Origin of the sequence: Kushneria phyllosphaerae (genome assembly GCF_900312995.1) — a bacterium.
Taxonomy (GTDB): domain Bacteria; phylum Pseudomonadota; class Gammaproteobacteria; order Pseudomonadales; family Halomonadaceae; genus Kushneria; species Kushneria phyllosphaerae.
Genome location: NZ_ONZI01000003.1, coordinates 1 through 461373 on the forward strand (window position 1 = coordinate 1; position 461373 = coordinate 461373).

Below are 461373 nucleotides of genomic sequence, written 5' to 3' on the forward strand. Positions count from 1 at the left end.
ACGGCTCCGCGCCGATGGTAGTGTGGGGTCTCCCCATGTGAGAGTAGGTCATCGTCAGGCACCCCTTCCGAACCCCGGTCCTTAACAGGACCGGGGTTCTTTTATGCGCGCCATCCGGCCGCCACGGACCATGGTGCGGCCCCGCCCGCGGTCACTGACGTGACCGGCGGGCGAGGGCGCCCCGCCTCAGGACGTCTCGTTCATGGCCGCCAGCGCCGCGGTCAGGGCCGTCATCTCTGCCTCGGTACCGATCGAGATGCGCAGCCAGTCCGACAGGCCAGGCATACCGAAGTGGCGCACCAGAATGCCGGCAGCCCGCAGCTGTGCGGCTACATTAGTCGCTTCGTGCCGTGTGGGTCGGACGAACAGGAAGTTGGCCCGAGAGGGCAGTCTTTTATAAGCGGTAACAACAGTATTTCAGCTGGCGCTTATGACTTTCATGCAAAAAATAAATGGCCCTGATAATGCCTTTAATGGCCTTCAGGTTACATCTTGGAGAAGGCATTATTTTATTGAATCGCGAATTAATGCCAATAAAAAAGACATCCCAACGGATGCCTTTTGACGAGTAATTATTACTGCAAATCGTTAGAAAATTACGGCGATATCTGTAACCAGCGAGTTAGCGCTTCACGATCAATGGCGTCACGATCAATTTTTAAATAAGCCACGCTTTCCTCCCTGACCACCAGTGCATCCTCAATACCTGCAATGTTTTTGAGCTCTCTGCTGCACGCGCTACTGTCAGTAATATTCTTTCCTTCCAGAGAAACAACTTCACTTGAAAGGTGCTTGGGAGCGGTCATGTTCAGGATGGTCAAAAACCATAGTGCACCCAACGCCGCGGCAAAAAGAAAAACGGCATCGATACCGAAATGACCGGCCACTGCGCCTCCCAGACCACCGCCCACACTGGCGCCCAGAAACTGACTGGTAGAATACACACCCATGGCCGTGCCCTTGGCACCGGCAGGTGAGAGCTTGCTGATCATGGATGGCAGCATGGCTTCCATCAAATTAAAACCGGTAAAAAATATCAATAACAGCAGAATCAATACCCACTTGGTCTGCGCTGTCTCACCGAGGCCTAAAAGTGCCAGCGTCATGGCTGCGACAGCACCCATGAAAACCATTTTCATGTGGCGATATTTCTCTGCTGCAATGATCAAGGGCACCATGGCAAAAAAGCCAACAGCCATGACGGGAAGGTAAACCCACCCATGGTACTGGGCGTCAATACCAAGGTTTTCAAGCCTGATGGGCAGAGCAATAAAGCAGCCTGTCAAAATGGCATGCAGGGCAAATATCGAAAAATTCAGGCGCAGGAGCTCGCTCTGAAACAACATCTTTCTCACCTGATGAGGGTCTATACCGACATCACGATGCTGTCTGGCCGGCGCTGAGGGTACCAGTTGCCAGAGGATTAAAAGACCCACCAGCGCCAGCAGTGCTGTACTCCAGAATACGCCTGAAAGCCCAAACACTTCTGCCAGAAAAGGTCCTAATGCCATTGCAATGCCAAAGGCAACACCAATGCTCATGCCAATGGCCGCCATGGCAGTGGTCCTCGTTTCCTCTCTGGTCTTGTCTGCCAGCAATGCCATCAGCGCACCGGCAATGGCACCACTACCCTGTAGGCAGCGACCGGTAATAACGCCATAAATGGACGTCGACAAGGCAGCCACAACGCTGCCTGCGAAAAAGAGCAGTAACCCGAGGGCGATGATCTGTTTACGGCCCAGTCGATCAGAGAGCGTGCCAAAGGGAATTTGAAAGATGGCCTGCGCCAGCCCATAACCTCCCAGTGCAATACCAATCAGAAACGGCGTTGAGCCTTCCAGGTCTCTGGCATAAAGGGCAAGTACAGGTAAAACCATAAAAAGCCCCAGCATGCGAAAGGCATACAACATGCCCAGGCCTGCGATTGCACGGTATTCGCCTGCATTGAGTGGAATGTGTTTCATGATTCTCCGAAAACCTTGGGGCAGGTCATCATTTTAACGGTCTGACGGGGCTGCGGGAAATTGATATACGATCCGGGGATGCACGGGTAAGGCATGAGCGCTCTTTAAGGGCATGAAAGGCAGATCCCCTTGTGACGAATGGAATTGGTGAAAGGTTCCATGTATCATGCCGCGGTGTTTTGTCGCATTGGTTTAGTGTTGTTCGCCTGCCATTTTTAGCTGCTACCCCTGTAAAATGCTTTTCGTGCTTGGGCTGATGGCGAAGTATTCACTTACTTTAAGGCCCTCCTGTTGCATGTTTTCTAATGCCAAGGTCTAAATAAGCTTTTGTCACAGCACTTGAAGTCAACAGGCGAAAAACTGAACAATAGCAGTGGTAGCGTATAGCACCATGCAGGGCTGTCATGCCTGCTGCTTTCAGTCAGTCAGATGACTTTCACGTCACCTCCCTGCTGGGAGCCGTCACAGACGGGAAAAATCCGTCCGAGACAGTCACTTCCAACGATAAGACCATCAGACACTCCTGCAATGTCAGGTTGTCTGACGCGGTAGATGCCATCCGTGAACGTTGCTGTCAGACCGTGATCGGAAGCGGGCAGGTACCTGTCACGCATTTCCGGCCTCTCTGGCCGGACAAAAGCGAAGTGTTCAAGCTGGCCGTTCAAGAGAGCGTGAGATGAGAAAATGGAACTATCCAGACATTCTTAAAAGGGTGTCACTGCTTGCTACTGTCGCACTTGTGCTCAGTGGTTGTACGGGATCAAGCATCCTCGATCCCAAGGGGCCGGTCGGCGCTGAACAGAAATACCTGATCATGACATCGTTTTTCCTGATGTTGATCGTGGTAATTCCCGTCATAGTCATGACGATCCTGTTCGCTTGCCGTTACAACTATGTCAAGAATGCGAAGTATTCGCCCAACTGGTCCCACTCCAACAAGATTGAAGTGGTTGTCTGGGCAGTACCGCTGGCCATCATTGTCATTCTCAGTGTTTTGACATGGCGCAGTACGCATGCCCTTGATCCACATCGCGTGCCGGAGTCCGACAGGGACCCCATCGTCATTCAGGTCATGGCACTGGACTGGAAGTGGCTGTTCGTTTATCCGGAGCAGGGTATCGCGTCGGTTAATGAGCTGGCTTTCCCGGTCGACACGCCGGTCGAGTTCCGAGTCAGTTCCAACAGCGTCATGAACTCGTTTTTCATTCCCCAGCTGGGCAGCCAGATTTATGCCATGGCAGGAATGGAAAACACGGTTCACCTGATGGCAACTGAAGAAGGCACTTACCCCGGTATGTCGGCCAACTACAGCGGTCATGGCTTCAGCGGTATGCACTTCAAGGCACTGGCAACATCGGATGAAGGGTTCCAGCAGTGGGTCGACAGCGTTCGACAGTCTTCGGAAACCCTGCAGCAGGATAGTTTCAATGAGCTGGCCAAGCCCAGTCGAGACAACCCGGTCGAGTACTTCTCTACCGTTACTCCTGGCCTGTATACCGATATTGTCAACAGTTACATCACGTCGGGCGATAGCTCGCATCATGGGGCTGAGGAGTAAACATGTTCGGCAAACTTACTATTGAAGCCGTCCCCTACCATGAGCCCATTGTCATGGTGGTTCTGGGTGTGGCGGCTCTGCTGGGTCTGGCAGTAGTTGCGGCCATTACCTATTTCAAGAAGTGGGGATATCTCTGGAGGGAGTGGATCACTTCCGTGGATCACAAGCGTCTGGGCGTGATGTATATCGTCATTGCGATTGTCATGCTGATCCGCGGTTTTTCCGATGCCATCATGATGCGCTCCCAGCAGGCGATTGCCTCGGGCGGTGCAGAAGGCTATCTGCCACCTGAACACTATGACCAGATCTTTACCGCTCACGGCGTTATCATGATTTTCTTCATGGCCATGCCGTTCATGGTGGGTCTGATGAATATTGCCGTGCCGCTTCAGATTGGCGCTCGCGATGTGGCCTTTCCATACCTGAATTCACTGAGCTTCTGGCTTACAACGGCCGGCGTTATTCTGGTCAATGTGTCTCTGGGTGTAGGTGAGTTTGCCGCCACCGGCTGGCTCGCTTATCCGCCACTGTCTGATATTCAGTACAGTCCAGGCGTTGGCGTGGATTACTGGATATGGAGTCTGCAGATATCAGGTATCGGTACCCTGCTGACCGGTGTGAACTTCTTCGTCACCATTTTGAAAATGCGTGCGCCCGGCATGTCGCTGATGAAAATGCCGATGTTCACCTGGACAGCCCTGTGTACCAATGTCCTGATCATTGCGGCATTTCCTATCCTGACAGTGACCATCGCACTGCTGACGCTTGATCGCTACATTGGCACCCATTTCTTTACCAATGACATGGGTGGCAACCAGATGATGTACGTCAACCTCATCTGGGCCTGGGGGCATCCTGAAGTTTATATTCTGGTGCTGCCTGCCTTTGGTATCTTTGCAGAGGTTGTGGCGACCTATTGCAAGAAGCGCCTGTTTGGTTATACCTCCATGGTTTATGCCACGGTCGCCATTACCGTACTGTCCTTTATTGTCTGGCTGCACCACTTCTTCACCATGGGGGCCGGCGCCAATGTGAACGCCTTCTTTGGTATTGCCACGATGATCATTGCGATCCCCACCGGGGTCAAAATCTTCAACTGGCTGTTTACCATGTATGAAGGTCGTGTTCAGTTCACCGTGCCAATGGCGTGGACGCTGGGCTTTCTCATCACCTTTACGATTGGTGGGATGACCGGTGTACTGCTGGCCGTACCAGGCGCTGACTATGTGCTGCACAACAGCCTGTTCCTGATCGCGCACTTCCACAACGTTATCATCGGTGGCGTAGTGTTCGGTTATCTGGCCGGCTTTACCTACTGGTTCCCGAAAGTGTTCGGATTCAAGCTTGATGAAAAGCTTGGCAAGGCATCTGCCTGGTGCTGGATCGTGGGCTTCTTTACGGCCTTCATGCCGCTGTATGCCCTTGGTTTCATGGGCATGACCCGTCGTCTGAACAGCTATGACAATCCGGACTGGCATTTCCCGCTGATCGTTGCTGCCATTGGTGCCGGCATCATTGCATGTGGTATTGCCTGCCAGCTGCTGCAGCTTTTCGTCAGCATCAAGAATCGTCATCAGAACATCGATGAGACAGGCGATCCGTGGGGTGGTCGTACACTGGAATGGTCCATTCCTTCACCGGCTCCTTTCTACAACTTTGCGCATATTCCCGTTGTTGAAGAGCGTGATGCCTTCTGGCACATGAAGGAAAATGGTGTCAGTGAACAAAAGCCTGCCGAATACCAGGATATCCACATGCCGAAAAATACCTCGGCCGGATTCTTCATTGGTATCATTGCTGCCGTTTTTGGATTTGCTTTGATCTGGCATATCTGGTGGCTGGCGATCGTTTCGGCTGTAGGTATCTTCGTCACCATGGTGATGCGTACCTTCAACGACGATATTGACTATTACGTTCCCGCTGCCGAAGTTGAGCGCATCGAAAGTCAGCGTTATCAAAAATTGTCAAATCAGGCGTAATCCATGTCGACTCAATCAATGACCAATCAGGACGCTCATGCCCACGGGCATGAGCACCATGAGCATGAGCATCATGATCCGGTAGCGACCAGAGTATTCGGTTTCTGGATCTACATCATGAGCGACTGCATACTGTTTGCATCGATTTTTGCAACCTTTGCGGTCCTTGGCACGAACTATGCCGGCGGTCCCACGTCGCATGAATTGTTCGAGCTGCCCTTTGTTCTGGTAGAAACCTTTGTACTGCTGGCCAGTAGCTTCATGATCGGGCTGGCATCGCTGGCCATGAACAAGGGGGACAAGCAGCGCACCATGCTCTGGCTGGCGCTGACCCTGATATTGGGCGCGGTGTTTGTCAGTCTTGAAATTTACGAGTTCCATCACTTCATTTCTGAAGGGGCTGGTCCTCAGCGCAGTGCGTTCCTGTCGTCCTTCTTCACGCTGGTGGGTACGCACGGTCTGCACGTCACTTCCGGGTGTATCTGGGCCATCATTTTGCTGATCCAGATTGCCACCAAGGGTCTGACTGACATGAACCGCTCGCGTTTGATGTGTCTGAGCCTGTTCTGGCACTTCCTGCACATCATCTGGATTTGCGTATTCACCATCGTCTATCTGATGGGGGTCATTTAATGTCCAATCAGCATCAATCCCAAGAAAGTCATGATCACGGCAGCGTCAAGTCCTATACCACTGGTTTGATTATATCCATCATCCTGACCGTCATTCCCTTTGGTCTGGTGATGACCGGTGCGCTATCGACCACGGCAACGCTTGCAATCATCCTGATCATGGCAGTAGTGCAGATTGTGGTGCAGGTCGTATATTTCCTTCATCTCAGTGAAGGTTCAGGGCCACGCTGGAACATGATCTCGCTATGGTTCACGATTCTGATCGTGGGCATTGTAGTGGTGGGCTCGGTGTGGATCATGTTCCATCTCAACCATAATCTAATGGTAGGGATGTAAGAAGTCTGACCCGATGCTCAAAAGATATCTCCTGCTAACGAAGCCGGGCATTGTCTTCGGCAATCTGATCTCGGTAACAGGTGGATTCTTTCTGGCCTCAAGAGGAAGCATCGACCTGGTGTTGTTTTTCGCCACCGTTATCGGGGTGTCACTGGTCGTTGCTTCCGGTTGTGTGTTCAACAATGTCATAGATCGTGACATTGACGAGTACATGGCGCGCACGCAAAAGCGTGCGCTTGTCGAAGGCACGATCGATGTTCGCTCTGCGCTGATCATGGCCTGCCTGCTGGGTACAGCAGGCTTTTTACTTTTATTGATAATTGCCAATCCGTTGGCTGCAGGTGTGGCCCTGTTTGGTTTTGCCATTTACGTTGGCGCCTATAGTCTCTGGCTCAAGCGTCACTCGGTCCATGGCACCCTGATTGGCAGTCTGTCCGGTGCGGCACCTCCGGTCATTGGCTATTGCGCAGTAAGCAATGAGTTTGACCTTGGTGCGTTGTTGGTATTGTTGATTTTCAGTCTCTGGCAGATGCCGCACTCCTATGCGATTGCCATCTTCAGGCTGGAAGATTATCGAGCAGCCTCCATCCCCGTGCTCTCTGTTGCAAAAGGGGTGGCATCTGCCAAGCGCCAGACAGTTGCCTATATCGTGGCTTTTGGGGTGGCCGCCACGCTCCTGACATTCACGGGATACACCGGCTACGTCTATCTGGTGGTCATGATTGTCATGACGCTCTACTGGCTTTACATCGCCATTGCCCGTTATGGGCAGGGGGATGATAGCCGCTGGGCCCGTCAGCTTTTCGGGATTTCGATACTGGTCGTCACTGTCCTGAGTGCCGTCATGGCGATCGATTACCAAACGCCTGCTCCACAAGTGACAGCGACGCAACTTGACCTGGCAGCACCTCTGCACGTCTAATCAATTCAATGCTGTATTGACGTTCCGGTCGATCAGCATTGCCTTTCCTGTTTACCCTGATGTGGTTGTCCATGCTTTCTGTCGGTCCGTAGCCGTGCGACATGATGTCCCGAGTCTTTCACTTTTGCGTGGTAATGCTCTAACTTCATAGCTTCCGTGACTGTCCAGAACCCAAAGCAGGAGAGCCAAGCCAATGCTGGGGTTTGAAGCTTTAGACCTGGCGCGCTTCCAGTTCGCCTTTACCGTTTCCTTTCATATTCTTTTTCCCGCCTTTTCGATCGGCCTTGCAAGTTACCTGATGGTACTGGAAGGGCTGTGGCTAAAAACGGGTAACGAGATTTACCATAATCTGTACCGCTTCTGGGTGCGCATCTTTGCCGTGGTCTTCGGTCTGGGGGTTGTCTCCGGTGTGGTGATGGCCTACGAGTTCGGCACCAACTGGAGCGGCTTTGCCGAAAGGGCAGGCGACATTACCGGGGTGCTGTTGACCTATGAGGTGCTGACGGCCTTTTTCATGGAAGCCGGCTTCCTTGGCATCATGCTGTTCGGTGAAGGCAGGGTCAGCAAGCGGCTGCATTTTTCGGCAACCTGCCTTGTAGCCGTTGGTACCCTGATTTCGATGACCTGGATTCTGATGTCCAACAGCTGGATGCAGACGCCTGCCGGCTATGAGGTCATCGATGGACGCTTTGAGCCTGCCAGCTGGCTTGAGATCATGTTCAACCCGTCTTTCCCGTATCGCATTGTCCATATGGGGCTGGCTGCCTTCATCTCGGTTGGATTTGTTGTTGGCGGTGTCGGTGCCTATCACCTGTTGCGCAACCGTCATGACCAGGCCGCGCGCAAGATGTTCTCCATGGCAATGTGGGCCATCCTGGTCGCCCTGCCGGTGCAGATCATTGCAGGCGACATGCATGGCCTGAATACGCTGGAGCATCAGCCGGCCAAGGTGGCAGCGATGGAAGGCCACTGGGAGAACGAGCCTGACCAGAAGGGTATGCCGCTGGTGCTGTTTGCTCTGCCCAGCATGGATGACGCTGCCAATCACTTTGAGCTGAAGGTCCCCTATGCCAGCAGCCTGATTCTGACCCACACGCTGGAGGGCAAGATTCAGGGGCTCAAGGACTGGCCTCGTGACGAATGGCCTGATGTTCCACTGGTATTCTGGAGTTTCAGAGTTATGGTGGGGCTGGGCATGCTGATGCTGGGCATGGGCGTTGTGGGGCTGTTTCTGCGCTGGAGAGGACGGCTTTATGAAGCGCGCTGGTTCCAGCGGATTGCCCTGTTCACGACTCCGGTGGGCTTTATCGCCCTGCTGGCTGGCTGGATCACGACAGAAGCCGGTCGCCAGCCCTGGGTGGTCTACGGCATGCTTCGAACCGAAGACGCTGTCTCAACGCACAGTGTGGCCAGCATGCTGACAACGCTGATCGGCTTTATGGTCGTGTATGCCATCATCTTTGGCATCGGGATCTACTACATGCTGAGACTGATCAGGTCCGAGCCGATGAATATGGTGCCTTCTGGAGGCCCGGGTCATGAGCGTCAGCCCAAGCGACCCATGTCGGCGGCCGACGGCAGTTTCGAAGATCAAAATTGATTGGGAGCCCTAAGCATGACAATTGATCTGCCAGTCATCTGGTATCTGCTGATCGGTTTTGCTGTCGCCATGTACGTCATGATGGACGGCTTTAGCCTAGGCGTCGGGATCCTTTTTCCCTTTATCAGGGGAGACGAGAATCGCGATGTCATGATGAATACCGTGGCACCGGTATGGGATGGCAACCAGACGTGGATGATACTGGGAGGTGCCGGTCTTTATGGCGCCTTCCCATTGGCGTATTCGGTCATTCTGCCCGCCATGTATCTTCCATTGATCCTGATGCTGCTGGCATTGATCTTTCGGGGAATTGCCTTTGAGTTTCGCTTTAAATCGAACCGGTCACGCAAATGGTTTGATCTGGCATTCAGCGGCGGCGCCATGGTGGCGACCTTTAGCCAGGGCGTCGTACTGGGGGGCATCATCAATGGCCTGTCCGTGTCGGAGCGTGCTTATCAGGGCGGCACCTTTGACTGGTTTTCCCCCTTTGCCCTGTTCACCGGGGTGGCGCTCATGGCAGGTTATGCTCTGCTGGGCGCCGGCTGGCTGATCATGAAAACCGAAGGCGACCTGCAAAACCGGTTTTATCAGCTGGCTCGGCCTCTGACACTGTTGCTGGTGGCATCCATGATCGTCATTAGTGTGTGGACACCGCTTTCCAATGGTCGTATTGCCGAGCGCTGGTTTACGTTCCCCAATATTGCCTGGTTTGCGCCGGTGCCGATTCTGGTCGCGCTGCTTTCCTGGAGTATCTGGAACGGTGTCACGCACTCTCATGAGCGGCGGCTCTTCTTCAAGGTGCTGGGCCTGTTTTTCCTCGGCCTCTCGGGGCTGGTCATTAGCTTTTTCCCCTTGATCATCCCGCCGGACATTACGCTCTGGGATGCAGCTTCGGCTCGGGCCAGCCAGTCATTTCTGATCGTTGGCTATGTCATTCTGGTGCCCATTGTGCTCATTTACACGGCCTACAGTTATTATGTCTTTCGAGGCAAGGTGCGTGCGGGTGAGGGCTATCACTAGGACCAGATCCTGCGTTCAGAGATTACAAAGGGTACCCAAAGGGGTACCCTTTTTGTTTTTCGTGCATTGCACTGGTTTCTAAAGAACAATGTCCGCCGCAACGCAGGCGGATAAAAGGATTTCAGGATATGAACGCAACGCCATGAGTGTCAGTGACCTGATCAGATTGATGAGCGATGGTGCCTTTCATTCAGGTGAGGCACTGGGCCGAGAGGTTGGCGTATCGCGAACAGCGATATGGAAACAGTTGCGCAAGCTTGAAGGACTGGGGCTTTCGGTCGAGACGGCAAGAGGGTGTGGATATCGCTTGCTCAATCCGCCAGAACCGCTCCGGGGTGCTGATATCGTGGCCAATCTGTCACGACCGGCACGCCAGTGCCTCAAACATCTCTTTGTGGAAGATTCGACTGGTTCTACAAACACCTTTGTGTTGGAGCGCTTTGCTCAGGGCGCCGGGCACGGCGAAGTCTGTCTCGCCGAATGGCAGAGTGCCGGGAGAGGGCGACGTGGTCGGTCGTTCTACAGTGAATGGGGCGGCAATATTCACTTCTCCATTGGCTGGCAGTTTGAAAGCGGGGTGGGGGCGCTGGAAGGTCTGAGCCTGGCGGTGGGTGTCATCATGGCCGATCTTCTGTCAGAGCGAGGGATAGATATTCAGCTGAAATGGCCCAACGACCTGCTGGTATCAACGGCCTCGGGAATGTCCAAGCTCGGCGGCATTCTGGTCGAAGTTCGGGGCGATACCTCAGGGCCCTGTCAGGTGGTGATTGGAATAGGGGTCAATGTTCGCCTCTCTGAAAAGGGGAGGGCGGGTATTGAACAGTCGGTGACGACCCTGTCTGATCTGGCGCCCGATATATCGCGTAATGCACTTGTCAGCGCCATGATCGAGGCGCACATGCAGATGCTGGGGCGCTTTGAGGAGACAGGGTTCACCGCCTGGCATGATCGCTGGAACGATTATCATGTTTACCGGAACAGACCGGTTCAGATCTATCAGGGCAGTACTGTCAGCGAGGGCATGGCAAAAGGAGTCGATGACACGGGCAATCTGATTGTCAGTATCGATGGTGAGGACAAGCGCTTTGCCGGCGGCGAAGTCAGTTTGCGTGGTCGCTCATGATTCTGGATCTGGATATTGGCAACACGTTGTCGAAATGGCGTCTCAAGGATCGGAAAAGCAGCGAAATTCGGGCTCGGGGGGCCATGTGGACACGTGACGAATGGCGCTCGGGCGCCGATATTCCTGATCTGGACATCGTCGATGTTATTCGCATCTCGAATGTGGCGCGCCAGGATGTGCTTGAAGATACGGTCAGGCTTTTAAAGCGCCGCGTCGATGATATACACATTGCGCATTCTTCTTCCGAAGCCCTGGGGATCCGTAATGGATATGACATGCCCGAGCGGTTGGGGGTGGATCGCTGGCTTGGCGTCCTTTCCGGGTATCAGCTGACAGGGGGGTGCTGCACCGTGGACTGTGGCAGTGCCATTACCATGGATACAGTGTTACCCGGTGGGCAGCACATCGGAGGCTATATCATTCCAGGGCTTCGGCTCATGAAAGAGAGTCTCAAGCTTGGAACCCGCAAGGTAGTGATTGATCCCGAGCAGGACGCGCTTCATGCACTCTCTCCCGGCACCAACACCGTGGATGCCGTCAATCACGGCGTTTTCATGGCTGCCATCAGCGCGATTAACCGTCTTTATATGGAAGTCTGCGACAGTCAGGGCATGGCGCTGCCTCTACTGATCACCGGGGGCGATGCAGCAATCGTGTCGCGTGGGCTACGTCTGCCGCATGCCCATTGGCCGGACATGGTGTATGCAGGCCTTGAGGCTCTTTTTCCAATAACGTCTGCCGAAGGGCAGGGGGTACTGGCCGGTATGCCCGAAGTGGTCAAGCCGGCGAATTTAACGGAAATGCGCAAGGCGCTTGCGTTTACGCGAATGCTCTGACAGAATGCGCCGCGTTCCAGAAAGCAGGATGTATCGTTAAACAGCACGATATGAATGCAGAAAAGAACAAGGGCTTGACAGGCCTTCTTGGATCGGTATAATTTGCCGCCAAGTTGGAGGGATTCCCGAGTGGCCAAAGGGAGCAGACTGTAAATCTGCCGCGCGAGCTTCGGAGGTTCGAATCCTCCTCCCTCCACCAAGATTTTTTTCGGTTGCGCAGTAATCGAAAGATTGGGTAAGCGGGCATAGTTTAATGGTAGAACCTCAGCCTTCCAAGCTGATGATGCGGGTTCGATTCCCGCTGCCCGCTCCAGTTGTAAAGGGTTATGCTCATGTAGCTCAGGGGTAGAGCACACCCTTGGTAAGGGTGAGGTCGACGGTTCAATTCCGTCCATGAGCTCCATTCAGGGCGAGCCGTAAGGGTCGCCCTTTTTAGTCCAGTGTGCAGGTTGTCGTGCCTTGGGCTTTTTGGTATCGTGCTCACCGCTCGCAAAGGTGATTACGACGACGATGTTACAGGCCAGTGGCTCAATTGGCAGAGCAGCGGTCTCCAAAACCGCAGGTTGGGGGTTCGAGTCCCTCCTGGCCTGCCAGTCTTCCTCAGATTGGCAGCTTTTGTGTGTAAATCGATTGCCGCACTCCTGAGGAGTTTTCTTCCCCATGAAACAGACCGCCGAAGTGCAGGATACCCGTTTTGATGCGCTCAAGTGGGCTGCTGCTGTGGTGCTTGTCGCTGTTGCGGTAGCGGGTAATGTCTATTTTGCCGATCAGCCGATGATTTATCGTGTGGTCGGCGTTGTCGTGCTGGTTGTGGCCGCTCTGGGTATTGCGCTGACGACCGGTCGGGGACGTGAACTGACCTCGCTTGCCAAAAACGCGAAGAAGGAAATTCAGCGTGTTGTCTGGCCTACCCGTCAGGAAACCTTTCAAACGACCGCTATCGTGCTGGGTGCAGTTGTCATCGTGGGCCTGTTGCTCTGGCTGATTGATATGTTCTTCGGTTGGCTGGTGTCGACTCTCATTGGTTAGGAGCTTGCATGACTAAGCGCTGGTACGTTGTCCACGCCTACTCTGGTTTTGAAAAGCAGGTCATGCGCTCATTGATCGAGCGCGTGAAGCTTTACGAAATGGAAGACCATTTCGGCGAAATACTGGTGCCTACGGAAGAAGTCGTTGAAATGCGCGATGGGAAGCGTCGCAAAAGCGAGCGCAAGTTTTATCCCGGTTACGTGCTGGTTGAAATGGCGATGGATGACCGCAGTTGGCACCTCGTTAATGAAACGCCCAGGGTGATGGGGTTTATCGGCGGAACGCCCGAGAAGCCCGCGCCCATTACGCCCAATGAGGCGGAAGCCATTCTTCGTCGTGTTCAGGATGGTACTGAAAAGCCACGGCCCAAGACCATGTTTGATGCAGGCGAGACCGTCCGGGTTGCCGATGGTCCCTTTGCAGATTTCAATGGCGTAGTTGAAGAAGTCAATTATGAAAAGAGTCGTCTGCAGGTCAGTGTACTGATCTTTGGGCGCTCTACGCCCGTTGAGCTTGAGTTCTCGCAGGTCGAGAAAATTTAGGCTTGAAGGGTGCTGGTGATGCAGCAACGCTGCATCGATAGTCCGGGGAGCCGCAAGGCGCTATTACCCAATCGGAGTTCATCATGGCCAAGAAAGTTCAGGCTTATATCAAGCTGCAGGTTGCAGCGGGTAAAGCCAATCCCAGTCCGCCGGTAGGTCCGGCACTCGGTCAGCACGGCGTTAATATCATGGAATTCTGCAAGGCGTTCAACGCAGAAACCCAGGATATGGAAGCCGGTCTGCCGACGCCTGTCGTCATCACGGTCTATTCCGACCGTAGCTTTACGTTCATCACCAAGACGCCCCCGGCGCCGGTGCTGCTCAAAAAGGCTGCAGGCATCAAGTCCGGCTCTGGTGAGCCGAACAAGAAGAAGGTCGGTACAGTCACGCGTGAGCAGATTGAAGAAATCGCTCGCACGAAAGAGCCTGACCTGACGGCTGCCGATCTTGAAGCTGCATTGCGTACCATTGCTGGTACTGCTCGCAGCATGGGCCTGAACGTGGAGGGTCTCTGATCATGGCCAAGCTTTCCAAGCGTATGAAGCTGATTCGCGATCGTGTTGATGCTTCGCGTGTCTACAGTGTTGATGAAGCGACTGCACTGCTGTCCGAGATTTCCTCCGTGAAATTCAAGGAAAGTGTAGAAATCGCCGTCAATCTGGGTGTTGATCCGCGTAAATCGGATCAGGTTGTACGTGGTGCTACCGTGCTGCCCAACGGCACTGGGCGTGACGTTCGCGTTGCGGTCTTTGCTCAGGGTGCAGCAGCGGATGCTGCGCGTGAAGCCGGTGCCGAAATTGTTGGCATGGACGATCTGGCCGCTGAAGTCAAAAAGGGCAACCTTGATTTTGACGTCGTCATTGCGGCGCCCGATGCCATGCGTGTTGTCGGTCAGTTGGGTCAGATTCTGGGGCCGCGTGGCCTGATGCCCAACCCCAAGGTCGGTACCGTCACGCCTGATGTTGCGACTGCTGTCAAGAATGCCAAGGCGGGTCAGGTACGTTTCCGTACCGACAAGAACGGCATCATTCATGCGGGTATCGGCAAGGTCGATTTCACGCCTGAAGCCCTGCGTGGCAATCTGGAAGCACTGGTCAGTGATCTGAAAAAGCTCAAGCCCAGCACTTCCAAAGGGGTTTATCTCAAGAAGATTTCCCTGTCCACGACCATGGGTCCTGGCGTTACCGTCGATCATTCCTACCTGAACTGATCGATATTTACCGATTGCTTTGCGGTCCCCGTGCCCGTGGTGGAACGGGGCGCCGTCAAAGACCGCAGGTGTCGTCCCAAGGGGCGGCTTAATCATTTGCCCTGAGCAGGTGGCCTGCGCAGATGGCGCCTGTTGCCAGCCGGCAACACGCCATCATCCACTCTGTTGTATGTCCTCAGCAGATGGTAACCACGATGGCCATCCTTCCGGGTGGCCGGCACGAGGAGTGAAGATATGCCCCTGGGTCTTGAAGACAAGAAGGCAATTGTCGCTGAGGTCAGCGAAACTGCCGGACAGGCGCTCTCCGTTGTCGTAGCCAATTCTCGCGGTGTCGACGTGAGCGCCATGACGGCGCTGCGTAAAAAGGCCCGCGATAACGGCGTCCAGCTGCGCGTTGTGCGTAACACGCTGGCACGCCGCGCCCTGCAGGGCACTTCATGGGAGTGCCTGAACGAGACTTTTGTTGGTCCGTCTCTGCTGGCGTTTTCTCTTGAGCATCCGGGCGCCGGCGCGCGTCTGCTCAGGGATTTCGCTCGCGAACAGCCCAAGTTTGAAGTCAAGGCGCTGGCCTACGAAGGCGAGCTGATCGATGCGCAGGATATCGATCGTCTGGCAAGCCTGCCGACCTACGACGAAGCTATCGCCAAGCTGATGTCCGTCATGAAGGAAGCTTCTGCCGGCAAACTGGTACGCACGCTTGCAGCGCTGCGCGACCAGAAGCAGGAAGAAGAAGCGGCCTGATCGACGTATCATCCAGGCAAATTTCATCGGGCAGTCATTTGCCCCGCAAAGTACAGGAATGCAATCATGGCACTGAGCAAAGAAGACATCATCAACGCTGTTGCTGAAATGTCCGTCATGGAAGTCGTCGACCTGATCGAGTCGATGGAAGAGAAGTTTGGCGTCAGCGCAGCAGCAGCTGTTGTTGCAGGCCCCGGCGGCGGCGAAGCCGAAGCCGTTGAAGAACAGACTGAATTTGATCTGATCCTGACAGCTGCCGGTGACAAGAAAGTTAACGTCATCAAGGTTGTTCGTGAGATCACCGGTCTGGGCCTGAAGGAAGCCAAGGGCGCTGTTGACGGTGCTCCGGCAACCATCAAGGAAGGCATGTCCAAGGACGATGCTGAAGCGGCCAAGAAGAAGCTGGAAGAAGCTGGCGCGTCTGTGGAACTCAAGTAATCAGTGTTCTGCTTGAAAGCGTTATAGCATGACGGCTGGTGGCGGTCAGATGAGCTGACCGCCGCCGGCCTTTTTCTGTTGCCGGATGGGCTTAGCGTGCTTATTACACACCGCGAGTACGCTAAGGCGATCCGGAAAACTTCAAGCGGCGAGCTTTCTTCCAGGGAAGCTTGCCGTTGGCGCCTGATGGAGCCAATCCGCTGGTGTACCGATCACGCCAGTCACTCATGGTGAACAAGCTGGGGACTACAGATGGCTTACTCATACACTGAGAAAAAACGCATCCGCAAGGATTTCAGCAAACTGCCCCAAGTAATGGATGTGCCTTATCTACTGGCCATCCAGCTTGATTCCTATTATGACTTCCTGCAACAGGATCGTGCCCCTGAAGGTCGCCATGATATTGGTTTGCATGCCGCCTTCAAGTCCGTGTTTCCGATTGAAAGCTTTTCGGGCAACGCGGCACTCGAATATGTCAGCTATCGCTTCGGCAATCCTGCCTTTGATGTCAAGGAATGCCAACTGCGAGGCGTGACCTATTCTGCACCCCTGCGTGTCAAGGTACGTCTGATCATCTACGATCGCGAGTCTTCGAACAAGGCGATCAAGGATATCAAGGAGCAGGAAGTCTACATGGGGGAAATCCCCCTGATGACCGAGAACGGTACCTTTGTGGTCAACGGTACCGAACGCGTTATTGTTTCTCAGCTCCACCGCAGCCCGGGCGTGTTCTTTGATCACGACAAGGGCAAGAGTCACTCGTCGGGCAAGCTGCTGTACTCGGCCCGTGTGATTCCTTATCGCGGCTCCTGGCTAGACTTCGAGTTTGATCCGCGTGACAACGTGTTTGTCCGCATCGACCGTCGTCGCAAGCTGCCGGCAACCGTGCTGATGCGCGCGCTGGGGTATAATGCCGAGGATATTCTCGGTTACTTCTTCGACACTGATGTTTATCACGTCGAAAGAAACGGCTTCTCTGTTCAGCTGGTGCCTTCACGTCTGCGCGGCGAGACGGCCAGCTTTGATATGACCGACAATGATGGCAATGTCATCGTTGAAGAAGGTCGTCGTATTACCCAGAAGCATATCCGTCAGCTGGAAAAGGCGGGCATCGAACGTCTTGACGTACCGATGGAATATCTCTTGGGCAAGACGCTGGCCAAGGATCAGGTCGATCCGAATACCGGTGAGCTGCTGGTGGCCTGTAATACTGAACTGACCCTTGAGATGCTTGAAAAGCTCGGTCAGGCCGGCATTACCACCATTGAGACGCTTTACACCAACGATCTGGATACCGGGTCGTTCATCTCTGACACCCTGCGTGTTGATTCCACCGGTTCGCAGCTTGAAGCGCTGGTTGAAATCTATCGCATGATGCGTCCGGGTGAGCCGCCGACCAAGGAAGCGGCTGAATCGCTGTTCAACAATCTGTTCTTCAGCGAAGACCGCTATGACCTTTCCGGCGTTGGTCGCATGAAGTTCAACCGTCGCCTGCGCCGGGATACCGACGAAGGCCCGGGTGTCCTGACCCACAGCGATATCATTGATGTGCTCCGAGAGCTCATCAATATTCGTAACGGCTTTGGCGATGTCGATGACATTGACCACCTGGGTAACCGCCGTATTCGTAGTGTTGGCGAAATGGCCGAAAACCAGTTCCGTGTGGGCCTGGTGCGCGTTGAGCGTGCGGTCAAGGAACGCCTGTCCATGGCTGAAAGCGAAGGCCTGATGCCACAGGATCTGATCAATGCCAAGCCTGTCGCGGCAGCGGTCAAGGAGTTCTTCGGATCTTCACAGCTTTCCCAGTTCATGGACCAGAACAATCCGCTGTCCGAGGTCACGCACAAGCGTCGTGTGTCTGCACTCGGGCCGGGTGGTCTGACCCGCGAACGTGCCGGCTTTGAAGTACGTGACGTACACGCCACGCACTATGGTCGTCTGTGCCCGATCGAGACCCCTGAAGGCCCGAACATCGGTCTGATCAACTCGCTGGCCACCTACAGCCATACCAACCACTATGGTTTCCTCGAGACGCCCTACCGCAAGGTAGAAAATCGTCAGGTGACCGACGAGGTCGTGCACCTCTCGGCGATCGAGGAAGGCGACTTCATCATCGCTCAGGCCTCGGCCACGGTCGATGAGAATGGTCAGCTGATCGACGACCTGGTTCAGGTGCGTCACAGGGGTGAGACAACCTTCATGGCGCCTGACAAGGTGACCCTGATGGATGTGTCGCCGCGCCAGGTCGTGTCGGTGGCTGCTGCCCTGATTCCGTTCCTCGAGCACGATGACGCCAACCGCGCCCTGATGGGTTCGAACATGCAGCGTCAGGCGGTGCCGACTCTGAAGGCCGACAAGCCTCTGGTCGGAACCGGTATGGAACGTTTCGTGGCACGCGATTCCGGCGTCTGCGCCGTCGCTCGACGCGGCGGTCTGGTGGACTCCGTGGACGCCAAGCGTATCGTTATCCGGGTCAATGAAGATGAAATCATCGGCGGTGAAGCCGGTGTTGATATCTACAACCTGACGAAGTACGTGCGTTCCAACCAGAACACCTGTCAGAACCAGCGCCCGATAGTGCGCCAGGGAGACCATATTGCCATTGGCGATATTCTGGCAGACGGCCCGTCGGTAGATACCGGAGATCTGGCCCTAGGTCAGAATATCCGTATCGCCTTCATGCCCTGGAATGGCTACAACTTCGAAGACTCCATGCTGATCTCGGAGCGCGTGGTTGAAGAAGATCGCTTTACCACGATCCATATTCAGGAACTGACCTGCGTATCGCGTGATACCAAGCTGGGCGCCGAGGAAATTACCTCGGATATTCCCAACGTGGGCGAAGCGGCACTGGGCAAGCTTGATGAATCCGGCGTGGTCTATATTGGCGCCGAGATCAATCCGGGCGACATTCTGGTCGGCAAGGTGACGCCCAAGGGCGAAACCCAGCTGACACCGGAAGAGAAGCTGCTGCGAGCCATCTTTGGTGAGAAGGCCAGCGATGTGAAGGATACGTCGCTGCGCGCTTCCACCGGGATGCGCGGTACGGTCATCGACGTTCAGGTCTTTACCCGTGACGGCGTTGACAAGGATGCGCGTGCGCTTTCCATCGAGCAGCAGCAGCTTGACGAAGTGCGCAAGGATCTGCAGGAAACCTATCGCATCGCCGAGAATGCGACCTTTGAACGTCTGCAGCGCACGCTGTCCGGTCAGCCGGTCAACGGTGGGCCGAGGCTTTCCAAGGGCGATTTGGTCACCGACGAGTATCTCGAAGAGCTGCCGCGCTCGCAGTGGTCGAAGATCCGCATGCAGGATGAGGCGCTCAATGAGCTGCTGCATCAGGCCGACGAACAGCTGGAAATTCGTCGCAAGGAGATGGAGGAGCGTTTCGAGGACAAGAAGCGCAAGCTCACTCAGGGCGATGATCTGGCGCCGGGCGTTCTGAAGATCGTCAAGGTGTATCTGGCCGTCAGGCGTCGTATCCAGCCTGGTGACAAGATGGCCGGTCGTCACGGTAACAAGGGTGTTATCTCGGCCATCATGCCGGTCGAAGACATGCCGTTTGATGACGAGGGCACACCGGTCGACATCGTGCTCAACCCGCTGGGTGTTCCATCGCGCATGAACGTTGGTCAGATTCTTGAAACGCACCTGGGCATGGCGGCTCATGGCTTGGGCGTCAAGATCGAGCGCATGATGCGAAATGCACGTGAGCAGCAGCTCACCGAGATTCGCGCGTTCCTGCATCAGGTGTACAACACCAGTGGCGGGCGCCAGGAAAACATTGATGAGCTGACCGACGATGAAGTTCTGGCCCTGGCCAAGAACCTCTCGGGCGGCGTGCCCATTGCTTCTCCGGTGTTCGATGGTGCCCATGAGCAGGAAATCAAGGGCCTGCTCCGTCTGGCCGATCTGCCGGACTCCGGTCAGATGGCACTGTACGACGGTCGTACCGGCGAGAAATTTGATCGCCCGGTGACGGTGGGTTACATGTACATGCTCAAGCTCAACCACCTTGTGGATGACAAGATGCATGCGCGTTCCACCGGCTCGTACTCGCTGGTTACTCAGCAGCCACTTGGCGGCAAGGCGCAGTTCGGCGGCCAGCGCTTCGGTGAGATGGAAGTCTGGGCACTTGAAGCTTATGGCGCCGCCTATACGCTGCAGGAAATGCTGACGGTCAAGTCCGACGATGTCGAAGGTCGTACCAAGATGTACAAGAGCATCGTCGACGGTGATCACAGCATGCAGGCGGGTATGCCTGAATCCTTCAACGTACTGGTCAAGGAAATCCGCTCGCTGGGTATCGACATCGAGCTGGAAGGCTAAACGCCGCCTTTACCCTATGAAGGTCCGCGGGGCCCCGATTAATCGGGCCCCGCTCATGACAACTCCGCAACGGAGCCGACCCCATGAAAGATCTGGTCAAAGTTCTTAAATCGCAGGCGCAGTCCGAAGAGTTTGATGCCATTCGGATTTCGCTTGCTTCTCCGGACATGATCCGCAGCTGGTCGTTTGGCGAGGTCAAAAAGCCCGAGACCATTAACTACCGGACGTTCAAGCCAGAACGCGATGGCCTGTTCTGTGCCAAGATTTTTGGTCCGGTCAAGGATTACGAGTGCCTGTGCGGCAAGTACAAGCGCATGAAGCACCGCGGCATCATTTGTGAAAAGTGCGGCGTTGAAGTCACCAAGGCGTCCGTACGTCGTGAGCGGATGGGCCATATCGAGCTGGCTTCTCCTGTCGCGCATATCTGGTTTCTGAAGTCGCTGCCGTCACGTATCGGCATGCTGCTGGACATGACGCTGCGTGATATCGAGCGCGTGCTGTATTTCGAGTCCTTCGTGGTCATCGATCCCGGCATGACAACGCTTGAGCGCAGCCAGCTGCTCAACGATGAGCAGTATTTCGAAGCGCTTGAAGAGTTTGGCGACGACTTTGATGCCCGCATGGGTGCCGAAGCCGTTCAGGCGCTGCTGTCCGATATCGATCTGGGTGAAGAGATCGATCGTCTGCGTGAAGAAATTCCGCAGACCAACTCGGACACCAAGATCAAGAAGCTTTCCAAGCGCCTCAAGCTGCTGGAAGCCTTCTACCGTTCGGGCAACCATCCGGGCTGGATGGTCATGGAAGTGCTGCCGGTACTGCCGCCGGACCTGCGTCCGCTGGTACCGCTGGACGGCGGCCGCTTTGCGACGTCCGATCTCAACGACCTTTATCGTCGTGTGATCAACCGTAACAACCGTCTCAAGCGACTGCTGGATCTGTCTGCACCGGACATCATCGTGCGCAACGAAAAGCGCATGCTGCAGGAATCGGTTGATGCCCTGCTGGACAACGGTCGTCGTGGTCGTGCCATTACCGGCTCGAACAAGCGCCCGCTGAAGTCGCTGGCCGACATGATCAAGGGCAAGCAGGGTCGTTTCCGTCAGAACCTGCTGGGCAAGCGTGTCGATTACTCCGGCCGTTCTGTCATCACCGTGGGTCCGACACTGCGTCTGCATCAGTGTGGTCTGCCCAAGAAGATGGCGCTTGAGCTTTTCAAACCGTTCATCTATTCGAAGCTGCAGGGTAGCGGTCAGGCCTCTACCATCAAGGCCGCCAAGAAGCTGGTCGAGCGTGAAATGCCCGAAGTCTGGGACATTCTTGCCGACGTGATTCGTGAGCATCCGGTGCTGCTTAACCGTGCGCCGACGCTTCACCGTCTGGGTATCCAGGCGTTCGAGCCGATGCTGATCGAAGGCAAGGCGATTCAGCTGCACCCGCTGGTCTGTGCGGCCTACAACGCCGACTTTGACGGCGACCAAATGGCCGTACACGTGCCGCTGACGCTGGAAGCCCAGCTCGAAGCGCGTGCACTGATGATGTCGACCAACAACGTGCTCTCGCCGGCCAACGGTGATCCCATCATCGTTCCGTCGCAGGACGTTGTACTGGGTCTGTATTACATGACCCGCGAGCGCATCGGTGCCAAGGGTGAAGGCATGGCCTTCTCTGACCTCAACGAGGTTGAGCGCGCCTTTGGTACCCAGAGCGTCGATCTTCATGCTCGCATTCGTGTTCGTCTGAGCGAATGGGCGCGTGATGAAGAGAGCGGTGAGCTGGTCGAGCAGGTCTCGGTCAAGGACACCACCGTGGGACGTGCGCTGTTATATCGCATCGTGCCGCGCGGCATGCCGTTCGAAATGGTCGATAAGTCCATGAAGAAAAAGGCGATTTCCCAGCTGATCAACGCCGGCTATCGCCTGGTGGGTCTGAAGGAAACCGTCATCTTTGCCGACCAGCTGATGTACACCGGTTTCCGTCTGGCGACCTGGTCGGGTGCCTCCATCGGTGTTAACGACTTCGTGATTCCCGACTCCAAGAAGGAGATCATCGAAGCGGCCGAGGACGAAGTGAAGGAAATCGAGGATCAGTTCTCATCGGGCCTTGTGACTGCCGGCGAGAAATACAACAAGGTCATCGATATCTGGTCCAAGGCGAATGACAAGGTCGCCCGTGCCATGATGACCGGTATTTCCAAGGAAACGGTCACTGATCGCGAAGGCAACAAGGTCGAACAGGACTCGTTCAACAGCGTCTTCATCATGGCGGACTCCGGGGCGCGTGGTAGTGCGGCCCAGATTCGTCAGCTGGCCGGTATGCGTGGTCTGATGGCCAAGCCGGATGGCTCGATCATCGAGACGCCGATCACGGCCAACTTCCGTGAAGGTCTGAACGTACTCCAGTACTTTATTTCGACGCACGGTGCTCGTAAGGGTCTGGCGGATACGGCACTCAAAACGGCCAACTCCGGTTATCTGACGCGCCGTCTGGTCGATGTGGCTCAGGACGTGGTCGTCACCGCGGTTGATTGCGGCACGGAAGAAGGTCTGACGCTGCATCCGGTTATCGAGGGTGGCGATATCATCGTCTCGCTGGCCGAGCGTGTTCTGGGTCGTGTTGTGGCCCGCGATGTCGTGGATCCGCAGACGCAGGAAGTACTGATCCCGCGTAACACGCTGCTGGACGAAGCATGGTGCAATCGTCTCGATACCATGGGTGTTGACGAGATTGTGGTGCGCTCGACCATCACCTGTGAAACGGCGCATGGTGTCTGCTCTTCCTGCTATGGCCGCGATCTGGCCCGTGGCCACGTGGTCAACGTGGGTGAGTCGGTGGGTGTCATTGCGGCACAGTCGATCGGTGAGCCGGGTACTCAGCTGACCATGCGTACCTTCCACATCGGTGGTGCGGCCTCGCGTGCTTCGGCCGTGGACAGTGTCCAGGTCAAGCATGGTGGCCGCGTCCGACTGCACAACATGAAGCATGTTGAGCGCAGCGACGGCAAGCTGGTTGTGGTCTCTCGCTCCAGTGCGCTGGCCGTTGCCGATGAGCATGGCCGTGAGCGCGAGTACTACAAGCTGCCTTATGGCGCCGAGCTGTCCATCAAGGACGGTGCGCAGGTTGAGCCCGGCCAGGTGGTTGCCAAGTGGGATCCGCACACGCACCCGATCGTTTCGGAAGTGCAGGGTCGCATCCAGTTCACCGACATGGAAGAAAACGTCACCATCAACAGAAGTGTTGATGAAATGACGGGGCTTTCCTCCATTGAGATCATCGAGTCCGGTAACCGTCCGACGTCCGGTCGCGACAAGCGCCCGATGATCATGCTGCAAAACGAGCATGGTGAAGCAGTCTCCCTGCCGGGTTCCAATACACCGGTACAGTACATGCTGCCCGGTAATGCGATTGTCTCCGTTGACGATGGTTCTGCGATCGGCATCGGTGAAGTTGTCGCTCGTATTCCGGTGGAAGCGTCCGGTAACAAGGACATCACCGGTGGTCTGCCGCGCGTTGCCGACCTGTTCGAAGCGCGCAAGCCCAAGGAAGCCTCGGTGCTGGCTGAAGCCACTGGTACCATCACCTTCGGCAAGGAAACCAAGGGCAAGCGTCGTCTGATGATTACGCCTGCCGATGGTGACCCGATCGAAATGCTGATTCCCAAGTGGCGTCAGATTGGTGTCTTTGAAGGTGAGACCGTTGAGCGTGGTGAGGTCATTTCCGATGGCCCCAGTAACCCGCACGACATTCTGCGTCTGCTGGGTGTGAGTGAGCTGGCCAAGTACATCACCGCAGAAATCCAAGACGTCTACCGTCTGCAGGGCGTTGGTATCAATGACAAGCACATCGAAACCATCGTGCGTCAGATGCTGCGCAAGGTAGAAATCATCGATGCTGGAGACAGTACGCTGATTCCTGGCGATCAGGTTGAACTGGTCCGTGTACTGGCGGAAAACGAGCGGTTGCATGAGCAGGAGAAGTTCCCTGCCAAGTACGACCGTGTTCTGCTGGGTATTACCAAGGCATCGCTGGCGACCGAATCCTTTATTTCGGCGGCGTCCTTCCAGGAGACCACGCGCGTACTGACCGAAGCGGCTGTCACCGGCAAGCGCGACTATCTGCGTGGTCTGAAGGAAAACGTGGTGGTTGGTCGCCTTATCCCTGCAGGCACGGGGCTTACCCATCATGCCGAACGTCGTCGCAGGAAGGAGGGTGCCAAGCGTGATCCGCATCCTTCTGCTTTCGATGTCGAACAGCAGCTGGGTGAGCATCTGACTGCGCTGGATGCCGACGACGACCTCTAGGGGGCACAGGGTCCTGCGTCAGTTATGGCGCAGGACTTGACGCCCTTGCGGGCGAACCCTTAGAATTCGCAGCCTTTAACAGTAGGGGCAGGTGCGTCCTGTCTCTGCTGTTTTGTATCATCATCATTGGAGCGAGCCTTTTATGGCAACGATTAATCAGCTGGTGCGCAAGCCCCGCAAGCGCCCGCAGGCCAAAAGCGACGTCCCTGCGCTGCAGGCATGCCCGCAGCGCCGCGGCGTTTGTACGCGCGTTTATACGACCACACCCAAGAAGCCGAACTCGGCGCTTCGTAAGGTCTGCCGTGTGCGCCTGACCAACGGTTACGAAGTGGCTTCGTATATTGGCGGTGAAGGTCACAACCTTCAGGAACACTCCGTGGTTCTGATCCGTGGCGGTCGAGTAAAGGATCTTCCGGGTGTGCGCTATCATACTGTTCGCGGTGCGCTGGATACCTCTGGTGTTCAAAACCGTAAGCAGTCGCGTTCGAAGTACGGCACCAAAAAGCCGAAATCCTGATCGGTATCTACTTAATTTACACGGTCTGATAAGAGTAAGGCCGGGCAGCGCACCTTGAAGTGTTTGGTCCCGGGTTTACCTGAAAGACTCTTCTGACTGAGGGCTTATCATGCCTAGAAGACGTATTGCGGCGAAGCGCGACATCCTGCCGGATCCCAAGTTCGGAAGCGAGCGCCTGGCCAAGTTCATGAACCATCTGATGATCAGCGGCAAGAAATCCGTCGCCGAGCGCATCGTATATGGTGCGCTGGATCGGGTTGCCGAACGCTCCAATGATGAGCCGCTGGACATTTTCGACAAGGCACTGGAAGCCATCCAGCCCATGGTCGAAGTTAAATCACGTCGTGTTGGCGGTGCTACCTATCAGGTGCCCGTTGAAGTGCGTCCTTCCCGTCGTCATGCGCTGGCCATGCGCTGGCTGGTGGACGCGGCACGTAATCGTGGTGAGAAGACCATGGTGCAGAGGCTGGCCGGCGAAATGCTGGATGCGGCTGAAGGCAAGGGTGCTGCTGTCAAGAAGCGTGAGGACGTCCATCGTATGGCAGAAGCCAACAAGGCCTTCTCTCACTACCGCTTCTAATAGAAGCGCCTTCAGGCGAAGGCGCTTCCAACTACAGGATACGCTATCGTGGCACGCAAGACTCCTCTTAAGCGCTACCGCAATATCGGTATCTGCGCCCACGTTGATGCCGGCAAGACAACGACAACCGAACGTGTGCTTTTCTACACGGGTCTTTCTCACAAGATCGGTGAAGTGCACGAAGGTGCCGCTGTCATGGACTGGATGGAGCAGGAGCAGGAGCGTGGTATTACCATCACCTCTGCTGCCACCACCTGTTTCTGGAGCGGCATGAATCAGCAGTTCGATGAGCATCGCATCAACATCATCGATACGCCCGGGCACGTTGACTTCACCATTGAAGTTGAACGCTCCCTGCGTGTTCTTGATGGCGCGATCGTCGTGCTGTGTGGCAGCTCCGGTGTTCAGCCGCAGACCGAAACCGTATGGCGCCAGGCAAATCGCTATGAAGTTCCCCGCATGGTCTTCGTTAACAAGATGGACCGCGCCGGTGCCGACTTCTTCATGGTTGTGGATCAGATGCGCAAGCGTCTGGGCGCCAACGCTGTGCCGATCCAGATCAACTGGGGCGCAGAAGACGAATTCAAGGGCGTCATCGACCTTCTCCAGATGAAGGCCATTCTCTGGAATGAAGAAGACAAGGGCATGACCTATGACCTCGTCGACATTCCGGAAGAGCTGCAGGAAACGGCTCAGGGATGGCATGAGCATATGGTTGAGGCTGCAGCCGAATCTTCTGAAGAATTGATGGAAAAGTACCTTGAAGAAGGTGAGCTTTCCGTTGAGGAAATCAAGGCCGGTCTGCGACGTCGTACGCTGGACAATGAAATTGTTCTGGTCACCTGTGGCTCTGCGTTCAAGAACAAGGGCGTTCAGGCCATGCTGGATGCCGTCATTGAATATCTGCCGTCGCCCACCGAGGTCAAGGCCATCGAAGGTGAGCTTGATGATGCTGCTGGCACCATTGAGACGCGTGAAGCGGATGACAGTGCACCGTTTTCGGCACTGGCATTCAAGATCGCAACCGACCCCTTCGTCGGAACGCTGACCTTTATTCGCGTATACTCGGGTGTGCTGAATTCCGGCGACCAGATGTATAATTCGGTGAAGGACAAGAAAGAGCGCGTTGGTCGTATCGTTCAGATGCACGCCAACAGCCGTCAGGAGATCAAGCAGCTTTACGCGGGCGATATCGCTGCCTGTGTTGGCCTCAAGGATGTCACGACCGGCGACACGCTCTGTGATCCGAATTCGAAGATCGTGCTGGAGCGCATGGAGTTCCCGGAACCGGTTATTTCGGTGGCCGTTGAACCCAAGTCGAAGGCTGACCAGGAAAAGATGGGTATCGCTCTGGGCAAACTGGCTCAGGAAGATCCCTCGTTCCGCGTCAAGACCGACGAAGAAACCGGACAAACCATTATCTCCGGTATGGGTGAGCTTCACCTCGACATTCTCGTTGACCGCATGCGTCGCGAGTTCAAGGTGGAAGCCAATATCGGCAAGCCCCAGGTGGCCTATCGCGAGACGATCAAGAAAAGCGTCGAGCAGGAGGGCAAGTTCGTTCGTCAGTCCGGTGGTCGTGGCCAGTTCGGTCATGTCTACCTGCGCATTTCGCCGCTGACAGACGAAGACCGTGGGGACGATCCGGAAATGACCTTCAAGTTCAATTCCGAGATCGTAGGTGGTGCAGTACCCAAGGAATATGTGCCGGCAGTCGAGAAGGGTGCCTTTGAGCAGCTGCAGAACGGTGTCATCGCCGGTTATCCGATGATTAACGTCAAGGTTGCGCTGTATGACGGTTCCTATCACGACGTCGACTCCAATGAGAATGCCTTCAAGGTTGCCTCATCGATGGCAATCAAGGAGGGCGCACGCAAGGCCGGAGCAGTTCTGCTCGAGCCGGTGATGAGCGTTGAAGTGGTAACACCCGAAGATTTCATGGGTGATGTCATGGGCGATCTTAACCGTCGGCGCGGTCTTGTTCAGGGTATGGATGACACTATTTCCGGTAAGGTTATCCGTGCCATGGTGCCGCTGGGTGAGATGTTCGGTTATGCGACCGATCTGCGTTCTCAGACCCAGGGCCGCGCAAGCTACTCCATGGAGTTTGCGAAGTACGATGAGGCACCGTCCAGCATCGTCGAAGCCGTCATTAACCAGAAATGATAACCGTTAGCTGACAAAGAGGTTATAGCAGTGGCCAAGGAAAAATTTGAACGTTCCAAACCGCATGTAAACGTAGGCACCATCGGTCACGTTGACCATGGCAAGACTACGCTGACTGCGGCCCTGACACGTGTTTCTGCCGAAGTGTTTGGCGGTGACTGGCGTGAATTCTCTACCATCGACAACGCTCCTGAAGAGCGTGAGCGTGGTATCACGATCTCAACAGCACACGTTGAGTATCAGTCTGAAATGCGTCACTACGCGCACGTTGACTGCCCGGGTCACGCTGACTACGTCAAGAACATGATCACCGGTGCTGCCCAGATGGACGGCGCTATCCTGGTCTGTTCTGCCGCTGATGGCCCGATGCCGCAGACTCGCGAGCACATCCTGCTGTCTCGTCAGGTCGGCGTTCCGTTCGTCGTTGTCTTCCTGAACAAGGCTGACATGGTTGACGATGAAGAGCTGCTCGAGCTGGTAGAGATGGAAGTTCGTGAGCTTCTGTCCGAGTACGACTTCCCGGGTGATGACACGCCGATCATCATTGGTTCTGCTCTGATGGCACTGGAAGGCAAGGACGACAATGGCATGGGTACAACTGCCGTTGCCAACCTCGTTCGCGCCATGGATGAGTACATCCCCGAGCCCGAGCGTGCCATCGATCAGCCGTTCCTGATGCCGATCGAAGACGTTTTCTCCATCTCCGGTCGTGGTACTGTTGTTACCGGTCGTGTAGAGCGTGGTATCGTCAAGCCGGGTGAAGAAGTCGAGATCATCGGCCTCAAGGACACCGTCAAGACTACCGTTACCGGTGTCGAAATGTTCCGCAAGCTGCTCGACGAAGGTCGTGCCGGTGAGAACGTTGGTGCCCTGCTGCGTGGTACCAAGCGTGATGACGTCGAGCGTGGTCAGGTTCTGGCCAAGCCGGGCAGCATCAAGCCGCATACCAAGTTCGAGTCTGAAGTCTACATCCTGTCCAAGGAAGAGGGTGGTCGTCACACGCCTTTCTTCAAGGGCTACCGTCCCCAGTTCTACTTCCGTACCACTGACGTGACCGGTACCTGTGAGCTGCCGGAAGGCGTAGAAATGGTTATGCCGGGCGATAACGTCAAGATGGTTATCACCCTGATTGCTCCGATCGCCATGGAAGACGGACTGCGTTTCGCCATTCGCGAAGGCGGTCGTACCGTTGGCGCTGGTGTTGTGGCCAAGATCGTCGAGTGATTTAAAGGCTCGAAATCTAAAGGGGCCTCCGTCGGGAGGCCCCTTTGTCATATGCATGTTTGACTCTGAGCGAGTGCCTGCCTATAATGCGCATCCTTTTGAGGCGTGCGTAGGCGGTCAGGCGCCCATCGGCGTCAGACATCGTCTTGAATTTCCCTGGAGTCCCGGGTAATGCAGAACCAGAAGATTCGCATTCGCTTGAAAGCCTTTGATCATCGTCTTATCGATCAGTCCGCACAGGAAATTGTGGATACTGCCAAGCGCACTGGTGCGCAGGTTCGCGGTCCGATTCCGCTGCCTACCAGGCGCGAGCGTTATACCATTCTGATTTCTCCGCACGTCAACAAGGACGCGCGTGATCAGTATGAGATCCGTACTCACAAGCGTGTGCTGGACATCGTTGAGCCGACCGAGAAAACGGTTGATGCACTGATGAAGCTCGATCTGGCGGCGGGTGTAGACGTCCAGATCAAGGTTGATTAACCCAACACTAGTCACTTACGCGGCATTTCAGGGCACTGGCCCTGCCGCTCACGCCGGGATGGCGTCACACAATGTGCTAGTGGAATGCTCTGGAAAGGGCAGCCATAGCGGGTGATAGCCCCGTACACTAAAGGAGACTGAACATGTCTATCGGTTTAGTCGGTAAAAAGAGCGGTATGACCCGTATCTTTACCGAAGATGGCGCATCCGTGCCTGTAACCGTAATTGAAGTCGAGCCTAACCGCGTCACGCGCATCAAGACTCTCGAGTCTGATGGCTATCGTGCCGTGCAGGTTACTGCAGGCTCGCGCAAGGCCAAGCACCTCACCAAGGCAATTGCCGGGCAATATGCCAGCGCAGGTGTTGAGGCCGGTCGTTTCCTCGCGGAATTCCGCCTTTCCGAAGGTGAAGAAGATCCGCAGTCCGGAAGCGAGCTCACCGTATCCCTCTTCGAAGCAGGTCAGCTCATCGACGTCACTGGTACGTCAAAGGGCAAGGGCTTCCAGGGCGCAGTCAAGCGCTGGAACTTCCGCACGCAGGACGCCACTCACGGTAACTCTCTGTCGCATCGTGCGCCGGGTTCCATCGGTCAGTGCCAGACGCCGGGTCGCGTCTTCAAGGGCAAAAAGATGGCCGGTCAGATGGGTAACGAGCGTGTCACCGTTCAGAGCCTTGAAATCGTCCGTGTTGACACCGAACGCAATCTGTTGCTGGTCAAGGGCGCCGTACCTGGTGCTGCCGGCGGCGATGTGATCGTGCGCACCGCTGTCAAAGCTCGCTGAGGGGTAGGTAACGATGAATCTCAATCTTGCAGGTGCAGGAGCCGGAGCCGTCGAGATTTCCGACGAGACTTTTGGCAAGGAATTCAATGAGGCGCTGGTTCACCAGGTCGTGACTGCTTATCTGGCAGGCGCGCGTCAGGGTACCCGTGCACAGAAAAGCCGTTCTGATGTTAGCGGCGGTGGCAAGAAGCCGTGGCGTCAGAAGGGTACCGGTCGTGCTCGTGCCGGTACCATTCGTTCGCCGATCTGGCGTACCGGTGGTGTGACCTTTGCGGCACGTCCGCAGGATCACTCTCAGAAGGTCAATCGCAAGATGTACCGCGCTGCCATGCGTTCCATTCTTTCGGAACTCGTGCGTCAGGAACGTCTGGTCGCTGTTGATGCCTTTACCGTAGACAGCCCCAAGACCAAGCAGCTGGTTGGTCGTCTTTCCGACCTCGGTCTGGAAAAGGTGCTGATCGTGACTGACGAGCTGGATCAGAATCTTTATCTGGCCGCTCGCAACATTCCCAATGTGGATGTGATCGAAGCGTCGAGCGCGGATCCTGTCAGCCTGATTGCCTATGACAAGGTGCTGATGACCGTACCCGCCCTCCGCAAGTTCGAGGAGAAGCTGGCATGAATCAGGAACGCGTATTCCAGGTGCTGCTTGGCCCGCACATGACCGAGAAGGCTGCCTACGCTGCAGAGCGTAATCAGTACGTTTTCAAGGTCGCCAGTGATGCTACCAAGCCCGAAATCAAAAAAGCTGTTGAAGCTCTTTTTGAAAAGAAGGTCGACAGCGTCCAGGTCCTGAACATGAAAGGCAAGGTCAAGCGTAACGCTCGTGGTGAAGGTCATCGCAGCGGTTATCGCAAGGCCTACGTCACCCTGGCTGCGGGCGAAACGCTCGAAGACTTCACCGGCGCCGAGTGAGGCAGGAGAACGGATCATGGCAGTAGTCAAGACAAAACCCACGTCCGCCGGCCGTCGCCATAAGGTGAAGGTCGTTACTGAAGGGCTGTACAAGGGGCGTCCGCATGCGGCGCTGACCGAAGCACAGTCTCGTTCGGGCGGTCGTAACAACAACGGTCGTATCACTACCCGTCACGTAGGTGGTGGCCATCGCCAGCACTATCGTCTGGTAGATTTCAAGCGCAACAAGGATGGCATTCCGGCCATCGTCGAGCGTCTTGAATACGATCCGAATCGCAGCGCACATATTGCACTGCTCAAGTATGTGGACGGTGAACGCCGTTACATCATTGCCCCCCGCGGTGTTGCAGAAGGCGATCGCCTGGAGTCCGGTGTCAACGCACCGATTCGTCAGGGTAATGCTCTGCCTTTGCGCAATGTTCCGCTTGGTTCGACCATTCATTGCATCGAGCTCAAGCCCGGCAAGGGCGCACAGCTTGTACGCAGCGCGGGTACCAGTGCTCAGCTGGTCGCACGTGAGGGCAACTATGCCACCGTGCGTCTGCGTAGCGGTGAAATGCGTCGCATCCTGGCTGAATGTCGCGCCACGCTGGGCGAAGTCGGTAATTCCGAGCATAGCCTTGGGCAGCTCGGCAAGGCCGGTGCCAAGCGTTGGAGAGGCGTCCGTCCGACTGTTCGCGGCGTCGCGATGAACCCGGTTGATCACCCGCATGGTGGTGGTGAAGGTCGTACCAGTGGTGGCCGTCATCCGGTAACCCCCTGGGGTATTCCGACCAAGGGTCACAAGACGCGCAAGAACAAGCGTACCGACAAGCTTATCGTGCGTCGTCGCAAAGCCAGATAAACGGTGCCGCAAGGCCAAACATCAGTATTTAAGGGGTAACGGCTGTGCCACGTTCACTTAAGAAAGGTCCCTTCATTGACCTTCATCTTTTGAAGAAGGTTGAGGCGGCTGTGGAAAAGAGCGACCGCAAACCGATCAAGACCTGGTCGCGTCGCTCGATGATCCTGCCCAATATGGTAGGACTCACCATTGCTGTCCATAACGGTCGCCAGCATGTACCGGTTCACGTCTCGGAAGAGATGGTGGGCCACAAGCTGGGCGAATTTGCTGCCACCCGCACCTATCGCGGTCACGCGGCTGACAAGAAAGCCAAGCGGTAAGGGAGAGGACCATAATGGAAGAAGTAGCTGCTAAATTGCGCGGCGCTCGCCTGTCCGCCCAGAAGGCTCGTTTGGTGGCAGATCAGGTGCGGGGCAAGCCGGTCGCAGAAGCGCTGAATATCCTGGCATTTTCGCCTAAAAAGGCGGCTGTGCTGGTGAGAAAGGTACTGCAATCCGCTATCGCCAACGCGGAAGAAAATAACGGCATGGACATCGACGAGCTTCGCGTCTCGACCATCTGTGTCGATGAGGGCATGACGCTCAAGCGTATCCTGCCGCGTGCCAAGGGCCGTGCGGATCGCATCATGAAGCGTACCTGCCATATCACCGTCAAGGTAGCCGAGAAGTAGGAGTCGACCAGATGGGTCAAAAAGTCAATCCAGTCGGTATTCGCCTCGGGATCGTCAAGGATCACACTTCTGTGTGGTACGCCGAGCGCGGTGCTTATGCCGACAAGCTGAATAACGATCTCAAAGTTCGCAGTTTCCTGTTTGAGCGCTTGAAAAGCGCGTCTGTCAGCAGGATCCATATCGAGCGTCCGGCAAACAATGCCCGTATTACCATTCATACTGCCCGTCCGGGTATCGTGATTGGCAAGAAGGGTGAAGATGTCGAGCGCCTGCGTCGCGACCTGACCAACCTCATGGGCGTGCCTGTGCACGTCAATATTGAGGAAGTTCGCAAGCCTGAGCTTGACGCTGCGCTGGTAGCGCAGAACGTCGCAGGTCAGCTTGAACGTCGCGTCATGTTCCGACGTGCCATGAAGCGGGCGGTACAAAACGCCATGCGTCTGGGCGCCAAGGGTATCCGGATTCAGCTTTCCGGCCGCCTTGGTGGTGCAGAAATCGCGCGTACGGAATGGTATCGCGAAGGCCGTGTTCCCCTTCACACCCTGCGTGCCGATATCGATTACTCGGTTTACGAGGCGCACACCACTTATGGTGTCATCGGTGTCAAGGTGTGGATCTTCAAGGGCGAAATTCTTGGTGGGATAGAAGAAGTCCGTGCGAAGCAGAATAATTCGCAGACTGGCGCTCCCGGCAAGAAGAAAGGTTCCAAGTAAGGGGATAGTCGATGTTACAGCCCAAGCGTACCAAATTCCGCAAGCAGCAGAAGGGCCGCAACCGCGGTCTGGCGCATCGCGGTAGTAGCGTGAGCTTCGGTGAGTACGGCCTCAAGGCGACCGGCCGTGGTCGTATCACTGCTCGTCAGATTGAAGCCGGCCGTCGTGCTATCACGCGTCATGTTAAACGTGGCGGAAAGATCTGGATCCGTGTGTTCCCGGATAAGCCGATTTCCGAAAAGCCGCTCGAAGTCCGTATGGGTAAGGGCAAGGGCTCTGTCGAATACTGGGTCGCTCAGATTCAGCCCGGCAAGGTTCTTTACGAGATTGAAGGCGTATCGGAAGAGATGGCACGCGAAGCGTTCACTCTCGCGGCTCAGAAGATGCCCGTTGCCACTACCTTTGTGAAACGGACGGTAATGTAATGAAAGCTCAGGAACTTCGTGACAAGTCGACCGAAGCGCTCAATGAGCAGCTGTTCGAACTGCTGCGCGAGCAATTCAACCTGCGGATGCAGAAGGCTACCGGTCAGTTGAGCCAGAACCATCTGCTCAAACAGGTTCGCCGCGACATCGCGCGCGTGAAGACTGTGCTCAACGAGAAGGTGGACTGAAATGGCCGAAGAACAGGCAAAGCAAGCACGCAGGCTCACCGGACGTGTGGTGAGTGATCGGATGGAGAAATCGATCGTTGTCATGATCGAGCGTCGTGAGCGCCATCCGATCTACGGAAAGTACATGAAGCGCTCCACCAAACTGCATGCGCACGACGAAACCAATCAGGCCCACATCGGCGATCTGGTTTCCATCGAAGAGTGTCGGCCGCTTTCAAAGAAAAAGGCATGGACTCTGGTTGAAGTCGTCGAGCAGGCCAGAGGGTAAGGCAGCAGCCTAAACCCGTGCATCAGTTCAGGTTTGGAGAAAACCGATGATTCAAACGCAAACAATGCTGGATGTCGCCGACAACAGCGGAGCGCGCAGGGTCCAGTGCATCAAGGTCCTGGGTGGTTCACACCGCCGCTACGCCCGTGTTGGTGACATCATCAAGGTGACGGTCAAGGAAGCAATTCCGCGTGGCCGTGTTAAAAAGGGTCAGGTGCTCAAGGCCGTTGTAGTACGCACACGCAGCGGAATTCGCCGTCCTGACGGTTCTCTTATCCGCTTCGATGGCAATGCGGCGGTTTTATTGAACAACGCCAACGAGCAGCCGGTAGGCACTCGTATTTTCGGGCCGGTAACCCGCGAACTTCGTACCGAGAAGTTCATGCGGATTATCTCCCTGGCGCCCGAAGTGCTGTAAGGAGCGAGGCGGAATTATGCGCAAGATCAAACGTGATGATGAAGTCGTCGTCATCGCCGGCAAGGACAAGGGCAAGCGCGGCACCGTCAAGCGGGTTCTGCAGGACGGGCGCTACGTGGTTTCAGGTGTGAACATGATCAAGCGTCACACCAAGCCCAACCCGACGGCCGGCAATCAAGGGGGTATCGTTGAGCGTGAGGCTCCGATCCACGGTTCTAACGTTGCCATCTTCAATACGGAGACCGGCAGGGCGGATCGGGTCGGCTTTCAGATGAATGACGACGGTACCAAGATCCGTATCTTCAGGTCGACGCAAAAGCAGATCGACGCCTAACGCGATTCGGGTGGCAACATGGCGAACTTGAAAGAGCAGTATAAAGACGAGGTGATGGCCAAGCTCACTGAGCAATTTGGCTACGCCAACGTAATGCAGGTGCCCCGGATCACCAAGGTGACTCTGAATATGGGCGTCGGTGATGCGACCAGCGATAAAAAGCTGATCGACAATGCCGTGGCTGATCTGGAAAAGCTTTCCGGCCAGAAGCCTATCGTGACTCTGGCGCGCAAGTCAGTTGCGGGCTTCAAGGTCCGTGAAGGCTGGCCGATCGGCACCAAGGTAACCCTGCGCAGTGAGCGTATGTGGGATTTCCTTGACCGGCTGGTAAACATCGCGATTCCGCGTATTCGTGATTTCCGTGGCCTCAATGCGAAGTCATTTGATGGCCGCGGAAACTACTCGATGGGTGTGCGTGAACAGATCATCTTCCCCGAGATCGAATACGACAAGGTTGACCGTGTTCGCGGGCTGGATATCACCATCACGACGTCTGCCGGCACCGACGAAGAAGCTCGTGCACTCCTGAGTGCACTGAACTTCCCCTTCCGGAAATAAAGGTGTAATCATGGCAAAGAAAAGCATGGTTGAGCGCGAGCGCAAGCGCGCCGAGCTGGTAGACAAGTACGCAGCCCGTCGTGGCGAGCTCAAGGCGATCATCAGCAACGCCAAAAGCTCGGACGAAGAGCGCTTCGATGCGCAGCTGCAGCTGCAGAAACTGCCGCGCGATTCGAGTCCGGTGCGTCAGCGTAATCGCTGCCGCATTACCGGCCGGCCGCACGGCTATTACAACAAGTTCGGACTTGGGCGCAATAAACTGCGCGAAGCGGCTATGCGTGGCGATGTGCCCGGCCTGACCAAGTCCAGCTGGTAATCGCATCAGGAGCGTTATCGATGAGCATGCAGGATACACTCGCGGATATGCTGACCCGTATCCGTAATGCGCAGATGGCGACCAAGGAGACGGTCACCATGCCGTCTTCCAAAATCAAGGTCGAAGTCGCGCGTGTTTTGAAAGAAGAAGGTTACATTGCCGACTTCTCCGTTGAAGGCGACGTCAAGGTTGACCTGACGATTGTCCTCAAGTACTTCGAAGGCAAGCCGGTTATCGAGCACATTCAGCGTGTTTCGAAGCCTTCCCTTCGCAGCTACAAGGGCAAGGATGAACTGCCGCGCGTAGCAGACGGTCTGGGTGTGGCCATCGTGTCCACTTCCAGAGGTGTCATGACCGATCGTGCGGCGCGCCATGCAGGCGTCGGCGGTGAAGTCATCTGCACCGTATTCTAGGAGTCTATGATGTCCAGGATTGCAAAATACCCGGTTAAGCTGCCCAGCGGTGTGGAAGTCACGCTCGAGGAAGGCAGGCTGACCGTCCGGGGCGGTCAGGGGCAGTTGGAAATGAACGTCCACAACGATGTTGTGATTGGTCAGCAGGAAGACCAGCTGACGTTCGAGCCCAGCGCTTCAGCCAAGAATTGGGCCATGGCCGGGACAACCCGCGCACTGGTCAATAACATGGTCGTTGGTGTTACTGAAGGCTTTACCCGCTCGCTGGAAATTACCGGCGTGGGTTATCGTGCTCAGGCCAACGGTCAGACACTCAACCTGACACTTGGTTTCTCTCACCCGATCGATTACAAGGTGCCTGAAGGCGTGGTTGTTGAAACGCCCAAAAACACCACAATCGTTCTCAAGAGCGCTGATAAGCAGCGTCTTGGTCAGGTGGCTGCCGAGATTCGTGCGTTCCGTCCGCCGGAGCCCTACAAGGGCAAGGGTGTTCGTTACAGCGATGAACGCATCCTTCGTAAAGAAGCCAAGAAGAAATAGGGCAGGGTTATGAACGCGAAGAAAGAAGCTCGTCTCCGTCGTGCCCGCCGCACGCGCGCCAAGATCCGCGAACTTGGTATCAATCGTCTGAGCGTCAATCGCACGCCGCGTCACATGTACGCTCAGATTATTTCCGCAGACGGTGGCCAGGTCCTGGTCAGCGCCTCCACGCTCGACAAGTCGCTGCGTGAAGATGCTACCGGTAATTCTGATGCCGCTGCTCGCGTTGGTACACTGCTGGCCGAGCGTGCAAAGGAAGCGGGAATTACTCAAGTTGCCTTTGACCGTTCCGGGTTCAGGTACCATGGTCGGGTCAAGGCCCTGGCTGATGCCGCGCGCGAAGGCGGCCTGCAATTCTAAAGGGTTCTACGATGGCGAATAATGAACAGAGGGGCAGCGGTGATCTGCAGGAAAAACTTGTTCAGATCAACCGTGTTGCCAAAGTGGTCAAGGGCGGCCGTATTTTCGGTTTCACCGCTCTGACCGTCGTAGGCGATGGCAATGGCCGTATCGGCTTTGGTCGTGGCAAGGCGCGTGAAGTGCCGGTCGCGATTCAAAAGGCGATGGACCAAGCTCATCGCAACATGATCAAGGTCGAGCTGCGCGGTCATACGCTGCAGTATCCGGTACGTGCCAACCATGGCGCTTCCAAGGTCTTCATGCAGCCTGCCTCTGAAGGTACCGGCATCATCGCAGGTGGTGCGATGCGTTCGGTGCTGGAACTGGCTGGTGTACATGACGTCCTGGCCAAGTGCTATGGCTCGACCAATCCGGTCAACGTCGTGCGCGCAACCGTCAAGGGCCTCGCTTCCATGCGTTCTCCCGAGGACGTTGCGGCAAAGCGTGGCCTGTCCGTTGAAGCGATTACGGGGTAAGCGCCATGTCAGCCACAATCAGGGTTACTCAGGTACGCAGCACGATCGGCGTACTTGAAAAGCACAAGGCCACCATGCGCGGGCTGGGTCTTCGCCGTATCAACCACACGGTTGAGCTCGAAGATACGCCGGCCGTTCGTGGCATGATCAACAAGGTCAACTACCTCGTTCGCGTTGAAGGAGCTCAGTAATGACCATGAAACTGAATAGCCTGACCCCGGCGCCGGGTTCCAAACAGGCTGCAAAGCGTGTTGGTCGCGGTATTGGTTCCGGGCTGGGCAAGACTGCTGGTCGCGGTCACAAGGGCCAGACTTCTCGCAGCGGCGGTTCAATCAAGCCGGGCTTCGAAGGTGGTCAGATGCCGCTCCAGCGTCGTCTGCCCAAGTTTGGCTTCACGTCTGCCAAGTCACTGGTCAGCGAAGAAGTTCGTCTTAACGAACTGGCCCATGTCGAAGGCGACGTCGCGGATCTGGCAAGCCTGAAAAAGGCCAACGTGCTGAAAAATGCCACGCGTTTTGCAAAGGTTGTGCTGTCCGGCAATCTTGATCGCGCCATTACAGTACGTGGTCTGAAAGTCACCAAGGGTGCACGGGCTGCCATTGAAGCCGCCGGTGGCAAGGTAGAGGACTAAATGGCAAAGTCAGGAAAAGTACCGGCTAACATGCAAAGCGGTCTGGGCGAGCTGTGGGCTCGCCTGAGGTTCGTTTTTATCGCAATCGTGGTTTACCGTATCGGTGCCCACATTCCAGTCCCCGGTATCGATCCTGACCAGCTCACTGCCTTGTTCAGAGAAAATCAGGGTACCATCCTGAGCATGTTCAACATGTTCTCGGGTGGTGCGCTGCAGCGCATGAGTATTTTTGCACTGGGCATCATGCCCTATATTTCTGCATCAATTATCATGCAGCTTCTGACCGTGGTTTCGCCGCAGCTTGAACAGCTGAAGAAGGAAGGCGAGGCCGGCCGTCGAAAGATCAGCCAGTACACTCGCTACGGCACGGTGTTGCTGGCGCTGATCCAGGCGATCGGCATGTCAGTAGGGCTTGTCAGTAACGGGGTCGCTTACAGCGCCGATTTCAGCTTCTACTTTACGGCGGTCACCACTTTTGTGGCAGGTGCCGTATTCCTGATGTGGCTGGGTGAGCAGATTACCGAAAAGGGCATCGGCAATGGTATTTCGCTGATTATCTTTTCCGGTATTGTTGCCGGTTTGCCCGGTGCGCTGGGGCAGTCGTTCGAACTGGCACGCAACGATGGTGCCTGGAATGTACTGCCGCTGCTGGCGCTTGGCGTACTTGGTATTGCAACGATTGCCTTTGTGGTCTTCATTGAGCGTGGTCAGCGCCGTATTACGGTCAACTATCCGCGTCGACAGGTCGGCAACAAGATGTATGCCGGCCAGAGCAGCTATCTGCCAATGAAGGTCAATATGGCCGGCGTTATCCCGCCCATTTTTGCCTCGAGCATTCTGCTTTTCCCGGCGTCGCTGGGTCAGTGGTTTGGTCAGGGCGAAAACATGGGATGGCTGTCGACCATTTCCCAGGCTCTGGGGCCGGGTCAGCCGTTGTATATTCTGCTGTTTGCCACTGCCGTTGTTTTCTTCTGTTTCTTCTACACCGCACTGGTTTTTAACCCGAAGGATGTAGCTGATAACCTGAAGAAGTCAGGAGCATTTCTGCCGGGTATTCGTCCCGGTGAGCAGACGTCGCGTTATATCGACAAGGTCATGACGCGTCTTACGTTGTTTGGCGCTCTTTACATCACTCTGGTCTCCCTCATGCCCCAGTTCCTCATGGTGGCATGGCAGGTACCCTTTTACTTCGGTGGTACTTCGCTGCTGATCGTTGTGGTCGTCGTCATGGACTTCATGGCGCAAGTCCAGTCTCATCTGATGTCCAGTCAGTATGAGTCAGTGATGAAGAAGTCAAACCTCAAGGGATATGGCAGTGGCGGCGTAATGCGCTGACATGTTCCGGTAGTGGCAGGCTGCCTTTCGGGCCTGCCACTTACCACTCAGGCCGCAGGGTCTGATCACGCCGTCATAAAGTTTCACTGTGATAGCGATAGCGGCGGGAAGCCTTTGCTTCACTGCCAATGAGACAGGTTGCGATGCATACCCCTTGCCATGAGTTATCAGGGGCGGTATGCTATTGCGCCTTTTACAGACGATTAACCGAGCAAGCCGCTCAAATTCGGAGAAAGCTGATGGCCCGTATTGCAGGCGTCAATATCCCGGACAACAAGCATGCGGCGATCTCGCTGACCTACATCTACGGTATTGGTCGCACCCGCGCTATGGAAATCTGTGCGCAGGTGGGTATTGCACCTAACGTCAAGGTTGGAGATATCTCCGCCGAGAAACTCGACGAGGTGCGTACTGCAGTTGGCCAATATGCCGTGGAAGGTGACCTTCGCCGTGAGATTACGCTGAATATCAAGCGTCTCATGGATCTGGGTTGCTACCGTGGTCTGCGCCATCGTCGCAGTCTTCCGATGCGCGGGCAGCGCACGAAGACGAATGCGCGTACCCGCAAGGGACCGCGTAAACCGATTCGCAAATAAACGCATGTCCGGCGTTTAGAATTCAGGAACATCAAACATGGCTAACCCGCGCAGTAACCGTAAAAAGGTTAAAAAGCAGGTGGTGGATGCGGTTGCCCACATCCATGCCTCTTTTAACAATACGATCGTGACGATCACAGACCGCCAGGGCAACGCTCTTTCATGGGCCACTGCCGGTGGTTCGGGTTTTCGTGGTTCTCGCAAGAGCACCCCGTTCGCTGCCCAAGTGGCAAGTGAACGTGCAGCAACCGCTGCAGCCGAGTATGGTGTGAAAAACGTCGACGTACTGGTCAAGGGCCCGGGGCCCGGCCGTGAGTCCGCCGTGCGCGCATTGAATGCCGCCGGTTTTCGCGTGCAAAGCATTGTTGACGCGACACCCATCCCGCATAACGGGTGCCGCCCACCGAAAAAGCGTCGCGTTTAAGGAGACACACTCATGGCACGTTATACTGGTCCGAAGTGCAAGCTCTCTCGTCGCGAAGGCACCGATCTCTTTTTGAAGAGCGGTGTTACAGCATTCGAGAAGAAGTGCAAGTCAGAGACTCCCCCGGGTCAACACGGTCAGCGCCGTCAGCGTCTTTCCGAATACGGCTCGCAGCTGCGTGAAAAGCAGAAGGTCCGTCGTTATTACGGCGTACTGGAAAAGCAGTTCCGCAATTACTACAAGGAAGCCGCGCGTCAGAAAGGGGCCACAGGTGAAGTTTTGCTTCAGCTCCTCGAGACTCGCCTCGACAACGTCGTTTATCGTATGGGCTTTGGCTCGACTCGCAGCGAATCTCGCCAGCTTGTCAGTCACAAGGCCATCTCCGTTAACGGTCGTACCGTCAACGTGGCGTCCTACAAGGTCCGTCCCGGTGATGTGGTCAGCGTTCGTGAAAAGGCCAAAAATCAGTCGCGTATTCAGCAGTCTCTCGAGCTTGCTGGCAACCGTGGCGATGTAAGCTGGGTCGACGTTGACTCGAAGAAGATGGAAGGCACTTTCAAGGCTCTCCCTGAGCGCGGCGACCTGTCTGCCGACATCAACGAAAACCTGATTGTCGAGCTGTACTCCAAATAAGCATTGAGCTTTTTTGGATAAACCGTTTGGCAGCCTGATAGGTGTTCATATGCAGCGTTCAGTGACAGAGTTTCTAAGACCCCGCGACATCAAGGTCGAAGAAGTCAGCGCGAATCATGCAAAGATCGTGCTCGAGCCTTTCGAGCGCGGCTTTGGTCATACTCTCGGGAACGCCCTGCGTCGTATTCTGCTGTCATCCATGCCTGGGTGTGCGATTACAGAAGCAGAAATCGAAGGCGTTCTGCATGAGTACAGCGCAATCGAAGGTGTTCAGGAAGATGTCATTGAGATCCTCCTGAATCTGAAGGGCGTGTCCATCAAGATGCATGGCCGCGATGACGTTGTATTAACGCTGAACAAGCAGGGCCCGGGCATCATGACTGCCGGCGATATCGCCGTCGATCATGACATTGAGATTGTCAACCCGGATCACGTCATTGCTCATATCAATGATGGCTGTGAACTGAAGATGCAGCTGCGCGTTATGCGTGGCCGTGGCTACGAGCCCGCAGACGTCCGTGCCGAGCGTGATGATGAATCACGTGCTATCGGTCGGCTTCAGCTTGATGCCACGTATACTCCGGTTCGCCGCGTTTCCTACGCAGTCGAAGCGGCACGCGTTGAACAGCGTACCGACCTCGACAAGCTGGTCATTGATCTGGAGACCGACGGCACGCTGGATCCCGAAGAAGCCATTCGCCGCTCTGCAACCATCTTGCAGGAGCAGCTGGCTGCCTTCGTTGATCTTGAAGCCGAGAAAGAGCAGGAAGTAGAGGAAGAGGAAGATCAGATTGATCCGATTCTGCTGCGTCCTGTTGACGATCTCGAATTGACTGTCCGAAGTGCCAACTGCCTCAAGGCCGAGAATATCTACTATATCGGTGACCTGATTCAGCGCACCGAAGTAGAGCTTCTTAAAACACCCAATCTCGGCAAGAAGTCGTTGAATGAAATCAAGGACGTTCTCGAGGCTCGTAATCTTTCACTTGGCATGCGGCTGGACAACTGGCCGCCGGCGAGTCTGAAAGACGACAAGGCCTCTGCCTGAACGGGTGACTCGCGCCCCAGATTGGTAAGGAATCTTATCCATGCGTCATCGTAAAACCGGTCGTCATCTAAGCCGTAACAGCTCGCACCGTAATGCCATGTTCCAGAACATGTGCATTTCGCTGGTTGAGCATGAAATGATCAAAACCACGCTGCCCAAGGCCAAGGAGCTGCGTCGTTATATTGAGCCGCTGATCACCCTGTCTAAAAATGACAGTGTGGCCAATCGCCGTCTGGCGTTCAGCCGTACCCGCTCCAAGGAAACGGTTGGCAAGCTCTTTAACGAACTGGGTCCGCGTTATAACACCCGCCCGGGTGGTTATGTTCGCGTACTCAAGTGCGGCTTCAGAGCCGGCGACAATGCGCCCATGGCGTATGTCGAGCTGGTTGATCGCCCGGTAGCAGCAGAAGCCAGCGGCGAAGAATAACCGCACTTTCTGCTATCGTCAGAAAAGCCGACCTCAGGGTCGGCTTTTTTTGTCTCTGAACCTTGCCTGCCTGATCCATACTAAGAATCCAATCAGCCGCTTGAGTACCTGCCGTGGGATGTCATTTCGTCAACGGAGAGTGCGAAAACTGTCAACGCGATTTACCTTTCTCTTTCACCATGGCCTTTCAGCCCATCGTCGATTTATCCACCGGCAGCGTTTTTGCTCATGAAGCGCTGGTGCGCGGTATCAATGGCGAGTCTGCCTGGTCTATCTTGTCACAGGTAACGGCAAACGAGCTTTATGCCTTCGATCAGGCCTGTCGGGTGCGCGCCATCGAGATGGCCAGTCAGCTTGGCATGACCTCAAAACTCTCCATCAATTTTTTGCCCAATGCCGTCTATGAGCCGCGGGCCTGTATTCGTGCCACGTTGAAAGTCGCCGAGCGTGTAGGCTGGTCACTGAATAATCTGATCTTTGAAATTACTGAAAATGAGCACGTGGCTGATCGAGATCATCTGCGCCATATCGTTGAGGAATATCATGAGATGGGGTTTACCGTGGCGCTGGACGACTTCGGCACTGGGCATGCCAATCTCGATCTGCTCACGGTACTGACACCGCATCATCTGAAGCTGGATCGGGTTTTGATCAGTGGTATCGGGCAGGATGTACGTCGCCAGCATCTGGTGCGTCACATCGCTTTAATGGCTGCATCGCTTGAGATAGGGCTTGTTGCTGAAGGGGTCGAAACGCTTGAAGAGGCGAGCTGGCTGTATCGGCAGGGCATCATGCGCCATCAGGGCTATTACTATGCCAGGCCTGCCTTCGAAGCATTGCCGGATATTGATCCGTCCTGCATGGCGGCAGTGACTGCCCTATAAAAAAGGGCCGGAAGCCTTCATGGCTTCCGGCCCTTTTCTGGACTGGTAGGATTAGTAGCCGCGGGCCAGCAGTGGTTTCAAAAAGCGTCCGGTGTGCGAAACATCCTGCTCGCCGACCTCTTCAGGGGTGCCCTCGGCGATAATACGCCCACCGCCGGAACCTCCTTCCGGGCCCAGATCGATGATCCAGTCGGCGGTCTTGATGACATCCAGGTTGTGCTCGATGACCACCACGGAGTTGCCCTGATCGCGCAGGCGATGCAGCACGCCAAGCAGCTGTCGAATATCCTCGAAATGAAGCCCCGTGGTGGGTTCGTCAAGAATATAGAGTGTCTTGCCGGTATCCCGCTTGGCCAGCTCGCGGGCCAGTTTGACCCGCTGTGCCTCGCCGCCGGAAAGCGTGATCGCGCTTTGCCCGAGCTTGATATAGGAAAGGCCGACGTCCATCAGGGTTTGCAAGCGGCGGGCGATGGCAGGCACCGGCGAGAAAAACTCGACGGCTTCCTCGATCGTCATTTCCAGTACATCGTGAATGCTGTGCCCCTTGTAGAGCACGTCCAGTGTTTCCCGGTTGTAGCGCCGGCCGCCACAGACATCACAGGGGACATAAATATCAGGCAGGAAGTGCATCTCCACCTTGATCATGCCCTCACCCTGGCACGCCTCACAGCGCCCGCCCTTGACGTTAAAGGAGAACCGTCCCGGCTTGTAGCCTCGCGATCGCGCTTCTGGCGTACCGGCGAAGAGTTCACGAATTGGCGTGAATATACCGGTGTAAGTGGCCGGGTTGGAGCGAGGCGTGCGTCCGATGGGGCTCTGATCAATATCGATGACCTTGTCGAGCTGATCAAGGCCCTTGATCTCCTTGAAGGGCGCAGGCGTGAGCGTGGTGGCCTTGTTGAGTTCGCGCGCCGCCACGGGCATCAGGGTAGCGTTGATCAGGGTGGATTTCCCTGACCCGGAAACACCGGTCACACAGACAAAAAGCCCCAGCGGTAGCGCAAGATCAACGTTGTCGAGGTTGTTGCCGCTGGCCCTGGTCAGGTGAAGCATTTTCTCGGGATTGATGGGCGTACGTGGCGAGGGGATCTCGATGCGTCGAGTGCCTGACAGGTATTGTCCGGTCAGGGATTCTGCACTGGCTTCAATATCGTCAGGCGTGCCCTGTGCAATGATCTGACCGCCATGAACCCCGGCGCCAGGGCCGATATCGAGCACGTGATCCGCGGCTCGAATGGCATCCTCGTCGTGTTCGACCACGATGACGGTATTGCCCAGATCGCGAAGTCGGACCAGGGTCTGCAGCAAGCGATCATTATCGCGCTGGTGAAGACCGATGGAGGGTTCATCAAGAATGTACATGACGCCCACCAGTCCGGCGCCGATCTGACTGGCCAGTCGTATGCGCTGAGCTTCACCACCTGACAGGGTGTCGGCGCTGCGCTCCAGCGTCAGATAGTCAAGACCGACATTGACCAGAAACTCAAGGCGGCTGGTGATTTCATAGAGAATGCGTTTGGCAATTTCACCCCGGCGACCGGGAAGGTCCATTTCGCCAAAAAATGTCCGTGCTTCCCCGATCGGTTTGGTAACCACCGAGGGCAGTGAATGATCATCGACAAATACGTGACGCGCCTCGCGTCTCAATCGACTGCCATGACAGGTTGGGCAGGGGCGTACAGCCAGGTGTCGCGACAGATCATCGCGGACCATGCTCGAATCGGTTTCCCGGTAGCGCCGCTCCATATTGGGCAGCACGCCTTCAAAGGCATGCTCGCGGGAGACCTTCTTGCCGCGATCATTGACGTAGGAAAACGAAATGGATTCACGGCCGCTGCCGTGCAGTACCACGTCGCGCACCCGCTGTGGCAGCTGCTGCCAGGGGGTTTCCAGCTCAAACTTGTAGTGGGCGGCCACTGCTTCGAGCTGGTTGAAATAGTAGATGCTGCGTCTATCCCACCCCTTGATGACCCCTTCCGACAGGGAAAGCTCGTCCTGACGAATGAGCTTGTCGGGATCGAAGAACTGGTGCGCGCCCAGACCATCACAGCTTGGGCAGGCACCTGCCGGATTGTTGAAGGAAAACATGCGTGGCTCGAGTTCGGCGATCGAGTAGCCACAAATGGGGCAGGCAAAGCGCGACGAAAAAATCATGTCCTCGCGATCGCCGTCCATGAAATGCAGCACGGCGGCGCCGTCGGAAAGCCCCAGTGCGGTCTCGAACGACTCCGCCAGGCGTTGATCGATATCCTGGCGAATCTTCAGACGATCCACCACAACACTGATGTCGTGCTTCTTGTTCTTGTCCAGCGTCGGCAGTTCATCGAATTCGTAGGTCTGACCGTCGATCTGGACCCGCACGAACCCCTGGGTGCGCAGCTCAGTCAGGGCCTGCTGATGTTCTCCCTTGCGGCCCTTGATAATGGGGGCCAACAACATGACACGCGTGCCTTCTTCCAGTGCCAGCGTCTGATCGACCATCTGCGACACGGTCTGGGCTTCAAGATCGAGTTCATGATCGGGGCAGCGCGGTGTACCGGCGCGGGCATACAGCAAACGCAAGTAGTCATATATTTCGGTGATGGTACCGACAGTCGAGCGCGGATTGTGGGATGTGGACTTTTGTTCGATGGAAATGGCCGGTGACAGCCCCTCGATGTGGTCCACATCGGGTTTTTCCATCATGGAAAGAAACTGGCGCGCATAGGTCGACAGCGATTCGACGTAGCGCCGTTGCCCTTCTGCATACAGGGTGTCAAAGGCCAGAGAAGACTTGCCTGATCCGGAGAGCCCGGTAATGACAATCAGTTTGTCACGGGGCAGCTCGACATCAATGTTCTTCAGGTTGTGGGTGCGGGCCCCACTCACCGAAATACGATCCATACCTACCTCATCGCCGACGTCGGAAAGACACTATAGAAGGAGTTGAAAACGAGGTGCAAAATGCAGTGCACAGCGTTTTCCATGTGATGCGCGGCCCGGTAAAATGGTAACAGCACACCATACCGGGGCGGATGCCCATCAGGGCATGTAAAAAGCAGCCGCTTGAAGCGCTGCTTTTGTTCGTTCAACGATATGCGTGGCAAGGCCTGCATTGCAGTGAATATCCATACAGTTATTATAGACGATCATGTCAAGGCAATGTCCCTGGCAGTCCATTCGTTTAAACATGCCAGCCGGCACTGGAGAGAAACATGGCCCGTGGGGTAAACAAGGTCATACTGATCGGTAATCTGGGTCAGGACCCGGAAGTACGTTTTCTGCCCTCCGGCAGTCCTGTCTGCAATCTGCGTCTGGCCACTACTGATAACTGGACTGACCGTCAGAGTGGTCAGCGTCAGGAGCGCACCGAGTGGCACAGCGTTGTCATGTTCAACAAGCTTGCCGAAATTGCGCAGCAGTATGTCAAAAAGGGCTCTCGGCTCTATATCGAAGGGCGTCTGCAGACCCGCAAATGGCAGGGTCAGGACGGTCAGGACCGTTACTCGACTGAAATCGTGGCCAACGACATGCAGATGCTGGATAGCCGTAGCGGTGCTCAGGGCGGCGACTTCGGCGGTCAGGGCGGCAGTGGCTATGGCCAGCAGGGTGGTGGTTACGACCAGCAGGGCGGCAGTGCCCGCCAGAGCAGCCCCTCGGGTGGCCAGAATCAGGGTGGCTACGGTCAGGGCCAGAACAGCTATGGGCAGGGCAGTCAGGGCAACCAGCAAGGTAGTCAGGGTAACCAGCAGGGTGCCCCGGGCAACCAGCAGGGTGGCCAAGGTCAGGGTGGCGGCGCGCCCAACCCTGGCAGCTTCGATGATTTCGATGACGAAATCCCGTTCTAGACGCCGGAATATATTGCGCCTTGCCAGACCCGCCATCCGGCGGGTTTTTTAAGGAATCAGTGCCCTTTTTTCAATCGGGTCTGCAAAAGCTTCAAAATGGCGCGCTCTTCCGGCCCGGTCAGGTCATCCTGATCGAGTGCTTCTTCTATCTGCTCCAGAAAGTGTCGTAACAGCCGGCCATCGAGGTAGTTCTCAATCACCCGGGGGTCGATGTAGCTGGCCCGTGCAATGCTGGGTGTGTTGCCCAGCCGGGAGGCCACGCGTTCTACTGCCTCGCGAATGTATTGCTGGCTGATATCATCATCACTACCAATACCCAGCTCGTCCAGCGCCAGAGCGGCAATGGAAGTGCCGGCCCAGGTACGAAAATCCTTGGCGCTGAAGCGCTCCCCCATGACGTCATGAATGTACTCGTTGAGATCGTGGCTATCGACGCGCACCTTGCGACCGTTGTCATCAAAATACTTGAAGATTTCGTAACCCGGGATGTCATCCAGTTCTCCGACAATCCGAGCCAGCTTTTCATCCTCGATTACCTTGTGCTGTTGCTGCCCGCTTTTGCCCTGATAGTCGAAGATCAACTCGTCACCGTTGATGGTGAGATGGCGCGAACGCATGGTGGTCAGCCCATAGGAGTCGTTCTGCTCGCTGTAGCTGTCGTTGCCGGGGCGAAAATACGCCGTGTCCAGAAGTCTGACCATGCAGGCCAGCACCTTCTCACGCGGCATGCCTTCACGCGCCATGTGTTGACCGGTAATGCGTCGCATGGTCGATAGCCGCTGGGCAAAATCGACAATGCGATCAAATTTCATTTTCTCTCGTTGCTCGCGCCATTTGCTGTTGTAGATATACTGCTTGCGCCCGGCATCGTCTCTTCCTGTGGCGTGAATACGCGCCTCGGGGTCAAGGCTGATGACCACGTCGCGCCATGCCGGAGGCACGGCAAGGCTTTTGATCCACTCTCGCCATTGGCGATCCTTCAGGGTCTTTCCGCCTTCGTCGCGGTAGGTAAATCCCTTGCCGCTGCGATGGCGTGTCACGGTGGTGGCGTCTTTTGTCATGCAGTCAGGCTTCCTGGCTGGTAAACGTTACAGGAACTCTGACTGATCATAGACGATTATTACCTGTCCGCCGGGACAGGCCGCCGTTGCAGGGCAGGGACAGTGCAACCCATGGGTTTTTTTTGTAAAGTGTCGGGCCTGCCGCGTCACTGCCCGCCAAGAGTGACGTCATTTTCTGTCGGGCCGCAAAATCAATGAAACTATTACTGCTTGATGCCGATCACTGTCTTGGTCGGGCGCTCATCGATGAAAGCGACTCGCGAAGCGATGTTGAGCTGATCATTGAGCGTTCCCGCCAGTGCTCCTTGTCACATTTAAAGGCCCGGGCACCGGACGCCGTCATTTTTCCGCCATTACTGGATCCAGCCAGTGTCGACCATGCCGAGATCGTTGAGCATGTCGATCAGGTAGACGCCGTCATGACTGCCTGTCATGCCCTGGGGGTGCCGCTGGTCTGGCTGGTCAGCGATCAGGTCTTTGAAGCCGGGTCGGACATGCCCATCGAGGAAAGCGTGCTGCCTTCGCCTCGCCATGAAGGGCTACAGCGTCTGCTGGAAACGGGCAATCGCATTCGATCGGGTCTGGCTGAGCACTTTATCGTGCGTACCGGGCCGCTGATGGCGCTGGAAGGGCGCAACGCAAGGCTTGCAGAGGTGCTGGACGCTCTGGCCAATGGCAGGCCACTGCGCGCCGCAGAAGACGAGATTATCTGCCCAACGCCCGTGCAGGCCGTGGCGCGTGCCATGATTGGCATGCTGGCCCAGCAGTTTTCAGGCGCCAATGCCTGGGGGGCGTATCATCTTGCCGGTGTGGAACCGGTCAGTCTTTATACCTTTCACGGCGTCGTGCGCCACCAGCTGGAAATTCAGCTGGCCAGAAGACATATCGATTTGACGCTCGGCGAGGTTCAGCCATTGCACCATCATCATGATCAGCCGCTGCGACGCGTACTCAATTGTCGTCAGATGCTTGAGACCTTTGGCGTGCATCAAAAGCCCTGGCGGCTGGCGCTGGATGCCATGCTCGAACAGTGGTGTCAGACACGCTTTGACGAGGAGAAGGGGCCGTGAAGGCGCTACGCAGTCTGTTATTTTATACCGGCTATCTGATGGCCATTCTCGTCAGCGCGGTTACCCTGGTGCCGCTGGCATTTTTTCTGCCCCTCAACGCACGCTTTCGAGTATTGAATCTCTATAACCACTTTATCGTGGTCTGGTTCGGGCTCTGTTGTGGCGTGCGCTATCGGGTTGAGGGGCGTGATCATATTCCGGATGCGCCCTGTGTGTTGCTGTCCAACCATCAAAGCGAGTGGGAGACCCTCTTTCTCCAGACCATCAAGTCGCCCATGTGTACGGTGCTTAAACAGGAACTGCTGAAGATTCCCGTTTTTGGCTGGGCGCTCAGAATGCTCAGCCCCATTCCTCTGGATCGCTCCAAACCCTCGCGAGCGCTCAGAATGGTATTGAGTGAGGGCGCCGCCCGTCTTGCTTCCGGGCTTTCCGTGCTGCTGTTCCCTGAAGGCACCCGGGTGCCGCCGGGAGAGCGTCGTCGCTTCAACAAGAGCGGGATTCACATGGCCTGTCGGGCAGGCGTGCCGATATTGCCGGTAGCCCACAATGCCGGTGAGCACTGGCCGAGCAAAAGCTTTATCAAGACCCCCGGGCAGATCAATGTCGTGATTGGAGAGCCCATCGCCACCAGGGGTCGCAGGCCCGATGAGGTGACCCGGGAAGTCGAGCAGTGGATCGAGGCGCAGCTTTCACGTATTTCAAGCGTACCCAGGCCTGCGGTCGAAGAAGCATCTGCCAGCGCACTGTGAATATCGAAGCCCTCGTTATCTGAACTGCCGTAACATTAAAAAGGGCGCCCTCAGGGGCGCCCTTTTTCGTACCGATGGTGCAGCGATCAGGTCGACTCATCCGTCATGCGCTGAAAGATCAGGCAAGCATTGGTGCCGCCAAACCCGAAGCTGTTGGACAGCACTCGGTCAAGGCGTACACCGTCACGACGACTGGTCACGATGTCCAGGTCACTGGCCTGCGGATCGACTTCATCAATATTGGCTGACGCGCAGATGAAATCGTTTTGCATCATGAGAAGCGAGTAGATGGCTTCCTGTGCACCGGTCGCCCCCAGAGAGTGTCCTGTCAGCGACTTGGTCGAGGAGATTGCGGGCACCCTGTCACCAAAGACGTCACGCAGGGCCTTGATCTCACACATATCGCCGACCGGCGTCGAGGTGCCATGCGTGTTGATATAGTCAATGTCACCCTTGACGGTCGACATTGCCTGCTGCATGCAGCGAGCGCCGCCTTCACCGGAGGGCGCGACCATGTCATGGCCATCGGAATTGGCGCCGTAGCCTACAACCTCGGCATAAATTTTGGCGCCACGGGCTTTGGCATGCTCGAGTTCTTCCAGAACCAGCATGGCACCGCCACCGGCGATGACGAAGCCGTCACGGGCAGTGTCATAGGCGCGAGAAGCCTTTTCAGGGCAGTCGTTATAGCTGGTGGACAGCGCGCCCATGGCATCGAACAGACACGACAGGGTCCAGTGCTCTTCCTCACCACCGCCGGCAAAGACGACATCCTGCTTGCCCAGCTGAATCTGCTCGACAGCGCTGCCGATACAGTGCGCCGAAGTCGCGCAGGCAGAAGAGATGGAGTAGTTGATGCCCTTGATGCCAAAGGGGGTGGCCAGACATGCCGATACGGTGCTGCCCATGGTGCGGGTGACCCGATAGGGCCCGACCCGGCGTAGCCCCTTTTCACGCAGGATATCGGCGGCTTCAACCTGATTGGCAGAAGACGCGCCGCCCGAACCTGCAATCAGGCCGGTGCGCACATTCGACACGTCTTCAGGAGCAAGCCCGGAATCCTCGATGGCCTGCTGCATGGAGACATAGGCGTAGGCGGCCGCATCCCCCATGAAGCGGCGCTGCTTGCGATCGACCAGAGCATCCAGGTCGATGTCGACAACACCGGCAACATGGCTTCGCATTCCGCGCTCGACATACTCTTCGCGAAAGCGAATGCCGGAACGGCCTTCCTTCAGGGATTGAAGTACCTGATGCTGATCGTTGCCCAGGCAGGAGACAATGCCCAGGCCAGTGACTACCACTCGTCGCATGGGAGCCTCCCCATCAGAAATTCGCAGTGGAGGTGAACAGGCCAACGCGCAGGTCGTTGGCTTCGTAAATATCGCGGCCATCCACGGACAGGACGCCATCGGCGATGCCCAGGATCAAGCGCCGCGTGATCACCCGCTTGATATGAATATGATAGGTAACCTTCTCGGCATCCGGAAGGATCTGTCCGGAGAACTTGACCTCGCCACAGCCAAGAGCGCGGCCGCGGCCGGGATTGCCCAGCCAGCCCAGATGGAAACCTACCAGCTGCCACATGGCGTCAAGGCCCAGGCAGCCGGGCATGACAGGATCGCCCGGGAAGTGACACTGGAAAAACCAGAGGTCAGGGCTAATGTCCAGCTCAGCGATCAGCTCGCCCTTGCCGTATTTGCCACCCGCTTCCTGAATGTTGGTGATGCGATCCAGCATCAGCATGTTCGGTGCCGGCAGCTGTGCATTTCCAGGGCCGAAAAGCTCACCCTGACTGCATGCAAGCAGCTGATCACGGTTAAAGGAGTGTTGCGTGGTCACTGACATGTTCCGGAAATCAAAGGAATAGGGGCTCCCGGGGGAGCGCGCCTAGTTTACTGATAGAGGTGGCGAAATGCACGCCAGCGCCTGTAGGCAGGTCTACTGCCCCGGCATCACTCTTCAGCTACGTTTAACTTAGTGCCTTGAAGGCGTCCAGCGCTCGTTGACGCGCGACGCGATGATCCACCATGGGCACCGGGTAGCCGGTTTGCTTGCAGGTGGCTGCATCAGGCGCATGACGCTTTTTTGCGGCAACGTTTGCCAGTTCGGGTACAAACTCTGCAATAAATATGCCTTCCGGGTCAAAGCGTCGGGACTGGGTGGTCGGGTTAAAGATGCGAAAATAGGGTGATGCATCTGTCCCCGTAGAGGCTGCCCACTGCCAGCCACCGTTGTTGGCGCCCAGTTCACCATCCACGAGATGCTGTAGGAAAAACGCTTCGCCGCGTCGCCAGTCTATCAGCAGATGTTTGCTGAGAAACATGGCAGTTACCATTCGCAGACGATTATGCATCCAGCCGGTCGTTGTCAGCTGGCGCATGGCTGCATCCACCAGGGGATAACCGGTGTTGCCGTCGCACCAGCGCTGAAAGTCTTCATCGCTGTCACGCCAGACCAGAGCCTTCGTGTGCTCCTGGAAGGGCTGGTAGCAGTTGACTCGAGGGAAACCGACCAGCACATGCTGGTAAAATTCGCGCCAGATGATCTCGCTGATCCAGCTTTGCAGGTTACTGTCCCCGTCGCCCAGATGCCCGCCATTTCTGGCCGCGGCAGCGTTGATACACTGGCGCCAGGAAATCATGCCCAGCGCCAGCCAGGCCGATAACCCGCTGGTGGCCGTCATGGCCGGAAAGTCGCGCCCATTTTCGTAGTGATGCGCTCTTTTTTGCAGAAAACGCGCCAGTCGATCCTGCGCAGCCTCCTCGCCGGCAGGCCATTCATCGGCACTGATGACGGCATTGCTGGTATCCGATTCCGGAATGGTGTCGCCTGCAACATTATCTGGAGCAGTTTGTACTTTTGGGGCATCAAACTGCTGAAGCTGGTTGGCACCGATGTTTTTAAGCCAGCTTTTATAAAAGGGCGTAAAGACGCTGTAATAACGTCCATCGCCGGTCAAAAGCTCCCCGGGTGTAAAGGCGACCTGGTCGGTATAGCGATGAACGCTCAGATCGTTTTGATGCAACTGCTCGCTGACCTGTCGATCGCGACGTCGCTCGTTGAGGCCATATTCATCGTTGAAGTGCACAGCCTCACAGTTGAGGGCCTGTGCCAGCTCAAGGAGTTGCGCGGGCAGGGCGTCAAAGTGCTCGGCACTGATGATTTTCAAGGGGATATTGAGGCTGTCCAGATGCTTTGAGAGCACCTCGACTCCGCGTTGCCAGAAAGCGAGCTTGTTGTCACCATGCCCATGTTGTCGCCACTGCTGCGGCGTCCAGAACACTACGCCGATCACGGGTCCACGCTGCGCTGCATGGTGAAGGGCGGTATTGTCTTCACATCTCAGGTCGGTTCTAAACCAGACCAGCTGGCGCTTGCTACCCATTTACCGGTTCCTTTCGCAAGCAACCCGCCGTAAGGCGGGTCGCAGTCAATCCAAAAGATTTTCGATATCAGCCATGACGAGCAGTGGCCAGTCTCAGCTGGGCAATCGCTCGAGCCGGGTCGCTGTCCAGTGCGCTCAGGTTTTCATCATCCGTCTCACGCAGCTGCCGTGTAATGGAGCCTGCAACACGAATGGGCAGGATGCCCTGATAGGACGCTTGTGAAAGCTCGCGACGAAGCCCTTCGATATCGGCTTTCATGGCGCCTGAAAGGACGATGGTTCTGGCATTCTTTCGTCGAGCTGCCTCGATAAGCTCGCCTATGGGAACGGCGCCATCGAACAGGGTAATGTAGAAACCGGCACTGCTGACAGTGAAGGCAAATAGAAGCTGCCAGAGTGCACCGCAGCCTCCCGGAAGATAACTCATCAGGATGCGGGGTTCGGTATTTTCATGGTTGCCATGATAAAGCCGCAGGCCCAGCCGGGTTCTTAAAAATGATTCCAGAAAGCATCGCTGTGCCATGGGCGTGGCATGATCTGCCCAGTCTTTCTCAAGACGCTCTACAACAGGTTGCCAGAGCCGCGCGATGGCGGTGTTGACCGGATAAAGCCCCATGCTTCGAGTAAAAAGGGTTTCGAGGCGGCTGGTATCAAATTCGGCAACGGCGTCAATGACTTCAAGGCGTTGGCCTTCCCAGTCATGATCCGATGATGCTTCTCCGGTGGGCGATATCTGGTCGCCATCGTTCGACGCTTGAGTATCGTTGGAAGCCTGATCCAGCAGTTCACCTACCTGACTGACCGGGACGCCCCGATTAAGCCATTGCAGGATGCGCTCGACCCGCTCGATGTCTTCGCGAGCATAAAGTCGATGCCCTTTTGGGGTACGTCTTGGCTGGATCAGTCCGTAACGGCGCTCCCATGCACGCAGCGTTACCGAGTTGACGCCGGTCAGGCGCGACACCTCTCTTATGGGATAGAGCGGTCCGCCGACAGCATTTGCCACTTTCTCAGTCATGGTAAAGAGAGCCTCCTTCGCCGTTCCTGCTAACAGGAACGTGGATGACCCTGAAGGTATCCACGTTGCGAAAATGAGCTATTCGACCTGCATGCATGATGGCGTTGGCCATCATGGTCGAACAAATAAATTTAACCTGTGTATGGCGAGAGTGTAGCAGTATTTGCACAGATGTTGTACGCCAAACTTTATTCTGTACAAGTGCTGTCACGCTGGTTTTCGGCCACGATCGAGACCACGACATCTGCAAACGACGGATGCTGACCCACCGGATCCAGAAGCGTCAGCGAAAGCTCGGGGTGCTCCTTTCGCAGGGCGTCCAGCTGTCCCGGCACGTCCTCGCGCAGGTGGCGTCCGGCGGCAAAAAAGAGCGGCAGGATATCGATGGTGTTAAACCCCTCGGCATGCAGCTCTGCTACCACGTTTTCGATCAGCGGGTCGCAGAGTTCCATATAGGCCAGTCGAACCGGCGTCGTCATGCGCGCCTTGAGGCGCTGTTCCAGCGTTTCAAAAGGTGCCTGCCAGCGGCTGTCCGTGGAGCCATGGGCCAGTACGATCAGTGCAGTTGTCATGTCAGTATCATTCCTGAATCAGCAAAATATTGAAGGGGCCGGCCACGCGAGTGGCGGGCGCCTCTATGGGTGGCAGACGCCTTTATAAATGGAAAAGCGCCTGCGCCAGCCGGTGACCCGATTGCCAGGCCGCCTCGACGCGGCCATCGATGCACCAGTCTCCGCAAAGTGATAACCCCTTTGCCATGTCGACAAGATAGCCAGCAGTGTCTTGTGCTGGCTGGCGAGGCTGGGCATATCGCCACCTATGGACGCCTCGGGCCCTGATGGCCGGAAGCGGCGCGGGATAAAAGTCCCGAAAGGCCTCGATCATGTCATCCGCTACCCGGTCGGGGTCGGCTTCGAGGTGTCTGTCAGACCAGTCATCATTGGCCAGAAGCGTGATGCGTTCACCTTCATGCTGCCCGGGACGGGTCTGATTGCGTGCGGCCCAGCGCAGCACTGGTGATGTCTCCAGAAAAACGCCCTGCCAGGCATCGATGCCTTCCGGCATGGTCAGAGTGTCCCCGAACCGCACCCAGGTACTCCAGCAGGAAGACATGTCGGGCAGAGGCAGCAGTGATGTCGCGACCCCGTCCAGAAGCAGCGTCGCCTGAGGGGCAGGAATGGCCACGATGACATGATCAAACCCTGACCAGAGCCGGCCATTCTGATCCTCCAGTGTCCAGCTCGAATCTGTGCGCGTCATCGAGGTGATGCGGACCTGCTGATGGATGTTCAGCGATTCGGCCAGCGCATCGGTCAGGGCTGCCATGGAGGGCACCCCTGAATATCTGGGATGCTCGGGGCGCTGTGATTGCCATTGGCCGCCGACATGACGGGTCATGATGCCCGGCCACCGCGCCACAACCCCCTGCGTCTCAAAGTTCGTGATGAGCTTCAAAAAGTCCGGGTCACGAACCGTGAAATACTGGGCGCCAAGATCGAACAGACCATGCGCGTTGTGCCGCGATGACATCCGCCCGCCGGGGCGGCGGCCCTTGTCAAAAATTTGTACATTTCTTCCCGCCTGCTGCAGTGCGCGTGCAGCAGCCAGCCCGGCCATGCCGGCGCCGACGACGGCTATATTGTGCAAGAAGTCCACGAAAGCCTCAAACTGTCTGAAGGGGAAAGGCCCCGACATCTGCGGGGTGCTGGGCGCTGTCCGGATAAATCTTGTACGTTATATGTACCAAAAGGGCGTTGACGTTAAAAACGGTTCTCTACAGATTTTGCAAAATAACCAACGGCCATGGCGAATTCCTGCAATGGTCATGTGCCGGATCAGGGGAGAGTGACGTGAATATAGTAATCACCGGAGCAACCGGTTTTGTCGGGCAGGCGCTGTGTCAGTACTGGCATGAACAGGGCCATACGCTGATGGTCGTTTCTCGTCAGCCGGACAAGGCGCACGCCACCATTGGTGTGCCGGTCATGGCCCGCGCCGCGGCAGTTGATTTTGTTGATCAGTCAGTGGATGCGATCGTTAATCTGGCCGGTGAACCAATTTTCAATCGTCGCTGGAGCGAGGACCAGAAGAAAAAGCTGATCGCTTCACGCCTCAAGGCCACTCGGGATGTGGGCGAGCTGTGTCAGCGACTGGAGCAGCCACCAAAGCGACTGATTTCGGGCTCGGCAATGGGCTACTACGGTGATCAGGGCAGTCGTGAGGTGACCGAGCAGACCCCGCCTCATGATGAATTTGCCCATCGGCTCTGTCGCGAGTGGGAGGAAGCCGCCCAGCAACTGGCCACGGATCAGATGCAGGTGGCCTGTATCCGAATCGGCCTGGTGCTGGACCGCGATGGCGGCATGCTCAAGCCCATGCGGCCCATGTTCCGCCTGGGGGTAGGCGGTCGGCTCGGAAAAGGACAGCAATACATGCCCTGGGTTCATCGCCATGATCTCGTGCGCATCATCGACTTTTTGCTCAATCATGAGGAGATTCAGGGCGCCTGGAATGCCGGTGCGCCAGCGCCTGTCACCAACGCGGAATTTACCCGCACGCTGGCGGCCAGCCTGAATCGGCCGGCGCCCTTTGTCATGCCGGGGCGCGTGGTATCGCTGGCATTGGGGGAGATGTCGCAGCTATTGCTGACCGGCGCCCGCATGCTGCCGGCCAGGCTTGAAGCTGCCGGGTTCCGCTTTGAATACCCCACCCTTGAAAAGGCGCTGACCACCATCGAACATCGCGCCGCCTGAGCGGCGCGACATGACCGTTTGACCGGCGGCCCGCCTACTGCGGGTCGACGGTCACAATGACACGCACGGCATCCAGCTGCAGGCGGGTGCCGGCAATGGCATCATCCAGTGCTGCACGCTCGTGACGCAGCATCTCGATCTCCTCTGCACGCACGTCCGGGTTGCGCTGTGCCAGCGCCTCCAGCCGATCGATTTCACCTTCCAGCTGGGTGGTCATTTGCGCTCTGGCCTGATCCACCAGCGTCGGCAGCTCTGCCTCTGCCTGTTGCTCGGCCTGACCAAACAGCTCGCGCAGCTGCTGCTGGCGCTCTCGCACCAGATTGCGGGCAACTCCCTTTTTAACGTGACGCAGATTCTTCGCCAGTCCGCCAAAGGAGACCTTGTCGGACAGTACCTGCCCTGACTCATCGAGCAGCACGCGCACGGTGGCCGGTGGGAAGAAGCGATTGACGTGCAGCGCCTTCGGCGCGCTGGTACGCGTGCGAAAGATCGCTTCCATCATGACGCGCCCGCCTGGAATGGAGGGATGGGCCAGCAGCGCCAGCGCCGTATTGCCCATGCTCTCATTGGTGGCCTTTGAGAGCATCTCGCGCACCAGCGGGTGCTCCCAGGAGAGTCGCTGAAGATCGTCGCGGGCCAGCGCGCGCTGGCGTGACCGGGTGGCAGTGAAGCCCTCTTCGCCGCGGATCAGACCGGGCATGCCATCCACCATGTGCGATCCCGGATGCAGATAGGTCAGGCCTTCATCCGTTTCCCGGGTATCGATGCCAAAGACGTCCAGCGCCTGATCGAGATAGCGATCAAGCGTTGCATCATCATCCAGCGACTGAACGGCCTCGATCATGTCGTTGGCATGGGCTGCGTCAAACGAGCTCCAGGCGAGCAGACGGTCGCGACCAGCCTCGCGCTCCTGACGTGTCTGGACGGCCAGCATGCGGGATTGTTCGATGACCTCGTCCAGTGCCTCCTTGTCCAACAGGGCATCAAACAGCGCATCGCCATGGGCATCGCTGACCACGCTGCCCAGGCCGTTGGGTGCTTCAAAGGCGGCCAGCGCTTCCTGATACCAGCGTAAAAGCGCACCGGAAGGGCTGCCGGTCATGATCGGCAGATGAATCTCGACGTCATGCTGCTGCCCGATCCGGTCCAGGCGGCCGATGCGCTGTTCAAGCTGATCAGGATGCGGCGGCAAATCAAACAGGATCAGATGGTGGCAGAACTGGAAGTTGCGACCTTCGGAGCCAATTTCAGAGCAGATCAGAAGCGGGCTGCCATCTTCGGCCTCGGCGAAGGCGGCCGCGGCGCGATCCCGCTCGATCAGTGTCATGTTTTCATGAAAGACCGGTACATGAAGCCCGGTCAGCACCTGCAGTCCGGCGGCCAGCTCGCGGGCAGTTTCCCCGTAGTGGCAGATCAACAAGGCCTTCTCGCCAGGATGGCTCTTGAGCCATTCACGCAGCCAGGCCATGCGCGGATCAAGCCGCCACCACCGCTCATCGTCCTGCGTGTCCTGTCGGCGCGCTTCAAAGGTGGCCTCGGGGTAAAGCAGAATCTCCGGGTAATCCAGGCCGGTCTCGATCAGAAGACTGTCCAGATAGTCCTCGTCGCGGGTAATGCGTTGCTCGATACGGCGATAGGCGCCCGGGTTTTCCAGCTCGCTGACGTGCAAATGGCGTACCGGAAAGCCGCTGACATGGCGGCGGCTGTTGCGGAACATGACCCGGCCGATGCCATAGCGGTCGAGCAGGACGCGCCGCAGTGATTCACGCAGCGACGGCTGTTCCTCGGCACCCGCCTGCATCAGGTTGTCCAGCAGGCTCAGCGCCTGGGGATCTGCCTCAACGAGGTGATGCAGAACATCGTACTGCTGTATCTGTGCCGGCAGATGCTCGAGTACCTTGATGGCCTCGGCAAGCGAGGCGTGGCCGCGCTGTTCGGCTCTAAAGGCGTCAATGTCGTGGTAGCGCTCGGGGTCCAGCAGGCGCAGACGGGCAAAGTGGCTGACATCGCCCATCTGCTCCGGGGTGGCGCTCAACAGCAGTAGTCCGGTGCGCTGGGTCGCCAGTGCTTCCACGCACTGATAGCCGGTGTCGCCGCCGTTTTCCGGGTCCCATTCAAGGTGCTGGGCTTCATCAACGATCAGCATGTCCCAGGCACAGGCCTGCGCCTGACGCTGGCGCTCGGGGCTTGCAAACAGCCACTGCTGGCTGGCCAGCACCAGCTGCGCGGATTCAAACGGGTTGCCATCGCTGCCGCGGGCCTGGCTTTGCTGTTCATCCAGAAGCGTGACTTCAATGGAGAAACGGCGCAGCAGCTCGACCAGCCACTGATGCGTCAGACTGTCCGGCACCAGAATCAGGGCGCGCTCGACGCGCCCGGTCAGCAGCATGCGATGCAGCACCAGGCCGGCCTCGATGGTTTTGCCCAGACCGACCTCGTCGGCCAGCAGTACGCGGGGCAGACGGCGACTGGCGATATCATCGGCGATATGGAGCTGGTGCGGGATCAGGTCGATACGCGGGCCGGACAGGCCAAAACCGGGATGGCGCTCAACGCGCGCGAGGTGCTGAAGACTGCGGTAGCGCAGGTTAAAGGCGTCATTGCGATCGATCTGGCCGGTCAGCAGACGGTCGCGCGCCTGATGAAACTGCATGCGATCACTGATGCGGGATTCGGGAAGCTCACGCTCGCCGTTGCTGTCGTGACCGAGGTAGGTGATGCGGCCGCCTTCATCGCGCAGCTCGCTGACCAGCAGACTCTGGCCGTCATCGGTATCAATGCGGTCACCGCGGCCGAACACCACGCGGGTCAGGGGCGCTTCGCGCACGCTGTAGGTACGGGTTTCATCACTGGCGGCAAACAGGACGGTCACGCTGCGCGCGTCGCAGTTCAGGATGGTGCCAAGGCCCAGCTCTGTTTCGCCGTCACTGATGAAGCGTTGACCGGGAGTAAAATTGCTCATGATGCCTCGAAAATGTCGCCTCTGGGGCGCGCGGGTACAAATGTGAATCGGTCATCGACTGGAGATGCACTGTCGTGGGTCACCGGCACGGTCTGCCATCAGCCCTGACCCTTGAAAAGGGGCCTATCTTAACCAAAAGAGAAGGGGTTAGGGGCACTGATGTGAGCATGTGTCACGGCCATCAGGGGATGGCGGCGGTCATCACCGACAGATCATGAGCGCGCGTCAGGGTATTGTCCGTCGCCACATGCAGCAGTACCGGCAGGCGGCGATGCCCGGTCAGGGCCAGCAGGCGCTGTCCGGGATCCAGCAGCAGGGACGTATCCTCAAGGCCGAGCCGCTGGTCAGGATGTTGATCCAGATAACGAAGCACGGCCAGAAGCGGTTCGCCCTGATTGACCAGTGTCAGCTCCGGGCGATGTCCGGCGGGCTGCTCGGCCAGTCGTTGAAGCCATTGCCGGCAGGGGCGGCAGTCGCTGCGCCACAGTAAAACGTAATGGGCGGAGGCTGTCCTGGCCGGTGTCACCGTACGGCCCTCAAGGGATTCGAGCGTCACCGCTGGCAGGGGCCCGGCGAGCGGCGTGAGCAGATCCGTGCGCCACTGTTCCAGCCCCCACCAGAGACCGCTGGCCATCATGAGCACAAGGCACAGTTTCCCCTTCAGCGCGGGGCGCCGGCGACACGACCACAGGGTCCACAACAGCAGGGCGAGCAAGCCGCCAGCGGGAGCAAAACCGGCCTGCCAGAGCGGCACCTGCCACGAGCGCTCAAAAGACCAGCTGCCGGCAAGCCATGCCCATAGCGCAGCGCCGGTCGGCCAGCACGCCAGCGCGCCCAGTGACCAGAATGTCGTCGTGGCCCGCGCTGAAGGGCTGACAAGATGTGCCGTTAATAGCGTTATCGTGGCACAGGCCACGGCCAGTGGTGCCGGAGACAAAAAGAACATGGCACTATCAGGGAGATCCATTCGTTTTTTCCATCATGCGTTAGAATTGGTCGGGCCGGCGTGTCCGGCCATGCTTGCTGATCCATGTTGTTGCCGGTGATTTTCATGCCCGATTCCCGCGCCAGACGCGCTCGCCGTCGTGATACGCCACGTATCGTGGCCATTTCAGCCCAGGCGATCGGCTTTATTCTGATCGTGCTCTTTGAGACCCTGTTGCCTGAGCATCTCAAACGTCCGTCCCAGGGCCTTGTCCTGGTCGCCATGCTCGTGGCAGCGCTTTACGCTGCTCTGCTGCGTCGCTATTACCGCAATCGGTCGCTGAAGCGTCGCGACCACGAGTCCTTTCATGACCAATGATATGAGTGCCGGTGCCCTGAGACGCTGGGCAAAGCAGCATGGCCAGGCGTCCAGTGACAGCAGCGGCATGCGCCTGCTGTCCGATGGCCTTGAGGCCTTTGAAGTGCGTGCCCATCTGGCACGCTACGCTGAATACAGCATCGACAGCCTGAGCTATCTCCTTGAGGACGGCACCACGACCCGGGTGTTAATGGCCGAGCTTCTTGCCGCGGCCGAACGCGGCGTCCAGGTCAGGATGCTGGTGGATGACATGAGCGCCATCAGCGTGCAGGGCATGTTGCGGGCCATGCAGACCCATCCCAATATTGAAGTGCGTCTTTTTAACCCGGTCACCTTCTGGCGCCGTTACACCTGGAGCCATCGACTGGCCATGGCGCTGACCATTCGCCGGGCACATCGGCGCATGCACAACAAGCTCTGGCTGGTGGATGGCATGGTCGGTATCGCGGGAGGGCGTAACCTTGGCGATGACTACTTCATCACGAAAAGTGAACACAATTTCGCCGATCTCGACATGCTGGTGGCCGACGGTCACGTGGCCGAGCAGATGCGCGAGTGCTTTCGTCAGTACTGGCACGGCCGCTGCGTCCACACCCTGACGTCTCTGATGCCCAAAGCGCCGGATCATGACTGGCAGGCCCTGCGCGAAATGCTCAAACAACAGCTGTCCGGCGAGGAACTGGCAGATTCTGCCTTTTTGTCCATCCATCACGGTGAACAGCGCGCGTTGGAAGAGGGCCTGGGTGAGCTGGTTCAGGCCAAAGGCGAGCTGTACTGGGACCATCCGGACAAGCCATGTCAGCCGGGATACCCGTCCCGTGAGCTGATCATGGGGCCTGCCATCGGGGCGATGGTGGCCAACACGCAAGCGCAGATAAAGATTGTTTCGGCCTATTTTGTGCCCAGTGAGCGCGATGTGATCGATATTGAAGCGCTGCTGGAAAGGGGGGTGGGCGTGACCGTATTGACCAACTCGCTGCAGGCCAACGACACGCCGGTGGTCAATGGCGCCTATGCGCCCTGGCGGGCACGCTTGCTGGAAAGGGGCGCGCACATGCATGAGCTGCGACACGGCCACAAGCCGAGCCGACGCCGTAAGCACCATTTCGGCATCATGGCGTCCAGTCTGCATGGCAAGGCCATGGTCATGGATGACAAAAAGCTCTTTATCGGCTCGTTCAATATCGACCCGCGCTCCACCTGGTGGAACAACGAAATGGGTCTGCGGGTGGAGCATGAGGGGCTGGCAGCGCAGCTTGACGGCGTGATCGAGCGGGCCCTGAGTCCGGCCAGCAGCTTCAGGGTTGAACAGGATGACAAGGGCCAGCTTTCGTGGCTGATTGTGGATGAAAACAATCGGGCGCACCGGCTGCTGAAGGAGCCCGGCAGTCTGTCGGCCCGTGCTCAAAAATGGCTGGGCGGCCTGCCGGGCATTCGGCGACTGCTCTAGAGCAGTATCGAAAAAGAGGGGAAGGGGGCGTGCGTTAGCTGTTGTGCTCTATGGCTTCTTCGGCAGTACAGGCAATATTGTCGATGATGGTCCACTGCTCCGGCGTACCCCCTTTCTCCACGGCGTCGATGAGGGCGGCGGTGGCGCGGCGCAGGTAGGGCTTGCCATCTTCCTCGTGCGCCTTTTCAAGATCGCTTTCCATGTCCTCGATCAGCGCCTCGACGCCCTCGTAATCATCACTCCATTCAAGCGCCTGGCTGGCGGCTTCCTTGATGGTCTCTCCAACGCCAATGATGGCGCTGTCACTGGCGACAATATAACCGCTGGCATTCATGGGCATGCATCCTCTTTGGCCGTTCGACGAAGGTACCGGCATCACCGGCGTTTGTCGGACATAAGCATCAGTATAGACATGCCTGCGCCGTCCTCGACAATCCCTTGCTGGCACATCCCTGTGTCACATGTGGCGAGGCCGGCTATGCTCAACGCAAATGTTCAACGCCTGCATCAGGGAGATAACATGCTGCCATTGATCGATCAGGGCCAGAGCGAGACTGCACTGGTCATGATGCACTTTTTCGGCAATTCACATCGGGAATGGCTCGAGGTCATCGAGCATCTGGGGCCGGAATATCGCTGCATTGCGCTGGACCTGCCCGGGTTCGGCGACGCGGCAGACCGTGAAGGGTTCGATACCTGCGCCATGGCGGATCAGGTCGAGCAGACCATTGATGCGCTGGGCCTTGAGCGGGTGGTGCTGATCGGCCACTCCTTTTCCGGCAAGGTGGCCATGGTGCTGGCGGCCAGAAGGCCCCGGTGGCTGGTGTCGATGGTGCTGGTCGCACCGGCGCCGGCCGGCCCGCAGCCGGTCAGCGACGAGGAGCGCGAGTTCCAGCAGGCCTTTGATCACAGTCGTGCCCAGGCCGAGACCTTTATTGATGGCGCGATCGCCCGGAGTCTTTCTCCCGCGCGCTATCGTGACGCCGTGGACGATGCCATGCGTGCCTCACCCGAAGCCTGGCAGGCCTGGCCGCGTCACGGCAGTCGCGAGGATTTCTCAAGGGAAGTCGGTGTGCTGGACTATCCCACACTGATTGTCGTGGGCGATCAGGACCCCTCATTACCGCCGCAGACACAAAAGGATCTGGTGCTGGGGCAGTTCGCCGCGCCTCGCCTTGAGGTCATACCTGATCACGGCCATCTGCTGCCAATGGAGATGCCAAAGGCGCTGGCCGACCTGATTGCTGACTTTACCGTGCACGCCGGTTAGCACCGCTGATCAAAAGAACGATGGCTGTCGCTTTTGCAATACGACCAATGGATGTCATGCCTGACGCCTCTCGGGCGTCCGGTACATTGTGTTACGACATTGCCCCTGTATACATTGACCTCGCATGACAGCGTCTGATCGATAAGGGCGTGCGAATACCAATGAATCAGGGGATGGCACCATGAATTATAAAAGCGGACTGATAGCAGCTTCACTGGCACTGCTGATGCTGGGCGGTTGCAGCGATGACAGCGACAGCCAGAAGGCTGAAAACGGTGCAAATGCCCAGCAGGACAGCGCTGACAGCCAGAACGCCGGCAGTGATGCCACGGCGGATCCGGTTCAGCTGGTATTCGGCACCGGCGGTACCTCGGGGGCCTATTACGCGCTGGGTGGCGCGCTGAAGTCGGTGCTCGAGGCCAGTCCGGTGGTCAGCAACGTACAGGTCGTGTCGACCGGTGCTTCGGTACAAAACATTCAAAATATCCAGGACGGATTGAATCAGCTGGCCATCGTCATGAGCGATGTGGCCTATGACGCCGTCAACGGTCAGAACCAGTTCGAAAACAATCCTGCCGATATCACGGCCATCGCAGGGCTGTACCCCAACGTGGTGCAGATCGTGGCGCTTGATAACAGCGGTATCAAAAGCATCGGGGATATGGCCGGCAAGCGTATTGGTGTCGGCCAGGTCGGCTCGGGTGTGGAAGCCAGTGCCAAGATTGCACTGGCGGCGGCCGGTCTCGATTACGACGATCTGGCGCGCGTCAGCCATACCGGCTATGCCGACAGCGTGACCGAAATGAGTAACGGCAATCTGGACGCTGCCTTTTTCACCTCTGGCGTGCCCAACAGCAACATTACCGGTCTGATGCAAAGCCGCGACATCAGGTTCGTCAACATTGATGGCGATACTGCGCAGAAGCTGATGAAGGATTATCCCTACTACCAGAGCTACACCATTCCTGCCGGCGCTGCCGAGCGCTATAACCTTTCCAAACCGGTCAATACCGTGGCGATCCGCAACCTTCTGATTGCGCCGGCCAGCATGCGTGATGATGTGGCCGAGGATCTGGCCCGTCGCTTTGATGAGTATCTCGACTCCGGTCAGGTGGCTGTGGGGGCGCTGCGAGAAGTTGGCGCCGATACGCTGGATCAGGATCTGGTCCTGCCGGTGCATCCCGGCGCAAAGCGCTATTACGACAGTCGCCACAACAGCGCTCAGGATAGTCACGCCGAGAAGAGTGATTCCGTTGACAGCGACGCTGCTGACAACGGGACCACCGAACACAACGCCACCTGAGCCCATACGTGTCCCGTCGTCACGGCTGGCTGGTGCTGTATGCACTGGTACTGCTGCTGGTGCTTTGCTGGCCCCGGCCCTGGCTGGTGGTCAGCGAGCTTCACGCCGAAGGCGCCGCCGAGCGGCGCTATGTGTTTTCCGGCGATGATGGCACACGGTTTTCACTGCGCTGGCAGCACTCGGTCGAGCGTGAGGACTGGATCGAAACCTTCGAGCTGTCCCATGGCGGCATCGAGGTGGTACGCAGCCGCTTCAAGACCTTTGGTGCCGGTGTGCCGGATACCGGTCGCCCCAGTCGTCTGGAGCACGGCTGGGTCGTGCTGGATGACCTTCATCGGTCGGTAGATCCGATGCTGGTACAGGCGGCCTCGCGCGAGCACTATCGCATGACGTACGGCGGGCACTGCTTCGATCTTGCCGCCCTTGGGCCGGCACCGCTTCTGCATTTCCAACAACAACGGTTGCCACCGGTGCTGGTAATTGGGGCTCTGTTGCGCCCGTGGTGGCACCGAATGACCCGCAGCCAACAGGATGTCGGGTCGGTCTCGAGAGAACAGCATGAACACAAACATGGATAGCCGGAATGCGTCGGGTGAAAAGCGTGATGGCGCCGAGCTGACCGGCGGTCTGGCAGGCGGGGACAACAGCGCGGCACTGGACCCTGCGCTGCTGGAAAAATACGACCGCGAAAGTGCCATACGTCACAGCCTGCCGACATTATTTGCCCGCGTGGTCTCCGTTCTGGCCGTACTGCTGGCGATTTTTCATCTTTACACCTCAACGGCCGGGCCGCTGATCGATATTCAGCAGCGCAGTATTCACCTGTATACGCTGCTGGCGCTGGCCTTTGTGCTTTACCCCTTCACCCGCAAGGGCGCGCGTGACCGGGTGCCGGTTCGCGATGTGATTCTGGCGCTGGTCGCCATCGGTATCGGCATCTACATGATCTTTTCTACTCAGCGGATCATTCTGGCCGCCGGGCGCATCACCGATCTGGACATGGTGATCGGGATCGTGGCCATTGTGCTGGTGCTGGACGCCACCCGGCGTGTGACCGGCTGGGGACTAACGCTTTTGGCCACGGCCTTTCTGGCCTACGGCATTTATGCACGCCTGTCGTTTTACCCCGAGCTCAACCCCGACATTCTGATGGCCATCGGTCGTCAGCTGATGTCGCATCTGGTCTACATCACTGAAGGCCTGCTGGGCTCGGCCATTGCCGTGTCGGCCAGCTATATCATCCTGTTCATCCTTTTTGGCGCCTTTCTGGGCAAGTCGGGGCTCGGCCAGCTCTTTAACGACCTGGCGCTGGCGGTGGCGGGGCATTCCCGCGGGGGGCCGGCCAAGGTGGCAGTGATTGCCAGCGGGTTTCTGGGCTCCATCAACGGCTCGGCCATTGCCAACGTGGTCACGACCGGTGCCTTTACCATCCCGCTGATGAAAAAGACCGGCTACAAGGCCAACTTTGCCGGCGCCGTGGAGGCGGCTGCCAGTGTCGGCGGGCAGATCCTGCCGCCCATCATGGGGGCGGCGGCCTTCATCATGGCTGAGGTGCTGTCAGTGCCCTATACCCAGGTCATGCTCGCCGGCATCATTCCGGCGCTGCTCTTTTATCTGGGCGTACTGATTCAGGTGCACCTGCGTGCACTGCGCAACGGTCTCAAGGGCATTCCGCGTGATCAGCTCTCGCCGGTGCGGGCGGTCATGGTCGAGCGCGGACATCTGCTGGTGCCCATGGCGGTATTGATCTGGCTACTGGCTGACGGGCGGGCACCGTTTTTCGCTGCCTTCTGGTCGATCGGCGCCACGGTGCTGATCTGCGGTACACGTCGCGTGGTAATCGGCTTGTCGCTGATTCTGCTGGCGCTGATCTTTCAGCCCCAGCTGGAAGGGCTGATGGTAGGTCGTGGTATCCCGGATATCTCCGCCGGTCGGCTGTGGCTGCTGGCAGTGATCGTAGTGCCGGTGGCCATTAATGTGCTGCGGGCTACAAAAGGCATTGTTGCCGAAACCATGACCGCGCGTGACTGTGTCGACGCCATGGAAGGGGGCATTCGCAATGCCATTCCGGTGGCCGTGGCGTGTGGTGCCGTGGGCATCATCGTAGGGGTCGCTACACTGACCGGTATTGCGCTTGAAGCGGCCGATGCCGTGGTGGCGCTGGGTTCACAGATTCCCAGTCCAACCCTGCAGCTGATGGTCACACTGCTTTTGACCATGCTGGCGTCGATCGTGCTGGGCATGGGCCTGCCCAGTATCCCGACCTATATCATCACCAGCACCATGGCCGCGCCGATTCTGCTCAATCTGCCGCTGTTCCGGGAACTCTCGGGCAGCAATGAGACGGCCGTATTTGTGGCGCACATGTTTGTCTTCTACTTCGGCATCTTTGCCAACCTGACCCCGCCGGTGGCGCTGGCGGCCTATGCCGGTGCTGGCATCAGCGGTGGTTCACCCAATGCCACCGGTTTCCAGGCCATGAAGCTGGCCATTGCCGGGTTTGTGGTGCCTTTCATGTTCGTGTTTGCACATGAAATGCTGATGATCGATTCCACACTTGCCAATATCACGATGGTGCTGGTGACCAGCGTGGCCGGGGTGACGCTGCTGGCCGTGGCCGCCGAGGGCTATCTGTGGACGAAGGTCAACATGATCATGCGGCTGCTGTCGCTTGTTGGGGCATTGATGCTGATCTTCCCGGGGATCTGGACCGACATTGCCGGGGCGGCGATCGCCGTCATCGTGTTTGTGGCCAATCGAGCGCTGGCGGGGAGGGCGCCATCAGGGGTGTCAGACAGTGCTGTCTGACACCCACTGAGCCGGTCGGGTCGCTTACCGGCGGCCCGACCGGATGTCGGCGAGAATTTCGTAGCTGCGCAGCCGGTCGGCATGCTCGAAGAAGTCCGAATTGATCATCACCTCGTTAACTCCGGTTCGCTCGATAAAGGCTTCAAGTTTGCGTCGAACGGTGTCCGGGCCGCCAACGATGGAGGCCCCCAGGTTGTTGGAAATGGCGGCCTGCTCATGAGGGCTCCAGTCCATCTCGCGCACCGGCGGCGCCAGCTGAATACGGCGTCCTCGAATCAGCGACAAAAATTTCTGCTGCTGGGTGGTGGCCTGATACTGCGCCTCTTCATCGGTGTCCGCGGCGATCAGTGGAATGCCGGCCATGGCGTAGGGTTCGCTTAGCACCTCTGACGGCTGAAACTGTGTCCGATACAGTCTTAGCGCTTCCATCATGTAGCCCGGCGCAAACTGTCCGGCGAAGGCAAACGGCAGCCCCAGATGTGCGGCAAGCTGGGCGCTATAGCCGCTGGAACCCAGCAACCAGAGCGGCACATGGGTGCCCTGACCCGGCCAGGCGCTGACACGCTGTCCGGGCTGCTCATCGCCCAGATAGCGGGAGAGCTCTGCGACCTGCTGGGGAAAGTCGCTCACACCGCTTTGCGGGTTGCGGCCCAGCGCGGCGATGGTGGCGCCATCGGTACCGGGGGCGCGGCCCAGCCCCAGATCGATGCGATCGGGATAGAGCGTGGCCAGTGTGCCGAACTGTTCGGCCACTACCAGCGGGGGGTGGTTTGGTAACATGACGCCGCCGGAACCGACCCTGATGGTCGACGTCGCGCCGGCGACATGGCCGATCAATACCGAGGTGGCAGCGCTGGCAATACCGGCGGCGTTGTGGTGCTCGGCCAGCCAGAAACGGTGATAGCCCAGCGCCTCGGCATGACGTGCCAGAGTCACCGTATTGTCAAAGGTCTCGGCGATGGTGCCGCCCTGACGCACGGGCGCCAGATCCAGTACGGACAGGCGGGTATTGGCAAGTAGGGACATGATGACCTCTGTCAATTGCGGGAAAGCGTTGCTGTCAGCATATCATTAGCAGGCTTATTACGTGTGAGGTCTGGGCGCAGCACTGATAATTCAAGTGCCACAAGGGCGAGGCGGGACAACCGGCCACAAAAAAGCCGGCGGCGCCGGCTTTTCCAGAACGGGTCAGGGTCGTTCGATCAGTGATGCTGTGCGTGCTGGTCGCGGCGAATCTCGTATTCCCCTTCCAGCGTGGCATGTCCGCCGGCCGCGCTCGTATGGCCCTGCCAAGTCTGACCCTGTCGGCCTGCCTGTTTTTTCATCCTGTGGCGTACCAGCGGCATCATGGCCCACCCCAGCAGGATAAAGAAAAGGGCCAGTACGCTGCCCAGCATCAGCAGAATGCCAAAAACCATCCACGCACCCAGCATCTTGAACGCGCCGGGCTGACGGGAGGGCTGTGCGGTCCGGGCGCGTGACTTCATCTCTTCGGCCATGCGCCATGCGGCGTTATAACTCTGTTCTGCCATGTAAACACTCCTCACGGGTAGTGGCTGAATCAAAATGGCTGATCATAAGACAATAGCGCTTGTGGCAGGTTCATGCTCGCCGGCGTGATTCAGTTTTGTGTCAGGGGCAGTCTGTCGAGAGCGAAACAAGGGGATATTGAGAGAGAAGAAAAGGTCTATCGAGAGAGAAACAGGGTCTGTCGAGAGAGAAAGCGGGCTTTCGGAAAACACGAGGCGTTGAAGAAATACGGGTCGTTCGAGGTCATGCGGGGCAGCCCTGACGCCCGAAAGAAAAACTCTTTCGGGCATACAGGAGCGCTGCTGTGTTCGGAGTATCGGACCGAACAGGGCCGTATTGCACGGGCGAAGCGCGCCCGGAGTCTTACTCGGCGTTGTTGCGCGTACCGAAGTTGCCGAAGCGACGACGGAACTGTGCAGCACGACCTTCAGAACTGGCCTGACGCTGCTGGCCGGTATAGAAGGGATGTGATGCAGAAGAAATATCCAGACGTACCAGCGGATAGGTGTCGCCTTCAAACTCGATGGTTTCGCTGGTGCTTACCGTCGAACGAATCTTGAAGTGAGTATCAGCGTTGGTGTCATGGAAGATCACCGTACGGTACTGGGGATGGATGCCTGCTTTCATGGCGCGCTCCGGAAAGATGTTGGTCAGCCAAATTTAATGGCCGGGTATGATGAGCCAGCGTCAATATTTTTTCAACCTTTTCCGACCCGGCCTGACCCGGAAGAGCAGTTTTCAGGGCTTTCAGGGCTCCGGCGCTCGCCTCTGATCAGCGGGATGGACGGAGATTCGGCCACGATTGGTGGTCATGACTTGTGGGGCCGGCTCGACCAGGTCACGCTGCCTGCCGGTTGAGTGCAAAGGAATATCGGGGAATGCAGGCGACAACAGGGCTTTGGCCGCTGACGGCCATGCGCCGTATGGGCGCAATGGTGATGCTGGTGTTGATCATGCTGGCGGGGGTGCCGCAGGCCCATGCCTCGGCGGCCGAACTCGCCGGACTGGGCGGCGGTGGCAAGGAGGGCGCTGGCAAGAGCGAGCAGGTGTCTCCCGAGCAGATGCGCGACTCGCTGGATCAGTTGATCTCGACGCTTGAAAGCAGCGAGCAGCGCGACTCGCTGCTCAAGGGCCTGCGTGATTTGCGCGAGGCCAGCCAGGCCCGCATCGACAGCGACAGCGCCGATGGGACGCCGGGGGCTTCCGGGCGTGGGTTGCTGGGGGCGCTGGCGACCACTTTCGAGCAGGTGACCGGTCAGGAAGGAGAAGGGCGAAGCCTGATTCAAAACTGGCAGCGACGTGCCAACAATGCGCTGAAGGATCTCTCGGAACGATTTGACGACCCGGCCAGTCGCTGGTCGCTGATTCGTGATTTCCTGCTCACCATCACCGTGCAGGCGGTCGCAGCGCTGCTGCTTTATCTGCTGATTCGTGCCGTAGGCAAACATTATGGCGTGGCGCTGCGTCTGCCCGAGCAGCCGACCGCCGTGATGTTGATGCGCTACTGCCTGAGACGGCTGCTGCCCGTGGGCGCCGCCTTTGCCGCCACTCTGGTCATGACCTTTCGAATGGGCCCCACCCCCGGCATGATACTGGCGACCACGTTGGGGTGGGCGGCGCTGTGTGGCATGGTGTTTGCCTCGGTGTGTGAGGTGGTCTTTTCGCTGTTTTCCTGGGGCCATCGCCGCACGGCGCTGCGTCTTTTGCGCCAGCAGGCAGCCTGGCCGCTTTTCTATATCGGCAGCGTGGCGGCGCTGGGCGATGCCCTCAATGCCACCCTGCTCAATGAGGCACTTGGCAACGCACTGGCCGGTTTCAGTGCTGAAGTGGTCAATATTACGGCGGTCGTATTGACCGGATTTTTCGTGGTGCGTTTTCGGCGCCCGATTCGCCATCTGATTCGCAATCGTCCGCTGAGCCAGCGCCAGCAGGGCGGCGCCGTCAGCGATCTGATCCAGGTGCTGGGCCGGGTCTGGCACATTCCGGCCCTTTTGATCGTGGCCGCCTCGCTGCTGGCCATTTTGACCTACAGCGGTGACGTGCGCTCGGTCTTTGCCCGGGCGATTCTGACCGCTGCTCTCATGATCGTGACCCTGATCGTGACCGGCCTTTTGCGCCGCAACAGTCAGCAGGTACGCCAGCGGCCAAGACGTTCGCTCTATATTCGGCGTCTGACCCGGTTTGGCTACGTGCTGTGTCATCTGGCCTGCTGGGTCATCTTTGCCGAATGCGCCGCCCAGGCCTGGGGCTTTTCGCTGCTCAATTTCGGGCGAACCGGTGGGGTGGGCGAGCGCATCGCACAGCCTCTGATCAGTATCGGGCTGACGGTTCTGATCTGCTGGCTGATCTGGATTCTGACCGATACGGCGATCCATCGCGCCATGACGTCAACGTCACGCTCCCAGCGTGGACGCGCACGCCGTGCCCGGGCTGAAACCATCACGCCGCTGATGCGCAACGTGGTGTTTGTCACCATCGTGGTGATCGGCTCGATCGTGGCGCTGGCCAATCTGGGCGTTAACGTGACGCCGCTGCTGGCCGGTGCCGGTGTGATCGGTCTGGCGGTTGGTTTTGGCGCCCAGACGCTGGTGCAGGATCTGATTACCGGCATCTTTATTCTGGTGGAAGATACGCTGGCCATTGATGACTTTGTCGATGTGGGCGGCAATCTGGGGACGGTCGAAAAGCTCAGCCTGCGCACCATTCGTTTGCGTGATCTGGACGGTATCGTCCATTCGGTGCCTTTCAGCCAGATCAAGGCAGTGCAGAACTACTCACGCGAGTTCGGCTACGCCATGTTTCGGGTGCGTGTGCCTCAGCGCATGACCATCGACCGGGCCATCGAGATGATCGAGGAGACGGCCGGCGGCATGCGCAACGACCCGCTGTTTCGCTTCAAGATCTGGTCGGCGCTCGAAATGCAGGGCGTGGAGAGCTTTACCGAAGGCTCGGCCATCGTGCGTGCCCGTTTTCGTACCGCCCCGGTCATGCAGTGGGAAGTCACGCGCGAGTTCAACCTGCGTCTCAAGCGTCGCATGGATGAAGAGGGGTTTGATCTGGCCGTGCCGCGCAAGAGCATCCATCTGGAAAATCTTGATGGGCTGCTGGAGCATCTGCGCGGCGTGCGCCCGTCCGGGACGCGTGAGGATCACGATGTGGTCGCCATGCCGCCCGAGTCACGGGATGAAGACGCTGATACCGATGGCACACCTGACGGCAGTCCTCAGGGCGATGCGCCCTCGCGTCCCTGACGGCGCACTCCTGAACCGGCGTGCTTAACCGGTCTCGCCCGGCAGGTGAAGATGACCTCGCACCACTTGGCGAGACCCACGGCGGCTGCCGGAGCGCAGGGCATCCTCGACAAGGTCCATGGCCTGGGTGGCGATGGTCACAAGGTCATGGTGGATCGAGGGGAGGTCGATGCCCAGCAGCTCTGCGCGAGCAATACCATCGATGCAAAAAAGGCGTGGCCCGTCCGGCTGTTCGGGCAAGGGCAGCCCGGCCCGTCGATAGGCCGCCAGAATGCCCAGCGTGATCTGATTGTTGATGCCGATCAGGGCATCGGGCAGCGGGGGGTGCTTGAGTCTCTCGTTTAAAAAGTGCTCGGCAGGCGCCATGGAAAAATCGCCGTAGTGCACCTCAAGCGCGATGGGACTGCCAGCCAGTGCCTCACGAAGGCCGGACACCCGCCCGATGGTGACCATGGAATCCGACGGGCCCGACAGAATCAGCAGCCGCTTGATCGGCTGGCTCTTCATCCACATTCCGGCCTGGTAGCCGCAGTCCAGGTTGTCGATATAGACGCCGCCATAATGGGGCGCCGTCACTTCGCGATCCACCAGAATGACGGCGATGCCCGCCTTTTCCAGACGCTCGAAGTAGGCCGGTCGATAGCGCCTGTCGGCAGAAATGACCGTGAGGATAATGCCATCCACGCCGCAGGCAATCAGCCGATCCACCGCCGCCGCTTCCTGGGCGGGCGAATCATGCGAGTCCATGATCAGCACATCCATTTGGCGACTTTCCCCCAGCTGACTGAAGGCACAGGCCAGCTCATGGAAGTAGGGGTTATTGAGTTGAGGATTAATCACGCCAATCACCGCTCGTTTGTTGGCGTGCTCGGCTGGGCGCTGTTTTGCTACATATCCCATCGACCGGGCTACCTCGAGCACTCGCTGGCAGGTCTGCGGGTGCAGCTGCCCGGGCGTACTGAACGCGCGCGACACCGTAATCGGGCTGACGCCGGCTGCCAGCGCGACATCCTTGAGTCGAACCCTGCCCGTTCCCGTTGATGTGGGCTTTGCCATGACCTTCCCGCCGTGTCTGTTCAGAGGCGGTCACCGGTGGTGCCAGACCGTGTGACCCTGCTTTTTATTTATCATTTTTTGTCATTAATGCCGTCTGAAAGTTGCTCATGGCAGGGGAGACATTCGTCGGTCGATAGTTTTGTTGTTTTTCTACTCATGATTATCAATTGGTCATGATTTTAATAACTAACTGTTTGAAATGCGTTTTTTAAAAAATTGTCAGCTTGATTGAAGTTCATTACTGCTTGACGATGGAGCAATGATGCGAATGACACCAAATGATAAAAATTAAAGGTTTGGTGCCCCGCAATGGAACGACTTCCTGCCATGGGAAGTCCATCAATGACCAGGGTAGGCATTACAATGAAAACGTCATGGATCATGCTGTTGGCAGGGATTGGAAGTGTCGGCGTTGCTCAGGCGCAAACCACGATTACGGTAGCGACCGTCAATAATCCCGATATGGTCACCATGCAGAAGATGACCAGGGCCTTTAACGAGGCGCACCCGGATATCAAGGTCAATTACGTGACGCTGGCTGAAAATGAGCTGCGCCAGAAGATCACCACCGACATTTCAAGCGGGGGCGGTCAGTACGACGTTATTACCGTCAGCAACTACGAAACGCCCATCTGGGCCAAAAACGGCTGGCTCAAGGCCATGGATCACCTGCCGGAGAGCTATCAGGTCGATGATCTGATCCCCAGCGTGCGTCAGGGCCTTTCCGTGGATGACAAGCTGTATGCGCTGCCGTTTTACGCAGAATCCTCGATGACCTATTACCGCAAGGATCTGTTTAAAAAGGCCGGCATCGAGATGCCTGATCATCCGACCTGGAGTCAGATGCAGGACTTTGCCCAGAAGGTGCATGATCCCAAAAACGGAGTTTATGGCATCTGTCTGCGCGGCCTGCCGGGCTGGGGGGAAAACATGGCGCTGTTCAGCACCATGGTGAACAGCTTTGGCGGGCGCTGGTTCAACGAGCAGTGGGAGCCGCAGCTGACATCCCAGCAGTGGAAAAATGCGGCCAATGCCTACAAGACCATGTTGACGCAGTACGGCCCGCCGGGCTCGACCTCTAACGGATTTACCGAGTCCGAGACGCTGTTTGCCAACGGCCAGTGCGGCATGTGGGTCGATTCAACGGTCGCAGCGGGCTACCTCTCCAACCCGGATAATTCAAAGGTCGCCGATCAGGTGGGCTTTGCTCAGGCGCCGCACGAGACCACCGAGGCCGGTTCAAGCTGGCTGTATGCCTGGGCACTGGCCGTGCCGGAATCCGCCAAAAAACCTGATGCAGCGCAGACATTTGTGGACTGGGCAACCTCTGCCGACTACATCCAGAGCGTGGCCGATGCTCATGGCTGGCTGTCGGTGCCGCCCGGCACGCGTGAATCAACCTATGAGAGCCAGGGGTATCAGAAAGTCGCGCCCTTTGCCGGACTGGTCGAGGAGGCCATCAACAGCGCCGACCCGGAGCATCCGACCGCTGAACCCGTGCCCTACACCGGCATTCAGTTCATTAGTATCCCGCAGTTTCAGGCCATCGGTACGCGGGTCGGTCAGATCATGGCCGGTATCCTGAGCGGTCAGAGCAGTGTGGATGAAGGCCTTGAACAGGCCCAGGCCTTCACGGAACGGCTGATGCGTCGCGCCGAGGTCACCAGGAAGTAGTCGAGCCATTACCGGTGACTGCCTATTGGTAACACGCACGACCACGCGGGCCTGCCCGCGTGGTTTCCTCCGTTGATGACTTGCGCCAATCGAGGCCCGTGACATGAGTGCTTCTCCCACCAATGCATCCCCCAAACGGCGAGCGCCGACCCGACGTCTGATGGCGCCGGCCGTGCTGTTTCTACTGATCTGGATGATCGTTCCGCTGGCGATGACGCTTTACTACTCGCTGCAGGATTACAACCTGATGATGCCGGACATGCGAGGCTTCGCCGGGTTTTTAAGCTACGAACTGCTCTTTACCGATCCCGTTTTCTGGGACGCGCTGCTCAATACGCTGCTTTTGGTGGCGACCTGTCTTTTAATCACGGTTGTGGCGGGACTGGCGCTGGCGCTTTTGTTCAATCGCACCTTCGTGGGTCGGGGCATCGCGAGAACGCTGGCCATTTCACCGTTTTTTGTCATGCCGGTCGTCACCGGCCTGATCTGGAAATACATGCTGCTGGATCCGGTCTACGGGCTGTTCTCGTGGGTAATGCGCTCGATGGGATTTGAGCCCATCGAGTGGCTGTCGAGCTATCCGCTGCTGTCGGTGGTGATGATGATCAGCTGGGAGTGGACGCCCTTTGCACTGCTGATTCTGCTCACCGGGCTGCAGTCCTTGCCAGAGGACCAGCTCGAGGCAGTACGTCTGGATGGAGCCAACCGCTGGCAGGAGTTTCGCCATATCGTGCTGCCGCACCTGGGGCAGGTGCTCTACGTCGTGGTCATGCTCGAGAGCATTTTCTTTCTGACCTCCTTTGCCGAGATCTACGCCACCACCAGCGGCGGCCCTGGAACGGCGACCACCAATCTGCCGTATTACATCTATCTGGGCGCGTTTTACCAGTACGACATCGGGCTCTCTTCGGCCGCCGCCATCGGTGCTGTCGTGCTGGCCAACATCTGCGCCATATTCCTGATCCGGTTTGTGGCCGGTAACCTCAACGCAGGGAGCCAACGATGACTGCATCCACCGTTGATAAAACGCCCGGGCGCAAGAGTGGTGCCGGTGGCACGGCGCTGACGCTGCTGGCCTGGCTGATTGGCATCACCATGTTTTTCCCCATCCTGTGGGTGGTGCTGACGGCGCTCAAGACCGAACAGACCGCGTTCAGCATGACGCCGACCTTCATTTTCTCGCCCACGCTTGAAAGCTTTAAAAGCGCACTGGCCCAGGGCAGCGGCTACTGGCATTACGCGCTGAATTCGGTGATCACGGCCCTGGGCTCGACGCTGGTAGGTCTGGCACTGGCCATACCGGCGGCCTACGCCATGGCGTTTTATCCCTCAAAACGCACGGATTTCACGCTGGTCTGGATGGTCTCGACCAAGTTCATTCCGGCGGTGGGTGTTTTGATTCCGGTCTTTCTGGTCTATCGCTCGTTGGGGCTTCTGGATACCCGGCTGGGCCTGACGATGCTGTTTACCTCCATGAACCTGCCCATCATGGTGTGGATGGTGTACTCGTATTTTCGCGATATTCCGGTGGATATCGTCGAGGCGGCGAGCATCGATGGCGCCAGTACGGCCCAGACCATGTTTCGGGTGATTTTGCCGCTGGCACTGCCGGGGCTTGCCTCGACCGGACTGCTGGCGCTGATTCTGGCCTGGAATGAGTCGTTCTGGAGTTTGACCATGACCGACTATCATGCCGCCACGCTTGCCGTGTACACGGCCTCGTTCAAGAGTGGTGAAGGGCTTTTCTGGGCGCGACTGTCGGCCGCCTCGGTAATGACCATTGCGCCCATTGTGGTGCTGGGCTGGTTTGCTCAGCGTCAGATGGTGCGTGGGCTGACCTTTGGCGCCGTCAAGTAGGCGTATTGAATGCATCTGCGCAGCCGGATGGCTGCGCCTGGAAAAGGAAGCGCTCCGATGGCGATTGTAGAACTCAAGGATGTGGCCAAACGCTACGACAGCATGCCGGGCAAGAAGGGTGGCGAGCACGCCAATGCGGTCGAGGATTTCAACCTGATCACAAGGGATGGCGAGTTCGTGGTACTGGTCGGGCCCTCCGGCTGTGGAAAATCCACCACCATGCGCATGATCGCAGGCCTTGAACACAACACGGCCGGCGAAATCCGCATCAACGGTCAGGACGTCAGTGCTGTCGAGCCGCGTGATCGTGATATCGCGATGGTGTTTCAAAGCTATGCGCTCTATCCGCACATGAGCGTCTATCACAACATGGCCTTCGCACTCGAGCTCAAGAAAACCCCGAAGGATGAGGTGAAAAAACGCGTTCAGGAAGCCGCCAAAATTCTGGATATCGAGCATCTGCTGGACCGCAAGCCGCGGGCACTCTCCGGCGGCCAGCGCCAGCGTGTGGCGCTCGGCCGAGCACTGGTGCGCCAGCCCCAGGTGTTTTTGATGGATGAGCCGCTGTCGAACCTGGATGCGCGCCTGCGTGTCGAGATGCGCGCTGAAATCACCCGACTGCACCGCCGCCTTGGCGTGACCACCTTCTACGTTACCCATGACCAGACCGAAGCCATGACCATGGGCCAGCGCATCGTAGTCATGCGTGACGGCCGAATTCAGCAGATTGATACGCCCTATAACCTCTATGAACGGCCGCTTAACCGCTTCGTGGCGGGCTTTATCGGCACGCCGTCGATGAACTTTCTGCAGGCCGATTATCAGGGCGATACGCTCAGGGGCGAAGGGTTTTCCTGCTCATTGAATCCGCATCAGCAGGCGGCGCTGGGGGATGCCGGCCAGCGCGCGCGATGCTGGCTGGGCATTCGACCCGAGCATCTGCATCAGGCAGACACCTTTACCGGCAGCGGCCGGCTGGAAGGCGCCGTCGAGGTCATCGAGCCGCTGGGCCCGGTGACGATGGCACAGGTGCGCATCGGTGAGACGCTTGTCACGGCGCAGCTGGCAGCGCATCTGGAGGTTCAGATCGGTGACACGCTGGCACTGGCCTTTGACCCGGATCATGTCCATCTTTTTGATATCGACAGTGACAGGACGCTGGGGCTTGAGACAGATCCGGCCGTATCGGCTCAGGCCACCGCATAACCGGCAGGTCAATATATTACTGGCAGGACAGTACATTACCGGCAGAGCACTGCAACGTCGGACAGTACGCCGGCCCAAAGGGCCGACAACACAGGGAGTGACGGCATGACAGCGCTGAAGGCAGGCAATCTTGATCAGTTGAGTGGCGATGTGACGCTGCCTCGATACAACCGTGACGATGTCAGCGTCGGCATCCTTCACTTCGGTGTCGGGGGCTTTCACCGTGCCCATCAGGCCATGTATCTCGATGCGCTGATGAGTGAGGGCAAGGCGATGGATTTCGGCATCTGCGGCGTGGGCGTGATGCCGGGTGATCGGCGCATGCAGGAGGTCCTCAAGGCGCAGGACGGCCTCTATACCCTGGTGCTCAAGCATCCGGATGGTCGCTGGGAAGCGCAGGTGATCGGCTCGATCGTGGATTATCTCTATGCACCCGATGACCCCGAAGCGGTGATCGAGCGACTGGCCAATGAGGCGACCCGAATCGTCTCGCTGACCGTGACCGAGGGCGGCTACAACTTCCATCACGTCACCGGCGAATTCAACTTCGAAACCCCCGAGGTGCTCCACGATCTGGACGCCAGCGCCACGCCGAAAACCTTTTTCGGCCTGATTGTCGAGGCACTGGCGCGCCGGCGGGAGAAGGGCCTTGCGCCTTTTACGATCATGTCGTGTGACAACATTCAGGGCAATGGCGATGTGGCGAAAGAGTCCTTTGTGGCCTTTGCCCGGCGTCGTGATCCGGCCCTTGGCGACTGGATCGAAAGGGAAGTGCGCTTTCCCAATTCGATGGTGGACCGCATCACGCCAGTGACCACCGATGACGATCGCGCCGAGATCAAAAAGCGCTTTGATATCGAGGATGGCTGGCCAGTGGTATGTGAACCCTTTACCCAGTGGGTGCTGGAGGATCATTTCAACCAGGGGCGCCCGGCCTATGACGAGGTCGGCGTGCAGGTCGTCGATGACGTCATGCCCTATGAGCTGATGAAGCTGCGCCTTTTGAACGCCAGCCATCAGGCGCTGACCTATTTTGGCTACCTCGACGGCTATCGCTATGCCCATGAGGTCTGCCAGGACGAGCTTTATGCCGATTTTCTGCTCAACTACATGATTGAGGAGGGCACGCCGACGCTGTCACCAGTACCGGGGGTCGACCTTGATGATTACCGCCGTACCCTGATCGAGCGCTTTGCCAATCCCGAAATTCGCGACACGCTGGCAAGACTCTGCGCCGAAAGCTCTGATCGCATCCCCAAGTGGTTGTTGCCGGTCATTCGCGAGCAGCTCGAGCGGGACGGTGAGATCAAGCGCTCGGCAGCGGTGGTTGCCAGCTGGGCCCGCTACGCCGAAGGTGTCGATGAGCAGGGTGAGCCGATCGAGATCGTGGATCGCATGAAAGATGAGCTTCACGAGATTGCCAGGCGCAATCGGGATAACCCGCTAGCCTTTATCGAAAACCGTGAAGTGTTTGGTGATCTGGTCGACAACGAGCGCTTTGTCGAGGCCTATACGCAGGCACTCACCCGTCTGCATCAACAGGGTGCCCGGGCCACGGTGGAAGCGGTACGCTAACCCATCGCCACGGCAGCATTTTTGGACAGGGAGAGCTCATGTATATCGGCGTGGATTGCGGAACGCAGAGTACCAAGGTGGTGGTGCTGGATGCACAAAATGGCGTCATTATCGGCGAAGGACAGCAGGCTCACGAGCTGATCAGTCGCGAAAGCGGGCGTCGCGAGCAGGACCCCGAGTGGTGGGTCAAGGCCTTTGATTCCGCCTTTCATCAGGCCATCGAAGCCGCCGGGATCGACGCGGGCGCCATTCGCGGCATTGGTGTCTCCGGACAGCAGCACGGCATGGTGGCCCTTGATGATCAGGGCGTGCCGGTCTATCCGGGCAAGCTCTGGAACGATACCGAATCCTCGAAGGAAAACGCGGAATACATTGAAGCACTCGGCGGTGAGAAAGGCTGTCTGGAGAAACTGGGGGTCGTGCCTCAGACCGGTTATACCGCCTCCAAGGTCATGTGGCTGCGTCGGCACCATCGCGATGCCTATGACCGGATTGCCCATATCCTGCTGCCGCATGACTATCTCAACTTTCATCTGACCGGTGAATACACGGCAGAAAGTGGCGATGCCTCCGGCACGGGCTGGTTTGATACCCGAAAGCGCTGCTGGCATGTCGAGGCGTTTTCACATGTGGCGCCCGAGCTGGACCCGGAGCGCGTGCTGCCGCGGCTGATCGAGCCGCATCAGCCGGCCGGCACCGTGCGCCGCGAGATGGCACAGCGTCTGGGGCTGGGCAGCAGCGTGATCGTCTCGGCCGGCGGCGGCGACAACATGATGGGCGCCATCGGTACCGGCAATATTCAGGCCGGGGCGGTCACCATGAGCCTTGGCACCTCGGGCACCATCTATGCCAGCGCCAGCCAGCCGGCGATTACCGACAATGGACTGGTGGCCAATTTCTGCGCCAGTCACGGCGGCTGGCTGCCCCTGATCTGCACCATGAACGTCACCTCGGCGACCAGTCAGTTAAGCCGCGTGCTGGGGCATGACGTCCAGGCCTTCAATGAAGCGGTCTCGCGTGCACCCATCGGCGCCGAAGGGGTCAGGGTGCTGCCGTTTTTCAATGGGGAGCGCGTGCCGATGCTGCCGGACGCCACTGGCAGTTTTCTGGGGCTTTCGGCGCATAACTTCTCGGCAGACAACCTCTGTCGCGCGGTCATGGAGGGCACAAGCTTTGGGCTGCGCTACGGGCTGGATCTGCTGTCAGCGTTTGATATTCGCCCCGATCAGCTGCGTCTGGTCGGCGGCGGTGCCAACAGTTCAGTCTGGCGACAGATGATTGCCGACATCATGAACGTGGAGCTGGTCTGCCCGGTGATTCGCGAGGCCGCCGCACTGGGGGGCGCACTGCAGGCACAGTGGTGCGATGAATACATGCAGGGTCGCAAGACGGCGCTGAGCGATATCTGCCACCATGCGGTTGATATTGACCGATCCACCCTCACATCCCCTGACAGGGATAACGTCTCTCGCTATGCAGATGTCTATGCAGACTATGCCCAAACGCTTAAAGACCGCTATCCTGAAGCTCTGACACGGTAGGATTTACGTTGCAGGCGGTCGCGTACCGCTCGTGCATGAATATCGCGGTCAGTCGATGTTGGCTCGTCGGCTGACCCCAATCGTTACGATGGAGTGATACATGGCAACTCAGCTCGAGTCTCTCAAGGCGCTCTCCAAGGTCGTCGCTGATACCGGTGATCTGGACGCGATCAAGAAATATCAGCCGCAAGACTCCACGACCAACCCGTCGCTGCTGCTCAAGGCCTTCGATCTGGACGGCTATCAGGAGCTGATCGACAAGACGCTTGCCGATGTGAAGCAGGAAACCAGCGGCCAGGATCGTGAAGCACAGCTTGAACACGCGGTGGATCGCTTGTCCGTGGTCATCGGTACTGAAATTGCCAATATCGTTCCCGGGCGTATCTCCACGGAAGTAGCGGCCAAGCTCTCCTTTGACAAGGACGCCAGCATTGAAAAGGCACGCAAGCTGATCAAGCTGTATGACGACGCCGGCATCGGTCGTGACAAGGTACTGATCAAGCTGGCGTCAACCTGGGAAGGCATTCGTGCTGCCGAGGTACTGGAGAAGGAAGGCATTCAGTGCAACCTGACGCTTTTGTTCAGCGACGCTCAGGCGCGTGCGTGCTTTGAAGCCGGCGTGTTTTTGATCTCGCCCTTCGTGGGTCGTGTGACCGACTGGTACAAGCAGCACGATGGCGTTGACACCTATGCCCCGGATGATGACCCGGGCGTGAAGTTCGTCCGCAGCGTTTGTGATTACGCCAGCAACTATGGCTACGACACCGTGGTCATGGGTGCCAGCTTCCGCAATACTGATCAGATTCTGGCGCTGGCGGGGTGTAACCGTCTGACCATCTCTCCGGATCTGCTGGAAAAGCTCGCCAACACTGAAGGTGAGGTCAAGCAGCAGGTGACAGATACCGGTGCCGGCGACAAGAAAGTCGAAAAAATGACCGAAACCGAGTTCCGCTGGCAGCACAACCAGGACGCCATGGCCAACGACAAGCTGGCCGAAGGCATCCGCAAGTTTGCCCAAGATCAGGAAAAGCTCGAAGGCATGATCGAAAAGCGCCTGTAAATACTGCGCTTGAGACTCAAGGGCCGGCTCCTCTGGAGCCGGCCCTTTTTGTGTGGTCATATTATTTTAAAAGCGCGAGAAAGGATGTTTGAGAAAAGATGACGACGTCTGAAAACGATATTGCAGATCTCATGATCGATGAGGCCGTGGTCAACGCTGCCCAAGCGCTGATCAAGGCGCGCCCACGCGCACTGCTGGGGCTGGTCGGTGCGCCGGGCGCTGGCAAGTCCAGCGTCAGCGAAGCCTTGTTGAGCCGGCTGGGCGAGGCGATGCAGGTAGTGCCGATGGATGGCTATCACCTCTCCAATCGTGAACTGGCCCGCCTTGGGCGTGCCGCGCGCAAGGGCGCACCGGATACGTTTGACAGTGCCGGTTACGTGTCGTTGCTGGAGCGGCTTCGCACGCCAGAGACGGATGAAACCGTTTACGCTCCCGGCTTCTATCGCCAGATCGAGGAGCCCATCGCGGCCAGTATTGCGGTATCTCCGCAGACATCGCTGGTGGTGACCGAGGGCAATTATCTTCTGATGGAGGAAACGCCCTGGGATCGCGTCAGGCCGCTGCTTGATGAGGTCTGGTATGTCGAGGTCGACACCCAACTGCGCGAGCAGTGGCTGGTCGAGCGGCATATGCGCTTCGGGCGTAGCGAGGCTGACGCGAAAGCGTGGGTGGCCAGTACCGATCGACCCAATGCCGAGCGCATCGAGGCGACCCGCGTACGTGCCGACCGACGCATTGGCTGGGATGGGGCCTGTATTCGCTTCCTATAAGTAGAAAGACATTTTTTAACACGATGTCACTATTTAGGGGCCCACTTGCGGCCAATGAATGACCGTATCAGTGTGGCTTCAGGTTACAATCCCGGTCAGGCTCTGATGTTCGCATCAGAGCATTTTTTTGAGAGTCACGCTGACACGATTCAGCCAGCTTCAGGAGTTTTCATGGATCATCATGCAGGGCACGCACAGAAGGGGCTTCGCGGGAGAGCCCTGGTCGTTGTGGTGTCGATCATTGCGGCGCTGGGTGGGCTGCTGTTTGGCTATGATACCGGCATCATCGGTGTGGCCCTTCTGGGACTGGCGCGCGATTTTGCGCTCAGCGACACACTCAAGCAGATCGTGACCGGCGCCATTATTCTCGGCGCGCTGGTGGGATGTCTGGGCACCGGGCCGATTTCCGATCGTATCGGACGGCGCTGGTCGATTGCGCTGGTCGGCCTTGTATTCACGATCGGCTCGATCCTGTCGGCGGCGGCCCCCAGCGTGGGCGTGCTGATACTGGCCCGCTTTATTCTGGGGCTGTCTGCCGGTAGCGCCACACAGATCATTCCAGTCTATATCGCCGAGGTCACGCCGCCGGCACACCGTGGCAAGCTGGTGGTGATGTTTCAGTTCATGGTGGTCTTTGGCATCCTGGTGGCCTATCTCACCGGCTATGCGCTGGGGCATCAGTGGCGCTGGATGTTTGCGCTCGGCATTATCCCCTCGGTGGTGTTGATGATTGGCATGCTGCTGCTGCCGGAAAGCCCGCGCTGGCTGCTGGGTAAAAATCGTGAAAGCGAGGCGCTGGGCATCCTTGAGCGTGTGCGCGGTGACAAAAAGGGCGCGCAGCAGGAGCTTGACGAGATCAAGGAGATTTCGGCGCAGCCCGAAGGCACCTGGAAGGATCTTTTCAGCTCCTGGGTACGCCCGGCGCTGATCGCGGGCTTTGGTATCGCGATGTTCTCCCAGATTACCGGTAACAACGCCCTGATCTACTACGCGCCCACCATTCTGAGTGACGCAGGCTTTGGCGACAGCGCCTCAGTGCTGGCCGCCGTAGGCGGGGCAGTGCTGATCAATCTGGCGACCGTGCTGGGCATCTTTCTGGTCGATCGCATCGGTCGCAAGCGCTTTTTGCTGTGGATGGTGCCGGGTTCTGCTGTGGCCCTGTTTGTCATGGGGGCGCTCTTTATCGGTGGCTCGCCGGAAAGTGCAGCAGCACAGTGGACGCTGGTGGGATGCCTTGCCATCTACATGGCGCTCAATTCAAGCTTCGGGGTCTGTCTGTGGCTGATCAATGCCGAAGTCTACCCGCTGTTTGTCCGCGGCAAGGGTGCAAGCGTGGGCGCTTTCAGTCACTGGATCTTCAACCTGTTGATGACATTGACCACGCTGTCGCTGATCAGTGCGCTGGGCACCTCGGGCACCTTCTGGCTGTATGGTCTGATTACGCTGCTGGCGTTGGTATTTATCGTACGCTACGTGCCTGAAACCATGGGACGTTCGCTCGAGGAGATCGAAACGGACCTGCGTAACGGCACCTTTTTCCCGGCCAAACGCAAGAAGGCTTCGAAGGGGTAAGGCGATGCAGTGCGGCACGGACATGAGCCGTGGCCGGACAATAAAAAAGGGCGCCTGCGGGCGCCCTTTTTGTGGTCGTTACGAGCCGGCCTAGTAGGAGGCGCGACGGTACTGACGGTAGCGCGGCCGCCAGAAGTTGGCATCAATCGCCTTGCGAATGGTCTCGTCATCGGTCTCAAGGGCCACGCCATCTTCCTGGGCGCGCCTGGCCACGGCGATAGCAATCTTTCGACTCACTTCCTGAATGTCGGACAGCGGCGGCAGGACAGCACCCTTGCCTTCAAGCGCCACGGGGGAGCAGTCGGCCAGGGCCCTTGAGGCGGCCATCAGCATGCCGTCAGTGATGCGCGACGCCCTGGCGGTAATCGCCCCAAGCCCCACGCCCGGGAAGATATAGGAGTTGTTGCACTGGGCGATGGGGATTTTGCGATCGCCGATGGTCACCGGCTTGAAGGGACTGCCGGTAGAGACCAGTGCCTCGCCATTGGTCCACTCCAGAATCTCGCGCGGCGTGGCCTCGATGCGTGATGTCGGGTTGGACAGCGGCATGACCAGCGGCTCGCGGCAGTGCTGGTGCATGGTCTTGATGACTTCTTCAGTGAAGAGTCCACGCTGCCCCGACACGCCAATCAGGATGGTGGGTCTGGCATTGCGCACCACGTCGATCAGGGCCAGATCACCGTCGCCGGTGTCCCAGTCGCTGATGTCGGCGCGCTTTTGCACCAGACGGCGCTGGAAGTTGACCAGGTTGCTCATGTCATCGGTCAACAGGCCGTAGCGGTCGATCATGAAGATGCGCTTGCGGGCCTCGGCTTCGCTGATCCCTTCTTCCTGCATGGCCAGCACAATGTGCTCGGCGATGCCGCAGCCAGCGGAACCTGCACCGACAAAGGCCACGCGCTGCTCGGAGAGCTTTTCATTTTTGGCCTTGCAGGCCGAAAACAGCGTGCCCAGCGCGACCGAGGCCGTGCCCTGAATGTCATCATTGAAGCAGCAGATCTCGTCGCGATAGCGCTCCAGCAGGGGCATGGCGTGGGCCTGGGCAAAATCCTCGAACTGGATGATGGCGTTGGGCCAGCGGCGCTTGATGCCCTGAATGCACTGATCGACAAATTCGTAGTAGGCCTCGCCGGTGACACGCTCGTGGCGCCAGCCCATGTACATCGGGTCGTCCAGAAGATCCTGATTGTTGGTGCCGACATCCAGCACCATCGGCATGGTATAGGCCGGGCTGATGCCGCCACAGGCCGTGTAGAGCGAGAGCTTGCCGATCGGAATACCCATGCCCCCGATCCCCTGATCGCCCAGCCCAAGGATGCGCTCGCTGTCGGTAATCACGACAACCTTGACGTTGTCCTTGGTGGCGCTGTGCAAGATATCGTTGATGTGCTCGCGGTGGTCATAGGAGATGAAAATACCGCGGTGGGAGCGATAGATCTGGGAGAAGGACTGGCACGCCTCGCCGACGGTAGGCGTGTAGATGATGGGCAGCATCTCTTCGAGATGATCTTCCAGCAAACGGAAAAACAGGGTCTCGTTGCTGTCCTGAATCGAGCGTAGATAGATATGACGATCCAGATCACCTGCCTGCTGAGCATACTGCTGATAGGCGCGCTCGGCCTGCTCCTCGATCGTTTCGATGTTCTGCGGCAAAAGGCCCAGCAGGTTGAACTGAATACGTTCTTCAAGCGAAAAGGCACTGTCCTTGTTGAGCAGTGGCGTTTCGAGCAGGGTGGGCCCCGAGTGCACGATATAAAGCGGGCGAGAAGGGTTCTGGGACATCGTCATGACTCGCTGTAGACAGGAAAATGAAGAAATATCCCGAACATGATGTACAGGATATCAATGGGGTCGTTCATCGCCGGCGGCGTTTCTACTATAGCCATCTCCAAGAACGCATAGCCATCTCCAGAAACGCCGCGCGGCGCCACCATGGCCCAACGCGCACGTCAGGCCGAATGGATCAGCCGTTCAATGACATCAACAGCAGCGGCAGCATCATGTAAAGCTCGGGATGTGACTCGCCGTTGATACGAAGATCCTGACTGTTCATCTCGACATCCATGCGGTATCGATCCCCCGCGCGCGCCAGCAGCCCTTGCTGCTCAAGCCCCTGAAGCATTTGCTCCGGGCGCGCACTGGGTTCGGACATTGAGATCAGACGGGTGAGCAGCGTGCGGTCCGAGGCCATGTCCAGCGTCAGCTGACCGCGCTCCAGCGCCGTGGCAAGCGGATCACGGCCGCTGTCCAGCGGTCGGAAATTCAGCGCCAGCTTGCCTTCAAGGGACCCCTGAGGCGTATCAAGGCCTGCGATGGTGATTTCGGCCGTGGGCGTGCCCTTCAATGCCTCCAGCAGATATAGCGTCATTATATTCTGCATCTGGCCCGAGACCTGATCATCATCCAGAGAATCATCGACATTGGACAGATCGATCAGCAGGCGACGCGTGGCGTCACGCGGCAGATGTTTGAGCGCCAGCGTCTGGGTGGCGTTATTGATGACCAGCGGCTCGGCAAGCGAGGGGCCCTGCATCAGCAGGTTGCTGACCTGCCAGGAGGCGTTCATCGACAGGCCGTCATCACCGTTGTCACGCAGCTGGCCCTGGCCGTCCAGGCCCAGCTTCAGTGCTACGCCTTCGGCCTTGTCCTGAAGGTTCAACTGGCCCAGTGTAGTCTTGAAACGGCCGTCCCAGAAGTTGTCCATTTTGGGCCAGTCGGGGCCGCCGGCGCCGTTGCTGTCCATCTTCAGCGCATTGAGCGTCAGCGTGGCGTCGTCACTTTGAAAGTTCAGGGAGGGAATCGACACACTGGAGGCGGTGCGGTTGTCCGCAAGGCGGTAATGGCCGTCCATACCGCCCCAGGTCAGGCGCGCGCCGGGGCTTTCGGGCACGTCGGTCTCATCAAAGGCTGGTGAGTGCCAGTCGATATTGACGTCATTGCCAAAACCTACGGTGGTGTTGGCTTCAAGCGCCGGCTGGTCACCGAAATAGTGCGCCACCGCGTTCTGGTGCTCGCCAAAATCAGGGGTGCTGTCGATCCGTGCCCAGCCAAACCCCCAGGGGCCATGTGTAATGTGGTGATGCACCTCGACCTGCCATGGGCCATCTTCGGTATTGATCACGGTCCGGGTTACGGCGTCGGACGTGCGCCAGCCCCGATCATATTGCGTCACCTCGGTAGGCGCGCCGGCCGAGATCTGCGTCATGGCTTGGCGAAATTCCTGCTCGATACGCTTGCCGGTATACCAGGGTGCTGCAACGCCTGCCGCCACAATGATGACCGCCGCGGTACCGATAATGCCCGTTGTCTTGCGCATGAAGATCCCTGAACGTTGGTAGGGTGTTATTGAAATATCAGTGTTTGGCGCCGGTCACGGCTTATTGACCTGTCGGATGCCATCGGCGTCGATGATGATCAGCCCCTGCTTGTAGAGACCACCGATAACCTTTTTGAAATTGCCCTTGCTCACACCGAACGTGCGCTGGATCAGGGCCGGGTCGCTCTTGTCGCTGATGGCCAGTGTGCCGCCGGCCTTTTGCAGCCGCTCGAGGATCTGCTCGGCCAGTGGTTCGGCCAGCACTTCACGGCGGGGCTGAAGACTCAGGTCTACCTTGCCATCATCGCGAATCTGGCGGATATAGCCTTTGGTCCGGGTACCCATGCGCAGCGGACGAATCGCCTCGCTTTTGTGCAATAGCCCCCAGTGGCGATGGTTGATAATGGCATTGAAGCCGAGATCCGTCGGGCCGGTGATGATGAGGTCGACTTCCTCGTCCCGGGCATAGTCGGCCGGTTCGGAACTCAGGTGCCGGTCCAGTCGCATCGAGGCGGTAATGCGTTGAGTGCGGTCATCCAGATAGGCAACCACCACGCAGCGATCGCCCTGACGCAGTGGCCGGCTCGTGTGTTCTTCAAAATGCGGCAGCAGCAGATCCTTGGGCAGCCCCCAGTTTAAAAAGATGCCGACCGGGGTGCGCTCGACCACTTCCAGCACGGCAAACTCACCGACCTGGATTTTGGGGCGCTCGGTGGTGGCAATCGGGCGGTCTTCGCTGTCGAGATACAAAAAGACCCGCAGCGAGTCGCCCGGTTCGGTCGAGATACCTCGCGGGATCTGGCGCGTCGGCAGAAGAATATCGCCCAGCGAGCCGCCATCGAGAAATAGCCCGATGGACGACGTTCTGAGGATTTCAAGCGTATTGAAACGGCCCATTGCCGGCATGGTCACGCCCCGTGCATAAAGTAAAAGTGCCATGTTAACGCAAACGCATCGATGGCGGGCAGGGGAAGGCTGTCCGCGGCACATGACTTGTCACGACCTCGCGGCAGTGCAATGATTTTCCCCGGGAGATGGCATGCCTCCTGAAGCGTTTGCTTCAAACCATCGCGTTCTGCCACGTCGTGATTAATGATGCCTGCTAACGCACCCGGGGTGCGGGCGCAGGCGCGTGCCGATACGACGTCTCTGCTCGCCCCTCGATATTGTCAAGAACTTCGAGGAGTGCTGCATGTGGTTTTCCATTCTTGCCATCGGCCTTGGGGCGGCGCTGGGCGCCAACCTGCGCTGGGCGTTGTCACTGATGCTCAATGCGCTGTTTCCACCTCTGCCGCCCGGAACACTGGTGGCCAATCTGCTGGGCGCCTGGCTGATCGGGATTGCCTTTGCTCTGTTTAATCTTCTGCCGGAACTGAGTCCGCACTGGAAACTCTTTATCGTGACCGGCTTTCTGGGCGCGCTGACGACCTTTTCGACCTTCTCGCTTGAAATCACCGGGCAGCTGCAGGCCGGTCGCTATCTGAGTGCTTTGGCCGGTATCAGCGCCCATCTTGTCGGTTCACTACTGATGACGGCACTCGGTATGGCCTGCGTGGCGATTGTGCGGCAGTGGCTACGGTAGGTCGCACCGGGGATATATGACAGCGTTGCAATAAAACTGACATATTTCGTTGATAACCTGGCGTTGCATTAAAGCAGCCGCGCCTTTTATGACAGGCCGGCACGATAATCATCAGGGCGCCTCGTGCGTCCTGGCGCAAGGGAACCGGAGCAATCTGATGATCAAGCAAGTCGCTGCAGCCTTCATCGCTACCTCGCTGGCGGCCACCGCCTCGGCCGCTACCATCACCGGCGCCGGGGCCACCTTTCCCTATCCGGTCTATTCACAGTGGGCTGATGGCTATCAGGACGAGACCGGCAACGGACTCAACTATCAGGCCATCGGGTCCGGTGGCGGCATTCAGCAGATTACGGCTGGTACGGTGACCTTCGGGGCCAGCGACGCGCCGATGACGCCGGAAGAGCTCAAGAAAAACAATCTGGTCCAGTGGCCGCAGATCATGGGTGGTGTGGTGCCCGTCGTGCACGTGGAAGGGGTAGACAACGGTGCGCTGCGTCTGGATGGCGAGACACTGGCCGACATCTACCAGGGCAAAATCACCACCTGGAACGATGATGCCATCTCACAGCTCAATCCCGACCTGACGCTGCCCGATACCAAAATCACCCCGGTCTATCGCGCGGAAGGCTCCGGCACCAACTTCCTCTTTACACATTATCTGGCCCAGGTCAGTGACTCGTTTAAAAACGAGATTGGTGAAGGCAAGTCAGTGGCCTGGCCGGCCGGTGTCGGGGCCAAGGCCAATGGCGGTGTGGCCAATCAGGTCAGTGGCATCAACGGCGCGATTGGCTACGTCGAATCCGCTTATGCCGAGCAAAACGATCTGAACGTGGCGCAGCTGAAAAACCAGGCCGGCAAGTTCGTGGCGGCCAACAGCGATTCCTTCCAGGCCGCCGCCGCCAATGCTGACTGGAAAGATGCCGAGGGCATGTATCTGGTGCTGACCAATCAGCCGGGGGACAAGAGCTGGCCGATCGTGGGCGCCTCTTTCATTCTCATGCACACCGAAGTGGATGACGCCAAGGCCGCTGGTGACGCGCTTGCCTTCTTTGACTGGTCATTTAAAAACGGCGGCGACATGGCCACCGATCTGAACTACATCCCGATGCCGGACAGTGTGGTCAGCATGGTCAAGCAAAACGTCTGGTCGCAGATCAAGGACGACAGCGGCAAGGTCATCTGGCAGCCATAAGCCCCGTTAAACCGATGTCTCGGGCCGGGGCCATGTGCTCCGGCCTCTGTCCACCTGAAAATCCTTACGTTTTTATGCACAGGTACGCGCCATGACGACCGGCAGCAGCGTCACACCACAGGCCGCAGAGGGCGATCGGATGCAAAAGCTGTCGGCAAGCGGGCACGAGCGGAGCGCGCTCAAGCGCAACGGTCTCGTGGATCGGGTATTTGAAATCACGACCAGAGGCTCGGCACTGCTGGTGCTTTTGCTTCTGGGCACCATTACCGGCTCCCTGATACTGGCCGGCTGGCCGGCTCTGTCGGAGCTGGGGCTGTCCTTTTTTACCGATGACCGCTGGGCAGCCAACGTCAATCGTTTTGGGGCGCTACCAGCCATTTACGGCACGCTGGTGACCTCTTTGATCGCCATCGCCATCGCCATTCCCGTGTCGCTGGGCATCGCGATCTTTCTGACCGAAATCTGTCCGCCGAAGCTGCGCCGTACCATTGGCACCATGGTCGAGCTTTTGGCGGGCGTACCGTCGATCATCTATGGCATGTGGGGCATGGAAGTACTGGCGCCGTTTCTACAGTCCCATTTCCCGTCGGTATTTCCAGCCGGTACCGGACTGACAACGGCCGGGTTGATTCTGGCCATCATGATCATCCCGTTTATCACGGCCGTGACCCGCGATGTGATGAATACCGTGCCATCGATCATGCGCGAGTCGGCCTACGGACTGGGCTGCACCACCTGGGAGGTCGTGCGTCACGTGATCTTTCCGTCGGTGAAGGCCGGGATGCTGGGCGGGGTGATTCTCGGGCTGGGTCGCGCGCTGGGAGAAACCATGGCGGTGACCTTCGTGATCGGCAACAACCTGTTTTTGAACGCCACGGTGACCGGGCAGGGCACCTCGATTGCTGCCCTGATCGCCAATCAGTTTTCCGAAGCCGATGGCCTGCAGCGCTCTGCGCTGCTGCTGCTGGGCCTTGTCCTGTTTTTGATCACCTTTGCCGTACTGGCGCTGGCCCGTTTCATGCTCAATCGCATGAACCAGCGGGCACCGTCATGAAGGAGGCTGTCATGAATCCTGTCTATCGTCGGCGCCGGATGACCAATCGCATCATCATGATGGCGTCGCTGCTGGCCTCGGCCTTCGGCGTCATCTGGCTGTTTCTGATCCTTCTGACGCTGGTCACCAAGGGGGTGCCGGCCCTGTCGCTTGACGTGTTTACCGAGCGCACCCGCATGTCCGGTGGTGGACTGGGCAATGCCATTCTGGGGTCGCTGATCATGACGGCGCTGGCCACCGTCGGGGGTACCATCATCGGCATCGCGGCCGGCACCTGGCTTGCCGAGTACGGCGGTCGCTCGCGCCTGGCCAATCTCATCCGCTTTATCAATGATGTGTTGCTGTCGGCGCCTTCGATCATCATCGGGCTGTATATTTATGCCGTTGTCGTGCTGCCGATGGGACACTTTTCGGGCTGGGCCGGGGTGGCCGCGCTTATGGTCATCATCATTCCGGTCGTGATTCGCTCGACAGAAGACATGCTTCTGCTGGTGCCCAATTCGCTGCGTGAAGCTGCCGCGGCGCTGGGTGCGCATCGCTGGCTGATCGTGCTCAGGGTCTGCTACAGCGGTGCCCGGGCGGGGATTACTACCGGTGTGCTGCTGGGGTGTGCGCGCATTAGCGGTGAGACGGCGCCACTGCTGTTTACGGCGCTCAACACCAATCAGTGGAATTTTTTCAATATGGGCAGCGAGATGCCCAATCTGCCGATGGTGCTTTACCAGAACATGACCATCAATTCGTTTATTCCCGCCCAGGTGGCGCTTGCGTGGGCCGGGGCACTGATACTGACGGCTGCGGTGCTGATCCTCAACATTCTGGCGCGCGTCAGTGCGGCGCGGTCACAGAAGTAGGCTTCAAGGGGCTTTCATTTCATGAACATGCGATCAGAGAATTTCACCATGGCGCCCAGGCAGACCTCCAGGAACGCTTCCGGAAATACCCATGCTTCAGCCCCTGCCAAGCTGTCGGTTCAGGACCTGAACTTTTACTACGGCAGTTTTCAGGCGATCAAGAACGTCTCGATGGAAATCCCGGCACATCAGGTCACGGCCTATATCGGGCCTTCCGGCTGCGGCAAGTCCACGCTCTTGCGCTGTTTCAACCGAATGCATGATCTCTATCCAGGGCTGAAAACCGAAGGCGGTATTTTGCTGGATGGGCAGGACATTCATGCCTCGGGTGTGGACATCAATCTGCTGCGCGCCCGGATTGGCATGGTGTTTCAAAAGCCGACGCCCTTCCCGATGTCGGTGTATGACAACATCGCCTTTGGCGTAAAGCTCTATGAGCGCCTGTCACGGCGCGACATGGATGAGCGCGTGGAGTGGGCGCTGAAAAAGGCAGCGCTCTGGAATGAGGTCAAGGACAAGCTCAAGACCAACGGACAGGCGCTGTCCGGCGGTCAGCAACAGCGCCTGTGTATTGCACGTACCATTGCGGTCAAGCCTGAGGTGATCCTGCTGGATGAACCTACTTCGGCCCTCGATCCGATCTCGACCGGCTATATCGAGGACCTGATCCACGAGTTGAAGACCGAATACACGATCGTGATCGTGACACACAACATGCAGCAGGCGGCGCGCGTCTCCGACATTACAGCGTTCATGTATCTGGGGGAGCTGATCGAATGTGGTCACACCGATCAAATCTTTACCGACCCCGAGAAGAAGCAGACCGAGGATTATATAACAGGACGTTATGGATAGAGGGTGTTATTGATGCCAGGATGTAATCGTCCTGCGGCGCAAAACATACAAGGGGGACACAGACGTGTCCCCTTTTTCGTGGGTAAAACGTGCCTTTGAAGCACGGTCATTGATCAATGCAAATGAAGGGCAGCGACCGTCGCGCTGAGAGGGTCGACCGAGGATTCAATGCGTTTATTTGCATGGACGGTGACATTTTTGAACTAGTCTTTAACGACAATCCAACAATGACAGGGGATCGACGCATTTATGGCTATTGCTCCCAGACAGCGGGTCTTTGTCGCGTCCACGATGATTATCGTGGTTCTTGTGGCCATCGGTGCCATCTTTCCTGACGGCTTCAGCCGGGGTGCCAGCGCGGCACTCAGTGGTGTTACCCATCTATTTGGATGGTTCTACCTCTTGTCGGTCTTCGGGTTTGTCATCTTCTTGCTGGTACTGGCCTTTAGCAAGTACGGCAAGATTCGTCTCGGGCCTCAGGAAAGCAAACCGACCTACGACTTTTTTTCATGGGTCAGCATGCTGCTGGCGGCCGGTTTCGGGGTAGGCCTAGTCTTTTACGGCATGGCCGAACCGATGATGCATTTTGCCAACCCGCCTTTCGGGGATGTGGAAGGCGAGACGCCTGAAGCAGCGCGACTGGCCATCCAGTACGCGTTTTTTAACTGGGGGGTGCACCAGTGGGCGGCCTTTTCGGTAGTGGGGCTGATCATCGCCTATACCCAGTTTCGCAAGGGGCAGACCGGACTGGTCTCAACGGTCATGGCGCCGCTGACGGCGAAACTCGGCCGCGGGCGCGTGCTCGCCGGTGGCATCCTTAATACCTTTGCCGTTGTCGCCACCGTCATGGGCGTGGCCACCTCCATTGGCCTTGCAGTGCTGCAGATCAATGGCGGCCTGCATGCCGTGTTCGATGTCACCGAGGGGCTGATGTGGCAAGCCATCATCCTGTTTGCGATGTTTGTCTGCTACATGCTGTCGACCGTTTCAGGGCTCGACAAGGGTATCAAGCGTCTTTCCAACATTAACATGGCCCTGTGTCTGGCCCTGATGGGCTATATCCTGATTACCGGGCCTACCGTGGCCATTCTGGGCACCATTACCACAGGCCTTGGGGACTACCTGCAGAACTTTTTTGCCATGAGCCTGCGCCTGAGCCCCTACACCGAGACGGACTGGGCCAGCAGCTGGACCGTGTTCTACTGGGCCTGGGTCATTGCCTGGTCACCCTTTGTTGGCACCTTTGTGGCGCGAATCTCGCGTGGACGCACCATCAAGCAGTATGTTTTCGGCGTGCTGATCGTGCCGCCGATGCTGGCCTGTCTCTGGATCGGGGTGTTTGGTGGTGCCGCCATCCACATGGATATCTTCCAGGGCACGGACCTCGCCCAGGCGACCAGTGACAACATCACCTCGGCGCTGTTTGTGATGTTTGATCAGATGCCGTTCTCCTTCCCGCTTTCGATCGTGGCGATGATCCTGATCTTCATCTTTCTGGTGACATCAGCGGATTCGGCGGCCTATATCGTGGGTCAGATGACCGACAAGGGCTCGCTCAATCCCCCGCTTTACAAGCGGGTGACCTGGGGCGTCCTGATCGCGGCCATCTGTCTGATTCTGATCTCGGCAGGCGGTGAGAGTGGTCTCAGTGGTCTGCAGTCGGCGGCGGTGGTCTCAGCCCTGCCGTTTACGCTGATCATCTATGGCATGGTTTATGTACTGCTCAAGGAGCTGCGCGCCGATCGTAAACAGATGCTGCTCAATCTTTATCGTCAGCATAATGAAACGCCGGTCGGGGCAGATGCCTTTGAAGCCGATGAGATGTCGGATGCCCATTCCGAACGTATTCGCCGCTCTCCCGGGGTAAAAAATCGCCGTATTCATCGAGGACGAGGTACCGGGCAGATCGAGCAGGAGTGAGGATGGCAATGAGTGGTAATAGTATCAGGTTGGGCTTTTTGCCCAACCTGATTGCATATGCCTATCTCAATGATCCGCAATGATGATTAGTTCGTTGACCGTTTCGTCCTTATCCTTGACCGTGATTCGAGCCGCCAGACTCGAATCTGCTTCATTTTGCATCGTTGATGCATTGCAACACCCCCTTCAATCCCGCATGTTCGCCATGCGGGATTTTTTTGTCTGTCCATCTGTTTCCTGTCCAGTCGCCCGGAGGGGATGTGCGCTACGTCGTACTGATCGTTTTGTTGATCCCCGCGCTGGTAGCGGTAGGGCTCTGGCAGCAGTGGCCGGGCAGCGAGCGCGTGCCTTCGCAATACAATCCCTTTGCGCCCTTTGATGTGGATGATCCGCTGACACCGGTCACCCGTTTCAAGCTCAAGGTGCTGGGGCAGGACCCGCAGCGCTGTCTAACCGCGCTGGCCCGTGCTCGTGAACAAGGCGCCATCGATTACGTGGAGGTGGGCAGCCCGGCCATTGGCGCCTGCCAGCTTGATCATGCCGTGCGGGTGCGCTCGACATCGGTGCAGTTTACCGCCAGTTTTCTGGCCAGCTGTCCGCTGGCGCTGTCCTGGGTGGTATTTGAGCGACAGCGGCTCCAGCCGCTCGCGCGCGAGCTTTTCGGACAGGACGTCACCCGGGTCGATCACGTCGGCAGCTTTGCCTGTCGCAATGTCTATCACCGTGCCAGCGGCCGACGCAGTGAACACGCCACGGCCGAGGCCTTCGATGTTGTCGGGTTCCGAATAGGACAGACCCGTGCAACGGTCGCCGGGCACTGGCGGGATGAAGGGGCCCGGGGCGCGCTTTTAAGACGTGCCTTCGAGGGCAGTTGTGATGTGTTCGGCAACTCGCTGGGCCCGGAATACAACGCCGCCCATCGCGATCACTTCCATCTGGGCATGCGTGGTTACGGCCTGTGCCGTTAGGCCTTTCGCTATTGACGATGCATACGCATCGTCACAAAAAGGGTGATGTCACTGTCTGAAAGGCTGGCTATGGTGTGAGGGCATCGGCTGAAAAGCTTACTCCCCAATAACAACTCCGAGGAGTTCTGCCGCATGAGTACTGTCTGTCGGCATGCCTGTCCCCGCTGTCTTGCCCTGTCGCCCTGCGTGGCCCCTTTCATTGGCAGGGAGCTCGCCTAGACCATGTTTACTCACATTCAGCTGGGGGCTCGTGATCTGCCACGCCTGGCCACCTTCTATGATCATGTGCTGGAACCGCTCGGTCTGATTCGTCTGCCCAGCGAGCGAGATGGTGGCCCGCCCGATGCCATCTGGCACTATCCGGGCAGGCACTGGCCCCTGTTTGTCATTCAATACCCCTTTAACGGGCTGCCGGCGACCTGGGGTAACGGTGTTCAGGTCAGCTTCATGTCGCCCTGTCGCGAAAGCGTTGACGAGGTCTGGCGCCGGGTCATGACCTGCGGTGGCGTCAGTGAAGGCCCACCGGGCGTGCGTGACTGCTATGGGCCGGATTTTTACGCCGCCTACTGCCGCGATATCGAAGGCAACAAGCTCTGTTTTGTCCATGACAGCACGATGGTCTCGCATCATGAGGCGGGCATGACGTCATGAGTAATCCTGATGACACCACCATTGCCGAGACGCTGATGGCTCTGGCCGAGCATCGAGGTCGGGACAAGAGCTTTTGCCCCTCCGAGGCGGCACGTGCGCTCTATGACCCGCAGCACTGGCGAGATCACATGGACGATGTGCGCCGGGTGGCCTCGGATCTTGCGTGCGAGGGTCGGCTCGACATGCTGGCCCGCGGGCAGCGTCTGTGCCCGACGGTGGCGCATCGCGGGCCAATACGTCTACGGTTGGGTTAACGCCTGTTAACGTGCTGTGCCGGTGGGCGAGCACAGTACGGCAGGCCTAACGCTTCAGGGAGTCCGCGCGTGAGCGACTTTGTGCTTTATGGCTTTGATGGCAGTACCTATGTGCGCACGGTGCGCATGCTCTTTCTTGAAAAGGGTGTGACCTATGATCAGGTCCCGGTCGATGTGCTCAAGGGAGAAACCCATAGCCCTGAACATTTGCGCCGCCATCCCTTTGGCAAGGTGCCGGCGCTGGAGACCGGCGGGCGCATTTTGTATGAAACCGACGCCATTGCCGAATTTCTGGAGGGGCATTTCCCGTCGCCCGCACTGGTGCCGCGCCAGCTGGATGACCGAGTCGATATGCGCCAGTGGGCCGCAGTGATCAATAACTATTACTACCAGACCATGATCGGGGAGCTGGCCTGGCAGCGTGTTATCAATCCGCTGCTGCAGCGCCCGGTGGATGAGATCGTGATTGCCGCAGCACTGCCAAAGGTACGCCATCAGTTCTCGCTTCTGGAACAGCCTCTGGCCACCCGCACCTGGCTGGTCGCCGGCCCTGTCTCCTATGTGGACTTCCTGCTGGCGCCAATCATGGCCTATGTGATGATGACGCCGGAAGGCCGCGAAATCATGGCGGATTTTCCGGGCGTGCAGCGCTGGTGGGACAATATCCGACAGCGTGAAAGCTTCGAGCGCACCATCCCCGAGCGCTTTCGCACCTCAGGCTGAGCATGCCGCTCCGGGGGCGGGCCGGTCGCTGACGCGCCGCACCCGAGCTGTCGTGACTTCCCCACTCTGACCCAAGCGGGTATCCTGCACGGTTTTCCAGCATGACGCAGCGCCCTGGCCATCGCCGGCGCTGCCTTGTTCATTGCCGAAGTTGTTCATTATCGAAATTGTTCATTGCCGAAAGGGGAGTGCCGATGCAGCCGCGCGTGGGAGTGATCATGGGATCGAAGTCGGACTGGCCGGTGATGGAGCATGCCGTCAACATGCTGACGCGTCTTGGTGTGGCTTACGAGACGCGTGTGGTGTCCGCCCATCGTACGCCCGATCTGATGTTTGAATATGCCAGCACCGCCGCCGAGCGCGGCATTGAAGTGATCATTGCCGGCGCCGGCGGTGCTGCGCACCTGCCCGGCATGGTGGCTTCCAAAACACCGCTGCCCGTACTCGGCGTGCCGGTAGAGTCCAAGGCGCTCAAGGGCATGGATTCGCTGCTGTCGATCGCCCAGATGCCGGGTGGCATCGCCGTGGGCACGCTGGCCATCGGCAAGGCCGGGGCTACCAATGCGGGGCTTCTGGCCGCACAGATCATCGGGACCCATGACGCTGAGGTGCGTCGCGCTGTCGAGGCCTTCCGCGCCGAGCAGACTCAGACCGTACTGGACAATCCCGACCCCGGCGCAGAATAGTACGGCTAAAAAAGTGCGGTTGAAAAAGTACTGTTCAAAAAGTACTGGCGCAGATTCCTTTCCCCCCTGTTGATGAGTGAGAGATGGCCATGCAGATCGGCATTCTGGGAGCAGGACAGCTCGGACGCATGATGGCGCTGGCGGGCCTGCCGCTGGGTCAGCAATTTACACTTCTGGACCCCAACGGTACGCCCAGTGCCGGGATTGGTGAGCTGCTCACCGGCAGCGATGACGCCACGCTTGAAGACTTTATCGCCCGCGCTGATGTGGTCACCTATGAATTCGAGCACCTGCCGGTGACGCTTCTGGAGCGTATCGAGCAGGTACGTCCGGTCTACCCCTCCAGCCGCGCCATTGCGGTGTGTCAGCATCGCGCCAAAGAGAAAGCGCTGTTCTCGCAGCTGGGCATACCCACGCCCGAGTATCGGCTGGTCGATAGCGCCGAGGCGCTGGAAGCAGCGGCGCGCGAGCTGGGCTGCCCGGTAGTGGCCAAGTCCACCACCGAAGGCTATGACGGCAAGGGTCAGGCCGTCTTGCGCGCTCCCGAGCAGGCAAGCGAGGCGTGGCAGAGCATTGGTCATGATCAACTGGTGGTCGAGGCCTTTGTGGATTTCGTGCGGGAAGTGTCCTTGATTGCCGTGCGCGGGCGCGATGGGTCCGTGCGCTCGTACCCGATCACGCAAAACCAGCATGAAGAGGGCATCCTGCGCTATTCGGTAGCGCCACTGCCGGATGTTGATGCGACCCTGCAGTCCACGGCGGATGGCTATATTCAGGCCCTGCTCGATGAGCTGGACTATGTCGGTGTGCTGTCGCTGGAGCTTTTCCAGACGCGCGACGGCCGGCTGTTGGCCAACGAGATGGCTCCGCGGGTGCATAACTCCGGCCACTGGACCATGAACGGTGCGGTGACCAGTCAGTTCGAGAATCACCTGCGCGCCATTGCCGGGCTGCCACTGGGCGATACTCGCGCGCGCGGGCTGACCTGCATGGTCAACGTCATCGGCGAAGAGGGCGACAGTGCCGCACTGCTGGCGCTTGATGGTGTGCACCTGCACCGCTATGGCAAGGCGCCGCGCACTGGTCGCAAGCTGGCCCATATCAATGTGGTGGCCGAGGACTATTCAACCCTCATGCAGCGGGTTCACGCCGTCACCGCACTGCTGCCCGGCGCATTTGACAACACCATGCACTGGGATAACGTTTAAACCCATCCTCGTATCCTGCAGGGGCCGCCCGGCTTCTGCAGGCCTTCGTCAAATTCCCCGTTCTCCTCTCCTTTTTTACGGCATTGGCTTGATCAGAGAATCCTGATCCGGCGCTTGTCGACGTTTTCAGACCGTGTGCATACTGAAGGTTCTGTGCCGATGCCACGGCGCTTTAACCCTGCCTGATGTCATCTCAAGGAGATGGTGATGCCTTATAACGTGCCCGATATCGAACCCCTGGAAAGTATCCTGCCCGATGAGCCGCTGCTCATGATGGGCGCGGGCCCTGTGCCCATTCCGGCACGGGTGGCGGCGGCCAACGGCATCGTTATCAACCATCTGGGCGAGACCATGGCGCGCATCATCGACCAGGTAAAGGCGATGTCGCGCTACGTCTTTCAAACCGAGTCACGCCATATTCTGGGGGTGGCAGGCCCCGGCTCGGCGGCGATGGAAATGGCGATCATCAATCTGGTCGACCCCGGCACACGGGTGCTGACGGTCAATAACGGCTTTTTCAGCAGTCGGCTGGGCGAGATGGCCCGTCGCGCCGGCGGCGATGTGATGGAAATGGATGCCGGCGTCGGCTGCGCCGCCAGTGAGGAAGATGTTATCGAGGCGATCCGTACGCATCGCCCGCGCGTGTTGACCATCGTACAGGGGGAAACCTCCAGCACCGTATTCAACCACGCCCTGCCGGCCATCTGTCGGGTGGCAGCCGAGGCGAACTGTCTGGTGATTTGCGATGCGGTCTGTACGCTGAGCACCATGCCTCTGGAGATGGATGCCTGGGGTGTGGATGTGGTGATTACGGGCGGGCAGAAAGGCCTGAGCTCGATTCCCGGCGTGTCACTGGTGGCCTTTTCCGATCGGGCCTGGGAAGTCATTGAGCGGCGCGAGCGCACGCTGACCCACTGGTGTCTCGATGCCCGGCTGGCGCATCAGTTCTGGTATAACAAATCCTATCACTATACAGCGCCGGTCTCGGGCATTCTGGCGCTGCACGAGGCGCTGCGACTGGTCTGTCAGGAAACCCTGCCCAAGCGCTTTGATCGCCATTTGCGCTGCTCAAGGGCACTGCAAACCGGCATCGAAGGGCTTGGGCTTGAGCTTTACATCGAAGGGCCCTCCCGGCTGAACTCGGTGGTGGGCATTCATCTGCCCGAAGGGCTGGCCCAGACTGACCTGATGCAGCACATCTCGCGTCATCACGGCGTGGAGATTTCCGGTGCCTTTGGGGCCAACATCGTGCGTATCGGGCAGATGGGTGAGCAGTGCCGAGCGCATCATCTGTTTCGCACCCTGCATGCGCTGGGCGCCAGTGCTAGGACGCTGGGCTATCAGGTCGATGTGCCTGCAGGTGTGGCCGCACTTGAAAAGGCACTCGAGCGCTATACACCGGTGTATGCCTGACGGACAGAGGGCAGTCAGCCTCGCCGGTCGAACCCTCAGATAACCCCTGTGCAATGATGACAAAAAATGCCCCGCATAAGCGGGGCATTGCAGCAACAGGCGATCAGGGTCAGACGTTGTTCTGCTCGATACCCTGAATGTACCAGGGCGCCTGGTCGCGAACTTCACGAATCAGATGCCAGGTTTCGTTGAACTCGTTCTCCTGACCATCCTCTTTCATGATGCCGTGGAACAGCACCGTGGCCTCGGCCTGCTGGCCGTGCTCTCGCACATCGCCCAGCTCGGCAAACAGACGCACGATCTCGGTCTGGTTGTTGGCGCTTTGCTCGGCACGCTCCTTGCGCAGCAGGTTGTAAAGCTCGGGCGTCACGAACTCCTGAATCTTTTCGAAGTCGTTGTTGTCCCAGGCGCGCTGCAGATTCATGAAGTGTTCCTTGGAACCGGCAAGGAACTGCTCGCGATTGAACCAGGCCGGCTCGCTGGCCATGGCCGCACCGCCCACGCTGCCAGCCGCGCCACTGGAGGTGCCGCCGATATCATGGGCCTGGCGCTGTTGGGGTTGATGCTGCTGATGCGTGTCATGTGCACCGGTATTGGTGGCTCGACGACGCGCCGCCAGCACCTTCCAGGCCACAAAGCCCAGCAGCGCAATCAGCAGGATATCCATGAAGCGGATACCGTCGAAGGCGCCCCCGAAAAACAGCGAGGCCAGCAGGCCGCCGGCCATGATGCCCGCCAGCGGACCCATGAAGCGCGACATGCCGCCACCGGCCGCGCGCGTGCCCTGCTGGGCCTGACGTGGCGGTGTGCTGGCCTGGCTGCTGCTGGGACTGGAGGAGCGGGAATAGCTGCCAAAGCTCTTGCCGCCGCCGAAACGCTTGGCGTCGGCATGGTCGACGGCCAGGCCAAAGCTCATCAGACCGATGAGCAGGGTAATCAATAGATGACGCATGAGAGATCCTCCCGATAAATGCATCATTGAGTGGTGGTCAATTGACCATCGTTGCGATTACTGCGCGTCGCGGGTAAATACCCAACTGCGTTGATCCGACAGGTCGGCATTGAAGCGGTAGCCGCCCATGTCAAAAGCTTTCAGGTCTTCAGGCCTTTCAAGTCGTTGCTGCACCATCCAGGCGCTCATCATGCCGCGCGCCTTTTTGGCATAAAAGCTGATGACCTTGTATTGGCCGTTTTTGGCGTCCTTGAACACCGGCGTAACAACCTCGCTGTTCAACCGCTTGCGGTCGATGGCGCCAAAATATTCGTTGGAGGCCAGATTGATCAGTACCCGATCACCGCTGCTCTCATTCACCGCCTGGTCCAGATCCCGGGTCAGCCGGTCACGCCAGAAAGCGTAAAGATCACGCCCGGCCGGGTTCTCAAGCCTTGTTCCCATCTCCAAGCGGTAGGGCTGCATCAGATCCAGCGGTCTGAGCATGCCATAAAGCCCGGACAGGATTCTCAAATGCGACTGCGCCCATTCAAGATCTTCCTCACGCCAGCTCGCGGCTTCAAGGCCGGTATAGACATCGCCCTGAAAGGCCAGAATGGCCTGCTTGGCATTGTCTCTATCAAAGGGCGTCTGCCACTGCTCAAAACGGGCCATATTGAGGTCGGCCAGCTTGTCGCTGATCCCCATCAGTCGGGACAGATCCTGCGGCGAATGGTCGCGCAAAATGTCGATCAGCTGACGGCTCTGGTCCAGATAATCCGGCTGCGTGGCCGTCGCGACATGGGAAGGCGTTTCAAAATCCAGCGTCTTGGCTGGGGACAGCACGCTCAGCATGCAGATTCTCCGCTCATGTTGTCTCGATTATAACCCCTCTGGCGCCGGCATCAGACTGCCTTAAGTCAGTGCCAGGCCAGAGGGGGCGCAAGCCCTCGGAGGGCGAGGGGAAGGCTCAGGGGCAGGGGTTGGGCAGGCGTTTGTGAACGCCCTCGATGGCCTCGATGACCTCATCGGAGAGCGTCATGCCTTCGCTTGCGATGTTGCGATCAAGCTGCTCAAGCGTCGTGGCGCCGATGATGTTGCTGGTCAGGAAGGGGCGGGTATTGACCCATGCCAGCGCCATCTGGGCCGGGTTGAGATCAAAGCGCCGGGCGATATCGACATAGGCCCAGGTGGCTTCTTCTGCCAGCGTCGAGTTGTAACGCTGAAAACGCTCAAACAGGGTCAGTCTGGCGCCTTCAGGCTTCACACCCCCCAGATACTTGCCCGAGAGTACGCCAAAGGCCAGCGGCGAATAGGCCAGAAGCCCCACGTTCTCGCGATGGCTGATCTCGGCCATGCCGATCTCGTAGCTGCGGTTGAGCAGGTTATAGGGGTTCTGGACCGACACCACGCGCGGCAGGTTCATGGTCTCGGCCAACCGCAGACAGGTCATCGTGCCCCAGGGCGTTTCATTGGAAAGGCCGATGGTGCGAATCTTGCCGGCATCCACGGCTTCCTTGAGGGCTGACAGGGTTTCTTCCAGCGGCGTGGCGTCAGGTGCTTCTTCGTGCTGATAGTCCAGCTTGCCGAAGTAGTTGGCGGGGCGGTCCGGCCAGTGCAGCTGATAAAGGTCGAGATAATCGGTATTCAAACGCTTGAGGCTGTCATCAAGTGCCTGATGGATCTGCGCTCGCGAGAGTTTCGGCCCGCCACGCAGATGCTCCATGCCACGACCGGCACCGGCCACCTTGCTGGCGAGCACGATGTCGTCGCGTCGACCGCGGGCCTTCAGCCAGCTGCCGATATAGGCTTCGGTGCGACCCTGGGTCTCGCCACCCGGCGGGACCGGGTACATTTCAGCCGTATCAATGAAGTCAATGCCGGCGGCCAGAGCGCGGTCAAGCTGCTCGTGCGCTTCGGCCTCGCTGTTTTGTTCGCCAAAGGTCATGGTGCCAAGACAAAGCCTGCTGACCGTAATGCCACTGTCACCGAGAGGACGTCTTTCCATGGGGTTTCCAGAGCCTTGAAACGCGGATGAGTGTCCATGTTAGACGGGCGCTGATGCGCGGGCAAACACAGGGCTTGAGTCACCTCCTGCACAGGCGTATATTGCCGGCCTCGCTGCACCGGGTGAACCCCACCTGACAGCGCGATAATATTGAGGCCACCCCTCTTTTTTGTTCTTGTTCTGCAGGTGATGCGTCACCTTCACGACAAAGGTTGTTCGCATCAATGCTCGATCCCTGCCACGCTATGTGCAGACAGGGCATGAATCGAACGCTGGAACTCACAAGGTTGTTGTTATGCTGCGGTCTGCTCAAGTATTCACACAGTTTGAATATCGTCTGGCGTCGCGTTTGATGCAGGCCCCATGGCTGGAAGGCTCTGCGCACAAGCGGCGTCTGACCCTTCATCTGTTTCGACGCTGCGCCAATGCCGGTCATGTTGATGCGCTCTCGACCTATGGTGTGATGCTGTTTCGTCGTGGTCAGTCGGCGCGTGACAAGGCCCGGGGCGTGCGCTGCGTGGTTCAGGCTGCCGAAGCGGGTCATCCCGAGGCGCAGTATCAGGCAGGGCACATCTACGAACATGGCTGCACCCAGATTGCCCGTCGTGAAGATCGAGCGGTGACATGGTATGCCCGGGCTGCCGAAGCCGGTCATGCCGGCGCCGCGCAGCGACTGTCCCGCGCCTTTGATCACGGCGAGCTGGGGCTGCCGGTCGACCCCGAGCGCTCGCGTCACTGGCGTCTGGTAGACGATGCGTCTGCGGGTGTACGCCAGATGACCTCGATCTCTGCGAGCGCGCCTGCCCTGCAGTAACGAAGATCCAGGCTCCAGCGAGAACACGAAAAAGCCCGAATCCAGCGGATTCGGGCTTTTTTAATGTCCGACGTTTGTTACCGGCTCAAACGGTCTCAGGCGCCGGAAACGCCCATCAGTACCTTGCCGGTGCTGGTGTTTTCTTCCAGGTAGCGCATGGCCTCGTCAGCTTCCTGAATGGAGAAGGTGCGATCCACCAGCGGCTTGACCCGACCGCTTTCCAGCAGTGGCCAGACATGAGCATGAAGGGCGTCCATCACGCTGCCCTTGCCGGCCGGCGAGCGAGAGCGCAGGGTCGAGCCGACCAGGCGCTGGCGCTTCATCAGCATGCGCGCCAGATCCACTCGGGTTTCCCTGCCACCCATGAAGCCGATCAAAATGATGCGGCCATCGAGATTGAGGACCTGCTGGTTCCACTCGATGTACTCCCCGGCCACCGGGTCCAGCACCACATCCACGCCACCCCAGTTCTGTACCGCCTCGACGAAGCTGCCATCGTGGCGGTTCCAGCCGGCATCGGCACCCAGCGCCTTGCAGGCTTCGATCTTGTCCTGACTGCCCACGGTCACAAAGCACGGGTTGTTAAAGGCATGGCAGAGCTGAATGGCGGCGGTACCGACACCGCTGGCGCCGGCATGCAGCAGCACCCGCTCGCCTTCGCGCAGGTCGGCTTCCATATAAAGATTGAGCCAGGCCGTGGCAAACACCTCGGGCAGGGCGGCAGCATCGCGCAGGGTCATGCCTTCGGGAATGCGCAGGGCCTGGGCTTCGTTGACGACGACCTGCTCGGCGTAGCCACCGCCTGAAAGCAGGGCGCAGACCTGATCACCCACGCGAAAGCGCTCGACGGCCGGGCCGACGCTTGTGACCACACCGCTGACTTCCAGGCCGAGAATCTCGGAGGCCCCCTTGGGCGGTGGGTAGCCCCCATCGCGCTGAAGCACATCTGCGCGGTTCATGCCCGCCCAGGCCACATCGATCAGAATTTCGCTGCCGCCGGGGGAGGGCAGATCCTTGTGTTCACACCACTGAAGGTGTGAATCATTGACGGCGATGGCGTACATGCGGTGCTACTCCCGAAAGATTGAAATTTAGTCGAACAGGGCGTCCAGCAGGTCAGCCGGCGCGCTGGCGCTGATCAGCGTGGCGCGCGTATCGGCGTTGAGAAAGCCTGCCTCGACCGTGTTGTCCAGAAACTGTAGCAGCGGATCAAAGAAGCGCTCGTGATTGAGCAGGCCAATAGGCTTGCGATGCAGACCCAGATAGCGCCAGGTCCAGATCTCGAAAAATTCCTCGAAGGTGCCGATGCCCCCCGGCAGGGTGACAAAGGCGTCGCTGTGGGCCGCCATCTGTGCCTTTCGGGTATGCATGTCGGGCACCCTGATCAGCTCGGTCAGCCCCGTATGGGCCACCTCGCGATCGACAAGGTGGTCCGGGATGACGCCGACGACCTCACCTCCGGCGGCCAGCGCGGCGCTGGCACAGGCCCCCATCAGGCCGGTACGTCCACCGCCGTACACCAGCCGCCAGCCCCGCCGGGCGATGCCTTCGCCCACGGCTTCGGCCAGCTGCTGCCAGTGCGGTGCATGACCACTGCGAGAGCCCATGTAAACGCAGACGCTTAGGCCTTCAAAGGGCCGGGTATGGCTGTTCATGACGATTCCTGCTGCTGATGGATCATACGGAGGCTGCGACGGCGCTCAGTCAACGCTTGCGGCCACTTGCGGATAGTGCTCATCAATCCAGGCGCCGATGGCATTGTGGTCACTGACGTGATGGGCATACTGCGTATGCAGGCAGCGGACCTGCTGCCAGTTGGTAATGCCGCCCACACCGCGCTCGGTCAGGGCCTTCGTAAAGCCCAGTCGCTCGATCTCGGCACGTTCCTGCTCGCTGATCCATGACCAGCGCTTTTGCACATAGGCTTCATGGCTCTGGCGATACGCCTCACGCAGCGTTTCGTTTTCCTTGAGATGCGCCTCGAGGCGCTTGATCACGCCATCGGCTTCAAGATGCGACAGCGCCACGGTCAGCTCGCGACTGCAGAGCCAGTAAAGCGTCGGAAAGGGCTTGCCTTCCACCAGCGGCGCAACGCGCAGGGCCAGCGGTGTGCCGCGACTGTCTTCGGCGCTGACGGCCTGAAGGCCGCGCGGTGTGCGGCCCAGCTGCTGCGTAATGATATCGAGCTGGGCATCGCTGGGGGCGTGGTCGGTACGAATGATCATGGTCGGCCAGGCAAGTTCGACGTGGGCACAGGGCACACGATCGTGAAAGGAAAAGAGCATTCGCTGCGTGTGCGAAAACGGGGTTGCATCATAGACATGCCCCTAGCCGGCGGCAAGGCACAGGCCACCATCTTATAATGACCGCAAGTCCGGTCGCGATCATGTTCCTGCTACCCCTTACGGAGACGCCATGTCACAACATGAGGACACTTCTTCGAGCTGCTGTGCCCTCTGCGCGCGTCAGGGTGTGGCACTGACGCGTCATCATCTGATCCCGCGCGCCCTGCACGGTCGCAAGCGGTTTCGAAAGCGTTTCAGCCGTGAAGAGATGAAGGGCGATATTCTGATGATCTGTCGGCCCTGTCATAACCACATTCATCGCGTACTCAGCGAGCGCGAGATGGCCGAGCACTATCACACGCGCGATGCGCTGCTGGCGCAGCCCGACATTGCCGAGTTTGCTCGCTGGCTTTCAAGCCGCCCGGCCGGTTTCAAGCCCAAGTCGCCAATCAGGCGTCAGCAGCGCTGAGCCTCGAGTGCAAGAGCGCCTTTAAAGCAGGCGCTGGGCCCCGTGATCATGCCAGGCGGTTGCAAGACGCGTCTCGAGTGCCGGTGCCAGCCAGTCTGGCAGCGCCGCACGTGCCTGATCCAGACTTTCCCACTGGCGCAGGCGTATCCACGCCCAGGCCCAGCCATCACACTGTGACGGCGTCTGCGGCATCGGGTGGGCCGGCATCTGGGAGAGCAAAAAAAGCGCGCTGCGGGTCGCCCATGTGGGCGGATGATCTGCCCTTGAATCGGGGGAAGCCCAGCGGCTTAACGTCTCACCGTCCGGGTCCTGCGCTGGGTCACCCAGATGGGCGATACGGGCTGTATCGGCCAGAATGATGCCCAGCTTTTCGGGCGTGGTGTCGCCAATCTCGAGCCAGCGCTCGATCAGGGAGGGCAGGCCGGTCATGGCGCTGGTATAAAAGTCACTATCGGTCATGATGGGTCTGTTCAAAAGCGTGGAATCAATCAAGGATAACGATGCCGCCTGAATCACGACATCATGTATTCAATCACGTTTCGGTCAGTGCCTGACCGGACCGCATTTCAGGGAGTTCGCATGTCGCAGGACCGTACCGCCTTTGACTTTACGACACCGCTGGACCGGCGCGTGTACCCTACCACCAAATGGCATCTGTATGACGAGGATGTGCTGCCGCTGTGGGTGGCCGACATGGATTTTGCCGTGGCACCGGCCATCCAGACGGCGCTGGCCGAGCGCCTGGCACATCCCGTCTTTGGCTACACCCACGCCGACCGGACGCTGAAGCAGACGCTGTGTCAGTGGAGTCATGAGCGTTACGGCTGGGAAATCAAGCCCGACTGGCAGCACTGGCTGCCTGGTGTGGTGCCGGCGCTTCATGTGGCCAGTCTGGCCCTGACCGAGCCGGGTGACGGCGTGCTGACCGTCACGCCCATCTATCCGCCCTTTTTGAAGGTGGCCGATAACACCGGGCGCACCACCCAGACGGCGCCGATGCGTGCGCCAACGGAAAATGATCCGCTGTGGCGACTGGATTTCGACGCCATGGAAGCCGCCGTGACGCCGCGTACCCGGCTGCTGTTCTGGTGTCATCCGCATAATCCGACCGGCCGTGTGTTCGATGAAGAAGAGCTCTCCCGGCTGGCGGACTTCATCGAACGTCATGATCTGATCGTCTGCTCCGATGAGCTTCACTGCGATCTGATTCTGGACGGCAGTGCCCATCGCCCGCTGGCCATGGCCGAGCCGCGGCTGGCCTCGCGCACCATCACGCTGTGGGCGGCGTCCAAGACCTTTAATGTTGCCGGGTTGACCAGTGCCTGCGCCGTGATCAGTGATGATGACCTGCGGGCTCGCTTCAAGCGCGGCTGTGTGGGGCTGATGCCCTCAAACAACATCATGGGCGAGACAGCAGCGCAGGCCGCCTACGCACGCGGTGAGCCGTGGCGTCAGGCGCTGCTGGACCAGCTGCGGGATAACGTGGCGCTGATTGAATCGTTCGTGGCGCGCTGGCCGGGGGTGCACATGAGTATCCCGCAGGCGACCTATCTGGCCTGGCTGGACCTGCGTGAGGCGGGCCTTGGCGAGACGCCGCAAAAGGAGGTGCTCACACGTGCCCGAGTGGCGCTCAATAACGGTGCCGATTTTGGCTGGCCCGGGTTTGCAAGACTTAATTTCGGGACCGGATACGCACTGCTGGAAGAGGCCCTGACGCGGATGGACACGCTGCTGAGCGCCGGCAACGAGCCGTAGATACCAAAACGCCCGGCGCCAGGAGGCACCGGGCGTTCGAGAAGGGGGCTCTCTGATCAGGACAGCGCCAATCAGTACAGCAGCGTGAACATGCGACGACGGTAGGCCACCGTCAGCGGGTGATCGCCGCCGAGGGCGTCAAAGACGCGCAGCAGTGTCTTGCGCGCGGCGTCTTCACCGTAGCTTCGGTCACGCTTCATCAGCTCAAGCAGACCCTCAAGGCCCCGCTCGTAGTCGCCATCGGCTACGGCACGCAGGGCGCGCTGAAACTGTGCTTCGCTGTCATCGCGTTCGGCCATGGCCTCGACGTCTTCCGGTGACAGGGCCTCGCGGGCGAAATCGATTCGGGCACGCACGCCACGTGCCTTGACGCCATCACGATGCTCCGGCGGCAGGGCATCGAGGATGCTCAGGGCATCATCAAAGTTGCCTTCACGGGTCATGACACCGGCCATGTCGATGCGATAGCTGTGGTCATCGGGATTTTCGCTGATCAGCTGTTCGAACATCGCGCGGGCGATAGCTGTGTCGCCGGCTTCCAGGGCCTTCTGGGCCTGCTCTTCGAGGCTTTCGCTGCCGCCTTCGGGGGCAGTGACATGCTTGCCAAGCCACTCGCGCAGCTGACGCTCCGGCAGTGCCTCATGAAGCTGATCATGGAGCTGACCCTGAATGATCATCTTGACGTCAGGGACGGCGCGAATGCCCAGCTGGGCGGCAATCTTCTGCTGCTCGTCGATATTGAGCCTGGCCAGAACAATGGTGCCCTGATATTCATGAGCCAGTTTTTCCAGCGCCGACATCAGGGTCTTGCAGGAGGCACTCTGCGGCGACCAGCTCTGCAGCACCACCGGAATGTGCATGGAGCCTTCCAGCACGATTTGCTGGAAATTGGACATGTCGACATCAACGATAAACTGCGAGGCATCGGCACTGCCGCCGGCGCTCTGGCCGGGCTGTTGTGACGGCCCGCCCATGGGTTGACCGGTTTTGGGATCAACGATCTGCATGATGACAAACTCTCGCTAAAAGGGGGTTCATGATCCGTTCGAATATAGGAGTTTATGGCGCTGGCAGGGGGCGAATTCAAGACGCCTGGTCAAATGGGGTGGAGGAAACATTCATCAGGACAGTGACATGGCAGGGAGCAATACCATGCGACCGACAGGGTTAGCGCCATGATTCTGATCAACAGGAGAGGACCTCAACACTTCTTGTGAACATGATCTGAAGGCGCGCTGCTTGCCAGGGTTACGGCGCAGGGCGTGGATGACAGATTCTTTAAACGTCAAGCCAGAAGACATCCAGCCTGTTGCTCTGAGCGCGCCAGGCAATGTGAGTCAAGCCTGCTATCGCGCGCAATAGGCTTGAAAAGGGCGATTTACTTCCACAGCGCCCATTCTTGCGATGACCCGCTTCGGATATGATGTGCGCCCCTCAATGCTGCACTCAAGGTCATCATGCCCGGCAACGCCCTTTATACCGACCTGTCGGGTTACTACGATCTCATGTGCGCCGATATCGACTATCAGGCGCAAAGCCACTGCGTTCATCGGCTGTATCAGTTATTCGGGAATGGCGGAGACAGGCATCTCGACCTTGCCTGCGGAACAGGGCCGCATGTCCGGCATTTTATTGATGCTGACTATCAAAGCGCCGGGCTGGACATCAATCAGCCCATGCTGGATAGAGCCTCCATTCGCTGCCCGGAGGCACGGTTCTCCTTGCAGGACATGTGCAGCTTCACGGTAGAAGAGCCGGTCGACCTTATTACCTGCTTTTTGTATTCCATTCATTACAGCGCAAGCGTTGAAAGGCTGAAGGCCTGTATCGCCAGCGTATATGGCGCACTGGTCGATCATGGCGTTTTCTGCTTCAACGCAGTCGACAAGAACGCTATCGACAACAACTCATTTGTATCGCACATCGCAAATCACCCTGAAGGTTTATTCAACTTCAGTTCGTGCTGGCATTATGTCGGGGAGGGCGAGCGACAGTCGCTGAAACTTCGCATTGAAAAAATAACCGCTGATGAACGCCAGGTATGGCATGACGAACATCCGATGGTGGCTATCAGTTTTGACGAGTTACAGACGCTGTTGCAGCCGTACTTTGAGGTTCATGTTCTGGCGCATGATTATGAGAAAATCATCCCCTGGGATGGGACCTCCGGGAATGCGGTTTTTGTTTGTGTAAAGATTTGACGATGTATGAGATAACGGCCATTTGTGACAGGGAATGGTTGTGTGGTTGAGATAAGTACAGAAGTCCATGCCCTTGCTCAGCGTTGGCGGTCAGATGCCGGCATTCATCAAATCTGAATCGCCAGGATACGGGCTTTAACCTGCATGGTGAAAGAAGCGAACGATTGAACCAATTATCATGCTCTGCACCATGGTTGGCATCAAGGTGTCTTCATGGCAAAAGAAAATCGTCGCTGATCTGAAGGCCGGAAGCAGACCTGATTACCGAGGCAACGTATCAGTCTCGGCATGGATGGATCATGACTGCAGGGCCAGGATGACGGGATAACCGACTGCCCTGTGGAGGGTGGCGGGGTCCGCCGGTGTTAAAACGATAGGGAACCGACGACCGCTTTCATCCTGCGCCGCAAACTGACCCTGATCTCCAGACGCAAAAAAGCCGACCCTGAGGTCGGCTTTTGCAATTTGATCGTCGATGGTAGCGGGGGCCGCCGGTGTTAAAACGATAGGGAACCGACGACCGCTTTCATCCTGAGCCACAAACTGCCCCTGATCTCTAGACGCAAAAAAGCCGACCCTGAGGTCGGCTTTTGCAATTTAATAGTCGATGGTAGCGGGGGCCGGATTTGAACCGACGACCTTCGGGTTATGAGCCCGACGAGCTACCAGGCTGCTCCACCCCGCATCGACGTGCTGTGCATCTTACGCGATTTTGTCGTGGTGTCAATCGTTTGTGTCAAATTCCTGCAACATCGCCATGAGAGACTCAAGGCGCGGTGCAATACGCTGCCAGTCCTCCTGATCGATCGGGCCACTGGCCAGCAGCCGGCACTGCAGCTGCTCGATCTCTTCCATGGGCTCTGGCATGTTGCCCATGGCATCGTTAAGACGCGCCACCTGCACATCCAGTCGGCGCGAGGAGTCTTCGCTGCCCAGCGGTGCATCCACCAGAACAGACAGGTGCACGCGCAGGTGCTCAAGCCACTCCCGGGCCTTGGCCTGCTCACCGCTTGCGCGGCGATCATTACGCAGTCGGTGCGCTTCCAGCGCCTGAGAAGAAAGGGTCAGGGACGTCTCCACATTGTCGGCAGGTTCGCCCTGGAGTGCGCGACTGTCTGCGGCCACGTGCGCCTCAAGCAGCGGCTGCCACTGCTGCCAGCGTTCGGCCAGTGTGCCCAGGGCCAGACGATCCAGCCGCTCTCGACGATCTCGCAGAATGCCTTCCCAGCGCTTGAGCATGCCACCGGTACGGGGGCCGTTGGGCAGAGGCATTAGGTCATCGGCTTCGCGTTCGGCGTCAGCAAGGATGGTCTGGTCGGCGGCGGTGGCAGGGAACCACTGATCCAGCCGGTCGATCAGGGCCTGCATCTGATCGAGACGGCTGTCACGTTGCTGGCGCTGCTGATTGCGCTGAGCGTTGCGACGCTCAAAGATGGCATCACAGTGCTGGCGGAAAGCGCGCCACAGGGCCTGCTCTTCGCCTCTCGGGGCGCGGCCGAGTTCGCGCCAGCGGGTCTGCAGGGCCTTGGCCTGATCAGCTCGACGCTCATCATCAATATCGGCGTCTTCCAGCTCGCGAATCTCGTCCACCAGTGCCTGCTTGGCCTGAGCCACAGAGCGGGCCTGCTGATCGATCAGGGTCTGAAGGGCGCGTAGCGACCTTGTAAAGCGCTGACGCAGTTCGCTCTCTCGATCCCGGGGGACGGGGGACCACTGACGCCAGGCTTCTCTGGCGCGATCGCGAATGGTACGCAGGCTGTCGGGGTCTGAAGTGGCTGCCTTGTGGCTGATCAGCGTTTCCAGCTGCTCGCAGAGCCTTTCCCGTTCCGCGAGATTGGTTTCACGCTGCTGGTCACGGCGCTGATAAAAGCCGGCCAGCTGTTCGCGGACCAGATCCGAGGCCTGGCGAAAGCGGGTGGAGCGCTCGCGCGAGGCTGCTGCATCTCCCAGTGCCTTCCAGTCGCGCACCAGACGACGGTGCTGTTGATCCCGGGCCGGCTCGTCCATGTCTGCTGCTGCAAGGCCTTCCATGCCCTCGATCAGCTGTTCGCGCTTGGGGGCTGCGGCAAAGTTGCGCCAGTCACGCAGCTCATGGGTGCGCTGGCCAAGCTGGTTAAGGCGGGCCTGCAAGCGGTCGCGCTGATCCGAGGGAAGGCGCTGACGACGCTGCATCAGGCTGTCAAGCAGGCGCGTGGCTTCCTGAAGTTCACCGCGATCAAGCTGGCTTTCCAGCTGATCAAGCGACTGCTGGAACTGGTCGGGATCAAGCGTATTGCGCGGCGCCGAGTCGCTGTCGGTCGGGGCTGCGGGTTCGGGAAGATGCGTGAGCAGCGTCGGGCAGGGCAGCCCCTCCGGCCAGGCAATGGTACGTGTCAACCTTTTAATGGCCTGAAAGTCGCGGCTGTCGATGGCGCCGCGCAATGCCTGCTCATGTTCTTCAAAGCGTTGCCAGGCGCCGGTCAATTCGCTGGCCTTGTGGAGCAGTGCCTCGAAGCGTTTCTGGTCCTCCAGGCTCGGCGCAATGCGGTCGGTAAGATCGCGCCACTGTTCGGCCTGCAGCCTGAAGTGCGCCTGCAGCTGGGCCACGTCCTGAGCGTCGAGTGTGGCGTGATGCTCAAGATCCTTCAGGGCCTGTTCCAGTGAGCCAATGATGCGCTGGCTGTCGCGACGGGCCATGTCCATGGCCTGCTCGCGCGCCCGCTCTTCACGCTCGGCGTTGTCATGCTCCACCACGCGTGTGCTGGTGATCTGTTCAGCCTGATGAAACCGGTGGCGCTGTGATTCGTCTGCATCTTCGGCCAGTGAACGCCACTCGCGTACCAGATGGCGGTAACGTGCCGGCAGCATGGGCTCCCATGGCTGATCCGACAGTCGGGTCATGGCAGCAATCAGATCGTCACGCCGCTGCTGACGCGCATCCTGCTCGCGGCGCTGATCGCGACGCTGGTTGAGCCGGTCACGCGCGCTGCGCATGATCTGCTTGTCGCGACGTGCTTCCCGCGCCAGACGCTCAAGGCCCTCGTCGCTGTCGATGCGACTGGCAGCGGCCTGGCGTACGCCGGCAATCGAGTTCTGGCAAGCCTGTTCGATCAGGGCCTGCTCATCGCTGATGCGGGCCAGAGCCGCCAGACGCAACTGCTGATTGTCGGCGTGCGTGGCCATGTGCGTGACAAGGGCGGGATCGTCGAGCGTTTCCACTACCTGAAGACGCTGCTCCAGCGACAGAAGCGTGCGCTCCTTGCCGGTGAGCGTATCCAGCAGCGTGCGATACAGCGGATCGCCCGGCTCAAGCGTGGCCAGCAGCGTCTGATAACGCTCTGGCGTGGCCAGACGGGCGAGGGCGGCATGACGGACTTCAATGTTGTCGTCATGAAGCAGGGTTTCGAGTTTTTCGCGATCGCGCTCGACCGTCAGGCCGGCAATGGCTTCCTGACGGATACGGGGATCATTGTGACGCCAGCGTGGCGCAAACAGACGTTGTAGAAATCCGGGCATGAGATCGATGTCTTTCCAGGCAACTGGCGGTGGCTGAGTACCGGGCGATATGAGCGTTTTGACGTTGGAGGAATGATAACAGGCCTATACACGTGTGGCGTAGGGTTCCCTTTACGACAAGGCTTCTTTCAGAAGGCGTCGGTAACTGGCGACACCTGACAGACGCCGGCACACACCGTATGATCGTTAAGCGGAAACGCTATCATCGCTCAGGGCGTTCATTCATTATCCGACAGGAAACCGGGCATGAGTCTCAAGGTGGATCAGACGGCCACTGCCTTCACGTTCAAGGGCGGCATGCTGCCCATGACGGTCATGGAGCTTAACAGCCCTGACCCCGAACGTGTCAGTGCGCAACTGGCAGGCAAGCTGAGCCAGTCGCCGGCTTTTTTTCAGCATACGCCAGTGGTGTTGAGTGTTGAAAAACTTGATGATACCTCACTGGCGCTGGAGCGTCTTTGCGCCGTGTGCCGTTCGCACAAGCTGCTGCCGGTGGCAGTTAGGGGCGGCAGCGAAGGTATCAAGCAGTCGGCATGGGCACTGGGGCTGGGCTGGTTTCCACCTCAGGAGTCACGCGAGGCACGTACGCTGGCCTCCGTGACACCGCCTGCGCCGCAAGCGCCCGTGCTGGCAGAAGCCGGCAGTGGCGGTCGTATCTTTCGAGGGACGGTGCGCTCGGGACAGCAGATCAGTGCCGCCGAGGGCGATCTGGTGGTCGTGGGCGCCGTCAATGCCGGTGCCGAGGTGCTGGCAGCCGGCAGCGTCCACGTGTACGGACCGCTGCGTGGTCGTGCTCTGGCAGGCATTCACGGTGATCGTGAGTGCGGTATCTTCTGTCATGAGCTGCATGCCGAACTCCTGTCAGTGGCGGGCAATTACAAGCGCCTTGAGGATATCGATCCGTCACTGCTCAATACGACGGTTCAGGTCAGACTGAGAGACGATCAGTTATCCATAGAAGCACTCGTCTGACCGCGAAGCCCCCTTACAACGCAACAGTTACAGGAAGCGCATTTTGGCCAGGATCATCGTCGTTACATCAGGAAAGGGCGGGGTCGGCAAGACCACCAGCGCGGCAGCCATCGCTACCGGTCTGGCCTTGAGAGGCAACAAGACCGTCGTCATCGATTTTGATGTGGGCCTGCGAAATCTCGATCTGATCATGGGCTGTGAGCGTCGTGTGGTTTACGACCTGGTCAATGTCATTCAGGGCGAGGCGGGGCTCAATCAGGCCATGATCCGCGACAAGCGCTCCGACAACCTCTACATTCTTCCGGCCTCCCAGACGCGTGACAAGGATGCCCTGACGCTTGAGGGCGTCGAGCAGGTGCTTGAAAAGCTGTCGGAAGATTTCGACTATATCGTCTGCGACTCGCCGGCCGGTATCGAGCGCGGCGCTCAGCTGGCCATGTATTTCGCCGATGAGGCGATCGTGGTGACCAACCCGGAAGTCTCCTCGGTACGTGACTCCGACCGCATTCTGGGGCTTTTGGCCTCCAAGACCCGCCGCGCCGAGCAGAATCAGGATCCGGTAATTGAGCGGTTGCTGATTACCCGCTACGATCCCAACCGGGTGGATAGCGGTGATATGCTCAATCTTGAAGATATCCAGGAAATTCTGGCGATCAAGCTGATCGGTCTGATTCCGGAATCCGAAGCGGTGCTGCGCGCGTCCAACTCCGGGGTACCGGTGACGCATGATCAGGACAGCGACGCCGGTCAGGCCTATAGTGATACCGTGGCCAGGCTTTTGGGGGATGAAAAGCCGCTACGCTTTCATCTACTACAAAAGAGAAGTTTTCTGAGTCGGATCTTCGGCGGGGGGCGTCGGTGAAATTACTGGAATTTCTAAAGCGTGAGCGCAAGAAATCTGCCTCGGTCGCCAAGGAGCGACTGCAGATTATCGTGGCCCATCAGCGTGGTCAGCGAGGCCAGCCTGATTATATGCCGATGCTGGAGCGTGAGCTTCTTGAGGTGATCCGTCGCTATGTTCAGGTCGACCAGGACGCCATCAATATCAGTCTGGACAGCGAAGATGACTGTTCGGTGCTGGAGCTCAATGTAACCCTGCCCAACCGCGGTTAACGCCTTGCTTTCGTGCGCCCCTTCAGTGATGTGTGTCACTGAAGGGGCGCTATTGGTTGTTTACCCCCGTGATCCCTGTCTGGAGCCACTGCCTTGTCGGTCAGCTTTCTCTTTCACGACTACGAGACTTTCGGTGCCGACCCGCGCCGTGATCGTCCTTCCCAGTTTGCCGCCATTCGAACCGATGCGCAGTTCAATGAGATTGGTGAGCCCGAAGTCATTTATTGCCGCCAGAGTGATGACTATCTGCCTCAGCCGGTGGCGTGTCTTCTGACCGGAATTACCCCGCAGCAGGCCTCGCGTCGCGGCGTGCCCGAAACCGAGTTTGCCGGGCGTATTCTGGAGATGATGCAACAGAGTGACACGTGCACGCTGGGGTATAACTCGCTGCGCTTTGATGATGAGGTCACGCGACATCTGTTCTATCGCAACTTTATCGACCCCTATGCCCGCGAGTGGCAAAACGGTAATTCGCGCTGGGACCTGATCGATGCCGTGCGCGCCTTCTATGCGCTGCGCCCGGAAGGGATCGAGTGGCCCAAACGTGAAGACGGCAGCCCCAGCTTCAAGCTTGAGAAGCTCAGCGTCGCCAATGGTATCGAGCACGGCGATGCCCACGATGCGCTGGCCGACGTTCGGGCGACCATTGAACTGGCAAAGCTTTTGCGCGCGCGCAACGAAAAGCTTTTTGACTATCTGCTGGGCCTGCGCGACAAGCGCCGGGTCGCCTCGCTGCTCGATACCAACACCAGAAAGCCCATGTTGCATATTTCGCGGCGCTATCCGGCCAGTCGGGGCTGCAGTGCCCTGATCGCGCCGCTGGCCATGCACCCGACCAACCCCAACGGGGTGATCGTGGTGGATCTGGCCATGGACCCGACACCGCTGTTCGAGTTGAGCCCCGAGGCCATCGCCGAACGCGTCTTTGCCAGTGCCGATGAGCTGGCAGAGGGAACGTCGCGCATCCCGCTCAAGGTCATTCATCTCAACCGCAGCCCGGTGCTGATGCCGATCAAGGCCGTGGATGACGCCGTGGCCGAACGTCTGGGCATCGACCGGGAAGCCGCCGAGCGACACTGGCAGCAGCTGGCGGGCAGCGCCGATATCGCCACGCGCGTGGCGCAGGCGTTCAGCGGTGCGCCGCCGGAGCCGCCGGCCGACCCTGATCTGATGCTGTATTCGGGCGGTTTTTTCTCCAACAGTGACAAGCGCGAAATGGGGCGCATTCGCCAGACCCCGGTCGAAACGCTCGAGGCGCTGCAGCCCTCTTTTCAGGACCCTCGTCTGGAAGAGATGTTCTTTCGCTACAAGGCGCGTAACTACCCTGAAGTGCTGACCTCGGAGGAAAGCACGCGCTGGGAAAGCGATCGCTGGGAGCGCATGAATGACCCGAAGGTGGCCGCCATGACGCTGACCGGTTTTGCCCGCGAGATCGAACGGATCAACGCAGAGCTTGCCCACATGAGCGATCGTGAGCGTCAGTGCATTGAAGAGCTTGTCATGTACGTTGAGGCCATGATGCCGCCGCAGGCCTTTGGTTAGGCACGCGACGCTTTTGTGAAGGGCGCTGGCGTGAGCGCCGTGTTCTGATAAGGGAAAAGGGCGCCTCTCCTGAGGCGCCCTTTTTTAATACGCTGTAGCGCAGTGCCTCAACGCTACGGGGTAGTGACCAGAAACGGCTGCCAGGGCGCATCCACTATATTGGCGGCTATCCCGTCATCGGCCCCTGCAACCAGTATCGGACGTGATCGCAGTGCCTGCCAGGCGCTTTGAAGCTGTTCGCTTCGCTGCCGCTTGACGGCCTCTGCCAGCTGTTCACGGCGGTCAAAGCCGGTCCAGCCGTGTGCCAGTTCCTGCCACAGACGGGCAGTGATCTGGCCCAGACGCTGCTCCCGCTCGACAAGGCGCTCGGCCACTGCCTGCTGATAGGCCTCGATTTCTGCGTCCTCCATACCCATGACGGTCTCGTCAAAACCTGCCAGAAACTGCTCGATACGTGAACGCAGGGTCGTCGTGTCGTGATCCGGTGACTGCACCAGCAGCGCCAGTCCAGGCGTTTCGATCAGCGGCTGATAGCGTGCTGCAACCACATAGCCCAGCTGCTGCTCGGTTCTGAGCTGATTGAAAAAGGGCGCGCTGATCATCTGTCCCAGAATGGCCAGGCGGGCCTGATCTTCCAGTGTGTGGCCCTCGCCCTGCAGGTAATACAGCATGCCCGAATCGCCGCGTCGACTCTGTGGGCGCAGCAACGGCGGCGTGGCACGCGCGGTCAGCACTTTCAGTTCAGGAATGGCGTCCAGCGGTATCCGGGGTGACAGCCTCGCCCTGAGGGTTTCACCAAGCTCTCGGGCATGTTCGGCACTGGTGTCGCCGGCGGCGAGCGCCTGTACGTGCAGCGCACCAAGCCACTGATGGCGAAATTCCCGCAGCGTCTCGGGGGTGATCTCCTCAAGTGCTGCCAGCCGTGCCTCACTGGTCCAGCTCGGCGTGATCAGCGACTGAAGCAGCGCACGATTGAGCTGCTCGTGCAGGGCTGAACCGGGCTCATCCTGCCAGCGCCGCTTGAGGCTGCGACGCACGCGCTGGACATGGTGAGTGCTCATCTCGCCCTGCATGAGCTGTTCAAGCACCTGCGTCATCACCAGCTCCTGACGATCTCGCCAGCCTGAAAAGGACAGCGTCATGCCGCGTGCGTGGGCATGGGCGCTCATTCCCTGCCCGGCGAGTCGAGCCGGGTAGAGCGCATCGGACAGGCTGTCTTCCAGCCAGCGTGCCAGTAGCTCGGTCATGACCAGCTGTTGAACACGCTCACCTGCGTGTGGGCTCTGCAGGCTGATGCGCCATTCCACGCGCGGTGCCCCAAAGGCGCCCGTGGCATGCAGCCAGAGATCCAGTTCCGGGGTGTCCAAAAGGCATCGGGTCTCGGTGCTCCCGTCGTTGATCATGTCCAGATCCCGGGCGATGAACGCATTGGCCTGCGGCAGTGCCAAGCCTTCAAGCGCGGTCTCCCTCTGGCCCTGATAAACAGGCTGGTATTGCCATGGCGTGTCAAACCAGGGAGAGCGCAGCTCGCCGGTGACTTCCGGGCCGGTATACAGGCGCAGCAGATTGTCAGGCTTCAGATCCTTGAGATAGTCATGGATACGGACACCATCAAAGCTCTCCATCAAAAAGCCGGCCCGGCGTACTTCCTGGAGGGGGTAGCGCGCCATCGCCACCGAGAGCGCCGTGGCCAGCTGGGCGGGCGCCTGACGCTGCTGAAAGCGAAATTGCTGCTCGACCACGCGGGCCTGCTCGTCATAGCGCCACGATTTAACGCCCCGTTCCCGGATCAGCTCAATCCAGGCCATGAGCGCGGTCTGGATCTCGTCGAGATGCTCGCTGCCCTGGGGGGTAAGCTCGATGTTGACCATCAAAAGCGCGCGCCGGCCATCACCGCGGGCACTGCCGGCAGAGAGTCCGTCCGCCCAGCCGCGCTGTCGAAGGCAGGCCAGCAGGCTGCCGGGCGCTTCATGGCCAATCATGTGGGACAAAAACGAGACCGGCTTGAGCCGATAGTCCTGTTCGGGGTCGGGGATGGGAAAGAGAAAGCGGACCTGGTGCTGCTGATCCAGCGATTGCGCAGCCATGGCCGTGGGCAGCTGCTCATCGAGTATCAGCGGTTGGTCAATGGTGCGCCGGGTCAGGCCCCGGTCGGGAACCTCGCTGAAGTGCTCACGTGCCAGGGCCGACAGGGTGTCCAGGGACTGCGGACCGATCAGGGCCAGTGACATGGTGTTGGCATCGTAGTGTGCTTCGTGGAAGGCCACGAGAGCATCGCGCAGGGTTTGTTCGGGGAGGTCCCTGAGGGTGTCGAGGTTGCCAATGCTGAAATGGTTATAGGGATGCGCCGGGTTGAGCGCCTGGCTCAGGGCATCCTCGATGCGGCGGCCGTCGTCCTGCAGGCGTGCCTGATATTCGGCGTTAACGGCATGGCGTTCGCGCTCGACATAAGCCTCATCGAGCGTCGGGGCAATAAAAAAGCGACTAAAGCGTGTCAAGGCCGGAGCAAAAGCCTCTGGTGCAATGTCAAAGAAGTAATTGGTATCGCGCGGCGCGGTAAAGGCGTTGTGATGGCCGCCATGGGCGCCCAGAAACTGCTGATAGTCATTCGGGTCAGGGTAAAGGTCGGTGCCCAGAAACAGCATGTGTTCCAGAAAGTGGGCCAGCCCCGGAAAGCGTTCAGGGTTGAACGCACTGCCGGTGGCCACATTCATGGCAGCGCCGGCACGTTCGGCTTTTGCATCATGGACCAGCAGCACCTGCAGACCGTTGTCGAGCGAGAGTGCCTGGTAGTCGGCGCTATCGCCCGGGCCCGGGATGATGCGGATGTCCTGTCCATTGCTGGAAGAAGTCTTTGTGGTCATGGGTATCAACGTCGCTCGCGTGATCAGGGTCAGGGTCGCCCTGTGCACTTGAAGGTGTCTGGTGTACCGGCTAGTACCCGGTGGCGGGAATGGCGCCGCGTGTGGCCGTCAGCATGTGTCCGGTAGGGCGTGCACAGTGCCAGTGTTGATTGGCCGGGTCATTGACCAGCCGCTCGACCGGAAAGGCGCCGAGCAGGGCAGGCGGTGCCGGTGTGAGAAGTTCGCGCGCCTGTGCCAGTGGCGTCTCGGGAGAAAGCCAGGCAGCGGCCTGTTCGGCGCTGATGACAGCAGGGAAGCGGTCGGTCAGTGGCGTCAGCGGTGCATCAACCTCCACAGTGACAAGCGCCATGGAATCAAACGCCGTTTTGGTATCGGTCATGTATCGACACCAGATGCCTGCCAGCATGAAGGGTTCGCGGTCCACCCGGGTGACCAGAAAGGGCTGTTTCTGCCGCGGCAGCTGTTTCCAGATATAGACGCCGGACACCGGGATGAGACAGCGTCGGGCGCTGAAGGCTTCGCGAAACATGCGTCTTTCGTCAAGGGATTCGGCGCGCGCGCAGTGAGGTGCGTGGTCAAGGACCTTGAGCCAGGAAGGCGTCATGCCCCAGAAGGCACGGCCCAGATGAGTGTGGCCCTGTTCCAGGCGAAGCATTGACAGCCAGTGTCTGGGGGCAAGATTGGGGCTGGCAACGATGGGGCTGTCGATGACGAGGTCGTCGAGAAGCCGGGCAGTATTCAGTGCTTCAATGTACAAGCGCCCTGCCATGGCAATCTCCCCTGATAACATGAAAATGGTGAAGGATATGAACGCCTTGCTAAGGAAAGCTTTGAAATATCATGTGTCCGCGTATAAGCGTTGTTTACAGCCTGCATGTTTTCGGCATCGGTAATATCTCTTGCTTTTGAAAACAGGCTGGATATGCTGTATGAAAACAGTGTTCGATCACAAAATATAACAGGCAGGAATTTTCATGGCGCGCCCAAGACAGCATTCACCGGAAGAGCTGCATGCCAGCGTCATGGCGGCATGCGACAGCTGGCTCAAGGATCATCCCATACATGCCCTGTCCCTGCGCTCCATTGCTCGCGATGTTGGTTGTGCGCCCAGTACGTTGCTCAAGCTCTATGGCAGCTTCAACAATCTGCTTCAGTACGTCAACCTTGAAACGCTCGATAGCCTCAAGGGCCACATTGATACCTTTCAGACCGGGACGCCTGATGAGCGTCTGAGCGCTCTGGCCAGAGCCTATTGGAATTTCGCCCACAGCTATCCCCATCGCTGGCAGCTGCTGTTTGATTATCCGCTGGCCGAAGAGGGGGAGCTCGATACCCGACAGGGACGAATGATCGAGGCGCTTTTTTTGCGGGTCGAGGCCACACTCAAGGAAGTGCAGCCGCATATTGCCGACCTTGAAGCCAGCCGTCTGGCGCGCACCCTCTGGGGCAGCGTGCATGGTCTTGTACAGTTGGGGCTCAATCAGCGTCTGGGCTATGGCCAGGGGCAGGCACTTGAGGTGACCGAACTGTTGGATCAGCTTTTGCATACCATTCTGGCCGGGTTGCGTGCCGGGGGAGGCAAGCATTGAGAAATGTCCTGAGCCTGATGCGCAGTCGTTTTTTTGCGCCCTTTTTCTGGACTCAGGCGCTGGGCGCCTTCAACGATAACGTTTTCAAAAACGTGTTGTTGTTGCTGGTGACCTTTGTGGCCGTGCCTCGGCTGGGCTGGGATGCCGGGTTGATCAATAATCTGGCCGCAGCACTTTTCATTCTTCCCTATCTGCTGTTTTCCGCCTGGGGTGGGCAGCTTGCCGACTATCGCGACAAGCGACAGTTGATTATTGCGCTCAAGTGGCTGGAACTGGCCACCATGACCTGTGCGGCGCTGGCCATCTGGCTGGATGCCTACGCCCTGCTGCTGGGGCTTTTGTTCATGATGGGCACCCAGTCGGCGCTCTTCGGCCCGGTCAAATACGCCATTCTCCCCCAGCATGTTCAGCGCACCGAGCTGGTTCAGGCCAATGCCTGGGTCGAGATGGGGACCTTTCTGGCCATTTTGCTGGGAACACTCGGCGCCGGCATTCTCATGGCGCTCGGGGGCAGTCATGCCCGTGTGCTGATCGGCGCAACGCTGGTGGTGGTCTCCCTGTGTGGGCTGGGGGCAGCGCTGCTGGTCCCCCCGGCGCCGGCCCAGTCCCGTGGACAGTTAAAATGGCAGCCCTTTCGAGGCTCCTGGCAGGTGCTGTCGGCGGCCTGGCGAGCGCCGCGTATCTTTCGGGCCCTGATCGGGATCAGCATGTTCTGGTTTCTGGGGGCCTGTTACCTGACGCAGTTGCCGCTCTGGACCAGCCATGTCGTGCACGGTCAGGCCGGGGCCGTCACCATGCTGCTGGCGGCCTTTGCCGTAGGTGTAGGGCTGGGGTCACTGGTCTGTGCCCGCTTGTCTGCTGGCCGGCTGGAAGTGGGGCTGGTGCCCATCGGGGCCTTCGTGCTGGCGCTGGCGGGCCTTGATTTTGCCGTGCACCCGGCCCTGGGCGGCAGCATCAATACGCTGGCGGATCTTGTGGTCATGCCGCGTTTCTGGTGGATGCTGCTTGACCTGACCCTGATCGGAATCGGTGGCGGGCTTTATATCATTCCGCTTTATACGCTGGTGCAGATGCGCAGCAGCGATGAACACCGGGCACGCATGATTGCTGCCAACAATATTCTCAATGCGCTGTTCATGGTGCTGTCGGCGGCCTTTGGCGCCGTGATGATCGGGGTGCTCGAAGTTTCCCTGCATACCTTTTTTGCATCGCTGGCGGTCATTTCCCTGATCACGGCACTGGTCTGTGCCGTGCTGCAGGCACGCCCCATGATGCGCATCAGTATCTTTGTGCTGGTGCACATGTGGTATCGCCTGCGCATCCGGGGGATTGAAAATATTCCCGATGAAGGCGCCGCCATCGTGGTCTGTAACCATGTCAGCTTCATGGACGCACTGGTCATGGGTGGCGCCAGCCCCCGCCCGCTGCGCTTTTTGATGGACAAGCCCATTTACGAGTCGCCCGGGCTCAGTTGGTTTTTCCGTATGGCCGGCGCCATTCCGGTGGCCTCTGAGCGCCGTGACCCCAAGGGCATGCGGCGGGCGCTGGATATGGTCAGCAAGGCGCTGCAAAATGGAGAGGTGGTCATGCTGTTCCCCGAGGGACGTCTGACCCGCACGGGTCACATGAACGAGTTTCGCCGGGGAATTGACCTGATTTTAAAGCGTGACCCGGTGCCGGTTGTGCCGGCTGCGTTGTCCGGGCTCTGGGGGTCGTGGTCGTCGCGTTACGATGGCCTGCCGTTCAAGGGAATGCCCAGACGTTTTCGAGCCAGGGTCTGCCTGAGCTTCGGGGCGCCGGTTGACTCCCGGACCGTCACGCGCGAATCGTTACAGACAAGCGTTGGTGCACTCAAGACCAGTATTGATGGCTACGCCAACAACAAGCCCTTTCGCGCACCGGACACGCTGACGCAGGACGATGATGCCACGGGACAGGCGCCGCGCTAGAAAGGTGGGCGGCGGCGCCCGGCGGTTCAGGCCGTCAGCGGGGTGGGTAGTTCAACGGTCACGGCCAGCCCGCCCAGATTGCTTTCACCGAGATGAATCTGCCCGCCGTGGTGATGAACAATCTGTTCCACGATGCCCAGCCCCAGGCCGTGGCCGGTCACCTGCTCATCCAGACGTGTGCCCCGGCCCATCACCCGGCTTCTCTGATCCGGCGGGATGCCGGGCCCGTCATCCTCGACCAGCATGACGAACCGCCCCTCCTGAAAGGACATGGTTAGTCGGGCCAGGCCATGGGCCCATTTGCCGGCGTTATCCAGAAGATTGCCCAGAATCTCCAGCAGCTCGTCACGATCCCAGGGCAGAGGTGACAGGAGTGCGCTTTCATTGATGAAGGCGACATTGGTGTGAATCTCGCGAAGGGTCTCCAGCAGAGGCTGAATGTCGCTGTCAGGCTGAAAGCGCGCCGCGGCAGAGACTTCGCCGGTATCCAGTCGAGCGCGCTGAAGTTCTTTCTCCACCAGGCGGTGGATGTCATCCAGCCGGGCCTGCAAGGATCGACGCAGGTCGGGAAACTGCTCAAGCTCACGCCGCGCCAGCTGGGTTTCCATGACGGACAAGGGAGTTTTGAGGGCATGACCCAGGTTGGCTATGCCGTCACGAGAGCGGTTGAGCACGCGCTCGATGCGCTCCAGCTGATGGTTGAGCTCTTCAACGAACGGGGCAATTTCATCCGGCACCCGGGTTTCCAGCGCCATGCGCTTGCCTTCATGCAGCTGCGCCAGTTCGCGCTGCAATTTTTCCAGTGGCATGAGTCCCAGGCGAATCACGCGGCGTTGAATGAACACCAGTAGAATCGCCATGACGCCGCCCAGGCCCCAGATGCACAGGCGCAGCCAGTCCAGACGTCGGGTGACAGTGCTGTAATCCAACGCCGTGGTAATGGTGAAGTGGTGCTGACCGCGATGGTATTGCCCCGTCCAGGCCAGCAGGGACTGATTCTCCGGACCTTCCCGAATCTGAGCAGTATCGCCCTCTACCGGCTTGAGCCGGTGATCCCAGAGCGAGCGGGAGCGCAGGTGGATGGTGTTGTCGATATCAATGACAAAGTACTGACCCGAATACACCTGATTGAAGGAGGCGCGAAGACGTAGCGGATCGATCTGGACCTGGTGGTCCCGGTCGACCGGCAAGGTTGCCAGGCTTTCAGCATCCTCGCGCAGTCGTTCGGTCAGGTAGTCACGCAGGACGTAGTCAAAGAGCACCACGCTGCCGTGAGCCAGCAGCAGCATGACCACCAGTACCGAGGCCAGAAGACCCAGATCAAGACGACGTGTCAGTGACATCAGGCGACGACGCTGTCACCGCCGAAACGATAGCCTTGGCCCCGCTGGGTGACGATCACACCGCGGCCCAGCTTCTGGCGCAGGTGGTTGATGTGCACCTCGACCACGTTGGGATTGCGATCATGCTCACTGTCGTAGAGGTGATCGAGCAGGCGGTCCTTGGCGATGACGTGCTCGGGATGCAGCATGAGATAGCGCAGAATCGCAAATTCAGCACGGGTCAGATTGACCGGCGTTTCATTGGATGTGCGCCATGCGCTCTGGCCGTTTTCATCCAGCACGACCCCTGCCACCGAGATGGTCGGAGAGGGGCGCTGGCCGTGACGGCGGCGCACCAGTGCCTGAAGACGCAAAATCAGTTCATCGGGATGAAAGGGCTTGGGCAGGTAATCGTCGGCTCCGGCACGCAGTCCGGTAATCCGCTCACTCCAGCTGGAGCGGGCCGTTAAAATCAGAATGGGCGTGTCCAGCCCGTCGGCGCGCCACTGTTCCAGCAGCGTCAGGCCCGGACGGCCGGGCAACCCCAGGTCAAGAATGATGATGTCAAAGGGTTCGCTGGTGGCCATGACCGCAGCGTCACGACCATCCGTGCACCAGTCAACGGCGTAGCCGTTCTGGGTAAACAGGGCAGTCAGTTCGTCCGCAAGCGGGACATTGTCTTCAATCAATAGCAGCCGCATGGTTACCCCTTTAATCTTCTTCCAGATCCAGGTGCCTGCCGGTCACGGCATCGAATCGAAGCGCCCTTATTTGTCCATCATGATCGAGCATGTCGATCTCGTAAACATAACGTTGGTTGATACAGTCGAGCTTGGCTTCAAGCAGCTTGCCGCTGCGGTATTCGCGTGCCTTCTCGAGAATGGCCGGGAAGGGTTCGATATGGCCATTCTCGGTCATCTGCAGCACTTCATCCTGAGACACATCCTGACCTTCCTTGGGGCAGGCGCAGGCCGCTGCCGTGAGCGTCGGGAGCATCATCAGACAGCAAAGAAGCGATAGGCATCGTCGAATGCTATCCATGAACATCATGTTGACCTGTTGCACAAGCATCGTGCGAGAAAGTGAGCGATATCATCATGCGTTCCTGGAACGACCATCATGGATATCGCGCAACTTAACAAAACAGGCTTAATTCAATCCCAAAAGCGGGCCTGTGGCATGTGTTGGTCCGGGATTACTGGCGAGCATCACCGGCGCGTGTTGTACGTCGCTGGGTCTGCCAGCAGCGCGTTGACGTGATCAGGTTTTCCCTGATTTCAAGGATCTCGAGGCGAACAGGGCCGATCTCCAGGCTGGCAGGGGCATCGGGGAAGGACTCCAGATACTCCAGGATCAATCCATTGAGCGTCTTGGGTCCGCTGGTCGGAAACTGCCATCCCAGTACCTTGTTGATCTCACGAATATTGGCCGTGCCATCGATGATATAGCTGCCGTCATCCTGCTGATGAATCTCCTGATGCGTATCGGCGATATCGGTAGTGAATTCGCCCACGATCTCTTCGAGGATATCCTCGAGTGTCACAAGCCCCTGCACATCCCCATATTCATCGACCACAATGCCGATACGGCGCTTTTGCTGCTGAAAATTGAGCAGCTGGGTGTGCAGTGGGGTAGATTCCGGCACGAAATAGGGCTCGCGTGCTTCCTGCACGATGGAGGCCTTGCTGACGTTGGGCTGGGACATGATGCGTGCCGCGTTACGCAGATGCAGGATGCCGATGATGTTGTTGATGTCGCCCTTGTAGACCGGCACTCGCGTGTGCTGACTGGTACGGATCTCCGAAAGCAGCGCGTCCAGATCATCTTCAAGATTGAGCCCGACCACCTCGTGACGCGGCACCATGATGTCGTTGACCGTGACATTTTCCAGGTCAAGGATCGACAGCAGCATGGTCTGGTGCCGGCGTGGAATCATGGTGCCGGCTTCATGCACGACCGTGCGCAGTTCGTCGCGGGTCAGGTGGGCGGCGCTGCCATCGATCTCGCGGATACCGGCCAGGCGCAGCAGGCCGTTGGAAATGCCATTGACCAGCCAGACCAGCGGATAAAGAACGCGCAGCAGGGGCTCGAGAATCAGCGAGGCGGGAAAGGCGATCTTTTCAGGCCGCAGGGCAGCCATTGTCTTGGGCGTGACTTCTGCAAAGATCAAAACGATCAGGGTCAGAATCGCTGTAGAAATGGCCGGGCCGGAAACATCGCCAAAAAAGTGAATCGCAATAATGGTGCCGATCGAGGCGGCCAGGTTATTGACGAAGTTGTTGCCGATCAGGATGACGCCGATCAGACGGTCCGGGCGCGACAGCATGCGCAGCACCCGTTTGGCGGACTTGTGTCCCGTATTGGCCTGATGCTTCAACCGGTAGCGGTTGATGGACATCATGCCGGTTTCCGAGCTCGAGAAAAAAGCAGACAGGATAATGAGCAGCACGAGCAGGGCAAACATCAGCCCCAGGGGAGTGTCATCGCTCAAGGTCGGTGGATCCTCGGAATCGGTTGTCGGTCGTTTTTAGGAATTTGTGGCATGGGTGTCAAGGCGGCATTGGCAGGGGCTGCCTGAATGAAGGCCGGTCTACCCATGCAGCAACTGTACGATCAGCCTGGTGCCGAAATAGGCCAGTATCAACACGATGACGGCGCCCAGCGTCCAGCGAATGGCCCACAGACCGCGCCAGCCGCGCTGATAGCGTCCCCACAACAGGATTGAAAAAAGCACCCAGGCCAGCAGGGACAGCACGGTCTTGTGCACCAAATGCTGGGCAAAAAGATCGTTGATGAACAAAAAGCCGCTGATGATCGAGGCGGTCAGGCACACCATGCCATAGATGATCAGCTCGAACATTAGCCGCTCCATGGTCGTCAGCGGCGGCAGAACCTGAATGATGCCTCGAAGGTGGTTGTGCTTGAGCGCATGCGTCTGCACGCCCAGCAGTACGGCCTGGCCGGCGGCCATGATCAACAGCGCATAGGCCAGCACCGAGGTGGCGATATGCGTCAGCATTCCTGGCGTAAAGCCATATTCGATGCTGGATTGTGGAAAGCCGACGGCACCGATCACGCTCAGGGCGGCAAGCGGATAAAGGCCTACGGCGGCCGGCATCAGCGGCTTTTTGATGCTGGCCAGCAACAGCAGGGTGGCAATCAGGAAAAAGACCAGCGAGACCGTCTCGGAAATCCCCAGATGCAGGCCTTCATGCGCGCGCAGGGTGGTATAGACCACAATACCGTGGCCGATGACAGCCAGCGCGCTGGCGGCATTGACCAGCCCCTGGCGTAGAGGCAGGCGCCGGGTCAGGGACAGCATCTGGCGACAGGCGGCGGTGCAATAAAACACGACTGCCACAAGGGCAGAAAAAAGCGTGAGCATCGTTATGTGACAATCCGTATGGAAATCGCGAACCCGGCGTGCGCGTCGTGATGCAGATCACGGGGTTGGACTACTATACCGGGAGCCAACCTCGATCGAAACCGGGCATCACCGGGGTATCTTGCCCGCCTTCAGCACGAATCCTTGTCAGGCTGGTGCATGGCAGTCCCCTGAACCGTTATAATGTGCACCAACATTTTCCGGTCTCGGCATGGGCGCCTCTCACGTTTCTGCCGCCGCCGCTGCACCATCGGAGAAGCTCATGTTTGATAACCTGACAGATCGTCTCTCCCATACGCTCAGATCCGTGACCGGACAGGCACGACTGACCGAGGAGAACATCAAGGATACCCTGCGCGAAGTCCGTCGCGCGCTGCTAGAGGCCGACGTTTCGCTGGCCGTGGTCAAGGACTTTGTCGAGCGAGTGCGCGTGCGCGCCGTGGGTCAGGAAGTATCCAAAAGCCTTTCGCCGGGCCAGCAGTTCGTCAAGATCGTCCAGCAGGAACTGGAAGCCACCATGGGCGAGGGCAACGTGCCGCTCGAGCTCAAGCAGACCCCTTCCATCATCCTGATGGCCGGTCTGCAGGGGGCGGGCAAGACCACGTCCGTCGCCAAACTGGCCCGCTTTTTGCGCGAGCGTGAAAAGAAGAAGGTGCTGGTGGTGTCAGCGGACGTCTATCGTCCGGCCGCCATCGACCAGCTTGAAACGCTGGCCCATGAAGTCGGTGTTGAGTTCTTCCCCTCGACCAGTGAGCAGCAGCCGGTCGCGATCGCTGAAGCGGCCATTCGTCATGCCCGCATTCAGTTCTTTGATGTGGTGCTGGTCGATACCGCCGGGCGCCTGCATATCGACGAGACCATGATGGGCGAGATTCGCGATCTTCATCGTGCCATTTCGCCGCAGGAAACGCTGTTCGTCGTTGACGCCATGACGGGTCAGGACGCTGCCAACACAGCACAGGCCTTCCATGAAGCACTGCCGCTGACCGGTGTGATCCTGACCAAGGCCGACGGTGACTCCCGCGGGGGCGCTGCGCTTTCAGTGCGTCATATCACCGGCAAGCCCATCAAGTTCATGGGCATGGGGGAAAAGACCGACGCCCTCGAACCCTTCTATCCGGACCGTGTGGCCTCGCGCATCCTCGGCATGGGCGATGTGCTCAGTCTGATCGAGGAAGCCGAGCGCAAGGTCGACCGCGACAAGGCCGACCAGCTCTCCAAAAAGATCAAGAAGGGCGAAAGCTTCGATCTCGAGGATTTCCGCGACCAGCTCCAGCAGCTCAAGAACATGGGCGGTATGGGCAGTCTGCTTGAAAAGCTGCCCGGCATGGGACAGATGGCCGAGATGGCGCAGGGGCAGGCCAGCGAGAAGGAGTTTGGCAAGCTCGAGTCAATGATCAATTCCATGACGCCGAAAGAGCGCCGCAAACCGGATCTTATCAATGGGTCCCGCAAGCGTCGTATCTGTGCGGGTTCCGGCACGAGCGTGCCGGACCTCAATCGTCTGCTCAAGCAGCACAAGCAGATGCAGAAAATGATGAAAAAGATGGGCAAGAAGGGCGGCATGCAGAAAATGATGCGCAGCATGAGCTCCATGATGGGCGGTGGCGGCATGGGCGGCCCCGGCGGCGGTATGGGAGGAATGGGTGGCCCCGGCGGCATGGGGGGCTCGGGCGGTTTCCCGCGTCGCTGAGGAACGCCCGATTTCGCTTGCCTGGGAACTGCATTTATGCAGTTCCCAAGCCTTGAAATTTCCCGTAGAATACCGCGTCTTCGAGAAGCGGCGCGCCTGCGCACGGCGTTTTCCGGAATGAATTTTCCGGAGGTGCAAGTGATCAGGATGTTGCGCGCAACATGTTTATGGCCTCGTCGTGCTGTTGGTACGACGTTATTCCAACTGAAGGACTTTAAATGGTTACCATTCGTCTGGCACGTGGTGGCGCCAAGAAGCGTCCCTTTTATCACCTGCATGTGACCGATTCGCGCGTCAAGCGTGACGGCCGCTATCTGGAGCAGGTGGGCTTTTTCAACCCGATTGCCCGTGGTCAGCAGGAACGTCTGCGTATCGATCTCGAGCGCATCGAGCACTGGCAGTCCCAGGGCGCTCAGCTCTCTGATCGCGTTGCCGAGCTGGTGCGTTTTGCGCGCAAGCAGCAAACCGCTTCCGCCTGATACATTCTGGAATCGGTATGACGCAGTCGCCTGAGCATTACGTCGTCATGGGCAAGCTGACCAGCCCCTATGGCGTTAAAGGGTGGCTTCGCGTGTATTCGTGGACCAGCCCCATGGAGGGTATCCTCGCCTACGAAACCTGGCTGATCGAGCATAATGGGCAGCGAACGCCCATGACCCTGCTCAACGGTCAACGTCACGGCAAGGGACTGGTGGTTCGCCTTGATGGTGTTGATTCACGAGAAGCTGCCGAGCGTGTGGCGGGGGCTACCATCTGGCTCAAGGCCGATGAGCTGCCGGCACTGGCAGACGATGAGTACTACTGGTATCAGCTGGAAGGGCTCAACGTACATACGGTCGACGGTTTGGCACTGGGGCGGGTCGAATATCTTTTCGAAACCGGTGCCAACGACGTTCTGGTGGTTCGGGGTGAAGACCGCGAGCGCCTGATTCCATTTTTGCCGGATGACGTCGTCACACGGATTGATCTCGAGGGTGGTCTCATGACCGTCAACTGGGATCCCGATTTTTGATGATTGTCTTCCCTTCAGGCGAGTAATGGGCCGTGTGGATTGGAGTGGTATCGCTGTTTCCGGAAATGTTTGATGCCGTAACACGCTATGGTGTTACCGGGCGCGCCGTTGAGCGTGGTCTGATGCGCGTCGATTGCTGGAATCCGCGTGACTACGCTCTGGATCGCCATCGCAGCGTGGATGATCGTCCCTATGGGGGCGGCCCCGGCATGCTGATGAAGGTCGATACGCTGCGTAGTGCCATTGCCGAGGCCAGACGTCACGGCGAACAGCAGGCCGGCAGTGGCGATGAGCCGGTACGCGTGATCTATCTTTCCCCGCAGGGGAGAAGGCTGGATCAGGAAGGCGTCAGGCAGCTGGCCTCAAGCAGCAGGCTGGTGCTGGTTGCCGGGCGGTACGAAGGCATCGATGAACGCGTCATTGATCTTGATATCGATGAAGAGTGGTCCATCGGTGACTATGTGCTCAGCGGCGGCGAACTGCCTGCCATGGTGCTGTGTGATGCCATGGCGCGGCTGGTGCCGGGGGTGCTGGGTCATCAGGCCTCTGCTGAAGAAGATTCCTTCAGTGCCGGACTGCTGGACTGTCCGCATTACACGCGTCCGGAAGAAGTGGATGGACGACGGGTGCCAGAGATACTGCTGGGTGGTCATCACGGCGAAATTCGCCGGTGGCGGCTTAAGCAGTCGCTGGGAAGAACCTGGCAGCGTCGGCCGGAACTGCTGCAGGAGATGACACTCGACCGCGAACAGCGTCAACTGCTGGACGAGTTCATCGACGAACACGCATCGGTGGATGCCGATGCGGCGGTGCGGGATTAAAGAGCCATCGCTCAAATAATGCCGCGTCACCCACGAATCGACCCCGCGCATGTCGCCGGGATCAAGGACGCTGGTGTTGCAGACACTGCTACCGGGTCCAGTCACATTGGAGAAATGTCATGAGCAGCAAAAACCTGATTATCCAGGCGCTTGAAAACGAGCAGCTGGACAGGGAAATCCCGAATTTCGGCCCCGGCGACACTGTCGTGGTACAGGTCAAGGTCGTGGAAGGCAGCCGTGAGCGTCTGCAGGCGTTCGAAGGCGTTGTCATCGGCAAGCGTAATCGCGGCCTGAACTCGGCATTCACCGTGCGCAAGATCTCTCACGGTGTGGGCGTTGAGCGTACTTTCCAGACCTATAGCCGTCAGGTTGACAGCATTGAAGTGCGTCGCCGTGGTGACGTTCGTCAGGCGAAGCTTTACTACCTGCGCGATCGCAGCGGCAAGTCTGCACGTATCAAGGAAAAGCTCGCCAAGAAGTCCTGAGCCTTTCCGTTACTGCCCGGGTTCATCGGGCAGTTTCCCAAAGACCCCGCACCATGCATCATGGGCGGGGTTTTTGTCTGTCTGGAACCGGTCTGTCTGGAGCCGGTCTGTGCAACATCAGAACGGGCGCGCCATAAAGGCCTGCCCGAATCACGGTCGTGTTTTCATGAGAAACTGTCATGTCCAGCCAGCTGATTGATGCTTTTCTTGATGCGCTATGGCTTGAGCGTGGTGCCAGCATGCACACGCTGGATGCCTACCGCCGTGACCTGATGCACTGGCAGCGTTATCTGTCACGTCACGACATGAGCCTTTTGGCGCCGGATAGTCAGACCTATCAAAATCTTATTGATGAACGACGCCGTGATGGCTATCAGGCGCGCTCCGATGCCCGACTGACCTCCAGCCTGCGCCGCTTTTATCGCTGGGCACTGGTCACCGGCCAGATCCACAGCGACCCGCTGGCCGATATCGTGGCGCCTCGAGCCAGTGCAGGGCTGCCTGGCACACTCGAGGAAGAAGAGGTCGAGCGCCTGCTCGGCGCCCCGGATGTGACCACTGCTTTGGGGCTGCGCGACCGGGCCATGCTGGAGGTGCTTTACAGCTGTGGGCTGCGTGTCTCCGAGCTGGTCGGGTTACGGGTGGACAGCATCAACCTGCGCCAGGGGGTGGTGCGGGTGCTGGGCAAGGGCGACGCCGAACGGCTGGTGCCAATGGGGGAGCCCGCCATGGAGTGGCTGGAACGCTATCTGCGCGAAGGGCGTGGTGAGCTGATGACAGACATTACCCGGGCGCCCCTGTTTCCAGGGCGCAGCAATGGTTTCATGATGCGACAGACCTTCTGGTATCGCATCAAGCACCATGCTACCCGAGCGGGTATCGACGCGTCGCTGTCGCCACATACCCTGCGTCATGCCTTTGCCACGCACCTGCTCAATCACGGTGCCAATCTGCGTGTCCTGCAGGAACTTCTCGGTCATCGTGACCTCTCTACCACACAGATTTACACTCGAGTGGCTCAGGCGCGTCTTGAAGCCATTCATGCCAAACATCACCCAAGGGGCTGAATTACCCATGTCCATATCGCCTGCTTTCTCCTTTCGTTCGTTTTTGACCGGTGTACTGCTGGCGGGTGCCGTACTGGCCCCGGCGGCTCAGGCCGATGACGCCGATGTGCCCGGAGATCTGGCCGATCACCTGATCGTCAACGGCCAGTCGATGCCGGTTCGCGCGGTGGAGGCATCGCCCCTGCCGGGTCTTTATGAGGTCCAGCTTGAAGGCGGTCAGACGCTCTACAGCGATCGGGACGGCAAGTATCTACTGGTGGGCGATCTTTACCGCAATGACAGCGGGCAGATGGTCAATCTGACCGAGCAGAAACAGCAGCAGCATCGCGTGGAACTGCTCAAGCAGGTGTCCGACAAGGATACGGTCGTATTTCGGCCTGCCGGTGAGGTCAAGGCCGTGATCAACGTCTTTACCGATACCACCTGCCCGTACTGCCGCAAGTTTCATGAAGAAGTGCCTGAGCTCAACAAGCGTGGTATCGAGGTGCGCTATCTGGCCTTTCCACGTGCCGGCATGCAGGGCGAAGGGGCGCGTGAGCTCGGTCAGGTCTGGTGCAATGACAATCGCAGCGAGGCACTGACCCAGGCCATGAAGGGCAAGAAGCTCAAGGGTACCTCCAGCTGTGACACGCCCATCGAGTCGCAGTTTGCGCTGGGCAAGCAGATGGCCATCCAGGGAACGCCGGCGCTGATCCTCCCTGATGGGCGCATGATCCCGGGCTATGTACCAGTGGATCGACTGGTCGGCATGCTGGACCTGGAGAATTAATCACAAGGCATTCATGGAAGCCGTGCAGGGCGTTACACTGCTTCTCCTCCCGGTGTCCTGACCGTACCGGGAAAACAGTCATGCAGCGTTGAGATCAGTAGACCAGGGGGCAAGACGGTGGAACCGGTAAAGGTAGGCATTTGCGGACTGGGGACCGTGGGCAGCGGCACGTTCAATGTATTGGTGCGTAATGCGCTGGACATTGAGCGCCGCGCCGGGCGCGCCATTGTGGTAGAGCAGATCGGTGCGCGGCGCGATAATCCGCAGGTGGATCTGACCGGGGTCAACGTCACTCGTGATGTCTTCGAGGTGGCCCGAAACCCTGATATCGATGTCGTGGTCGAACTGATCGGTGGCTACGACGTGGCCCGCGAGCTGGTGCTGGAAGCCATTCGTCATGGCAAGCACGTCGTCACTGCCAACAAGGCCCTGATCGCCGTGCACGGCAACGAGATCTTTCGCGCGGCAGCCGAACAGGGCGTGATAGTCGCCTTTGAAGCGGCCGTGGCCGGTGGCATTCCGGTCATCAAGTCGCTGCGCGAGGGACTGGGTGCCAACCGCATTCAGTGGGTGGCCGGCATTATCAACGGCACCGGCAACTACATTCTGACCCACATGCGTGACGAGGGCCGGGCCTTTGAGGACGTGCTGGCCGAAGCGCAGGCGCTGGGGTATGCCGAAGCCGACCCGACCTTTGACGTCGAAGGCATCGATGCGGCCCACAAGCTGACCATTCTGGCCTCGATCGCCTATGGTGTGCCGTTGCAGTTCGAGCGTGCCTATACCGAAGGGATTTCGCGCATCACCTTTGATGACGTGAAACAGGCCGAGGCGCTGGGCTACATCATCAAGCACCTGGGCATCTCAAAGCGTACCGGTGAAGGCATTGAGCTGCGGGTGCACCCGGCGCTTGTTCCCAAAGAGCAACTGCTGGCCAACGTGCACGGCGTCAAGAATGCCATCGAAGTCATGGGCGACGCCGTGGGGCCGACGCTCTACTACGGTGCGGGGGCCGGCGCCGAGCCGACGGCCTCGGCAGTGGTGGCCGACCTGCTGGATGTGGCGCGCGACATGGCGACCCACCATGACTATCGCACCCCCTATCTGGCCTTCAGCGGTATTGTGGAAGGCGATGAGAGTCTGCCGATCCTGCCGATGGAGAACATCGTCACGGCCTATTATCTGCGCCTTCTGGCAGTGGATCGTCCGGGCGTGCTGGCGCGTGTGGCCACCATTCTGGCCGAGCAGGGGGTCAGCATCGAGGCGCTGATCCAGAAGGAAGCCACCGAAGGCGAGCTGGTGCCGATCATTATCACGACTCATCGCACCCGTGAAGCCAACATGAACGAAGCAATCCGACAGCTTGAAGCGCTGGCCGATATCGCCGGGCCGCTCACCCGAATTCGCATCGAACACCTTGACGAAAACGTCTGATCAGGGGCGCACAGACCATGCGTTACATCAGTACGCGCGGAAACGCTCCCGCGCTGAATTTTGAAGAAGCGGTGCTGACCGGACTGGCACCCGACGGTGGCCTTTATGTGCCGGAGACACTGCCGCAGTTTTCTCGTGAAGAGATCGCGGCCATGGCCGGGCAGCCCTATGCCGAGATCGCCTTTCGGGTCATGAAGCCCTTTGTCGGCGGCGAGATCGACGATGACACCCTGCGCGGTCTCATCGATGACAGCTACGCGACCTTCAAGCATGACGCCGTGGTGCCGCTCAAACAGCTCTCGCACAACCACTGGCTGATGGAGCTCTTTCACGGGCCGACGCTGGCGTTCAAGGACGTTGCGCTGCAGCTGCTGGGTCGCCTGCTCGATCACTTTCTCAAAAAGCGCGGCGAGAAGGGCGTCATCATGGGGGCGACCTCCGGCGATACCGGCTCGGCCGCCATTGAAGGCTGCCGCCACTGCGACAACCTCGACATCTTTATCCTGCATCCGTATCAGCGCGTCTCTGCCGTGCAGCGTCGCCAGATGACCACGGTGCTGGCCGACAATGTTCATAACATCGCCATCGAAGGCAACTTCGATGATGCCCAGGCCATCGTCAAGACAAGCTTCGCTGACCAGGGCTTTCTCAATGGCACCCGATTGATCGCGGTGAACTCGATCAACTGGGCACGCATCATGGCGCAGATCGTTTATTACTTCGCCTCGGGCGTCGCGCTGGGCGCGCCGCATCGCGAGGTCAGTTTTACGGTGCCATCGGCCAATTTCGGCAATCTGTTTGCCGGCTACACGGCCAGTCGCATGGGGCTGCCGGTCAAGCAGTTCGTCATTGCGACCAATGCCAACGATATTCTGCACCGAACGCTGACCGACAACGACTTCTCCAAACGCGAGCTGGCCGCCACGCTCGCGCCTTCAATGGACATCGTGGTGTCATCGAATTTCGAGCGTTTGCTCTTTGACGCCTATGACCGCGATGGTGACCGGGTTCGCGCACTGCTGGAGTGCTTCCAGCAGGAGCCCACGGCGCTGGCTGATGCGCCGCTGGCAACGCTGCGCGAGAAATTCGGCAGCCACCGCGTGGATGATGACACCATCCTCGAGGTGATTCGCGAGGCCTTTGCGCGTACCGGTGAGCTGCTCGACCCGCACACCGCGACCGGCTATCGCGCGGCTGAAGTGGCGCGCAGCGATGACACGACTCCCATGATCACGCTGGCCACGGCCCACCCGGCCAAGTTCGAGGATGCCGTTGTCAGGGCAGGGTTTGAGGGCGCAGCGCTCCCTGAATCCATGAGTGATCTGATGGACCGTGAGGAGCGCTACGACGTGTTGCCGGCCAATGCCCGGGACGTTCAGCGTTTTGTCGCCGAGCATCGGGTCGCCAGTAGCTGATCAGGCTGTGAGCGTTGTCTACATCACTGCGTGAGGAGAGGACATGCTGAAGGTATGGGGCCGGGCCAACTCGACCAATGTCAAAAAGGTGCTGTGGTGCGCCGATGAGCTTGGGCTTGATATCGAGCGTATCGATGCTGGCGGCGAGTTTGGCATCGTGGATGATCCCGACTATCGTGCGCTCAATCCCAATGGCCTGATCCCCTGCCTGCAGGACGATGAGCTGGTGCTGTGGGAATCCAACGCCATCGTGCGCTACCTGGTGGCAAAGTATGGCGAGGCGCCACTGGCGGCGCATGATCCGGCCCGTCGCGCTGCGGCGGACAAGTGGATGGACTGGGCCACTTCGACTCTGACCGCTCCCTTCAGGGACGTCTTTTTGAATGCCGTAAGGCTGTCGCCGGATCAGCGCGACAGCACTTGCAGGGATCGGGGGGTTGCACAATGTGCGACGCTGCTAACGCGCGTCGACGCCGTGCTGGCTGATCAGCCCTGGCTTTCCGGCGAGGCGCTGGGCATGGGCGATATCCCGCTGGGGTGCATGGCGTATGCCTGGTTCGAGATGCCCATCGAGCGCCCGACGCTGGTTCATCTCGAGCGCTGGTATCAGCGTCTGACCGAACGTGTGTCCTACCAGCGGCAGGTCATGACCTCTTTGACCTGATGGCATAAAGAGAGCGATCCTTCATACAAGGCTGTGCCGGCGTCATGGACGTTGGCGCAGCCTTTCAGTCTCCGGAGCCCCCGTGAATAACGTGCGTCATCCCCTGAAAACGTTACTGGACAAGAGAATCCTGCAGCGCCCCTGTCATGCAGGGCTCTATCAGGAGGCACTTGATGCCGGCCTGACCGAGCTGCAGGCACGGATCCTGGCCGGTCGCCTCAAGGACCCGCGCGCTCCGGTATCGGCGTTGATTGCGCCGGCACTGCGCTATATCGAGCATCCCGGCAAACTGTGTGATGCGACTCGCGGCGCCGAGCGAATTGCCCGCGCCGTCATCGACGGTGAACACATCGGCATCATTACCGACTATGACGTCGACGGCATTACCTCACATGTGGTGATTCTGCGAACGCTGGTCGAGCTGTTTGGTGTCCCGCGCAAGCGGCTTCACAGTCTCATCGGCCATCGCATCAATGATGGCTATGGCATCAGCAGTGCCCTGGTCGACAAGACGCTGGCGCTGTCGCCGCGCCCGTCGCTGATCATCAGTGCCGACTGCGGGTCCAGCGACGAGCCGCGTCTGGCACGTCTGAAGGAAGCCGGTATTGATGTGGTGGTGACCGACCACCACGCCCTGCCCATGGAAGGGCCGCCGGCGTCAGCGTTTGCGGTGGTCAATCCATCGCGCGCCGACTGCGACTACCCCGATGCCACCATCGCCGGCTGCATGGTGTGCTGGCTTTTAATGTCGCTGACCCGCACGCATCTGATCGAGGCCGGCCAGCTGGCAAGTGATACCCCCAAGCTTTCCCCATGGCTTGCCTATGTGGCACTGGGTACGGTGGCCGACTGCGTCTCGCTGGGCGACAGTGCCATCAATCGCGCCGTGGTCACCCTCGGGCTCAAGCTGATCAACCGCATGGAGGCGCCCTGCTGGCGGATGATGGCCGAGCGGCTGGGACCGGACAGCACGCCCTTTGATGCCGAGACACTGGCCTTTCAGATGGGCCCGCGTATCAACGCCCGCTCGCGGCTGGATGATCCCTACGCGGCGCTGCATTTCATGCTGGCCGAGGATGATGCCAGCGCGCGGCGCTATCTCAACGTGCTCGATGATGACAACCAGTCTCGCAAGGCGATCGAAGCCGACATGGCCGAGCAGGCGCGCGGCCTGGCGCATCAGCAGCTGGAGCAGGGCGCGCGCGTGCTGGTGGTCCATCTGGCCGACGGTCATCCGGGCGTGCAGGGCATTGTGGCCTCACGGCTGGTGCAGGCGTTTGGGCGCCCCGCCGTAGTGCTGACTCAGTCGCCGGACCCGGAGATGCTGACCGGCTCCGGCCGTTCGGTAGAAGGTGTTCATCTGCGTGATGCGCTTCAGCGTGCCTGCGAGCTGTCCCCCGAGGCCTTGCCGCGCTTTGGCGGTCACAGCGGGGCGGCCGGGGTGGGCGTCCCTGTCTGTCAGCAGGATGTCTTTCGTCATGCGCTGGCCACGGCCATCGACGAGCAGCTGAACGGGCGAGAGCTCTATCCGCTGATTCTCAGCGACGGTGCGCTGGAATCTCATCAGTTGGCGCTGCCGATTCTCGACGAGCTTGAGGCGCTGGCTCCCTATGGGCGCGAGTTCGAGGCGCCGCTTTTCGAGGGTCGCTTCGTGGTGGATCAGGCGCGTCTGGTCGGTAGTGAAGGCAACCACCTGATGATGACGCTGGACGTCGGCGATCAGATGGTCCGCGCCATCTGGTTTCGTGCGGTCACACCCGGCGAGAATATGCCGGTGGCGGTCGGGGAGGAAATACGCTGCGCCTTTCGTCTGTCGCGCAATCGTTATCGCGGCCGGGAGAGCCTGCAATTGATGATCGAACACGCCACGCCGCAGTTCGAATAACGCACCGCTGCTCGACGCCTGTGCGTGGGCTGCCGATAATATCCCGAGGTGCCACAAGCGCCGTGACCAATGCACTGCCTATCCGGTGGGCACACAACAACAAGGATATTATCGATGGATGTACCTGCCACTCGACATCGCCTGCATGAAGATATCATGGCCATCATGCTGGGCTCGGCCTGTGCCGCTTTAGGTGTAGGGCTTTATGAACATGCCCAGATTCTGATTGGCAGCACTGCCGGCATTGCGCTTTTAATTACCTATATCACCGGCTGGGACTTCGGCCCGGTCTTTTTCGTGGTGAACCTGCCCTTTTACTGGCTCGCCTGGCAGCGGGTCGGCCATCAGTTTGCGCTCAAGACCTTTGCCGCCATTGCCCTGCTGTCATTGATCAGCTGGCAGATGCCGCGCTGGATCACGATCGGCGACGTATCGCCGCTGTTTGCAGCGCTGATGGGCGGGAGTCTGATCGGACTGGGGGCGCTGGCCCTCTTTCGTCATCGCGGCAGTCTGGGCGGTTTCAACATTCTTGCCATGTATCTGCAGGACCGGCGCGGCTGGAGTGCCGGCAAGGTTCAGCTCGCCCTCGACGGTTTGGTCATGATTCTGGCCTTTTTCGTACTGCCGCCGGCCAACGTGATCTATTCCATTGTGGGCGCGGCGGTGCTGGGCGTGATCCTGACCCTCAATCACCGCCCGGGGCGCTATACCGGCACCAGCAGCAATTAAACGCCTGCAGCCACCAGGCACCGGGCCATGACCGCTCAGTAATTGGGCCATAGCCCGGGGGTCACCAGCTCCAGCAGGTGGCCGTCGGGGTCGCGAAAATAAAGACTTTCGCCGCCGGGCGGCCAGTGGGTGCGTCCTTCAATGGTCACCTCATGACGCGCCAGATGTGCCTCCCAGTCGGCAAGGGCATCATCATCGATGGCCAGGGCAATATGCTGGCGGCCGTTGCCGTCGTGGGGGGGTATGGTCCCCATGTCATTGGGCAGATGCACGGTGTCATCGGTTTGCCCCTGCTGAAACAGCAGCAACATGGAATGCCCGGTCGGATAGGCCGTAAAGCGTTCATCGGCCAGGTGCGGGGAGAGCCCCAGTACCGTTTCAAAAAAGGCTCGGGCCCTGGCCATGTCAGCGGTGTAAAGCACGGTTTCGATCACGCCACGAAGGGCGGGTGCCGGCTGTGTCGACATTGATAAACGCTCCCGGGTAGCTATTGGCCTGAAGGACCAGTGTGGGCCAGCGGGCCCACACTGTCATGTGTCCTTGCGACCGCCCCAGAACCACAAGGCGATCAGGGCGATCAGGACAACCCCCAGTGCATTGATCAAAAGGCTCATGATATGGCCTCCGTAGTTTCAAGCGCGGTGTCGCCGCGCGAGGTGTTGACCCGTTCCGGGGTGAAGTGGCGCAGCCGGTTGGCATTGGTGACCACGGTCACCGAGGAGGCCGCCATCGCCAGTGCCGCCACCATGGGGGAAAGCAGGGTGCCGGTCAGTGGATAGAGCACGCCGGCAGCAATCGGAATGCCCAGCGTGTTATAGGCAAAGGCGCCCCACAGGTTCTGCTTGATGTTGCCAATCGTGGCACGGCTTAAATCGATGGCGTCGCTGATGCCGTGCAATGAATCGCGCATCAGGGCCACGCCTGCCGATTCGATGGCCACATCACTGCCGGCGCCCATGGCAAAACCGACATCGGCACCCGCCAGTGCCGGCGCATCGTTGATACCGTCACCGGCCATGCCCACCACATATCCCTCGCGGCGCAGTCGCTCGATATGGGTCTGTTTGTCCTCGGGCAGAAGGCCTGCATGCACCTCATCAATGCCTGCTTTCCGAGCGATCGCCCGCGCCGTGGGTTCGGCATCCCCGGTCAGCATGACCACGCGCAGATGTCGCGCATGCAGCCGTTCGATGGCTTCCTTGGCATCGTGACGCAGCGGGTCCTGCACGGCCAGAAGCGCGACCAGCCGACCCTCAATGGCAAAATACAATACGCTGCGGGCCTGATCTTCCCACGCGCTGACGGTGTCGCTGACCTCATCAAGGGCCACGTGGTGATCACTCATCAGGGCCGCATTGCCCAGCGCCAGCTGCTCACCGTTCGGACCGGTGGCCGTGACGCCGCGTCCGGAAAGGGCCTCAAAGTTTGAGACATTTCCCCCATCCGACGGCTGCTCGCCACAATACGTCAGCACGGCGCTGGCCAGCGGGTGCTCCGAGCCGCGCTCAAGCGCTGCCAGCAGCGCCAGTGCCCGGTCATGGTCTTCATCCTGCCAGACGCTGTCGGTCACGCGCGGCTTGCCCTCGGTCAGCGTTCCGGTCTTGTCGACCACCAGCGCGGTCAGCTCGCCGATACGCTGCAGCGATTCGCCGTGACGAATCAGAATGCCGGCGCTGGCGGCCTGGCCCACGCCGATCATGGTCGAAATCGGAGTGGCCAGCCCCAGGGCGCAGGGGCAGGCAATGATCAGCACCGAGGTGGCGGTGATCAGCATGTGCGTGATGCGCGGCTCGGGGCCAAGGTTGAACCAGATCAGCGCCGTAATGATGGCCGCGATCATCACGGCCGGCACAAAGATGCTGGCGACCCGGTCGGCCAGCCGACTGATGGGCGGACGTGACCCCTGCGCCTGACGCACCTGTTCGATAATGTGTGACAGACTGGTGTCGCTGCCCACCTGGGTGGCGCGCAGCGTGAGGGTGCCTTTGGTATTGAGCGTGCCGGCCGAGATCCGGTCACCGCTTTCTCGTGCGACGGCCTGAGGTTCACCGGTGAGCATCGATTCATCGATATGGCTGCGGCCCTCGACCACCTCGCCGTCCACCGGCACCCGCTCGCCGGGGCGCAGGCGAACAAGGTCGCCGCGCACCACATCCTCGATCGCCACATCGACTTCCTGATTGTCGCGCATCACCCGCGCCGTGCTGGCGCGCAGCGAGACCAGCTGCGATAGTGCCCTTGAGGTGCGCCCGCGCGAGCGGGTCTCAATGGCCTGCCCCAGACTGATCAGGCCGATAATCATCAGCGGTGCTTCGAGATAGAGCGCGCGCGCGGCCTCCGGCACGGCGGCTGGCAACAGCGCGACAAACATCGAGTAGAGCCAGGCGGTGGTGGCCCCGATGGCCACCAGCAGATCCATGTTGGCCATGCGATGGCGCACGGCCTTCAAGGCGGCATCATAAAAGCCGCGTCCGGCGGTCAGCATGACGCCCAGCACACCTACACCAATGGCGACCCAGAACCAGCGCTCGCTGCCTTCCAGCTGCGGGTGATGAAAGAACATTGACAGCATCAGCGCAATGCCGGGCACCAGCGCCAGCCAGGTGTCGCGCAGCTTGCGACGATAGCTCTGCTGTTCCAGCTCACCGCGGCGGGTTTCGCCCTGTTCGATGCTCTCGATGACTTCGGCGCCGTAGCCGGCCCGTTCGACTGCCTGGATCAGATCACCGGACGTGGCGCTGCCGCGCACCCGGGCACTGCGGGTGGCGAAGTTGACCTGAGCCTCATTGACGCCGTCGACGTGATCCAGAGCGTTCTGAATGGTGCGGACACAGCCGGCGCAGGTAATACCGGACAGCTGAAGTTCGATGGCGTCTCTCGAGGCCTTGTCCGATGGCATCGAGGTGTCAGCATCCGCCTGTTCGACAGCGTCTTGCGTATCCGACCTTTTAGAGGCCTCGGGCCTTGGCTCGGTCTCGGGCTGCGGCGTGCTGTCGGCAGGCGTGGCACGATAGCCCGCTTCTTCCACGGCGCTGATGACTTCATCCCGGGTGTTATGCGTGGTGATCGACAGATGCTCGGTATCGAGTTCGATCTGCGCCTGAGGATCAAGCGCTTCCAGTGCGGTACGCGTGCGTTTGATGCAGCCACCGCAGTGCAGACCCTCGAGGGCCAGCGTGTAGTGGTGAGGCTCGCTCTGGACCGGGGTCGCCTGAAAGCCGGCACCTTCGACGGTCTCGATAACCGCTTCAATAGATTGATCGGTGCGGATGACAAGGTGTTCCACATCGATGTCGATATGGGCCTCGGGGTCGAGGGCTTCCAGTGCGGCGCGGGTGCGTTTGACGCAGCCACCGCAGTGCAGGCCGCTCAAAGCGAGACGATGATCATGAGACATGAGGGCTCCTGGCGTCACCTTCGGGCATATCGGTGCGTGGTTCGTTCCAGTGTTCGATCAGCTGACACAGCGTGTGTCCATCGGGGGCGCCATCCGGCATGGAGGACCAGACCTCAAGCGCCTTTTCCATGCGATCGGCCAGCTGCTCCAGTTCGCGAATTCGTGATCTGACTTCAGGCAGACGGGTTTGCAGAAGGTCTCGCACCATGGGGCAGGGCGAGTCACCGTGATCGGTGTGGGCAAAGATCTCGCCGATTTCCTTCAGGCTGAAGCCCAGCGTGCGGGCGCGGTTGATAAAACGCAGTCGCCTGAGCGCTTCGTCATCAAAAAGCTGATAGCCGTTATCGGGATTGCGCTCGGCATGAATCAGTCCCTGATGGACGTAGTGTCGAATGGTTTCGTGGGTCACGTTGCCACGTTCGGCCAGTTCACCGATTTTCATGTCATCGCCTGCCGGTTGCCTGTCATGTGACCAGCATAAAACCCTGGGGTGGCCACAGGGTCAAGGTGGGTGGTTCGTTCGGGTGGCAACAAAAAACCCTCGCCATGGGCGAGGGTCTCGGGTCATGCCAGCGTCCGGTTAGAAGTCATAGCGCACCAGCAGTGCGGTATTGTCATTATTGACACTGCCGCCGCTGGCATTTTTTGAATCATCCTCGGAACGTTCCAGCGCCAGTACCAGATTGTCGTTGGCCAAAAGCCAGGCAACACCGGCGATATAGTTGGCGTTACGCGCATCGGAATTGCGATCTTCCAGCCGGTTGAGACCGGTGTAGAGCTGCACGCTGCCGGGGGTATAACCCCGCAGGTTATACAGGGCGACCAGCTCATAGCCGCGGGCATGTTCCACGGCGCCGGTATCCCCCAGGCCATCGAAGACACTATTTCGTTCAAGGTTACGATAATTGCCGACTGTTGCTGCGAAGTACCAGTCGCCCGGTGTCCAGCGCGCGCCCAGCAGGGTCGCGTTGACGTTCGGATGCCTATTATTGTCATCGTTATAGTCGGTAATACGAGAATGGGTATAGGCAAGCCCCAGTGCTACGGTTTCACTGGGCTGCCAGTTCAGCGCGACCTGACCGGTATAGTCACGATCCACGCCGCCCCGTCGCTGCTCGGTTCCGGTGATGACCTCCTGACCGCCAATGGTGGTGGAGATTGGAACGTTATCGCTGCTGCTTTCACCGCGTCCGGCCTGATAGAGCGCGCCAAACGACCAGTCGCCCCAGCTGTTCTGGTAGGAGATGGCGCGGTCAGGGCGGCCATTGCCTTCAAAGCCGCCATCGCCGTTGCGCCCTGAAAAGGAGCCCTGAGCGGCAGCACCGTTGATCCAGAACCAGTCTGTCCAGACGCCGACCATGTCATACCAGAGCGAGTACTGCTTGCCGATTAAAATGGTGCCGTATTCGCTGTTGCTGAGACCTGCGTACTGCAGCCGCTTGTAATGTTCATCGTTGCCGGTTTCAAACCAGGGGTCGAAGGCCCATTCGGTACGCACAATCGATGACCAACCGCCGGCAAAGTTGTGTTCATGGATCAGGCGTACACGTGAGCCAAAGTTGGTCGGGTCATGGTCATCGTGAACGTTGTCGACCCAGGTACTGCCGGCAGCCAGCCGGCCGCTGAACTGCAGCCGATCATCGGGAGATTCATACAGGATAACGGCCGAGGCCTGTTGAGCAAAGAACAGGGACGACAGGCAAAGGGAGAGCGTAATGCCCTTTTTATTGAAAGACATGAGAGAAGGCTCCGCGTTTATTGGTTGTTATCGAGCTGCTGCATACCGTTGATGAATTCGGCCTCGGAAATCTGACGATCCCGGTCTTCATCCAGTGTGGTAAAAAGCCCCTGCAGCCCGGCGGCGCTGGCTTCTGTTGGGTCGATGACACCGTCACCGTCGCTGTCTGCCTCATGAAAGCGGCTGACAAGCTCAGGCGGTGCTCCATTCTCAAGGGTGGCATTATCAAAGCCGCCCGGACCGAACAGCGGGCCGGTACAGCCGGCAAGCGTCAGCAATGCAGCGCCGAGCAGGCCACCTCGTAAAGCGTTGTTGTAGTTGTGCATGGTGTTATCCCTTGTTGTTGCACGTTTGGGGGCGCAGGGCCCATCAATGAGGCAATGGCCTCCCGTGACGCCCTGAAAAAGGCGTCATGGACAGGCGGGCAGCAAGGGCCCGCCATGTTCTTTTAAAGGTTGTTCCCTGAAGTTTCAGGCGGCAGTGTCGAGAAACGCTGCTTTCAAAAGTGCTTTTGTGTAGGCCTCTTGCGGCGCCCGGAAGATGCTCTCCGCCGAGCCCTGCTCGACGACCTGACCTTCCTTCATGACCAGTACGGTGTCGGACAGCGCGCGGACCACGGCCAGGTCATGGCTGATGAACACATAGGTCAGGTTGTATTTCTGCTGCAGGTGACGCAAAAGTTCGATGACCGTCATCTGTACCGAGCGGTCCAGTGCCGAGGTAGGCTCATCGAGCAGCAGGAAGTCGGGCTTGAGCACCAGCGCCCGGGCGATGGCAATGCGCTGGCGCTGACCGCCGGAGAATTCATGCGGATAGCGCTTGCGCATCGCCGGGTCCAGCGCCACTTCTTCCAGTGATTCAATGACCCGCGCTTCACGCTCGCGTCGGTCGAGTTCCGGGAAGTGGACCTTGAGCCCTTCGCTGATGATTTCACCGACGGTCAGACGCGGCGACAGCGAGCCAAAGGGGTCCTGAAAAACCACCTGCATGCGTGAGCGCAGCGGCCGCATACGCGACTTGTCAAAATCCGTGATGTCCGTGTCTTCAAAGCGCAGTTGCCCCTGGCTTTTCAGCAGCCTCAGCAGCGCCCGCCCCAGCGTTGACTTGCCCGAGCCCGACTCGCCGACAATGCCCACCGTCTGGCCGCGTCGAACGGTCAGGTCGATGCCGCGTACCGCTTCGAAATAGTCGCTTTTGCCGAACAGGCGCTTTTTGGTGGTAAAGCGTACCCGAACGTCCTGACCGCTGAGCAGTACCGGCGCATCCTCTGCCACTGCTGCCTTGCTGCCGCGGGGTTCGGCGTCCAGCAGCATGCGGGTGTAGTCGTGTTGCGGGTCATTGAAGACCTTCGCGGTCTCGCCGGACTCGACCAGCTCGCCGTAGCGCATCACACAGACCCGTTCGGCAAAGCGGCGGACCAGACTCAGATCATGGGTGATGAACAGGATCGCCATGCCATAGCGCTTTTGCAGATTCCGAAGCAGGTCAAGAATCTGTGCCTGCACGGTGACATCGAGTGCCGTGGTGGGCTCGTCGGCGATCAGCAGGCGCGGCTCGCAGGCCAGCGCCATGGCGATCATGACCCGCTGGCGCTGGCCGCCGGAGAGCTCATGCGGATAGCTTGAAATGCGCCGCTCGGGTTCGGGGATACCGACCTGATCCAGCAGTTCCAGCACTCGCGTTCGTGCCTGGCTGCCGGAGACGCCGCGGTGGCGATGAAGGACTTCGGCGATCTGGCGCCCGATGCGGTGCAGCGGGTTGAGCGAGGTCATCGGTTCCTGAAAGATCATCGAGAACTCGTTGCCTCGCAGCCGTCGCATCCGCGAGGCGCTGACCTGTGTCAGATCTTCGCCATCCAGACGAATGGCGCCGGAAATTTTGGCCATCTCCGGCAGCAGACGCATCAGGGCGGTAGAAGTCACCGACTTGCCGGAGCCGGACTCGCCCACCAGCGCGACGGTCTCGCCCTGATCGATGTGGAAGCTGACGCCCTTGACGGCGGAGACAGTACCGGTGGGCAGTTCAAAGTCCACCTTCAGATTGTCGATCTCAAGCAGGGGTGTCGACATGGAGGACTCCTTAACGGGTACGCGGGTCGAGGGCATCACGCAGCCCGTCGCCCAGGAAGTTGAGACAGAAAAGCGTCACGGCCAGGAAGGTCGCCGGTACGATCAGCATCCAGGGCGCGCCCTGCATGTTGGAGGTCCCTTCACTGATCAATACCCCCCAGCTGGTCAGCGGTTCCTGTACGCCCAGGCCCAGAAAGGACAGAAAACTTTCCAGCAGAATCACCTTGGGCACCGTCAGCGTCACATAGATGATGACCGGGCCAATCGAGTTGGGAATCAGATGGCGGGTGACGATCTTTGAATCCCGAACGCCCAGAGCATGGGCGGCCTCGATGAATTCGCGTCGCTTGAGCGACAGCGTCTGGCCGCGCACGATGCGCGCCATGTCGAGCCACTCCACCGCGCCAATGGCGGCGTAGATCAAAAAGATGTTACGGCCGAAAACCACCATCAACAGGATGACCAGAAACATGAAGGGCAGGGAGTACATAATGTCGACAAAGCGCATCATGAGATTGTCGGTGCGCCCGCCGACATAGCCGGAAATCGCGCCATAAAGCACGCCAATGACCAGACTCACCAGTGTGGCCACCAGCGCCACGGACAGCGAGACGCGCCCGCCATAAAGCGTGCGGGTCAGAAGGTCACGGCCGTTGGCATCGGTGCCCAGCCAGTGCTGGCCTTCCAGGGTCGGTGCCACGCCGAAAGCGTTCCAGTCCACTTCGGCCAGATCCCAGGGCATAAACCAGGGGCCGGCGATACAGATCACTGCCATCAGCGCCAGCAGCACAAGGCTTGCCATGGCAGCACGGTTATGACGCAGGCGACGCCAGGCCTCGCGGGCGAGGCTCTCGCCGGGCTGGGCGACCGGCGCCTGGGGCGGGTTGGGGCCACCGCCGCCCTGAAGGTGGTCGGCGGCGTCCCTGCCTGTGCCGGACGCGGCGTGGGTGTCATGAGCACCGCTGGATGAAGTCATGATGCGCTCCGGTCAGTCGTCATAGCGAATTTGGGGATCGAACAGCGAATAGAGCAGATCGACAATCAGGTTCATCAACACGATCAGGATGCCGTAGAACACCACCGTGCCCATCACCAGCGTGTAGTCGCGGTTGAGCGCACCCTGCACGAAGTAGCGCCCGATGCCCGGCAGGCCGAAGATCTGCTCGATCACCACCGAGCCGGTGATGATGCCGGCGATGGCCGGCCCCAGATAGGAAAGGACCGGCAGCATGGCCGGGCGCAGGGCGTGGCGCCAGATCACCTGGCGCTCGTTGAGCCCCTTGGCCCGCGCGGTACGGATGAAATGACTGCCCAGCACCTCGATCATCGAGGCGCGCATCATGCGGGCGATATAGGCAATCTGCTGGATGGCCAGTGCCACCACCGGCAGCACCAGGTTGGGCAGGGCACCGCCGTTCCAGCCGCCTACCGGCAGCCAGCCCAGAATGACGCCGAAAAAGAGCGCCATCAGTGGCGCGATCACGAAGTTGGGCACCGCAATGCCGCCCAGGGCGGTCCCCATCAGCAGATAATCCACGGTCGAGTTGCGCCTGAGGGCCGCCATCACCCCCATGGGGATGCCCAGCAGCAGCGCCAGCACAATCGCCAGCCCCCCGAGCTCCAGGCTGACCGGAAAGCCCTGGGCGATCAGGTCGGTGACCGAGAAGTCCTTGTACTTGAACGACGGCCCGAAATCGCCCTGCACCAGGTTGCCCATGTAGCGCAGATACTGCATGGGCAGCGGCTCATCCAGGTGATAGGCCGCCATCAGGTTGGCCTCGATCTCCGGTGGGAGCTGGCGCTCTCCATCAAAGGGGCCACCCGGGGCGACCCGCATCAAAAAAAACGAGGCCGTGATCACGATCAAAAGCGTGGGAATGGCCATGGCCAGACGCTTGGCGATATAGCTCAGCATGCCGGTCTACCTCGGCGCATGGGGGACGTTGAAAGCACGGGTTACTCCTCGATGCTGATGTAGCGCAGGGGGTGCACGTCCATGGGGGAAGGCTCCCAGCCATGGACGCGCTCTGACACCAGCGCGGTGGTGATGTAATCGTAAAGCGGCAGCAGAGCGTAGTCATCGAGCAGGCGCTGCTGGGCGCGGGTCAGAAGCTCGGCGCGCTCGCCCGTATCGATGGTCTCGCTGCTTTGCTCGACCAGCTGGTCATAGGTCTCGTCGTGATAGCCGCTGCTTCGGGCGGCACTTCCGCCGGTGGTATAGCTGCCCAGAAAGTCATATGGGTCGTTGATGGTCGCTACCATGCCATAGCGGGCCAGCTGAAAATCACCTTCGCGTATGGCGGCGTAGTGGCTGGCGGCCTCGGCGTTGACCAGCGAGACCTCAACGCCAAGCGGCTTCCACATGGCGGCCAGTGCAACGGCAATCTTTTTATGATCTTCCAGGGTGTTGTAGCGCAGCGTCAGCTTCACGGGGTTATTCGGCCCGAACCCTGCCGCCTTCATCAGCTCATGGGCGCGCGCCATGCGCTTGTCCATCGACAGCTGCGCCATGGGCATCTCGCCTTTGGTGCCGCCCTCGGTTACCCGGGGCACCAGCCAGTACGATGGCGTCTGTCCCATGCCCAACAGCTGGTCGGTAATCACCTCGCGCCGCGTGGCCAGATTCAGCGCTTCTCGCACTCGAATATCGCCAAGCGGGCTGTCAGGTTTCAGGTTGAACATGTAGAAATATTCCCCCACCAGCGGGCTGACCCGCAGGGCATCACCCAGCTCCTGACGCAGTTGCTGGAACCGGCCGCCGGGTACGCTGGTGTAGCTGATATCCAGTGCGCCGGTGCGAAAGCGATTCAGGGCCGCGGTGGCCTCTTCCAGCGGATAGAGAATGACCTCATCCAGCGACACCTTGTCGGCGTCGTAATAACGCTCGTTTTTATCCAGTGTGATGTGATCCTGCGGTGACCACTCGCTCAGCTTGAAGGGGCCGCTGACGACCGTATTGCCGGGTACGATCCAGCGCTCGCTTTCCTTTAAGACATGTTCAGGCAGCGGGGCGGCTTCCGGCATGGCGATGGCCTGTAAAAACCAGGCGGTGGGGCGCTCAAGCCGGATTTCCAGATGATGGTCATCAAGAGCGTGCACGCCCAGTGTTTCCGGGGCGGCTTCACCGGCATTGATCGCACGGGCATTCTTGATCGGGTAGTAGAGGTTGGCGTTATGGGCGGCAAGCTCCGGTTTTAAAAGGCGGCGCAGGCTGAAGACGGCATCGCCGGCCGTCAAGGGCTGGCCGTCGGACCACTGAGCATCGTCACGCAGTTCAAGGGTCCAGGTCAGGCCGTCATCGCTGAGCTGCCAGTGACTGGCCAGCCCCGGCACCAGGTCACCCTTCGCGTCCTGACTGACCAGCGTCTCAAAAAGCTCGCGCACGATGCGCGTCTCCCAGGTACCGCTGGTTTTTTGCGGGTCGAGCGTGCCGGGCTCGGCGCTGTTATCAATGCGCAGTGTGGCCGCCATGCCGAGTGGCGCGATGGCGAGCAGGCAGGCCGTGAGCGCGGCGCGTTTGAAAAAGGGGCGATAAGCGCCCATCGGACGCGGGGGTCGTGTTGTGTCGGTCATTGTTGTTGTCCGGTGTTGTCATCATGGCGTGCGGTCGTGATGACCCGCGCGATGTCACGGTTTATTGGTCGAGGCTGATCCAGCGAGACAGGTGGCGATTAATGGCGTTGTCTTCCCAGCCGGTCATGTCCGGGTTGACCAGGTTGCGGGCAGCATCGGCGTAAATGGGCGCCATGGCATAGTCCCCCAGCGCATGGTGTTCGGCCTGCTCCAGCAACTGCTGGCGCTTGTTCTGGTCGGGCTGCGCGGAGGCCTGTGTCAACAGATGATCGAATTCGGTGCTGTGATAGCCGCCATAGTTCTTGACGTTGCCGGAGGCGAGAATGCCCAGGAAATTGCTGGCATCATCGAAATCAGCCACCCAGCTGGCACGGGCAATATCAAAGTCGCCGCGGGCGATCTCGGCGTAGTGCACGTTGGCCTCGGCGTTGACCATTTCGATGTCGATGCCCAGCGGTTTCCACATGGCGGCTGCGGCCACGGCAATGCGGCGGTGGTCATCGCGGGAATTGAAGCGCAGTCGCAGATGGAGCGGGTGGTCGGGGCCGTAGCCTGCGTCCTTTAAAAGCGTTTTGGCCTTTTTGAGTCGCGCATCGATAGGCGCTTCCATGCCCGGCATGGTCTGAACGTCATAGTGCGCAGTGCCGGCGGGGACCAGTGAACTGGTCGGATTGGCGGCGCCCTGCAACACCTTCTGTGTGATGATGTCGCGCCGCAGTGCCAGGTTGAGCGCTTCACGCACGCGCACGTCGCTGGTCGGATGGCCGTCGCGATTGTTGAGCGCGTAGTAATAGGTGGAGAGCTGATTGTGCAGATGGACCGAGCTGCTCAGATTCTCCTTGAGCCACTGATAACGGCTTGCGTCGAAGTCACGCATCACGTCCAGGTCACCACTGCGAAAGCGCGACAGGCCGGTGTTGAGATCCTCGACCAGGTAGTAGTTGACGCCATCCAGCGTGACGCTTGCGGCATCATGGAACTGCGGGTTTTTCACCGCTTCAATATGGTCATGCGAGACCCAGCGGCTGGGCATGAAGGCGCCATTGGTGGCGATGTGCGAAAGCTGCGTCCAGTCGTTACCGTACTGGCGCACCAGATGCGCAGGCACCGGGGCGGCAATGATGTGCGCCATCAGGGTCGGCAGGTAGGCCGTGGGCTGATCAAGGCTCACTTCGAGCTGATGATCGTTCACGGCGCGGGCGCCCAATGAGGCCACCTCGGCGTCACCGCGGTTAATGGCCGACGCATTTTTGATTGGATAGAGCAGGTTGGCGTAGACCGAAGCGATGGCCGGGTCGAGTGCGCGCTGAAAGGCGAGCACGAAATCCTCGGCGGTCACCGACTCGCCGTCTGACCAGCGAGCGTCGTCGCGCAGAGTGAAGGTCCAGGTCAGACCGTCATCGGAGACCGACCAGCTTTTGGCCACGCCCGGCTGGTAATCGCCGTCGGGGGCGAGCGTCACCAGACCCTCAAACAGATCACCCAGCACATCGTTGTCATAGACAGCGCCGGTCACGCGCGCAGCGTCCAGCGAGGCCGGCTCGCCATAGATACCGATATCCAGCGTGGCGGCCTGGGCTGACAGGGGAGTGGCCAGCAGCGGGCAGGCCAGCAACAGGGCAGCGCCAAGGCTTTTGGAAAGACACCTGGTCATGATGGAAGATTCCCGAGTAACGTCAAAAAGTGGGCGGCATTACCAGAATGCCGCCACCGTTCAGTTATTTGCTGAAGCTGACCCAGCGAGAGGGGTGGTCATCCTGCACGTTGTCTTCCCAGCCCTGAAGCTTTGGGTTGACCAGGTTGCGGGTGACATAGGTCAGCAGCGGTATCAGCGCATAGTCACTAAGGGCGACCTGCTCGGCCTGCTGCATCAGCGCCTCACGCTTGTCTTCATCCAGCGTTACGTTGGCCTGGTCGAGCAGTTTGTCGTACTCGGGATTGGAATAGGCGCCGTAGTTGTTGCCTACCCCGGTATGCAAAAGGGTCAGGAAGTTTTCGGCGTCATCATAGTCGGCAATCCAACCGGCGCGTGCCACATCGAAATCGCCATTGGCAATGGCCTGGTAGTGGACCGTGGCCTCGGAGTTGATCATCTGAACGTTAACGCCCAGCGGCTTCCACATGGCGGCCAGAGCGACAGCGATTTTTTTATGCTCATCGCTTGAGTTATAACGAAGGCGTAGATTGAGCGGCTTGTCCGGTCCGTAGCCGGCCTCCTGCATCAGCTTTTTGGCCTCGGCCAGGCGGGCATTCATGTCCTCACCGTCGAGCGTCATGTGCTGCGTCTCGTAGTGATTGATACCCGGCGGCACCAGCGCGTAGGCCGGCAGGAAGGTGTTGGCCATGATCTGCTTGGACAGCACCTCGCGTCTTACCGCCAGGTTGAGTGCTTCGCGTACGCGGATATCGGTGGTCGGATGGCCGTCACGATGGTTGAGCACGTAGTAATAGGTGCCCAGGTAGGGGCTCATGTGGGTGGCCTCCGGCAGGTTTTCCTTGAGCCACTGATAGCGATCCGAGTCGTATTCACGCATCACATCGAGTTCACCGGCCCGAAAGCGCGAGATGCCGGCGTTGCGATCCTCGGTGGGATAGTAATTGATGGTGTCGATCGCCACGTTGGCGGCATCGTGAAACTCGGGGTTTTTCTCGGCCGTGATGTGGTCGTGCGAGACCCAGCTTGTCGGCTTGTAAGCGCCGTTGGTCTGGATATGATCCATCTGCGTCCACTGCTTGCCGTACTGGTCAAACACGTGTTTCGGCACCGGATAGGCCGTGTAATGGGTCAGAATGCCGAGAAAATAGGGTGCCGGTTCCTTGAGCGTGACGCGAAAGGTCTTGCCGTCATCAAGTGATTCCACGCCAAGCTTGTCCGCCGGCATCTTGCCGGTGTTGACTGCCTCGGCGTTTTTGACCGGATAAAGCATGTAGGCGTACTTGGAGGCGCTGGCGGGGTCGAGCATATGCTGCCAGCCAAAGACGAAGTCCTCTGCCGTCACCGGCTTTCCGTCTGACCATTTCGCGTCATCACGCAGATGGAAGGTGTAGGTCTTGCCGTCCTCGCTGGCTTCCCAGGATTTGGCCACGCCCGGAATGCGTTGTCCTTCGGGACCCTCGGTGATCAAACCTTCAAAGAAGTCCATTAAGACATCACCTTCCCATACCCCACCACTGACCTGGGAGGTGTCCAGCGAGGCGGGCTCGCCCGTGATGCCGATATTAAGAGTCTGGGCGTAAAGCGGGGAAGCAAACAGGGCGGATGACAGCGCAAGCGCGCCCATCAGGGGACGGATCGAGGACATGAAAGTTCCTGAAGGTACTGGCATTGTTGTTATCGCTATCGCAGTCCGGGATAGCGGCGCGAGCTTTGGTATCGCTTATGACGATTTTGTGAAGTTACTCCGCGTCAGCGGATGTGTCCAGAGTTGACCAGTTGTTCAAACGCATGACTGATTCGGGCCGGGCAGGAAAGTATCGAGAGGGTTGTCGCGGGCAGTGGCCATCGAAGACGGGCGGTGCCCGCCTTCGATGACGTGGGAACGTGTCGGCCAACGGTTACTGAGAGGCCTTGATCGAAATCCAGCGTGAGGCATGCATGTCGAGCGCGTTGTTGTCCCAGCCGGAAAGCCCGGGCTTGACCAGGTTGCGTGCTGCATAGGTATAGATCGGTGCCAGCGGGTAGTCGGCCAGCGCCATCTTCTCGGCGCGCTGCATCATGTCACGGCGCTTGTCACTGTCGAGCTCGCGGTCGGATTGCGTGATCAGCTCACTGTACTCGTCGTTTTGATAGTCACCGTAGTTGTTGGTTTCCGCCGACAGCAGCTGCAGGAAGTTCTGCGCGTCGTCATAGCTTGAAATCCACGCCGCGCGGGCCACCTGAAAATCGCCCTGCATCAGATCCGAGTAGTGCACGTTGGCTTCACTGTTGCGCATTTCGACATTGACGCCCAGCGGCTTCCACATGGCCGCAACCGCCACGGCAATGCGCTGATGCTCATCACCGGAGTTGTAGCGCAGGGTCAGGTTGAGCGGCTTGTCGGGGCCGTAACCGGCTTCCTTCATGAGCTCACGAGCATGGTTCATGCGCGTGTCCATATCGTCTTCAAGACCTGGCTGAGCGGCCGGGGTGTAGTTGCTGACCCCGGGCGGCACCAATGATGTGGAGGGCGTCACGGCCCCGTCGAGAAGCTTTTCGCTGATGATGTCGCGACGGATGGCCAATGAGAGCGCCTCGCGTACCCGCTTGTCGGCGACCGGTGAGCCGTCGCGCAGGTTGAAGACGTAGTAGTAGCTGCCCAGCGACGGGGTGATCCTGACGGCATCGGGAATCTGCTGCTCAAGCCACTGATAACGCGCGGCAGGGAAGTCGCGCAGGATATCGAGTTCGCCGGCACGAAAGCGTGAAATACCGGCATTCTTGTCCTCGATGGGGTAGTAGTTCACCCCCTCGAGCGAGACCTTGTCGGCGTCATGAAACTCGGGGTTTTTGACCGTATCGAGCTCCGAGTTGGAAATCCAGCGCACCGGTTTGAAAGCGCCATTGACCACGATGTTGTCCGGCTGGCTCCATTTGTCTCCCTTGTCATCCACGACATGCTCGGGGATCGGGTAGCCAAACGGCAGCACCAGCGTCTTGAGAAAATAGGCGGCGGGTTGTTCAAGCTGGATCACCAGCGTATGGCCATTGTCGCGGCTTTCTACCCCCAGGGTGTCGAGTTTTGCCTCGCCTGCGTTGATCTTTTGCGCGTTCACGACCGGATAGAGCCGGTGGGCGTAGTTGGACGCGGTTTTCGGGTCGACCTGGTAGCGCAGGGCAAAGACAAAGTCATCGGCCGTGACCGGCTCGCCATCTGACCAGCGGGCATCCTCGCGCAGGTGGAAGGTGTAGGTCCTGCCATCGTCGCTGGTCTCCCACGAGGTCGCCACGCCCGGGATGATCTGTCCCTGGGCGTCAATGGCCACTAGCCCCTCGAAGATATCGCGCAGCACGTCTTCTTCCCAGACGCCGCCGGTGACACGGGCCGGGTCCAGTGAGGCCGGGTCGCCGCTGATGCCAACATTGAGCGTGGCGGCAGTGGCCAGTGGTGCGCCCAGCGACAGCCCGGCGGCCCCCAGCAGTGCAAGCGTTACTTTTTTCATGACGTTTCCCTGAAGGTTTTATTGTCAACGCGACAACGACGCGTCCTTGAAAGATCACAGCCCGGGGCAAAAGTGTCAAAGCAGGGCATATAACCATTTCCGACATTTTTATTCCCGAATCAGGATAAGGACACGGGCGGCGGATGACGGGCAGGTGGTGCTTTGGCTACAATAACGCCCTTGTTTTTCAACTCTCATGCGATGTCGGTGTTTTGACGCCTGCGTCCTGTCCGAGCGAGATACCATGCAGGAATTGACCCCCATTCATCATATCCTCAAGGACCTGTCCGAACGGACAGACGTCCTGAGGGGGTATCTTTGACTATGCCGAACGCAAGGACCGCCTCGAGGAAGTAACGCGCGAGCTGGAAAATCCCAACGTCTGGAATGACCCGGAGCATGCCCAGAAGCTGGGACGCGAACGGGCACAGCTTGAGGATATCGTGACCACGCTCGACGCGCTGGAAAGCGGTGTGCGTGACAACGGCGAACTCTATGAGCTGGCGCACATGGAAGAGGACGAGGAAACCATGACGGAAATTCGTCGTGACCTCGAAAGCTTCGAAACGCAGTTGGCCAAGCTCGAATTTCGCCGCATGTTTGCCGGCGAGATGGACCCCAATAACGCCTACATGGATATCCAGGCCGGCTCCGGCGGTACCGAGGCGCAGGACTGGGCCAACATCCTGTTGCGCATGTATCTGCGCTGGGCCGAGCATCACGGCTTCAAGGCGGAAATCTCCGAGATTTCCGCCGGCGATGTGGCAGGCATCAAGTCAGCCACCCTCCACGTTCAGGGTGACTACGCCTTTGGCTGGCTGCGCACTGAAACCGGCGTGCATCGTCTGGTCAGAAAGAGCCCATTCGATTCGGGCGGCCGACGCCATACGTCGTTCGCCTCGGTCTTTCTCTCTCCCGAGATCGATGACAGCTTTGAGGTCGATATCAACCCGGCCGATCTGCGCGTGGATACCTATCGCTCCTCGGGTGCCGGCGGTCAGCACGTCAACACCACCGACTCGGCGGTGCGCATTACCCACGAGCCCAGCGGTGTCGTGGTGTCATGTCAGACCCAGCGCAGCCAGCATGCCAACCGCGATTTTGCGATGAAACAGCTCAAGGCGAAGCTCTGGGAGCTGGAGATGCAGCGCCGCAGCGCCGAGAAACAGCAGGCCGAAGACTCCAAGTCCGACATCGGCTGGGGCAGCCAGATCCGCTCCTACGTGCTCGATGACCAGCGCATCAAGGATCTGCGTACCGGCGTGCAGACCAGTAACTGTGAGCGGGTGCTCGACGGCGATCTGGATCAGTTCATCGAGGCCAGTCTCAAGCAGGGGCTTTGATCGGAAGAGACGTTTTGAAGAGACGACTTCCGACCGGCAGGCTCGTTTTGCAGCATCGCGTGTTTCCGGCACGACCAGTGCCGGGCATGAGCCGTGTCAGACATGCGTGTCCGGCATGGGTATCAGACATGAACCGCAGGCTGTCACGAGCCTGTCATTGACGGTTATTTTCAATAGGCAAGGTAATGGCGAATCAGGATCAGCAGGCAGGCAGCGAACACGAAGAGAACCATCTGATCGCCGAGCGGCGGGCAAAGCTTGCCGCTCGCCGCGAGAAGGCCGGTGCAGAGGGCGGCAGTGCCTTCCCCAATGATCTGCGCCGCGACAGTCTGGCAGCGGATCTGCAGGCAGAACTCGGCGAGCACGACAAGGAAGCGCTGGAGTCGCTGGGGCGTCAGGCGGCCGTCGCCGGGCGCATCATGCGAAAGCGTGGCCCCTTTATCGTCATTCAGGACGCCTCCGGACAGATCCAGCTCTATGTGGATAAAAAGGGGTTGCCTCAGGAGGTGCTTGAAGACATCAAGGGCTGGGACATTGGCGATATCGTCTTTGGCCAGGGCCCGGTACATAAGTCCGGCAAGGGCGATCTCTATGTGATGATGGAGAGTGCCCGTCTTCTGACCAAAAGCCTGCGCCCGCTGCCGGACAAGTTCCACGGCCTGACCGATCAGGAAGCCCGCTATCGTCAGCGCTATGTGGATCTGATCATGAATCCGGAGGTGCGCGATACCTTCCGCATTCGCGCCGCCGTCATCAGCGCCATTCGTCAGTTCTTCACCGAGCGTGACTTCATGGAAGTCGAAACGCCGATGCTGCAGCCGATTCCCGGCGGTGCCACGGCGCGCCCGTTTGTGACCCATCACAATGCGCTGGATATCGACATGTATCTGCGCATCGCGCCCGAGCTGTATCTCAAGCGTCTGGTGGTGGGGGGCTTTGAGCGGGTCTTCGAGATCAACCGCAACTTCCGCAATGAAGGGCTCTCGACCCGGCACAATCCAGAATTCACCATGCTCGAATTCTACTGGGCCTATGTCGATTATCATGACCTGATCGATCTGACCGAGTCGCTGGTGCGCTTTGCCGCCGAAAAGGCCGTGGGCACCACCCTGATCAACTATCAGGGCACCGAGGTTGACCTCTCTCAGCCCTTTGACCGCCTCACCATGCGCGAGTCGATCCTGAGGTACGGGCAGGGAATCGAGTCAGCCGAGCTGGATGATCTCGAGCGCGCCACGGCACTGGCCGGACGACTGGGGATCGAGGTCAAGCCGGGCTGGGGCCTTGGCAAGCTGCAGACCGAGATCTTTGAGGAAGTTGCCGAACATCGCCTCGAGCGACCGACCTTTATCACCGAGTATCCGGCCGAGGTCAGCCCGCTGGCGCGTCGCAACGACGCCAATCCGTTCGTGACCGACCGCTTCGAGTTCTTCGTGGGCGGGCGCGAGATCGCCAACGGCTTCTCCGAGCTCAATGACGCCGAGGATCAGGCTGAACGCTTTGCCGCCCAAGTGGCCGAGAAGGACGCCGGTGATGTCGAGGCGATGTACTATGACGCCGACTATGTGCGTGCGCTCGAGTATGGGTTGCCGCCGACGGCAGGCGAGGGTATCGGCATCGACCGGCTGGTCATGCTGCTGGCGGATGCCCCCTCCATTCGCGATGTGCTGCTGTTCCCGGCCATGCGCCCGGAAGCCGAGTAAATCGCGACGGCCGACAGGCTCTGGCCGCCCGATGTGCGTCAATGCCCGGATGAGTCATGGCATTGGCGCGCTCGGGCGCCCATACTTGGGCGCTTGAACAGGATTTCCACCAGCCCGAACCGGGAGAGTTGCAATGAAACTGGTGAACCGCTCTGCACTTAGCGTGCGTCCCAGACAGGCCTTTGTAGACTGGATCAATTCGCTGGAAGCGACCGAGGGTGAGGATGATCTCACGCTTGAGGATGCCGAGCGCGAAAGTACCATCTACCTCATTCCCGAGATGGATACGGAAGATGCGCTGCGGGCCTGCCTGCATGAACGCTTTGCCGATATCCTTGAAAACGAGCTGTCCGCCTGGGAAGAAAATTCCCGCCACTGGCCGGACATCAACGAAGTCACCTTTGAATTTTTCCTTCGTGTCGAGCACAGCTATCTATGCGTGGATCTGGACGAGGAAGTGGCCCTTGAGCGCAGCGATTTTGAAGATGATCTGCTGCTGGATACCGATGAGGTCTGATCATCCTGCGTTGAAATGACCCTGAGGCTTGCCCGGCATCATGGCCGGTGTGAGCTTTTTTACCCTGTTCCTGCTCTGCGTGCTCGCACGTTGTTTTGCACTGCCGGTAACTCCCCTTGAAAGCACTACTGTCCTGGCGTGAAGGTGATGATGGCCTGCCTCCGCGTCAGCGTATTCTGGCCATGATGGTCCTGATGTCGGGGTCGCTGATGGCGGTGCTCAATATCAACAGCGTCAATATCGCCCTGCCGACCATTGCCCGCGAACTGGGCGTCTCTTCTGCGGCTTCTGTCTGGATCATCAACGTCTATCAGCTGGTGGGTGCTGCCTCCATGCTGACCTTTGCAGCTCTGGGCTATCGCATCGGGCGCTATCGTCTTTATATCGGTGGCATGATTCTGTTCGTACTGACCTCGGTGATGTGCGCGCTGGCGCCCTCGCTGGGATGGCTGATTGTCTTTCGCGCCATTCAGGGGCTGGGCTCGGCGGCCATGATGAGCATCGGACCTTCCATGTATCGGGTGATCTTTCCCACCCGGCTGCTGGGGCAGGCGATGGGGCTGACCGCGCTGACCGTATCCCTGGCGGTTGCCGGTGGGCCGGCGCTGGGTGGGCTGGTGCTTTCCGTGGCGAGCTGGCCGTGGCTTTTCTGGATCAACGTGCCGCTGGGTGTGGCCGCCATCTGGCTGGCCATCCGTGCGCTGCCTCAGGAGCAGGGCAGCCGCTATCGGTTTGACGTGCTCGGCGCCGTGCTGTCCGCGGTGGGTCTGGGGGCCTTTGTCATCATGCTCGACAGCATTGCCGACATGTCGCGCTCAGGGACCGTACCGGTACTTCTGGCGGTGAGCGTGGCATCGCTGGCAGGGTTTATCTGGCGTCAGCGTCATTTTGAGAACCCGCTGCTGCCGCTGGTCATCTTTCGCGAGACGCGCTTTTCAATGGCGGTGATGACCTCGTTTTTCTCCTTTCTGGCTCAGAGCATGGCGTTTATCAGCCTGCCGTTTCTGTTTCAGAACGTGCAGGGCTACACGCCACTTGAATCCGCCTTCCTGTTCACGCCCTGGCCGCTGGGCGTCATGATCGGAGCGCCACTGGGTGGGCGGCTGGCCGACCGCTTCAGCCCGCCGATCATCTCATCAATAGGGCTTTTGCTGTTCATGGCGGGACTTGGGGGGCTGGCGCTTTTGGGGGATCAGCCCACAACGATCGATATCCTCTGGCGCAGCGCCCTGTGTGGACTGGGCTTTGGTCTTTACCAGGCTCCCAACAACCGTGAAATGATGGGATCACTGCCCAAGGCACGCAGTGGCAGTGCCTCCGGCGTGCTGGCCAGTGTGCGTACCTTTGGTCAGTCTGTTGGCGCCGCCTTGGTTGCACTGGTGCTTTCTGGAATAATGAATGCCACGATGGACAGTGCTGTCACGGTGAGCCTGGCCCTCTGGATGGGCATGGCCTCTGCCCTTGTGGCGCTGATACTGTCGGCGTCGCGAATATGCGTGCTAAAGCGTCAGCAGACCTGCTGAATGACCCTGCTGATCGTCGCCGTGATGCATACCTACCCACAATATCTGACGTGCCGGAGGTGATAACCCATGACAATTTCTTCGGTGGATACGCTTGAAGGCGCTGACATTGCGGCGCTGATCGAGCAGAAGCTGGCCATTTTTGAGCCGCAGTGGCTGAGCATCGAAAATGAAAGCTACAAGCATCACGTCCCGCCCAACTCACAGACGCACTTCAAGGTAACGCTGATTTCCGAGCAGTTTGAAGGCATGATGCCGGTCAAGCGCCATCAGCAGATCTATGCCGCACTCTCCGATGAGCTCGCAGGCCCGGTGCATGCGCTCGCCCTGCATCTTTATACGCCCGAGCAGTGGGAAGCGCGTGGCAATGCGCGGCCCGATTCGCCGAACTGTCGTGGCGGTGACGCCTAGTGTTGTTCAGATCTTGAGTCGTCGATATCGACTTCAGGCCTTCCTCACGGGAAGGCCTTTCAGATGGCACCCCTCCAACGGACGTTTTGTATGGTGACCGAGCGCGCGCGCCGACAATATCTTGAGACCATGGGCATTCACCTGTGGGTGGCCCGTCACCCGCTGCCCAACGCGCTGGCATCCTCTCTGCCGGAAGTGGAAGAGGTCGCGAGTAGTCGGGAGGCCCCGCTGGATCATCATCAGCGCCTGCACGCCCTGATCGATGAGTTCGACCGTCCCGAGAGCACGCCTGAACCAGCCACGCCTGTCCCGGAAGGGACGCCGCACGAGTCGATCAGGCCGGTACGTTCGATCAAGGCCCTGCTCGATACCGACACCAAAACCGACAGGGACCAGCAAAACGATGCCCCGGTGAACGCTCCGGCGGTGCGTTCTTCTGCGCCGGTCGTCGAGGAGGATGGTCCGGCGGTGGCGTCAGAGGTGGCTGTGCCTGTGACAAGGTCACCCCATGAGGCACTGCGTTTTTCGCTGCAGGTGGCGGCGCTTGATGGCCGCTGGCTGGTGCTGCTTATGCGTGATGACGCGCTGACCGCTCAGGAAGAAACGCTGCTGAATGCCATATTCCGGGCCGGGGGAGTCGAGCCTTCTGCACCGCTCTCCTGTCAGCGGTTTGGCTGGCCCATGATGGAAGGGTTGCCGGTCGATGACGCGCTTGATGAGGCGCGCCAGGGGTTCAAGGCCTTTCTGGCCGGGCGTCGTGCCCGCGGCTGGAACCCTGAGCGACTCCTGCTCTTTGGACAGCTTTCGGTGCTTGAAGAGGTGCTGGATGTGCAGGACGGGCGAAGCCGTGTTTTGGATCTACCGCTCTGGCAGGGGCCGGCACTTGAGTCACTGGATGAGGCGTCTGCGCGTCGGGCACTCTGGGCGGCGATGGGAGAGTGGCGCCGCTGGTGGCAGGTAGATGTTGAAGTGCAGCAAAGCGATGACGTCTGAGCCAATCAGTGATGTTGAAGCGCTGGCGGCACTGGACGCCCGTGCCAGAGGCCTTGATGCCTGGTCATTGGCCCGTTTCGAGGCGCTGAAAAGCGATCAGGGATACCAGTTGATGGGCATTGGCGATGACAGCACGCAGGCGCTGCTGGCCTTTGCCGTGTTCTCGGTGGGGCCCTTTGATCTTGAGCTTGAAATGATTGCGGTAGACCCGAGCCATCGGCGCCAGGGGCTGGCCGGTCAACTGATCGTTGCCATGATCGAGCAGGGAGAAGCGAAGGGGCTTGAGCGGGTGTTGCTGGAGGTGCGCGCCGGCAATGACGCGGCACAGGCACTCTACGAACGTCATGGTTTTGAGGTGGACGGGCGCCGGGCGGGTTATTACCCGCAAGCTTCAGGCGGGCGCGAGGACGCGATACTGATGTCGCGTCCTCTTGCACGCCAGGAGCAGGGCGCCGAAAGACCTGCTCAGTAGGAGGGGCTGGCGGCCTGTGCTTCCGGGGCCGGCGCAGTGCTGGCGTCGAGCTCACGGAAACGCTCCAGCAGACTGCCCAGACGGCTTTCCCACTGCTGACGTTCGTTTTTCAGACGCTCGTTTTCCTGACGCAGTTCGTCAAGCTCCATGCGCTGCATCTCGATGGTGTCAACGGCAGTATTGACGCGCTGTTCAAGCTGCTCGAAAAGTTCATTGCTCATGCTGTACTCCTGATACAGATATTAAGGCGAAGTGCCGCCCTGCATGGCCCGGATCGGGTGCCGGCGCGCGCGCAGGCCAGACTACGCGCGCCGGCGCGCGGCGGCAAGAGGGCGGCCCGGTTATTGGCCGCTTTCACGTCGATAAAGACGGGTGTGGCTGTCACCGGCCCGGGTCTCACGGATCAGTTGCCAGCCGGTGGGCAGTTGCAACATCAGGCCGGCCTCGGTTTCGACATGAATCAGGGCGCCCTCGCTCAGCCAGCCGTTCTGCTCCAGGCGTTGACAGCAGTCAGTGATCAGCTCCTGTCGAAAGGGCGGGTCGAGAAAGACCAGCTGAAAGGGTTGCGCCGGGCGCGTGTCCAGAAAGGCCTGTGCCCTTTGATGATGAACCGGCATCGCCACATCCAGCGTGGTCAGGTTCCGGGTGATCTGCTGGGCCACCTGGCGGTCGGCTTCGACGAAATGCACCTCTCCGGCGCCGCGGGAAAGCGCTTCGAGCCCCAGAGCACCCGTGCCGGCAAATAGATCGAGCACGCGAGTGCGGCTGTCGATCTCGGTCACCAGCCAGTTAAACAGGGTCTCGCGGACGCGATCCGGTGTTGGCCGCAGGCCCGGATGATCGAGTACGGGCAACAGGCGCCGACGAAATCGACCACCAATCAGTCTCAGACGGCCGCTGCCCGTGCGGGCCTTGCCCTGGCGTTGATCCTGTCCTGATGTGCCGTGCCGCTGTCGCCTCATGTGCCCTTAAAGCCTCGATAGGTAAAAATATGCTGCCGGTGCCGGTCCGTATGATTTACGGGAAACGCATCAATCATAGTCGGGTGTGCCATCCTTGGATGACGTGCACGGATTGTACCGGCGAGCAGTGCTTGAGTGGTAGGATGCGGTATCAAATGACGGCTCGACCGTCTTTTCCCGATGGATCAATCGCGACGATATAGCCCATGTTTGGTTTTTTTAAGCGCAAGAAGCAGCGCCGCGATCAGCAGGATCGCGAAGAGCAGCAGCAATTGGAGCAACAGGCGCAGACGCCTGAGTCCGATGTCACCGAAGAGAAGCCTCCAGAGCCGCCTGTGGAGGCGCGAGAAGTGCCCGTCGTCGAGGCTGAGCCGGAACCGGTAGTTGAGCGAGAGCCTGAGCCCGTCGTTGAACCCGAACCGGAACCTGTGATCGAACGTGAGCCTGAGCCTGAGCCTGTTGTCGAGACCGAGCCAGACCCCGTCGTTGAGCCCGAACCGGAACCTGTGGTCGAACGTGAGCCAGAGCCCGTCATCGAGCCCGAGCCGGAACCTGTGGTCGAACGTGAGCCCAGGCCCGTCATCGAGCCCGAACCGGAACCGGTAGTTGAGCGAGAGTCTGAGCCCGTTATCGAGCCCGAGCCAGAATTTGTCGTTGAGCCAGAACCGGTCGTCGATCCCGAGCCTGTTCAAAAGCATTCGTCTGATGTGTCCGCGCTACGTGAGACGCACGCCGAGCCGGCCCCGGAAGAGCTGGGGCCCGGTACCGCGTCAGAAGTCACAACGCCTGCACGTAACCGCGGTCGCGACAAGCCGCGTCGGGCCCGATATGACACGGCCGTTGAAGTTGGCCCTGAAACCGCGGATGAGCAAAGTGATATTGCCGGTGCCAAAAAGGGCTGGTTTTCACGCATGCGTCAGGGGCTTGGCAAGACCCGCTCCAACCTGACCGACGGTCTGGCAACGCTGCTGCTCGGCCACAAGGAAATTGACGATGATCTGCTGGAAGAGCTCGAAACGCAGCTTCTGATGGCGGATGTGGGCGTTGCGGCCACCAGCGACATCATGGCAAGCCTGGAAGAGCGTATCTCCCGGCGTGAGCTCAAAAATGTCGATGCTCTCTATAAGGCGCTGCAGGAAGAGCTGTCCAGAATGCTCGAGCCGGTGGCCAAACCGCTGCGCCTGCCGCCGAAGGGTGAAGGGCCGTTCGTGATTTTGATGGTGGGCGTCAATGGCGTGGGCAAGACCACGACCATTGGCAAGCTGACCCAGCGCTTTCAGCGTCAGGGCCGCAGCGTCATGCTGGCGGCAGGGGATACCTTTCGCGCGGCCGCCGTTGAGCAGCTACAGGTCTGGGGCGAACGCAACGATGTGCCGGTGATTGCCCAGCACACCGGCGCTGATAGTGCTTCCGTCATCTATGACGCGGTATCTGCGGCCAAGGCGCGCGGGATTGACGTGCTGATTGCCGATACGGCCGGCCGGTTGCACAACAAGGGCCATCTCATGGATGAGCTCAGCAAGGTGCAGCGTGTCATGGCGCGTCTGGACGCCCAGGCGCCTCATGAGGTCATGCTGGTCCTTGATGCCGGTACGGGCCAGAATGCGATTTCACAGGCAGAAACCTTTAACCAGGCGGTGCCCGTCACCGGTATTACCCTGACCAAGCTGGACGGTACGGCCAAGGGCGGCATCATCTTTGCCATTGCCAAGCAGCTGGGAACCCCCATTCGTTATATCGGGGTCGGGGAAACGCTGGATGACCTGCGACCCTTCGAGGCTGAAGACTTCGTGGGGGCTCTCTTTGACCGGGACGGCAGCTGATTTCTCATGGCCATGATCGAGTTTGCGCATGTCGGCAAGCGCTATGGCGGTCGTTTCGAGGCGCTGGCCGATCTTAACTTCACCGTGCAGCGCGGTGAAATGGTGTTTCTGACCGGTCACTCCGGTGCCGGGAAAAGTTCGGTCCTGCGCCTTCTCATGGCGCTGGAGCGGCCTTCCCGGGGCCGCATTGTCGTGGCCGGCCATGACATCACCAGCCTTCACGTGTCACAGATTCCGTTTTATCGGCGCCAGATCGGCGTGGTCTATCAAAACCACCGGCTGCTCTTTGATCGCAGCGTGTTCGATAACGTGGCCCTGCCGCTGATCATCCAGGGCGCCACGCCTCAGGATGCCCGGCGCCGGGTACATGCGGCACTGGACAAGATCGGTCTTTTGCATCGTGAAAAGGCGCTGCCCATCGAGCTTTCCGGCGGTGAGCAGCAGCGTGTCGGCATTGCCCGGGCCGTCGTGAACAAACCGGCCATGCTGCTGGCAGACGAGCCGACCGGTAATCTGGACCCGCAGCTGTCGGCCGATATCATGCGGCTTTTCGAGGACTTCAATCGCATCGGCACAACCGTCCTGCTGGCCAGTCACGATCTGGCGCTGATCGCCCGGCTCAGGCACCGGGTGCTCAAGCTGCGCGATGGCCGATTGATCGGTGATGAGGAGGCGGCATGAGCCAGAAACCACGTCGCCGCCCGGCCAGTAACGAGACGCGTCGCCCGGCACCCGACACCGATAAGTCGCGTCGGGGCGCACGTTCCCACCAGATCACCTTTGAAAGCCGCTCACGCGCCTGGCGTCGCCATCACGGACAGATGGCCGTGGACAGCCTTCAACGTCTGCGCCGTCGGCCGCTGTCTAGTCTCATGACCATGATGGCGATTGCCATCGCGATGGTATTGCCGGCAAGTCTCTGGCTGGCGCTGGGCAGTGCTCAGCTTCTGGACAGCAATCTGGATGACAGCGCCCGCATGACGCTCTACCTGAACCCGGCACTGTCGGAGTCGCAGGCCATGGACATTACCGATCAGGTGCGTGGGGAGCGCGATATCGCCTCGACCGAGCTGATCACGGCCGCCGCCGGCCTTGAAAGTTTTCAGCAGCGCTTGGGAATGAATGATGCCCTGGCCATGATGGATAATAATCCGTTGCCGGCGACCATTCTGGTACAGCCGCGCTCGCGCGACCCGAAGGCGGCGCAGGCGCTGGCCGAACGCCTTGGCAAAATCGATGGCGTGACGGATGCGCGTCTGGACATGGCCTGGCTTGAGCGACTGCGTCAGCTCAGTGAGCTGGGGCGTCGTGTCGTACTGGCCTTTGGCGTGCTGTTCGCCCTCGGCGTGCTGCTGGTGGTCGGCAATACCATACGACTGGCGGTCGAAAGCCGGCGTCAGGAGATTGAGGTGGTCACCCTGATTGGTGCCACGCATGCCTTTGTGCGACGCCCTTTTCTGTATGTCGGGGTCTGGTACGGACTGGGGGGCGGCATTCTGGCGCTGATTCTGCTGACGCTGGGGAGAGGGTGGTTATCGGCCCCCATCGATATGCTGGCCTCCGGGTTCGGCAGTCATTTCACTCTGCCGGGCATCGGGTTTGGCGGATCGGTTTTGTTGCTGATCTGTAGTACCATGCTGGGACTTGTAGGCGCATGGATTGCCGTCAGTCGCCATCTGGCAGACATCAGCCCGCGTTGAGATGATAAGCGCAATTGTTTGAGAAAGCCGTGACGCGGGAAACAAAGCACCTTTACCATGGTCTATAATGGTAGATAATTACCAGCCAGGGACCAGGGGAGACCGTTTAAACATGAGTACCAGTCTTCAGCCTATCGGTCATCTTTCGCCGGGCAATGACCTGAATGGCTATATTCAGGCAGTCAATCGTATTCCCATACTGACCGTGGATGAGGAAAGAGACCTTGCCACGCGTCTGCATACCGACAGTGACATTGAAGCCGCCCGTCGCCTTGTCATGTCGCATCTGAGATTCGTGGTGCATATCGCTCGCAGCTATTCCGGCTATGGTCTGCCACAGGCGGACCTGATACAGGAAGGCAATGTGGGCCTGATGAAGGCCGTCAAGCGCTTTGACCCGGCTCAGGGCGTACGACTTGTCTCCTTTGCCGTGCACTGGATCAAGGCCGAGATTCACGAATTCGTGCTGCGTAACTGGCGCATCGTCAAGGTGGCGACCACCAAGGCTCAGCGCAAGCTGTTTTTCAACCTGCGCAGTGCCAAAAAGCGTCTGTCATGGCTGAACAATGACGAAGTGGCTGCCATTGCGCAGGATCTGGACGTTAAGCCGGAAGCCGTTCGGGAAATGGAAGGGCGCCTGTCGGCCTTCGATGCCGGTTTCGATCCGGCACCCGGCAGTGAGGATGACGAGCAGAGCTATCAGTCTCCGTCGCAGTATCTGGAAGATGGCCGCTCCGACCCGGCCCTGTCGATTGAAGAGTCCGACTGGCAGGACCGTTCTTCGCAACAGCTGCGCGAGGCGCTGGCAAGGCTTGATGATCGCTCGCGCGATATTCTGCAGCGCCGCTGGCTGGCCGAGCAGAAATCCACGCTCCATGAGCTGGCCGATACCTATGGTGTCTCCGCCGAACGCATTCGTCAGCTTGAAAAAAATGCCATGAAAAAACTCAAACAGGCGATCGGCGAATCCGCTGAGGCGGCCTGATCACCGCACTGTTGTTCTAATACTAAAGATTGTTTTTAGCGCAAAAGTTAACCCCGGGCTCCCAAGGCCCGGGGTTTTGCTTTACGGTCACGTCTCATGAAAAAAAATGATGCTTCATATTCTATATTACTTATTTTGATGATCATCAAGTGATTTTCTGTAGTTGCCTTGAGCGCTGACCGATGTCCAACCCTGCATTTTCCCGTAAACCACAAGATACGCCGCCTCCGATCCCCTGGATGCTGGTGACGCTCTATCGTTTGCTGTTTGCCCTGTCTCTGGTCACGATTTGGCTGCTCTGGTGGCAGGGGTGTATTGATGACAGTACGCTGGCTCTGGGGCTGCTGCTGTGGCTCTGCTGTTTTTTGCAGGCAAAGGGACTGTTGTCAAAGGGCTATCATCGGTATCGCCTGAAGCAGGACATGTGTGTTGATGTCGAGCAAACGCCCGATGAGTTGCAGGGCGTGGTGTACTGTTACTGTCACGAGCAGCATCAGTACTGCTATCTCAACCATGCAGCGGCACCGATGCCGGGGCCATGGGAGCAGAGCTGTCAGTTGCCCGGTGGCACCTTTGACGCCATGGTCCATCCCGATGATCAAGCGTCGCTGAAAAGTGCCCGACAGCTTGCCCTGCGCCGGGGATATTTCGAGCATACCTATCGTTTGGTTCATGGCGCGTCCGAGCAGCGGGTGCTGGACCGGGGCGTTATTCTTCGCCGTGACGGAAGAGTCGAGTGTCATGGCCTTTTGGTCGATATCAGTCAGCTGGAGGAGATCAGTGCCGCGTCGCAGGAAGAAGAGCGGGGCCTGCCGGCCGGGATTGTCAGATCTTTTTCACGCAATGATGACGGCGCCATTGCGCTCTCTACTGGCGAACAAGCGCCGAGTGTGGCGCCTGCCGCGCTGCGCCAGGCCATCATGGACGGCCAGCTGCGACTGGTTTATCAGCCTCAGGTGGATGGTCGCGACCAGCACATTGTCGGTTTTGAAGTCCTGCTGAGATGGCATGACCCCGACCAGGGGGATATTCCCCCTTCGACCTTTATCCCCATGGCCGAATCGATGGGCCTCATGCCGGTACTGGGGAACTGGATCATCGATCGGGTATGCCGGCAGATCAGTGGCTGGCGGGCACAGGGGTATCAGGTGCCGGTCGTGGCCATCAATGTGTCCGTGTTGCAGCTTGATCAAGCCCTGCTGACTCATGTCGCGCAGGTACTGTCCACCTATCAGCTGGAAGGCGCCTGCCTGGAGTTCGAGATCACCGAAAGCCGGATGATGCTGAATTTTGACGAATGCGTGCACATCATCTCAAAACTGCGCCAGCAGGGCATCGGGATCTCGCTGGACGATTTCGGTACCGGCTACTCATCACTGGACAAGCTGGCGATGCTGCCGCTGGATCGTCTCAAGCTGGACAAGAGTTTCGTGACAGCGCTCACCGACGCCAGCCACGGATACCACATGATCGAGGCCATCGTGCGGCTGGCGCACCTATTGCGCCTGACGGTTGTGGCAGAAGGTGTCGAGACGCGCCGTCAGCAGCATCTGCTCAACGAGCTGGGGTGCGAGATCCTGCAGGGCTATCTGTTTGGTGCCGGGGTCGAGGCCGATAAGGCGATCAAATACCTGAAGGGGCGTCCGGATTAACGGCGGCGGTTTCAGAGGCCAGATGGGCACTCAAAAGGTGCCACTGCTCCTCCCAGTGGTGCTGTGGGGCACGCCGAAACCCGCTTCTGACGTACTGATTGATGCGCCCCTCGGCAACGGCCATAAGCAGATTTGCCAGAGCCGATACCCCGATGGCCGGTCGATACCCCTGTTCGATTTCACCGGTCCGAAGGACCTGCTTGAGCTGCGTTTCAAGGCGCTCGAAAAGCTGGGCCATGCGGGTCTGCAGACGTTCGTGTTCACCGCTGAGTGCCTCACCGGTCATGAGACGACAAAGCCCCGGGTTCTTGTCGGCAAAAATCAGTAGAAGCGTCACAATGCGCTGACAGCGATCACTGACATCGCCGGGCTCGCTGACGATCAGCGTGACGCGCTCGAAAAGTGTCTGCTCGATATATTCGATCAGTGCCTCGTACATGCGTGTCTTGCTGGGAAAGTGACGATAAAGCGCAGCTTCTGAAACGCCTACTTCGCGTGCCAGCGCGGCGGTTGTGATGCGCTGACCGCGACCCTGTTCCAGCATGCGCGCCAGCGCCTGCAGAATCTGGTCGCGGCGTGAAATTTTTTGTTCCCTGGTCATGGCCATCTTTTTTATCTGCCGGCAAGGGTGCCCGGGACGGCCTCTGGCACCCGTGAATGAAATCACCCCCGTGTTGCGCGTGGCATCAGGGTGACGGAGTGCTTGCCTGATCGGTGATCAGCGTGCCCACACCCGAGCGTGTAAAGATCTCCAGAAGGATGGCGTGTTCCACGCGACCATCCACGATGACCGAACTGTTGACGCCATTTTTGACGGCCTCGAGCGCGCAGCGAATCTTGGGCAGCATGCCGCCGTAGATGACGCCGTCCTCGATGAGCTGATCAACCTGCTCGGTGGTCAGGCCGGTCATGACCTCGCCCTGCTGGTTCATGAGTCCGGCCACATTGGTCAACAGCATGAGCTTTTCGGCGCCCAGCGCTTCAGCCACACGTCCGGCCACCAGGTCGGCATTGATGTTGTAGGAATGGCCCTGAGCGTCCACGCCGATGGGGGCAATGACCGGAATATAGTCAGCCTCCGAGAGCATCTCGATCAGATCGGTCGAGATATGCTCGACTTCTCCGACATGGCCGATATCGATGATTTCAGACGCCGTCATGTCAGCGTTCTTGCGTTGCACGGACAGCTTGCGCGCGCGAATCTGGGCGTTGTCCTTGCCGGTCAGGCCAATGGCCTTGCCACCTGCACCATTGATCAGGTTGACGATGCTTTTGTTGACGAGCCCGCCGAGCACCATCTCGACCACGTCCATGGTTTCCGAATCGGTCACCCGCATGCCATCTACAAAGCGGGATTCGATATTGAGACGCTCCAGCAGCTGACCGATTTGAGGACCGCCGCCGTGTACCACGATCGGATTGAGGCCAACTTCCTTGAGCAGCACCACGTCGCGGGCGAAGGAGTGGATCAGGTTGTCCTCGGTCATGGCGTTGCCGCCGTACTTGATCACTACTGTCTTGCCTGAAAAGCGCTGAATATAAGGCAGCGCCTCGGACAGGATTTCAACGACCTGACGCGGATTGTATTCGCTGTCATGCATATTGCAAAACGCTCCTGTAGAAAGGGATAAAGGGCCGGGGCAGCGTCAGCGCTTCATGCATCATGAAGGCTGTCTCGATGATTCTGTGCCGATGATTCTGTGTCGATAATGCCGGGCCGGCGATGTATTCACGAGCCCGGACTCAACCGTCTCTCTAGAAGGTCGGCGTAATGTCGGGGGCCACGGCCAGCAGCGCCTGACGAAAACGGTCCTGAATACGCTCGAGTGCCTCCACGGACTTGCCTTCAAAGCGAAACACCAGCATGGGCGTGGTGTTGGAGGCACGACACAGCCCCCAGCTGTCCGGATAGTCCACGCGAATGCCATCAAGCGTGGTTCGGGTCGCCTGCTCGCCGAAGTCGGTGTCCCGGATAAAGCGCTCGACAATACCGAACTTGTTGTCGTCGGTGACGGGCACGTTGATTTCGGCGGTGCTGGCATCCTGAGGGAATTGACTGAAGTACCGGTCGGCATCGTCGGGCTGGCGCGACAGAATCTCCAGCAGCCGGGCAGCCGCGTAGATACCGTCGTCAAAACCGTACCAGCGCTCCTGAAAGAAGATATGACCGCTCATCTCGCCGGCCAGTGCCGCACCGGTTTCCTTCATGCGCGCCTTGATCAGGGAGTGGCCGGTGTACCACATCTCGGGCGTGCCGCCGGCGTTTTCGATGATCGGGATCAGGTTGCCGGTACTCTTGATGTCGAAAATGATGCGCGCACCAGGCTCGCGCTCGAGAAGGTCGCCGGCAAAGGCCATCAAGAGCCGATCAGGGTAGATAATCTCACCCAAGGGGGTGACCACACCGACCCGGTCGCCATCGCCGTCGAAGGCCAGTCCGATGTCAGCACCGGTTTCTCTGACCTTCGCAATCAGATCCTTGAGGTTTTCAAACTTGCCGGGATCCGGATGGTGGTTGGGAAATCGCCCATCGATCTCTTCAAAAAGCGGCGTGACCCTGGCACCCAGGCGGCGGATCAGCTCCGGCCCCAGCTCGCCGGTCACGCCATTGCCGCAGTCGACCACGGCGTGCAGCGGCCGCTCAAGCGTCATGTCGTCCGCAATGCGTGCCAGATAGCGCTCGCGAATATCATGTTCTCGGCAGCTGCCCTCGCCGGTGCTGAGATCATGCTGCTCGATGCGCCGATACAGACCGGTGATGTCATCACGCGACAGGGCATGGCCGCCCAGCACAATCTTGAAGCCGTTGTAGTTCGAGGGGTTGTGACTGCCGGTGACCGCCACGCCGGACGTGATGCCCTCCAGCACGTGGGTGGCAAAATAGAGCACGGGCGTGGGCACCATACCGATATCGACCACGTCACAGCCGGCGGCACGGAGGCCCTCAATCAGTGCTGTTGCCAGCATCGGGCCTGAAAGCCTGCCATCGCGACCAACGGCCACACCCTTCTCGCCGCGGGCGAGCGCTTCACTGCCAATGGCCTGGCCGATCAGCCGGGCGGTCTCTGCGGTGAGTTGTTCATCGGCCACGCCACGAATGTCGTAGGCACGAAAGATGGTGGCACTTACCTGTGTCATGGAAGGTTCCTGTGGTGTACGCCCGCGTCAGTGTCGTCCCGAGTGGCCGAAGCCACCGGCGCCACGGATATTGTCGTGATCATCATCACTGGTGAAATCGTCCACGACCTCCAGCTCGGCCTGAATGACCGGCACCAGCACGTATTGGGCAATGCGCTCGAACGGCTCGAGCGTGACGTGCTCCTGACCGCGATTCCAGACCGAAATCATGAGTTCGCCCTGATAGTCGGCATCGATCAGACCGACCAGATTGCCCAGTACGATGCCGCGCTTGTGACCCAGGCCCGAGCGCGGCAGGATCATGCCCGCCCAGGCCGGATTGGCAATGTGAACGGCCAGACCCGTGCGGACCAGTTCGCAGTCACCGGGGGCCAGCGTCAGTGGGGCGTCCAGCAGGGCGCGTAGATCCATGCCGGCGCTGCCGCGCGTGGCGTAATGGGGCAGAGGGTATTCACGTACCCGATCATCAAGAATTCTGACCTGCAGGCGCGGCCGGTCGGAAGAAGCAGTCATGAGCAGACAGGGCTCCGCATTGGTTGGTGCCCATGATAAAGGGGCAGCATGTAAACAAGGATGGCGCTCGCCAGATCCTGCTTGGCGCGCGGTGACAGCGTATGTGACGTGACCGGAACCTCCGGCTGGTCAGGTTCGAGATGATACAGCACGGCGGCATTGTCATCGGCACCAAATCCCAGCCCCGGTGCGGCCACGTCATTGGCCACGATCAGATCCAGGCGCTTGCGCACGAGCTTGTCATGGGCATGGCGCGCGAGCTCCCGGGTTTCGGCAGCAAAACCGACGGTAAAGGGCGGGCATTCCCGGTCGGTGACGCTGGCGATGATATCGGGGTTTTCGATCAGGTTCAGCGTCAGCGCGGCGCTGCCGGGCACTTTCTTGAGCTTGTGCTCGGCAATGTCGGCCAGCCGGTAATCGGCGACTGCCGCACAGCCAATGAAAATATCGCAGTCGGGCAACGCTGCGTTCACGGCCTCCAGCATCTCGACGGCGCAGATGACATTGATGCGGGTAATGCCTTCGGGCGTGGCCAGCGTTACCGGCCCGGCAATCAGGGTGACGCGGGCACCCATGTCACGAGCAGCACTGGCCAGTGCAAAGCCCATCTTTCCCGAGCTGTGATTGGAGAGATAGCGCACCGGGTCGATCGCCTCACGGGTGGGGCCGGCCGTGATCACGACATGGTGTCCGGCCAGCGCCCCGGCATGCGTCTCGCCACCGGCTGGCATAAAGGCATCCGGTGTCGGGGCGTGATTGTCATGCTCGGGCGTGGCGTCCAGAGGCAGTGCACCGGGGGCCGGGAAATGCCCGGACAGGGCAGCTTCGAGTGCCTTGATAATGTCTTCCGGCTCCAGCATGCGACCGCCACCGACATCGCCGCAGGCCTGCTCGCCGGCATCGGGGCCAAGCTGCTGCCAGCCCATCTCCACGAGTGTGGCGGCATTGTGCTGGCTGGCAGGGTGCGACCACATGGCCTGATTCATGGCAGGTGCCAGCAGACAGCGTGCCCGGGTGGCCAGACACACGGTGGTCAGCAGATCATCGGCCATGCCGGCGGCCAGTCGGGCCATCAGATCGGCCGTGGCGGGCGCAATCAGAACGATATCGGCCCATTTGGCCAGTTCGATATGACCCATGCCTGCTTCGGCCCGAGGGTCGAGCAATGAAGTGCGCACCTCTTCGCCGGTCAGGGCCTGCAACGTCAGTGGCGTAATAAAGGCCTGGGCGCCCTCGGTCATCACCACACGGACCTCCGCGCCGGCCTTTTTCAAAAGCCGCGCCAGCACCGCGCTTTTGTAGGCCGCAATGCCGGCGCTGATGCCTAAAACGATGCGTTGACCAGCCAGTCGTGACATGCAGGGCTCCATGGGCATAACGGTAATCGATGGGATGCTACCTTACCACTGCGTGCCTGACGTGCGTAGCCTCTGTCAGGCCGGCTGGAAACAACCATAACGACATGCCCGAAAAGGACACTGCCATGCATTTGAACACCCTACGCGTGCTGTCTTCCCGGTATCGCCATCGTCTGGCGTCGACGCTCTCGGCACTGGCCATTGGTGTTGCTCTGAGCGGCTGCGCCAGCCAAAACCCGCCGACATCTTCGACCTACAGCAATGCTGATCTCAATGAGCAGCTGGTCATGGCCACGGCCTGGATGCAAAGCGCCGGCGAATACCAGGCGCTCTCCTTTCAGGCGTTCAACGTGGCCCGCTTTCGCCTGGATCAGGCGATCGATGCACGCGCGGCGGGAGATCGCCCGCTGGCGGTCATCGTGGACTGTGATGAAGCCGTCATTGATAACACGCCTTTTCAGGCCTGGCTGATCGGGCGCGATGAGCAGTACTCCAGCGCGAACTGGAGTGCCTGGGTGGAAGATGCACAGGCGCGCGCGCTGCCCGGGGCAAAGGCATTTCTGGATTACGCGCACTCGCGTGGTGTTGAGGTGTTCTATGTGACCAACCGCAAGGAAAGCGGTCTGGCGGCCACCATGAAAAATTTGAAACAGCTGGATTTCCCATGGGTCGATGAGCAGCACATGATGCTGCGCACCGATGCCAGCGACAAGCAGCCGCGCCGCGAGGCGGTCATGGCCACCCACGACGTGGCGCTGCTGGTGGGTGACAATCTGGCCGATTTCGATAGCCGCTACGACGCTGATGACGTGGCCACGCGCAGCGCGCAGGTCATTCAGGATCGGGCGCAGTTTGGCGAGCGTTATATCGTGCTGCCCAACCCGACCTATGGTGGCTGGGAGGCGGCGCTTTACGAGGGTGACTTCTCGCTGTCCCCGCAGGAAAAGGATCAACGGCGGCGGGCAGCCCTGCGGGCCTGGTCAGGGCCAGAGCAGACCGCGCCGTAAATCGGGGTTGTCACGCTGGCAGCAGGAGCGCAACACGTTCTCCTGCTGCCGGTCAGGCCAGATACTGTCTCCGGGGTCAGGTCAGATACTGTGCACCGCGCACGCTGACAAAAATCGAGTAAATCGAATGGCTGCCGGCCATGAACAGCCGATTGCCCTGTGGGCCGCCGAAACACAGGTTGGCGCAGCGCTCCGGCAGGCTGATGTGGCCGATGGCCTTGCCCTCGGGGTCGAACACGCGGACGCCATCCAGGGCTTCCGGGTCCGCATCGGGAGAGCCCGAGCTGCCCCAGCCGCACCATAGATTGCCTTTCTCATCGCACTTGATGCCATCGAGCCCGCCAAAATCCTTTGCCACAATGTGCTGATGGCGCGCGCCCAGCGTGCCGTCATCATTGACCTGATAGGCCCAGACCAGCCGATCCGGTTTGGCACGCCCTTCCACCACATAAAGACGTTGCTCGTCAGGGGAGAAGCACAGCCCATTTGGGCCGGCGATATTGTCGATAACGCGCGTCACCGTCAGGGTGTCTGCATCGATGCGGTAGACCCCATGCGGCAGTTCGGTCTCGATTTTGTGGCCTTCATAATAGCCACCGGCCTGAAACGGCGGGTCGGTAAACCAGATTGAGCCATCGCGCTTGACCACAATATCGTTGGGCGAGTTGAAACGTTTGCCCTCGAAATTGTCGGCCAGCACCGTGATCTCACCGGTAGGTTCGGTGCGGGTAATGCGACGACCGATATCGTGCGTGGTGGAGCCTTCGCAGACGATCAGGCGGCCCTGCAGGTCGCGCGTCATGCCATTGGAGAAGTTTGAATTCTCCCGATAGACGCCCAGCGACTGGCTGATCTCGTCCCAGCGCATGATGCGATTATTGGGGATGTCGCTGACCAGCAGGTAACGACCATCGCCGGACCAGACCGGACCTTCGGCCCAGCGCAGGCCATCTGCCAGCTTTTCAACGCTGGCATTGAAAAGGCGCAGGTCCAGAAAGTGCTCGTCGAGAATTTTGACGGCCGGGTCGGGATAGCGTTGATTGAGCGGCTGCGCCGCGGCCGGCTGTGTCAGCGAGACACCGGCAACAGCGGCGGCACTGCACGCAAGTGACTGTTTGAGAAAATGACGACGCAGGCCGCTGTCGCAATCCTGTTGTGTGTCCATTGATATCCCCTTTGAGTTGTTAGCGCTAACATTGGTCAGCGCTACGCTAGGGGATGTCGAGTCGTTTGGGTATCCGCCTATATGCCAGGAGGGGCCTTCGACACTGCCGGGCACGGGCGCCCGGCAGTGTTGGTGCCGTTTCAGTCAAGGTTAATAACGACCTTGCCCAGATGTTGCTGGCTTTCCAGATGCTCAAAGGCGGCATGGGTATCGTCAAAGGCAAAGGTGCGATCAATGACCGGCTTGATCCGGTGCTGGGTGATGGCGCGGTTCATCTGCTCGAACATCTCGCGTGAGCCCACGAAGATGCCCCGCATCAACACGCTTTTGCGCATGATATCGGTCGGATTGATCTCGCCACCGGTCAGTACACCAATCAGATTGACCTGACCGCCCAGGCGGGCAGATTCGATCGAACGGGGCAGGGTGCCGGCACCGCCAACTTCCACCACGTGATCCACACCGCGGCCGTCGGTCAGTCGCTGCACTTCCTGCTGCCATTCAGGCGTCTGGCGATAGTTGATGGTGGCATCAGCGCCGAGTTCGCGCACGCGGGCAAGCTTGTCGTCGCTGGAGGACGTCTGAATGGCCCGGGCGCCGGCGGCGCGGGCGAACTGAAGGCCAAACATGGAGACGCCGCCCGTACCCAGCAACAGCACGCTGTCGCCGGTTTTGAGCGGTGACTTGCCGGAATACAGGGCATTCCAGGCCGTGACGGCGGCGCAGGGCAGGGTGGCACCTTCTTCAAAAGAGAGGTGCTCGGGCAGGGTGACCAACCCCTGCTGGTCGAACAGGACATAGTCACTGAGGACGCCATCGACGGCGCCGCCCAGTGCCGAGCCGGGGTGGCTGTCATTGACCTCACCGCCCAGCCAGTTCTGCATGAAGATGCCGGCGACACGATCACCAACCGCCACGCGGGTGACGTCTTCACCAATCTCGACGACGTCACCGGCGCCGTCGGACAGCGGCACGCGATTCGGGGCCACGCCACCGCGACCATACTTGCCTGTAACAACCATCAGGTCGCGATAGTTCAGTGACGCCGCGCGCATGCGCACCAGCACCTGACCACGCGCCGGGCGGGGGGTGTCACGCTCGGTGAGCGTCAAATCGCTAATGGCACCGGTTTTGGGCAGGGTATAAAGACGCATCGTGATTCTCCTGTGGTGAACTGCATGTCATGGAAAGCGTAGTGGCTGTTTCGCAGGGCATGCACAGGTGATGGCCTGTTGAAAGCTCACTCGTCTGGCTTTAGTTCGATGGGAAAGCGCCGTTAACCCTTTATCAGGCAATGCTGTTGGAGAGTGGTGTGGGTATCAGTCACTGGCCGGAAGGGGAACGGCCGCGGGAAAAGTTGATCAACCTGGGCGCGCAGGCGCTCTCGGATGCCGAGCTGCTGGCCATCTTTTTGCGGGTTGGCGTCAAGGGTCGCTCGGCGGTGGATCTGGCGCGCGATCTTTTAAGTCAATTCGATGGGCTGCGGCCGCTGCTGGACGCCAGTCGTGAAACGTTTTGCCAGGCCCATGGGCTAGGAGATGCCAAGTACGTGCAGCTGCAGGCGGCGCTTGAGTTGTCGCGTCGGCATCTGGAAACGCTTTTGATGCGCGGTGATGCGCTCAATTCACCGCATATGGTGCGTCGCTTTTTGAGTGCGCATCTGCGTGACCTTGGCCATGAAGTGTTTGCCGCGCTTTTTCTGGACAGTCAGCACCGGGTGCTGCGTTTTGAAAAACTGTTTACTGGCACGCTGGACGCCGCTGCCGTTTATCCGCGTGAGGTCGCCCGGCGGGCGCTGGCGCTCAATGCCGGGGCGGTGATTTTTGCGCACAATCACCCCTCCGGGGTGGCCGAACCCAGCGATGCCGATCGTCGTATCACGACCCGGCTGGTCGATGCGCTGGGGCTTTTCGATATTCGAGTGCTGGACCATTTTGTGGTCGGTGACGGTGAGGTCACCTCCTTTGCCGAGCGAGGCTGGCTCCAGAGCTGATGGCGGTGCACAGGCAATTATATCAAGGCGTACTTGCCGAGCAGGGGGCGCTCTGGTATAAAGTACGCCCTTTGACTTTCTGCGGGTTATGAACAGGGGGCAGGGAGGCGTATCGCCCGCCACTTCTCACCGGTTTGCCCGAATACTTAATAGACACTCATGTGCGGCCCGTTCGGGCTCACGGCTGGAGGCTTCCATGTCACAAGTCTGTCAGGTTACCGGCAAGCGTCCGGTGACTGGTAACAACGTTTCCCACTCTCAGCGCAAGACGCGTCGTCGTTTCGTCCCCAACCTGCATACGCATCGTTTCTGGGTCGAGTCCGAAAAGCGCTTTGTCAGGTTGCGTCTGTCCTCCAAGGGCATGCGTATCATCGACAAGAAAGGCATCGAAGTGGTCCTCAAGGATCTGCGTGCCAATGGTCTGAGCGTCTGAGACGACGGTTCGTGATTACACCTCAAGCGCCTGGCGCGCTTGAATGCGGAGAGCAATAACATGCGTGACAAGATCAAGCTGGTTTCAAGCGCGGGTACCGGTCATTTCTATACGACCGACAAAAACAAGCGCAACACTCCTGACAAGCTGGAATTCAAAAAGTACGACCCGGTCGTACGCAAGCATGTCATGTATCGTGAAGCCAAAATCAAGTAATTGATGGCGCTTTGCGTGCCGCCCGTCAGGGTGGCCTGAAAGGACCCGGTCATGGCCGGGTCTTTTTGTATCTGATGCTCGGCCATCAGGCCGTCATCCGCTGCGTCACCGTCCTTTCTTCAACGCTGTCACATTAGAACCTCATGCCCGAGCTGCCTGAAGTCGAAACGACCCGTCGCGGTATTGCGCCGTGGGTGGCGGGTTTCGAGATCAATGAAGTCATCGTTCGCCATCACCGTCTGCGTATTCCTGTCCCGGAGGGGCTGGCCGAGCGTCTGACCGGTGAGCGCATCGGTGACATCACCCGGCGCGCCAAGTATCTGCTGCTGCCGGTGGCCGGAGGGCATCTGCTCTGGCATCTGGGCATGTCCGGCAGTCTGCGTCTGGTCGAGATCGGTACCGAACCGCGCAAGCATGACCACATTGATCTGGTCATGAGCTCAGGTCTGGTGCTGCGCTATCACGACCCGCGTCGCTTCGGGCTGGTGGACTTCATTGAAGGCGACCCCATGAGCGATCGGCGACTGGTTGCCCTCGGGCCCGAACCGCTGGGTGACGATTTCCATGGTGGTCAGCTTTATCAGCGCTCGCGTGGCAAGCGAGTGGCGGTCAAGAACTTCATCATGGACAGCGCCGTGGTCGTCGGTGTGGGCAATATTTACGCTGCCGAGGCGCTGTTCATGGCGGGTATCGACCCGCGGGTCGAGGCGGGCAAGGTGTCACGCGCGCGCTATCAGCGCCTGGCGGAGGCCATCAGGCAGGTGTTGGCCGCATCGATCGAGCAGGGCGGCACCACGCTGCGTGACTTTGTCAGCGGGCGCGGGGAACCTGGCTATTTCGTCCAGCGCCTGAACGTCTACGGTCGTGGTGGCGAGCCTTGCCGCGTGTGCGGTAGCGAGCTTCGCTCGATGACCATCGGTCAGCGCGCCAGCGTATTCTGCCCGCACTGCCAGCGTTAGTCGCCATCAGGGCCATACGACACACTGCCGTGGCGATGCCCAGCTGATAGAATGGCGGGTAATACGCTTGTGCCCCTTTTATTATCAATTCCGGAAGCTGTCGTGACCCAACGTCTTCGTCTCAAGAAAAACGCCGATCGTCGTCTCAAGGCGGGCCATCTATGGCTCTACTCCAACGAGATCGACATCGCTGAAACGCCGCTCAAGAGCTTTAAGCCCGGCGCTCAGGTCATCGTCGAGGCGGCCAACGGGCGCGCCATGGCCGTGGCCTATGTCAATCCCAATGCACTGCTGTGCGCCCGCATCGTTTCGCGCGATACCGAAGTGATGCTCGGTCGCTCCCTGCTGGTGCACCGCTTCAAGCAGGCGCTGTCGCTGCGCGAGCGTCTCTACTCGCGCCCCTTCTATCGTCTGGTGCACGGTGAGGGTGATCTTTTGCCCGGGCTGGTGGTCGACCGCTTTGATGATGTGGTGGTGGTTCAGCTCAATACGCTCGGCATGGAGAAGGTGCGTGACGAGATCATTGATGCGCTCAACAAGGTGCTGTCGCCACGTGTGATCGTTCTGCGCGGTGACACCGCCGGGCGTCGTCTTGAGCAGCTCGATGGGGATGTCGAGATCGTTCAGGGGGCGCTGGATGGTCCCGTGGCGCTGGAAGAAAACGGCGTGCGTTTTGAAACCGACGTCGTGGGTGGCCAGAAGACCGGCTGGTTCTTTGATCACCGCGATAGCCGTGCCTGGCTCAATGCCCAGGTGTCCGGCAAGCGGGTGCTGGATGTGTTCAGCTATATCGGCGGCTGGGGCGTACAGGCCGCGGTCTCCGGTGCCTCGGAAGTGGTCTGTGTTGATGCCTCGGCCCCGGCGCTTGAGCGCGTCACAAGCAATGCCGCGCTTAACGGGGTGGAAGATCGCGTCTCCACGCTGCAGGGCGATGCCTTTGAAGCGCTCGCCCAGCTCAAGGCGGCCGATGAGCAGTTTGATGTGATTGTGCTCGATCCGCCGGCGTTCATTCGCAAGCGCAAGGACATCAATGTCGGCGAGCGGGCCTACGGACGACTCAATCGGGAAGCAATCCGTCTGCTGGGCCGCGATGGACTGTTAATGTCGGCCTCCTGCTCGATGCATCTGGCCAGCGACCGGCTCATTGACGTTGTGCGCGGTTCGGCCCGCCATCAGGACCGTCATGCCCAGCTGATCTATCAGGGGCATCAGGGCGGTGATCATCCCATCCATCCGTCCATTCCGGAAACGGCCTATCTCAAGGCGATGGGCGTGCGTATCTTCCGCGACTGAGGCCATGATGCTGCGCCGGGTTCGCGTCTTTTCGCACCCCAACAGCCTGCTGGTGGGGCATGTGCGCAACCTGCTCGAGGGGGCCGGTATCCCGTGCGATCTGCGCAACTGGATACTGGCCGGCGGTATGGGCGATCTGGCCCCCATCGACTGCGAACCCGAGCTCTGGGTCATGCCGGAAGATGAGGCGCGCGCTCGGGTCGTGATCGATCAGTGGCGTCAGGGCGCTGAAGCAGTCGTCTCTCCCGGGGCACGGCTGTTGCGGGGCTGGCGCTGCCAGCACTGTGGCGAGTGGCATGACGACCACTTTGACACCTGCTGGCAGTGCGGGCTTGAGCGGCCGGATCCGTAGCCCCTGAGGGCGTGCCTGTCGCTCGGTCGTTCCGTGCGCGTTACACTATGGCGACTTTCACGCGATGACTTCATCCGCGCCGTTTTCCATCACCGAGCAGACGTTGCGTTCATGACCAGCACACGAGTACTGACCGGCATTACCACGACCGGTACCCCCCATCTGGGCAATTACGTCGGTGCCATTCGCCCCGCCATTGCCTCAAGTCAGGACGAGAGCGTTCAGTCCTACTATTTTCTGGCCGATCTGCACGCGCTGATCAAGGCAAGTGATCCCAAACGGGTGCAGCAGTCGCGCCTGGAGATCGCAGCCACTTGGCTGGCGCTGGGGCTGGATACGGACAACGCGATCTTTTATCGCCAGTCAGACATTCGCGAGACGACCGAGCTTGCCTGGATGCTCTCCTGCGTCTGTGCCAAGGGATTGATGAATCGCGCGCATGCCTACAAGGCGTCTGTCACGGATAACGAGGAAAACGGCAGTCCCGATCCGGACCGTGGCATCACCATGGGGCTTTTCAGCTATCCGGTGCTGATGGCGGCCGATATTTTACTGTTCAATGCCAATCGCGTGCCGGTCGGGCGCGATCAGGTCCAGCACATCGAGATGGCGCGCGACATGGCCGGGCGTTTCAACCATGTCTACAAGGGCAACTACTTCACGCTGCCCGAAGCGGTGGTGGATGAGCGCGTGCAGACGCTCAACGGGCTGGACGGGCGCAAGATGTCCAAAAGCTATGACAACACCATCCCGCTGTTTTCTTCCGAGAAAAAGCTCTTGAAGCTGATCCGCAAGATCAAGACCAATTCGCTGGAGCCGGGTGAGCCCAAGGATCCCGAGACCTGCACGCTGTTTCAGATCTACTCGGCCTTTGCCAGCGAAAGCGAAGAGCAGGCCATGCGCACGCGCTACGCCGAGGGGATCGGCTGGGGTGATGCCAAAAATGCCGTATTTGAGCACCTCAACGCGCAACTTGAGGCGCCGCGTGGTGAGTATGAGCGTCTCATGCAGGACCCGGGCCATATCGAGTCGGTGCTGCAAAAGGGCGCCGAACGTGCCCGCAGTGAGGCCAATACGCTGCTGGAGCGTCTGCGTCCGGCGGTAGGTCTGGGTCGATTCGTTTGATCCAGCCCTGTCGCCGCTGATGCGCTGACTGCCGATGATGATCCATTGGCAGAGACAGGAAAGGGCCGCCTTCTCATGAAGGCGGCCCTTTTTTATTCCAGACCTATTCATTCCAAACGTGAGGTGAATCAGTCCTTCGTGCTGAGTGCGGCTTCAAGTCCTGGCGTGTACTCGGCGCCATGCGGCACGGTGACAGTAGAAGGTGCCAGCGCATCATTGATCGGCTCGAACCGGCCGCCCAGCGATTCAGCCAGAAACGCTTCGGTAATGGCATTGAAGGCAATGTTATTGGCCGGACGGGCAAAACCATGGCCTTCATCGGGGAAGAGCACATAGGTGACGGGAATCGACTTTTCGCGCATGGCGTCGACGATCTGATCACTCTCGGCCTGCTTGACGCGCGGGTCGTTGGCCCCCTGACCGATCAGCAGCGGACGCTGGATACGGTCAGCGTGGGTCAGCGGCGAGCGCGCCTTCAGCCATTCGCGGCCTGCCTCGGTATTGGGGTCGGCCATGCGGCGATACATCTGCTGGCGTCCGGCTTCCCAGTAGGGCGGAATGCTGTCCAGCAGGGTGGTCAGATTTGACGGTCCGACAATATCGACACCACAGGCGAAGACCTCAGGGGTCATGGTAAGCCCGGCAAGCGTGGCATAGCCGCCGTAGGAGCCGCCCATGATGGCGACCCTGTCCCGATCGGCAATGCCCTGATCCACCGCCCAGTTCACGGCATCGATCAGATCATCATGCATGGTGGTGCCCCACTCGCCGTCACCGGCAGAGGTGAAGGACTTGCCAAGCCCGGTCGAACCGCGATAGTTGACCGACAGGACCGCGTAGCCGCGGTTGGCCAGCCACTGGTGGTAGCTGTTGCTGCCGTAGCTGTCACGCGCCCAGGGGCCGCCATGGACCAGCAGCACCATTGGTAGCGGGGCGTCCGGCGTTTTGAAGCCATCGGCGTCACTGCCGGCAGGCAGGGTCAGGTAGGAGACCAGTGTCAGACCATCGCGTGAGGTGAGCGCCAGCGGCGTCATGCCGGCAAGCGGTGCGCCTTCAAGCTCCGGACGGCTGACAAACAGTGAGGTCAGCGTGAGGGCGTCGCGATCAAAGAGCCAGGTTTCGGCAGGTGCCGTGACCGGGTCATTGACCACGATCCAGCGGCGGTCGTCATCCGTACGCGAGGTGACGTTAACATCGCCTTTGAGCTGCTCATCAAGAAAGGTCAATGCTTCACCGATGCTCGGGTCAATGGCGGTCCATTCGGTGCGCAGATAATCCACCGCCCAGGCCTGAATGTCGTGGTTGTCCCGGTCGGCCATCACGCCGGTGATATCGGCCTTTGGTGACTGGGCGATCACGCGGGACTCGCCGCTTTCCCAGTCCTGTGCTGTCAGGGCCGCTGTATCGCGTCCGCGACTGTCGATCCAGTACATGGTGCGACCATCGCGGGTAAACCCGGCCGGCCCGGTGTTGGCGCTGTCTTCAAAGCTGATGGAGGTAAACGGTTCGCTCTCGACGGTCAGGTCGTTGACGCGAAAGAAGTCTTCGCCACCATCGGCGCGGGGCTTCTCGGCCAGACGAATCTCCAGATTTTCATCCAGCAAAAAACCGCCGTAGCCGTCGTTTTGCAGCACCAGCGACAGCTCGCCGCTGTCGAGATTGAGCTGGTAGACGTCATGCCAGCGCGGGTCACGGTCGTTGATGCCGACCATGATGTGGTCCCTGATATGGCGACTTACTCCCAGTACCTGCACGCGCACCTCTTCCTGCGGCGTGAGAATACGCTGCTCGCCACTGGCCACGCTTACGCCATACAGGCGAAAGTTTTCATCGCCGCCCTGGTCGTTAACGTACAAAAGCTGCTGGCTGTCCGGTGACCAGAAGTAGCTTCGAATCGGGCGAGTGTCTTCGTGTGTCAGGGCCCGGGCCTGGTCGGGATGATCAGTGGGCGCCACAAACAGGTTTAACACGTCATTGTGAGGGGCAATCCAGGACAGCCACTGTCCATCCGGGCTCAAGCGTCCCTGCACGCGGCTGGGATTGCCAAACAGGCGCTGACGCTCGATCAGCGCCACATCCTTTGTCGGGCCGGCGCCTGCCGAGGGGGTCTGGCTGGCCGGCACGGCGGCCAGCGCTACATTGATCCAGCACATCATGAACTCCTTGTACCGATAGCCGGTGGCCGTATCAATCTACGGCGTCATCTTGAGTTCGACAGCATAACGTACGTGTGTTTCCAGGGCCTGATGAATCCGTTAGCCAGCGTTTATTTCAGAGCCAGGCTTTATGCCTATAAAATATGGATAACCATTTTTTTATTTCCGAAAAAAGGGATGACGGGAGCAGGAATATGACAGGAGTAATGTTATGACGCAGGTGGCCAACGCCGACCAGTCCCGGCAGATGCCTTTGCATCAATCGCCCATTGTCTGGGGCTCAGTGGCACTTTTGCTGGTTGCACTTCTGCTGGTGGGGAGTGCCATCAGCGTGACACAGGGGGCATTGATGCTGGTAGGCGGCGCGCTGGGGCTGGTGCTCTATCATGCCGCCTTTGGGTTCACCTCTGCGTGGCGCGTGTTTATTCTTGAGCGCCGCGGGCGTGGGCTACGGGCGCAGATGGTACTGCTGGCGGTTGCAGTGGTGCTTTTCTTTCCAGCGCTGTCAGCCGGCATGCTGTTTGACCATCCGGTGCGGGGCTTTGTCTCTCCCATCGGCGTGTCGGTGATGGTGGGCGCCTTCATGTTTGGCATTGGCATGCAGCTCGGTGGCGGCTGCGCTTCCGGGACGCTGTTTACGGCCGGCGGTGGTAATGCCCGCATGGTCGTGACGCTGCTCTTTTTCATTGTCGGCTCGGTACTGGCCACCATCAACTTTGACTGGTGGTCGTCGCTACCGGCATTTCAGCCGACATCGCTGGTTGAGCTGGGAGCAGGACCCGGTATCGCCACAAGTCTTGCGCTGTTTGCCGTGATCGCTGCGGTCACCGTCTGGCTGGAACGTCGTCGGCACGGCAGTCTGGAAGCCGCGGCGGTGCCGGCCGAGCGCCGCGGTACGGCGCGCTGGCTGCGGGGCCCATGGCCACTGCTTTTTGGTGCGGTAGCATTGGCACTGCTCAACTTTGCAACGCTGGCGCTGTCCGGCAAGCCCTGGGGCATTACTTCTGCCTTTGCGCTCTGGGGCGCCAAGGGCATTCAGGTCCTGGGAATGGATCCGGGGCAGTGGAGCTACTGGCAGCAGCCGGGCAATGCCCAGGCGCTGAGCCAGAGCATCTGGCACGACATCAATAGCGTCATGAACATCGGCATCATTCTGGGGGCGATGCTGGCCGCGGCACTGGCGGGAAGATTTCAGCCCAGTTTCAGGATTCCGCTGCGCTCGCTTTTGGCCTGCGTGATCGGCGGGGTGATGCTGGGCTATGGCGCGCGTATCGCCTTTGGCTGCAACATCGGCGCCTATTTCAGCGGTATCGCTTCAGGCAGCCTGCACGGCTGGGTATGGATGGTCTTTGCCTTTGCCGGCAACATGGTCGGGGTAAAGCTGCGTCCCTTCTTTTTTGCTCAGCCCGCGCGTCCGGCCGTCAGCGGCTGCTGAGCCCCCGGATTCTTTCGATAGACAAATCGGAGATGCCTGATGGCATCTCCGACCCTGTCCTTTCGCTAACCTGCTGGACCATGACATATTGGCGCAAATTGGTAATTTTTTTTTAACAATAAAAGGTATAATAATTTGTTAACACGCTTATGATTTACGGAAGTGGCATGTCAGTTTCAAATTCGTTGACCCCCGCCAAGCGACGCCAGACGCTTAACAGCATCTATCGCTACGTTGCCTATCTCTTCTTTATTGCCTTGATCTGCCAGTGCATGTACTGGGATGCGCTGCCCAGAGACCTTGAGGATCAGTTCACCGAAGCGTCCTTCGCTGAAATTTCCCAGACCTTCATGCTGCTGGCCAGCCTGATTCTTCTGTGGAAGGTTCGTGTGATGGGTGTGTATCGCCACGGGGTGGTGCTGATGTTCGCCTTTTTGCTGGCCTCGCTGATCCGTGAGCAGGATTTCATGCTCGATCGCGTATTTGACGATCTCTGGCAGTGGCTGGTGGCGCTGGTTCTGGTGCCGGCCCTCGTGTTTCTGGTGCGCTACCGCCTGCGTGTACTGGATGAGTGCTGTCGCTACATGCAGCAGATGTCCTTTGGTCTTTTCCTGAGCGGTTTTGTCACGGTCTATGTTTTTTCACGCCTGATGGGGCGAGGCATTTTCTGGGAAGCCGTTTTGAAGGCGCAGTACCTCTACGAGATCAAATCCACTGTGGAAGAGGGTGTCGAGACGCTGGGCTATGCCCTGATGCTGCTGGCCATTGTAGAGCTGTGGCTCTGGGCACGTCGGCAGGTGTCCGGGGCGTTCTGACCAGTTGTCACTGACAGACGGCCTGTCCGTTCGAGGATAAAAAAAGGCCCCATCCATGGATGGGGCCTTTTGTATGGCAGGCGCTGCTTATTTCGGCAGCATGCTGCGCAGCACGTAGTGGAGGATACCGCCATGACGGTAGTACTCCAGCTCGTTGACGGTATCGATGCGGCAAAGCGCGTCGAGTTCCTTGGTATTGCCATCGGCAAAGGTGATGGAGACCTTCACGCTGGCACCCGGGTTCAGATCACCAAGACCGGAAATGCTGATGGTTTCATCACCGGTCATGCCCAGCGAGTTGCGGTCTTCACCTTCCGGGAACTGCAGCGGCAAAACGCCCATGCCGATCAGATTAGAGCGGTGAATACGCTCGTAGGACTCGGCGATGACCGCGCGAACGCCCAGCAGGCGAGTACCCTTGGCGGCCCAGTCACGTGACGAGCCTGTGCCGTATTCCTTGCCGGCAATCACGACCAGCGGCGTACCTTCTTCGGCGTACTTCATGGCGGCATCATAGATGGCCATCTGTTCGCCGTTGGGCACGTAGCGAGTGAAGCCACCTTCAACGCCGTCGAGCATCTCATTGCGGATACGCACGTTGGCAAAGGTGCCGCGCATCATGACTTCGTGGTTGCCGCGACGGGAACCGTAGGAGTTGAAGTCCTTGACCTCGACGCCGTGCTCCTGAAGGTAGCGACCTGCCGGGCTATCGGGCTTGATGGAACCGGCCGGAGAGATATGGTCGGTCGTGACCGAGTCGCCCAGCTTGGCCAGAACGCTGGCGTTCTTGACGTCCTGGATCGGTTCCGGCTCGCGGCCCATGCCTTCAAAAAACGGCGGATGCTGGATGTAGGTGGAATCCTTCGACCATTCATAAACCTCACCCGGGGTGATGTCGATGGATTGCCACGCGGCATCACCGTCAAAGACCTCGGCGTATTCCTTGCGATACATATCGCTGCGAACACGTTCGACGGCTTCGGCGATCTCCTTCTGGGACGGCCAGATATCCTTGAGATAGACCGGATTGCCGTCGCGGTCGTTGCCCAGTGATTCTTTGGAGATGTCCAGACGCACGTTGCCGGCCAGCGCATAGGCCACGACCAGGGGCGGTGACGCCAGCCAGTTGGTCTTGATCAGCGGATGAATGCGGCCTTCAAAGTTACGATTACCGGAAAGCACCGAGGCAACCGTCAGGTTGTCATCCTGAATCGCGGCGTCAATCTGCTCGGGGAGCGGGCCGGAGTTGCCGATACAGGTGGTGCAGCCGTAGCCGACCAGGTTGAAGCCCAGTGCATTAAGCGGCTCCTGGAAGCCAGCCGTGGCCAGGTAATCGGTGACGACCTTGGATCCGGGGGCCAGTGAGGTCTTGACCCAGGGCTTGCTGGTCAGTCCCTTCTCGACGGCCTTTTTGGCTACCAGGCCTGCCGCCATCAGCACGCTTGGGTTGGAGGTGTTGGTGCACGACGTGATGGCGGCGATGACGACCGCACCATCCTGCAGGCGGAAGTTATGTCCGCGGTGCTCGATGTTGGGCTCTTCGTTGAAGCTATTGTCGACAAAGGGCGCGGTGCTGCCACCTTCGCTTTGCCAGCGACCTTCTTCCTTCGCCGGTGCATCCTTTGACTGGTCTGCCAGCAGCTTTTCGAAAGTGGCGCTCATGTCGGTCAGGGCAACGCGATCCTGCGGACGCTTCGGGCCGGCCAGGCTTGCCTCGACGCTATCCATATCCAGCGACAGGGTGTCGGTAAAGATCGGCTCGTGGCCTGCCTCGCGCCACATGCCCTGTTCCTGAGCATAGGCTTGGACCAGCTCGATCTGCTCCTGGCTACGCCCGGTGAGCTTCATGTAGGTCAGGGTTTCGTCATCGATCGGGAAGAAACCACAGGTCGCCCCGTATTCCGGCGCCATGTTGGCAATGGTGGCACGATCGGCCAGCGGCAGGTCCTTGAGGCCATCACCGTAGAATTCAACGAACTTGCCGACCACGCCCTTCTTGCGCAGCATCTGGGTGACGGTCAGTACCAGGTCAGTGGCCGTGATGCCTTCCCTGAGCTTGCCTTCCAGCTTGAAGCCAATGACTTCGGGGATCAGCATGGATACCGGCTGACCCAGCATGGCCGCTTCGGCTTCAATACCGCCAACGCCCCAGCCCAGCACGCCCAGACCGTTGATCATGGTGGTGTGGGAATCGGTGCCGACCAGCGTGTCGGGGAAAGCGAAGGTCTTGCCGTCTTCTTCCTTCGTCCAGACCGACTTGCCTAGGTACTCAAGGTTGACCTGGTGGCAGATGCCGGTGCCGGGCGGAACCACACTAAAGTTGTCAAAGGCCTGCTGACCCCAACGCAGAAACTCGTAGCGCTCGTGGTTACGCTGCATCTCGATCTTGACATTGTCTTCAAACGCTTCCGGGTTGCCGTAATCGTCGACCATGACCGAGTGGTCAATGACCAGATCCACCGGCGACAGCGGATTGATGCGAGAAGGCTTTTCGCCGAGCTTGGCGACCGCATCGCGCATGGCTGCAAGGTCGACTACGCCGGGAACACCGGTGAAGTCCTGCATCAGTACGCGAGCCGGGCGATAGCCGATCTCGCGCGTGGAGCGGGCTTCCTTCTGCCAGTCTACCAGTGCCTGGATATCGTCTTCAGTGGCGGTAACGCCGTCCTGAAAGCGCAGCTGGTTTTCAAGCAGCACCTTGAGGGTAAAGGGCAGGCGCGTAAAATCGCCGTACTGCTCGGCTGCCTTTTTGAGACTATAGTAGTGGTAGGTGGTGTTACCGACCGTCAGCTCGCTAAGCGTGCCTTTGGTGTTATCAGGGCTCATGAGGCCTCCTCATCATCGGATTCCGGACCCGCACCATGCGGCTTGATAACCTCCGTCAGGAGAGGCGATAACGCATGGCCGGTACGCCGCATCAGGGAACGTTTTTCAGCGTGAGCTGTTGTTTCCTGATGAGTATAGTAAGCATACCTGCAATATGACCTTGTGTCGGTCTGCCTACATTGTCGACAAACTTCGTGGCGCTAGCATAACAGTTTACCGCCCGTTTCGTTCAAGTATTTCAAGGCGAAAGCCCCCTATGCACGACCAAAGGCTAATATCGTGGCAGGCGCATTGCCCCTATTGCGACGCCATGAATGATATCGATATTGACACCAGTCAGGGCTCCCATATGACCTGGGTTGACTGCCAGTGGTGCTGTGCGCCGATTGTCGTCACGGTGACGATCTCCCTTTTCGATGACAGTCTGGAGTCGGTCACGCTCGGACGTGATGACGATGCCTGAGCGGTTGCAGACAATGAGTGTCATTGCCATCGCCGATTGGCTGCAGGCTATACGCCCCCTCACAATAAGACATGTCGATCATGTCTGCCCGGACGCTGAAGCAGGTCATGTGCAGTGTTACACTGGGCGCCATCCAATTTCTGTCGATTTCTGTTGAGGTTATGTCATGAGTGATGCCAGCCATCATCCGCTGATTATTCTGGGCTCGGGCCCGGCCGGCTATTCCGCCGCGGTCTATGCAGCTCGCGCCAATCTGTCTCCGATGCTGCTGACCGGCATGGAAATGGGCGGTCAGTTGACCACGACCACGGATGTCGACAATTGGCCGGGTGATGACAGTGGTGTACAAGGCCCCGAGCTCATGGAGCGCATGCGTCGCCATGCCGAGCGTTTTGACACCGATATCCGCATTGACCACGTCAATGAAGTGACGTTGACCGAACGTCCCTTCAGGCTGAAGGGTGACCAGGGCAGTTACACCTGTGACGCTCTGATTGTGGCCACTGGCGCCACCGCACTGTATCTCGGTCTTGAATCCGAGGAGCGGTTCAAGGGACAGGGCGTGTCTGCCTGCGCCACCTGCGATGGTTTTTTCTATCGCAACAAGGAAGTCGTGGTTGTGGGCGGTGGCAACACGGCGGTTGAGGAAGCGCTGTATCTCTCCAACATCGCCTCGAAAGTGACGCTGGTGCATCGTCGCGACAGTCTGCGCGCCGAGAAAATTCTGCAGCAGAAGCTGTTCGACAAGGTCGACAACGGCAACATGGCGATCGAATGGAACACCATGGTCGATGAGGTACTCGGCGATGGTTCCGGCGTCACGGGAGTCAGGCTCAAATCCATGACGGATGGCAGTACGCGCGAGCTCGAAGCGCCGGGGCTGTTCGTGGCCATCGGTCATCGCCCTAACACGGACCTGTTCCAGGGCCAGCTGGACATGAAAGATGGCTACATCACCGTCAAGTCAGGCCTTGAAGGCAACGCCACGGCCACCAGCATTCCGGGTGTTTTTGCCGCCGGTGATGTGGCCGACCAGATCTATCGTCAGGCGATCACCTCGGCCGGCAGTGGCTGCATGGCAGCGCTGGATGCCGAGCGCTATCTGGATGGTCTGGATCCAAGCGTGCCGCATTCGGCCTGGTAAACAGGATCGTTTTTGATCGCGGGCGATCATGATGCAAAAAGAGGGAAGGCTCTGAGCCTTCCCTCTTTTTTTGTCGCCGGTTCCTGTCGCCAATCTCTGTCACCAATACCGTGATCACTTTTCACCGTCGCGCCCTGCTTGACCCAAGGCATCCGAATTGTCATTCGGGATCCGATCAATAGTGCGGCGGTCGCTCCTGAGCGCTGTCGGACTGCAGGGATTCAAGGCTGTCACGCTGCTCTCCCAGGCGCTGGGCCATGAGATTGCAAAGACGCTCCAGTCTTTCAATGGTGGCATTTTGCTTGATCACCGCGTCATCCAGACGCTCCAGCCAGTCCTCCTGCCAGGCCAGGCGGCTCTCCATATCGTTAGCACGCTCTATCACCTGCTTAAGCGTAGTGTCAATGTGCATGTTAGAATCAGCGTGTTGCGGAGGTGTGTTCATGTCGTTGATCTCCGTACGTTAAACATCCGGTCGAATGGCCGGTGGCTGGGTTCACATCCCGTGAGCAAGGGGCATCATGGGGATACGCGGGATGGGGACGGTCCGAGTAAACAATCCGATAAACGTTTGAAGCAGAGTATCGTCATGAGTTCAAAAACCATCTGGCGCTGTACCATTATCAGCCTGCTGCTGGCGCTTTTAACGCCGGTTATCGCAGGTTTTCTTGTCTATCTTGCAAGCCCTGTCGTTATCGACGACATGGCCGTTGATCCCGGTCTTGTCGTCATCTGGGCGCTGTCTGCCGTGGCGTCGTTTGTGACGCTCGAGATCGCAACACTTGCCATGCATGTGCTGACGCCAACACTGTCCAATGTGGTGGAAGTCGAGAAGGATGATCGCGAGATCGGGGTGGTCAAGTGGTTCAATGTCAACAAGGGCTATGGCTTTATCACCCGTGACGGGGGCGAGGATGTCTTCGTTCATTTTCGTGCCATTCGTGGCAAGGGGCATCGTACGCTCGCCGAGGGTCAACGGGTGCGTTATTACTCCATCCAGAATGAGCGTGGCCTGCAGGCCGAGGATGTGACGGTCATCACCTGACAGACCGTCTTTTCAAACATCCTCGTGGTGTGCCAAAAAAACATGGTGTACCACGAAAACGCCCCGCAACGCGGGGCGTTTTTGATGAGCTCAAAGACAGATTACGTCAATGACGTCTTATTTCTTGCCATCCTGAGCGCCGGCATCAGGCCAGTGGATCACGCCTTCGCTGCCATCGGCGAGCACCTGGAAAAAGCGGTCAGGGTCATCTCCGGGCTGCCATCCGCCCAGTGAGCAGCGCACTTCACACGCCAGCGCCTGGCTTGCGGCGCGAGCACAATCAGCGTCTCTGGGCCAGGGTGTAATTTCACTGTCAAACCAGAGGCTGGCCAGTCGGTCGGCGGCATGTTCAACGAGCAGGACAGGCAGGCGCTGGCCCTTGTAGATTGGCGCTGCCCGCCACTGCTGTTTGCCGGCGCGCTCAAGCGTCACGCTGGTCTCCAGCGCCGTGGAAAGCCATTGAGAGATACGCCCGGCATCATTGCAGGCAAGGTAAACCTCGATGTCTGGATAGTGCTCCATGGGATTATCGCAGCAGCCGGTCAAGGGTGGATTCAAGGGCCTGACTCATCAGATCAAGGTCCGTGGCAAGGATGCGTTCATCGCGCTGATGAATGGTGGCGTTGCGCGGGCCGAACTCGATGGTCTGTGGCCCCAGTGTCGCAATAAAACGGGCATCAGAGGTACCGCCGCCGGTAGAAAGCCGGGGAGACGATCCGGTAATGTCAAAAAGAGCAGCGCTGACGGCCTCGGTCAGTGCGCCCGGCACCGTCATGAAAGGCTCACCGGAGAGCTGCCAGTCAATATGCCAGTCAAGCGCGTATGTATCGAGTAATGCCTCGATGCGTGTCTTGAGCGCCTGCGCCGTGACTTCGGTGGAAAAGCGCAGGTTGAAGGTCACCTCCAGCTCGCCGGGGATGACATTGTTGGCACCGGTGCCACCATGGATGTTGGAAATCTGAAAGCTGGTCGGCGGGAAAAACGCATTGCCATTGTCCCAGTGTTCTGCCACCAGAGCGTTCAGCGCCGGCATGGCCTGATGGATGGGGTTGCGCGCCAGCTGGGGATAGGCGACGTGACCCTGAATACCGTGAATGCGCAGGACGCCGTTGAGCGAGCCACGCCGTCCATTTTTGATAACGTCGCCAAAGTGCGCCTCGGAGGAGGGCTCGCCGACGATGCAGTAATCGATGGATTCATTTCGTGCGCGCAGGATCTCCACCACGGCGCGGGTGCCATCGTGTGCCGGGCCCTCTTCATCGCTGGTCAGCAAAAAGGCAATCCGCCCGCGATGATCGGGGTGGGCGGTAACAAAGCGCTCGACGGCGGTCACCATCGCGGCCAGCGATCCTTTCATATCGGCCGCACCGCGTCCGCGAAGATAGCCGTGCTCATCGATGCAGGGGGAAAAGGGCGGTGTCTGCCACAGATGTTCAGGACCTGTCGGGACGACATCGGTGTGGCCTGCCAGCACCAGCGTGGGGCCGGTCTGACCGCGCACGGCCCAGAGATTGCGCACCTCGCCCTGATCCATCCACTCCAGATGAAAGTCCAGCTGTGCCAGACGCTCACCGATCAGGGTCTGACAGCCGGCATCTTCGGGCGTGACCGAGGCTCTTGAAAGCAGCTCAAGCGCCAGTGACAGTGTCTCACTCGGCGCCTGACGGGTCGCTGCAGTGTTGTCGAAAACCTTGTGCATGACTCTCTTCATTCAACGGGCGCCCGCGTGGACGCCCGGATGTGTGGACAGCGCTGACATCGCTTCAGTTATGGGCGTGCAGTGCGTCGTTGAGCGCGATGGCGCTCTTGTTGGTACGACACTCAAGACGTCCTGTCTGAGAGTTGCGCAGAAACAGCAGATCGTTCTGTCCGGCCAGATGGCGTGCCGCGACAGTGTCTACCAGTTCGCCCTGGTCGTCGAGAAGGGCTACCTTGGCGCCGGCAGTGATGTAGAGGCCGGCTTCAACGGTGCAGCGATCGCCCAGAGGAATGCCGATACCGGCATTGGCGCCGATCAGACAGTTCTCTCCGGTACCGATAACGATGTTGCCACCGCCGGACAGCGTGCCCATGGTCGAGGCGCCGCCGCCCAGATCAGAGCCACTGCCCAGCATGACGCCGGCCGAAATGCGGCCTTCCACCATGCCCGGGCCTTCGGTGCCGGCATTGAAGTTGCAAAAGCCTTCATGCATGACGGTGGTGCCTTCGCCCAGATAGGCGCCCAGACGGACACGTGCCGTGTCGGCAATGCGCACGCCTTTTGGTACCACGTAGTCGGTCATTTTCGGGAACTTGTCGACACAATCGACAGACAGGGTGCGGCCTTCAAGGCGCGCCTTCAGACGACGGTCGTTGAGCTCCTCGATGTCGATGGCGCCTTCGCTGCTCCAGGCAATGTTCTTCAAAAGACCGAACATGCCGTCAAGCGTCAGACCGTGAGGCTTCACCAGACGGTGCGACAGCAGGTGCAGCTTGAGATACACCTCGGGCACGCTTTCCGGGGCGCGATCCTCTTCAAGAAACACGGCCACCAGCGGGCGATGGCTGTCTGCCATGGCGCGAGCGATGTCGGCCTGCTCGTCATTGCCGGCATGCGTCAGGGCCTCGGCCAGGCTTTCACAGTGCTCGGGCAGAAAGCTTACGGCCACATTGCCTTCGGGCGCGCCGAGCGTGCCGCGCACGGTGTCGATGAGCTTGCGTTCAGGGGCATGAAGCGGAGCGGGGTAATAGACTTCGAGCCAGTCGCCCTGGCGGTTCTGGGTGCCGATACCCAGTGCAAAACTCAGCATGAAAAACTCCTTGAATCAAAAAGGGAAGGGGTCAGGCGGGCCAGTCGTCGACGGCCTTGCCCACCAGCACCTCTGTGCCGGTATCGAGTACCGGGCGCTGGATCAGACTCGGGTGGGCCTTGATCAGTGCCATGGCGCGGGTCTGATCCAGATCTCCGCGCTCGGCATCGTCCAGGTTGCGCCAGGTGGTACTGCGTCGGTTGAGCAGCGTGGACCAGTCAACGTATGTCAGAAAATGCTGAAGGGTTTCCTCCAGCCCGCCCTGATCGGCCAGACGACGCAGATCGATCATCTCGACCTCCTGATCGCTGGCCTCGAGCCGGCGGCGGGCGCGACGGCAGCGGTCGCAGTTGGGCAGGCCATAAAGCTTCAGCATGGGATGTCTCTCATGACGCATTGGGCGGCGATTATAGGCGCCCGGCATGACAAGGCTCAAATCGGGACGTGCACCGTGCTCGACAGATCGGCGTTAACCGGGCGTGGCGATGCCGGCTTCGGCATCAAGTACTTGGCGCAGGCGCTCGCTCAATGCCTTTTGCAGTGCCGAGTCCGTCAGGGGTGCGCCCCGGGTGTCGGTAATGAAAAAAACGTCTTCGACCCGCTCGCCCAGAGTGGCGATCTTGGCCCCGGAAAGCGCGATGTCAAAGCTCATGAAAATCTGCCCGACATGGGCCAGAAGCCCCGGTCGGTCGGCGGCGATCAGTTCGAGTACCGTGCGCTGATTGGCTTCATCCTGTTCGATCAGTACTCGGGTGGGCACGCGAAAATGCTTGAGCTGGCGCGAGGTATGACGCTTGACGATGCGCGGGTAGTCGTCCGGATCGTCGAGCTCCTCGATCAGGTGTGCCTGAATCTCCCTGAGCCGGGCGGGATCACGAATGGCCTGGCCGTCACCGTCCAGCAGGATGAAGGTGTTGAGCGTCCAGTCATTGCTTGAGGTGGCGATGCGCGCATCATGGATGGACAGGCCCAGCTGATCAATGGCTGCGGCGGTGGCGGCAAAGAGGTTATTGACCGAGCGGGTATGGATAAAGACCTTGGTGCCGCCATCGGTCATGTCTTCGGTCGGGGCGCTGATCAGAATCAACGGCATGACCTCTACGCCGGCCTGCAGGATGCCCTGGGTGTGCCAGACGATTTCGCTGGCGCTGTACTGCAGGAAGTAATCATCGCCCAGGGTCTCCCATAGGGCGTCGACGGCCTGACACTCGCCACCCATGCACTGGGTCAGGGCGCGGGCTTCTTCGCGGGTCTCCTCGATCCACTCCTGACGGTCCAGCGGGTTTTCAAGCCCGCGACGCAGTACGCGACGTGTTTCACCGTGCAGCTGTCTGAGCAGCGCCGCGCGCCAGCTGTTCCAGAGCGTCGGGTTGGTGGCGTTGATGTCGGCCACGGTCAGCAGGTAAAGATAATCAAGATGCACTTCATCGTGAACGATGGCGGCAAACTCCCGGATGACTTCCGGGTCGCTGATGTCGCGCTTTTGCGCGGTCGTGGACATCAAAAGGTGATGCTCGATCAGCCAGCTGACCAGATGCGTATCGCGACGCGGCACCCCGTGGCGACTGCAAAACCCCTGAACGTCACGGGCGCCCAGTCTGGAGTGGTCGCCGCCGCGGCCCTTGGCAATATCGTGGTAAAGCCCTGCGATCCACAGTAGCTCAAGCTTGGGCACGCGCGCGATCAGGGCAGCACACAGCGGATACTCCTCGCGGCCTTCGCGGGTACGAAAGCGCTGAATGACGTCCAGCACACGAAGGGTATGGGCATCTACCGTGTAGATATGAAAAAGGTCGTGCTGCATCAGGCCGATGATGTGACCAAAGCGGGGCAGATACTTGCCCAGGATGCCATAGCGCGCCATGCGACCCAGCTCGCGGGCCACCATGCCGCCACCGCGTAACAGCTCCAGAAACAGGCTGCGGTTGCGCAGGTCGGCCCGAAAACCGTTGTCGATCAGGTGGCGATGATCGCGAATGGCGCGAATGGTGGCGGCACGCACGCCTTCAATGTCGGGGTGCTGTGCCAGCAGCACGAACATTTCGATCAGGGCGGAAGGGCGACGCTTGAACACATGAGGGCCGCGAATGCGCAGATACCGCCCGTCCAGTTCGAAGCGGTTATTGAGCGGTACGACCTCCGGCTGCTGATCGTGCTGAAGGGTATTTTCCTCGAAGTTCTGGATCAGCATGTCGTTGAGCTCGACCAGCGCTGTCACCACGCGATAGTAACGGCGCATGAACTCTTCCACCCCCAGCCGCTCCGGCGTGTCCTGGTAGCCGAACAGGGTGGCGATGGTGCGCTGATGATCGAACAAAAGCCGATCCTCTGCGCGTTCACTGATCATGTGCAGGGCGTAGCGCACCTGCCAGAGAAAGGCCCGGCTCTGACTGGCAATGCGCATGTCGGCATCTGTCATGAAGCCGCGCTGCATCAACACTTCGATGATGTTGGTGCCGAAATGACGCTTGGCGATCCAGGTCACTGTCTGAATGTCGCGCAGGCCGCCAGGCGAGCTTTTGATGTTGGGCTCGAGATGATGCTCGGAGTTATTAAAGCGCTTGTGACGCGCCTTTTGTTCGGCAAGCTTGGCCTGGAAAAAGGCTTCACTGTTCCATGTGTCCAGCTGATCCAGGCGCTGGCGCATCTGCGCCAGAAGCGGTTCAAAGCCGGCCACTCGCCGCGTTTCCAGCAGGTTGGTAATGACGGTAACGTCATCGCGTGCCTCGCGCTCGCAGTCCGTGAGAGAGCGCACGCTATGGCCGATATCAAGACCGATGTCCCAGAGCATCGTGATAAAGGCGGTCAGCGACTCCCGGTAGGGCGTGTCGTCATCGCCTTCCAGCAGGATCATCAGGTCAATGTCGGAGTGCGGGTGCAGCTCCCCGCGGCCGTAGCCACCCACGGCGATCAGGGCGATGCCGTCATCACACCAGTCAAGACGCGACCATAACAGCGCCAGCAGTTGATCGATGCACCAAGCCCTGCCAAACACCAGATCACGAATGTCTGCCCCGTTTTTGAATCGCTCGTCCAGACGTCTGCGGATCTCGGCCAGTACCTCTCGAATGGCGCCGATGGGGGAGGCGTCCCGGTCAAGACGCGCTTTCAGGGCATCAATGTCGATCAGGGTGGTGTCCGGCGTGAACCGGTAATGGTGCAGCAGCATGGGCGGTGACCGTAGTAGGCAGTGAGCGGCAGCGTCCGCCACGGGCCTGCCAATGACAGGCCGAAGAGGGCAGGAGGGTGATCGGATCAGTCTGTCAGAAACCCGAGGTCCTCGTCATGGCGGACGGTGGTGGCTTCCACGCCGTCAGCGGTGATGATCAGGGTGTGCTCCCACTGAGCAGAGAGGCTCTTGTCGCGGGTAACGGCCGTCCAGCCATCCCGGAGTACCCGGGTCTGCCAGTCGCCGGCATTGATCATGGGTTCGACGGTCAGGCACATGCCTTCCTTGAGCTCGGCATCATTATGCTCGTTGTAGCCGTCGTAGTGCAGCACCTGCGGGTCTTCATGAAAGCTGCGTCCGATGCCGTGACCGCAGAAGTCACGAACCACGCTATAGCCGTTTTCCGTGGCATGCGCCTCGATGACACGTCCGATGTCGGACAGCCAGACCCCGGGGCGCATGATCTTCATGGCCTCGTACAGGCACTCCTGGGCCACGCGGGACAAGCGTTCGCCCTTGATGTTATCGCCGACGATAAACATGCGACTAGTATCGCCGTAATAGCCATCCTTGATGATGGTGACATCGATATTGAAGATGTCGCCCTTTTTAAGCTTCTTGCCAAAGTCCGGGATGCCGTGACACACCACATGATTGAGCGAGATGCAGGTGGCGTGCTGGTAGCCGTGGTAACCGATGGTGGCCGAGATCGAGTCGATCTCGTTTTCGATGTAGTGATGGCACAGACGGTCGATTTCGCCGGTGGAAATGCCCGGGCGAATGTGGGCCTCGATCATCTCCAGCACGCTGGCGGCCAGGCGGCCTGCGATGCGCAGCTTGTCGATATCTTCGGCAGTATGGATGGGGATGTTCATGGCGACTCGTGGTAAACGAAATGGGAAGCCGTGCGACAACGCAGGGTCGATATTGTCCCTGGAAGCGGGGCAGTGACAGCAAGGTTCGGCTTCATCTTGACAGCATTATATGGTATAAAGCCGCGCGTTTTCCTGCAATCGATGTCCGGGTATGACAGACTTGTATCGTGGACTGACGATCAGGAAAAGCGTCTGAACCATTACCACAGAGACCACACATGTACCGACACATGGTCCCGGGTGCCGTGAAAACGGTCGGACCCATGGGGTACGTGGAGGCTTAACCCGATACTCAGGAGAGTCATCATGTCAGTCAATATGCGTGACCTGCTCAAGGCAGGTGCCCACTTCGGTCACCAGACCCGTTACTGGAACCCGAAGATGAGCAAATACATCTTCGGCGCTCGTAACAAGATTCACATCATCAACCTCGAACATACGCTGCCGGCGCTGAACGAAGCCGTCTCCGTGGTTGAGCGTCTGTCTGCCAACAACAACAAGATCATGTTTGTTGGTACCAAACGCGCTGCGGCCAAGATCATCGCCGAGGAAGCGACTCGCGTAGGCCAGCCCTTCGTGAACCATCGCTGGCTGGGCGGGATGCTGACGAACTTCAAGACCATTCGTCAGTCCATCAAGCGCCTGCGTGAACTCGAAGCCATGCATGAAGACGGCACCTTCGAGAAGCTGACCAAGAAGGAAGTCCTGATGGCCACGCGCGAGCAGGAAAAGCTCGAGCGCTCCATCGGTGGTATCAAGGACATGGGCGGCCTGCCGGACGTGATGTTCGTGGTTGACGTCGATCACGAGCGTATCGCGATCAACGAAGCCAACAAACTGGGCATTCCGGTCATCGGCGTTGTGGATTCCAACTCTGATCCGGACGGTGTTGACTACATCATCCCTGGCAACGACGACTCCATCCGTGCCATCCAGATCTACGTTCAGGCGATTGCCAATGCCTGTGCCAAGTCGAAGGAAGGCAGCGGCGACGAGTTTGTTGAAGTCGACGAAGCAGCCGAAGCGGCTTCCGAGTAATGTCACCCGCACCGGCGCGTGTCTGCTGCCGGTGTCTGTGAATGACAGTGTACAAAGGGGGCTTACGGGCCCCCTTTTTTGAGACAATAAACAGCGTCGACCGCAGCGTCCGACTCTATGTCTTGAAACTGTCCTTTCGTAACACTACCGATTTTTCTTCCCGTTCCGGTGTCTCCGGAACCGAATACATGATTCAACAGAGGTTCATGACATGGCAGCTATCAGCGCATCTCTGGTCAAGGAACTACGCGAGCGCACCGGGCTTGGCATGATGGAGTGCAAAAAGGCACTCTCTGAAGCCGATGGCAATATCGAAACTGCCATTGAAAACCTGCGCAAGAATGCAGGTCTGAAGTCCGCCAAGAAGGCTGGTCGTGTGGCCGCCGAAGGCGCCGTACTGACCCGCGTCAACGACAATGGCACTACTGCCGCGATGCTCGAAGTCAATTCCGAGACCGACTTCGTATCGCGTGATGACAACTTCAAGAACTTTGCCAATGAAGTGGTCAGCAAGGTAATGGATACTCGCAGCGAAGACATCACGGTCGTGATGGAAGGCGAGCTTGAAGATGCCCGCGCCCAGCTGGTTCAGAAAATTGGCGAAAATATCACGGTGCGTCGTGCAGCCGTTATCGAAGCGCCCGAAGGCGGCAGCGTCGGTGCCTACGTGCACGGTGATCGTATCGGCGCGGTTGTGGTGCTCAAGGGTGGCAATCAGGACGTCGCACGCGATATCGCCATGCACGTGGCTGCGATCAACCCGTCGGTGTCGCATCCCGAGAACATGCCCCAGTCAGAGCTCGACAGCGAGAAGGCGATTATCCTTGCGCAGCCCGACATGGCCGGCAAGCCCGCTGAAATCGCCGAGAAAATGGTTCAGGGTCGTCTGAAGAAGTATCTTGCCGAGAACAGTCTGATCAATCAGCCTTTCGTCAAGGATCAGAATGTGACCGTGGCCGAATACGCCAAGCAGTCGGGCGCTGAAGTTGTTAGCTTTGTGCGCTTTGAAGTTGGCGAAGGCATCGAGAAGGAAGAAGTCGACTTCGCCAAGGAAGTCATGGAGCAGGCACGCCGCAGCTGATCGGGCATGTCGCTTCTGGTCTGCGGCCGTTATCGGTCGCAGGCGTTTTGAAGGCGTGCGTTCGCGCACGCCTTCGCGTATCTGCTCAGGCATGGCATCTTCTGTCATGACCGGCAATACACATCACGTTTTCTCCCCTCGGGCCATCAGGAGGATGTCACATGCCCCCAAATACTGAACGTAGCGCCAAGTACAAGCGTATTCTGCTCAAGCTCTCGGGTGAGGCGCTAACGGGCGAACAGGACTTCGGTATTGATCCAAAGGTCCTGGATCGAATGGCGCTTGAAATCGGCCAGCTGGTGGGCATTGGTGTCCAGGTGGGTATCGTGGTCGGCGGTGGTAACCTGTTCCGCGGCGCGGCCCTTCATGCCGCCGGCATGGACAGGGTCACCGGTGATCACATGGGGATGCTGGCCACGGTCATGAATGCCCTGGCCATGCGTGATGCGCTGGAGCGTGCCAACATCCGCTCGCGCGTCATGTCTGCCATTCCCATGAGCGGTGTGGTGGAACACTATGATCGCCGCACGGCCATACGCTACCTGACCTCCGGTGATGTCGTGATTTTCTCGGCAGGCACCGGCAACCCCTTCTTTACCACCGATAGTGCTGCCTGCCTGCGGGGTATCGAGATCGATGCCAACGTGGTCATCAAGGCCACCAAGGTTGATGGTGTCTACGACAAGGACCCCGTCAAGCATCCCGATGCCGCCAAATATGATCGACTCAGCTACGATGATGTACTCGACCAGAAACTCGGCGTCATGGATTTGACCGCCATCTGTCTGGTACGTGACCATGACATGCCGGTTCGCGTGTTCGACATGACGCGTCACGGTGCGCTGCTGAATCTTGTCATGGGTGGTCGTGAAGGCACTATCGTCGATAACGGCCCGGTGGAACAAAAAGGCTGAGTAGAGGATTTATAAAGTGATCAACGAGATCCAGAAAGACGCCGAAAGCCGCATGCAGAAAAGTGTCGAATCGCTGCAGTCGGCCTTTGGCAAGATCCGCACCGGTCGTGCACACCCCAGTATTCTTGATGCCGTGCGTGTCGAGTATTACGGTGCTGAAATGCCCCTGTCCCAAGTGGCCAATGTCAATGTCGAAGATGCTCGGACACTGTCAGTGGTGCCGTGGGAAAGGGCCATGGTGCCCAAGGTGGAAAAGGCCATCATGACCGCAGATCTTGGCCTGAACCCGTCGACGGCAGGTACGGTCATTCGTGTGCCGATGCCAGCGCTGACGGAAGAAACCCGCAAGGGGTATACGAAGCAGGCACGGACTGAAGCCGAGCATGCGCGTGTGGCCGTGCGCAATATTCGTCGCGACGCCAACGGTGATCTGAAATCCCTTCTCAAGCAGAAGGAAATTTCGGAAGATGAAGAGCGTCAGGGGCAGGACGGTATTCAGAAGCTGACCGACCGCTTTATTGCCGAGATCGACAAGTCGCTTGAGCACAAGGAAAGCGATCTGATGCAGGTCTGAGGTTCGGGCCCGAAACCATCCGATTCAGGGCACGGCGTGATGCCGTGCCTGCAGTGAGAAGTCATGACGCCTGACAAGTTTTCAAACATGCCCCGGCATGTGGCTATCATCATGGACGGCAACAATCGCTGGGCCAAGTCTCGTGGGCTTTCCGGCGTACGCGGTCACCATGCCGGGGTAGAGTCGGTCAGGGCCGTGATCAAGCGCGCTGCCGAGCATCATCTTGAAGCCATTACCCTGTTTGCCTTTTCCAGTGAGAACTGGAAGCGTCCGGCGCAGGAGGTCAGCGCTCTGATGGAGCTTTTCATCATGGCGCTCAAGCGTGAAGTGTCCCGACTGCATAAAAATGGCATTCGCCTTTGTATCGTCGGTGACCGCTCAAGGCTGTCCTCTTCGTTGAATCGAGCCATTGATCGTGCCGAGAATCTGACACGCCACAATCAGGGCCTGAAGCTGATCGTGGCGGTCAACTATGGCGGGCGCTGGGACATCGCCAGTGCCGCGCAGCGCCTGGCGCGTCAGGTAGAACAGGGTCATCTCTCGGCGGATGCCATTGATGAGACCCTTTTTGAGCGCGAAATGGTATCGACCGGGATTCCGGAAGTGGATCTCTGTATTCGTACCAGCGGTGAACAGCGCATCAGTAATTTTATTCTCTGGCAGATGGCCTACGCAGAGTTTTATTTTTCACCGCTGTACTGGCCTGACTTTGGTGGCGATGCCTTTGACGAGGCATTGAGCGTTTATTCCGGTCGCAAGCGACGTTTCGGCATGACCGACGAACAAATCGAGGTTCAGGGTGCTTAAACAACGGGTGTTGACAGCGCTGGCCATTGGGCCCACGTCTCTGGTGCTTCTGTTTGTGCTGGGGGGCGGCTGGTTTGCCACGTTCGTGGGCATACTGGTCGCGGCCTCTGCCTGGGAGTGGTCCAACCTTTCCGGGGGGGAGGCCGTTCGGGATCGTGCGCTGTTCACGGTTACGCTGATCGCCCTGATGGCGCTGGGCTGGTCTTCCGGCGCGGCGCTGCATACCTGGCCCCTGTGGATTGCGCTGGCCGGCTGGCTGCTCTGTCTCTACTGGGTCATCAGCTATCCTGACAACGTTGATCAATGGCAAAGCCGCGGCGTGCGCTATGCCATGGGCCTCTGGGTGCTGTTGCCCTGCTGGGTTGGCCTGTTGCTGCTGCGTGAATCACCGATATGGCTTTTGTATGTGCTGCTGCTGGTCTGGGGCGCCGACATCTCGGCCTATTTTGCCGGGCGGGCCTTTGGCAATCGCAAGCTGGCCCCCAGGGTCAGTCCGGGCAAGTCCTGGGCCGGCGTTTATGGCGCACTTGGGGGCACGGTCGTTCTGGCGCTGCTCATGGCGCTGTGGCAGGGCATGGGCTTCGGCCAGACGCTGGTGCTGGTGATCATCAGTGCCATCGTGACGGCCGCATCGGTACTGGGCGATCTCAACGAGAGCATGCTCAAGCGCTACCGCGGCATCAAGGACTCCGGCAATCTTCTGCCGGGACATGGCGGCGTGCTGGACAGAATCGACAGCCTGACCGCGGCCATCCCCATTTTTGCCCTGCTGGCGCCCTGGATCGGTTAAACGCTGCCAGTATGCGGTTTTGTGGCCTGTTGCCGATGATCATGATTGAATCGGCTCGGGCCACGCATTTTATGCCTGCCACCCGTTTCAGCTTTCAGGATCTCTTTCATGCAGACTGTCACCCTGCTGGGGGCCACCGGCTCGATTGGTACCAGTGCCCTTGATGTCATCGAACGCCATCCTGACCGCTATCGTCTCCATGCGCTGACCGCGCATTCAAGCGTCGAAAAACTGTTGTCGCTGTGTCTGACACATCAGCCCGAGCATGCCGTGCTGGGCAGTGAGGAAGACGCTGCTCAACTCGAGGCGGCGCTGAAGGATCATGGGATATCCACTCGGGTCAGCTGGGGCGAGCAGGCGCTTTGTGAGGTGGCCGGTCAGGCAGACGTCGTGATCGCCGGTATCGTTGGGGCAGCCGGGCTGATGCCAACGCTTGCGGCTGTGCGTGCCGGGCGGCGTGTTCTGCTGGCCAACAAGGAAGCGCTGGTGATGAGCGGGGCGCTGTTCATGCGTGAAGTGGCTCGCTCCGGCGCGGTATTGCTACCACTGGATTCCGAGCACAACGCCATTTTTCAATGCCTGCCGCGCGAGCACCGTGGCGGGCTCGATCGTCATGGCATTACCCAACTGCTGCTGACCGCGTCAGGTGGCCCCTTTCGGGACCATGATCGCGAGGCGCTGGCGACGGTGACACCGGATCAGGCCTGCGCCCATCCCAACTGGTCCATGGGACGCAAGATCTCCGTGGACAGTGCCACCCTGATGAACAAGGGGCTTGAGCTGATCGAAGCCTGCTGGCTGTTCGATGCCACTCCTGATCAGATTGACGTGGTTGTGCACCCACAAAGCGTCATCCACTCCATGGCCGCCTACAGCGATGGTTCGGTGCTGGCCCAGATGGGCAACCCGGATATGCGAACACCCATTGCTCATGCGCTGGCCTGGCCCGAGCGCATCGATGCCGGCGTCAGGCCGCTGGATCTTTTTGCCGTGGCCCGCCTTGATTTTCAAACCCCCGATCTTGAGCGTTTCCCCTGCCTGAGACTGGCCCGTGAGGCCATGATGGCCGGCGGCACGATGCCTGCCGTGCTCAATGCCGCCAACGAGATTGCCGTGGATGCCTTTTTGGCCGGCAGCATCGGGTTTACCGATATTCCGGTTGTGGTCGAAACCGTCATGGGGCGCATCGAACGTCATAATGCTGATGAGCTTGACGTAATTCTGGCTCAGGATCGTCTGGCCCGTCATATGGCGCAGGACGTGATTGATGCACTGGCCACGACAGCTGCCGAGGGATAGCCATGGGAATCCTGCAAAACATCCTTGCGGTCATCGTGGTTCTGGGTCTTCTGATCACGGTGCACGAGTTTGGCCACTTCTGGGTGGCGCGACGCTGTGGCATTCGGGTGCTGCGTTTTTCGGTCGGGTTTGGCAAGCCACTGGTCTCCCGGGTTGATCGCCATGGCACCGAATTTGCCCTGGCCGCTATCCCGCTGGGCGGCTACGTCAAGATGCTCGATGAGCGCGAAGGGCCGGTTGATCCTTCCGAGCAGCATCTGGCCTTTAATCGTCAGCATGTGCTCAAGCGCATTGCTGTGGTGGCTGCAGGCCCCCTGGCCAATTTTATTCTCGCAGTGGTGGCCTACTGGGTCATGTTCATGGCGGGGACGAGCGCCATTGTGCCCATGGTGGGCGAGGTCACTCCGGATACCCCTGCTGCGCGTGGCGGGCTGCAAAACGGGCAGGAAATCGTCTCGGTTCAGGGGCGGCAGACACCGGACTGGAACGACGTCAATCTGGCGCTGGTGGCTGAAATAGGTGCCAGTGGCCATCTCGAGATCTCCACAAAAGACAGGCAGGGACGCCTTGAAATGCATCAGCTGCCGGTTGAGCGCTTCATGGTGCGTCAGGACCCGCCCGAGCCTCTGGGCACGCTTGGGTTTGCGCCCTGGCGCCCCGCGGTTGCGCCGGTCATTGGGCAGGTTCTTGACGACAGCCCGGCGGCGCAGGGCGGTCTTCAGCCGGGAGATCGCATCAGGTCGGTGGCGGGTGAGCCCATCTCGACCTGGGAGGCGCTGGTGTCGCACGTGCAGGCCGCTGCCGATACGCCGCTGGCACTGCGTATAGAGCGCGATGGTCGTGACATGACGATCACGGTCACACCCGAAGGGCGTGAGCAGGATGGCGTCACCACTGGTTTCATGGGGGCCGGCGTCGGCAGTGTCAGCTGGCCCGAGGAGTATCAGCGTACCCTGTCCTGGGGGCCGCTGGGCGCCATGGGTCAGGCGCTGTCGCGCACCGGTGAGATGACGTCTCTGACCGTTGGGTCCATTGGCAAGATGATCACGGGGCTGATTTCACCCTCCAATCTGTCGGGGCCGATCACGATTGCGCGGGTGGCCGGAGATTCGGCCCGGTCGGGCCTTGAAACCTTCATCAGTTTTCTGGCCTATCTCTCCATCAGTCTGGGTGTGTTGAACCTTTTGCCGGTACCGGTGCTGGATGGTGGGCATCTGGTGTATTACGTCATTGAGCTGGTGCGTGGCCGACCGGTTTCAGAGCGTGTGCAGGCATTCGGACTTCGTATTGGCATGGCGCTGATCGCCTCGCTGATGCTGATGGCCTTTTATTTTGACATCATGCGTCTTTGACGGCTTTTGGCATGATGGCCCGGACCGTTGCCCTCGTGATTATTACAAATTCTGTACCGAGGTCATGACGTCCACGCTTGTCAGGGTGGTGGGGTTGTGTATAAGGTGCCTGTTCCCGTCGGGGTGGTTGATGGCTACTGCTGGCGTATCTGGGGTGTCATACTGGCCTTCCCGCTCGGAGCATCGATGTCGATAAGCGAACCGGTTTCCTTTTTGTTGGACCCTGTCAGGGCATTGGCATGAACCTTGAGCAAAAGCGGGCCCCGAGTGGGCGGAATTCTGTAACAAGCGAAATGACGGCATGAAGATTAAAGCTACAGGTTGGGCGGTGTTGTTAATGGGCGCCTCCCAGGCGGCGTTTGCCGTGTCCTTCGAGGTTTCCGATATTCGCGTGGAAGGGTTGCAGCGTGTTTCTGCGGGGACCGTGTTCAACGCGTTACCCATTTCCGCCCACGATACGGTCAGCGACGAATCGATTTCCAATGCCGGCAAGGCACTGTTTCGCACCGGCCTTTTTGATGATGTTCAGCTGGGCCGGGACGGCGATGTTCTGGTGGTTGATGTCGATGAGCGTCCCTCCATTGCCAGCATCAATATCAAGGGCAACTCCAAGATCCCCGAGGATCAGCTCAAAAAGGGCTTGAGCGATGCAGGCCTGTCCGAAGGGCAGGTGCTTCAGCGTTCAACGCTTGAAGAGATGCAGCGTGAGCTGGAGCGGGTCTATCAGGGGCAGGGACGTTACAGCGCCAGCATCTCGACGTCGGTGCACGAGCTTGATCAAAACCGCGTGCAGGTTGATATCGATATCAACGAAGGCAACGTGGCGCGCATCAAGCAGATCAACATTGTGGGTAACCACGATTTTGATGACGATACCCTTCAGCAACAGTTCGAGCTGGAAGACCGTCCGGGCTGGTTCTTTGGCTGGTTCTCTGCCGATCAGTACTCTCGCGAACAGCTTCAGGGCGATCTGGATCGCCTGCGCTCGTGGTATCTGGACCGGGGCTATGTCAATTTCTCCATCGATTCGACCCAGGTCTCGATCAGCCCGGACAAGTCCTCGATCTATGTCACGGTCAACATCGATGAAGGCAAGCGCTATCGCTTTGGCGATATCAACTTCGCCGGCAATATCGAAATGGCCGATGACAAGGCCCGCAGCCTGGTACAGGCCAAAAGCGGCGAGATCTTTTCCCAGTCGGATCTGACGGCGTCCTCCGAGGCGCTTCGCAAGGCACTTGGTGCGCAGGGCTTTGCCTTTGCCCGCATCGAGGCCGTACCCAATATTCATGACAACGATGATCGGGTCGATGTGACCTTCAACGTTGACCCGGGTCGTCGTGCCTATGTTCGCCGTGTCAATTTCCGGGGGAATACGACCACTTCTGATGAAGTGCTCCGCCGTGAGATGACTCAGCTCGAGGGCGCGCCTGCCTCGACCGATGCCATCAGTGATTCTCAGGCGCGTCTTGAGCGACTGGGCTTTTTCAAGCAGGTGGATGTCAATACCCAGCCGGTGGCCGATACGCCCGATCAGCTGGACGTCACCTATAACGTCGAAGAGCAGCCTTCGGGCAGCATTTCGGCCAGTCTTGGTTTTGCTCAGTCCGAAGGCATCATCTACGGTGCTTCCCTGTCCCAGCGTAACTTTTTGGGCACGGGCAATCGTGTGGACATCGGTGCGCAGACCAGCAAGTACTACCAGAACCTGAAGTTCAGCTATACCGACCCCTACTGGACGCTGGATGGCATTTCGCGCGGTTACAACCTCTACTATCGGTCCACCGATTATGAGGATTCCGATATTTCGACCTATTCCACCGATGCCTTTGGCGGTGGCGTGAATTTCGGCTATCCGATCAGTGACCTGTCGCGTCTGAATTTTGGCGTCAATCTTGAAAGCCTGCATGTCGATGATTACGACGATTCGCCTTCTGAAATCGTTCAGTTCATCAATGACGAAGGCAAGGATTTCAATACCTACAGCCTGACAGCCGGCTGGACGCGCAATAGCCTTAACCGTGGCATTCTGCCCACGGCTGGTAGTTATCAGAACGCCTCCATTGAAACGGCCGGTGGCGATGCGCAGTTCTACAAGCTGCGCTATCAGGGACAGAAACTGTTCCCGATCAAGACCGAAGAGTGGGCGCTCAAGTTCCGTTCGGAGCTGGGTTACGCCAACAGCTTCGGCGGCACCGATAACATGCCGTTTTACGAAAACTTCTATTCCGGTGGTCTGGGCTCCGTGCGCGGTTTCCGCAGCAATACGCTGGGGCAGCGCACCACCGAGCGCAATGATGGTGACGACGATACACTGGGCGGCAATATCCTGATGGAAGGGTCTGCCGAGCTGATCTTCCCGACGCCCTTTATCGAGGATCATCGTCAGGTTCAGACGTCCTTTTTCATTGATGCCGGTAATACCTTCCTGAGTGATTGCTATCCCGTCGAGTCAGGGCGTACTTCCGATTGCAGCTCCGGTATTGATCTGGGTGACCTTCGCTATAGCGCTGGCCTGGGTCTTTCTTGGCTGACGCCGGTGGGCCCGCTGACCTTCTCGGTAGCACGTCCCATCAATAAAAAGGATGACGACGACACCCAGTTCTTCCAGTTTTCGCTGGGCCAGACCTTCTGATCATTGGCCATTGCGTTACAATGATACGAATTTCAGGAGTGAAGTAATGCGTAAGTGGATGCTGGCTCTGGCGATGACCGGAGCGCTTGGAACGACAGCAGGGGCTGCACAGGCCAATGAAGTGGCGGTACTGGACTGGCAGCAGGCGCTGCTGGAGACCAGCTCGGCGCAGCAATCGATGAACCAGCTCAAAAATCAGCTGGGCGGTCAGCAGCAGCAGGTCAAGGCGCTGGGTGAGGAAGTTCAAAAGCTTCAACAGCGTTTGCAAAGCGATGGTGACGTCATGTCCGACAGCGAGCGGCAGGGCGTCATGAAGCAACTGCGTCAGAAGGGCGGTCAGTTTCAGCAACAGCGGGGTCAGCTTGAACAGAAGCGGGCTCAGCAGGAGCAGGCCTTCCTGAAACAGGCACGTCCCAAGCTTGATCGTGCCATCGAACAGGTGGTCAAACGTCACAATGTGGATGTGCTGGTCGATCGTAACAGCGTGATCTATGCAGGTGATGCGCTGGACCTGACACAGGAAGTGACCAAAACCTTCAACTCGCTCAACTGAAGGCGCGCGTCGCTCCACCAAGATGACAAGATATTCAAGTCAAGGTTTTACACTCGCCGATCTCGCTCAGCGCCTGGGTGCCACCCTTCACGGGGATGGCACCGTACGCGTTGATGGGCTGTCGACGCTTCAGGATGCCGGCACCACCGACATTGCCTTTCTGGCCAATCGTGCCTATCTGAAGGATCTGGCCGGCACGCGTGCTGCGGCTGTCATGCTGCATCCGGATCTGGTCGACCAGTGTCCGGTTCCGGCGCTGGCCATCGACAATCCCTATCTGGGCTACGCGCACTTGTCCCGCTGTTTCGCTCCGGTTCTGCCCAGCCAGCAGGGCGGTATCCACCCCACGGCCGTGATTGATGAAAGGGCCCGACTGGGAAGCGATGTCACGGTGGCGGCGCATGCGGTCGTCGGCGCCGGCACAACCCTGGGGGATCGGGTCATTATCGGTGCCAATAGCGTCATAGGCGACTACTGCACGGTAGGTGACGACAGCTTGATTCATCCATCTGTCACGCTGTATCACGGCGTCATCGTTGGCGCTCGGGCCATCCTTCACGCCGGTGCCGTCATTGGTGGCGACGGGTTCGGATTTGCCCATGATGGCAGCCGCTGGCACAAGATCGAGCAGCTCGGTGGTGTCATTATCGGTGATGATGTTGAGGTGGGCAGCTGCACCAGTATTGATCGCGGCGCGCTCGATGACACGGTCATCGGGCACAACGTCAAGATCGACTCTCAGGTACAGATTGCGCATAACGTTCATATCGGTGACCACAGTGCGCTGGCCGGCTGTGTCGGTATTGCAGGCTCGACCCACGTCGGCCGTCACTGTCAGCTCGGTGGTGGGGTCGGCCTTGCCGGCCATCTGACACTGTGTGACGGTGTCAATGTGACCGGCATGAGTCTTGTCACCAACTCCATTGAAAAGCCCGGTGTCTACTCCTCCGGGACTGGCTCGATGCCCAATGCGCTGTGGCGCAAGAACGCCGTGCGCTTCAAGCAGCTGGATCAGCTGGCCAGAAGAATTACCCGTCTTGAACGCCAGAACGAGGGTGAATAAGCCCCCCTCGGGTTGCTGGTGCAACCGGTTTTCCATTGTCGCCTCGGCGGCAAACATCATAGTGGTTGGCCATGCGGCCGCCAGTCACATGCCTGCCGGACCGGCAGGCATTTCGTTATGTCAGAGGTTGTAAGCCCATGGTCATGGATATCAACGAGATCCAGGAATATCTCCCCCATCGTTACCCGTTTTTGCTCGTGGATCGTGTTAACGCGCTGGAGCTGGGCGAATGCATTACGGCCTGCAAAAACGTCAGCTACAACGAGCCTTTCTTTCAGGGACACTTTCCCGGCCATCCCATCATGCCGGGTGTGCTGATCATTGAAGCGCTGGCGCAGGCGGCCGGTATTCTCGGTTTCAAGACGGTCGACAAGCGACCCGCCGATGGCTACATCTATTATTATGTCGGCAGTGATAATGTTCGCCTCAAGCGTCCGGTTTTCCCGGGCGACCAGCTGACGCTGGAAGCGCGCATGCTCAAGGCGCGTCGCGGTATCTGGAAATTTTCCTGCCGTGCGCACGTCGACGGCGAAGTGGTCTGTGAAGCCGATATCATCTGTGCCGAGAGGAAAGTCTCTTGATTCATCCATCTGCCATCATCGATCCTGCTGCGCGGCTGGCTGACGATGTCGAGGTCGGCCCGTTCAGCGTGATCGGTGCCGATGTCGAGATCGGCGCCGGAAGCGTCATCGGGCCGCATGTGGTGGTCAGAGGGCCCACCACGATGGGGTGCAACAATCGCGTCTATCAGTTCGCGACCATTGGTGAAGACTGTCAGGACAAGAAGTATCGGGGCGAGGTCACTCGTCTCGAGATCGGTGACAATAACATCTTCCGTGAAGGGGTCACCGTTCATCGCGGCACCGTTCAGGACCAGGGCGTCACCCGTATCGGCAGCGGTGGCCTGTTCATGGCCTATGCCCATGTTGCCCACGACTGCGTGCTGGGTGACAACGTGATTCTTGCCAATCAGGCCACCCTTGGCGGTCATGTCCACATTGGCGATAACGTGATTCTGGGCGGCCTGTCTGCCGTGCACCAGTTTTGCCATGTCGGGACCTACGCCATGTGCGGCGGTGGTTCCATCATCACCAAGGACATTGCCGCCTTTGTCATGGTGACCGGCAACCCGGCCACCACGCACGGGCTCAATGCAGAGGGCATCAAGCGCCGCGGCTTTGACAGTGAGGTGATCAGCGAATTGCGCCGGGCCTACAAGCTGGTGTTTCGCAGTCAGAAAACGCTGGCCCAGGCCCTGGAAGTGCTGGATCAGCAGGACAATCGCAGCGCCTGGCTCAATGTCTTCATCGATTCACTGAGAAGCTCATCGCGAGGCCTGACGCGCTAATGGCGAAAGCCATTCGCCGGAGAGAACCACGATGCGCGTTTTTCTGGTAGCCGGTGAACTCTCGGGCGATATCCTGGGAGCGACACTGATGCGTGAGCTCAAGCGTCATTATGGCGATGTGAGCTTTCGTGGCATCGGCGGTCCGCGGATGATCGACGAGGGGCTGGAGAGTCTCTATCCGCTGGAGACGCTTTCCATCATGGGGCTCATCGAGGTGCTCAAACATCTCCCGAGATTGATAGGTGTGCGTCGGCATTTAAGGCGCGAGGCGCAAGCCTGGCCTGCCGATATCATGATCGGGATCGATGCACCGGACTTTAATCTGGGGCTGGAAGCGCAGCTCCGTGCACAGGGCATGACCACAACGCACTATGTCAGCCCGTCGGTCTGGGCTTGGCGGCAGGGTCGGGTCAAAAAGATCCGCCGCGCCGTCGACATGATGCTGACCTTCCTGCCTTTCGAAGCTGAATTCTACGAGCGCCACGACGTTCCCGTCCGCTTTGTAGGCCACCCGTTGGCTGAAGAACTGCCGCTGGAAAATGACCGCCATCAGGCGCGCCACGCACTGGAGCTAGATAATAATGCTCGCGTGCTGGCCGTACTGCCGGGGTCACGCAGTAGTGAGATCGGTTTCATGACGCCTGTTTTTCTCGAGGCGATTCGGCTTTTAAGGCAGCGTTTGCCCGAGCTTGAAGTCGTCATGCCTGCCGCTTCACCGGCGAGGCGTGAAGAGTTGCTGGCCCATGGCGTCATTGATGAAGGCATTACCATCGTGGAGGGTCGGGCGTGGGAGGTCATGACGGCCGCCGATGCTGTGCTTTTGACCTCGGGGACGTCAGCCCTTGAGGCCATGCTCTGCCATCGTCCCATGGTGGTGGCCTATCGCATGGCGCCCATGACCTGGCAGATTGCTCGTCGTCTGGTTAAAACGCGCTGGATCTCTCTGCCCAACCTGATCGCCCAAGAAAGCCTGGTGCCCGAACTGATTCAGGATGACGCCACGGGTGAGGCCATTGCCGCGGCACTGGCACCCATGCTGGAAAATGATATTGAGGCTCGTGCGCTGAGCGCACGATTTGTCGACATGCACAGAGCGCTTCAGCGCGGTGCCAGCGCGCGGGCCGCCCAGGTCATCGTTGATCTGATGGCCCGGCCGCACTAAGCCGATCACTCCTGTACAACAGCGCAACAGACCATGAACTTTATTCCCGAAATCACGACTTCAAATGCCGAGCATCCGCCGCTGGTTATTCCCTACCAGGGCTGGCGTCTGGCAGGGGTTGACGAGGTCGGCCGCGGCCCCCTGATCGGCACCGTGGTGGCCTGCGCCGTGATCCTTGATCCCGAGCGCCCCATCGAAGGGCTGATGGATTCCAAAAAGCTGACGCCTGCGCGCCGCGAGCGCCTTGATCGCCAGATTCGAGAGCAGGCCATGGCGGTCTCGCTGGGGGAGGCCACCTCCGGTGAAATCGACACGCTCAATATTCATCATGCCACCCACCTGGCCATGCGCCGCGCCATTGATGGCCTCTCGATTACGCCGGAATATCTGCTCGTCGATGGCAATCGTTTGCCCGGACATCACTTGCCCGGTCAGGCCGTCGTCAAGGGCGATGGTCGGGTTGCAGCCATTGCGGCGGCCTCGATTGTGGCCAAGGTGGCACGGGATGCCCAGATGCAGGCACTCGATGCCCTCCATCCCGAATACGGCTTTGCTGCCCACAAGGGGTACCCGACCCGCGCCCATCTTGAGGCGCTGGCGCGGCTGGGGCCGCTGCCCGAGCACCGGCGCTCCTTTCGCCCTGTCAGGGCACTTCTGCAGGGCTGATGCCCGCAGAAAAATCCCTGCTCTCTTGCCGGGCCACTGGTCCGGCAGCGCTGTTCATCGGTACCATGACATGGCCTTTCCGATGTTCCCCTGATGTCCTTTGTTGACTGATGCCATCCGTTGACCATAGCGAGCCTGCACCCATGACCACGCCCTTTGTACATTTGCGACTGCACAGTGAATATTCGCTGACCGACGGGCTGATCCGGCTCAAGGCGCTGACGCAGAAGGCGGTTGAGGTCGGGCAGCCGGCACTGGCCGTCACTGATGAGACCAACCTGTTCGGACTGGTCAAGATCTACAAACAGGCGCAGGGCGCGGGACTCAAGGCGATCGTGGGGAGCGATGTCTGGCTGTATAACGCTCAGGATCCGGCGCATCCCTATCGCCTAACGCTGCTGGCCATGAATCAGACCGGTTATCTCAACCTGACCGAGCTGATCTCCCGGGCCTGGCAGCATGGCCAACAGCAGGGACGGGCCTATCTGCACAAGGAATGGATTCTTGAGCAAAGTGACGGGCTGATTGCACTTTCCGGTGCACGTGAAGGCGAGATTGGCCGCTATCTGCTGCACGGACATGCCGAAACGGCCCGTGAGCTGCTGGCCGAGTGGCAGCGCTTTTTCCCCGACCGCTTCTATCTGGAACTGCAACGCACTTCGCGTGAAAACGATGAGGAGTGCCTGCATCTGAGTGTGCAGCTTGCCATGGAGACCGGGACGCCGGTCGTGGCGACCAATGACGTGCGCTTTTTGTCTCGTGAGGACTACTGGGCGCACGAGACCCGGGTGTCGATTGCCGAGGGCAAGGCGCTGGATGATCCGCGCCGGGAAACGCGCTACACCGAGGAGCAGTACTTCAAGACGCCCGAGGAGATGGCCGAACTTTTCGTCGACATTCCCGAGGCGCTGGAAAACAGCGTCCATATCGCCGCGCGCTGCAGTGTCGAGATGCGACTGGGCGAAATCTTTTTGCCGGAGTACCCGGTGCCGGAAGGCCAGACCATGGAGGAGTTTTTCTGCGAGCTCTCCCATGCCGGCCTGACCCGGCGCCTGGATCTGCTGTTTGGCGGCGAGCGTCCCATTTATCCGGGTCGCTTGCGCGAAGAGCACGAGCCCGAGTATCGCAAGCGACTCGATTTCGAGCTCAACATCATCAATCAGATGGGCTTTCCCGGCTACTTCCTGATCGTGATGGACTTCATCCGCTGGGCCAAGCAAAACGATGTGCCGGTAGGACCGGGGCGTGGCTCCGGTGCCGGCTCGCTGGTGGCCTATGCGCTCGAGATTACCGATCTCGACCCGCTGGAATACGATCTGCTGTTCGAGCGCTTTTTGAACCCCGAGCGTGTGTCCATGCCCGACTTTGACGTCGATTTCTGCATGGAAAAGCGCGACCGGGTCATCGACTACGTGGCCGACCGCTACGGGCGCAATGCGGTCTCCCAGATCGTGACCTTCGGCACCATGGCGGCGAAGGCCGTGGTTCGTGACGTGGCGCGTGCCCAGGGCAAGCCGTATTCGCTGGGTGACAAGCTGTCCAAGCTCATTCCCTTTGAAGTCGGCATGACGCTTGCCAAGGCGCATGAACAGGAAAGTGCGCTGCGCGAATTTCTGGGCGTCGATGAGGATGCCCAGGAAATCTGGGAGATGGCGCGTCGGCTCGAAGGCATCACTCGCGGGACGGGCAAGCACGCCGGGGGGGTCGTGATTGCGCCGACCAGCCTGACCGACTTCTCACCGCTGCTGTGCGATGAGGATGGCAGTGGCCTGATGGTGCAGTACGACAAGAACGACATCGAGGAGGCCGGACTGGTCAAGTTCGACTTCCTTGGGTTACGTACGCTGACCATCATCGACTGGGCGCTCGAGATGGTGGATACGGTGCGAGCACGAGAAGGGAAGGGGGCGCTGGATATTGCCACCATCCCGCTTGATGACAAGCCGACCTTCGACATGCTGAAAAAAGCCGAGACCACGGCGGTGTTCCAGCTGGAATCGCGCGGCATGAAGGAGCTGATCAAGCGCCTGCAGCCGGATTCGCTGGAGGACATGATCGCTTTGGTGGCGCTTTTTCGCCCGGGCCCGCTGCAGTCGGGCATGGTGGATGACTTCATCAACCGAAAGCACGGCCGTGCCGAGCTGGCCTATCCCCATCCGGACTATCAACATGAGCTGCTCAAGACGGTGCTGGAGCCCACCTACGGCATCATCCTGTACCAGGAACAGGTCATGCAGATTGCCCAGGTGCTGGCCGGCTATAGCCTGGGGCAGGCCGACATGCTGCGTCGTGCCATGGGCAAGAAAAAGCCCGAGGAGATGGCCAAGCAGCGCGCCGGTTTCATGGAAGGGTGCGCCAATAACGGCATCAATGCCGATCTGGCCGGTAACCTTTTTGATCTGGTAGAGAAGTTTGCCGGTTACGGCTTCAACAAGTCGCACTCGGCAGCCTACGGTTTGGTGTCTTACCAGACGGCCTGGCTCAAGGCGCACTACCCGGGCCCCTTCATGGCCGCGGTGATCTCGACCGAAATGGACAACCTGGACAAGGTGGTCCCGTTGATCGAGGAGTGCCGGCGCATGGGGCTGAACGTGACCCCACCGGACGTCAACATCGGCAGCTACCGCTTCAGCGTCAACGAGCAGGGGCACGTGGTCTACGGGCTGGGTGCCATTCGTGGCGTGGGTGAAGGCCCGATTGGCGCTATTGTCGAGGCGCGTGAGGCGGGCGGACCGTATCGTGATCTCTTTGATTTCTGCCGCCGCATTGATGGCAAGCGCATGAACAAGCGCACGCTGGAGGCGCTGATCCGCTCGGGGGCGCTGGATCATCTGGGGCCGTCGCGTGCGGTGCTGTTCTCGGCGCTGGAAGATGCCCTGCGGGCAGCGTCGCAAAGTCAGAACAATGCCAGTATCGGCATGGTGGACATGTTTGGTGAGGCGTTCGTTTGTGAGAATGAAGAAGAGACGCTGGATGTCTACAGCGATCATCGCGGCGTGCGCAACTGGAGCGACCGTGACCGTCTGGCCGGCGAGAAGGATACGCTGGGGCTTTATCTGACCGGTCACCCGATCGATGAATATGAAAACGAACTCAAGCGCTTTGTCTCGACCCGTATTGTCGATCTAAAGCCTGCCCGCGAACTCCAGCGTGTGGCCGGCCTGATCGTGGCCATGCGCACCATGAAGTCAAAGCGGGGTGATACCATCGCCTTTGTCACCCTCGATGACCGTACCAGCCGTATCGAGGCCTCCCTTTTTGGCGAGCTCTATGATCAGGTGCGCCAGCATCTGGCGGCCGATCGGGTCGTGATTCTGGAAGGCGAGGTCAGCCTGGACGACTATTCCGGCGGGCTGCGTCTGCGGGCCAAGGAGGTCACTCCCATGGTCGAGGCTCGCGCCCGCTTTGGAGAGGCGATTGAAATCAGTATCGATGCCGAGCGCATCAATGGACGCTTCAGCCGCACGCTCATGGATCGCCTGACGCCCCATCTGAACCAGGAGGGTCTGCCCATTCGGCTTCAATATCGCAACAGCCACGCCGGCGGCTGTCTCGAGTTCGATCCGCAGTGGCGGGTCCTGCCCTGTGACGAGCTGATTACCGGGCTGCAGGAGGGCGTGGAGGGCCATCCGGAGGTCAGACTCTGCTACCGCTGACGCTCTGAGAGCACCATGGGATGACATCACGGTACAATGGATGTTGTCTCAAGGTTGCACCCAACGCCCACAATGGGATAATGGCCCACCGATTCACCGACGCCGTGCGCTGCCTTTCTGTGCTGTGACGGTCCAGGCCGATACTGTCGTGCATGCCCTGCGCTGCTCGCGTTGATGAAAGAGCTCTGTGACGACCCCTATGAATCCGAATTATCTCGAGTTTGAACAGCCGATTGCCGAGCTGCAGGCCAAGATCGAAGAACTGCGACTGGTGGGCAACGACAGCAAGATCAACATCAGTGACGAGATTGCCAAGCTTGAGGACAAGAGCCGCAAGCTGACCGAGCAGATCTTTCGGGATCTGACCTCCTGGCAGGTTTCTCAGTTGTCTCGTCATCCCCAGCGTCCCTATACGCTGGATTATCTTGCTGAAATCTTTACTGAATTCGATGAGCTGCACGGCGATCGCAGCTTTTCCGATGATGCCGCTCTGATTGGTGGTGTGGCGCGTCTCGATGACCGCCCGGTTATGGTCATCGGTCATCAGAAGGGCCGTACGGTCAAGGACAAGGTGCGCCGCAACTTCGGTATGCCGCGTCCGGAAGGCTATCGCAAGGCCTGTCGCCTGATGGAAATGGCCGAGCGCTTTCACATGCCCATCCTGACCTTTATCGATACGCCCGGGGCCTATCCGGGTATCGATGCCGAGGAGCGCGGGCAGAGCGAAGCCATTGCCCGCAATCTGGCGGTCATGTCGCGCCTGAAAACGCCCATTATCTCGACGGTCATTGGCGAAGGCGGCTCCGGTGGTGCACTGGCGATCGGCGTGTGCGATTCGCTGTCCATGCTGCAGTTTTCCACTTATTCGGTGATCTCCCCGGAAGGCTGCGCCTCGATTTTGTGGAAAAGCGCCGATCGTGCCTCGGATGCCGCTCAGGCCATGGGCATCACGGCGACCCGGCTCAAGGAGCTGGGCTTTGTCGATACGCTGATCGAGGAGCCGCTGGGCGGCGCGCATCGAAACATGTCCGAAATGGGACGCCGTCTCAAGAGCTCCCTTTTGCATCAGCTGGACGTGCTGCAGGCCATGGACACCCAGTCCTTGCTGGAACGTCGTTATGAGCGCCTGATGAGCTATGGTGCCCTCGACTGATCGACATGCCGGTCGATAGTGAATGAAAAACGGGAAGGCTCTGCCTTCCCGTTTTTCATGGTTAAAACCTTCCCGGGTATCAGTGTCCGCGTAGCCTGCCCGTCACGTTTGAACATGGAGTGCCCCGCCATGAACCTGTCACTGGAGGCGCGCATTGAAAAGGCCATGGCGGCGCTGCATGCGCGCGCGGCGGCGTCCACGCTCTGGGTGGCATTATCAGGCGGGCGTGACAGTACCTGCCTTTTGCTGCTGGCCGCGCGCGCGGCCAGGTGCCGCCCCGGCCTGACCCTGCGGGCCGTTCATGTTCATCATGGGCTGCAACCGGCGGCTGATGTCTTCGTTGGTACGGCGCAGCGTGCCTGTGACCAGCTGGGCGTGGTGCTTCATATTGAATGGGTAACTCCTGAGTCGCGTGACGGTCTGGAAGCCGATGCCCGCCATGCGCGATACGCCGTGTTCGAAGCGCTGCTCTCACCCGGCGATACCCTGTGGATGGCCCATCACAAAGAGGATCAGGCTGAAACGCTACTGTATCGCCTGATGCGCGGCAGCGGCGTGCGCGGACTGGCCGGTATGCCTGCGCGTCGAGCACTGGGAGCGGGCTGGCTGGAAAGGCCATTGCTTGACGCCTCACGTTGCGAAATCGATGCCTTGCTGGCCGATGAGGCCATTGCCTGGTGCGATGACCCCACCAATAGTGACGACCTTCAGGACCGCAACTATCTGCGCCATCATGTCATGCCATCGTTGACGGCACGCTGGCCGGCAGCGGCGGCGCAGATGGCGCGCAGCGCCGCCTACCTGCGTGAAACCGATGCGCTTTTACAAGAGCTGGCGCAGAGTGATCTGGCCGCGCTGGGCGGAATTTCCGATCGCCTGCCGCGTGGCCCACTTTGCGCGCTGAGCCGGCCGAGACAGCGGCTGGTGGTTGATATGGCGCTTCAGCGACTGGGGCTGACCTTGCCGCCGCGCGGGCGGCTGGAAACCCTGCTGGATCAGCTGGCCTGTGCCGGCCCGGATCGTCAGGCGTGCGTTGTCTGGCCCGGTGGTCAAGCGCGGCTCTGGCGTGAAACAATTTTCCTGGTGCCTGAAAGCGAAGCAGACATCCGTGATGACTCGTGGTCACTCAAGTGGGACGGCGCCACACCGATCAGCACGCCGCTTGGCGTCATTCGGGATCAAATGCAGCTGCTGGCAGGGGGGGCTCCGACGCTGATACTGGCGCCTCGTGCTGGCGGAGAGAAACTTCGACTGCGCGGGCAGCGACGCCCGCTCAAAAAGCTGTTGCAGGAGCATGCCATCCCGCCCTGGCAGCGCGATCGAGTCATGGTCGTGTGGCATGACAGCACGCCAGTAGGCGTGCTGGGCCCCTTGAGGCTGGCGGCCGATGGCTGGCAATGGACAGCCATCGCAAATGACCCCGGGTCAGGGCGTATTGATCGTTAGCGGCAGACCGGCACCCTGTTGCCACTGACACTCCAGCACCATGTCCTGGCGCAGCAGTTCCGGCACCGACTGTGAAAAAATCAGCGCGAGATTTTCACTGTCGGCGCGCAGTTCAGGCTGCCAGATGTCTGCCGCGTCGCGGGTACGACAGAGCACCACGGCCAGACGCAGCAGGCGTGCAAGTCGCATCAGCTCGGCTGGAGGCAGTGCCGCCCGGTGTTCCGGCAGTGGTTCGGGGAGCTGGCGACGATGCGCCTGCACCAGCCATGCCAGCGCCAGCTGGTCCGGCAGCGAAAACCCGGGCATGTCACTATGGGCGAGCAGATAACTGCCGTGCTGATGGTAGCGGTTATGCGCTACCCCCAGACCGATTTCATGCACCATGGCGGCCTGTTCCAGCAGCTGACGAGATTCACTGCTCAAATGCCATGACGTCTGCAGCTGATCAAACATCGTCAGTGCCGTGGCAGCCACATGTTCGGCATGCTGACCATCGACCTGGTACTGGCGTTGCATCTCTTCAATCGTGGTATAGCGCACGTCATGACGTGTATCGCGTGACAATAGATCCAGTAATACGCCATCGCGAAGCGCACCGTTGACGTGCTGCATGTGCTCAAGCTTCAGTGCCTTGAAAATGGCGTTTAAAATCGCAATACCTGCAGGGAACACCCGGGCACGGTTGCTTTTGAGCCCGCTCATGCTGACCTGGTCAAGGTGGCCCAGGCTGATCAGGTGCTGACGCAGCTCTGTCAGCCCTTCACGGGTAATCTCGCCCTTTTTGAGGTGCGGATGGATCGCTCTGAGCGTTGCGGCCGCTGCCTTGATGGTGCCGGAGGTACCGATGGCCCGACGCCAGCCCAGGCGACGGTAGTGCGTGGTGATGTTGGCCAGCTCCAGCAGGGCAGCCTGTTCAGCCCGCTGCATGGTGGCTTCGCTGATCTCACCGTTGCCGAAAAAGCGTCGAGTATAGGCCACGCAGCCCATTTCAAGGCTTTCCAGCGCCAGTGGACGGATGCCGGCGCCTACAATGACCTCGGTCGAGCCGCCGCCAATATCGGCGACCAGGCAGTGGTCGGTCTCGTTCTGCCACTCTGTTGAGGCACCCTGATAAATCAGGCGCGCTTCTTCACGGCCTGAAATGGTCTCAATCCGCTGCCCCAGGCATTGTTCGGCGCGAATCATGAAATCGATACTGTTGGCAGCCGTGCGCAGAGCGCTGGTGCCCACCACGCGCAGCCGATCGACCCGGTGCTCATCGATAAGGGTGCCAAATCCTTCCAGGCACTTCAGCGCGCGCATCATGACCTCTTCATCAAGCTGCCCCTGATCATTGAGCCCGGCGGCCAGTTGTACCTTTTGGCTGCACTTTTCAAGCTCGGTGAAGTGGCCGTTGTCCACTTCGACGATCAGCAGGTGAAAGCTGTTGGAGCCCAGATCCACGGCAGCAAGACGCAGCGGACGGGAAGAAAGTGGGGTCTGAATTTGTGTCATCAGCCGATTCCATGGCGTTGCTGACCTGGCAGCCCCCGTGCATCAGGCCCCTTCGGTCAGGTAATGGTTCGCCAAAGAGTGATGTCAGGCTGATATCATGTCAATTGCTTAAACGAGCCGTTCGCCCAGGCGGGCAGGCGAGGAGACGACGTCAATGGGGAAGGGCATGAGTATCATCACTGATCTGGATGAGCAGCGTTTCGAGCAGGAGGTGGCCGACAGGCATGAGCCGGCCCTGGTAGTGCTGAAAGCCGACTGGTGCCGCCCCTGTCGTACATTGATGCCGACGCTTGAGGCCGTCGCGCAGCACTACGCCGATCGGGTGAAGGTCTATCGTGTCGACATCAACGCCTCGCCGGCGCTGGCAGGGCGTCTGGGGGCCAGAGGTGTGCCGACGCTGTGTCTTTTTATCGATGGCGCGCTTGAAACCACTCGCGTCGGGGCCCTTTCTCGAGCGCAGCTGCACCAGCTTATTGATGAGCATCTTTGAATAAGGCCCGGGGCCGGGCGATTCGGGCTGGCGATCACCGAGCAATAAAAGGGCTTGCGTCGACGATCAGCGTTGTCTAACATCGGTGCGTTCGCCTGATTTCAGCTGCTCGCCAGCCGCCGAGCGAGCCAACAGGGTCGTATCGCTTTTCTCCCAGTCTGCCACGCCATTTCTCAAGCAGACGAACTGACCCTGATGCTATCGGTGCTGAACTGGGTTTTACCATCATGTTACTTCTTTCCTTCGAACGAGGCGCTTTTCGGGTTCATCTCCACAGCCTGGTTTTTAATAGCCATCAGGCGTCGAGACCCCGCGGGCTCTGACGACAAATCAGGCGGTATTCAAGATACCGTTTCCTGTCCCGGCCGCATCTCTTACAGCCATGCTGACTAAAGCGATTTCCGAATCAAGCCGATGAATCTAACCGAACTCAAGCAAAAAACTGTTCCCGAGCTGTTGGAAGTTGCCCAGGAAATGGGCATCGACAATCTGGCTCGTTCGCGCAAGCAGGACATCATCTTCGCCATCCTCAAAAAGCACGCCAAAAGCGGTGAGGACATTTACGGCGATGGCGTACTCGAAATCCTTCAGGATGGCTTTGGTTTCCTGCGCAGCGCTGACTCTTCCTATCTGGCCGGTCCCGATGACATCTATGTCTCGCCGTCCCAGATCCGTCGCTTCAATCTTCGCAAGGGCGATTCGATCGCCGGCAAGATTCGTCCGCCCAAGGAAGGGGAGCGTTACTTTGCGCTGCTCAAGGTCAATCAGATCAATTTTGACCGCCCCGAGAACGCCAAACACAAAATCCTGTTTGAAAACCTGACGCCGCTGTTCCCCCAGGAGCGTCTGGTCATGGAGATCGGCAACGGCTCCACGGAAGACATTACCTCTCGCGTCATCGACCTGACCTCGCCGATCGGCAAGGGCCAGCGTGGCCTGATCGTCTCGCCGCCCAAGGCGGGCAAGACGATGATGCTGCAAAACATCGCCAACTCGATTACCCGCAACAATCCAGAGTGTCACATGATTGTGCTGTTGATCGATGAGCGCCCGGAAGAGGTCACCGAGATGTCGCGTACCGTACGCGGCGAAGTCGTGGCTTCTACCTTCGATGAGCCGCCGGCTCGCCACGTGCAGGTGGCCGAGATGGTCATCGAGAAGGCCAAGCGTCTGGTCGAGCACAAAAAGGATGTGGTCATCCTTCTGGACTCCATTACCCGTCTGGCCCGCGCCTATAACACCGTGGTACCAAGCTCCGGCAAGGTCCTGACCGGTGGTGTGGATGCTCATGCCCTTGAAAAGCCCAAGCGCTTTTTCGGTGCCGCTCGTAACATCGAGGAAGGCGGCAGTCTGACGATTCTGGCGACCGCGCTGGTGGATACCGGCTCCAAGATGGATGAAGTCATCTTCGAGGAGTTCAAGGGGACCGGTAACATGGAAGCGCATCTGGACCGCAAGCTGGCTGAGAAGCGTGTCTATCCGGCACTCAACATTCGCCGCTCCGGCACCCGTCGCGAAGACCTGATCGCCTCCGAGGATGAAATGCAGCGCATGTGGATTCTGCGCAAGCTGCTCAACCCGATGGAAGATATTGCGGCGACCGAGTTTCTGATCGACCGCCTGAAGGATACCAAGACCAATCTGGAATTCTTCGAGGCCATGAAGCGCCGCTAAAGCGCTTGTCAGGTGTCACGGGCGTGCCAAAGGCACGCCTGCATGGAAGGGGCAGCATGCTATGCTGCCCCTTTGCTTTATTACGGGAGCAGGACCGGGCATGAAGTATCGCGATCTGCGGGAGTTTATCCAGGGGCTTGAACGGATGGGGGAGCTCAAGCGTGTCACCGCCGAGGTAGACCCCTATCTGGAAATGACCGAGATATGTGATCGCGTCCTGCGCGATGAAGGGCCTGCCCTGTTGTTTGAAAACGTGCGTGGCAGCACGATGCCGGTGCTGGCCAACCTGTTTGGTACGCCACGTCGGGTGGCGTTGGGCATGGGACAGGACAGCGTCGAGGCGCTGCGCGAGGTCGGCGAACTGCTGGCTTTTTTGAAGGAGCCCGAGCCGCCGAAGGGCTTTCGCGATGCCTGGCAGAAGGTGCCCATCTTCAAGCAGGTCATGAGCATGGGGCCGCGGCATGTCAAAAAGGCGCCGTGTCAGGAAGTCGTGCTGGAAGGCGATGACGTGGACCTTGATATCATTCCCATTCAGCACTGCTGGCCGGGCGATGCCGCACCACTGGTGACCTGGCCTCTGGTCATCACCAAAGGGCCGCACAAGGAACGTCAGAATCTGGGGATTTATCGTCAGCAGAAGCTTTCGAAAAATCGCCTGATCATGCGCTGGCTGTCCCACCGTGGCGGGGCGCTTGATTTTCGCGACTGGCAGCAGACCCATCCGGGAAAGCCCTTTCCCGTGGCGGTAGCGCTGGGTGCTGACCCCGCCACCATCCTGGGGGCGGTCACACCGGTGCCCGATTCGCTGTCCGAATACGCCTTTGCCGGGCTTTTGCGCGGTTCCAAAACCGAGCTGGTCAAGTGTCATCACTTTGACCTCAGTGTGCCGGCCAGTGCCGAGATCGTCCTGGAAGGCTACATCTATCCTGATGACATGGCGCCAGAAGGCCCTTTTGGCGATCACACCGGCTATTACAACGAAGTGGATACCTTTCCGGTCTTTACCGTCGAGCGCATCACGCATCGGCGCGATCCCATCTATCATTCCACTTATACCGGCCGTCCGCCGGATGAGCCGGCCGTGCTGGGTGTGGCGCTCAATGAGGTCTTCGTCCCCATTCTGCGCCGCCAGTTCCCTGAAATCGTGGATTTCTATCTACCGCCCGAGGGATGTTCGTATCGCCTTGCTGTGGTATCGATGAAAAAGCAGTATCCAGGGCACGCCAAGCGCGTAATGATGGGGGTCTGGAGCTTTTTGCGTCAGTTCATGTACACCAAATTCGTGATCGTGGTGGATGATGACGTCAATACCCGTGACTGGAAGGATGTGATCTGGGCCATCACGACGCGGATGGATCCGGCTCGCGACACGGTCATGGTGGAAAATACCCCGATCGACTATCTCGATTTTGCCTCGCCGGTCAGCGGTCTGGGCTCCAAGATGGGGTTGGATGCGACCTCCAAATGGCCCGGCGAGACCCAGCGTGAATGGGGCACGCCGATTGTCATGAGCGATGAGATCAAGGCTCGTGTAGACGAGCGCTGGGACACATACGGTATCAATACCTGAGCGGTCAACGGCTTGGGAGTTACTGACACAATGCACTGCTGCATTTCTATCGATTGAAGGAAGCACCATGTCTGCCAGGACGCTGACCTGTAGGGTCGAGACCATGGAAACGCTATCGGCCGATGTTTATCGGCTGTTTCTGCGTGGTGACCCGCAACAGATTCTTTTTGCCCCGGGGCAGTATCTGACGCTGATCGTGCAGGGCAATCATCTGCCGTTTTCGATTGCCAATGCGCCCAACGGCGAGGGCATTCTGGAGCTGCACGTCCAGTATATCGCCGAAAGCGACAACGCTCGGGCGCTGTTTGAACAGCTCCACGTGGGAGCCGACATCGAGGTGTCGCTGGCCGGTGGGGAGTCCGTGCTGGAACTTGATGACCCGCGTCCGCTGCTTTTGATCGCGGCCGGTACGGGGTTTGCGCAGATGAAATCCATCATCGAGGCGTCGCTGGCCCTGCATCCCGAGCGGCCCATCCATCTGTGGTGGGCGGCGCGCGCGCGCAGCGAGCTTTACATGGAGTGGCAGGCGCGCCACTGGGCCGAACACCATGAGAATTTCAGCTTTACGCCGGTCGTGGAGCTGCCCGGAGAAGAAGATTTTGATGGCGTGGTCGAGCGCATCGACAATGCCCTGCATGACCGGGTTCAGCGCGCCGATGAAGCCAGCATCTTTATTGCCGGCTCTCCCGGGATGGTCTACGCCGTGGTGGATACGCTGGCCCGGATCGAGCCCATGGCCAAGCGGATCTTTTCCGATGTCTTCAGCTACGCGCCACGGGTAAAAGGGCAGGACGCGGCGTCATGAGTCAGTCGCCCATACTGATCACCGGCGGCGGTCAGCGACTGGGCCGCTACTGCGCCGAACGTCTTCATGATGATGGGCATCCGATCATCATTACCTATCGACGTGAACGACCGGCCATCGAGGCGCTAAGAGCCCGTGGCATCGTGGCCCTTTATGCTGACTTCTCGAGCGAGTCGGCCATTCTGGATTTCATTGCCCGGCTGAAGGTGCAGACACCGGCGCTGCGGGCCATCATCCATAATGCTTCACACTGGCAGCGCGATGAGGACAGTGCCGCCTGCGGCGAGGATTTTGCCCTGATGTTTCAGGTGCACATGCAGGCACCCTATCTCATCAATCTGCATGCTCACGAGCTTTTGATGGCCTGTCCCGAGCCCATGCGCGACATCATCCATATTACCGACTACAGCGCCGCTCACGGCTCGCAAAAACACATGGCCTATGCGGCCACCAAGGCCGGTCTCGAGAATCTGACCCTGTCGATGGCCGGGCACTTTGCGCCCGATATCAAGGTCAATGCCATCGCGCCGGCCGGCATCATGCTCAATGCCCGTGATACCGATGACTATGTGTCGCATCTCAACAGTAAATCAGCGCTGCCGGCAGTGCCCGGGCCGATGGTGATCTGGCAGGGCGTGCGCTACCTGCTTGATAGTGCTTTCGTCACAGGGATCACATTGCCTGTTGACGGCGGGCGCCATGTGAAGTGAACTGGTAGAGGCGATCAACTCGCCAGACAACAACCACGATGTTCAAGACAATGTTGTTCCAACAACCGTGACAGGTGGCCATCATGACATCGCCGTCGTTACTGAAGGATCGTGCATTGCTAGTCGGTATGGTGGCCGGCGTAGTGGTGGTATCGCTGGCAGCGGCATTGCCGGCGCTGTTTATCTGGAGGGAGTTTCTCATCTGAGCCAGCCATGCTAGTCTCGGATGATCGACCATGAGGGTGGTGCTCTCATGATGTTGCATCAAATTTTTTGATCAGGATAACCCTGCATGTCGCATTTCGTGCTCAATGACACTCTGACCCTGCTGGCCCAAAAGGCAACAGCAGCGTTGTCGTGTGTCTTGGGCACGGTTGGTTATCCAGTGGGCTATTGGTTTAGAGACAGGCACGCCTGAACATCAGGGCGTGCCGGTATCCACCGTGCTGCCCACCCCTTTAAAACCCCGGTCGGCAGCACGCCACCGGGGTTTTTTGTTTTTCGCATCACGGCAAATGATCCGACAGACATCAGAGGGAGCGCTACATGAGCATGACTTATCATCACTATCCGACGTTTGACTGGCGATTTAACCACACGCTGGCGGCGACTCGAGTGCCGACCGCCGGCGTGCTGAGACAGGGCGCTCCACGCTTACCCTCATTACGCTGTCAAAGGATAGAAAAACGCCATGAACGCCTTGCTTGATACTGTTGAAACTGCCCGTCCCGTAGCTGTCGATCAGAGTGGTCATGCCGGGGCCGCCACCATGGCCCAGCCATTGCCGACGCCCGGTGCCCTCAAGGAAGCCATTGCGCTTCAGCCCGCTTTAAAGGAACAGATTGCCGGTCATCGCCAGGCGATCCGCAATATCCTGAACGGGCAGGATTCGCGCATGCTGGTCGTGATGGGCCCCTGTTCCATTCATGACCGAGATAGCGCACTGGACTATGCCCGGCGTCTGAAAGACCTTGCCGATGAAGTGTCGGACAGCATGGTGCTGGTCATGCGGGTCTACGTGGAGAAGCCGCGTACGACCGTGGGCTGGAAGGGACTGGCGTATGATCCGCATCTTGATGGCAGCGACAACATGGCCGAAGGGCTTGCCAGCACGCGGCGCCTCATGCGCGACATTACTGCACTGGGACTGCCGATTGCCTGCGAACTTCTCCAGCCCATGCTGAGCGCCTACATGGAGGACCTTATCAGCTGGGCGGCGGTGGGGGCGCGTACTACCGAGTCACAGATCCACCGTGAAATGGTCAGTGCGCTGCCCATGCCCACGGGGTTCAAAAACGGCACCGACGGTGGCATTCAGATCGCCATCGATGCCATGGGCGCCAGCCGCCACGGGCACCGTTATCCCGGGTTCGACGACAGCGGCTGCCCGGCGCTTTTGCATTCCAGTGGCAATCCTGATACCCACCTGGTGCTGCGGGGTGGCCATCACGGCCCCAACTACGATGCTCAAAGTGTTGAAAGGACCAGCAGTGCCCTGCGCGCTGCAGGTGTTTCAACGGCCATCATGGTGGATTGCTCTCACGCCAACAGCGACAAGGACCCCGCTCGTCAGCCACTGGTGCTTGATGAAGTCATTGGCCAGCGTCTCAATGGCGCTTCCTCTCTGGTCGGTGTGATGCTTGAAAGTCATCTCGAAACGGGCAAGCAGGCGCTGGGGGGACCGCTGCGCTATGGCGTCTCCATCACCGACGGCTGTCTGGGCTGGGTGGACACTGAGCATCATCTGCGTCGTGCAGCGCAGCGCCTGGCCATCCGCCATACCTGAAGCACTAAAGATGTGGCCCGGGGCCGAGCGACAGCTACCACGGGCCATGAGGCTGTCAAAAACCTGTCATGATACCGTCGTAATCTTGGCTCATCGATCAAGACCCGAGAGCGATGACATGAGCCAGGAAGTTGAAAATCACGACAACCACAACGATAGCGGTAATCGCCCCTTTTCCTCCGTCATGGCACGCTACATGTCGCGCCGGCGCATGCTGAAGGGCAGTCTGGGGCTTGCCGCTGCCACACTGTTCACCGATTTTGGTCTGGGTGCTGCCATTCGTCAGGCCAGTGCCACCCCCTCGAACCGCCGGCTTGTACTGGGTTTTGAATCACTGCCCGGCAGCATGACGGATGCCATCGTGGTGCCAGAAGGCTATACCGCTCAGGTCCTTGTCCCCTGGGGAACGTCGCTGGAGGGCGGCAGTAACGGCTGGCAGCAGGACATTCACATGACACCGGCCTTTCAGGCACGTGCCATGGGCATGCATCACGACGGCATGTATCACTTCCCGCTGGACACGCAACACGCCTCGCGTGACTTCCTGCTGGCCATCAATCATGAATATATCGACCAGACGTCGCTCTGGGCGCCGCAGGGTGGTCCGACCAACAGTGACGAGGGCGCACGGCCTGCGGATGAGGTTCGTACCGAGATCAATGCCCATGGCGTGGCCGTGGTCCGGCTGCGACGCGATGACGATGGCCACTGGGCGCCCGTGGCCGGTGATGCGCACAACCGGCGCATTACCTCGGCCACTCCCATCGAACTGTCCGGTCCCGTGCGCGGTACCCCCTGGGTCGTGACCCACTGGTCACCCGACGGCACGCGCGTCCGCGGTACCAATAACAACTGTGCCTGCGGCCATACCCCCTGGGGCACCTACCTGACCTGTGAAGAAAACTGGCCCGAGGTTTTCACCCGTCAGGGAGAGCTGACGCCTGATCAGGCACGTCTGGGGATCAACGGCGAGCGTGGTCGTTACGGCTGGGAAAGCGCCCGGGATGGCGAGCAGGGGGAGTTCAGCCGTTTTGACAATACCCCGCGCGGTGACGATCCCACGAAGGACTATCGTAACGAGGCTCGCGGCTTTGGCTATATCGTCGAGATTGACCCCTATGATGCCGGTAGCGCCATTTACAAGCGCACGGCACTGGGGCGATTTCGTCACGAGGGCTGCTGGCCCGGTCGCGTCGTCGAGGGCATGCCGCTGACCTTTTATACCGGACACGACAGCCGCAACGAATACATCTACAAGTTCGTCACTAAAAAGCACTGGCAGCAAAGTGACGCCAATCGCCCCGGTGAAGCCTATGACCGCCAGGCCATTGGTGCCCGCTATCTGGATGAGGGGACACTGTATGTGGCCCGTTTTGATGCCGATGGGACCGGTGAGTGGTTGCCGCTGAGTGTGGACGCCATCATCCCCCGGGGAGAGCACAAGGGGCGTCGTCTGGGAGAGCTGTTCGAGGATCAGGCCGGTATCATCATCAACACCTGCGACGCCGCCGACCTGATGGGTGCTACGCCCATGGACCGCCCCGAGTGGGGCACGGTCGATCCACATTCGGGCATGGTATATATGACACTGACCAATAACTCAAAGCGCACTGACGAAAAGAGCGATGCCAGTTTCACCGGCGAGGGTGAGGGTGTTTCTGCCATGGGTAGTGGTTACGCGACGGCGCCGGTCAATGCTGCCAATCCGCGCGCAGACAATACTTATGGTCACATCCTTCGCTGGCAGGAGAGTAACGACGATCCGACCCGCATGCGCTGGGAGCCTTTCGTCTTTGGGGGCAGCGCCAGTGATGCCGACAACAATCTGTCCGGTCTGACCGACGTCAACGCCTTTGCCAGTCCCGACGGTCTCTGGTTTGACGACCGTGACAACGGCGAGGGGATTCTCTGGATCGAGACGGATAACGGTCTGGACAAGGGCCGCGAAAACGCCGTGGCCGAAATGACCAACGATCAGGTGCTCGCCGTCGTGCCCGGTGCAATGAGAGACGATGGCCAGCCGGCCATCAATGCGCAAAACCAGGCACAGCTCAAGCGTTTCGCCATTGGTCCCAACGAGGCTGAAGTCACCGGTATTTTTGCAACGCCTGATCGAACGGCGCTGTTTATCAATATTCAGCACCCGGTCAACTGGCCGGCTGCCAATACCGAGGATGCCACACAGGTGACGCAGGGCCGGGTTCGCCCGCGTTCATCGACGGTGGTCATTCAAAAACGCGATGGCGGCCAGGTGGGTGTCTGACATCGTGGCCTGGTCGCGGTGGTGACCGTCTTCAGAGAAGCCATCGCTCGGGCCGCCTTATGCGGCCCGAGCGTATCTCATGAGGCTGAAAGTCGCTGAAAGGTCCTGTCAGGGGCGTGCGGCATAGGCATACAGCAGGGTTTCCTGCGCACTGATGGCGGCTTCATTCTTGCCAGGGCAGCGTTTTTCATAATGCCCGTCCGACTGAAGCGTCCAGCTCTGGCAGTTATCCAGCATATAGGTATCAAGATCCTTTCTGACCCGCTGGGCGATCTTGCGATCCAGCAAGGGGAAGCAGGTCTCTACCCGGTGGAACATGTTGCGCTCCATGAAATCGGCGCTGGAACACCATGTCTCGGACTTGCCGGCGTTGTGAAAGTGAAAGACCCGGGTATGCTCCAGAAAGCGGCCCACAATGGATCTTACCGTGATGTTATCAGACACCCCCGGCACGCCCGGACGCAGGCAGCAGGTCCCCCGAATGATCAGCTGGCAGATGACGCCGGCCTGAGAGGCCCGGTACAACGCCTGAATCAGTTTGGGCTCTGTCAGGGAGTTGCACTTGACGGTCAGCATGGCCTTGCGTCCCTTTCGGGCGTGTGCGCTTTCACGATCGATCAGCTCTACCAGTCGACGGTGAAGCGTAAAGGGCGCGTGCAGAATGTGCTCGGTGTGGCGTGGCTCTCCCATGCCCGATAGTTGTTGAAACACGTGATGGACATCCTCACAAAGCGTTCCTCGCGCTGTCAGCAGGCTATAATCGGTGTAGAGCTTTGCCGTTTTTGAGTGGTAGTTGCCGGTGCCCATGTGGGCATAATGTCGAATCTGGCCGGATTCGCGGCGCACGATATGCAGCATCTTGGCGTGGGTCTTGTAGGCCATGACGCCATAGATCACGTTGGCGCCTGCTTCCTGAAGGCGTGATGCCAGCGCGATGTTATCGGCCTCATCAAAGCGGGCGCGAAGCTCGATCACTACCGTGACTTCCTTGCCGCTTCTTGCGGCATCGACCAGGGCGCTGACCACACCTGACTCAAAGCCGGTACGATAGAGTGTCTGCTTGATCGCCAGCACGCCCGGATCTCGCGCGGCTTCGGCCAGCCAGTTTTCGATGACGCCAAACGATTCCCAGGGGTGTAAAAGCAAAATGTCCTGTCGACTGATCATGTCGAACAGGCTCTCATCCCTGCGAAGCGCTTTCGGCAGGCCAGGCACGAAAGGGGTGTAGCGCAAGTCCGCGCGCTCGCTGTCCCCGATCATGGCCATCAGCCGGCTCAGGTTGACCGGCCCATCGACCAGATAGAGATCATCCTGCTCAAGCTTGAATTGCCTGAGCAGAAAGTCGCTCAAGTGTGATGGGCAGTTGTTGGCGACTTCAAGACGCACGCCGTCGCCGTAGCGTCGGGCCAGCAATTCGCTTTTAAGCGCCGAGGCCAGATCCGCGACATCTTCGGTGTCCATGGCAAGATCAGCATTGCGGGTCAGGCGAAACTGATAACAGCCGCGCACAACCATGCCGGGGAAGAGCTGCTCGGCATGGGCATGAATCATTGAAGAGAGAAACACATACTCCTGACATCCTTCTTGCTCGAGCTCTTTGGGCAGCCTGATCAGGCGGGGCAGGGAGCGAGGCGCCGGAATGATGGCCATGCCGCCTTCACGCCCGAAAGCGTCTCGTCCTTCCAGCTCGACGATAAAATTAAGGCTTTTGTTGACCAGTCGGGGGAAGGGGTGGGACGGATCCAGTCCGATCGGGCTGACTACCGGCATGATTTCGTCGTCAAAGTAGGTGCTGACCCAATCCCTTTGTGCCCTGTTCCAGCTGTTACGACGCAGGAAGTGGATACCACGCTCGGCCAGTGCCGGTATCAGACGGGTATTGAGAATGTGGTATTGACGTTCGACCTGCTCATGGGCTGTGGTCACGATCTCCTGAAAGATGCTGGAGCTCGAGTGCCCGTCCATACCCGCATCTTCATTGCCATAGGCAATACGCCTTTTGAGACCTGCCACGCGAATCTCGAAAAACTCATCCAGGTTGGAGGAGAAAATCAGCAGGAACTTGAGTCGCTCGAGCAGCGGATGGGTATCGTCAAGCGCCTGCTCCAGAACGCGTATGTGGAATCGCAGGGTCGACAGTTCACGGTTGAAATAAAGTCCGGCATCATCGAGATCGCGTGAGGCATTGGCGGCTGCCCGGGCACGAATGCCGGCGTGGGTGTGATTGATCCTCAGCGTGGAGGCAGGGTCATTCTCGAGTGATGCGGTCGTTTCAGAGGCCTGGGTAGTGGGTAGTGATGACATCGAGAACTCTCCGGAAAATGACATGCGCCACAAAAAAGCAGCGCATCCATCAGTGTGAGAAACTCTCATGACCCTTTGATGACAGTCATAACGTCCTGAGAGCTGGCGCGGCCTGCCTTGCACATCAGGTCACCATGGCATCGGCCCCGGCGCTCGCCTGGTAGACGAAAGTCGAGACACGCAGCTCCTGCCTGACGCGATACAGTACGTCCGGACAGAACATGCCCGTTTTAATCATGAGGGCATCGGCGCCTTCACTGATATCCACGGCGCTTTCATGCCGGCATTCATATTGTATGAACACGAGCAGTATCAGCTCATCCGCGGCCAGCGTGCCTTTTCGCGCATTATGCGGTGCGAGAAACCATCATGGTGCAGGCGATGCAGGCAGGTGACAGGGCCTTTGCGTGAGACGATGGCAGACACCTGCGCACTTCTGAAACACAAAAGTGACACAACCAATATCATCATAATAGCTGGCCTGTGCGGCAGCGGTGACGACGATTGTCGCATTCGACAGGCTTGTGTGAGCGCCTGTCACCACTATCTGCCCGGGAAGGCGGATGTCATGAATCTCATGGGAGCAGCAGCATGAAAAAGCGTGTAGCAGTCGTGATTTCCGGATGCGGATGGCTGGATGGTACCGATGTGCAGGAGTTGACGATGGTGCTTCTGCGCCTGGATCAGCTCGGGCTTGAGTGGAGCTGCTTTGCGCCGGACGTGGCCCAGCATCACGTGATAGACCACACCAGTGGCGAGCCCATGAACAGTGAGGGCCGCCATGCCATGGTGGAATCATGTCGCATGGTGCATGAGCGCATTTATCCGCTGGAAAAGCTTCAGGCTGGAGAGTTTGGCGCGATCATCATCCCGGGTGGCCATGGCGCCATCAACCAATTGAGCGACTTTGCCGTCAGCGGATCCTCCATGCAGGTGCTTGAACAGCTGGTCGACCAGCTTCACGAGTTTCATGACGCCCACAAGCCCATCGCGTTGATCGGCATGGCAGCACTGCTGGTGCCCCGACTCTTTGAACAGGCCATTCCGGTCACGCTGGGTCAGAGCGCTGCGCTGTCCGGCACCATCAGTGCCATGGGGGGGTTGCACAAGAGCGCCGGCGTCGGGGATATCGTGGTGGATATCGAGCATCGCGTGCTGACCACGCCCGGCTGGCTCATGGGCAAGCGCCCTTCGGACGTGGCTCAGGGTCTTTTCAAACTGGTGGATCGCGTGAATACGCTTATGGAGCAGCCGCGCTGACGCGCGGCTTGTTACTCAGCCATGGGTGTCATTCATTTCAACATCGTCGCGACCGCCACGAGGGCGTCGGATCAGACGGGCAAAAAGAATACCGACCTCAAACAACAGCCACATGGGGCCTGCCAGCAGGGTCTGTGAGATGACATCGGGCGGGGTGAGCACCATGCCCACAATAAAACAGCCAATGACCACATAAGGGCGCTTGGCCGACAGCGCCTGTACCGTGGTCGCCCCGGTCAATACCAGCAGGAAGGTGGCTACCGGAATTTCAAACGCCAGTCCGAAGGCCAGAAACAGTTTAAGCACAAAGGAGAGGTAGGCGTTGATGTCGGTCATGATCTGCACATCCGCCGGGCCTGCCGTGGTGAAAAACTGGAACAGCAGCGGAAACACGACGTAGTAGGCAAAGGCGGCACCGCCATAAAACAGCAGGACGCTTGAACCCAGTATGGGCAGGGCGAGCTTTTTTTCGTGCGCGTAAAGGCCCGGTGCAATAAAGGCCCAGGCCTGATAGAGCACGAAGGGAACGGCCAGAAACAGCGACACGATCAACGTCAGCTTGAAAGGTGCCAGAAAGGGCGAGGTGACTTCGGTGGCAATCATCTGCGAGCCGGGCGGCAGAAGTGCCATGAGCGGCTCGGCCACAAAGGTATAGATCTGATTGGAAAAGGCGTAAAGCGATGCAAACGCGACCACGACCACGATCATGGCGCGCAAGAGTCGTGAACGCAGCTCAATAAGATGATCGATCAGCGGTGTGTGCGACTGATTATCGTCCTGTGGGCTCATCGATCCTGTTTATCCCTGTCATGGCTGTCCGACACCGGTGGTTGCCCGGAGGACGGGGTGTCGGCGATTGTCTGCTCGCTGGCGGCTGCTTCGGCAGCCGAAGGTGGGGCGGTCGATGGATCGGCAGTATTGGCGTGGCGATCCGACAATGCTTCAGTGCTCGATGTCTCGCCATGCTGCTCCGGCGGTTCACTCTGCCGGTTGGCGGAACGATCATCGGAAAGCACCCTGTCCGACAGCTTTCGACTGCTGGCCGAGGGATCATCGCCCAGACTTTCGATATCATCTCGCGCCTTTTTCAGGCCCTGGTCAAAGCGGTCCTGCTGGCTTTTCATCTTGCGCTGCAGCTCCTCGGCCTCGAGCTGCGAGGTGATCTCCTGCTGAACGCTGGACACCGTGCGCTTGATCTTTCCCAGCCATAAACCGGCCGTGCGGGCTGCCGTGGGCAGACGCTCGGGGCCCAGCACCACCAGAGCAATGGCACCGACCACGATCAGCTCGGGAAAACTGATATCGAACATGAAGGATTATTTCCGGGTGTCTTCTTTGTCACGCGTGTCCACATGGCTATCGATGGTCTCGTTGCCCGGGGTCTCGTCATGCTTGACACGCTGATGAGGCTTGTTGGCTGTCTCATCGTCATCATCGTTGACGGCATGCTTGAAACCCTTGATGGCGCCACCCAGATCACCGCCCAGGTTGCGAAGCTTTTTCGTGCCGAAAATCAGGATAATGATGCCCAGAACGATCAGAAGCTGCCAGATACTGATGCCACCCAACATGGCGTTTCTCCATTGTGTCCGACCGGACACGTTCATTGATTGATTCGGTGCTGCGCCCATCATTGTAATGATAGGACAGGTAAAAGGGGGAAATGTTACCCCTCGGTACGTGACGCTTTTTCGGTCAGGCCTGAAATGCCCTGACGGCGTGCCAGTTCTTCAAGCACGCTGCGATGATCAAGTCCCAGATGCGACAGCATGACCAGCGAATGGAACCACAGATCGGCTGTCTCGCTGATCAGCGCCTGGCGGGCGCTGTCATCGCCCTGCTCGGCGTCACGGGCGGCAAGAATCGTTTCGACGGCTTCTTCGCCGACCTTTTCCAGAATCTTGTTGAGACCGCGCTGGTGCAGTCCGGCGACGTAGGAGGTATCAGCGTCGCCGTGGCGCCGACTGGCCAGGCTCTGGTCGAGCTGATCGAGAATAGTGCTCATGGAAATGGGTTCCTGATGTGTCATGCCAGGGCGTGTTCAGGACGATGGGAGCTTATATCATCACCGTCCGCAATCTGTCGATGTTCTCTGCGGTGCTCAGCGCCAGATGACAAGCGCCAGCCCGATACCGGCTGCGGCCAGAATGCTCCAGTGCTGCTGCAGCGCCCATTGGGAGATGGGTTGCCAGGCAAGAGCCCCTGCAATCAGTACCAGACCGATCCTGATCCGCCGCGCGCCCTTGCGTACACCCGAAAAGGAGTTTTGCAGGGTGACAAGGGCGGCGGTCTGCTGCTCGCGGTGCTTGCGCTCGTTTTCAACCTGGGAAAGGGCCTGGTGTGCCAGTACCGGCAGCTGTGGTATGCGCTGGGCAAGGTCCGGCGCCTGCCGCTTGAGCTCTTCCCAGAACCCCTTGGGGCCGGCCCGCTCGTGCATCCAGCGCTCCAGAAAGGGCTTGGCGGTATGCCACAGATCAAGCTCGGGATACAGCGAGCGTCCCAGCCCTTCAATGTTGAGCAGGGTTTTCTGCAAAAGAACCAGCTGTGGCTGCACTTCCATGTGAAAGCGCTGGGCCGTTTGAAAAAGCCCCATCAGCACCTGGCCAAAGGAGATGTCCTTGAGTGGCTTTTCCAGAATGGGCTCACACACCGAGCGGATGGCGGCAGCAAACTCGTTGGCACGGGTATGCTCACCGACCCAGCCGGACTCGATATGGAGCATGGCCACTTCGTAATAATCCTGGCGGAAAAACGCGATGATGTTACGCGCCAGATAGTCCTGATCTTCCCGGGTCAGACTGCCCACGATCCCGCAGTCGATGGCGATATAGCTCGGATCGCTGGGGTTGCTGATGTCCAAAAAGATATTGCCCGGGTGCATGTCGGCATGAAAGAAGTTGTCGCGAAACACCTGGGTAAAAAAGATTTCAACGCCGCGCTCGGCCAGAAGTCGCATGTCGACGCCCTGGGCTTCCAGTGCCTCGGTATCGGCCACCGGAACACCGTTGACCCGCTCCTGGGTCATGACGCGCTTGCGCGTCTGCGGCCAGTAGATGGTCGGCACGTGCAGCAGCGGAGAGTGCTGAAAGTTGCGCTTGAGCTGGGAGGTGTTGGCGGCCTCCTTTTGCAGATCAAGCTCATCAAAAAGCGTGGACTCATAGTCCTTGACCACTTCCACTGGGCGCAGGCGCCGGGCTTCGGGCCATATCTTCAAAAGCACCCTGGCAAAGGTATACAACAGCGCAATGTCATTGCGCATGACACGGTCGATACCGGGCCGGATGACCTTGATCACGACCTCTTCGCCGGTATGAAGCCGCGCGGCATGGACCTGGGCAATGGAGGCCGACGCCATCGAGTCGGCTTCAAAGTGAGCAAACAGTTCCCCGACCGGGGCGCCCAGTTCCTCTTCGATGATGTGGCGCGCCGTATCGCTGGGGAAGGGCGGCACCTGATCCTGCAGCCGCTTGAGCTCCACGGCGATGTCCGGCGGCATCAGGTCGCGTCGGGTCGAGAGCATCTGCCCGAACTTGATGAAAATGGGGCCCAGATCCTCGAGCGCCAGTCGCAGGCGCTCGCCACGCGTCTTGTCACCCTTCGGGAACAGCCGAATGGGGGCAATGGCCATCACAAAGCGGGCGTAGCCCGGCAGGCGTTCAATCGGAATCAGGCTGTCGAGCCGATAACGGGTCACCACCCAGGCAATGCGGATCAGGCGCCATAGCGTCATCAAGAGTGATGTCCTCGCAGACGACGGTTGAGACGTTCCAGCCGGGCTTCCAGCCGGTCGGTCGCAATTTCGAGTTCGGTAAGGTGTTCACGGGTGACATCAAAGCGGGCACGACCGGCAAGCCACTGGCCCTCTTCCAGGATGTACTCGCGCAGATCCTGTTCAAGGCTTTTGGAAGAGTGCACGCCGAAGTGCCCCAGACGTCGCAGACCGGTCGCCAGACTATGCGCCGGAGCCTCGCCAAACCATTCAGCGAAGGCGCCCTCCCAGTTGATATCCAGATCCATCAACAGTTCGCGCGCCTGCATCAAAAGGCCAAGCTGGCCGCGTACCACCAGGCGGTGGCTGGTCATGAGCGACTGTATCGGCATGCCGCCCAACAGCGCACCCAGCGTATCAGCATCAATTTCGATGGTGGTGTCGGCATCCCGGTCCTCGCCATCGGGCAGTGAGGCAAGTGTCAGACCATGAATGTGAAAGATCACCAGCACTTCAATCCGCGGGGATTCAAGTCTCAGCAAAAGGCGTTGCCCGGCCATGGCGGCCAGACGGGACGGGGCTGCCGGGTCGCGCGCCAGCAGACGATTTACCGTTTTCTCGACGCCGGCCAGCAATACGGGGGTTATAAAGGACATCAGCGGAATTGCCCTTGAGGTATGCAATGACGAAAAGTCATGAGGTACGCGTATGTCATGCCATTAACCCTGTCGGGAAAGCGGCCCGGCGGATGCTGCCGAACAAGGGGCACCATCCGCACGGGACGTTCAGAACTTGATACCGCGGTGCAGTGCGACAACACCGCCGGTCATGTTGGTGTACTCGACGCGTTCGAGCCCTGCATTTTCCATCATCGCCTTGAGCGTCGGCTGATCGGGATGCATGCGAATTGATTCGGCCAGATAGCGGTAGGATTCGGCATCGTTGGCCACCCACTTGCCAATCCGCGGCAGGATATGAAAGGAGTACTGATCATAGACCTTCTCGAAAACCGCATTGACGGGCTTTGAGAATTCCAGAATCAGCAGCCGTCCGCCCGGTTTGAGCACGCGCGTCATGGACGCCAGCGCTGCATCCTTATCGGTGACGTTGCGAAGGCCAAAGGCAATGGTAATGCAGTCAAAGGTGTTGTCAGGGAAGGGCAGGGCCTGAGCATCGGCCTGCACGATCTCGACCTGAGCACCGATGCCGCGATCCATCAGCCGATCACGTCCGACCTGCAGCATGGAAGCGTTGATGTCCGCCAGGACCACCCGGCCGGTCGGGCCAACACGCTCCACGAACTTGGCGGTCAGGTCGCCGGTGCCGCCGGCAATGTCGAGTACGGCATGGCCGCGGCGGACACCCGAGCGCTCCAGCGCCACGCGCTTCCAGAAGCGATGCACGCCCATCGACATCAGATCGTTCATGACGTCATAGCGGCGTGCCACGCTATCAAAGACCTGCTCAACGCGGCTGGCCTTTTCCTCGACAGGGACTTCCTCATAGCCGAAGTGCGTTGTCTGCTTGTCCATGGCGTTCCCCTGTCAGCGTTTGCAAATCATGTGTTCTGGTGTCGTCAGTGGCGCTACCTGCCCTGCGGGCATGAGTGCGTTGTCTATCCGGTCGGGAGGGTCGCGCCTGTCGAAGGCCATTGTAGCTTTCAGGAGATCATTTGTCCTGACGCCCATCAGACGCTTTGTTCATTGACGCTGCAGCGGTATGCCCAGCGGCTCGCGTGAGGCATTGGCCTTTTTGAGCTCGTGAAGATAGTCGTCCCACCACAGTTCGCGGTTTTCAATCATCTCCCAGAGATAGGCGTAGGTATAGAGGCCGCTGTCGTGGCCATCATCAAAGTGCAGTTTGAGGGCATAGTTGCCCACGGGCGTAATGTTTTTAAGCCCGACGTACTTCATGCCGGTCTGCAATACCGCCTGTTCCGGGCTATGGCCTCGTACTTCAGCCGAGGGCGAATACACCCTGAGCATTTCGGCACCGAGGCGAAAGCTTTGCGATTCACCGTTGATGTCATAGGTCAGCGCCAGTTCGCGACTGCGCTGATGATAGTGAACGCCTGTTGGCATGGGGGCACTCATGGGACGTCTCCATGATGTTGAAAGGCACTCAATGACGCCGCGCCCTCGAACGGAACCGGCATTCATTTAAAAAAAAGCGGGCGGCCCATGATCGGGCCGCCCCCAGGATACGCCTTTGGCGTTAAACGATAAAGATGATTAGAGGATGTAGCGTGACAGGTCCTCATCGCGCGCCAGGGCACCCAGGCGTTCATCGACATAGGCGCCATCAATGACCAGTGGCCCCTGCATGTCGCTACCCTCAAAGAGCGCCTCTTCCAGCAGACGTTCCATGACCGTATGCAGACGACGCGCGCCGATGTTTTCGGTGCCTTCGTTGACCTGCCAGGCGATCTGCGCGATGCGCTCGATGCCATCATCGGTAAATTCGACGTCCAGACCTTCTGTCTTCATCAGCGCTTCGTACTGACGCGTCAGCGAAGCCGACGGCTCGGTCAGAATGCGCTTGAACTCGTCAGGTGACAGGGCGGAGAGTTCAACACGAATCGGCAGGCGCCCCTGAAGCTCCGGAATCAGATCCGAAGGCTTGGAGAGATGAAAGGCGCCCGAGGCGATAAAGAGGATGTGATCGGTGTGCACCATGCCGTGCTTGGTGGAGACCGTCGAGCCCTCGATCAGCGGCAGCAGGTCGCGCTGTACGCCCTCGCGGGAGACATCACCGCCGCTGCCGGATTCGGCACGCTTGGCGACCTTGTCGATCTCGTCCAGAAACACGATGCCGTTTTGCTCGACGGCCTCGATGGCGCGGGCTTTCAGGTCTTCATCGCTGACCAGTTTGGAAGCTTCCTCGTCACGGACCAGCTTGAGCGCTTCCTTGACGGTGATGCGACGCGTTTCCTTGTTCTGCTTGCCCATGTTAGAAAACATGCTGGACAACTGGCTGGCCATATCTTCCATGCCGGGAGGAGCCTGAAAGTCCATGCCCTGACCGGCCGGCGACAGCTCGATGTCGATCTCCTTGTCATCGAGCTTGCCTTCGCGCAGCTGTTTGCGAAAGGTCTGACGCGTGGCGCTGTCACGGCTCTTGCCGCTGTCGTACTCGCTGCCGCGGGCCGGCGGCAGCAGGGCATCCAGAATGCGCTCTTCGGCGGCGTCATCGGCCTTGTGCCCGACCTGAGACTTGGCCTGTTCGCGCACCAGCTTGATGGCCGCTTCCACCAGATCACGAATGATGGATTCCACATCGCGGCCGACATAGCCGACCTCGGTGAACTTGGTGGCCTCAATCTTGATGAACGGCGCGTTGGCAAGCTTTGCCAGGCGGCGGGCGATTTCGGTCTTGCCCACGCCGGTCGGGCCGATCATCAGGATGTTCTTGGGCGTGACCTCCGGGCGCAGCGCGTCGTCGAGCTGCATGCGGCGCCAGCGGTTGCGCAGGGCGATGGCCACGGCGCGCTTGGCGTCGGCCTGGCCGATAATGTATTGATCCAGCGCGTGAACGATCTCGCGCGGGGTCATGTGTTGGCTGTTGGCGTTTTCAGAGGGCATGGAAGTCTCAGTCATGATCAGTCCAGTGATTCGAGCGTCACGTTGTGGTTGGTGTACACACAGATGTCTGCCGCAATCGCGAGGCTCTTTTCAGTGATTTCACGTGCTGACAGGTCGGTATTTTGTACCAGCGCCCGTGCGGCGGCGTTGGCATACTGACCACCCGAACCGATGGTGATGATGCCGTGCTCGGGTTCCAGCACATCGCCGGTGCCCGTAATGATGAGCGAGGCGTTGCGATCGGCCACGGCCAGCATCGCCTCGAGCTTGCGCAGCGCACGGTCGGTGCGCCACTCCTTGGCCAGTTCCACGGCCGCCTTGGTCAGATGCCCCTGATACTTCTCGAGCTGGGCTTCAAAGCGTTCAAACAGGGTAAAGGCATCTGCCGTACCACCGGCAAAGCCGGCCAGCACCTGGCCTCGATAAAAACGGCGAACCTTGCTGGCATTCCCCTTCATGACCGTATTGCCCAGCGATACCTGTCCGTCGCCACCCAGGGCGACCTGTTCGCCGCGGCGAACCGAAACAATCGTGGTCATCGGCGCTACTCCAATGCGTTGGTGACATGCACCTGGTGACTTGAACGCAAACAGCGCCCGAGGGCGCGTGAAGTCGTCTGCGTTTTGAAAACTTTCCCTTGAAGTGCGGGCTTTTGTTGGCCAAATCAAGCCATGACGGGGATGAAATTGTCAGGCGGGGCTTTCGGGGGGATAAAATGATACTTATGGCACAGTGCCGATATAACACCTGCCATTGAGCTGAACGCCTTCGTCGCATGCCAGTCGCGCAGCATTGAGTTGTCCACTGAAACTGGCGCCCCAGTGAAAGGTGTCACATTCGCGGGTGACGATATCACCACACAGTGTGCCGGAAGCGATCAGGCGTTGTGACTGTACTGACGGTCCGATACGCCCGGCGGCCAGAAGCGTCACACAGTGATGCTGGGCATGAATATCGCCTTCTACTCGTCCTGCCACGATAAGGTGTTCGTCAGCTTCGATGCGGCCGAGAACATGCAGGGTTGCGCCGATAAGGCTGCACTCATGGTCACTTCTCTGGCGTGATGGTGCAGGCATTGGTTCAGGGAGTTCGGGCGACACGACTTCTGACATGACCGGGTTGCGTGCGGTGCTCACCGAGGTCGTGCGTGCCGAGGTCGTGCGTGCCGAGGTCGTGCGTGCTTGAGTCTCTTTTTGCGCCCTGGCCTCTTCGCCATCATGGACCTTGACAAGACCAGAGGATTGGCCACCAGCACCATGGTCTCGATGCGCTCGGCGCAGGCCGTCAAGCACAATCATCACCCCGGCGACCGTGGCCAGTAGTATTAACCAGTTTACCGTTCCCATAATGTCTCCTTGAAAAGGGCGTCACGCCACGGTCATCAGACAGGAGTCCTGACCCTAAGGCCCTCGTCCCGGCATATCGGCCGTTACACTCGAGTCTCCAGAAAAGACAGTCCGGGTAGAGGGTGATAGGTACCACTGGCAGACAGGGCCATGCGCTGGGTGTCATGATAAGTATTAATACCAATGTTTCCCGTTGCCCAGGCGTCATCCCGGAAAAGTGATGAAGGGGCAATGCGTTCACGCAGCAACAGCATAACGAGGGGCGAGCATGTTCAATAAGTCAAAAAGCGACAGCAGTCTTTCAGAAGCATCTACTGCCCATGCTCGCGAGTCGTCGAGTGATATGGCGTCGGCATCGGGACGTGAACCGTCGGGCAGGGCATTGATTGGCTCAAGGACGCAGGTCACGGGAGAAATACTGGGTGATGAAAACCTGCATATCGAAGGGACGGTGATCGGCACTGTGACCTTCAGGCATCATACTGTCAGCATCGGCCCTGAAGGCAGGGTCGAAGGAGATGTCATCGGACATTCCCTGTCGGTTTCCGGACACGTTGAAGGGCGGCTGATTGCCGCGCAGAGCGTGACCGTACATGCCGGAGCCAGCGTTGAAGGCGAAATCCATTCCCCCGGGCTGATCCTCAAGGAAGGCGCTGCCTTTCAGGGCACGGTCGACATGAATCCGCACAATCCCTTGCTGGATGACATTTTCGGTAACGATATGGTAAAGCCTCGGCAGACTTCCCTGGACAATGACCTTTCCTGTGCATCAGCGGAGGGCGAGGCCGAACAGCCCGATGAGATGTCGTTGCTGCAAGGCAGTGAGAAAAGCGTCTAGGTGAGCTGTTGTCTGTCGTGGGATATTTATTTTAAAAAGGCATCTGTCGTATCACGACAGACGCCTTTAGAGACAGGGGCACCACAGCAGAGACAGGGGCAAAATGTCGACCCCTGAACCACTACTGGTGATTAGCGCTGCTGGATCTGCATCGGATCGATGCCGCGGGTTTGCATCAGCCCCTTGGCGCGCGCAAGCTCACCGGAGTCGCGATAGGGACCGGCCTGAACGCGATACCAGGTGGTGTTGTCCGCCGTCTTGACCTGGCTGACCTGCATCACAAGGCCCAGATCACGCAGCTTGCCGGCCATATTGTTGGCATCGCTTTGTGACTTGAACGACGCTGCCTGCAGCATGTAGCTGGGGCCGCTGCTGGCATTTGCCTGCTTTGCGGGCGCGCTCTTCTGGCTGCTGGACGCCTCATGGCGAGAGGCCATCTGCTGAATGGCATCACTGCTGCTGGCACTGCTTTTGGGTTCGGACTTTTGCGTCGGGGCGCTCTGCTGTGACGAAGAGCTCCTGTTGCCATCGGGATTGCTCACCGTGGCCTTGCTGGTGTTGCCGGCAATGCGCCTGGCGTGCTGTTCCAGCACGGCGCCTTCGGTACCCGGGCGCGGGGCCGAACTGTAGTCTTCCACGTTCGGTGCAATCACTTCCGACTCGGGCAGCAGGGTATAGAACTCAAACGTCGGCATCTGGCCTTCTTCGCTGGCCTGCGATGACGCTTCACCTTCCTGTTGCTGATTGCCGCCATCGGCGCGCTTTTTGGCCACGACAGCGGCCACCTGGTCGCGCTTGGGCGGGGCATCATTCTGGAAGTACTGCGCAATGGCAAAGCCTGCGATGATGCCGACCAGTGCCCACAGCCAGCCCGGAATGTGGAAGCCGTCGCCGCCGGATCTTGACTTGTTGCGTGATGTGGCGCCCTTGCCCGAGGGCGCCTTTTTGCTCTGGCGCTGTGCCATTTACATCTCCCTGGGGGCCGACACGCCCAGCAGGTCAAGACCGTTGCGCATGACCTGACGGACGGCCATGCCGAGCGCCAGCCGTGCATTGCGCAGGTCAGCGTCATCGACCATGACCTTGACGGCGTTGTAGCAGGTGTGGAATTCGCTGGCGAGCTCCTGCAGATACAGGGCAATCTGCTGGGGTTCGCGCTGGTCGGCGGCGCGGCGCACGGTTTCGGGCCAGCTGCCCAGCCGGTTGATGAGATCGCGCTCGCGAGCATCCTCGAGCAGATGCAGCGACGCGCGCGCCAGGGTCTCATCAAAGGCCCAGCCGTTGTCGGCAGCCTTCGCCTCGACACTGCACACGCGAGCGTGAGCGTACTGGGCGTAATAGACCGGATTGTCGCTGGACTGGGAGCGTGCCAGATCAATATCAAAAGTCATCTGAGACGTTGCCGCACGCGATACCAGGAAGTAGCGCGTGGCGTCACGGCCGACTTCATCGATCAGGTCGCGCAGGGTGACGTAGCTGCCGGCCCGCTTGGAGAGTTTAACCTCCTGGCCCGAGCGTGTGACCATTACCATCTGGTGCAGCACGTAGTCCGGCCAGCCCTTCGGGATGCCGGTATCAAGTGCCTGCAGCCCGGCACGCACGCGGGTGACCGTAGAGTGGTGATCGGCACCCTGCTCGTTGATGACGGTGGTGAAACCACGCTGCCACTTGTCCAGGTGATAGGCGACATCGGGCAGGAAGTAGGTGTATCCGCCCTCGCGCTTTCGCATCACGCGGTCCTTGTCATCCCCGAAGTCCGTGGTCTTGAGCCACAGCGCACCGTCGGATTCATAGGTATGACCGCCTTCGATCAGGCGTTTGACGGTGGCATCTACCTTGCCGCTCTCGTAAAGATTGGACTCCAGAAAGAAGACATCGAAGCCAACGCCGAAGGCCTTGAGGTCAAGATCCTGCTCATGGCGCAGCCAGGCCACGGCAAAGGCGCGAATGGCGTCCATGTCATCAGGATTGGCCGAGGCCGTCACCTGACGATCATCGGCCGTGACGGTATCGCCCTGCATGTAGGCGCGTGCCACATCCTGAATATACTCGCCGCGATAGCCGTCCGCCGGCCAGGCCGGGTCGTTGGGCTCGATGCCCTTGATACGGGCTGCCACCGACAGAGCCAGATTGTCGATCTGGGCGCCGGCATCGTTGTAGTAGAACTCGCGGGTGACCTCAAAGCCGTTGGCTTCGAGCAGGCGGCACAGGCTGTCGCCTACCGCTGCGCCGCGGCCGTGACCCACGTGCAGCGGCCCGGTCGGGTTGGCCGAGACAAACTCGACCTGCACCTTCTGACCGGCCCCGTCGCGGTTGCGACCAAACTCGTCGCCGGCATCGAGGATGTCGAAAAGCACCTCGCCGGCGGCGCTGGTGTTGACGAAAAAATTGATAAAGCCGGGGCCTGCAATCTCGACGCTTGCGATGGCGCTGGAGGCCGGCAGGGCTGCAATCAGGCGCTCGGCCAGATCGCGCGGCTTCATGCCGGCGGGTTTGGCCAGCATCATGGCCAGATTGCTGGCGTAGTCGCCGTGGGCCCGGTCACGCGCAGCATCGACACGAATGTCGGGCTGGGTGCCAACGGGCAGCGCGCCTTCGGCCTTGAGCGCCTCGAGCGCCGTATTGAGCAGTAAGGTGATCGTCTCTTTCATGCTGGCATCTATGGTCGTGGATGACTGGCCCGACGCATTCGGCCAGGTCTTGAACTGCGCGCCTCGTAACAAATCGTCCTCGCTGACGATGAATCCGCTATCGATGACTCAACGGGGGCAGGCGCTTTGGCGCCCGCCATTATCGTTCAACCGGAGACAGTGTCAAAACCGGTATTGTGTCCGGTGTGTATCAGGCGCATGTTGCGCCGGCCCTGTTGGCTCAGTACATCTCCTGCGGATCGATGTCGATGCTGTAGCGCAGGCGTCTTGCATCGGCCTGCTGCATCATCCATTCATCCAGCCAGGCACTGGCCTCATGCAGTGCGCTGCGCCGGTCGGCGCTGAGCAGCAGCTGGGCATGATAGCGATTCTGGCGCCGCTCCATGGGGGCCGGCACCGGGCCCAGACAGTGAACCGCCAGACCCCGTTCGTTGAGCCATGCCCGCATGGCGTCTCCGGCCCGGGTGAAGAGTTCGATGACGGCTTCCATGCGGGCGCTTTCACCCCGCATCAGGGCCATGAAGCGAAAGGGCGGCAGCCCGGCCAGACGACGCTCGGTGAGCAGCTCCTCGGCCAGGGCGTCATAGCCTTCCTCAACCAGCAGCCTCAGGCTCGGATCCTCGGGGTGCAGGGTCTGAATGAGTACCCGTCCCGGGTGCTGCGCCCGCCCGGCCCGCCCGGCGACCTGGGTCAGCAGCTGCGCGGAATGTTCAAGCGCGCGGAAGTCGGCACTATAAAGGCCGCCATCGGCATTGACCACGACCACCAGGGTGACATGAGGAAAGTGATGCCCCTTGGCCAGCATCTGGGTGCCGACCAGCAGACAGGAAGTGCCCTGTCGGATCTCGGCCAGTGTCTGTTCCATTGCGTCACGTCGACGGGTGCTGTCGCGGTCAATGCGCATGATGCGGGTGTCGCTGAAGGCTTCCTGCAGCGCCTCTTCAGCGCGTTCGGTGCCGGCCCCCTGGGGTCTGAGGTCAGCACTGCCACATTTCGGGCAGGCATCCGGAACGCCGCGCTGTTGTTCGCAGTGATGACAGATCAGGCGGTGCGGGTCGCGGTGCAACGTCATGCGGGCGTCGCACTGCGGACATTCGGCCAGCCAGCCGCACTGATGACAGGTCAGCGTCGGGGCAAAACCACGGCGATTGACAAAAACCAGCACCTGACGCCCGGCCTCCAGGTGCTCCCTGATGGCCGTCAGCGCCTGCGGTCCCAGTCCACCGCGCTGCGGTTTGCCGCGCAGATCCACCAGAGACAGGGCGGCCGGCGCGGCATTGCCCGCACGGGTGTTGAGGCGCAGGTGGCGGTAGTGACCGTCGCGTGCGCGGGCAAGGCTTTCAAGCGAGGGGGTGGCGCTGCCCAGCACGATGGGGACGCCGTCATGCTGGGCGCGAACGATGGCCAGATCGCGGGCGTGATAGCGCAGGCTGTCCTGCTGCTTGAAGGAGCCATCGTGCTCTTCATCCACGATGATGACACCGGGGGATGCCAGCGGCGTAAAGACCGCCGAGCGGGTGCCGATCAGCACGGCGGCGCGTCCCGAGCGTGCGGCTTCCCAGCTGTCGAGGCGCTCGTTGTCATTGAGGCCGGAGTGCAGGGCGATGACCGGGGCATTAAAGCGCTTTCGAAAGCGCGACAGGGTCTGTGGGGTCAGGCCGATCTCGGGGACCAGCACCAGCGCCTGACGCCCGCGATCCAGCACCGCTTCGATCAGCTGTAAATAGACTTCAGTCTTGCCGCTGCCGGTAACGCCGTGCAGAAGCGATACCCGAAACCGGTCCAGATCCTGATGCAGCTCGGCCAGCACACCCGCCTGTTCACGGTTAAGCGGCAGCGTGGGCTCGGCCAGTGTTCCGGAGGGTCGATCACTGACCGGCGCTGCCACGCTTTCCTCGCGACAGTCGATAAGTCCCTTGTCACGCAGGGCGTTCAGCTGTGTTCGATTGAACCCCAGCGCCGAGATCGCCGGCGCCACCAGCCCGCGTGGATGCTGGGCAATGGCGGCCAGCAACTCGGCCTGACGAGGCGCGCGCGTGAGGGCATCATCAGGGGTGCGTCCCGATGCTGTCATGAACCAGCGCGCCTGGGAGCGTGCAGCCAGCGGGCGCCCCTGACGCAGCAGGGCCGGCATGGCGCCGTTGATCGTCTCACCCAGCGAATGCTGGTAGTAGCGCGCTGCAAACCGGCACAGCCACAGCCAGTCTGCAGGCAGGGGGCTGCGGTCAATCAGAGCTTCGATGTCGCGCAGGCGATCAAGGGGGACATCACTGTGCGAGCGAACCTCGATGACGACACCGATCACCGATCGTCGTCCAAAGGGTATACGTACACGCACACCAGCGACCCAGCCCTCTTCGGGCGCATCACGGCCGGGCAGATAGTCGAACACTCGCTTGAGGGGTGAGGGCACGGCCACCGCCAGAATCACGCGGTCAGGCCCGGGCTTGGACACGATCGGCTTGCTCCAGAAGTAAAAAGAGGATGATTCGGCCCGACTGTCGAGGGTGGTCTCACGGGCCGCGGCAGGGTAGCACGTTCCATGCCGGGCGTGAGGGGTGGGCATGAATGCCCTGATGTAGTGCGCTTGTACCCTGGCTGCGCATGGGCTGTGTCAGCTTGTGAGCAGGGGGCTTTTTCGTTACGCTGCGCCGGATTGATCGTTGATTTTCAATCGGATAAAAGACATGTCCCAAGACAAGAGACAGGCAGCACTGGATTATCACGCTCACCCGATTCCGGGAAAGCTGAGCATCGAAGTTACCAAACCCACGACCTCCTCAAAACATCTTGCCATGGCCTATAGCCCGGGCGTGGCCGAGCCGGTCCGTGAAATTGCGCGCGACCCCGAAACGGCCTATCGCTATACCGGCAAGGGTAACCTGGTTGCCGTCATCTCCAATGGGAGCGCCATCCTCGGTCTCGGTAATCTGGGGGCGCTGGCCAGCAAGCCGGTCATGGAAGGCAAGGGGGTGCTGTTCAAGCGCTTTGCCGGCATCAATGCCATCGATATCGAGGTCGACAACGCCGACCCTCGCGCCTTTATCGAGACCGTGGCCAATATTGCCTGCAGCTGGGGCGGCATTAATCTGGAAGACATCAAGGCGCCCGAGTGCTTTCAGATCGAGCGCGAGCTCAAGGCACGCTGCGATATCCCGGTCTTTCATGATGACCAGCACGGCACGGCCATCGTGACCGCCGCCGGACTGCTCAACGCTCTGGATATCGCCGGCAAGACGCTGTCACAGGCCCGCATTGTCTGTCTGGGCGCCGGCTCGGCCGCCATCGCCTGCATGAATTTGTTGATCGCCTGTGGCGCCACGCCCGGCAACATCCGCATGCTTGACAGCAAGGGCGTCATTCACGACGGCCGTGACGATCTCAACGAGTTCAAGGCGCGCTACGCGGCGACTACCTCCGAGCGCAGCCTGGATGATGCCATCGACGGTGCCGATGTCTTTATCGGTCTGTCCGGCCCCAATCTGTTCGCTGCAGAGCAGTTAAGGAAAATGGCCGCCAATCCCGTGGTGTTTGCCTGTTCCAACCCGGACCCGGAAATTCACCCTGATACGGCGCATGCCACGCGTGATGATGTGATCATGGCCACCGGGCGGTCGGACTATCCTAATCAGGTCAACAACGTGCTGGGCTTTCCCTTCATCTTCCGCGGCGCGCTGGATGTGCGGGCCCGCGAAATCAACGAAGAGATGAAGGTCGCTGCCGTATACGCCCTCAAGGACCTCGCCCGCGAGCCGGTCACGCAGGAAGTGCTGAGTGCCTATGAGCTTGAATCTCTCGAGTTCGGCCGCGGCTACATCATTCCCACGCCGCTGGATTCACGCCTGCTGGATCGCGTTTCCTCGGCCGTGGCCCGCGCTGCAGTAGATTCGGGCGTGGCCACGAAGGGCTACCCGTCCCACTATCCGCTGGCAAGCGTTGAGGATGTCTACGGCGGCTGATCCCATGCCAGTATCGCGTCAAACAAAAACCCCGCACCAGTGGTGCGGGGTTTTTTTATGACAAACGCCCGGCGTCAGAAGTCGTAAACCACCGAGACGGCCGTGGTGGTATCGGTCTTGTGTTCGGCGTCTTCGGGCGGATCATCATTGAAGTCGACATCGTAGGACAGGCGCATGGCCAGGGCGTCATTGATGGCCACGGTCATCGAGGTCTGGGAGCGCATGATGAGATTGAGCCCGGTGGCTTCCAGCACCAGATCCTGACCGAAGGTCGCCGTATCCGAAACCTGCCAGCGATAGTTCAGGCCGCTATAGGCCAGCGCCCGATATTTTTTCTCATCGCTATCGGTATAGCTGTCACGGCGCACGCCGGGGCCGGCCTCGATCGAGAGCGACTGCGGCGGCCCGCTGAGCAGCTGGCGGCCGTAACCGCCGGCCAGTGTGCTCTGGGAGTTGTAGCCGGCAAAACGGTCCTTGCGCCAGCGCGCCAGGCCAAAGAGGTAGTTGTCATCGTCGAGGTCATAGCGGGTGCGCCCGCCGAGATTGTAATTTTCGGCCGAGGTGTCGTCTTCATCGCTGGCGCTGTTGATGCCGGCATAGAGATTCCACGACCAGGGGCCGCGGTACCAGGTGAGATCGGCATTGGTACGCAGGCTGGAGCTGTTGCTGTTGCCTGACAGTTTCGTATAGCCCAGCGCATATTCGCCATCAAAGTCTTCGTCGGCCTTCTGGGCGCTTTCCAGCGTTGAATAACCGGCAAAGTTTTCGTTATCGGCGGCCAGACTCTGTCCACTCGACAGTGCGGTGATCAAAAGCGGTAGAACAGGAACAAAAAAACGTGTGTAGCGTGAACCCATGGTAATGGAAATCTCTTGAATACCGATGCGCTGCGGTGGCAGCTTTAGTGGTTTTGGCCCATATGGCGGTATCGCAGCGCGCCCTGATGCCGGACATGGCGCTGCGCGACAGCAGTGTGCCCGGAAGGCCTGAAGGCGACACGGGGTTTGGGGTCACGTTTTGTGAGAAGTGATGTCTTCGTGGTCTGAAACGTTGAACGGCGTTAGAAGTTGTAAACCACCGAGGCCGCCGTGGTGCGATCGGTGTGGGCATCCGCTTCACGCGGCGGATTCGAGTTGCTCTTGATGTCGTGTGACACCCGCAGCGCCAGGCTTGAATTGATCGATACCGAAATGGCCGAGTACGAGCGCAGGGTCACATTGTCATCGGCGCCCTCGACCGAAAACTGCTGAATAAAGCTTGCGGTATCGGACAGCGACAGGGAGTAGTCGGCGGCCAGATAGCCCAGCAGCATGTGTCGGCTGCCACCGTTTTCGTAATCGTCAAAACGATAGCCCGGGCCGGCTTCCAGCGACAGGGCCTGAAGGTCGGTATCAAACAGCTGACGGCCATAGCCAACGATGGTCGTGAACTGATTGTCATAGCCCGAGAAGCGCTCCTTTTCATAGCGCGCCAGCCCGAAGAGATAGTTGGGTGAGTCTCCCAGCGAATAGCGCTCACGCTGACTGAACAGGTATTGCTCGGCGGTGGTGTTTTCACTGTCTCTGACGTTTTTGACCTCGGCGCGGGTGGTGTGCGTCCAGGCCTGGTCATACCAGGTGATGCGGCCCTTGCCCAGCAGCGTCTCGGTGTTGGTATTGCCGGAAAGCGCGGTATAGCCAAGCTCGATGGCGGCCGAGAAGGGGACGGAATCATCGCTGGGCGGCGGCGGGGCATAAAACAGTGAATCGGCGGCCCGGGCACTGTGGTGCCAGCAGACGGCCATGACGGCGAGCACGAATACTCCGAGACCCCGGCGACGGGTTGGGGACGTGCGAGACGTGATCACCGGCGCAGGCGCGGTTGTGACATCGGTATTGGCGTGAACGGGTGGGTACATGGTCATGACGTATCGTTGCAGTTTGAATGTCTGTCCGGGCAGGGCGCCCGGACAGACAGATAGGCGCGATTAGAAACAGGCGCGATCAGAAAATGGCGTCGTAGCTGCCGGTACCCTGGGAGCCGCTTTCCGATTCAAGTTCAGGACGAATCGAGCGTGGCTGATAAGGCGGCAGGTTGTCCTTCTGGAAGATCTCGGTGATGCCACCGCTGTCCTCATCGTGAAGGCGTCTGCCGGTATCCGGGTCAATGCGTACCGTGACGATATCGTCAGGCGCACTCGGTGCTGCTTCCGGCGTGCCCTTGAGCACGGTGCCCATGTAGTCCTTCCAGATGGGCAGCGCGGCCTGAGCACCGTATTCGGCGATGGTCTCGTTGGTGTCCTTGCCGACCCAGACGCTGGTGGCCACGTTGTTGTTGAACCCCGAGAACCACGCATCACGCTGATCGTTGGTGGTCCCGGTCTTGCCGGCAATGTCCCCTCGATTGAGCGACAGGGCAGCGCGTCCGGTGCCGCGTTCGATCACATCGCGCATCATGGTGCGCAGCATATAGATCGAGTCGGGCGAGGCCACACGCTCGGCAATCGGGTAGGTGCGATCATCGATGGTGACCGTCGAATCCATCGGGTCACACTCGCGACAGGCCGCTGGCGGATTGGTCTCTTCCATCAGATTGGGGCCGTCCTCGCCCTGGGTCACGCTTTCGATGAACCATGGCTTGATGCGGAAACCACCATTGGCAATTTCAGCGTAGCCGCGGGCAACCTCCAGCGGCGTTAGCTCGGCCGTACCCAGCGCCAGCGACAGACCGTGTGGCAGGCGCTTGCGCTCAAAGCCCATGTTGACCAGAAAGTCGATGGTCTTGTCCAGACCCACCGATTGAAGGGTGCGGATGGTGACCAGATTGAGCGAGCGGTAAAGCCCCACACGCAGCCGGGTCGGGCCGCCAAAGCTGCGCTCGGAGTTCTCCGGACGCCAGGCGTCCTGATTGCCGATGCCGGCCTGCACGATCGGCGCATCATTGACGATGGTGGCCGGCGTCATGCCGTTTTCAAGCGCGGCCAGATAGATGAACGGCTTGAAATTGGATCCGGGCTGGCGGCGCGCCTGTGTGACCCGGTTGAACTTGCTGTTGGCGAAGCTGAATCCCCCCTGCAGTGCCCTCAGAGCGCCGGTCTGCGGATCCAGCGATACCAGCGCGCCTTCGGCCTGCGGCATCTGCGCCAGTCGCCAGCCGTCACCGCGGCTGCGCTCCATGATGCGCACCAGATCCCCGCGTTTGGCGATCTGACCGGCGCTGCTCGGCGCTGCCGCCCGGCCGCGCGGGCTCAGGTAGCGTGCGGCCCATTCAAGCCCCGGCCACTCAATCGTCACGACCTCGTCATTGTCGTTGAGCACGCGCATGGTGCGGCCATTGGTATCGATCACGATGGCCGGCTGCAGCGGCCCCAGCCGCGGTGTGGCGTCCAGTACGCGCTGCCAGTTGCTGACATCTCCGTCGATGCCGGGCACGGACGCCTTGCTGCGTGCGGCGGCCTCGCGGGCGGTACTTTCGACTTCCGGAGACTCGGAAAGCTCTTCTTCAAGACCAGCGCGATCGGTGCGGTCCTGGGCCTCCGACAGACTGGCCGGAATGTCGCTCTCTTCTGCACCACGCCAGCCATGGCGGGTGTCGTAGTCCACCAGTCCGTGGATCAGCGCATTGCGGGCGGCTTCCTGCATCTTGCTGTCAAGGGTCGTGACGATGCGGTAATTGCCGGTATAGGCCTCGTCGCCAAAGCGCTCGAGCGCGTACTGACGCGCCATTTCGGCCACCCAGGGGGCCTGGACGTCAGGTTGGGAGTGGTGGCGCTTGGTTTCTATCGGTGACTGAACAGCGTCCTGATAGGCGTTCTGGTCGATCATGCCCAGCTGGTGCATGCGCAGCAGGACCCAGTTGCGTCGAATCAGGGAACGCTGAGGATTGCTGATCGGGTTCAAACTCGACGGGGCCTTGGGTAGACCGGCGATGGTGGCCAGCTCCGGCAGGCTCAGCTCATCAAGCGGCTTGTCAAAATAGGCCTCGGCGGCGGCGCCTACGCCATAGGCGCCCTGGCCCAGATAGATCTTGTTGACGTAGAGCTCAAGGATCTGCTGTTTGGACAGAATCTGTTCCATCTGCAGCGACAGCAGGATCTCGCGAATCTTGCGGGTGAAGGTCTGATCCAGGGTGAGCAGATAGTTACGCGCGACCTGCATGGTGATGGTGCTGCCGCCGGAGCGAATGCGACCGCTGGTCCCCAACTCCAGTGCTGCACGCATCAGGCCGCGCGGGTCCACCCCCGGGTGCTGATAGAAACCGGCGTCTTCGGCGGCCAGCAGGGCATTGATGAAGTCCTGCGGAATCTCGTCACCCTTGACCAGCTGGCGGCGCTGGGCACCGAACTCACCAATGAGCTTGTCATCGCGGGTATAGACCCGCAGCGGCATTTCGAGCTGGTAGTCCTGTAACTGGTGAACGTCGGGCAGGCTGGGAGCGAAGTAGAGCGCAGCGCCAGCTACAGAAAGTGCGATGCCGGCCGTTATGGCCAGCAGCAGGAAAAAGATGTGGAAAACCAGGCGCTTGATGAACGTCATGTAACACGTGTTCCGTCAATGAGGCGGGCTTGGGTGCGCAGGGGATCGGTGACCGTCTGGCGTCGTCGTCGAAGACCGCGCGGGAATATGGCACTAGCAAGCCGGGCATTATAAGTAGCCGGTGCCAGGGCGACCAGCGTTAATGGGTAGTCGAGCACAGAGTACGTGCTTTTAAAACCGTTTAAAGCGCGAGTAAACCCCGTTATTTGCGCCATCGGTGCGGACCGGGCCACGTTATAAATAACATCGACAAGGGATAGGCCACTGGCCGGAGAACTCAAGTGCTGGGTTTTGGACGTGCGACACAGGGTTTGATCGGCGTGGATATTACCTCTGCCACCGTCAAGCTGCTCGAGCTTGAGCGTCACAGTGATCATTGGCGGGTGGCCTCCTGGGCCGTACGCCCGCTGGTGGATCGCGCCGTGGTCGAGCGACGCATTCGTGATGTCGATCAGGTGGTCATGGCGCTGTCTCGTGCCATTGACCATGCCGGCCCACGTGCGCGTCGTGCTGTGGTGGCCGTGCCCACCGGCGCCGTGATTACCAAGGTGCTGAGCATGCCGGTATCGTTTGATGACAATGACATCGCCCAGCGTATTGCCATGGAATCGGACAAGCACATTCCGTTTCCGTTCAATGAAGTGACCCTCGATTTTCAGCGTCTGGGTGTCAACGCCCGCTACGACGATCAGCAGGACATTCTGTTGGTGGCCTGTCGGCGTCAGGACATGCAGCAGCTCACCGATGTTCTCGAACAGGTCGGCCTTGAGCCGGCGGTGGTGGATGTCGAAATGTTCGCCATGGAGCGTGCGACCCGCTATCTGCTGTCCCGGATCTCCCATCACCCCGACCGGGGCAGTGCCCTGATCGACATCGGTGCCAGCATGACCGCCTTTCACATCGTGCATCGCGGTCGTATCGTCCATACCCGTGACAACGTCATGGGCGGACGTCAGCTGACCGACGAGATTCGCCAGCACTATAGTCTGACCTTTGACGATGCCGGACGTGCCAAGAAAACCGGCGACCTGCCGGACTATCGCCAGCGCATTCTCCATCCCTTTCGAGAGTCGCTGGTCCAGCAGATCATGCGCTCGCTCAAGCTTTACTACACCACGGCCGGTGCCTGCGATATCGAACGTCTGATTCTGGCCGGCGGCTCCAGTGTCATCGAGGGGCTGGCCGAGCGCCTGGCCGAGGAAAGCCGACTGGAGGTCGTGCCGGCCAATCCGTTTGCCACCATGCGTATTGGCAGCGGCATCGACAATGCCAGTCTCGCTCTCGATGCCCCGGCCATGATGACCGCCTGCGGGCTGGCCATGAGGTCGCTGTCATGAGCACGGTGATCGAAACACCGGGCGATGCCCCGATTGACATCAATCTGCTGCCGTGGCGGGAGCAGGCGCGCGAGCGGCGCACTCGACGCTTTCACCTGTGGCTGTTGCTTGCCGTACTTGTCGGGCTGGGTATCGGATTTTTGTGCCAGTACTACCAGCAGTACCAGTTGGGGCGCGTCAATGCCGACATCGCTTATATCCAGCAGCGTACCGACAGCCTTGAACATGACATCACCCAGGGGCATGCCCTGGAAGATCGGCGCCGTCAGATGCAGGAACGCATCGAGCTGATCCGGCAGCTGCAGTTCTCGCGCTCTCAGACCGTAGCGCTTTTTCAGGCGCTGACCGATACCCTGGTCGACGGAGCAGTCTATGACCGGGTGGCGCGCCATGACGGCCAGCTCGAAATCAGCGGGCTGGCGACCACCAATCGTCAGGTTTCCGATCAGATGCGCGCGCTCTCAAGCGCGTCGGTATTGGGGGAACCCCTGCTGCTGGACGTGCGTGCTGAAAACGAGCGTTCAAATCGTCGGCGCTTCAATCTGCAGGTGCCGGAGCACCCTCTGCATGAAAGCGCGTCGGCGGCGACAGCGGAGGTCTCACCATGACCCGCATCGACTGGCGTCTTGAATGGCAGCGGCTGCGTCAGGTTCGGCTGACCGAACTGAGCCTTGAAGAAGGGGGCAGCTGGCCCTGGCTTTTGCGGGTACTTTTTTGCGCGCTGGTGACCCTGGTAGTGGCATTCGGGGCGCAGTGGTATCTGGCCGCCCCTGTCGCCCGTGAGGTCAGTGATGCCCGTGCGCAGGTCGAGACGATGAAATCGCAATACGCCACGCGTGCCTTTCAGGCGGCCAATCTTCCGCTGCTGGAAAGGCGCATGCAGGAACTGGATGCGCGCATGGGGGCGTTGTTGAGCATGCTGCCCACGGACAGCGAAGTGCCGGCGCTGCTCGATGAGATCAGCGACGCTGCCCGTCAGCAGCAGCTCGACATCGACTTCATCCGGCTGGCCTCGACCGAGGCGCATCCTTTCTATATTACCCAGCCGCTGGATATTCAGGTGCGTGGCGATTACCACCACCTGGCGGCCTTTATTTCACGGGTGGCAGAACTGCCACGCATCGTGACGCTGCATGACTTTACCCTGACGCCTACGGACAGCGCGGCCAACGATGCGCTGGTGCTGTCGCTGCAGGCCGAGACCTACCGCTATGAGCCCGAACAGGCAGTCACCGGTTCAGGCGCGATGGTGACGCCATGAGAGCTTATCCGCTGATCATGCTAGCACTGTGTCTGGGACTCTGGGGCTGTGAACGCGACAGCAGTGCACAGCTGGATGCCGAGCTCGAGACGCTGCGTCATCGCCCGGTCGGTCATCTGGAGGCGCTCCCTGAGCAGCCGGTATATCAACCCCTGCATTATGACGCCCATGCCCGGCGCAGCCCCTTCGCCGCTGCACCGGGCATGGTAGTGACTGCTCCCGTGGAGGCGCCGCCCTCGGGGAGCGTCAGACCGGACGCCGGGCGAGCGCGCGAGCCGCTGGAAAGCTATGCGCTCGCGACGCTACGGCTGGTAGGCACCCTGAGTGTGGGCGGGCGCACGATTGCCTTGATACGCACACCCGATGGCCGGGTCGTACGCCTTCAGCCGCGACAGCACATCGGTGAAAACAGTGGACGGGTCACCCGCATCGGCAGTGACCATATCGAGATTACGGAGCTGGCGCCGGATGGCCGCGGCGGTTTCAGCGAAGTCAGCCGCACGCTGACGCTGGGAGCAACCTCATGACACCCAAGAGTCACCTGCATTATCGCCGTCGGCCGCCGGTTGGCCGGTACCTTCTGACAAGAGTGATGGGGCACCTCCGGCTCGGGCGTCATGTCGTTACGCTCTTGACAGGGCTATTACTGCTTCTGACAGGCGCGATGGCGAGTGCTGCCTCATTGACCGATATCTCGCTGCGAACGGCAGGGTCGGGGCAAGAGGTCGTTCGACTGACCTTTGATGGTGCCGTTAACGTGCCGCAATCTACCATGCTGAGCGCGCCGCAGCGGCTGGTGCTGGATTTCGACGGCGCCGGTAGTCGACTGGCGTCATCGCGCGTGCCGTTGGCCGGTGCCAGCGTCGAACAAGCCGAAGCGCGTGTGTCGGGCGATCGACTGCGCGTTATCCTGGGCATGGCCCGTCCGGTGGGTTGGCAGCTGTCTGCAGTAGGTAATGTGCTGGAGGTCAGACTCGGTGCGCGTGCGCCAGGCAGCGGGGCAGGCCAGAGCGGTGATCTTTTGCAGCGTATTGCCGCCGTTCAGGCGGGCGGTACGGCCACCCGGGCCTATGATGACAGTGGGGCCTCGGCGGTCAGCGATGCCCGCGCCCGAATTGACAATATTGATTATCGCGCCGCCGGACAGGGTGCCGGGGAGCTGGTCGTGTCCCTGGACCGGCAGGGCATCTCGCCACAGCTGGATGTGCAGGGCGGGCAGGCGCGGGTACGTCTGAGCGGCGTGCGGCTGACGCCGCAGTGGCAGCGCATCATGGATGTCAGTGATTTTGCAACGCCGGTGTCGCGTGTGATGCCTTCTCAATCGGGCGAGGATGTCGTGCTCACGCTTGCCATGCAGCCCGGGGCGGTCGCAATGGCGACTCAGCGCGGTCGCGAGGCGGTGATTCGGGTATCACCCGCGGACTCGGCGGCCGCTGGTCGCCAGCAGTCGCAGTTTCCCTTTGACGGCAAGCGCATCTCGCTGAATTTCGAGGACATTGATGTGCGCACGGTGCTGTCGATTCTGGCCGATGAGGTCGGCCTCAATCTGGTGGTCAGCGACAGCGTCAGCGGCAACGTGACGATCAATTTGCGTCAGGTGCCCTGGGATCAGGCGCTGGATCTGATTCTTCAGACCCGTGGACTGGCCAGTCGACGCAGTGGCGACGTGCTTTTGGTGGCGCCCGGGGAAGAGCTGGCCGGCATGGCGCAGCGTGTTTCCCAGGCTGATCAGAGTCTTTCTGCCAATGAGGCGTTGACCACCGACTATCTGCAGATGCGCTATGCCAAGGCGCTCAACATGGCCGCGCTTTTGCGCGGGGAGCAGGGGCTGGGGCTGTTGTCCGAACGCGGACACGTGTCGGTGGATGAGCGTACCAACACGCTTTTGGTGCAGGACACCCGCGAGCGCATCGAGGCCATCCGGCGCACCATCGATCATCTGGATGTGCCCGTGCGCCAGGTCCAGATCGAGGCGCGCATCGTGATTGCCCGTGATCGGGTGGTCAATCAGTTGGGCGTACGCTGGGGCGTGTCGCGTCCGGGAACCCCTTCCAGTGGTATCAATCTGGCCGGGGCCTCCAGCGGTGTGGCGGCCAACGGTGGGCTGAGCGTGGATCTGGGTAACAGCGTGGCGCCCACCACCGGCTTCAGCTTTGGCTATCTTTCCGGTGATGTGCTGCTGGACCTGGAGCTCAACGCACTGGAGTCCGAGGGCAAGAGTCAGACCATCTCCCAGCCCAAGGTCATCACGGCCAATCAGCATCCGGCCCTGATCAAGCAGGGACAGGAGATCCCCTACCAGCAGGGCGGTGACAACACGCTGACCGGTACGACCGTCCAGTTCAAGGAGGCCGTGCTGTCCCTGGAAGTCACGCCCCAGATTACGCCCGACAATCGCATCATCATGGATCTGATCGTCAACAATGACGACGTCTCGAGCAATCAGTACAACGGTGTGCCGGCCATTGATACCAATCAAATTCAGACCCAGGTGCTGGTCAATGATGGTGAAACGGTCGTACTTGGCGGTATCCTCTCTACCGAGCAGGTCAACAATTTGTACAAGACCCCTTTTCTGGGTGATCTGCCGGGCCTTGGTCGACTGTTTCGCTATACCGAACAGTCCAATGAAAAGGTAGAATTGCTGGTGTTCATTACGCCAAGGATCCTTGAGGACACCCTGACGGTGCGCTAATGCAGGCATTACCCAATCTGTTTCTGGTCGGTCCCATGGGGACCGGCAAAAGCACCATCGGCCGCACGCTTGCGGCCGAGCTGCAGCGTGACTTCTTCGATAGCGACCACGTGATCGAGCAGCGCTGTGGCTGTAATATCCCCTGGATATTTGATGTCGAGGGGGAGGCCGGCTTTCGCCTTCGTGAAGCCCAGGTCATCGATGAAATTACCCGCTACCAGGGGATCGTGCTGGCCACCGGCGGCGGCGCGGTCATGCATCCGACCAACCGGCGCCTGCTGCGTGAACGGGGCGTGGTCATCTATCTTTCCACCACCGTTGAGCAGCAGCTCAAGCGCACGTCGCGGGATCGCAATCGGCCGCTTTTACAGTGCGCCGACCCGGAACAGCGCCTTCGTGAGCTGCTGGAAATGCGTGATCCGCTCTATCGTGACACCGCGACCCTGATTGTCAGCACCGACCGGCGCAGTCCACGCTCGGTAGTGGCCGAGATCCGACGACGCACTCGCCGGTATGCGGGCAGCGTCTCGCGCAGCTGTTGCTCCGATTTGTCGGGCTACTCGCTTTAGAGGCTGCCCGTTACTTGAGAGGCTGTCCGTCACCCTGGTGGCTTCCCATCAGCGGCGGTGCCGGATGCCGCCGTTTTCCCTTTACTGATCCAACGGATATCGCAGATGCAGACCCTCACGGTGGAATTGCCGGATCGTCACTATCCCATTCATGTTGGGCCCGGTCTTCTGGATGATGCCTCGCTTTTAACGCCGCATCTGGGCGGCCGTCAGGTCATGATCGTGACCAACGAGACGGTGGCACCGCTGTATCTCGAGCGTTTGAAGGCAACCCTGACCGGTTTTGAGGTACATGAGGTAATCCTGCCCGACGGCGAGGCGACCAAGAATCTCGAACACGTCGAGCGTATCTGGGATGGCCTGCTGGCGGCCGGTTTCAATCGCCGCGCCACCCTGATTGCACTGGGCGGCGGCGTGACCGGTGACATGACCGGCTTCGCGGCGGCCAGCTATCAGCGCGGCATTGCCTTTATCCAGATACCCACCACGCTGCTGGCACAGGTGGACTCTTCGGTGGGCGGCAAGACCGGCGTCAACCATCCGCGCGGCAAGAACATGATCGGCGCCTTTCATCAGCCTCGTGCGGTGATCGTCGATACCGATACGCTCAGGACACTGCCAGCCCGCGAACTGACGGCCGGGCTTGCCGAGGTCATCAAGTACGGCCTGATCCGTGATGAGGCCTTCATGACCTGGCTTGAGGACAACATGGCCGGTCTGCGCGCGCTGGACGCATCGCTTCTGACCGAAGCGATTTTGAAAAGCTGCGCCGTCAAGGCCGAGATCGTGGTGGAAGACGAGACCGAGCAGGGCGTACGAGCGCATCTCAATCTGGGGCATACCTTCGGCCATGCGATAGAGACGGCCATGGGCTACGGAAACTGGCTGCACGGCGAGGCGGTCGGGGCGGGCATGATGATGGCCACGGCCCTGTCGCATCGCCTTGGCTGGCTGGATGAAGCCGCCGTCATGCGCGTTTCGGCCCTGCTCGATGCGGCCGGCCTGCCGCGCCATGCCCCGGCGCAGGTGAGTGCCGAGCGCTTCCTGGAGCTGATGCATCTGGACAAGAAGGTCATGGACGCGCGGCTACGGCTGGTGCTGTTAAAGGCGCTGGGTGAGGCGTGTATTACCGATGACGTCGATGAAGCACAGGTCCATGAGCTTCTGGAACACTGGGAGAGGCAGTAGTTTTATTCATTTATTCTGATGTGACGTGACGTCTCTGATGGATGGCCGGTGCAACGACGCATCGGCCATTTTTTTGACTCAACTTTAGTAGTATCACTACATCAAGTGAGGCTTTCATTTCTGAAAGGCTCAATGGCCAAATGCTGCTTTAAATAATAATGATTCCTGTTGAGCGTCTGATTCCTGAGACCAAGGTCTTATTGTGAGATCAGGCCAGTACTAAAAATTCCTTTCCTTTCAATTATGTAAGTTTTGCCTTGCAGCGCCCAGGCCCTCTAGTCTCGCCCGATGGTCTTCCAGTCGGCCCTGTGCCGACAGGCCCCCTTCATGACAACACACGCGGGAGAGGAAAGGTGCTGACCCTCATAGGCCTTGCCATCATTATCACCATCGTGACCCTTTTGCTGTTTGAGAAGGTCATCCCGGTTATCGCGCTCAGCGCCATTCCCTTCGTTGGCGCGCTGCTGGCCGGTTTTGGCATCAGTGAGATCTCGGAGTTTTTTCAGCAGGGCGTGAACAAGGTGGCCGGCGTGGCCTTCATGTTCATGTTCGCCATCCTCTTTTTCTCCGTCATGAAAGAGCGGGGGCTTTTTGATCCCCTGATTACCGCGATGGTAAAGCTCACGCGCGGTAATGTGGTGGCCGTGGCCGTCATGACAGCGCTCGTATCTGCCTGCGTGCATCTGGACGGGGCCGGTGCGGCGACCTTCCTGATTGTGTTGCCGGCGCTAATCCCGCTCTATCGTCGACTGGGCATGAACCCCTATCTGATGCTGACGCTGATGGCGACCAGCATGGGTCTTTTGAACATGGTGCCCTGGGGTGGCCCGATCGGACGGGCCGCCGCCGTCACCAACATTTCTCCCGACGAGCTCTGGCACGGCCTGATTCCGGTGCAGCTGATCGGTGTAGGGCTGGCTGTGGTCGGGGCACTGTTGCTGGGGCTGCGTGAAAAGCGCCAGATCCATGCCGCCGGCGGTGTGGAGGCGGCCATCGCGCGTCACTATCCGCCGGGCAGCAGTACGGACATTGCTTCCAGCGGCACGGCGGCCACCGCAGAGACTGCTCACAGCAGCGAAGGGGACAACATCGCCCCGGCGCGCGAAAGCATGCCGCGGTTTTACTGGATCAATGCGGCGCTAACGCTGGTCACGGTGGTGTCGCTGGCGCTGGGACTGATGGCACCGGCCTATATCTTCATGCTGTCACTGTCGGTGGCCTTGCTGCTCAACTATCCGAGCCTGTCGGCGCAGTCACGCGTGATCACGCAATATGCGCCGCAGGCATTCAATATGGGCGCGATCATTGCCGCGGCCGGTGCCTTTCTGGGCATTCTCAACGGCACCGGCATGCTGGAGTCGATCGCGCTGGATGTGACGCACGTGCTGCCGGGCCAGGCTGTGGGAGTCCTGCATATCCTTGTGGGCATCATGGGGGTGCCACTGGAGCTTCTGACCAGCACCGATGCCTATTACTTCGCACTGCTGCCGGTCATTCAGCAGATTACGGCCAGTGCCGGGGTGGATCCGATCTCGGTGGCGCATGCCATGTCGATTGGCAGCATCGTGGGCACCTTTATCAGCCCGTTTTCGCCGGCACTCTGGCTGGCGCTGGGGCTGGCCGGCCTCGAGATGGGGCGCTACATCCGCTATGCCTTTGTCTATCTATGGGGCTTCAGCCTGATCATGATGGTCGTGGGGTATCTCTTCGGCCTGTATTGAGTCGGCCTGACGGGCAGGTTTAATGGCGTCGATGCAGCCCGGGCCCGGAAATTGCCTTCCGGGCCTTTTGCCATTCATCCGAGAGATTTCTGATGCAAGGACGAAAACCAAAAAAGGCATGGGTTATGCATAAATGGCATGGGGTGGCGCGCACTTTTATAGGGCGTTGAAAGAATTGAGGCGCTATTGGGGTGCAGAGCTAACGTCTTGAGAAGACAGGTTTTTTTGACAGGAGTGGTGCGTAACCCTTCGAAATTGAGTCATTTTTTTGAACTGCCAAAGGCGGCAAGGGGGTTTGCCTGCAAGGCCGTCTATCGTATGCTCGAAGCAGCTCTTTTCCCACCTCGGGCGCTCAAGAGGCGCTGTCTGAAATAAAAATAACCGGGCAGAGTATCCTTCTTTTAGACCCATTACAACCGTGTCAATTTCTTGATGCTTCGCTTTTTAGCGTTTACGGAGAGGCATGTTCATGACAAGAGGTCTTCATCGGCCCGACGAGTTCCGAGACAACTGTGGTTTCGGCCTGATCGCTCACATGGAAGGGCAGTCCAGCCACCACCTGCTGGCCACTGCCATCGAATCCCTGACCTGCATGACGCACCGTGGCGGCATCAACGCCGATGGCAAGACCGGTGACGGCTGTGGGCTGCTGCTGGGGATGCCGACAGGGTTCATGCGAGACATTGCCCGGGCGTCGCTGCAGGCAGAGCTGGGTGACAATTTCGCTGTGGGCGTGGTGTTCTTCCCCGACGACGACGACCGTGAAATGAAAGCGCGGGGCGTCGTCGAGGAAGAGCTCGCCGCCCGCAGCCTGACCTTTCATGGCTGGCGCGATGTGCCGGTAGACGACAGTGTCTGTGGACCGCTGGCGCAGTCGTGCATGCCGCGTATTCGCCAGATGTTTGTATCACCGGCCGCAGGGCGCGACGGCGATCTCGACTTCAACGTCGATCTTTATATGGCGCGCCGATTTGCCGAGCAAAAGCTCAAGAGCGAAGAAGAATTTTACGTCTGCTCGCTCTCTTCAAAGGTGGTCTCCTACAAGGGCCTGATGATGCCGGCGGATCTGCCGACCTTCTATCAGGACCTGGGCGATGAGCGCATGGAGACCTCGATCTGCGTCTTCCACCAGCGTTTTTCGACCAATACGGCACCGCGCTGGCCGCTGGCCCAGCCGTTTCGCTTTCTGGCCCATAACGGTGAAATCAACACCATCGAGGCCAACCGCAGCTGGGCCAACTCGCGCAAGGAGAACTTTGCGACCGAGCGGCTGAAAGACATCGAAGGGCTCGATGAGGTCGTCAATACCACGGGCTCCGACTCGTCCAGCATGGATAACATGCTCGAGCTTCTGCTGACCGGGGGCATGGAGCTTTATCGCGCCGTGCGCCTGATGGTGCCGCCGGCGTGGCAGAACGTCGAAACCATGGACAGCGAGCTGCGCGCCTTTTACGAATACAACTCCATGCACATGGAAGCATGGGACGGCCCGGCCGGTATCGTGCTGACCGACGGTCGCCACGCCGTGTGCATGCTGGACCGTAACGGTCTGCGCCCGGCCCGCTGGGTGATCACCGACAACGGCTATATCACGCTCGCCTCGGAAATCGGCGTATGGAATTACCCCAGTGGTTCGGTTGTGGCCAAGGGCCGTGTGGGGCCAGGGCAGATCCTGTCGGTGGATACCCATACCGGCGAGGTGCTGCATACCCGCGATGTCGATGACAAGCTCAAGCGTGCCTATCCCTACAAGCGCTGGCTCAAGGAAAATGCTCACTATCTGGAATCGGCGCTGACCGAGCTGGCCGAGTTCCAGGCCGTGGACGAAGGGCAGCTGCTGGCGATGGAGAAAATGTTCCTCGTGACCAATGAGGAGCGCGATCAGGTGCTGCGGCCGCTGGCTGAAACCGGCCAGGAGGCGGTCGGCTCGATGGGGGATGACACCCCCATGGCCGTTCTGTCGCGCCAGCCGCGACTTCTGAGCGACTTTTTCCGTCAGAAGTTTGCCCAGGTTACCAATCCGCCGATCGATCCGCTGCGTGAAGCGATCGTCATGTCGCTGGAAACCTGTCTGGGCGCCGAGCGCAGCGTCTTTGAGGCCACGCCCGATCACGCCCATCGTCTGATTCTGACCACGCCGGTGCTGTCACCGCGCAAGTTCACGGCGCTGACCGAACACGACGATCCGGTCTTTGCCAGCTGTCGCCTGCCGATGATGTATGACGGCGAGTCGATGAGTCTGAAAGAGGCCCTCGTGCATCTGCGTCAGCGGGCCGAAGAGTGCGCGCGTGCCGGCTGCGTGGTGCTGGTGCTTTCCGACAACGGCCTTCAAAAGGGGCAGCTGCCGATCCATCCGGCACTGGCCGTCGGCGCCGTGCACCAGCATCTGGGTCGTCTGGCCCTGCGTCCGCGGGTCAATCTGGTGGTCGAAACCGGCTATGCCCGTGACGCTCATCAAATGGCGGTGCTTTTCGGTGTCGGCGCCACGGCGGTGTATCCGTGGCTGGCCTATCAGACCATGGCGGACATGTACCGCACCGGCGAGCTGACCGGCAACCCGGCAGACGGGCGCGAGAACTATCGTCGCGGTCTGCAAAAGGGCCTGTTCAAGATCCTCTCCAAGATGGGAATCTCGCACATTGCCTCCTACCGTGGCTCGCAGCAGTTTGAGGCGGTGGGGCTGTCTTCCGAGATCATGGACCTTTGCTTTCACGGCATGGCCTCGCGCATTGAAGGCACCGGCTTTGCCGAGCTGCAGCTTCAGCAGGAGCTTTTGGCCAAGGATGCCTGGACGGCGCGCAAGCCGATCCGACAGGGCGGCATCTATCGCTACGTGCACGGCCACGAGTACCACGCCTACAACCCGGATGTGGTCAAAAAGCTTCAGGAAGCCGTGCAGGAAAACAGCTTCGAAAAATGGAAGGTGTTCGCGGCACTGGTCAATGAGCGTCCGGTAGCGACCATCCGCGACATGCTCAAGCTCAAGGCCGGCGCCGAGCCGATTGATCTGAGCGAAGTCGAGCCGATTGAAAAGCTGCTGCCGCGCTTTGACAGTGCCGGCATGTCGCTTGGCGCGCTCTCGCCCGAGGCACACGAGTCGCTGGCTCAGGCCATGAACGAGGCGGGCGGGCGCTCCAACTCGGGTGAAGGCGGTGAAGACCCGGCGCGTTACGGCACGATTCGCTCGTCCAAGATCAAGCAGATTGCCTCAGGGCGCTTTGGTGTGACGCCGGCCTATCTGGTCAACGCCGAAGTCATGCAGATCAAGGTTGCCCAGGGCGCCAAGCCCGGCGAGGGCGGTCAGCTGCCGGGGGGCAAGGTCAACGCGCTGATTGCCAAGCTTCGCTACGCCGTGCCCGGTGTGACGCTGATCTCGCCGCCGCCGCACCACGACATCTATTCGATCGAGGATCTGGCCCAGCTGATCTTTGACCTGAAGCAGGTCAATCCGGCCGGTCAGGTGTCGGTCAAGCTGGTGTCCGAGCCCGGCATTGGCACCATCGCCACCGGTGTGGCCAAGGCCTACGCCGACCTGATCACGGTGTCGGGTTATGACGGCGGCACGGCGGCAAGCCCGCTGACCTCGATCAAGCATGCCGGCTCGCCCTGGGAGCTGGGGCTGCCCGAGGTGCATCAGGCCCTGCGCATCAACGGCATGCGCGGGCGGATTCGCCTGCAGACCGATGGCGGTCTGAAAACCGGGCTGGACGTCATCAAGGCCGCCATTCTGGGCGCCGAGAGCTTCGGCTTTGGTACCGCCCCGATGGTGGCGCTGGGCTGCAAGTATTTGCGCATCTGCCACCTCAACAACTGTGCTACCGGTGTCGCCACCCAGCATCAGGGCCTGCGCGACGAGCATTTCCGCGGCACGGTGGACATGGTCAAGAACTACTTCCGCTTCATTGCCGAAGAAGTGCGCGAGCTGATGGCCATGCTCGGCGTACGCCAGCTGACCGACCTGATCGGGCGGGTGGATCTGCTTGAAAAGATCGAGGGCGAAACCCGCTCCCAGCGCGCGCTCGAGTTTGAATCGCTTCTGTATAACGATTTCGTGCCGGACGATGCGCCGCAGTTCTGTCAGGTGGAGCGCAACGTGCCTCACGATGGCGGCGAGAAGAACCTCGAAATCATGGCGCTGACGCGTGAGGCGCTCGAGGAGCAAAGCGGTGGCGAGTTCCATCTCACGACCACCAACTGTGACCGCTCGATCGGTGCCACGCTCTCCGGGGCCATTGCCAAGCGCTACGGCGAGGCCGGCATCGAAGACACGCCGATCACGCTGCGCCTCAAGGGCATTGCCGGTCAGAGTTTCGGGGTGTGGAACGCCCGCGGGCTCAACATGTATCTCGAAGGTGATGCCAACGACTACGTCGGCAAGGGCATGAATGGTGGCAGGCTGATCATCACCCCGCCAAAGGACAGCCGTTTCGAAAGTCGCCATACGGCGATCATCGGCAACACCTGTCTGTATGGTGCCACTGGTGGCACGCTCTATGCGGCGGGCACGGCCGGCGAGCGCTTTGCGGTACGAAACTCGGGCGCCTTTGCGGTCATTGAAGGCGCCGGTGACCATTGCTGCGAATACATGACCGGTGGTGTGGTCACGGTGCTGGGCAGGACCGGGCTCAACTTCGGGGCAGGCATGACCGGCGGCTTTGCCTTTGTACTCGATCTGGATCGCGAGTTCGTGGACAGCTACAACCACGAGCTGGTCGAGATTCAGCGCGTCAATACCGAGTACATGGAAGCCTATCGGCGCTATCTGCGTGAAACGCTCGAGGCCTATGTCTCTGAAACCGGGTCCGCCTGGGGTCACGAGATCCTTGAGGATTTCACCGAATTTGTCCGCTATTTCTGGCTGGTGAAGCCCAAGGCCGCAAGCCTTGGAACCCTTCTGGCCGAATCCCGCCGCCGGCCCGAGTGAGGAGTGAATTCAAATGGCAGAACAGCTCTCCAACGATTTTCAGTTTATCGATGTGGGTCGTCAGGACCCGAAGAAAAAGGAAGCACACCTGCGCGTGCAGGAGTTCGGCGAGATCTATGAAGAGTATCGCCCGCGCGATGCCGCAAGCCAGGCGCATCGCTGCCTGCACTGCGGCAATCCGTACTGTGAGTGGAAGTGCCCGGTGCACAACTACATCCCCAACTGGCTGAAGCTGGTCACCGAGGGGAATATTCTGGAAGCTGCGGAGCTTTCCCATCGCACCAACTCGCTGCCGGAAGTGTGCGGGCGCGTCTGCCCGCAGGATCGTCTGTGTGAAGGCGACTGCACGCTCAACGATGGCTTCGGTGCGGTCACCATCGGCTCGATCGAGAAATACATCACCGATACGGCCTTTGCGATGGGCTGGCGGCCGGATATGTCAGGCGTTGAGTGGACCGACAAGCGTGTGGCGGTGATCGGAGCAGGCCCGGCAGGCCTGGGCTGCGCCGATGTACTGGTGCGCAACGGGGTCAGGCCGGTGGTCTATGACCGCTATCCGGAAATCGGCGGGCTTCTGACCTTCGGCATTCCCGAATTCAAGCTTGAAAAGAACGTCATGCAGCGCCGTCGCAAGGTGTTCGAGGAGATGGGCGTCGAGTTTCGCCTGGGCGTGAACATCGGCACCGATATCGCGATCACCGAGCTGCTGTCGGAGTTTGACGCCGTCTTCATGGGCATGGGTACCTACAAGTACATGGAAGGGGGCTTCCCCGGCGAGCAGCTCGAAGGTGTCTACAAGGCGCTGGACTACCTGATCGGCAACGTGAACCACAATCTGGGGTTTGCCAACACCGGCCCCGACTTCGTCTCGCTCAAGGGCAAGCGTGTCGTGGTGCTCGGTGGCGGCGATACGGCGATGGATTGCAACCGGACTGCCCTGCGTCAGGGGGCCGATGAGGTGACCTGCGTCTACCGTCGCGATGAGGCCAACATGCCCGGCTCGCGTCGTGAGGTGAAAAATGCCCGCGAGGAGGGCGTTGAATTTCTGTTCAACCGTCAGCCCATCGCCGTGGTCGGTGAAGACGGTCGGGTCGAGGGCATCAAGGTCGTGCGCACTCGCATGGGCGACCCGGACGAAAACGGCCGTCAGCGCGCCGAGGTGGTCCCGGATTCCGAAGAAATCATCGAGTGCGAAGCGGTCGTGGTCGCCTTTGGTTTTCAGCCCCATGAAGTGGACTGGTACAGCGATCATCGCGTCGAGGTTGATGATCGTGGTCGCGTGCTGGCGCCCGAGCAGGGCGACATGGAAATGAAGCGCTTTGCCTACCAGACCGGCAACGAGAAGATCTTTGCCGGCGGCGATATGGTGCGTGGTTCGGATCTGGTGGTGACCGCCGTCTTTGAGGGTCGCCAGGCCGCCGAAGGCATTCTGGACTACCTGCAGGTCTGATCACGACCGGGCAGTTTCCGAGGGCGTCGGCAGTCATGCCGACGCCCTTTTTTTGGCTTGAATCCGGACGCGTTTGTGCCCATGTCGGTGGTATGTGCGCCCTTGAGTCTATACAGTGGCGCCCTCGCGATACATTGCAACGAACGAACAAGGGTAGAGAACATGATCAGGCTGGAACGCAATATTCTGGATCAGGCCAATAACCATATGCGTGAACTGGAAGATCATGTCATGGGCAACAATGACGGTGACCAGGCAAAGGCACTGGACACCTGCAGCCAGCTCACGGCACTGCTGGCACTGGCCGACATCCGTGACAGCGGCATGTCCGACGAGTGTGCCGGCATGCTGGAAGAGATCGAGCGCCGCTCAAAGTTGGTGATCTCAAAGCTTAACGACAGTCGTCTGAGCATCTAAACGCCTCGCCAGACCGTGAAGCGGGCGCCCTTGATCAGGGCGCCCGTTTTTTATGGATAGCCATAATGTATTCTCAATCGGCGTCGTTGAGTCAAATAAAAGAGCAGAGGCATGTACAGCGTCTGTTGGGCATATCGAACCGTTTGAGGGGAAAGGCATGACGGTCGTCTTTAAAGCGTGCGGGCCGGAAGATGCATCGACAGTGGCGCAGGTGGGGCGTGAAACCTATCGCCAGACGTTTGGGCCCATGAATGATGAACAGATCATCATGCAGTATCTTGATCGCGCCTTTGATCTTGATGTGGTGACAAAAGAGCTTGGCCACCCGCAGTCCAGGTTCTGGCTGCTTGAGGTCGACGGCCATGTCGCCGGCTATCTCAAGATGAATTGGGGGGACGCCCAGACCGAATCTCGGGAAGAGGACGGTATCGAAATCGAAAGGATTTACCTGCTAAAGACCTTTCAGGGGCGTGGGCTTGGTCGGATGTTGTTTGACCAGGTGATGGCCGTTGCCCGGTCATCCGGCAGTCATTTTGTCTGGCTGGGGGTATGGGAAAACAACCACCAGGCCATCGGGTTCTATACGTCCATGGGATTTGAAATTATGGGTACCCACGACTTCCACATGGGCGAAGTCGTGGATACCGACTACATCATGCGCCTGACGCTTTAGCCCGCGGCAGGCATATGGCTATGCCGCGAGGCTCAGGCAATCTCGATACGTCCCTTGAGCGTTTCCTCGCTCTGCTCTGACGTATCGTTTAATACTCTGCGGGCATCATTGAGTTTTTCCGGGTCCATGTTGAGCTGCAGCACGCCCTTGACCCTGCCGTCTTCCAGGTAATACACCACGCCTTTCTCCTGCGGGGTTTCCCAGTCCTCGACGGTCTCAAGTGAGCTGTCGAGTGTGCCGACGGCCTTATAGGCCATGTCGAAAACCGTGGAGTAGAAATATGGCGTGTGGTCGTAGGTCTCACGGCTGCCGGCCATGATGTGGCCCACGGTGATGCCGGACTGGTTGGCGTGATCGACGTGCTCGATACGACGGCGGCCCAGAATCCGGTCCGGATAGCAGGCGACGTCGCCGGCGGCGAAGATATGCTCATCGGCGGTCTGCAGCCGCTCGTTGACCATGATACCGCCATCTACCTCAAGGCCGGCCTGTTCGGCGATCTCAATATTGGGCGTGACTCCAAGGCCGAACACCACCGCGTCGGCTTCCAGCGTGCTGCCGTCATCGAGTGACAGGGTTACGCGCTCTCCCTGTACCTGTCCGGTGTCGACGCTGCGACTGCCCAACAGTTTCACGCCCTGATCCAGATAGGTCTGATGAAAGCAGCTGGCCAGCGACGGCGGAAACATCCTGCTGCCCAGCACTTCCTCGGGATAGACCAGCGTGACCTGCGTGTCATTTTGCACCAGTGCCGCGGCAATCTCGGTGCCGATATAGCTGCCACCCACCACAACGATATGGCGCTGATTGCCTGACAGCTCGCGCAGGCGGTCATAGTCACGCACGGTGCGAAAATAGAGCACGCGCTCGCCTGCCGGCAGGTCATCCAGTGTCACAACCGTGCCGCCGGTGGCCAGTAGCAGCCTGTCGTAGCCGTGCACCTCGCCCGAGGCCGTTGTCACGGTTTTCTCGTCACGATTGATGCTCTGCACGCGCGTGTCGGTATACAGCGTGGTGTGGTCATCCTGCTCCGGCTGCATCCAGATCTTGTCGTAGGTGAAATCGGGATCGGTCCAGAGCTTTTTGGAAAGCGCGGGGCGGGTGACCGGGCCGTCGGGTTCGGCGCCCAGAATGGCAATACTGCCCGTTTTGTCGTGCTCGCGAATGCCGTCGACGGCGTTGGCGGCCACCATGCCGGCTCCGATAATCAGATAATCATGGCGTTGCATATCGACTCCCTGTCCTGAAATGCGTTGAGTGCAGTTCCGGCCTCCGGCCGGCAAACCTGATAGCTCAAGCGTAGTTCACGACAGGCAGCGGTGTCGGGGCAAATCAGGAGGGGCGAGGCATCAGACCATTCATGATGAGTGTCTGGAGATGACTGACGGCCGCTTCCAGAAAGACCGGGTCTTCAAGGGTGTTTCCGGAAATGGCCTCAATCTGAACGGTAAAATCAGCGTAGTGCTGGGTGGTGGCCCACAGGAGATAGAACAGATGCCATGCATCGGTCGGTGCGATGTCGCCGCGCTCGACCCATTGCTCAATGACTTTTGCCTTGTCATCGACCAGCGCGCGCAGACTGCCCTTCAGTATGCCCCCCAGGTGCGGCGCGCCCTGCACCATTTCCAGACAGTAAAGTCGCGAAGCCTCGGCATGATCACGCGAGAGCTCCAGCTTGAGGCGAATGTAGTGGCGAATGGCGGGCAGGGCATCAGCATCAGATTGTAGCGCCTGAAAGGGGGCAATCCAGAGATCAAGCATGTCACCAAGCACGGCGGTATAGAGCGCTTCCTTGGTCGGATAGTGATAGATCAGATTGGTTTTGGAGACGCCGGCACGCTCGGCCACTTGATCGAGGCTGGTTCCATGCAGGCCAAAGCGCGAGAAAAAGTGCAGGGCGGCCTGGCGCATGCCGGCCCGGCGTTGCTCGATGGCTCCGCGACGCTTGCTGTTGGCAGGCACTGCCTTCAAACGGGTCTGGTCATCATTCATTGATGCGTCATCATCATCGCTTGTAGGAGCTCCAGGATATCAGAGGTTACCCCCCATGGCTTTCATCCGGGAGGATGCGTCAGTTTTTATACCGTTGTAAAAGGGGATGGGTCACTGTTTTGAAGCATGTGCTTCGCTGTTGTGCCTGCGATCAAGCGGTTCTGTCATGGCATGCCGAACGAAAGGCGGCCTGTCGCCCGATCCTTCAGGGAGTGGGGCGCGGGAGCATGACACCATCATGGAGAAGCATCCAGTCGCCCGGGACGGTAGAATGCGCGCCAAATGGCATCCGATGACAAGGCTGGAGTAGACAAGCAATGGCACAATCCTGGTTTCCACGCTGGCAGCCTGCCGACGCTGGCAAGGGCGGACTGGTCGCGCCTGATGAGCGCCTGAGTGCCGGCCAGACGCTGCTCATGGGCGTTCAGCATGCGGTGGCCATGTTCGGCTCGACCGTGTTGGCGCCTTTATTGATGGGCTTTGATGCCAACCTGGCCATTTTGATGTCCGGTATCGGCACGCTGCTGTTCTTTCTGATCGTGGGCGGGCGTGTGCCAAGCTATCTGGGCTCGAGCTTTGCCTTTATCGGTGTGGTGATTGCGGCGACTGGTTACGCTGGCAGCGGCGGCAATCCCAATATCGCTCTGGCGCTGGGCGGTATCATCGCCTGCGGTGCGATCTATGCTCTGGTGGGCCTTGTGGTCATGGCACTGGGCACTCGCTGGATCGAAATCCTGTTGCCACCGGTGGTTACCGGAGCGATCGTCATGACCATCGGGCTCAATCTGGCACCGGTGGCAGTGTCGAGCGTGGCCGACTCCTCCTTTGACAGTGTCATGGCGCTGGTGACCATCCTCTGCGTCGGGCTGGCAGCGGTATTCACGCGCGGCATGCTGCAGCGACTGTTGATTCTGGTCGGGCTGGTAGCGGCCTATATCCTCTATGCCGTGGTCACCAATGGTCTGGGCTGGGGCACGCCGATTGACTTCTCGGTGATCTCACAGGCGGCCTGGTTTGGCCTGCCGACCTTCACGACTCCCGAGTTCAGCGCCCATGCGATGGTATTGATCGCGCCGGTGGCGGTGATTCTGGTCGCCGAAAATCTTGGCCACATCAAGGCGGTCGGCGCGATGACCCAGCGCAATCTCGACCCTTATATCGGCCGCGCCTTTCTGGGGGACGGTCTGGCAACCATGCTCTCCGGGTCGGCCGGGGGTACCGGGGTGACGACCTATGCCGAAAATATCGGCGTCATGGCAGTGACCCGCGTCTACTCGACGTTGATCTTCGTGGCGGCTGCCGGCTTTGCGATCCTTCTGGGCTTTTCACCTCGTTTTGGGGCGGTGATTCACACCATCCCCGGGCCAGTGCTGGCCGGCACCTCGATTGTCGTTTTTGGCCTGATTGCCGTGGCCGGCGCGCGCATCTGGATCGAGAACAACGTGGATCTGGCGGATAACGCCAACCTGATCGTGGTCGCCGTCACGCTGGTGCTGGGTGCCGGCAATTTCTCGCTGAGCCTTGGACAGTTCACGCTTGATGGCATCGGTACCGCTACCTTCGGCGCGGTCATTTTGCATGCCATCCTGCGTCGCGGCACGGCGCGCAGGACGCTGGAAAGCGGTCACTGATCTCCTGCCTGTGGCCCTGTCATGCGTCTGGCATGACAGGGCCATGTCGTTATCACAACCGATGCTTTCGTTTTCAGGGGCCGTTCACGTTAGGCTTGTGTCATGACTGTCATAAGCGAGGGCGCTCCATGAACGAACAGCCGGATGAGGAACGACCGCTGGCCATGACGCGCGAGGTGCTCGAGGCCGACCGTCTGCGCGCCCATTACGAGAAATGCCATCCGCAGGAGATGCTGGTCTCCAACGACGCCTTTCGTGACTCGATCAACGAAATGCTTTCGAATCGGCCGCCCTGCGCCGAGAAGATCGATGGCGTGTATCTCTTTGCCTATGGCTCGCTGGTGTGGAATCCGTGTATCGAGGTCGAGGAGCGCCGGCGTGTGCGCCTTGAGGGCTATCACCGTGACTTTTGTCTGAATCTGGAGCATGGCCGCGGCACACCCGAATGTCCGGGGCTGATGCTGGCCCTGATCCCCGGCGGGGACAGTGAGGGCATGGCGCTTCGGGTCAGCGAACCGTATCTGGCGCACGAGCTTTTACTGGTGTGGCGACGCGAGATGATCACCGGTGCCTATGTGCCGTGCTGGGTGACGCTGGCCACCGATGAGGGCGAGCTGCCGGGTATTGCCTTTATCGCCAATCCGGACCACCCACGCTATCTGCCAGGGCTTTCGGATGGCGATATCGTTCATCGTCTGGCCCGGGCCACTGGCGTGCTGGGCAGTTGCCTCGAGTATCTTGATAACACGGTGGCAGGCCTGCGTGATCTGGGCGTCGAGGATACTTATCTGGCCCGAATACAGCGCGCCGTGCATGCCTATAATCGCACCGCGCGCAGCCGTTAGGAGCTTTGCATGTTTGTCGCAGACTGCCTCATTTCCTGCTGTACTGATAGCGACGAGATGCCTGCATCACCATCCCTTGGATATATGAATGAAAAAGCCGCAGACCCTTTTGTTTCAGGAAGATGGCCGCATTCCCAATAGCCGCTATCCCGTGCTGCTTTATCGCGCCATAACAGCAGAAGATGGCCTTTCGCTGGTAGCAACGCTTGAGGCCCTTTTTGAGCGAAACGGCTGGCCCGTTCAGTGGCGTGGCGGTGTCCTTGATGACCACCATTTTCACAGCACCGCCCACGAGGTGCTGGGGGTATATGACGGCGCCGCGACGTTGAGGCTGGGTGGCGAACAGGGCGATGACATCGAGGTCCGCGCCGGCGACGTGATGGTATTACCGGCGGGCACCGGACACTGTCGAATCAGTGCCAGCCATGATTTTGCCGTGACGGCCGGCTATCCGCGCGAGCAGGGAGACTGGGATATCTGTCGCAGCGGTGACAATACGCCCGCCGTTCGCAGCCGAATCGATGCGCTATCAAAGCCGGCGCGTGATCCGGTGGCAGGCGAAGCGGTGGGCGTGGCCAGCGACTGGGTCTGATGCTCATCGATAGCACGCTGCCGGTTCAGGGCAGCGTTGATCCAATTTCAGGAGGACATGCCGTTGACGGATGATCATCGCCAACGTGACCGCGCAGAAGATCGTGATACCCACGACAGCAGTGCTATCGTTTTTGAAGGGGTCACCAAGCGCTACAGCGATGGCACGGTGGCTGTCGAGTCGCTGGATCTGACCCTGCCGGCCGGCGAGCTGACCGTACTGGTGGGCCCCTCGGGCTGTGGCAAGACCACCACACTTCGCATGATCAACCGGCTGGAAACCCTGAGCGGTGGGCGACTTCTGATCGGTAACCGGGACGTCATGTCGGTGGATGCTACCCTGCTGCGTCGCCAGATCGGTTATGTCATGCAGCATTCGGGGCTCTTTCCCCACAAGACTATCGCCGACAACATCGCCGTTGTGCCGCGCCTGCTGGGCTGGGACAAAAAGCGCATTCGTGAGCGCGTCGCCGAGCTGGTCGAGCTGGTGGGACTTGATGAAGCGCTGGCCAAGCGCTATCCGCATCAGCTTTCCGGCGGCCAGCAGCAGCGTGTGGGACTGGCGAGGGCACTGGCCGCCGATCCGCCCATCCTTTTGATGGATGAACCCTTTGCTGCGGTCGATCCCATCGTGCGGGCCCACTTGCAGGAGGAATTTTTGAGTCTGCAGCGTCGGGTTCAAAAGACCATCGTCATGGTGACCCACGATATCGATGAGGCCATGAAGCTCGGTGACCGGGTGGCCATTTTTGCCCAGGGCGGCAAACTGGCCCAGTTCGATACGCCAGCGCGTCTTCTCTCGGCACCGGCGAGCGACTTTGTGATCGATTTTATCGGGGCCGATCGTGAACTGCGGCGTCTGGCGCTGGAGCGCCTCGACAGTCTGGAGCTGGACGCGGGTCTGACGGCACCGAGAGACGAGATCGTGGCGCGTGCGCGTAGTTATCTGCAGCAGGCCGGCAGCAGTGGCATCGTGGTGCTTGATGAGCATCGTGCCCCGCTCGGCTGGCTGGACTGGGAGACCCTCAAGCACGCCGATGATCGGGCACGGATCGATTCGTTGCCTCTCAAGCCTTGGCGCCATCGTCTCTATATGCATGACAACCTGCGAAGCGCGCTCAATGCCCTGATCAGTGCGCCGGGTGAGGTCATGCCGGTGCTCAATGATCAGGGGCGCTATTTGGGCGTGATCGATCAGCTGCAGCTGACAAGGCGCCTGTCATGAACTGGGACTGGGTCGTCTCCAACAGCCATCAGATTACGGCAGCGCTTTTGCAGCATGTACAGCTGGTCGGGCTGTCGCTGTTGTTCGGGTTTCTGATTGCCTTTCCTCTGGCACTGCTGGCGGTGCGCTGGCCGCGGCTTTATGGCCCGTCGCTGGCCATCACCGGGGTCATGTTTACCATTCCGTCACTGGCGCTGTTCATTTTGCTGATGCCCTTCACCGGGCTGTCGATGGCGACCTCGCTGATCGGGCTGACGCTCTACACGCTGTTGATCCTGTTCCGCAACATCGTTCAGGGACTGCGCGGGGTGTCGCCCATCGTGCGTGAAGCGGCACGGGCACTCGGCTATACGCCGGCTCGGCGGCTGTTTGCCGTTGAACTGCCCATTGCCCTGCCGGTCATCGTGGCAGGCATTCGCATAGCGGCAGTCACCATTATCGGCATGGTGACGGTCACCGCCCTGATCGGCCAGGGTGGACTGGGGCAGCTCTTCATCACCGGCTTTACCCTGAGTTTTGCCACTCCGCTGATCATCGGCTTTATGCTGTCGGTGGCGCTGGCGGTCACGGTGGATCTGGCGCTGGTCGGTCTTTTGTACTGTCTGACGCCCTGGCAGCGGGGAGTGCACTGATGAACAGTGATGTCATGACGCTCATGACCGGGGTAATCGACTTTTTCTCCCAGCCGATGAACTGGCAGGGGCCCGGCAGTATCCCCGACCATATTCTTGAGCATGTCACCTACGTGCTGATCTCAACGCTGATCGGCGCCGCTATCGCGCTGCCGATCGGCATTGGCCTGGGGCATAGCGGGCGCGGCGGACTGCTGGCCATTAACATCTCCAACATCGGGCGCGCCATTCCGGCCTTTGGCGTCATCATTCTGGTCTTTCTGCTGGTGGGTTATGGCGTGATTCCGGTGATCGTGGCACTGGTGGCACTGGCCATTCCGCCGATGGTCACCAACAGTTTTGTGGGCATGCGCGAGGTGGACCCGGCCGTACGCCAGGCCGCCGTGGCGCTGGGCATGACCGGCTGGCAGCGCCTGTGGCAGGTAGAGTTGCCGATTGCCATGCCGCTGATCATGGCAGGCGTTCGCACCTCTGCCGTACAGGTCATGTCGACGGCAACACTGGCCGCCTATGTGGGGCTGGGCGGTCTCGGGCGCTATCTGATCGACGGGCTTGCCGTGCGTGATCTCGCCCAGGTGCTGGTCGGCGCCATTCTGGTCGCCGTGCTGGCGGTCGTGACCGAGCTTTTGTTTGCGGGCCTTCAGAAGCTGATCACGGCCAAAGGGCTGCAGCAGCAAGGATGATGGCAATAGCAGGGGTGATGGCCTTGGCAGGATGCACGCAGTGCCCCTCTGGGCCAGAATCGACAGACCAATGACGAACACAAGGGAATGCACTTCATGACAAAAAGTATCAGGGTTATGAACAGAAACATGAGCATGGGCCGTGGGTGGAAACTGGGGCTCGGGGCCCTGGCACTGGCGGCGCTTTCCGGCTGCTCCGGCGGTGACGATGACAGTGCCGACAAGGGCACCACACAAAATGGCGACAAGGCTCAGGCGAGCCTGACCATCGGGTCGACCAATTTTCCTGAACAGCTGATTCTCGCCAACATCTACGCCGATGTGCTCCGAAGTGATGGGGTTAATGTCTCTACCCGCCTCAACCTGGGCTCGCGCGAGGTCGTGTTCCCGGCGCTGACCAATGGTGAAATCGATCTGCTGCCGGAATATTCCGGGGCGCTGATGACGTATCTTGATCAGGACGAGGCGCATGTTGACGCCCGCAATAATGAAGACGTCATGACGGCGCTGCGCAGCGTTCTGCCGGATGGGATCGAGGCGCTGGGCGCCTCGCCGGCCGAGGATCGCGATGCGCTGGTGGTCACCTCCGAGACGGCCGAGAAATACGGTCTGGAAACCTTTTCCGATCTGGCGCCGGTCTCGGGTGAGCTGACGCTGGGCGGGCCGCCGGAAACACGCACGCGTGATGTCGGCATTCCCGGGCTCAAGCGGGTTTATAACATCGAGTTTGACGGGTTCCGCTCACTGGATGCCGGCGGGCCGCTGACCCGTGGGGCGCTGTCCAACGGCGATATCGATGTGGCACGCATGTTCTCTTCTCAGGGCGCCATTGCCGAAAATAACTGGGTGGCGCTCAAGGATGACAAGGACCTGGAGCCGGCCCAGAACATCGTGCCGATCGCACGCACTGAGGCGCTCAATGATGAGATGCGCGACAGCCTCAACCGCGTGTCCAAAACTTTGACCACGGAAGACCTGCAGGACATGAACCATCGTGTCGAGATCGACAAGGCTGATCCGGCGCAGGTTGCCAGTCAGTGGGTCGAGGAGCACATGGACAGCGACCAGAAAACGGCGAATTAAGAAGCGCCACTGCTTTTGCTGCTGGCCAGCGCCGCCCTTCGAGGCGGCGTTTTTGTGTCGGCGTATTGCCGTATCGTCCGGGTCTGCACCGGCATTGACCAAAAAAACACCAGGTTGCACCGCGCATAAGGAAAAAAAGTCACGGCGGCAGGCACGAGGACAGAAAAAACTCCCGAGCGTCTCTGTCACGCTGGAAGGCAGGTGGCGACAGCCTGTTTACCGGCTGCCGGCATTCTCCTTTTCCATCACGTGCATTCATGACGCGCCTGCGTCCAGGAGGTGACATGCAGCTCAACGACCCACGCCTTTTTCGCCAGCTTGCCTATGTCGATGGCCAATGGACGGCCGGGCGCCGCAATCACGATGAGCCCGTACTGGACCCGGCCAACGGCGAAACGCTGGGACACTGCGCGCTGCTGGACGCCGAGCAGATCACTGGTGCCGTGACGGCGGCTGAGCGTGCCTTCGCCGGCTGGCGAGCGCTGTCGGTGGAGGAACGGGGCCGGCTTTTGCAGCGCTGGTACCAGCTTCTTCATGAACACCGCGAGGATCTGGCGCACCTGATGACGCTGGAGCAGGGCAAGCCGCTGCGCGATGCCCGTGGCGAGGTCGATTACGGCGCCAGCTTCATTCAATGGTTCGCCGAAGAGGCGCGCCGTGCCTACGGCATGACGATTCCGAGTCATATCCCCAACGCCCTGCTGGGCACGCTCAAGGAGCCGGTAGGGGTGTCGGTGATGATCACGCCCTGGAACTTCCCGCTGGCCATGATTACGCGCAAGGCAGGTGCGGCGCTGGCGGCCGGGTGTCCTGTCATCGTCAAGCCGGCCAATGAGACGCCGTTTACGGCGCTGGCGCTGGCGGAACTCGCCGAGCGCGCCGGTATTCCGCCAGGGGTGTTCAACGTGGTGACCGGGGAGCCTGCCACGGTATCGGAGGTGCTTTGCACCGATGACCGGGTGCGCTCGGTGTCATTTACCGGCTCCACGCGCGTGGGCAAGCTGCTGATTCGCCAGAGTGCCGGCAGCGTCAAGCGCATGTCACTGGAGCTCGGCGGCAATGCGCCCTTTATCGTCTGTGAGGATGTGGATGTCGACGAGGCTGCCCGTGATGCGGTGGCAGCGAAGTTCCAGACCGCCGGGCAGGACTGTCTGGCCGCCAATCGCATCTTCGTACATCGCCGTATTTATGATCGCTTTCTGGAGCGCTTTGCCGTGCACATGAAAGCCCTCAGGGTGGGCAGCGGCATGATGGAGGTCGATATCGGCCCGCTGATCCATCGCCGCGCGGTCGAGGCGGCTCAGGCCATCGTCGATGACGCTCTGGAACAGGGTGCACGTCTGGTGGCCGGGAACCAGTCGATGGCACCGGGCGCCAACTTCTTTATCCCCACGCTTCTAGCCGACATTACCCCGGCCATGCGCGTCTTCCGCGAAGAGACTTTCTCGCCGGTCGCCGGCGTGTGCGCTTTCGATGATGACGAGGCGGTCGTGGCGGCGGCCAACGACACCGAATATGGTCTGGCGGCCTATATCTACAGTAATGATGTCAAACGCATCTGGAAAATGATGCGCGGACTTGAGTACGGCATGGTCAGCGTCAATACGCTGAAAATGACCGGTGCACCGATTCCCTTTGGCGGGGTGAAGCAGTCGGGGCTTGGCCGCGAGGGTGGTGCTCAGGGGCTGGAGGAGTATCTGGATACCAAGTACTTCTGTCTGGGGAACATGCCGGGGCCGTCCGGCAGCTGAGGCCATGGCGCAACGCCGGCTGCCTTGAAGCAGCCGGCCCCGTGCGCCAGGGTGGAACGGTTCCAGAATAAAACGGTTCCAGAGTAAAACACCGTGGCGCATCCGCCTTTTACCGACCGAGAACGCCATGACCCGCTGTCCCGTGACCCTGCACGATATTTATCTTGCCCGCGCCCGGATCTCCGGTCAGGCGGTGAGAACGCCGCTGGTGAAATCCGTTTCTCTTTCTGAGCGCTTCGAGGCCGAGGTCTATCTCAAGCTTGAGACCCTGCAGCCCAGCGGGGCCTTCAAGCTCAGGGGCGCGCTCAACGCCATTGCCGCCCTTGACGAAACAGCGCTTGCCCGCGGCGTCACCACCGCCTCGACCGGCAACCACGGTCGGGCGGTGGCCTGGGCAGCGTCCCGGCTGGGCGCGCGCGCCATTATCTGCGTCTCGGAGCTGGTGCCGGCCAACAAGGTCGCCGCCATCGAGGCGCTGGGCGCCGAGGTACGCACGGTGGGGCGCAGTCAGGATGACGCCTTCGTCGAGGCGCGCTGGCTGGTAGAGGATGAGAGCATGACGCTGATCGAGCCCTTTGATGATCCGCTGATTGTGGCCGGGCAGGGCACCATCGGGCTTGAGCTGATGGAGGATGTGCCCGAACTCGACCGAGTGCTGATCGGCCTTTCCGGCGGTGGGCTGCTGGGGGGCATCGGGTGCGCCGTTCGCGGCATCAATCCGCGGGTGCAGGTGACCGGTATCAGCATGATGCACGGGGCGGCCATGATCGAGAGTCTGGCGGCCGGGCATCCGGTGGCGGTCGAGGAGGTCGAGACGCTGGCGGACTCGCTGGGTGGCGGCATTGGTCTTGAAAACCACTGCACCTGGCCATTGGTGCGTGAGGTGATGAGCGATCACTGCCAGGTCAGCGAACATGCCATTGCTTGTGCCATGGTGCACTTTCTGGAAACCGAGAAAATGCTGGTGGAAGGGGCCGCGGTCGTCGGACTGGCGGCGCTCGAGGAGCACGCCATTGATATTCGCGGGGAGCGGGTCGCGCTGATCGTCTCGGGCAACGGTGTGGACATGGCCACCTGGCAGCGGGCAAAAAACATGGTCGATCCATGAACCATCATGCAGAACACGGGAGCAGGGATGGAGCTTTATCACCGCATACAGATTCAGGACGTCGTTCGGCTTGATCACGCCGCGCTCGACGCCGTGGAAGCCGGCTTTCGCGCGCTGGGGCAGGGCCGGGTGGTGCAGCCGCCGATTCTTTCCATGGCGATTGAGGAATCCAACGGCGAGGTCGACGTCAAGACCGCCCACATTCGCGGCCATGATCGCTTTGCCATCAAGGTCAGCCCCGGGTTTTTTGACAACCCGTCACTGGGCCTGCCGAGTCTCAACGGGTTGATGATCGTCTTTTCGGCCAAAACCGGGCTGGTCGAGGCCGTGCTCTTTGATGAGGGGTATCTCACCGATATTCGCACTGCGCTGGCCGGTGCCATTGCCGCGAAGCACCTTTCGCGCCATGACAGTCGTCGAGCTACCGTCATCGGGGCGGGCGTCCAGGCCGAACTGCAGATCGCCGCGCTCAAGCTGGTGCGCGATATCGATACCGTCGATGTCTGGGCGCGCGACACCGACCGCGCCAACGCGTATGCCGAACGCATCCGCGAGCGTTTTGAAGGTCTCACTGTCAATGTGCATGGCGACATGGCAAGCGCCTGCCGCGAGGCAGACGTGATCATTACCACCACACCGTCGAAGTCGCCGCTGCTGGACGCCGGGCATCTGCCTGCGGGGGTTCATGTCACCGCCATGGGCTCGGACAGTCCGGAAAAACGGGAGCTCGAGGTGTCCGTGATGACGTGCGCCGATGTGTTCGTGGCCGATACCCGTGCCCAGAGCGAGAGCAACGGTGAACTCAAGGCCTGGGCTGGCAAAACGATGCCCTTTGAGGTGCAGGAACTGGGCCCAGTGATAGCGTCCGGCCAATCTCCCCGTACGGGGCACGATCAGATCACGGTATGCGATCTGACCGGCACCGGGGTGCAGGATACCGCCATTGCCAGCTTTGCGTTGAAAAGGCTGGTGGCGTAGGACTCAGACGGCGCCGGATTAGGGGAAGCGTTGTGTGGCTACCCGGGGAAACGGTGTACCGGTCAGGTCGTAAGGCGCATTGGCGCCACGGACCGTTCCTTGCCAGAGTGTCATGATCGTTTCATCAATCGGGGAGAGCTTCATGCGCATTCTGTTTACGGGCGGTAGCGGCAAGGCGGGCCGCCATGCGACGGCTTATCTTCGTGACCAGGGACATCGGGTCACCAATCTGGACTGGGCACCCTCTGATACGCCCGGCATCGCGCACCTGACCACCGATCTGACCGATGCAGGCCAGGTCTTCAATGCCTGCAGGGCTTATGCCAGCCCCGATGAGCTTGAACCGGGCACGGGCGTGCCGCAGTACGATGCCATCGTTCACTTTGCGGCCATACCGGCCATTTTGCACCGGCCGGATAACGAGACGTATCGCATCAATACGTTGAGCACCTACAACGTGCTCGATGCTGCCACCAAACTGGGCATTCCCAAGGTCATCTTTGCTTCCAGCGAAACCACCTACGGCATCTGTTTTGCCGATGGCGAGGTAAAGCCGGACTATCTGCCCGTGGATGAAGAACATCCCACGGTGCCTCAGGACAGCTACGCCATGAGCAAGGTGGTCAACGAGGTCACTGCGCGCTCTTTCCAGGCGCGCTCGGGGATCGACATCTATGGCCTGCGCATCAACAATGTGATCGAGCCGCACGAGTACCGTGAGATGTTTCCGGCGTTCATGGAAAATCCTGCGCTGCGGCGTCGCAACATCTTTGCCTACATTGATGCTCGCGATCTGGGGCGGATGGTGGAGTGCTGTCTGCAAACGGATGGACTGGGCTATCAGGTGTTCAACGTCGCCAATGATGATCTATCGGTGAGTCTGACCAGCGCCGAGGTGATCGAACGGTTCTATCCGGATGTGCCGCTCAAGCGTGAGATGGAGGAGTTCGAGACCTTTTACAGCAATGAGAAAGCGCGCCGTCTGGTCGGTTTCGTACCGAATCACTCCTGGCGAGACGAACTGGCGCAGTAGGGCCGGAACCGAGGTCCGGGCAGCGATCACCATTATGAACCTGCAAAACAGGGCGAAGGCGCCACGCGCCTTCGCCCTCCATCCTAGTCTGTCTGGCGGCGCGAACTGCCCGGCACCGGCGCCACGCCCGGACCCGTGACCTCACCGATCTTGTGCCACTGGCGACCGTCACGCTCGAGCAAGTCGTGTGCACTTTGTGGCCCTTCAGAGCCTGCCTCATAGCCCTCGACGCTGTCATCTTCGGCCCAGGCGTCAAGAAAGGGCTGTACGGCGCGCCAGCTGTTTTCAATCGTATCCACACGCTGAAACAGCATCTGATCGCCGGTCAGGCAGTCATAGATCAGGGTTTCATAGCCGGTCGCGGCCGGGAGATCGAAGAAGTCCTTATAGGCAAAGCCCATCTTGACGGTATCTATTTCAAGCTCCGGCCCCGGACGCTTGGCCTGAAAGTCGAACCACATGCCTTCGTTGGGCTGAAGCTGAATGATCAGCCAGTTGGAATTCATGCGATCAACGTCAGTGCCGCGAAACTGGGCGTAGGGCGCCGGCTTGAAGCAGATGGCGATCTCGGTGTCGCGCGCACTCAATCGTTTACCGGTGCGAAGATAGAAGGGCACATTCACCCAGCGCCAGTTGTCGACCATCATCTTCATGGCGACATAGGTCTCGGTGTTGCTGTCTTCGTCGACGTCGGGTTCGTCGCGATAACCGGGGACGTTTTCGTCCTGAAGCCGGCCGGCGCGATATTGGCCTCGCACCGAGTTCTCTCGCACCTCTTCCCGGGGCCAGGGACGCAGGGCGCCCAGTACCTTGGCCTTTTCGCTGCGCAGGGCATCGGCGCCGAAGGCAGCCGGCGGCTCGATAGCGACCATGGCCAGCAGCTGGAATAGGTGGTTGGGCACCATGTCCCGCATGGCGCCGCTTTTTTCATAAAAGCTTCCACGCTTTTCGACGCCCACGGTTTCGGCCGCCGTGATCTGGATATGATCGATGTAGTGATTGTTCCAAAAAGGCTCGAACAACACGTTGGCAAAGCGGGCAACCAGAATATTCTGCACGGTCTCCTTGCCCAGGAAGTGGTCGATCCGATAGATCTGCTCTTCCTTCATGACCTCCAGCAGCTGGGCATTGAGCGCGCGGGCCGATTCGAGATCATGACCAAAGGGTTTTTCCACCACCATGCGGCGATAGCGGTTGTCGCCTTCCTTCATCAGCCCGGCCTTGCCAAGACCGGTGGCGATATCACCGAAAAAGCGCGGGGCGGTAGCGCAGTAGAACAGGGCATTGTCGCTGTCGGCCTGCTCGAGATGGCCTTTGATATGCTCGAAAACATCTGATTCGGTGAAATCGCCCTGCAGATAGTGGATGCGCTGGGCAAAATCCTGCCAGTGATCTTCGTCCAGTTCCTGACCGCCGCCTTCGGCGTGCTTGTCGGCGGCCTTGTCGGCGATGAAGTCCTTGAGATGGCCTCGAAAGCTCTCATCATCGTGTTTGGCAATATCAACACCGACGATGCTCATGCCGCGGTCTAGCAGGCCGTCGCGGTCAAGATTATAAAGCGAGGGCACCAGCAGGCGTTTGACCAGATCCCCGCTGGCGCCAAAGATGAACATGGTGGTGTCGTCGGCCGGGGGCGCTGCCTTTTGTGGCTGCCCGTCCTTTTGATGCTGATGGTCGGTCTGGGTCATGTCATCGCCTTGTGCATGGGTACATGTGAATCGGGAGCCGTGCGCTGCCCCTTTTCATAAAGCGTAATGCAATTGCGACGTTATGCCTCATTCCTGCATGAAGGTTCGGATCAGGCGTCCCGATTCGGACGGTTTTCGTCATCAGAGGACGACAGGGAATAGGGCGAAGGAGGTGCCCCGGAGGCATCATGCATTTGGTCCAGCCGCTGGCGTAGCTCGCGAACCTCGCTGGTCAGCTCAACAATCTGATGGTGAAGGGCGCGGGTCATGTCTCGCTGGGCGCGGGCCTCACGGGATTCCCGCTCGCTGTCATCGGCAATGAAAATCGAGCTGATATAGGCGGCAAAGCTGCCGAAAAGACCCACGCCGCCGATCATCAGCAATACGGCCACCACACGGCCCAGCGTCGTCACGGGATAGTAGTCGCCGTACCCCACGGTGGTAACGGTCACGATCGCCCACCAAAGGGCATCCTCGGCCGTGTTGATCGGGCTCTCCGGGTTGGGGCTTTCCACCATCAGCATGGTGATGGCGCCAAAGGCTACCAGCAGCACCGTGGCAGTGGCGGCGGAGGCAAAAACGCCCTCGGCGCGGTTGCGAAACAAGAGCCGCCAGATCATTTCCATCGACTTGATCGCGCGCAGGACACGAAGTACCTGTACCACGCGAAACATGCGTGCGCCCTGAAAAAGCCCCGCCGGGATACACGCCAGCAGATCGATCCAGCCCCAGCGCATGTAGGCCAGCTTGCTCTCTGCTCGCATGAAGCGTTGACAGAAATCGATAAAAAAGAACAGGCAGACGATGTAGTCCATGTATTGGAACAGCCGGGAAAGCTCCGGCGGGAGCGTCACCAGCATGCTGACGGCCATGGCGGTGATGACATAGATCGACAGCACCAGTATGAACAGCTGAAAGGGGGTGACGCGCTCTTTCATCGACAGTTCCGTTACAGCTGGATCAGGGATGCCCCCTGACGCGTCGCACACGCGACAGGAGGCAGAAATCAGTCGAGCCGACAGGCCAGACCGGTGGTTTCTTCAAGGCCCAGATGGATGTTCATGTTCTGTACGGCAGCCCCCGCGGCGCCCTTGCCGAGGTTGTCCATGCGGGCCACCAGCGCCAGCCTTTCCTCGTTGCCAAAGACGCACAGGTCAACACGGTTGGTGTCGTTGCAGGCGGTGACGTCGAAAAAGCCGCCCTCGAGCGCCTCGCTATCCTGCGCCGCCATGACGTTCACGAAGGGGGCGCCTTCGTAGTGGGCCTGCCAGGCGCGGGTAATGCGCTCGGCAGTGGTGCCCTCGGGCAGGTGGGAACACTGAAGCGGAATGTTGACCGACAGCCCCTTCAGGAAGTTGCCCACGATCGGTGTAAACACCGGCGAGCGATCAAGCCCCCCTTGAATGCGCATTTCCGGCAGATGCTTGTGGGCCAGTGTCAGGGCGTAGGGGCGCGGGGCGTCCAGCGCGCCGTCCCGGGCTGCTTCATAATCGGCAATCATTTTCTTGCCGCCGCCGCTGTAACCGGTCAGTGAAAAGGCCGAGAAAGGATAGTCCGGCGGTAGAAGGCCGGCCTCGATCAGCGGGCGAACCAGCATGATGAAGGCGCTGGCATGGCATCCCACGTTGGCGATGCGTTTGCTTGCGCGAATGCGCTCGCGCTGGCCAGGCGTCAGCTCCGGCAGACCGTAGGTCCAGTCGGGGTCGGTGCGAAAGGCGGTACTGGCATCGATCAGACAGGTATCGGGGTTGTCGACCAGAGAGGCGGCTTCTCGTGAGGCATCATCGGGCAGGCAGAGAAAGACGACATCGGCCTGGTTGATCAGGCGAGCCCGCTCATCACGGTCCTTGCGGCGGTCGCTGTCGATGCGCAGCAGCTCGATATCGTCACGTGCCTGTAGATAGTCAAAAATTCTCAAGCCGGTCGTGCCTTCCTGGCCATCCACGAATACCCTGGACGTCATGGTCTACCTCGCGTGGGAGTAATGAGTCAAATCTGTTGGCTGCTGTCATTGTACCCCTTCAGTGCCGCCACGCACCCAGGGGTGTCAATTGGCCGGGAAAAGCATCAAAAGAATCTTGCCAGTCGAGCCAATGTACGCATCGATTTGAAATATCAGTGGCTGAAAAATGAGTCGTTACGAGTATTAAATCAGATGATGGCATGCGCCGACCATCCGGATAGGGGCGCAAAAGCCTCTGGCAAAACACCGGTCGTGGCTTATAGTCATTGCTGAAAAAATAAAAAGACTGTGTGAACAATAACGGGTATGGCCCTGTCAGAGAGAGATCACAATGTCATTTGGCTATCTGGTGAAAAAGCAAAACGGGCGATGGCTGGTATGCGATGACAAGGATCAAATCATCAAGCGCTTTTATACCAAGCGTACGGCGGTTCAATGGGCCGAAAAAAAAGCGCTGGAAAGCCATGTCAGCGCCAAGGTATGCAAAACGGATGGTCGACAGGATTATATCTTTAACCAGTTTCAAAACGAGAATGCTGCTTCTCGGTAATGCGGGTCCGGGGGCGGGCGAAAATCCCTGTTGTTCATTCCTTTAACTGATAAAGAAGCATTATCCCTTTCCTTCTCAAAGCATGTTTTTCATCCGGCTCCCCTCATTCCCCAGTATTCCTCCAGCTCATGTGACCTGTGCCATTTGCACCCTTTCTCATACATTTTTGCGCTGAAAATGATTAATGCGTTAATCAGACAGGAAGCGCCAGAAACGGACGTTCATAATGTATTCATGAGTAATTCTTATGTAATGGAAGGTAATCATCACAAGATGAGTCACTGTCTGCCGCCCGCCGACGACTGCCCGTCCATCGAGGCACTCGACAAGCTAAACATTGCAGCGCTGGTCTATCGGTGTGGCGAGCGTATCACGCTGGAAGGTGCCAACCGTTCTGCTCGAATTCTTTTGAACCATTTCGACCCTTTCGAGGAAGATGAGCCCTGGCACTGGTATCCCGATGACAAGGGTGACCATCCTGCTCACGACTGGTGTCTTGATGACAATGCCATCGAACATGGACAGGCTCCGCGCGTGCGCTGGCTCGGTTTCAAGGGAAGCCAGCGGCGTCTGGCGCTGAGTCTTACCGGCTGTCGACTGGCCAGTGATGGCGAGACCACCCGAATCATGCTGGTGCTGCAGGACTGTACCCGCCAGATTGTTCAGCACGAAGAACTCAGGCGTAGCCAGGAGTGCATCTCGAGCATCATAAATGCCACGCCCATGGGCATCTGTGTGCTGACCGAAGACGGGCGTTTTGAGATGGTCAACCCGGCCTACTGTCGCTTTCATGGCTATGAAGAGCACGAATTGATCGGCCGATCCTTTTCGATGCTCGTGCCCTATAGCAGTTATCACTACCTGCAGTGCCAGCATCGCGGCGCGCTGGGCAGCGGTCACGGTCATACCCAGCAGTTTGGAGAGTGTGAGCTGGTCGCTCGCAACGGCGAGCGCCACACGGTGATTGTCGAAAGCGTTCGCATTGAGGGAGAAGATGGCCGGCCGCGCGATGTGGTCTTTCTGGTCGACATCAGCGAGCGCAAGAAACTCGAGATGGCGCTGGAGGAAAAAAATGTGCGTCTTGAGTATCTGGCCACGCACGATGAGCTGACCGGCATTCGCAATCGTCGATTCGGCATCAGCAGCCTCGAGGCAGCGCTTGAGCAGGCCGAACGCCAGGGGCTGGAGATCAGTGTGGCGCTGCTGGATATCGACCACTTCAAGCGCGTCAACGATGACTACGGCCATACCGTCGGTGACCAGGTACTTCAGCAGTTTGCCGAAGTGCTGTCACGCCAGCTGCGCGTCAGCGATATTCTGGTGCGCTGGGGCGGGGAAGAGTTCATGCTGATTTTGCCGGGTATTGATGTCAGCGGCGCCTTTCAGGCGCTTGAGCGCCTGCGCCACTCGCTGGCGCTCGAGTATCTCAGTCCACGCGGGCTGCAGGTCACTTTCTCGGCCGGCATCATCAATGCGCGCGGCATGAACTGTAATGATCTGGTGGAAGGCGTGGACCAGAAGCTTTATCAGGCCAAGGGACGCGGTCGCGATCGAATCGTCTTTTGAAGGCCACGACAGTTTGATGCGACTCGACTACGTTTGCTTATAGTCATACAGGGTCAGGACCCGATAACGGTCAGGGCAGTTAACGGTAAACGGGGGCGCGTCATGAAAAGAGCTTTTTCCAGCGGCATCATGCTGGCCGCAGCAGGTCTGGCACTCGGGGGCTGTAGTCAGCAGCCGGAAGTGTCATCGTCACCGCAGGTCATGTCCGTGGCAGAAAGCTGGCAGGGCGTGTTGCCGTGTGCCGACTGCGAGGGGGTCGATACCGAGCTGACGCTGGTGTCTTCCGGTATGACCGGATTTGCGTCGACCTATACGCTAAAACAGCGTTATCTGGGCAATGGCCGTGAGCAGGACGTGCAAACGCGCTCGGGCGACTGGGTCGTGACGCGCGGCAATCAAGTGGACCCGCAGGCGGTGATTTACCGACTCGACCCTGAAAGCGCCGACAGCTGCATGAGTTTTCAGGTCATCGGCAATGATCGTCTGCGCCAGCTGAACTGCAACGGCCAGGCCATCAATACCACGCACAATATTGAGCTGCGCCACGTGGCCGAGCCGATACAACCGGCGTCAGGCTCGGCGGCACAGTCCACGCCCTACCAGGGGTAGGTGCACCAACAGGGCCAGACGATCGCGCATAAAAAAACCGGCCCAGTGGCCGGTTTTTTTATATATGGCGGAGAGGGAGGGATTCGAACCCTCGGTGGGCCTAAACCCACTCCGGTTTTCGAGACCGGCGCCTTCGACCACTCGACCACCTCTCCGAAGGCGCCATATAATACTGATGCCGGCATGAAATGTCCATGCCCGAACGCCATCCGGAAGGGCGATCACGGTCCATGACCTGATGCCCGGTCAGCAGCGTCTAGACCTCATCGAAGTCGTCAAACCCGCCGGCATCACCGCCGAACAGGGAGCCGTCATCCTGAAAGCCAGCGTCATCCTGGGGTGCGTCGGATTGCGGGTCGTAGTCGGTTTGAGCAAAACCGCTCTGATCCGCGCCGGGGTCACCGCCGCCCATCCCCTCCTGATCGTTTTGATGGTCCGTACCGACCGGGTCTTCGATGACATCAACGATCTCTTCGCTGTTGTGATGGCCAAACATGCCCGTAAGCATGTTGCCCAGCATCATGCCACCGGCCACGCCGGCCGCCGTTTGCAGGGCGCCGCCCAGAAAACCGCTGCCGCCGCGCATGGCATTGCCAGGGGCGCTTGAGGCCGGGCCGTTGGTCTGCCAGTTCTGACCCGGGCCGCTGGCGGGCGACCGCCCTGACGCACTTGACGCGCCGGGCGCCCGGCCGCGCTCGTTGGCGGGTTCCTCGCGCTGATCCGCGCCGAAAATGCCGGCCAGAAAGCCGCCACTGCTGCGTTTCTCGCTTTTTTGTTTTTCCAGCGCCTCGACCCGGGCATTAAGCCGTTTGATCGCGGCTTCCTGAACCAAAATGGTCTGTGCCATATAATAGGGGGCGCCCGGCTGGTCGCGCACGTGGTCATCAATGCATGCCTGCGCTTTCGCATCACGCTCGCCGGTCTGCGCTTCGGCTTCCTTGAGGCGTGAAAACAGACCGTCGATCATTTCCTGTTCACTGCGTGCCATGGTGTTCTCCGTTCCATCAATGCGTAAGCCCCGTCAGGGGTTTGACCGCTATCAGGCGTTATAGTGCCTGATTGAGCCTCTCGACCAGGGCGGGCAGATCCTTCATGTGAAGGAGTTCATGGGCGCGTGCCGGCGTCTGTTCTTCATCGGGAAAATGGTTGATGTGGGCCACCTGCATACCGGCGTCCAGCGCCGCGGTGACGCCAACCGGAGCATCATCGATCACCAGGCACTCCTCGGGGGCCACACCCATGGCGTGTGCGGCGTGTAAAAAAAGCCCCGGGTCCGGCTTGAAGTGACCCACCTCGTAGGCCGAGAAAAGGTGATCGCCAAAAAAGCGCCCCAGCCCGGAAACCTCCATGGATTGGCGAATCTTGTTGAGCGGCCCGTTGGAGGCCACACAGCAGAGATAATCGGCACTCAGCACTTCCATTGACGCCTCGATACCTTCGATCACGAGCAGATTATCCTTGAGACCGGCCATCAGGCGCGCACGCATGCGCGTTTCGGTCTCCTTTTTCAGGGGCTCGTCGACAGCGCCATGGCGCTGCTCGAGTTCCGCCACGATATGGGCATAGACCACACCGCGAAATTCGTTCATATAATCGCTGGCACTAAAGGGCAAACCGGCCTCGGGCAGGGTCTGTGCCAGTACCTCGGCGAGCAGGGGTTCGCTGTCGACCAGCGTGCCGTCGCAGTCAAAGATCAAACATTTGAGTCGTGCCATGGGATCTCCTGAAACTGTTCTCTCGGGAACGTCGTGACGTTTGAAGGTATCGCCTGGAAAATGTCGGTGCTGCTTGAGTCCTTTTAGCTTCGGGTGCATCGTCGCAAAACACAATGCAAAGGGAGAACCATCTTGTCATCAACCATCGCGCTTATGGGCGAGTGCATGATCGAAATGCATGGCCGGCCGGGGCAGTCCGTTCATCAGACCTTCGGTGGCGACAGCTTTAATACGGCGGCCTATCTGGCACGTCTGGCGGGCAATGCTCTTGCAGTGGAGTATGTCACGGCGCTGGGCACCGACGGATTCAGCCAGGCCATGCGCGAGCGCTTTGCCCGCGAAGGCGTCGCCACCGATAACGTCAGAACCCTTGAGGCGCGCCTCCCGGGGCTTTATTTCATCGAGACCGACGAGGCAGGGGAGCGACGCTTTCACTATTGGCGAAGCGAAGCCGCCGCGCGCTTCATGCTGGATGGTGAGGAGGGCGAGCAGCTGCTCGAGCGTCTGGCAAAAAGCGATACCCTTTATCTCAGCGGCATCAGCCTGGCCATTTTAACGCCCGAGGGCCGCCAGCGGCTGCTGGTGGGGCTGCCCGGTCTGCGCGAGCGCGGGGTCAGGGTGGTCTTTGACAACAACTATCGCCCCAGACTCTGGCCGGGCGTCGAAACCGCCCGGCAGGCGCATCAGTCGCTACTGGATCAGGTCGATCTGGCGATTGTCACCTTCGAGGATGATCAGGCCCTGTTTGGCTTTGACACCCCCGAGGCGCTGTTTGCGTTTTACCGCGACCGAGGCGTCAGTGAAATCGTGGTCAAGCGCGGCGCCGAAAGCTGCCTGATCGAGTGTGACGGTGTGCGTCATGAAGTGGCCGGGGAGCGTGTCGAGACGGTGGTGGACACCACGGCGGCGGGAGATTCCTTCAGCGCCGGGTATTTGGCCTGTCGCCTGACCGGTGGCGATGTCGAAACATCAGCGCGCTGGGGTCACCGACTGGCGGGCACTGTCATTGGTCATCGTGGCGCCATCATTGATGTCGAGCATATGCCCGAGATGCCCTGACATCTCTATCGGCGTTTTGCTGGCCATACAAAAAACGGGAGCACCCCATAGGGTGCTCCCGTTGCCGTTTTCTCAGGCCAGTGAATGAGCCGCTGACTCAGGCACCTTCCTGCATGTGGGCCTCGATAAACCACAGGTTGCTGTCAAGCGTACGTGAGACGCCGGTCAGCAGGTCAGAGGAGTCGGCATCGCCGTATCCCTCTACCTCGTCAATGGACTTGCGTACGGTCGCGCCCACGCCGGCGTAGTGATCTGCCAGCGCCTTGAGATGATCCTCAATGCGATGAATGTCTGCCGGGTAGCTTGCAAGGCTGGTGTTCTGCGAGACCAGCTGCACCGTACCCAGTGCCGTGCCGCCCAGCTGAACCAGTCGCTCGGCCACCTCATCAACATGAGCATCAATACCGCTTCTGAACCCGTCGAGCATCTCGTGCACGGCGATGAACTGCGGTCCCTTGAGGTTCCAGTGGGCCTGCTTGATCACCAGCGCCAGGTCGATCAGCTCGGCCAGACGTGCATTCATGACCGCCACGACCTTTTCGCGCTCGCCTTCGGGGATGTCGTTGCGCGTCGGATAAAGCTTCGTCGCGGCTTTTTGATTGGCGTCCTTGATATTGCGTGTTGTTGCACTGCTCATGCGTCACATCCTTTTGTCGAGATCAGTGAAAACGGCCTGCGTCTATCAGGCCACATGGCGTGTCGTCACATCACGCCATCACGTTGCGCTATCTACCAATTTTGGTACGTTCAGACTCGATATCAAGGCCGTGATCAAAAGCCGTGGCGTGCCTGTCAGGTTAAAAACGTCGGCAGCCATACGCTGAACAGCACAATGACCACGAAGAAAACGCCCAGCGCCGCGATGGTAGGCACATGGGCATCCAGCACTGGCCGTGGCATGACATCGCTGTGCGTGCGGCGATGCGTCACGGCACTCACGATCAGGGCGACCACCAGCATGGTGACGGCTCCGGTCACGTTCCACCAGAACCAGAAAAGCTCCGGCACGAACAGCCACAAAAAGGCATTGAGCCCAACGCCGGCGACCAGCCCGCAGTTGGCGCCAATGCCGTTGATGGGCCGTATCAGAATGGCGGCCAGAAAGGTCGCAAGCATGGGGCCGAAAAAGAGCGAGCCCACCTTGTTGATGGCCTCGATAATGGTGGTGGCGATGTTGCCGGTAAAAAAGGCCAGTGTGATGCAGACCACCCCCCAGAAAACGGAGGTGAGTCGGGACAGACGCATGTAGCGTTTGTCATCGATTTTGCGCCCGCGCACGAACAGGTCCTCGACGCTTGCCGCCGACAGCGAATTGATCGCCGAGCTGACCGATGACATGGCCGCCGAAAAGATGGCCACGATCAGGATGCCGGTCAGCCCCGCAGGCAGGTAGTCGCGCATGAACAGCGGCACCATCAAATCCGGTTCGTCAGCGGGAATCAGCGCGCGAAACTCCGGATGCGTGACGGCCAGCGTGCCCATCACCAGCCCGAGCAGGCAGTAGCACAGGGTGACTGGAAAGCGCAGCAGCCCGTTGGCCAGCAGGGTATGGCGCACGGTACGTGCGTCACGGGCAGACAGCAGCCGCTGGGCCTGGCTCTGATCGGCGCCGTAGTAGGCGGCGTAGAGAAAGAGCCCGCCAATCACCATGGGCCAGAAACCAAAGCCGTTGCTGTCCCGGCCAATGCCAAAATCATCAAAGCGCACGGTTTCAAGACGCGCCGGGTCCACGTTGGCCATGAAGACTTCCCAACCACCGAGCAGCGACAGGGCATAGACCAGACAGACCACCAGCCCGATCACCAGCAATATCATCTGAATGACGTCGCCATAGACCACGGCCTTCATGCCGCCCTGACACGAATACACCAGCGTGACCACCCCGATCACGACAATGGTGGCCCACAGGGGCAGGCCGATGGCATGGGTAAGAATCAGGGCAATGGCATACACCATGACACTGGTGGCGAAGGCGCGTGACAGCTGAAATACCAGACTCAACAGAATGCGGGTGCCGCGGCCGAAGCGTTTTTCCAGATAGCCGTAGATACTGACCACGCCGGCGGCATAGAGCGTCGGGAAAAAGAGCACGACAAGCACGATCATCGCCAGCGGCACCGCAAATTCGTAGGTCAGCCATATCAGCCCGCCGCCTTCCTTCATGCCCACAAAGGCGGGTGCCGAGATGAAGCTGACGGCCGAGAGCTGAGTGGCCGCCGCCGAGAGGGATAGCGGGAACCAGCCAAAGCCACGGCTGCCCAGAAAATAGTCCTCGCCCGAGTGCTGCTGCCTGAAAAGCTGTCCCAGCAGCAAAAAACCGCCCAGATATGCCACGATCACTGCGTAATCCAGCCAGGCCATATCACCCTCCCGTTTTCGGTCAGCCCTGTTGCGCTGCCGCTCATCCGTATTGGTATTGTTCTCTGAGGCGCTGCCTGCCGACATTGAATGCGGTCATTGGCACGCTGCACCTATCTACATTAGTTTAGATGCATGGGAGTGGCGAGACGGACTGGGGTTAAATGACCGGCAAAGGGACGGGAAACTCAGGAAGACGGGCGCTCGATACCGCGGGTGAAGAGATAACCGTCAAAGCCCGGGTCATCGGTATCGGAATGGGTGAACAGCGTATGCATCACGTGCTCGATATGACCCCACATCGCGTCATGGGCACCGGCGCTGTCGCGTTTTTTGAGGCAGGCGAGAATACGGTCGTGGTCATCCAGCCAGCTGCGACGATAGGAGAAATCCATGATGCGCCCGTGCAGCCGTCGCCACATGGGGCTGCGGTCGCGCTGCTCCCAGAGCCGGTTAACGGCGTCCTCCAGCAGGGTGTTTTGACTGGCGCGCGCGATCAGCAGATGAAAGGCGCGATCGGCCTGGTCGGGGGCGTTGGTCAGCTCCTGTCCGCCGATGGACGTCCTGAGCGCCTGACGTTCCTCGGCCAAAAGCGTCGACAAAGCGCGAATGTCGCTCGGCGTTACCAGTTCGGCGGCGGCGGCGGCCACGGCGCTTTCGACCACCTGACGTGCCTTTAAAAGCTCGAAGGGGCCGATGTCCTCTACAGGAGCAGGCATCATTGGTGCTGCTGACGAGGCGGGGCCGAGGCTGTCGCCGGGCGCGCAGACATAGGTCCCCGAGCCCTTGCGGACTTCCACGCGTCCGGCCAGTTCCAGCATGATGAAGGCCTCGCGCACGACCGTGCGGCTTACGTCAAAACGCTCGGCGTATTCACGTTCCGTGGGCAGTCGATCGCCCGGGGTATACCCGTCGCGGTCGATCTGCTGACCGATCTGCTCGCCAATGATCTGATACTGTCGGCGCATCCCGACCTCCCTGATGGCACCTGCCCGTGATGGCCACGGCCCGGTCAATTTTTGGCAGCCCAATGTGGCATGCCAGTTTCACCACGATGTGCTGATAAAGCCTATCTGACAACACTTTAAAGCGCGCTGTGAAGCTTTGCGACGCCTATGTATACCAATGTCTATTTGGTATGCCAATCATAATACAGGTAGCCTGGCGTCATTGATGTACACAGGCAGAGAGCTCTTATGAAGATTGTGGATGCGCGCGTCATCGTGACCTGTCCGGGTCGAAATCTGGTCACCCTGAAAATCGAAACCGATGAAGGGATCTACGGCATCGGCGATGCCACGCTCAACGGTCGTGAGCTGGCAGTGGTGGCCTATCTCGAGGAACACGTGGCGCCGGCGCTGATCGGACGCGATCCTTCCAGCATCGAAGACATCTGGCAGTTCTTCTATCGCGGTGCCTACTGGCGTCGCGGGCCGGTCACCATGTCGGCGATCGGTGCCGTGGACATGGCGCTGTGGGACATCATGGGCAAGGCCGCCGGCATGCCGCTTTACAAGCTTTTGGGGGGCAAGAGCCGCGAGCGCGTCATGGTTTACGGCCACGCCACCGGCCATGACATCGAGGGCTGCCTGGAAGAAGTCGCTCGCCACGTCGAGCAGGGCTATCGCGCCGTGCGCGTGCAGTGCGGCATCCCCGGCATCGCCTCCACCTACGGCGTCGCCAAGAAGGCCGGTGAGCGCTATGAGCCGGCCGATTCAAGCCTGCCCAGCGAAAACGTCTGGAGCACGTCGAAGTACCTCAATCATGTGCCGAAGCTTTTCCAGGCCGTACGCGAGCGCTTCGGCGATGATCTGCACGTGCTGCACGACGTGCATCACCGCCTGACGCCCATCGAAGCGGCGCGACTGGGCAAGGAAGTCGAGCCCTATCATCTGTTCTGGCTCGAGGACTGCGTGCCGGCCGAGAATCAGAGCGCGTTTCGCATGATTCGCCAGCACACCACCACGCCGCTGGCGGTGGGGGAAGTTTTCAACTCGATCCACGACTGTCGTGAGCTGATCGAGTCGCAGTCGATCGACTATATCCGCGCCACGCTGACCCACGCCGGCGGCATCACTCATGTGCGTCGTATCGCGGCACTGGCCGAGCTTTACCACGTGCGCACCGGCTTTCACGGTCCGACCGATCTTTCCCCGGTCTGCATGGGCGCGGCGCTGCATTTCGATACCTGGGTGCCCAACTTCGGTATTCAGGAACACATGCCGCACAGCGAGGAGACCGAAGCGGTTTTCCCGCATGCCTATCGCTTCGAGGATGGCCATTTCACGCCGGGCGAGGTCCCCGGTCACGGTGTGGACATCGATGAGGCCATGGCCGCGAAGTACCCCTACAAACGCGCCAGTCTGCCGGTCAATCGGCTCGAGGATGGCACGCTCTGGCACTGGTAGGTCGATAGCGCCCTGTCTGAAAGCAGGCCGGGCGAGAGATACGGGCTGCCGGGCAGCCGATGATCCCACCGCTGGATTTAATCAGGGCCTGGGCCCTGAAGGAGCAAGGTATGTCGATGCGTCAATTGTCACGTCTGCGTCTGTCACAGCTGATCGGTGCCGGTGTGCTGGCCGCTGGTGTTCTGGCGATGGCCACCCCTGTGCAGGCCGCAGATTACACGCTGAAATTCGGCCATCTGGCCAATGAGCAGAACATCTGGAACAAGGCCGCCATGCACTTCAAGGAGGAGGTCGAGAAAAACTCCGATGGCCGTATCGAAGTGCAGGTTTACCCCAATGAACAGCTGGGCAACGAGATGGACGTGATCAACTCCATCCAGCTGGGCACGGCCGACATGACCATTACCGGAGAGAGCCTGCAGAACTGGGCGCCCAAGGCCGCCATGATGGCTGTCCCTTACGCCTTTCGTGACAGCGAACAGCTCAAAAAGGCCGTTGACGGCGATATCGGCAGCGAGATCGAGGCCCAGATCACCGAGCGTACCGGGCTGGTCCCGCTGACCTGGTTTGAGCGCGGTGCCCGTGAGCTGACCGCCAACCGCGAGATCAAGACCCCGGAGGATCTGGATGGGCTGCGTCTGCGTGTGCCCAACGTGCCGCTGTTTGTCGATACCTGGCAGGCACTGGGGGCACGTCCCACGCCGATGGCCTTCAGTGAGGTTTTCACCTCGCTTCAGCAGGGCACCATCGATGCTCAGGAAAATCCGCTGTCGCTGATCGAAAGCGCGAGCCTTTCCGAGGTCCAGAAATACGTCAACATGACCAATCACGTCAGAAGCTGGATCTATGTCGTGATTGGCAAGCGCAAGCTCGACAGCATGCCGGACGATCTGCAGAAGGTCGTGCGTGACGCCGCAGGCGACATGCAAAGCTATGAGCGCACGCTGTTTGTTGAAGATCAGAAGCGTCTGGAGAAGGCGCTTAAGGACAAGGGTATGACCTTTGTTGAGGTCGACACAAAGGCCTTTGCCGACAAGGCGATGCCGGCCATTAAAAAGGCGCTCGACCCCGAGCAGACCGAGCTTCTTGAGCGCATCGAAAAGCTCTGATCGCTCGTCTCATCTTCGGATAAAGGCGTTATTGCTGACCTTCACGCCCCTTGTGCCCTGCGCAAGGGGCGTGACAGCAGGGAGAGACAACGTGAGTAACACTGAAAAGAGAGCCAGTGATGCACTGGAGGCGCTCGACGTTCTGGGACGCGTGCCGCGACTGGGCGGCGTATTCGGCACCCTGATCAATATTCTGGATCGGCTGTTGGCGACCATTGCCGGTCTGATGCTGGTCACGATCGCCGGTGTGGTGATCCTGCAGATACTGGGTCGTTTGATCCTTCCGGCGGCCCCGGTATGGACCGAGGAGCTGTCGCGCTATCTCTTTATCATGATGATTGCCGTCAGTGCCGGTCTTGTCATGCGTCGCGGCAAGCACATCAGTCTGGAGCTTTTTCATCATCGCTTCGGCGTCAGGGGCGCCTGCCTCTATCAGCTGTTGATCAGCGTGGTGCTGGTCGGCTTTGCCTGGTTGATCGTGCCCTACGCGTGGCAGTACGCCAGCATCGGCGCCTTTCAGACCTCACCGGCACTCAAGGTGTCGATGCAATGGGTCTTTGGCGCCACCGTGGTGCTGTTTGCCATGGTCATTTTATACGGCGTGATCGGTGGCATTGAAGCCGTGGTCGGGCTTTTGGGCCTGTCTCGTCGCAATAAAGAAACGCCGGCCGGCGAGCGGAGGTAGCGCCATGGAAGTCCTGATGCTGTTTGCGGTATTTTTTGTCCTGCTGTTTGCCGGTATTCCGATCGCCTTCGCGCTCGGCATCTCCTCGGCGGCCTACCTGTTCACCGCCGGAATCCCGCTGACCATCGTGCCCCAGCGCATGTTTGCCGGCATGGATTCATTTGTTCTTCTGTGTATTCCCGGATTCATCCTGGCCGGGAACCTGATGAATGTGGGCAACATCACCGAACATATCGTGCGTTTTTCCAACGCCGTGGTCGGTCATATCCGGGGCGGTCTGGGGCTGGCCAACGTGGGCGGCTCAATGATCTTTGGCGGCATCTCCGGCACGGCCGTGGCCGATGCGGCAAGCGTGGGTGCGGTCATGATTCCCGGCATGGCGAAGTCCGGCTATGACAAGCCCTTTGCGGCAGCAGTCACGGCCGCCTCCTCAACGATTGGCCCCATCATCCCGCCCAGCGTACCGATGATCATCGTCGGGTCTCTGTCCGGTATCTCGGTCGGGCGCATGTTTATCGCCGGTGTGGTGCCGGGCATTCTGCTGGCGCTGGGCATGATGATTACCGTCTATGTGCTGGCGGTCAAAAGAGGTTACCCGAAGGAGAAGCGTGCCACGCTCAAGGAGATCCTGCGTGAAGGCAAAAGCGCTTTCTGGGCGCTGTTGATGACCTTCATCATTCTCTACGGGATCATTGGCGGGTTCTTTACGCCGACTGAAGCCTCGATCGTGGCCTGTATCTATGCGCTGGTGGTGGGGATGTTCGTCTACAAGGGGCTGAACTGGCGCAACCTGCCGGGGCTGTTTGTAGATGCCGCCCTGACGTCGGCGGCGCTGATGATGCTGGTCGGGCTTGCCAATCTGTTTGGCTGGATTCTGACCAGCGAGCGCATCCCGCAGATGATCGCCGACGGCATTCTGGGCATCAGCGACAACCCGCTGGTGGTGATCCTGATCCTCAACCTGATCCTGCTGTTTGTGGGCACCTTCATGGAAACCATCGCAGCACTCATTATCCTGTTTCCCGCGCTGCTGGGTGTGGCCACCGGTGTCGGTGTGGATCCGGTGCACTTTGGCATCATGGCGGTACTGAACCTGATGATCGGTTTGACCACGCCGCCGGTGGGCATCTGCCTGTTTGTGGTGTCGGGAATCGGCGAGATCCGCATGAGTGAGGTTGCGCGCGCCATCATTCCGTTTTTGTTGTGCAACCTGGCGGTGCTGGTGCTGGTGATGTACATCCCGGCCATTTCGCTGTGGCTGCCCAATCTGGTCATGGGACCGGCAGGATAACGTGGCGTTTGAAACCACAAGGGGGGCACAGGCCGTAAGGTGCCCCCGACAAGGAGATCGTAATGAGCCCATCCGATAATCACGACGCCATCGAGGTGGTACGCATCGCCTCGGAAAACGCCCCCGAGCGCATAGGCATCGTGCACCTGGGGCTGGGCGCCTTTCATCGGGCGCACCAGGCGCAGGTGGTGGAGCAGTGTATCGCCCACGGCGAGCGGGACTGGGGCATCTGCAGCGTCAATATCCGCGGCAATCGCGCGCTAGTGGACACCCTGCGTGATCAGGGATATCGCTACCATCTGGCCGAATATACGGATCGCGCGCATGTCACCCTGCGCGAGATTCGTGCCATCAATGAGACGATGTTCACCGGTACGGATGCCCAGGGCCTGCGCGGGGAGGATCTTCCGGCGCTGCTGGCTCGCCTGAGCGATCCGGATACCCGCATCGTCACGCTTACGGTGACCGAGAAGGGCTATTACCTGAGCCCCAATGAAGGGACGCTGTTGATCGATGATCCGGCCATTGCTGCCGACATCGCCCATTTTGATGCGCCCCGTACGGCCCCGGGGATTCTGGTCGAGGCGCTTGCTCGGCGCCGACAGGCCGGCACTGCGCCGTTCACGGTGCTTTCCTGTGACAATATGCCTGACAACGGTGAGCGCACCCGCCGGGCCGTGGTGGCTCTGGCCGAACGCCGCGATGCAGCTCTTGCCGAGTGGATCGAGTCGCAGGTGGCCTTTCCCTCCAGCATGGTGGATCGCATCGTGCCGGCGATGGATGAGGAGGCCTTTGGACGTCTGCAGGCGGTGGGCTGTGACGACCCGGCAGCCGTGGTCAGCGAGGCCTTCCTTCAATGGGTGATCGAGGATCACTTCCCACAGGGACGGCCCGACTGGGGACAATACGGTGTCGAGATGGTCGAGGATGTCGCGCCCTTTGAGACCATGAAGCTTCGCATGCTCAACGGTGCACATTCGCTTTTGGCCTATACCGGCCCGCTGATGGGGCTGGAAACGGTGGCCGAAGCCGTCACCGATCCGCTGCTGCAAAAGCTTCTGCGTCTTTACATGCTGGAGGAAGCGGCGCCGACCCTGTCAATGCCGGAGAGCGTGTCGCTTGAAGACTACGCCCACGCGCTCATGGCACGCTTTGGCAATGACAGCCTGCGTCACCGGCTGCATCAGATTGCCATGGACGGCTCGCAGAAGCTGCCTCAGCGCTGGCTGCGCGGCGGCGAGCAGCGCCTGGCCGAGAGTCAAAACGAAAACGCGCTGGCGGCCACCGTGTTCGGCGTAGCGGCGTGGATTCGCTATACCCGCGGCGTGGATGAGCAGGGTCATGCCTATCCGGTCAGTGATCCAATGGCGGATCAATTGGCGCAGTGTCACGTCCATGAACGCAGCGCGGATCGGGCGGCGGCGGCCATGGGGATCGAGGCGATCTTTTCCCCGACGCTGGTCAACGCGCCGCGCTTTGGCGCTCAGGTGCAGCAGACACTCGAGGCCATCGAACGCCTAGGCATGCGCGCAGCACTTGAGCAGCACCTGGCCCGCGTCTGAGCAGGTCTCGGTTCTCGGGATAATTTCAGGATTCACGGCAGAGAGAGAAAGGGCATGGAACATACCTGGCGCTGGTTCGGTCCCAATGATCCGGTGACGCTTTCAGAGATTCGCCAGGCCGGGGCTACCGGCATTGTTACCGCGCTGCACGGTCATGCCCCCGACACGCCCTGGTCGGTCGAGGCGATTGCCGAGCGACAGCAGCTGATCGAGGCGGCCGGGCTGTCATGGTCGGTGGTGGAGAGTGTGCCGGTGCCGGAGGCGATCAAGCAGGCGCTGGATACCAGGGCCCGTGATCGCGCCATTGGGGTGTTTTGTTCAACGCTTGAAAACCTGGCCGCCTGTGGCATCGACACGGTGTGCTACAACTTCATGCCGATTCTGGACTGGACGCGCACCGAGCTTGAGTGGCCGCTGGAAGAGGGCGGACTGGCGCTGCGCTTTGACCAGACAAGCTTTGCCGCCTTTGAGCTGTTCATTCTTGAGCGCCCCGGCGCCCGGGCACTTTACAGCGAGGCCGAGATCGAGGCGGCGAGACGGCATTTCGAGAGCATGGATGACGAGGCGCGACAGCGGCTGGTCACCACACTGATCGCCGGGCTGCCGGGTGCCGATCAGCACTACACGCTGGAGCAGTTTCTCGAGCACCTGAGCGCATATGAGGCCATCGACGAGGATCAATTGCGCGCCAACTACGCCCATTTCCTGCAGGCCGTGGTGCCGGTGGCGGAGCGGCTGGGGATGCGCCTTGCGGTGCACCCGGACGATCCTCCGCGCCCGCTGCTGGGGTTGCCGCGGATTGTCTCGACGGCGGCCGATGCGCGCTGGGTGCTGGACCAGGTGAAAAGCCCGGCCAATGGCCTGACGTTTTGTACCGGCTCCTATGGGGTGCGAAAGGACAATGACCTTGTCGCGATGGCGCGCGAGTTCGGCCCGCACATTCATTTTGTGCATCTGCGCGCCACACGGCGTGATGATGATGACCCGCAAAGCTTCATCGAGGCAGAGCACCTTGAGGGCGATGTCGACATGGTCGGGGTAATTTGCGAGCTGGTTAAAGAGGAGCGTCGTCGCGGTGAAAAGGGCGGTGCCCGGCTGCCGATGCGACCCGATCACGGCCATCAGCTCTGTGATGACAACACGCGCCAGACCAATCCGGGCTATCCGCTGATCGGGCGTTTAAAGGGACTGGCTGAACTGCGCGGGGTGGAGTGCGCCGTGTGTGCGCTCACCTGACCTGCCACGATGATTCGTCGCCCTGTCGTTCAGGATGACAGGGCAGCAGAGGCCCGGCGCCACAGGGCGCGTGGTGCGCGGGCAAGCCGACGCAAATGCCGGGTACGATGACGTCGCAGCGCCTTTTCCGGCAGGCGATATGCCATGCCTTCCTCGATGGTGTAGCGGCAGGGGTTACAGAGCCCACAGGGCGCCTGATCGATTGGGCTATAGCAGAACCAGGATCTTTCCAGTGCCTCGATAAAACCGTGGCGTTCGGCCTCGGCTTTCATCTGCGTCTTGGAGATCTGCAGCAGCGGGAAGTCGAAAAAACGGAAAATGGCCTCGTCGGCATCGATGCGGTCATCGAAGGTCCAGCTACCATCCTCCGTGGCCATCACCCGGCCTTTCAAAAAGTGATAGGCCTTGTCGTCCACATGGACACTCAGCTCAAGATGCCTGATGTCTTCACTGCTGGCATACCGGGCCAGCCAGTCATACTGGCTGCCCAGATGGGCCTGTTGCGTCAGCCGTTGCCAGGCCCCGGTCAGCTCGTGGTTTTTCGGGATTTCCGTGACCGGCGTGATCCGAAGCGGCTCGATCCGCGCGGCGGCCTCGGGATCAATCCCGGCCAGAACCGCGCGCACCTCGGAAATGGCCTGCAGCTCACGCAGGCTGGAGCCCCGTCCCAGATCGACGATGTAATGTGGCACGACCGTTTGGTGATTGACCATCGCCGCCGAAATCACCCGATAGGTTGAGTCCCAGCCGCCTGTCCACAGTACATCTATCCGGGGTCGCATACGCGTTCCATGAGTCGGGTGTAATCGAGTGAGCAGACGCTATCGCATTTGGTGTTTTGCCGATTAGGCCGTTTCGCGCGTCGCCGACGTTGGTCGCCGGTGAGCGGCTTCCCGGCTTTGATTCGACGTGTTTGCAGAATGTTTTCGTTGGGATGATTCGTTCAGGCAGGGGGCCGTCAGCGGGTGTATTCTTCTAATGAACAACGTCTGATGCAGCGCGTCTGCCGGGAGATCCCATGACCCTTTCATCCCGCATATTGATGTTTTTTTCGCTGTCACTGGTGGCATTGCCTGCCTGGGCGGCGACACCGCTGGCCGTCGAAGACGGGGTCCTGATCCTGCTGCTGGGCCTTTTGCTAATCGGCATCGAGGCTGTAACCCCGACCTTCGGGGTGGTCGGGCTTCTAGGGCTTCTGGTCTTTGTTGTTGGCGCTTCGATGATGGTCAACGCGGGCCTGCTGCCGGGTGGTGACAGCGCGCTGGGGATGGCGATGGTCATCGCCGCGGCATTGCTGCTGGGTGCCTTTTTACTATGGGTCGTGATGCGCTTTTTGCGTTTTCGACGTATCACCCCGATGGGTGGGCGCGAAGAAGTGATCGGTGCGGTGGCCGAAGCCACACGTCATTTCACCGAACACCATTCAAATGAGTATCACGGCTATGCTCGGGTGAAGGGCGAGCGGTGGCAGGCGCGCAGCACCACGCCTGTGGCAGAAGGTGAACGCCGCCGCGTCAGTGATGTGCACGGCCTCGTGCTGATACTGGAACACGAGGCGATGCCCGCCACGAAGGATGCAACATCCACGCACGAATAATTCTGCCAGCCTCTATACGGTATAAGGGAGACATCGCATGCTGACCTATCTGATTCCCGTTGTTGTCATTGTGTTCATTCTTGCCGCGTCGGTGAAGGTACTGCCCGAATACAAGCGCGGGGTGGTGTTTTTTCTGGGACGCTTTCAGGGCGTCAAGGGGCCGGGACTCTTTTTCATCATTCCCGTGGTTCAGAAGATGGATATCGTGGATTTGAGAACCGTAACGCTGGATGTGCCGGGTCAGGATGTCATCTCCCGGGATAACGTGACGGTGCGGGTCAATGCGGTGGTCTATTTCAAGGTGGTTGACCCCGAGCGCGCCATCATTCAGATCGAAAATTACGGCATGGCCACCAGCCAGATTGCACAGACCACGCTGCGCTCGGTGCTGGGCAAGCATGATCTCGATGAAATGCTCTCCGAGCGTGATCGTCTCAATGATGACATTCAGACCATTCTTGATCAGCAGACCGAGGCCTGGGGGATCAAGGTGTCCAATGTCGAAATCAAGCAGGTCGATATCAGCGAAGACATGGTGCGTGCGATTGCCCGTCAAGCCGAAGCCGAGCGCGAGCGTCGGGCCAAGATTATCGCTGCCGAAGGCGAAATGCAGGCCTCCGAGAAACTGGTGGAAGCCGCCGACATCATGTCGAGAAATCCGGCCGCTCTGCAGCTTCGCTATCTGCAGACCATGAGTGATATGAGCAACAAGAATGCCTCGACCATCGTGTTTCCGTTGCCGCTGGAAATCACAAAGATTTTTGAGCAGATGCGCAATCAACCCTGAAATCAGATGGCAGTGTCAAACGTAAAATCGTGCCGCAGTGATCATTGATTTAATCTATGCTGTGTCATGTTGTTTCAAGAATCATCGAGGGAGAGAGTCACGTGCTAAAAACGACCGCATTGAGTGCTGCCGTACTGGCCGGCATGCTGAGCATCGCACCGGCCATGGCCGATCAGCAGCAGCCTGAAACCGACAACATCAACGATGTTCCGGCCGGCAATTACACGATTGACCCGCTGCATTCCAAGATTACCTGGGGCGTGGACCATTACGGCTTTTCGCACTACGAAGGCCAGTTTGTTGATCTTTCCGGGTCGCTCAGACTTGGCGAAGATCCCGCTGACAGCAACCTGAAAATCGAAATACCGCTGGACAAGGTGCTGACCGGCAGCGATCTGAGCAAACACCTTCAGGGTGAAAAGTTCTTTAATAGTGCCGAGCATGCAACGGCTACCTTTACCTCGACCAGCATCGAAATTGATGGTGATGATGAGGCCACGATCACCGGTAATCTCGCGCTCAATGGTCAGACCCATCCGGTCGAGATTGACGCCGAATTCAATCGCGGGGCGGTGTATCCCTTCGATGAGAAATATCATATCGGTTTCAACGGTGAAGCCACGATCAAGCGCAGCGACTTCGCCATGAACTATCTGATCCCCGAAGATGATCAGCAGGGCATCAGCGATGAGGTCACGCTTCATATCGAGGCCGAGTTCGTGCCCGAGAAGGGTCAGTAACTGCGGCACTGACCAGGCGTGATCTGACTGCGCCCTGATCCCGAAAGCCGTGATCCCTGCCGATCACGGCTTTTTGCTGCCGCTTCCCGAGGTGTCGCCATGCGTTCATGTCCGGCCAGGCTTGATATCCCGTGATCGGTTATCGAGCACACGAGATGCCCCTTGCGGGATGCACAATGGATACCCGGCTGTTAAACTGCGCCGCAATTGATGACCTCAACAATGAGTTGAAGCAATGATCTCGATGCCTGTCACGACGTTCTGGCGCCTTACGCCACCCTGAGCCTTTCAGGAATGTCCGCTCACCCGAGCGGTGCACTCGCACGAGTGCTTTTGTCGTGACGCCTCCGGCGTCAAATCTCCGTATGTCGTTTTTAAAACCCGTGTCGTTACGCTCTTGCATGCTGCTGGCCGGCCTGCGCGTGCTGTCATGACCCTGACCGCACAATGCTGTCGACATTATCGCTGAGCGTTTTTCAGCATCTGGAATCTGCCCGGCTCATGCAACGAATGTGAAGACCGTGACAGGGCAGGTCATCCATATTCAGACCCGGCGCGCGACGTCAGGTAAAGATCGCAATCGCTTGCCCCATGGGGCGCCATGAATTTTTTACTGCAGAAGGAAAGGATGAGCATGAGAGGCTCAATAAAACAAAACTGGTTTTCCAATGTGCGCCCCGATGTGCTGTCAGGGCTGGTGGTGGCGCTGGCGCTGATCCCCGAGGCCATTGCCTTTTCGATCATCGCAGGCGTTGACCCTCAGGTCGGGCTTTATGCGTCGTTTTCGATGGCGGTGGTCATCTCGATCGCCGGCGGCCGGCCGGCGATGATTTCGGCGGCCACCGGTGCCATGGCCCTTTTGATGGTCACCCTGGTGCGCGACCACGGCCTTGAGTATCTGTTTGCCGCGACCATTCTGACCGGTCTTTTGCAGATCCTCTGGGGCGTGTTGAAACTCGGCAGCCTGATGCGCTTTGTCTCTCGCTCGGTCGTGACCGGGTTTGTCAACGCGCTCGCCATTTTGATCTTCATGGCGCAGCTGCCGGAAATTACCGGCGTCAATGCCACCCCCACGGTCTATGCCATCATGCTGGGCGGGCTGGCCATCATTTATCTTTTCCCATATGTGCCGAAAGTCGGCAAGGTCATCCCCTCGCCAATGGTCTGTATCGTTTTGATGACGGCTGTTGCGATGATCTTCGGGCTTGATGTGCGCACCGTGGGTGACATGGGTCACCTGCCGGACAGTCTGCCGGTGTTTCTGATCCCCGATATCCCGTTCAATCTCGACACCCTCATGATCATCTTTCCCTATGCGCTGACGCTTTCGGTCGTCGGGCTGCTGGAGTCGATGATGACGGCTACGATCGTCGATGATCTGACCGACACCCCCAGTGACAAGAACCGTGAGTGCCGCGGACAGGGCATTGCCAACGTGGCGACCGGCTTTCTGGGCGGCATGGCCGGTTGCGGCATGATCGGTCAGACCGTCATCAACGTGAAATCCGGCGGTCGGACCCGGCTTTCCACCATGACGGCCGGCATCGGGCTTTTGATCATGGTGGTCTTTCTGGGGCCGCTGGTGGCCCGGATTCCGATGGCCGCGCTGGTCGCCGTCATGGTCATGGTCTCGATCGGCACCTTTGACTGGGGCTCGATTCGTGATCTGCCCAAAAAGCCACTGACCACCAATATCGTCATGCTGGCCACCGTGGCCGTCACCGTGGCCACCCATAATCTGGCCATGGGCGTGGTGGTGGGCGTGCTGCTGGCAGCACTTTTCTTTGCCAACAAGATCGGTCGCATCCTGCAGATCGACAGCGTGCTCGCCGAGCAAAACGGCGTGCAGCAGCGTGACTATCACGTGCGCGGTCAGATCTTTTTTGCCTCGACCACCCGCTTTGCCGATGCCTTTGATGTCAAGGAAGGGGTGGATCGGGTCTGCATCAACGTGACGCATGCCCACTTCTGGGATATCACGGCGGTCGAGGTGCTGGACCGGATCGTCATGAAATTTCGTCGGGAAGGGATCGATGTCGAAGTGATCGGTCTCAACGAGGCCAGTCAGACCATGGTCGACCGCTTTGGTGTACATGACAAGACCGATGGCATTATAGAGCCGGGCGGTCATTGAGCGTCATCGTCATGCTCCCGGGCGGCGACACCGGCGCCCGGGATAAGCCACACTCGAACCACGAGACGTGTTTCCGGAGATTCTCATGAGCAGAACCATCATTGCCTGCTTCGATGACCAGGCGCGTGCTGACAGCGCCATCGGTGACTATGCGGCCTGGGCGGCGCGACAGATCAAGGCGCCCCTGTGTCTTTTGCATGTACTGGAACAAAAGACCATCACGCACGAGGATTATTCAGGCCAGATCGGGCTGGGTACCCGTGAGCGAATGCTGGAAGAGCGCACTGAAGAAGAAGGGCGGGTCATTCGTCAGGCGCGTGAGCAGGGGCGTCTGATGCTGGAGGCACTCAAGACTCGCCTGACGGACGAGAGGCTGACGCCGCAGATTCAGCAGCGCCACGGTGCGCTGGCACCCACCCTGCGCGAACAGTGCACCAGCGAAGACCTGCTTGTACTGGGGCGCTGTGGTCATCAGCACAGCCAGAATCATCACAATCAGAATGACGAGGATATGTCGTTGGGCGCGCATCTGGAGGATCTGGCGCAGCATCTGGACATTCCCATGCTGATTGCCCCGGCACGCTTTCGGGTACCGGCCCGCGCCATGGTCGCCTTTGATGGCAGCGACCGCGGCCTTGAGCAGCTCTCGCGGCTGGTGAAATGGGGCTGGCTTGAAGGGCTGGAAATACACGTGGTGCATGTCAGTGAGCCGGCCAGTTCGCAGCCTGCCGAGCGTGGTGCCGAACTGCTCGCTGCAGCCGGCCTTGATGCGAAGCCCGTGACGCTTGAGGGCGACGCCGGGCGCAAGCTGCCGGCCTATGCCCGCGAGCAGGAAGTCGACCTTGTGGCCATGGGCGCCTATGGTCACAGCTCGCTGCGTCGCTTTTTGATGGGCAGTACCACCCACAAGCTGCTGGAAGCCATGCCGAGTGCCATCCTTTTGATGCGTTGATCAGGCATTGGCCACCAGCAAAAAGGGGAACCCGGTCGGGTTCCCCTTTTTTGATCCCATCACTGTACGGGCTGGCTTACGGCCCCAGTGTGACCATGTCGCCCTTGAAGGCGGCTTCCGTGACGACATTGCCGGCATGGCACTCATAGCGCTGGCTGTCCGGATTGGCACGCTGCTCGTAGTAGCTGGTGATGTTGACGACGGCATTGGCGCCGACCTGGCGGGCGCGCTCCTGCAGAGCCAGAAGTGACTGAAGGGCGGCCAGACGGCAGGACTCGGCGTCGGTTCGCAGGGCCGCACGCACCTTGTTGGCGCTGTAGAAGCCGCCGCGACGGGTCTGGACTTCCGGGTGTTGCTGGTCGGCAAAATAGAGCCGGATCGAGGGATCGAGCTTTTCCTGCGCTTCGGGCTGAGTCATGACCTCGGCCAGTGGCTGCATCAGAAAGGTGTTGCGTGCCTGTGCAGGGCCTGCCGTGGCCAGCATGATCAGGGCGCCCGTCATGGCCGCGGCCATGGAGACTTTAAAGGGCAGGTGGAAGGTCATCGAACGTCCTCCGGGAGGTATCAAAAAGGCAGGGTGCACAATGTAGCCTTTCACGCACGTTTGCGAAAGGCCACAGCGCGGGCCTCAGCCTGAAAGTGGTTTGCGAAAGGCCTGAAAACAGTGCTGATTTCGTGGCAGCGCCACGATTCGGTGGGCGTCGAGCCCCGGCACCCTGACAGGTTCGAGCGGCGCCAGCGCCGGGATATTCTCGGGGCCGACCCGGTTATAGGGCGGCTGGTCATTCCAGCCCAGCAGCAGCAGGCCTCCGGGGCGCAGGCAGTCCACGCAGGCGGCAAAGGCCCGCTCGACATCGATCTGCTCATTGAGGCCCCAGCCCAGTACGCCGTTGCACAACACGGCGTCTAGGCCGCCCCGGGGGATATGATCACTCAGCGCTGTCAGGTTACCCACGATATGGCTGTCGCCACCAAAGGGGCGCTTGGCAGCGTCCAGATCGATGGTCGTGACCTCCGAATCGCCCAGCAGTGACGGGTAGTGATGGGTATACCAGCCGCAGCCCACCATCAATACGCGTCGAATGCTTTCATCTCGTGCGATGGCCGGCAGGATGCGATGTTCAAACATGACGCGGTCCCGATAGGGGTAGCGCAGTCGAACGCCGTGATGATCCAGCGTGCGAAGGGTCGTGGCCGTCCAGCCATACAGCGCTGCCTTGAACGTCATGCGTCGTCCTTTTCGTTATTGTCGTTACCCTTTACGAAACACGCGACGACATCGACCTGCCTGATGCGGATCTGAAAAAGCGCAATCAGAACAGTCCGCCGTTGACGGCAATCACCTGGCGGGTCACATAGCTGCTGTCTTCCGAGCACAAAAAGCTGATCACGCCGGCGACTTCTTCGGCTTCTCCCATGCGCTGCATGGGCACGATCTTCTTGATGTCCACATCGATATCGTCGGTCATGTCTGTATTGACCCACCCGGGGGCAATACAGTTCACCGTGATTTTTCTTTTGGCCAGTTCCAGCGCCAGTGACTTGCTGGCCGCAATCAGCCCACCCTTGGCAGCGCCGTAGTTGACCTGACCGCGATTGCCGATCACGCCGGCGGCCGAGGACAGCACCACGATGCGTCCGGGCTTTCGGCGCTGAATCATGGGCATGACCAGTGGCCTGAGCACGTTATAGAACCCGCCCAGATCAACATTGAGCACGCTGTCCCACTGTTCGTCACTCATGCCGGGAAAGGGGGCATCCTGATGAAAGCCGGCATTGAGCACCACGCCATGGTAGGCCCCGTGCTCGGCGATATCGGCCTCAAGGCATGCGCGGGCCTCGTCGCGTGCGCCGACGTCAAACGGCAATAGCCGGGCCTTTTGCCCCATGGAGGTAATTTCATCTGCCACGGCGCGTGCCTGCGTCTCGCTGTGGCGGTAGTGTACGACGATATCAAAGCCGTCGCGGGCCAGGCGCAGGGCGGCCGCCCGGCCGATGCCGCGACTGGCGCCGGTAATCAGGATGGTCTGTGACATGTCATTTTCCGATCGCGTGGTAGGGAGTCGTCATTGCGCGTAGTGGTTAAAGATGGCCGTGGGTAACAGGACGCAGGCCCCGGGGATCGCCGGGATCACCCGGCGGCAGCCTGTAAAACGCTTAAGCTCGCTCTGGCCAGCCAGTCATGCTCGGGGTTTTCGCCGGGTCGATAAAGCACGCCATCAAAGGTGGCCAGACCGCTGTCGGCGAGGGTGTCCACGCTGACTCTGACGTGCAGCGGCTGATCAAATGTCAGGTGATCAAGGCGTGCCTCAAAGCGTCGAGCGCCCAGCAGCATGCCCTGGCGGGGTGTACCACCTTCGCGAGGCTGCAGGGTCGACCAGGCCGCCGAGGCCTGGGCCATCCACTCAAGCGCTACCTGTACTGGAATGCCCCGGGTGTCGGCAAAGAGATCTTCGGATGACGGAAACACGGCCACCACGATGTGCCGGTCATTGGCGTCGATGACATGATCGAGCAGACACATCGACCCCTGTTGCGGCACCAGAGACGCCACAGGGGGCCACGTTGTCGGCCCGGGATACGTGTCATGCATCGCTGCGCTCCAGCACCAGCACGGCATTGTTGCCGCCAAAGGCAAAGGCGTTGGAGAGCGCCACGCCCGGCTGGCCGACGCTATCTTCGCCCACCAGCGACAGCGGCATCAGTGTTTCGTCAAGCGGCTGGTCATGAACATGGCGCGGCAGAAAACCGTGTTCCAGCGCCAGCCAGCAAAAGGCGGCTTCAAGCGCGCCGGCCGCGCCCAGCGTGTGGCCGGTCAGCGCCTTGGTCGAGCTGGCCGGGGGCTGGTGATCGCCAAACACGTCATGAAGGGCCAGCGCCTCCATCGCATCGTTATGCGTGGTCGCGGTGCCATGCAGGTTGAGGTAGTCAATATCACCAGGGGCTCGACCAGCCATGTCGAGCGCCTGGCGAATGGCGGCGATGGCGCCGCCGCCATCCGGGGCCGGCGCCGAGATGTGGTGGGCGTCCGAGCTTTCCCCGTAGCCGGTCAGCTGAATGCCGCCGGCCTCGCGGGTCACGATGAACAGAGCGGCCGCTTCACCGATGTTGATGCCACGTCGATCATGGGTGAACGGCTGACACGGCGTATCGCTGATCGCCCCCAGCGCGTCAAAACCATGCACGGTCAAATGGCACAGCGTATCGGCGCCGCCGGCAATCACGGCATCTGCCTGACCGGAGAGCAACAGGCGCCGTGCCGCACTCAGCGCTCGGGCACCGGAGCTGCAGGCCGTGGAGATGGTCCATGCCGGCCCCGACAGCCCCAGATGGGCGCGAATGAAATGGGCCGGTGCGCCGAGTTCCTGATGGGCGTAGCGGTAGTGCTCATCGAAGTTGTTGCCGGGACCGGTGCGGGCAATGGCGGCCTCGGTTTCCGAGATGCCCGAGGTGCTAGTTCCCATGACGACGGCAATACGATGCGGCGCATGACGTTGGAGCGTCTCCTCCAGCTGCGGGCCCAAAGCCGCAAGCGCCGTGGCGATGAGTCGGTTGTTGCGACTGGCATGTTCGACCGGCCAGTCATCAGACGACACCAGCGCCGTCGTGACATCCCCCAGCGCCAGCATTCGTCCGGGCGTGTAGCGCTCGCTGTCGACCAGACCGCGTTGCCCCTTGACCAGTGCGTTAATGAGGGTGTCGTGGTGGTCCCCGAGACTGCAGATCACGGCAGGCGCAGAGAGTCGACAGTAAGCGGACGTCATGGGGTCTCTCCGGCGCTATTGTCATTACCAAAGGGCGTGATGACCATGCGATAGCCGATCTGAAAATCGGTCAGCACGTCATGGACCCGGTCGGCCGGGCGGTCGATGGTATCGATCCGGGCGACCAGCGTGTCGCCGTCGAGAATCTTGCGCACTTGGCCATGTTCAAAGCGCTGATCCTGTACCTGCCATGCACTGCCCTGAAAGGCCTTTTGCAGGGCAGACTCTGGACGCAGACTCCACTCCAGACGCTGTGCAAACCATTGGGCCGGGAAGGGCGGCCTGTCCATGATCGACTGGGTGTAGCGTGCGCCCTGGTCATCGCGTACCAGGGTGAAAAGCCGCTGGCCGGTGGGAGTGGCGATGACCACGCGCAGCCCGTCACCGGAAAGGCGAATTACCGCCAGCAGTGTCTGCTCGGGGCGTGTCTCGTCAAAGGGCGTGATGGTCAGCTTGCGCTTGAGCGTCTGTGGCTCGCCCTGCCAGCCGGCGGCTGCCTGGGGCGCCATGGCAGGTGCGCTGCAGCCTGCCAGCAGGGTCAGCATTAACAAAAGCGCGGCGGGCCAGAGGCGTCGGGACAGAAAAGTGACGGTCATGCGGCGTGTCCACACAGTTGGGCCAGGGTATCGAGATGTCGACGCGGCTGACTGACAAAGGGGTTGTCGTTATCCCAGGCGTAGCCTGCCAGTACGGCGCTGATCATGCGCCGCAGATAGGCCGGCGGTTCGGGATGAAAGATGATGGCCGGCAGGCGACCGTCGTACCAGGCCTCCACAAAGGCGCGGAAGGTATCGATGCCATGGCGCAGCGGGCGCTCGAAATCTCCCTGCCAGTCGGCATCACCACCGTCAAGCTTTGCCCTGACCAGCGGCGCGGCCAGACAGGCCGAACGTACCGCGATGGTCACGCCCGAGGAGAAGATGGGGTCGAGAAATTCGCCGGCATTGCCAAGAATGGCGTATCCCGGGCCGGTGAGGGTGGTGACATTGCGGCTGTAGCCGCCAAGTGCCGCGATGGGTCGGTGAGGCGTTTCGACATCAAGCCAGCCGTCCAGCTCGTCAAAGGCTTTAAAACAGGTCTGAAAGCCCTGCGTCTCGTCGGCATCCGGTCCAGTGAGGCGGGTCAGTGCCTCGGATGACCCCACAAAGCCTGTCGAGGCACGACCGTTGGCAAAGGGGATCACCCAGTACCAGACATTGGCGCGGGCGTGAAGCCCGATCTGAATCTTGGTGCGATCGAAATCATACAACCGGCAGGCGTCCGGCTTGAGGGATAAATGGGTATACAGGGCCTGTCGCTGTGTCAGATGGGTCTCTTCCAGCGTCCCTTCCAGGCGGGCCAGCACCTGAGCCAGACCGCTGGCATCAAGGACGAAACGAGCCTTGAGTCGCCAGGGGGTGCCCTGATCATCCCGAATGGTCAGTACCGGCGCTGTGGGATGGCGCTCGAAGGCCGTGACCCGCTGACCGAAATGCACCTCGGCGCCGCGCGCACCGGCGGCCTCGATCAGGCGCTGATCAAAGTCGGCGCGCTCGACCTGCCAGGCCTGCCCCGTGCCCTCGCTCGACTTGTCCTGAAAGTCGATATCCACGCGCTGATCGCCACGCACAAAGCGGGCGCCGTTTTTCATCTGATAGCCGGCCCTTTCGATCACGTCGGCCAGCCCTGCGCGCTCAAGGTCCATCAGGCACTGGGGCAAAAGGCTCTCGCCGATGGAAAAACGCGGGAAGTGCGCCGCCTCGACCACGACGACGCGATGGCCGGCCTCGGCCAGCAGGGCAGCCGCCACGGCGCCGGCGGGCCCGGCGCCGATAATGGCCACATCGGTTTCCCTTTCAGACATGTCGGCCTCAAGGGCGCGGGACGTGGAAGTTGTCATGGCGTTATCCGTGGTCATGGGTATTGTCATGGCGCCGGCTGATCCTTTGGAACGCGCCGCTGCACCAGCGCCGTGAGCAGCCAGACGCTGGCAAGCCCGATCAGGGTGGTCATGCCGATATGATGAAGCGCCGGTGTGGCACTGAAGGCCAGCAGGCCAAAGGCCAGCAGACTCGACAGGATCGACAGCGTGATCGCAAGCCAGGCGTGATGCGCTCTGGGATGTTCCTGCATGAAGATGCCGGCGTCCAGCCCGATCCCCAGCACCAGCAGCAGCGCCAGCTGATGAAACAGATTCAGCGGCACGCCCAGCAGGGCATACAACGTGAGTACGGTCAAAATGGCGCCGCCGGCCGGGGCGATGACACGCCAGGTGCGCCACCGGTAGCGCAGGGCCAGCAGCAGAGTCAGCACGACCAGCGCGCCTGCCACCCACTGCGCGATCTGGCGGCGCAGCTTGCCCAGCACGTTGCTGATCTGCTCGACCCGGTCGACCAGTTCGATGTGTTCATCGCTGCGCGCCAGGCTTTCCAGCTGCTGACGCGCATGGTCATCGATGCCGCCGCTGAGGGTGACCATGCCGGCCACCTGCCCCTTGTCGATGTCGCCAAGCCACAGGCGTTGGTCACTTTCTCCCAGCGGGCTTGTCAGCCAGTGATCCAGCGTCAGCGGCGGAGATTGCGTCAGCATCTCCATGGCTCGCTCGTAAAGTGCCGGCGGTAGCCCTGCCGAGGCATACACCTGGTCGAGCTGCTGCTGATACAGACGGCGGGTCCGTTCAAGATTAGCGCTTTGACGCGCGCCAGAGGGGACATGATCGGCCAGACTGGTGTGACCGCCCAGATGACCGTCCTTCACCAGCCCATCCAGCAGGGGGTTGAGTGATTCAACCCGACCGAGAAAACCTTCGCTGTCATGAGCGGTGATCAACAGATAAACGGTACCGGTATCCCGCCCGAGCTCACGCTGAATCAGCGCCTCATCGCCCAGCAGCTGCTGTGACGAGGTATTGAGCAGACGCAGGCTGTCATCGCCCTGCAGGCGCACGCCGGCAATGGCGACGGCGATCAGGGCCAGCACCAGGGCCACGCGCGGCCCGAGCCGACCGCGAAGGTGGTCGAGAACTCGCCAGAGCCGTTCGGCCAGTTTCCGGGTGCCGGGCGTGGTGCGCACGCGCGTCATGGGCAGCCACAGCACGACCGTCAGCCAGGCCCCGACCAGACCGCAGCCGGCAAATATGGCCATCTGGCGAAGCCCGGGCATGGGCGTGAAGGCCTGCACCACATAGGCCATGACGCTGGTCACAAGCCCGAGTGCCAGCCCCGGCAACATGTGGCGCAGCCGAAACTCCCGGCCGGCCAGCGCGCGGGCACACTGAAGGTGCAATGCATAATCAATGGCCACACCGATCAGGCTGCTGCCAAAGGCAATGGTCAGCAGGTGAATGCCCTGAAACCACCAGAGCGTGATCGCCAGCGCAAACACGGCGCCAGTGGCCAGCGGCAGCAGCAGCGTGGCGATCGTGACCGGCGAACGAAAAACCACCAGCAGGATGAGCAGCACCCCGATCAGCGAGCCCAGCCCGATGGTGCTGATCTCGCTTCTGGCCTGATGCGCGCCATCGGCGGCGTGAAAGACCATGCCCGAGCGCCACAGATGCGCCCTGGGGTGCGCCTTTTGAAACGCATCGATGGCAGCGGTCAGACGATCCTGCAGCCCCGTATCCCACGCACTGCCTGCCAGCTCCCCGGTCATTACGACCAGTGCCTTGCCATCCACCTCGAGGGTGACCAGATCACCCCGGGTATCAAAGCGGGTAGAGAGCTGGCTGTCGAGCCAGCGATTGAGCAGTCCGAAGGGGTCACGTACCGGGTGCTGGTCAATACCGGTGGGCATGACCAGAGACGCCAGCGCCTGGCGGCGCAGCTCGTCGGTATCCCCACCGTCGATGGTGGCGCGCAGATGGTCATCCAGCAGGCGATAGCGCGACGGCCCCAGCACTTCCAGCAGGCTGTCGAGCTGGTAGTCACCCGGACGATAGCGCAGCTCACTGACCGCGCCGGCACGCTGTAGCGCCTGCGCCAGTTCTGCCGCGGCCTCGCCCGGGTTTTCGGCGTCCAGCAGCAGCACGAAGCGGTGGGTAAAAGGGGCACCGAGCTGCTCGTTGGCACGATCAATCCCGGGAGACTGATGCGTGTCGGGCAGCAGCGCCGTGATGCGCGTATCAAGACTTGTTCCGCGCAGCAGCTGCCAACCGCTGAAGACCAGACAGGCTGTCAGTACCAGACCCCATAAAAGCGCCGGCAGGCGAGAGGTGCGCGTCATGGTCAGGGGGCCTGTTGCGGGGAAGTCGCGGCGGTGCCGGCGTCTTCTTCGGGGGGCAGCAGATGAATGTTGAGCCGGTCACCATCGGCCATGGCCATGTTGATCTGCTCAAGGCGTGCATCGCCCTGCATGTCGATATTTTGGAGATAGTTCGCCAGCCCCTGCTGGCGCGGGACCAGCGTGGCATGCCACGCCTTTTCATCGCCTTCAAGCGTGATGTCGAAACGATCGGCGAGCGCCGAGAACTGGCCGTTGAGCAGTTGCATGATCAGGGTCGCCACGCCGGCCGGATCATCATCAATGCGCTCGCCGTTACGCTGAATGCCCGCATCGGAAAGCTCCATGGTCTCTTTTACCGGTGATTCCAGCGACCAGGTCACGCGATCGCCCTGCTCGAAGCGGTAGTGACCGCGACCGTCAATGCGGGTGTCCAAGTCGGCCAGATAACGGGTCTGCTCAAAGCGCCCGTTCACGTCCCCCTGAGCGGCCAGGTGGTCTGCCAGGGTCTCAAGGTTCATGGCCCGGGCCGGCAGGGCCATGAGCCACAGGGGGAGAGTGACCATGATAAGGGTCAGGGATCGTAAACGCGTGCGACAAGACATGTAACTTGAGCTCCTGGGCCGGCAGGACAGCGGCTGTCCGTGCGTTGTTCGTGCTTGATTTAATCGCCCGTGCTTTAACGGGGCATGCGTTTTATTTTTCGGACTGCCAGAACGGGTAAAAGTTGAACCACTGTAGCGGATAACGACAGCAGAAATGCTCCAGACGCGTGACAAAGTGCGCCATGGTGTTGTCCATCCATACACTGCGCTCCCGGCGTGAGAGGCCGGTGGCATCGCCCAGGGATTCAAAGTGCACATGATGTGTCTGCCCCTTGCGGGCGCAGACCAGCAGATACAGCGGACAGTGCAACAGCATGGCAAGCCAGAAGGCACCCTCGGGGAAGGGCGCCGGTCGGCCGAGAAAATCGAGCCAGCGGCGTCGGGCGCCGGCCTCGATGGGGTCGCGGTCGGCGGCGATGACCACAAAGCCGCCCTCGGCCACGCGGGCCTGAAGTCGCTGGGCCGTGGCGGGGCCCATGTCGCTGACCTCGATGATCTCTACCGACAGGGGGCGGTCGATATCGTTGAACAGGGAATTGAAGCGCTGGGCGTGATGGGTATGCATGACCACGCTCATTTTCAGGTCGCGCCGCAGTCGCCCCAGCGCCTGACAGATCTCGTGGCTGCCCAGATGCGTGACCACGATGATGCCGCCCTGGCCGGCATCGATGGCGGCCCTCAGGGTCTCGCGCTGCTCGATATGAATGGCCTCGGGGGCAATGCGACCGTAGAGCGCCAGCACCTTGTCCAGAATGGCCGTCCCAAAGGTCGTGAAATGGCGCACGGTGGTCAGGCGTGGCAGGGAGACCGAGGGGCAAAAGGCCTTCAGTTGCTGCTGGTACTCCCTTGAGGCGCGTCGGGCAATCGGGCGGCGCAGCCAATAGTAGAGTCCGACCAGAAACAGGACGCCCTGATAGGCGCGCGCACCGAAACGGTCATAAATGGCCAGCATCAATTGAATGCCCTTGAGTGAGCCTGACTCACTGATGGCCGACCAGTGGCGCGGGGTGCGCTTGCGTTGCGGTGATGTCATGAAGAGCTCTTGTGTCGTTCGTCGCGCCAGTGCCGGGCACGTCCGAGGATCAGCTTCGGCATGCGTATCAGCATGCCCAGCGTCAGCCTCAGGTGCATGCGTGCCATCAGGACGTTGTCCCGAAACAGGCGAAAGTGAGAGACGCCATCGGTGGGATAGGTGACCCGCACCGGCAGATTGTCGACCGGGTGACCGGCCCAGAACCAGCGCACCAGCACCTCGGTATCAAACTCCATGCGATGGCCGCACCCGTGGCGCGCAAGCATGGCATTGACCGCAGCTAGCGGATAAAGGCGCACGCCACACATGGTGTCGCGCAGCGTGGTGGACAGCGTATTGCACCAGACCCAGACGTGGGTGATGTAGCGGCTGATAAAGCGGTGCAGCGGCACGCTGTGATCAAAGCGGGGATAGCCGATCAAAAGCCGGTCGGGGGCGTGTCTGGACGCCTCGATAAAGGGCGGCAGGCTTGATTGATCATGCTGGCCGTCGGCGTCGACCTGAAGGGCATGGGTAAACCCGAGCGTTTGAGCATGGGCAAGGCCGTGACGAACGGCGTAGCCCTTGCCACGGTTGCGCGGCAGGCGCAGTAGATGTACATCACTGGCCTGTGCCAGGTGATCGAGCACACTGGCGCAGCCCGCATCGCTGCCGTCATCGACGAGCACGATGGGCAGGTTCAGGGCGGCGAGTCCCTCGCAGGTCGCCACGATGGCGTGTTCGTGGTTATACACAGGCACCAGCACGCAGGGCGAAAATGCTGCGCTGTCCTGGACGTGATTCATGAAGACTCCCCGTGGTCGGGCATCGGGTCGACACCGAGCAGGCGCATTTGCAGATGCTGGCCCCGATGAGAGGCCACGGTGATGTTCAGGTCGCCACGCTGGCGGCTCAGCGTCATGACCGCGCGATCCCCGGGCAACAGCGGTGCGGGAAAGCGTACCCGGCGCATGTCGCGCCATTGATCCTGCTCGCCGAAAAGACGCTCGGCCTGCTGACGTGCCCAGTGAATCAGGGCAATGCCCGGCACGATCGGTCGTTCGGGGAAGTGGCCTTCCAGCGCTGCCAGGCGCTCCGGAATTTCCAGTGTGATCCGTTGCTGGTCGGGCGTTGAGGACTCAAGATCCAGCCAGCGCGGCTGGCGCCGGTCATCCAGGTCATCAAAGAGATGACGCGCCATGGCACGGGTCAGCTTGCCCTGAGCGTTGACCGGGAAGCGCTGCACAAAGCGCCAGAAGCGTGGCAGCACCACCGGCTCAAAGGCGCGGGCCAGATGCTGTCGCAAATCGCTGATGAGCGCTCTTCGCGTGTCATGATCATGGGCAATGCAGTCGGATGACATGGCCACGATGGCCCCGACGCGCCCACCCGAGTGATCGATGGTCAAACAGCGAGCGTCAAGGACGCCGGGGAAGGCCTTGAGGTGATGGGCCAGACCTTCCAGCGAGACGCGTTTGCCGGCCACCTTGACGATGCGGTCGGCGCGTCCGTGCAGGGTAAAACGTGCAGGATGTTCGTCCAGCAGCTGAATGTGGTCGGCCTGTTCGTGCCACTGTTCGGGCTCGGGAAGACGCCTTGAACGCAGCAGTGTGCGTTCGCCGTCACAGCGAAGCATGACGTCGTCGAGCGCCTGCCAGGTCGTATCCTGACAGGGCCTGCGCCAGGCAATGGCGCCGCTTTCCGAGCTGCCATAGATCTCGATGAGTTCGCTGCCCATCAGTGCCTCGGCCTGCACGGCGGCGTCATGAGGCAGCGGCGCGGCGGCACTGAAAATGCGACCGGGCGCGCGGTCCGGCATGCCGGTCGTGCTCTCGGGTAGCCGGGAAAGCTGCGGCGGCGAGCTGATCAGGGCGCTGACCGGCACGTTCATGAGCCACTCGGCCAGCGTCTCGGGCCAGGTCACGATCTCGAGCCCGAAGGGATGAGAGGTCGCCAGCGCACGCAGGAGCCCTGCCGTCAGTCCCCAGGTGTGCTGATGGCTGACCTGGCTGATGACGACGCCTTGTGCGAGCGGCCAGTGTCGCTCGAAGGCGGCAACCTCGGCCTCGAGCTGGCCCAGCGTGCGAAAGATGGGGGCAGGCTCCCCGCTGGAGCCGGAGGTGAACAGCACCACGGCCTCCTGTTCGGGTGGCAGACCGGGCTCGGGCATCATGTCCGAGACGGGCGGTGGTGGCACCCAGGCCTGGGGGAATTCACCCAGCAGGATCAGATCACGCTGGTGCAGATGATTGACGGTTTCGGGGAGATTGTCGCCGGGCAGCCACACCCGATGGCCGGCATGCCAGAGGCCGAGCAGGGCCGCCGTAAACCGCCAGGGGTCGCTATCATAAAGGGCCACATCCCGACCAGCCGGCAGGGGCGTGTTCGCCCAGCTCCTGATGGCCTGGATCAGCTCGCCGCGGGTGCGCACCTGCTGCCCTGAAAGGGCCACGATGTCATTCACTGCGCCCGAAAGCCACGGGCAGCGGGTCAGCGACGGTGCTGCATGGCAAGATGGAGTCATGCCTGCACCACCTTGCGTCGAACGCGCCGACGCACCAGACATTCACCGGCCATCAGCAGTGCCGCCAGCAGATAGCTGATGGCGCCGGTCCAGACCTGCCAGACGTGAAGGGGAGCCCACAGCGCCAGCACCAGTGCAATGACGGCGTTGAGGGTCATGAAAATGCCCCACACCCAGGTAACCCTGCGCGTATAACGCACGCCCTCGGGGGGGAGGTCGGGCTCTGATAGACGCGCAAGACGCTCGATCAGGGGCGTAGAGCGCAGACTGCCCAGAAAGATCAGTGCCAGTGAAACGTTGATCATGACCGGATAAAGCCGGATGCCCAGTTCTGCCTGGCCACCCAGCAACAGCGCCAGCAGCAGCAGCATCACCACCGCCCAGCGGGTGCGATGTTCACCGGTCAGCCATTGAATGCCCGCCAGAAGCACCAGAGTGATCAACAGGGCATGTGTGCCCCAGAGGGGGAGAACGATCCACAGGGCCGCCGGAAACAGCACCATCGACAGGGGTGATGACCAGTGGCGTGTTCCGGTGCGTTCGGCAGGCATGGTTTCCATTACAACCCTCAGTCGCTGCGGCGCTCGGCCACCAGGGCGCTGAGCTGCCTTAAACTTGCAAAGTGCTCGCGATTTTCCTCGGCGTCGCTGTCAAGGCGAATGCCATAACGCTTTTGCAGCGCCAGCCCCAGCTCCAGCGCATCAATGGAATCCAGACCCAGCCCGTCACCAAACAGGGGCGCTTCTGGTTCGATGTCGTCGGCCGTAATATCTTCAAGCTCCAGCGCTTCGATGATCATGTTGGCGACATCGCGTTCAAGTTCGGTCAATGAGGTATTGGCCATAGGGGGTCTCCGGGATCCTTGTTGTGGTCTCCGGGCAGACGAGTACGCCGCTGGAGCGTCGTCTGCCCGCCTGTTCGGGCGGCATATGATGCCAGAACCGAATATCCTTTGGGACGCTATCCGGTGTGTGGTGTTTCCATTCCCGTCATGGCCTGCCAGCAAAGCGGTGGTGTGCGCGTGATCAGATATTCCCGGTCCATCAGCCAGTCGGCCAGTAGCGGCGGTGTCACGATCTGCCCCCTGTTCTCGGAATTATCGACCGATCGAGCCTCCAGACGCACGGCATCCGGTGCTGGTGCCAGCGACAGCTCCATCAGCATGGCGGAAGGGGACTGGGGGGCCTGAGTCTGGATGCGATAGCGGTCAGGGACCGGTGAGTCGGTCAGAATCAGCATGACGCTGTCGCGTCCGTCGAACAGATAGCCACGTGCTTCGCTCAAGAGCGCCTCGAATTCCTCACCGGCTGCCGCCAGGGCGGCCATCGAGGTGTGATTGCCAAAGGCGATCGAGTAGACACCCAGCACAGCATTATGCACCGACAGACCGAATCGGGCGGGTGAAATCGGCTCGCCCTCGAACAGCGTATCGAGCATGTCCAGCGGTCGATGCCCATCACCGTGACGAGAGGCGTGCAATACGGGCATGGTTGTTCGCTCATGCGCGGCCATGTCACCCAGCAGGGTACAGACAGCGCGGCCCAGCGGCGTCAGACGGCGTCGCAGCAGGGCCGGTACACTCGACGCTGCCGGCTTTTCATCGGTGATGATACAGGCAGGCATGTCCTCGCCCGCGCGCTCGGGGAGCCAGGCACGCCAGCGGTGGAGATAGAGTACAGGTAGTGCTGTATCAGCATGGGATAAGCAGTCCATGCGAGCCTCCCGAAAAATGTCATCTGATTGTAAGCGGCAGGCGTGGTTTCATAAACCACGAGTATGACAGACGTGGCAGAGGCATGTGGTGGTGGCTGCCAAATGGTGATCGCCACAATGGCATGGCAGCATTTTCCCAAAACAGGTGTGATAGTCCCTGAAACAGGCCTTTTGTGGCTTTATACGGAGTTTTGAATGGCGCTTTCTACAGACGATCGCAATCGCCGACGATTCATGCGTCGTGCACTGGCCCTGCTGCCTGTTGCCGGCATGGCGGGAGCACTGGCAACCCCGGAGCGTGCGCAGGCCAGCGAGTCACGTGAGCGGTCCGAGGCGCTCGACATGACCGCCCGCAACAACATCCTTTACTGGGGTGCTGACCCGACCGGCAAGAGTGACAGCTCGGCGGCCTTCGTACGCGCGGCGCGCTCCAGCATCGTCAACAGCCTTTATGTGCCGCCGGGTCGCTACGCGATCGGACAGACAGTCGATCTCAAGGGCAAGAATCTCATTGGCCCCGGCAGGCAGCGTTTCAGAAATGAGGGCAACGCCATTTTGATGCCCTTCCACTCGCTGGGCGATGGCGTCATGTTTACCGGCCATGGCCCGGTAGTGCGGGATCTCAACTTCGCCACAGGTCGCAAGAAGGGCCGCTGGGACGGCACCTATATCGATAGCCCCGGCTACAATACCGTCATCGAAAATGTCCACTTCGCCGCGGGTGGTTTCGGTATCCGCGTGCGCGGCATCATGGTCAATTACAACCTGCTGCGTTGTACTTTTATCGGCATGGGGGTTGGGGTCCAGATCGACGATGAAAAAGGCAACAACTCCACGACGGCACGCTTTGTCGGTAACGAGTTCAACTACTCCGACAACGGCATCATTTTCGAGAAAAATGTCTACGGGGCAACCTTTCAGGACAACATCTTCGAGGCTTTGAAAGGCGATGCCGTTCGGGCAAGACTGATCTATCGCTCAAGCTTTATCGGTAACTGGTGGGAGGGGCGTAACAAGGGCAAGGCCCCCTGGCCCTGCGTGCGCACCACCGAAAGCCAGCAGTTCATGAACTGCTTTGCTTCCTCTAACACCTGCGTTTATGGCTGGACCAACGTCTTTGACAGTGACTCGCACAGTGGCAGCATGGGCGGTGTGTCGCTGGATGGTGGTGAGGTCGTGGTTCGCAATTCGACCGGTAATGCACTGCGCCTGTCACCGAATTCATTGCGCGCCGAGGCTGACGCCTGGAAGGAAGCCACGCCGCTGGTGATTCAGTCGAGTCATTCTGCCAAGACACGTCAGACCAACCCTATTGTCTTTCGTCATAGCGGTCCCGAAGGCGCCGTGGTGTTCGATACCGATCGGGAGTCAGGCAGCAAGGGCATATGGGATGGCAGCCTGCGCTTCGCCTCGCAGGTCGATGGTGACGACAAGGTGCTGTATGACGACTACCGGGTGAATCGTGGCCGCCCGGGTATGGTGGGCGAGACCTCACTGGTGGACAAGAAGGGGAAGGTGCGCCATGCCCTGACCGGGATCCCTCAGTTCGTCAAATGGCGCAAGGGCGGTGATGGACCGGGCTGTGACTTTTTTAGTCGCTGCGAGGTCGTCGACAAGGGGCAGGTCGAATTCTCCTTTCCCGATGGAGAAGTGGAGTTGCGCGACCCGATCATCACGGTCACGGTGGATGATGCCGGCATTGCCCATGACGGCATCGAGTATCTGTCCGCCTACTCCGGCTCGGTGAAGTATCAGGCCTGGAAAGGCTTTCGCATTCGCTTTGTCGATCGCAAGAGCGGGCAGCCGAGCCTGCCTGAAAGCTTCAATCTCTCGATTTTCCACCCGAGCTGAGTCACGGTCCGGCGCTTCTAAACGCTGTCGCCCACCGGCGCCGGCCGAGGCTGGTGACGGCGCTCGGGCAGGGCGTCCGGGCGCAGGCGTCGGGACAGCACATCCACTGCCATGTTGATCACGGCCGTCACCATCAAAAGAGCGACGGCCTGGTCAAACATCAGGTACTCAAAGCTCGAGTCGATTTGAAAGCCCAGCGTGACCACCCCCAGCATGCCCAGAAGTGCCGTCTCGCGCATGATGACCTCGGCGCGGTAAAACAGCAGCGCCAGGATGCCGGGGTAGATGCGAGGCAGCAGTTCGTGGCTATACAGATTGATTCCCCGAATACCGGGCAGGCCCGGTGTTACCTCATCGGCATGACGCGCCGCCAGAAAGGCAATCAGGGCACCGTTGTGCAGTGACAGCGCAATCCAGGCCGGCAGCAGTGACGGGCCGGTCAGCAGCAGCAGAATAAAGGCGAGCAGCAGTTCCGGTGTCGAGCGCATGACAATCAGCGCGCCGCGTCCCATGGTGCGCGTGGTGCGGTTGCCAAAATGGCGGCTGACCAGTGGCCAGGCCAGCAGGCAGACCAGCAGTGAGCCGACGGTGCTCATCAGCCCCAGCAAAAGCGTATTGCCAATGGCGGGCAGCAGATCCGGAAGTCTGCCAAACCACTGCGGCAGTGCCGCGAAGTCGCCTTCCAGCAGCGGCTGTGGCCAGATGTCATGGCTCACGAACTGCCATAAAAGCGTCGGGTTGACGCTGGGCCAGGGACCCAGCAAAAACGCCGTGCCCACCAGCCAGGGTACCAGCAGGCGGCGATGCGCCCACCAGGGCAGCAGGGCGATCAGCAGATAAAAGGCCCATAGCAGGGCACCGCCTTCATGATATCGCCCCTGGCGAAAGGCACTTTCCAGGTAATACCCAAGCGTTGGCAGACCCACAAAACCCAGTAGTACGCTGGCGCGCAGGGCGCATTCAAAACGATAACGGGTATAACCGGAAAGTCGCTGCCAGGCCAGTGGCAGCTCGGTATAGAAAAAGCGTGACAGCCGATCGGTTCTGGGCGACAGCGTCTGCGAAGGGCCGCGATCAATCTGAGCCAGGATTTCGGCATAGACCTTGGCAAAGGTGGCGGCATAGGGCAGGGCGATGGCAGCCAGCGCCGTAATGGCAGAGAGCCCGAAGACCTGAAGAAACAGCAGTGCCCAGAAAATCTCGTGAATGGCGCGCACGAAGGCACACAGGGTCCGTACCAGACGAGAGCGCATGAAGATCAGCGCCAGCGGGAACCCGAGCACAATGCCCAGCATCACCCCCCACAGAGCAAAGGCGATGGTCAGAAGCAGGGCATGCAGAGGCGATTCGGTCGCCGTGATATCCGGCAGAATCATTCCCTGAAGCATGCGCCACAGTTCCTTCCACGGATCACGGGTCGTGATCGATAGATCCGCCAGCGGCAGCAGTACCAGCATGATGGCCAGCATGATCAACGTCAGGCGCAAAAGCCTTGCGCCGACATTGTCGCCCCGCAGCCAGCTGAACCAGCCGGCAGGTGCATCAGTCCGTGACATAGAGCACGTCAAGGTCGTGGGAGGTCAGCTCACTGGCAGGGGCGTCGATAATGATGCGCCCCTCATCCAGGCCAATGATGCGATCAAAGTGCGCCAGTGCCAGTTCACGCTGATGCAGGGCCACCACACAGGTCTGGTGGCGTGTGTTGATCAGCTCCAGCAGCCGGGCACCCTGACGCGGGTCGACGCTGGCGACCGGTTCGTCTCCGATAAAGACCGGACGCTTTTGATACAGCGCTCGTGCAATGGCGACACGCTGCTGCTGGCCGCCGGACAGCTGGTCGACCTGACGCCGCAACAGCCCGTCCAGCCCCAGCATATCGGCAAGTCCGCTGATCTCCTGCCAGCAGGCCCGGTTGGGGCGCAGCAGGTTGGTCAGGTTCTGCCAGCGTGAAAAATGGGCCAGCCGGCCCATGTAAATGTTGTGATAGGCCGAAAGCGTGGGCACCAGCGCATTGGCCTGAGGACACCAGGCACCCTGGTCGCCGAGTCGAGTGCGCAGGGCATCGAGCAGGGTCGATTTCCCCACGCCGCTGCGTCCCAGCAGGGCGATGCGATCGCCCTGCGAGATATGCAGTGTCAGGTCGGGAAAGACAACGTGATCGTCATGGCCCAGACAGGCATGATCAAATTCTGCAATCACGCCAGAGACGTCCGGTTCAGCAGTCGCAGTTTCCAGCATGGGCTTATCGCAGCAGTCCCAGCTCCTGACCGACCTTCTCGATGGGCGCATAGTCCTCATTGGAGGCCGGAATGAATCCTTCCCGCGGAAAGCTTGCCAGCAGGTCGGGGTCAGTCATGTTCAGCAGGGCCTTCTGGACGTGCTGCGTCGTATCAGCACCGTAGTGATCATCGACATCGCCGCGAATGGTCCACTGGTAATCCGGATAGGCCGGCGTTGACCAGATGACGTGCACCTTGTCGGTATCCACACGGCCATCGGCCACGGCAGCATCCCAGACGGTGTAGTTGAGTGCGCCAATATCAAAGGCACCTGACTCTACCAGCGCCATGGTGCGGGTATGATCGCCCGAGTACCCGACGCGGGAGAACACCTTTTCCGGAGCCTCGTCAAAACGCTCGCGAAGATAGTAGTCGGGCATCAGACGACCGGATGTGGAGGTCTTGGCGCCGAAGGTAAAGCTCTTGCCCTTGACCGCATCCGACAGTTCGGACTGATCTGCCTTGAGTCCCGTATCGGTATTGGCAATGAAATAGGTCTTGAAGTCGGCGTCTTCCCTGCCCTGGGCAATCGCTTTCGAGCCGGGCACGATCTGGCGCGCCTGAACACCGGTCAGCCCGCCAAACCAGGCCAGCTGAACCTGGTCATTGCGAAAGGCACTGACCGCGGCGGCATAGGATTTGACCGGCACATACTCCACATCCAGACCCGTTTTTTCGGACAGATAGTCGGCCACCTTGTCAAAACGCTCCACCAGCCTTGCTTCATCCTCATCGGGAATGGCCGTAAAGCGGAAGGTGTCGGCGAATGCCGTAGTGCTCAGCATGACAAGTGAAAGGGCAACGAGCCTGCGCATCGGGGAAACTCCTCAGAAGCGTCGAGTAGGATTGGATCAAACGCGCATGCTAGCACGCTCTGATGGCTATATACGCCACTGCTGATATTTTTGTAGGTCCCTTGCTGACCAGACCAGACAGGGCGCACATAAAAAAACCCCTCTCGAAAGAGGGGTTTTGAACACCTGGACATCGAAGTATCAGGTGCCGATGTCTTTCAACGGTTTGCCGCTCATCAGGTTCTTTTCGATCTTCTCAAGCGAGATGCCCTTGGTTTCCGGGATCAGCAGCAGGGTGAAGATGATAAAGACCACGTTGAGCACCGACAGGATGCCGAAGGTCATGGCGCCCCCAATGGCAGCAATCATGACCGGGAAGAACTGGCCAATGGCAAAGTTGCCGACCCAGTTGGCAACCGTTGAGCAGCTCAGGCCAAAATCACGGCCGTTGAGCGGCTGAATCTCGGCACACAGGGTCCAGATCAGCGGGCCGGCCGACATGGCAAAACCGGCCACGAAGATCAAAAGCGACGCCATGCCGGTGTACTGCAGGAAGGTCGTGGTCGGGCCAATGACCAGAATCGTGGCCAGAACGGCCATGCTGGCGGCCATGACGGCAAAGCCGGCATAAAGAATGGGCTTGCGGCCCAGTCGGTCTACAAAGCCGATGGCAATGAAGGTGGCCAGCACGTTGACCAGACCCGTGGCAACCGTACTCCAGAGCTGTGCGGCCGTACCTTCGAACCCGGACATCTGGAAGATCTGCGGGGCGAAATACATGATGGCGTTCATGCCGGTGAACTGCTGTACCAGCTGCAAACAGATACCCAGCATGACCGAACGACGGAAATTGGGGTTTTCCTTGAACATCTGAAAGCCGCGGCTTTTCTGCTTGGCGTTGATGCTTTCCTCGATCTCGCCCATCTCGTAATCGATTTCAGTCTTGCTGCTGCGAAGCTTCGTGAGCACTTCACGTGCCTCGTCAAAGCGGTCCCGCGAGGCCAGCCAGCGCGGGCTGTTGGGGACCATGAGCACGCCGATGAACAGCATGGCGGCCGGAATCATCAAAACGCCGAACATCCAGCGCCAGCTTTCGATATAGCTAAAGGCCAGATTCGACATGAAGGCGGCCAGAATACCGATGGTGACCATCAGCTGATAAAAGGAGATGGTGGTGCCGCGGATACGCTCGGGGGCGACCTCGGAAAGATACAGCGGTGCCGTAAAGGAGGCCACGCCCACTGCCAGTCCCAGCAGAATACGGGCAATGATCAAAATGTTCGGGCTGGTGGACATGACCGCGACCAAGGCGCCGATAAAAAACAAAAGCGAGCTGTACATCAGCGCCTTCTTGCGGCCAAGGCGCTGTGAAATGGCGCCGGCCCCCAGTGCTCCCAGGGCGGCACCGGCCATCATGGAGCTTACGATCCAGCCTTCCATCAGGGTGGAAACATGAAACTCCTTGACGATAAAGGGCAGGGCGCCGGAAATGACACCGACGTCCATGCCGAACAGCAAACCTGCCAAAGCCGCCAGGCCACAGCTCAGCCAGACCATCGGCACAATGTCGGCATCTCTGACGGCGTCTGGTTTCGCCTGATCATAATTCGCAGCACCTGGGCTGCTCCCTGAGTGACCTACCATGTCATTTTCCTTGTCCTGCCAGGTTGAAAGGGCGTTGCTTAATCGTGTCAGCCGTAAACTATCAGCACTGCTGCCTGGGTACTGCGCCATTATGGGCATTTGCTGTCACGTGCAGAGGACAGCAGGCGATGAAGGGCACGGATTTCATAAGCCCGTGAGAAATGGCCAGCGATCGACAGTTGATGGCATCAATAATCATGCGCACCATAATAAAGTTGTTAAGGTAGGGTAAGGCCAGCGATTATCGTTGCTTGTTAGACCAAAGGCTTATGATTCGTTCAGGAGCGGCAGGGTAATCACGGTCAACGCGTTCTAAAAATGTCATCCCCAAGGTAAAAGAGTGCTGATATCATTGGATCTTCATGCAGCCTCGATGCCGCCGAACTATCCTGTCAAATGACGCATGATCAGGGTTGTGCGCAGCCACGTCCGTGCAAACGGTCTGCCAGCCATGTCAGACGTATTGGTTCGACAGTGTCTATACCCGCAAGGGAAGACGATGGGGCTGCTACCTGCTGCCCTGATGGAAGCGAAGCAATGTATTGCGAGGATGATGTCCTGATGTCTAACGTTGTCGGAAATCTACCAAACCGGGAAGGGAGCACGGCATGAGTGTGAATGACGACAACAATACTGCTGTCGATCTGGCGCTTTTCGGCGCACTGGGTGATCTGGCCCTGCGCAAGCTGTATGTCGCGCTCTACCATCTGGATCGCGAATCGCTGATGGCGCCCGAGACCCGAATTCTGGGTCTGGCCCGCCAGGAATACGATAATGATGCTTTTCGTGCGCGCGTACGCGATGCACTGGAAACCCGTGTGCGCGCCGATGAGCGCACCGAGGAGAGCATGAATCGGTTTCTGGCGCGGCTGGACTATATCGAAATCGATTTTTCCTCTCCCGACAGTTACAACCAGATTGCCCAGTGGCACGGCACCAGTGCGCAGCCGCTGACCATCTATCTGTCGGTGCCGGCCCGCCTGTATGGCGAGATCTGCGCCAATCTGTCCCAAAGCGGCTGTCTGGACAACGAGTCCCGTGTGGTGGTCGAAAAACCGATCGGCTATTCGCTGCAGACTTCTGAAGAGATCAATGACGCCATCGGTGCCGTCTTTGATGAAAGTCGGATCTATCGCATTGACCACTATCTGGGTAAGGAAACAGTCCAGAACCTGCTGGCCCTGCGCTTTGCCAACCCCTTGTTTGGCAGTCAGTGGAACCAGAGCCATATCTCGCATGTCGAGATCACGGTGGCCGAGACGGTCGGGATTGAAGGGCGCTGGGGCTATTTTGATCAGGCCGGCCAGCTCCGCGATATGGTCCAGAACCATCTGATGCAGCTTCTTTGCATGATCGCCATGGATCCGCCTTCCAATCTGGATGCCGACAGCATTCGCGATGAGAAGGTCAAGGTGCTCAAGGCGCTGCGTCCGTTTGAAGGCGAGCGTCTGGATACCGATGTGGTGAGAGGGCAATACATTGCCGGCACCATCGCCGGCAAGTCGGTGCCGGGCTATCTCGAGGAAGAGGGCGCCAATGTTGATTCGCGCACCGAAACCTTTGTGGCCTTCAAGACCGAGATCCAGAACTGGCGCTGGGCAGGCGTGCCCTTCTATCTGCGTACCGGCAAGCGCATGCCGGAGAAACTCTCGCAGATCGTGATTCACTTTCGCCCGCAGTCGCATTACATCTTTGATAACGATCAGCGCAGCATGGCAGCCAACAAGCTCATTATTCGGCTGCAGCCCGACGAGGGCATTGCCCTGCAGGTGCTGACCAAGGACAGCGGGCTGGACAAGGGCATGCGCCTGCGCACCGGGCCACTGCATCTGGATTTCCATCAGGCCTTCCCGTCGGCACGTATTCCGGATGCCTATGAGCGCCTGTTGCTGGAGGTCATGAAGGGTCAGCAGTATCTCTTTGTGCGTCGTGACGAGATCGAGTACTCCTGGCGCTGGATCGATCAGCTGATCAAGGGCTGGGAGGCGCGCGATATCATGCCCAAGCGCTATCCGGCAGGCTCGTGGGGGCCGGTGTCCTCCATCGGAATGATCACCCAGGACGGCCGCAGCTGGTATGAAGACTATTAATCATGAAAACGACCAACCATGAAAACGACTGAAGCCGACGCACGTACTCGAGTGGCACATGATCTGGCGGTCAGTGTGGCCGCTGCCCTCAGAGAGGATCTCGAGCAGCAGGAGCGGGTCACGCTGGTGCTTTCGGGGGGCAGTACGCCAAAGCCCTTTATGCAGGCGCTGAGCCGAATGGCACTGGCGTGGTCACGCGTAGACATTACGCTGGCCGATGAGCGCTGGGTGGCAACCGATCACGATGACAGCAACGATCGCTTTGTTCGCACCCACATGATAATCAATGCGGCCGCCGAGGCTCGTTTTCATCCGCTCGTTAACGAGGCACCAACGCCTGAAGCCGGTGCCGATGAGGTGGGTCAGCGCCTTGCTGCGTTGACCTGGCCTGCCAGTGTCGTGGTGCTGGGCATGGGTGGCGATGGCCATACGGCGTCTCTGTTTCCCGACAGCGCAGAACTTGGTGACGGGCTTGAAAGCGAAGCGCTGGTCATCGCGGCGCATGCGCCAAGCGTTGGTCAACCCCGCATCTCTCTGACGCGCGATCGCCTCATGCGCTCGCATCGTCGCTATCTGCATCTCAACGGTGGCGATAAAAAAGCCGTACTGGCCAATGCCATGGCAGGTAGTGATCAACATGAACTGCCGATCCGGGCTTTTCTTGATGCGCCGCTGGCACTTTACTGGGCACCGTGACACGATCAGGATACGATAAAGTATATCCCGGCGCGTCAGGCGGTGTCGGGAAAGAAACAAGCCGGGTCGAGGATGTCTGTCTTCGATCTGTTTAGCGCGGCGCATACCGCCGGGGTGATGATCAGGAGGCTTCATGTCATCGGACAAGCAGTTACCGTCCACACGTACGACCGAAATTGACAGTATCTGTCAGCGGACCACGGTCATTCCGGTGTTGACCATTCATCGCATCGAAGACGCCGTGCCGCTTTGCCGGGCGCTTTACGAAGGTGGGCTGACCGTACTGGAAGTGACCCTGCGCACCGACTGTGCCATGGAAGCGCTGTATCGACTTCGTGATGAGTTGCCCGAAGCCAGCATTGGTGCCGGTACGGTCCTGACGCCGGCGCAGTATCGTCGCGCCGAAGATGCCGGTGTCGACTTTGTGGTCACACCCGGCACGACTGATCGCCTTTACGAGTACGGCATTCAAAGCCCTGTCCCCCTGCTGCCGGGGATCGCAACGGCAACGGAGCTTCTGACCGGCTGGCAGTACGGCTATCGTCGCTTCAAGTTTTTCCCGGCTGAGGCCAGTGGTGGCGTCGGGGCGCTCAAGGCGCTCGCAGGCCCCCTGGGAGATGTCCAGTTCTGTCCTACCGGTGGCATTACGCCTGACAATGCAGCCAACTATCTACGGCTTCGCAACGTCATGTGTGTGGGCGGTACCTGGGTGACCCCGAAGGAACTGATTGAAAATGAAGACTGGGACGGCATTCGCGCCATCGCGCGTGAAACCGTGGCCACTATCAAGCATTAAGTGAATTGAGTGATCAAACGGCAGGGCATGATTGACCCTGTCAGTACCGGCTCTCTCGGCAGCCTCGGCTGTTGTTTTGCCCGTCTCACCTTGAGGCGGGCTTTTTTTGGTCTACAGGTCATGACTTCTGGTTTGCAGGTCTTGCCTGTGTCATTGGGTCACCCGCCAACCCATGCTCATCCATACAGACAAAAAAAGGCTGCCCTTCGTGAAACGGGCAGCCTTGGGTACCTTCAAGGGAAGCAGACGTCAGGGCACGCGATAGGCGCGTACGGCTTCCAGCAGGGCAAACCACTCCGGTCGGCTCAGGGTCAGACCGGCATCGTGTGCCAGTGCCTGCAGTCGGGCAGGGCGAAGCGTTCCCACGACGGCTCTGGGCTGTCCCGGAATGGTGTGAAGCCAGGCCAGGGCGACGCCGGCAGGGCTGACCTGGTGGGTGTCGGCCATGGTCTTGAGCATCTGGCCCAGCTGGTTTTCAAAGATACGCCCACCCCATAGCGGAGAGCCGGCAAGGCCTGCCATGTTGTCGCGGCGCATGCTGTCCCACATGCCATCAAAAAGCATCTGACTGCGGGCAATCGACATTTCCATCTGCTGGCAGGCCAGCGGGGTCTGCATGGCGGCCTGCAAATGGCGCCACTGGGCAGGCAGGAAGTTGGCCACGCCGATGCGGCGAGCGCGCCCGCTTTCAACGATGGTATCCAGCGCCCGTCCGGTCGCTTCAACATCCATCAGGGGGTCGGGGCGCATGAGCATGAAGGTGTTGAGCTGCTCAAGACCCAGCTGCTTCAGCGCGCGATTGACGACCTCATCAAGATACTCGGGCCGGGTATCGTAATATTTGGCACCAAAGCGATCGTCATTCCGGCGAGCCGGAATGACGCCGGCACTCATGTCGAACTGCAGTTGTCGGACCTGACTGGCCGGAAGCTGTCGGATCGCCTGCCCCAGCAGGCCTTCCTGTGCCTTTTCGAAATCACTGTGGTCGAACTCGCAGAGCCCCTCTTCAAGGCGCTGCTGAAACCAGCTCGCCAGTGCTTCGGGCGTTTGCAGGCTGTCGTAGTACGGTAGCTGGCGCAGACCGATCACAAAGGGCGCGGCTGTCATGCTCATCAGGGTTATTCCCGAGCAGAGGTTTCAGGACTTATGTGCATCGACAGGACGTGCTGTGCCCCGGGGGCCAGCCAGACCGGATCCAGGCGGGTACAGGCCGGTTCGATGCAGATGAAGTTCAGGCGTTCGCGTTCGGGGATATCACCTGGCAGCTTGTCGCCCGGATGCCAGACCACGGTCGAGTCGCTCCCCTGCTTGGCGATTCTCAGGCGGCGGTGGCCGTCATCGAGCACCAGCGGTCGGCTGGAGTGATGGATGCGGTCCAGCGCGCCGCGAATGCCCAGCACGCCGGTTTGCTCGGCTTCGGCGTAATCGGCCAGCTTGTCCAGATAGCGGGCGCCGCCGAGCCCTTCAATGCGACACTGGTGGGTGTCGGGCACTGCAAAATAGGCGTGCAGCGCCTGGGTCAGGCGTACCGGTGTTTCGCCAATGTGTTCAGTAACAAGCTCCATGGCCAGACGCTGGGCGTTGGCATGAATGACCAGTCGGGGGGCCAGCGTGTCATGCAGTCGCGCTTCAGGCGACAGGTGGATTTCCACGCCACCTTCCACGTCCTCGTCAACGGCGTCGATGCGCCAGTTGGCGGTACGTGCAAGACCATGCATCTGACCCTTGCCGTCCTCGGGCTCGCCGAACCAGGGCCAGCACAGCGGCACGCCGCCACGCAGGGCCTCCGGCGGTGCCTTGGGCGTGGAGGTGGTCCAGAGCCAGCCGCGCTCTCCGGCCGGCGCATAGTGCAGCAGATGGCCGCCGTGGCGGGACAGTACAAGCTGGCCCCAGTCATCGTTGATGACCAGCAGCGAGCGGCCCTGCCAGGTGGCATCACGCTGCCCCTGAGTGGCCGATAGAAGCTCGCTCAATGCATCCGGGATCATGTCACCTCCTCGTTGTGGAGTGCTTCGGCAGCGCCCAGCAGTCCGGTCCATTTGGCGGTCACTACCCAGGTCGCAATATCGGCATTGTAGGGGCTCATGCGTCCCTTGTCGGCAAAGGCCTTGCGAAAGTCGCTGACCCGAAGGGTATCAAGGATGCGGGGCAGAATCCCGCCGCACAGATAAACGCCGCCGCGGGCACCCAGCGTCAGGGCCGCATCGCCAGTGGCATCGCCAAGAATCTTGCAAAAGCGCAGGACGGCCTGATGGGCCACAGGATCTTCTTCGCTACGGGCAGCTTCGCTGACGCAGGCCGGAGTTTTCAGAGTGCACTCGTGGCCTTCGAACTCGCACATGGCCGTGTAGATATCCAGCAGACCCTGGCCGCACAGCATGCGCTCGATCGAGACGCGGCCGTAGCGGCCTCGAAACCACTGCAGCAGGCGAATCTCGAAATCATCGACCGGGGCGAAGCTGGCGTGGCCGCCTTCGGCCGATAGCGGAATCCAGAAACGCTGGCTGGGGGCCAGACCGGCCAGTCCAAGGCCGGTGCCGGGGCCGATCACCAGCCGCGCACGGCCGGGTTCGCTGTGACCATCGCCCAGGTTGACCAGATCTTCATCGGGAATATGAGGCAGACCCAGTGCCATGGCGGTAAAGTCATTGATGACCTTGAAGTTGTCCAGCTTCAGGCGCTGTTTCATGTCGCTTTTTGAAAAGCGCCATGGATTGTTGGTCATCTTGATTTCGTCGTCGTGAACCGGGCAGGCAAAGGCCAGACAGGCTTCGGTCGGTCGCTCACCGTTGATGCCGGCGAGATAGGCGTTGACCGCATCATCGAGGTTGGCGTAATCGGCGCAGGCCAGCGTCTGGATGTCGTGCAGATCGAAGGCGCCGGGGGTCACCAGGGCGAAGCGGGCATTGGTGCCACCGATATCGCCGACCAGGGCGGGGCGTGTCATGGCGGATGATACTCCTGAAGTTCTATAAGTCTTTGAAACAAATCCTGCTCATCGATGCCGCCAGAATATCAGTCATCAGGGCAACACGCTGACGCGAGGTAGTCACACAGGATAAAGCATGTCATATAGTCAGGACTTTACCGGGTTGCGCCTTGTTTGACACGATTCACCTCCTTTATGGGCGAAAGACGTGTCATGTTATGGCCAATGGCGCTCCGGTCAGGCAAACATTCAGCGACTTGATCGGGCCAGACTCTGGCGTAATTGATCTTCCCGGGCCAGACTTGTCCGGACATCACATGACACCAGATGAAAAAACGGGTGTTCGTTGGCGCCAGTACGGGCACCCGCACGGGCAGTGCTTTACAACAGGGCCATTGAGGTCAGAAAAAATGACCCCACGTTAGACATTCAGGGGCCGAAAACCGAGAGAATTGCGGCTCATTAACCTGTCGGTGATGAGCTTTATCCAATATCGCAGGAGGAGAAAACATGACGCTTCGTGTCGCAATCAACGGGTTCGGACGTATCGGTCGTAACACCTTTCGTGCGCTGTATGAAAGTGGTTATCGTGACCGTATCGAAGTCGTGGCCATCAATGATCTGGGCGACCCGGCGCTGAATGCGCTACTGCTGGAAAATGACACCACGCACGGCCATTTCAATGCTGAAATCACGCATGACGATGAAAGTTTTACCGTCAACGGCGACCGTGTTCGCATTCTCTCCGAGCGTGATCCGTCCAAACTTCCGTGGGGCGATCTGAACATCGATCTGGTCATGGAATGCACGGGCATCTTTACCAAGCGCGAAGCCGCGGCCAAGCATATCGAAGCCGGTGCCAAGCGTGTTCTGATCTCCGGTCCGAGCGGTGATGCTGACGCCACCATCGTGTTCGGGGTCAATGAGCAGGTACTGGAAGCCGGTCACACGGTGGTTTCCAACGCTTCATGCACCACCAACTGCCTGGCGCCGGTGGCCAAGGCCCTTAACGATACCGTGGGTATCGAGACCGGCCTGATGAACACCATTCACGCCTACACCAACGATCAGAACCTGTCGGACGTTTATCACTCCGACCCGTTCCGTGCCCGCAGCGCGACCCAGTCCATGATTCCGACCAAGACCGGTGCTGCCTCGGCCGTCGCCAAGGTGCTGCCCGAGCTTGATGGCAAGCTGGACGGTTTTGCCATTCGCGTGCCGGTGATCAACGTTTCGGTCGTGGATCTGACCTTCACGGCTTCACGCGATACCAGCCGTGACGAGATCAATCAGATCATGCGCGATGCTGCCGCTAAATCGGATGTGTTGAACATCAATGAGAAGCCACTGGTCTCGATCGACTTCAACCATAACCCGAGCTCTTCGACCTTTGACACCAACCATACGCGTGTCAACGGCCGGCTGGTCAAGGTCATGTCCTGGTACGACAACGAGTGGGGCTTCTCCAACCGTATGCTGGACACGGCGCTGGCGATGGGCAAAACCCTCTAATTCGTTTCTCGCAGTACTGTTGCACTACCACTAATACTGTTGCACCACTATCGTAGTATCGCGATATCAAAGGACGCCCTCGGGCGTCCTTTTTTGACCCATCATCGTTCTCAAGGAGGAGACATGACACAAACACTACTGGCCTTTGATGTTTACGGCACATTGATCAATCCGAACGCCATGGCCGAGGTGCTGCGCCCCACGCTGCAGGATCAGGCTGAAAGTGTGGCTGCGCAGTGGCGTGCCAGTCAGCTGCAGCTCTCCTTTCGCCGTGGTCTCATGGGACGCTACGTCGAGTTTTCGGTGTGTACACGCGATGCGCTGGATGTTGCCATTGCCGCGCATGAGCTTGAAGTAGACCAGGCCACTCGGGATGACTGGATGGCGGCCTATTCCCGCCTGCCCGCCTTTGAGGAAGTGGATGGCGCGCTGGCCTCTCTGGTCGCTGCCGGCTATCGCTGTGTGGCGTTCTCCAACGGCACGGAAAAGGCCATGCAGCAGGTGCTGGAACATGCAGGACTGGCCCATCATTTTGACGCGCTGGTCAGTGTCGACGACATCAAGCGCTTCAAGCCCGACCCGGTGGTCTATCACCATTTGTCACGCCGCATGAAGGTGGCCCATGACAATGCCTGGCTGGTCTCGAGCAATAACTGGGATATTCAGGGCGCGCGCCATGCGGGCATGAAGGCTGCCTGGATCCATCGTGACCGAACTGCCCTGATAGAAGACCCGTCACTGGCGCCCAATCTTGAAGTCGACAAACTGGATGAGCTGGCCGATAAGCTTGCAGGCATGCGTTGATATCAGGTCATGATCGGGACGTTGATGGTGTCCTGATGTTCTGGAATCAACCGGGCAGAAAGCGTGCAGGTGTCGCCGTAAGGCGACAATTTAATTGACAAATAACCTGTGTTCTGATCAGTTGGTTATGTTAAGGTCGCGCTCTAAATCAAATAAATTGTCAACCTTGAATCATCTGTCTGCGTGCAGCAATGCAGCCGAAATGACTGCCGTTCAATGGCAGCAACAGGTCAGCCAGCCATGCCATATGTATCCAGGAAACAATGTGTCAGCGGTGTGCATCAGCTTCTGGGATCGACACTGAGGGATGCACGTCGGGAGCGGCAGGGGCGTATCGTTGGTATCGATCAGACGCGGGAGCATCCGGTCATCGATGTGATCTGGCAGGGCCAGCCCCGCGCCGAGCGCATCATCATCACCTGCGATCAGCTTCGTGATCTTGTCCGGGCAAGCCTTGCGCGGGACGCGGCACAGACGCAAAAAACCTCGTCGACCGAGACCGTCGTCGAGCAGGATTCTGAAAAGGCACCGGTTCTTCTCGCCGAGCAGCGTCGCGCCTGAGTTATTCTGCAGATTCCTGTTCCTGAAAAGGGGCTTCGCCAGCGATGGCGAAGCCCCTTTTCTCATGATGGCCATCAATACAATAATGTCAGCATGCGTTAAGTCTTCTTATACTGATAACAACAATGACGTCACATGACGAATTTATAACAGCACAGGGGAATTTCATGAGAACCATGTTTCTGGGACTCGGCATGGGGTTAATGCTGGCCAGCGTCAATACCTGGGGGGATGAAGGCACTCTGGGGCGAATGGGGCCAAAGGTTGAAACACAGACACTGACCTATAGCGTGGACGGTGAGCAATACACCGGCTATCTGGCACAGGACACCGAAAAGGAGGGCAAGCGCCCACTTGTGTTGGTGGTCCATGAATGGTGGGGGCTGAGTGACTATATTCGACATCGTACCGAGCAGCTTGCAGCGCTGGGCTATGTGGCCTTTGCCGTCGACATGTATGGCAGTGGCAAAACGGCCACACATCCTGATGAGGCCGGGAGCTTTTCAAAGGCCGTCATGAGCGATTGGCCCGGTGCTCGCCATAATCTTGAAATGGCCATCGATACCCTCAAGGACAAGCAGGGGGTGGATGCCTCGCGTATGGCCATCATCGGCTACTGTTTCGGCGGTGGTATCGCACTCAATGCCGCACTTGATGGCATGCCCTTCAAGGCAGCGGTCAGTTTTCACGGCAGTCCCGGGCAGGTGGTGGACACCCCCAGCCACTTTGATGGACGGGTCATCATCCAGAATGGCCTGGATGATCAGATGGTGACGCAGTCAGCGCTTGAGTCGCTGCTCAATACCTTTGAGAGTGTGGAAACTGACGCCACGTTGATTCAGTACCCCAACGCCATGCATGCCTTTACCAATCCTTCTGCCGATGCAAAGGCAAAAGAGTTTGGCCTGCCCCTGGCCTATAACGCAGCGGCCGACGCTGCCAGCTGGCAGGTCATGTTGAATGTCTTCAACAAGGTGTTTGCCGCACCACTGCCCAGCGCCAAGTAAGCGGTATCAGGCGGGAAAAAATGCTTACCTATAAAAGAGGGCCGGCACGACATTTGTCGTGCCGGCCCTCTTTTGCAAATGGGCTGGGGGGAGCGAGCAGAGCGCCTACTGCGGCAGAGACAGAATGCGTCGTGCCAGATGGATCATGCCCGGGTCGCCGGTGTTTTTGGCGCGGATGTCGGAGAGTTTGACGACCGGCAGCCACTGGTCCCCTTCGGGGCGGGTTTCGGTCATCTTGACCACCATGTTCATCGGCTTGAGGCCGACATCATTGGTGAAATTGGTGCCGATGCCGAACGACATGCCAATGCGCCCTTCACAAAAGCGGGTGATTTTCTCGACCTTGTGGGTATCGAGCGCATCGGAAAAAATGATGGTCTTGCTGCGCGGATCGATGCCGTAATGTTCGTAATGATCGATGGTGGCCTTGGCGAATTCGATCGGATCACCGCTGTCATGGCGAATCCCGTCGAAGAGCTTGGCAAACATCTTGTCAAAGCCTTCGAAAAAGACCTGCGTGGTAAAGGTATCCGACAGCGCAATGCCCAGATCACCGCGATAGACCTCAACCCAGTTTTCCAGCGCCAGCGTATTGGCCATCTTGAAGCCGAAACGGGCGGCGTGGAACATGAACCATTCATGGGCATGGGTGCCCAGCGGCTTGACCCCGTGGCGATGGGCCATGTGCACGTTGCTGGTACCGGTAAAGGTGCTGCCGCCGTAGCGCTTGAGCGTGCTGACCACCAGGTCGTGCACCGCGTAGGAGTGACGCCTGCGGGTGCCAAACTCGGCAATGCGCACGCCCAGTTCGCCGTAATGCTCGATCTTTTCACGCGTGCGCTGAGCAACCAGTTCATCGCTGTCACGCTGTTCGTCGAGCATCTCGTACCAGATCTGGCTGATCAGGGTCATCAGCGGCACTTCCCAGAGAATGGTGCGATACCACAGTCCCTCGATAGTGACGTTGAGCACCTCGCCCTGCTGATCAATGGTGATCTCATGAGGCTTGTAACGAAAGCCCTCCAGAAAATCATGATAGGTCGGATCGAGATAGGGGCAGGTGACCTCCAGAAAATGGCGCTCTTCGCTGGTCAGCCGTAGTGCGGCCATGGCATCTACCTGCTCCCTGAGCCGTTCACCGAAGCCGGGCGGGAAGGCATGCTCGCCACGATTGATGAAGCTGTAGCGTGCATGAGCGTTGGGAAACAGTTTCACCACGGCGTTTTGCATGGTGAACTTGTAGAAGTCATTATCAAGGATCGAATGCAGCATTGAGCGGGTCGGCATCTCTGTTGATGGCCATTTAAAAGATAGCTTGACAGCATAGCGCAGCCGCTGCGCTGACTCCATCCCGAAGCATTGACACAAGACCTGACCCCGGCACGTCAGGACCTTCTATTCTTTATCCCTGTCACTATCCTTTACCGCTACCCCTATCATGTATCTGGCTGGAGAAGCGCCATGAGTCTCGATATTCGCGATATCGGTGCAATGGCCGGCATCGATGCGCAGCAATGGAATGCGCTGGCAGGTTCGGACTATCCCTTCGTGCGTCATGAGTTTCTCAACGCACTGGAAGTGACCGGGGCCGTCTGTGCGGGCACCGGCTGGACCCCGCATCATCTGACGATATGGCAGGGCGACCGGCTGGTCGGCGCCATGCCGCGCTATCTCAAGGATCACTCCCGGGGTGAGTATGTCTTTGACTGGCAATGGGCCGATGCCTGGGAGCGGGCCGGCGGCGAGTACTATCCCAAGCAGTTGAGCGCCATTCCCTTTACCCCTGCGACCGGTCCGCGCCTGCTGCTCGCCGACGACATCGATAGCGATGATGCTCTGACAGCAATGGCCGAGCATCTAGAGAGTGCGGGACTGTTGTCATGGCATCTGCTGTTTCCGGAAGCGGGCCTGGCGCATCAATGGCGCCAGCGCTGGCCCGAGCTGCTGGAGCGCAGCGGCATGCAGTATCACTGGTTTGATCGTGACTATGGCGACTTCGAAGGGTTTCTGGGGGCAATGACCTCGAAACGGCGCAAGGAAGTGCGCCGGGAGCGGCGCCGCGTGGCCGAGCAGGGACTGAGCATGCGACGTCTGGTGGGGCGCGAGATCGACCGTACGGCCATCGAGCACTTTTATCGCTGCTATCAGATCACCTATATGGAGCACGGCCAGCGCGGCTATCTGGATATCAATTTCTTTTACCGTTTGCTGCAGGACATGCCCGATGCTCTGGTATTGATCCAGGCGCTGGATGAGACAACGCGACCCGTGGCCGCAGCGCTGTGTCTGCGCGGGTCGACTACGCTCTATGGACGTTACTGGGGCAGCGAGGTCGAGGCCAGCTGCCTGCATTTCGAAGCCTGCTACTATCAGGGCATCGAGCACTGCCTGGCCGCCGGGCTGTCACGGTTTGATCCGGGCACCCAGGGAGAGCACAAGATTGCCCGGGGCTTTGAGCCGATTGCCACGCGCTCACTGCACTGGCTGGCCCATGACGGGTTTCGTGATGCCGTAGCGGAGTTTCTGGGGCGAGAAGACACTGCCATGGCGCAGATGCGTCTTGAAGCGGCCACCATGTTGCCCTTTCGACGCGAGCCCTGATCGTTTGGCGTGCACACCGATGATCCTCGGTGGCGACCGATTTCCTGTATTCATGTCGTGGAGAAATAATGAAAACCTTGTATCGCAGTATGTGGATGGCGGCCTGTCTGGCGCTGGCGGGCGGGAGCATGGCACCGATGGTGCAGGCCCAGCCAGAAAAGCAGGAGACACCTCAGCAGCAACCGGGAGATCGTACCGAGCACGAAAACCGGACGCTTCTGGAAACGCTCAAGGCCAACGGCGATTTCACTACGCTTTTGAAGGCCGTTGATGAGGCCGGCATGAGCGACATGCTCAGCGACGGCGGGCCCTACACCATTTTTGCACCGACCGATGAGGCCTTTGCCCGACTGCCGGAAAGCGAGCGCCAGGCGCTGCTGGGTGGTGAACATGAAGAGTGGCTGAGAAAGGTACTCAAATATCATCTGCTGCCGGGTATTGTGCCGGCCAGCGAGTTCAAGGCGCTGGGCCGCCCTCAGGCCCTGACGGGTCAGCTCAGCCTGGACGTGCAGGACGGCAGGTATCAGGTCAACGACATTCCTGTTGAGCGAGAAGAGACCCGAGCTCATAACGGTATTGTCCATCCCATCGAGGGCGTACTGATCCCCTGGGATGCCACTGGTCTGCGCCCGGATTCCTGATTGCAACGCAGCTCTACAGCGGTCCTCGCATCAGGGGTGAGAGGGACGCGTCAGGGGCATTCATCAGCAGAGCAGTTCCTAAAAGCGTGATGAGTGCTCCGCCCAGCAGGGCAAGAAGATATCCTGCTCCTGAAGGCCACTGCCCGCGGGTGTGTTGAAAAAGATGCGCCATGTGGCGGCGGGCAAGCACTGTCGCGGCGGCCAGCAGGGAGGTCGAAAGCGCCGTGCCCAGTGACATGGCCAGTACCGCCAGCACACCGGCCCACCAGAAGCCCAGCATGGCGGCCACGCCAAGCACCATGACGGCCCCGCTACACGGGCGAAGGCCGATCGACAGAATTGCCGCTGTCATTTCGCGCCAGTGTCGGCCACTGGTCATGGGGTCAATGTGATGGGTCCGACCACAGTGACAGGAGCCGCTGCTGACATGGTTCAACGGTGTCATGACGCGGGCATCAGAAGAGTGTGACGGAGTGAGCTTCAAGGCAGTCGGTTGCAGGGTGCCCATGGGGGAGGAATACGAGGAGGTCTGGCGCCGGAGCCCATGGAGACCGCGACCGGCACGAATCATGAGCCAGAGCCCCAGTGCCGCGACGGCAACAAAGCTTGCCTTTTCGACCATGGCGGTGCTTGCCATGGCTTCCCGTGTCAGCCAGCCAAACCCCAGTACCAGCACCGTGACGATGACAATGGCCACCACCCCCTGAAGCAGTGCGGCGCTGGCGGTCATGATCAGCCCTCGTTTAAGCGCCGCACGATGGGTCAGCAGGTAGGTAGCGACCACCGCCTTGCCGTGGCCGGGTCCCAGAGCGTGAAAGACACCATAGCCCAGGCTCAGCGCCATAAGATCCCACCAGTCTCCTGCCTCTTCACGTTGGGAAAGCGCCATCATGGCGCTCGCCAGTCCCCGATGCAGCGTGCGCTGCCAGGCAATGATGTCTGCCATTAGTGACTGCCAGATTCCATGGTCAATGATTGAGAACAGTAATGCGGTCACTGTGAACACGGCCAGCGTTATCCAGACAGGCTTCAGGGTTTCTGGCACTTGATCACTCCGGTGTCCGAGAAAAGTTTGCCAATGCCATCGGGAGCATCGCCGGTCACATCAATGGCGGATACGCCAGCCACGACCGCCGGGTCAGGGTCGGCGTGTACGACCTCGCCATGGCACTGTGAGGGCGCATTGACCAGTTCAATGGGTTGCTCGGTCTGATCGTCGTACAAAAATTCGATGAAGTAGGTGCCGTCATAGACCTGCCAGTGCAGCGCATCGCTCAGTGGCTGCGGCTCGGCCAGCGTCACAATGAAGGAAAACTCGACCCGGTTGTCATTCAGCCGGGTGGTGTAGTCCTCGATATGCCCCAAGGCCAGCTCCTGCTCGCCGTCATAGACATGAGTCAGGTAATGCTGGGTGGCCAGATTGGCCGCGATCTCATGACCAAGGGCATCCAGACGTTGCGCCATGCTCTCGCCGCCCGTCACGCCTTCCAGACCCTCTACCATGGTCAGACTCTGAAACGGGTCCATCTTCCATGATTGCTCAAGTGCCGTGACCCGCTGCTGATCATCGACCATGACCGTGACGCGGTAATCGATCCATCCGTGGGGGTGCGCCATGGCCGATGTGGTCCCCAACCACATAATGCCGCCTGTCAGCAGGGCAGATACTCGCCAGAAACGCCGGGAATTCATGAGCACACGCTTGTCTCTTCCAGTGACCGAAACGGCATGTTGCCCCAGCTGTGCAGGGGTTGCGAGAGATAACCTTTATGGCCGGCCGTGGTTCATCAGGATAAGTTAAGCAACTCGGGGTTTCTTTTTTAACCGCGGTTAAATAGGATTTCATGACAATACCGCCAGCGGAGATTCGTCATGATAGAAGAGGGGAACGCGGCCACGATGACGACGGCTCGCCACCGGTGGTCAGCGGTTTGGGGCATGGCGGTCTGGATGGTGCCGGCGCTGATGCTGATGTCCGGTGCAACGCTTGCCCAGGAGCGCAAGACGGTAGTAGCAAGCTTTACAATCATGGCGGACATGGCCCGTCAGGTAGCCGGCGACGAACTGGAGGTGATCTCCATTGTGCCGCCTGGCGCCGAGATTCATGAATATGCGCCTACCCCGCGCGATATCCTCAAGGCCCGGCAGGCCGATCTCATTTTATATAACGGCATGGGGCTTGAACGCTGGTTTCAGCGTTTTTATCAGGGGATGGAAAAGGTGCCCACGGCCGTTTTGACCGAAGGCATCGAGCCCATTGATCTTGGTGAGGGGCCCTACCAGGGACGACCCAACCCGCATGCCTGGATGACACCCGGAAATGGTTTGATCTACGTCGAGAACATTCGCCAGGCGCTGGTGGCGCTGGACCCGGCTCAGGCAGAAATCTACGACCGTAACGCCCGGGCCTACAGCGAGCGACTTGAAGCGCTGGACCGCGAGCTCACAAGCGCCTTTGGCCGTATTCCCGACGCGCAGCGAACGCTGGCCACCTGTGAAGGGGCCTTTTCCTACCTGACCCGGGCGTATGGCTTTCGCGAGCGCTATCTCTGGGCGGTCAACGCCGAGCAGGAAGGCAGCCCGCAGCAGGTGCGCCGCTTGATTGATGACCTCAACGCCGATCAAGTGCCGGTGACCTTTTGCGAAAGTACCGTCAACGACCGGGCCATGAAGCAGGTGACGTCTGAAACCGGTGCACGTTATGGCGGCGTGCTGTATGTCGATTCGCTGTCGCGCAGCGAGGGTCCGGTCCCTGATTATGAAACCCTTCTGCGTTATAACGCCCGACAGATACAAAAGGGATTTGGCCTTGAGTAATCCACATTCATATGACGGCCCGGTCATCGACGTCTCACGCACCAGTGTGCGCTACCCCGACGGACATTTGGGGATCCAGGACATTTCTCTGGCCCTGCCGAGGGCCAGTATCTGTGCCCTGATCGGCCCCAATGGCAGCGGCAAGTCCACCCTGTGTCGAACCATTTTAGGATTTACGCGCCCGACCAGTGGCCGGGTGCAGCTTCTGGGGATGACCGTGCGTCACGCCCAGAAGCAAAATCTGGTCGCCTATGTGCCCCAGGCCGAAGAGGTGGACTGGCAGTTTCCGGTGTCGGTGCGCGATGTGGTGATGATGGGGCGCCAGGGCCAGATGAACTGGCTGCGCATTCCTTCGGCAACTGATCGGCGCTGTGTGGAAGAGGCGATGGCCCGTATGGAGATTACTGACTTGGCACAGCGCCAGATCGGCATGCTGTCGGGAGGGCAGAAAAAGCGCGTGTTTCTGGCACGGGCACTGGCCCAGGGAAGCCGTATTCTGGTGCTTGATGAGCCCTTTACCGGCGTGGATGCCCATACCGAGCAGGGCATCATGGCGCTGATCCGCGGGCTACGCGATGAAGGCGTGACCGTGTTGATCGTGACGCATGCACTGTCCAATGTGCCGCAGTACTGCGATCACGTCGCCATGGTTTCAAGGCGACTCATCGCTTTCGGGCCGGTGTCCACGACCTTTAACCAGTCCCACCTGACCGCCACTTTCGGCGACGTCATGGCCGAGACGGTGTTGTCGGCGGTCCATGCCGATACCAGCGTACCGTCATGGAGCCTGTCATGAGCAGTGATCCGTTCGCCCTGCTGCTTGCGCCGTTTGATTATCAGTTCATGACGCGCGGCATTCTGGTCGGCACACTGATCGGGGCGGTATGCGGCTGGCTGTCCTGCTATGTAGTGCTCAAGGGCTGGTCCCTTCTGGGAGACGCCCTGTCTCATGCCGTGGTGCCGGGTATTGCCATTGCCTATACGCTGGGTCTGCCGTTTGCCCCGGCAGCCTTTATCAGCGCCTTGATGGCCGTCGGCGGTATCGGGCTGATAAAGGGGCAAAGCGCTCTGAAAAGTGATGCCGCCATTGGCGTGGTCTTCTCTGCCTTTCTGGCGCTGGGGCTGGTGCTGATCTCACTCAATCCGGGAGGCGTACAGCTCACCACCATTCTTTTCGGCAACCTGCTGGGCATCGGCGACAGCGAGACCATTCAGCTGATCATCATTTCGCTGGTCTGTATCGTCGCACTGTCGCTGCGCTGGAAGGACCTGATGCTGTACTGCTTTGACGAAGGTCACGCCCGGGTCATGGGCCTGAATACCGTCTGGCTCAATGTGCTGTTGCTATCGATGCTCTCATTGATGACCGTTGGGGCGTTGCAGGCCGTGGGGGCACTGCTGGTGGTGGCGATGCTGATTACGCCCGGTGCCTGTGCCTGGCTGCTTACGGATCGTTTTGGTCACATGCTGTGGTTGGCACCGCTGATCGGTGCGGCTTGTGCCTTTACGGGCAGCTGGTCGAGCTATTTCATGGACAGCTCGGTGGGTGGCACCATCGTGCTGCTGCAAACGCTGTGCTTTCTGGTCATTCTGGTGCTGGCACCGCGTCACGGGCTTTTGGCTCAGCGACGACGTTCTGCGTCGGCAGGCGCTGACGAGGAGGCGTCATGAGTTCGCTGAGTGAAACGCTGGCGCTGTTTTTTTTGCCGCTGACGCTGGACTTCATGCGTCAGGCACTGTGGATGGGCCTGTTGGTGGGCACCGTCTGCGCCGTGCTGTCGTGTCTGATCGTGCTGAAGGGCTGGTCGCTGGTCGGTGACGCCGCCTCGCATGCCGTGGTGCCTGGCATCGTGCTGGCCTGGCTGGCCGGGATTCCCATGGTGATCGGTGCACTTGGCAGTGCCCTGTGCTGCCTGCTGGGGGCCGGGATGATCGAGCGGCACTGTCGTATTCGCCCCGATGCCGTGCTGGGCATTGCCTTTACCGGTTTTCTGGCGCTGGGCATGGTACTGGTGGCCATGGTGCCCTCTGATGTGCACTTCATGCACATCCTGCTGGGGAATCTATTGGGAATCGAAGCTTCAACGCGCTATCAGCTCATCGTTACCGGCATTGTCGTGCTGAGCGTTGTGGCGCTGAAATTCAGTGATCTTCGCCTCTACTGCTTTGATCCTCAGCACGCGCAGGTAGTGGGCCTTGATACTCAAAGACTGCAGCTTTTGCTGACGGTGTTGCTGACGCTGGCCACCGTCATGGCACTTCAGGCCGTGGGGGTTGTGCTGGTCGTTGCCATGCTGGTGACGCCCGGCTGCACGGCCTTTTTGCTGACGCGCCGACTGGCCGCGATGATGATGGTGGCCTCGGCAAGCACCTGGCTTTCCGTGTTTGCAGGCGTGATGGTGAGCTTTCACGTGGATGTCGAGACGGGCGGTGTGATCGTGCTCATTCAGGCCTTCCTGTTTTTGCTGGCCTTTCTGTTGGCGCCAGGTCGCGGGGTGGTTTTTCAGAAAAGGCGCCTTTGGCACGCCATTCGCGCTGACAGGGCGGCCGCTCGTGAGTAGAGACGGGCCTTCAGTCCACGGCACTGCCCATTGAGCGCGCAGGGCCATCGAATTGATGAACTCGTGGCGTTCCAGCAGAACATGCACCCTTGCGATATCGATGAGGATGAACCACTTTTATAAGGCTCATGAACAAAATCTGATTGTCTGAAAAGATGCAGTAATTGTTCAGCGATATGGCGTAAACAGCGTTTCTTTGGTCAGTATTTTTAATCCAGATTAACTTGTTTATAAAAGTTACAAAATTGCTGACAGTGCCTTTAAAAGGACTTTGACGCTACTGTCAGTTCACGCTATATCTTGCTCATGGTTCCGGCTCGTCGTGATGTTCCGGCCCCATTTTTCTGATGGATTTATCAGGTAGCGGTGGTGCCGGATGCACAGCCGACCATAAGCGATCGTTTGTCGACATGGAGTGTCGGTAAAGACGATATTTGTACAGCGTCCATCATGTGGTGCCGCCCAAAAGCGTCGGCGCCCTTCAGGGCTGTCAGCTGTACGCTTCATGGCTCGAGACATTTCGGCGTCAGCGCACTTCGCGAGGAGGTCGCGCATGTCTCATTCAGCCGTCGATGCCACTTTGGCACACGCCACTCACGCTACAACCACCGCAAAATCCATTACATCGATATCTGATGCCCTCGCAAGACACAGTAGCGTTTCTGCCGGTCAGAGTGAGCCAGCTGATCCTGTTTTATTTGTGACCTCGGAGCTTGCCGATTTCGTCAAGGTTGGCGGACTTGGTGACGTTTCAGCAGCCCTGCCGCGCGCGCTGCTCAATCATTACGATATGCGCGTTTTGATGCCTGCCTATCGCGAAGTCCTTGAAAGCATCTGGCCGGTTCATGTCATTGGGCAATTGCCCGGTCTTGCCGATATTCCTGCCTGTGATCTGGGGCGTATCGAGCTGCCGGAAGGTCTGACCGTCTACGTACTGATCTGCCCGGAGCTCTATGATCGCCCCGGCAGTCCCTATCTTGATGAAAGCGGCCAGGAATGGGAGGACAACGCTATCCGATTTGCGCGACTGTCGCTGGCCGCTGCCCAGATGGCAATGGGCACTGTGGGGGCGCGTTTTGAAGATCAGGGCTGGCACCCTGACCTTTTGCATCTGCATGACTGGCAGACCGGACTGGCCGCCGGGTATCTGCGCTGGAGTGGTGATGAGACGCCGTGCGTCTATACCATTCATAACCTGGCCTATCAGGGGCTTTATGGTCCCGAGTATCTAAGCAGGCTGGGCATTCCCGAGAGCGCCTTCACCCCGCAGGGACTCGAGTTTTACAACCTGCTGTCTTTCATGAAGGCCGGCATCATCTACAGCAACCACATCACCACGGTCAGCGAGACCTATGCCCGGGAGATCACCACGCCTGCCTTTGGTTGCGGGCTGGAAGGTCTGTTGTCGGACTGTGCCCGGGACAAACGCCTCAGCGGTATCGCCAACGGTATTGATGACAGCTGGGATCCGCAGACGGATGCCTATCTGGCCTGCGCCTTTGCCACTAATGACTGGGCCGGCAAGCGTGCCAATACCGATCATGTCCGGCGCATGTTCCGCTTGGCCGTCAGTCACGGCCCGCTGTTTGCGGTAGTGTCGCGGCTTGTGCATCAAAAGGGACTGGATCTGACCATTGCTGCGGCTGAATCGATCGTGCGCGCCGGTGGTCAGCTGGTCGTCATCGGTTGCGGTGAGCCGGCCATCGAAAATGCCCTGCGCAATCTCGAAGCGCGCTTTCCAGGTGCCATCGGCGTGCATATCGGTTTCAGCGAGCGTGAGGCGCGCTGCATCTTTGCCGGCAGCGATTTTCTTCTGATGCCGTCGCGCTTTGAGCCCTGTGGTCTGTCGCAGATGTATGCCCAGCGCTTTGGTTCGCTGCCGATTGCCCATCGCACCGGCGGGCTTGCCGATACGATCGAGGACGGTGTCACCGGATTTCTGTTTGATGACCTTTCTCAGCAGGACTTCCAGAAAGCCATTGATCGCGCCTTTCGCATCTTCGGCTGTACCGAGCTTTTTTATGCCATGCGTCGTGCGGCCATGGCTATCCACTATCAGTGGCGACTTTCCGTCACGCCCTATCGCCGCCTCTATCATCAGCTGATGGTCCCTGCAGGGGTAACGGCCCATTCGTTAAGACATGTGAGCATATAATGGCGACAGCATTCCCCGGCGCTTGCCAAAGCGAGCGTGACGCCCTGCTGCGTCTTGCGCAGGCACGACACGACCAACCGTTTGCCTGGCTGGGCCCACATGAGCAGGGCGATCAAACGCTGGTTCGTCTGCTGTTGCCGGGTGCCGAAGCCGTAGAACTGATTGACGCTGCGCACCAGTTACTGGCCGTGGCCGAACCTCTGGAGGGTGGTCTTTATCAGGCGTACCTGCCAGGGGGGACGCGCTATCGCCTGCGTATTACCTGGCCTGAAGGCGTTGTCCAGATTGCAGAAGATGCCTATCGGTTTGCGCCGCTGCCGGGAGAGCTGGATCTTCATCTGTTCTGTGAGGGTCGGCACCGTGAGCTCGCCCGTGTCTTCGGGGCCTGTCCGACGGCCATCGATGGGGTCGATGGGGTGCGATTTACCCTGTGGGCGCCCAACGCTCAGCGAGTATCGGTCGTGGGCGATTTCAACGTCTGGGACGGGCGTCGGCATGCCATGCAGCGTCACGAGGGCAGCGGCGTCTGGGCGATCTTTGTGCCGCATCTCAGGGTGGGTGAGCGCTATCGCTTTGAGCTTGTCGACCGGGAAGGGCAGCTTCGACACAAGGTGGACCCGCTGGCGCGTCGCACCGAAGCCGCCGTACCGGATGTCTCGGTGGTAGCCGGCAATCGCCCCTTCAGCTGGCATGATCATGCCTGGCTCAGGCGCCGCGATGCCAGCAATATTCGCACGGCACCGCTGTCCATCTATGAACTGCATGTCCTCTCCTGGCAGCACGACCAGGACGGCAACACGCTGGAGTGGGATGCGCTTGCATCCCGCCTGATCCCCTGGGTGGCCGACATGGGCTTCACCCATATTGAGCTGATGCCCATCAGCGAGCATCCCTTTGTCGGTTCATGGGGGTATCAGCCCATCGGCCTGTTTGCGCCCACATCACGCATGGGCTCGCCTGAAGCCTTTGCCCGTTTCGTCAACGCCTGTCATGGCGCTGGTATCGGCGTCATTCTGGACTGGGTGCCGGCGCATTTTCCGGCCGATGAGCATGGGCTGGCGCGATTTGACGGGACCTCGCTTTATGAACATCACGACCCGCGTGAAGGTTTTCATCCCGAGTGGAACACGCTGATTTACAACGTGGGACGTAATGAAGTCAGAGGCTTTCTGATTGCCAGTGCGCTGGAATGGCTCGAGCACTTTCATATCGATGGGCTGCGGGTGGATGCGGTGGCCTCGATGCTCTATCGGGATTACAGCCGCAGCGATGATGACTGGCTGCCCAACATCTATGGCGGCCGCGAGAATCTGGAAGTCGTCGAGTTTTTGCGCGAGCTCAATGCCACGGTGGCCGAGCGCTGCCCCGGGGTCATGATGATCGCCGAGGAGTCTACCGCCTGGCCGGGCGTGACGGCACCGATCGCTACCGGTGGGCTCGGCTTTACCTTCAAGTGGAACATGGGCTGGATGCACGACACGCTGTCCTACATGTCCCGCGATCCGCTCTACCGCGCCTGGCACCATGGTGATCTGACCTTTGGGCTGCAGTACGCCTTCTCCGAGCATTTCGTGTTGCCGCTTTCACATGACGAAGTCGTGCATGGCAAGGGCTCCCTGCTGTCCAGAATGCCGGGTGACGAAGCGCAAAAGCTGGCCGGACTGCGCGCCTATCTGGCCTTCATGTGGGCCCATCCCGGCAAGAAGCTTTTGTTCATGGGCACCGAACTTGGCCAGTGGCGCGAGTGGGATCATGACCGCGAGCTGGACTGGGAACGTCTGGATGAGGCAGGCCCGCGCGGGTTGTCTCGCGCCATTGCCGATCTCAACCGGATCTATGTCGAGGATCCGGCGATGCACGTCTGCGACGCAGAGTCGGCCGGTTTTTCCTGGGTGGTCGGCGATGACAGCGCCAATAGCGTGGTGGCCTTTTTACGCCATGCCGAACCCGGCAAGGCACCGCTGCTGGTGGTCTGCAACCTGACACCGGTAACGCACCATCACTATCGCATTGGTGTGCCGGTCATGAGTGTCTGGCGCGAGATATTTAATAGCGACAGTGTCTTCTACGCTGGAAGTAACCAGGGCAACGGTAGTGCCTTGCACGCCCATCCCGAACCCAGCCATGGCCATCCTGCGTCACTGCTTTTGACGCTTCCACCATTGAGTACGCTTTACCTGCGTCAGGGAGACTGGCCAACATGAGTGCTGCCGTATCCAAATCCAGCGGTGATCGTTTTTCCAGTCTCAGCCATTACGGCGCGACCCTGCTGGACGATCACCGCACCCGATTTACCCTCTGGGCACCCGGTGCCGAGACGGTCACGCTGGAACTGTCACGCGCGCCTGACGACGAACCGGAAGTCCTTCTCATGGAGAAGGGGCGTGACGGCGACTTCACACTCGAGGTCGAGTGCCCGCCGGGCGCGCATTACCGTTATCGCCTCAGCGATGATCTGGCCGTGCCCGACCCGGCGGCACGTGCCCAGCACGAGGACATCACCGGACCCAGTGTGGTCATTGACCCACAAGGCCATGCCTGGAAAAACAGCCACTGGCAGGGCCGGCCCTGGCACGAAACCGTCATTCTGGAAATTCACGTCGGGGTACTGGGTGGGTTTGATGCCATCCGCGAGCGTTTGCAGGACTGGGCGTCGATGGGCATTACTGCCATCGAACTGATGCCCGTCAATGAATTTCCCGGCGCGCGCAACTGGGGCTATGACGGTGTGCTGCCCTACGCCGTTGAAGCCGCCTACGGCACGCCGGATCAGCTCAAGGCCATGATTGATCAGGCTCATGGACTGGGGCTGATGGTGTTTCTGGATGTGGTGTACAACCACTTCGGCCCGGACGGCAACTATCTGCCGCACTACGCGGGCGATTTCTTTACCGGGGAGAGAACCCCCTGGGGCGACGCGATCGATTTCAATCGAGCTCAGGTGAAGGACTTCTTCATCGACAATGCCCTGATGTGGGTCGAAGAGTATCGCTTTGACGGCCTGCGCTTTGATGCCGTGCATGCCATCAACAATGACGCCTTTTTGCGAGAGATGAGCGAGCGTATCAAGCAACAGGTCAATGACACGCGTCATGTCCACCTGATGCTTGAAAACGAGCGCAACAGCGCTTCTCTGCTCGAAGACACCTATACCGCACAGTGGAACGATGACATCCACAACGTGTTGCATGCGCTGCTGACCGGTGAGCATGAAGGCTACTACGCCGACTACTGCGACCATGCCACCGACAAGCTCGCCAGCGCCCTGCACGGCGGCTTTATCTTCCAGGGGCAGAATGACCGTCGCGGCCATTCACGCGGCGAGCCCAGTGGCCACCTGCCGACCACGGCCTTTATCGCCTTTTTGCAGAACCACGATCAGGTGGGCAATCGGGCGATGGGCGAGCGCCTTATCTCGCTGGTCGACCAGAAGCGTCTCGAAGCGGCCACGGCGCTTTTGCTGCTGTGCCCGATGATCCCGATGCTGTTCATGGGGGAAGAGCTTGGCGAGCGCAATCCGTTTCTCTTCTTTACCGATCACCGTGATGAGCTCGCCGACGCCGTACGCGAAGGTCGTCGCAGCGAGTTTGCCGATTTCTCTCACTTCAAGGATGAGAAAACGCGCGCGCAGATTCCTGATCCCAATGCGGTTTCCACCTTTGAGCAGTCGGTGCCGAGTGCCGGCACCGGGCAGGATGACGACGCTGCCTTCTGGCGCAGCCGCTACATGACGCTGCTGGATATTCGCCACGCTGAAATCATGCCACGCCTGCAGGGCACAAGGCCCATGGGCGCCGTGCCGCTGGGTGAAGGCGCGGTACTGGCGCACTGGCGCATGGGGGATGGCACCGTACTGGGGATTGCCGTCAACCTGGGCACACAGCGCGTCAATATCGAGGCCCCGGAAGGGCAGCGACTCTATGAACTCGGCGAATCAAGCGATGCCACGACGCTGGCACCCGGGGCGATTCGCGCCTGCCTGAGCAGTCATTTATGAATCACGCATTGAAGTCGCTGGCCGAAGCCGCCGGTATCGTTATCGAGTGGCAGGACAGTCAGGATCGTCCGCAACAGTTGGATGATGCCACCATCAAGGGTGTGCTGGCAGGGCTTGGCTACGCGGCCGGGTCGCCCGCTGACATCAAGGCGAGCCTGGCCGCCATCGAGCGCCTGCATGCGCCGGAGACCGTGGCCGACTGGCCGCCGTTGGTGGTCGGTGAGATCGAGCAGGGTATCGAGCTGCCCGGCACGGTGGCGGTCGGCACCGATTACACCCTTATCGACGAACAGGGGAGAAGCCTGAGCGGGCAGATCGATGCTCAGGGCCGGCTTGAGTCCGTGGCCGAGCCTGGCTACTACCGGTTACAGATCGAAGGGAAAACACGGCGTCTGGCAGTGGCACCACATCGCTGCATGGATGTGACCACGCTGGCCGAGGGCGGCCGACAGGCCATGTCAGGCCTGGGGGTACAGCTTTATGGTCTGCGCCGCCGTGGGGATGGCGGCATCGGCGACTGCGAGGCGCTGGGACGTCTTGCCGAGCGTGCCGGTCGTGCCGGTTTGGACGCGCTGGCAATCAGCCCGGTACATGCCCTGTTTCCGCATCAGCCCGAGCGATTTTCCCCTTATTCCCCGTCGACCCGTCTGGCCTTCAACCCCCTTTACAGCGCCCTGAACAACACGGCCGATGACACCGATGCCTCGGCGCTGGTGGACTATGAAGCCGTCAGCCGTATGCGCTGGCAGGCGCTTGAGCGTGATTTTGCCGCGCTGTCCGAGGCCGATCGCCAGGCACTGAACGCTTTTCGCCGGGAAAGTGGCGAGACACTGGAAAACCACTGTCGCTTTGAAGCCATCAGCGAAGCGCTCGGCCCCATGCACACCTGGCCAAGCGACATGCAGGATGCCAAAAGCGAGGCGGTCGCAAGTTTCAGTCAGGCACACGGCGAACGCGTGACCTTTTATGCCTTTGCGCAGTGGCAGGTTGCCCTTGAACTGGCCTTCGTGCAGCAGCGCGCTATCGACGCCGGGCAGCGCATCGGATTGATCGCGGATATTGCCGTGGGCGTGGATCCGCATGGCAGTCAGGCCTGGAGTCGCCCGGAAGAGATGCTGGGCAAGCTTCGCATCGGTTCACCGCCGGACGATTTCAATGCCAACGGCCAGGAGTGGGGCGTCACGGGCTTCTCGCCGCAGGGGCTGATCGAGTACGGCTTCGATGGCTTTATCGCCACCCTCAGGGCCTGCCTGCATGGCGCCGGCGGCCTGCGTATCGATCACATCATGGGGCTTTCCCGGCTATGGCTGATTCCGGAAGGCGCTTCGCCCACCGAAGGGGCCTACGTGCGCTACCCTGAACGGTCACTGCTGCGTTTGATTGCGCTGGAATCCTGGCGTCATCGCGCCGTGATCATCGGTGAGGATCTGGGCACCGTGGAACCCGAGTTCCGCGAGCGGCTGGATCAAAGCGGCATTCTGGGCATGGGCGTTTTGTGGTTCGAGCGCGAGGAAACAGAATTTACCCCGGCCAGCGATTATCCGGCGCGCGCCGTGGCCATGACCAGTACGCATGATCTGCCCACCGTGGCCGGCTGGCGGCTCGGGCGTGATCTGGACTGGCGTATCGAGCTCGACATGCTGGGTGAGGACGAAACGCCAGAGCAGCAGCGCGAGGTGCGCAAGCACGACATTGTGGCGCTGGCCGAGACCTTCGGAATCAAGCCGGATGCCGATTGCGATACCTGGCTTGAAGCCGCTGCACGCCATATTGGGGCGACGCCTTCGCCCCTGGTACTGCTGCAGCTTGAGGACCTGCTGGGCCTTGAGGAGCAGCCCAATCTGCCCGGCACGCTCGATGAGCACCCCAACTGGCGCCGTCGTTTGCCGTTGACCGTTGATGAGATGTTTGAAACCTCCGACGTCATGGCAAGACTTCGGGCAATGACCACCGCACGCGCAGGAGCAGGGCCGCATGAGTGAAGCATCCATGGAGGCATCATCGAACATGCCGGAGTTGAAGCCGCTGCTGTCGTGTCTGCGTCTGCAGTTTCACAAGGATTTCACCCTCGAGGATGCCGAGGCGCTGGTCGACTATTTTGCCGGGCTGGGCATTACGCATATCTACGCCTCTCCGCTGTGGGACGCGCGCAGCGGCTCGACCCATGGGTATGACGGCGTCGACCCGACCAGACTCAACCCCGAGATCGGTGATGAAGCTGCGCTGACGCGGCTGGTCGAGCGGCTAAGAACCCACGGTATGGGTTTGATCGTCGATTTCGTACCCAATCACCTTGCGGTGGGCGGACGGGAAAATCCCTACTGGCTGGATGTGCTGCGCTGGGGGCCGTCGGGTCGTTTTGCCGACATGTTTGATATCAACTGGCGCGACAACGGGGATCCGACCCTCGAGGGTCGACTGCTGGTGCCATTTCTTGGCGAGCCCTATGGTCAGGCGCTGGTGTCCGGCGACATGACGCTTGCGCTTGATGAGGCCACCGGTCTTTTCCAGATCGATTATTTCGAGCACTGCTTCCCGATCGATCCGCGTTGCCACGCGCTGATGCTGCTGGAAAGCGGCATGGGCGAACAGGCACGTCCTTTTGAACAGATCGAAGAAGCCGTCTCACTGGAAGAGGGCGCCGAGCGGGCAGGTCTGGCACTTGCCGAGCATGTGCGTACCCATGACGGCCGCGCTGCGCTCGACACGTTGCTGGCGCGCTATAACCCGGAGACGCCGGAAGGTGCCGAGCGGCTGCACGTGCTGCTGGAACGACAGCACTATCGGCTGGCCTGGTGGCGCACGGCCAATGACAGCCTCAACTGGCGGCGCTTTTTTGACATTACCGAACTCGGTGCCCTGCGGGTCGATGATCCGGCCGTATTTGCCCAGACCCATGTCTATCTGCTGGAACTGATCGAGCGCGGACTGGTGGACGGTGTGCGTCTGGATCACGTCGACGGACTGGCCGACCCGGCCGGCTATTGCCGCCTGTTGCGCGCCCGTGTCGATGAGGCGGCCACGCGTCGTCCCGGCGGTGCCCCCGAAACGCCACTGCCAATCTTTGTGGAAAAAATTCTGGAAGGTAACGAGTCACTGCCGCTGGACTGGGGCATGACCGGTACCACCGGCTATGAATTCATGAACGTCGTCTCAAAGCTTCAGCATGATGCACAAGGCGAGGCGCCGCTCAAGGCGTTGTGGCAGTCGCTGTCAGGTCGCGCGCACAGCTTTGAAAAAGAGGTCATTCGCGCCCGCCGCGAGATCATCGATACCGCGCTGGTGACCGAGTTCGAGCGCGCCGTTCGAGCGCTGGCCGATGTGGCGCGTCATGACCCCATGACCCGGGACACGACGCCTGCCATGATTCGCCGCGTTCTGCGCGAGCTGGCCGTGCAGTTTCCCATCTATCGCACCTACGCCGATGATCAGGGGCTGGCGCCGCGCGATGAGAACTTCTTTGCACACGCCGTGGCGGCGGCCAGAGAGGCGCTTACGCCGCCGGATCAGTCCGTGCTTGATCAGATTTATGACTGGCTGGGCGGTGATGCGCCGGCCAACGACGACGAGCCGGGCTGTCGGCAAAAGCGCAACGCCATCGTGCGCTTTGCCCAGCTGACCTCGCCGCTGGCGGCGAAAGCCGTGGAGGATACGGCCGGCTATCGCAGCGCCGTGCTGATCTCGCGCAACGATGTCGGCTTTGACGGGGCACACTTTGCCTGCTCGACCGAGGATTTCCACCGCTTCAACGCCTGGCAGGCCCGTCACTTCCCCGGCACGATGGTGACCACGGCCACACACGATCACAAACGTGGCGAAGACGTCCGCGCACGCCTTGCGGCGCTGTCGGAGTGGGGCGATCGCTGGGCAGAACAGGTGCGGGGCTGGCTGACCGCCTCCTCATCACTGCGTCAGGCCGGCGATGACGACGGCACGCCTGTCGGTCCTTCGACTGCCGAAGAGATGATGGTCTATCAGCTGATTGTCGGTGCCTGGCCGCTGACCCTGTCACCTGACGATGCTCAGGGCCTTGAGCAGTTTGCCACGCGTATTGCCGACTGGCAGGAAAAGGCCCTGCGCGAGGCCAAGCTGAACTCGCACTGGCTTTACCCGGACGAGACCCATGAGCGTCAGTGTCGTGAGTTTGTCATGACGCTGCTCACCGATGATCGGGGCGCGGCCCTGCGCCAGTCGATTTACGACGTTGTCGCTGCGGTCAGCCCGACCGGTGCCCTCAATGCTCTGGTGCAGACCCTGCTGCGCATGACGGTGCCGGGTTTTCCGGATTGCTATCAGGGCACGGAACGCTGGGACTTTTCACTGGTCGACCCCGACAACCGCCGCCCGGTTGATTTCAACGAACGCCGCGAGCAACTGACGCAAAACCGGCCCATGATCGAGTTGATCGATCACTGGCGCGACGGTCGCATCAAGCAGGCACTGATTACCCAGGTGCTGGGCCTGCGACAGCGCCTGCCGACGCCCTTTCTACACGGCGACTACCAGCCACTGGATTTTGAAGGCGAGCGTGCCGGACAACTGGTCGGTTTCACGCGTGAATACGAAGGCCGAGCCATTATGGTCATCGCCACACGTCACGGCGGCTCCCTGCTGGAAGGCGACACGCTGTGCATTGACGCGTCGCGCTGGGGCAATACCCGCGTGAAGACGTCAAACGAGGATGCTCAGGGCTGGCAGTCGCTGGTGACCGGACAGGCCGTCAATGTGCAGGTCCCGGTGTCTGATCTCATGTCATCACTGCCGTTTTGCGTCCTGTTTCGTGATGCCGCCACCGTAACGTCACACGCCGAACACGCCCGTCAGGCCGAGACCGCGCAGGAAGACGCCGCCCAGGGCGATCAGATGCAGTCGGTGTAACCCTCACCACAGGCGTCGGCCCGGGCCGGCGTCTTTCAGACACTACGGGTCTGCCGGACAGCAGGGCATGACCCAGGAAGGAGAATGGATCACATGGCAGACGATCAGCTTCGTATTCGCTTGCTGGCCTACCGAATCTGGGAAGCCGAAGACTGCCCGGACGGGCAGGCCGAGCGGCACTGGCACATGGCCTGTCGCATGGTGGCCGCCGAGCGGATTACCGACGTTCCTCAGGATGCTCAGCCGCGCTCGACGGTGCGCAGTACAAAGGCGCCCGAGCCGGTTGCCGCTGCAGCCACACAGGCTGAAACCCAGGCGGCCGCTGATGCGACCGGCGAGCCTGCGGCCAAAAAAAAGGCACCGGCCAAACGGGCCAGTACGGCAAAAAAGCGCACCGCCGCCGGTAGCGATGACAAGGCCGCGGCTTCCAAAACCGCTGCCGGCAAGGCAGCCACAGGTGTTCGAAAAACGACGGCCACAAAAAGGAAGGCGGCCGCCAGTAAAGAGACTGCTGCCAGTGGCAAGCACAGTAACAGCAGTAATGATGACAGTTCGAGCCAGTAACCGTGCCATTCAGCACGGTCCGAGCCCTTGTATTTCCCTTTTGGGAGTGATGTATGACGACAACACCGATCCATCCCGGCGCACCAACCCCCGGGATTACTTCGGGCGGGCGTGAAGCGCCTCTCAGTTCGGCTTCCGGCCAGCAGCACAGCCGGGTCCGTGAAGGCCTGCCCTATCCGCTGGGCGCCAACTGGGACGGCCTGGGGGTCAACTTTGCCCTCTTTTCGGCGCACGCCACGAAGGTGGAACTGTGTCTTTTCAGCGAAGATGGTGAGGAAGAGCTTGAGCGCATCGAGCTGCCGGAATTTACCGACGAGGTCTGGCACGGATATCTGCCGGATGCGCGGCCGGGTCAGCTTTATGGTTACCGGGTTCATGGCGCCTATGAGCCGGAAAACGGTCATCGCTTCAATGCCAACAAGCTGCTGATTGACCCATGTGCACGCCAGCTGGTCGGCGAGCTCAAATGGGATGACGCCCTCTATGGCTACACCATCGGCCACGAAGACGGCGATCTGAGCTTCGACGAGCGTGACAGCGCGCCATTTATTCCCAAGTGCCGGGTCATCGACCCCGCCTTTACCTGGGGACGCTCGCGCGAGATTCATGTGCCCTGGGATCGCACCATCTTCTATGAAGCCCACGTTCGTGGCATGACGATGATGAACCCGAAGGTCAACGAGTCGATGCGTGGCACCTTCTCGGGCCTTAGCGACCCTGCCGTGCTGGATCACCTGCGCAATCTGGGCGTGAGTTCTCTGGAGTTGATGCCGATCCACGCCTTTGCCGATGACCGTCATCTGCAGGAGAAGGGGCTGCATAACTACTGGGGTTACAACACCCTGTCCTTCTTCGCACCGCACCCGGCCTACATGTCGACCAATACCATCAGCGAGTTCAAGCAGATGGTGGCCTGTTATCACGCGGTCGGCATCGAGGTCATTCTGGATGTGGTCTACAACCACACCGCTGAAGGCAATGAGATGGGGCCAACGCTCTCCTGGAAGGGGATCGACAACGCCAGCTACTACCGCCTGATGCCGGAGGAGAAGCGCTACTACATCAACGACACCGGCACCGGCAACACGGTCAATCTTTCTCATCCGCGTGTTCTGCAGATGGTCACCGACTCGCTGCGCTACTGGGCCGACGAGATGCGGGTGGATGGTTTTCGCTTCGATCTGGCCACCATTCTCGGTCGCGAGCCGCACGGCTTTGACGAAGGGGGCGGTTTCCTCGACTCCTGTCGTCAGGACCCGCTTCTGTCGCAATGCAAACTGATTGCCGAGCCATGGGACTGTGGTCCCGGGGGGTATCAGGTCGGTGGTTTTCCGCCGGGCTGGGCGGAGTGGAATGACAAGTTCCGCGACACCATGCGTGCTTTCTGGAAGGGCGATGAAGGCCAGCTGGCCGAGTTTGCCACACGCCTGACGGGTTCTGCGGATCTGTTCAACCATCGCGGGCGCAAGCCGTATTCGTCGGTCAATTTCATTACCGCGCACGACGGTTTCACCCTGCGCGACCTGGTGACCTACAACGACAAGCACAACGAGGCCAACGGCGAAGACAACAACGACGGTAGCGACGACAACTACTCCTGGAACCACGGGGTGGAAGGCGAGACCGATGATCCGGAAGTCCGTGAACTGCGCCTGCGTCAAATGCGCAACATGCTTGCCACCCTGATGTTTTCTCAGGGGACGCCGATGCTGCTGGCCGGTGACGAGTTTGGTCGTACCCAGGGCGGCAATAACAACGCCTACTGTCAGGACAGCGACATCGGCTGGGTCAACTGGGAGCTCTCCCAGGAAGGGCGTGATTTGCTGGCCTTCACCCGCCACATCATTGCCCTGCGTCGTCGCTATCCGATGCTGCATCGCAGTCGTTTCCTTACCGGCGACTGGAACGATGAGCTGGAAGTCCGCGATGTGACCTGGCTGACCCCGGACGCCGAGGAAATGGATGTTGGCACCTGGGAAGCGGATCACTCCCGTGCCATTGGTGTCCTGCTGGACGGTCGTGCCCAGCCGACCGGCATCCGTCGGGCCGGTTCACACAGTACGCTGTTGATGGTCGTCAATGCCCATCATGAGTCGATCACCTGGACGCTGCCTGAAGTTTCCTCCGGCCGACACTGGGTCTTCAGGCTTAACACGGCCGCCCCTGCCAGCAGGGAGGGAGAGCAATACGGGTTCGGCAGCACCTATGAGGTTGAAGGTCGCTCGATGGTGATGCTGGAACTGGTACGCGATGACAATGGTGCCAGCCGTAACGGGTAGTTCAGCATGACTGGTTAAACCACGCCGCCGATGACCTCGGGTCATCGGTGGATTGCCGACAGCCCTGTCCGTGTCGAGCAAGGACAAGGGGCTGCGCCCAGGGAAAGGAGCGAGCAGCAAATGTCGATGGTGCAACGCAATACATCCCGAAACGATGCGCAACAGGATGCGCCGGTAATTCAGGCGGCCATGTCCGACCGCATTGCCATTGAACAGATTGAACCCAACGTTGAGCAGGGGCGCTTTGCCGCCAAGGCCATCGTCGGGCAGCCGGTCAACATCACGGCGGTTATCTTTGCCGATGGTCACGATGTGCTTGCCGCACGTGTCCGCTGGCGCTGCACTCAGGGAGAGGCGCAAACAACATCGGCTACAGAAGGTAAATGGCACAGCGAGACACTGACGCTGGTCAAACCGCTGGGCAATGATCTTTGGGAAGGTGTCTTTACGCCCTCTGTCACGGGGACCCACGAATTCGCGATCGAGGCCTGGTGGGATCTCTACGGTACCTATCATTATGAGCTGAGCAAAAAACACGCCGCCGGTGTGCCGATTGTACTGGAACTGCAGGAAGGGCATGCGCATGTCTCTCGGGCACTGGAGCGTGCGACTGCCGGCAGTGAACAGGCCGGGGCGCTCGAGACGCTGCAGGCGCAGTTGAAGGCCGCCGGTGACGAGAGTGAGCAGGTCGCGCTTTTGCTCTCGCGGGACACCCTGACGCTGATGCAGCAGTGTGATCCACAGCACCATCTGAGCCGCAGCAGGGTCATGCCGCTGGACGTCGACCGCGCACTGGCGGAATTTGCCAGCTGGTATGAGCTTTTTCCCCGTTCGGAAAGTCCGACCCCCGGTCAACACGGCACGTTCAATGACGTGCATGCCCGGCTGCCGATGGTGCGTGACATGGGCTTTGACGTGCTCTATTTTCCGCCCATTCATCCCATCGGCCATGCCCATCGCAAGGGCCCCAACAATACGCTGACCCCCGGCCCCGATGACCCGGGCAGCCCCTATGCGATCGGCAACGAGCACGGCGGTCATGATGCTGTTCATCCGGAGCTGGGCACGCTAGAGGATTTTCGGGCTCTGGTGACGTCCGCTCATGAACACGAGCTTGAAATTGCGCTGGATTTCGCTATCCAGTGCTCGCCGGATCACCCCTGGCTTGATGAGCACCCCGGCTGGTTTGCCTGGCGCCCGGACGGCACGATTCGCTACGCCGAAAATCCGCCCAAGAAGTATGAAGACATCGTCAATGTCGACTTCTACGCCGAGGATGCCGTTCCGGGCCTGTGGCTGGCGCTGCGCGATGTTGTTCAGGGCTGGGTGGATGAAGGCGTGAAAATCTTTCGCGTCGACAATCCGCACACCAAGCCTTTCCCGTTCTGGGAATGGCTGATCGCTGATATCCGTTCGCGTGATCCGGATGTTCTCTTTTTTGCCGAGGCCTTTACGCGCCCCGCCATCATGGCGCGGCTGGGCAAGGTCGGTTTTACCATGAGCTACACCTACTTTACCTGGCGCAATACCAAATCCGAGCTGACCGAGTATCTGACCCAGCTCAACGAGTCACCGCTGCGCGAGTGCTACCGGCCCAACTTTTTCGTCAATACGCCGGATATCAACCCGACCTTTTTGCAGGGCTCGGGCCGTCCGGGCTTTTTGATTCGGGCCGCACTGGCGACCATGGGTTCGGGGCTCTGGGGCATGTATTCGGGCTTTGAGATCTGTGAGGCGGCGCCGGTGCCGGGCAAGGAGGAGTATCTCGACTCCGAGAAGTACCAGCTCAAGGCGCGGGACTATTTCGCCCCTGGCAACATCAGCGCCGAGATCGCCCGGCTCAACTGGATCCGTCGTCAAAATCCGGCGCTTCAGACCCATCTGGGGGTTCGTTTCGGCACCATCGACAACGACCGCATTCTCTATTTCATCAAGTCAACGCCGGACCTGAGCAATGTGGTGCTGGTGGCCGTCAGCCTTGATCCCTTCCATGACCAGTCGGGCCATTTCGAGCTGCCGCTCTGGGAATTCGGGCTGGAAGATCACGCCGATGTGCACGGCGAGGATCTGATGACCGGTCACCGGTGGACCTGGCATGGCAAGTGGCAGACCACGCACCTGACACCGCAAATGCCCTTTGGCATCTGGCGCCTGCATCCGGCGCAGTAGTTCAGACAACACGTTCAGCAGACGGGATGGCGTGTACATCGCGGGCCGGCGCCCGCGGTTCACGCCTTTCTTCAGGCATGACGCAACACGATCGTCTGCGACCGCTGGTCGGGGCGAGGAGGACAAGGTCTCATGATGAATGCCAGTGATGTATCCGGATCGTCCCAGCAGGCCATGGCAGCCGCCGAGGGAGAGCCCGCCTTTATCCATGACCCGTTGTGGTACAAGGACGCGGTCATCTATCAGGTCCACGTCAAATCCTTTTATGACGCCAACAACGACGGTATCGGTGATTTTCAGGGGCTGATCGAGCGCCTTGATTACATTGCGGGCCTGGGCGTCAACACCATCTGGATTCTGCCGTTTTATCCGTCACCACGTCGTGATGACGGCTATGACATTTCAGAGTACTGCGCGGTCAGCCCCGATTACGGCACGCTGGAGCAGGCGCAGCAGTTTATCAAGGAGGCGCATGCCCGCGGGCTGCGCGTCATTACCGAGCTGGTCATCAATCACTCCTCGGATCAGCACCCCTGGTTTCAGCGTGCCCGTCATGCGCCCAAGGGCTCTCCCGAGCGCGATTTTTACGTCTGGTCGGACAGCGACACCCATTACAGCGACACCCGTATCATCTTTCTGGATACCGAGACCTCCAACTGGACCTGGGATCCGGTGGCCGGCCAGTATTTCTGGCACCGGTTCTATTCTCACCAGCCCGATCTGAACTTTGATAACCCCGTTGTTTTCGACGAGGTCATGAAGGTCATGCACTACTGGCTGGAAATGGGGGTGGACGGCCTGCGTCTGGACGCTATCCCGTATCTGGTCGAGCGTGAAGGAACCAACAACGAGAACCTGCCCGAGACCCACGATGTGTTAAAGCGCATCCGTGCGGTGATCGATGAGCATTTCCCCGATCGCATGCTGCTGGCCGAAGCCAACCAGTGGCCCGAAGACACGCGTCCCTATTTCGGCGAGGGTGATGAGTGCCATATGGCGTTCCACTTCCCGCTGATGCCGCGCATGTATATGTCGCTGGCTCAGGAAGACCGCTTCCCGATCACCGATATCCTGCGTCAGACACCGGAGATCCCTGAAAACTGTCAGTGGGCCATTTTCCTGCGTAACCATGACGAGCTGACGCTTGAAATGGTCACTGACCGCGAACGCGACTATCTCTGGAATCACTACGCCTCTGACCGCCGCGCCCGTATTAATCTGGGCATTCGGCGCCGTCTGGCACCGCTGCTGGAACGCGACCGTCGACGTATCGAACTGCTCAACAGCCTGCTGCTGTCGATGCCGGGCACGCCCACGGTCTATTACGGCGACGAGATCGGCATGGGGGATAACATCCACCTGGGCGATCGCGACGGCGTGCGTACCCCCATGCAGTGGTCAATGGACCGCAACGGCGGCTTCTCGCGGGCCGATCCGGCCAGCATGGTGCTGCCGCCGATCATGGATGCGCTGTATGGCTTTCAGACCATCAACGTCGAGGCGCAGACGCGTGACCCGCATTCGCTGCTCAACTGGATGCGCCGCATGCTGGCCGTGCGCAGCCAGCAGAAGGCCTTCGGTCGTGGTGTCATGAAGCTGCTGTATCCGTCCAACCGCCGCATTCTGGCCTATATCCGCGAATACACCCATGAAGATACCGGTCAGGTAGACACCATTCTCTGCGTGGCCAATGTCTCGCGTTCGGCACAGGCCGTGGAGCTGGATCTTTCCAGCTGGGAAGGCCATGTGCCGGTAGAGATGATTGGCGGCAGCAGCTTCCCGCCGATCGGACAGCTGAGCTATCTGTTGACCCTGCCGCCCTATGGTTTTTACTGGTTCCTTCTGGCGCCGGAGACAGCCATGCCGACCTGGCACACGCCGGCTCAGGAGATGATGCCGGAGCTTCTGACGCTGGTGATCAAACAGCGTCTGGATGAAATCGGCAGCGGGCGGACACGTCGCTCGCTGGAAAGCGAGAGCCTGCCGCAGTATCTACCGCGAAGGCGCTGGTTTGCGGCCAAAAACAGCACCATCGACAAGGTCTCGCTGGCCTGGGCGGTCGGTCTGAATGGCCCGGTCATCGATGAGCACGCCTCCGACTCGCCCAGAATATTGCTGGCCGAAATTGAGGTTCAGGCGCATCAGGGCAACGAGCCATCATCCTGTGAGCGCTATGTGCTGCCGCTGGGCATGATCGGTGAAGATGAAACGGCGCTGTTGCCGCAGCAGTTGGCCATGGCCCGCATTCGCCGCGGGCGTGATGTTGGTCTCTTGACCGATGCCTTTGCGATGCCGGGCTTTCCGATGGCGGTCGTTCAGGCACTGCGTACGGGCATGGTACTGGATCTGACCCACAGCGCCGTGGAAACGAACGCCGAGGCGCCGCGTCCGGGCGAGCTGCATTTCAGATCCACCTCGCTTTTGAGCGAAATGGAAATGTCGGCGCAGGATGCCGAGACGCGCTACCTGAGTGCTGAGCAGTCCAACAGTTCCGTGATCATTGATGAGCGCATGGTGCTCAAACTGATTCGTCGGATTGAAAGCGGCATCCATCCCGAAGCGGAAATGGGACGGTATCTGACCGAGCGCGGCTTTACGCATATTGCACCCATGCTCGGCGAAGTGACCCGCATGGATGATCAGGGCGTGCCGCACGTTCTGATGGTCCTGCAGGGTTACATCGACAATCAGGGCGATGCCTGGGAGTGGACGCTCAACACTCTCGAACGTGCCATTCGCGATGTCAGCGAGATGGTGCAGTCCGAGCAGGACGACGCCTATGACCCGCTGGCGACCCTGACCGGTTTTGCAGGCCTTCTGGGTCAGCGGCTGGGAGAAATGCATACCCTGCTGGCCATGGACACACCGGAGGCCGATTTTGCCCCCGAGGTCGCCGACGAGGCCCGCACGCAGGCATGGGCCGACAGCGTGCGCGCGCAGCTTGCTCGAGCCATGGAAATTCTGGAAAGCCACAAGGGCAGTGCCAGCGAAGAGGATCAGAAGCTGGCCGACTGGCTCCTTGAGCGTCGTGCAGCGCTTGATGAGATGGCGGATTCGTTTGCCCATCACGCGCGCGGCAGCTTGTGCACGCGCACCCATGGCGATCTGCACCTGGGGCAGATTCTGGTGTCGCATGACGATGCCTACATCATCGACTTTGAAGGCGAGCCTGCCCGGTCACTCGATGAACGCCGCATGAAAAGCAGCCCGCTGCGCGATGTGGCAGGGGTTGTTCGCTCCTTTGACTACGCCTCGGCCATGGCACTGGACAACGCCTACCGGTCCGATGTGGCTCATGATCGTGAAGCGGTCAGTCAGGACGTCATCGAGGACTATCGTCACCGGGTCACGCAGTCGTTTTTGCTGGCCTATCGTCAGGCCACGCATCAGGTGGGCCATGAATGGGCGTTCGAGGATGGTGCCAGTGCGGCGCTGTCACTGTTCACTCTGGAAAAGGCCGCCTACGAGATTGCCTATGAAGCCGCCAACCGGCCGGCCTGGCTGAGCGTGCCCATGCGGGGGCTGGTGGCACTCTTTGATGAACTGAGCGCTCGCTCGGGCAATGACATGTCCCAACCAGGGGAGGGTCACCATGACGACTCGCAATAAATTGAACGTTCGCAGTGCGTCAACCGACATCACTCACCTGCACCCTGACGCTGCTCAGGCGCTGGTAGAAGGTACTCATGGCGATCCCTTTGCGGTTCTGGGGCCGCATGAGGTGGATCATGAGATGGTCGTGCGGGCCTTTTTACCGCGCGCCATCGGGGTAGAGCTGCTCGAACGCGACAGCGACCGCGTCATGACCCGGCTGCAGCCGGGTCAGGTGCCGGATCTTTTTGTCGGCCGGCTGGATCGGCTGGCGCCTTACCGGCTGCGCATTCGCTGGCCGCATGGCGAAGAAGTCGTCGAGGATCCCTATGCCTTTGGCCCGCTGCTGGGCGATCTTGATCTCTATTTGATCGGCGAGGGCAATCACCGCGAGCTGGGCACCTGTCTCGGCGCGCAGATGATGACCATCGATGGCGTGGAAGGCGTGCGCTTTGCCGTGTGGGCACCCAACGCACGTCGCGTTTCGGTGGTGGGCGAGTTCTGCCAGTGGGATGGGCGGCGCTATCCGATGCGCCAGCGCCAGCCCACCGGCGTCTGGGAGATCTTTATCCCCGGTCTTGCCGAAGGCAGCGTTTATAAATACGAACTCGTGGGCCAGCAGGGACTTTTGCCGCTCAAGGCCGACCCGGTGGCGCGAGCGACCCAGTCGCCCCCCGAGACCGGCTCGGTGGTCGCCGCACCGCTGTCCCATGACTGGCAGGATCAGGCATGGATGGACGAGCGGGCCGAGCGTCACGGCGCGGATGCGCCCATCTCGGTGTACGAGGTGCACGCGGCGTCATGGCGGCGTCACGGCGGCGATGAGGGCGAGCTTTACAGCTGGGGCGATCTGGCCCAGTGGCTGATTCCCTACGTCAAGGAGATGGGCTTTACCCATATCGAGCTGCTGCCGATCATGGAGCACCCCTTTGGCGGTTCCTGGGGCTATCAGCCGCTGTCGCAGTTCGCCCCCAGCGGCCGGTTCGGCAAGCCACAGGAATTTGCTGCCTTTGTCGATGCCTGCCACCAGGCGGGGATCGGTGTCATTCTGGACTGGGTGCCGGCGCACTTCCCGACCGACCCGCACGGGCTGGCCCGCTTTGATGGCACGGCGCTGTATGAATACCAGGACCCTCGAGAAGGCTTCCATCAGGACTGGAACACCTATATCTACAATCTCGGGCGTCATGAAGTCCACGGCTTCATGCTGGCCTCGGCCCTTTACTGGCTCAAGCACTTCCATGTGGATGCCCTGCGTGTGGATGCGGTGGCCTCGATGCTTTATCGCAACTATTCACGCCAGGAAGGGGAGTGGATTCCCAATCGGCACGGTGGGCAGGAAAACCTGGAAGCGATCGATTTTCTGACCCATCTCAATGAAGTGGTTGGTGAAGAGGCGCCGGGTGCCATCATGATCGCCGAGGAATCCACGGCCTGGCCCGGTGTAAGCCGACCCGTGTCGGAAGGCGGTCTCGGGTTCAACTACAAGTGGAACATGGGCTGGATGCACGACACCCTCACTTACATGAGTGAGGACCCGCTGTATCGCAGCTACCATCACGGTGAGCTGACCTTCTCGCTGGTGTATGCCTTCTCCGAGCGCTTCATGCTGCCGATCTCTCACGATGAGGTGGTGCACGGCAAGGGCTCATTGATCAACAAGATGCCTGGCGATCGCTGGCAGCAGTTTGCCAACCTGCGCGCCTGCCTGTCGCTGATGTGGACGCATCCCGGCAAGAAACTGCTGTTCATGGGCTGTGAGCTGGCACAGTTTCGCGAATGGAGTCACGACCGGGAGCTGGACTGGTTTTTGCTGGCCGACAGTGAGCATCAGGGAATCTCGGATCTGGTCCGCGATCTCAACGGCCTCTATACCAGCGAGCCGGCCCTGCATGAGCTGGACTGCGTACCCGAAGGGTTTGAGTGGGTGGTCGGCGATGATGCCCAGAACAGCGTTCTGGCGTGGCTGCGCTGGAGTCGCGATGGCGAGCCGGTGCTGGTGGTGATCAATCTCACGCCGCAGACGCTGTCAAATTACGGTGTTGGCGTGCCTACGGCGGGTTACTGGCAGGAGTGCTTCAACAGCAATGCGCGCACGTATGGCGGCACCGGTGCCGGCAACGATGGCGGGCGTGAAAGTGAAGCATGTGAAAGCCATGGCCATCCGTTTACGCTGTCACTGCATCTACCGCCGCTGGGTGCCGTGATGCTCAAGCCTGGCAAGGCAGCGCTGACGTAATCCGAGAGTGGGGCATAGGGCGTAGTCCTGCTACGCCATGTGCGACAAAACGTGCATCGCGGTAGCCCTTTAAAACTTCTTTAATATAATGGAAGTCTTATGTAGAGGGCTGCCGCCCTGCATGACTCATTGAGGGTGGCTGTTCCCGGTGAACAGGACGGGAGGTCGCCATGCATCATTATCGTCACTATCCTCTCGGTGATATCGCCGTTTTCATTCTGGTGATACTGCTTTCTCTTCTGATTCTGATGGGTGGAGACACCCTGACGCCTGATCGGGGCAATAATATGCCCGTCTGGTGCGAGCACCATGACGGGCATTGTCCGGGTGTTTCAGGCGACCCGGCGCGCAGTCTTGACGGCTAGCTGCTGAGCCTAGTTTTCCAGCGCTTCACCGGCACGCTGCAGCAGGCTTGATGTGGCCTGGCGCGTATCCTTCCAGGCGCTGCTGGCAGCGTCGCTGGTTTTTTGCCATGTCTGCGAGGCCTGTTGACGGGCATTTTGCCACCAGTCATTGCTCCAGGTGTCCTGCTGTTTGAGCGCGTCGCGATCAAGATTAACGATGACGTTGTATTCCAGCTCATCAAGGTCGGTATCTGCGCTGGTTTCAACCGTGAAATCACCGCGCTGAATGACATAGCCATGGTCCTGCGGGCTAAAACTATCGTCGTCGGTTTCAATCACGATGGCCTGAAGCATCATGTCATCGCCAAACAGCAGATCTTCCACTTCTCCGATGTCTTTATCTTCATTTTGAAGGTGAACATGCGCATCCATGAGCCTGTCGGCAGAGTAGAGGCCGTCGGTCGCCGGCTGGCCGGCCTGGGCGACGGCGGTGGCGCTCATCATGACGGCGCCAGCGAGCAGTGAACGATACTTCATGGGGACTTTCCTTGTGTCGTGTTTCCTGAAAAGCATGGCACTCGAACGGCGGTTCTGCCTGACATGGCCGTCGAATGCCAGTTTCACTTAAGCGTTAATAACCAGTCGGTTATGTCGATTTGATGTATCAGGACGACTTGAGCGGGTCGTGCCCCCAGTTCATCAGGGAGTAGCGCCAGCGCGAGGTCTTCCTGTCCTCCTTTTGAGGCGGCTGCCTGAGATGACGTGCCACGTACTGATTGACCTTTTTCATGTGGCTGTAGTCGTTGTCATCAAGCTCTGCCTTGCGCTTTCTTTTGATCTCGACGATGCGACGGCCCGACCGATGTCCGGTAGATTCGCCGTCGCTGCTGTCACCGACTGATCTTGACTCGTCACTTTCAAGCCACTCTTCAAGCTCTTTCGGCGCCATGTTGACGCTGTCCCTGAAATCCTGATAAATCGCTTCGCGGTCATCGCTCATGGTGTCCTCCCTGACACGCAAAAATATTTACCTTCACATGACGGCTCAGGCCTTGCTCAGCTCCTTGTGAAGCTTGAGCACCCGGTCGCCGTCATCCTGTTTGATCATGTAGGCCGGTTCTTCTTCGCTGGCATTGCGGGTGACGTCGCTGCCCTTGATTCGCCGGGTCACCTTGTCGGTATATTTGCGGGTTACCTTGCCTTCTGCCCAGTGCTCTCCCCATTTCCACTTCACGCGCTGACGCTGACGGTAGTGCTCACTCATGACAACATTCCCTGTGGTTTCATGGTGGATTGGACGCCGTGGGTCGACTCGTTTGTCGGTTGACCACGGCGTTTAAGTACCGGATTGCTCAACTCTCGCGGTGGCGATCCTCGCCGGTGGGCACGCTGCTGGCATCCGTGAAAGCGTTCTCGCCAATGTCGTGGGCATCGCGGGCAACCGTATCGGCCGCCCAGGCACCGCGTTTGCCCATCGGGCGCGGCTTGCCGGTGGTCGTGTCCTCACGCGTCTGGCGTTCCAGTTCACAGTTGAGCGCAGCGCCCAGCAATACGATAAAGGCCGACAGCCAGAACCACAGCAGCAGCACCATGACCGCGCCAATGGTGCCGTAGGTCTGATTGTAGTTGCTGAAGTTGCGTACATAGATCGAAAAGCCAATCGAGCCCAGCGCCCAGAGCAGGGTGGCCGTCACGGAGCCGACACTGACCCAGCGCACGCGCGACGGCGCACGGTCAGGCCCATAGCGATAAAGGACAGTGATGGCACTGATCACCAGCATCAGCAGAATGGGCCAGCGAATATAGGTCAACAGCGTGGTGAGTGTTTCACCAAACGGCAGCCAGGCAATCAGCGGGGGCAGCACGGCAATGGTGCCCAGCGTCAGGATGGTCATCAGCATCATGGCGCCGGTCAGTACCCAGGTCATCAGGGTCAGCTTGATCAGGCCTCGCTCTTCCTTTTCCCCATAGATGATGTTGAGCCCGGCCATTAACCCTTTCATGCCCTTGGAGGCGCTGTAGACCGTAAAGACAAGACCTGCCACGGCCGTGATGCTCATGCCGGTGCCGGCACTGTTATTGACCGATAGCGCCTGCTGGCGAATGATGCTGGCGGCGTCGTCGGGCAGCACACTGCTGAGCATTTCGATCTGGCCCTGTACCTGCTGCGGATCAAAGGCCAGACCCCAGATTGAAATGAAGGCAGCGATGGCCGGGAAAATCCCCAGAAAGGCATAAAAGGCGATACTGGCCGCAATCAGCGTGGCGTGATTGGCTTCCACCTGACGTTTGACGCGCAACAGCGTGTCCTTCCAGCCCCGTCCCGGCATGGCTAACGGCGACGTGGTGTTTCGCCCCCTGTCCCTGCCATGATGCTTGTCGGTGGTGTCCTGCATGGTTTGATTACCCCGGTTGAACGATTCAGGCAGGTGCGTCATGCATTCGGGTGCCTGGCGTGTAAATGAAATACCCTGTAGGGCGTCTCCCAGTGTAGCGGCAATAATGCCATCATTGAGATTCGAACCAGGTCACGACGTGTGAATGTTCATGCGTTACAGGCCATCGCGCCTTTGCCACGTCATGCTTGAAGGGTTACGTTCTTGGTCAGTGTAGAGCGCAGGGAAGGTTTCAACATCAAGATCTCGCGAGTGCTTCGGGAAGCCACCGAACACGGGCTGGATCTTTATCTGTTCATACCTGCAGAGATTGACCTTCACCGCAATGTTGTCTCTGAAGGCAGCTTTTATCACAACGCCATTCATTTAAAGCGTACCTACTACAGCAACCAGCGCCATTTACCGCTGGCGCATAGTCGTCTGGCGCGTCGGGATCGGCAGTCGCCCGAGCGTTATCGCTTGAGCCTGAGTCTTTATGCCTATCAATATGTGGTCGCGCTTGAACGTCTGATTGCGCCTCTGGAAGGCGATCCTGATCGAGTCAACGCGGAGGCACTTGAAGAGATCGTCGAGCTGGCGCGTAACGTGACCAAGCGCATGAGGCGCAACCGCCCCGGTGACGACAGCCAGCTCAAGTACTTCATCAATATCGACAACTACATGTCCTGGATTACCGAGCAGCGGCTTTTAAAGCTGATTGCCGATCTGCCCGAAGGTGATGACTCACAGACGCTGGCGCGCGCTGCGTTGCTGGAGATCTGTCGGTTTGAAAACCGCTATCGCGGTGAGCATCAGTACAATTCAAGCCGTGCCGCCCAGAGCCCGTCGCGCATTTCCAACAAGATGCGACTGCTGCGGCGTTTGATAGAGTATCCGGTCACCCTCAAGCAGCGAACGCGCGAGCTGGGCGCCTGGGAGGAGCGCGGCGTCAAGGCGCTGGCCACCGGTGTGGTGATGCTGGTGATCTCGGTGCTGGTACTTGAAGCGCGCAATCTGGTCGGAGATCTGACCCTGCGCTTTGTACTGATTCTGGCGCTTTTGTACGCCATGCGTGAGGTCTTCAAGGAGGATCTGCGCAATACGCTGTGGCGGTGGCTGCGGCGGGGCAGAGCCAAGTGGATGCGTCAGTACTTTGATGTGCACAGCAACGAGATGGTCGGCCAGCAGCGTGAATGGCTCGACTATGTGCGCTTCAAGCGGCTCGATGATGACATCCGTGCCACCCGCGGCGGCGGGGTGACCCAGCGGGAAGAGGTCATCCTGCAGTATCGAAGCCGTTCAAAAATGCTGCCGACGCGATTTCTCAGCGGCTATGAAGAAACCCGCGAGATCATGATGCTCGATCTTTCCATGATCGCGAATCTGCTCGAGGACAGCCATCATCATGTCTATCAGCTGCTGGAGGGCGAGGTGAATCGCGAGGTGGTCGAGCGACGCTATCAGATCAATCTGGTGGCACGCGGCATTCGCGGCTCCCAGAAAACGACCCTGCAGCGCTGGAAAATCAACATGAGCCGTTCAGGCATCGTGGATATCGAGGAATCCACGCCCTGATGGTCACACGCTTGACGCTTTAAACAGCAACGCATGCAAGGAGACATCGATGCAGAACAATACCGATGAAACGGTCCGTACGCCGGAAGAACAGGCGCAAGTGGATCAGCAGTGCCGGTCTCTGGCCCTCTACGAATATGAAAGCTGCCCCTTTTGTCGCCGCGTGCTGCATGAAATCGAGCGGCTGTCGCTCAATATCGAGCTTCGCAACACACGTGAGGACGCGACCGCTCGCGAAGAGCTGATCGAGGGGGGCGGTCGCACCATGGTGCCCTGTCTGCGCATCACTCAGGCCACGGGCGAGGCGCACTGGATGTACGAGTCCGGCGATATCGTGGCCTGGCTGCGCCAGCAGTTCGCCTGATCAAGCGCCATTAACGTGGCCTGAAGGGTTATGCCTGACTCGTCACAATCGTTCACAAAATCATGGCTGACGACCGATTTGTACGGTCTATGCTGTCAAAAGGCACCGGCACATGTGCAGTGCAACAGCAGAACCTGCCGGAGCCATCATGCAGAACAGGAGGTTGGCATGTCAGAGTCGAAAGGTGGCAAGGTAGAAGGAATGGTCGACAAGCTTGGCGGCAAGATCCAGAAAGAGACCGGCAAGGCAGCCGGCGATAAGGATCAGGTCGAAAAAGGTGAAAAGGACCTGGCCAAGGGCGAGCGCAAGACGAATTCCGATAGCAGCAAGGATTGATCGGCGTTCACCATGCTTTTTCTGGCAGTGTCTTTGGTACTGATACAGCGATTGTGCTGATTCAGCGATGATATTGGCAAGACGGCATAACCGACTACACTGAGACAGGCGTATCACGGATACGCAGATATCGCCCACAGGGTCTGGTATCACATTTTCTACATGGAGGTAATTGTCATGGCTACAGATTCCAAGTCCGACAAGGCTGAAGGCGCAATGGACAAGGTCAAGGGCAAGGTCAAGGAAGCCGTAGGCAAGGCGACCGACAAGCCCGGCACCGAAGCCGAAGGCAAGGCCCAACAGTCCAAGGGGCATGCTGAAAGTGCCAAGGGTAATGCCAAGGACGCCATCAAGAAGTAATGCTTTTGATGTGAAGAGTTAATAAAAGAGCCGCTCAATGAGCGGCTCTTTCCATTGGACGGTCATTTTTTGTATTTGAAGCCCCGGCAGCGCTATGGCTGGCCTCGGGAGCGTCGTACAATCAGGGTTTTAACTGCAGGAGGCTTTTTCATGGCCCAGGCAAGTGCACGACATATTCTGGTCAATAGTGAGTCCGAGTGCGAAGCACTCAAAACCGAAATCGAGCAGGGCAAGGACTTTGCCGATGTTGCCCGCGAGCACTCGAAGTGCCCCAGCGGCAAGCAGGGTGGCGATCTGGGCACCTTCGGTCGCGGTCAGATGGTGCGTGAATTCGACGAAGTCGTTTTTACCGGTGACCTCAACAAGGTGCACGGTCCGGTCAAGACCCAGTTCGGCTATCATCTGCTGGAAGTGACCAGCCGCAGCTGATCACGTCCCGTATGCCGTTCGACGATACCCGGGGGCTGCCTGCCATGGCAGCCTTTTTTTGTGGGGTCATCCCGCTGATCAGGCCGTTCGCGCGACACTACGAGCCGGCTGGTTTATCCTGACGGCTGTGAAGCGACTTCGGTCGTATTATTTGATGAACCATTTGGCACTCTGGTGCTGATGGACTGCAGGACTGTGAGGAAGTGCTCATGAAAGACTGGCTACAAACGCTGCCCAAGGCGGAACTGCACCTGCACATCGAGGGCACGCTGGAACCCGAGCTCATGTTCGAGCTGGCCGCCAGAAACGATGTTGCGCTCCCCTATAGCTCCATTGAAGAGGTCCGCGCGGCCTATAACTTCGCCAATCTGCAATCCTTTCTCGATCTCTACTATCAGGGCATGAACGTCCTGCATACCGAACAGGATTTCTTTGATCTGGCGATGGCCTATTTCGAGCGCGCCCACGAAGACGGCGTGGTTCACATAGAACTGTCGTTCGATCCGCAGCCTCACCTGGCGCGCGGCGTGGCCATGCGCACCCTGTTTGCAGGTCTGGGCCAGGCGCGTGAAGAGGCGACCCGGCGCTTTGGCATGTCAACGGCCTTGATCATGAGCTTTCTGCGCGATCGCAGCGCCGAAGAAGCATTGGACGTCCTTGAGCAGGCCGCCCCCTGGTATGGCCAGATTGACGCGATCGGTCTGGACAGCGCCGAGCTTGGCAACCCGCCGGAGAAGTTTACGGCCGTCTTTGAGCGCGCCCGAACGCTGGGGATTGCACGGATTGCCCATGCCGGCGAAGAAGGCCCGGCGACCTATATCAGCGGGGCGCTGGATGCGCTGGATGTCTGTCGTATTGATCATGGCGTGCGCTGTCTGGAAGACGAGGCGCTGGTGGCCCGGCTTGCCAACGAACAGATTCCGCTGACGGTCTGTCCGCTCTCCAATATTTATCTAAAGGTCTTTGAACGTCTGGAAGACCACACGCTGCCCGGCCTGCTTGATCATGGTCTGTGTGTGACGCTCAACTCCGATGATCCGGCCTATTTCGGCGGCGGCATGCTTAACAATTTCGTGGCCTGCCATGAGGCCTTTGGCTGGGATGAAGACGCCTTTCGTGTGCTGGCGCGCAACGCCATTGAAGCCGCATTCATGGACGAGACCCGTCGTGACACGCTGTTAAAAGCGCTGGCCGAGTGCTGATCACCACCCGGTCTGGTGAATGAGCCAGAGTGCGGTACTGATGGTGAAAAAGGCACCGGTCGTGGCGGCCAGCAGTGCCGCCGCGCACAGCCCATCCATTGAAAAGCGCGTCCCGAAGATGGGGTAGACGCTCAGCATGGGGGCACTGGCAATCAGCAGTGCCCCGATCATCAACTCGGTATTGTCGATAGGGAAGATCTGAAAGCCCAGCAGCACCAGCAGTGGATGAATCACCAGCTTGGCCAGCGTAATCTGAGCCACATCACGATACATGCCCCGTACCCTGAGGCCGTAAAGCGTTCCGCCAATCACGAACAGGGCGGCCGGTGCCGAGGCATTGGCCAGCATGTCCAGCGCCTTGTAAAGCGGTGCTGGCACGTCGATGCCGGTCAGCGAGATCGTGGCGCCGGTCACGATGGCAATGATGATCGGATTACGGACCAGCTGTTGTAACGTGGTGCCCAGCATGCGAAAAACCGACACACCCTGCTGTCGGCCCGCCTCGGCAAGCGCCAGACTTAATGGAATCATCAGCATGTTTTCGACCAGCATGCACAGCGCCAGTGCTACCCCGGCGGTGGGGCCGATGACCATGACCGCAATCGGATAGCCGATAAAGCCGCTGTTGGCCGTACCCATGCCCATGGCCATGATGGCACCGTGGTCGAGCCGCTGGCCCTGCAGCCGCGTCAGTCCAAGCCCCAACAGCAGAATGCAAAGCGACCCCAGCCCATAGGCCAGAAGATAGTGAGCGTTGAAGACATCCGTCAGCGCCTGCTGGCTCAGCGCGCGTATGATCAGCGCAGGCAGGGCAAGCGTGACCACAAAACGCCCCACGCCCTGCACATGATCCCGGGTGACCACGCCCCCCATGACAGCGAGATAGCCCAGCGCAATCAGCATGAAGATGGGAGCGGTAATGGCAAGAACTTCCAAGCACGAATCTCCGGGGTGGGGCGTCATGGCCAGGGGTGGCTGACCTTCAGATCTCTGCTCGGGCGGCAGATGACGGTGCGAAGGGTTGTATTTATCGGCTACCGGCGTCAGACAATGGTGATCGAACCACTTTTGCAAAGGGCCCTACCATGCAGGCACGTCCGTTATATCACAATACACTGCACTGCTTTCCGGTCGGGCTTGCCGATGAGCGCCAGCAGCTGGTACATGCTGAAGTCTCTGCCGTGGTCCATGACGGCGAGCGGCTGATTCTGGGCAGCGACAAGCCGATTCCCGGGATTGAGCGCTCCTCGATCTTTGCTGTCGATCTCGACGATCAGGGGCATCCTCGGGAAGAGACACTGACCTATTACACCCAGCCCCTGATTCGTCAGGCGATCAAGTACGAGGACTTCGCGCTCACCGTGGATGGCCATCATGTACTGGCCACCACCGGCTTCGATCGAATTCACCCCGAAGATCACTCCCTCAATGACTATAACCACCTGCTAATCTGGCCGCTCGGAGACCCTGACCGGGTACAGGTCGTGGACCCGGACCCGCGTGACGGCGTGGAAGGCTCACTGGAACTGCGCCAGCGCCTGACGGCCGCCATCGGCATGCCTTATTACAAGATCGAAGGCCTAGCGGCCATTCCGAGCGATGAAGGTGATGGTCTACTGCTGTTTGGTGTGCGTGAGCAGGGTCAGCATTTTGATGACTTCAACTATGTCTGCCGCGTGGTCGGTGCCCACTATCGGATCAATGAGCAGGGCCAAATGACCTTCATCGACGAGATGCGCGAGCACTACACCTTTGAGCCTGGCCTATTCGACGCCGTTGAGCATCTCTGTGGCCTGTCGAGCCTTGAATATGACCCGTATAACCACCGGCTTTATCTGATGACCAGCTTCGAAAACGAGCAGGGCGGTATCGACAGCATCGGCGGCTATCTCTGGGTGATCGATATGGCGGATTTTGCCCGGGGCAGGGTGCCGGCGCTGGTGGAAAACGAAACAGGAGGTCCGCTGGTGTTTACCCACAAGGCCGAGGGGCTGGCAGTGCTGGACCACGAGCGCTTGTTTGTCGCCTACGACAATGACCGGGAGCTGGCGCTGGGGGATCATGATGTTGAGCGTGAACAGAAGTATGCCTGTGAGGCCCCCTGGACGCTTTTGCAGATGATGCAGTGACGCTCGGGGGTCAACCGCAGCGCCCGGGGCTGATACCATGGGCGCGATCCTTTCGTTTTATCTCCCTACGGTGTCATCATGAAAATCGTCATGCGCTACTTCTTTAAAACCCTGCGGCTGGTGCTGGCGCCTGTCATGATCGCCCGTGACCGCTTCGGTCGTCCCGAGCCGATCACGCGTTCGCCTCAGGCGCAGGCCGAGGTGGATCGTGCCTGCCAGACACTGACGCTTTATCAGTTTCGTACCTGCCCCTTCTGCGTGAAGGTGCGTCACGAAATGCACCGGCTGGCGCTGCCGATCGCCCTGCGCGATACCCAGCACGATGATGCTGCCCGACAGGCACTGAAGGCCGGTGGCGGCCGCGTCAAGGTGCCGTGTCTTGCCATCGAGCGTGAAGACGGGCAGACCGAGTGGATGTATGAGTCAGACGCCATCAAGGGCTATCTGCAAAAGCGCTTCGAATCGCAGCCGGCCGTGGCATAGCACGTGTCGGACGTCATGAAAGGCCCCGGCTTGCCGGGGCCTTTTGCGTTTGAAAAAGGCGCTCTGACGGGCGCACCCATCAAGGGCGCTTTTCTTGCAGGACCTGAACACTGCAAACGCTGTCTTATGTGCATGACGCGCAAGGAAAAGGGCATTTTCATGAAATGTCCTGAATTGTCAGATATTTAATGGCCATAAGTACGACAAATGGCGAATGGTGTGCTTTTTTGGCGACGATAGACTTGGCGATTCCACGTAGCAATCCCTCTCTGCGTCCCTGAAAAGGCAATGTCATGAATGCGCTGACTCTGGTGTCATTTTTCTTCTTTACCGCGCTGGTCGCCTTTATCACCTGGCGCATGACACGCCACGATGATCATCGCCATTCCAGCAGCTATTTTCTGGCCGGGCGCAGTCTGACCTTTCCGATCATTGCCGGCTCCTTGTTGATGACCAACCTGTCGACCGAGCAGATGGTCGGGCTCAACGGCGCCGCCTTTACCGATGGGCTATCGGTCATGGCCTGGGAGGTGGTCGCCGTCGTCACGCTGGTCACCATGGCCATGTTCTTTCTGCCCCGCTTTCTTAAAAGCGGCGTGACGACCGTGCCGGAGCTTCTGGCGCTGCGCTTTGACCGCACGACTCAGCTTTTGGCCAATATCATTTTCGTGGTCGCCTACGCCGCCATTTTGCTGCCCAGCATTCTTTACTCCGGCGCACTGGGACTGATGGGGCTTTTGGACCTGCAGACGCTGACCGGCATCGAATCCAACGCGGTACTGCTGGTCCTGACCATCGTTGCGGTAGGGGTTGGCGGCGCCATCTATGCCCTGTTTGGCGGACTGCGATCGATCGCGATTTCCGACACCATCAACGGTGTGGGGCTTTTGATCGGCGGGCTGATGATCGTTTATTTCGGTCTCAATGCGATCAGTGACGGCCATGGCATTCTGGCGGGGTGGGAAACGCTCAAGACCAGTCATCCGGAAAAAATGCGCTCCTGGGGCACCGAGGAGCAGTCGGTGCCTTTCTCCACCCTCTTTACCGGTGTGCTGCTGTTGAACATGTTCTATTGGTGCACCAACCAGCAGATCATTCAGCGTACCTTTGCCGCCAAAACACTGGCCGAAGGGCAAAAGGGCGTACTGCTGACCGGGCTGCTCAAGCTGCTCGGACCGCTGTATCTGGTGCTGCCGGGCATCATTGCCTTTCATATGTATACCGGCCAGGGCGTCAAGGCCGATGCGGCCTATGGCCAGCTGGTGCACGACGTGTTGCCGGCCCCGCTGACCGGCTTTTTCGCAGCCGCCATGGTGGGCGCCATTCTGTCGTCGTTCAACTCGGCGCTGAACTCCACGGCAACGCTCTTTAGCCTGGATGTCTACAAGGCACGATTGAAGCCCGATGCCACCGATGCTCAGGTGGTGCGCGCTTCCAAATGGTCGGGGTGGCTGATGGCCATTGCGGCCATGAGCATTGCACCGCTGATGGCCAGTCAGGAGAGCCTTTTTGTCTATGTCCAGAAGGTCAATTCGCTGTACTACGTGCCGCTGCTGTCGGTCATTGTGGTCGGCTTTCTGACCCGTCGCGTACCGGCCATGGCGGCCAATCTGGCGCTGGTGCTGGGCTGTGTGATCATCGCTGCCTTCTATTTCGTGCCGCCGCTGACCGGCGTGGTCGACTTCGTTTCCAACTTCCATTTCATCGCGATTGTCATGGTGCTGCTGGTGGTGATGATGCTGGCGATCGGCAAAATAATGCCGCGCGCCGAGCCCTGGGTGCAGCAGGACGCCGGTGCCATCGACATGACCCCGTGGAGCAAGGCATGGCCGGCCAGCATTGCGCTGCTGGTGCTGGTGGTCGCCATCTACCTGGCCTTTATCTAGCCTTCTCGCCGAGCGCCTGTGGAGGGATCGCAGGCGCTGACCCACTGTCCACAAACGTACTGTCTATAAAAGCACTGTCCATAAAAGCACTGCCCCCGCGTCGGTTATCCGAGCGGGGGCAGTGTCGTTATCCGGCTGTCAGAATCAGTGCGCTATCGACCAGATACTGACGCCGGCGGGAGAAAGCGTCGCGTCGCCGACCAGATAGCCGGATTCAGGGATCAGATGATCCGGCAGATGGCGGGGCTCGGGCGCGTAGTTGAAGGCAAAGCAGAGCGTGCCGCGACGGCGCAGCCTGACCCCTTCGGGCAATATGGTGGTGGCGATATCGGCTGTGCGACTCGCCTCGGCGAAAATCGCCATCATGCTGTCTTCATCCAGCCAGGCGGTGAGATAGGTCACGCCCTGATGGTCGGTCACTGCCGGCATGCCATCCTCGAAGCGATGGACTACACACGCCTTCAGGCGCTTCTCATCCAGCTGCTCACGCCAACGCAGGGCGTGACCCTGCGGGCTGCCGGGCAGCGTCAGACGTGGCCGGGCGCCGGGGCGCAGGCCATCAACCTGATCGACCGTCACCCCGGTCAGTGGGGTCAGCGGCCCCGGCGCCAGATTGGCGGGGATCTGAAAGTCAGGCGTGCGCGAGCCGGAGCGTGCGCCGATGATCAGCCGTGTGCCGGCGGTTCGGGCAGTATCGAGTCTTTGGGCCAGTGCCTTGTCGGCGATGACCTGACACGGCAGGACGACCATGGCATAGCCATCAAGCGCGGCCGTCGGCGGGACGATATCGACATCCAGCCCCAGCCGGCGCAGGGCGCTGTACCAGCTCAAATGCAGCTCAAGGGCATCAAAGTCGGCGGCGTGCGGTTGAATCTGGCAGGCCCAGACGGCGCTATAGTCGAACATCAACGCCACCGATGCCGGGGTCGTGGTGATGTCCTGCTGCGCCAGCACCGGCAGCTCGTCACGCACGGCCAGCAGCTCCGGCCAGGCACGGGACTGACTGCCGTCGGGGCGCAAAAGGCCCGCGTGCATCTGCTCCTGGGCGAAGGGGGCCTGACGCCAGCGGAAATAGGACACGACTCCGGCGCCATGGGCGAAGGCTTCATGGCTCCACAGGCGCACCATGCCGGGCAGGGGCGCGGCATTGCTGATGGCCCAGTTGACCGGCCCCGGCTGTTGCTCCATGACCCACCAGCGCCCTTTGCACATGGCGCGGTAGAGATCATGATGAAATCCGGCGAAATCCGGATGGCCCTGCCGGCGATAGTAATCCCGCGTCGCCTCATCGTGCGCGCCGCGCTCCAGAAAGCCCAGCGGATAGCTGTCCCAGCTGGCGATATCAAGATCGCGGGCGACGTCGAAATGATCGAACTCGGTAAAAAGCCCCATGAAGTTATGAATAATATCCACGGACACGCCGGCTGCACGCAGGGTATCGACCTGTAACCGGTTATAGGTCACCACCAGATCCGAACAGTAGCGGCGATAATCGAGCACGATGGCCGGGTGGGGCTCGGTCACGGTACCGACCGGCGCCTCGACCTGATCAAACCCGGTGACTTCCATGCTCCAGAACACGCTGCCCCAGGCATGATTCAGCGTCTCGACATCCCCATAACGCTTCTCGAGCCAGTGGCCGAAGCCTTCGCGCGCGGCCGGCGAGTAGCTGAGGATGGTGTCATGACAACCGTATTCGTTGTCGGTCTGCCAGGCGATGATGGCGGGATGGTTCGCGTAGCGCTCGGCCATCAGCCGAACAATGCGCTCGCTCTGGGTGCGATAGACCGGTGAGGCAAAGCAGTAGTGGCGGCGCGACCCGAAACCCCGCGGCCGGCCATGCTCGTCCACGGCGAGAATCTCCGGATGGGCATCGACCAGCCATTTGGGCGGCGTTGCGGTAGGTGTGCCCATCACGATGGAAAGGCCGGCCTCGGCCAGCGTGGCCACGGCCTTGTCCAGCCATTCAAACTGCAGCTCGCCCGAGCGTGGCTCCAGTCGACTCCAGGCAAATTCACCGATGCGTACCACGCTGATGCCGGCCTCGACCATGGCGCGTGCATCGTCGGCCCAGCGCTGGGGCGGCCAGTGTTCGGGGTAGTAACAGACGCCTAACTGCATGATGGGCTCCTGGGGTATGGGCAGTGGATGGTAGTGGCAGGGTGGGCGCATCCGGCGTCGACAGGATGCGCATCAAGGGCTTTATTGCTGCAAGCGTTGCACGGCGTGGCATTGAGGACACGTCATGCCGGTCAGAAATCACGATGCGCCGGGGCGCAGCACGGGCGGATGCTCGGAGAGTTCAAGGTCGCTGGCCGTACGCGCCAGCACATGCTCGGTGGCCTTGCGGGCCGTGTCGGGCTGGCGCATGCGAATGGCTTCCAGCACCCGGCGATGGCGCTCCAGGCTGTCATCAAGCCGATCGACCCGATGATGAGAGCGTTGAATTAGTGCGACGATCGAGGGACGCAGCAAAATGCCCATCTGGCGCCAGACCAGATTGTGACTGGCACAATAGATGGCGTCATGAAAGGCAATGTCGTAATCGATATGGGCGCTGCGCTGATCGGGGTCGTGGGCGGTATCGCACATGCCGTTGAAGGCGCTTTCGATCTGCGCCAGATCGCGCGCCGTTGCCGAGCGTGCTGCCAGCTCACTGACGTAGGGTTCGGCTGCCAGACGAAAGGCAAACACCTCATTGACCAGCTGAGGATGCGGGGTATCCAGTCCGGAAAGCCAGACACTCATGTTGGGGTCGAGCAGATGCCACTCCGAGATGTTACGTACCACGGTCCCACGTCCGGCGGTACGCTCAATGAGACCGCAGGCACTCAGGGTGGCCAGAGCATTGCGGACCCGGTTGCGGCTGGCGCCAAAGTGCTGACAAAGATCCAGCTCACGGGGAACAATATCGCTGCAGGCCCACTGACCCGACAGGATGGTATGGGCCAGCACCTCGGCCAGCGTGCTGACATCGGCATTGGCCGCTGCGTAGGGCAAGGGAAGTATGTCGGCCACAGGCGCCTCCAAATATCAGATGTAAATATAATAATGTCTGATATTTGACTCAATGCCGAGTGCGTGCCGAGAAGGTAGACATTGGTCGAGCGCGGCTCTTTTATTCAGACTGCATGAAGCGCGATACCAAGGGACATGAAAGGCCCCGGCGTGCCGGGGCCTTTGGCGTTTACGGGTTAAACTTCCTTGTAGAGTTCGCTGCCACTCTCGCGAAATTTCTCCGCCTGCTCGGCCAAGCCGCGTTGTCTCGCCGCTTCCTCGCCTTCAGCGCCATTATCCCTGGCGCCGTGGTAAAACCGGTCCCGCACTTCCTGGCTGATCTTCATCGAGCAGAACTTCGGCCCGCACATGGAGCAAAAGTGCGCCACTTTAGCGGAATCCTTCGGCAGGGTCTCGTCATGAAACGCCCGGGCGGTGTCCGGGTCCAGGCCCAGATTGAACTGATCCTCCCAGCGAAACTCGAAACGCGCTTTTGACAGCGCATTGTCGCGCCGCTGCGAGGCGGGGTGGCCCTTGGCCAGGTCCGCGGCGTGGGCGGCAATTTTATAGGTAATGATGCCGGTCTTGACGTCGTCGCGGTTGGGCAGGCCCAGGTGCTCCTTGGGGGTGACGTAGCAGAGCATGGCGCAGCCGTACCAGCCGATCATCGCCGCGCCGATGCCGGAGGTGATGTGGTCATAGCCCGGCGCAATGTCGGTGGTCAGCGGCCCCAAGGTGTAGAAGGGCGCCTCGTCACAGCATTCGAGCTGCTTGTCCATGTTCTCCTTGATCAGGTGCATCGGCACGTGCCCCGGCCCCTCGATCATCACCTGCACGTCGTGACGCCAGGCGATTTGCGTCAGCTCGCCCAGGGTTTCCAGCTCGGCGAACTGGGCGGCGTCATTGGCATCGGCAATCGAGCCCGGACGCAGGCCGTCACCCAGGGAGAAGGCGACATCATAGGTTTTCATGATCTCGCAGATCTCTTCAAACCGGGTGTAGAGAAAACTCTCTTCGTGATGGGCCAGACACCACTTGGCCATGATGGAACCGCCACGCGAGACGATGCCGGTGGTGCGTTCGGCGGTCATCGGCACATGGTGCAATCTGACGCCGGCGTGAATAGTGAAGTAGTCCACACCCTGTTCGGCCTGCTCGATGAGCGTGTCGCGAAAGATCTCCCAGGTGAGGTTTTCAGCCACACCATTGACCTTTTCCAGCGCCTGATACAGCGGCACCGTGCCGATCGGTACCGGGGAGTTGCGGATGATCCATTCGCGGGTTTCGTGAATGTTCTGCCCCGTCGAGAGATCCATGATGGTATCGGCGCCCCAGCGGATGCCCCAGGTCATCTTGTCGACCTCTTCCTCGATCGAGGAGGTCACCGCCGAATTGCCCAGATTGCCGTTGATCTTCACCAGGAAGTTGCGCCCGATGATCATCGGCTCACTTTCCGGGTGGTTGATGTTGTTGGGGATGATCGCCCGGCCGCGCGCTACCTCGTCGCGCACAAACTCAGGCGTGATCTCCTCCGGCAGGCGGGCACCGAAGGATTCCCCCGGGTGCTGATGGCCCAGAATGCGCTCGACCTCGTCGCTGCCCAGCTGCTGACGGCGCTGATTCTCGCGCAGGGCGATAAATTCCATTTCCGGCGTGACGATGCCCCGGCGGGCGTAGTGCATCTGGGTGACGTTGCGACCTGCTTTCGCCCGGCGCGGCGTGCGCCGTAAATCAAAACGAAGCTGAGCAAGCGTCGGGTCATTGGCACGGCGCTTGCCGTACTCCGAGGTCAGCCCTTCGAGAAACTCGGTATCGCCACGCTCATCGATCCAGGCGCGGCGCAGGTCAGCAAGGCCACGGCGAATGTCGATATCAGCATCCGGGTCGGTATAGGGGCCGGAGGTGTCGTAGACCAGCAGCGGCGGATTGTCTTCAACGCCATCACGGGTCGTGGTGGGCGACAGCGTGATCTCGCGCATCGGCACGCGAATGTCCGGGCGCGAGCCTTCGATGAACACCTTGCGAGAGGCGGGCAGGGGTGCCACGGCGGCGCTATCGACGCGGGCACTGTCGGCCAGAAAGGTGGGGTGCTTTTTGCCGCGCCGCGGTGGGCGTGCGTTTTGGGCGGCGGTGGTATCGGTCATGTGTTGTGCTCCAGAGCGTGACATCAGTCAGGCGGCGCACAGCGTAGGCAGGAAGGGGCGGTATGACGGAGCGCCAGGGTGGCGGCATGGACCCTTCGCTTGAATCCCTACGCCGGTATTAGCCGGATCAGGTTCATCGGGATCCACCGTGGTATCGCACCGCGACACAAGGTGATCTCAGCCGGTTCCACCGGCACCCCGTCAAGCAGCAATGGCCAGGCCATTACCGGGTCAGTCTGTTCTGTTCGGCGCCGGACGGTCAAGCCCTGTACGGCGTCTTGCCTGTTGGTGGGAAAGCGCGACCGGTAAACGCTACGGGCGTTGAGTACGACCAAAAGTGCCCATATCGCCTAAAGATTGCTCCAACAGATGGCGATAGAGAAAAAATGGTCGGGTTCAATGCATGGCTCTGCGTGGCTGCTGGCGCGTGCCTTTTCATCGCCGGATGTTCCAGAAACTGCTCCACTTCAACTTTGCATAATGGTGGGGTGCTGCATGCCATGAATGCGAAAGAAAAATCGAATCCAGTAGCAGCAGGTTTTATCGGTGCGCAGGCTATAGCGTTTTACCCGCAAGATGGCCCGGACCCTATCCATTAGTTTTATGGGGTATCCTTTTGGTTTAATTTTTATATGTACTTATATAAAGTCTTATTAAGAACGAAAAATCATGCCGGCACGCGAATTCTGGATAAGCAGCCAACATTTGCTTTGCCAGTAATAGAATTAATGAGGTAGATTTGATCAGAGCGGCTAGATAATAACTGTTAACTAGTATTCGAAGTCCGACACTTGAGAAAACTATGGCAAGAAAACTAATTATTACAGGGAATGGTTTGGGAATGGCTCTAAACCCCAAAGAATTCTCTCTAACTACTGCTCTAGCAAGTGTATGGGAAGAAAGTCATATTCTTTCGGGAGAGGACAAGTCTCTGATTGGTCAATGTATTGGTCATTGGTCTTCTCCTCGTGGAGAAGATGAGTTAGATAAACTACATTTATCAGTAACTTCATGTGACTTGTTGGAAAGCATTGCTGACACTGAAAAAAATATACATTGGCTATCTGAGGTTGGTAGAAAGTTTCCTTTAGCAACGAGAAACTATATACATAAAGTGGCCAGTTATTTTCATAATGTCGATGAGTCATTGCCGGATTTTTTCATTGATCCACTGGTGGATTTTATTAAAGAAACAAAATCACATGTGGCGACATTAAATTATGATGCGTTACTTTATGAAAATTTTATAAACAACAATATTGTCAAGGGATATAGCGGTGCTCTTGTTGATGGTATGTTAGATCGCGGATTTTCTGAAGATGCCTTAGAGCGTAGGTATGGCAATGATTTTGGATATTATATGCATCTTCATGGATCACCGCTATTTTATGATGACGATGGTGTAACAAGAAAGCTATCTCGATACTATCTAAACATTAATCAGCAAGACTTTGGTCGTCATATCGTACTAACCCATGTAAAGCACAAAGTTTCAGTTATCAATGGTTCAGATTTGCTAGCAGCATATTGGAGACATTTAAGTTTCTGTTTGGCTGAGTCGGAAGAGATAATCCTAATAGGGTATTCAGGGTTAGATGCACATCTGAATAGACTCGTAAAGCCATATGCTAACGGTAAGAGTGTAAAAGTCGTTGAATGGTCTGGAGTGGATACTCGTGAAAATAGAGAAAGGTTTTGGCGAAACCAAATCTCTGATAATGTTTCTCTTATTCACCTTGAATCTATTCTTTATTTTAATCAATGGCAAGGTTAACAAGCGCATGTTGTCGGACTGGTTTTCCGCTACGCTCCAAACCAGCCGAAAATGCGAGCGTTATGCTGCTATGAGGAAACATGTTGAGATTTGACCAAGGCAATGCTCGATTTAACTGTAGAAGTGTTGCTGTGATCATTTATGACGAGCATGTGTTGCTGCACCGTCTCGTTGGAGATTCGTTTTGGGCTCTGCCAGGAGGTAAGGTGGAATTTTTCGAAAATTCTGACGCAACATTGAGTCGAGAATTGCTTGAAGAGTTAGGTGTTAAGTCAGATGTAAAGCGTCACCTTTGGTTCGTTGAAAACTTCTTCGAGTATTCCAATAGAAAAGTCCACGAAATAGCCAACTACTTCTTGGTTGAGTTGATCGAACCTTCTCAACTGTCTTTGAATCAAGTGTTTCGTGGTATAGAAGCTGATGTAGACTTAGAGTTTAAATGGTTCCCATTGAGCGAAATACCCGGAATTGATTTGAAGCCCGATTTTCTCCGGACAGGTTTGTCTGATTTACCTGTAGAAACTAAGTACATCAAAGTGTCTGAAATCGCTGCATAACAAACTGTTCAAGAGTGATTCGCAACGCGTGACATTTTTGCTATGCGTTGGTTTTAGTGTTTAAGGTGGTATTCGGTAACTTTTGTATTGCGCTGCTCACACCTTAACAGGGCGTTACACGAAAAAGGATTATATGAAACAGCAAAAAGAGTCACTTCGCTTACTCGAAGAGGCATTAAAAGAACTGGAGTCTCCTAAAGGCTCGGTGCTTTCAGCTATCCAAAAGATATCAAGGGCTGCTGTGGTTATGGACGATACAGAGCTCCATGTTTGGTGCCTAATCCAATTAGGGGAGCAAAAGTATACGGCTGCGCTAAGAAGGTTCTTAGATGCCCTTGTGGTACGGCAGGAAGATGACTCTGAAGAGGTCAAAGATGAGCTTTCGAAATATAGAAAAGAAATTGACGATCTCGGCCTTAAACCTGGCATTCACTATTCAAGCGAAGAGCTAACGGTTAAATATCCAGAAAGCGGTGGTGGTTATTCGAACATCGGGTTTGTTGAAGAAAGGTATGCTGATTTAGTAAGAACAAAGAAAGGGAATGATGGAACCTATTATAAAAACAATCTAAATAGTCATATTAACTATGTTCGAAAAAAGTCTCATGAGCTGGCTTCAAATCTGTTCAATCAATTAAAATTCTCGGGCACTATAAGTAATTGCTTTGAGCTTCTTAAAAATGAGGTTGACGATAAGTTGATCGATTTGGATTCGGTCTTGACTGAGCAGCTAATGCTAGCTTTCAAATCTGTTTCATCCTCAAAGGAAGAGGAATGGTCGCAAGCTCTAACGACATGCAGAAGAATCCTTGAGGGGCTTGCAGACCAGCTATATCCAGCATCAGACCAAAAGATAAATGGAAGGGTTTTAGGTCAAAGCCAATATGTGAATAGAATATGGGCTTTTATGGATGCATCAATTGAATCTGACAGCAATAAAGCCCTAGCAAAAACTCATATTGACTTTTTGGGTTCTTGGCTAGAGAAAATAAACAAGTTGGCCAATAAAGGCGTTCACGCTGAGCTGGGGCAACTTGAAGCCACGAAAGCGGTGTTTCACACGTATTTGGTAATGGCCGATATTTTAGAACATTTAGGTGATGAAGCTGGAGATGAGGGAAAGCCGAATATCAATACTGCAACCATTGACGAGATTGAAGCTTTGCTGTCAGTAAGTAGGAACGTAGCCAAAGAGATATTTAAACACAGAATTAAGGAGGGTTTCTTGGATCTTGATTCCCTATCTAAAATTAATGGTGTCGGTCCAAAAACGCTTAAAAAAGCGGAAGAAGAGTTTGTCATTGATGGGTAGGAATCCAAGGTTCTCGTGTAACAAGGGGTTCAAGCCGACCGGTACTCCGCTGCGCTCCGTCCCGGCGGCTTAGCCCAGGCGTTGAGGCTGTAGAAAAACCCCGCTGATGGCCAGGTTTTGTTAGGATCGAGGAAACAGACGAGGAGTGGTCAGCATGCCGCGCTTCAAGGCTTACAACTACGATCAGAACGCCATGGTGGTGATCAACTACCAGGATCAGCTCCAGCCAGGTACTTTTGAACACGCCGTGCACTACCTGATTGAGCACAAGCTCGACCTATCCGTTTTCCATCCCAGGTACCGCAACGATGCGACCGGTCGGCTGGCCTATGATCCGGCTATCCTGCTCAAGATTATCCTGTTTGCTTACTCAAAAGGCATCACCTCCAGCAGTGAGGTGTAGTGGTGCTGTGATACCAACATAAATGAATAAGGACCACCGGCAGTGGAAAAGGCTCGAAATCTGGTTTTTCTACAGCCTCGTTAGGTATTAAGAATTGAATAGCCATGCTCCAACCCTCGCTATCTATAGTCTCCAGCCTTCTCGAAACCTGACAAACGACACTATCCAAAGCCCTAGCAATTCGATCTGGCATTGCGCACCGGCATCTCGCCACCGCCGAGCAAGTCTTGCATGACTGTCGCCACATACCTATCTATCGCCAGGGACTCCAGTAACCGCCTCACCTTCGCCCCTGCCGTTGATAGGGCTACTCAGCCCGCCGCATCCATCCCCATCTGCCAGAACGCCGCTTCCAGACGCGTCGCATCCCGAAAGGTCGTGGTCAGCTGCTCAAAACGGGCAGAAGAGACGTCAGCGAGACGTTCGTCCAGCCACGCGCGTTCCAAACGCGCGGCCTGCTGATACTCGTCGTCGCGGTACATGTCGATCCATGCCTGGTAGGGGTTGTCCACGGTGACGGTCTGCGGCCGTGCGCCGATCCAGTCGGCAATCTCGGCGTAGCCGATCAGACACGGCGCCATCGCCACGTGTAAATCCAGAAAATCACCCCGATGGCCGCAGTCCAGCACAAAGCGGGTGTAGGCCAGCGTTTCCTGCGCTTCGGGTAGATTCTGAAGCTGCTCTTGATCAATGCCCCATGCCCGGCAGTAGTCCACGTGCAGGCCCATTTCGGTATCGACAATGGTCTTTAAATTGTCCAGGGAATGGCGAAGCTCACTCATGTCGCGGCTTTTATAGACCGCCAGCCCCCAGGCGCGGGCAAAGTGAATTAAAAACAGGTAGTCCTGCTGCAGGTAGTGGCGAAAGGCAGGCGCGGGCAGCGTCGCCTCGCTGATGCCGGCCACGAAGGGATGCTGGATATAGGCCTGCCACTGGTCGAGGCAGGCATTTTTGAGCGTGTCGAAATTCTGGGACATGTCGGGCTCCGCATTGTCGCTGGTTCATGGCGCTCAGAGTAAACCATTGCCCGGTGTGCCGGACACGTTATGGCAGGCATGCAATGCCATGAGATTGGCTGAGACGTCTTATAATATGAGGCTTAACGATTCACCCTCTGACGCTGTCGTCTGTTGTCAGGGGCTACAGGGAGGCAATATGCCCCGCACACCTCATTCGGGCAGTGAAACACCGGAGCCCTCCGAGCCGGCAATCCCTTTTATCGAGCGTGGCGGCCCGGACTATCGGCCCACCATGCTGGCGCTGTTTCTGGGCGCCTTTTCCACCTTTGCGCTGCTGTATTGCGTCCAGCCCATGCTGCCGATTCTGTCCGAGGCCTTCGGGATCGATCCGGCCAGCACCAGCCTGGTGCTGTCGGCGTCCACCGGCATGCTGGCCGTGGGCCTTTTGATCACCGGGCCGCTGTCGGATGCCATCGGGCGCAAGAAGATGATGTCGATGGCGCTGTTAAGCGCCTCTGCGCTGACGATCGGGGCAGCGTTCATGCAGCACTGGGGCATGATTCTGGTCATGCGTGCGCTGGCGGGGCTTTCGATGGCCGGGCTGTGCGGCGTGGCGATGGCGTACCTCAACGAGGAGATTCATCCGAGCTTTATTGGCGTCTCGATGGGGCTTTATATCGGCGGCAATGCCATTGGCGGCATGAGCGGGCGCTTGATCAGCGGGGTGATGGTGGATTTCGTCAACTGGCGGGTGACGCTGGCGACCATGGGTGTGATCTCGCTCATCAGCGCACTGGCCTTCATGAAGATGCTGCCGCCTTCGCGCCACTTTGAGTCAAGAAAGCTGAGCGTGGCCAACCTGGCGAGCGCCTTTCGACTGCACTTTCGCGATGCGGGGCTGCCGTGGCTGTTTCTGGAGGCGTTCCTGCTGATGGGCAGCTTCGTGACGCTGTTCAACTACATTGTCTATCGCCTGCTGGAGGCGCCGTATCACTTCAGCCAGACCACGATCGGGCTGTTGTCGATCGTTTATCTGTCAGGCATCTACAGCTCGGCCTGGGCGGGCGGGCTGGCCGACCGACTGGGGCGCCCACGCGTGTTCTGGGTCTTTGTGGTCGTGATGCTCACAGGCCTTGGCCTGACGCTGGCCACGCCCGTGCTACTGATCATGGTTGGCATGCTGATCTTCACCTTTGGCTTTTTTGCCGCGCACTCGATTGCCAGCGGCTGGGTGGGGCAGCGCGCCACTCAGGCGCGTGGGCAAGCCTCGTCGCTGTATCTGTTCAGCTACTATCTGGGCTCGAGTCTGGCCGGCACCCTGGGCGGCACCTTTTGGGACATGGGGGGCTGGAACGGGGTAGCGGCCTTTATCGCCGCGCTGCTGGTACTGGCGCTGCTGGCCGGGCTGCGGCTGCGTCGACTGACCCTTCCCCCCTCATGAAAGCCGCGCGGGCGTTCGTATAGCATGTTAGGGCAGGGTGTCAGGATGTGTCTTACACTTTGACCCTATCAGTGTTTCATTCAAAAACAGGACAAGACACCGATGACCGCTCGAAAAGTACGGCACCTGCATACTGCCATTCGCGATGACATCGGCGATCTGATTACGCATCGACCGTTGCCCGGGGCCTCAATCGATTATCTCGATCCCTATCTGTTTCTCAATCATCACGGCCCACAGACCTACGAGCGCGACAACAAGGGCCTGCCGTTTGGACCCCACCCGCATCGCGGTTTTGAAACCGTCACCTTTATTCTTGACGGCTCGCTGGCCCATTCCGACAGCGGTGATCACGACAGCATCATCAACGCTGGCGGCGTTCAGTGGATGACGGCCGGGCGCGGTCTGGTGCACTCGGAAATCTCGCCCGAAGCCTTTCGCCGTGAGGGCGGGCGCATGGAGATCCTCCAGCTCTGGATCAACCTGCCGGCCGAGCTCAAGATGACCGAGCCGCGCTATACCGGCCTTCAGGCCGATGAACTGGTACAGGTTGACCTTGATGAAGAGCGTGGGCACATGACGCTGATCGCTGGCGATTTTGAGCAGCAGGGCCGCACTTGGCGCGGCCCGATTGACACACCGACCACCACGTTCATGTCGATGATGACCGTCAAACAGGGGTCGTTGATTCAACTGCCGGTACCCGAGGATCACGAGATTTTCTGCTACGTGGTACGCGGTAACATCATGATCTCCGAGCAGGCCATTCGCCCCTGTCATCTGATCGAGTTCGAGCAGGAAGGTGATTACGTCGAGATTCGCGGCTCCGGCGATGCCACGCTGCTGTTTGGTCACGCCCCGCGACTCAAGGAGCCCATGGTGTCTCATGGCCCGTTCGTGATGAACACGCGTGAAGAGATCGAGCAGGCGGTCAGTGACTACCAGAACGGCAAATTCGGCGGGCTGTCTGCCGGTTAGGTTTTGCCCGGAATTGCCCGTGACAGTTGAAAACGCCCGCAGCGATTGCTGCGGGCGTTTTTATGGCTCAGGGTCACGATGGGCGAGTCATCTACCAGGCCCAGTTCATCAGCGGCGACGGGATACGCTGGCGTTCAAGCTCGCGCCAGCCGCGTGCGCAGCGCACGATGATCCACACCGTAATCAGCGGAAACAGCAAGACGCCGATGCCCAGAAAGGACAGTACCGTGGCCAGGGCCATATAGAACAGCCCGATCCAGAAGGTGCGGATCAAAAAGGTGTAGTGCTCAAACAGCCAGCCCGATGAGCGGCGGCGGTAGATATAGGCAATAACCAGCCCGGCCAGTGCCGTGATACCGGTTAAAATGCTGGCCAGATAGAGGGCGTAGCCGATGCGCGCCATCATCGGGTCGTTATCGGCGGTGGGGTGATCATGAAGTACCGGGTCCCGGTCGGTCATGAAACGCTCCTCAGGATATTGAGATGGCGTCATCATAACCGACCGGGAAAGGGCTGTCCGTGCGGCTTCAGCTCAGCACGCCAGCGGCGAGGGCGTGACGCCCGCCGGAATCGGGCAGGAGTAAGGCGCTCGCTCGCTGGCCCTTGTCAGCTCCTGTCGTGCCCGGCTCACACACTCGGGGTCTTCCAGCAGCCGAACGGCCGTGCTGCCCAGAATCTCTGCGGCTTTCAGCATGCCCTTGTGCCCCAGCGCGCTGCGCCCCTGTGCCACCACCTGCCAGGTGTGCAGGGCGGTGCCGATGGCAAAGCAGCTCACATAGCACTGTGCCGTCGGTACGACGCGGCTGACATCGCCCACATCGGTGGAGCCTTTCATGATTTCGCGGCCATCGCCCGGTGCCAGTACCGCATCCGCCAGCACCTGGTTCTCGAAAGTCTCGATGCAGTTCTGAGTGTCGGAACCGGTCATTCGGCGCATGCCGTCAAGGTCGGCATGTCGGCCGGTGGGCGTGATGGTGTCGGCGATGGTACGGGCGTAGTGCTGATCGCTGTCATCAAAATCGGGGGCACCCAGCGTCTGGATTTGTTCAAACATCAGGGCTTCCAGCGTGCGGTTGGGCAGATAGCTGGAGCAGGCCTTGTCGAACGTTACCTCGACAGTGGTGCCGGTCATCAGCGCCGCGCCGCGGGCCACATCCTGCAGGCGGGCGTAGATCTCCTCGGTTTCCGGCATGGCGGGGGCGCGCACCAGATAGAGCACCTCGGCGCTGTCCTGAACCACATTGGGTGAGCTCCCGCCGCTGTCGGTAATGGCGTAGTGAAGACGGGCCTGCTCGGGGACATGCTCACGCAGATAGTTGGCACCGATGTTCATCAGCTCGACTGCGTCCAGCGCACTGCGCCCCAGGTGCGGAGAGTTGGCGGCGTGGGCGGCCGTGCCGTGAAAGCGGAAATAGGCCTGGATGTTGGCAAGCGTCGGTGTGGAAAACAGCCCCGTAAAGGTCATCGGGTGCCAGGTGAGCGCCGCATCCACGTCGTCGAAAAGCCCCTCACGGACCATAAAGGTCTTGCCCGAGCCGCCTTCCTCGCCGGGGCAGCCATAAAAGCGCAGGGTGCCGGCGCCTTCGAGCCTGCCGCGTGCGTGCAGATCGTCTCGTGCGGCCACGGCCGCGGCCAGCGCCGCCGTGCCCAGCAGATTGTGGCCACAGCCATGGCCGTTGCCGCCGGGCTCAAGCGGCTCGTGGGCACTGGCGCCCCCGCGCTGGCTGAGGCCGGTCAGCGCATCGAACTCGCCCAGCAGGGCAATCACCGGCGCACCACTGCCAATGCTGGCCACGAACGCCGTCTCCATGCCGGCCACACCACGCTCGACATGAAAGCCTTCGGCCTCGAGGGCATCGGCCAAGAGACGGCTCGATACGTGTTCCTCAAAGCGGGTTTCGGGATGGTCCCAGACAGCATCGGCCAGCGCGATGAACTGATCGCGGCGCGATTCGACCCGCGCGCTGATGCGAGCGGCGGGGGTCTCTTCAATGGGGGCTTCAGCGGTCATGGCGTACTCCCGGTAACGCCATGTCAAAGGCGAGGTGGGCCAGGGTACGCACCGCCAGCGGCAGCACGTCCTCGTTGAAGTCAAAGCACTGATGGTGGTGGCCGGCGGCCAGCTCGGTGCCGAAAATCATGTAGGTGGCCAGTCCGCCGCGGGACTGTACCTGCTTCATCATGCAGGTGGCGTCCTCGGAGCCCGAGGGCTCGCTGATGCGCGGCGTGACCACATCAACGCCCGGTAATCCCTGGATGCGTGCCTGGATGTAGTCGACCAGCTCGGGGCTTGAGGTGCAGGTATCGGCCTCACCGACAAGGCTGTACTCGACGCTGACGCCGTGCATCTTCGCCGCACCTTCGATGATATCAATCGCGCGGCGGCGCATTTCCTCGTTGATGACCGTGTTTTCACCGCGGGTTTCAATCTTCATGGTTGCCGTGGCCGGCACGACATTGCGCCCACTGCCGGCGTTGAGCACGCCCACGTTAATGCGCGAGGCTCCGGCACTGTGACGGGGAATGGCATGCAGCCCCACGGCGGCCTGGGCGGCAGCCAGCAGGGCGTTGCGGCCTTCTTCGGGGCGGCCGCCGGCATGAGCGGGCACGCCGGTATAGTGCACATCGAGCTTGGTCGTGGCCAGATAGCCATCCTGGGCGCACACGACTTCGCCGCAGGGAATGTCCAGGCCGATATGGGTGGCAATGAAGATGTCGACGTCATCGAGTACACCGGCGGCGACCATGGAGCGCGCTCCGCGCACGCCTTCCTCGGCCGGTTGAAAGATCAGCTTGATGCGCCCTGAAAGGTCCGCCTCAAGGGTCTTGAACAGCCGTGCCAGCCCCAGCCCGATGGTGGTGTGGCCGTCGTGGCCGCAGGCATGCATCATGCCGGCGTTTTTCGAGCCAAACCCCTGCTGGGCCGGGCGATGTGTCTGTTCGAGGGACTCCTCGAGATCCAGCGCGTCCATATCGATGCGATAGCCGATGGTCGGCCCTGGGCGTTCGGTGTCGAGCACCCCCACCACCCCGGTAAAGCCCCCCGAGAGCTGCGGCAGCCATCGCTCGATGGCGCCCTGGGCACGGGCCCGCGCCTCTTCACGCTTGAGGGTATCGGCGTCCGGCATGCCCATGCGCGAGGTGTCATCAATGACGTCGCGCCCCAGCGTGACCTGGTAGCCCAGTCGGTCGAGCTCCTCGGCGACCATGGAGGCGGTGCGAAACTCGACCCAGCCCGACTCGGCGTGTTGATGGAAGTCGCGCCGCCAGGCCGTGAGCTGCGGCTTCAGGGCGTCAAGATGGGTATCAAGCTGTGGCATCAGGGATTCGGACATGTGGAATTTTCCTGTTGTTAATAATCAAGGCGCGTCGAGGGCCGCCGTAGGGTCATGCCGGCAGCGGCGGGCTATGGCGTCAGCAGGCTATGGCATCAGCGCATGGATACCGGGTCCGAAGGGCAGATCGAGCAGGTAAAAGCCCACCAGCATCACGATCCAGAGCCCCAGAAAGGCCAGCGTGTAGGGCAGCATTAACGAGATCAGCGTGCCCAGCCCCGCTTCACGGTCGTATTTTCGAATAAAGGTCAGCACCACCACCATGTAGGGATTGAGTGGCGAGATGATGTTGGTCGAGGAGTCCGCAACGCGATAGGCCATCTGGATAAAGGCCGGGTGGTAGCCCAGCTGCATGAACAGTGGCACGAAAATGGGGGCTTCCAGCGCCCACTTGGCCGAGCCCGAGAAGATCAAAAGATTCATGAAGCCGGTAAACAGGATGTAGCAGATAATGACCGGCAGACCGGTGAAGTTGATCGAGGTCAGAAGCTCTGCGCCGTTGACCGCCAGCCAGCTGCCGATATGGGTCCAGCCAAACCAGGCAATGAACTGCGAGGCGGCAAAGATCAGCACGATATAGCCGCCCAGATCCCGCATGGCGTCGGCCATGCGCTCCGACACATCCCTGGAGGTTTTGATTTTGCCGGTGGTCACACCGTAGGCGACGCTGACGACGATGAAAAAGAGCAAAATGATGGGGATGATGCCCGACAGAAACGGCGAGGGGATCAGCCCGCCGTCGTCATTTTTCAGCGGCGAGTCGGGCCAGAAGACCAGTGTGGCCAGTCCGCCCAGATATAACAGTGCTGCAATACCGGCATTGCGAAGCCCCCGTCCGGCATTGGCCGGTTCATCGCTTTCGACTTTTTCGACATCGCCCTGGTAGGTGCCCAGGCGTGGCTCGGTAATCCGCTCGCTGATCTGGGCGGCCACCACGGTCAGCACCACGACCGACAGGCAGTTGAAATACCAGTTGTCGACCGGGGTCACCACCATGGTGGGGTCAACCAGCCGCGCTGCTTCCGTTGAAATGCCAGAGAGCAGGGCATCGGTACCCACGATCAGAAGGTTGGCCGTGAATCCGGCGCCGGCGCTGGCAAATCCAAGTGCCAGCCCTGCGACCGGGTGGCGCCCGAGGCCGTGATAGACCATTGCGGCCAGTGGCGGCAGCAGGATCAGCGAGGCATCGGAGGCCACGTTCATCATAATGCCGGTAAACGCGACCGTATAAGTGACCAGCTGGCGGGGCGCCGACATCACCGTGCGGCGAATGAGCACATCCAGCAGCCCGATCTTTTCGGCAAGGCCGATGCCCAGCATCATCGACAGCACCAGCCCGAGCGGGGCAAAGCCTGTGAAGTTGGTCAGCATGGATTCAAGAATAAAGCGCACGCCGTCGCTCGAGACCAGACTCTGAATCGGCTGGGCTTCGCCGGTGGCCGGCAACACCACGCTGGCACCCAGGGCTGCAAAGATCACCGAGGCGATCAAAACGATCATGGCCAGCGCGACAAACAGCATAAAGGGGTCAGGCAGGCGATTGCCCAGGCGTTCGATGGCGTTGAGCCAGCGCGTCGAGCGGCGCTGTTTACGTGCCGGTTGTTGCGTGGTAGCAACCATGGCGGGGACTCCCGAGTAACGTATTATTGTGTGCCGTTTGATACCGGCGATTGTTATCGGCGACCTGACACCAGTGCGCAAAGGTGGATCGACAGGGTCGAAAGCGTTGGTGTGGGCAGGTCATGACACTTTAGGGGAAAGCGGTACCGGCTCAACAGATACCGTTGCGTTCTGCCCGATACCCGGGTGTTATCACGACAGGTCCGGGGAGCCGGCAATAAATAACAAGAGAGCAGAAGATGGATCCAGGCAAGGCAGAGCCGCGGCTGCACCACATTCGAGCCTTTGTGGCCGTGGCCACTCATGGCAGCATTCGCTCGGCCGCGCGTGAGCTGGGCATGTCACAGCCGGCCATGACCCGCGCCATTCGCGAGCTTGAGACCCTTATGGGCGCTGCCCTGCTGGTGCGTGGCGCCAGCGGGGTAACGTTGACAGACGGCGGGCGGGCATTCGAGCGCCACGCTCGGATGATTGTCAGCGAGCTCAAGCGAGCGCGTGACAGTGTGGATCAGGTCAGCGGTCGCGCTCATGGCCATGTGGCCATTGGTGTATCGGCCACCGTGGCCCGCACCATCTTGCCGGCCGCCGTGGCGCGCTTTCAAAAGGAATACCCGCAGGTGAGCATGCACCTTCAGGAAGGGCAGCTGTCGGCGCTGGTCGAGCGGCTGCGCGCCGGCGCGCTTGATTTCACCATCAGCACGGTCGATACGGGGGCCCTCGATCACGATCTGCGGATTCAGCATCTGTTCGACAAGCCCTTTGTGGTCGTCATGCGCCACGATCATCCGCTGGCTGAGGCGACCGACCCCGATAGGCTGCGTCAGACCCGTTGGGTGCTGCCCACGCCGCGAAGCGGCTATTACGCTGGTCTTTATCGCTGGCTGGATGAAAAGCACATCATCGATGCACAGTCTCGCCTTGAGTGCGATTCCTTTACCACCTCACTCAATCTGATCGCACAAAGTGACATGGTGGGCGTTTTTGCCCAGGGGATGGTGGCCCATCATGGCATGGCGGGGCTGATCGAGTTGAACCTTGAAACACCGCTGCCGCCGGCGCGCTTTTATCTGGTGCGCCACCATGAGCGCCCCTTGACGCCGGCCGCCGAGCGGCTGGCGCAGCTGTGTGAATACGAAAGCCGCGCCGGATGAATGGGCCTTGCCCCCGGACTCGGCTAGAATCAGCCCTTTTGGTGCATTCAGGAGACCATGACATGCCCTCTTTCGATATCGTGTCCGAATTCGACAAGCACGAAGCGACCAACGCCGTTGATCAGGCCAACCGGGAAGTGCAGACGCGCTTTGACTTTCGCGGCGTGGATGCCAGCTTCACCCTGGAAGGGGAGAAGGTAGCGCTGGAAGCCGATGCCGATTTCCAGCTCAAGCAGATGCTGGATGTCCTGCGCGCCAAGCTGATTGCCCGCGGCATCGATGCGCGCTGCATGGATGAGCAGGAGCCTGTACTGTCAGGCGTCAAGGCGCGCCAGGAGGTCCAGCTCAAGCAGGGACTGGAACAGCCTGACTGCAAGGCGATCGTCAAGCAGTTGAAGGAATCCAGGCTGAAGGTTCAAAGCGCCATTCAGGGCGACAAGGTGCGGGTCACAGGCAAAAAGCGCGACGACCTGCAGCAGGCCATCGCGCTGTTGAAAAGCGAGGAAGGGCCGGATCTACCGCTGCAGTTTGATAACTTCCGCGACTGATCCGCAGGCTGGCGGCGGCCTGTGGCTTAAAGCTTCCGGCCGCTGCGCCCCTGCTTGTAAAAGCGCCGCTCGCGCCAGCCGGGCACGTTGTCACGCTGGCCCGGCGTGCGCCGATAACGCTTGTATTCCCACTGATACTGCATGGCATCCAGCGCAATGGCGGCCTCGACACTGGCGTTGACGCCTCTGGCCGACAAGGCCTCATCTTCCCGGGCATAAACCCGCTCATCGGCCTTGAGAAAATGGATGTCAAAGCCGCGTCGATCCTCGCGCCGTCTGGCTACCCCCGTGACGACCCGCGCATCAGTGCGTGAGACCAGCCGCGGCAGCAGGGTGGCGGTGTAGGCCGGATAGCCAAAAAACTCGGCAAACTCACCGCTGCCCCAGTCCGGTACCTGATCAGGCAGAATGCCGATCGCCTCACTTCGCTTGAGCGCCTTCAACAGCGCGGCCACCCCGCGTGAGGTTGTGGGCACGAGTTGTGCCCCCATCCGCTCGCGACCGTGTCGGATGACCGGGTCCAGCGCACTGATCTTGGGCGGCTCGTACATGGCCGTGAACGGAAAGTGGCTGGAGAGCCAGAAGTTGAGAATCTCCCAGTTGCCAAAGTGGGGCGCCAGCACGATCACGCCACGTCCTTCGGCGCGCGCCTCATCAAGCAGTTCGCGCCCATGCACCTCGACAATCGACTTCTCCACCGCCTCGGGGTCTCCCTGCCAGGCAAACCCCAGTTCCATCATGGTGGCGATTGAATGTTGCAGACTGTCATGGATCTGCTGTCGGCGCGCCTTTTCGCTGACTTCCGGAAAGGCCTGGCGCAGATTCATGCGCGTAATGCGCCGTTCTCTGACGCCAATCAGGCTGTAAACGGGTTCAAATCGTGACGCCAGACGCCACAATGTGCGCGGCGGGCGCTTTGAGAGCACTTGCCAGAGACGCATGATAAGGCGCGCCTGCCAGTTGTCTTTCATCGTCATTGCTACGCTTTGGTGGTGTCGAAATCGACAGGGAGTATAACCAGTTGGCTGCCCGGCTTCATGGTCGGATGGGGCGAGGGTTCTGACCGACCCGCATCACTCCGAGTCGGCAATCCTGGAAAATCTCCTCCAATCAGGTCAGCCTGTACCCACTGCGGTATGTCACGCCGACCCGGTATTTAAAGACTTATCAATGTTTGCCGTCCTGTGAGGAAGCCATGGCTCGTCCACTGCTGACCCTGATTTTGCCGCCGCTGCTGGGGCTTTTCATTCTGGCCCTCGGCAACGGGTTTCTCTCGACGCTGGTGACGCTGCGGCTGGACAACGCCGGCGCCTCGGTGGAAACCATCGGCTGGGTCTCATCGGCCTATTACGTTGGGCTGGCGCTGGGGGCGGTACTCAATGACCGGTTGCTGCTGCGCATTGGCCATATTCGGGCCTATGCCTGTTTTGCCTCGCTGGTGGCAGCCGCGGCACTGGCGCAGGCGCTGTGGCTTGATGCCGGCTGGTGGTTTGCCATGCGTCTGGTGGGCGGCTGGGCCACGGTGGGGGTGTATCTGGTCATCGAGAGCTGGCTGTTAACCAGCAGCGATTCGGCCCGACGCGGCCAGATCCTGGCTTTCTACATGATTTCGCTTTACGCCGCGCTGGCGCTCGGACAGCTGTTGCTGGGGCTTTTCGAGGCACCCTTTGATGCCACGCCCTATGTGTTGATCGGCATGCTGGCCTCGCTGTCGGTACTGCCGCTTTGCATCATTCCGCGCGTGTCGCCACTGCTTGAGCATGCCGTACCGCTGCCGCCCTGGCGGCTGGTGAGAGTGACACCGACCGGCGTCATGGGCGTGTTTGGCTCGGGGCTGATCGTGGCGGCCCTTTATTCGCTGTTGCCGCTGTATCTGCAGCAGATCGGACTGTCGGTCGAGCGACTGGGCCAGTTCATGGCCGTGGTCATTGTCGGCGGCATGGCATTGCAATATCCCATGGGGCGCTGGTCGGATCGCCATGACCGACAGATCGTGCTGATCATTCTGGGCATGACGCTGATTGCCCTGTCGCTGGCGCTGCCACTGGCGGCGGCGATCAGCGAGCTGGCGCTGGGCGTGGTGCTCTTTTTGTTCGGCGGGATGACGTTTTCCCTGTACCCGGTCGCCATGAGCCACGCGGCTGACCGGGCACCGCCGCAGGCACTGGTCGGCATGAGTCAGGGACTGTTGCTGATCAATGCGGTGGGCTGCACCCTCAGCGCGCCCATTCTCACCGGGATCATGGGGCAGACGGGCGGGAACGGTCTTTTCTACGGCTTTGCCATGATCTCGGCCTTCATGGCGCTTTTTTTCATGTGGCGTCGCAGTGTGCGTCCGGCACCGCAGCCGGTGGCCCCCTTTGCAGCCCACCCGGTACAGACCGTGGTAGGCGCCGAGCTTGATGTGACCGAGGAGATGGTGGTCGGTGCCGAAATTCAGGCGGAAAAGGATGAGGCCGAGGAAGCTGCGCATCAGGACAATGCGCGCCATGACAGCGCCTCCCGATCTGATGACGCAATGCGCCCATCAGAGTAGATGGGAGCCTGGTCATATCTCGAAGGTGCGGTTTTGATCAGGTCTCGAAGGGGCGGTGTTGGTCAGGTCTCGAAGGGGTGGTGTCGGTCATGAAAGCGCCAGGTGTTACGGCCCTCACGCTTGGCACGGTACATCGCCAGATCGGCCAGCTGCACCAGCGTTGTGACCTCAGAGGCGTCACTGCCCAGCACGGCAATACCGATGCTGACGCCCAGGCTTACCTGCTGGCCGCTGTCCAGCACCAGAGGGGCATTGATGCTGTCGGTCAGCCGCTGCGCCATGCCATCCAGATCGTCCCGGGGGGTTCGGTGATCGAGCAACAGCACAAACTCGTCACCACCCAGGCGCGCCGGGTAATCATGCTGGCGTGATATGTCCCGCATCAGCCCGGCGATCTGTTCGAGCACCTGGTCACCGGCATGGTGGCCGTGGCGATCATTGATCTGCTTGAAATGGTCGAAATCGAGCATCATCAGCGCATGTCGAGAGTCGGGATGAAGGCGGTAATGGCGCTGGATCAGCTCAAGGCGGCGTTCAAATCCCAGTCGATTACCAATTCCGGTCAGGGGGTCGGTGACGGCGAGCCTCTCGGCCGCCTCGGCGGCGTGGCGGCGTTCGGTAATGTCGTGTGCCACGCCCTGTAGCCGTCCCTCTTCCAGACGACTGACCATGACGTTGACCCAGCGCTGCTGGTCGCCTTCGCCCACGGCCATCTCCCATTGGCGCGTGCCGTCTCGTCGTGCCCGACGAGTGGTGAGCTCCTGCATGGTGGGCCCGCCGTCATGGATCAGTGTCGTCAGAGCAATCGGTGGCCCCTCCCTGTCAAACGGTTTCCCTCCCAGAAACAGACGACAAAAGGCCGGATTGGCCGACAGCAGGTGCCCCTGGTCATCGAGTTCAAAGATGCCGGCCTCGACGTTATCAAACAGGGTCCGGTAGCGCCGCTGTTCGATGTCGCGGGCCAGACGCTGTCGGCGCTCCTCGCTCAGGCTGCTGACCAGCCGGTCGATCATGGCATTGACGCTGATCACCAGCTTGCCGATCTCATCCCTGCCGTGCCCGCTGGGCGCTGGCAGCTTTTGGCCGGTTTCTGCCTCAAGGGCGTGAAGCTTTTGGGAAATATCACTGATGGGGCGGGTCACGAAGTAAAACACCACCAGAATCACGCTCAGGCCAATGCCCAGAAGCTGCAGTATCAAGGCTACAGACAAAAACCGCGTGGCCTCATTGACCATGCTGTCGATCCACTCCTGATCTGGCACCAGGGTCAGCTCGCAAACTGTCTTGTCGGTTTCAAAGGGGGATTTGATGGTTCGGGTCAGCGCTACGCCGCTGCTATGTTCGTTGGTGTTGGTGTTGGTGTTGGTGTTGGTGTTGGTGTTGGTGTGGTCGGCCAGCGCGCTGCCATCGCGACGCACAAGCCGTGCCTCCTTCACGATGCGATTGCTCAAAAGGCCCTGCGTGACCTCGTCGGCCAGCTGACTGTCCCCCAGAAAACAGGCGATCTGCGCGGTACGCTCGACTGTGGAGATCAGGCCTTCAAGGCGCATCTGCTGAATGTCCTTTTCGGATGCGGCGCGCAGGTGTACGGCCGCCACCAGAAAGACAATACCCAGCACGCCCACGATGGCCAGAATGCTGGCGGCCGCCCGCAGGGCCAGACGACTGCGAAGAAGGCCCAAAAGCTGGATCATGGCGACTCACTGAGCGTCAGTAAAACGCGCAGGTGAGGGGGCAAAAGGCCAGCATCCACATAGCCAAGTGCATTGGCGTTATGCGTCACGATGTCGACGACATCATCAAGCGTTTCAGTCTGCTGCGGCGGTGAGGCGCGGCCTGAAAAGACCAGTCTTGCCCAATAGGAGTTGATCTCGGCCATGTCCTTTTGCACCAGCGCCCGGTAAAAGCGCGCCTTGAGCGGTGCCTGGTCGATTGGCAGGGCGACACTGTTGTCCGGCAGCCGACGATAGCGGCCCATGAAAATATTGACCGCCTCACTGTGGCTAAGCTGACGTACGGGACTTGCCTCGTTGATGACGATGGCAATGTCGGCCCGTGCCGTGGTGCTGATGAGCAAAAGGGCCATCGTGGTGGCGCGCGCAAGGCGCGTGAAACGGGGCATGGACATCTCCTTAAAAGATGACATCCAGCCCGAGGCTGAGAAGGTTTGAATGATCATCTTTCCAGTTGCCGTCCGTGCCGCGCCACAGCAGTCCGGGTGTGCGCGTATGAATGCGATCAAACTGGGCCTTGAGTGCCAGGTTGGTGACCACGTCGTAGCGTAGCCCCAGTGACCAGGTGTTCTGGTTGACGTTACCACTGAGCGCATCTGCACTGTTATTGTGCGTGCTGACGTTTGACAGAAGGACATAAGGTGTCAGCTTGTCCATGCGCCAGGCACCAGACACAAAGCCGGTATCCAGCCAGGTGTCGCCATCGGCGAGGATGTCGCGATTCCAGACGGTCTGCAGTTGCAGAGGTCCCTTATTCCAGGCTGCGCCTAGCGAGTAAACCTGCAGGTCGTCAAAACCGGTCCGGGGATTCAGGTACTGGTTGGCATCAATGCCAAAAAGATCACCGATCAAATCAGCATCATCGCCACTGAAATTGACGTTTGAGCGAATTCGGGTATAGCCGGCGCGAAAGCGCCAGGGGCCGCTCTCATAGTTGAGATGGCCGCCAAGGATGCTATCGGCATCAAAATCGACCTGAAGCGCATCCGACATGAAAAATCGGCTGTCGGAGGTGCCGGCAAAAAAGCGCGCCCAGATCAGGTCATCGCCAAACGGTCGGGTAAAGGTCACATCGGCGCCATCGATATAAGTCAGCTGCAGCACGCCAAAATGATCCACCGGTGGGCGAATCCAGGGCGATCCATAGCCGATGTAACGCGACTCCGAGAGCAGGTCGACATCCCAGCCCAGGCGGCCAACGCGCATCTGAAAATCTGGCATGGGAGCGTAGCGTACAAAGGCGAGCATCAGTTCGGGGCTGAAATCGCCAGAGCTGTGATACTGGCTCATGCCCTGCACCACGGCATCGAGTTCGCTGGTCAGGCGCATGTTGGCCTGCAGGCCCAGGCGGGTATCGGTTCGGGCACTCCAGCCCTGCTCGGCGCCTTTGGGCTGGCCGACATCACGCACAAAGTCAGCCTCTCCCTGATCACTGTGAATAAGTCCAATCGTGCCAAAACCGCTGAGCGTCACCCGGTCATTCAAAAGGTGGGACTGCGCCTTCACACCGGCACTGCCCATCAGCAAAAGCGTCGTCAGCAAAAACGCGGGAAACTTCATCAGGCTCGGGTCTCGCCATGTCGAAAATGGGGACGTCGACAAAAGCAGCACTGGGCAGGCTCAGGGACAGGCAGCTTATGTCGGCCGTAATGGCATCGACTTTAATGGCGAACGGAGAAAGGTCATGCGCTGAAAAGCGCACGATAACAAGGGCATTCTGACGCCTGCCCCTGTTTAACCGGGTTTGACGGCGCTATTGAGCGGGGTCGACCACGCCGTTGACCGAGGCGTTGCGTCGAAACCAGCCGGCAATGCTGGCGCGCGGTAGCCGGGTCGGCAGGACTTCATGAGGCACGGTGTCCGACAAAAAGCAGGCCAGGGTGCCGGCCTCGGGGAGCACGCGCGCCATCTCGCGAACCGGGACATGGGGATCAAACCCGTCCGGGCCCTGCTGCTGACTTTCAAACAGCACCATCTCGCCGCCGCCGTCGACGGGCCAGTCGCGATTGAGATAGGTCACCGTGGAGATCACCCGATTGGCACGACCCTGAAAGCTGTCCACATGACGCTTGTAAAAGGCGCCCGGCGGGTAGCGGGCAAAATGCGCCTCGAACTCGAACAGGCCAATAAAAAGGGCGCAGTTGATCTGCTCACGAAGTTCCTCAAGGCGCTTGAGATACACCTGCTGAGCCGGGCTTTCCCGGTTCAGCCAGCGGATGGCGTCGCCGCGAATGCTGGTGGCCAGTTGATGCTCCTTGAGTCGACCGATGCCCGCGCTTGTCAGGGCGTCATGGGCTTCAAGACGTTCAAGATCCAGCAGCAGGGCATCGATCAGCGCCGGTGAGAAAAAGTCGCGTTGATGGCTGAACCCCTGCTGGATCAGATCCTCGATAAGGGCCTCAATGCGCCCAGGATCAAGGGGCGAGGCCGCGAGCAGAGTGGCCACTTCATGGTCGAAATCATCGGTAACGGTGCTCATGACGAACGCCTGCGTGAAGGACGAGGAGGGAGATGGCGAAGTGTCGAGGTTTCAGGATAGCGATCCAGCCCGATATCCACATGAAAGGCCACGTTTAAAAGCTCGACGACCATCATCGCCGACAGCCCCCAGAGCGTATGCTCCAAAATCGTGTAGCTGGGCACATACCAGCAGGTCTCGTCATCGTAAATCACATCGGTGTGCTGACGCGGGTCGGTCATCAAACGTGCCAGCTCGACTTCAAAAATGGTGTCGATCTCGTCGGGGTTGGGCGTAAATTGCACCTCGGGTTCGATAAGCCCCACAAAAGGGGTGACGATCATGCCATTGGCCGAAAAACGTTCGGAGAGCTGACCCAGCAGGCGCACCTTCCCGGCGGGCAGGCCGATCTCTTCAAAGCTTTCACGCAGTGCGCAGGCTTCAAGGCTTTCGTCTTCCTCATCCAGCTTGCCCCCGGGAAAGGCGACCTGGCCGGCATGTGAGCTCAAGCGCGCATTGCGGCGTGTCAGCAGCAGGGTAGGGGTCTCATGGTGGATGATCGGCATCAGCACGGCTGCCCGCGGATAATGGCCGTCAAGCCGGGTCGGACGGTAGTCCTTGAGACGTTGTTGTGCCGTTTGCAGCATAAGAGACACTTTCCAGCAGAAGGACCCGCGCGTCATGGCGAAATCGCCAATCGACACATGAGGTGATCAAACGTAGTGTAAAGCGTTCGGTCACGCGCCGTAAGCAACGAGGAAGACATGAATTTTTGCAGCCATTGCGGCGCGCCGGTGCGCTTTGCCATCCCGTCAGACGATGATCGTCCACGCCATCTTTGTGATAATTGCGGCACCATCCACTATCAGAATCCACGGATCGTGGCCGGCAGTCTACCCATTGTTGATGACAGGGTGTTGCTGTGCCGGCGTGCCATTGCACCGCGGATCGGGTTCTGGACCCTGCCGGCCGGGTTCATGGAAAACGGCGAGACCACGCCCGAGGCCGCCATTCGTGAAACCCGGGAAGAGGCCTGTGCCGAGATCGAGCTGGGCGGGCTCTATACCATGGTCGACCTGCCCCACATCAATCAGGTCTACATGATCTATCTGGCCCGGCTGCGTGATGATCTGGAACCGGCCTTTTCGGCAGGACCCGAGAGCCTGGAAGTGCGTCTTTTCCGGGAAGAGGATATCCCCTGGTCGGAGCTTGCCTTCTCGACCATCACGAAAACCCTTGAATGCTATTTCAGGGATCGAGCACGCCTGGAACGCGATGCGCTCGACGTGGCGACCCTGACGCATTATGCCCTGCATACCGATGTGATTCGCCGCTGGTAACCCGGCGGGGGCAGGCCATATTGGTCTGCCCCGGTATCTGCAGGCTTGTCCATCCCGTTTTGACAAGGTGTCCGCTGGACGATCCACCGCCGGATAATGGCATAATTGCGCCTTTCTCCAGGGCCGGTTCGGCCAACAACGATATAGATCACGATGCTCAAATGGATTTCAATCGCGCTGGTCGTCGCACTGGCCGCGCTGCAGTATCAGCTCTGGCTGGGAGATGGCGGCCTTATGGAGCACAGCCGGGTCAAGGCTCGCGCCGATGAGCTGCACGAGAGCAATCAGTTGCTGACCGACCGCAACGACCGTCTTGCCGCCGAGGTGGTGGATTTAAAAAACGGCCTTGATGCGATCGAGGAGCGTGGGCGTAACGACCTGGGCATGATTCGCAACGATGAGCAGTTTTTCTGGGTGCCCAGCGAAAAGGCCAGCCACAACCCAACACCCGTGGCGCCGCCGGGGGCTGACCAAAGCGCCGATGAAGCCCGTGACCAGTTTGCCGGGCGGGAGCAATGAGTGCGCCTCAGTGGCTGATTGTGCCGGCTGCCGGCCGGGGCACACGCATGCGTGCAGCCTGTCCCAAGCAGTATCTGCTGCTTGATGATGCGGCCGTTCTGGCGTGTACGCTGATGCGGTTGCACGACGCTTTCCCCAAGGCCACCCTGCTGTTGTGCCTGGACGCCGAGGATCAGTGGTTTCATGCGTCCATGGTGCCCTTCGCGCGTTGGCAGCGTCTGGAGGGCGGCGACGAGCGCGTGGATTCGGTTCGTGCCGGTATCGACTGGCTTGCCGATCATGCCCATGTTGATGACTGGGTGCTGGTTCATGATGTGGCGCGTCCGTGTGTCACCGTGGCCGATCTGCACCATCTGATGGCGGCCATTGCCCATGATCCGGTGGGCGGCCTGCTGGCGGCGCCGGTCACCGACACCCTCAAGCGTCAGGACAGGGATCAGCGCATTGATATGACCGTGCCGCGTCAGGGGCTCTGGCGCGCCCTGACCCCACAGGGCTTTCGCTACGGCGTTCTGCGTGATGCCTTCAGGGCCGCGCTTGAAGCCCGCTTTCTGATGACCGATGAAGCCTCGGGCGTCGAACAGCTCGGCCATGCGCCCCTACTGGTTACGGGGCGCAGCGACAATCTGAAAATCACCCATCCCGAAGACCTGGCGCTGGCCGCGCAGATTCTGTCTGCCCAGCGCACAAGCCTCCATTTATCCCTGTCCGACAAGGAGCCCGGCCATGAGCCTGTCTGATCCTTCCCTGCTCGCCCGGCTGCGCATCGGGCATGGCTTTGATGTTCATCGCTTTGGCGAGGGGGATCATTTAATGCTGGGCGGCGTGCGCGTGGCCTTTGATCACGGTTTCGTAGCCCACTCCGATGGCGATGTGGTGCTGCATGCGTTAAGCGATGCGCTGCTGGGGGCCGCTGCTCTGGGCGATATCGGCCAGCATTTCCCTGATACCGAGGAACAGTGGCGCGGCGCCGACAGTCGTGCCCTGCTGCGTCACGTGGTATCGCTGGTCAACCAGCAGGGGTTCGGGCTGATCAACGTCGATGTCACCATTCTGGCCCAGGCGCCCAAAATGGCGCCGCATATTGGCGCCATGCGCGAAGTGATCGCAGACGACATCGCGCTTGAGATGTCGTGTGTCAACGTCAAGGCAACCACCACCGAAAAGCTTGGCTTTACCGGACGCGGTGAGGGCATTGCCGTGGAAGCCGTGGCGCTGTTGATGCGCCATGACGAGGCGTCATGACACAGGACATGAGCAGCTCCCCGGTGTCACCGCTGCCCGACTGGGCCAGAAGCCTGGGGCAGGCGCCTCATTCAGGGCGATTTCGTGAATTTCCCGAAGCCTTTCAGGTCGAAGAGCAGATGTCCTTTACGCCCGAGGGCGAGGGAGAGCATCTGTGGTTGCACTGTGAAAAGCGTAATCTGTCGACGGCGCAATTGATTCGCCACCTGTCGCATCAGCTGGAGGTGGCGCCGCGTGATATCGGGGTCAGTGGTCTCAAGGATCATACTGCCCTGACGCTTCAGTGGGTGTCGGTGGCGCTGACCGGGCGGCCCACGCCGCCCGGATTGAGAGATCACATCGAGATGGACGGCTTAAGGCTTCTGGACGCTGGCCGGCATCCGCGCAAGCTGCGTCGCGGTGTGCATCGCGCCAATCGATTTGCTCTGTATGTGACGGGTGAGGCCGTCGCAGAAGGCTCGCTCGAGGCGCGCTGGCATGAACTGGCAGCGCACGGCGTGCCCAATTATTTCGGGCCCCAGCGCTTTGGTCATCAGGGCAGCAACCTCACCCGTGCCCGGGCGCTGATGGCGCGTGGCTGGAAGAAAAAGCAGGACCGCGATGGGTTTCTGCTGTCGAGTGCGCGCAGTTTTTTGTTCAATCAGGTGCTGAGTGCACGCATTGAGCAGGGAAACTGGGCCAGCGGTCTGGAAGGTGACGTTTTCAACCTCGAGGGCAGCGCCAGTCAGTTTGCCGGTGAAGCACTCGATGATGCTCTGCGAACGCGACTGGCCGCGCTGGATATTCACTCCACCGGCCCGCTCTGGGGGCGTGGTGACAGCGGCGTCAGTGGTGAGGCCCGCGCGCTCGAACGCACCGTGGCCGAGCGCGAGCCCTCGCTTGCCGAGGGCATCGAGAAGGCGGGTGCCGCTCCCATGCGGCGGCCGTTACGCCTTTGTCTCCAATCGCCCGAGCTTGAGCGCGACGGGGAAGGGCTCTGGCTTCGTTTTTCGCTGGCGCGCGGCGGTTTCGCCACGGCCGTGCTGCGTGAGCTTTTTCAGCACCCGGCCCTTTAAAGGCGAGATGCCCCGAGCGGACAGTCAGCCATGTGCCCGGGTGGTCTTATTCATTTTCGAACCGACATGAACAGGAACGTCCAATGCGCAAACTGCTTTTATCCAATGATGACGGAGTTCATGCCCCGGGACTCAGGGCGCTGCATGATTCGCTGATCAATCAGGCAAGGCTTCGGGTCATTGCCCCCGATCGTGACCGCAGCGGCGCCAGCAATTCGCTGACGCTGGCCTATCCGCTGTCGCTGACGCCGATGGACAGCGGCTTTTACAGCGTGGATGGCACGCCGGCGGACTGCGTCTATCTGGGGGTCAGCGATATCTTTGATGAAACGGTGGATATGGTGATCTCCGGCATCAATCATGGTGCCAATCTGGGCGATGACGTGCTCTATTCCGGCACTGTGGCAGCGGCCATGGAAGGTCGCTCGCTGGGGCTTTCAGCGATTGCCATGTCGCTGGCCGGCCATCAGCATTTCGACACGGCCGGGCGGGTGGCCGCGACCCTGGTCGGCGCCGTCGAGCAGCTGGCGCTGCCGCCCCGCAGCCTTTTGAACGTCAACGTCCCTGATGTGCCATGGGAGGAACTCAAGGGCTTTCGGGTGACCCGGCAGGGCCAGCGTGGCCAGGGCAGTCAGCCCATACGGTTGCAGGATCCGCGGGGGCGAACCCGTTACTGGATTGCCGCCTCGGGAGACAGTGCCGACATGGGGGAAGACACCGATTTTGCCGCCATCGAGGCCGGCTACGTTTCCATTACACCCCTTCAGACGGACCTGACTCGTCACGCCTCGATTGCCGATGTCAGCGGCTGGCTCGAGGCGTTGACCCGCCATCGTCAGCAGGGTGAAGACCTGAGCTGACGGAATCGAGTGGATGAAGCGTGTCTGAGCACCTCGGGGCAGACAGTTGCCAGGGGCGATGAGATACTCGCGCCCCTCGCATCGACAGGCGCGTTGCAGGCACTGTTTGCAGTTCGCCGCGGCGCGCGCTGTTGCAGGTTTTCCCGAGTCGGTCTTTGTGCCGCCCATTTATCTGGAGTAGAACAAGTGAAAAGGCATGTGACGCTTTTTCTGAAAGGCATGGGTATGGGAGCGGCGGATTCCGTGCCTGGCGTTTCCGGCGGTACCATCGCGTTTGTGACCGGCATCTATCAGGAACTGATCGAGACCATTCGTCGCTTTGGTCCGAGCGCGATCGGCGCATGGCGTGAACATGGCCTGAAGGGTCTGATCGTTCATCTCAATCTTGGCTTTTTGATACCGCTGCTGGCCGGCGTGGCGGCCAGCGTTTTGAGCCTTGCCCATCTGGTGAGCTATCTGCTGGACCACCAGACCATGCTGCTCAATGCCTTCTTTTTCGGGCTGGTGGTTGCCTCGGCGATCGTGGTGGCGCGTCGGCTGGATCGCTGGCGACTCGTTTTTTTGTTGCCTCTGGCCCTTGGGGCGCTGCTGGCGCATTTTCTGCCGGCCATTCTGCCCAGCGGTGGTGGGGGGCTGATGCTGTTTGTGGCAGGCGCCATTGCGATCAGTGCGATGCTGCTACCCGGTGTGTCCGGCAGCTTTTTATTGTTGACCATGGGCATGTATCACACCGTGATTGACGCCATCAAGGCGTTCGATCTTGTCGTCATGGCGCAGTTTGCGATGGGCTGTCTGCTGGGGCTTTTCACCTTTTCGCGCGTGCTGTCGTGGCTTTTCAAGCATCACTATTCCACCACGCTTTATCTGCTGATCGGCTTTATTCTGGGATCGCTTCCGGTACTCTGGCCCTGGCGTTCGCTGGAAAGTTATACGATGTCCCCGGATGGCGAAGTGGTGCCTCTGAAGTACAGACTGCTGTCACCGGAAGCCTATACGGCCGTCACCGGTGAACCGGCACACCTGTGGATCGCACTGGCGCTGGCGCTGGTCGGATTTATCGTGGTGGTGGCCGTGGGAGAACGTTCCGGGGATGACTCGTCACGGGTCTCCACGGACAGTCAATCAATGTCAAAGGAGTAGAGCAAAGACATGGTTCGATTTCATCTGCGCATGCGACAGGTCACTCTGGGCAGCAGTGTTGTTTTGATGGCGGTGCTGGGTGGCTGCGCTCAGATCAGCAACGCGCCTGCCGTCGAAGAGGCCTCGTTCAATCAAAATGCGATGGCCAACGGCATCTATCACGTCCAGCGTGGCGATACGATCTACTCGATTGGCTGGAAAACCGGCATCGATTTCCGTCGCCTTGCTTCGCTGAACAACCTTGCGCCCCCTTACGCCATTGAGCCCGGTCAGGCGCTGCGGCTTAATGAAAGCGTCAATGCACCGGCGCTGTCCTCGGCGTCTTCGGCCTCCTCGTCGGGCACCAGCGGTACGCACGCCACGGCGCTCAGCGGTGCTCAGGGCACTGACAGCAGTGGCGGCGATGACAGCTGGTTGTCCCCGGATGAGGACTCCATCAATCGCAGTCACAGCACCGGTGCCAATGCCGGCTCGCCAACGACGCTTTCCCAGGGCGCCGTCGGCGCGGCGGCCGGTGTGGGTGCCGCCGCCGGCAGTGCAGCCAGCAGCGGTTCTGGAGGCAGTCAGACCAGCCAGACCGGTACACAGGGTCCGGCTCCGACACCGGACAGCAGTGCTTCATCCGGGAGCAGCAGTGCCGGCAAGGAAGACACCGGCGGCACTGCAGTGGCGGGCAAAACCACCAGTGAAGACCGCTCTGATCGCACCTATACCCCCACCAGCAATATCCAGTGGCAATGGCCGACACAGGGCAAGGTTGTGGGTGATTTTGGCGACAAGACAAATCTCACGGCCGGGATTGATATTGCTGGTCAAAAGGGGCAACCTGTCAAGGCAGCCGGCCCCGGTATTGTCGTCTACGCCGGTAATGGCGTTCGCGGCTATGGCAATCTCATCATCCTCAAGCACAACGATCACTTCCTCAGCGCCTACGCGCATAATGACGCCTTGAACGTCAAGGAAAACGATGTCGTGCGTCAGGGCGAAACGATTGCCACCATGGGGTCCACGGACGCAGACAGCGTCAAGCTGCATTTTGAAATACGCCAGGATGGCCAACCGAAGGATCCGCTGCAGTATCTTCCGGATCGCTGAGGCACCAGGGAGACCGCTCATCCCTATCGAGATGAGCGGTGTTATGAGACCCGAAGGGTTGTCGACATGGTCGATAACACGGGAATCTCAAACGAAAAGGGGAAGTCGATATGAGCGTGGTTGAACAGGGATTGCACGACGACGTTGAAGTGGAAGAGAGCGAAAACGAGTTGACGCTCGATGACAGTAATGACAAGGAAGTGGATAACGCAGACGCGTTCGAAAAAGCCCTGAACAGGGAAGAACGCCAGCAGCATCAAAGTCTTGATGCCACCCAGATTTATCTCAACGAGATTGGATTTTCCCCGCTTCTGACACCGGAAGAGGAAGTTTACTACGGCCGTCTGGCGCGCAAGGGTGACCCTGCCGGACGCCAGCGCATGATCGAATCCAACCTGCGCCTGGTCGTCAAGATCGCACGGCGCTATCTCAATCGTGGTCTGACCCTGCTGGATCTGATCGAGGAAGGTAACCTCGGGCTGATCCGTGCGGTGGAAAAATTCGACCCCGAGCGCGGCTTTCGCTTTTCGACCTATGCCACCTGGTGGATTCGCCAGACCATTGAACGGGCGCTGATGAATCAGACCCGCACCATTCGTCTGCCCATTCACGTGGTCAAGGAACTCAATGTCTACCTGCGTGCCTCGCGCGAGCTGACACAGAAGCTTGATCATGAGCCCACGGCAGATGATATCGCCACCCATCTGGACCGTCCGGTAGAGTCGGTCAAGCGCATGATGGGGCTCAACGAGCGGGTGTCTTCGGTCGATTACCCGGTCGGCAGCGAAAACGACAAGCCGTTGCTGGACACGCTGGCCGATGAAAACGAGTCGGGGCCGGAGTCCGAGCTGGTCGATTTTGACGTCAAGGCGCATGTTGATGAATGGCTGGGCGAGCTGACCGAAAAGCAGATGGAAGTAGTGGTACGCCGCTTCGGGCTGCGCGGGCATGAAGCGGCCACGCTTGAAGAGGTGGGCGAAGAAATCGGCCTGACGCGCGAGCGCGTTCGCCAGATCCAGGTAGAGGCGCTTAAAAAGCTGCGTCGCATGCTTGAAAAGCAGGGCCTGTCTCTGGACTCCATCTTTGAGTAAGCCGCTCATGGCCTGACACCGTCAGGCAAGCCATCAACTGACCCGGGCAGATGATCAAAAACGGCGCCAATCTGGCGCTGTTTTTTTGATTGGCCTTTCTGGCCCGGTCAATCAGCAGACGTTGACCGCCTTTAAACATTCAGGGATGTATGTAAAATCCTGCAATGTGCTAAGCTCGCACCCCATAAGGTAGCTGCACTGTACTCATGACAGTGCGCTCAAGAATGCGACAAGGTTGCCCGCCGGTCACAAGATACTGACCAGAGACGGCCATAACCGTTTTAGACAGGGAATCATTCGATGCGTAAGTTCAGAGTACTGCCACTGGTGCTTGCCGTCTCGCTCGCGGGCCAGGCTCAGGCTGCTGACCTGATGTCCATCGCGCGCGATGCACTGGTTAACAACGCCGATCTCGCCGCCTCAAGATCAGGCTATAACAGTGTGCAGGCCGGTGAAGATATCGAGCGCGGCGACCTGCTGCCTCAGGTCAGTGCTACCGGCAGCGTCACGCGCTACAACATCACTTCTTCCCAGAGCAGCAACCTTGCCGCTGCAGGCGCAGGCGCAAACGGGGGCGCTGGCGGTATCAACGCTGGCGGTGGCAGTGACAATCACTACACCGGCAGTACGGTGCAGTTACAGGCCACTCAGGCCCTGTTTGATGCCACCAACTGGTATCAGCTGGAAGCGTCCAAACGCCAGACCGCCCAGGAAGCCCTGAACCTGCGCGTCGATCGCCAGCAGCTGCTTTATAACGTCGCTCAGGCCTATTTCGAAGTGCTGCGTGCCAAGGAACAGCTCGACACCCTGCGTGCCGAAGAGCAGGCCGTCTCGCGCCAGCTTGAGCAGGTACGCCAGCAGTTTGATGTTGGCATCGTGGCCGCTACCGATGTGTATGAGGCTCAGGCATCCTATGACCTGACCCGCTCGCAGCGGATCTCTCAGGAAAGCACCCTGCAGGTCAACTTCGAAGCGCTCGAGCAGCTGACCGGCAAGCAGTATTCCAGCATCGATGGCCTGGCCGATGACATGCCCATCGAGCGTCCGACACCGGCCAGCCAGCAGGCATGGGTCGAGATGGCCTCCAGCCAGAATCTGGATCTGCTGGCCGCACGGGCCGCCGTCAAGGTGGCGCGAGCCAATCTTGATACCTCGCGTGCCGGGCACCTGCCTGTCCTGTCCGCCTTTGCCAACTATCAGTATGGTGACAGCGATCAGGACAACCTGCGCGGCAACAACGAACAGAACCAGATCGGGCTGGAAGCCACCATTCCCATCTACACCGGGGGTTCGACCAGCGCTCAGGTCCGTCAGAGCACGTACTCGCTGGAACAGACCCAGTATCAGCAGGAATCACAGCTGCGCACTGCCGTTCAGCAGGTACGCTCCTACTATGCTCAGACGCTCAACAACGTCCTGAGCGTGCAGGCCCAAAAGCGCTCCATTGAGTCCAATCGCAGTGCGCTGGAAGCCACTCGCAATGGCTATGAAGTCGGCACGCGTAATATTGTCGATGTCCTGCAGGCCCAGCAGAATCTCTTTACCGCGATCTCCAACTACGCCGATGCACGTTATGATTACGTGCTCAACCTGTTGAGTCTTCGTCAGGAGGCCGGCATTCTGGATGTCGATACGCTGGATGTTCTCAATGGCTGGCTGCGTGCCGACAAGGCAGTGCTGCTGAACTTTGAGTCGCAGGGAACCACGGGGCTTGGCATCGGTGACGATCAGCCCGACCCCGGCATGAATGGCCCCAGTCCGCTGGAAGGCAGCCAGGGAGGTGCCGGTCAGCGTCAACTGCCGCCGCCCAACCGTACCGCCCTGCCGGATGACAATGATCTCAACGGTCTGGGGCGTGGTGGACTGGGGCGCGACATGTCCGGCAACACCGGCTACTGATACCCATCCTTTTGCACGGGGCTTGATCACATGAGGCCGCTGACAGCGCATATTGACCTGAATGCGCTGCGTCACAACTACCTGCAGGCGCGCCGGTATGCGCCAGAGGCGCGCGCCATGGCCGTGCTCAAGGCCAATGCCTACGGTCATGGCGCTATCGCCTGTGCTCAGGCCCTGCAGGATCTGGCACCGGCCATGGCGGTGGCCTGTCTGGAAGAGGGGCAGGCCCTTCGTGCCCGCGGCATCGAATGTCCCATTGTGCTGCTGGAAGGCTTTTTCGAGGCCGATGAGCTCGATGAGGTCATTACGGGCGGCTACTGGAGTGTGCTGCATACGCACTGGCAGGTTGATGCGCTGCTGACGCGGCTCGCGCGCTGGCCGCAGCACCGAATGACCGTGCTGGTCAAATGCGACAGCGGCATGCACCGGCTGGGGTTTGCCCCCGAAGAAGTCGGGGATCTTTGTGGGCGTCTGCAGGCGCATGCCGGGATCGAGCAGACGCTGCTGATGACCCACTTCGCAACGGCCGACACCCCCGATAGCCCGCTTTTGACCGCCCAGCTCGAGACGATCAATGCCCTGCGTTGCCTGCTTGATCTGCCCGGCTGTTTTGCCAATTCTCCTGCCACCCTGGGCGTGCCGGCTTCCCGGCATGACTGGGTACGCCCGGGCGTCATGCTCTATGGCGTCAATCCGCTGGAACCTCAACACGCGCTGCATGACGAGATCGAACAGATACTTCGCCCGGTCATGACGCTGGAAAGCCGGATCATTGCCGTGCGCGAATTACAGTCCGGTGAGCCCATCGGCTATGGTGCGCGCCATGTCACCCATCGACCCACACGGGTCGGCGTGGTGGCCTGCGGCTACGGTGATGGTTATGATCGTCATGCCAGAGAGGGCACCCCGGTTCTGGTGGAAGGAAAGCGCGCCGCCATTGCCGGACGCGTCTCGATGGACATGCTGACCGTGGACATCACCGAGCTGCCCGAGGCCGGCATCGGATCACGCGTGACCCTTTGGGGGCGCGACGCCAGCGGTTCGGAGCTCAGCGTCAGCGAGGTGGCAAGCTGGTGCGATACCATCGCCTATACGCTGCTGACCGGCATACTGCCGCGCGTGCCGCGTTGTTATCATCAGGACGACGACGCTCGAGAGAGCGTCTGATACCAGCGCGTTGTTCTGATGAATTGTTCTGATGGGTTGTCGATAGCCGGTGCCTTGTTCCGTGATCCCTTATTAGTGTCTGCCGCGTGATACACATGCGCCAGCGCGTCTGCCCGCAGGAAGTTACACAGGCTGATTGATGAGTAAACGCAAACGTCACGACTACCCCGAATCCTTTGCGCATCCGCGCTACTGGTCCACCTGGTGTGCGATCGGCTTGATGCGCGTGGGCGCCTTTCTGCCCTGGCGGCTCAAGCTGTGGGTCGGCACGGCCATTGGCGAGCTGGTATGGCGCTTCGTCAAACGTCGTCGCCATATCACCGAGACCAATCTGCGGCTGTGTTTCCCCGAGCTGGGGGAGCGCGAGCTCGCCAGACTGGTGCGGCGTACCTTCCATGCCAACGGCATAGGTATTCTGGAAACCGCCACCGGCTGGTGTCGCGACCCCGAGCACCTGCGTCACCGGGTCAGCTTCAAGGGCACCGAGCACATGGAGGCGGCGAAAGCCCGCGGCAAGGGGGTGCTGATCATTGGTATCCACTTCTCGACGCTGGATCTGGGCGGTGCGCTGCACTCGCTGTTCTTTGATGCCGACGTGGTGTATCGACCGCACAACAATCCCCTGTTCGAGCATTTCATGACGAAAGCGCGGCGCGGGATTTTCGGTGCCGCCATTGATCGGCATGATCTGCGTGGCGTGGTCCGGCGCGTCAAGGGCGGTCATGCGGTCTGGTATTCGCCGGATCAGGACTTTGGCCGCGACGCGAGCGTGTTTGCCCCATTTTTCGGCATTGATGCCGCCTCCATCCGGTTGACCTCCAAGATTGCGCGCATGACCGGTGCACCGGTCATGCCGCTGATGTTTCATCGCAATCCGGACAATCGCACCTATACGCTCGAATATCTGCCGGCGCTGGAAAACTTCCCCAGCGGCGATGAGGTGGCTGATGCCACTCAGGTCAACGCCTTTATCGAAATGGCCATTCGCAAGCATCCCGAGCAGTATCTCTGGCTGCATCGTCGCTTCAAGACCCGCCCGGAAGGGGAGGCGTCCTTCTACGACCAGCGTTGACGTCGTGACAGAAGGGACGTGATCAAGGCCACGTCATGAAAAAAGCCACGTCGTAAAAAGCCGCGTTATAAAAAAGGGCCACCCCAATGGGGTGGCCCTTTTAATGCACCGGAGACTGAGCTCGATCAGGCGTCGATACGCTTGTACTTCACGCGTTTGGGCGTGTCGCTGCCTACGCGCTTGTGATAGTCCGCTTCATAGTCGGTGTAGTTGCCTTCGAAGAACTCCACGTGGGAATCGCCTTCGTAGGCCAGGATGTGCGTGGCGACACGGTCCAGGAACCAACGGTCGTGGCTGATGACCATCGCACAGCCCGGGAAGGCCAGCAGGGCCTCTTCCAGGGCGCGCAGGGTCTCGATATCCAGATCGTTGGACGGCTCATCGAGCAGCAGCACGTTGGCGCCCTGCTTGAGCGTCTGGGCCAGCTGCAGGCGGCCACGTTCCCCACCCGAGAGATCCTTCAGATACTTCTGCTGGTCGTTGCCCTTGAAGTTGAAGCGACCGACATAAGCGCGCGAAGACACTTCGTAGCCGTTGATGCTGAGCATGTCCTGGCCGCCGGAAACGGCTTCCCAGACGGTCTGGCGATCGTCCATCGCATCGCGTAGCTGCTCGACGTAGGCGATGTCGACGGTCTCGCCGATCACCACCTCACCGCTGTCGGGCTGCTCCTGACCGGTGATCATGCGAAACAGGGTCGACTTGCCGGCGCCGTTGCCACCCACAATGCCCACGATCGCGCCCGGCGGTACGGACAGGGTCAGATCCTCGATCAGCATCTTGTTGCCAAAGCGCTTGGTGACGTTATGCAGCTCGATGACCTTGTCGCCCAGACGCGGTCCCGGCGGAATGTAAATCTCGTTGGTTTCGTTGCGCTTCTGAAAATCGCCGGACTGCAGCTCGTCAAAGCGATTGAGGCGCGCCTTGCTCTTGGCCTGGCGGCCCTTGGGGTTCTGGCGAACCCACTCAAGCTCCTGCTTGATGGCCTTTTGACGCGTGGCTTCCTGCTTGGCTTCCTGCTCGAGACGCTTCTCCTTGGCTTCAAGCCAGGTCGAGTAGTTGCCTTCCCAGGGAATGCCGCGGCCGCGGTCGAGCTCGAGGATCCAGCCGGCAGCGTTGTCCAGGAAGTAGCGGTCGTGCGTCACAGCTACGACCGTGCCGCTGAACTCGGTCAAAAAGCGCTCGAGCCAGCCCACGGATTCAGCGTCCAGGTGGTTGGTCGGCTCATCGAGCAGCAGCATGTCAGGGCCTGACAGCAGCAGTCGGCACAGGGCGACACGGCGACGCTCACCGCCCGAGAGATGCTCTACGAGCGCGTCCCACGGCGGCAGGCGCAGGGCTTCAGCGGCCACTTCCAGCTTGCGCTCGAGATTGTGGGCGTCGCTGGCTTCGATCATGTTCTCAAGGCGGGCCTGCTCGGCGGCCAGCGCGTCAAAGTCGGCGTCTGGCTCGGCGTAGGCGGCGTAGACGGCATCAAGCTTTGCCTGCGCTTCAGTAATGGCGGACAGGGCTTCCTCGACGGTCTCGCGGACCGTCTTGCTGTCGTCAAGCTCCGGTTCCTGCGGCAGGTAACCCACGTTGAGATTGGGCATGGGCCGGGCTTCGCCGTGATAGTCCTGATCGACGCCCGCCATGATTCTCAGAAGGGATGACTTGCCCGAACCGTTCAGCCCGAGCACGCCGATCTTGGCACCGGGGAAAAACGACAGGGAGATATCCTTGAGGATGTCACGCTTGGGGGGCACGGTCTTGCCCACCCGATTCATGGTATATACGTATTGCGCCATGGAGTGGATTCAGCCTCGTAGTCAATGGTGATAGGCAGGGTATCAGAGGCAGTCGTCTGCCAGTACCGTGATGATAGAGATCAGGAGGCATCACGGCCAGCGTCAAGCGGTGGGTAGTGGCGTGGTCACAAACGTTCAGGGCGCCACACGGGCGCCCTGCTAGAGGAAGCGTTGGACTATTCTTCCTCGTCCCATGCCTCCCAGCCATCGATCAGATCGCGCTCGAGTCGACGCTTTTCCAGCAGCGTCTCAACGCGCCGGCGCGCGCAGATCTCTCCCTTCTTGGGACGCGCGTTGGGCGTCCAGGTGTCATCGTTGACCGCTTCGAACTCATCGGGTGCTTCATCAAACAGCTCGGTACTCATGGTGACTGCCCTTAGCTGCAAAAAAGGCTATATAGCGCCCTTTGTGGCCTCAGGCAAGCGGTTTTGACGTGTTCATGCCTTCGATGATTGACAAGGATGTCGATGACACGAGAAAAGCTGTCCGGCCCGCTGGTGGCGGGTGTTCAGAAGCATCATGGGCAAGTAGCGGTCAACGGCGCTCAGGATGTCTCTTCGACGCGAGTGCGCAGACGTTCGAGCTCCTGCTGGGCCTCTACCAGACTGCTCACATCCTTCTGGACGCCGATGAAGTAAAGAAGCTGATCCTCTTCATCGTGGATGGGGGTAATGGACAGTTCATTCCAGAACAGGGCGCCATCCTTTTTGTAGTTGCGAATGATTTCACGGCAGGGGTGACCTTCCCTGAGGGCATCACGAATGCGGTCAAGGCCGGGCTGCTGATTGTCACCGTTTTGTAAAAAGCGGCAGTCGCGATAGAGGATGTCGTCGGCGCTGTAGCCCGTCAGACGTTCAAAGCCGCTGTTAACGTAGATCAGGATGTTTTCGTTGCCTTCCCGCTCTGCCACGACGATACCGTCTTCCGAGGCATTAACGACACGTTCGAGCAGCTCGGGGCTGATCATCCGCTGTGTTTGCATGATCGATGCTTCCTCAAATGAAAATGCAGCCCTGCCATGCAGACGGCGACTTTTCGGTCATGAAAGATAGGCTTGCATGATATGAAGTCCGACAGGCGCGAAGCCAGCATAATGAGGTGTAAAAATGCCTTTTGCGCAGGGCTTCATTAGATTAACTAATAGGCAGCAGGGTTTTTTAAGGACCTCTGTTGCATGATGTAACCCCATGGTCGTGAAAGAAAAGCCGGTGTTCTCTCATAAGGAGCCATTCATGAAAGTGACCATTCACTACTGCACCCAGTGTCAGTGGCTGCTGCGCGCCGGCTGGTACGCGCAGGAGCTGTTATCCACCTTTGGCGAGAGCCTTGAGCAGGTGGCACTGGCCCCCGGCCACGGCGGCCATTTCGAGGTGGTGATCACCCTTGATGCGCAGGACACCTCCGAGGTGCTCTGGGAGCGCAAGCGCGATGGCGGGTTTCCCGACATCAAGGAGCTCAAGCGGCGGGTGCGTGACCGCCTCGACCCCGAGCGTGATCTGGGCCATATCGACCGCTAAGCTGCCTGGGGGCTGCCTTTAAAAGGCTATCACCCGGGGGCGATCACCAGAGGGCCCTTGCCCAGGAGCTACCACCAGCGCCACTTTTTCAGGATGCCCATGACCCCGGCACCGACCAGCATTGACAGCACCACGACCACGGCAAAGCCTGCCGGGCTTGCAGCCCCCGGAATGCCACCGACGTTGATGCCCAAAAGCCCGGTCAAAAAGGTCAGGGGCAGGAAAACGGCCGTAATGATGGCCATCAGGTACATGCGCTCGTTGAGGCGCTCGTTATGCGAGTTCCAGATCTGCTCCTGCAGAATCAGGGCGCGCTCCTGCATGGCGCGAAAATCCTCGACGTAGCGAAAGAGCTGGTTGGATGCCTCGCGAAGCCAGAGCCGCGCGGTCTCATCGAAGATGTCATCCTCGGCAAGGCGTGCCAGACAGTGATACTGCGGCTCCATGAACCGGCGCAGCGTAATCAGCGGCTGGCGGATATCGGTCAGCTCCTCGTTGGTGATGGCGGGCGCATCCTGAACGGTCTGGCGCTCTTCCAGCTCGCTGAGTGCATCATCAATCTGGTGGGTCAGATCCCCAACCCGGTCGACCAGCGTGTCGGCCATGCCGGCCATCAGTTCGCCGACATTGCGGGCGCCTTCACCGGCATCGAGATAGGCACGAACCCGGGTAATCGACTGTAGCGGTCGCCGACGCACGGTGATCAGTCGATTCTCGGTCAGCCACACCCTCAGCGAGACCAGATCATCGGGATCTGCGCCCGGATTCAGGTTGATGCCGCGCAGGGTCGTGATTCTCCCGCCTTTGAACACTGCCACGCGCGGGCGGGTATCTTCCTCTGTCAGCGCCTCTATGATGTCTTCATCAAGCTCGGCAATGGTGCCAAGAAAATGGTCGACATCCTTGTGGGTAAAGTCCAGATGCATCCAGAGCTGTGCATCGTCGTGATGCCAAGCGCGGGAAAGCGCCTCATGATCCAGCGGCGTACCGCTGCCCTGGCCATCCAGACGATAGGCCACCACAAAGGAGGAGGGAGAAGCAGAGGACATGTCAGGGGTTCCACCGTACGTCGAAGATAAGGAAACAGGGCGGCCATGCCGCCATGATTGAATCAGGGCCTGTGACTGAGCCAGTACCCATGATCAAGCCAGTACCCGGGGTTGAATCAGTGCTTAATGGCGGCTGGCAGGCGTCGCATCACCTGGCGATGCTTTATCCAGCATGGCGGCCACGGTAGGCCAGATATTATCAAGCATGATGGGCTGTCCCTTTGCGTTGGGATGAATGCGATCGTTCTGCATCAGCTCATCATTGAGCGCCACACCCTCAAGAATAAAGGGCACCAGCGGCACATCATATTGGCTGGCAAGCGTCGGGAAAACGTTGGCGAAGGCCTTCGTATACGTCCTGCCATAGTTGGGGGGGATCAGAATGCCCAGCAGGGCAACCCGTGCGCCACTGGCCTGGCTCTTCTCGATCATTTGCGCCAGGTTATCCTGCATGCGCTCGGGGGGGAGCCCCTGTAAACCGTCGTTGCCCCCCAGCTCCAGCAGCACGATATCGGGGTGGTGCGTTTCAAGCGCCTTGGGCAGCCGCTCGAGACCGGCTGCCGTGGTGTCGCCGCTGATGCTGGCATTGATTACCGTATGCTGTCCCGGCGTTTCGGCCTCCAGCCGCTGACGCAGCAGGTTGACCCAGCCCTCGTCACGCTCGATACCGCGGGCCGCGCTGAGGCTGTCGCCTACCACCAGCAGCGTTTCGGCATGAACCGGCTGTAGAACTGCTGCCAGCACAACTGCCAGCACCATCAGTAGGCGTCGGGCCTTCGGCGCGATGCGATGTGAAACCTTCATCCAATTCAGGTAGCGCAAGATGTCGACTCCAGAAACCAGAAAACAGGACGTTGAGCACCCCGGTCAGGATGGTCGTTTACAGGGTGATCATGCACGAAGCGCACGCCCACAGGATAGAACACCGATCCTGATGGCGCGCCAGCTTGAAAAGACCGTGGGCAGCGGGTCAAACGCCATCACCATCCTGCACGCGCTGGATCTGGAGATTCACGCCGGTGAAAGCGTGGCCATCGTGGGGAGCTCGGGGTCGGGAAAATCCACCCTGCTGGCCTTGCTGGCCGGGCTGGACACGCTTACTCGCGGCGAGCTTGCCCTGTTCGGCGAGCCGTTGTCCTCGCTGGATGAAGACGGCCGCGCGCGTCTTCGGGCCGGGCAGGTCGGGTTCGTGTTTCAGAACTTTCAGCTGCTGCCAACGCTGACCGCGCTTGAAAACGTGCTGCTGCCGCTGGAGTTGAGTGACCACAACGTCGATACCGATCAGGCCCGGCAGTGGCTGGTGCGCGTGGGGCTGGAGGCGCGCGTCCAGCACCTGCCCAAACAGCTCTCGGGTGGCGAGCAGCAACGGGTCGCGATCGCGCGTGCCTTTGTCGCCCGCCCGGCGCTGGTCTTTGCCGATGAGCCGACCGGCAATCTTGATCGCGCCACGGGCGACCGGGTGGCGGATCTGCTCTTTACGCTCAACCGGGAATCCGGCACCACCCTGGTGCTGGTCACGCATGATCCCCGGCTGGCCGCGCGCTGCGATCGCACCCTGACGCTTGATGACGGACGACTGCACGCCCGCGCTTCCGATCACGCCCGCGGCCCGGATACTGCGCCCCCGAGTCATGAGCCTGAAGGAGTGGATCACTGATGACTGCCCGCTTAACGCCCGATGCCGGACCCCCGAGACGTCGCCCCTCATTCGGGTGGGGCCATACGCTGCGGCTGGGGTGGGCGGGGCTCCGGCGCGACCTGCGCGCCGCGGATGTCCGTGCGCTCTTTCTGGCACTGGTACTGGCGGTGGCGGCGACCACCATGATCGGCTTTTTTCTGGATCGCATCGGCAGTGCGCTGGAGCGTCAATCCGGTCAGCTGCTGGGGGGCGATCTGGTGCTGGTGCAGGGCAACCCCTTTGATACACAGGTTCTCGATGCGCTGGAGGACGCCGGGATGACCACGGCGCGCCAGGTCAATACGGTCTCGATGGCGGGGTTTGAGGATCGTTTTCAGCTGGCAAGCCTCAAGGGCGTGGCGCCGGCCTATCCGCTATATGGCAGCTTTCAGGTCGACTTTGGCGACGGGGTCGAGACCACTACTCGACTGCCCGATCGCCATACAGTCTGGGTCGAGCCGCGCCTGGGGACTGCGCTTGGGCTATCGCTGGGCGATGCCATCACGCTGGGGGACGAGCAGTTTCGGATCAGCGGCTGGATTTTAGAGGAGCCGGATCAGGATGTGGGGCTTGCAAGCTTTAACCCGCGCATCATGATCAACCTGCCGGATCTGGAGCGTTCGGGGCTTATTGCCCCCGGCGCTCGATTGACCTGGCGCTTGCTGGCCGCCGGCCCGCCGGAGGCGGTCAGCTCGCTGGATAGCCAGCTCGAAGCCTGGCAGGACCGCGGCATTCGCGTGATTGATGTGCGCAAGGACAGTCCGCGCATCGGTCGGGCACTGGAGCGCTCTCAGCAATACCTGAGCCTGTCGGGGCTGGCCGCCGTGCTGCTGGCCGGCGTCGCGGTGGCCATGGCCACCCGGCGTTATGTCGAGCGTCATCTGGATACGGCAGCCCTGATGCGTTGCTTTGGCGCCAGTCAACAGCAGCTCTCGCGCATTTTTGCCGCGCAACTGGCCATGCTGGCCCTGACCGCTGCCGCGGCCGGTGCGGTGCTGGGGCTGGTCGGCCAGTGGGCGCTGTTGAGCCTGCTGGTGCAGTTTCTGCCGCTGGAATTACCGCCACCGGGGCCGCTGCCATTACTGCTGGGCATGCTGACGGCCGTGGCCATCCTGATTGGATTTGCCGGCCCGACACTGTTGCGCCTCAAGCAGGTCAGCGCCCTCAATGTGCTGCGTCGCGAGCTGGCACCGCTGCCTGCCGCCGGCTGGGTGATCATCCTTTGTGCCAGCCTCATGTTCGGGGCACTGCTGTGGCTTTATAGCGGCGATCTCGTGCTGTCAGCCGGGCTGTTGATCGGTGGGCTGGTGACCCTGGTCGTACTGTGGGGTGTCGCCCAGGTGATGCTGTCGCTGCTGCTGCACGGGGCAACGCTATTGCCACGGCACTGGCGCATGGGCAGCCGACAGCTGGCGCGGCGTCGACAGTCCAGCATTAGCCAAATTCTGGCTTTCGCCGTCACCTTCGCCCTGATGGCGCTGATTGCATTGGTGCGCACGGACCTGATTGATGACTGGCAGTCGAAGCTGCCTGTTGATGCCCCCAATCAGTTTGCCATCAACATTCAGCCCAGCCAGCGAGACGGGTTTATCAGCGCGCTGGATACCATTACCGATAGCCGCTCGGAGGTCTATCCGATCGTGCGTGGGCGACTGGTCGAGATCAATGGCGTGACCGCGCGAGATGCGGTGCCGGAAACGGCCCGCAACGATGGCAACCTGCGCCGTGAGATCAATCTGACCTGGGCGGCGACCATACCTGACAGCAATACGCTGACGCAGGGCGCCTGGCTTTCAAACGACAATGATCAAAACGGGCAGACGGGGACGCGTGATGCGCCGGTGGGCGTCTCGGTCGCGGAAAGCATGGCGAAGGAGCTGTCTCTCGGGCTCGGTGACAGGCTGACGTTCGATATCGGCGGGCGCGAGATTACGGCCAGCATTACCAGTCTGCGCAAGGTAGATTGGGAGTCGTTTCAGCCCAACTTCTTCGTGATTTTTCCGCCCGGGCCGCTGGCGCGCTTTAGTCACAGTTTCATCACCGCCTTTCATCTGCCGCTGAATCAGCAGCAGGCACTGGGGCCGCTGATACAGCAATATCCCTCGGTCTCGTTGCTGGACATCGACGCCATTTTGCAGCAGGTGCGTGATCTGCTGCGCCAGGTCTCAAGAGCCGTGGAACTGGTGTTGCTGTTCGTCCTGCTGGCCGGCATTGCCGTGTTGTATGCCGCGCTGACCGCCTCCCGACCGGCCCGTAGCCATGAATGGGCGCTGCTCAGGGTGTTCGGTGCTGGCGATCGACGGCTGGTGCGGACTCAACTGGCGGAGTTTGGCTGGCTCGGCTTTTGTAGCGGTCTGCTGGGGGCCATGTTGGCAGAAGGTGTCAGCGCCATGCTGTATGGCGTCTGGCTGGACCTCGACGTGCGCGTGCATTTGAGTGTGTGGCTTTTAATGCCACTGGGTGGGGCAATTTTAATCGGCGGTATCGGGTATCTGCTCAGTACACCGCTGCGACGTCAGGCCCCGATGGAAAGTCTGCGGCTGCTGGGGGAAGGGTAGGCAAGACTCCTTTACGAGTCAGAACCATCGAATGACATACCCGGTCAAAAATGGCCGGGTATTTCAGCATTTAAAGGCGGGAGAAACCAGACAGCGCAGAGCCGTTGAATATCATTATTCAGATAATGGGGATGATGTCATTTCAGGCGTTTTTCTGATACATCATTGTTGGTTTTAGCGCTCTGTATATCAGTTAACAAGAATTAAATAAGTAGTCATGGCAGGCTGATCAATTTGAAAGTTTACCAACTTCTTTAAGACGGTAAAAATAGCCGTGTAGTAAAATTCCATGTTGCACTACTTTAGTGCGTATCCGCTCCCTTTTGGTGCTGGAAACTCGTTTCTGCACAGTCGTCTCTGTTGTGCCTATATACATTCACACCGCTCTGAACGCCCTTCTTATAACATCGTGGTTTTCAATTAACCGGGCCCAGAGAAGCCGTTGAATACCGGTCAGCCATCATGCACCGGTTCAAGGGTAGAGGTGATCACCTGCCATGACTCATGAGCGGGCTTTCGCCATTGGTGTTGATATCATCAAGGGGCATGAACGCATGAGAAAGCTGCGAAGCTTGATCTACCGGCTGTTTAAAAAAACACCGGATTTTATCTATTTCAATCTGACCTATCTGCGCCTGCACGGTCGCTTTTGTAATTTCAGATCGCCTGAAAGTGTCAGTGAAAAGATCTTTCATCGGATGCGTTATCCGCATCCCTGTTTTTCGACACTGGCCGATAAAGTGGCGGTGCGAAGCTATATTACCGAGCGTGCTGGCGAGCGGTATCTGGTGCCCTTTGTCGGTGTTTATGACACGATCACCGAGCGAGAATTGAGCCGCATTCAGGAGCCGTTTGTCATCAAGGCCAATCACAGCGCCGGGCAGGTGGCCGTGATTAAAAAACCCTGGCATACGGATATGTTTAAATTGGCCTGTGAGGCCAACCAATGGCTGGATTACGACTACGCAGGCCTGCACCGGGAAAAGCATTACCGCGCCATAAAGCCGCAGCTCGTGATTGAAAAGGCCCTGCTGATCGACGGAGAGGTTCCGGCGGATTACAAGGTGCTGGTGCTGAACAATGGCGATGAGCAGGAGATCTATATTCAGCTGATTGCCGGGCGCTTTACCGATATCCGCTGTCAGTTTTTCACCGAAGACTGGCAGATTGCCCCGTTCAACCGTCGTGGTTACAAGCCCCTGCAGGGGGAAGAGCTCAAGGCGCCTGCGTGTCTCGATGAAATGATTCAGGTGGCGAAGGCGCTTTCCGAGCCCTTCGGCTTCTGTCGCGTGGATTTCTTCGTGGTTGGCGAGCGCTGCTATGTGGGAGAACTGACCTTTACACCGGTGGCCGGAGAGTTCGTACTTGACCCGGTCAGCGCCGATATCGAGCTGGGGCGCAAGATCGGCTTCCCGGAAAACATCGATTTGACAAAGCCCCCCAGACAGTCTTTGGAAGCTTCCATGCCCCTCGCTGCAGAAAGCGTGCCGGCGTAAGCCAATATCGTAGTGAAAAACAAAAAACGGCAGCCTTTGCGGGCTGCCGTTTTTGTTTCAGGTATCAGGAGCCTTTACGGAAAGGCTCGTGACAACCTCGCTTTTGATGTCTTTTTTCAGGATGTCGCTCTCGCATCCGAGATGGCCGCGTTTCAAGTGAAAGGCCCAAAAGCGTTGTGTATGATGACGGGCAACGTATTTTCTCCACGCGCCTGTGCAGCTTGTCTGGTGCGTTCTCAACCTTCTGGTATCGAGGAAGTTCATGTTCACACGCGATATGACCATTGCCGGCTATGACGACGCCCTCTGGCAGGCCATGCAGCAGGAAAACGGCCGTCAGGAAGATCACATCGAGCTGATCGCCTCGGAAAACTACACCAGCCCGCGCGTCATGATCGCTCAGGGTTCTCAGCTGACCAACAAGTACGCCGAAGGCTATCCCGGCAAGCGCTACTATGGCGGCTGCGAGTTTGTTGACGTGGTCGAAGAGCTGGCCATTGCCCGTGCCTGCGAACTGTTTGGCTGTGATTATGCCAACGTGCAGCCGCATGCCGGCTCTCAGGCCAACAGCGCCGTGTTTCAGGCACTGGTCAAGCCGGGTGACACCATTCTGGGCATGAGCCTGGACGCGGGTGGCCACCTGACCCACGGTGCCAAACCCAACTTCTCCGGCAAGCACTATAACGCCGTGCAGTACGGGCTGAACGACCAGGGCCTGATCGACTATGACGAAGTCGCGCGTCTGGCCCGTGAGCATCAGCCGAAAATGATCATCGCCGGTTTCTCGGCCTACTCACAAATCATCGACTGGTCACGCTTTCGCGAGATCGCCGATGAAGTGGGGGCATGGTTTTTTGTCGACATGGCCCACGTTGCCGGTCTGGTGGCTGCAGGTGAATATCCCAGCCCGCTCAAGCATGCTCATGTGGTCACCACGACCACGCACAAGACCCTTCGTGGCCCGCGTAGTGGCCTGATCCTTTCCGCCGCGGGCGATGAAGACCTTTACAAGAAGCTCAACTCCGCCGTGTTCCCGGGCGGGCAGGGCGGCCCCCTGATGCATGCCATCGCCGCCAAGGCCGTCTGCTTCAAGGAAGCGCTGGAACCCGAGTTCAAGGCCTACCAGCAGCAGGTTGTCAAGAACGCCAAGGTCATGGCCGGTGTCTTCATGGAGCGCGGTTTTGACGTGGTCTCCGGCGGTACGGAAGATCACCTGTTTCTGCTCTCGCTGGTCAAGCAGGGCCTGACCGGCAAGGACGCTGATGCCGCTCTTGGTCGCGCTCATATTACCGTCAACAAAAACGCCGTACCGGGCGACCCGCAAAGCCCGTTCGTCACCTCCGGTCTGCGTATCGGCACCCCTGCCGTGACCACGCGTGGCTTCAAGGAAGACGAATGTCGCGAGCTGGCCGGCTGGATCTGCGATATCCTTGATGCCATGCAAAAGGGTGACAGCGCTGATGCAGAAGAAACGGTGAAGAACCAGGTCGCAAAAGTCTGTGAAAGGCTTCCTGTCTATTCATGAGCCGCTAATTTTGTTAAAACAGCCACGCACACAGCGTGGCTGTTTTGTATCCAGGGGAAGCCTAATTCAGTGGTTTTTCTGGATTTAATCGAGAGGATCTCGTGAAGATCGACCTTTGTCAGCAATTTTATTGCATAAAGCATGACCAAATCGTGTTTTAAAAAATTTTGTATTATTTCGTGGCGGTGTAAAAGCGAAGCGCACCTTTAATAAGCTAAATTTAAATGCATGCTGAATATTTTTTGAGGGAAAAATGGCTGGCAAAGAAGAGACAAACAACTTGGAGAGTAACGAGATCGATCTCGTCGAACTTTTCAGGACGATACTGCGCGGTTGGAAAATCATTTTTGTTTCCCTGGTTTTTTTTACATGCGCAGGATTGCTTTATGCTTTTTTAAAGACGCCTGTTTATCAGTCGTCAACTCGCATCATAACGGCCGATTCCGCAAATCTTGCTGCGCTTAATCAGTTTCAGTCGCCCTGGCAAGTCATGGGAAATGATTTGATCAAGCCGAATAATATTGGTCAGTATGAAAATTATAACGTTTCTCCAGATTATGCGCACTATAGATTTAAAGAGAGAGTGGGTAGTTCTCAGAATTTTCAGAAGTTTGCAATAGAGAGCGATTTAAAGCTGCAGAATACGAATTCGATTTTTTCAAACAGCTTTGATTTTAGTGAAAGCAAGAGTGGTGATTATAGTTCGCTGACAATTAGCTATCGCTATGCTGATGATACGCAAGGGGCGAACCTGTTGAATAATTACGTTGCCTGGACTGCTGGTCAGGTACGTAACGAGCTTGTTGATAATTTTGTTCAGTTCAATGATTTGAAAATTAATGAGCTCGAGTCGAAGCGGTCACTTTTGAAGGAAAAATTAATCAGTGAGCGTGAAGCAAGAATTTTTGAGCTTGAGCAAGCTATACAGACCGCACGTTTGTTGAATATAAAAGAACCTACAGTTCCTCAGGAGCTGGGACGTCAGCGTGGGTCTAACCAAGGACTTTATGCAGGTGTTCAAGGCAATGACTGGCAGCTTCCTCTCTATTTCATGGGGGTTAATGTCCTTGGCGCAGAAAAAGAAATAATACAGCAACAATTGGATAAAGGGCTTTCCTCTGAAGAGATTCGTGATCTTGGTCAGAAAATCACAGAGCGTCAAAGAGTTGACAGATCATATAAAGAAATATCGGGTGAGAGTAAGGAAAGGCAGTTGGCCGGCATAAAGGTTATAAATATTGTTGATGCTGCTTACAGGCCGGCCGAACCAATAGAACCCAATAAAAGAATGATACTCTTCCTGGCTATTTGCATTGGGGGAATGGCAGGCGTACTGGCTGTCATTGTGCGTAGATCAATAAGACTTAATAAGTCCTAGGTAATGATGGATTCGTCTTGTCTAAAAATTGTCAATGTTGCTCTGAGAGGAGCAACATTGGTCTCAAAGTTTTTTTTCATTTTTTTTCTGGCTTATTACCTTGAGCCTCATGCGGTCGCATTGTATGGACTGTTAACAGTGACTGTCAGCTATTCACTGTATGCATTAGGGTTCGATTTTTATACTTATAGTACTAGAGAGTTGCTGGGCAACGTACAGGATCAATGGGCAAGACTGATAAGGGATCAGGGTGTCTTTTTCGCCTTGACGTACATTCTGGTTTTGCCGTTGTTGGCGCTTGTTTTTTTCTTTGAATTACTGCCATGGTTTTTAGCGCCGTGGTTTTTTATGCTGGTCATTGTCGAGCATCTCTCTCAAGAGTTAAATCGGTTATTAGTCGCTATTTCCAAACAGCTATTGGCAAGCGTGATACTTTTTTTGCGTTCAGGGTTGTGGGCAATAATAGCCGTTATATCCTTTTGGTTGTTTCCGCAAACCCGGTCACTGGAATATGCTTTATCAGCCTGGGTTTTGGGGGCATTGATATCCTGCATCATTGGTATCGTAGCCTTGTCGGCGCTCGAAAGGAAAAATTTAAAGCAGTCTGTAGACTGGAAGTGGATCCGACGTGGTATAGCGGTCGCCGTACCTTTCTTGATAGCCACGTTGTCCATACGTGGCGTTTTTACTATTGATCGCTATTGGGTAAAGCTGATTGCGGGACAGGAAATACTGGCATCTTATGTGCTGTTTGCAGGGATCGCCAACGCTGTAACCTCATTTCTTGATGCTGGTGTCTTCGTTTTCTTGTATCCAAAAATTGTTAGTGCCTTTACAAGAAAAGACCAAAAAGATTTTGTCAGCGGGATGCGCTCCCTGCTTCTTCAGACGGTGCTGATTGCAACATTGCTGAGCCTTGCTGCTGCTATTTTGGTTCATCCATTGTTGTGGTGGTTAGGCAAGGATGTTTATAGCCAGAATGTCGGTATTCTTTATGTTGTTTTATTCGCGATAGTACTTTATGCGATAAGCATGGTGCCCCATTATGGGTTGTACGCCATGTCGAAAGACAGACATATAATATTCAGCCATCTGGTCGCATTGCCTCTTTTTGCGCTGTCAGCGCTGGTGTTTACCGGATTCACCAGTGTGTATGGTATACCGTTAGCATTATGCTTTGTTTTTCTCGCTATCTTGATTTACAAGGCCATTGTTTATCAGCGCTGCAAGTCAAGACTTGAGTGGGCGAGCAGTTAAACTCCAATCTCACAATTATTTGAACAGGTAAGTGTCAATGTTTAATGATGCATCAATACTCGTAACAGGTGGCACGGGCTCATTTGGTCATACCTTTATTCCCATGCTGCTGGAAAAATATAACCCCAAGAGGGTCATTATTTTCTCTCGCGATGAGATGAAACAGTGGGAGATGGCCAAAAAGTTTGTTGGTGATGACCGGGTGCGCTTTTTTATCGGCGATGTCCGCGATCGCGAGCGCGTCTACCGAGCGCTGGATGGCGTTGACTATGTCGTCCACGCGGCAGCGACAAAAATCGTGCCTACTGCCGAGTACAACCCATTTGAATGCGTCAAGACCAACGTCACCGGCGCCATGAACCTTATCGATGCCTGTATCGATAAGGGCGTCAAGAAGGTAGTGGCACTGTCCACGGACAAGGCCAGCAGTCCCATCAATCTTTACGGTGCCACCAAGCTGACCTCGGACAAGCTTTTTGTTGCAGGCAACTCTTATGCCGGTGGTCATGAGACCCGCTTTTCAGTGGTGCGCTATGGCAACGTCATGGGCTCACGTGGGTCGGTCATTCCCTTTTTCATGTCGATCCGGGATAAGGGTGTGCTGCCGATTACCGATGATCGCATGACCCGGTTCATGATTTCTCTTGAAGAGGGCGTGGAGCTCGTCTGGCACGCCTTTGAAGATATGGAAGGGGGCGAAATTTATGTCAAAAAGATTCCTTCCATGAACGTGACGGATCTGGCCCGTGTGATCGCGCCTGAAGCAAAGCAGGAAGTTGTGGGTATTCGCCCCGGCGAAAAACTGCATGAGCAGATGATTGGCTCGGAAGATGCGCACTATACCTATGAGTATCCCGAGCACTTCAAGATCCTTCCGGCGATCAACAGCTGGGACAAGGATGCCAACCGAATCAAGGATGGCAAAAAAGTGCCTGAAGGGTTTGTATACGCCAGTGACAATAATAGCGAATGGATGAGCGATGAGACGCTCAAGGCCTGGATTGCTGAAAACTGGGAAAAGATCGGGAGCATCTGATGATTCCATATGGTCGCCAGGACATTACCGACGCCGATATCGATGCTGTTGTTCAGGTATTGAAATCAGACTATCTGACTCAGGGGCCGACGGTACCCGCTTTTGAAAAAGCGCTTGGGGATAAGGTCGGTGCCAAACATGCACTGGCCATGAACAGCGCCACTTCAGCGCTTCACCTGGCCTGTCTTGCACTTGATCTTGACGCAGGGGATTGGCTCTGGACCTCACCTGTGACTTTCGTTGCCTCTGCCAATTGTGGGCTTTACTGCGGCGCCCGTGTCGATTTCGTTGATATCGACGCCGAGACGTACAATATCAGTCCGGATGCGCTCGAGAAGAAGCTGATAGAGGCAGAGCAACAGGGGCGACTTCCGAGCGTCGTAGTGGCGGTACACCTGAGTGGCCAGCCCTGTGACATGCAGGCCATCCATGCGCTGGGGCAGCGCTATGGGTTTCGCATCATCGAAGATGCCTCCCATGCGATTGGGGGCAAGTATCTGGGAGACTACATCGGCAACGGTCGCTACAGCGATATTACGGTGTTCAGCTTCCATCCGGTCAAGATCATTACCTCGGCTGAAGGCGGAATGGCTGTCACCAACGACAGCGCCCTGTTCGAAAAGATGGCGCTGTTGAGAAGCCATGGCATTACGCGGGATGACGCTTCCATGCGCTCGGCGTCCCATGGGCCCTGGTACTACGAACAGATCGCACTCGGGTATAACTACCGGATGACCGAGCTGCAGGCCGCACTGGGGCTTTCACAGCTCGAACGGCTGGATGAGTATGTCGAGCGTCGTCACTCACTGGCGCGTCGATATAATGAAAAGCTGGCCGAGCTGCCGCTCAAGACGCCTTACCAGACCGACACCGGTTATTCGGCATTTCATCTCTATATCGTTCGGCTGGATCTCACACGCATTGCCACGGACCACCGAACCGTTTTCGAGTATTTGCGCGAGCAGGGCATCGGGGTCAATCTTCATTATATTCCGGTGCATCTGCAGCCTTACTATGAAGACATGGGATTTGCTCAGGGCGATTTTCCGGCATCCGAAGCCTATTACCGGGAAGCCATCAGCCTGCCGCTGTACCCGGGGCTTGCCGAAAGCGATCAGGATGAGGTTATCCGCGTTCTGACGCAGGCAATTTCATCATGACAGGCGTCGCGATCATTCCCGCCCGCGGGGGCAGCAAACGTATTCCGCGAAAGAACATCAAGGTCTTTTGCGGTGCACCGATGATCGCGCACTCGATCCGTGCTGCGCTTGCATGTCCGAGCATCGAGCGTGTTGTGGTATCGACCGATGATCAAGACATTGCCGAGACCGCTCGTCAGTACGGGGCAGAAACACCCTTCATGCGGCCCGACGCGCTTTCCGATGACTTCACGGGGACAATACCGGTGATGGCTCATGCCGCGCAGTGGCTCAAGGATCATGAAGCCCTGCCCGGGTTTGTCTGCTGTATCTATGCAACAGCGCCCTTTCTTTCTTCAGAATACCTGGAGCGCGGATTGGCTCAGCTTCAAGGCAACAGCGATGCTGACTTCGCGTTTTCGGTCACCGATTACGCCTTTCCCATCCAGCGCGCCCTGAAAATGACCGAGACTGGCCGTGTCCAAATGTTCAACCCGGAACATTTCTCGACCCGCTCTCAGGATCTGGAAGAGGCATGGCACGATGCCGGTCAGTTCTACTGGGGCAGGGCAGAGGCCTGGCTCGAGCAGCGCCCTTTGTTCAGTCCGCGCGCTTGCCCGGTAAGGCTTCCGCGTCACCGGGTGCAGGATATCGATACCCCGGACGATTGGGTGCGCGCCGAATGGCTTTTCAAGGCGATGCAGGCAGAATGCGAACATGGGGCGAGTTCATGAGCGCACAGCGTGATAACAGCTCGCGCGTCGTAGCCTTTCGAGTCGACGCCTCGCTGGAGATGGGCACGGGGCACGTGATGCGCTGCCTGACGCTTGCGCGCGCGCTCTCACAGCAGGGGGTGACATGCCATTTTCTGTGCCGTGATCACACGGGGCATTTGATGGGCGCGATCGAGGCGAATGGTTTCTCGGTACACGCTCTGTCGAACGCCGACTCGAATGGCTCTGCACCTCAAGGCACCGGTGTGCCAGCACATGCGCATTGGTTAGGGGCCAGTTGGCAGCAGGATGCCGAGCAGTCTCGATCGATCATTCAGGACATTGGCCCGGACTGGCTGGTGGTCGATCACTACGCCCTCGACGCGCGTTGGGAGAACGCGGTTCTACCCGAGGCGACTCGGCTTCTGGTCATTGATGATCTGGCGGATCGACCGCACGCTGCCGATGCGCTGCTTGATCAGAACCTGGGGCGACAGGCCGAGGACTATGAACATCTGGTGCCTGGTCACTGCCACCTGATGATCGGGCCACAGTATGCGCTGCTCAGGCCGGAATTCGCACAGTGGCGGCCCTACAGCCTTGAGCGCCGTGAGCACCGTCGGGAATGTCAGGAGCTGTCAATCAGCCTTGGCGGCGTCGACAAGGACAATGTCACCGGCATTGTGCTGAATGCATTGCAGCAAAGCGACTTGCCTGCCAGGTGTCATGTCACGGTGATCATGGGGGCAACAGCGCCGTGGTTGGGTTCTGTCAGGGAGCAGGCGGCCAAACTGCCCTGGTCCACCGAGGTCGTGGTCAACGTCGATGATATGGCGCGCCGGATGGCAAATGCCGACCTGGCGATCGGCGCGGCTGGAAGTACGTCCTGGGAACGCTGCTGTCTTGGTTTGCCAACCATTCTGCTCGTGCTGGCCAGCAATCAAAGAGAGGTCGCAGCATCGCTGGAAAGGCAGGGGGCCGCGATCGTTGTGCCGGCCGGGGATATTTCACAAGCACTGCCTCTTGCCCTGCACACGCTTGCTTCTGCAAATGCCCTCGATCAGGCAAGCCGGTATTCAGCCTGTTTGCTTGATGGTCAGGGGACTTCTCGAGCCTTGCAGGTTGTTTTATCAGGTATGAAACGCTCAGGTAATGTTGAATGAAAGACCGTCTCCGCGACATGACATCCGATGATCTAGACATGGTGCTTGGCTGGCGCAATCATCCGGACGTTCGCCGTTGGATGTATACCCAGCAAGTGATTGAGATTGAGGAACACAAGGCCTGGTTCAAGCGTGCCGAAACGATGCCTGAAAGGCATCTGCTCATTTATGAGCAGGATGAAAAGCCACTGGGTTTTGTGAACCTAAGCATGGTGGATCAACGGGCTGCCAGAGCCGAATGGGGATTTTATCTTGCTCCTGAAGCGCCACGCGGTACCGGGGCCAGACTTGGCGCCTGCTCGTTGGATCATGCCTTTTCAACGCTCTTTATCCATAAGCTCTGTGGTGAAGTTCTGGCCAATAACAGCCGTTCCCTGCTGTTTCATGAGCGTTTGGGCTTTCAGCGCGAGGCAACACTGCGGCATCATTTTTATGATGGGCATACTTACCATGATGTCATTGGCTTCGGGCTTTTGATCGAAGACTGGCACTCCATGCAACAAGGAACGACGTTATGACCAACCCCACACTTGAAATCGCTGGGCGCAGCATATCGGTACATCATTCGCCATATATCATTGCCGAAATTTCAGCAAACCATAACGGCAATATCGAAACGGCTTTTGAAATCATGCGGGCGGCCAAAAAGGCAGGTGCCGACGCGGTCAAGATTCAAACCTACCGCCCTGACACCATCACACTGAAAAGTGACAGGCCGGATTTCAAGATTACGGATGGTCTCTGGAAAGGCCATACGCTCTATGACCTTTACGAGTGGGCACACACACCGTGGGAGTGGCATGCCAGACTGTTTGAATATGCCCGTTCGCTTGGCATCACCCTTTTTAGTTCTCCCTTTGACACGACCGCCGTTGACCTGCTGGAAGAGCTTGGGGCCCCCGCCTACAAGATCGCCTCGTTTGAAGCCATTGATCTCCCTCTGATCGAGTATGTGGCGTCAAAGGGCAAGCCGATGATTATTTCCACCGGCATGGCCAATGATGAAGAGATTCAGGAAGCCGTCGATGCAGCCCGAGGCGCCGGCTGCAAGGAACTTGCCATTTTGCACTGCGTTAGTGGTTATCCGGCGCCTGCAGAAGATTACAACCTGCGTACCATTCCCGACATGATGGAGCGGTTTGGCTGCGTAACCGGCCTGTCAGACCACACCCTGGACGACACCACCGCTGTGACCAGCGTGGCGCTTGGCGCATCAATCATCGAAAAACACGTCACGCTCGACAGAAGTGGCGGTGGCCCCGATGACAGCTTCTCGCTTGAACCCGAAGATCTCACGGCCCTTTGCCGAGACACCAAAACCGCCTGGGCGGCTCTGGGCCAAGTTGACTATGGCCAGAAGTCGAGTGAGTTGGGGAACATCAAGTTTCGACGCTCGTTGTACTTTGTCAAAGCGTTGAAAGCCGGTGACATCATCACGGAAGACTCCATACGGAGCGTGCGTCCAGGGTTTGGGGTGGCACCAAAGTATAAAAACACTATCGTTGGAAAAACCATACAGCGGGATGTGGACGTCAACACACCCGTATTAAATGACGATCTAAAATAAAGACAGCTCTATTTAAAGCCTTGGTGGTTAGATGGGGGACGGGAATATGAATTTTCTGGTGTTGTCGAACGGAGCACCCAAGTACCACAGGTTTTTTAACGGTTTTTCCAAAAAGTTAAAAAGTGACGGTCATAACGTCTTTTATGCCGTAGATAGCCATGTGTCGCTTGATGAAAACGAAGTGCTCGACAATGAGGTTGAGTATAAGGTCTTCTCAGATTATTTCTCACGGCATGAGATTGATGAAGCCATGCTTCGTGAGTATGGGGAATATAACATCAATTATGCACTGCTGTCCGATCATGACCGCTCTGTTGAATACGGTATCTGGGGGGAGCGGAGTAACGAGTTTTATGAAAAACTGAAAAGTGCTCTATTGTGCTATTTTTCAGAGATCATTGTTGAACAAAAAATTGATGTCGTTCTTTATGAGAATGTCTCAAACTCGTTTGCCTATTTTTGCTGGCTTGTGTGTCAAGAGCACAGGGTTAAATATGTAGGGTTGACCGGCAACCGGCTTCCAGGACGATTCTGGATCACGGATAACCCACTGAAAGAGCATGAACCTGTTCAGGCCGTTTTCGAGAAAATAAGAAATGGTCGTGTGGAGGTTCCTGAAGAAGTCGCCGAGTGGTGCAGGGATTATCTTTCCAATATAGAAAGCATTAGTCCGGATTATATGAAATTTAATAATCTGGATAATGTTAGCATTTCAGGAAAATATTTTAAAAAGGACAAGCTGGAAAAGTTCGTTTCTGGCGTTCGTCATGTTAATGACGACCATTACCATAGCTATCAGCGAGGAAATCCACTTCTTTTTTCATGGAGCCTTTTTACACGTAGTGTAAAAAGAAAGATGAAGATAAGGAGAGTAACTTCGATGTATGATCAGCCTGATAGCGGCGATCAATTTATATTGTATCCTTTACATTTTCATCCAGAGTCCTCGACCTCCATACTGAGTGGCAGCTATTTAAATGAATACGAAGTGATCCGGAATGTAGCGTTTAATCTCCCTCAGGGGATCAAGCTCTATGTAAAGGATCACATGAGTGCCTTCGGATTTCCGTCGTTAAAGTTTTATCGCCAATTGAAAGGCTTGCCCAACGTAAAGCTGTTACCTCCTGACGCGCCAACCAAGAAGTTGATCAAGTCGTCGAGAGCTGTCATCACCCTCACCAGCACAGTCGGCTACGAGGCTCTTCTTTTAGGTAAACAGGTTTTTCTGTTCGGGGAAGTCTTTTATCAGTTTCACGAAGATGTAATAAAGATTGAAAATCCCGCAAAGCTTCATGAGCTTCTGTATGAAGCTTTGGCAAACAAAAAGAATGAGGCATCGTCTTATCAATATACGATAGATTTTTTGGCTGCTTACTACCTGAGCACGTTGCCGGGCAGCCTTAACCTGATGATGGATGACAATCAGCAGGCCGGAGCGCTTGTCGATCAGTTATATCCGCATGTCATGGATTATATCGACAGGGCTGTCAGCTAAGTTGAAATACGAGGTGTTGGGAAATTTGATAATCGGGTATCGAGGCAGCAAGCAATGAATATATCTGTTTTGCCGGGTGTTCTGCTGATTTTGTTGAGTTCATTGCTGCTGGTGTTGGAGCGGGCCACAGGGCTGTTTGGTCAGCCGGCTATTGCTGCGGCGTTTTTTATCCTGATGGTGCTGATTTACCTGACGAACATTTTTATCAAAAGTCGTGAATTTACGATTTCCTACTTTTATCAAATTTTCTATTTTATATTTTTGTTGGTCAGCGCTGCTATAGTGGCGAACGGCGCCTACATGATAGAGATAGCCAAGGAAGGCAATGCTAATGGCGTTTTCTGGGCTTTGGCAATTTTCTTTATTACGGGGCTTGAGGTTTCTCGTTTTGCTTATTATTGCAGTATGAGAAATTTCGAAAGGCTTCCGTCGCCTCGTGTCCATATAGCCGTTGAAAAAGGCATTCTGCTCGCAATTGTTTTCCTTGCGATCGCGATCTCCTTTTATGTGCTTGTGCGCTATTCCAGCCCCTACCTTTTAAAAATCGAAAGAAACGATTTCTGGACAGCAGTCGTACCCTCAAGCCTTGGGTTTGTCCCCTCGCTTATTTTTCAGACCTTTTTTCTGGCGCTGTCGCTGTACTGGATGAAAGATGGTGGTGACAAAAAACTGGCTTCTGTCATTGTCCTGAGTTATCTCTTTATCACTGTGTTTGTACTTGGGCAGAAGATGTCATTTGCCATTACCTACACAATGATTCTGGGGTTCTTTATAGCGGCTCACAAACCCGACTTTAAGATAAGCTGGCGCGTGATGCTTGTGTCAGGTCTGGCAGGCTTGTCGGTTCTGGGGCTTTTGATTTACAGCTACGTGATCATAGGCAGAGATGCCGATTTTATTCTTATTCGGGTGGCACTGCAAAGTCAGTTGAACTGGAGTGTGCTTGATGGTCCGGAGTTTCCCTGGTTTTCGACGGTGCTCGCATCATGCTATCTGGGTTGTCAGGGTTTCGATTCCGGCGCTGATTTTATGTCTTACTACTATCTGCCGGAAGCGGTTTATAACCATTACACGAATACGGGTACCGGTCTTTCCGGTTTTTTCCCCGCGCTTTCGATTTTCTCGCTTGGATTTCCGTTAGCCCTTGTCGCTTATATGCTAACTTCATTTGTAATGGGTATACTTCAGGCCTATCTGGTCAATCATATCAGACGAAAAAATATCATTTTCAGCTTTTTGGTGTTTAAGATTTATTTTGCCGTAATCCTGTTTGTTTATGCAGGTATTCAAGTTATTTTTAATAAGCCGTTTTGGCTGGCGGTGTTATTGTGTATGGCAATGCTGGTGCTGTTGAAATTATTCAGTAAGCAGGATCGAGGCAATGGCGACGCTGGCTTCAGGAAAGTGCATGAATGATCTGATTGCCGTTAAATGAGTGTGACGTGCCTTGGTGCGTGTTATGTCTGGGCGTTTTACGGGTTAATTTCCTTGGAGATTCCAAGGTATAAAAGGTTGGTAAAGTATGAAGTATGATGTGATTATGGCAGGTCCTTTTCCACCTCCCGTGCATGGTATGGCCTCGATAAACCTGTGCGTTTACAAAGATTTCGTCCAAAAAGGAAAACAGGTCAAGTTTTTAAACACATCTGCCAAAAATTTAAAGCGCGGCTATTTCTCAAGGCTTGGAAGAGCGCCAAAAGTAATCTTGAATCTGCTTATTTTTATGGCCAAGGTCCGGCAATGTAAAAACTTTTACTCAAGCGTTTCTGGAGGGAAGGGACAAGTTTACGAGATTCTTTTTACGGCGGCGGCTCGGGTTTTCAGGAAGCAGGTTTATCTGCACCATCATACCTTTTCATATCTCGATAACTATAGCCGGCTCACGATGCTTATGACCAGGGTGGCTGGCCCGGAAGCAAGGCATATTGTTTTGTCCGAAGAAATGGCTCAAAAAATGAGAGATAAGTATGGTGCAAAAAGGGTGATAGCCGTTTCAAATAGTGCCTTTCTGGTTAGCAATGAAAGTGCCGCCATCAAAAAAGAGCCCAAGAGTAATTTAATGGCGATTGGCTTTATGAGTAATATTGCCAAGGAAAAAGGTATTTTTGAGTTTCTGGATTTTTTCACCGAAGCCAATAAAAAAGGATTGCCGGTAAAAGGAGAGATTGCTGGCCCCTTTCAGGATGAGGAGATTAAAAGCGAAGTTCTTGAGAGGTTAAAGCAGCTTCCTAACGTGGATTATTTGGGGCCAAGGTATGGTGCGGAAAAAGAGCTTTTTTATAATGGAATTGATGTTCTTCTGTTTCCGACTATTTATGCGAATGAAGCCGAGCCATTGACCATTCATGAAGCGATGAGTCATGGCCTCCCGGTTATCGCTTATGGTCGAGGCGCCATACCCGAGATACTTGATAAAGAAAGCGGTGTTGTCATTGATGTCCACCAGCCGTTTGTTAGCATTGCGTTGACACATATAGAAGAGTGGATAAAAACCCCTGTTCTTTTTAAAAGATTGTCTTGCAATGCGAGAGATACTTTTGGCAGATGCAGAAGTAGCAATATATCGATTTGGAATGAAATTAGTTCGCAGGATTTTGGTTGAACCTTATCTATGACTGCAGGCTGAAAATAGTATGGCTATGAAAAAAGCGTTGATAACCGGTGTGACAGGACAGGACGGTTCCTATCTGGCCGAATTGCTTCTGGAAAAAGGCTATGAGGTCCATGGCATCAAGCGTCGTGCCTCCTCGTTCAATACACAACGAGTGGATCACATCTATCAGGACCCCCATGTCGAACATCAGAACTTTATTCTTCACTATGGTGATCTGACCGACTCTTCCAATCTCACCCGCATTCTTCAGCAGGTGCAGCCGGATGAGGTTTATAACCTGGGGGCACAGTCGCACGTGGCGGTCAGCTTCGAGTCGCCTGAGTACACTGCCGATGTCGATGCCATGGGCACGTTGCGGATTCTCGAAGCGATACGCTTGCTTGGGCTGGAAAAGAAGACGCGTTTTTATCAGGCATCCACTTCAGAGCTGTACGGGTTGGTCCAGGAAATCCCGCAAAAGGAAACAACGCCTTTTCACCCGCGCTCTCCCTATGCCGTGGCCAAACTGTATGCGTACTGGATCACGGTCAACTATCGCGAAGCCTACGGCATGTATGCCTGCAATGGCATCCTGTTCAATCATGAATCTCCGCGCCGGGGGGAAACCTTTGTAACGCGAAAGATCACACGAGGGCTGGCCAATATTTCCCAGGGGCTGGAGAAATGCCTCTACATGGGGAATATGGATGCCCTGCGTGACTGGGGGCATGCCAAGGATTACGTGCGCATGCAGTGGATGATGCTGCAGCAGGAACAGCCTGAAGACTTCGTGATTGCAACAGGCAAACAGATTTCTGTTCGTGATTTTATTGCCATGAGCGCGAGAAACCTCGGCATTACCCTGCGTTTTGAGGGGAGCGGCCTCGAAGAAGTGGGTATTGTTGAATCAGTGGATGCGGAGTTGGCCCCGGGGCTTGAATGTGGCAGTACTGTGGTGCGCGTTGACCCCCGTTATTTCCGTCCTGCCGAGGTGGAAACCCTTTTGGGTGATCCGACGTATGCTAAAGCCAGGCTGGGTTGGGAGCCTGAAATAAGTGTCGAAAGCATGTGCGCCGAAATGGTTCAGGAAGACCTGAAGGTCGCTCAGCGCCATGCCCTGCTCAAGGAGTTTGGACACACGGTCACGATATCGGTGGAGAATTGATCATGCCGGAGAATCTGGATCGACCTGTATTCGTCGCAGGCCATCGCGGGATGGTCGGCGCGGCTATCGTTCGCCGTCTGCAGGCACTGGGCTATAGCAACATTCTGACAGCGAGTCGCAGTGAGCTGGATCTGCTGGACCAGCGAGCGGTGCTGGATTTTTTTGAAACCTATGAGATCGCAGAAGTGTATCTGGCGGCGGCCAAAGTGGGCGGGATTCATGCGAACAATACTTTTCCTGCAGATTTCATTCATGAAAATCTGGTGATCGAAACCAACCTGATTCATGCCGCGCATCAAGGCAATGTACAGAAGCTTCTTTTTCTCGGTTCTTCCTGCATTTATCCAAAGCAGGCCGAACAGCCCATGCGTGAGAGTGCGCTATTGACCGGACCGCTGGAGCCGACCAACGAACCCTATGCACTTGCAAAGATTGCCGGAATAAAGCTGTGTGAAAGCTTTAATCGACAATATGGCCGCGATTATCGCAGTGTCATGCCCACCAATCTTTATGGCCCGTTTGACAACTTTCACCCGGAAAATTCTCATGTTGTTCCTGCCCTGATACGCCGCATTCATGAGGCCAAACAGCTCGAGTCTGAACAGGTCACTATCTGGGGCAGCGGCAAACCGATGCGTGAGTTCCTGCATGTCGATGATATGGCTGATGCCTGTATCCACGTCATGCAACTCGATCAAGAGGTTTATGCTGAAGCGACGGAGCCGATGCTTTCGCACATCAATGTCGGTACGGGGGTTGATTGCAGCATCAGAGAACTGGCTGAAACGCTCAAGGAGGTTATCGGCTTTCAGGGGGCGCTGGTGTTTGATACCAGCAAACCTGACGGCACGCCTCGGAAACTGCTTGATGTTTCCCGGCTGGAGGGGCTGGGCTGGCGTGCGGGGATTGGCCTGCATGAAGGACTCCAGAACGCCTATCAGTGGTATTTGGAAAACATGGATCACGCAAGGCAATGAGAATGGAACCTTGATGAAGATACTGCTTTATGGAATCAACTATAAGCCTGAACTCACGGGTATCGGTAAATACTCGGGAGAGTTGTGCGAGTGGTTGTCAAGTCAGGGGCATGATGTCCGTGTTGTTACTGCACTGCCTTACTATCCTGCCTGGCAGATAGATCCTGGCTATTCAAGATGGTGGTTCAAAAAGGAAAGGGTGGAAGGCATCAATGTATTACGGTGCCCGTTATACGTACCCAGGTCTCCGACCACCATCAAGCGTCTTTTTCATTTGTCTTCCTTTGCACTGACGTCCTTTTTTGGTCTGTTTGCCAATTTAAAGTGGAAGCCCGACCTGGTTATCCTGGTGGCGCCGACGCTTTTCTGCGCCCCGGCAGCTATCGCCTTTTCCAGATTGACTGGGGCGAAAAGTGTTATTCATGTGCAGGACTATGAAGTTGATGCAATGTTTGGCCTGGGTCTTGCCCAAAAGGGTGGGGCCGAGAAAATTGCATACAAGGTAGAACGTTACCTGCTTGATGGCTTTGATTATGTGTCCACCATTTCAAAAGCCATGTTGAAAAAAGCAGTGAGCAAGGGCGTCGAAAAGGAGAAGACGGTATTTTTTCCGAACTGGTCAGAAGTATCTCGATTTAGCGATGCCATCAAGGACAATGACTTTCTGTCTGACCTTGGTATCAATAGCCAAAAAAGAATAGTGCTTTATTCGGGGAATATGGGAGAAAAGCAGGGTCTTGAGTCGGTAATCGCTGCTGCAGATATTTTGCGGGATCGATCGGACATACAGTTTGTCATGGTCGGTGAGGGCGGTGGAAAAAGCAGACTTATCAAACTTGCCGAAAAACAAAAGCTGGAAAATATTGTTTTTCTGCCCCTGCAGCCCTATGACAAACTGCCGACGCTGCTGGCCTCTGTCGACTGCCATCTGGTTGTTCAGCGTCGCGGTGCCGCTGATGTTGTTTTACCTTCCAAGCTGACGAACATTCTGGCTGTAGGGGGCAACGCGGTGATTACGGCGGATCCGGAAACGGAGCTGGGCATATTATGTCGGGACTACCCGGGTATTGCCGAGTGTGTCGAGCCTGAATCCAGTCGTGCTCTGGCCGAGGGAATTCTGAGCGCTTTGGAGAAGTCTCAACCCAATGTTGTGGCTTCAGAGTATGCGGCCAGAAATCTTGACAAGGCTCAGGTGATTCAAAACTTCTTAAACTCGATTTGAGCACCCTAAATCATGTTTTTACCTGTGATCATGGCCGGTGGCTCCGGCTCACGTCTTTGGCCGCTTTCTCGCCCCCTGTATCCCAAGCAATTTTTGCCGCTTGAAAATAACGGACATACCCTGCTTCAGCAGACCGTACAGCGGCTCGAGAAACTTGATCATTTACCTCCCCTATTGATCTGCAATGAGGAACACCGATTCCTTGCTGCTGAGCAGATGCGCGTCAAGGGGACTGATCATGGCGGCATCCTGCTTGAACCCTTTGGGCGTAACACGGCGCCGGCCATCGCCCTGGCCGCAATTGGAAGCATGTCCAACGGTAATGATCCCGTTTTGCTGGTGTTGGCAGCAGATCACTACATGGATGATGTGGCTGCTTTTCAGGAGGCCGTGCGCAAGGCTCAAATGGCGGCTGAAGAAGGGCACCTGGTCACTTTCGGCATAAAGCCGACGCATCCGGAAACGGGGTATGGATATGTCAAGGCTGGTGAAGACGGGGCTCAGGACTACATACCTGTAGAGTCTTTCGTGGAAAAGCCTGACGAGGTGACGGCACAGCGCTATCTGGCTGAGGGCGGCTATTACTGGAACAGCGGCATGTTCATGTTCAAGGCCAGCCGTTACCTGGAAGAACTGGGCAAGTACAGGCCGGATATTCTGGAAGCCTGTCAGCACAGCATGGCTCATATCAGCGCCGATATGGACTTCCTTCGTATTGATACCGCCGCTTTTGAAGCCTGCCCATCGGAGTCCATCGATTATGCCGTTATGGAGCATACTGACAGTGCTGTCGTGGTGCCCATGGAAGCTGGCTGGAGTGATGTCGGCAGCTGGTCAGCCGTTTGGGAAGTTAATGACAAGGATGAGGCAGGCAACGTTAGTCATGGTGATGTGGCCATCCATCAAAGCAGCAACTGCCTTGCGTACTCTCAAAGCCGCCTTGTAAGTCTGGTAGGGCTGGATAACATCATGGTGGTGGAAACCAAGGATGCTGTACTGGTCGCCAGCCGTGACAGCGCTCAGGAGGTCAAGACGCTGGTAGAAAGGCTCAAGACCGAGCAGCGCAAGGAAGTATTGCAACACCGCGAAGTGTACAGGCCCTGGGGGAAATACGACGCGATTGATTGCGAACCCCGTTATCAGGTCAAGCGTATTACGGTGAACCCGGGTCAGAAGCTTTCGGTGCAAATGCATCATCACCGTTCAGAGCACTGGGTGGTCGTTTCTGGAACTGCTCTGGTAGGTATTAACGGTGAAGAGCAGCTGGTTGCCGAAAATCAGTCTGTATACATTCCATTGGGTGCTACACATTTTATGGCGAACCCGGGCAAGATTCCTCTGGAGTTGATCGAAGTCCAGTCAGGCGCCTACCTGGGAGAAGATGATATTGTGCGCTTTGACGATATATACGGCCGTCAGTAGTTTCGCGAGGTAACCGGAGTTGTGGCTAACAAGGGCGCATTATTAATTGAGAGAGCACCACTGCCACTGCTCGCAATGGTGCTGGATGCTATCGCTATTCTTGCTGGCGGCATGGCCGCTTATTTCTATCGATTTGGTCACTGGGATGTTGAAGAGCGTTATTTCTGGGCACTGACCGTCATTACCTTGCTGTTGTTGATGCTCAATAGCTCAGCTGATGCGTATCGGCGCTGGCGTACCCGCAGATTTTACGAAATTCTGTTCAAGCTATTGCTGGTATGGGGTGGTGTGACCGTATTTGCCACCTCTATCATCTATTTCGTTCACGTGGCTGAACGATATTCGCGCCTGTGGTTGGTGCTGACAATGGCGCTGTCCTTTGGCATTGCGGTCTCTGTGCGCTGGGCGGCCAGAGCCGTTCTGGCGCGCTATCGGTTACGTGGACGCCATCGGCGTCACGTTTTCATGATTGGCCCCGGGGCGACTTTATTGGGCATTAGCCGTCATATACGGGCTCAGCAGGTCGCAGGATATTCCGTGGCTGGCGTACATCGTTTAAGCGGTGATATTGATTCGGAAAGCCTGACCTGTATATCGCGTCGCGTTGCAAACTCTGGCTGTAGTGAAGTCTGGATATGCATGCCATTAAGCATGGGCAGCGTGGTGCAAAGCCTGATGTACGCCCTGCGCTATCAAACGGTAGAGATTCGTTTTTTTCCAGAGCTTTCTGATCTGCCGCTGCTCAATCATCGGATCAGCGAAATAGTGGGGCTTTATAGCATCGATTTGAGCGTGAGCCCCATGGCCGGTGGCGCGCGCCTGATCAAGCGACTGGAAGATATTGTTCTCGGAACGATCCTGTCCGTTCTGGCATTGCCGATGTGCATTGTCATTGCTATCGCCATTAAATGCTCGTCACCAGGCCCCATATTGTTCAAACAGCATCGTACCGGGTTCAATGGAAAGCGTTTCAAGGTGTACAAGTTTCGATCAATGAAAATCCACAAGGAAGCCCATGGGCAGGTGACTCAGGCCCGAAAGGGGGATAGTCGCCTGACGCCCATAGGGGCCTTTCTGCGTCGCACTTCCCTGGATGAGCTACCGCAATTTTATAATGTGCTGCAGGGGCGTATGTCGATCGTTGGCCCAAGACCGCATGCACTGGCGCACAATGAGCATTATAAGGAGCTGGTGCAGTCCTACATGCAGCGTCATAAGGTAAAACCCGGTATTACGGGCTGGGCACAGGTCAGCGGTTTGCGTGGTGAAACGGATACCCTGGAAAAAATGCAAAAGCGCGTTCAGCATGATCTCTGGTATATCGATAACTGGTCGCTGACGCTCGACCTGAAAATCATTCTCCTGACGTTTGTGAAGGGGTTTATCGGCCAAAATGCTTATTAGCTTATTGGCCAATTAGGGCGGTGCCGGGCATGGAGATGCTCGGCACCGAACTTTTAAAGGCGGAGCCCGATAGCATGCAAGTTGATTTGGTCCTGAAACATTCGAACATTGCCTTCGGCACCAGCGGCGCGCGTGGTCTCGTACAGCATTTCACTGATGAGGTTTGCGCGGCATTCACAATTGCCTTCCTGAGCCTGATGCGTGACCAGGAAGGCGCTTCGAAGGTGGCTATCGGATTTGACAGGAGGCCGAGCAGTCCTGCCATGGCAGCGGCCTGTACCGCTGCGGCGCGCAGTATGGGGTTTGAGGTCACCGATTACGGCATTTTGCCGACGCCGGCCTTGGCGCTACAGGCAATGACCGATGGCGTGCCTGCTATCATGATCACCGGCAGCCATATTCCCTTTGATCGCAACGGCATCAAGTTTTACCGACCTCAGGGTGAAATTACCAAGCAGGATGAGCAGGCCATCCTCGAAGTCTCAGCGCAGCTTCCCGAGTCGGGTAGCGTGGCCAGGGAGCCAGAGAGCAACGAAGCCTGTAATCGCTACATGGCAAGGTACGTTGAATGGTTTGAGGGCAAACCTCTGGCCGGCAAGCGGGTCGGGCTTTACCAGCACTCGGCTGCCGGTCGTGATCTCAATGCGCAGATACTCGAAGCTCTGGGCGCTAATGTGATCGTCCTCGGGCGTAGCGAGCAGTTTGTGCCGGTGGATACAGAAGCCGTCAGTGAAGAAGATCGCTTGCAGGCACGCCAGTGGGCACGTGATTACAACCTGGATGCACTGCTGACCACAGATGGTGATGGTGATCGGCCACTATTGGCCGATGAGTGGGGAGAGTGGCTGCGTGGCGATATTCTGGGGCTTCTATGTGCTCGCGAACTGCAGATACAGGCTTTGGCTGTCCCCGTCAGCTGCAATACTGCCGTCGAAGTCAGTGGTGCCTTTAATAAGGTTGTGCGCACCCGTATTGGCTCTCCTTATGTGCTTGAGGGCATGGCCCTGCTGTCTGATCAATACGATCGGGTAGCCGGTTTTGAAGCCAATGGTGGCTTCCTGCTGCATACGACGCTCGAAAAGGACTATCGTCGGCTGGCGGCGCTGCCGACTCGAGATGCGTTATTGCCAGCATTGACCCTGATGGTCGCTTCATCACAACGCCAGGAATTGCTATCAACGCTTGTTGCTGATTTGCCCGAACGTTATACGGCCAGTGACCGATTGAAGGCGTTTCCCCTTGAGCGCAGCCGAGCGCTGATTGCTGACTGGATAACTCACCCACAGAATATGTGTCACACACTGGGCCTGGAGAAGGAGGTCAGCGCGACAGATATCACGGATGGTTTACGTGTCACGCTGGAAAATGGCGATATCATCCATTTGCGTCCCTCTGGTAACGCACCTGAATTACGCTGCTATGTCGAGTCGGACAGTGAGGAAAAAGCGCATGACCAGGTTGCTTCTGTGCTAAATCGTTTAAGCGAAATTTTTGATCGTGTAAAAATATCGGTTTGAAAGATTCTCTTTGGATTTTTTTAATGAGTGATGATGAATGAATAGGCTTGGGCGCTTTAGCTTTTGGGAGTTTGATCAGGCATGGTATACGCCCAAATATTACAAGGTTACCGGCGTCTTCTTTTTATTTTTATATGTTTTTTTTCAAGTGCTATGGGGAGCGGCTGGCGATATCGGAGAAACGGCTTCAGCCGTGTTGGGCCTGATTGCTTTTTTTATATTCGGTAAGGGGTTACGCAATTCTGGTGCGATCTGGTTATTGTTGGCTGCAGTGGCCGTGCAGGGTGTTTCTTGGATATTGATGCATCAGTACCGACCGGAGTGGGTGCCCGATAACCCACAGTTTGATCGTCTGGCCAAGTTGTTCATTTTTATCGCGGTGGCCTGGTGGCTTGGGGGGAGTACGCGTAATACCTTGGTGGTATGGCTAATGGCGTCCATTGGTTTCATTGCAGCAACCTTTATATATGGACAGGGGGTCGATAACTGGGTTGACGGTATTTTACACGGAAAGCGCACTGGTTTTGGCATTAGAAACGATCAACATGCTTCCATGTTTTACGGTGTGTGTGCTCTTGGTTTTATTGCGTTTTCAAAAAGATTTATTTGCCGACCCACATTGGTGATATGGCGTCTTCTTGTTTGGGTTTTTCTTGTTGGCTTGATATTTCTGGCCTTGTTGATCGGACAGACAAGGGCCATATGGATTGCGACCACACTTTCTTTACTGGTGATGCTGGTGCTCTGGGCGACCTGGTACATACGTCAGGGAGATATAGGGAAAGTATTCAGGAATATACTTGCAGGTTTTTTTCTGATCGCTTTTATCCTGGGAAGTGTTGGCTGGCTTTTCGGCGATACGCTCATCAAGAGAGGATTAACGGAACAAAGTGTTGTCACCGAGCTTGCCCAGGGGGATATAAGTCATGTCCCCTACAGCAGTATTGGTATTCGCATACATTCCTGGGTAGCTGCCAGTGAATGGATCGCGCAGCGCCCCTTTACCGGATGGGGACCATGGGGCCGTGGACTGGTTATCGATCATACCTCATGGCTGCCCGACCTTGTGAAGGACAACTTTGGCCATTTACATAATTTCTTTATTGAAATATGGGTGGCTTATGGGGTGATGGGACTGCTTTTGATTGCGGCGCTTGCAGTATGGATTGGGCGTGCAGCATGGCGAGCATGGCGAGGAGGAGCGCTACCCAACGATATGGCGCTTTTTTCCATATGCTTTTTTGTGTATTGGATGATCGTCAATCAAATTGAATCCTATATGTCATTCTGGACCGGTGTTTACGTTTTCAATCTTGTGGTGGGTGGATTGATTACTCATTACTGGCGATGGAAGCTGCAGATAAAAGCCGATCCCGAAAGCAGGGATAACCCCAACGCTTTCTCTGAAGAATATAAAATAAAGAGTGCGGCGCTTTAATCATGCGTACCCTGATTGTAGTAAGAAGTCTGAAAATGGGTGGCATGGAAAGGGTGGCCGTCAATCTGGCCGATGCTTTTGGCGATGAAGGTCATGAAAGTCATCTTCTGGTGTTTCGGCGGCAAAAACAGGGGCTTTCGCCTGCAAATCCGGCGGTCAAAACGCATCACTTTCCATTGCGCTGGTGGTTGCGCCTGACCGGTGTCGGGCTATTGATCGAGCTTGTTTCACGCCTGTTACTGAACCCGTTGATCCGGCGATCCCATTTTGTCTGGACGGGCTATCTGGGTGGGTATCTTTTCAAGGTGTGGCTTGCCTGTTTTGAGCGGCGCCATGGACGATTGGACCGGATCATCTTCCGAGGGATCGGGTCCTTTGAAATGGTGTGGACCTTCCGCGATGAGCGGGCCAGATTCGTACTGGAAAATACACTGCCCCAGGACGTTAATACGTGCCAATACCGTCTCTTTTCTCGCTGCCTTTTTCATGCCAAACACCTGATAGCGGTCTCGGGAGGTGTAAAGGCGTCGATTGAAGAGTCTCAGGTTCTCTGGAAGTTCACGCCTGCTTCGATATCCGTAATCGTGAATCCCTGCCCGATAAAGCAGATCCGCCATCTAATGGATGAAGATCTTCCGGACATCCCGGAGGGCAACTTTATCGTCAATGTGGCGCGTCTTGTGCCGCAAAAGGACCAGGCGCTGTTGCTGCGGGCCTACGCAACATCAAACCTGCAGGAAAAGCTTGTCATGGTAGGGTCAGGGCCGTTGGAAGGCGACCTGAAACGGCTGGCATGTGAGCTTGGAATAGAAAACAGGGTGATTTTTGCGGGCAACAAAAACAACCCATACCCCTTTATGAAACACGCCCGCCTGCTGGTGCTGAGCTCACGTGTTGAAGGCATGGGAATTGTGTTGTTCGAAGCACTGGCCTGCGGAACGCCAGTCGTTTCGGTCGACTGCAGGGGCGGTATACGTGAAATTCTCAAGGGAGAGCTTGAAGATTCAATTGCCGCCAGAAATGAAACAGCGCTGGCAGAAAAGCTGAAAGAAAAGGTATCGGGTGAGAAACCGACAATCAGGGAGGTCTGGTTGAAGGACTTTTTACCCGCCCAGGTGGTTCGTCGGTTTTTGGAACCTGGGGGCTGACCTTCCACGGTTGTACAAAAAAACGGCACCTGAACAGGGTGCCGTTTTTTTTACCTCACTATAACGATATTCAGAGGTTGGCAGTCGTCTCAGCGCTATCGTCACCGTCAGCGGCCTGCTCGCTGGCGGCTTCCTGACCGCGGGCACGGGCCTTGAGGGCTTCAATGCGCTCAACGTTTTCCGGGGTGGGCTGGGTGTCACCCAATTCCAGAACGCTGCTGGTGTA

422 protein-coding genes, 6 tRNA genes, 1 pseudogene and 2 riboswitches (1 of these 431 only partly in view) are annotated in these 461373 nt (G+C 59.1%); of the genes and pseudogenes, 279 read left to right on the forward strand and 150 right to left on the reverse strand.

Features of this window, described 5'->3' with window-relative positions:
* Positions 1–186 precede the first annotated feature (186 nt).
* The gene (locus KSP9073_RS09865) at positions 187–390 is read right to left on the reverse strand and encodes an aminotransferase class I/II-fold pyridoxal phosphate-dependent enzyme (RefSeq protein WP_108842832.1); all 204 of its coding nucleotides are present in this window, start codon (positions 388–390) and stop codon (positions 187–189) included.
* Positions 391–596: 206 nt separating this feature from the next.
* Positions 597–1964, reverse strand: coding sequence for an MFS transporter (locus KSP9073_RS09870; protein WP_108842833.1), 1368 nt, complete (start codon positions 1962–1964; stop codon positions 597–599).
* Positions 1965–2640: 676 nt separating this feature from the next.
* Between KSP9073_RS09870 and cyoA the strand changes: the two genes are divergently transcribed.
* The 53 genes from cyoA to KSP9073_RS10140 all read left to right on the forward strand — a co-directional run bounded on the left by cyoA (position 2641) and on the right by KSP9073_RS10140 (position 43764).
* Positions 2641–3522 carry a ubiquinol oxidase subunit II gene (cyoA, locus tag KSP9073_RS09880; protein ID WP_108842835.1) on the forward strand — a complete coding sequence of 294 codons (882 nt, stop codon included), beginning with the start codon at positions 2641–2643 and terminating at the stop codon, positions 3520–3522.
* Positions 3523–3524: 2 nt separating this feature from the next.
* Positions 3525–5501: a cytochrome o ubiquinol oxidase subunit I gene (gene cyoB / locus KSP9073_RS09885; protein ID WP_108842836.1), complete on the forward strand. Its 1977-nt coding sequence runs from the start codon at positions 3525–3527 to the stop codon at positions 5499–5501.
* Positions 5502–5504: 3 nt separating this feature from the next.
* Positions 5505–6134, forward strand: coding sequence for a cytochrome o ubiquinol oxidase subunit III (gene cyoC, locus KSP9073_RS09890; protein ID WP_108842837.1), 630 nt, complete (start codon positions 5505–5507; stop codon positions 6132–6134).
* On the forward strand, positions 6134–6469 hold the full coding sequence (gene cyoD, locus KSP9073_RS09895; RefSeq protein ID WP_108842838.1) for a cytochrome o ubiquinol oxidase subunit IV: 336 nt from the start codon (positions 6134–6136) through the stop codon (positions 6467–6469). Before cyoC ends, cyoD begins: the two co-directional genes overlap by 1 nt.
* A gap of 13 nt (positions 6470–6482) precedes the next feature.
* Positions 6483–7391 carry a heme o synthase gene (cyoE, locus tag KSP9073_RS09900; protein WP_108842839.1) on the forward strand — a complete coding sequence of 303 codons (909 nt, stop codon included), beginning with the start codon at positions 6483–6485 and terminating at the stop codon, positions 7389–7391.
* Positions 7392–7584: 193 nt separating this feature from the next.
* Entirely contained in the window at positions 7585–8991 is a 1407-nt protein-coding gene (locus tag KSP9073_RS09905) for a cytochrome ubiquinol oxidase subunit I (RefSeq protein WP_108842840.1), read from the forward strand.
* A gap of 15 nt (positions 8992–9006) precedes the next feature.
* Positions 9007–10011: a cytochrome d ubiquinol oxidase subunit II gene (cydB, locus tag KSP9073_RS09910; protein ID WP_108842841.1), complete on the forward strand. Its 1005-nt coding sequence runs from the start codon at positions 9007–9009 to the stop codon at positions 10009–10011.
* A gap of 142 nt (positions 10012–10153) precedes the next feature.
* Positions 10154–11134: a biotin--[acetyl-CoA-carboxylase] ligase gene (locus tag KSP9073_RS09915; protein ID WP_108842842.1), complete on the forward strand. Its 981-nt coding sequence runs from the start codon at positions 10154–10156 to the stop codon at positions 11132–11134.
* Complete coding sequence (locus tag KSP9073_RS09920) at positions 11131–11970, forward strand: type III pantothenate kinase (RefSeq protein ID WP_108842843.1); 840 nt, start codon at positions 11131–11133, stop codon at positions 11968–11970. Before KSP9073_RS09915 ends, KSP9073_RS09920 begins: the two co-directional genes overlap by 4 nt.
* A gap of 115 nt (positions 11971–12085) precedes the next feature.
* Positions 12086–12169, forward strand: a tRNA-Tyr gene (locus tag KSP9073_RS09925).
* A gap of 40 nt (positions 12170–12209) precedes the next feature.
* A tRNA-Gly gene (locus KSP9073_RS09930) sits at positions 12210–12283 on the forward strand.
* 15 nt (positions 12284–12298) lie between these two features.
* Positions 12299–12373, forward strand: a tRNA-Thr gene (locus KSP9073_RS09935).
* Positions 12374–12487: 114 nt separating this feature from the next.
* Positions 12488–12563, forward strand: a tRNA-Trp gene (locus KSP9073_RS09940).
* A gap of 67 nt (positions 12564–12630) precedes the next feature.
* Positions 12631–12999 (forward strand): preprotein translocase subunit SecE, encoded by a 369-nt coding sequence (gene secE / locus KSP9073_RS09945; protein ID WP_108842844.1) that lies wholly within the window; start codon positions 12631–12633, stop codon positions 12997–12999.
* Between the two features lie 8 nt (positions 13000–13007).
* On the forward strand, positions 13008–13541 hold the full coding sequence (gene nusG, locus KSP9073_RS09950; protein WP_108842845.1) for a transcription termination/antitermination protein NusG: 534 nt from the start codon (positions 13008–13010) through the stop codon (positions 13539–13541).
* A gap of 83 nt (positions 13542–13624) precedes the next feature.
* On the forward strand, positions 13625–14056 hold the full coding sequence (gene rplK / locus KSP9073_RS09955) for a 50S ribosomal protein L11 (protein ID WP_086620803.1): 432 nt from the start codon (positions 13625–13627) through the stop codon (positions 14054–14056).
* A 2-nt stretch (positions 14057–14058) separates the two neighbouring features.
* Complete coding sequence (rplA, locus tag KSP9073_RS09960; RefSeq protein WP_108842846.1) at positions 14059–14751, forward strand: 50S ribosomal protein L1; 693 nt, start codon at positions 14059–14061, stop codon at positions 14749–14751.
* Positions 14752–14985: 234 nt separating this feature from the next.
* Positions 14986–15492: a 50S ribosomal protein L10 gene (gene rplJ / locus KSP9073_RS09965; protein ID WP_108842847.1), complete on the forward strand. Its 507-nt coding sequence runs from the start codon at positions 14986–14988 to the stop codon at positions 15490–15492.
* A 66-nt stretch (positions 15493–15558) separates the two neighbouring features.
* Positions 15559–15930, forward strand: coding sequence for a 50S ribosomal protein L7/L12 (gene rplL, locus KSP9073_RS09970; RefSeq protein WP_108842848.1), 372 nt, complete (start codon positions 15559–15561; stop codon positions 15928–15930).
* Between the two features lie 252 nt (positions 15931–16182).
* Positions 16183–20259 carry a DNA-directed RNA polymerase subunit beta gene (rpoB, locus tag KSP9073_RS09975; protein ID WP_108842849.1) on the forward strand — a complete coding sequence of 1359 codons (4077 nt, stop codon included), beginning with the start codon at positions 16183–16185 and terminating at the stop codon, positions 20257–20259.
* An 83-nt stretch (positions 20260–20342) separates the two neighbouring features.
* Complete coding sequence (gene rpoC, locus KSP9073_RS09980; RefSeq protein WP_108842850.1) at positions 20343–24557, forward strand: DNA-directed RNA polymerase subunit beta'; 4215 nt, start codon at positions 20343–20345, stop codon at positions 24555–24557.
* 142 nt (positions 24558–24699) lie between these two features.
* Positions 24700–25074: a 30S ribosomal protein S12 gene (rpsL, locus tag KSP9073_RS09985; protein ID WP_086620798.1), complete on the forward strand. Its 375-nt coding sequence runs from the start codon at positions 24700–24702 to the stop codon at positions 25072–25074.
* Between the two features lie 109 nt (positions 25075–25183).
* Positions 25184–25654, forward strand: coding sequence for a 30S ribosomal protein S7 (rpsG, locus tag KSP9073_RS09990; protein ID WP_108842851.1), 471 nt, complete (start codon positions 25184–25186; stop codon positions 25652–25654).
* A 48-nt stretch (positions 25655–25702) separates the two neighbouring features.
* Positions 25703–27820, forward strand: a complete 2118-nt coding sequence (fusA, locus tag KSP9073_RS09995; RefSeq protein ID WP_108842852.1) for an elongation factor G — start codon at positions 25703–25705, stop codon at positions 27818–27820.
* 30 nt (positions 27821–27850) lie between these two features.
* A complete protein-coding gene (gene tuf, locus KSP9073_RS10000; protein ID WP_108842853.1) occupies positions 27851–29044 on the forward strand; it encodes an elongation factor Tu in 1194 nt (397 codons plus the stop codon).
* Positions 29045–29215: 171 nt separating this feature from the next.
* Positions 29216–29527 carry a 30S ribosomal protein S10 gene (rpsJ, locus tag KSP9073_RS10005; RefSeq protein ID WP_019951460.1) on the forward strand — a complete coding sequence of 104 codons (312 nt, stop codon included), beginning with the start codon at positions 29216–29218 and terminating at the stop codon, positions 29525–29527.
* Positions 29528–29670: 143 nt separating this feature from the next.
* Positions 29671–30309: a 50S ribosomal protein L3 gene (rplC, locus tag KSP9073_RS10010; protein WP_108842854.1), complete on the forward strand. Its 639-nt coding sequence runs from the start codon at positions 29671–29673 to the stop codon at positions 30307–30309.
* 13 nt (positions 30310–30322) lie between these two features.
* Positions 30323–30931: a 50S ribosomal protein L4 gene (gene rplD, locus KSP9073_RS10015; protein WP_108842855.1), complete on the forward strand. Its 609-nt coding sequence runs from the start codon at positions 30323–30325 to the stop codon at positions 30929–30931.
* Positions 30928–31224 carry a 50S ribosomal protein L23 gene (rplW, locus tag KSP9073_RS10020; RefSeq protein ID WP_086620792.1) on the forward strand — a complete coding sequence of 99 codons (297 nt, stop codon included), beginning with the start codon at positions 30928–30930 and terminating at the stop codon, positions 31222–31224. The genes rplD and rplW overlap by 4 nt, the downstream gene beginning before the upstream one ends.
* Before the next feature lie 16 nt (positions 31225–31240).
* Positions 31241–32068, forward strand: coding sequence for a 50S ribosomal protein L2 (rplB, locus tag KSP9073_RS10025; protein ID WP_108842856.1), 828 nt, complete (start codon positions 31241–31243; stop codon positions 32066–32068).
* Positions 32069–32112: 44 nt separating this feature from the next.
* Complete coding sequence (rpsS, locus tag KSP9073_RS10030) at positions 32113–32388, forward strand: 30S ribosomal protein S19 (RefSeq protein ID WP_008959165.1); 276 nt, start codon at positions 32113–32115, stop codon at positions 32386–32388.
* Positions 32389–32402: 14 nt separating this feature from the next.
* Complete coding sequence (gene rplV, locus KSP9073_RS10035) at positions 32403–32738, forward strand: 50S ribosomal protein L22 (RefSeq protein ID WP_086620791.1); 336 nt, start codon at positions 32403–32405, stop codon at positions 32736–32738.
* An 11-nt stretch (positions 32739–32749) separates the two neighbouring features.
* Positions 32750–33451 carry a 30S ribosomal protein S3 gene (gene rpsC / locus KSP9073_RS10040; protein WP_108842857.1) on the forward strand — a complete coding sequence of 234 codons (702 nt, stop codon included), beginning with the start codon at positions 32750–32752 and terminating at the stop codon, positions 33449–33451.
* A gap of 11 nt (positions 33452–33462) precedes the next feature.
* Positions 33463–33876 carry a 50S ribosomal protein L16 gene (rplP, locus tag KSP9073_RS10045; RefSeq protein WP_108842858.1) on the forward strand — a complete coding sequence of 138 codons (414 nt, stop codon included), beginning with the start codon at positions 33463–33465 and terminating at the stop codon, positions 33874–33876.
* Positions 33876–34064 (forward strand): 50S ribosomal protein L29, encoded by a 189-nt coding sequence (rpmC, locus tag KSP9073_RS10050; protein WP_086620788.1) that lies wholly within the window; start codon positions 33876–33878, stop codon positions 34062–34064. Before rplP ends, rpmC begins: the two co-directional genes overlap by 1 nt.
* 1 nt (position 34065) lies before the next feature.
* The gene (rpsQ, locus tag KSP9073_RS10055; protein WP_086620787.1) at positions 34066–34332 is read left to right on the forward strand and encodes a 30S ribosomal protein S17; all 267 of its coding nucleotides are present in this window, start codon (positions 34066–34068) and stop codon (positions 34330–34332) included.
* A gap of 46 nt (positions 34333–34378) precedes the next feature.
* Positions 34379–34750, forward strand: a complete 372-nt coding sequence (rplN, locus tag KSP9073_RS10060; RefSeq protein ID WP_086620786.1) for a 50S ribosomal protein L14 — start codon at positions 34379–34381, stop codon at positions 34748–34750.
* Positions 34751–34766: 16 nt separating this feature from the next.
* Complete coding sequence (rplX, locus tag KSP9073_RS10065; protein WP_108842859.1) at positions 34767–35084, forward strand: 50S ribosomal protein L24; 318 nt, start codon at positions 34767–34769, stop codon at positions 35082–35084.
* A gap of 18 nt (positions 35085–35102) precedes the next feature.
* A complete protein-coding gene (rplE, locus tag KSP9073_RS10070; protein WP_086620784.1) occupies positions 35103–35642 on the forward strand; it encodes a 50S ribosomal protein L5 in 540 nt (179 codons plus the stop codon).
* Between the two features lie 10 nt (positions 35643–35652).
* Positions 35653–35958, forward strand: coding sequence for a 30S ribosomal protein S14 (gene rpsN / locus KSP9073_RS10075; RefSeq protein ID WP_108842860.1), 306 nt, complete (start codon positions 35653–35655; stop codon positions 35956–35958).
* Between the two features lie 20 nt (positions 35959–35978).
* Positions 35979–36371: a 30S ribosomal protein S8 gene (gene rpsH / locus KSP9073_RS10080; protein ID WP_108842861.1), complete on the forward strand. Its 393-nt coding sequence runs from the start codon at positions 35979–35981 to the stop codon at positions 36369–36371.
* A 9-nt stretch (positions 36372–36380) separates the two neighbouring features.
* Positions 36381–36911 (forward strand): 50S ribosomal protein L6, encoded by a 531-nt coding sequence (gene rplF, locus KSP9073_RS10085; protein ID WP_108842862.1) that lies wholly within the window; start codon positions 36381–36383, stop codon positions 36909–36911.
* Between the two features lie 9 nt (positions 36912–36920).
* A complete protein-coding gene (gene rplR / locus KSP9073_RS10090; RefSeq protein ID WP_108842863.1) occupies positions 36921–37271 on the forward strand; it encodes a 50S ribosomal protein L18 in 351 nt (116 codons plus the stop codon).
* 11 nt (positions 37272–37282) lie between these two features.
* Complete coding sequence (rpsE, locus tag KSP9073_RS10095; protein WP_108842864.1) at positions 37283–37786, forward strand: 30S ribosomal protein S5; 504 nt, start codon at positions 37283–37285, stop codon at positions 37784–37786.
* A gap of 5 nt (positions 37787–37791) precedes the next feature.
* Positions 37792–37977, forward strand: coding sequence for a 50S ribosomal protein L30 (rpmD, locus tag KSP9073_RS10100; protein WP_086620778.1), 186 nt, complete (start codon positions 37792–37794; stop codon positions 37975–37977).
* A 5-nt stretch (positions 37978–37982) separates the two neighbouring features.
* Positions 37983–38417, forward strand: a complete 435-nt coding sequence (gene rplO / locus KSP9073_RS10105; RefSeq protein ID WP_108843369.1) for a 50S ribosomal protein L15 — start codon at positions 37983–37985, stop codon at positions 38415–38417.
* Positions 38418–39752: a preprotein translocase subunit SecY gene (gene secY, locus KSP9073_RS10110; RefSeq protein WP_108842865.1), complete on the forward strand. Its 1335-nt coding sequence runs from the start codon at positions 38418–38420 to the stop codon at positions 39750–39752.
* 239 nt (positions 39753–39991) lie between these two features.
* The gene (rpsM, locus tag KSP9073_RS10115) at positions 39992–40348 is read left to right on the forward strand and encodes a 30S ribosomal protein S13 (RefSeq protein ID WP_108842866.1); all 357 of its coding nucleotides are present in this window, start codon (positions 39992–39994) and stop codon (positions 40346–40348) included.
* Positions 40349–40385: 37 nt separating this feature from the next.
* Complete coding sequence (rpsK, locus tag KSP9073_RS10120) at positions 40386–40772, forward strand: 30S ribosomal protein S11 (RefSeq protein ID WP_009099028.1); 387 nt, start codon at positions 40386–40388, stop codon at positions 40770–40772.
* A gap of 12 nt (positions 40773–40784) precedes the next feature.
* A complete protein-coding gene (rpsD, locus tag KSP9073_RS10125; RefSeq protein ID WP_108842867.1) occupies positions 40785–41405 on the forward strand; it encodes a 30S ribosomal protein S4 in 621 nt (206 codons plus the stop codon).
* Positions 41406–41454: 49 nt separating this feature from the next.
* Positions 41455–42453, forward strand: coding sequence for a DNA-directed RNA polymerase subunit alpha (locus KSP9073_RS10130; RefSeq protein ID WP_108842868.1), 999 nt, complete (start codon positions 41455–41457; stop codon positions 42451–42453).
* A 40-nt stretch (positions 42454–42493) separates the two neighbouring features.
* A complete protein-coding gene (gene rplQ, locus KSP9073_RS10135; RefSeq protein ID WP_108842869.1) occupies positions 42494–42880 on the forward strand; it encodes a 50S ribosomal protein L17 in 387 nt (128 codons plus the stop codon).
* A gap of 113 nt (positions 42881–42993) precedes the next feature.
* Positions 42994–43764, forward strand: coding sequence for an EAL domain-containing protein (locus KSP9073_RS10140; RefSeq protein WP_439330945.1), 771 nt, complete (start codon positions 42994–42996; stop codon positions 43762–43764).
* Between the two features lie 51 nt (positions 43765–43815).
* On the opposite strand, the gene uvrA is transcribed toward KSP9073_RS10140, so the two are convergent.
* Positions 43816–46647: an excinuclease ABC subunit UvrA gene (uvrA, locus tag KSP9073_RS10145; RefSeq protein WP_108842870.1), complete on the reverse strand. Its 2832-nt coding sequence runs from the start codon at positions 46645–46647 to the stop codon at positions 43816–43818.
* A 311-nt stretch (positions 46648–46958) separates the two neighbouring features.
* On the opposite strand from uvrA, the gene KSP9073_RS10155 reads away from it, so the two are divergent.
* Positions 46959–47591 (forward strand): single-stranded DNA-binding protein, encoded by a 633-nt coding sequence (locus KSP9073_RS10155; protein ID WP_108842872.1) that lies wholly within the window; start codon positions 46959–46961, stop codon positions 47589–47591.
* Between the two features lie 56 nt (positions 47592–47647).
* Here KSP9073_RS10155 and KSP9073_RS10160 read toward each other — a convergent pair whose 3' ends face one another.
* Entirely contained in the window at positions 47648–48652 is a 1005-nt protein-coding gene (locus KSP9073_RS10160) for a DNA topoisomerase IB (protein WP_108842873.1), read from the reverse strand.
* A 194-nt stretch (positions 48653–48846) separates the two neighbouring features.
* Between KSP9073_RS10160 and KSP9073_RS10165 the strand changes: the two genes are divergently transcribed.
* Positions 48847–49722: a sugar nucleotide-binding protein gene (locus tag KSP9073_RS10165; protein ID WP_108842874.1), complete on the forward strand. Its 876-nt coding sequence runs from the start codon at positions 48847–48849 to the stop codon at positions 49720–49722.
* A complete protein-coding gene (locus KSP9073_RS10170; RefSeq protein WP_108842875.1) occupies positions 49719–50471 on the forward strand; it encodes a lysophospholipid acyltransferase family protein in 753 nt (250 codons plus the stop codon). The genes KSP9073_RS10165 and KSP9073_RS10170 overlap by 4 nt, the downstream gene beginning before the upstream one ends.
* Positions 50472–50557: 86 nt before the next feature.
* Here the strand turns inward: KSP9073_RS10170 and fabB are convergent, their stop codons facing one another.
* The 6 genes from fabB to KSP9073_RS10200 form a co-directional block, all read right to left on the reverse strand.
* The gene (gene fabB, locus KSP9073_RS10175) at positions 50558–51784 is read right to left on the reverse strand and encodes a beta-ketoacyl-ACP synthase I (RefSeq protein ID WP_108842876.1); all 1227 of its coding nucleotides are present in this window, start codon (positions 51782–51784) and stop codon (positions 50558–50560) included.
* A 13-nt stretch (positions 51785–51797) separates the two neighbouring features.
* Positions 51798–52313 carry a 3-hydroxyacyl-[acyl-carrier-protein] dehydratase FabA gene (fabA, locus tag KSP9073_RS10180; RefSeq protein ID WP_108843371.1) on the reverse strand — a complete coding sequence of 172 codons (516 nt, stop codon included), beginning with the start codon at positions 52311–52313 and terminating at the stop codon, positions 51798–51800.
* A 130-nt stretch (positions 52314–52443) separates the two neighbouring features.
* Positions 52444–53859, reverse strand: a complete 1416-nt coding sequence (gene phrB, locus KSP9073_RS10185) for a deoxyribodipyrimidine photo-lyase (protein ID WP_108842877.1) — start codon at positions 53857–53859, stop codon at positions 52444–52446.
* 67 nt (positions 53860–53926) lie between these two features.
* Positions 53927–54877 (reverse strand): MerR family transcriptional regulator, encoded by a 951-nt coding sequence (locus KSP9073_RS10190; RefSeq protein WP_108842878.1) that lies wholly within the window; start codon positions 54875–54877, stop codon positions 53927–53929.
* Between the two features lie 188 nt (positions 54878–55065).
* A complete protein-coding gene (locus tag KSP9073_RS10195; protein WP_108842879.1) occupies positions 55066–55449 on the reverse strand; it encodes a sirohydrochlorin chelatase in 384 nt (127 codons plus the stop codon).
* Positions 55450–55531: 82 nt separating this feature from the next.
* On the reverse strand, positions 55532–56572 hold the full coding sequence (locus tag KSP9073_RS10200) for an NAD(P)/FAD-dependent oxidoreductase (protein WP_108842880.1): 1041 nt from the start codon (positions 56570–56572) through the stop codon (positions 55532–55534).
* A 155-nt stretch (positions 56573–56727) separates the two neighbouring features.
* Between KSP9073_RS10200 and KSP9073_RS10205 the strand changes: the two genes are divergently transcribed.
* The gene (locus tag KSP9073_RS10205) at positions 56728–57630 is read left to right on the forward strand and encodes a TIGR01777 family oxidoreductase (RefSeq protein ID WP_108842881.1); all 903 of its coding nucleotides are present in this window, start codon (positions 56728–56730) and stop codon (positions 57628–57630) included.
* A gap of 34 nt (positions 57631–57664) precedes the next feature.
* Here the strand turns inward: KSP9073_RS10205 and rapA are convergent, their stop codons facing one another.
* Together rapA and KSP9073_RS10215 are read right to left on the reverse strand one after the other, a co-directional pair.
* Positions 57665–60592, reverse strand: a complete 2928-nt coding sequence (rapA, locus tag KSP9073_RS10210) for an RNA polymerase-associated protein RapA (RefSeq protein WP_108842882.1) — start codon at positions 60590–60592, stop codon at positions 57665–57667.
* A 181-nt stretch (positions 60593–60773) separates the two neighbouring features.
* A complete protein-coding gene (locus KSP9073_RS10215) occupies positions 60774–61559 on the reverse strand; it encodes a TlpA family protein disulfide reductase (RefSeq protein ID WP_108842883.1) in 786 nt (261 codons plus the stop codon).
* 84 nt (positions 61560–61643) lie between these two features.
* On the opposite strand from KSP9073_RS10215, the gene KSP9073_RS10220 reads away from it, so the two are divergent.
* The gene (locus tag KSP9073_RS10220; RefSeq protein ID WP_108843372.1) at positions 61644–61895 is read left to right on the forward strand and encodes a hypothetical protein; all 252 of its coding nucleotides are present in this window, start codon (positions 61644–61646) and stop codon (positions 61893–61895) included.
* The gene (locus KSP9073_RS10225) at positions 61885–63345 is read left to right on the forward strand and encodes a phospholipase D-like domain-containing protein (RefSeq protein ID WP_108842884.1); all 1461 of its coding nucleotides are present in this window, start codon (positions 61885–61887) and stop codon (positions 63343–63345) included. Before KSP9073_RS10220 ends, KSP9073_RS10225 begins: the two co-directional genes overlap by 11 nt.
* 34 nt (positions 63346–63379) lie before the next feature.
* On the opposite strand, the gene KSP9073_RS10230 is transcribed toward KSP9073_RS10225, so the two are convergent.
* Entirely contained in the window at positions 63380–63685 is a 306-nt protein-coding gene (locus KSP9073_RS10230; protein ID WP_133241012.1) for a hypothetical protein, read from the reverse strand.
* 180 nt (positions 63686–63865) lie between these two features.
* Between KSP9073_RS10230 and KSP9073_RS10235 the strand changes: the two genes are divergently transcribed.
* From KSP9073_RS10235 to KSP9073_RS10250, 4 genes are all read left to right on the forward strand, one after another.
* Positions 63866–64615, forward strand: a complete 750-nt coding sequence (locus KSP9073_RS10235) for an alpha/beta fold hydrolase (protein WP_108842886.1) — start codon at positions 63866–63868, stop codon at positions 64613–64615.
* A 181-nt stretch (positions 64616–64796) separates the two neighbouring features.
* Entirely contained in the window at positions 64797–65918 is a 1122-nt protein-coding gene (locus KSP9073_RS10240; RefSeq protein WP_108842887.1) for a TAXI family TRAP transporter solute-binding subunit, read from the forward strand.
* A gap of 8 nt (positions 65919–65926) precedes the next feature.
* Positions 65927–66496 (forward strand): DUF1850 domain-containing protein, encoded by a 570-nt coding sequence (locus KSP9073_RS10245; protein WP_108842888.1) that lies wholly within the window; start codon positions 65927–65929, stop codon positions 66494–66496.
* Positions 66489–68726: a TRAP transporter permease gene (locus KSP9073_RS10250; RefSeq protein WP_108842889.1), complete on the forward strand. Its 2238-nt coding sequence runs from the start codon at positions 66489–66491 to the stop codon at positions 68724–68726. The genes KSP9073_RS10245 and KSP9073_RS10250 overlap by 8 nt, the downstream gene beginning before the upstream one ends.
* 24 nt (positions 68727–68750) lie before the next feature.
* On the opposite strand, the gene KSP9073_RS10255 is transcribed toward KSP9073_RS10250, so the two are convergent.
* The 3 genes from KSP9073_RS10255 to KSP9073_RS10265 form a co-directional block, all read right to left on the reverse strand.
* Positions 68751–69752, reverse strand: coding sequence for an LLM class flavin-dependent oxidoreductase (locus tag KSP9073_RS10255; protein WP_108843373.1), 1002 nt, complete (start codon positions 69750–69752; stop codon positions 68751–68753).
* A 176-nt stretch (positions 69753–69928) separates the two neighbouring features.
* On the reverse strand, positions 69929–70258 hold the full coding sequence (locus KSP9073_RS10260) for a hypothetical protein (RefSeq protein ID WP_108842890.1): 330 nt from the start codon (positions 70256–70258) through the stop codon (positions 69929–69931).
* A gap of 361 nt (positions 70259–70619) precedes the next feature.
* Entirely contained in the window at positions 70620–70883 is a 264-nt protein-coding gene (locus KSP9073_RS10265) for a type B 50S ribosomal protein L31 (protein ID WP_108842891.1), read from the reverse strand.
* 251 nt (positions 70884–71134) lie between these two features.
* On the opposite strand from KSP9073_RS10265, the gene KSP9073_RS10270 reads away from it, so the two are divergent.
* Positions 71135–73507 carry a mechanosensitive ion channel family protein gene (locus KSP9073_RS10270; protein WP_243409191.1) on the forward strand — a complete coding sequence of 791 codons (2373 nt, stop codon included), beginning with the start codon at positions 71135–71137 and terminating at the stop codon, positions 73505–73507.
* 24 nt (positions 73508–73531) lie between these two features.
* Here KSP9073_RS10270 and KSP9073_RS10275 read toward each other — a convergent pair whose 3' ends face one another.
* Positions 73532–74563 (reverse strand): LacI family DNA-binding transcriptional regulator, encoded by a 1032-nt coding sequence (locus KSP9073_RS10275; protein ID WP_108842892.1) that lies wholly within the window; start codon positions 74561–74563, stop codon positions 73532–73534.
* 363 nt (positions 74564–74926) lie between these two features.
* On the opposite strand from KSP9073_RS10275, the gene KSP9073_RS10280 reads away from it, so the two are divergent.
* From KSP9073_RS10280 to KSP9073_RS10320, 9 genes are all read left to right on the forward strand, one after another.
* The gene (locus KSP9073_RS10280) at positions 74927–76237 is read left to right on the forward strand and encodes an ABC transporter substrate-binding protein (RefSeq protein ID WP_108842893.1); all 1311 of its coding nucleotides are present in this window, start codon (positions 74927–74929) and stop codon (positions 76235–76237) included.
* Between the two features lie 103 nt (positions 76238–76340).
* Positions 76341–77243 (forward strand): carbohydrate ABC transporter permease, encoded by a 903-nt coding sequence (locus KSP9073_RS10285; RefSeq protein WP_108842894.1) that lies wholly within the window; start codon positions 76341–76343, stop codon positions 77241–77243.
* Positions 77240–78094, forward strand: a complete 855-nt coding sequence (locus tag KSP9073_RS10290; RefSeq protein WP_108842895.1) for a carbohydrate ABC transporter permease — start codon at positions 77240–77242, stop codon at positions 78092–78094. The genes KSP9073_RS10285 and KSP9073_RS10290 overlap by 4 nt, the downstream gene beginning before the upstream one ends.
* A gap of 57 nt (positions 78095–78151) precedes the next feature.
* Positions 78152–79300 (forward strand): ABC transporter ATP-binding protein, encoded by a 1149-nt coding sequence (locus tag KSP9073_RS10295; protein WP_108842896.1) that lies wholly within the window; start codon positions 78152–78154, stop codon positions 79298–79300.
* Positions 79301–79405: 105 nt separating this feature from the next.
* Positions 79406–80875 carry a mannitol dehydrogenase family protein gene (locus KSP9073_RS10300; RefSeq protein WP_108842897.1) on the forward strand — a complete coding sequence of 490 codons (1470 nt, stop codon included), beginning with the start codon at positions 79406–79408 and terminating at the stop codon, positions 80873–80875.
* 38 nt (positions 80876–80913) lie between these two features.
* Positions 80914–82416, forward strand: a complete 1503-nt coding sequence (gene xylB, locus KSP9073_RS10305; protein ID WP_108842898.1) for a xylulokinase — start codon at positions 80914–80916, stop codon at positions 82414–82416.
* A 100-nt stretch (positions 82417–82516) separates the two neighbouring features.
* Positions 82517–83476 (forward strand): transaldolase, encoded by a 960-nt coding sequence (gene tal / locus KSP9073_RS10310; RefSeq protein ID WP_108842899.1) that lies wholly within the window; start codon positions 82517–82519, stop codon positions 83474–83476.
* Positions 83477–83574: 98 nt separating this feature from the next.
* Positions 83575–84246, forward strand: a complete 672-nt coding sequence (locus KSP9073_RS10315) for a nucleoside/nucleotide kinase family protein (RefSeq protein WP_108842900.1) — start codon at positions 83575–83577, stop codon at positions 84244–84246.
* 171 nt (positions 84247–84417) lie between these two features.
* Positions 84418–85818, forward strand: coding sequence for a sugar porter family MFS transporter (locus KSP9073_RS10320; RefSeq protein ID WP_108842901.1), 1401 nt, complete (start codon positions 84418–84420; stop codon positions 85816–85818).
* Positions 85819–85908: 90 nt separating this feature from the next.
* On the opposite strand, the gene KSP9073_RS10325 is transcribed toward KSP9073_RS10320, so the two are convergent.
* The 3 genes from KSP9073_RS10325 to KSP9073_RS10335 form a co-directional block, all read right to left on the reverse strand.
* On the reverse strand, positions 85909–87600 hold the full coding sequence (locus KSP9073_RS10325; protein ID WP_108842902.1) for an NAD-dependent malic enzyme: 1692 nt from the start codon (positions 87598–87600) through the stop codon (positions 85909–85911).
* A gap of 181 nt (positions 87601–87781) precedes the next feature.
* Complete coding sequence (locus KSP9073_RS10330) at positions 87782–89134, reverse strand: DUF945 family protein (RefSeq protein WP_108842903.1); 1353 nt, start codon at positions 89132–89134, stop codon at positions 87782–87784.
* 54 nt (positions 89135–89188) lie between these two features.
* Entirely contained in the window at positions 89189–90073 is an 885-nt protein-coding gene (locus KSP9073_RS10335; RefSeq protein ID WP_243409192.1) for a CvfB family protein, read from the reverse strand.
* 82 nt (positions 90074–90155) lie between these two features.
* Positions 90156–90243, forward strand: a riboswitch (Fluoride riboswitch).
* An 83-nt stretch (positions 90244–90326) separates the two neighbouring features.
* Here KSP9073_RS10335 and crcB point away from each other — a divergent pair.
* The 13 genes from crcB (at position 90327) to KSP9073_RS10400 (ending at position 102494) form a co-directional block, all read left to right on the forward strand.
* Complete coding sequence (crcB, locus tag KSP9073_RS10340; RefSeq protein WP_108842904.1) at positions 90327–90716, forward strand: fluoride efflux transporter CrcB; 390 nt, start codon at positions 90327–90329, stop codon at positions 90714–90716.
* 157 nt (positions 90717–90873) lie between these two features.
* Positions 90874–91908 (forward strand): phosphate ABC transporter substrate-binding protein PstS, encoded by a 1035-nt coding sequence (gene pstS / locus KSP9073_RS10345; protein WP_108842905.1) that lies wholly within the window; start codon positions 90874–90876, stop codon positions 91906–91908.
* Positions 91909–91999: 91 nt separating this feature from the next.
* On the forward strand, positions 92000–92962 hold the full coding sequence (gene pstC / locus KSP9073_RS10350) for a phosphate ABC transporter permease subunit PstC (RefSeq protein WP_243409193.1): 963 nt from the start codon (positions 92000–92002) through the stop codon (positions 92960–92962).
* 11 nt (positions 92963–92973) lie between these two features.
* Positions 92974–93816 (forward strand): phosphate ABC transporter permease PstA, encoded by an 843-nt coding sequence (pstA, locus tag KSP9073_RS10355; RefSeq protein WP_243409194.1) that lies wholly within the window; start codon positions 92974–92976, stop codon positions 93814–93816.
* 21 nt (positions 93817–93837) lie between these two features.
* Positions 93838–94671 (forward strand): phosphate ABC transporter ATP-binding protein PstB, encoded by an 834-nt coding sequence (gene pstB / locus KSP9073_RS10360; RefSeq protein WP_165814223.1) that lies wholly within the window; start codon positions 93838–93840, stop codon positions 94669–94671.
* Positions 94672–94920: 249 nt separating this feature from the next.
* Positions 94921–96591 carry a BCCT family transporter gene (locus KSP9073_RS10365; RefSeq protein WP_108842907.1) on the forward strand — a complete coding sequence of 557 codons (1671 nt, stop codon included), beginning with the start codon at positions 94921–94923 and terminating at the stop codon, positions 96589–96591.
* Positions 96592–96851: 260 nt separating this feature from the next.
* Positions 96852–97559 (forward strand): extensin-like domain-containing protein, encoded by a 708-nt coding sequence (locus KSP9073_RS10370; RefSeq protein ID WP_243409195.1) that lies wholly within the window; start codon positions 96852–96854, stop codon positions 97557–97559.
* Positions 97560–97781: 222 nt separating this feature from the next.
* The gene (locus KSP9073_RS10375; protein WP_108842909.1) at positions 97782–98210 is read left to right on the forward strand and encodes a VOC family protein; all 429 of its coding nucleotides are present in this window, start codon (positions 97782–97784) and stop codon (positions 98208–98210) included.
* Positions 98207–98464, forward strand: a complete 258-nt coding sequence (locus KSP9073_RS10380; protein WP_108842910.1) for a DUF3253 domain-containing protein — start codon at positions 98207–98209, stop codon at positions 98462–98464. Before KSP9073_RS10375 ends, KSP9073_RS10380 begins: the two co-directional genes overlap by 4 nt.
* A gap of 69 nt (positions 98465–98533) precedes the next feature.
* Entirely contained in the window at positions 98534–99187 is a 654-nt protein-coding gene (locus KSP9073_RS10385) for a glutathione S-transferase family protein (protein WP_108842911.1), read from the forward strand.
* A gap of 194 nt (positions 99188–99381) precedes the next feature.
* On the forward strand, positions 99382–99873 hold the full coding sequence (purE, locus tag KSP9073_RS10390) for a 5-(carboxyamino)imidazole ribonucleotide mutase (RefSeq protein ID WP_108842912.1): 492 nt from the start codon (positions 99382–99384) through the stop codon (positions 99871–99873).
* Positions 99874–99962: 89 nt separating this feature from the next.
* The gene (locus KSP9073_RS10395; protein ID WP_108843378.1) at positions 99963–101081 is read left to right on the forward strand and encodes a 5-(carboxyamino)imidazole ribonucleotide synthase; all 1119 of its coding nucleotides are present in this window, start codon (positions 99963–99965) and stop codon (positions 101079–101081) included.
* A 207-nt stretch (positions 101082–101288) separates the two neighbouring features.
* The gene (locus KSP9073_RS10400; protein ID WP_108842913.1) at positions 101289–102494 is read left to right on the forward strand and encodes a pyridoxal-phosphate-dependent aminotransferase family protein; all 1206 of its coding nucleotides are present in this window, start codon (positions 101289–101291) and stop codon (positions 102492–102494) included.
* A gap of 109 nt (positions 102495–102603) precedes the next feature.
* Here the strand turns inward: KSP9073_RS10400 and KSP9073_RS10405 are convergent, their stop codons facing one another.
* The 3 genes from KSP9073_RS10405 to KSP9073_RS10415 form a co-directional block, all read right to left on the reverse strand.
* The gene (locus KSP9073_RS10405; protein ID WP_165814224.1) at positions 102604–103446 is read right to left on the reverse strand and encodes a Tim44 domain-containing protein; all 843 of its coding nucleotides are present in this window, start codon (positions 103444–103446) and stop codon (positions 102604–102606) included.
* A gap of 57 nt (positions 103447–103503) precedes the next feature.
* Positions 103504–104280 carry a peroxide stress protein YaaA gene (yaaA, locus tag KSP9073_RS10410; RefSeq protein ID WP_108842915.1) on the reverse strand — a complete coding sequence of 259 codons (777 nt, stop codon included), beginning with the start codon at positions 104278–104280 and terminating at the stop codon, positions 103504–103506.
* Positions 104281–104395: 115 nt separating this feature from the next.
* Positions 104396–105433 (reverse strand): NADP(H)-dependent aldo-keto reductase, encoded by a 1038-nt coding sequence (locus tag KSP9073_RS10415; protein ID WP_108842916.1) that lies wholly within the window; start codon positions 105431–105433, stop codon positions 104396–104398.
* A gap of 295 nt (positions 105434–105728) precedes the next feature.
* On the opposite strand from KSP9073_RS10415, the gene KSP9073_RS10420 reads away from it, so the two are divergent.
* Positions 105729–106247, forward strand: coding sequence for a tetratricopeptide repeat protein (locus tag KSP9073_RS10420; RefSeq protein ID WP_108842917.1), 519 nt, complete (start codon positions 105729–105731; stop codon positions 106245–106247).
* Positions 106248–106342: 95 nt separating this feature from the next.
* Here KSP9073_RS10420 and KSP9073_RS10425 read toward each other — a convergent pair whose 3' ends face one another.
* From KSP9073_RS10425 to KSP9073_RS10435, 3 genes are read right to left on the reverse strand one after another with little or no spacing between them, the layout of a single operon-like run.
* On the reverse strand, positions 106343–107311 hold the full coding sequence (locus tag KSP9073_RS10425; RefSeq protein ID WP_108842918.1) for an NAD(P)H-quinone oxidoreductase: 969 nt from the start codon (positions 107309–107311) through the stop codon (positions 106343–106345).
* Between the two features lie 27 nt (positions 107312–107338).
* The gene (locus KSP9073_RS10430) at positions 107339–107902 is read right to left on the reverse strand and encodes an LOG family protein (RefSeq protein ID WP_108842919.1); all 564 of its coding nucleotides are present in this window, start codon (positions 107900–107902) and stop codon (positions 107339–107341) included.
* A gap of 45 nt (positions 107903–107947) precedes the next feature.
* Entirely contained in the window at positions 107948–108472 is a 525-nt protein-coding gene (locus KSP9073_RS10435) for a DUF501 domain-containing protein (protein ID WP_108843379.1), read from the reverse strand.
* Positions 108473–108662: 190 nt separating this feature from the next.
* On the opposite strand from KSP9073_RS10435, the gene KSP9073_RS10440 reads away from it, so the two are divergent.
* Positions 108663–109001: a hypothetical protein gene (locus tag KSP9073_RS10440; RefSeq protein WP_108842920.1), complete on the forward strand. Its 339-nt coding sequence runs from the start codon at positions 108663–108665 to the stop codon at positions 108999–109001.
* Between the two features lie 21 nt (positions 109002–109022).
* On the opposite strand, the gene KSP9073_RS10445 is transcribed toward KSP9073_RS10440, so the two are convergent.
* A complete protein-coding gene (locus KSP9073_RS10445) occupies positions 109023–109460 on the reverse strand; it encodes a hypothetical protein (protein ID WP_108843380.1) in 438 nt (145 codons plus the stop codon).
* A 120-nt stretch (positions 109461–109580) separates the two neighbouring features.
* Between KSP9073_RS10445 and KSP9073_RS10450 the strand changes: the two genes are divergently transcribed.
* Positions 109581–110756: a MalY/PatB family protein gene (locus tag KSP9073_RS10450; protein WP_108842921.1), complete on the forward strand. Its 1176-nt coding sequence runs from the start codon at positions 109581–109583 to the stop codon at positions 110754–110756.
* A 71-nt stretch (positions 110757–110827) separates the two neighbouring features.
* On the opposite strand, the gene KSP9073_RS10455 is transcribed toward KSP9073_RS10450, so the two are convergent.
* On the reverse strand, positions 110828–111763 hold the full coding sequence (locus tag KSP9073_RS10455) for a tetratricopeptide repeat protein (RefSeq protein WP_108842922.1): 936 nt from the start codon (positions 111761–111763) through the stop codon (positions 110828–110830).
* Between the two features lie 450 nt (positions 111764–112213).
* On the opposite strand from KSP9073_RS10455, the gene KSP9073_RS10460 reads away from it, so the two are divergent.
* Positions 112214–112957, forward strand: a complete 744-nt coding sequence (locus tag KSP9073_RS10460) for a class I SAM-dependent DNA methyltransferase (RefSeq protein ID WP_108842923.1) — start codon at positions 112214–112216, stop codon at positions 112955–112957.
* A 608-nt stretch (positions 112958–113565) separates the two neighbouring features.
* On the opposite strand, the gene KSP9073_RS10470 is transcribed toward KSP9073_RS10460, so the two are convergent.
* Positions 113566–113642, reverse strand: a tRNA-Met gene (locus KSP9073_RS10470).
* A gap of 38 nt (positions 113643–113680) precedes the next feature.
* Positions 113681–116452, reverse strand: coding sequence for a DUF349 domain-containing protein (locus tag KSP9073_RS10475; RefSeq protein ID WP_108842925.1), 2772 nt, complete (start codon positions 116450–116452; stop codon positions 113681–113683).
* 246 nt (positions 116453–116698) lie between these two features.
* On the opposite strand from KSP9073_RS10475, the gene minC reads away from it, so the two are divergent.
* The 4 genes from minC (at position 116699) to sbcB (ending at position 120079) form a co-directional block, all read left to right on the forward strand.
* The gene (gene minC / locus KSP9073_RS10480) at positions 116699–117424 is read left to right on the forward strand and encodes a septum site-determining protein MinC (protein WP_108842926.1); all 726 of its coding nucleotides are present in this window, start codon (positions 116699–116701) and stop codon (positions 117422–117424) included.
* Between the two features lie 43 nt (positions 117425–117467).
* Positions 117468–118286: a septum site-determining protein MinD gene (gene minD, locus KSP9073_RS10485; RefSeq protein WP_108842927.1), complete on the forward strand. Its 819-nt coding sequence runs from the start codon at positions 117468–117470 to the stop codon at positions 118284–118286.
* The gene (gene minE / locus KSP9073_RS10490; protein ID WP_108842928.1) at positions 118283–118537 is read left to right on the forward strand and encodes a cell division topological specificity factor MinE; all 255 of its coding nucleotides are present in this window, start codon (positions 118283–118285) and stop codon (positions 118535–118537) included. The genes minD and minE overlap by 4 nt, the downstream gene beginning before the upstream one ends.
* Before the next feature lie 75 nt (positions 118538–118612).
* Positions 118613–120079: an exodeoxyribonuclease I gene (gene sbcB, locus KSP9073_RS10495; RefSeq protein WP_165814255.1), complete on the forward strand. Its 1467-nt coding sequence runs from the start codon at positions 118613–118615 to the stop codon at positions 120077–120079.
* Positions 120080–120192: 113 nt separating this feature from the next.
* On the opposite strand, the gene KSP9073_RS10500 is transcribed toward sbcB, so the two are convergent.
* Both KSP9073_RS10500 and KSP9073_RS10505 read right to left on the reverse strand, forming a co-directional pair.
* Entirely contained in the window at positions 120193–122943 is a 2751-nt protein-coding gene (locus KSP9073_RS10500; protein ID WP_108842930.1) for an insulinase family protein, read from the reverse strand.
* A 70-nt stretch (positions 122944–123013) separates the two neighbouring features.
* Complete coding sequence (locus tag KSP9073_RS10505) at positions 123014–123712, reverse strand: SOS response-associated peptidase (RefSeq protein ID WP_108842931.1); 699 nt, start codon at positions 123710–123712, stop codon at positions 123014–123016.
* Positions 123713–123917: 205 nt separating this feature from the next.
* Here KSP9073_RS10505 and KSP9073_RS10510 point away from each other — a divergent pair, with 205 nt between their 5' ends.
* Together KSP9073_RS10510 and KSP9073_RS10515 are read left to right on the forward strand one after the other, a co-directional pair.
* Positions 123918–124532 carry a TetR/AcrR family transcriptional regulator gene (locus KSP9073_RS10510; RefSeq protein ID WP_108842932.1) on the forward strand — a complete coding sequence of 205 codons (615 nt, stop codon included), beginning with the start codon at positions 123918–123920 and terminating at the stop codon, positions 124530–124532.
* 17 nt (positions 124533–124549) lie between these two features.
* A complete protein-coding gene (locus tag KSP9073_RS10515; RefSeq protein WP_108842933.1) occupies positions 124550–126481 on the forward strand; it encodes an MFS transporter in 1932 nt (643 codons plus the stop codon).
* 26 nt (positions 126482–126507) lie between these two features.
* Here KSP9073_RS10515 and KSP9073_RS10520 read toward each other — a convergent pair whose 3' ends face one another.
* From KSP9073_RS10520 to KSP9073_RS10540, 5 genes are all read right to left on the reverse strand, one after another.
* A complete protein-coding gene (locus tag KSP9073_RS10520; RefSeq protein WP_108842934.1) occupies positions 126508–127824 on the reverse strand; it encodes a sensor histidine kinase in 1317 nt (438 codons plus the stop codon).
* A complete protein-coding gene (locus KSP9073_RS10525) occupies positions 127824–128504 on the reverse strand; it encodes a response regulator transcription factor (protein ID WP_108842935.1) in 681 nt (226 codons plus the stop codon). The genes KSP9073_RS10520 and KSP9073_RS10525 overlap by 1 nt, the downstream gene beginning before the upstream one ends.
* A 10-nt stretch (positions 128505–128514) precedes the next feature.
* Positions 128515–128844 carry a PepSY domain-containing protein gene (locus KSP9073_RS10530; protein WP_133241013.1) on the reverse strand — a complete coding sequence of 110 codons (330 nt, stop codon included), beginning with the start codon at positions 128842–128844 and terminating at the stop codon, positions 128515–128517.
* 154 nt (positions 128845–128998) lie between these two features.
* Positions 128999–130294 carry an HlyC/CorC family transporter gene (locus tag KSP9073_RS10535; protein ID WP_108842937.1) on the reverse strand — a complete coding sequence of 432 codons (1296 nt, stop codon included), beginning with the start codon at positions 130292–130294 and terminating at the stop codon, positions 128999–129001.
* Between the two features lie 99 nt (positions 130295–130393).
* Positions 130394–131188 (reverse strand): cytochrome C assembly family protein, encoded by a 795-nt coding sequence (locus KSP9073_RS10540; RefSeq protein ID WP_108842938.1) that lies wholly within the window; start codon positions 131186–131188, stop codon positions 130394–130396.
* Between the two features lie 262 nt (positions 131189–131450).
* Here KSP9073_RS10540 and ffh point away from each other — a divergent pair, with 262 nt between their 5' ends.
* From ffh to KSP9073_RS10600, 12 genes are all read left to right on the forward strand, one after another.
* Complete coding sequence (ffh, locus tag KSP9073_RS10545) at positions 131451–132881, forward strand: signal recognition particle protein (RefSeq protein ID WP_108842939.1); 1431 nt, start codon at positions 131451–131453, stop codon at positions 132879–132881.
* Between the two features lie 218 nt (positions 132882–133099).
* Positions 133100–133360, forward strand: coding sequence for a 30S ribosomal protein S16 (rpsP, locus tag KSP9073_RS10550; protein WP_108842940.1), 261 nt, complete (start codon positions 133100–133102; stop codon positions 133358–133360).
* A 17-nt stretch (positions 133361–133377) separates the two neighbouring features.
* Positions 133378–133893 (forward strand): ribosome maturation factor RimM, encoded by a 516-nt coding sequence (gene rimM, locus KSP9073_RS10555; RefSeq protein WP_108842941.1) that lies wholly within the window; start codon positions 133378–133380, stop codon positions 133891–133893.
* A 32-nt stretch (positions 133894–133925) separates the two neighbouring features.
* On the forward strand, positions 133926–134714 hold the full coding sequence (trmD, locus tag KSP9073_RS10560; protein WP_108842942.1) for a tRNA (guanosine(37)-N1)-methyltransferase TrmD: 789 nt from the start codon (positions 133926–133928) through the stop codon (positions 134712–134714).
* A gap of 119 nt (positions 134715–134833) precedes the next feature.
* On the forward strand, positions 134834–135199 hold the full coding sequence (gene rplS / locus KSP9073_RS10565; protein WP_086620701.1) for a 50S ribosomal protein L19: 366 nt from the start codon (positions 134834–134836) through the stop codon (positions 135197–135199).
* A 179-nt stretch (positions 135200–135378) separates the two neighbouring features.
* Positions 135379–136266 carry a site-specific tyrosine recombinase XerD gene (xerD, locus tag KSP9073_RS10570; RefSeq protein ID WP_108842943.1) on the forward strand — a complete coding sequence of 296 codons (888 nt, stop codon included), beginning with the start codon at positions 135379–135381 and terminating at the stop codon, positions 136264–136266.
* Between the two features lie 7 nt (positions 136267–136273).
* On the forward strand, positions 136274–137035 hold the full coding sequence (locus KSP9073_RS10575; RefSeq protein ID WP_165814225.1) for a DsbC family protein: 762 nt from the start codon (positions 136274–136276) through the stop codon (positions 137033–137035).
* 117 nt (positions 137036–137152) lie between these two features.
* Positions 137153–138469 (forward strand): homoserine dehydrogenase, encoded by a 1317-nt coding sequence (locus KSP9073_RS10580; protein WP_108842945.1) that lies wholly within the window; start codon positions 137153–137155, stop codon positions 138467–138469.
* Between the two features lie 17 nt (positions 138470–138486).
* Positions 138487–139884 (forward strand): threonine synthase, encoded by a 1398-nt coding sequence (gene thrC / locus KSP9073_RS10585; protein WP_108842946.1) that lies wholly within the window; start codon positions 138487–138489, stop codon positions 139882–139884.
* A gap of 43 nt (positions 139885–139927) precedes the next feature.
* Positions 139928–140548, forward strand: coding sequence for a glutathione S-transferase family protein (locus KSP9073_RS10590; RefSeq protein ID WP_108842947.1), 621 nt, complete (start codon positions 139928–139930; stop codon positions 140546–140548).
* 82 nt (positions 140549–140630) lie between these two features.
* A complete protein-coding gene (locus KSP9073_RS10595) occupies positions 140631–142433 on the forward strand; it encodes a single-stranded-DNA-specific exonuclease RecJ (protein ID WP_243409196.1) in 1803 nt (600 codons plus the stop codon).
* Positions 142434–142547: 114 nt separating this feature from the next.
* Positions 142548–143162 (forward strand): YitT family protein, encoded by a 615-nt coding sequence (locus tag KSP9073_RS10600; RefSeq protein ID WP_207771461.1) that lies wholly within the window; start codon positions 142548–142550, stop codon positions 143160–143162.
* Between the two features lie 35 nt (positions 143163–143197).
* Here the strand turns inward: KSP9073_RS10600 and KSP9073_RS10605 are convergent, their stop codons facing one another.
* The 12 genes from KSP9073_RS10605 to KSP9073_RS10660 all read right to left on the reverse strand — a co-directional run bounded on the left by KSP9073_RS10605 (position 143198) and on the right by KSP9073_RS10660 (position 159078).
* Positions 143198–143629, reverse strand: coding sequence for a VOC family protein (locus KSP9073_RS10605; RefSeq protein ID WP_108842948.1), 432 nt, complete (start codon positions 143627–143629; stop codon positions 143198–143200).
* A gap of 143 nt (positions 143630–143772) precedes the next feature.
* Complete coding sequence (locus tag KSP9073_RS10610; protein ID WP_108842949.1) at positions 143773–146559, reverse strand: heavy metal translocating P-type ATPase; 2787 nt, start codon at positions 146557–146559, stop codon at positions 143773–143775.
* Positions 146549–147001, reverse strand: a complete 453-nt coding sequence (locus tag KSP9073_RS10615; protein WP_108842950.1) for a MerR family transcriptional regulator — start codon at positions 146999–147001, stop codon at positions 146549–146551. Before KSP9073_RS10615 ends, KSP9073_RS10610 begins: the two co-directional genes overlap by 11 nt.
* Positions 147002–147139: 138 nt before the next feature.
* Positions 147140–148297 carry a porin gene (locus KSP9073_RS10620; protein ID WP_108842951.1) on the reverse strand — a complete coding sequence of 386 codons (1158 nt, stop codon included), beginning with the start codon at positions 148295–148297 and terminating at the stop codon, positions 147140–147142.
* A gap of 17 nt (positions 148298–148314) precedes the next feature.
* A complete protein-coding gene (locus tag KSP9073_RS10625; protein ID WP_108842952.1) occupies positions 148315–148623 on the reverse strand; it encodes an EF-hand domain-containing protein in 309 nt (102 codons plus the stop codon).
* Positions 148624–148767: 144 nt separating this feature from the next.
* Entirely contained in the window at positions 148768–150366 is a 1599-nt protein-coding gene (locus KSP9073_RS10630) for an ABC transporter ATP-binding protein (RefSeq protein WP_108842953.1), read from the reverse strand.
* Positions 150367–150376: 10 nt separating this feature from the next.
* Positions 150377–151342 (reverse strand): ABC transporter permease, encoded by a 966-nt coding sequence (locus KSP9073_RS10635; RefSeq protein WP_243409197.1) that lies wholly within the window; start codon positions 151340–151342, stop codon positions 150377–150379.
* A 12-nt stretch (positions 151343–151354) separates the two neighbouring features.
* On the reverse strand, positions 151355–152281 hold the full coding sequence (gene oppB / locus KSP9073_RS10640; protein ID WP_108842954.1) for an oligopeptide ABC transporter permease OppB: 927 nt from the start codon (positions 152279–152281) through the stop codon (positions 151355–151357).
* Between the two features lie 41 nt (positions 152282–152322).
* Positions 152323–153939: a peptide ABC transporter substrate-binding protein gene (locus KSP9073_RS10645; protein ID WP_243409198.1), complete on the reverse strand. Its 1617-nt coding sequence runs from the start codon at positions 153937–153939 to the stop codon at positions 152323–152325.
* A 61-nt stretch (positions 153940–154000) separates the two neighbouring features.
* Positions 154001–155593: a peptide ABC transporter substrate-binding protein gene (locus KSP9073_RS10650; protein WP_108842956.1), complete on the reverse strand. Its 1593-nt coding sequence runs from the start codon at positions 155591–155593 to the stop codon at positions 154001–154003.
* 64 nt (positions 155594–155657) lie between these two features.
* The gene (locus tag KSP9073_RS10655) at positions 155658–157241 is read right to left on the reverse strand and encodes a peptide ABC transporter substrate-binding protein (protein ID WP_108842957.1); all 1584 of its coding nucleotides are present in this window, start codon (positions 157239–157241) and stop codon (positions 155658–155660) included.
* Between the two features lie 253 nt (positions 157242–157494).
* Positions 157495–159078 (reverse strand): peptide ABC transporter substrate-binding protein, encoded by a 1584-nt coding sequence (locus KSP9073_RS10660; protein WP_108842958.1) that lies wholly within the window; start codon positions 159076–159078, stop codon positions 157495–157497.
* A gap of 244 nt (positions 159079–159322) precedes the next feature.
* Here KSP9073_RS10660 and prfB point away from each other — a divergent pair.
* The 7 genes from prfB to KSP9073_RS10695 all read left to right on the forward strand — a co-directional run bounded on the left by prfB (position 159323) and on the right by KSP9073_RS10695 (position 166040).
* Positions 159323–160421, forward strand: a protein-coding gene (prfB, locus tag KSP9073_RS10665; protein ID WP_108842959.1) for a peptide chain release factor 2 whose coding sequence is annotated in 2 segments (ribosomal slippage) — positions 159323–159397 and positions 159399–160421 — 1098 coding nt in all. Because the reading frame shifts where the segments join, the coding sequence is not laid out codon by codon here.
* Between the two features lie 185 nt (positions 160422–160606).
* A complete protein-coding gene (gene lysS / locus KSP9073_RS10670) occupies positions 160607–162124 on the forward strand; it encodes a lysine--tRNA ligase (protein ID WP_108842960.1) in 1518 nt (505 codons plus the stop codon).
* Between the two features lie 133 nt (positions 162125–162257).
* Entirely contained in the window at positions 162258–162641 is a 384-nt protein-coding gene (locus KSP9073_RS10675) for a hypothetical protein (RefSeq protein ID WP_108842961.1), read from the forward strand.
* Positions 162642–162757: 116 nt separating this feature from the next.
* Positions 162758–164164 (forward strand): DHA2 family efflux MFS transporter permease subunit, encoded by a 1407-nt coding sequence (locus KSP9073_RS10680; protein WP_243409199.1) that lies wholly within the window; start codon positions 162758–162760, stop codon positions 164162–164164.
* A gap of 69 nt (positions 164165–164233) precedes the next feature.
* Positions 164234–164575 carry a BolA family protein gene (locus KSP9073_RS10685; RefSeq protein ID WP_108842962.1) on the forward strand — a complete coding sequence of 114 codons (342 nt, stop codon included), beginning with the start codon at positions 164234–164236 and terminating at the stop codon, positions 164573–164575.
* A 90-nt stretch (positions 164576–164665) separates the two neighbouring features.
* Positions 164666–165568 (forward strand): hypothetical protein, encoded by a 903-nt coding sequence (locus tag KSP9073_RS10690; protein ID WP_108842963.1) that lies wholly within the window; start codon positions 164666–164668, stop codon positions 165566–165568.
* Positions 165558–166040 (forward strand): GNAT family N-acetyltransferase, encoded by a 483-nt coding sequence (locus KSP9073_RS10695; RefSeq protein ID WP_165814226.1) that lies wholly within the window; start codon positions 165558–165560, stop codon positions 166038–166040. The genes KSP9073_RS10690 and KSP9073_RS10695 overlap by 11 nt, the downstream gene beginning before the upstream one ends.
* Here the strand turns inward: KSP9073_RS10695 and KSP9073_RS10700 are convergent.
* The 3 genes from KSP9073_RS10700 to KSP9073_RS17970 form a co-directional block, all read right to left on the reverse strand.
* Entirely contained in the window at positions 166034–166261 is a 228-nt protein-coding gene (locus KSP9073_RS10700) for a cell division protein ZapB (protein WP_108842965.1), read from the reverse strand. The genes KSP9073_RS10695 and KSP9073_RS10700 overlap by 7 nt on opposite strands.
* Before the next feature lie 120 nt (positions 166262–166381).
* Positions 166382–167002 carry a 16S rRNA (guanine(966)-N(2))-methyltransferase RsmD gene (gene rsmD, locus KSP9073_RS10705; RefSeq protein WP_108842966.1) on the reverse strand — a complete coding sequence of 207 codons (621 nt, stop codon included), beginning with the start codon at positions 167000–167002 and terminating at the stop codon, positions 166382–166384.
* A gap of 185 nt (positions 167003–167187) precedes the next feature.
* A complete protein-coding gene (locus KSP9073_RS17970; protein WP_243409248.1) occupies positions 167188–167700 on the reverse strand; it encodes a hypothetical protein in 513 nt (170 codons plus the stop codon).
* Here KSP9073_RS17970 and ftsY point away from each other — a divergent pair.
* The 5 genes from ftsY to KSP9073_RS10730 all read left to right on the forward strand — a co-directional run bounded on the left by ftsY (position 167584) and on the right by KSP9073_RS10730 (position 173162).
* A complete protein-coding gene (gene ftsY, locus KSP9073_RS10710; RefSeq protein WP_243409242.1) occupies positions 167584–168825 on the forward strand; it encodes a signal recognition particle-docking protein FtsY in 1242 nt (413 codons plus the stop codon). The two genes, KSP9073_RS17970 and ftsY, sit on opposite strands and share 117 nt — an antisense overlap.
* A gap of 12 nt (positions 168826–168837) precedes the next feature.
* Entirely contained in the window at positions 168838–169506 is a 669-nt protein-coding gene (gene ftsE / locus KSP9073_RS10715) for a cell division ATP-binding protein FtsE (protein ID WP_108843384.1), read from the forward strand.
* Complete coding sequence (ftsX, locus tag KSP9073_RS10720; RefSeq protein ID WP_108842968.1) at positions 169503–170525, forward strand: permease-like cell division protein FtsX; 1023 nt, start codon at positions 169503–169505, stop codon at positions 170523–170525. The genes ftsE and ftsX overlap by 4 nt, the downstream gene beginning before the upstream one ends.
* A gap of 112 nt (positions 170526–170637) precedes the next feature.
* Positions 170638–171510: an RNA polymerase sigma factor RpoH gene (gene rpoH, locus KSP9073_RS10725; protein ID WP_108842969.1), complete on the forward strand. Its 873-nt coding sequence runs from the start codon at positions 170638–170640 to the stop codon at positions 171508–171510.
* A gap of 182 nt (positions 171511–171692) precedes the next feature.
* A complete protein-coding gene (locus KSP9073_RS10730; protein WP_108842970.1) occupies positions 171693–173162 on the forward strand; it encodes a sensor domain-containing protein in 1470 nt (489 codons plus the stop codon).
* Here the strand turns inward: KSP9073_RS10730 and slmA are convergent.
* The 5 genes from slmA to KSP9073_RS10755 all read right to left on the reverse strand — a co-directional run bounded on the left by slmA (position 173134) and on the right by KSP9073_RS10755 (position 178171).
* A complete protein-coding gene (gene slmA / locus KSP9073_RS10735) occupies positions 173134–173763 on the reverse strand; it encodes a nucleoid occlusion factor SlmA (RefSeq protein ID WP_108843385.1) in 630 nt (209 codons plus the stop codon). The genes KSP9073_RS10730 and slmA overlap by 29 nt on opposite strands.
* An 85-nt stretch (positions 173764–173848) precedes the next feature.
* Positions 173849–174763, reverse strand: a complete 915-nt coding sequence (gene argB / locus KSP9073_RS10740) for an acetylglutamate kinase (RefSeq protein ID WP_108842971.1) — start codon at positions 174761–174763, stop codon at positions 173849–173851.
* A 154-nt stretch (positions 174764–174917) separates the two neighbouring features.
* The gene (locus KSP9073_RS10745; protein WP_108842972.1) at positions 174918–176300 is read right to left on the reverse strand and encodes a phosphomannomutase/phosphoglucomutase; all 1383 of its coding nucleotides are present in this window, start codon (positions 176298–176300) and stop codon (positions 174918–174920) included.
* Positions 176301–176327: 27 nt separating this feature from the next.
* A complete protein-coding gene (gene dut, locus KSP9073_RS10750; protein WP_108842973.1) occupies positions 176328–176813 on the reverse strand; it encodes a dUTP diphosphatase in 486 nt (161 codons plus the stop codon).
* On the reverse strand, positions 176810–178171 hold the full coding sequence (locus KSP9073_RS10755) for a bifunctional phosphopantothenoylcysteine decarboxylase/phosphopantothenate synthase (protein ID WP_108842974.1): 1362 nt from the start codon (positions 178169–178171) through the stop codon (positions 176810–176812). The genes dut and KSP9073_RS10755 overlap by 4 nt, the downstream gene beginning before the upstream one ends.
* A 125-nt stretch (positions 178172–178296) precedes the next feature.
* On the opposite strand from KSP9073_RS10755, the gene KSP9073_RS10760 reads away from it, so the two are divergent.
* Positions 178297–179178, forward strand: a complete 882-nt coding sequence (locus KSP9073_RS10760) for a 5'-nucleotidase, lipoprotein e(P4) family (protein WP_108842975.1) — start codon at positions 178297–178299, stop codon at positions 179176–179178.
* Between the two features lie 76 nt (positions 179179–179254).
* On the opposite strand, the gene KSP9073_RS10765 is transcribed toward KSP9073_RS10760, so the two are convergent.
* Both KSP9073_RS10765 and KSP9073_RS10770 read right to left on the reverse strand, forming a co-directional pair.
* Positions 179255–180343: an SMP-30/gluconolactonase/LRE family protein gene (locus KSP9073_RS10765; protein ID WP_108842976.1), complete on the reverse strand. Its 1089-nt coding sequence runs from the start codon at positions 180341–180343 to the stop codon at positions 179255–179257.
* A 140-nt stretch (positions 180344–180483) separates the two neighbouring features.
* Complete coding sequence (locus KSP9073_RS10770) at positions 180484–181497, reverse strand: zinc-dependent alcohol dehydrogenase family protein (RefSeq protein ID WP_108842977.1); 1014 nt, start codon at positions 181495–181497, stop codon at positions 180484–180486.
* Positions 181498–181655: 158 nt separating this feature from the next.
* Here KSP9073_RS10770 and radC point away from each other — a divergent pair, with 158 nt between their 5' ends.
* The 7 genes from radC (at position 181656) to trpS (ending at position 186714) form a co-directional block, all read left to right on the forward strand.
* On the forward strand, positions 181656–182336 hold the full coding sequence (gene radC, locus KSP9073_RS10775; RefSeq protein ID WP_108843386.1) for a RadC family protein: 681 nt from the start codon (positions 181656–181658) through the stop codon (positions 182334–182336).
* Positions 182337–182532: 196 nt separating this feature from the next.
* Entirely contained in the window at positions 182533–182769 is a 237-nt protein-coding gene (rpmB, locus tag KSP9073_RS10780) for a 50S ribosomal protein L28 (RefSeq protein WP_086620665.1), read from the forward strand.
* Between the two features lie 60 nt (positions 182770–182829).
* On the forward strand, positions 182830–182985 hold the full coding sequence (gene rpmG, locus KSP9073_RS10785; protein ID WP_086620664.1) for a 50S ribosomal protein L33: 156 nt from the start codon (positions 182830–182832) through the stop codon (positions 182983–182985).
* Between the two features lie 143 nt (positions 182986–183128).
* Positions 183129–183944 carry a bifunctional DNA-formamidopyrimidine glycosylase/DNA-(apurinic or apyrimidinic site) lyase gene (mutM, locus tag KSP9073_RS10790; RefSeq protein WP_108842978.1) on the forward strand — a complete coding sequence of 272 codons (816 nt, stop codon included), beginning with the start codon at positions 183129–183131 and terminating at the stop codon, positions 183942–183944.
* A 102-nt stretch (positions 183945–184046) separates the two neighbouring features.
* Positions 184047–185237, forward strand: a complete 1191-nt coding sequence (locus KSP9073_RS10795; RefSeq protein ID WP_108842979.1) for a class I SAM-dependent rRNA methyltransferase — start codon at positions 184047–184049, stop codon at positions 185235–185237.
* Between the two features lie 4 nt (positions 185238–185241).
* Positions 185242–185589, forward strand: a complete 348-nt coding sequence (locus KSP9073_RS10800) for a putative signal transducing protein (protein WP_243409200.1) — start codon at positions 185242–185244, stop codon at positions 185587–185589.
* Between the two features lie 111 nt (positions 185590–185700).
* Positions 185701–186714: a tryptophan--tRNA ligase gene (gene trpS / locus KSP9073_RS10805; RefSeq protein ID WP_108842981.1), complete on the forward strand. Its 1014-nt coding sequence runs from the start codon at positions 185701–185703 to the stop codon at positions 186712–186714.
* A gap of 128 nt (positions 186715–186842) precedes the next feature.
* Here the strand turns inward: trpS and KSP9073_RS10810 are convergent, their stop codons facing one another.
* A complete protein-coding gene (locus KSP9073_RS10810) occupies positions 186843–188870 on the reverse strand; it encodes a S9 family peptidase (RefSeq protein WP_165814227.1) in 2028 nt (675 codons plus the stop codon).
* A gap of 211 nt (positions 188871–189081) precedes the next feature.
* Here KSP9073_RS10810 and KSP9073_RS10815 point away from each other — a divergent pair, with 211 nt between their 5' ends.
* Positions 189082–190305, forward strand: coding sequence for a YeeE/YedE family protein (locus KSP9073_RS10815; RefSeq protein ID WP_165814228.1), 1224 nt, complete (start codon positions 189082–189084; stop codon positions 190303–190305).
* A 167-nt stretch (positions 190306–190472) separates the two neighbouring features.
* Positions 190473–191120, forward strand: a complete 648-nt coding sequence (locus tag KSP9073_RS10820; protein ID WP_108842983.1) for a hypothetical protein — start codon at positions 190473–190475, stop codon at positions 191118–191120.
* Between the two features lie 87 nt (positions 191121–191207).
* Here the strand turns inward: KSP9073_RS10820 and acnA are convergent, their stop codons facing one another.
* Positions 191208–193946, reverse strand: a complete 2739-nt coding sequence (acnA, locus tag KSP9073_RS10825) for an aconitate hydratase AcnA (protein ID WP_108842984.1) — start codon at positions 193944–193946, stop codon at positions 191208–191210.
* Positions 193947–194202: 256 nt separating this feature from the next.
* Here acnA and KSP9073_RS10830 point away from each other — a divergent pair, with 256 nt between their 5' ends.
* Together KSP9073_RS10830 and trxB are read left to right on the forward strand one after the other, a co-directional pair.
* On the forward strand, positions 194203–194409 hold the full coding sequence (locus tag KSP9073_RS10830) for a zinc ribbon domain-containing protein (protein ID WP_108842985.1): 207 nt from the start codon (positions 194203–194205) through the stop codon (positions 194407–194409).
* Positions 194410–194575: 166 nt separating this feature from the next.
* The gene (gene trxB, locus KSP9073_RS10835) at positions 194576–195553 is read left to right on the forward strand and encodes a thioredoxin-disulfide reductase (RefSeq protein ID WP_108842986.1); all 978 of its coding nucleotides are present in this window, start codon (positions 194576–194578) and stop codon (positions 195551–195553) included.
* A gap of 175 nt (positions 195554–195728) precedes the next feature.
* On the opposite strand, the gene KSP9073_RS10840 is transcribed toward trxB, so the two are convergent.
* Positions 195729–195965: a SlyX family protein gene (locus KSP9073_RS10840; RefSeq protein WP_108842987.1), complete on the reverse strand. Its 237-nt coding sequence runs from the start codon at positions 195963–195965 to the stop codon at positions 195729–195731.
* 177 nt (positions 195966–196142) lie between these two features.
* On the opposite strand from KSP9073_RS10840, the gene KSP9073_RS17880 reads away from it, so the two are divergent.
* Complete coding sequence (locus tag KSP9073_RS17880) at positions 196143–196598, forward strand: cold-shock protein (protein WP_108842988.1); 456 nt, start codon at positions 196143–196145, stop codon at positions 196596–196598.
* A 117-nt stretch (positions 196599–196715) separates the two neighbouring features.
* Here the strand turns inward: KSP9073_RS17880 and KSP9073_RS10850 are convergent, their stop codons facing one another.
* The 6 genes from KSP9073_RS10850 to map all read right to left on the reverse strand — a co-directional run bounded on the left by KSP9073_RS10850 (position 196716) and on the right by map (position 203431).
* The gene (locus KSP9073_RS10850) at positions 196716–197120 is read right to left on the reverse strand and encodes a hypothetical protein (RefSeq protein ID WP_108842989.1); all 405 of its coding nucleotides are present in this window, start codon (positions 197118–197120) and stop codon (positions 196716–196718) included.
* A 4-nt stretch (positions 197121–197124) separates the two neighbouring features.
* Entirely contained in the window at positions 197125–198297 is a 1173-nt protein-coding gene (gene dapE, locus KSP9073_RS10855) for a succinyl-diaminopimelate desuccinylase (RefSeq protein WP_108842990.1), read from the reverse strand.
* A 64-nt stretch (positions 198298–198361) separates the two neighbouring features.
* Positions 198362–199387, reverse strand: a complete 1026-nt coding sequence (gene dapD / locus KSP9073_RS10860) for a 2,3,4,5-tetrahydropyridine-2,6-dicarboxylate N-succinyltransferase (RefSeq protein ID WP_108842991.1) — start codon at positions 199385–199387, stop codon at positions 198362–198364.
* Between the two features lie 31 nt (positions 199388–199418).
* Positions 199419–199763 carry an ArsC/Spx/MgsR family protein gene (locus KSP9073_RS10865; protein WP_108842992.1) on the reverse strand — a complete coding sequence of 115 codons (345 nt, stop codon included), beginning with the start codon at positions 199761–199763 and terminating at the stop codon, positions 199419–199421.
* Positions 199764–199856: 93 nt separating this feature from the next.
* Complete coding sequence (locus KSP9073_RS10870; protein ID WP_108842993.1) at positions 199857–202556, reverse strand: [protein-PII] uridylyltransferase; 2700 nt, start codon at positions 202554–202556, stop codon at positions 199857–199859.
* Positions 202557–202642: 86 nt separating this feature from the next.
* Positions 202643–203431 carry a type I methionyl aminopeptidase gene (gene map / locus KSP9073_RS10875; protein ID WP_108842994.1) on the reverse strand — a complete coding sequence of 263 codons (789 nt, stop codon included), beginning with the start codon at positions 203429–203431 and terminating at the stop codon, positions 202643–202645.
* Positions 203432–203734: 303 nt separating this feature from the next.
* On the opposite strand from map, the gene rpsB reads away from it, so the two are divergent.
* The 18 genes from rpsB to tilS all read left to right on the forward strand — a co-directional run bounded on the left by rpsB (position 203735) and on the right by tilS (position 224968).
* Positions 203735–204469 carry a 30S ribosomal protein S2 gene (gene rpsB / locus KSP9073_RS10880; RefSeq protein WP_086620646.1) on the forward strand — a complete coding sequence of 245 codons (735 nt, stop codon included), beginning with the start codon at positions 203735–203737 and terminating at the stop codon, positions 204467–204469.
* A 211-nt stretch (positions 204470–204680) separates the two neighbouring features.
* Positions 204681–205550 (forward strand): translation elongation factor Ts, encoded by an 870-nt coding sequence (tsf, locus tag KSP9073_RS10885; protein WP_108842995.1) that lies wholly within the window; start codon positions 204681–204683, stop codon positions 205548–205550.
* A gap of 161 nt (positions 205551–205711) precedes the next feature.
* Complete coding sequence (pyrH, locus tag KSP9073_RS10890) at positions 205712–206464, forward strand: UMP kinase (RefSeq protein WP_108842996.1); 753 nt, start codon at positions 205712–205714, stop codon at positions 206462–206464.
* A gap of 16 nt (positions 206465–206480) precedes the next feature.
* Positions 206481–207038 (forward strand): ribosome recycling factor, encoded by a 558-nt coding sequence (frr, locus tag KSP9073_RS10895; protein WP_108842997.1) that lies wholly within the window; start codon positions 206481–206483, stop codon positions 207036–207038.
* A gap of 63 nt (positions 207039–207101) precedes the next feature.
* The gene (gene uppS, locus KSP9073_RS10900) at positions 207102–207845 is read left to right on the forward strand and encodes a polyprenyl diphosphate synthase (protein WP_108842998.1); all 744 of its coding nucleotides are present in this window, start codon (positions 207102–207104) and stop codon (positions 207843–207845) included.
* Positions 207838–208635, forward strand: a complete 798-nt coding sequence (locus KSP9073_RS10905) for a phosphatidate cytidylyltransferase (protein ID WP_108842999.1) — start codon at positions 207838–207840, stop codon at positions 208633–208635. The genes uppS and KSP9073_RS10905 overlap by 8 nt, the downstream gene beginning before the upstream one ends.
* A gap of 108 nt (positions 208636–208743) precedes the next feature.
* Complete coding sequence (gene ispC / locus KSP9073_RS10910; RefSeq protein WP_108843000.1) at positions 208744–209934, forward strand: 1-deoxy-D-xylulose-5-phosphate reductoisomerase; 1191 nt, start codon at positions 208744–208746, stop codon at positions 209932–209934.
* Positions 209935–209936: 2 nt separating this feature from the next.
* Positions 209937–211286, forward strand: coding sequence for a sigma E protease regulator RseP (gene rseP / locus KSP9073_RS10915; protein WP_108843001.1), 1350 nt, complete (start codon positions 209937–209939; stop codon positions 211284–211286).
* Between the two features lie 301 nt (positions 211287–211587).
* Positions 211588–213921, forward strand: coding sequence for an outer membrane protein assembly factor BamA (bamA, locus tag KSP9073_RS10920; RefSeq protein WP_108843002.1), 2334 nt, complete (start codon positions 211588–211590; stop codon positions 213919–213921).
* A gap of 46 nt (positions 213922–213967) precedes the next feature.
* On the forward strand, positions 213968–214474 hold the full coding sequence (locus KSP9073_RS10925; protein WP_108843003.1) for an OmpH/Skp family outer membrane protein: 507 nt from the start codon (positions 213968–213970) through the stop codon (positions 214472–214474).
* A gap of 22 nt (positions 214475–214496) precedes the next feature.
* On the forward strand, positions 214497–215537 hold the full coding sequence (gene lpxD / locus KSP9073_RS10930) for a UDP-3-O-(3-hydroxymyristoyl)glucosamine N-acyltransferase (RefSeq protein ID WP_108843004.1): 1041 nt from the start codon (positions 214497–214499) through the stop codon (positions 215535–215537).
* Positions 215538–215674: 137 nt separating this feature from the next.
* A complete protein-coding gene (gene fabZ / locus KSP9073_RS10935; protein ID WP_108843005.1) occupies positions 215675–216118 on the forward strand; it encodes a 3-hydroxyacyl-ACP dehydratase FabZ in 444 nt (147 codons plus the stop codon).
* Positions 216115–216885: an acyl-ACP--UDP-N-acetylglucosamine O-acyltransferase gene (gene lpxA, locus KSP9073_RS10940; RefSeq protein WP_108843006.1), complete on the forward strand. Its 771-nt coding sequence runs from the start codon at positions 216115–216117 to the stop codon at positions 216883–216885. Before fabZ ends, lpxA begins: the two co-directional genes overlap by 4 nt.
* A gap of 31 nt (positions 216886–216916) precedes the next feature.
* A complete protein-coding gene (gene lpxB / locus KSP9073_RS10945) occupies positions 216917–218047 on the forward strand; it encodes a lipid-A-disaccharide synthase (RefSeq protein ID WP_108843007.1) in 1131 nt (376 codons plus the stop codon).
* A 33-nt stretch (positions 218048–218080) separates the two neighbouring features.
* Positions 218081–218713 (forward strand): ribonuclease HII, encoded by a 633-nt coding sequence (gene rnhB / locus KSP9073_RS10950; RefSeq protein ID WP_108843008.1) that lies wholly within the window; start codon positions 218081–218083, stop codon positions 218711–218713.
* 143 nt (positions 218714–218856) lie between these two features.
* The gene (gene dnaE, locus KSP9073_RS10955) at positions 218857–222369 is read left to right on the forward strand and encodes a DNA polymerase III subunit alpha (protein WP_108843009.1); all 3513 of its coding nucleotides are present in this window, start codon (positions 218857–218859) and stop codon (positions 222367–222369) included.
* 199 nt (positions 222370–222568) lie between these two features.
* Complete coding sequence (accA, locus tag KSP9073_RS10960) at positions 222569–223522, forward strand: acetyl-CoA carboxylase carboxyl transferase subunit alpha (protein WP_108843010.1); 954 nt, start codon at positions 222569–222571, stop codon at positions 223520–223522.
* 129 nt (positions 223523–223651) lie between these two features.
* Positions 223652–224968, forward strand: a complete 1317-nt coding sequence (gene tilS / locus KSP9073_RS10965) for a tRNA lysidine(34) synthetase TilS (RefSeq protein ID WP_165814229.1) — start codon at positions 223652–223654, stop codon at positions 224966–224968.
* On the opposite strand, the gene KSP9073_RS10970 is transcribed toward tilS, so the two are convergent.
* Positions 224948–226462, reverse strand: a complete 1515-nt coding sequence (locus KSP9073_RS10970; protein WP_108843012.1) for a Ppx/GppA phosphatase family protein — start codon at positions 226460–226462, stop codon at positions 224948–224950. The genes tilS and KSP9073_RS10970 overlap by 21 nt on opposite strands.
* A gap of 166 nt (positions 226463–226628) precedes the next feature.
* On the opposite strand from KSP9073_RS10970, the gene KSP9073_RS10975 reads away from it, so the two are divergent.
* The 8 genes from KSP9073_RS10975 (at position 226629) to KSP9073_RS11005 (ending at position 235760) form a co-directional block, all read left to right on the forward strand.
* Positions 226629–226952 carry a thioredoxin family protein gene (locus KSP9073_RS10975; RefSeq protein ID WP_165814230.1) on the forward strand — a complete coding sequence of 108 codons (324 nt, stop codon included), beginning with the start codon at positions 226629–226631 and terminating at the stop codon, positions 226950–226952.
* A 414-nt stretch (positions 226953–227366) separates the two neighbouring features.
* Positions 227367–228626: a transcription termination factor Rho gene (rho, locus tag KSP9073_RS10980; RefSeq protein WP_108843014.1), complete on the forward strand. Its 1260-nt coding sequence runs from the start codon at positions 227367–227369 to the stop codon at positions 228624–228626.
* 100 nt (positions 228627–228726) lie between these two features.
* Positions 228727–230196: a 4-hydroxy-3-polyprenylbenzoate decarboxylase gene (gene ubiD / locus KSP9073_RS10985; RefSeq protein WP_108843015.1), complete on the forward strand. Its 1470-nt coding sequence runs from the start codon at positions 228727–228729 to the stop codon at positions 230194–230196.
* A 67-nt stretch (positions 230197–230263) separates the two neighbouring features.
* On the forward strand, positions 230264–231001 hold the full coding sequence (locus KSP9073_RS10990; protein ID WP_108843016.1) for an FAD-binding oxidoreductase: 738 nt from the start codon (positions 230264–230266) through the stop codon (positions 230999–231001).
* Positions 230998–231711: a dihydromonapterin reductase gene (gene folM / locus KSP9073_RS10995; protein ID WP_108843017.1), complete on the forward strand. Its 714-nt coding sequence runs from the start codon at positions 230998–231000 to the stop codon at positions 231709–231711. Before KSP9073_RS10990 ends, folM begins: the two co-directional genes overlap by 4 nt.
* Positions 231712–231794: 83 nt before the next feature.
* Positions 231795–231917: a hypothetical protein gene (locus KSP9073_RS17885; protein ID WP_279310062.1), complete on the forward strand. Its 123-nt coding sequence runs from the start codon at positions 231795–231797 to the stop codon at positions 231915–231917.
* A 485-nt stretch (positions 231918–232402) separates the two neighbouring features.
* Positions 232403–233497 carry a 3-deoxy-7-phosphoheptulonate synthase gene (locus tag KSP9073_RS11000; protein WP_165814231.1) on the forward strand — a complete coding sequence of 365 codons (1095 nt, stop codon included), beginning with the start codon at positions 232403–232405 and terminating at the stop codon, positions 233495–233497.
* Positions 233498–233615: 118 nt separating this feature from the next.
* Positions 233616–235760 (forward strand): PhoX family protein, encoded by a 2145-nt coding sequence (locus KSP9073_RS11005; RefSeq protein WP_108843389.1) that lies wholly within the window; start codon positions 233616–233618, stop codon positions 235758–235760.
* A gap of 108 nt (positions 235761–235868) precedes the next feature.
* Here the strand turns inward: KSP9073_RS11005 and ppk1 are convergent, their stop codons facing one another.
* Both ppk1 and KSP9073_RS11015 read right to left on the reverse strand, forming a co-directional pair.
* Positions 235869–238064, reverse strand: a complete 2196-nt coding sequence (gene ppk1, locus KSP9073_RS11010) for a polyphosphate kinase 1 (protein ID WP_108843018.1) — start codon at positions 238062–238064, stop codon at positions 235869–235871.
* Positions 238065–238188: 124 nt separating this feature from the next.
* A complete protein-coding gene (locus tag KSP9073_RS11015) occupies positions 238189–238368 on the reverse strand; it encodes a porphobilinogen synthase (RefSeq protein ID WP_279310063.1) in 180 nt (59 codons plus the stop codon).
* A 287-nt stretch (positions 238369–238655) separates the two neighbouring features.
* On the opposite strand from KSP9073_RS11015, the gene elbB reads away from it, so the two are divergent.
* Positions 238656–239324, forward strand: a complete 669-nt coding sequence (gene elbB, locus KSP9073_RS11020) for an isoprenoid biosynthesis glyoxalase ElbB (RefSeq protein WP_108843020.1) — start codon at positions 238656–238658, stop codon at positions 239322–239324.
* Positions 239325–239339: 15 nt separating this feature from the next.
* On the opposite strand, the gene tatC is transcribed toward elbB, so the two are convergent.
* From tatC to KSP9073_RS11075, 11 genes are all read right to left on the reverse strand, one after another.
* Positions 239340–240113, reverse strand: coding sequence for a twin-arginine translocase subunit TatC (gene tatC / locus KSP9073_RS11025; RefSeq protein ID WP_108843021.1), 774 nt, complete (start codon positions 240111–240113; stop codon positions 239340–239342).
* Positions 240110–240634 carry a Sec-independent protein translocase protein TatB gene (gene tatB / locus KSP9073_RS11030; protein WP_108843022.1) on the reverse strand — a complete coding sequence of 175 codons (525 nt, stop codon included), beginning with the start codon at positions 240632–240634 and terminating at the stop codon, positions 240110–240112. Before tatB ends, tatC begins: the two co-directional genes overlap by 4 nt.
* Before the next feature lie 6 nt (positions 240635–240640).
* Complete coding sequence (gene tatA, locus KSP9073_RS11035) at positions 240641–240895, reverse strand: Sec-independent protein translocase subunit TatA (protein ID WP_108843023.1); 255 nt, start codon at positions 240893–240895, stop codon at positions 240641–240643.
* Positions 240896–240990: 95 nt separating this feature from the next.
* Positions 240991–241329, reverse strand: a complete 339-nt coding sequence (locus KSP9073_RS11040; protein WP_108843024.1) for a phosphoribosyl-ATP diphosphatase — start codon at positions 241327–241329, stop codon at positions 240991–240993.
* A gap of 96 nt (positions 241330–241425) precedes the next feature.
* On the reverse strand, positions 241426–243054 hold the full coding sequence (gene ubiB, locus KSP9073_RS11045) for a ubiquinone biosynthesis regulatory protein kinase UbiB (RefSeq protein WP_108843025.1): 1629 nt from the start codon (positions 243052–243054) through the stop codon (positions 241426–241428).
* On the reverse strand, positions 243054–243689 hold the full coding sequence (locus KSP9073_RS11050; RefSeq protein ID WP_108843026.1) for a ubiquinone biosynthesis accessory factor UbiJ: 636 nt from the start codon (positions 243687–243689) through the stop codon (positions 243054–243056). Before KSP9073_RS11050 ends, ubiB begins: the two co-directional genes overlap by 1 nt.
* A gap of 129 nt (positions 243690–243818) precedes the next feature.
* Positions 243819–244565 carry a bifunctional demethylmenaquinone methyltransferase/2-methoxy-6-polyprenyl-1,4-benzoquinol methylase UbiE gene (ubiE, locus tag KSP9073_RS11055; protein WP_108843027.1) on the reverse strand — a complete coding sequence of 249 codons (747 nt, stop codon included), beginning with the start codon at positions 244563–244565 and terminating at the stop codon, positions 243819–243821.
* Between the two features lie 168 nt (positions 244566–244733).
* Complete coding sequence (locus tag KSP9073_RS11060) at positions 244734–245126, reverse strand: gamma-butyrobetaine hydroxylase family protein (RefSeq protein ID WP_108843028.1); 393 nt, start codon at positions 245124–245126, stop codon at positions 244734–244736.
* Positions 245127–245264: 138 nt separating this feature from the next.
* Positions 245265–246629, reverse strand: a complete 1365-nt coding sequence (gene hslU / locus KSP9073_RS11065) for an ATP-dependent protease ATPase subunit HslU (RefSeq protein ID WP_243409202.1) — start codon at positions 246627–246629, stop codon at positions 245265–245267.
* 2 nt (positions 246630–246631) lie between these two features.
* Entirely contained in the window at positions 246632–247153 is a 522-nt protein-coding gene (hslV, locus tag KSP9073_RS11070; RefSeq protein ID WP_086620612.1) for an ATP-dependent protease subunit HslV, read from the reverse strand.
* A 183-nt stretch (positions 247154–247336) separates the two neighbouring features.
* The gene (locus KSP9073_RS11075; protein WP_108843029.1) at positions 247337–247960 is read right to left on the reverse strand and encodes a bactofilin family protein; all 624 of its coding nucleotides are present in this window, start codon (positions 247958–247960) and stop codon (positions 247337–247339) included.
* A 268-nt stretch (positions 247961–248228) separates the two neighbouring features.
* On the opposite strand from KSP9073_RS11075, the gene KSP9073_RS11080 reads away from it, so the two are divergent.
* On the forward strand, positions 248229–248798 hold the full coding sequence (locus tag KSP9073_RS11080) for a bactofilin family protein (RefSeq protein ID WP_108843030.1): 570 nt from the start codon (positions 248229–248231) through the stop codon (positions 248796–248798).
* 131 nt (positions 248799–248929) lie between these two features.
* Here the strand turns inward: KSP9073_RS11080 and KSP9073_RS11085 are convergent, their stop codons facing one another.
* The 3 genes from KSP9073_RS11085 to KSP9073_RS11095 all read right to left on the reverse strand — a co-directional run bounded on the left by KSP9073_RS11085 (position 248930) and on the right by KSP9073_RS11095 (position 253907).
* A complete protein-coding gene (locus tag KSP9073_RS11085; RefSeq protein WP_108843031.1) occupies positions 248930–249763 on the reverse strand; it encodes an SPOR domain-containing protein in 834 nt (277 codons plus the stop codon).
* The gene (gene argS, locus KSP9073_RS11090) at positions 249764–251449 is read right to left on the reverse strand and encodes an arginine--tRNA ligase (protein ID WP_108843032.1); all 1686 of its coding nucleotides are present in this window, start codon (positions 251447–251449) and stop codon (positions 249764–249766) included.
* Between the two features lie 220 nt (positions 251450–251669).
* Positions 251670–253907, reverse strand: coding sequence for a primosomal protein N' (locus tag KSP9073_RS11095; protein WP_439330954.1), 2238 nt, complete (start codon positions 253905–253907; stop codon positions 251670–251672).
* Positions 253908–254136: 229 nt separating this feature from the next.
* On the opposite strand from KSP9073_RS11095, the gene KSP9073_RS11100 reads away from it, so the two are divergent.
* Entirely contained in the window at positions 254137–255408 is a 1272-nt protein-coding gene (locus KSP9073_RS11100) for a malic enzyme-like NAD(P)-binding protein (protein ID WP_108843034.1), read from the forward strand.
* Positions 255409–255482: 74 nt separating this feature from the next.
* On the opposite strand, the gene KSP9073_RS11105 is transcribed toward KSP9073_RS11100, so the two are convergent.
* The 3 genes from KSP9073_RS11105 to KSP9073_RS11115 form a co-directional block, all read right to left on the reverse strand.
* Positions 255483–256265: a DUF481 domain-containing protein gene (locus tag KSP9073_RS11105; protein WP_108843035.1), complete on the reverse strand. Its 783-nt coding sequence runs from the start codon at positions 256263–256265 to the stop codon at positions 255483–255485.
* A gap of 203 nt (positions 256266–256468) precedes the next feature.
* Complete coding sequence (locus KSP9073_RS11110) at positions 256469–257311, reverse strand: DUF481 domain-containing protein (protein WP_243409204.1); 843 nt, start codon at positions 257309–257311, stop codon at positions 256469–256471.
* 79 nt (positions 257312–257390) lie between these two features.
* Entirely contained in the window at positions 257391–259922 is a 2532-nt protein-coding gene (locus KSP9073_RS11115) for a penicillin-binding protein 1A (RefSeq protein WP_108843036.1), read from the reverse strand.
* Positions 259923–260203: 281 nt separating this feature from the next.
* Here KSP9073_RS11115 and pilM point away from each other — a divergent pair, with 281 nt between their 5' ends.
* The 12 genes from pilM (at position 260204) to KSP9073_RS11175 (ending at position 276157) form a co-directional block, all read left to right on the forward strand.
* Positions 260204–261259: a type IV pilus assembly protein PilM gene (gene pilM / locus KSP9073_RS11120; protein ID WP_108843037.1), complete on the forward strand. Its 1056-nt coding sequence runs from the start codon at positions 260204–260206 to the stop codon at positions 261257–261259.
* Positions 261256–261867 (forward strand): PilN domain-containing protein, encoded by a 612-nt coding sequence (locus tag KSP9073_RS11125; RefSeq protein WP_108843038.1) that lies wholly within the window; start codon positions 261256–261258, stop codon positions 261865–261867. Before pilM ends, KSP9073_RS11125 begins: the two co-directional genes overlap by 4 nt.
* Positions 261864–262520 (forward strand): type IV pilus inner membrane component PilO, encoded by a 657-nt coding sequence (locus tag KSP9073_RS11130; protein WP_243409205.1) that lies wholly within the window; start codon positions 261864–261866, stop codon positions 262518–262520. Before KSP9073_RS11125 ends, KSP9073_RS11130 begins: the two co-directional genes overlap by 4 nt.
* Positions 262517–263047, forward strand: a complete 531-nt coding sequence (locus tag KSP9073_RS11135) for a pilus assembly protein PilP (protein WP_108843039.1) — start codon at positions 262517–262519, stop codon at positions 263045–263047. The genes KSP9073_RS11130 and KSP9073_RS11135 overlap by 4 nt, the downstream gene beginning before the upstream one ends.
* Positions 263044–265215: a type IV pilus secretin PilQ gene (locus KSP9073_RS11140; protein WP_243409206.1), complete on the forward strand. Its 2172-nt coding sequence runs from the start codon at positions 263044–263046 to the stop codon at positions 265213–265215. Before KSP9073_RS11135 ends, KSP9073_RS11140 begins: the two co-directional genes overlap by 4 nt.
* Positions 265215–265784: a shikimate kinase AroK gene (aroK, locus tag KSP9073_RS11145; RefSeq protein ID WP_108843041.1), complete on the forward strand. Its 570-nt coding sequence runs from the start codon at positions 265215–265217 to the stop codon at positions 265782–265784. Before KSP9073_RS11140 ends, aroK begins: the two co-directional genes overlap by 1 nt.
* 105 nt (positions 265785–265889) lie before the next feature.
* The gene (gene aroB, locus KSP9073_RS11150) at positions 265890–266972 is read left to right on the forward strand and encodes a 3-dehydroquinate synthase (RefSeq protein WP_108843042.1); all 1083 of its coding nucleotides are present in this window, start codon (positions 265890–265892) and stop codon (positions 266970–266972) included.
* 353 nt (positions 266973–267325) lie between these two features.
* Positions 267326–268693, forward strand: coding sequence for a CitMHS family transporter (locus tag KSP9073_RS11155; protein ID WP_108843043.1), 1368 nt, complete (start codon positions 267326–267328; stop codon positions 268691–268693).
* A 469-nt stretch (positions 268694–269162) separates the two neighbouring features.
* Positions 269163–273617 carry a glutamate synthase large subunit gene (gene gltB, locus KSP9073_RS11160; protein ID WP_108843393.1) on the forward strand — a complete coding sequence of 1485 codons (4455 nt, stop codon included), beginning with the start codon at positions 269163–269165 and terminating at the stop codon, positions 273615–273617.
* A 13-nt stretch (positions 273618–273630) separates the two neighbouring features.
* On the forward strand, positions 273631–275067 hold the full coding sequence (locus KSP9073_RS11165; protein ID WP_108843044.1) for an FAD-dependent oxidoreductase: 1437 nt from the start codon (positions 273631–273633) through the stop codon (positions 275065–275067).
* 162 nt (positions 275068–275229) lie between these two features.
* Positions 275230–275484 (forward strand): hypothetical protein, encoded by a 255-nt coding sequence (locus KSP9073_RS11170; protein WP_108843045.1) that lies wholly within the window; start codon positions 275230–275232, stop codon positions 275482–275484.
* 157 nt (positions 275485–275641) lie between these two features.
* Positions 275642–276157, forward strand: a complete 516-nt coding sequence (locus tag KSP9073_RS11175) for a GNAT family N-acetyltransferase (RefSeq protein WP_165814232.1) — start codon at positions 275642–275644, stop codon at positions 276155–276157.
* Positions 276158–276189: 32 nt separating this feature from the next.
* On the opposite strand, the gene KSP9073_RS11180 is transcribed toward KSP9073_RS11175, so the two are convergent.
* Positions 276190–277386, reverse strand: a complete 1197-nt coding sequence (locus KSP9073_RS11180) for an NAD(P)/FAD-dependent oxidoreductase (RefSeq protein WP_108843047.1) — start codon at positions 277384–277386, stop codon at positions 276190–276192.
* A gap of 103 nt (positions 277387–277489) precedes the next feature.
* Positions 277490–278149, reverse strand: coding sequence for an HTH-type transcriptional regulator RutR (rutR, locus tag KSP9073_RS11185; protein WP_108843048.1), 660 nt, complete (start codon positions 278147–278149; stop codon positions 277490–277492).
* A gap of 317 nt (positions 278150–278466) precedes the next feature.
* On the opposite strand from rutR, the gene KSP9073_RS11190 reads away from it, so the two are divergent.
* From KSP9073_RS11190 to KSP9073_RS11240, 11 genes are all read left to right on the forward strand, one after another.
* Positions 278467–279780 carry a solute carrier family 23 protein gene (locus tag KSP9073_RS11190; RefSeq protein ID WP_108843049.1) on the forward strand — a complete coding sequence of 438 codons (1314 nt, stop codon included), beginning with the start codon at positions 278467–278469 and terminating at the stop codon, positions 279778–279780.
* A gap of 128 nt (positions 279781–279908) precedes the next feature.
* The gene (locus KSP9073_RS11195) at positions 279909–280625 is read left to right on the forward strand and encodes a gamma-glutamylcyclotransferase (RefSeq protein WP_165814233.1); all 717 of its coding nucleotides are present in this window, start codon (positions 279909–279911) and stop codon (positions 280623–280625) included.
* 88 nt (positions 280626–280713) lie between these two features.
* A complete protein-coding gene (locus KSP9073_RS11200; protein WP_108843051.1) occupies positions 280714–281217 on the forward strand; it encodes a cupin domain-containing protein in 504 nt (167 codons plus the stop codon).
* A 57-nt stretch (positions 281218–281274) separates the two neighbouring features.
* Positions 281275–282441, forward strand: coding sequence for an ATP-binding cassette domain-containing protein (locus KSP9073_RS11205; RefSeq protein WP_108843052.1), 1167 nt, complete (start codon positions 281275–281277; stop codon positions 282439–282441).
* Positions 282438–283073 carry an ABC transporter permease gene (locus KSP9073_RS11210; protein WP_108843053.1) on the forward strand — a complete coding sequence of 212 codons (636 nt, stop codon included), beginning with the start codon at positions 282438–282440 and terminating at the stop codon, positions 283071–283073. Before KSP9073_RS11205 ends, KSP9073_RS11210 begins: the two co-directional genes overlap by 4 nt.
* Positions 283073–283756: an ABC transporter permease gene (locus KSP9073_RS11215; protein WP_207771462.1), complete on the forward strand. Its 684-nt coding sequence runs from the start codon at positions 283073–283075 to the stop codon at positions 283754–283756. Before KSP9073_RS11210 ends, KSP9073_RS11215 begins: the two co-directional genes overlap by 1 nt.
* A gap of 129 nt (positions 283757–283885) precedes the next feature.
* Complete coding sequence (locus tag KSP9073_RS11220) at positions 283886–284839, forward strand: ABC transporter substrate-binding protein (protein WP_243409207.1); 954 nt, start codon at positions 283886–283888, stop codon at positions 284837–284839.
* 257 nt (positions 284840–285096) lie between these two features.
* A complete protein-coding gene (locus tag KSP9073_RS11225) occupies positions 285097–286590 on the forward strand; it encodes an NAD-dependent succinate-semialdehyde dehydrogenase (protein WP_165814234.1) in 1494 nt (497 codons plus the stop codon).
* A gap of 127 nt (positions 286591–286717) precedes the next feature.
* Positions 286718–287698, forward strand: a complete 981-nt coding sequence (gene eutB, locus KSP9073_RS11230) for a hydroxyectoine utilization dehydratase EutB (RefSeq protein WP_108843056.1) — start codon at positions 286718–286720, stop codon at positions 287696–287698.
* Positions 287699–287704: 6 nt separating this feature from the next.
* Positions 287705–288676 (forward strand): cyclodeaminase, encoded by a 972-nt coding sequence (locus KSP9073_RS11235; RefSeq protein ID WP_243409208.1) that lies wholly within the window; start codon positions 287705–287707, stop codon positions 288674–288676.
* A 142-nt stretch (positions 288677–288818) separates the two neighbouring features.
* Positions 288819–289709 carry an NAD-dependent epimerase/dehydratase family protein gene (locus KSP9073_RS11240; RefSeq protein ID WP_108843058.1) on the forward strand — a complete coding sequence of 297 codons (891 nt, stop codon included), beginning with the start codon at positions 288819–288821 and terminating at the stop codon, positions 289707–289709.
* An 83-nt stretch (positions 289710–289792) separates the two neighbouring features.
* Here the strand turns inward: KSP9073_RS11240 and zwf (KSP9073_RS11245) are convergent, their stop codons facing one another.
* From zwf (KSP9073_RS11245) to argC, 3 genes are all read right to left on the reverse strand, one after another.
* Complete coding sequence (gene zwf, locus KSP9073_RS11245; RefSeq protein ID WP_108843059.1) at positions 289793–291397, reverse strand: glucose-6-phosphate dehydrogenase; 1605 nt, start codon at positions 291395–291397, stop codon at positions 289793–289795.
* Positions 291398–291507: 110 nt separating this feature from the next.
* Entirely contained in the window at positions 291508–292335 is an 828-nt protein-coding gene (locus KSP9073_RS11250) for an ion transporter (RefSeq protein ID WP_108843060.1), read from the reverse strand.
* A 68-nt stretch (positions 292336–292403) separates the two neighbouring features.
* The gene (argC, locus tag KSP9073_RS11255) at positions 292404–293360 is read right to left on the reverse strand and encodes an N-acetyl-gamma-glutamyl-phosphate reductase (protein ID WP_108843061.1); all 957 of its coding nucleotides are present in this window, start codon (positions 293358–293360) and stop codon (positions 292404–292406) included.
* Between the two features lie 331 nt (positions 293361–293691).
* Here argC and KSP9073_RS11260 point away from each other — a divergent pair, with 331 nt between their 5' ends.
* The 3 genes from KSP9073_RS11260 (at position 293692) to KSP9073_RS11270 (ending at position 296085) form a co-directional block, all read left to right on the forward strand.
* Positions 293692–293910, forward strand: a complete 219-nt coding sequence (locus KSP9073_RS11260; protein ID WP_108843062.1) for a hypothetical protein — start codon at positions 293692–293694, stop codon at positions 293908–293910.
* 234 nt (positions 293911–294144) lie between these two features.
* On the forward strand, positions 294145–295476 hold the full coding sequence (locus tag KSP9073_RS11265) for a sensor domain-containing diguanylate cyclase (RefSeq protein ID WP_165814235.1): 1332 nt from the start codon (positions 294145–294147) through the stop codon (positions 295474–295476).
* Between the two features lie 102 nt (positions 295477–295578).
* Entirely contained in the window at positions 295579–296085 is a 507-nt protein-coding gene (locus tag KSP9073_RS11270) for a copper resistance protein NlpE (RefSeq protein ID WP_108843064.1), read from the forward strand.
* Positions 296086–296150: 65 nt separating this feature from the next.
* Here KSP9073_RS11270 and KSP9073_RS11275 read toward each other — a convergent pair.
* From KSP9073_RS11275 to KSP9073_RS11285, 3 genes are all read right to left on the reverse strand, one after another.
* Positions 296151–296240: transfer RNA gene (locus tag KSP9073_RS11275), tRNA-Ser, on the reverse strand.
* Between the two features lie 101 nt (positions 296241–296341).
* Positions 296342–297073, reverse strand: a complete 732-nt coding sequence (locus tag KSP9073_RS11280; protein ID WP_108843065.1) for a DUF2076 domain-containing protein — start codon at positions 297071–297073, stop codon at positions 296342–296344.
* A gap of 58 nt (positions 297074–297131) precedes the next feature.
* Entirely contained in the window at positions 297132–297800 is a 669-nt protein-coding gene (locus KSP9073_RS11285; protein ID WP_108843066.1) for an HAD family hydrolase, read from the reverse strand.
* Positions 297801–297932: 132 nt separating this feature from the next.
* Between KSP9073_RS11285 and KSP9073_RS11290 the strand changes: the two genes are divergently transcribed.
* Positions 297933–298859 carry a sugar kinase gene (locus KSP9073_RS11290; RefSeq protein WP_165814236.1) on the forward strand — a complete coding sequence of 309 codons (927 nt, stop codon included), beginning with the start codon at positions 297933–297935 and terminating at the stop codon, positions 298857–298859.
* Between the two features lie 97 nt (positions 298860–298956).
* On the opposite strand, the gene dps is transcribed toward KSP9073_RS11290, so the two are convergent.
* The 3 genes from dps to KSP9073_RS11305 form a co-directional block, all read right to left on the reverse strand.
* Entirely contained in the window at positions 298957–299496 is a 540-nt protein-coding gene (gene dps / locus KSP9073_RS11295) for a DNA starvation/stationary phase protection protein Dps (protein ID WP_108843068.1), read from the reverse strand.
* A gap of 155 nt (positions 299497–299651) precedes the next feature.
* The gene (locus tag KSP9073_RS11300; RefSeq protein ID WP_108843395.1) at positions 299652–301220 is read right to left on the reverse strand and encodes a sodium:solute symporter family transporter; all 1569 of its coding nucleotides are present in this window, start codon (positions 301218–301220) and stop codon (positions 299652–299654) included.
* Positions 301221–301405: 185 nt separating this feature from the next.
* On the reverse strand, positions 301406–302185 hold the full coding sequence (locus KSP9073_RS11305; RefSeq protein WP_108843069.1) for an FCD domain-containing protein: 780 nt from the start codon (positions 302183–302185) through the stop codon (positions 301406–301408).
* A gap of 228 nt (positions 302186–302413) precedes the next feature.
* Between KSP9073_RS11305 and manD the strand changes: the two genes are divergently transcribed.
* The 6 genes from manD (at position 302414) to uxuA (ending at position 309508) form a co-directional block, all read left to right on the forward strand.
* A complete protein-coding gene (gene manD / locus KSP9073_RS11310; RefSeq protein WP_108843070.1) occupies positions 302414–303625 on the forward strand; it encodes a D-mannonate dehydratase ManD in 1212 nt (403 codons plus the stop codon).
* A gap of 188 nt (positions 303626–303813) precedes the next feature.
* Positions 303814–304734 (forward strand): TRAP transporter substrate-binding protein, encoded by a 921-nt coding sequence (locus KSP9073_RS11315; protein WP_439330955.1) that lies wholly within the window; start codon positions 303814–303816, stop codon positions 304732–304734.
* Positions 304735–304825: 91 nt separating this feature from the next.
* Complete coding sequence (locus tag KSP9073_RS11320) at positions 304826–305419, forward strand: TRAP transporter small permease (RefSeq protein WP_108843071.1); 594 nt, start codon at positions 304826–304828, stop codon at positions 305417–305419.
* A gap of 4 nt (positions 305420–305423) precedes the next feature.
* Positions 305424–306710, forward strand: a complete 1287-nt coding sequence (locus KSP9073_RS11325; RefSeq protein WP_108843072.1) for a TRAP transporter large permease — start codon at positions 305424–305426, stop codon at positions 306708–306710.
* 62 nt (positions 306711–306772) lie between these two features.
* Positions 306773–308272, forward strand: coding sequence for a mannitol dehydrogenase family protein (locus tag KSP9073_RS11330; protein WP_108843073.1), 1500 nt, complete (start codon positions 306773–306775; stop codon positions 308270–308272).
* A gap of 54 nt (positions 308273–308326) precedes the next feature.
* Entirely contained in the window at positions 308327–309508 is a 1182-nt protein-coding gene (gene uxuA, locus KSP9073_RS11335) for a mannonate dehydratase (protein ID WP_108843074.1), read from the forward strand.
* A gap of 29 nt (positions 309509–309537) precedes the next feature.
* Here the strand turns inward: uxuA and KSP9073_RS11340 are convergent, their stop codons facing one another.
* Positions 309538–310290, reverse strand: coding sequence for a 7-cyano-7-deazaguanine synthase (locus KSP9073_RS11340; RefSeq protein ID WP_108843075.1), 753 nt, complete (start codon positions 310288–310290; stop codon positions 309538–309540).
* 236 nt (positions 310291–310526) lie between these two features.
* Between KSP9073_RS11340 and KSP9073_RS11345 the strand changes: the two genes are divergently transcribed.
* The 5 genes from KSP9073_RS11345 to KSP9073_RS11365 all read left to right on the forward strand — a co-directional run bounded on the left by KSP9073_RS11345 (position 310527) and on the right by KSP9073_RS11365 (position 315718).
* Entirely contained in the window at positions 310527–311105 is a 579-nt protein-coding gene (locus KSP9073_RS11345) for an NfeD family protein (RefSeq protein ID WP_108843076.1), read from the forward strand.
* A gap of 37 nt (positions 311106–311142) precedes the next feature.
* Positions 311143–311892, forward strand: coding sequence for a slipin family protein (locus KSP9073_RS11350; RefSeq protein ID WP_108843077.1), 750 nt, complete (start codon positions 311143–311145; stop codon positions 311890–311892).
* Positions 311893–311993: 101 nt separating this feature from the next.
* Positions 311994–312632, forward strand: coding sequence for a YceI family protein (locus KSP9073_RS11355; RefSeq protein WP_165814237.1), 639 nt, complete (start codon positions 311994–311996; stop codon positions 312630–312632).
* Positions 312633–313266: 634 nt separating this feature from the next.
* Positions 313267–314766: a SulP family inorganic anion transporter gene (locus KSP9073_RS11360; RefSeq protein WP_108843397.1), complete on the forward strand. Its 1500-nt coding sequence runs from the start codon at positions 313267–313269 to the stop codon at positions 314764–314766.
* A gap of 85 nt (positions 314767–314851) precedes the next feature.
* Positions 314852–315718, forward strand: coding sequence for a universal stress protein (locus KSP9073_RS11365; RefSeq protein WP_108843079.1), 867 nt, complete (start codon positions 314852–314854; stop codon positions 315716–315718).
* A 76-nt stretch (positions 315719–315794) separates the two neighbouring features.
* Here the strand turns inward: KSP9073_RS11365 and KSP9073_RS11370 are convergent, their stop codons facing one another.
* The 15 genes from KSP9073_RS11370 to KSP9073_RS11440 form a co-directional block, all read right to left on the reverse strand.
* Positions 315795–316262 carry an excinuclease ATPase subunit gene (locus KSP9073_RS11370; protein ID WP_108843080.1) on the reverse strand — a complete coding sequence of 156 codons (468 nt, stop codon included), beginning with the start codon at positions 316260–316262 and terminating at the stop codon, positions 315795–315797.
* 84 nt (positions 316263–316346) lie between these two features.
* Positions 316347–316946, reverse strand: coding sequence for a class I SAM-dependent methyltransferase (locus tag KSP9073_RS11375; RefSeq protein WP_108843081.1), 600 nt, complete (start codon positions 316944–316946; stop codon positions 316347–316349).
* Between the two features lie 85 nt (positions 316947–317031).
* On the reverse strand, positions 317032–317754 hold the full coding sequence (gene fabG / locus KSP9073_RS11380) for a 3-oxoacyl-ACP reductase FabG (protein ID WP_108843082.1): 723 nt from the start codon (positions 317752–317754) through the stop codon (positions 317032–317034).
* A 95-nt stretch (positions 317755–317849) separates the two neighbouring features.
* Positions 317850–318311, reverse strand: a complete 462-nt coding sequence (locus KSP9073_RS11385) for a hotdog family protein (RefSeq protein ID WP_108843083.1) — start codon at positions 318309–318311, stop codon at positions 317850–317852.
* Positions 318304–319482 (reverse strand): beta-ketoacyl-ACP synthase, encoded by a 1179-nt coding sequence (locus tag KSP9073_RS11390; RefSeq protein ID WP_108843084.1) that lies wholly within the window; start codon positions 319480–319482, stop codon positions 318304–318306. Before KSP9073_RS11390 ends, KSP9073_RS11385 begins: the two co-directional genes overlap by 8 nt.
* Positions 319479–320078, reverse strand: coding sequence for a DUF3261 domain-containing protein (locus KSP9073_RS11395; protein ID WP_108843085.1), 600 nt, complete (start codon positions 320076–320078; stop codon positions 319479–319481). Before KSP9073_RS11395 ends, KSP9073_RS11390 begins: the two co-directional genes overlap by 4 nt.
* Entirely contained in the window at positions 320075–321361 is a 1287-nt protein-coding gene (locus KSP9073_RS11400) for an NAD(P)/FAD-dependent oxidoreductase (protein ID WP_243409210.1), read from the reverse strand. Before KSP9073_RS11400 ends, KSP9073_RS11395 begins: the two co-directional genes overlap by 4 nt.
* Positions 321362–321387: 26 nt before the next feature.
* Positions 321388–323685 (reverse strand): MMPL family transporter, encoded by a 2298-nt coding sequence (locus KSP9073_RS11405; protein WP_108843086.1) that lies wholly within the window; start codon positions 323683–323685, stop codon positions 321388–321390.
* Positions 323686–323687: 2 nt separating this feature from the next.
* Positions 323688–324248 carry an outer membrane lipoprotein carrier protein LolA gene (locus tag KSP9073_RS11410; protein ID WP_108843087.1) on the reverse strand — a complete coding sequence of 187 codons (561 nt, stop codon included), beginning with the start codon at positions 324246–324248 and terminating at the stop codon, positions 323688–323690.
* Positions 324249–324378: 130 nt separating this feature from the next.
* On the reverse strand, positions 324379–325320 hold the full coding sequence (locus KSP9073_RS11415; protein ID WP_108843088.1) for a lysophospholipid acyltransferase family protein: 942 nt from the start codon (positions 325318–325320) through the stop codon (positions 324379–324381).
* Positions 325317–326105: a glycosyltransferase family 2 protein gene (locus KSP9073_RS11420; RefSeq protein ID WP_108843089.1), complete on the reverse strand. Its 789-nt coding sequence runs from the start codon at positions 326103–326105 to the stop codon at positions 325317–325319. The genes KSP9073_RS11415 and KSP9073_RS11420 overlap by 4 nt, the downstream gene beginning before the upstream one ends.
* A complete protein-coding gene (locus tag KSP9073_RS11425) occupies positions 326102–327823 on the reverse strand; it encodes an ApeI family dehydratase (RefSeq protein ID WP_165814239.1) in 1722 nt (573 codons plus the stop codon). The genes KSP9073_RS11420 and KSP9073_RS11425 overlap by 4 nt, the downstream gene beginning before the upstream one ends.
* Positions 327820–328383, reverse strand: a complete 564-nt coding sequence (locus KSP9073_RS11430; protein WP_108843091.1) for a COG4648 family protein — start codon at positions 328381–328383, stop codon at positions 327820–327822. Before KSP9073_RS11430 ends, KSP9073_RS11425 begins: the two co-directional genes overlap by 4 nt.
* 8 nt (positions 328384–328391) lie before the next feature.
* Complete coding sequence (locus KSP9073_RS11435; protein WP_243409211.1) at positions 328392–328667, reverse strand: phosphopantetheine-binding protein; 276 nt, start codon at positions 328665–328667, stop codon at positions 328392–328394.
* Positions 328668–328783: 116 nt separating this feature from the next.
* A complete protein-coding gene (locus tag KSP9073_RS11440) occupies positions 328784–329536 on the reverse strand; it encodes a beta-ketoacyl synthase chain length factor (RefSeq protein WP_108843092.1) in 753 nt (250 codons plus the stop codon).
* A gap of 195 nt (positions 329537–329731) precedes the next feature.
* Between KSP9073_RS11440 and KSP9073_RS11445 the strand changes: the two genes are divergently transcribed.
* On the forward strand, positions 329732–331387 hold the full coding sequence (locus KSP9073_RS11445) for a pectate lyase family protein (protein WP_108843093.1): 1656 nt from the start codon (positions 329732–329734) through the stop codon (positions 331385–331387).
* Positions 331388–331404: 17 nt separating this feature from the next.
* Here KSP9073_RS11445 and KSP9073_RS11450 read toward each other — a convergent pair whose 3' ends face one another.
* From KSP9073_RS11450 to KSP9073_RS11465, 4 genes are all read right to left on the reverse strand, one after another.
* Positions 331405–332943 (reverse strand): PhnE/PtxC family ABC transporter permease, encoded by a 1539-nt coding sequence (locus KSP9073_RS11450; RefSeq protein ID WP_108843094.1) that lies wholly within the window; start codon positions 332941–332943, stop codon positions 331405–331407.
* On the reverse strand, positions 332930–333625 hold the full coding sequence (locus tag KSP9073_RS11455; RefSeq protein WP_133241016.1) for an ATP-binding cassette domain-containing protein: 696 nt from the start codon (positions 333623–333625) through the stop codon (positions 332930–332932). Before KSP9073_RS11455 ends, KSP9073_RS11450 begins: the two co-directional genes overlap by 14 nt.
* Before the next feature lie 4 nt (positions 333626–333629).
* A complete protein-coding gene (locus KSP9073_RS11460; RefSeq protein ID WP_108843096.1) occupies positions 333630–334481 on the reverse strand; it encodes a putative selenate ABC transporter substrate-binding protein in 852 nt (283 codons plus the stop codon).
* A 180-nt stretch (positions 334482–334661) separates the two neighbouring features.
* Positions 334662–336104: a sugar porter family MFS transporter gene (locus tag KSP9073_RS11465; RefSeq protein WP_279310064.1), complete on the reverse strand. Its 1443-nt coding sequence runs from the start codon at positions 336102–336104 to the stop codon at positions 334662–334664.
* Between the two features lie 608 nt (positions 336105–336712).
* Here KSP9073_RS11465 and zwf (KSP9073_RS11470) point away from each other — a divergent pair.
* The 3 genes from zwf (KSP9073_RS11470) to KSP9073_RS11480 all read left to right on the forward strand — a co-directional run bounded on the left by zwf (KSP9073_RS11470) (position 336713) and on the right by KSP9073_RS11480 (position 339686).
* Complete coding sequence (gene zwf, locus KSP9073_RS11470) at positions 336713–338194, forward strand: glucose-6-phosphate dehydrogenase (protein ID WP_108843097.1); 1482 nt, start codon at positions 336713–336715, stop codon at positions 338192–338194.
* 18 nt (positions 338195–338212) lie between these two features.
* Positions 338213–338890, forward strand: a complete 678-nt coding sequence (pgl, locus tag KSP9073_RS11475) for a 6-phosphogluconolactonase (RefSeq protein ID WP_108843098.1) — start codon at positions 338213–338215, stop codon at positions 338888–338890.
* Positions 338891–339023: 133 nt separating this feature from the next.
* The gene (locus tag KSP9073_RS11480) at positions 339024–339686 is read left to right on the forward strand and encodes a bifunctional 4-hydroxy-2-oxoglutarate aldolase/2-dehydro-3-deoxy-phosphogluconate aldolase (RefSeq protein WP_108843099.1); all 663 of its coding nucleotides are present in this window, start codon (positions 339024–339026) and stop codon (positions 339684–339686) included.
* A 249-nt stretch (positions 339687–339935) separates the two neighbouring features.
* Here the strand turns inward: KSP9073_RS11480 and KSP9073_RS11485 are convergent, their stop codons facing one another.
* From KSP9073_RS11485 to glk, 3 genes are read right to left on the reverse strand one after another with little or no spacing between them, the layout of a single operon-like run.
* On the reverse strand, positions 339936–340799 hold the full coding sequence (locus KSP9073_RS11485) for an aldo/keto reductase (protein WP_108843100.1): 864 nt from the start codon (positions 340797–340799) through the stop codon (positions 339936–339938).
* 5 nt (positions 340800–340804) lie between these two features.
* Positions 340805–341674: a D-hexose-6-phosphate mutarotase gene (locus KSP9073_RS11490; protein WP_108843101.1), complete on the reverse strand. Its 870-nt coding sequence runs from the start codon at positions 341672–341674 to the stop codon at positions 340805–340807.
* Positions 341671–342633 carry a glucokinase gene (glk, locus tag KSP9073_RS11495; RefSeq protein ID WP_108843102.1) on the reverse strand — a complete coding sequence of 321 codons (963 nt, stop codon included), beginning with the start codon at positions 342631–342633 and terminating at the stop codon, positions 341671–341673. Before glk ends, KSP9073_RS11490 begins: the two co-directional genes overlap by 4 nt.
* Before the next feature lie 492 nt (positions 342634–343125).
* On the opposite strand from glk, the gene gap reads away from it, so the two are divergent.
* The 4 genes from gap to KSP9073_RS11515 all read left to right on the forward strand — a co-directional run bounded on the left by gap (position 343126) and on the right by KSP9073_RS11515 (position 346499).
* Positions 343126–344127 (forward strand): type I glyceraldehyde-3-phosphate dehydrogenase, encoded by a 1002-nt coding sequence (gap, locus tag KSP9073_RS11500; RefSeq protein ID WP_108843103.1) that lies wholly within the window; start codon positions 343126–343128, stop codon positions 344125–344127.
* 123 nt (positions 344128–344250) lie between these two features.
* The gene (locus tag KSP9073_RS11505; protein ID WP_108843104.1) at positions 344251–344931 is read left to right on the forward strand and encodes a haloacid dehalogenase type II; all 681 of its coding nucleotides are present in this window, start codon (positions 344251–344253) and stop codon (positions 344929–344931) included.
* A 240-nt stretch (positions 344932–345171) separates the two neighbouring features.
* Positions 345172–345492 (forward strand): hypothetical protein, encoded by a 321-nt coding sequence (locus KSP9073_RS11510; protein WP_133241017.1) that lies wholly within the window; start codon positions 345172–345174, stop codon positions 345490–345492.
* Positions 345493–345659: 167 nt separating this feature from the next.
* Positions 345660–346499 (forward strand): dienelactone hydrolase family protein, encoded by an 840-nt coding sequence (locus KSP9073_RS11515; RefSeq protein WP_108843106.1) that lies wholly within the window; start codon positions 345660–345662, stop codon positions 346497–346499.
* Between the two features lie 105 nt (positions 346500–346604).
* Here KSP9073_RS11515 and pncB read toward each other — a convergent pair whose 3' ends face one another.
* On the reverse strand, positions 346605–347771 hold the full coding sequence (gene pncB, locus KSP9073_RS11520; protein ID WP_108843401.1) for a nicotinate phosphoribosyltransferase: 1167 nt from the start codon (positions 347769–347771) through the stop codon (positions 346605–346607).
* A 189-nt stretch (positions 347772–347960) separates the two neighbouring features.
* On the opposite strand from pncB, the gene KSP9073_RS11525 reads away from it, so the two are divergent.
* Together KSP9073_RS11525 and KSP9073_RS11530 are read left to right on the forward strand one after the other, a co-directional pair.
* A complete protein-coding gene (locus KSP9073_RS11525; protein WP_108843107.1) occupies positions 347961–349100 on the forward strand; it encodes a GNAT family N-acetyltransferase in 1140 nt (379 codons plus the stop codon).
* A 68-nt stretch (positions 349101–349168) separates the two neighbouring features.
* The gene (locus KSP9073_RS11530; protein ID WP_108843108.1) at positions 349169–349741 is read left to right on the forward strand and encodes a fasciclin domain-containing protein; all 573 of its coding nucleotides are present in this window, start codon (positions 349169–349171) and stop codon (positions 349739–349741) included.
* Positions 349742–349754: 13 nt separating this feature from the next.
* Here the strand turns inward: KSP9073_RS11530 and KSP9073_RS11535 are convergent, their stop codons facing one another.
* Together KSP9073_RS11535 and KSP9073_RS11540 are read right to left on the reverse strand one after the other, a co-directional pair.
* A complete protein-coding gene (locus KSP9073_RS11535) occupies positions 349755–350687 on the reverse strand; it encodes a nickel/cobalt transporter (protein WP_108843109.1) in 933 nt (310 codons plus the stop codon).
* Between the two features lie 83 nt (positions 350688–350770).
* Entirely contained in the window at positions 350771–351433 is a 663-nt protein-coding gene (locus KSP9073_RS11540) for a DUF1007 family protein (RefSeq protein WP_108843110.1), read from the reverse strand.
* A 180-nt stretch (positions 351434–351613) separates the two neighbouring features.
* Between KSP9073_RS11540 and KSP9073_RS11545 the strand changes: the two genes are divergently transcribed.
* The 15 genes from KSP9073_RS11545 (at position 351614) to KSP9073_RS11615 (ending at position 377356) form a co-directional block, all read left to right on the forward strand.
* Entirely contained in the window at positions 351614–352558 is a 945-nt protein-coding gene (locus KSP9073_RS11545; protein ID WP_108843111.1) for a metal ABC transporter substrate-binding protein, read from the forward strand.
* Positions 352551–353354, forward strand: a complete 804-nt coding sequence (locus KSP9073_RS11550; protein ID WP_207771463.1) for a metal ABC transporter ATP-binding protein — start codon at positions 352551–352553, stop codon at positions 353352–353354. The genes KSP9073_RS11545 and KSP9073_RS11550 overlap by 8 nt, the downstream gene beginning before the upstream one ends.
* Positions 353351–354229 carry a metal ABC transporter permease gene (locus tag KSP9073_RS11555; protein WP_108843113.1) on the forward strand — a complete coding sequence of 293 codons (879 nt, stop codon included), beginning with the start codon at positions 353351–353353 and terminating at the stop codon, positions 354227–354229. Before KSP9073_RS11550 ends, KSP9073_RS11555 begins: the two co-directional genes overlap by 4 nt.
* A complete protein-coding gene (locus KSP9073_RS11560) occupies positions 354226–355119 on the forward strand; it encodes a metal ABC transporter permease (RefSeq protein ID WP_108843114.1) in 894 nt (297 codons plus the stop codon). The genes KSP9073_RS11555 and KSP9073_RS11560 overlap by 4 nt, the downstream gene beginning before the upstream one ends.
* Positions 355120–355672: 553 nt before the next feature.
* Positions 355673–357274, forward strand: coding sequence for a glycogen synthase GlgA (glgA, locus tag KSP9073_RS11565; RefSeq protein ID WP_108843115.1), 1602 nt, complete (start codon positions 355673–355675; stop codon positions 357272–357274).
* On the forward strand, positions 357274–359478 hold the full coding sequence (gene glgB / locus KSP9073_RS11570) for a 1,4-alpha-glucan branching protein GlgB (RefSeq protein ID WP_108843116.1): 2205 nt from the start codon (positions 357274–357276) through the stop codon (positions 359476–359478). Before glgA ends, glgB (KSP9073_RS11570) begins: the two co-directional genes overlap by 1 nt.
* The gene (gene treZ / locus KSP9073_RS11575; RefSeq protein WP_108843117.1) at positions 359475–361271 is read left to right on the forward strand and encodes a malto-oligosyltrehalose trehalohydrolase; all 1797 of its coding nucleotides are present in this window, start codon (positions 359475–359477) and stop codon (positions 361269–361271) included. The genes glgB (KSP9073_RS11570) and treZ overlap by 4 nt, the downstream gene beginning before the upstream one ends.
* A complete protein-coding gene (malQ, locus tag KSP9073_RS11580) occupies positions 361268–363253 on the forward strand; it encodes a 4-alpha-glucanotransferase (RefSeq protein ID WP_108843118.1) in 1986 nt (661 codons plus the stop codon). The genes treZ and malQ overlap by 4 nt, the downstream gene beginning before the upstream one ends.
* Positions 363246–366149: a malto-oligosyltrehalose synthase gene (gene treY, locus KSP9073_RS11585; protein WP_243409213.1), complete on the forward strand. Its 2904-nt coding sequence runs from the start codon at positions 363246–363248 to the stop codon at positions 366147–366149. The genes malQ and treY overlap by 8 nt, the downstream gene beginning before the upstream one ends.
* Positions 366150–366242: 93 nt before the next feature.
* Positions 366243–366713: a DUF2934 domain-containing protein gene (locus KSP9073_RS11590; RefSeq protein ID WP_165814240.1), complete on the forward strand. Its 471-nt coding sequence runs from the start codon at positions 366243–366245 to the stop codon at positions 366711–366713.
* A 53-nt stretch (positions 366714–366766) separates the two neighbouring features.
* The gene (gene glgX, locus KSP9073_RS11595; protein WP_108843120.1) at positions 366767–368992 is read left to right on the forward strand and encodes a glycogen debranching protein GlgX; all 2226 of its coding nucleotides are present in this window, start codon (positions 366767–366769) and stop codon (positions 368990–368992) included.
* 120 nt (positions 368993–369112) lie between these two features.
* A complete protein-coding gene (locus KSP9073_RS11600) occupies positions 369113–371161 on the forward strand; it encodes an alpha-1,4-glucan--maltose-1-phosphate maltosyltransferase (RefSeq protein WP_207771464.1) in 2049 nt (682 codons plus the stop codon).
* A gap of 132 nt (positions 371162–371293) precedes the next feature.
* A complete protein-coding gene (gene treS / locus KSP9073_RS11605; protein WP_243409214.1) occupies positions 371294–374770 on the forward strand; it encodes a maltose alpha-D-glucosyltransferase in 3477 nt (1158 codons plus the stop codon).
* Complete coding sequence (glgB, locus tag KSP9073_RS11610) at positions 374754–376991, forward strand: 1,4-alpha-glucan branching protein GlgB (RefSeq protein ID WP_108843121.1); 2238 nt, start codon at positions 374754–374756, stop codon at positions 376989–376991. The genes treS and glgB (KSP9073_RS11610) overlap by 17 nt, the downstream gene beginning before the upstream one ends.
* Before the next feature lie 170 nt (positions 376992–377161).
* Positions 377162–377356 carry a hypothetical protein gene (locus KSP9073_RS11615; RefSeq protein ID WP_108843122.1) on the forward strand — a complete coding sequence of 65 codons (195 nt, stop codon included), beginning with the start codon at positions 377162–377164 and terminating at the stop codon, positions 377354–377356.
* Positions 377357–377365: 9 nt separating this feature from the next.
* Here the strand turns inward: KSP9073_RS11615 and KSP9073_RS11620 are convergent, their stop codons facing one another.
* The 4 genes from KSP9073_RS11620 to KSP9073_RS11635 all read right to left on the reverse strand — a co-directional run bounded on the left by KSP9073_RS11620 (position 377366) and on the right by KSP9073_RS11635 (position 379773).
* A complete protein-coding gene (locus tag KSP9073_RS11620; protein WP_108843123.1) occupies positions 377366–377872 on the reverse strand; it encodes a hypothetical protein in 507 nt (168 codons plus the stop codon).
* Between the two features lie 127 nt (positions 377873–377999).
* Positions 378000–378335, reverse strand: coding sequence for a DUF3140 domain-containing protein (locus KSP9073_RS11625; RefSeq protein ID WP_108843124.1), 336 nt, complete (start codon positions 378333–378335; stop codon positions 378000–378002).
* A gap of 45 nt (positions 378336–378380) precedes the next feature.
* Entirely contained in the window at positions 378381–378599 is a 219-nt protein-coding gene (locus KSP9073_RS11630) for a hypervirulence associated TUDOR domain-containing protein (protein ID WP_108843125.1), read from the reverse strand.
* A gap of 88 nt (positions 378600–378687) precedes the next feature.
* Positions 378688–379773 carry a YihY/virulence factor BrkB family protein gene (locus KSP9073_RS11635; RefSeq protein ID WP_243409215.1) on the reverse strand — a complete coding sequence of 362 codons (1086 nt, stop codon included), beginning with the start codon at positions 379771–379773 and terminating at the stop codon, positions 378688–378690.
* A 162-nt stretch (positions 379774–379935) separates the two neighbouring features.
* On the opposite strand from KSP9073_RS11635, the gene KSP9073_RS11640 reads away from it, so the two are divergent.
* From KSP9073_RS11640 to KSP9073_RS11660, 6 genes are all read left to right on the forward strand, one after another.
* Positions 379936–381285 carry a hypothetical protein gene (locus KSP9073_RS11640; protein WP_108843126.1) on the forward strand — a complete coding sequence of 450 codons (1350 nt, stop codon included), beginning with the start codon at positions 379936–379938 and terminating at the stop codon, positions 381283–381285.
* A gap of 49 nt (positions 381286–381334) precedes the next feature.
* A complete protein-coding gene (locus KSP9073_RS11645; protein WP_108843127.1) occupies positions 381335–381649 on the forward strand; it encodes a glutathione S-transferase N-terminal domain-containing protein in 315 nt (104 codons plus the stop codon).
* Positions 381650–381817: 168 nt separating this feature from the next.
* The gene (locus tag KSP9073_RS17630) at positions 381818–381985 is read left to right on the forward strand and encodes a hypothetical protein (RefSeq protein ID WP_165814241.1); all 168 of its coding nucleotides are present in this window, start codon (positions 381818–381820) and stop codon (positions 381983–381985) included.
* 177 nt (positions 381986–382162) lie between these two features.
* The gene (locus KSP9073_RS11650) at positions 382163–382345 is read left to right on the forward strand and encodes a CsbD family protein (RefSeq protein WP_165814242.1); all 183 of its coding nucleotides are present in this window, start codon (positions 382163–382165) and stop codon (positions 382343–382345) included.
* Positions 382346–382495: 150 nt separating this feature from the next.
* On the forward strand, positions 382496–382774 hold the full coding sequence (locus KSP9073_RS11655) for a peptidylprolyl isomerase (RefSeq protein ID WP_108843129.1): 279 nt from the start codon (positions 382496–382498) through the stop codon (positions 382772–382774).
* A 209-nt stretch (positions 382775–382983) separates the two neighbouring features.
* Positions 382984–383976: an adenosine deaminase gene (locus KSP9073_RS11660; RefSeq protein ID WP_108843130.1), complete on the forward strand. Its 993-nt coding sequence runs from the start codon at positions 382984–382986 to the stop codon at positions 383974–383976.
* On the opposite strand, the gene KSP9073_RS11665 is transcribed toward KSP9073_RS11660, so the two are convergent.
* Positions 383977–384912, reverse strand: a complete 936-nt coding sequence (locus tag KSP9073_RS11665) for an AEC family transporter (RefSeq protein ID WP_243409216.1) — start codon at positions 384910–384912, stop codon at positions 383977–383979. It lies immediately after the preceding gene.
* Positions 384913–385061: 149 nt separating this feature from the next.
* Between KSP9073_RS11665 and KSP9073_RS11670 the strand changes: the two genes are divergently transcribed.
* The 3 genes from KSP9073_RS11670 (at position 385062) to KSP9073_RS11680 (ending at position 388474) form a co-directional block, all read left to right on the forward strand.
* Positions 385062–386105, forward strand: a complete 1044-nt coding sequence (locus KSP9073_RS11670) for a hypothetical protein (protein WP_108843131.1) — start codon at positions 385062–385064, stop codon at positions 386103–386105.
* 78 nt (positions 386106–386183) lie between these two features.
* Positions 386184–386588 carry a glutaredoxin family protein gene (locus tag KSP9073_RS11675; protein ID WP_108843132.1) on the forward strand — a complete coding sequence of 135 codons (405 nt, stop codon included), beginning with the start codon at positions 386184–386186 and terminating at the stop codon, positions 386586–386588.
* A 293-nt stretch (positions 386589–386881) separates the two neighbouring features.
* Entirely contained in the window at positions 386882–388474 is a 1593-nt protein-coding gene (locus tag KSP9073_RS11680) for a solute:sodium symporter family transporter (protein WP_108843133.1), read from the forward strand.
* 144 nt (positions 388475–388618) lie between these two features.
* On the opposite strand, the gene KSP9073_RS11685 is transcribed toward KSP9073_RS11680, so the two are convergent.
* The 3 genes from KSP9073_RS11685 to thiC all read right to left on the reverse strand — a co-directional run bounded on the left by KSP9073_RS11685 (position 388619) and on the right by thiC (position 393615).
* Complete coding sequence (locus tag KSP9073_RS11685) at positions 388619–390595, reverse strand: beta-galactosidase (RefSeq protein ID WP_108843134.1); 1977 nt, start codon at positions 390593–390595, stop codon at positions 388619–388621.
* Between the two features lie 138 nt (positions 390596–390733).
* Positions 390734–391492 carry a FadR/GntR family transcriptional regulator gene (locus tag KSP9073_RS11690; protein WP_243409217.1) on the reverse strand — a complete coding sequence of 253 codons (759 nt, stop codon included), beginning with the start codon at positions 391490–391492 and terminating at the stop codon, positions 390734–390736.
* 176 nt (positions 391493–391668) lie between these two features.
* Positions 391669–393615, reverse strand: coding sequence for a phosphomethylpyrimidine synthase ThiC (thiC, locus tag KSP9073_RS11695; protein ID WP_243409218.1), 1947 nt, complete (start codon positions 393613–393615; stop codon positions 391669–391671).
* A gap of 86 nt (positions 393616–393701) precedes the next feature.
* Positions 393702–393826: riboswitch (TPP riboswitch) on the reverse strand.
* 591 nt (positions 393827–394417) lie between these two features.
* Between thiC and KSP9073_RS11700 the strand changes: the two genes are divergently transcribed.
* The 4 genes and pseudogenes from KSP9073_RS11700 to KSP9073_RS11720 all read left to right on the forward strand — a co-directional run.
* Positions 394418–395389, forward strand: a complete 972-nt coding sequence (locus KSP9073_RS11700) for a hypothetical protein (RefSeq protein WP_108843135.1) — start codon at positions 394418–394420, stop codon at positions 395387–395389.
* A gap of 80 nt (positions 395390–395469) precedes the next feature.
* Positions 395470–395946 carry an NUDIX hydrolase gene (locus KSP9073_RS11705; protein ID WP_108843136.1) on the forward strand — a complete coding sequence of 159 codons (477 nt, stop codon included), beginning with the start codon at positions 395470–395472 and terminating at the stop codon, positions 395944–395946.
* Positions 395947–396079: 133 nt separating this feature from the next.
* Complete coding sequence (locus KSP9073_RS11715; RefSeq protein WP_108843137.1) at positions 396080–397258, forward strand: ComEA family DNA-binding protein; 1179 nt, start codon at positions 396080–396082, stop codon at positions 397256–397258.
* Positions 397259–397412: 154 nt separating this feature from the next.
* Positions 397413–397658 (forward strand): annotated as a pseudogene (locus tag KSP9073_RS11720) (transposase); the annotation flags it as partial.
* Positions 397659–397972: 314 nt separating this feature from the next.
* Here the strand turns inward: KSP9073_RS11720 and tenA are convergent.
* Positions 397973–398638 carry a thiaminase II gene (gene tenA, locus KSP9073_RS11725; protein WP_108843138.1) on the reverse strand — a complete coding sequence of 222 codons (666 nt, stop codon included), beginning with the start codon at positions 398636–398638 and terminating at the stop codon, positions 397973–397975.
* Positions 398639–398816: 178 nt separating this feature from the next.
* On the opposite strand from tenA, the gene KSP9073_RS11730 reads away from it, so the two are divergent.
* Positions 398817–400061 carry an MFS transporter gene (locus KSP9073_RS11730; protein ID WP_108843139.1) on the forward strand — a complete coding sequence of 415 codons (1245 nt, stop codon included), beginning with the start codon at positions 398817–398819 and terminating at the stop codon, positions 400059–400061.
* Between the two features lie 102 nt (positions 400062–400163).
* Positions 400164–401039, forward strand: a complete 876-nt coding sequence (locus KSP9073_RS11735) for a pirin family protein (protein WP_108843140.1) — start codon at positions 400164–400166, stop codon at positions 401037–401039.
* Between the two features lie 91 nt (positions 401040–401130).
* On the opposite strand, the gene KSP9073_RS11740 is transcribed toward KSP9073_RS11735, so the two are convergent.
* The 4 genes from KSP9073_RS11740 to KSP9073_RS11755 form a co-directional block, all read right to left on the reverse strand.
* On the reverse strand, positions 401131–401499 hold the full coding sequence (locus KSP9073_RS11740) for a DUF4870 family protein (protein ID WP_243409220.1): 369 nt from the start codon (positions 401497–401499) through the stop codon (positions 401131–401133).
* Between the two features lie 72 nt (positions 401500–401571).
* A complete protein-coding gene (locus tag KSP9073_RS11745) occupies positions 401572–403050 on the reverse strand; it encodes an amidohydrolase (RefSeq protein WP_108843141.1) in 1479 nt (492 codons plus the stop codon).
* The gene (locus KSP9073_RS11750) at positions 403040–404374 is read right to left on the reverse strand and encodes an amidohydrolase (RefSeq protein WP_279310065.1); all 1335 of its coding nucleotides are present in this window, start codon (positions 404372–404374) and stop codon (positions 403040–403042) included. The genes KSP9073_RS11745 and KSP9073_RS11750 overlap by 11 nt, the downstream gene beginning before the upstream one ends.
* A gap of 87 nt (positions 404375–404461) precedes the next feature.
* On the reverse strand, positions 404462–405994 hold the full coding sequence (locus KSP9073_RS11755; RefSeq protein WP_108843142.1) for an AbgT family transporter: 1533 nt from the start codon (positions 405992–405994) through the stop codon (positions 404462–404464).
* Positions 405995–406233: 239 nt separating this feature from the next.
* Here KSP9073_RS11755 and KSP9073_RS11760 point away from each other — a divergent pair, with 239 nt between their 5' ends.
* Both KSP9073_RS11760 and KSP9073_RS11765 read left to right on the forward strand, forming a co-directional pair.
* Complete coding sequence (locus KSP9073_RS11760) at positions 406234–407145, forward strand: LysR substrate-binding domain-containing protein (RefSeq protein WP_108843143.1); 912 nt, start codon at positions 406234–406236, stop codon at positions 407143–407145.
* Between the two features lie 62 nt (positions 407146–407207).
* A complete protein-coding gene (locus KSP9073_RS11765; protein ID WP_108843144.1) occupies positions 407208–407693 on the forward strand; it encodes a YajQ family cyclic di-GMP-binding protein in 486 nt (161 codons plus the stop codon).
* Positions 407694–407719: 26 nt separating this feature from the next.
* On the opposite strand, the gene KSP9073_RS11770 is transcribed toward KSP9073_RS11765, so the two are convergent.
* On the reverse strand, positions 407720–408670 hold the full coding sequence (locus tag KSP9073_RS11770) for a lysophospholipid acyltransferase family protein (RefSeq protein WP_108843145.1): 951 nt from the start codon (positions 408668–408670) through the stop codon (positions 407720–407722).
* 218 nt (positions 408671–408888) lie between these two features.
* Between KSP9073_RS11770 and KSP9073_RS11775 the strand changes: the two genes are divergently transcribed.
* Entirely contained in the window at positions 408889–410229 is a 1341-nt protein-coding gene (locus tag KSP9073_RS11775) for an MFS transporter (RefSeq protein ID WP_108843146.1), read from the forward strand.
* A gap of 62 nt (positions 410230–410291) precedes the next feature.
* On the opposite strand, the gene KSP9073_RS11780 is transcribed toward KSP9073_RS11775, so the two are convergent.
* The 5 genes from KSP9073_RS11780 to KSP9073_RS11800 form a co-directional block, all read right to left on the reverse strand.
* A complete protein-coding gene (locus KSP9073_RS11780) occupies positions 410292–411923 on the reverse strand; it encodes a sensor domain-containing diguanylate cyclase (RefSeq protein ID WP_108843147.1) in 1632 nt (543 codons plus the stop codon).
* Entirely contained in the window at positions 411920–412351 is a 432-nt protein-coding gene (locus KSP9073_RS11785; protein ID WP_108843148.1) for a hypothetical protein, read from the reverse strand. The genes KSP9073_RS11780 and KSP9073_RS11785 overlap by 4 nt, the downstream gene beginning before the upstream one ends.
* Positions 412352–412361: 10 nt before the next feature.
* A complete protein-coding gene (locus KSP9073_RS11790) occupies positions 412362–413522 on the reverse strand; it encodes a porin (protein ID WP_108843149.1) in 1161 nt (386 codons plus the stop codon).
* 193 nt (positions 413523–413715) lie between these two features.
* The gene (locus KSP9073_RS11795) at positions 413716–414441 is read right to left on the reverse strand and encodes a 2OG-Fe(II) oxygenase (RefSeq protein WP_108843150.1); all 726 of its coding nucleotides are present in this window, start codon (positions 414439–414441) and stop codon (positions 413716–413718) included.
* Positions 414438–415067 carry a CoA pyrophosphatase gene (locus tag KSP9073_RS11800; protein WP_108843151.1) on the reverse strand — a complete coding sequence of 210 codons (630 nt, stop codon included), beginning with the start codon at positions 415065–415067 and terminating at the stop codon, positions 414438–414440. The genes KSP9073_RS11795 and KSP9073_RS11800 overlap by 4 nt, the downstream gene beginning before the upstream one ends.
* A 117-nt stretch (positions 415068–415184) precedes the next feature.
* On the opposite strand from KSP9073_RS11800, the gene KSP9073_RS11805 reads away from it, so the two are divergent.
* The 12 genes from KSP9073_RS11805 to lpxL all read left to right on the forward strand — a co-directional run bounded on the left by KSP9073_RS11805 (position 415185) and on the right by lpxL (position 426903).
* Positions 415185–415760: an NUDIX hydrolase gene (locus tag KSP9073_RS11805; RefSeq protein ID WP_108843152.1), complete on the forward strand. Its 576-nt coding sequence runs from the start codon at positions 415185–415187 to the stop codon at positions 415758–415760.
* A 153-nt stretch (positions 415761–415913) separates the two neighbouring features.
* Positions 415914–416279 (forward strand): cell division protein FtsB, encoded by a 366-nt coding sequence (gene ftsB, locus KSP9073_RS11810; RefSeq protein ID WP_108843153.1) that lies wholly within the window; start codon positions 415914–415916, stop codon positions 416277–416279.
* Complete coding sequence (gene ispD / locus KSP9073_RS11815; protein ID WP_108843154.1) at positions 416276–417019, forward strand: 2-C-methyl-D-erythritol 4-phosphate cytidylyltransferase; 744 nt, start codon at positions 416276–416278, stop codon at positions 417017–417019. The genes ftsB and ispD overlap by 4 nt, the downstream gene beginning before the upstream one ends.
* Positions 417020–417038: 19 nt before the next feature.
* A complete protein-coding gene (ispF, locus tag KSP9073_RS11820) occupies positions 417039–417524 on the forward strand; it encodes a 2-C-methyl-D-erythritol 2,4-cyclodiphosphate synthase (RefSeq protein ID WP_108843411.1) in 486 nt (161 codons plus the stop codon).
* Entirely contained in the window at positions 417521–418579 is a 1059-nt protein-coding gene (truD, locus tag KSP9073_RS11825; protein WP_243409222.1) for a tRNA pseudouridine(13) synthase TruD, read from the forward strand. The genes ispF and truD overlap by 4 nt, the downstream gene beginning before the upstream one ends.
* Positions 418580–418662: 83 nt before the next feature.
* Positions 418663–419439, forward strand: a complete 777-nt coding sequence (gene surE / locus KSP9073_RS11830) for a 5'/3'-nucleotidase SurE (protein ID WP_108843155.1) — start codon at positions 418663–418665, stop codon at positions 419437–419439.
* Between the two features lie 186 nt (positions 419440–419625).
* Entirely contained in the window at positions 419626–420579 is a 954-nt protein-coding gene (locus KSP9073_RS11835; protein ID WP_108843156.1) for a DUF368 domain-containing protein, read from the forward strand.
* Positions 420580–420588: 9 nt separating this feature from the next.
* Complete coding sequence (locus tag KSP9073_RS11840) at positions 420589–421674, forward strand: peptidoglycan DD-metalloendopeptidase family protein (protein WP_243409223.1); 1086 nt, start codon at positions 420589–420591, stop codon at positions 421672–421674.
* A 110-nt stretch (positions 421675–421784) separates the two neighbouring features.
* A complete protein-coding gene (gene rpoS / locus KSP9073_RS11845; RefSeq protein WP_108843157.1) occupies positions 421785–422765 on the forward strand; it encodes an RNA polymerase sigma factor RpoS in 981 nt (326 codons plus the stop codon).
* Positions 422766–423065: 300 nt separating this feature from the next.
* Positions 423066–424664 carry a TolC family outer membrane protein gene (locus tag KSP9073_RS11850; protein WP_108843158.1) on the forward strand — a complete coding sequence of 533 codons (1599 nt, stop codon included), beginning with the start codon at positions 423066–423068 and terminating at the stop codon, positions 424662–424664.
* Positions 424665–424694: 30 nt separating this feature from the next.
* Entirely contained in the window at positions 424695–425831 is a 1137-nt protein-coding gene (gene alr, locus KSP9073_RS11855) for an alanine racemase (protein ID WP_108843159.1), read from the forward strand.
* Positions 425832–425970: 139 nt separating this feature from the next.
* Complete coding sequence (gene lpxL / locus KSP9073_RS11860; protein ID WP_108843160.1) at positions 425971–426903, forward strand: LpxL/LpxP family Kdo(2)-lipid IV(A) lauroyl/palmitoleoyl acyltransferase; 933 nt, start codon at positions 425971–425973, stop codon at positions 426901–426903.
* Positions 426904–427028: 125 nt separating this feature from the next.
* On the opposite strand, the gene ettA is transcribed toward lpxL, so the two are convergent.
* The 3 genes from ettA to KSP9073_RS11875 form a co-directional block, all read right to left on the reverse strand.
* Positions 427029–428690: an energy-dependent translational throttle protein EttA gene (gene ettA, locus KSP9073_RS11865; RefSeq protein WP_108843161.1), complete on the reverse strand. Its 1662-nt coding sequence runs from the start codon at positions 428688–428690 to the stop codon at positions 427029–427031.
* 176 nt (positions 428691–428866) lie between these two features.
* The gene (locus KSP9073_RS11870; RefSeq protein ID WP_108843162.1) at positions 428867–429055 is read right to left on the reverse strand and encodes a PA3496 family putative envelope integrity protein; all 189 of its coding nucleotides are present in this window, start codon (positions 429053–429055) and stop codon (positions 428867–428869) included.
* Between the two features lie 179 nt (positions 429056–429234).
* Positions 429235–429672: a PAS domain-containing protein gene (locus tag KSP9073_RS11875; RefSeq protein ID WP_108843163.1), complete on the reverse strand. Its 438-nt coding sequence runs from the start codon at positions 429670–429672 to the stop codon at positions 429235–429237.
* Positions 429673–429922: 250 nt separating this feature from the next.
* Between KSP9073_RS11875 and KSP9073_RS11880 the strand changes: the two genes are divergently transcribed.
* Complete coding sequence (locus tag KSP9073_RS11880) at positions 429923–430207, forward strand: Rdx family protein (RefSeq protein WP_108843414.1); 285 nt, start codon at positions 429923–429925, stop codon at positions 430205–430207.
* A gap of 68 nt (positions 430208–430275) precedes the next feature.
* On the opposite strand, the gene KSP9073_RS11885 is transcribed toward KSP9073_RS11880, so the two are convergent.
* Both KSP9073_RS11885 and KSP9073_RS11890 read right to left on the reverse strand, forming a co-directional pair.
* Entirely contained in the window at positions 430276–431256 is a 981-nt protein-coding gene (locus KSP9073_RS11885) for a zinc transporter ZntB (RefSeq protein ID WP_108843164.1), read from the reverse strand.
* Between the two features lie 123 nt (positions 431257–431379).
* Positions 431380–432078: an arylesterase gene (locus KSP9073_RS11890; RefSeq protein ID WP_439330947.1), complete on the reverse strand. Its 699-nt coding sequence runs from the start codon at positions 432076–432078 to the stop codon at positions 431380–431382.
* Between the two features lie 112 nt (positions 432079–432190).
* Here KSP9073_RS11890 and KSP9073_RS11895 point away from each other — a divergent pair, with 112 nt between their 5' ends.
* From KSP9073_RS11895 to KSP9073_RS12005, 23 genes are all read left to right on the forward strand, one after another.
* Complete coding sequence (locus KSP9073_RS11895) at positions 432191–432913, forward strand: ABC transporter ATP-binding protein (protein ID WP_243409244.1); 723 nt, start codon at positions 432191–432193, stop codon at positions 432911–432913.
* Positions 432913–435492 (forward strand): ABC transporter permease, encoded by a 2580-nt coding sequence (locus KSP9073_RS11900; protein ID WP_108843167.1) that lies wholly within the window; start codon positions 432913–432915, stop codon positions 435490–435492. Before KSP9073_RS11895 ends, KSP9073_RS11900 begins: the two co-directional genes overlap by 1 nt.
* 554 nt (positions 435493–436046) lie before the next feature.
* Positions 436047–436988, forward strand: coding sequence for an ATP-grasp fold amidoligase family protein (locus tag KSP9073_RS11905; RefSeq protein WP_165814244.1), 942 nt, complete (start codon positions 436047–436049; stop codon positions 436986–436988).
* A 262-nt stretch (positions 436989–437250) separates the two neighbouring features.
* Positions 437251–438513, forward strand: coding sequence for a serine hydroxymethyltransferase (gene glyA, locus KSP9073_RS11910; RefSeq protein ID WP_108843169.1), 1263 nt, complete (start codon positions 437251–437253; stop codon positions 438511–438513).
* 253 nt (positions 438514–438766) lie between these two features.
* Entirely contained in the window at positions 438767–439891 is a 1125-nt protein-coding gene (locus tag KSP9073_RS11915) for a Wzz/FepE/Etk N-terminal domain-containing protein (protein WP_108843170.1), read from the forward strand.
* 57 nt (positions 439892–439948) lie between these two features.
* The gene (locus tag KSP9073_RS11920; RefSeq protein ID WP_108843171.1) at positions 439949–441148 is read left to right on the forward strand and encodes an MATE family efflux transporter; all 1200 of its coding nucleotides are present in this window, start codon (positions 439949–439951) and stop codon (positions 441146–441148) included.
* 37 nt (positions 441149–441185) lie between these two features.
* Positions 441186–442184, forward strand: coding sequence for a UDP-N-acetylglucosamine 4,6-dehydratase (inverting) (pseB, locus tag KSP9073_RS11925; protein WP_108843172.1), 999 nt, complete (start codon positions 441186–441188; stop codon positions 442182–442184).
* The gene (pseC, locus tag KSP9073_RS11930; RefSeq protein WP_108843173.1) at positions 442184–443344 is read left to right on the forward strand and encodes a UDP-4-amino-4,6-dideoxy-N-acetyl-beta-L-altrosamine transaminase; all 1161 of its coding nucleotides are present in this window, start codon (positions 442184–442186) and stop codon (positions 443342–443344) included. Before pseB ends, pseC begins: the two co-directional genes overlap by 1 nt.
* Positions 443341–444057, forward strand: coding sequence for a pseudaminic acid cytidylyltransferase (gene pseF, locus KSP9073_RS11935; RefSeq protein WP_108843174.1), 717 nt, complete (start codon positions 443341–443343; stop codon positions 444055–444057). The genes pseC and pseF overlap by 4 nt, the downstream gene beginning before the upstream one ends.
* Positions 444054–445199 carry a UDP-2,4-diacetamido-2,4,6-trideoxy-beta-L-altropyranose hydrolase gene (gene pseG / locus KSP9073_RS11940; protein ID WP_108843175.1) on the forward strand — a complete coding sequence of 382 codons (1146 nt, stop codon included), beginning with the start codon at positions 444054–444056 and terminating at the stop codon, positions 445197–445199. The genes pseF and pseG overlap by 4 nt, the downstream gene beginning before the upstream one ends.
* A complete protein-coding gene (gene pseH / locus KSP9073_RS11945) occupies positions 445196–445717 on the forward strand; it encodes a UDP-4-amino-4,6-dideoxy-N-acetyl-beta-L-altrosamine N-acetyltransferase (protein WP_207771465.1) in 522 nt (173 codons plus the stop codon). Before pseG ends, pseH begins: the two co-directional genes overlap by 4 nt.
* Entirely contained in the window at positions 445714–446766 is a 1053-nt protein-coding gene (gene pseI / locus KSP9073_RS11950) for a pseudaminic acid synthase (RefSeq protein WP_108843176.1), read from the forward strand. Before pseH ends, pseI begins: the two co-directional genes overlap by 4 nt.
* Before the next feature lie 46 nt (positions 446767–446812).
* Positions 446813–448261, forward strand: a complete 1449-nt coding sequence (locus KSP9073_RS11955; protein WP_165814245.1) for a capsular polysaccharide export protein, LipB/KpsS family — start codon at positions 446813–446815, stop codon at positions 448259–448261.
* A gap of 54 nt (positions 448262–448315) precedes the next feature.
* Positions 448316–449677: a DUF6418 domain-containing protein gene (locus tag KSP9073_RS11960; RefSeq protein ID WP_133241019.1), complete on the forward strand. Its 1362-nt coding sequence runs from the start codon at positions 448316–448318 to the stop codon at positions 449675–449677.
* Positions 449678–449783: 106 nt separating this feature from the next.
* A complete protein-coding gene (locus KSP9073_RS11965) occupies positions 449784–450863 on the forward strand; it encodes a glycosyltransferase family 4 protein (protein WP_108843179.1) in 1080 nt (359 codons plus the stop codon).
* A 37-nt stretch (positions 450864–450900) separates the two neighbouring features.
* The gene (gmd, locus tag KSP9073_RS11970) at positions 450901–452019 is read left to right on the forward strand and encodes a GDP-mannose 4,6-dehydratase (RefSeq protein ID WP_207771475.1); all 1119 of its coding nucleotides are present in this window, start codon (positions 450901–450903) and stop codon (positions 452017–452019) included.
* 2 nt (positions 452020–452021) lie between these two features.
* Complete coding sequence (gene fcl, locus KSP9073_RS11975; RefSeq protein WP_108843416.1) at positions 452022–452996, forward strand: GDP-L-fucose synthase; 975 nt, start codon at positions 452022–452024, stop codon at positions 452994–452996.
* On the forward strand, positions 452935–454218 hold the full coding sequence (locus KSP9073_RS11980) for a glycosyltransferase WbuB (protein WP_279310066.1): 1284 nt from the start codon (positions 452935–452937) through the stop codon (positions 454216–454218). The genes fcl and KSP9073_RS11980 overlap by 62 nt, the downstream gene beginning before the upstream one ends.
* A gap of 12 nt (positions 454219–454230) precedes the next feature.
* A complete protein-coding gene (locus KSP9073_RS11985; RefSeq protein ID WP_108843182.1) occupies positions 454231–455640 on the forward strand; it encodes a mannose-1-phosphate guanylyltransferase/mannose-6-phosphate isomerase in 1410 nt (469 codons plus the stop codon).
* A 21-nt stretch (positions 455641–455661) separates the two neighbouring features.
* Positions 455662–457044, forward strand: a complete 1383-nt coding sequence (locus KSP9073_RS11990) for an undecaprenyl-phosphate glucose phosphotransferase (RefSeq protein ID WP_279310067.1) — start codon at positions 455662–455664, stop codon at positions 457042–457044.
* Positions 457045–457073: 29 nt separating this feature from the next.
* Entirely contained in the window at positions 457074–458561 is a 1488-nt protein-coding gene (locus KSP9073_RS11995) for a phosphomannomutase (RefSeq protein WP_243409225.1), read from the forward strand.
* Between the two features lie 37 nt (positions 458562–458598).
* The gene (locus KSP9073_RS12000; protein WP_108843184.1) at positions 458599–459999 is read left to right on the forward strand and encodes an O-antigen ligase family protein; all 1401 of its coding nucleotides are present in this window, start codon (positions 458599–458601) and stop codon (positions 459997–459999) included.
* A 2-nt stretch (positions 460000–460001) separates the two neighbouring features.
* Positions 460002–461147, forward strand: coding sequence for a glycosyltransferase (locus tag KSP9073_RS12005; protein ID WP_108843185.1), 1146 nt, complete (start codon positions 460002–460004; stop codon positions 461145–461147).
* A gap of 70 nt (positions 461148–461217) precedes the next feature.
* On the opposite strand, the gene mqo is transcribed toward KSP9073_RS12005, so the two are convergent.
* On the reverse strand, positions 461218–461373 hold the end of the coding sequence (mqo, locus tag KSP9073_RS12010) for a malate dehydrogenase (quinone) (RefSeq protein WP_108843186.1). 1527 nt of this gene lie beyond the right edge of the window; only the last 156 of its 1683 coding nucleotides appear in the window; its start codon lies beyond the right edge, outside the window; it ends in the stop codon at positions 461218–461220.

Excerpts from the sequence above, each read along its gene's own strand:
- KSP9073_RS09870 (WP_108842833.1), bottom strand. The coding sequence starts at position 1,964 with ATGAAACACATTCCACTCAATGCAGGCGAATACCGTGCAATCGCAGGC.
- cyoA (WP_108842835.1), top strand. The coding sequence starts at position 2,641 with ATGAGAAAATGGAACTATCCAGACATTCTTAAAAGGGTGTCACTGCTT.
- cyoB (WP_108842836.1), top strand. The coding sequence starts at position 3,525 with ATGTTCGGCAAACTTACTATTGAAGCCGTCCCCTACCATGAGCCCATT.
- cyoC (WP_108842837.1), top strand. The coding sequence starts at position 5,505 with ATGTCGACTCAATCAATGACCAATCAGGACGCTCATGCCCACGGGCAT.
- cyoD (WP_108842838.1), top strand. The coding sequence starts at position 6,134 with ATGTCCAATCAGCATCAATCCCAAGAAAGTCATGATCACGGCAGCGTC.
- cyoE (WP_108842839.1), top strand. The coding sequence starts at position 6,483 with ATGCTCAAAAGATATCTCCTGCTAACGAAGCCGGGCATTGTCTTCGGC.
- KSP9073_RS09905 (WP_108842840.1), top strand. The coding sequence starts at position 7,585 with ATGCTGGGGTTTGAAGCTTTAGACCTGGCGCGCTTCCAGTTCGCCTTT.
- cydB (WP_108842841.1), top strand. The coding sequence starts at position 9,007 with ATGACAATTGATCTGCCAGTCATCTGGTATCTGCTGATCGGTTTTGCT.
- KSP9073_RS09915 (WP_108842842.1), top strand. The coding sequence starts at position 10,154 with ATGAGTGTCAGTGACCTGATCAGATTGATGAGCGATGGTGCCTTTCAT.
- KSP9073_RS09920 (WP_108842843.1), top strand. The coding sequence starts at position 11,131 with ATGATTCTGGATCTGGATATTGGCAACACGTTGTCGAAATGGCGTCTC.
- secE (WP_108842844.1), top strand. The coding sequence starts at position 12,631 with ATGAAACAGACCGCCGAAGTGCAGGATACCCGTTTTGATGCGCTCAAG.
- nusG (WP_108842845.1), top strand. The coding sequence starts at position 13,008 with ATGACTAAGCGCTGGTACGTTGTCCACGCCTACTCTGGTTTTGAAAAG.
- rplK (WP_086620803.1), top strand. The coding sequence starts at position 13,625 with ATGGCCAAGAAAGTTCAGGCTTATATCAAGCTGCAGGTTGCAGCGGGT.
- rplA (WP_108842846.1), top strand. The coding sequence starts at position 14,059 with ATGGCCAAGCTTTCCAAGCGTATGAAGCTGATTCGCGATCGTGTTGAT.
- rplJ (WP_108842847.1), top strand. The coding sequence starts at position 14,986 with ATGCCCCTGGGTCTTGAAGACAAGAAGGCAATTGTCGCTGAGGTCAGC.
- rplL (WP_108842848.1), top strand. The coding sequence starts at position 15,559 with ATGGCACTGAGCAAAGAAGACATCATCAACGCTGTTGCTGAAATGTCC.
- rpoB (WP_108842849.1), top strand. The coding sequence starts at position 16,183 with ATGGCTTACTCATACACTGAGAAAAAACGCATCCGCAAGGATTTCAGC.
- rpoC (WP_108842850.1), top strand. The coding sequence starts at position 20,343 with ATGAAAGATCTGGTCAAAGTTCTTAAATCGCAGGCGCAGTCCGAAGAG.
- rpsL (WP_086620798.1), top strand. The coding sequence starts at position 24,700 with ATGGCAACGATTAATCAGCTGGTGCGCAAGCCCCGCAAGCGCCCGCAG.
- rpsG (WP_108842851.1), top strand. The coding sequence starts at position 25,184 with ATGCCTAGAAGACGTATTGCGGCGAAGCGCGACATCCTGCCGGATCCC.
- rpsJ (WP_019951460.1), top strand. The coding sequence starts at position 29,216 with ATGCAGAACCAGAAGATTCGCATTCGCTTGAAAGCCTTTGATCATCGT.
- rplC (WP_108842854.1), top strand. The coding sequence starts at position 29,671 with ATGTCTATCGGTTTAGTCGGTAAAAAGAGCGGTATGACCCGTATCTTT.
- rplD (WP_108842855.1), top strand. The coding sequence starts at position 30,323 with ATGAATCTCAATCTTGCAGGTGCAGGAGCCGGAGCCGTCGAGATTTCC.
- rplW (WP_086620792.1), top strand. The coding sequence starts at position 30,928 with ATGAATCAGGAACGCGTATTCCAGGTGCTGCTTGGCCCGCACATGACC.
- rplB (WP_108842856.1), top strand. The coding sequence starts at position 31,241 with ATGGCAGTAGTCAAGACAAAACCCACGTCCGCCGGCCGTCGCCATAAG.
- rplV (WP_086620791.1), top strand. The coding sequence starts at position 32,403 with ATGGAAGAAGTAGCTGCTAAATTGCGCGGCGCTCGCCTGTCCGCCCAG.
- rpsC (WP_108842857.1), top strand. The coding sequence starts at position 32,750 with ATGGGTCAAAAAGTCAATCCAGTCGGTATTCGCCTCGGGATCGTCAAG.
- rplP (WP_108842858.1), top strand. The coding sequence starts at position 33,463 with ATGTTACAGCCCAAGCGTACCAAATTCCGCAAGCAGCAGAAGGGCCGC.
- rpmC (WP_086620788.1), top strand. The coding sequence starts at position 33,876 with ATGAAAGCTCAGGAACTTCGTGACAAGTCGACCGAAGCGCTCAATGAG.
- rpsQ (WP_086620787.1), top strand. The coding sequence starts at position 34,066 with ATGGCCGAAGAACAGGCAAAGCAAGCACGCAGGCTCACCGGACGTGTG.
- rplN (WP_086620786.1), top strand. The coding sequence starts at position 34,379 with ATGATTCAAACGCAAACAATGCTGGATGTCGCCGACAACAGCGGAGCG.
- rplX (WP_108842859.1), top strand. The coding sequence starts at position 34,767 with ATGCGCAAGATCAAACGTGATGATGAAGTCGTCGTCATCGCCGGCAAG.
- rplE (WP_086620784.1), top strand. The coding sequence starts at position 35,103 with ATGGCGAACTTGAAAGAGCAGTATAAAGACGAGGTGATGGCCAAGCTC.
- rpsN (WP_108842860.1), top strand. The coding sequence starts at position 35,653 with ATGGCAAAGAAAAGCATGGTTGAGCGCGAGCGCAAGCGCGCCGAGCTG.
- rpsH (WP_108842861.1), top strand. The coding sequence starts at position 35,979 with ATGAGCATGCAGGATACACTCGCGGATATGCTGACCCGTATCCGTAAT.
- rplF (WP_108842862.1), top strand. The coding sequence starts at position 36,381 with ATGTCCAGGATTGCAAAATACCCGGTTAAGCTGCCCAGCGGTGTGGAA.
- rplR (WP_108842863.1), top strand. The coding sequence starts at position 36,921 with ATGAACGCGAAGAAAGAAGCTCGTCTCCGTCGTGCCCGCCGCACGCGC.
- rpsE (WP_108842864.1), top strand. The coding sequence starts at position 37,283 with ATGGCGAATAATGAACAGAGGGGCAGCGGTGATCTGCAGGAAAAACTT.
- rpmD (WP_086620778.1), top strand. The coding sequence starts at position 37,792 with ATGTCAGCCACAATCAGGGTTACTCAGGTACGCAGCACGATCGGCGTA.
- rplO (WP_108843369.1), top strand. The coding sequence starts at position 37,983 with ATGAAACTGAATAGCCTGACCCCGGCGCCGGGTTCCAAACAGGCTGCA.
- secY (WP_108842865.1), top strand. The coding sequence starts at position 38,418 with ATGGCAAAGTCAGGAAAAGTACCGGCTAACATGCAAAGCGGTCTGGGC.
- rpsM (WP_108842866.1), top strand. The coding sequence starts at position 39,992 with ATGGCCCGTATTGCAGGCGTCAATATCCCGGACAACAAGCATGCGGCG.
- rpsK (WP_009099028.1), top strand. The coding sequence starts at position 40,386 with ATGGCTAACCCGCGCAGTAACCGTAAAAAGGTTAAAAAGCAGGTGGTG.
- rpsD (WP_108842867.1), top strand. The coding sequence starts at position 40,785 with ATGGCACGTTATACTGGTCCGAAGTGCAAGCTCTCTCGTCGCGAAGGC.
- KSP9073_RS10130 (WP_108842868.1), top strand. The coding sequence starts at position 41,455 with ATGCAGCGTTCAGTGACAGAGTTTCTAAGACCCCGCGACATCAAGGTC.
- rplQ (WP_108842869.1), top strand. The coding sequence starts at position 42,494 with ATGCGTCATCGTAAAACCGGTCGTCATCTAAGCCGTAACAGCTCGCAC.
- uvrA (WP_108842870.1), bottom strand. The coding sequence starts at position 46,647 with ATGGATCGTATTTCGGTGAGTGGGGCCCGCACCCACAACCTGAAGAAC.
- KSP9073_RS10155 (WP_108842872.1), top strand. The coding sequence starts at position 46,959 with ATGGCCCGTGGGGTAAACAAGGTCATACTGATCGGTAATCTGGGTCAG.
- KSP9073_RS10160 (WP_108842873.1), bottom strand. The coding sequence starts at position 48,652 with ATGACAAAAGACGCCACCACCGTGACACGCCATCGCAGCGGCAAGGGA.
- KSP9073_RS10165 (WP_108842874.1), top strand. The coding sequence starts at position 48,847 with ATGAAACTATTACTGCTTGATGCCGATCACTGTCTTGGTCGGGCGCTC.
- fabB (WP_108842876.1), bottom strand. The coding sequence starts at position 51,784 with ATGCGACGAGTGGTAGTCACTGGCCTGGGCATTGTCTCCTGCCTGGGC.
- phrB (WP_108842877.1), bottom strand. The coding sequence starts at position 53,859 with ATGGGTAGCAAGCGCCAGCTGGTCTGGTTTAGAACCGACCTGAGATGT.
- KSP9073_RS10190 (WP_108842878.1), bottom strand. The coding sequence starts at position 54,877 with ATGACTGAGAAAGTGGCAAATGCTGTCGGCGGACCGCTCTATCCCATA.
- KSP9073_RS10195 (WP_108842879.1), bottom strand. The coding sequence starts at position 55,449 with ATGACAACTGCACTGATCGTACTGGCCCATGGCTCCACGGACAGCCGC.
- KSP9073_RS10200 (WP_108842880.1), bottom strand. The coding sequence starts at position 56,572 with ATGTCGGGGCCTTTCCCCTTCAGACAGTTTGAGGCTTTCGTGGACTTC.
- rapA (WP_108842882.1), bottom strand. The coding sequence starts at position 60,592 with ATGAGCAATTTTACTCCCGGTCAACGCTTCATCAGTGACGGCGAAACA.
- KSP9073_RS10215 (WP_108842883.1), bottom strand. The coding sequence starts at position 61,559 with ATGGATCTCCCTGATAGTGCCATGTTCTTTTTGTCTCCGGCACCACTG.
- KSP9073_RS10220 (WP_108843372.1), top strand. The coding sequence starts at position 61,644 with ATGCCCGATTCCCGCGCCAGACGCGCTCGCCGTCGTGATACGCCACGT.
- KSP9073_RS10225 (WP_108842884.1), top strand. The coding sequence starts at position 61,885 with ATGACCAATGATATGAGTGCCGGTGCCCTGAGACGCTGGGCAAAGCAG.
- KSP9073_RS10230 (WP_133241012.1), bottom strand. The coding sequence starts at position 63,685 with ATGCCCATGAATGCCAGCGGTTATATTGTCGCCAGTGACAGCGCCATC.
- KSP9073_RS10235 (WP_108842886.1), top strand. The coding sequence starts at position 63,866 with ATGCTGCCATTGATCGATCAGGGCCAGAGCGAGACTGCACTGGTCATG.
- KSP9073_RS10240 (WP_108842887.1), top strand. The coding sequence starts at position 64,797 with ATGAATTATAAAAGCGGACTGATAGCAGCTTCACTGGCACTGCTGATG.
- KSP9073_RS10250 (WP_108842889.1), top strand. The coding sequence starts at position 66,489 with ATGGATAGCCGGAATGCGTCGGGTGAAAAGCGTGATGGCGCCGAGCTG.
- KSP9073_RS10255 (WP_108843373.1), bottom strand. The coding sequence starts at position 69,752 with ATGTCCCTACTTGCCAATACCCGCCTGTCCGTACTGGATCTGGCGCCC.
- KSP9073_RS10260 (WP_108842890.1), bottom strand. The coding sequence starts at position 70,258 with ATGGCAGAACAGAGTTATAACGCCGCATGGCGCATGGCCGAAGAGATG.
- KSP9073_RS10265 (WP_108842891.1), bottom strand. The coding sequence starts at position 70,883 with ATGAAAGCAGGCATCCATCCCCAGTACCGTACGGTGATCTTCCATGAC.
- KSP9073_RS10270 (WP_243409191.1), top strand. The coding sequence starts at position 71,135 with ATGCAGGCGACAACAGGGCTTTGGCCGCTGACGGCCATGCGCCGTATG.
- KSP9073_RS10275 (WP_108842892.1), bottom strand. The coding sequence starts at position 74,563 with ATGGCAAAGCCCACATCAACGGGAACGGGCAGGGTTCGACTCAAGGAT.
- KSP9073_RS10280 (WP_108842893.1), top strand. The coding sequence starts at position 74,927 with ATGAAAACGTCATGGATCATGCTGTTGGCAGGGATTGGAAGTGTCGGC.
- KSP9073_RS10285 (WP_108842894.1), top strand. The coding sequence starts at position 76,341 with ATGAGTGCTTCTCCCACCAATGCATCCCCCAAACGGCGAGCGCCGACC.
- KSP9073_RS10290 (WP_108842895.1), top strand. The coding sequence starts at position 77,240 with ATGACTGCATCCACCGTTGATAAAACGCCCGGGCGCAAGAGTGGTGCC.
- KSP9073_RS10295 (WP_108842896.1), top strand. The coding sequence starts at position 78,152 with ATGGCGATTGTAGAACTCAAGGATGTGGCCAAACGCTACGACAGCATG.
- KSP9073_RS10300 (WP_108842897.1), top strand. The coding sequence starts at position 79,406 with ATGACAGCGCTGAAGGCAGGCAATCTTGATCAGTTGAGTGGCGATGTG.
- xylB (WP_108842898.1), top strand. The coding sequence starts at position 80,914 with ATGTATATCGGCGTGGATTGCGGAACGCAGAGTACCAAGGTGGTGGTG.
- tal (WP_108842899.1), top strand. The coding sequence starts at position 82,517 with ATGGCAACTCAGCTCGAGTCTCTCAAGGCGCTCTCCAAGGTCGTCGCT.
- KSP9073_RS10315 (WP_108842900.1), top strand. The coding sequence starts at position 83,575 with ATGACGACGTCTGAAAACGATATTGCAGATCTCATGATCGATGAGGCC.
- KSP9073_RS10320 (WP_108842901.1), top strand. The coding sequence starts at position 84,418 with ATGGATCATCATGCAGGGCACGCACAGAAGGGGCTTCGCGGGAGAGCC.
- KSP9073_RS10325 (WP_108842902.1), bottom strand. The coding sequence starts at position 87,600 with ATGTCCCAGAACCCTTCTCGCCCGCTTTATATCGTGCACTCGGGGCCC.
- KSP9073_RS10330 (WP_108842903.1), bottom strand. The coding sequence starts at position 89,134 with ATGCGCAAGACAACGGGCATTATCGGTACCGCGGCGGTCATCATTGTG.
- KSP9073_RS10335 (WP_243409192.1), bottom strand. The coding sequence starts at position 90,073 with ATGGCACTTTTACTTTATGCACGGGGCGTGACCATGCCGGCAATGGGC.
- crcB (WP_108842904.1), top strand. The coding sequence starts at position 90,327 with ATGTGGTTTTCCATTCTTGCCATCGGCCTTGGGGCGGCGCTGGGCGCC.
- pstS (WP_108842905.1), top strand. The coding sequence starts at position 90,874 with ATGATCAAGCAAGTCGCTGCAGCCTTCATCGCTACCTCGCTGGCGGCC.
- pstC (WP_243409193.1), top strand. The coding sequence starts at position 92,000 with ATGACGACCGGCAGCAGCGTCACACCACAGGCCGCAGAGGGCGATCGG.
- pstA (WP_243409194.1), top strand. The coding sequence starts at position 92,974 with ATGAATCCTGTCTATCGTCGGCGCCGGATGACCAATCGCATCATCATG.
- pstB (WP_165814223.1), top strand. The coding sequence starts at position 93,838 with ATGAACATGCGATCAGAGAATTTCACCATGGCGCCCAGGCAGACCTCC.
- KSP9073_RS10365 (WP_108842907.1), top strand. The coding sequence starts at position 94,921 with ATGGCTATTGCTCCCAGACAGCGGGTCTTTGTCGCGTCCACGATGATT.
- KSP9073_RS10375 (WP_108842909.1), top strand. The coding sequence starts at position 97,782 with ATGTTTACTCACATTCAGCTGGGGGCTCGTGATCTGCCACGCCTGGCC.
- KSP9073_RS10380 (WP_108842910.1), top strand. The coding sequence starts at position 98,207 with ATGAGTAATCCTGATGACACCACCATTGCCGAGACGCTGATGGCTCTG.
- purE (WP_108842912.1), top strand. The coding sequence starts at position 99,382 with ATGCAGCCGCGCGTGGGAGTGATCATGGGATCGAAGTCGGACTGGCCG.
- KSP9073_RS10395 (WP_108843378.1), top strand. The coding sequence starts at position 99,963 with ATGCAGATCGGCATTCTGGGAGCAGGACAGCTCGGACGCATGATGGCG.
- KSP9073_RS10400 (WP_108842913.1), top strand. The coding sequence starts at position 101,289 with ATGCCTTATAACGTGCCCGATATCGAACCCCTGGAAAGTATCCTGCCC.
- KSP9073_RS10405 (WP_165814224.1), bottom strand. The coding sequence starts at position 103,446 with ATGCGTCATCTATTGATTACCCTGCTCATCGGTCTGATGAGCTTTGGC.
- yaaA (WP_108842915.1), bottom strand. The coding sequence starts at position 104,280 with ATGCTGAGCGTGCTGTCCCCAGCCAAGACGCTGGATTTTGAAACGCCT.
- KSP9073_RS10415 (WP_108842916.1), bottom strand. The coding sequence starts at position 105,433 with ATGGAAAGACGTCCTCTCGGTGACAGTGGCATTACGGTCAGCAGGCTT.
- KSP9073_RS10420 (WP_108842917.1), top strand. The coding sequence starts at position 105,729 with ATGCTGCGGTCTGCTCAAGTATTCACACAGTTTGAATATCGTCTGGCG.
- KSP9073_RS10425 (WP_108842918.1), bottom strand. The coding sequence starts at position 107,311 with ATGTACGCCATCGCCGTCAATGATTCACACCTTCAGTGGTGTGAACAC.
- KSP9073_RS10430 (WP_108842919.1), bottom strand. The coding sequence starts at position 107,902 with ATGAACAGCCATACCCGGCCCTTTGAAGGCCTAAGCGTCTGCGTTTAC.
- KSP9073_RS10435 (WP_108843379.1), bottom strand. The coding sequence starts at position 108,472 with ATGATCATTCGTACCGACCACGCCCCCAGCGATGCCCAGCTCGATATC.
- KSP9073_RS10440 (WP_108842920.1), top strand. The coding sequence starts at position 108,663 with ATGTCACAACATGAGGACACTTCTTCGAGCTGCTGTGCCCTCTGCGCG.
- KSP9073_RS10445 (WP_108843380.1), bottom strand. The coding sequence starts at position 109,460 with ATGACCGATAGTGACTTTTATACCAGCGCCATGACCGGCCTGCCCTCC.
- KSP9073_RS10450 (WP_108842921.1), top strand. The coding sequence starts at position 109,581 with ATGTCGCAGGACCGTACCGCCTTTGACTTTACGACACCGCTGGACCGG.
- KSP9073_RS10455 (WP_108842922.1), bottom strand. The coding sequence starts at position 111,763 with ATGCAGATCGTTGATCCCAAAACCGGTCAACCCATGGGCGGGCCGTCA.
- KSP9073_RS10460 (WP_108842923.1), top strand. The coding sequence starts at position 112,214 with ATGCCCGGCAACGCCCTTTATACCGACCTGTCGGGTTACTACGATCTC.
- KSP9073_RS10475 (WP_108842925.1), bottom strand. The coding sequence starts at position 116,452 with ATGCCCGGATTTCTACAACGTCTGTTTGCGCCACGCTGGCGTCACAAT.
- minC (WP_108842926.1), top strand. The coding sequence starts at position 116,699 with ATGAGTCTCAAGGTGGATCAGACGGCCACTGCCTTCACGTTCAAGGGC.
- KSP9073_RS10500 (WP_108842930.1), bottom strand. The coding sequence starts at position 122,943 with ATGACCACAAAGACTTCTTCCAGCAATGGACAGGACATCCGCATCATC.
- KSP9073_RS10505 (WP_108842931.1), bottom strand. The coding sequence starts at position 123,712 with ATGGCAGGGCGCTTGTACATTGAAGCACTGAATACTGCCCGGCTTCTC.
- KSP9073_RS10510 (WP_108842932.1), top strand. The coding sequence starts at position 123,918 with ATGGCGCGCCCAAGACAGCATTCACCGGAAGAGCTGCATGCCAGCGTC.
- KSP9073_RS10515 (WP_108842933.1), top strand. The coding sequence starts at position 124,550 with ATGCGCAGTCGTTTTTTTGCGCCCTTTTTCTGGACTCAGGCGCTGGGC.
- KSP9073_RS10520 (WP_108842934.1), bottom strand. The coding sequence starts at position 127,824 with ATGTCACTGACACGTCGTCTTGATCTGGGTCTTCTGGCCTCGGTACTG.
- KSP9073_RS10525 (WP_108842935.1), bottom strand. The coding sequence starts at position 128,504 with ATGCGGCTGCTATTGATTGAAGACAATGTCCCGCTTGCGGACGAACTG.
- KSP9073_RS10530 (WP_133241013.1), bottom strand. The coding sequence starts at position 128,844 with ATGGATAGCATTCGACGATGCCTATCGCTTCTTTGCTGTCTGATGATG.
- KSP9073_RS10540 (WP_108842938.1), bottom strand. The coding sequence starts at position 131,188 with ATGCTCACGCTTTTTTCTGCCCTTGTGGCAGTCGTGTTTTATTGCACC.
- ffh (WP_108842939.1), top strand. The coding sequence starts at position 131,451 with ATGTTTGATAACCTGACAGATCGTCTCTCCCATACGCTCAGATCCGTG.
- rpsP (WP_108842940.1), top strand. The coding sequence starts at position 133,100 with ATGGTTACCATTCGTCTGGCACGTGGTGGCGCCAAGAAGCGTCCCTTT.
- rimM (WP_108842941.1), top strand. The coding sequence starts at position 133,378 with ATGACGCAGTCGCCTGAGCATTACGTCGTCATGGGCAAGCTGACCAGC.
- rplS (WP_086620701.1), top strand. The coding sequence starts at position 134,834 with ATGAGCAGCAAAAACCTGATTATCCAGGCGCTTGAAAACGAGCAGCTG.
- xerD (WP_108842943.1), top strand. The coding sequence starts at position 135,379 with ATGTCCAGCCAGCTGATTGATGCTTTTCTTGATGCGCTATGGCTTGAG.
- KSP9073_RS10575 (WP_165814225.1), top strand. The coding sequence starts at position 136,274 with ATGTCCATATCGCCTGCTTTCTCCTTTCGTTCGTTTTTGACCGGTGTA.
- thrC (WP_108842946.1), top strand. The coding sequence starts at position 138,487 with ATGCGTTACATCAGTACGCGCGGAAACGCTCCCGCGCTGAATTTTGAA.
- KSP9073_RS10590 (WP_108842947.1), top strand. The coding sequence starts at position 139,928 with ATGCTGAAGGTATGGGGCCGGGCCAACTCGACCAATGTCAAAAAGGTG.
- KSP9073_RS10600 (WP_207771461.1), top strand. The coding sequence starts at position 142,548 with ATGGATGTACCTGCCACTCGACATCGCCTGCATGAAGATATCATGGCC.
- KSP9073_RS10605 (WP_108842948.1), bottom strand. The coding sequence starts at position 143,629 with ATGTCGACACAGCCGGCACCCGCCCTTCGTGGCGTGATCGAAACCGTG.
- KSP9073_RS10610 (WP_108842949.1), bottom strand. The coding sequence starts at position 146,559 with ATGTCTCATGATCATCGTCTCGCTTTGAGCGGCCTGCACTGCGGTGGC.
- KSP9073_RS10615 (WP_108842950.1), bottom strand. The coding sequence starts at position 147,001 with ATGAAAATCGGTGAACTGGCCGAACGTGGCAACGTGACCCACGAAACC.
- KSP9073_RS10620 (WP_108842951.1), bottom strand. The coding sequence starts at position 148,297 with ATGTCTTTCAATAAAAAGGGCATTACGCTCTCCCTTTGCCTGTCGTCC.
- KSP9073_RS10625 (WP_108842952.1), bottom strand. The coding sequence starts at position 148,623 with ATGCACAACTACAACAACGCTTTACGAGGTGGCCTGCTCGGCGCTGCA.
- KSP9073_RS10630 (WP_108842953.1), bottom strand. The coding sequence starts at position 150,366 with ATGTCGACACCCCTGCTTGAGATCGACAATCTGAAGGTGGACTTTGAA.
- KSP9073_RS10635 (WP_243409197.1), bottom strand. The coding sequence starts at position 151,342 with ATGACTTCATCCAGCGGTGCTCATGACACCCACGCCGCGTCCGGCACA.
- oppB (WP_108842954.1), bottom strand. The coding sequence starts at position 152,281 with ATGCTGAGCTATATCGCCAAGCGTCTGGCCATGGCCATTCCCACGCTT.
- KSP9073_RS10645 (WP_243409198.1), bottom strand. The coding sequence starts at position 153,939 with ATGACCGACACAACACGACCCCCGCGTCCGATGGGCGCTTATCGCCCC.
- KSP9073_RS10650 (WP_108842956.1), bottom strand. The coding sequence starts at position 155,593 with ATGACCAGGTGTCTTTCCAAAAGCCTTGGCGCTGCCCTGTTGCTGGCC.
- KSP9073_RS10655 (WP_108842957.1), bottom strand. The coding sequence starts at position 157,241 with ATGTCCTCGATCCGTCCCCTGATGGGCGCGCTTGCGCTGTCATCCGCC.
- KSP9073_RS10660 (WP_108842958.1), bottom strand. The coding sequence starts at position 159,078 with ATGAAAAAAGTAACGCTTGCACTGCTGGGGGCCGCCGGGCTGTCGCTG.
- lysS (WP_108842960.1), top strand. The coding sequence starts at position 160,607 with ATGGCGAATCAGGATCAGCAGGCAGGCAGCGAACACGAAGAGAACCAT.
- KSP9073_RS10675 (WP_108842961.1), top strand. The coding sequence starts at position 162,258 with ATGAAACTGGTGAACCGCTCTGCACTTAGCGTGCGTCCCAGACAGGCC.
- KSP9073_RS10685 (WP_108842962.1), top strand. The coding sequence starts at position 164,234 with ATGACAATTTCTTCGGTGGATACGCTTGAAGGCGCTGACATTGCGGCG.
- KSP9073_RS10690 (WP_108842963.1), top strand. The coding sequence starts at position 164,666 with ATGGTGACCGAGCGCGCGCGCCGACAATATCTTGAGACCATGGGCATT.
- KSP9073_RS10695 (WP_165814226.1), top strand. The coding sequence starts at position 165,558 with ATGACGTCTGAGCCAATCAGTGATGTTGAAGCGCTGGCGGCACTGGAC.
- KSP9073_RS10700 (WP_108842965.1), bottom strand. The coding sequence starts at position 166,261 with ATGAGCAATGAACTTTTCGAGCAGCTTGAACAGCGCGTCAATACTGCC.
- rsmD (WP_108842966.1), bottom strand. The coding sequence starts at position 167,002 with ATGAGGCGACAGCGGCACGGCACATCAGGACAGGATCAACGCCAGGGC.
- KSP9073_RS17970 (WP_243409248.1), bottom strand. The coding sequence starts at position 167,700 with ATGCTTTTGAACAGGCTCGGGATCGACGACCGGTTCTGGCTCAACGAC.
- ftsE (WP_108843384.1), top strand. The coding sequence starts at position 168,838 with ATGATCGAGTTTGCGCATGTCGGCAAGCGCTATGGCGGTCGTTTCGAG.
- ftsX (WP_108842968.1), top strand. The coding sequence starts at position 169,503 with ATGAGCCAGAAACCACGTCGCCGCCCGGCCAGTAACGAGACGCGTCGC.
- rpoH (WP_108842969.1), top strand. The coding sequence starts at position 170,638 with ATGAGTACCAGTCTTCAGCCTATCGGTCATCTTTCGCCGGGCAATGAC.
- KSP9073_RS10730 (WP_108842970.1), top strand. The coding sequence starts at position 171,693 with ATGTCCAACCCTGCATTTTCCCGTAAACCACAAGATACGCCGCCTCCG.
- slmA (WP_108843385.1), bottom strand. The coding sequence starts at position 173,763 with ATGACCAGGGAACAAAAAATTTCACGCCGCGACCAGATTCTGCAGGCG.
- argB (WP_108842971.1), bottom strand. The coding sequence starts at position 174,763 with ATGCATGACAGCGAATACAATCCGCGTCAGGTCGTTGAAATCCTGTCC.
- KSP9073_RS10745 (WP_108842972.1), bottom strand. The coding sequence starts at position 176,300 with ATGACACAGGTAAGTGCCACCATCTTTCGTGCCTACGACATTCGTGGC.
- dut (WP_108842973.1), bottom strand. The coding sequence starts at position 176,813 with ATGACTGCTTCTTCCGACCGGCCGCGCCTGCAGGTCAGAATTCTTGAT.
- KSP9073_RS10755 (WP_108842974.1), bottom strand. The coding sequence starts at position 178,171 with ATGTCACGACTGGCTGGTCAACGCATCGTTTTAGGCATCAGCGCCGGC.
- KSP9073_RS10760 (WP_108842975.1), top strand. The coding sequence starts at position 178,297 with ATGCATTTGAACACCCTACGCGTGCTGTCTTCCCGGTATCGCCATCGT.
- KSP9073_RS10765 (WP_108842976.1), bottom strand. The coding sequence starts at position 180,343 with ATGGACACACAACAGGATTGCGACAGCGGCCTGCGTCGTCATTTTCTC.
- KSP9073_RS10770 (WP_108842977.1), bottom strand. The coding sequence starts at position 181,497 with ATGCGTCTTTATACCCTGCCCAAAACCGGTGCCATTAGCGATTTGACG.
- rpmB (WP_086620665.1), top strand. The coding sequence starts at position 182,533 with ATGTCACAAGTCTGTCAGGTTACCGGCAAGCGTCCGGTGACTGGTAAC.
- rpmG (WP_086620664.1), top strand. The coding sequence starts at position 182,830 with ATGCGTGACAAGATCAAGCTGGTTTCAAGCGCGGGTACCGGTCATTTC.
- mutM (WP_108842978.1), top strand. The coding sequence starts at position 183,129 with ATGCCCGAGCTGCCTGAAGTCGAAACGACCCGTCGCGGTATTGCGCCG.
- KSP9073_RS10800 (WP_243409200.1), top strand. The coding sequence starts at position 185,242 with ATGATGCTGCGCCGGGTTCGCGTCTTTTCGCACCCCAACAGCCTGCTG.
- trpS (WP_108842981.1), top strand. The coding sequence starts at position 185,701 with ATGACCAGCACACGAGTACTGACCGGCATTACCACGACCGGTACCCCC.
- KSP9073_RS10810 (WP_165814227.1), bottom strand. The coding sequence starts at position 188,870 with ATGATGTGCTGGATCAATGTAGCGCTGGCCGCCGTGCCGGCCAGCCAG.
- KSP9073_RS10815 (WP_165814228.1), top strand. The coding sequence starts at position 189,082 with ATGACGCAGGTGGCCAACGCCGACCAGTCCCGGCAGATGCCTTTGCAT.
- KSP9073_RS10820 (WP_108842983.1), top strand. The coding sequence starts at position 190,473 with ATGTCAGTTTCAAATTCGTTGACCCCCGCCAAGCGACGCCAGACGCTT.
- acnA (WP_108842984.1), bottom strand. The coding sequence starts at position 193,946 with ATGAGCCCTGATAACACCAAAGGCACGCTTAGCGAGCTGACGGTCGGT.
- KSP9073_RS10830 (WP_108842985.1), top strand. The coding sequence starts at position 194,203 with ATGCACGACCAAAGGCTAATATCGTGGCAGGCGCATTGCCCCTATTGC.
- trxB (WP_108842986.1), top strand. The coding sequence starts at position 194,576 with ATGAGTGATGCCAGCCATCATCCGCTGATTATTCTGGGCTCGGGCCCG.
- KSP9073_RS10840 (WP_108842987.1), bottom strand. The coding sequence starts at position 195,965 with ATGCACATTGACACTACGCTTAAGCAGGTGATAGAGCGTGCTAACGAT.
- KSP9073_RS17880 (WP_108842988.1), top strand. The coding sequence starts at position 196,143 with ATGAGTTCAAAAACCATCTGGCGCTGTACCATTATCAGCCTGCTGCTG.
- KSP9073_RS10850 (WP_108842989.1), bottom strand. The coding sequence starts at position 197,120 with ATGGAGCACTATCCAGACATCGAGGTTTACCTTGCCTGCAATGATGCC.
- dapE (WP_108842990.1), bottom strand. The coding sequence starts at position 198,297 with ATGCACAAGGTTTTCGACAACACTGCAGCGACCCGTCAGGCGCCGAGT.
- dapD (WP_108842991.1), bottom strand. The coding sequence starts at position 199,387 with ATGCTGAGTTTTGCACTGGGTATCGGCACCCAGAACCGCCAGGGCGAC.
- KSP9073_RS10865 (WP_108842992.1), bottom strand. The coding sequence starts at position 199,763 with ATGCTGAAGCTTTATGGCCTGCCCAACTGCGACCGCTGCCGTCGCGCC.
- KSP9073_RS10870 (WP_108842993.1), bottom strand. The coding sequence starts at position 202,556 with ATGCTGCTGCACCATTACCGGTTCACGCCGGACACCACCCTGATCGAC.
- map (WP_108842994.1), bottom strand. The coding sequence starts at position 203,431 with ATGAACATCCCCATCCATACTGCCGAAGATATCGACAAGCTGCGCATC.
- tsf (WP_108842995.1), top strand. The coding sequence starts at position 204,681 with ATGGCAGCTATCAGCGCATCTCTGGTCAAGGAACTACGCGAGCGCACC.
- pyrH (WP_108842996.1), top strand. The coding sequence starts at position 205,712 with ATGCCCCCAAATACTGAACGTAGCGCCAAGTACAAGCGTATTCTGCTC.
- uppS (WP_108842998.1), top strand. The coding sequence starts at position 207,102 with ATGACGCCTGACAAGTTTTCAAACATGCCCCGGCATGTGGCTATCATC.
- ispC (WP_108843000.1), top strand. The coding sequence starts at position 208,744 with ATGCAGACTGTCACCCTGCTGGGGGCCACCGGCTCGATTGGTACCAGT.
- rseP (WP_108843001.1), top strand. The coding sequence starts at position 209,937 with ATGGGAATCCTGCAAAACATCCTTGCGGTCATCGTGGTTCTGGGTCTT.
- bamA (WP_108843002.1), top strand. The coding sequence starts at position 211,588 with ATGAAGATTAAAGCTACAGGTTGGGCGGTGTTGTTAATGGGCGCCTCC.
- KSP9073_RS10925 (WP_108843003.1), top strand. The coding sequence starts at position 213,968 with ATGCGTAAGTGGATGCTGGCTCTGGCGATGACCGGAGCGCTTGGAACG.
- lpxD (WP_108843004.1), top strand. The coding sequence starts at position 214,497 with ATGACAAGATATTCAAGTCAAGGTTTTACACTCGCCGATCTCGCTCAG.
- fabZ (WP_108843005.1), top strand. The coding sequence starts at position 215,675 with ATGGTCATGGATATCAACGAGATCCAGGAATATCTCCCCCATCGTTAC.
- lpxB (WP_108843007.1), top strand. The coding sequence starts at position 216,917 with ATGCGCGTTTTTCTGGTAGCCGGTGAACTCTCGGGCGATATCCTGGGA.
- rnhB (WP_108843008.1), top strand. The coding sequence starts at position 218,081 with ATGAACTTTATTCCCGAAATCACGACTTCAAATGCCGAGCATCCGCCG.
- dnaE (WP_108843009.1), top strand. The coding sequence starts at position 218,857 with ATGACCACGCCCTTTGTACATTTGCGACTGCACAGTGAATATTCGCTG.
- accA (WP_108843010.1), top strand. The coding sequence starts at position 222,569 with ATGAATCCGAATTATCTCGAGTTTGAACAGCCGATTGCCGAGCTGCAG.
- tilS (WP_165814229.1), top strand. The coding sequence starts at position 223,652 with ATGAACCTGTCACTGGAGGCGCGCATTGAAAAGGCCATGGCGGCGCTG.
- KSP9073_RS10970 (WP_108843012.1), bottom strand. The coding sequence starts at position 226,462 with ATGACACAAATTCAGACCCCACTTTCTTCCCGTCCGCTGCGTCTTGCT.
- KSP9073_RS10975 (WP_165814230.1), top strand. The coding sequence starts at position 226,629 with ATGAGTATCATCACTGATCTGGATGAGCAGCGTTTCGAGCAGGAGGTG.
- rho (WP_108843014.1), top strand. The coding sequence starts at position 227,367 with ATGAATCTAACCGAACTCAAGCAAAAAACTGTTCCCGAGCTGTTGGAA.
- ubiD (WP_108843015.1), top strand. The coding sequence starts at position 228,727 with ATGAAGTATCGCGATCTGCGGGAGTTTATCCAGGGGCTTGAACGGATG.
- KSP9073_RS10990 (WP_108843016.1), top strand. The coding sequence starts at position 230,264 with ATGTCTGCCAGGACGCTGACCTGTAGGGTCGAGACCATGGAAACGCTA.
- folM (WP_108843017.1), top strand. The coding sequence starts at position 230,998 with ATGAGTCAGTCGCCCATACTGATCACCGGCGGCGGTCAGCGACTGGGC.
- KSP9073_RS17885 (WP_279310062.1), top strand. The coding sequence starts at position 231,795 with ATGACATCGCCGTCGTTACTGAAGGATCGTGCATTGCTAGTCGGTATG.
- KSP9073_RS11000 (WP_165814231.1), top strand. The coding sequence starts at position 232,403 with ATGAACGCCTTGCTTGATACTGTTGAAACTGCCCGTCCCGTAGCTGTC.
- KSP9073_RS11005 (WP_108843389.1), top strand. The coding sequence starts at position 233,616 with ATGAGCCAGGAAGTTGAAAATCACGACAACCACAACGATAGCGGTAAT.
- ppk1 (WP_108843018.1), bottom strand. The coding sequence starts at position 238,064 with ATGTCATCACTACCCACTACCCAGGCCTCTGAAACGACCGCATCACTC.
- elbB (WP_108843020.1), top strand. The coding sequence starts at position 238,656 with ATGAAAAAGCGTGTAGCAGTCGTGATTTCCGGATGCGGATGGCTGGAT.
- tatC (WP_108843021.1), bottom strand. The coding sequence starts at position 240,113 with ATGAGCCCACAGGACGATAATCAGTCGCACACACCGCTGATCGATCAT.
- tatB (WP_108843022.1), bottom strand. The coding sequence starts at position 240,634 with ATGTTCGATATCAGTTTTCCCGAGCTGATCGTGGTCGGTGCCATTGCT.
- tatA (WP_108843023.1), bottom strand. The coding sequence starts at position 240,895 with ATGTTGGGTGGCATCAGTATCTGGCAGCTTCTGATCGTTCTGGGCATC.
- KSP9073_RS11040 (WP_108843024.1), bottom strand. The coding sequence starts at position 241,329 with ATGAGCACTATTCTCGATCAGCTCGACCAGAGCCTGGCCAGTCGGCGC.
- ubiB (WP_108843025.1), bottom strand. The coding sequence starts at position 243,054 with ATGACGCTATGGCGCCTGATCCGCATTGCCTGGGTGGTGACCCGTTAT.
- KSP9073_RS11050 (WP_108843026.1), bottom strand. The coding sequence starts at position 243,689 with ATGTCCTTTATAACCCCCGTATTGCTGGCCGGCGTCGAGAAAACGGTA.
- ubiE (WP_108843027.1), bottom strand. The coding sequence starts at position 244,565 with ATGGACAAGCAGACAACGCACTTCGGCTATGAGGAAGTCCCTGTCGAG.
- KSP9073_RS11060 (WP_108843028.1), bottom strand. The coding sequence starts at position 245,126 with ATGAGTGCCCCCATGCCAACAGGCGTTCACTATCATCAGCGCAGTCGC.
- hslU (WP_243409202.1), bottom strand. The coding sequence starts at position 246,629 with ATGACTGAGACTTCCATGCCCTCTGAAAACGCCAACAGCCAACACATG.
- hslV (WP_086620612.1), bottom strand. The coding sequence starts at position 247,153 with ATGACCACGATTGTTTCGGTTCGCCGCGGCGAACAGGTCGCCCTGGGT.
- KSP9073_RS11075 (WP_108843029.1), bottom strand. The coding sequence starts at position 247,960 with ATGGGAACGGTAAACTGGTTAATACTACTGGCCACGGTCGCCGGGGTG.
- KSP9073_RS11080 (WP_108843030.1), top strand. The coding sequence starts at position 248,229 with ATGTTCAATAAGTCAAAAAGCGACAGCAGTCTTTCAGAAGCATCTACT.
- KSP9073_RS11085 (WP_108843031.1), bottom strand. The coding sequence starts at position 249,763 with ATGGCACAGCGCCAGAGCAAAAAGGCGCCCTCGGGCAAGGGCGCCACA.
- argS (WP_108843032.1), bottom strand. The coding sequence starts at position 251,449 with ATGAAAGAGACGATCACCTTACTGCTCAATACGGCGCTCGAGGCGCTC.
- KSP9073_RS11100 (WP_108843034.1), top strand. The coding sequence starts at position 254,137 with ATGTCCCAAGACAAGAGACAGGCAGCACTGGATTATCACGCTCACCCG.
- KSP9073_RS11105 (WP_108843035.1), bottom strand. The coding sequence starts at position 256,265 with ATGGGTTCACGCTACACACGTTTTTTTGTTCCTGTTCTACCGCTTTTG.
- KSP9073_RS11110 (WP_243409204.1), bottom strand. The coding sequence starts at position 257,311 with ATGACCATGTACCCACCCGTTCACGCCAATACCGATGTCACAACCGCG.
- KSP9073_RS11115 (WP_108843036.1), bottom strand. The coding sequence starts at position 259,922 with ATGACGTTCATCAAGCGCCTGGTTTTCCACATCTTTTTCCTGCTGCTG.
- KSP9073_RS11125 (WP_108843038.1), top strand. The coding sequence starts at position 261,256 with ATGAGCACGGTGATCGAAACACCGGGCGATGCCCCGATTGACATCAAT.
- KSP9073_RS11130 (WP_243409205.1), top strand. The coding sequence starts at position 261,864 with ATGACCCGCATCGACTGGCGTCTTGAATGGCAGCGGCTGCGTCAGGTT.
- KSP9073_RS11135 (WP_108843039.1), top strand. The coding sequence starts at position 262,517 with ATGAGAGCTTATCCGCTGATCATGCTAGCACTGTGTCTGGGACTCTGG.
- KSP9073_RS11140 (WP_243409206.1), top strand. The coding sequence starts at position 263,044 with ATGACACCCAAGAGTCACCTGCATTATCGCCGTCGGCCGCCGGTTGGC.
- aroK (WP_108843041.1), top strand. The coding sequence starts at position 265,215 with ATGCAGGCATTACCCAATCTGTTTCTGGTCGGTCCCATGGGGACCGGC.
- aroB (WP_108843042.1), top strand. The coding sequence starts at position 265,890 with ATGCAGACCCTCACGGTGGAATTGCCGGATCGTCACTATCCCATTCAT.
- gltB (WP_108843393.1), top strand. The coding sequence starts at position 269,163 with ATGACAAGAGGTCTTCATCGGCCCGACGAGTTCCGAGACAACTGTGGT.
- KSP9073_RS11165 (WP_108843044.1), top strand. The coding sequence starts at position 273,631 with ATGGCAGAACAGCTCTCCAACGATTTTCAGTTTATCGATGTGGGTCGT.
- KSP9073_RS11170 (WP_108843045.1), top strand. The coding sequence starts at position 275,230 with ATGATCAGGCTGGAACGCAATATTCTGGATCAGGCCAATAACCATATG.
- KSP9073_RS11175 (WP_165814232.1), top strand. The coding sequence starts at position 275,642 with ATGACGGTCGTCTTTAAAGCGTGCGGGCCGGAAGATGCATCGACAGTG.
- KSP9073_RS11180 (WP_108843047.1), bottom strand. The coding sequence starts at position 277,386 with ATGCAACGCCATGATTATCTGATTATCGGAGCCGGCATGGTGGCCGCC.
- rutR (WP_108843048.1), bottom strand. The coding sequence starts at position 278,149 with ATGAATGATGACCAGACCCGTTTGAAGGCAGTGCCTGCCAACAGCAAG.
- KSP9073_RS11190 (WP_108843049.1), top strand. The coding sequence starts at position 278,467 with ATGGCACAATCCTGGTTTCCACGCTGGCAGCCTGCCGACGCTGGCAAG.
- KSP9073_RS11195 (WP_165814233.1), top strand. The coding sequence starts at position 279,909 with ATGAACGAACAGCCGGATGAGGAACGACCGCTGGCCATGACGCGCGAG.
- KSP9073_RS11200 (WP_108843051.1), top strand. The coding sequence starts at position 280,714 with ATGAAAAAGCCGCAGACCCTTTTGTTTCAGGAAGATGGCCGCATTCCC.
- KSP9073_RS11205 (WP_108843052.1), top strand. The coding sequence starts at position 281,275 with ATGCCGTTGACGGATGATCATCGCCAACGTGACCGCGCAGAAGATCGT.
- KSP9073_RS11210 (WP_108843053.1), top strand. The coding sequence starts at position 282,438 with ATGAACTGGGACTGGGTCGTCTCCAACAGCCATCAGATTACGGCAGCG.
- KSP9073_RS11215 (WP_207771462.1), top strand. The coding sequence starts at position 283,073 with ATGAACAGTGATGTCATGACGCTCATGACCGGGGTAATCGACTTTTTC.
- KSP9073_RS11220 (WP_243409207.1), top strand. The coding sequence starts at position 283,886 with ATGAGCATGGGCCGTGGGTGGAAACTGGGGCTCGGGGCCCTGGCACTG.
- KSP9073_RS11225 (WP_165814234.1), top strand. The coding sequence starts at position 285,097 with ATGACGCGCCTGCGTCCAGGAGGTGACATGCAGCTCAACGACCCACGC.
- eutB (WP_108843056.1), top strand. The coding sequence starts at position 286,718 with ATGACCCGCTGTCCCGTGACCCTGCACGATATTTATCTTGCCCGCGCC.
- KSP9073_RS11235 (WP_243409208.1), top strand. The coding sequence starts at position 287,705 with ATGCAGAACACGGGAGCAGGGATGGAGCTTTATCACCGCATACAGATT.
- KSP9073_RS11240 (WP_108843058.1), top strand. The coding sequence starts at position 288,819 with ATGCGCATTCTGTTTACGGGCGGTAGCGGCAAGGCGGGCCGCCATGCG.
- zwf (WP_108843059.1), bottom strand. The coding sequence starts at position 291,397 with ATGACCCAGACCGACCATCAGCATCAAAAGGACGGGCAGCCACAAAAG.
- KSP9073_RS11250 (WP_108843060.1), bottom strand. The coding sequence starts at position 292,335 with ATGAAAGAGCGCGTCACCCCCTTTCAGCTGTTCATACTGGTGCTGTCG.
- argC (WP_108843061.1), bottom strand. The coding sequence starts at position 293,360 with ATGACGTCCAGGGTATTCGTGGATGGCCAGGAAGGCACGACCGGCTTG.
- KSP9073_RS11260 (WP_108843062.1), top strand. The coding sequence starts at position 293,692 with ATGTCATTTGGCTATCTGGTGAAAAAGCAAAACGGGCGATGGCTGGTA.
- KSP9073_RS11265 (WP_165814235.1), top strand. The coding sequence starts at position 294,145 with ATGAGTAATTCTTATGTAATGGAAGGTAATCATCACAAGATGAGTCAC.
- KSP9073_RS11270 (WP_108843064.1), top strand. The coding sequence starts at position 295,579 with ATGAAAAGAGCTTTTTCCAGCGGCATCATGCTGGCCGCAGCAGGTCTG.
- KSP9073_RS11280 (WP_108843065.1), bottom strand. The coding sequence starts at position 297,073 with ATGGCACGCAGTGAACAGGAAATGATCGACGGTCTGTTTTCACGCCTC.
- KSP9073_RS11285 (WP_108843066.1), bottom strand. The coding sequence starts at position 297,800 with ATGGCACGACTCAAATGTTTGATCTTTGACTGCGACGGCACGCTGGTC.
- dps (WP_108843068.1), bottom strand. The coding sequence starts at position 299,496 with ATGAGCAGTGCAACAACACGCAATATCAAGGACGCCAATCAAAAAGCC.
- KSP9073_RS11300 (WP_108843395.1), bottom strand. The coding sequence starts at position 301,220 with ATGGCCTGGCTGGATTACGCAGTGATCGTGGCATATCTGGGCGGTTTT.
- KSP9073_RS11305 (WP_108843069.1), bottom strand. The coding sequence starts at position 302,185 with ATGCGCCGACAGTATCAGATCATTGGCGAGCAGATCGGTCAGCAGATC.
- manD (WP_108843070.1), top strand. The coding sequence starts at position 302,414 with ATGAAGATTGTGGATGCGCGCGTCATCGTGACCTGTCCGGGTCGAAAT.
- KSP9073_RS11315 (WP_439330955.1), top strand. The coding sequence starts at position 303,814 with ATGGCCACCCCTGTGCAGGCCGCAGATTACACGCTGAAATTCGGCCAT.
- KSP9073_RS11325 (WP_108843072.1), top strand. The coding sequence starts at position 305,424 with ATGGAAGTCCTGATGCTGTTTGCGGTATTTTTTGTCCTGCTGTTTGCC.
- KSP9073_RS11330 (WP_108843073.1), top strand. The coding sequence starts at position 306,773 with ATGAGCCCATCCGATAATCACGACGCCATCGAGGTGGTACGCATCGCC.
- uxuA (WP_108843074.1), top strand. The coding sequence starts at position 308,327 with ATGGAACATACCTGGCGCTGGTTCGGTCCCAATGATCCGGTGACGCTT.
- KSP9073_RS11340 (WP_108843075.1), bottom strand. The coding sequence starts at position 310,290 with ATGCGACCCCGGATAGATGTACTGTGGACAGGCGGCTGGGACTCAACC.
- KSP9073_RS11345 (WP_108843076.1), top strand. The coding sequence starts at position 310,527 with ATGACCCTTTCATCCCGCATATTGATGTTTTTTTCGCTGTCACTGGTG.
- KSP9073_RS11350 (WP_108843077.1), top strand. The coding sequence starts at position 311,143 with ATGCTGACCTATCTGATTCCCGTTGTTGTCATTGTGTTCATTCTTGCC.
- KSP9073_RS11360 (WP_108843397.1), top strand. The coding sequence starts at position 313,267 with ATGAGAGGCTCAATAAAACAAAACTGGTTTTCCAATGTGCGCCCCGAT.
- KSP9073_RS11365 (WP_108843079.1), top strand. The coding sequence starts at position 314,852 with ATGAGCAGAACCATCATTGCCTGCTTCGATGACCAGGCGCGTGCTGAC.
- KSP9073_RS11370 (WP_108843080.1), bottom strand. The coding sequence starts at position 316,262 with ATGACCTTCCACCTGCCCTTTAAAGTCTCCATGGCCGCGGCCATGACG.
- KSP9073_RS11375 (WP_108843081.1), bottom strand. The coding sequence starts at position 316,946 with ATGACGTTCAAGGCAGCGCTGTATGGCTGGACGGCCACGACCCTTCGC.
- fabG (WP_108843082.1), bottom strand. The coding sequence starts at position 317,754 with ATGTCACAGACCATCCTGATTACCGGCGCCAGTCGCGGCATCGGCCGG.
- KSP9073_RS11385 (WP_108843083.1), bottom strand. The coding sequence starts at position 318,311 with ATGCATGACACGTATCCCGGGCCGACAACGTGGCCCCCTGTGGCGTCT.
- KSP9073_RS11390 (WP_108843084.1), bottom strand. The coding sequence starts at position 319,482 with ATGACGTCCGCTTACTGTCGACTCTCTGCGCCTGCCGTGATCTGCAGT.
- KSP9073_RS11395 (WP_108843085.1), bottom strand. The coding sequence starts at position 320,078 with ATGACCGTCACTTTTCTGTCCCGACGCCTCTGGCCCGCCGCGCTTTTG.
- KSP9073_RS11400 (WP_243409210.1), bottom strand. The coding sequence starts at position 321,361 with ATGACAACTTCCACGTCCCGCGCCCTTGAGGCCGACATGTCTGAAAGG.
- KSP9073_RS11405 (WP_108843086.1), bottom strand. The coding sequence starts at position 323,685 with ATGACGCGCACCTCTCGCCTGCCGGCGCTTTTATGGGGTCTGGTACTG.
- KSP9073_RS11410 (WP_108843087.1), bottom strand. The coding sequence starts at position 324,248 with ATGGTCACTCTCCCCCTGTGGCTCATGGCCCTGCCGGCCCGGGCCATG.
- KSP9073_RS11415 (WP_108843088.1), bottom strand. The coding sequence starts at position 325,320 with ATGACATCACCGCAACGCAAGCGCACCCCGCGCCACTGGTCGGCCATC.
- KSP9073_RS11420 (WP_108843089.1), bottom strand. The coding sequence starts at position 326,105 with ATGAATCACGTCCAGGACAGCGCAGCATTTTCGCCCTGCGTGCTGGTG.
- KSP9073_RS11425 (WP_165814239.1), bottom strand. The coding sequence starts at position 327,823 with ATGACTCCATCTTGCCATGCAGCACCGTCGCTGACCCGCTGCCCGTGG.
- KSP9073_RS11430 (WP_108843091.1), bottom strand. The coding sequence starts at position 328,383 with ATGGAAACCATGCCTGCCGAACGCACCGGAACACGCCACTGGTCATCA.
- KSP9073_RS11435 (WP_243409211.1), bottom strand. The coding sequence starts at position 328,667 with ATGGCCAATACCTCATTGACCGAACTTGAACGCGATGTCGCCAACATG.
- KSP9073_RS11440 (WP_108843092.1), bottom strand. The coding sequence starts at position 329,536 with ATGGACTGCTTATCCCATGCTGATACAGCACTACCTGTACTCTATCTC.
- KSP9073_RS11445 (WP_108843093.1), top strand. The coding sequence starts at position 329,732 with ATGGCGCTTTCTACAGACGATCGCAATCGCCGACGATTCATGCGTCGT.
- KSP9073_RS11450 (WP_108843094.1), bottom strand. The coding sequence starts at position 332,943 with ATGTCACGGACTGATGCACCTGCCGGCTGGTTCAGCTGGCTGCGGGGC.
- KSP9073_RS11455 (WP_133241016.1), bottom strand. The coding sequence starts at position 333,625 with ATGCTGGAAACTGCGACTGCTGAACCGGACGTCTCTGGCGTGATTGCA.
- KSP9073_RS11460 (WP_108843096.1), bottom strand. The coding sequence starts at position 334,481 with ATGCGCAGGCTCGTTGCCCTTTCACTTGTCATGCTGAGCACTACGGCA.
- KSP9073_RS11465 (WP_279310064.1), bottom strand. The coding sequence starts at position 336,104 with ATGGTAGGTCACTCAGGGAGCAGCCCAGGTGCTGCGAATTATGATCAG.
- zwf (WP_108843097.1), top strand. The coding sequence starts at position 336,713 with ATGAGTGTGAATGACGACAACAATACTGCTGTCGATCTGGCGCTTTTC.
- pgl (WP_108843098.1), top strand. The coding sequence starts at position 338,213 with ATGAAAACGACTGAAGCCGACGCACGTACTCGAGTGGCACATGATCTG.
- KSP9073_RS11480 (WP_108843099.1), top strand. The coding sequence starts at position 339,024 with ATGTCATCGGACAAGCAGTTACCGTCCACACGTACGACCGAAATTGAC.
- KSP9073_RS11485 (WP_108843100.1), bottom strand. The coding sequence starts at position 340,799 with ATGAGCATGACAGCCGCGCCCTTTGTGATCGGTCTGCGCCAGCTACCG.
- KSP9073_RS11490 (WP_108843101.1), bottom strand. The coding sequence starts at position 341,674 with ATGATCCCGGATGCATTGAGCGAGCTTCTATCGGCCACTCAGGGGCAG.
- glk (WP_108843102.1), bottom strand. The coding sequence starts at position 342,633 with ATGACACGCCCCGCCCTGGTCGGCGATATCGGTGGCACCAATGCCCGC.
- gap (WP_108843103.1), top strand. The coding sequence starts at position 343,126 with ATGACGCTTCGTGTCGCAATCAACGGGTTCGGACGTATCGGTCGTAAC.
- KSP9073_RS11505 (WP_108843104.1), top strand. The coding sequence starts at position 344,251 with ATGACACAAACACTACTGGCCTTTGATGTTTACGGCACATTGATCAAT.
- KSP9073_RS11510 (WP_133241017.1), top strand. The coding sequence starts at position 345,172 with ATGCCATATGTATCCAGGAAACAATGTGTCAGCGGTGTGCATCAGCTT.
- KSP9073_RS11515 (WP_108843106.1), top strand. The coding sequence starts at position 345,660 with ATGAGAACCATGTTTCTGGGACTCGGCATGGGGTTAATGCTGGCCAGC.
- pncB (WP_108843401.1), bottom strand. The coding sequence starts at position 347,771 with ATGCTGCATTCGATCCTTGATAATGACTTCTACAAGTTCACCATGCAA.
- KSP9073_RS11525 (WP_108843107.1), top strand. The coding sequence starts at position 347,961 with ATGAGTCTCGATATTCGCGATATCGGTGCAATGGCCGGCATCGATGCG.
- KSP9073_RS11530 (WP_108843108.1), top strand. The coding sequence starts at position 349,169 with ATGAAAACCTTGTATCGCAGTATGTGGATGGCGGCCTGTCTGGCGCTG.
- KSP9073_RS11535 (WP_108843109.1), bottom strand. The coding sequence starts at position 350,687 with ATGGCAGACATCATTGCCTGGCAGCGCACGCTGCATCGGGGACTGGCG.
- KSP9073_RS11540 (WP_108843110.1), bottom strand. The coding sequence starts at position 351,433 with ATGAATTCCCGGCGTTTCTGGCGAGTATCTGCCCTGCTGACAGGCGGC.
- KSP9073_RS11545 (WP_108843111.1), top strand. The coding sequence starts at position 351,614 with ATGATAGAAGAGGGGAACGCGGCCACGATGACGACGGCTCGCCACCGG.
- KSP9073_RS11555 (WP_108843113.1), top strand. The coding sequence starts at position 353,351 with ATGAGCAGTGATCCGTTCGCCCTGCTGCTTGCGCCGTTTGATTATCAG.
- KSP9073_RS11560 (WP_108843114.1), top strand. The coding sequence starts at position 354,226 with ATGAGTTCGCTGAGTGAAACGCTGGCGCTGTTTTTTTTGCCGCTGACG.
- glgA (WP_108843115.1), top strand. The coding sequence starts at position 355,673 with ATGTCTCATTCAGCCGTCGATGCCACTTTGGCACACGCCACTCACGCT.
- glgB (WP_108843116.1), top strand. The coding sequence starts at position 357,274 with ATGGCGACAGCATTCCCCGGCGCTTGCCAAAGCGAGCGTGACGCCCTG.
- treZ (WP_108843117.1), top strand. The coding sequence starts at position 359,475 with ATGAGTGCTGCCGTATCCAAATCCAGCGGTGATCGTTTTTCCAGTCTC.
- malQ (WP_108843118.1), top strand. The coding sequence starts at position 361,268 with ATGAATCACGCATTGAAGTCGCTGGCCGAAGCCGCCGGTATCGTTATC.
- treY (WP_243409213.1), top strand. The coding sequence starts at position 363,246 with ATGAGTGAAGCATCCATGGAGGCATCATCGAACATGCCGGAGTTGAAG.
- KSP9073_RS11590 (WP_165814240.1), top strand. The coding sequence starts at position 366,243 with ATGGCAGACGATCAGCTTCGTATTCGCTTGCTGGCCTACCGAATCTGG.
- glgX (WP_108843120.1), top strand. The coding sequence starts at position 366,767 with ATGACGACAACACCGATCCATCCCGGCGCACCAACCCCCGGGATTACT.
- KSP9073_RS11600 (WP_207771464.1), top strand. The coding sequence starts at position 369,113 with ATGTCGATGGTGCAACGCAATACATCCCGAAACGATGCGCAACAGGAT.
- treS (WP_243409214.1), top strand. The coding sequence starts at position 371,294 with ATGATGAATGCCAGTGATGTATCCGGATCGTCCCAGCAGGCCATGGCA.
- glgB (WP_108843121.1), top strand. The coding sequence starts at position 374,754 with ATGACGACTCGCAATAAATTGAACGTTCGCAGTGCGTCAACCGACATC.
- KSP9073_RS11615 (WP_108843122.1), top strand. The coding sequence starts at position 377,162 with ATGCATCATTATCGTCACTATCCTCTCGGTGATATCGCCGTTTTCATT.
- KSP9073_RS11620 (WP_108843123.1), bottom strand. The coding sequence starts at position 377,872 with ATGAAGTATCGTTCACTGCTCGCTGGCGCCGTCATGATGAGCGCCACC.
- KSP9073_RS11625 (WP_108843124.1), bottom strand. The coding sequence starts at position 378,335 with ATGAGCGATGACCGCGAAGCGATTTATCAGGATTTCAGGGACAGCGTC.
- KSP9073_RS11630 (WP_108843125.1), bottom strand. The coding sequence starts at position 378,599 with ATGAGTGAGCACTACCGTCAGCGTCAGCGCGTGAAGTGGAAATGGGGA.
- KSP9073_RS11635 (WP_243409215.1), bottom strand. The coding sequence starts at position 379,773 with ATGACGCACCTGCCTGAATCGTTCAACCGGGGTAATCAAACCATGCAG.
- KSP9073_RS11645 (WP_108843127.1), top strand. The coding sequence starts at position 381,335 with ATGCAGAACAATACCGATGAAACGGTCCGTACGCCGGAAGAACAGGCG.
- KSP9073_RS17630 (WP_165814241.1), top strand. The coding sequence starts at position 381,818 with ATGTCAGAGTCGAAAGGTGGCAAGGTAGAAGGAATGGTCGACAAGCTT.
- KSP9073_RS11650 (WP_165814242.1), top strand. The coding sequence starts at position 382,163 with ATGGCTACAGATTCCAAGTCCGACAAGGCTGAAGGCGCAATGGACAAG.
- KSP9073_RS11655 (WP_108843129.1), top strand. The coding sequence starts at position 382,496 with ATGGCCCAGGCAAGTGCACGACATATTCTGGTCAATAGTGAGTCCGAG.
- KSP9073_RS11660 (WP_108843130.1), top strand. The coding sequence starts at position 382,984 with ATGAAAGACTGGCTACAAACGCTGCCCAAGGCGGAACTGCACCTGCAC.
- KSP9073_RS11670 (WP_108843131.1), top strand. The coding sequence starts at position 385,062 with ATGCAGGCACGTCCGTTATATCACAATACACTGCACTGCTTTCCGGTC.
- KSP9073_RS11675 (WP_108843132.1), top strand. The coding sequence starts at position 386,184 with ATGAAAATCGTCATGCGCTACTTCTTTAAAACCCTGCGGCTGGTGCTG.
- KSP9073_RS11680 (WP_108843133.1), top strand. The coding sequence starts at position 386,882 with ATGAATGCGCTGACTCTGGTGTCATTTTTCTTCTTTACCGCGCTGGTC.
- KSP9073_RS11685 (WP_108843134.1), bottom strand. The coding sequence starts at position 390,595 with ATGCAGTTAGGCGTCTGTTACTACCCCGAACACTGGCCGCCCCAGCGC.
- thiC (WP_243409218.1), bottom strand. The coding sequence starts at position 393,615 with ATGACCGATACCACCGCCGCCCAAAACGCACGCCCACCGCGGCGCGGC.
- KSP9073_RS11700 (WP_108843135.1), top strand. The coding sequence starts at position 394,418 with ATGGCAAGAAAACTAATTATTACAGGGAATGGTTTGGGAATGGCTCTA.
- KSP9073_RS11705 (WP_108843136.1), top strand. The coding sequence starts at position 395,470 with ATGTTGAGATTTGACCAAGGCAATGCTCGATTTAACTGTAGAAGTGTT.
- KSP9073_RS11715 (WP_108843137.1), top strand. The coding sequence starts at position 396,080 with ATGAAACAGCAAAAAGAGTCACTTCGCTTACTCGAAGAGGCATTAAAA.
- tenA (WP_108843138.1), bottom strand. The coding sequence starts at position 398,638 with ATGTCCCAGAATTTCGACACGCTCAAAAATGCCTGCCTCGACCAGTGG.
- KSP9073_RS11730 (WP_108843139.1), top strand. The coding sequence starts at position 398,817 with ATGCCCCGCACACCTCATTCGGGCAGTGAAACACCGGAGCCCTCCGAG.
- KSP9073_RS11735 (WP_108843140.1), top strand. The coding sequence starts at position 400,164 with ATGACCGCTCGAAAAGTACGGCACCTGCATACTGCCATTCGCGATGAC.
- KSP9073_RS11740 (WP_243409220.1), bottom strand. The coding sequence starts at position 401,499 with ATGACCGACCGGGACCCGGTACTTCATGATCACCCCACCGCCGATAAC.
- KSP9073_RS11745 (WP_108843141.1), bottom strand. The coding sequence starts at position 403,050 with ATGACCGCTGAAGCCCCCATTGAAGAGACCCCCGCCGCTCGCATCAGC.
- KSP9073_RS11750 (WP_279310065.1), bottom strand. The coding sequence starts at position 404,374 with ATGTCCGAATCCCTGATGCCACAGCTTGATACCCATCTTGACGCCCTG.
- KSP9073_RS11755 (WP_108843142.1), bottom strand. The coding sequence starts at position 405,994 with ATGGTTGCTACCACGCAACAACCGGCACGTAAACAGCGCCGCTCGACG.
- KSP9073_RS11760 (WP_108843143.1), top strand. The coding sequence starts at position 406,234 with ATGGATCCAGGCAAGGCAGAGCCGCGGCTGCACCACATTCGAGCCTTT.
- KSP9073_RS11765 (WP_108843144.1), top strand. The coding sequence starts at position 407,208 with ATGCCCTCTTTCGATATCGTGTCCGAATTCGACAAGCACGAAGCGACC.
- KSP9073_RS11770 (WP_108843145.1), bottom strand. The coding sequence starts at position 408,670 with ATGACGATGAAAGACAACTGGCAGGCGCGCCTTATCATGCGTCTCTGG.
- KSP9073_RS11775 (WP_108843146.1), top strand. The coding sequence starts at position 408,889 with ATGGCTCGTCCACTGCTGACCCTGATTTTGCCGCCGCTGCTGGGGCTT.
- KSP9073_RS11780 (WP_108843147.1), bottom strand. The coding sequence starts at position 411,923 with ATGATCCAGCTTTTGGGCCTTCTTCGCAGTCGTCTGGCCCTGCGGGCG.
- KSP9073_RS11785 (WP_108843148.1), bottom strand. The coding sequence starts at position 412,351 with ATGCCCCGTTTCACGCGCCTTGCGCGCGCCACCACGATGGCCCTTTTG.
- KSP9073_RS11790 (WP_108843149.1), bottom strand. The coding sequence starts at position 413,522 with ATGAAGTTTCCCGCGTTTTTGCTGACGACGCTTTTGCTGATGGGCAGT.
- KSP9073_RS11795 (WP_108843150.1), bottom strand. The coding sequence starts at position 414,441 with ATGAGCACCGTTACCGATGATTTCGACCATGAAGTGGCCACTCTGCTC.
- KSP9073_RS11800 (WP_108843151.1), bottom strand. The coding sequence starts at position 415,067 with ATGCTGCAAACGGCACAACAACGTCTCAAGGACTACCGTCCGACCCGG.
- KSP9073_RS11805 (WP_108843152.1), top strand. The coding sequence starts at position 415,185 with ATGAATTTTTGCAGCCATTGCGGCGCGCCGGTGCGCTTTGCCATCCCG.
- ftsB (WP_108843153.1), top strand. The coding sequence starts at position 415,914 with ATGCTCAAATGGATTTCAATCGCGCTGGTCGTCGCACTGGCCGCGCTG.
- ispD (WP_108843154.1), top strand. The coding sequence starts at position 416,276 with ATGAGTGCGCCTCAGTGGCTGATTGTGCCGGCTGCCGGCCGGGGCACA.
- truD (WP_243409222.1), top strand. The coding sequence starts at position 417,521 with ATGACACAGGACATGAGCAGCTCCCCGGTGTCACCGCTGCCCGACTGG.
- surE (WP_108843155.1), top strand. The coding sequence starts at position 418,663 with ATGCGCAAACTGCTTTTATCCAATGATGACGGAGTTCATGCCCCGGGA.
- KSP9073_RS11840 (WP_243409223.1), top strand. The coding sequence starts at position 420,589 with ATGGTTCGATTTCATCTGCGCATGCGACAGGTCACTCTGGGCAGCAGT.
- rpoS (WP_108843157.1), top strand. The coding sequence starts at position 421,785 with ATGAGCGTGGTTGAACAGGGATTGCACGACGACGTTGAAGTGGAAGAG.
- KSP9073_RS11850 (WP_108843158.1), top strand. The coding sequence starts at position 423,066 with ATGCGTAAGTTCAGAGTACTGCCACTGGTGCTTGCCGTCTCGCTCGCG.
- alr (WP_108843159.1), top strand. The coding sequence starts at position 424,695 with ATGAGGCCGCTGACAGCGCATATTGACCTGAATGCGCTGCGTCACAAC.
- lpxL (WP_108843160.1), top strand. The coding sequence starts at position 425,971 with ATGAGTAAACGCAAACGTCACGACTACCCCGAATCCTTTGCGCATCCG.
- ettA (WP_108843161.1), bottom strand. The coding sequence starts at position 428,690 with ATGGCGCAATACGTATATACCATGAATCGGGTGGGCAAGACCGTGCCC.
- KSP9073_RS11870 (WP_108843162.1), bottom strand. The coding sequence starts at position 429,055 with ATGAGTACCGAGCTGTTTGATGAAGCACCCGATGAGTTCGAAGCGGTC.
- KSP9073_RS11875 (WP_108843163.1), bottom strand. The coding sequence starts at position 429,672 with ATGCAAACACAGCGGATGATCAGCCCCGAGCTGCTCGAACGTGTCGTT.
- KSP9073_RS11880 (WP_108843414.1), top strand. The coding sequence starts at position 429,923 with ATGAAAGTGACCATTCACTACTGCACCCAGTGTCAGTGGCTGCTGCGC.
- KSP9073_RS11885 (WP_108843164.1), bottom strand. The coding sequence starts at position 431,256 with ATGTCCTCTGCTTCTCCCTCCTCCTTTGTGGTGGCCTATCGTCTGGAT.
- KSP9073_RS11895 (WP_243409244.1), top strand. The coding sequence starts at position 432,191 with ATGGCGCGCCAGCTTGAAAAGACCGTGGGCAGCGGGTCAAACGCCATC.
- KSP9073_RS11900 (WP_108843167.1), top strand. The coding sequence starts at position 432,913 with ATGACTGCCCGCTTAACGCCCGATGCCGGACCCCCGAGACGTCGCCCC.
- KSP9073_RS11905 (WP_165814244.1), top strand. The coding sequence starts at position 436,047 with ATGAGAAAGCTGCGAAGCTTGATCTACCGGCTGTTTAAAAAAACACCG.
- glyA (WP_108843169.1), top strand. The coding sequence starts at position 437,251 with ATGTTCACACGCGATATGACCATTGCCGGCTATGACGACGCCCTCTGG.
- KSP9073_RS11915 (WP_108843170.1), top strand. The coding sequence starts at position 438,767 with ATGGCTGGCAAAGAAGAGACAAACAACTTGGAGAGTAACGAGATCGAT.
- pseB (WP_108843172.1), top strand. The coding sequence starts at position 441,186 with ATGTTTAATGATGCATCAATACTCGTAACAGGTGGCACGGGCTCATTT.
- pseC (WP_108843173.1), top strand. The coding sequence starts at position 442,184 with ATGATTCCATATGGTCGCCAGGACATTACCGACGCCGATATCGATGCT.
- pseF (WP_108843174.1), top strand. The coding sequence starts at position 443,341 with ATGACAGGCGTCGCGATCATTCCCGCCCGCGGGGGCAGCAAACGTATT.
- pseG (WP_108843175.1), top strand. The coding sequence starts at position 444,054 with ATGAGCGCACAGCGTGATAACAGCTCGCGCGTCGTAGCCTTTCGAGTC.
- pseH (WP_207771465.1), top strand. The coding sequence starts at position 445,196 with ATGAAAGACCGTCTCCGCGACATGACATCCGATGATCTAGACATGGTG.
- pseI (WP_108843176.1), top strand. The coding sequence starts at position 445,714 with ATGACCAACCCCACACTTGAAATCGCTGGGCGCAGCATATCGGTACAT.
- KSP9073_RS11955 (WP_165814245.1), top strand. The coding sequence starts at position 446,813 with ATGAATTTTCTGGTGTTGTCGAACGGAGCACCCAAGTACCACAGGTTT.
- KSP9073_RS11960 (WP_133241019.1), top strand. The coding sequence starts at position 448,316 with ATGAATATATCTGTTTTGCCGGGTGTTCTGCTGATTTTGTTGAGTTCA.
- KSP9073_RS11965 (WP_108843179.1), top strand. The coding sequence starts at position 449,784 with ATGAAGTATGATGTGATTATGGCAGGTCCTTTTCCACCTCCCGTGCAT.
- gmd (WP_207771475.1), top strand. The coding sequence starts at position 450,901 with ATGAAAAAAGCGTTGATAACCGGTGTGACAGGACAGGACGGTTCCTAT.
- fcl (WP_108843416.1), top strand. The coding sequence starts at position 452,022 with ATGCCGGAGAATCTGGATCGACCTGTATTCGTCGCAGGCCATCGCGGG.
- KSP9073_RS11980 (WP_279310066.1), top strand. The coding sequence starts at position 452,935 with ATGAAGGACTCCAGAACGCCTATCAGTGGTATTTGGAAAACATGGATC.
- KSP9073_RS11985 (WP_108843182.1), top strand. The coding sequence starts at position 454,231 with ATGTTTTTACCTGTGATCATGGCCGGTGGCTCCGGCTCACGTCTTTGG.
- KSP9073_RS11995 (WP_243409225.1), top strand. The coding sequence starts at position 457,074 with ATGGAGATGCTCGGCACCGAACTTTTAAAGGCGGAGCCCGATAGCATG.
- KSP9073_RS12000 (WP_108843184.1), top strand. The coding sequence starts at position 458,599 with ATGAATAGGCTTGGGCGCTTTAGCTTTTGGGAGTTTGATCAGGCATGG.
- KSP9073_RS12005 (WP_108843185.1), top strand. The coding sequence starts at position 460,002 with ATGCGTACCCTGATTGTAGTAAGAAGTCTGAAAATGGGTGGCATGGAA.